The sequence below is a fragment of the Paenibacillus lautus NBRC 15380 genome (assembly GCF_004000945.1).
Taxonomy (GTDB): Bacteria; Bacillota; Bacilli; order Paenibacillales; family Paenibacillaceae; genus Paenibacillus_AQ; species Paenibacillus_AQ lautus.
This window is the reverse complement of the sequence record NZ_BIMF01000001.1, coordinates 172,534-633,906: the sequence shown is the minus strand read 5'-3', so window position 1 is coordinate 633,906 and position 461,373 is coordinate 172,534. Positions and strand designations below refer to the sequence as shown.

Here is a 461,373-nt window from a genome sequence, read left to right as displayed (position 1 = left end):
TCGAAACCTGTGCTATTCATGAGGCACATGATTATAAGGTTGTTCCTTTAATCGGAAATGTGATCATTGAGGCGACGCATATGCAGACCCCGAGGATCATCATCCGGTGCACGATGCAGCATGCGGCAAGGCTCTCTTACATTGCTCAAATTCTAAATTACATGGCTTCGAACAGCAAGATCCGAATCTACAACAATGAGAGCGAGAGTGTATGTTCACAATGTGGCGGTCACCTTGTTCAAGGTACCCGGTTATGTCCGAAGTGTATGAATAAAGGAGCGGCTTTTAAGAAGCTCTGGGACGTCTCGAAGTCACATTGGAAAATATTGATCACGGCACTCGTCGTACTATTAATCATGTCAGCTGTTACGTTAACGGGTCCGTATTTCCAGAAAATACTCGTGAATTCGGCTTTGCAACCGCCAGACGGCGTAAACCCAAGTACGCGGATATTTCTATTTGCGATTGCTGGAATTGCATTTGGTTTAGTGGCAGGAGAGCTGTTAGGGGTGTTAAGAGGTAGGATTATGGCCCGTGTCAGCTCAAGAATAGCGGCAGATCTGCGTATGCTTGTCTTTGAGAAGGTTCAAAGCTTGTCGCTTGGATTCCTAACCTCGCAGCGTGCAGGCGATATCATGAACCGAATTAATTCCGATACTGACCGCATTCGGAATTTGATTCAAGAAGTGTTTTCAATGGCTATCTATCAAGTCATTATGCTGGCCTCTGTGAGCTTCCTGCTATTTTATACCGACTGGAAGCTTGCCCTTATTATCATTTTGCCTGCGCCAATCGTTGTTTACATTCAATATTTTGTCTGGAAAGTCGTGCTTAGAAAGCTCTTTCGCAAGCAGTGGCGGGTCCATGATAAAGCCAATTCATTTCTGCACGATGTGCTGAGCGGGATTCGCGTGGTTAAGGCATTCGGCAAAGAGGAGCGGGAGATCAAGCGGTTTAGGGCGTACCACCGTGAGTATGCATTAGCGACAATCCGAAGTGAAAAAGTATACAGTTACTTATCGCCTATCTCTCATTACTTGATCCAGATTGGACAATATTTTGTATTGCTTGTTGGCTGCCATATGATTTTAGGCGGAGAGCTGTCCCTTGGCGAACTAGTTCAGTTTACGGGTTACGCAGCGATGATCTATGGTCCACTTGGGTGGTTAATGAATATGCCGAGATGGATTGCTAACGCCCTAATTTCTGTAGAACGCGTATTCTCTGTCATTGATGAACAGCCGGAGATCATCGACAAGGAGAAATCCCTGAAGCACAGGATTGAGGGGACGATAAGCTTTAAGAATGTTACGTTTGGCTATAAATCGTATGAGCCCGTACTCAAGTCCATCGATGTGGATATCAAGAAGGGAGAAATGATAGGGCTCGTGGGTCACTCGGGATCAGGGAAGTCTACGTTTATCAATCTGATCTCCCGGTTCTATGACGTAAATGAAGGAACGATAAGCATAGACGGTGTGGATATTAGAGATATCAAGCAGGAGGATTTGCGTTCTCAAATCGGGGTTGTGCTTCAGGAGACATTTTTGTTCAGCGGGACCATTATGAATAATATCAAGTATTCAAAACCAGAGGCAACGATGGAAGAAGTGATACAGGCTGCAAAAATAGCCAATGCTCATCATTTTATTAGTCAGTTCCCAGACGGTTATGATACAAAACTGGAAGAGAACGGGAACAACATTTCAGGTGGTGAAAGACAGCGGCTTGCTATTGCTAGAGCCGTGCTGATCAATCCCAGAATACTAATATTGGATGAAGCAACGGCTTCGCTAGATATTGAAACAGAGTCGGAAATCCAAGAAGCACTGCAACGTGTCACCAAGAACAGGACAACCATTGCCATTGCACATCGACTTGCCACATTGAAGAATGCGGATCGACTGCTTGTACTGAATAAAGGAGCCATTGCAGAGATCGGGACGCATGAAGAATTGATTCAAAAGAGGGGAATATATTACAAGCTGCTATCTGCGCAGCGAAACATGTCTAAGACTCAAACCGAACGGGTGCTGGAGCCAACCTTACATACTTGATGCATTCGGATACTGCAAGCCCGGAGGATAGCGGCCTTGATCCGAAAATGATAGAACCTATCCCGACCTTTGTCGGGATGGTTTTTTTTATCCAAAGGGGGAGTCCGGTCATAAGTGCTTGAAGTCCATAGGTAATTTAAAAATTCACACGAAACACACATGAAACTCACTGGATATCCACACCAGTTTATAAATTATTTGATATATTATATCTAATTCATTCATCTGACATATCCAAAGGAGGGGGACGCGTCACTAAAAGTATATCAAATTTTCAGTGCGATTTGTTGTAAGGGCTTACAAATCGAGCTTACAATTCGAATGGGGGGCATATGATGAAAGAGTTTAGGAAGATGCGGTTTATGTTACTTATTTCTACGTTCCTTGTTTCAATTTTACTCTCTGCATGCGGAAGTTCAAACAGTGATGAAGTCAAATCAGATGAGAATAAGGCAGAAGAAGTAACCGATTCAGGCGAGCAAGTAACGATTAAATTTATGACGCCTTGGGGTGCGGAAGAAGTTAAAAGTCGACTTTCGGACGCACTGGAAGCGAAATACCCGAATATTAAAATTGAACATATTGGTGCATTTGCAACAGCGGAGAAAATTCAGGAAGCCAACGCCGCTAATAATTCACCAGATATTATGCTCGTAACCGACCCGTTCGTGACATTAAACGAGTTGGAAATGACCTATCCACTGGATAGTTTGATTGCTGAAAGTAATCTGGATTTGACTAAATTCCGTGATGGCGCGATTGATGCCATTCGATTACGTGACCCGGAACAGCAGGGCCGATTACTTGGCTTACCATTTGAAGATGTTGTCGTGAATCTATTCTATAACAAAGATATTTTCGATAAGATGGGTATTGAATATCCAAGTGAAACACCAACATGGGATGAAGTTCTCGATAAGGCAGCGAAACTTGCAGGGAAGCATGGTGACAGCAAATACGTTGGCTTAGCCACACGTGGCCTATCCCAAGCGATGCTTCAGTTATCCGCTCCTGGTACAAATCCGGAAACAGGAGAAATTATGTTCGAGAAAGATCCTGCTTTCGCCAAATATTTTGATTTAATCCATCGTGTCGTGAGTATCCCGGACAATGTTCCCGCTGAATCAGAGAAGGATAATTTTGGCTTTGAAAAAGGGAATGTCGCCATGATTCTGTCCTTTGTAAACAGTGCTAATTTATATGCTCATACAGAAGGTTTGAATTTCGGTATGTCTGCGTACCCAAGCTGGAGCGAGCTTCCGGGTGTATTGCCAAACAACGTACCGCTTACACTGGCTATTAACCCGAACAGTGAACACATTAAAGAGGCATTTCAAGTGTTAGAATTTGCAGTTTCTGATGAGAACCAGAAGAATTTATCCATTGGCGGAGCTCCCCCAGTGGTTAAGAACGCTGAAATACGACAATATATGGCGGGCGAAGATAATGTAGGCGTTTATAACATTGATGCTGCCTATAAAGGAGAACCGGCTAAACCGGTTTATTCACCTTTTGGTCCAGACATTTTCTATTACGAAGCCAATATTATTGATGATAAGACTGCAGAGTTTATTAAATTGAACGGCAAGGAAGACATAAACACATTTTTACGCAAAATGGTAGAAGAATATGATGCGTTATTGAAAGAGAAAGAGAGCAAGAAATAAAGTCATGCATCATACCAGATTATGATTAAATAAGGAGAAGCAGGCTGTCTAAGAGATGCCCGCGCTTCTCCTTATTTAATGATTCTTATTGTTTAAGGTGAAGCTGTTAGATGATAGAATATATGGATATTGAGTTTACTAAATTATGGGGGGAAGAAGAAATACAGCATGAACATTCTAATCGTTGAGGATGATGAATCAATTTGCAATATTTTACAATCCTATCTGGTGAATGAAGGTTGGACGGTATATACCTCGGAAGATGGTAATGATGCCCTGCAAAAAATTCATAACTTTAAAATTGATTTGTTAATTCTGGATTTGATGATTCATGGCATACCAGGGGAAGAAGTTTGTCGGAAAGTAAGAGGGTCTTCCAGCATGCCGATCATTATGATTACATCCAAGGCTCGTGAAATCGATACGATTAATGGTCTTAATTTAGGTGCGGACGACTACATTACGAAGCCTTTCCGTATGAAAGAGGTCATCGCTCGAATTCGAGCTCTGGAGCGAAGAATGAATATGCTCTCTATAAATAGCCGAACTGTGATGCGATTTAATAAAGGGAGACTGCAAATAAACTTTGAATCGAAGGAGGTATATGTTAACGGTAAACTCGTGAATTTAACGGTTACAGAGTTTAAGCTGTTAAGTGTTTTGCTCAAAAAGCCCAATAAGTTATATAGTCGACAAGATCTATCATATGAAGTTCAAGGTTATCGAGATATTGGTGATGGGAGAACGACAGATACGCATATTAAAAATATCCGCAAAAAAATTGAAGACGATCATAAGAATCCGGTTTATATTGTAACTAAAATTGGTGCGGGGTATAAATTCACGTTCCATCCGGATGAAGATTATTAATAATGGAACTGTGGAATAGATTACGCCAGACACATTGCATTCTTTTTATCACCCTTATTTTGACGACTTTGTTCTTTTTGTTAGCAGCCTATTTCCTATTCCGTGTTTCATTAGATCGTTCAATAGAGGTTTATAAGATGAAGTTTGCAGAGGATCAAACGCAGAAAATTGCCTTTATTTTGCGAACTCATCTAGAACCGGGCAAGCTATCGGTCGAGAAGATGGACTGGCTTAAACAGGCAGTCAATGTATATTCAATGAGTGTACGCTATTATGCTCCGGACCATGAAGAAGTGCTGTATGATTCAGGGCTGGAAAGTCAGCAATATAGTCGTCCCTTCACGGCGAGCAGTCCGATTTATGTCGATGGCCAGTTAATCGGAATTTTGGATGCTACGGTTGATTTGGATCATGATTTCAATCTTCCTTCCGCATCGTTTTTTTCGTTTGCTTTATTTGGAGGTAGCGGTGGTATTGCCATTATCTTATTATGTCTTATAGTAACTACCTGTTATCTTCTCGCTATACGATTGTCGAAGCCGCTTCGTTTAAGCAGTCTTCAGGCGAAACGTATTGCTGGGGGGCATAGAGACACTTTAATTTCGGAAACGGGAACAGGAACGTTGGAGCTGAATCAGCTAATTACTTCGATGAATAAGCTTGTCGTAGATTTGAATAACCAAGAACATTGGCGGGAACAATCGATGCAAGATTTAACGCATGAACTTCGTACTCCGCTAACTTCTATGTTATCCAGAATGGAGGCGCTTGTTGATGGTATATATCCAGCAAATGAAGAGAATTTAAATCGTATTTACGTCGAAATTAATCGGTTATGCCGCCTTGTGGATGATGTAGAAAAATTGTCGGAAGCAGAGGGTGCTAAATTCCAGCTTGATACCGAATCAATAGATATACGTAATCTGTTGAAGGATGTTTACGAGAATTTAATCTTCTTAGCTAAAGCCAAGGATATAAATTTCACTCTGCATACCATCTATACTCCTTGTCACGTGGAAGTAGATCCTGACCGTTTCGTCCAAATTATGACGAATATTATTTCCAATGCGATCAAGTATACGGCAATCGGAGGGAGCATCGATGTGGGAGTCACCATTGATTACAAAGAAATGGTTACGATTTATTGTAGAGATAACGGAATAGGGATATCGGAGCATGATTTGCCGCTTATATTCAACCGGTTTTATCGGGCAGATAAAGCCCGTTCTAGAGATTCAGGTGGAATTGGAGTTGGATTAAGTATTGCTAAAGCACTGATTGAAGCTCATGGGGGAACTATTCAAGCAGAAAGTAAGATAGGTGAAGGTTCGATGTTTCGAATTGATATTCCGTTAGCCCGCTCGCCCAAAACCGAGTTGCCGGTAAACTCATATTCGCCATATAAGTTGTAACGGAGGTTTTACTTCATAATGAAAAAAGCATTCCGCTTGCTATTCAAAAACCCATTAATTATTATGTATCCGATTATTTTGGATGCGCTGTCATTCATTATAGGGCTTACGATTGTTGGTTTTATTGGTGTGCCTTCACTATCCGTGCGTCTTATTCTGGAGATGGGAATTCCATCGGTCAGTTATGTTAGTAATATTCCGCAGCTTATCAATCAAATGCAGTTTATGGGTGATTCGGTATCCGTGAGAGCGTGGATTCCTGTTATCTTCATGCTGATACTGATGGCTTTTGCTCAGGGGGCTTATATTGCTTCTTTGCGTAATGTTGTAGAAGGCAGCCCAAATTCAATCGGTCAATTTATGAAAGACGGCAAAACATACGTGGTCCGCTTTATCCTCCTGTTTATGATCATAACAGCAGCAAAGACAGCAATTACAACGTTATTGGCAGCGTTTCTAAGTGTTATCGGACTATTTCTGTCCCTCGTTATATTTGTCATGCTCCGAATCAACTTTATTTATGTAGAATATTGTATAGTTGTCGATCAATTGAATGTGGATGCAGCATTCCGGCAGAGCAGGCGTTATTTTAAAGCGTCAAGTTTGAACACGTCAGGTCTTATTATTGTCATGATGATAAGTTCAGGTGTAATTAGCTTGCTACTGCACTATCTGTGGAGCCCAGCTGCAGTAGCTATGGCGATACCCATTTGTGCCGTTGTCATGGGTGCTGTTCAAATTGCTTTCATGCAGCAGTTGTTGTCAAACAAAGCGTCTGCATGAACAAGTGCAATGAATTCCTGATACATAATTAATCTTTTTAAATAGCAGTAAGGACACTCGTCCTTACTGCTATTTATCGTTATGGATCATCACATGAAATACGCAGGATCTTCACACCACCTTCACAACAGAATTGTTACGATTATAAAAAAGTTGAAGGGGGCTCACTATGATAACGAATACGATGATCAAACCGACTCTTAGGCAGTTAGAGTATCAGGGCTGGGAATTCGGTCTGTTTCTGCATTTTGGCCTGCGTACATTCTATGAGGGGTATGTTGATTTTGATAAACGTCCGATGTCGCCTTCGGCATTCAATCCAGTTCAGCTAGATTGTGAGCAGTGGATTCGAACAGCAAAAGAAGCAGGAATGGAGTATGCGGTATTAACAGCCAAACATCATGATGGTTTCTCCAATTGGCCATCGAAGTATAGCTCTTTCACTGTGGCACAGTCCCCATGGAAAGAAGGAAAAGGGGATGTTGTTAAGGAGTTCGTTGATGCTTGTCGCAAGTATGATGTGAGACCAGGATTGTATTACTCTCCGTTTGATGGCTCGGCAGATTTCTATAATCAGGATGCCAAGGCATATGATGATTACTTCGTGAATCAAATTACGGAGCTGCTTGGGGACTATGGGGACATTGATATATTGTGGTTTGACGGATGTGGATCTGAGGATCATGAATACGACTGGCCAAGAATTATTGGAGAAATTCGCAGATTGCAGCCGAATATATTGATCTTTAATATGGGCGATCCTAATTTCCGGTGGGTAGGTAATGAGGATGGGATTGCGCCAATTCCGTGCTGGAATGTAACAGATGCAACCGAGTTTTCGATCTTAACGGAGCAGAAAGAAGCATTAGGTGAACAGATATGGTTACCTGCGGAATGTGATGTACAGATGCGGGCGAATTGGTTCTATAGTGACAGTGATGAACACACCGTCAAGAGTCTGAATCAACTGATGGGCTTGTATTATTATTCGGTAGGCCGGGGCGCTAACTTGCTCTTGAATATCGGACCCGATCGAGAGGGTCTTCTACCTGCAAAAGACACAGCACAGTTACAGGCAATGGGTGATGAGATCCGTAGAAGATTTGAGCATCCTATTGCTTCAATCGAACAATGTTCGCCGAATCATTCAGGATGGTCTTACGAGGCCACGAAGCCGCATGTAATCGATCATATTCTTATTCAAGAGGACTTAACGGATGGAGAGCATGTTCGGAGTTTCCGAATTAACGTAACGACTGAAAAAACACATCGCTCCATCACGGTGTATGAAGGAAGAAACATTGGACATAAAGCCATTATTCGCATCCCTGCGATTAAAGTGCGAGGCGTTCAGTTAGAAATAACAGATTGTGAAGGTGTACCTTCAATTCGCCAGCTTGCTATCTATCATGTAGGGGAGACCTATGATTCCGAATAAAGAATTAGAATTCATTTTATTGTTCATATATGCGAGGGGGAATTGATTGTGATGAAAAACCGAAAAATGTGGAATGTACTCATGGTGCTGTGCCTTATGTTTACCATTCTTGTAACCGCTTGCAGCAGCTCGGGTAATACAGCGAATGAACCGGAAAGCCAGCCTGAAGCTACGGATACAAATAATACCGATACAAACAAGGAAGAGGAAAAGGAAGAGGAACCGAAAGAGCCTGTCAAACAATTTAGTGATGAGCCCGTAACGCTGAAAATAGCGACGCCTTGGGGCATCGATTATTTCACACCGCGAATGCTTGATCCGATTCAAGAGCAATTCCCTCATGTGACAGTGGAGCATGTTGACTGGAACGGAACGGCAGAGAATATGCAGGAATTAAGTGCGCAAGGGATTGTTCCTGATATTGTATTAGGTTACACCGGTCAAGCCCCATTTGAAGAACTTGAGATGGTCTTCGGTCTGGACGAAATGATTGAAGAGTACGGCGTTGATTTAAGTGGAGTCAACCCACAGTTACTTCAGGAATTACGTTCAAGAGACAAAGAGGGACGCCTGATTGGTCTACCTGATGCTGGAGATGTTCTCGCATTGTACTATAACAAAGAAATATTTGACCTGTTAGGTGCTGAATATCCGACTGACAATATGACTTGGGATGAACTTCTTGACCTGGCTAAGAAGCTGACTGTAAAGAAAGATGGTGTTCAATATAGTGGTCTTGATTTAGGGGCCATGCCAACGGCGTTATTTAATCAATTATCTATGAACTATACAGACCCGGAAACGGGGGAAATCTTGTTCGATAAAGATCCGAAATTTGCAAAGATGATGGAAGTTCTCAAAAAGTATTTCAGTATCCCCAATATCTATAATCCAGAAGAACCAAATAAGTTTGAGGGCAAAACAGCTGCAATGGTCGTGAACTGGCATGGCTTCCTAACTTGGTTTGGTGGAGAAGGAGAAGAGAGAGTTGAATATGAGAAGAGTATGGATTTGGTTCCCGTTCCGTCGTTTGCAGATATGCCGGGTATAGCTCCTAAACCAGGTGCTCACCCATGGATCATCAATGATTTCAGTGAAAATAAAGAAGCGGCACTGCAAGTGTTATCTTACCTGATCTCCCCTGATTACCAGTTACAGTACCGGATGAGAATGGGTACTCCTTCTGTATCCTTAAGCCAAGAGGACGGGAAATTGTTCGGTGCAGACGATCCAACCTATACAGACAAAAATGTCACTGCGATGTTCCAAAATCCATTTGCAGAACCACCAGCACGTAAAAGTCCATGGGATCGGCATGTTGCGTTTAGTGAGGCACTTACCAAGTTTGCGACTACCGATTTGAATATAGCTGAATTCACACGCGTGCTGAAGGAAGAATCAGAAATCAAGATCAAGGAAGAACAATCCAAGCAATAAACCTGGAATGCATTGGGGGGAATGTTAGATGAAGCTGAAACGCACATTAGTCCTACTGTTCGTGTTTATTTTGTCAATCTCCATGTTGTTATCAGGGTGCAATACAGATGATGGTGACAAGCAAGATGGCATAACAGAATCGGTGTCCGCGGATACACCATCCAAGGATACGCCATCCACGGATGCAAAAACAGAAGATGAACAGGTCGTATCGACAGATGAGGTTACTATCAAGATTTTGTATCCATGGGGACAAGAGGCGTTCGATAAACTTTTTAAGGATATTGATGAGAAGCTTCCTAATATTAAGATTGAATTAGTCGACTCCCAAGCCCAGTTAGAGCCATTACAAGAGCTGAACGCGAAACAAATCGTTCCGGACATCATCTATGCCAACTGGGGAATTGACGCGTTGCAAGAGCTAGATATGATTGAACCGCTCGATGAGTTGATTGAATCCCATCAATTTGATCTTAGTGGTATAGACCCTTCCATTATAGCTTATTGGCGTTTAGTCGATTCTGAGGGCAGATTGCTAGGTATGCCTACAGCCAGTGACAATTATACGATGTATTACAACAAAGAGGTGTTCGATCTGTTTGGAGTCCCTTATCCAGCACAAGATCTAACATGGGATGACATGGTTGAGCTTGCAAAGAAATTGACCGGTGAGAGAGACGGCATACAATATCATGGGCTGGAGATGGGTCCTGGGTTTGCAGGTACGGAAGCCTTGGTGCCTCTAAAACAATTGAATGTGAACCTGACAGACCCAGAGACCGGTGAGGTATTGATTACGAAGGAACCGGCAGTTACTAAATACCTTGAATTGATGAAGAAGTTCTACAGCATCCCTGGTATTTACAGTAGTGATCCGGAAGTCAGAAAAGATTACTCTTTCCAAAATAAAAACGTCGCAATGATCGTATCTTGGCCCGGTTACATTAAATGGGGTGTGGGTGATCCGGAAATTGCGAAGAACGTTCAATCCGTACCTGTACCGGTATGGCCGGAATTACCGAATGTTGCACCGGCTTCATTCTCACATCCATTCATTATTAATAAATACAGTGAGCATAAAGATGCAGCGTTTGAAGTTCTTGCCGAATATGTGTCTCCCGAGCATCAGACCACATTAGCCAGAATAGGGGACCGCCCAGTCCTAACCGATCCGAAAGTTTATGAAGAGTTTGGTGCAGATCTCGAAGTATATGACGGCAAGGATATTAGTGCATTCTTCTCTCGTGAGCCGGCAATTCCAACAACGATCAGCAAATGGGATCAATATGTGGATCTTTCAGGAAGTCTTCTGAAATTCTCCGAGTCAGACATGAACATTCCAGAATTTCTAAGAGTATTGCAGGAAGAGTCTGAGGCGAAAATCAAAGATGCCATGGCTAAGAGACAGTAAAAGTCCCGTAATACAAAATTTAACAAATAAAGTATAAAAAGAACAATGAGCAGGCTTGTCTATCAAAGGCAGGCTTGCTCTAATGTAATCCCCCTTTGTCGAATGGTGGGAGATCAGACCATATTCACACGAAACACACATCATCCTCACACTACCCCCACAAAAATTTTGTTAAGATTCAAATCAAGGTAATGATTGAGGCGGGATCATGCAAAGGAGGAATTCCAGTGTCGAGAATTATTTTTAATCATGTTCACAAACGTTACGGAAAATATAAAGAATACGCGGTGAAGGACTTCAACCTCGAAGTTGAGGATGAAGAATTTCTTGTCTTTGTAGGTTCTTCAGGATGTGGGAAGTCGACAACATTACGTATGCTTGCGGGATTAGAAGATATTTCAGAAGGCGAAATATACATCGGCGATACGATTGTGAATGATATGCCGCCCAAAGACCGTGATATATCGATGGTATTCCAAAACTATGCGTTATACCCGAACATGTCTGTCTACGATAATATTGCCTTTGGTTTGCAAATGAGAAAGCTCCCGAAACATGAAATTGAGTCATCGGTTAAACGGGCTGCCCGTGTACTGGAAATTGAGAATTTTTTGGACCGTAAACCAAGAGAATTATCTGGCGGTCAGCGTCAACGGGTTGCACTAGGCCGGGCAATCGTTCGTACCCCACAGGCATTTCTTATGGATGAACCGCTCTCCAACTTGGATGCTAAACTGCGTGTACAAATGCGTTCGGAAATTATTCGCCTTCACAAAAAAATTGGGGTCACGACGATTTATGTTACCCATGATCAGATTGAAGCGATGACGATGGGCGACCGTATTGTGGTTATGGAGAAGGGGATTGTTCAACAGGTAGATACGCCAGAGGTCATTTATAATGAACCTGCTAATCTGTTCGTAGCTAACTTTATTGGGAATCCGCCGATGAATTTTGTGACCGGTAAAATCGAAGAGCGTGATGGATTCCTTGAATTCCATACGAAGCGCTTCGGGCTCAGGCTCACAGAGAAGCAAGCTCACACGATTAGACAGATGAATCTTGTAGACCGGGGAATCATTATCGGAATGCGTCCAGAAAACATTAGCTTTGAGGAAATTATGTTGGAAGCGTATCCACAATCAATTATTAACGGAACGATGGAAATAAGTGAATTTGTTGGATCTGACCGTTACTACCATATGAATATTGGTCTCGAGAAATATCTAGTTGCCCGTGCCCACCCACGCTATCACTTTGACGATGGAATGAGAACCGCTGTCGCAGTGGATATGAACAAAGCATTATTTTTCCATAAAGATACTGGGGTTCTATTAACAAAGTGATGGAGGGATACGAATGGTAAAGAGAAGTATTAAATTTCTTAACCGATTATTGCTCGTTATCTTATCCGTAGCCCTAATAGGCAGTCCGGTGTTACCAGGTAACGCACAAGGTGATTCCAAGATTGCAGAAACAAGTAGTCAGGATTCACTTACTCAAGATTTTACGAGTCATGAACCGTATTTTTATACGATTTCGAAAGAATGGGAACAGAAGAAGATCCCGATGGGCACGAAGGGGATTGAGATTGACGCCAAAGCCTATCATGCGAAATCGGATGATGCTGTTGTCTCTGTCGGTACCTATGAAGGTGAGAATGATGTTCTTCTATGGTCACAGCCTAAAGGCTGGGTAGAGTACAAAGTAAATGTAGATCAAGAAGGGATCTATGAGCTGGCTGCGGATTATCACCCGTTTCTTTCAAAAGATGGGACCGGACGCCAGTCGGTGATCATGAGTGTCCAGATCAACGGAGAATATCCGTTTCGTGAGGCACACTCGGTCTCCCTGGAACGACGATTTGCTGAAGTAAGACCTGAAAAATATGATGATGAAGGCAATCAACTTCGCTCTTTGATTGACGAAGAAGTGGGCTGGAAAACGACCTCCTTTCGGGATTCTGAAGGGTCCTATAGCAAACCGTTACAATGGCATTTGAACAAAGGCGAAAACACGATTCGCATGGAAACGATTCGTCAGTCGGTTGCGCTGAAATCATTTCGTTTAGAGGCCCCTGAAGCGATTGCTAATTATGAAGACGTGAAAAAATCGTATCCAGCGACTGCTGCGAGGGGTAGCAAGGAAGCCATTGTCATCGAGGGTGAACAGTTTAGTCTTAAAAACTCATCTTCGATTCAAACACAGTATGATCGGAGCCCTTTATCCCAGCCTAAGTCGCTCGATCTCGTTCGATTTAATACGATCGGTGGTACGGGATGGAACAAAGGCGGTCAGGCGATAATATGGGATTTCGAAGTTCCGGAAGATGGCTTATATAATCTGACATTCCGAGTAAAACAAAATTTACGTAAAAACGCTACGGTATTCCGAAATATATATATCGACGGTGAAATTCCTTTTAACGAAATGAAAAACGTTCCGTTTCCATATAACAGCGACTGGAAAAAGGTATCGCTTGCGAATACGGATGGGGAATCCTTTGATTTCTATTTCACCAAAGGAAAGCATTCGATCAAGATGGAAGCAACGATAGAGCCTTATATCCCCGTCATAGCTGACATCGATCAAATGTCGAAAGAGCTTCGAGATGTTTCCAGAGAGCTGCGTATTGCTACAGGGAATAGCAGTGATGCGTATCGCGTATGGAATATTGAAAAAGATATCCCGGGTATGACAAAGAGACTTGAAGTATTAAAGGATAGCCTCAACAAACTTACAGATCAAATGATCGCAATCAATAAGGTAAGAGACAATGTATCACAATCCTTTAAGTCCAGTGCGCGAGATTTAGAAGATTTATTGAAAGATCCGAATGAAATTCCTTATAGTCAGTTAACCATCGGAACGATGCAAGAGAAGATTGAAGCCCAGCGTGTGGACTTGATGAATACCCCGCTGCAAATGGATCGAATTTATGTAGCTGCCCCCGATACAAAACTGCCTAAAATAGAGGCGAACTGGTTCGAGAAATTATGGAACTCGATTGTTACCTTATTCTATTCCTTTACAAGCAAGAACCAGCTTGATCGGAATGCAGAAGATGAACTGAATATCTGGATGTTCAAAGGGCGCGATTACGTAGATGAGCTGCAGCAGCTTGCCAATGAGCGATTTACGCCAGAGCATGGTATTAAGGTAAATATCAATTTGGTCCAATCAGCAGATTTAGTGGTTCTCGGTAAAGCTGCCGGGATATTGCCTGATGTAGCAATTGGGGTGCAGAGTGCATCGATCTTTGATTATGCACTTCGTAATGCTATTTATGATTTTACGAAGTTCCCCGATTCGAAGGAACAGTTAGATCAATTTCATCCAGGAATTATGCAGCCTTACCGTTATGACGGTGGTGTGTATGGTATTCCGGAGACGAATAACTTTAACATTATGTTTTATCGCAAGGATATTATGGACCAGCTCGGCCTATCGATCCCGGATACTTGGGAAGATGTATACAAGATTTTGCCGACGTTATTGCAGAATGAAAGTAACTTCTACATCCCGCCGGATAACTTCTCATATTTGTTCTTCCAAAATAACGTGCAGTTGTATTCGGAGGACGGACTATCGAGTGCATTAAATGAACCGAAAGCTTTTGAAGTGTTCAAAGAGTGGACGGAAATGTTCAATGTGTACGGTATGGAACGACAAGTCAACAGTTTCTATCAACAGTTTAGAGACGGAACGATGCCTATCGGGATTTCAGATTTCAATACATACATGCAGCTGCTTGTCGCAGCACCGGAAATCATGAATGAATGGGCAATCGCTCCTATCCCTGGAACAAAGCAACCAGACGGTACCGTTGCAAGATGGGCTTCAGGCGGAGCACCGACGGCGAACGTTCTCTTTAATGATACGCCCACAGAGAAACGCGACCTAGCTTGGGATTTCCTTAAATGGTATATGTCCGAAGATATTCAAACCGAGTTTGGACTTAATCTGGAGCAATATCGCGGTGAAACATTCCGCTGGAATTCGGCTAATGTTCAGGCTTTTGCCAATATGCCTTGGAAGCAGGAGGATCTCAGCGTTATCTTGGAGCAATGGCGGTGGATGCAAGAATGGCCAAACGTACCGGGAGGATACATGACGACTCGCGAACTCGGTTTTGCTTGGAACAATGTAGCCATTGATCAAGTAAATCCAAGGATTGCCCTCGAGAAGGCGGTTAAAGAGATTAATCGGGAAATGAAGCGTAAACAGCAAGAATTCAATTATATCGATGAGAACGGGAACGTATTGAAGAAGATGGATCTCATCCGAATTACTGAACCTTGGAAAGGAGCGATTCTGAATGTCAGATAATGTACCAGCCCTTTCTGAAAAGATGAGCGGAGCTCCGACCAAGCCAGTGAAGATGAAAACCAGCATTTCGGAACGAATGAATTATTTGCTGAAAGAAATCTGGAAGTACCGCTTGTCTTACTTATTTATTTTACCGTTTATGGCGATGTTCATCATATTCATTCTGATCCCTGTTGTATCAGGTATTCTGCTAAGCTTCACCTACTTTAATGCCTTTGATTTTCCATCTTGGCGGGGCTGGCTTAACTACCAGAACCTATTCTCACAGGACATTATTTTCTTACAGTATGTATTGCCTAATTCATTTAAATTTGCCGTATTCGTAGGGCCGGTCGGTTATATTCTTGCCTTTTTATTAGCCTGGTTAATCGCTCAGCTGCCGAATACGATGCGCACTGGGTATGCACTCGCCATGTATGCACCTTCGTTGTCGGCAGGTATTGCGATGACAGTCGTATGGACCGTTATGTTTACCGGGGACCGATCGGGTTATATCAACAGCTTTTTAATTAAATGGGGAATTATTGAGAAGCCGGTTTTATTCTTACTCGATAAAGATTACTTGCTCAATATTATGATTGTTGTCTCGATTTGGTCTTCCATGGGTATCGGATTCTTGGCCATCTTGGCCGGTATCCTTAATGTGGATCGACAATTGTATGAGGCAGGAAGAATTGACGGTATATCGAGCCGTCTCCAAGAAGTGTGGTACATCACCATTCCAATGATGAAGCCGCAGATGATGTTCGCAGCCATTATGGCGATCGTTCATACGATTAAATCCGGTGGTATTGGGGTTCAATTGTCGGGTACGAACCCCACCCCGAATTATGCGGGTCAATTATTAATTGACCATATCAATGACTATGGATTTATTCGATTCGAGCTCGGTTACGCCAGTGCGATTTCCATCGTCGTTCTTCTGATGTGTTATGTGTTAAGTAAATTTTTCGGTCATTTATTCGCACCGAAGGAGGATGAATAATGCAAGAGGCACGGATGACTGCCATGCAGCGGAAATTAAAGATAAAGTGGAGCGATTTTGTATTAGCTCTGAGATTGATCGATCGAGCACAAATATGGATTGCCATCTGTCTCTTGCCGCTTGCCATTTTCATGCTCCTTCCGCTCATTTATTTGTTCAACCATGCATTTAAACCATTGCATGAGCTATTCATGTTCCCGCCTACATTTATTGTTAGGGAGCCGACAACAGGAAGTTTCACGGAACTGTTTGCCATGACGGAAAGCACCATTGTTCCGGTGTCCAGATATGTATTTAACAGTATTGTGGTTACCCTTTTGTCTAGCGTTGCCATGGTTATCACAGGAGCGATGTGTGCCTATCCTTTATCCAAGCATCCGTTCCCAGGTTCGAAGATTGTACTTGGTTTGATTATGCTGTCGTTGCTATTCGCAACAGAAGCTATTGCAATTCCGCGTTTTATCGTCATTCAAAGCTTAGGGATCATGAACACTTATCTGGGTCACGTGCTGCCCCTTGTTGCGATGCCAGTAGGCGTATTCCTATTAAAGCAGTTTATGGACCAAGTGCCCAACGAGCTGCTTGAAGCAGCGAAGATCGATGGCGCCAAAGAATTCACCATTTTTCTACGCATTGTTATGCCAATTGTTACGCCTGCCATTGCCACGATTACAATCCTTGCTTTTCAATCGGCATGGGGAAACTTAGAGACTTCAACGTTGTTCATGCAGGAAGATTCCATGAAGACATTGCCGTTTTACATGAGTACGTTAACATCCGGTTTAAGTAACTCGGTAGCTAGACAGGGAGCTGCGGCGGCAGGAGCGCTAATCATGTTTTTACCATCATTGCTAATCTTTTTGATCTTCCAGAGAAAAGTGATCACGACGATGGCGCATTCGGGGATCAAATAAGCAGAGGAATGGGGGAGGTGTACCATGCACAACAATCAAAGCAAATCGAAATATGTGCTTTGGCTAGTCTGCTTGATTGCCTTGACTGGATTCCCGATGAAAGCGAGCGCTGATGTTCCTTACCGAACCTTCACAGAAGATAGTTATGAACGTACGATCATGACTCAATCTGCTTATTCTCCGGTCGGCGTATTAGCGCAGGAAATTCCAGTAGTCAATGAGAAGGGTGAAGTAGAGTATACATCGCTGCAAAGACCTCAAGATCTATTCATAGCAGACAATGATGATATTTATATTGCAGATACGGATAATAATCGGATTGTTCATATGAATCAAGAAGGTGAACTCGTCCGTGTAATCACCTTACCAGAAAGCCCGCTAAATCAACCACAGGGTGTGTTTATTGCTGACAATGGCGATATTTACATTGCGGATACAGGGAATAAGCGGGTTGTTCACCTAGATAAGAATGCGAAATTATTGAACGAAATTGGCCGTCCTGAATCCCGATTTATTAATGAATCCTTCGTATATGAACCGACGAATATGGTTATCGATAAACGCGGTTTTATATATGTCGTATCCAAAGGAAGCTATCACGGGATCATCCAATTTACGCCTGAAGGGAAATTTGACCAGTTCTTCGGTACGAATAAAACAGAAGTCACGCTGATGGATATCATCCGCAGGCAGTTTTATTCGAAGGAGCAATTGAGTCGGCAAGTCCGATTGCTGCCTGTAACGATCCGGAATATCGATATTGATGGTCAAGGCTTCATCTATACGGTGTCCGGGTCCAAGACGGAGCAAGTCAAGAAATTAAACATTCGCGGTGAGAACATATGGAAAGAGATGGAGTTTAATAAAGGGTTATTCTCTTTCTCGACAGTAGATACGGATGAATTGATAGAGGAGCAACTTACGGATATTTCATTGGATCAGAATGGTAATGTAACGATTATTGATAAATCAAGGAACATTGTTTCTCAATATGATGCAAATGGAGAAATGCTGTTTTATTGGTCGGGTCGTTCTGCCCTAGGTAATTCACTGGTTGGCTTAACATCGGCACCTGTTGCAGTAGAAACCAATTCGAATAAACGTCTTTATATTTTGGATGAGGCGCTTAACCTCATTCAAGTATATGAACCGACAGAATTTGGAGCAGCGGTCCACGAAGCTTACAAGCTGATGCAGGAAGGCAAGTATGCAGAAGGGGAGCAATATTGGAACAAAGTACTGAAGTTGAATGCTCACTTCTCTCCAGCCTACAAGGGAATCGCGGAAGCCGCATTTTCCCGAGGTGAGTACGAGCGCGCTAGAGACTTGTTCAAGCTTGCAGGAGATGGCGAGGGATACTCGGATTCATTCTGGCAAATTCGTCTGCAGTGGTTCCAGAAAAATTTCTCAACCTTGGCGAACTGTGCTATTATAGCGGGCCTCTTATTATGGGTGTATATGAAGCTAAAGAGAAAGTTCAATTTCCAGATTATGCCGAAATCCACGAAGTTAAACAAGCAAACGTGGTTCCAGCAATTAAAGCATGTATTCTACATCTTGAAACATCCGATTGATGGGTTTGGTGATTTGAGATATTTGAACAAGGGCGGCTACATCAGTGCTTTCGTTATTCTCATATTAACGGTCGTCATGCTGCTGGTGAAATCATTCTATACGAGCTTTACATATAATCCAGTTCCGGTCTATGCCAAAGGTTCAACCTACATGCTCACGGTCTTCTTGGCCGTATGGTTCTCATGGGTGATATGTAACTATTTGGTAGGTTCCATCAAGCAAGGTGAAGCGCGGTTTAAAGATGTACTCGTTGGAAGCTGTTATTCCTTGTTCCCAGTTGTGTTACTCGGGATCCCGCTTGCTCTTATTTCGAACATCTTTACGCAAAGCGAAGCATCCATTTACGGCTCCATTGAGGTCGGTATGCTTTTGTGGAGCGGGTTATTATTCTTCTGGAACATTCAAGCGCTGCAAAACTACGGTGTTGGCGAAACGGTATTGAACATTGCACTTACGGTCATCACGATGACCATTATGTGGGTACTTGTGTTCATCTTAATCGGACTCACATCCGAATTTGGAAACTTTGTTTACACGATCTATCAGGAGGTGTCGATGTGATGCGCTTATTACGCTCCAAAAAACGATTAATGGTAGCTGTCATCTGCGTCTTATTCGCGTCGACGCTCGGCGGTTTCATGTTTGCTGCATCCGCTTCAACCGATAAGAAGCAGACCGAAACTCAAACTACAGCACAGACTGAAATAAAGACTGAAACTCAAACGGAGACAAAGACGGCACCTCAGACGAATACGACAAAGGCAGTAACCCCTGCGAAATCAAATGGAAAATTGCCGGATGAAACGAAGTTCCAAAGGATAGCGGAAAATGAGAAATTATTGCTTAAAGCGGATAAGTCCTCCGGTCATTTTACCGTAACAAGTAAAACAACAGGAGAAGTATGGCGCTCCTTTCCTAATCCGAAGGATTGGCAGGATAAGCTGAATACGGATGCATGGAAGGTGCATCTTGCTTCCCCCTTTATGTTCCGTTATGTAGAGTTTAATCTGCGTAAAGATTTGCTGAAGGAGACTAACTTCTATGCACAAAAAGGGGGAATAAGCCAGTTCGAAGTAACGGATCAGGGATTTAAAGTGATGTATGACATGCCGAATCTTGGCTTCATGATTCCTGTAGAAGTAAAGCTCGGCGAAGATTTCGTGGAAACGAAAGTGTTAGCTGAAGGTCTTGTGGATGAGAAAGTCATTCCGAAGGAAGAGCCGGCGGCAGCTACGGTTGATAAGGATGGTAAAGAAGTCAAGAAACCGAAGCCCAAGAAAGATCCTATGGCTCGCCTAGTATCCATTCGGTTGTTCCCTTTCTTGGGTGCCCAAACTTCGAATGATGAAGATGGATTTCTGTACATCCCAGACGGTCCGGGCGCGTTAATTGATTTCAGAGAACGTCGTGCGGGCACGCAGAACCTCTATACGGAGCGTGTTTACGGTGACGATTGGGCATACAGTAACCGCAATACCCTCTCTGATCGTAATCCGATTACCATGCCGGTATTCGGGATTAAATCGAATAAGCAAGCGCTTCTAGGAGTCATAACGGAAGGTGAAGAGTATGCGAATGTGGTAGCGGCCCCTTCGGGATCATTCAGTCAATTCAACTGGGTTGCACCAGAGTATCAATACCGGTTCAAGTTCTTCCAACCGACAGATACGAAGAAGCAGAATGGTTACTTGACGTATAGCAAGGAAATAACGAAGTCGGATCGTGCTACCCGTTATTATATGATCGAGGAGAAACACGAGGAAATTAGCTATGTTACATTAGCAGAGCGCTATCGGGATTTGTTGATGAAGGAGTCTGCGATGAAACCGTTAGAAGGTGAGCGAGCGAAGCTGCGGCTTCAGCTGCACTTCCTTGGCGGCGATACCGAAGACGGATTTTTGTGGGATTCCTATCTACCGTTAACAACCACGAAAGAGGCGGAAGGTATTGTCCAGGAGTTGTCTGCACTCGGTGTGGATAACATGGACATCACTTATCTCGGATGGCAGAACGATGGATACAGCAAGTTTGGCGGTGACTTCCCCGTTCCAGATAAACTTGGCGGTAACAAGGGAATGAAGAGATTTACCGATTTCGCTCATTCGAAGGGCTACACGGTTTATCTGGATGCCTCTTCCTATACGTATAACAGAGGCGGTAAAGATGGGTTTCGGAAGAATAGAGATGGCCTTCGTGATTTAGCTTCTTCTGTCATTGAATCGATGAATTGGGATAGCAGGCGGAAGACGTTTGTCAGTCCTCAATTTATGCAGGGTGTTATCGAAGGGGATTTTCAAGAAGCACAATCATTAGGAATCGATGGCTATGTATACGGTCAAGGAATCGGATCGTTCTTGAATACGGATTTTAATGAGAATTATCTAACAACAAGAGAACAATCGAAGGAAATTCAGAGCCAATTGTTCGAGAAGACAAAAGAAACGTTTGGCAGCGTAAAAGGGGAAAGTGGTAACGCATATACCTTCCCATATATCAGCCATATGGACAATATGGCGTCTAACTTCTCCTACGATTTGTTTGTCGATCGTGTGGTACCCTTTGCTCAAATTGCTCTCCACGGTCTGACAACATACTCGTTTGAGTATGCGAACTTGAGTGATGACTATGCGAACAATTTCTTAAAGGGAATTGAATACGGCGCAGTACCGTCATTTGTCGTGACGAATGCTCCATCACAGGAGCTGCTTAAATCACTTTCTCTGCATGAGTTCTATAGCACAAACTACAAAGACTGGCTTGATGAGATCGTGTCCCAGTATCAAAAATACGAAGAGGCGCTTGGCGATGTGCAGAACGAGTTCATTACGGGTCATCGTGAAATCATAAGCGGTGTATTCGAAACAACATATAGTAACGGGAAACAAGTCATCGTTAATTATAACGATAAAGAGGTTCGTGTGGACAATGTTGTTGTGAAAGCTAAAGATTATCTCGTAAGCAAAGGAGGTGCGTAATATGGCCCCAAAGCGAATACTTTCTGCTAAGAGATCTCGAAAGCTGGAAGGGTCGTTATTTATTGCACCGTGGTTGATCGGGTTCATCGCTTTTTTAGGATTTCCGCTGGTCTTCTCACTCTTTATGAGCTTTCACACGGTAAAAATATTACCGAAAAAAATTGTGTACGACTTTGTTGGCGTTAAATATTACCGTGAGATCTTGTTTAACAGCTCGGACCTATACGATAAGTTAATTCCATATTTTCAAGAAGTCGTCATCATGATCCCGGTTATCGTCATATTCGCCTTGATGATCTCCATCATGCTTAACCAAAAGCTGCCCGGACGATTTGTATTCCGTGCCATCTTCTTCTTACCGGTTATCTTCTCTACGGGTGCTGTGCTGATGTCATTTATTAATCAAGGGGAAGGCAATCTGGGATTCCTTGAACGATTTAATATTGGCGGTTACATGGATATGTTCCTTGGGGATAGCTCCTGGGCGAAACCCGTAAAGACCGTATTGAATCAGTTTGTCCTCGTTTTATGGTATTCCGGGGTGCAAATTCTGCTCTTTATTGCAGGGCTGCAGACCATTTCAACTTCTGCGTATGAATCAGCTCGAATCGATGGTGCGACACCGTGGGAAGTATTTTGGAAAATAACCCTCCCGGCGATGTCACCTTTTATCCTTCTGAACTTAATTTATACCGTTGTAGATATGTTTACGTTCCCGTCCAATCCTGTGATTAGTTTGATTAATACAGGGAATTACGGATTTAACAGTGCACTGGCATGGATTTACTTTGCTATTATTCTTGTATTCTTGGGGATTGTCATTCTCATCTACAGTAGAATTAACCGGGAAAATGCCGGAGTACGTCGTTAGTTAGGAAGGGAGGCAGAACATGAAGGTTGAAATAGCGACGCGTGTGAAACAAAAGTTCACGACGAAACGTGGATTACGGCAAGTGAAGTATACGATTCTAGGTCGAGAGATGAATCAAGGGCTGTTATTTAAACTAGTCTTGTACGGAATATTCATCGTAACCTCCTATGTGTATATGAACCCGATATTAAAAATGCTCGTGAAGATGGTCATGAGTGCCAAGGACTTAATTGATCCAACCGTGACGTGGATTCCGTCTTCCGTATACTTAGGTCATGTGTTCGAAGCATGGAAGCTTCTAGATTATCCGAAGTCTCTCTCAATCAGTATACTGATTGCGATTTCGACTGCTGTGCTGCATTGTATTTCGTGTGGGCTAGCGGGCTATGCCTTGGCAAGGCTCGATGTCCCCTTCAAGAAGACGATTCTATTCCTCGTCTTCTTGGCATTCATTATTCCGCCTCAAGTTGTTATTTTGCCTACGATTATGGTGTATACGAAGCTTGGGTTGAATGGTCATTTATTAACCTTAATATTGCCTTCTATTTTTGGGTTCGGTGTCAAGGGTGCACTCTTTGTCATCATTTTCCGTCAGTTCTTCTCCACGCAGCCTAAAGCATTGGAAGAAGCGGCACGGATCGATGGCGCTAGTGCTTTGAGGTTTTATGTACGTGTTATGTTCCCTTTGGCCAGGCCTGCCATTCTCGTCGTCCTGTTGTTCTCGTTCGTCTGGACTTGGAATGACACGTACTACCCTAGAATGTTCCTGGGTTCAAGCGGCGATATGCCGTTAGCACTGAAAATGTCATTTATCGATAGTCAGTTGACGACGTTTATTACGAATGGAGGACTGCCGGAATATCTAGCTGAACCGATCAAAATGGGTGCAAGCTTCCTGGTTATATTGCCTCCGCTGATTCTTTACCTCGTTGCCCAGCGTTACTTTGTTGAGAGTGTTGAACGTACAGGTTTGGTCGAATAGACCTGGGTCAATCATTTGGGATAATACAGGAGGATTATGAATGAAGAGAAAATCGATTTTTCTAATCATTACTTTTGTATTCATGCTAACCACATTACTTTCGGGTTGTACCGGCAATGACCCGGTCATCCGAAGCGAAGCCTGCTGGGACTAACGAAGAAGCTGCACAGGAAGAAGAAGTGGATTGGACGAGTAAAGCCGTGACGGATTTCAGCGAGGAGACAACGATCACCATTCAACATGAATGGGGCTTAGAGCAGATTGCTCCTCTCATGCAGCCCATTGAAGATAAGCTCAAAGCAGAAGGTAAGAATATCACCATTAAATGGATTCAAGGTGATTCCACTTCGGAAGCATTGCAAGAATTGAACGCTAGTGGTGTCGTCCCGGATATTATTTACAGCTCCAAAGGAATTGATGGTTTAAAAGAGCTGGATATGGTTGAGCCCATTGATGACTTCATGAAGATATACGATATGGATGAAACCAGTATCAATCCATCTGTAATATCCCTGTTCCGCTCCTACGATGAAAAAGGTTCAATGGTAGGTGTACCTACGTTTGCTGACACCATTACGTTATTTTATAATAAAGAGATTTTCGATATGTTTGGCGTTCCTTACCCGACAGACCATATGACATGGGATGAAACCTTTGAGTTAGCTAAGAAGTTGACCGGAGAACGAAATGGCGTAAACTACCGTGGCCTGGAGATGGGCTATACGAACAGCCTGACGAGCGAAGCGCTCGCACCTCTTAAAGAAATTATTACGAATGTCGTGGATCCTGAAACGGATGAGGTATTACTTACGAAGGAGCCGGCAGTCACAAGATACTTCGAATTGATGAAAAAGTTCTATAGCATACCAGGGATATATGAACGTGATCCGGACAAACAAGCAAGCTTCTTTGCCGGTGGAACGGCTGCAATGTTAGTGTCTTGGCCGACATACATGGAATGGGGAATTCCTGAAACTATTCGACCGAATGTAGATTCGGTTCTCATGCCAATCTGGGGAGGGGAAGATCAGTTAGCGACACCAACGCAAGCTCATATGTATGTATTGAATAAATACAGTGAGCAAAAAGATGCAGCTTTCCAGTGGATGAAGGAAGTCGTTGCGGAAGATATGCAGATGAAATTCTCCGCTGCAGGGTATCCAACGGTATTGAAGAGTCCGGATGTTATCGCGGCATTCGGTAGCGAAAAGGATATTTACGAAGGCAAAAATGTAAAAGCGTACTTTCCGGAAAACGCAAGAGTCATTGAAGGTAGAAAATCGCAGTATCAACGGTTAGCTGAAGGTATGATTACCGAGAAACTGAAGGACTTCGCGAACTCGGATATGAATGTCGCCGAATTTTTGCGGAAGCTGGAAGAAGAAATGACGATTAAGATCAAGGAAGAGAAACAAAAGAAAGACCAAGGTCAATAAGAACCTCTGGACGCCTGCATAAGTATTTGTTAAGAACCTGAGGTCATCGTCTCAGGTTCTTGGCGCTATAAAGCTTTGCGCACTTGTTGGACTATTTTGCTGATTAAATCTTCACACTATCTCTATGGGTATTCGTGTATTGTAAAAACAGGGGATGAATCAGTCAAAAAGTGGGGAAGGTGAATTCTCGATGTATGATAAGCTTCCAGTCCTGAATCCAGAGGAAACGATTCCGATATTGCAGGATCAATTCTATTATCCACCTTATATTACGCTTGCCCATATGTACAAACCTCCAACGGGGTGGTTTATGATACCTCAGCAGATTAGTCAATATCAGCTTCTATATGGAGTCGATGGGAAGGCGGATAATATTATGAATGGCATTAAGTGTCCGCTCGGAAAGGGGGATATTTACATCATTCGCCCCGGTGCTGTTCGATCATTGCAACCATCTAAACATGATCCATATGTAGGAATAACCATTTCATTTCATTTTGGACTGTCAAAGTCGCCAATAGAATTCATGTTTGGTAAAGACTACATTAAGGGGAGCGATCCAGATGGATCGTTACTAGGCAAACTAATCCCCTTAATCCAGGCCATCCAGCAGCATTCGTTGACAAGTAATATGCTTGCCCAAGGACTGTTGTTACAAATATTATATGATTTGGCTAATAACCATCCGGTTGATGGAACAGCGAAGCAAACCACAAAAATCAATGCAAAGATGGTGAAAATCTGTAATTACATTAAAGAAAATTATAGTACGACGATTCGTTTGGATACGCTAAGTGAGATGACGGGGCTGAGCAGAAACTATATCATACGGCAATTTCGCAAGTGTTACGGTATGACGCCGTCTGATTATCTGGCTACGATTCGCATAGAGAAGGCGAAGCAGCTCGCACTTGAAACCGATCTTTCGATCAGCGAGATTGCGAACCAGGTCGGATATACGGAGCTGCACTCATTTAGTCGGATGTTCAAAAAACGAATGGGAATCAGCCTAAGTCAGTTTAATGCAACGCTTATTTCGTCACTCGATATCGTCTCCCCCCTAGAAGGATCTTAGGGGGTTATTTTTGTTATAAAAGTGTTACTCTGGGCTAAATACTTCCAAGGATTAGCCGAGTAAACTATGAATTAAAGACCGGATTGAAAACGCTTCCGAAGGGTGGAGAATCGTTCAAGTTGATTCTGGATTAGCTTGTTCAAAGGTAGGAAATCCGGATCGAATGGCTCTTGCATTTATTTAATCCATTATTTTCGCATCGGTATTATGAGTTAATGAAAATGGGAGGGTTTATGTATGAGAAGAAATGGTCAAAAAAGTCTAGGCCTGCTGTTCATGTTGTGTCTATTGTTCATGTTCGTTCTGGGAGCATGTTCATCAGGAGGAAGCGGTGAAGTAACAAGGGATAAGCCAGATACAACCGAATCCACCGAAAGAACGAATGCGAACACGGAAGAACCAGCGGAGGAACCTGAACCTGTAGAAGTGAAGCAATTCTCGAATGAACCCGTTACGTTAAAGGTAGCAACCCAATGGGGGGAAGAAAATTTCCAGAACAATTTTGTTCAAGATATGAAGGAGCTGGTTCCCCATATTACATTTGAATATGTGGATTGGAATGGAACGGCTGAAGGGATCCAGGAGATTAACAGCGCAGGGACGGTGGTGGACTTACTAACGCCCAACCTGGGGGTGGATGTGCTGCTCGATCTTGATATGGTACAGCCGCTGGATGAGATGGTAAAAGAGTATGGGATCGATTTGAGCACAGTGGACCCGTCGTTTATTGCTCTGATTCGCTCCCAAGACCCTGAAGGACGGCTGATCGGATTGACCGGCAATGGAGGGATTTATGGTCTCTTCTACAATAAAGAAGTATTCGACCTGTTTGGTGTTCCTTATCCAACTGACAACATGACTTGGGATGAAATCATCGACCTCGCTAAGAAAACGACAGGTACCCGCGATGGAAATCAATACGTAGGATTGGAGTTCGGCTCGGATACGGTGGATGCTGCACTGTTACAGTTATCCACAACATTGACGGATCCGGACACGGGGGAGGTGTTATTGTCCAAAGATCCGAAGTTTACGAAGTATATGGAACTCATGAAGAAAATTTATAGTATTCCAGGCATCTACAATCCGGAAGAACCAGATAAGTTTATGCAAAAAACAGCTGCAATGGAAATCAACTGGCATGGTTTCCTGACTTGGTTCGGAGGGGAGACCCCGGAGGAAAGAGCAGAATTTAAGAAAAACATGGACATTCTGCCGGTACCATCCTGGCCTGACATCCCAGATACAGCTCCAGCCGTTCATACGGCACCTACCGTAATTAACCCGTATAGCGAGAATAAAGAAGCAGCGCTGCAAGTCCTTCAAGCGATTATTTCCATCGAGAATCAAACGAAGGCTACAAGAAAAGGCACAATCCCGGCTACATCCGATGTGGAAATTCGCAAACAGTTTGGTGCCGACAATCCAGATCATCAAGGTAAAAATGTAATGGCGATGTTCCAGAATCAGTTTGCGCTACCTCCTGCTAGAGCAAGTGTGTGGGATAAATACGTTGATTTGAATGGGGCTATGCAGAAGTTTGCGACCTCGGACATGAACATCCCGGAGTTTATCCGTGTGCTGGAAGAGGAATCTGCGATCAAGATTAAAGATGCTATGAATAAACAGTAAGAGAGTTTCAGACAAAATGGATGCACGGAATAGGAGCGAGTAAATCATGACAGATATGTTGCATAAGGAAGGCTGGACCCTCGTATTTCATGAAGAGTTTGATGGCCCAACGCTCGATCAGACGAAGTTCTCACCCTACGGTTTATCCCATTGGAAGACGTTAGAGGAAGCAGAGGCGACCTATCAATTCCGGGATAGTTGTATCGTGTTACAACTGCCTGATGAGCATAAGCGTGTATCCGCTATTGTTACGGGAATGCGAGATGGACTACACCGCTACGGTGATAATCTCGGGCTAAACCATCATGATCGTGCCTTCATGAACCTTGTGACGAAATATGGTTACTTTGAGCTACGTGCGAAGGTGGCGAAAGGGAGCGGGCTTAATTCAGCTTGGTGGATGATCGGGTTCGAAAATGAGAAAGAGCAAAATGCTGAAGTCGACATTTTTGAATTGTTAGGCAAAGATACGCGTTTACTGAATACGACCCTTCATTCCTTGCGTGATACGAAATTGAAGTATGCCCATATTCCGTATCGAACGGATGTGGACTTATCTGAAGATTTTCACGTATACGGCTTTGAGTGGGATGAATCCGGTATGAGATTCTATCTGGATCATGAGCTATATTGGGAAGTTGATCAGTCACCGGATTATCCGATGGTTACCTTGCTCCAGATTAATGATGGGGATGGAGGATGGATTGGCGATCTGGATCGATCGATTCCGTATCCGAAGGAATTCCTTGTTGATTATTTAAGGGTATATAAGCGCGAGGGGATGCCCATGGAGCTCATTCCGCTCGAAGGAACGGAAGGCAATCTCGCCCGGTTTGCCATTAGCGGAGTAGGTAACGATATTACCTGGGGAGATTTGTACAACGCACAATCGCATATTTGTTATATCAATGACGGCGATCCGAATACCGCTCTAATCAGCAAACCGGAAGAGTCATTACCTCACTATATTTATTTGGATTGGATGGAACCGAAAGTATTGGATACGGTATCGTTAACGACACGAGCTGGATTGAAGCAAGGTCCGACACAGTGGGATATTGAAGTATCTTCTGATGGTCTAACCGATTGGCGTAAAGTGGGGGAGTCAGGGCAGGTCGCATGGAGCCATCGTGAGGATGAGACAGAAACGCAAGAAATCACGCTTACACAAGAAGAGCGTGCGAAGTCGATTCGAATTGTGATTCAAGCATTCAATGGGAGCCAAGAATCTGGATCGTATCTAATCCAGGATATAGCTGTCTATTTGAGCTCAAAGGCGTAATGGATCAGAGCTGAATGCGTGGAAATTCTATGTGAAGGACGATGTGTTGATCGTGTTTGAACTCGACGTATCCGAAGCGGAGACGGATGAACTGTTGGCTGTATACATGGCCGGTAGGAAATGGATGGATGGCGTAAACTGAAGCAGTCGTAGTTACCTCATTGTAGTTTATTTATCACTTTACATGTCTTTGGAATCAATGATCAACGCCGAAAGCCCCAATCCCATAAAATGGCATTTGAGACGTATAAAATCAGGGTATTGGGAGATGAAGGAATACCATCATCAGGAGGCGATGAAGTGACAAAGAAGACCTACACGTTGAAACATATGGCCGGAGCATTTCTTGCTGGTGCCATGCTGTTTTCAGGATTTTCGCTGGCTGCTGCGAATCCCGAAGAAGCCGTAGATGCGATTAAACACACGACGTCTAAAATAACCTACTACGTCAACGGCAAGGACCAATCTACACCTGCCGGTCAATTCATGAACCAAGGGACGGCGGCTCCGGATTCCATTATTCATAACGGCACGACCTATGTGCCTGTTCGCATGGTTTCTGATCTGGTTGGCCAGCCCGTGTATTGGGAGCAGGCTTCCAGGACGATCTCTTTGGGGCTTCCTGTAGTCAAGCTGTACAATGCGGCGGGTGAGACTGTTGGTTCCGCTACCTTGGAGCAGATCAATGACGGGGTGAAGGTAAAGATTACCGCATCTGGCCTCACACCAGGCAAGCATGGATTCCATGTGCATGAGAATGCGATCCAAGATGGGGATTTTAAATCTGCTGGTGGACATTTTAATCCGACCGACAAGCATCATGGCCTTGAGCATCCGCAAGGAAGCCATGTCGGCGACATGCCGAACCTGGTCGTAGGCGCAGACGGAAACGTGGAAGCGGAGCTGATCATTCAGCATGGAACCCTTGAAAAGGACCAGCCGAACTCGGTGTTGGGGCGCTCGCTGATCATTCATGCCGGCGAAGATGATGGCGTAACCGATCCAGCGGGTAATTCCGGCGACCGTGTGGCTGGCGGGAATATTCCGGAGTAATCTGGCAAGTTGCAGCGCCTGCGGTTTGCAATATATGAAATTCAGTAAAACGCATCTCCACAGGGAGGTGCGTTTTTTTGTTGGCTGTGCAACGAAGGTGATAGAAGGAACTGGTGGAGTAGTTTATGTAAGGTGTAATCTTGGTGGATACGTCGTTAACGTTGACTGCCATACTGTAGAGGGATCATCGATGTTCCGGTTTGGATCAGAACAGGTATACGGATTTTACCGTTGGGTTGTCCATGATTTAGAGTTTTTGATGGTTTTGGCCTTTCCGTTATTCGGACCGTTGTTGCTTTTTGCGGATATGCCGTAGAGGGTTAGTTAATTCTAATATCCAAGTACTCAGGAGTTTAGTAGTTTGGAGCAGACCACTAATTATAGTTGAAAAAAGACCGTAGATGTACAATGTAGGGACCCATTAGAATTGGCAATTTCGCATTAATTAAGTATCTATCTGACAGTTGCGGTGATTGTAAAAAAGAACTCTCTTCTAGCTATTACTTCGTATAACGTTAGGAATGCTTCTTTGATATGATACAATGTAAATACATAATTAACCATGTAAAGGATGAGAATCTATGCCGGTTTACAACAAGCTAGTTCGGGATATGATTCCCCAAGTCATTGAATCTACAGGCAAAGAATTTCGCACACGGATCTTGGATGAGGAAGAGTATAAGAAAGAATTGATCATAAAGCTGAAAGAAGAGTCGGAAGAGTACTTTGCCGCTGAAAGTTCAAAGGAGTCATTGGAAGAACTTGCAGATATGCTTGAGGTGATCCGGGCATTGGCGGTGGTACATGGAGCAACATGGGAAGAGCTTGAAGCCTTGAGAGAGAAGAAGGCGGAAGCTCGAGGCGGATTCCAAGAACGGGTGTATCTAATCGATGTTGACGACAACGCTTAATGTCAAACTGATTACGGAAAACTTAGCAGACGATTTAATCACCGGGATGCAGAATGCTTCCGGAATCTATATTATGACTTCCTTCGTTATGCAATCAGGGGGGCGTTTATTGGCTCCCCATTTGAAAAGTGCGATCGAACGGGGACACCAGCAGAGACGCTGAACGATTGAACATTCAATTAATTAACGGGATCGCGCTCAAGAATAAGTTGATGCCTGGAGAAAGAAGAAACGGATCGGATAAATCATTAATACATAAGAATGGCGATGCATTTACATGAAGCGCCCTTGCAAGTGCATTAATCGTTAGCAACGTAGGCGCTTTTTTAACTTTCTCAATTTCAGTTATTTGCATTTGAGTATAATCTGTTTAGCAAATAGTGGAGTGATATAAAATGCCCAAAATCCAGGTTCCACCCGAGTTGCTGATTCAAGTCGCTGAGAAGTTCCGTATAGAGTCCCTGCAAATGGAATGGAGAATAAGTTCACTGGACCATCAAATGGATACCATGCTGATGTGGGAGGGAACGACGCGGCAGCGTTTTTTTGAAGATTTTCATAGAGCCCGCAGCGAAATGACCCAGACGATTGAATATATGAGATCAATTAGTGATGAATTAAAACGCATTGCTTATAGATTTATATTAGTAGATGAGGAACTATTACCTCTTGCTCTGGTAGGCAGCAAAGAGGAGCCCAAGACTTGGCTTGAAGAGGCCTGGGGCGGCTTGAAAGAATTAGGAAACGGAATAATGGCTGCTTCTAACGAGAGATATGATAAACGGTATTCTTCGGTGTGGAGCTTTTTGGATTACTGGACAGCTGGCATACCCAAAGGTGCTTACCAAGGTTATGTGGAAAGAGCTGATAAGCTTTTTGATTCCCCGAATGACTTCGCCAATGGTATGACCTTTGGAGTACATGGAACTATTAGAGAAGCCATTTTTCCTACAAATGCATGGTCTACAGAACATGTTGCTAGTATCATTGGAGCAGCAGGAATTGCTACGGGTGCAACAGTACCTCTTATGAAACCGAAAGATATATTGAGTCCATCTGTTAAATATGAAGTTAGAAAAGGTAATGATGGCTTGAAGCATGATTCGAGTGGAGATGGAGGAGGAACGCCGAAGAAAGCTGAGGGGCCAGGTGAGGTTGGTAAAGTTATACCAACAAACAGTACTGTTATTAGTCCAGAAATGAAAGATAAGATATTGGAGGGACAACGCAAAAACCCAAATAAGAATGACTTAATTGGTGGGCATTCTCCTGAAATCACTAACCGTAATCCAAATTATGCAGTTGAAGAGATCTCGATTAACCCTGATGGTACGAGAAAAGTAAGGTTTACCACACAATTCCTAGATGGAAATCTTTCTAAAATTAAAACAAGTACACTCTTTCCAGAGTCTTGGACTGAAGAACAAATTCTAAATAGCATAACTAATGTTGGTAATGCACCAGCTATTTCTACCAGGTTAAGAGATGGGGCAACTTGGCATAGAGCTATTGTTAATGGTGTTGAAATTGATGTAATTAAAGCTGGTGAAAATGTGACCAGTGGCTATCCAACAGGAACAGTAAATGCATCTCGCCCAGCAGGTTTTTAATTCAACATTAAATGGAGGCAATGTATATGTATAAAGAACTAGATAACCTATTATCTGCGGATACAACAGTAGATTCGTGGTACGATGATGGCTGTGTCATTGCAAACGAGATCCTTGCAGAATTTAGTCCAAGTGATTGGGATGAATTATCTAATCAAGTACTAAGTAAACCAGTAGAATGGCAAAGAAAATTGGCATATTGTTTAGATAATGAGTGCAATATGTATGAACTTAACATTTTAATAGCATTGCTGAGCACTAATGATGTTGAGTTGTTCGAGATATGCATTGACACACTAAGAAGTTTTACAAATCAAGATAGTAAGAAAATGATATTAGATAATCCCATAATAATACAACGTGTTAATAGCATTTTATCGCAAACTTCGAGCTTACCAGTGAAAAATATGCTTCAAGATTTTCTTTCAAAAATACATTCGTAATTTTGCGCTCTATACCTTGATTGAATCCACTTTTCCAGAATCGACGGAGATCATTTTGGGACAGATCCGAAAAGTCATTCAAGAAGAAGGACCTATTAGCCGGAGCTTACTTACAAAACGTATTTTACAGGCATGGGGCATTACCCGACTTGGGGCACGATTGGATCAAAGGTTTACAGAATTGTTAATGAAGATACAACCTGAACCTACGGAAGTGGACAGAATGACCTTCTTCTGGCCAGAGAGAATAAAACCATCCGAGTATGGCATTTACAGGGTATCCACAGATGACGCCCAGCGGCGAATGGCCGAGGATTTACCGCCGAAAGAAGTAGCGGTTGCCGTGAAATCCATTCTGTCTTCTCAAATTAGTCTTCCTTATGATGAGTTAATGAAACAAGTGGTTAAGGCGCTCGGATACGCTAGATCCGGCAGTGCTCTGGAGAAGTCGATTAAATCGGGGATTTATCAGCGGGTGGTTGTGAAGTAGAGCAAGTCTAATCGATCATGGATTACTAAAAAACTCGCCGAAAGGTCAATAATTTGACTCCATCCCAGAATATGTTTATACTTTGTATAAACATTAGTTAGTGTGGGGTGATAGTATGTCACAAGTTCAAAAATGGGGTAACAGTTTAGGTATTCGTATCCCCAAGACTCTGGCCATGGAGGTAGGACTTGAGGAAGGCTCGGAAATCGATCTTGACGTTGAAGATGGCCATCTCGTCATCAAGCCACGGACCAATAAACTGGAAGATCTACTTTCGAAAATAACGCCTGATAATATCCATTCCGAGGTTCAAACGGGTGATCCGCAAGGACGTGAGTCATGGTAATAGAAAATTACATTCCTGATCGCGGCGACTTGGTATGGCTTCAGTTTAATCCCCAATCTGGCCATGAGCAGTCGGGAAAACGTCCAGCTCTTGTGCTCTCACCTGGGACGTATAATGGAAAAGTCGGCTTAGCCTTATTCTGTCCTGTAACTTCCAAGGCTAAGGGTTACCCATTCGAGGTGATTATTCCACAGGATTTACCGATCGAAGGGGTTATTCTTTCTGATCAAATCAAGAGCCTCGATTGGCAATCTCGCCAAGTCAAGTTTATTTGCAGAGTTCCAAAGGAGACCTTGGATGAGGTTTGGAGTAGGGTCGATTTGTTGATTCACTAACCGTACATTATTATATAAGCCGCTCCTTCGTATCGGATTTGTTGGAGCGGTTTTTCCCTATGAAATACTTTTAGGTACATATGCATGATTATAAATCGATTTCAGGAAATCAAGAAATAATATATCGAACAGCATCTCCTGAAGAAAGGCGAGGTGTTGGACTGGAGCAACAGGAATTTCAGACGAACATGATGAATCTGATTAGAGAGCAGATGAACTTCTTCTTCAAATATCCAGCCTGCTAGAATTGACCTACCAATCTTATCACTCCGTTTTAAAATATAGGACCTAAAGACAAGGACAAATAATTCTTTTCTAAACATTTTCAGTGCAACCAAGGGCGAGAAATTGAAGGATAGCTTAAACCATCTATTCGCCCCCTTTTTTACGGTATGTCATGTCCGTGACTCCCTACATCCTCCCACCTATAATAATGGTCATATGACTGAAAATCTCGCTCGTAATAAAGTCCCGTATCTAACTGAGAAAAAGATCCTAGTTTTAAGTGACATAGCAAGGCCTTGAGAACCTTTTCCATATAATTCAAGTAGAGTAAAATATTTAAGTTAGCTATGATCGGAGATCGGGTTCATCCCGAAAGCAAGATGGAGAGGTTGTTATGAGTAGAATTTTGGTCACACCGGAGATGTTGCTGCACGTTGCAGTGCAATGCTCCAGGGCGCATGAACAGCTGGAAGCGATGATACACATGCTGAACCAGAACATCCAGATGCTGGAGTCTGCCTGGGAAGGTACGACGAGATCCCGTTTTTATGCGGATTTTCAGCAGGCGCATCGAGAGATGACACTGACCACGGAGCATATCCAGCGGACAAGCCTGGAGCTGAGAGGGATTGCCCAACGATTTAAGTCAGCAGATGAGCGGGGACAACCGATGCAAGTTGCTGGGCATTTACTGGGAGCATTCCCTATGATGAGGGGACCCGCAGGCCATAGTGCCGTAGAGGATGCCGGGAGAAAAGCGGAGGAAGCCTGGAATGCGGTGCAGCAGGAAGCCGGGAAGGCATGGGACATCGTGAAGCAAGAAGCAGGGGAACTATGGGAGGGCGTAAAGATCGGAGCCGCCCAGTTAGGGAACTCGTTAAAGGATACGGCGATATCCTTGTACGAAGATCCGCTTGGAACCGGGAAAGAGATGCTCTATAATGCAACCATCGGGACGGTCGAGGATATTTGGGACACGGGGATATGGGCCGGCAGAATGCTTTTTAGCAATGAGTACCGTGAAAAAGTCGTGGCAGACACAATGAAAGAAGTCGATTCAGCAGGCGGCTGGTCCAATTACTTGGGTCAACAGTCGGCTATGATCCTTGGAGGCGCTATTCTCAACCGTGCTGGAATTAGGGGGAGAGGCCCGCTGAATAATAAGCATGATGATCTTGGTGGCGGTAATAGTGGTGGTAGTGGTAGCGGTAATGGAAGCAGTAGCGGTGGCGGTGATGATGACGGTAAGAAGTCGGGGGATGAGGATACCGGTAAAGCCATGGGCAACATGATCAACGACATAAGAACAAAGACACCAGATCAATTGCTCAAAGAAGGCTGGCAGGATGTAACTGATCCAAGGAAAGCCCAGAATACCATGTCTCGGGAATATTATAATCCTGAAACAGGTGTAAAAATCAGTTATGATCCAGGAAAAAGAGGTGCAACAGGATTTGAATCGGTAGACCATTACCATATCCACAATCCGAATTATACCGATAAAAAAGTCGATTATTATTTTGATATTGACGGAAATCCTGTGGGTAAAGGTTCGAAAGCTTCTCATATTGTAATAAAGGACGGTGAGTAAGTATGAAAATAGCTACTTTTATTGAAGAATACGATCTGCATGACAGCCTATTAGAAAATATTAGTATTAACGGCGAGAAACTGGTTCTCGATATCGATCTCTGTAATTGGAGACAAAAAAATTACAGTCCCGAGGAAGATGAAATGAAATTAATTAAGGTTACTTTTGAAAATGTACAAAGTTATCATTTAGATTCAACAAATGATACGGTAGATTCCGATTCAATCTTGGAGATCAGTTGTACGGATGTGGATTCTTCTTCAATGTCGAAAGACATAAAAATCGTCTTTGAAGGTGAAGAAGATATAAAAATAATGACATTTAGAAGTGATAATGTAACCGTAGAGTAATTAGTATAACCTTGATCGAGTGCTCGTCACTCAGTCAAGGTTTTTCTTTTGCCCTATATTACCCTCTTCCTTAAACAATAGAACGCGCTAAAATCGAAGACGTAAAGGCCGAAGTCGATTCAGCAGGCGGCTGGTCTAATTATTTGGGGCAGGGGGCGGCTTTGATCCTTAGGGAGGTTATTCTCAACCGTGCTGGAATTAGGGGGAGAGGCCCGTTGAATAATAAGCATGATAATCTTGGTGGCGGAATTAGTGTATTAACCGATAAGCATGGAAATCTAGTTACTGCTACACCGGGAGTGATAAAATGAAACTCAAAGGAAGTAAACAAGAACAAGATTTCAGAAAGGAACTAGAGGGTTCGAATTTGGTTTTGGCTAAAGACGGAAAAGCCGAAATAATAATGAATGTGTTAAAAGTTACTTTTGGAGAATTAAAAAGTGCATATATTTTGAATTGGACACCTGAACAAGGCGAGGATATATACACTATTTTGGTTGACATTGATAAAATCGCTAAAGTTGAAATTAGTAGACTCAATCATTCGGAAGTTCCTTTAATTGAAACTTATAATCTGAAGGATTTCCAAAAACGGTTGAGTAAAATATTTCAAATTAAACTAGCCGTGGCGATTAATTTAGCGGAAACGGAACATCAGGAAGGTTAAATATTTTATTTCGAACCTTGATTGGCGTCATGCCTTTCAAGGTTTCTTCTTTTGGAGGGGGGGGTGACGAATGAACCCATCATTCAACCAATAACAGATATAACCCATGTAATACCCGTATAAAGGTTTCGCCATTTTATTTGTACGCACATCAGCCTTTGAGAGATCGTTCTACATGGAATCCAGACACAGTGGTATTCGATGTTAACCCGTCTAAAAATGCCCATGATAAAGCTAATCTTACAGCTCCAAATCCGACTGATCCATTCCAATTGTGGAGGGAAGATATTGACGAATGGCACCTCAATAGTGAAATACGATGTTGATAACTTTAAAGTTGGCCATATCGGCTAGGGGATAACATGCCATGATAAATATGTTGGATAGTCCGTATATTTGTGGAGTACTGCGTGAACTTCAACGGCTTGGACACATGGGGGACGAAGCTAAGTTAGTGCTGCTTACTTAGTTATTATCGCCCGGTAAAGAGAACATGGGGCTAATTTTGTCCTTGTTCTCTTGCCGGGGATCGGATCGGTGGAGCTTGGACGGTACATATTTTACGATTTCTGATAGCTGCGGCGGAAGGCGCCGGGTGTCATCCGCTCCATCTTCTTGAAGATTGCTCCATAATAGCTGGCGGATTCGAAGCCGACTTGACGAGCAATATCCTGCATCCCGCGCTGCGCATTGTCGAGCAGCAATTCCTTGCTCTTGTTAATCCTTACCTGATTGACATAGCTGATGGGACGAATGCCTGTCGTCTTCTTGAACAGATGGCAGAAGTATTCCGGTGTGATGCCCATCAGTCCGGCGAGCGACTGCAAAGTAATCTCATCGGCATAATGCTCGTCAATATAGTCCAGGGCCGGCTTCAACCGCTCATACTGCTGCCCGACGGTATCGCTCCCCTCGACAGAGATGCGCTGTATAATTTCCGTCAATAAGGTATAGAGGATGGCGGAGCAGGCGTAATTGCTTAACGTTAGATCTTGCGGCGTAAGAGCAGCTTGCAGCAGCTCCCGCATTCGGGATAGAAGGTGTTCAGGCGTCGCGAGCGTGAATACGCATGTGCCGACAATGCCGACTGTTTCAAACAAGCTTGCTATTCCTCTGCCATCGAAGATGATCCAATCGACTTCCCAACTCCCCGATAGAGCATAGTACTCGTGCTTCTGGCCAGGAAACAGCAACATACCCATGCCTTGCTTGACGATCTGTTCCGTTTCACCTAGTTTGAACTTGCCCTCGCCGCTGCGGCATTGAATCCACTGATAATCCTGAATGCCTTGATCTCGACGGATAGGCTCCTGTTCATGATGCAGACCAATGCCAAGCAAATAAAAAGGGAGCAGCTTGTCTCGGGCGGATAGTACCGGGAAAGCGTAATTGGGATAAGGCATGCGACCAATTCCTTAATCTTAATATTGTTATATCTAATTAAATATTTAAGATATTCACTCCATTTAATATAACATATAATCGTAATATACTGATGGATAAAGGGGAGCGCAGGATGACGATTAAAGTCGGAATCGATTATTATCCGGAGCAATGGACGCCCGAGCTGTGGGAGAAGGATGCAGCGCTTATGCAAGAGACGGGTGTTGCCGTTGTACGAATGGCGGAGTTCGCCTGGAGCCGAATGGAACCGACCGAGGGCGATTATCGGTTTGAATGGTTGGATAAAGCGATAGAAGTATTCGCCTCGCGCGGCATGGGGATCGTGTTATGCACGCCTACCAATACGCCGCCGAACTGGATGACAACCCGTTATCCGGATGTGCTGCCCATGAACGAGCAACGTCAAATCATCCGGCCGGGTGTGCGCGGACATCGCTGCAACAACAGCTACTCTCTGAGAATGCTGGGCTCCAATTTTATAGAAGCGATATCACAACGCTACGCGAAGCATCCCGCCGTCATCGGCTGGCAAATCGATAACGAGATGCACTACCAGGAATGCCATTGCGATACGTGCAATCGTGCCTTTGTCGCTTGGCTGCAGAACCGTTATTCCAGTCTGGAAGAGTTGAACCGGGAATGGGGCACGGTCGTCTGGAGCGGGGAGTACAGCAGCTGGGCCGAGGTAACGACGCCGCTCGGCACCAGCAAGCCGATGAATCCTTCCTACCTTCTGGAATATAAGCGGTTCTGTTCGGAAAGCGTAGGCTATCTGCTGGGATGGCAGCTTGAGATTTTACGCCGCAACTGTCCGGGCCAATTCGTGACGCATAACATGTGGCAATATCCGAATAGCCTGGACTATTATGATCTCTACCAAGGTCTGGACTTCGCCTCTGTCGATTATTATCCGAATGAGTTGTATCGCGATTATGGCGATCGGTTTCCGAGGAACGGAGCGCTGACGCTGGACTTGGTTCGCGGCATCAAGCGCCGCAATTTCTGGGTAATGGAGCAACTGAGCGGAGCGCAAGGTGCCTGGATGCCGATTCAGCGCACCCCTTATCCCGGACTGATCCGAGCTCGCTCCTGGCAGACAATCGCCCGCGGCGCCGATACGGTCGTCCATTTCCGCTGGCGGAGTGCCGCCGTCGGAGCCGAACAGTTCTGGCATGGGCTTATCGACCATAGCAATATTCCCGGCCGCAGGTTCAGGGAGTTCGCGGAGCTTACGCGCGAGGTGAACCGGGTAGGGGAGCTATTGGCGGGCTCGACAATCGTCAACCAGGTTGCAATTCTCCATTCGCACGATCAGCATACGGCGCTTTCCCTTCAGCCGCAAGCGGAGGGGGGGATGCACTATATCGACAACTTGTCTTCTATGCACAATGCATTTCTGAAGATGGGCGTCGGTACGGACGTGATCAACTGGACCGAGGCGCTTGATGGCTACAAGCTGGTCATTGTCCCTTCGCTCTTCCTGTTAAATGAAGAAGTCGCGCAGCGGCTGGAGCGATTCGCAGCCGAAGGCGGCACGGTCCTCCTCACCAACCGGACAGGCGTGAAGAACATGAGGAATGTATGCGAGATGCTGCCTCTGCCGGGGCTGCTGGCGGAAGCGGCGGGTGTTGTCGTTAGTGAATATGATGCAATCGGCAACAGCGAGCATCGGATTCGGAACGCGGAGGGTCGGACATTCGCTGCGAAGCAATGGTGCGATCTGCTGGAACTGCGAGGAGCAGAACCGATTGCCTGGTATGACAACGACTTTTACGAGGGCGTGCCTGCAGTTACCGTCAATAAGCTCGGTAAAGGTGAAGTGTATTATGTCGGCACTTGGCCCGAGCCGTCGTATTTCTATCAGCTTTTCGAAGGCATTTTGAAGGAAAAGAACTTGGCACCCAAGCTCCAACTGCCGGAAGGTGTCGAGTTGTCGATTCGAACAAAGGGTGAGGAAAGCTTCCTGTTCCTGATCAATTTAACGAATGAGCAACGAGAGGTTACGCTTGACGTTCCCTACCGCAGCTTGTTAACTGGCGAGAGATCGGAGCAGAAGATTACGCTGCCTGCTCTGGGCGTAGATATTTTAACTTTATAGAATCAATGCGCAGGGCTGTCTCACAAGGCCGAATACCTTGAGGGACGGCTCTTTGTCGCTGTTTAACGAATTTAATTCAAATCATCACGATCAAAAATCAATCGTTATTGTATAGTGGGCAAGCTACCTTTAACCGAAAGCCAAAATCCAGAACTTACAGATCAATCACAGCTTTCTGGTATGGACCGTCCGATTGGTATGATTGAACATGAAAAAAAGGACACCAAGTCCTCAACAGACCTCGTGCCCTCGAAGGGTTGCATAGTGGGATTTTTACGGAACAATGCCTGATGCTCACCGCTCCTCTCAGCTTACTTCATGCAGGCTCACTTCAACGTCCTCACATCCACCGTGTTGGATAGGACGTCCACTTCATTCGGAATAATTCCTTTCTCAAACATATAATCGGCCACTGCTTGCCAACGTTGGCGGACGGTGTCATCAATCGGGTCAAACGGGAATAAAGAGCCTTCTAGCTGCTGACGAGCGACGGGTTCGGAGACGCCTTGGATCTCTTGAATTAATTGGACGGTGTGATCAACGTCGTCAGACAGAAGCGCGGACTCTTCATTCAAGCCTTCAAACACTTCATGCACGAGTTCGGGATGCTCCTTCAGGAAGCCGTTTCGCACAATATACACCGTATCATTGTCGGATTCGATGTCGCCTGCGGAAATGACCAGCTCTGCACCGAAGTCGACGAGCGCCACGGCCGTAAACGAACCCCATGTCGCCCAAGCGTCGACTTGCCCGCTTTCAAAGGCCGGTCCTGCTTCCGTTGGCGGAAGATAGACAATCTCGACTTCGCTTGCATCGAGTCCGCCTTTCTCCAGCGCTTTATATAGTAGGTATTCGCCCGTGCCGCCGCGGTTGACGGCGATCTTCTTACCTCGAAGGTCTGAAGGACCTGTAATACCGGCTCCCGGCTTGGCCACAATGCCTTGATTATGAAGATCGCCTTGCTGCTTGGTAAAAATGGTGAATTCCGATGAGCCTCCGACAAGAGCGCTGATGGCTGCCGTAATCGAGCCGATCGTGATATCAATGGAATCTGCATTTAACGCTTCGATCGCCGGAGACATGGCGGCAAAACCGCCTGTTTTTTCAATGCTCGCTCCGGCTGCTTCCAGCCTTTTATACAAGGGCCCGCCTTCCTCGGATAAACTTAATGGCTGGGCACTGCGCAGTATTCCAAGACGAACGGGTACGGCTTCATCCTCAGCTTTGGCTTGTTTCGCTTGACCGGCTTTACTGCAAGCCGATAACGTCACTAACAGAATTACTAATAGTACATGTAAGCTTATTTTTCGCATAGGACACTTCCCTTTTTGCCGGATCATTTAGTGGATTTGATGAGCCCAAGTGATAACCTTCTCCTGTTCTTCTTGCTTCGGCGTGGTTACCGCTTGATGGTCAATGCGAAGATGGGGCAGGATGTATTCCCCTACACGATAAGCTTCTTCGAGCAACGGAACACCGGAGAATATAAAGGTTGAAATGCCAGCATCTTGATACTCTCTTATGCGCGCCAGAACGGTTTCCGGACTGCCTACGATCGTTGTACCAGGACCTGGTCTTACCAGACTCATCCCGGCCCACAAATCCGGATGAATTTCAAGCTCCCGAGCGTCTTTAGGAATTTGGCCGTTGTGATTGCGAAGCATGCGCTGCTGCCCCACCGAATCGCTGTTTCGAAGGATGGTTTGCATGTTCTCCACGGTCTGCGGATCCATCGTCTTGAGCAGCCGATCCGCTTCTTGCCAAGCTTCTTCATCCGTATCGCGAACGATCAGATATAGCCGGATGCCATATCGCATGGTACGCCCTTGCTCAGCAGCTAATGCTTGAAGATCTTTGATCTTCTCTGCGACTTGCGGTGGCGTTTCCCCCCAGCTCAGGTACGTATCGATATGCTTGGCTGCCGTGAGGTGAGCCGCTTGCGATGATCCGCCGAACCACAGAGGCGGCGTTGGCTTCTGCGTGGAGGTGAGCTGTAAGGCTTTGCCTTCGGCCGTAATATACTTGCCATGGAAATCCAGGTGTTCTCCGGCCACCGCTTGTCTCCACACCTGAATCCATTCATCCGTGTAGGCATAACGTTCATCATGCCCAAGCGTTGAACCATAGGCGCGCATTTGTGCCGTGTTTCCGTTCACGATGTTTAATAATACGCGTCCTCCGGAAAAATCATCGAAGGTTTGCGTCATTTTCGCGGCGAGCACGGGGGAAATCAACGGTGGATGAACAGCGATTAGAAAACGCATGTTGTTCGTACTGGATATGAGGGATGATCCAAGCACCCACGTATCATGCGGGCCCGTTGCCAGCAATGCGCCGGTAAACCCTAATTGGTCTACAGCCGAGGCAATCTGCCTTAGGTAAGGCAAATCGATTTTGCGCGCACCATCCGTTGACCATGGGCTCCGGCCATCCGGTGCCGTTAAATACCAATACACCTCAACATTCTCTTTATGTGCGGCCACGTTATTCTCCTCCAATTTCTACGGGGACGGGCAAAACGGCATCTGAAACGACAATTTTCTTAGGCAAAATGTGCTGTCGTGCTAACAGATCGGCAACCCGCTGCTGTTCAGTTATGAATTCTTCGGTAATCGGCTGCAGCCCCCAAGGTCTCCGCCGTAGTGCCGCTTCCCATGAATCCACGGAAGGCCAATGAGGCAAATCCCGGGCAAAAAGCTCTGCCGCTTCACGCGTATTTTCTTGAATCCAACCATCGGCCTGCTTCAGAGCTTCGACGACGGCCTTGAGCAGCTGCGGTCGATTTGTCGCAAAATCCCGGTCGGCAAACCATACGGAACGGTGAGAGATATGGGATTCAAGCGGCACCAGCGTACGAACGAGTCCTTTGTTATGCAGCTCCGTCAGCTGCGGGTCGTTGCCGACCCAAGCCTCCACTTTCCCAGCCAGCAATGCGTTCGCCCCATCATTGCCTATATCAACTCGAACGACATCATCATAAAGAAGGCCTGCCTTATCGAGCGCGGTTGCCAGAAAACTCGTATGCCATGACCCTTCGGAAAGCGCAATGCGCAAACCTTTCAAATCTGCAACGGATTGCACCGGCGTTGCTTTGCGAACGACCAAAGCTCCGCTAGCTGTACGAGGATTCGATACCGCAACGTACACAATATCGATATCCGAAGCCTGCGCGGTTAACGGCGGCGTAGACCCTGTACCTCCAAAGTCGATTTCTCCAGAAGCAATGCGCAGTGGCGTCTTCGCTCCATCGGTGTAATCGACCCAAGCAACGGATGCGTTATGGTCTTTAAGAATCTCTTCTAAAAAGCCTAAGCGGCGCAATACGAATAACGAATGATTATTGGGATGAACGCCGATGGTTACGTCTGCTTTACTTTGAGTCATGTGAGGGACACTCCTTTGGCAATGTTTTGTTCAGCCGCGGCTAACGGTTCTGGAAGAATCCAGTCCCATACGTTCACGGGATTCGGGAGAAAACCATGTTCAAACAGGAACCTGCTCTGGGCATCAAGCGCCGTTAAATAGTCTTCGCGTAGTGCCGGTCGAAGCGAAATATTACGATAAGCGGAGGCTACATATTCGGATGAAGCGCCGGTTTCTTTTGTAACGACCCGAATGAAATCATCGGGATGATCTTTGGACCAATCCGCGGCGCGAAGCAGAGAAGTGAGAATCTGTTCCACGATATGCTCCTGTTCCGTCAAGGCCGTATCGACCGTCACGGTTCGGGGTACGCCATTGTTGACACGCACCAGCGGATCCGGATGGAACCCGAGCTCGATCACTTCCTTCACGGCAACCGTACGAGCGGCCTCAAGCCCGGTAGCTCCTTTGACAAAAACAGCATCGATCTCGCGTCGCTGCAGCGCCTCGATCTCGGTATTCCATGAATCCCTTCTTCCTTCAGGAACCGCCTCAAGATGAACGATGTTGACATCATCCAGCGTAAGATTTGCAAGCGAGAGCGCATTATGAAAACCGCGAAGCGCTTGGGCCGCTCGAAAATCAATCTCTAAATAACGATGGCGAGGAATTCCGATCCGTCTTCCACGCAAATCGCCAGGCACCTGAATATCCGAGTCGGGAAGGGTAAGGATCGCTTGATATTCATCGACCCAGCTTAGTCCGATCAGCCGCGTATCGCTTCCGGTAGAGCGCGCCCATAAAGCCGGAATGTTTCCTCCTTCCCGCAACAGGAAAGGTAAGGTGTGATTAAAATGCGCATGAGGCAAAGCGTGATTGGCGTTTCTTGTTAGTTCCGCCGCCGTACATCCGGACTTTTCAAGCTCCTGTTGAAGAAGCCCTAGGTCAAGGGCCAAACTGGCTGCTGTCGGAACCGGGCAGCGTGTAATCCTAATTTCCTTCACGATTTCTTGCGGGTTATCGATGTTAGGCATGCTTCAGGGCTCCTTTCTTTTTTTGGTTTCGCGTCCGGTCATCACTCGCTTTTGATCCACCTCCTTCAAGAAATGGTTATCCATTAAGCCTTACAAGCGGGCTTATGCTAGAGCCTATGACCCTTTCTTTAAGGGATAGGGGAGGTCTTCTGCTTCATTTCGGCTTTCCACTTCGATTATGCCCATGACCCGCTTAAGGATTTTATCGATGAATGCTGCCACCTCGGCATTTCCCCGTTGACGCGGACGTGAGAAAGGGACAATTCGATCCATAGCGATGCTGCCTTCTTCAATAAGCACCACGCGATCGGCCAAGAGGACAGCCTCTTCGACATCGTGCGTAATCAAGACGGTCGTAAATTGCTGCTGCTGCCACAGCGATTCGATTAATTGCTGCATTTCAATACGGGTCAATGCATCCAGCGCTCCTAAAGGTTCATCGAGCAACAATAATTTGGGATGGCTGGCTAACGCTCTTGCTAAGGCGACTCGTTGTTTCTGACCGCCGGACAGCACAGATGGCCATTCATTGGCCCGCGCACCCAGCCCAACCTGCTCTAAAGCGGCTTCGGCTTTATGACGGTCTTCTTTTCGAAGTCCGATCGCAACATTATCGATGACCTTATTCCAAGGCAACAGCCTTGCATCTTGAAACATCATCCGAGTTTCGGGATGTACATGCTGAACCGGATGGTCATTGATCCATATTTCTCCCGACGTGGAGGGTTCCAATCCGGCGATTACCCGTAATAGTGTGCTTTTCCCGCAGCCGCTTCGCCCGATGATAGCGATGAACTCTCCTGGCTTCACGTCCAGCTCAATGCCTTGAAGTACAGGTTGTTCGCCAAAGCTTTTCTGTAATCTTGTTGTACGAAGATGTACACCATGGGTTGAGGAATTCAGGGTCGACACATCCTTTCAGAGCTTACTTTTGATAGTTCGGGTTCCATTGTAAAAATCGCTTCTCTAAGAGCTTAGCGATGGAATCGGCCAGCTTTCCAAATAAGGCATAAAGCAAAATGGTAAGCAGAATGATATCGGTTTGCATGTATTCTCTTGCATTCATGGCCAGAAAGCCGATGCCCGAATTCGTAGCAATCGTTTCGGATACGATGAGAGTCAACCACATGATGCCTAAAGCGTAGCGTAGTCCGACTAAAATGGAAGGAAGTGCGCCAGGCAGAACGACTTTCCAAAAGAGCGAAGCGGAGCGCAGCCCGTATACGTTCCCCATTTCGATCAATCCGTTGTCTACGGAGCGAATGCCGTGCAGGGTATTGATGTAGACCGGGAATAACACGCCGATCGCGACTAAAAATATTTTCGATTCCTCACCAATGCCAAACCATAGAACGACTAATGGAATCATCGCCAGGTGAGGAACATTGCGTACCATTTGAATCGTCGTATCTAACAATTTTTCAGCGATGGACGATAAGCCGTTCATAAAGCCCAGTACAAGACCGATCCCCCCGCCGATTAAGAAACCAATGAACGCTCTTTGAAAACTAATTGAAATATGCGCGATTAATTCTCCTGATAACAACAAATCTCTGAAAGAAAATAAAACGTCCTGAGGCAGGGGGAGGATCTTCCTGGATATCACATCATGATTGGATAATATGGACCACCCAACGATTAGTAAGATGGGGAGAACCCAAGGCAAACATTTTCCGATCAATGGATTGGAAAGGAACTTTCTCATCACTTCAACTCACCTAGCTTTCAAAAATAGGATGATCAACAATAAAAGGCCACAGCTCCAGCAGAATATCCTGCTGAGGCTGTGACCTCCATTTGAATGGTCGGTATCTTAATGATTAATAATTCCTATAAGTTTAATATGGATTTGATTATACTTCTCGATTTTGGTTTCGTCAACCGGAATTATGCGAGTCTATTGAAGAGGTTATGTTAAAATATGGTACAATACGAATTCTCTCATTACGGAAAATACTTACTTGATTGAAGTTGATTTATAGGAGTGTTTCATTTTAACAAAAAAATAGTCTTGTTGTATGTTGTCCTTGTTGCTTCGATCGTAACCTCCTGTTCGCCAAGAAATCAGGATAGAATAGAAGAAGGATCCGCAAAATTGGATATGATAAATATTTATATGTACCGTAATGATTCCAGTCGCGTTCAACCCGAACTGATCATTGTACAAAGTGATCCTGATTTGTTGAAGACTGCTGCACGATGGGCACAGAATGGAGAAGCCGGACCGTTGCCTAAAATCCAAGAAGTAAAACAAATGTATGTCTTTCAGTTTCAATATCGCAACGGTGATACCATCCAAGATGTCTATTACATGTATGTTACGGATATGAATAATGAGCATTACATGAAGGAATTTGAAGGGAGCCTTAAAAAGGATACCGACAAATTTGACGATTTGGAAAAAGAACGCCTATTACGCTTAATCGGACTTGAAGACTGGAAAAGGGTTTCAGCTTCAGACTTATTAAATTCGTGATTGTTAGATTGAATAAATTAGATTGTATTCGTTGCGAAGCGTATCAATGTTCTCTAGAAGAACTCGCAGAAGCCTGTTGAACGATATACGTCGAGGAGGTTGACTCAACTAAATGGAAGCGAATATCGAAGAACTTCTCCGTGTAGTGGGAGAGCATCATAAGGAGGCCCACGGCATTCGGGAAGCAGACATCCTGGCCAAGGAACAGACCCTTGGCTTTCGGTTGCCAGTTGCACTGAGGGATTATTATAAGATTTTGGGACGATCCCCATATATCACCCAAGGGTGCAATAACTAATATGAACCGCTCCCTCTGCAGGATGTGTTTATTCCCGATGACACGTTTTTTACGACAGACAAGGCCTTTCTGGTCTTCTATCAAGTAGAGGAGTCCGTGATATATTGCGGGATCCGAATTCAGGATTTGGAGCAGGAAGATCCACCGGTCTATTTGTGCGCGTGGAACTCCCCCGATTGGCAGCTGGAAAATCGATCGCTTTAACGCTTTCTCGCTGGCAAGGCACTCGTTCAGTTGGGCGTCGAGGATCGACTGCCGTATTGGGCTATTTTCGATGAGAGCATGTGGAGCTTATCCGACTATCGCAGATGTATGCATCTAGAGGAGTCGGAGCATGAGATTGAGGAAGGGTCAGAACTGAATGCGTGGAAAATCTACGTGAAGGACGATGTGCTGATCGTGTTTGAACTCGACGTATCCGAAGAGACGGATGATCCGTTGGCTGTATATCTGGCGTCCTTTCAGCGAGCAAGCATGAAGAATCTACTAAGCGAGATGGGGAAGGCCAACAACTTGCCTGCATTTCGAACGAATCTGTCAGCACAGTGACAGGTTGAGGGAGCAAGTACCACAAGTAACGGCGAATGGTTGATATGGTTACGGTCCAATAGATTGAATGGGGGAAATATATTGTAGATTCGTTTGCATCTCGAGAGAGGTGCTTTTTTTCGTTATAAGATTCCTTACGATCCCTTCACCAATTACAGCAAGATTTGAAAAGTAAGGGCAGGATATATTTGTTAAGTTATATTCGACAAACACAATAAGGAAGGGGCCGTAGAAAAAAAATTCAAAATAACCTCAATGGATGGTTGGAGTCAAAACCTGTCATGTCGAGAAAAGATATGGCGATCATGTTATTAATATCTAGAAGTGGAGGAATCATCGTGAATATAGAGCACAATAAAGAGATAAGTAAATCAATAATAACAGCACATGTTCTCAACCGATGGTCAGGATTTATGGCAATAATAGCGGGGATTCTATATATCGTCATTCAGTTTATCCACCCGACAGATGATATCTCTTCTGTGCGCACAAACTCTTGGGTAGTGGTTGCATGCCTGACTATGGCTATGTCGTTCTTTAACCTGATCGGAATTACGGGGTTCTATGTACGCCAAGCGAAAGAAGCGGGGTGGCTTGGCTTGGTCGGTTTCCTTTTGTTCAATCTGTTCTGGTTAATCTCAATCATTTTTAGTTTCATCGAAGCATTCGTTTTGCCGTTGTTGACAAGTGATGCTGATAAGTTTGTGGTAGGAATGGTTGGGCTATTTGGAGGAACAGTCAGCGAGGTTGATCTGGGGATCTTCCCAATATTAGCACCTCTCGCGGGAGTAGTGTATATGCTAGGAGGTCTGCTGCTAGGCATCGCCACATTACGTGCCAGAGTCTTCCCTCGCCCAGCAGCAATTCTGCTGGCCTTCGCTGCTGTAGTGACCGTTGCCGCTGCAATCATCCCCCATCCGTTTGATCGGGCATTGGCGATACCGATGGGAGTTGCTCTTATATGGATCGGATATATTATTTGGTCGGAACGTAAGTAACATCGAATTAAAGATGTCTTCGATCTTACCTATATGGATGAAATTAATAGTTCTTCTGACGGTTTGGTTCCTCGGTGCAACATTAAATTTCCAGATCGTCAGGAAGTTTCTTGATGGGTGCATAGATATGGTAGGTTGAATCCAGATTGTGGACGTCATTAAAAACTTGGATAAGCTCAATATCCGATTGATCGGACTCTTGCTTGGAAATCTTTAAGAATCTTGCATAGTCTGATTTGAGCACTTCTCCAATATCAAGCAGGTCACCAAAATAGTTGAACCTCGCACAAAAAATAGTCGGTACATCAACCGTGAAATAAAAGGGTTTATGAATTTGAATGTCACTTGGGATTCCGAACAGAACTTTGAACCGGGTTGAATTGGGTTGACAGTTTGAATAAATGACAAAACAAGAACCATTTATGTTTTCATCAATATGATTCAGCAGCATTTTTGAATGGGAGTGAATCTTCTGCTTATAATCATCAGTGGCTAGGTCTACTTCAAAGGCAATTCCGCTTATTCGGGTCTCTTTGAACTCTGTCAGTGTGAAATCCGTGACGATATCACCATTAATATTTTTAAATGGTCTTTTAACCACAGTAGGTATTTGAGTCGGAGTGATATGTTTGAACCCTGCTCTTAGCGAACTTGGAGCTACGCCGTAATGTTGTTTGAATGCCCGGGTGAATGAGGCTTGCGTACCAAAGGCTAACTGATAAGCAATATCGGTTAATGATAAGTTGTTGTTATAAATGAGTGATAAAGTGGCATTCAATCTTCTAGATAGGATGTACTGATTTAACGAACAGCCCATCATGGCAGAAAAAAGCCTATGAAAATAATATTTAGACATATTGAAAGTAAGAGCAACGGATGACACGGATAAAGGCTGTTCTAAATTTTCCTCGATATGAATCAATGCTTGTTCTATTATTCTATGATGGTTCATACTAACTCCTTCGTCACGCGCTCTATTTTTTGTGCTAAGTATACCACACGCGTTATACCGCTTAGAAGGCAATTCGCAATCCACTAACCAAGAATGTCACTGCTGCTGGGATACATTAGTTGGAATTATGAAAAATTGATTGACTGACCGATTCTGTCAGGGATAGAGGGTTATAATTAGTTTTAAATAAGTCGATGTGTTATGAGCGGTGCTATATATTGTTTAGGGGGAACGATAATGGATTGGAATTACTATGATACGTTTATTACCGTTGCTGCAGATTGCCCTGTTGAGACTGGAACGCAGCCGCCGGACAAGAAAGACGGAAAAACCAAGCCGGGCATCGAGTTTGAGTTAATCACGAATAATCCGTACGCCTATACCCAGGAGGAGCTCTTGTACGAAGTGCATATCCGGCACAAGAACATTCCGGAGACGGAGTTAGCCGAGAGAGGAGACCAGATTCGAGACGAGTTTTTTAGGAAGCCGCAACCATGCTTGAGAGCATCGATGCTCCCGAAGAAATACGGGTGGGGGATTCATTTCAATGCGAAGGGGCAAATCGCGATCGTTCCGGTGGAATCCCCCGACTATCGGCGCTTTGTGGAAGGAGTCAACGGGAAGGTGAAGCTGCTCGCCGCCATGAGAAACAAGAAGAAGTGAGTGCAATCACAGGTTCAGTAAACACATGTTTGATTTGATCTGTGTCACCCATAAAAAAAAGCCACCCCCAAAGCCTACAACAAACGTAGTCTCTTTGAGGGCAGCCCCGTTTAGCTTACATATCAACTCCGATTACCTCGCTCTAAAACCTACTTTGCACTCGGCAGCAATTTATTCAATAATATCGCCGCAATAGAAGCAGCCAGAATTGGTGAACCCAGCAAATACTGCACGAACGTAGGCAACGTGTACAAGAAATCTTTAGGAATGAGCACTAATGCCAACGTCAAAATCATCGGGATGGCGATAATGTACATTTCTTTTTCCCCGATTTTTTCGTTCTTCATGACCTGGATCCCGTTAATCGAGATGATGCCGCAGACGATGGCGAATACGCCGCCGATGACCGCGGTTGGGATCGAGGAAATCAGCGCGGCCAATTTGCCGGAGCACCCGAAGAGGACAAACCATCCGCCTACCGCCAGAAAGACTCGACGACTGGCCACACCCGTGATGGAGATAATGCCTGCATTCGTGGAATAGCCGGTAACCGGCGTGGAACCGAGTCCTGAAGCAATCAGGCAGCTAATCCCTTCACCGATAACCCCACGGTTAATGTTCTTATCCGTTAACGGTTTATCAATGACGTTGCTAATGGCAAACCATGTACCTGTGGTTTCCGCCAGCAGTACGAGATAAATAATGACCATGGTGATGATCGCCGAGAAGTCGAACGAGAAGCCAAAATCCTTAAATGGGATCTGCGGCATGCTGAACCACTTGGCGTTTGCGACAGCGCTGAAATCCAACACACCCATAAAGTTGGCCGAGATACATCCGATAATTAATGCGACCATCACGGACGTCACGCGGAATATCGCGCCTCTTGTTCGGAACACAGAACCCAGGATGACGAAGAGGATGAGTGCAGCCGCTGAGATTAGAGCCAGCAGCACATTCTGATTGATGGTAGCGTCCGTGGCGCCGTAGATATTGTCTCGAATGGCTACTGGCAATAATGACAGACCTACAATGAAGATGATCGTGCCCCCGACAATGGGTGGGATGAAGGATGTAACGATTTTATTGAAAACTCCCGTATACCCCAAAATAATCACGAGGATCGCGCCAATTAAGCTCGCGCCCAGCACGGAACTCCAACCCATCTCTCCGCCGCCGCTGGCGGCATAAATGGCGACAATCGCGCCGAGTGGAACATAGGAAGGACCCTGCGCCATCGGCAGCTTCATACAGAAATACGTTTGCATGATCGTGGCAAGCCCGGCCGCAATAAACGTGGATTGAATCAACGCGCTGGACTGATTGGGCGCTAAGCCGATTAGCATGGCAATCAGGAAAGGGACGACATAAACGTCCATCGCGACGACATGCTGTAAACCGAGAATGGCGGATTTCCCGAATGATATTTTGCCGTCGGGAGGTACCGTTAAATGCTGTGACTTCGTTTGCTCGTCATTTTGCTTGTCTGCTTGTGTTTTCACTCCGCTGGACACCTCGAATGTTAGGATGAATTGCTATATCTTTCTTAACGCGTATAAACCTTTTCCCCTTGCACCCACACCTGGCGGATATGCTCAGGACGAGCCAGATACATGATCTTCTGAAAAATATCTTGTGCGTCTTCATTCTCATCAAAAATCGGCAGCTTGGCGGATGGAAGTCTCGTATCGATCACCTGCACATCCCACGCATAGTTTTCTTGAATGCGACCAATCGGCAGGCTCAGACTTTCACCGCCTCCAGCCGTAGCCAGATAGAATGCCTCATGGACCGTAATCCGCGACTCGGGTACGCCGCGAGCTTCCGCAGGAAGGGAGGTGTTCACGCCATCTTCCAGCATCCTCGAGGACATTACGGCCTGTCTTATATTATCGAAGAGACTGGGTGAGAAGCCGCCGGATAGATCAGAGCCTAAACCGATCTCCACATTTTTGGCATGGAAGCGAGCGACCGGGATGACGCTGTTGGCAAAATACGCGTTGGATATCGGGCAATGCGCGATCGCGGTGCCGGTGTCAGCGAATAATTCGGCATCCTGATCATCAAGGAAATTACAATGAGCCATGACCGATTTATCACGCAGCAGGCCAAAGTCATGCAAGGCAAACGCATCGTTTTTCTGGAATCGATTTTTCACATACCCGTGCGCCCAATCGCTTTCGCTGCAGTGGGATTGCACATATGTATCGTATTTATCGGCTAGCTCGCCTAAACCCTTCAGCCCCTTATCGGTACAGCTTGGAATGAATCTTGGTGTGACTACGGGGTACACGCCTTGTTTTGTGGTCTTGGCCAGTTCCTGTACAGCGATAATAAATTCCTCTGTATCCGCCAGCGCTGTGGATGTGTTCGCATCGCGGTAGTAATCCGGATTCTGCTCGGGATCGTCCATGACGACCTTTCCGACAAGTCCGCGCTGGCCTTTGCTCGCACAGATTTGGGCTAACAACAAGCTGGCTTCTTTATGCACCGTGGCAAAATAAAGGGCCGTCGTTGTTCCATTGGCCAGCAGGGTGCTTACCACATCGTCGTAAACCTTTTGCGCAAACTCGAGATCGGAGAATTTCGACTCCAGCGGGAACGTATAGGTGTTCAGCCAATCATAGAGCGGAATGTCCAATGCGGTTCCGGATTGAGCCCATTGCGGCGCATGAACATGCAAGTCGACAAAACCAGGCAAGAAATACTGTCCTTCCTCTAATCGATGAAAGCTGTCGCTGCCTTGATATGTATCCAGCAAGGATTGATAGTCGGCCTCTTCCGGTGCCACGACTCGCTCAATCATGCCGTCTCCATTGATGCAATAAAGATAGTCTCTCAATACTTGAATTTCTTTGAGAGATTTGCTTGAAAAAGAAGTCCCTTGAAATAATAACATATATTTACTCATACTTACCGCCTTAATGTTCGTTTTTTGGAGCGCTTTTGTCATTATAGTCCGTGGAAAAAGAGATGTCTATAGTTTAAAGGCGAATAGATGCAGGCTTGAGTCAAGTAGGATGATCGGTAAGCATGAAGTGCCCTTAAGGAAACATGAGGGCTATGATGAGTATAGGGTTCAGATGTAACTTTAATAGGAGGGGCATAAACTTGCACAGTAAATCTATAAGTTACTCCATGCAGTGTAATAGTAAAAAAAGAGCCAAGTTGGCTCGAATTATGTTGAATTCACTAATTCCTCGCCCTTGACTCTCCAAATCATCGCCCCGCTTACAAAAGTATTGGATTCTTTATCATATGTCACTTCTTGTGCGTCCAGCGTTTCGTTTAGATTCGTTGCAACCATATGAGCATTCTTGAGTTGGTAAATTGAGGTTTGGGCTGCAGTACCAACCGTAGCAACAATTTCATTGGTTCCGTCCTGGTCAACATCTGCTTCCACCGTATGTGCTTCAATTCGTAATACCTTTGGAGAATTTGTATCTGTTTGAATGTAGTAACTAATGGGGCAATTAGCTCCACATGCTCCGGTTACTTTTATATAATCATTATCCAGTGCATTAATTTGACTAACTGTGTACTGATCGGTATTTTGAGCGGAGTAACCAACATGACCAATTTCAAAAATATTCATTCCAATCTTTATTGCCGCAGTAACATTTTCATCATCTTGATTCTTTTGATAAAAATAGGTGGTGTAATTATCTATCTCTTGTTTGAGTATGACTTTGGTTAAGTCTGTTTTAACCATTTTTTTTAGTGGTTTTTCTAGGTCCACATCTTTGAAACGTAGGGCATATTGAATTGAATGTTTGCCCGTGTCAGATTCATTAATTGTTGAGTTAGATATGGGGACATCAGATGCCTGAGTGCAACCGGCGAGGAGAAAAAATACTGTTAACAACGTTATTCCTATTATTTTCATTAGGTCCCCATCCTTTTCAATAAGTTGGTTAACCATACTCATTTTTAGAGATAATTGATATTTTAGTCTGCAGATTTTATTATATTCGATATTTAAATTTGAAATGTTGATACTATGTTTTTCTTTAATTAAACATTAGTAACAATTTCGGATCATCTTAAAAAGTGTTGATCATGAAACTATACAAGAAGTTCAATCGTTACAAATTTCAACTTCAATGGCCAATAAATAAACATAGGCATGTCTATCGGTAAGAATATAGCAGCGAAGGATATTCAACTAGGTTCTGTTGTATATGCACTTAATTGAGTGATCTACGAGCCAATAACCATTGAGATGAGTGGGTTCATGATAGAAGGCTGCGGACGAGCACAGCATATTCGTGAGTTGGTTTAATCTGCTTCACGTATTGAGAAGTAAACCAGCAATCGTCTCCACTCTTGTACGATTTAATTACTTGATGTCTCTGTTGCAGTATCGTTGAAACGAATCACTTGTTCCATAAGTGACATTCCCGAACATGAGTGCATAATCTATGGATAAGTCTATGGACGAAGGGAACAGGGAATGTTCGCATCTTATTTTTAGAAAACCATCCCAGGTGGATCTGAGGGCTTCCCAACAAATAACCCCATTCAAGAAAAATAGCAACAAATACCGTTCGGAGATTGCTCTCATCGCGAATGCTTATCCGAAACTATATTGCGAACAGCTGGATCATTTGCGCATTCGGTGGAATTTATGCTAACGAGTGATACACCTGCGGTAAGGCGTTATTTTACACCCGGAAAGACCTGGTTACTGCCGGGAACAAAGAAGAGATGAAAAGAGTCATTCACTATTATTTGAACCATCCTGCTGAAAGAAAAGCCATTCAACACCAAGGCCAGATAACGGTCAGAAAGCATATGTATAAGCATAGAGCGCAGGAGATTATACAAGTCCTCAAGCGCAAAGGCATTATAACAGCGGACGACTAAAAAGAAGCCATGATCCCCGGCTTAACTCTTCGGGAGAGTGAAATACAGTGAAATTACAAACCAAGTCAAAGTCAAAATTGCACATCAAAAATAAAAGAGAAATGATCATAAACGAAGGGTATAAATATCTTTCAACACCTTATCGTTTGGGAGCAAAACCTTTTCAGACTGATGAATTTGACTGTAGTTCATTTGTTCAATATCTGCATAGTCATTTTTGCATACCTCTTCCCCGTACCTCCCGCCAGCAAAGTCTGCTTGGTAAGAAGGTAGAAAAAAAGGAGCTGCAACGAGGAGACTTGTTGTTTTTTACGAATCGATGGCGTTACAGGAGAAAAGGGACAAAGAGGGTGGCTCATATTGCTATCTACCTGGGGAATAACAAAATGCTTCATTCATGTAAGGAAGAGGGAGTAACCGTATCTAAATTAACCGAGATTATTAATGAATCCAAAAGCAAGCGGTGGATCGATTATTACCTCTTCGCAAGGAGAATTCCAGATTGCGTTGAGGATAAAATGGGGATTACCAAAAAATAGAATGGCAGGCTCTTAGTCTAAAGGGGAACAAGGCAGCACTCGGACGGATCTTCTATAAGGAATCCCAAATCGACTTTTAACGAGAAACTGACGTCAATCATATTGACGCCAGTTTCTTTTGTTAGATCGTGGGAATCAATGATTAACGCCGAAAGCCCCAAATCCCATAATATGACGGTTGAGATGTATAAAATCAGGGTATTGGGAGATGAATGGATACCATCATCAGGAGGCGATGAAGTGAACAAGAAGAACTACAAGTTGAAACATATGGCCGGAGCGTTTCTTGCTGGAGCCATGCTGTTTTCAGGATTTTCGCTGGCGGCTGCGAATCCCGAAGGAACCTTAGAAGCGATTAAACACACGACGTCTAAAATAAGCTACTACGTCAACGGCAAGGACCACTCGACACCTGCCGGCCAATTTATGAACCAAGGGACGGCGGCCCCGGATTCCATTATTCACAACGGCACGACCTATGTGCCTGTTCGCATGGTTTCTGATCTGGTTGGCCAACCGGTGTATTGGGAGCAAGCTTCCAGGACGATCTCTTTGGGACTTCCTGTGGTCAAGCTGTACAATGCGGCGGGCGAGTCTGTTGGTTCCGCTACCTTGGAACAGATCAATGACGGGGTGAAGGTAAAGATCACCGCATCGGGCCTCACTCCCGGCAAGCACGGATTCCATGTACATGAGAATGTGATCCAAGGTGGAGATTTTAAATCTGCCGGAGGGCATTTTAATCCAACCGACAAGCATCATGGCCTTGAGAATCCGCAAGGAAGCCATGTCGGCGACATGCCGAACCTGGTCGTAGGCACAGACGGTAACGCTGAAGCGGAGATGATCATTCAGCATGGAACCCTTGAAAAGGACCAGCCGAACACGGTACTGGGACGTTCGCTGATCATTCATGCCGGCGAAGATGACGGCGTAACCGATCCATCGGGCAATTCCGGCGACCGTGTGGCCGGAGGAAATATCCCGGAGTAACCTGACGAGCTGCAGGTATATGCGGTATGTAACACGTATGAAATGCCGACGAAAACGCATAAAACCGAAGACTTAACATGAAGCGCCCTTGCTAATGCTGTAATGGTTAGCGGGAGGGCGCTTTTTTGCCGTTCTCTCCTTAAATCAATAGGATAATTGTGAGTGATATTTGGAACATTTGCGAGAATTACGAATTGGGAAAATGTCTATCGGCGAACGAATTGAACGAGCAAATAAGGGGACGATGACTTATGAAGGGGATTTCAAAGAATGGTCACATCTAAATAACTTAAATATTCAGATGAAGCATTTGAAAATATGCTAATTGCGACTACGTAAAGGTGTGACGAAAGATACCATCTTTGACGGTTTGTAAATTTGATTTCCGTTATTGTGAACATTGATTCAAGAGGATTCGAAGAGTCCAAAGGCTTCGCATTACAGATCCTGTCTGATTTGCTATAATGGGACGAAAGTGGAGTGTAGGGAGGAAGCGTTTAGGTTGAAACAGGTCACGATCTATGACATTGCCAAGGAGGCAAAAGTATCGGTAGCAACAGTGTCCCGGGTACTGAACGACACTGCTCCGGTTAAGGGGTCTACCCGTGCCTTGATTGAAGATATTATTAGAAAATATAACTTTCAGCCTAATGCGATGGCCAGAAGTCTTCTCAAAAAAGAGACGGGAATTATCGGCGTGATCGTGCCCGATCTGACCAACCCCTTTTTCCCTGAAGTGCTAGCTGGAGCGGAGCATGAAGCGCAGCAGTCAGGTTATACCTTCCTGCTTAGCAATACGGTCGGCGACTATGGGAAGGAATCAGAGTATCTCAGCATCATGCGGGAGAAACGGGTGGATGGTACTATATTTTTAGGTGGGAGAATTAATCTGAAGTCCTGTGAAGAGCATTTGGTGCAGGAGCTTGTGCAGTATGCCGGCGTCATTCCGACCGTATTGGTCAATGGACGCTTGCGTAATACCGATTTGGTCCGGGTGGCTACGGATGAATCGGCGGGAGCCGCTCTGGCCGTGCAGCATTTGATTCAGCTTGGGCACAATGAAATAGGTTTCATTGGCGGGGAAAGTCACATGACGACAACGTCGATCAAGCTTCGGGCATTCCGAAAGGCCATGAAGGAAGCCGGACTGGATATTCGGAATGAATGGATCCTGCCGGACAGCTTCTCCATTGATTCCGGCAAGCGCCAAATGCTGAAACTGCTGGAGATGAAAGACCGACCAACCGCTGTGTTTTGCGTTAATGATTATACGGCGATCGGTGCGATCAAGGCAGCGGCAGAGGTGGGAATGACAATTCCGGATGATATGTCTATTGTCGGGTTTGACGATATTCCGTTGGCTCGCCATTTCATCCCAGAACTTACTACGGTATCGCAGCAGGCCAGTGATCTCGGCCGGACGGCCGTTCAAGTGCTAAAAGCCATGATGAACGCCCAAAAAGTCAAAAAACATACCTTGCTCGAGCCTCAGTTGATCGTTCGGCAAAGCTCGTCCCGTAAGGGATAATCCCATTTGCAGCAATCTTAACCATACGATCCTCCTTCAGAAGTATCCAGCCCGATTCGTCGGCTGGGTGCTTCTTTTTTTGCCTCAATAACCACTCTGGAAAAAATAAACTTTTATATTGACCAGATCTAGGAAGCTGGCTATAATGAAATGGGTTTCATGAAAACCCTTACATAAAATAAAAGAGTGGTTCGAACATGCTGGGTTTTTGCAAAAAGTTCTTTCTCAGATCCTTATATAATGGCGATTGCCGTTATATAAAATTTCATTCCGGGGGAGGTGCAAGTCGATTTTTTAACCGAAACGTCTTGCTTTTTATTCGTGCAAAAGTCATGAAGGGGAGTGTGCTAACAGTGAACCAGATGAGATTTATGAAGCTGATGTTCGTCCTTTTAATAACAGCTATGTTGACCATTCTGTCTGCATGCAGCGGCGGCGGCGGGGGGAATTCATCGGCAAACGAGAAGCCGGCCGTTACGGAGAATGAACCAGCCCCGGCCGCGAAGCCAGAACCCGAAGCCGCTCCGGCCCCGGAACCGGAAGAACCTGCAGCGGATTTGGGCGGGAGAGAAATTCGGATCTCCCATTGGTGGGATGCCACCCCCGAAGGAGATTCCGAGGCTGATGAATTGGCCCGTGAAAGAATCAAAAATGTCGAGGAAAAATACAACGTAAAAATCAAGTATCTCAATACGGAATACTGGTCAACTCCGGAAAAGCTGTCGTCCTCTGTCATGGCTAATGATCCTTTTGCAGAGATTGTCCGTCTGCCGGACGGATTCATCTGGGGACTGATGCAGGGCGGATTCGTGACACCGCTGGAGGATTACCTGAAAGATACGCGCATAGCTCCGGATGTGGTCGATGCCATGCGATTCGGCGGCGAGCATGTATTTGGCTTGGAAGGCTGGTACAACCCGAACGACAGCGGAGTCTTTTACAATAAACGGATATTCAGGGAAGCCGGCCTAAAGGATCCGCAGCAGCTGATGGATGAGGATAACTGGAACTGGAATACCATGCTGGACGCGGCGAAAAAATTGACCGTAGATCATAACGGAGATGGAAAGCCGGACCAATACGGACTTGCCGGTGCTCACTACGTGCTCTCAGAGCTGCTGATCGCAAGCAACGGTGGACTCATCTACGATGAAGCAAACAAAAAAGTAACGTTTGATTCTCCGGAATCAATGGAAGCGCTTAACTATCTGCACGCCCTCTATAACACACATAAGGTTGTAAAGGCGAATGAAGGAAACGACTGGGAAGACCCGGCGAAGTATTTCGCGGAAGGTACCATCGCTATGTATCCTGGCGGATTGTGGGAGATCGAAGGACGGATCCTCGACAAGATGAAAGATGAGTGGGGTTACTTGTACTTCCCGAAAGGGCCTCAAGCGAACACTTACTTTGATCCGCTCGGTCAAACCGCAGCCTATGTCATCCCAAAAGGAGTTAAGGACGCTGACGTTATCGTAAAGATTTGGGAAGATCTGCAGGACTTTGATAACTGGGAAGAAAACCGCAGATTGTCTCTGGAAAATGTACTGCCGGATGAAGCCTCACTTGCCAATGCGATGAATGACGATGGCAAAGCGCAGCGGGTATTCGGCGGTCGCTTCGGCGGCCTCGGTATTAAGGAGCATCTCGATTCTGTCACCGAGAAGTTCGTGAAAGGCGAAGTTACACCATCTACAGGTGTTGCTCAAGTCATCGGGCCGGCACAAGCGTCTGCTGAGAAGGTACTGAAGGGTGAACAAGACACAGACAAGAAGGAATAAGGATGCATTGACCTTACAGGCAACCGTCAGATTCTCCACGGGTGCTGGGGAATCAGGCGGTTGTTACCCAAATTAAGATTCCGCTAGTTTGCATAAAGGGGAGAGTTAGGTGAGAATCGCCTTTACCAGAACAACCGCTGCCAGGCTGATGGTCATCATGATGATGATTCTAATATTGGTTTTCCCTATATCTCAGTCCGGCGTAATTGCAACCGAACGTGTGAAGAGTACCGAAGCAGATGTCGCGAGCAGCGAGAGTGTCATCATGAATGCCTCAGAGGATAGTTATGATGCCTATTTGCAGCGGTACCAGGATGAGAAGCTGGCCCAACAGGAGATTGTGATTCAGGGTAAGGACTACAGCGATTCGGACCGAATGAGTCCTGAGATCATCCGAGAACTGGGCGGAGAGACGGGAGAATTCGTCAAGATGGGGGACATCGGTTCGATGGATTGGGAGTTCGAGGTGCCTGAGACCGGCTTATACCATATCGCCGTCCGTTATTTTCCCATTGAAGGCAAAAGCTCAGCCATTGAAAGAGAGCTGTTGATTGACGGAGCGCATCCGTTTGCAAGCGCCAGAAATCTGACGTTTCAGAGAGTATGGAAAAACGAAACAGATGCCATTGCGAAAGATAACCGCGGCAACGAGCTCCGGCCTCGTCAGGTGGAATCACCAATGTGGCAGGAATCACTGTTCCGGGATACGGAAGGATATTATGAGGAACCGTATGTATTTTATTTTTCAGCCGGCAAGCACACGTTGACACTACGCTCGTCCAGAGAGCCTATGGTCATCGACTACATAAAAGTTTTTGGACATGATGCTCCAGCTGCATATGAAGAAGTGAAGGCCGGCTACAAGTCCAAGGGGTACAAGGCGACCAGTGGACAGCTCATCAAGATTCAGGGAGAGCATGCTGCGTACAAATCATCACCGACCTTATATCCGATATCCGACCGTTCCAGTCCGGCTACCGAGCCTTATGACGTATCAAAGATCCGAATGAATACGATCGGCGGCAACAACTGGCGGGTGCCAGGCCAATGGATCAGGTGGAACGTGGACGTACCGGAGGATGGATTATACAAGATTGCGATCAAGAACCGACAGGAATTATTGAGAGGCGTCTATTCCACGCGATCCTTATGGATTGACGGAGAAATTCCGTTTAAAGAAATGTCTCAAATCCCATTTTATTACGACTCGGATTGGCAGATGAACGTGCTGGGAAGTGCAGAAGAGCCTTATTTATTCTATCTGACTAAAGGGCAGCATGATCTGAAGCTGGAGGTCAGCCTGGGCTCGATTGCACCTCTGATTCGGCAGGTGGAATCCAGTTTGCTGGAGATCAATGCAATGTATCGAAAAATATTGATGATTACCGGTAATGTTCCGGATCCCTACCGGGACTATCAATTAGATAAACAGATCCCCGACATGGTGAAGGTGTTCCAGGAGCAGAGCGACATTCTGTCCGCGGTCTCAGAGGAACTGGTAAACCTGACGGGGGAGAAGAGCGACAAGACAGCCACCTTGAACAAAATGGCTTATCAACTGGAGGATATGGCGAAGAAGCCGGAAACCGTTCAGAAGCGCCTGTCTCAATTCAAGATTAATGTCGGCAGCGTGGGTGCCTGGATCCTTCAAGTAAGAGAGCAGCCGCTGGAAATCGACTATCTGCTTCTCGCCTCGCCGGATGTAAAGCTCCCCAAAGCGGATGCATCAGCCGGGGATAAAGTCGTGCATGAGGTATCGTCCTTCTTCTATTCTTTTTTTGAAGACTACGATACGATCGGGAACACGGAAGACTCAGGGGAAGCCATCACCGTATGGATCGGGACGGGGCGCGACCAAGCGCAGGTGTTGAAGGCGATGATCGACGACACGTTCACGCCGCTCACTGACATCGGAGTCAATCTGAAGCTGGTCAACGCGGATGTGCTGTTACGGGCTTCGCTGGCGGGAGAAGGACCGGATGTGGCGATGCAGGTCGGAAATGAGGTGCCGGTCAACTTCGGTATGCGGAACGCAGCCGAAGATTTGAGTAAATTCCATGATTACGAATCCGTGGTGAAGCAGTTCCGGGACAGCGCCATGGTTCCTTACCAATTTGAGGATCAGGTCTTTGCTTTGCCGGAGCAGCAAATTTTCAACATGCTCTTTTACCGCAAGGATATTCTGGAGGAACTGAATCTGGAACCTCCGCAAACGTGGGACGACGTATATGCGATGATCCCGGTCCTGCAGAAGCATCATATGGATCTGGCGCTGCCGATTGCGCAGACGACGGGAGTGCCCGTGCTGGAAGCCAACCGCACCTTCGCCATGCTGCTGTATCAGCATGATGGGTCCTTCTATCTCAATAACGGTGCCAAAAGCGGTCTGGATACGGAGATTGGACTGAGTGCATTTAAGAAGTGGACCGACTTCTACACCAGCTATAAGCTGCCACTGATCTTTGATTTTCCGATGCGCTTCAGGACCGGCGAAATGCCTGTGGGCATTCAGGACTACACCTTCTACAATTACTTAACCGTATCCGCCCCGGAGATTAAAGGATTGTGGGAATTTGTTCCCGTTCCAGGAACGAAACAGCCGGACGGCACGATCCGCCGTGACGTCGCCAGCGGTGGCACAGCAGCGGTCATGCTCAAGCAGGCCAAGAACAAAGATGCGGCTTGGGAGTTTATGAAATGGTGGGTCAGCAAGGATACTCAGGTTCGATTCGGAAGAGAGATGGAGGGGCTGATGGGAGCTGCGGCTCGTTATCCTACTGCCAATATCGAAGCGCTTCGGGAGCTGCCATGGCCGGAGCGGGATTACCGCAATCTCGAAGAGCAGTGGCAGTGGGTGCAGGGTGTGCCTGAAGTCCCGGGCGGATACTTCACAGGAAGACATTTGGACAATGCTTTAAGGGAAGTCATCAACAACGGAACGAACACGGCGGATGCCTTATACGATTACGTACAAGAAATCGATTATGAAATCAGGGAAAAAAGAGACGAGTTCAATTTGGACTGAAGGGACTAGGGGTGATCCTTTTGCAAGAAACGAAAATAGCGGCCGGGGCCACAGCACAGCCCCAGCCGAAGGGCCGTCCTGCAGGTCTGGATAGTAAGTGGGGGCTGTTCGCCAAGGATATGAAGAGGGATAAACACCTGTACGTCCTTCTGGCTCCTTATATGACGTTGTTTCTATTATTTACGGTGCTCCCGGTCGTTATCTCCATTTTTTTCAGCTTCACGCATTTCAATATGCTTGAATTTCCCCGCTGGATCGGTTGGGAGAACTATTCCAAGCTGCTGTGGAATGACGATGTGTTTCTGATCGGCCTGAAGAATACGCTGATCTTTGCCGTCATTACAGGCCCGGTCAGTTATATTGCCTGTTTCGTGTTTGCATGGTTGATCAATGAGCTGAATCCGAAGGTCCGGGCATTTATGACACTCGTGTTTTTTGCTCCTTCGATTTCGGGCAACGTCTTCTTTATCTGGCAAATTATTTTTTCCAGTGATTCGTACGGCATCATTAACGGTTTTCTGATGAAGATCGGAGTCATTTATGAGCCGATTCAATGGCTTCAGGATCCGCAGTATATGCTTCCGATCATTATTCTGGTTCAACTGTGGCTAAGCCTGGGCACCAGTTTCCTGGCATTCATCGCCGGCTTGCAGACGGTGGACCGCACGCTGTATGAAGCGGGTGCCGTGGATGGCGTAAAAAACCGATGGCAGGAGCTCTGGTATATTACGCTGCCCTCCATGAGACCGCAGCTCATGTTCGGTGCTGTCATCCAGATTACGGCTTCCCTTGCCGTCGCCGATGTTGCAATGGCACTTGCAGGCTTCCCAAGCGTGCAGTACGGAGCGCATACGATCGTTACCCACCTGGTGGACTATGGCACAATCCGGTTTGAAATGGGGTATGCCTCCGCCATTGCTACCGTGCTGTTTATTCTGATGCTGGGTACGAATCTGGCCGTTCAAAAGTTGCTCAGGAGGGTGGGGGAGTAGGCGAAATGAAATTAGCCATTCGTGCCAAAAAAAGAGTGAACCGATCCTGGCAGGTCGACCTTATGCTGTTTCTTGTGCTGGGCGTATTCGGTGCTTTTATGGCGATACCGTTGATTTATGTCATCAATAATGCATTTAAGCCGCTCGATGAGCTGTTCATATTCCCGCCTACGTTGTTTGTGAGGAACGCCACGTTTGAGAATTTCTCGGATTTGTTTCAAGTCATGAAAAACTCATGGGTTCCCTTTTCGAGATACATTTTCAATACGTTTTTCATTACGGCGGCCGGCACCGTAGGACATATTTTGCTGGCTTCGGCGGCCGCTTACCCGCTGGCGAAGCATAAGTTCCGCGGCCATAAAGTCTTGTTTACGATCATTGTGCTATCGCTTATGTTTTCCCCGCATGTGACGGCCATTCCGAACTATATGATTATGTCTACCCTGGGATGGATCGACACCTACAAGGCGGTCATCATTCCGGCATTTGCCTATCCGCTTGGCTTGTATTTAATGAAGCAGTTTATGGAGCAAATCCCGGATGCCCTGCTGGAAGCCGCCAAGATCGACGGCGCCAGCGAGTACCGGATTCTATGGCAGATCGTGATGCCGCTCGTGAAGCCGGCCTGGTTAACGCTGCTGATCTTGATGATGCAGATGCTGTGGGGCACGGACGGAGGAAGCTTTATCTACAGCGAGCAGCTGAAGACCATGCATTACGCCATGGGTCAGATTATTCAAGGCGGGATCGCCCGTGCAGGGGTCGGAGCTGCAGTAGCTGTGGTCATGATGTCCGTGCCGATTGTGACGTTTATCATTTCTCAAAGCAATGTGATTCAGACGATGGCTTCGTCCGGCATGAAGGACTAAAGCGATGGAGGCGTTTAGGTTTGAAAATAAAACGATCGATTCTGATCTTTGCGGCTGTGATGATGTTACTCGGCCTAAGCCCGAATCCGGCTCAAGCGGCTCCGTACGAGGGATACACCTATTCGTACTGGGGTGAGGCCGTCCACTCGCCGATTGCATATCTCCCTCAGAGGACGATGACGGGACAAGAAATCGGTATCGGGCCATTAACGGCACCGAGCGATATGTTTGCGGCGCCGGATGGCAATCTGTATGTTCTAGATTCCGGAAACGGACGAATCGTGGTGCTGAACAACGAGTGGAAAGTCATCCGTCAAATACAGGGCTTCCAGCATGACGGCAGGAAGGACAGCTTTAATAATCCGGAAGGCATCTTCGTAACGGAGGCCGGCCATATCTATGTGGCGGATACCGAAAACCGGCGCGTGATCGAGTTGGGCCCCGAAGGGGATTTTGTGAGGGAGGTCGCGGCTCCTAAATCGGAAGTCATCAGTGATCATTTCGAATTCTTCCCTCGTAAAGTCATCGTGGATAAAGCAGGGCGGATATACGTGGTCGCAAGGGGCGTATTTGAAGGCATCATCGAATTCGACAGCGACGGCGTCTTTACCGGATTCATGGGAACGAATCGGGTGCAGTTCGATCCGGTGGATCTATTTTGGAAAACGGTTTCAACGAAAGAGCAGCGCGAGAAACTGATCCGGTTTGTCCCGACAGAATTTAACAATCTGGATTTAGACCGGGATGGGTTCATCTATACGACGACAGCGAGTGCACAATCTGAAGCTCCCGTTAAAAGGCTGAATCCGTCCGGCATCGATGTTCTTCGTGTCCATGAGTATTTGGGACCGATTGGCGACATAAGCCGATTGAGATCTGTGTTTATCGATATTGATGTCAGCGATAACGGTGTCTATCGGATGCTCGATTCAACACGAGGCCGGATTTTTACATATAACGAGGACGGTAATCTCCTGTATGTTCTCGGTCAGTTGGGCAGTCAAGAGGGTACCTTTAAAAATCCGGTTACGGTGGAGAGCTCCGGGGATCGAGTTTTTGTCCTGGATCACGATCTGGGGACAATTACGGAGTTCGCTCCGACCAAATTCGGCAGTTTGGTTAACGAAGCGAACGGACTGTACAGCATAGGCAAGCACGAGAAAGCGGCAGCATTGTGGAAACAAGTGCTGAAGCTGGATGCGAATTATGAAATGGCCTATGTCGGAATCGGCAAGTCGATGCTGCGCCAGGGCGAATACAAGCAAGCCATGACGTATCTGAAGCTGGGCAACGACAGAGAGTACTATTCCAAAGCATTAACGAAGTACCGCCGGGAATACATGCGTGAGAATTTCGGAACCATCATGACGGTGTTCATAGGATTGATCCTGGTTGGCCTTGGGGTTCGACTAGGATCGAAGAGAAGAAAAGGGACGGTGGAACAACATGGACTTTCTCAAGGAAGTTAAATACTCGTTTCACGTCGCTTTCCATCCCTTTGACGGGTTTTGGGACCTGAAATACGAGAATAAAGGCAGGCTCCGGATCGCTTTTATGATTCTGCTCGCCGTGACGGTGATGATGATTGTTAAACGCCAGTATGCCGGCTATGTGGTCAACTTTAATCACCCACTGAAATTGAACAGCTTCGATGAGCTGAAGTACATTGTTCTTCCTTTCCTGCTCTGGTGTATCGCCAACTGGTCGCTCACCACCTTGATGGATGGGGAAGGAAAGTTTAAAGAGATTATGATTGCCACGGGATATGCGATGCTTCCTTTAATCGTAGTCTCTCTGCCCAATATACTCCTAAGCAATGTGATCACACTTCGTGAAGCTTCGTTTTATTATTTGCTGGACACGGTAGCTTCCATCTGGTTTGTATGGCTGCTGTTTGTCGGCACCATGACGGTGCATCAATATACCGTTACAAAGACGATTATAACGATGCTTCTGACCCTGGTGGTCATGGGTGTCATTATCTTTTTGGGGCTGCTCTTCTTCAGCTTGATTCAGCAAATGGTTAGTTTTGTGTACACCATCTATCAGGAACTTTCATTGCGAGCATAGAAAGGGGGAGCCAAGCGGTGAAGAGGAGACTTTCGATTGTCGTAGCCGCAGCATTGATCGGCTGCTTGCTGATTTCCCAAGGCACCCATAGTGTAGAGTCTGCCTCGGAAGCGGTGTCTAAGACCAGCTCCGAGATCGATCCTGCACCGGTATCTGAGTCTGGCATGGGCTCACGGACAGAGGAGGAGGCCTCTTACTCCTCAGACACCCGGCGGATCGTCGGTAACGGGGCAGAAAGCAGCATCGCCGATCAGACCCAAGAGGCTGCGCCGGAAGGGATGGAAGCGGTGGCCGAGAATGAATTTTTGGTGCTGTATGTCAACCCGGACACGACGGAAATTGCTGTGCAGGACAAAAAAAACAATGCGATCTGGTATTCCAATCCGCAAGACCGTGAAGAGGATGCGATCGCAACCGGCTATAACAAAGCCAAGCTGAACGTGCAATTTGAATTATCCTATTTTGACAGCTCGGGTAATTCAATGAAATACGACAACTACACCCACAGTGTTCAAAACGGCCAATTTGTCATGGAGAAGAAGGATGACGGATTGTCCATTGTCTATACGCTGGGAGAGGTCAAAAGCGACATGGACGCGATTCCCAAGTATATCAGCGAGGAAAGGTTTCAAACCGTCATTCTCGATAAGATTGAGGACCCTAAGGATAAACGGGAAGTGGAAAAGCGCTTTAAGCATGACGAGAAAAACAAACGTTACGAACGAAGAGACTCTTCATTCAAAGGCGTCGGATTGAGTAAGGTAACCCAAATCTTCGATCACATCGGTTATAACGAGGAGCAGAGAGCGATCGATGAAGAGGCTTATGGTGAAGCGACCGCGGGCAATGTGAGTATTGAGATCCCTCTTCAATATCAGCTCGATGGAGAACGGTTTACAGTGACTATAGCGGCCGAGAACATCGTCTATCCGGAAACGTTGAAGATTCAATCGCTTTCCCTGCTTCCGTTCTTCGGGGCGAGCGGACTTACGGATGAAGGCTACACGCTTGTGCCGGATGGATCAGGTTCCCTTATTCGTTTCAATAATGGAAAGACCTATGTCAACCCGTTCCGGACGACGCTGTACGGCTCCGATTCGGCTATCAGTCAGCCTATGAAGATCCAAAAGGAGGTGGCCGCGAGACTGCCTGTTTTCGGCATGAAATATGAGGATAAAGGATTCCTTGCCGTTATACAAAAAGGGGATGCGGTCGCCGCTGTGGAAGCGGACGTCAGCGGCAGACTAAACGTCTATAATACCGTTAATCCAAGCTTCACCCTTCATAATCAGGAGGAGGTTACTCTGACCAACGGGTGGCGTTCCAATACGGTGAAAAGGTTCCAAGCCGAGCCTTTCCGGGGCGATATTGTCGTCAGTTACGGGTTCCTTGGTGCAGAAGAAGCCAGCTACTCGGGTATGGCTGAGAATTACCGGAATTACCTGATCCAACAGACTAAACTGACCAAGTTGGGTGAAGAAGAGGGCGTTCCGTTTTACGTGGAGCTTGTAGGCGGCATTCCGAAGAGGAAGTTTTTCCTCGGGATTCCCTACAATTCCTATGAACCGCTGACGACCTTCGATCAAGCGGAGTCCATACTGACTCAAATGCTAGATATGGGGATTGGCAACATCAAGCTGCGGTACAAAGGCTGGTTCAATGAGGGCATCAACCATCATCTTCCGAAATCCATTGCCGTCGACAAGAAGCTGGGCGGAAAGAAAGGATTGGAGGAGTTGAAAGCTTATGCAAATACGAATCATATTTCGCTGTTCCCTGACGCCGCATTTCTGGAGACCGGCCCGGACGCGGACGGTTTTAAAAAGTCAAAACAGGCTTCCAGACTGATTACAGGTAAGCTGGCGCCTGTTTATCCATACCGGATCGCCGACTTCAGACAGGATGATGAACAGGAACCCGGCTATGTGGTCAGCCCGAAATCTTTACCAGGGATCATGGACGGCTTTTTAGCGGATTATCGAAAGCTTGGATTGAACGGAGTATCGCTGCGGGATATGGGCAGCCAGCTGAACTCCGACTTCAACCGTTCCGAGGTTATTGATCGTGAAGAGGCGAAGGGGATCGTCGTGAAGCAGCTGGAGCAGGTGAGCGGCACCGTGTCGGAAATCCTGGTAGAGGGTGGCAACGCCTATACCGCCCCCTATACGCAGCATATTGTGAATGCGCCCATCACAAGCAGCGGATTCAATATTACCGATGAGTCCGTTCCGTTCTTTCAGTTGGTGTATCACGGCTACATTCATTACACCGGAAGTGCCTGGAACATGGCCGAGGATCAGGATAACACGCTCAACTTCCTGAAGGCGCTCGAAACCGGCGCTGCGCTGCATTATACGTGGTTTTACGCCGATTCATCGGCCATTAAGATGACGGAATTCGATGAATTGTACTCCGCCGATTACCGGAACTGGATCGATGAAGCCGCCCAAAAATATCAAGAATTAAATGGTGTCCTTGGTGATGTTCAGGCTCAAACCATGAAAGATCATCGAAAGCTCGCCGATGGCATATACCAGACCACCTTCGAACAAGGCAAAACGATTGTCGTTAATTATAACGATAGAGCCGTGATCGTGGACGGCATTACGGTAGAAGCGAAGAACTACTGGGTTGGAGGTGAATCGCAGCGATGAGGTTCAAGAGGCTGTCCCTGGAACAGAAAAATAAATACTACGGGCTGTACTTCATTCTTCCTTGGTTTATCGGCTTTTTGTTCCTGTTTTTCATTCCGCTGCTGTCCTCGCTCAGGTACAGTTTCAGCAACCTGAAAGTTACGAATGACGGCTTCAGCCTGGATTTTGTCGGGTGGACCAATTTTCGAGAGGCCTTGTTTTCACACGAATCCTATGTGCGGTTACTGACGGAATCCGTAGTGAATATTGCGGTCAACACACCGCTGGTCATTATTTTTAGTTTGTTTTTTGCGGTTCTCCTCAATCAGAAATTTAGAGGGCGGGTACTGGCCCGGGCCATCTTCTTCCTTCCCGTCATTCTGGCCTCAGGGATTATTGCCAGCATCGAGAATGGAGATTTGATGCAGTCTGTGGTTCGCAGCGCGAACGATACGACCGGCGGCGGATTGTCGATTATGAAAAATCTGGAACTAACCGTCCTGCTTGTCGAGTCCGGCATGAGTATCACATATGTGGAGTACTTGACCGGGGCGGTCAGCCGAATCTATGAGATTGTCAGTCAATCCGGCGTTCAGATCCTCATTTTCTTGGCAGGGCTTCAGTCCATTTCTCCGTCTTTGTATGAGGCGGCGAAGATCGAAGGGTCGACCGGATATGAATCTTTTTGGAAAATCACGTTTCCCATGATCAGCCCGCTGATTCTGACGAATCTGGTGTATACGATCATTGACAGCTTTATCCGTGATGAAACCAGCCGTCTGGTGGTAAATACAGCCTTCCAGAAGTTTGAATTTGGCCTGAGCGCAGCGATGGGCTGGATATATTTTGCTGTCATTGCGCTTGTGCTGTTGATTACAACAGCGTTGGTGTCACGTAAAGTCTTTTATCAGGATTCGTAGTCTAAGAAGGAGGAGTAACATGAAGGTGGAAACCGCAGTGCAGCAGCCGGTGGAGGAAGCTCGGGCGCATCGCATGGCGACCGCTGCTTATTGGGTCGGATTTGCAAAAAAATGGTCATGGAACCTTGTTCGGTTTGTGCTCATTTTCGGCATATCGTTTGTCATCATTTATCCGATCCTACTAAAACTGTCCATTGCGTTCAAAAGCATGGACGATTTATACGACTCCACGGTCATTTGGGTGCCGAAAGAGATTACGCTTGATAACTTCAAGCTTGTATTCCAGGCGATGAGCTACCCGAAAGTTCTGTTAAACACAATGCTTCTATCCTCCGGGGTAATGCTGCTGCAGACGATCACTTGCGTGCTGGCTGGATACGGCTTTGCAAGAATCAAGTTCAGGGGAAGCGGGCTATTGTTCGCAGGAGTTGTGTTTACGATTCTGGTGCCTGCTCATACGATTATGATCCCGCTTTACCTGAATTTCAAAAATTTCGATTTCCTCGGATTGATTGAGCTGATCACGGGCAGACCTGCCAATCTGATAAATACGTACTGGCCGTTTATCATCTCATCTGTCCTCGGCATGGGGGTGAAAACCGGATTGTACGTCTATATTTTCCGGCAATTTTTCAGAGGGATTCCGCGGGAGATTGAAGAAGCCGCCTACGTAGACGGAGCCGGTTACTTCACCACCTTCCGCAGAGTTATTCTGCCGAATGCAATCCCGTCTATGGTGACAGTCATGCTGTTCTCGTTCGTATGGCAATGGAACGATTCTTTCTTTACGAACATGTATTTGAACGAGCCAAAGGTGATGTCGTCCATGATGTCGTCTTCCGGATATGCCATCGCCACTTATCTTAGCGGCGGAGGACAGGGTGAAATGACGTCGTACGTGCAGGATCCGTTCTTTATGTCCATGATGATGAACACCAGTGTCTTGATGGCGATCCTGCCGCTCATTATTTTATATGTGTTTGTCCAAAGACATTTTGTAGAAAGCGTTGAACGCTCAGGTCTGGTCGGATAAGGAGAGGTGGATGAAAAGAAAATTGATTATAATCACACTTGCGGCTTTCACTACAGTCCTTGGTGTATGTTTCGGTCTTGCCAAAGAACGCCAGGATAAATCCGGCAGTCCCAAGGAGACGGAGGTGCCAGCGGTTCAGCAGCCGGTTCCACGGGACGCCATGATAACGGTTGATGCTTCTGTCCGTTACCAAACGATCGATAACTTTGGCGCATCCGATGCCTGGTCGATAGATCCGCTCGGCAAGCATTGGACCGAGGATAACAAAAATCGGGTAGCAGACCTGCTGTTTTCAAGGGAAAGGGGGATTGGCTTGACGGCATGGCGCTTCAATATCGGCGCAGGCAGCGCGGAAACGGATCAGGAACGGATTCCTGATCCCTGGCGCCGGGCGGAAGCTTTCAAGATGTCGGAGGAGGGCAGCTACGATTGGAGCAGGCAGTCCGGACAACAGTGGTTTCTGCAAGCGGCTAAAGCACGGGGCGTGGATACGCTGATCGCTTTCGTGAACAGTCCGCCGGTCTGGATGACGAAGAACGGACACGCCAGCCCGGACTCGTCCTCAGGGTCCACCAATCTGAAAGAAGGCTATGAGGACTTATTCGCGGCATTCTTAATCGATGTATTGGAGCATTTTCAACAGGAAGGCCTTGCCTTTCAGTATATCAGTCCCATCAATGAGCCAACCTGGGATTGGAACGGGGCGAGGCAGGAAGGGAATCGTTATAACAACGATGATCTGAAGCGCGTCATTCTCGCCTTGCATCGGCAGTTACAAAAAAGCGGCCTGGATGCCCAGATTAGCGCACCGGACGGCGTGGAAATTTCGGCGCTGCTGGATGACGAATATTATCAGATGTTTGCAGGTAGCGGGCAATATACAGGTGGTTTCAACGGCTCCGGCAATGGTGAGTATCGGGAGTATATTAAGCATTTGCTTGGGGACCCCGAACTCAAAGAAGCGGTCGGCAATAAGATTGCCTCGCACTCTTATTGGTCCGATTACAGTAAATCAGGAGACGACCGGTTGGGCCGGCTTAGAGAACTTCTGCAGGAAAATATGAAAAAGTATGACCCCGAAGCGAAATATTGGGTGACGGAATATTGTATCCTGGGCGATTACGGTCCCGGCCGTGATCTCGGCATGGATCCCGCCCTGCATGTGGCGCGTACGATTCATTATGATTTGACGATGGCGAATGCGGCCGCATGGCAGTGGTGGACGGCGGTATCCAAGGTGGATTATAAAGACGGCCTGATCTATACCGATTTTAATGAAGCTGGAGATGAACAGAATATTCTGACATCCAAAATACTGTGGACGCTCGGCAACTACAGCAGATTTGTCCGTCCCGGCGCAAAGCGCATATCCTTAACGGGTCTGGACGAACAGGCGCGGAGCGGTCTGCTGGGCTCGGCTTACATCCACGATCAGGAGCAGACGGTGACGATGGTTTTTGTGAATGACAGCGAAGAAGAGAAGCATATTCAGGTTTCGCTGGAAGGCTGGGACGAGGCCCGTTCGATCTCGGCGATGGAGTACTACGTGACATCGGCTGATCATGATCTTGCTAAGAGAAGGGACGTCCTGGTGCGGGACGATCATACCTTGGAAGCTGTTATTCCTGCGAAATCGGTGGTTACTATGACGGGTGGAGGAGCAGGGGGCGGGGGTTAAGGCAGTGAAGTGGAAAGCCCGCCAATAAGGGAATAGCTTTACGATAAGTAGAAATCCCACCGATCAGGGTTGGGACGTCTTTGACCTGATAATGAAACGGATTTCATGTAATGGGTTTCGATTTAAATGTCTAAAATAACGATTTCGATGTTACGAGTCCGCAGATAAATATAACAGAAAGTTGGAACATGCCATGTCTTACAAGCTGGAATACGACCATAAAAGTTTTATTTTGAACGGGAAGAGGGAGTTTTTACATACCGCATCCATTCATTATTTCCGATTTCCACAGGAGGAATGGCGGGAAGTGCTGTGGAAGGCGAAGCTGGCGGGCGTGAACTGCATCGATACGTACTTTGCCTGGAATGTGCACGAGCCGACTCCCGGAGCATGGGACTTTACGGCGAACCGCAACTGCGGGGCATATCTGGATCTGTGCGCGGAGCTGGGGCTTCATGTCATTGCACGCCCTGGCCCGTTCATCTGTGCAGAGTGGGATTTTGGCGGGCTGCCGGATTGGATCGCAGATCAGGGAGAAATGGAGTACCGGTCTGCAGATCCTCGGTTTCTGCATTATGCAGATGCCTATTTCGATCAGGTTATCCCAATGATATCAAGCCGTCAGTCCACCCAGGGAGGATCCGTCATCCTGGTTCAAGTGGAGAACGAATACGCTCATCTGAAGAGTGATGAAGACGGCCGGGAGTACATGGAATACTTGAGAGACGGACTGATCCGGCGCGGCATTGAGGTACCGCTGATCAGCTGTGAGGGCGGCGTTGAAGGTGCCATTGAAGGGGCGAATTTCTGGTCGGGTGCGGACGTCCATTACTGGAAGCTCCGGAAGAAACAGCCGGACACGCCCAAGATCGTCACGGAGTTTTGGACCGGGTGGTTCGAGAAGTGGGGCGGGGCAAGAACGGATCACAAGACGCCTGCGATGTTGGAGGCACGGATGATGGAAGCCATTCGAGCCGGTTTTACCGGTATTACGCACTATATGTTCTGCGGGGGGACAAACTTTGGAGACGAGGGCGGACGTACGGTAGGTGGTGACGATGTATTCATGGTGACCTCCTACGATTACGATGCTCCGCTCAGCGAATATCTTGGCTTTACGCCGAAGTACGGCGTGGTCAAGCGGATCGGAGGATTCATCCAGACGACAGCTGATTTCCTGCTCGAATCCGAAGAATGCGAGGCGGACGTGCGCGTGAACGGGAAGGCCACCGTCCGGATCCGCCGGCACGGCGGCACCTCCATGTATTTCGTGGAACAGCACGGGAATGAGAGAGGGGATGTTTATTTTACCGACGAAGCCGGCAGCACCTACATGGCAACGGTAAACCCTGGACAAATCGTGCCGGTAACGGTAAACCTGCCGATTCTGTCCGGGTGGAAGTTGTCCTATAACTCGTTCTTCGGCGGATTTCACACAATTGATGGCACACCTACACTGATTGTATTCAGTGACAGCGGACAACGAAGCTGGCTTCGGGTCGAAGCACCGGGGGATCTGTCGGTAAACGCTCCCGCATCAGCACAGGTAAACAACATGGAGCAGAAGAGACTGGCCGAAATGGACCTGTGCCACTTTGACCATCCTCAGAACATTGATCTCAGCAGCGGGACTCAATCCCTGCACATTATCGTATTATCGACATCGGTGATGGACCGGACCTGGTGGAATCTGAACGGCGATCCGACGCTGTACATCGGGGCAGACGGGTTCGAACCAGTGGAGGAGGGAGCCGGGATTTGGTACCGTCCGGGACAGGATTCCGTTCTCGTCCGTTGGGGCGGCCTGAATGGAACAAAGTCGGACCACGGCTTCAAACAAGGGGGCACCCGCCATATTCTGAAGCAGCAGACTGTACATCCAGAGCTGCCGGAGTGGGGGCTTTGGGAAGTGATGCAGGAATCCCCTTATCCTTCCGCACAAGGCGGGCATGGGACTGGAGCTTTAGTTACCGATGCGCCTTCCGGCATCCGAGGCCGGGGAAGTGTATGGTATACAGCCAGGGTCCACAGTCCGGAATCATGCTCAACCACGATGGTACTGCCGCATACCCAGGATCCGGTCCGGATATATGTGAATGGACAGGAGGCGGGCACGCTGAAATCCTCATTTGGAGGAGCGGTGACGGTCCCACTGAAATCCGGGGATAATGAAATTTCGCTGCTTTCCCAGCATATGGGGCGCTTTAACTTCTCCTACTATTTGGGAGAGCCGAAAGGGGTTCACGGCCCGGTATATAGGGATGGAAAGACGGAGGATTTCCGGTACGGCTGGAGCACAGCAGACGGCAGAGCTGTCCACCTGGATCAGGTGAATCGAGACCTTGCGGATGGTGAAATTCTCCGGAAGAGCTTTAGAAAAGACGGATATGATGGCTTCCGTCTAGTCGGTTCTCTCAGCGAGCGCATGTCTGTTAACGGTCGAAACATGGACATGGGGCTTTACCGCAATTGGTATCGGATTGTCTCTCTGGATCTCACTCCGTATTTGATCGACGGTGACAATGTAATCGAGATGGCGTACACTTCATCCCCGGTTGCCCGTCTGGACCTGCTTGGTTACCGGAACGATCGGTGCATTGAAGAGTGGGAGCAGCGTCCGGTCACGGTTCCGGCAGTCAACCGGGCCTGGACCCCGGCAGGAAACGCGGATGTGTCCGGTCCTGCCTGGTACCGCAGCCGTTTTGCCAAACCGGTCATACTGGAAGGCTTGCTTGTTAAGCTGAAGCTCCGGCTGACGGGTTTAAGTAAAGGCAGTTTCTGGGTCAATGGACAGCCTATGGGCCGTTATTGGGCGATTGGCCCGCAGGAGTATTATAAAGTGCCGCTGGCGGTGCTATGTGAGGAGAATGAGATTTTGTTTTTTGACGAGGAGGGACGCTCCCCGCATCAGATCTCATGGGATTGGGAGGATATGTGCCAAGTGCTAGTGCTTCATAACCGGTATGCAGAGACTGCGCTCGGCAGAAACCATCCTAAATAATATGGTAGAAGAACAAAGGAGAATGCCGATGAGTTGGCCATCTAAATGGCACTCTAGGCGTTCTTTTTTGATTTCTTTTAGGACTATTGGAGATAAAGATCTTGTAATTTTGTGCAAAAAGTTTCAGTTCACTGAAAATGATAGGATTCATAAAAAAACACCAACCTTCTCGTAAACTTCTTACGATAAGCATAGCGTTTAGCTTTTTAACTTAGCTTGATGCCCATGTGACGCTACCCTTAAAATCATAACCATCTTTTGTACCCGTATACCAATCAACAATGATTAACTTGCCGTTTACATTACGTACAAGAAACTCAGTAACTTCACCACGACTACCCACAGTCTTATTCATTTCCACAGGTAATTTTAAATAGAGAAAACCTCCATCCACATCATCCGTATACTCCACTTCCCAAGCACCAATCTTAACATTTTGCACCTTATCATTAAATTGGGCATTCACATCATATTGGGATTGAATTTTCTTTTGCATATACTGTTTAAGGTTTTCGTTATCTATAAATGTATCCAATTCAATATTCGTGCCGTTCCAGACCGCTTTATAATAGTCAGTCAGCGCTCTCACACACATTTCATAAGCGGTTTCAGAATCCTGAATAGATAGTTTCCCTTCATTTTTAGCTAAATATCCGGGGGGATCTTGTAATACATTCAGTTCAGTGCTGGAAGTAATTTCATTGTTTATAGCACGATTTTTGCTGCTATCTTCCGAGACTACCGGTGCACATGCACTCAGAGTAAATAAGACTACTAACAGATAAGTAAATTTCATTGTATTCCCCTTATTTCTAATAGAATAGATATTTAGATGCTACGATTACTGTTAAAAATATATTAACACAATTCGTCGTCAATCTTCCCACTTCCTTATCTAATGGACTTGAAAGTACTTAGATTAAGATTTCTTCCCTCTAACAATTAGAATAGAATGTCAAGATACACCACTACAACCCGAAGATTATAATGGTGTACCACGGATTTTAATATTTAGTTGTAATAACCTTTCAGCTTTATAAGCCTTTTAGCATCACCTGGGTATATCGTCTCCGCTTTTTGGTTATTGTTATAGCTACCTACAGCACTAGGCCCAGTAACCAATGCTCCTACAACGAAGCTGTTGAGAAGCTATGCAGAAAATGTAGGTATCCGCAGAGATTTGGAGCTTAATGGAGTATCACACCTTCATCCCTGCTGCTGCCGATATTCGAGTGGGGTTAGGCCACAGTGTTTTTTAAACACCTGTGAGAAATAAGAGAAGTTGGAATAACCCACCTTGGATGCAATGAGATGAACCGGTATATACGTGCTCGTTAGCAGCGACTTCGAGATTTCCATTTTCCGCGTGATGATAAAGTCGTTCAGAGATATGCCCTTCGCTTTCTTGAACAAGCGAGATAAGTATTCCGGGTTCAGATAGATGGCTTCGGCTACTTCCGCCCGGCTGAAGTTCTTCTCAATGTTCTGATTGATATAATCAATGGCCCGTTCGATGGGGGATAGGGCATGGTGAGCCTCTCCGGCATGCTCTTGAACATAATCAAGCGTGAAATTGACCAGGTCGATCATTTTATCCAGTGATGTATAAGCTTCGATATAGTCGGCATAAGGATATTGCTCAAAAAAGATATCGTTCACTTCGAGCTTCAACTGGTTAACCGCTGTCAAGAAAATTTGGATATAGTCCTGATGAAACCTGGCCAGAAATTCAGCAGACACAATCCCCAGCTGCTTTTGCTGAAGGAGGTAGCTATGGATCTGATCCCGCACGGTCTTGATGCTGTTATGGGATATGAGCAAGGACCAGTTCTGCATGTTGGGAAAGGAGTAGGAACTATCCTTGATCTTGTTCAGATGCTGCATCGTAAAGACTTTGCTGTATAAAGCGACATTTTGCTGCCGCATATGGCAAAGTGCTTTATAGTGCAGTTTAAGCTTCTCGGGCTCCCCGATATCCGAAATATAGCATGCTGCTGAGCAGCCGAGCTCATTGTGTGCCATGTCGATAAATTGCTTCATCAATTCCGAGATGGGGGCATCGAATACACCCTCCGTATAAAGAAGTGCCAAATAATTCACCTGATCCAGCTGCACGAACAGCAGGTCGAGGTTATAAGAATCTATGAGCTTCGATAGGATACTTCTCAGCTCATATTTTATGGTCTCTTTGTTCGGATTCGATTTCGTAAGCTGGATCAGAATGGAACCGAATTGGGCGTGAGCAGAGACGGAAATATGGATATTACTCAAATCCCGCAGCAGCTGCTGCGGATGCATTCGGGAATCAAGCATAAAGCTGCGAACACAGTTCTCCAGCAGTAATTCTTCATTTTGCCGCCAATAGGCACCATACTCATAAATTTGCTGCATGTGGGTATTGGCATGAATCTTATGGATCGCACGCTCAATGGATCCTTGAATATCTTCGTACCTTGCAGGCTGGAGAATATAATCGAAGCAGCCAAGCTGAATGGCTTCCTGCGCATATTCAAATTCGGAATAAGAAGACAGGAAGATACACTCGATGGCAGGAAATTGAGCCTTTACCCATTTGAACAACTCCAGTCCATTCTCCAGCGGCATTTCGATGTCACACAGCATAATATGTACATGATGATGATTTAATAGCGTTCTGACTTCGTCCGGGCCATACGCGGGATACACATGATCGATATGCAGCTCCTGCCAATTGACCCCTGCTATAACTCCTTGCACAACATCATATTGATCATCCACCACTAGAACGTTCATAAGCTTCCTCCTTGTCTTGTATTCTTGCATGGATCGGGATTATGATTTCAGCAACCGCACCTTTCTCTGTGTTGAAAAAGGCAAGCATGGCCCGCTCCCCGTACAGCATGGACAAGCGATGACGCACATTGCTGATTCCGATATGGATATCCTTATAGAAGCTGCTGTCCCCATGATTCAGCTCCTGCAGAATCGAATCCGTAAAGCCGTCGCCATTATCCTGAATCGTGATATCCGCATAATCTCCATCGTCACTCTCCAGCAGAATCGCTTTAATCTCGACCCGCAGCTGTTCATTCGGCTTCGTTGCATATTTGATGCTGTTCTCCACGAAGGCCTGAATGGATAGAGGCGGTATCGTAAAATCCTTCAAGGCGCTATCGACGCTGTATTCGCACAGCGGCGGAACATGATGAGCAATTTGCTGAATCCGAATATAGTTCAGAACATGATCTACCTCCTGCTGAAGGGAGACGAGTTGCAGATTATCCTTGAAATTGTAGCGCAGGTGGTTGGATATCGCCAGGATCATATGCTGAATGCGCTCGTAACTTTGCTGCTGGGCCATCCCGTACAGGCTTTTCAAGCAGTTGAGAAAGAAATGGGGGCGAATTTGCAGCTGCAAATGCTGCAGCTCTGCCTTCTGCCGTTCAATCTCATGTTCATAGGCGACAATCTTCAAGTGATTGACCTGGGTTGTCAAATGGTTAAATGCTGCGCCGACCTGTTTAAACTCTTCGATGCGGTATTCTTCTCTTAGCTCCTGCGCTGAGCCTTTGCCAATGCTTGTCATCAGGCGATGCCAAGGAGAGAGGAGCGACCGGTTGAAGAAGAATAAGCTGATGATCACAAGTATAATGGTGAACAAGGACAGCGCGAACAATAGAGCAAGCCCTCCCTTGAATACATCCGGTTTCGGTACAGCAAAGATCAATTGGAGATCCGTGTTGTGAATGGGCTGGCTGATCAGGATAAAGTTGTTGTTAAATTCGCTTAATTGGAGCTCGTGGTCTGCGACGAATGGTTTATTCGTCAGCGGAGCCCCTTGGTTGTTGGCGTAAATAACCTCGGTTTCTTTTTGCACAAGATCCATCGAATGGATCCGATCAAAATCCACCATGACAGCGGCATACGTACCGTTTTTCCCGAGTAGTCTGAACAGATAAGCCTTCCCCTCGATTTCGAAAGCAAGCCAACCCACGTTATAATGGTTTTCGGATCGCTGCGTCAATGTACGCATATGCAGCCTAATGGCTTCTTTCGTTTCAAAACTGTACCCATTATCAAAAATATCCCGATAAGTATTATTCACTGTACTGTATATAAAAAAAGCGTTAGCCAAGTCATAAGAATTAAGAGCCGTATTGAACTGGGTCATAATTTCATGGGACGCAACATGAGCCCTAAGCGTACTGACAGGACTGTTCAGCGTTACATAGTTGTAATCGCTTACGGCAACGTTGGATAAAAAATTATCGATTGCACCCAGATCGTTTTGCAAATTTTGAGCATATAAAGCGAAGGATTGCTTGTTCGATTCGACAAATTTCGCATTAAACGCGTAATAGGAATAGAAGTTGAACGCGAGCAGCATCCCGATTAGCGGGAATGTAATCAGCAATAATGCGCGAAATATATTCATTTTAAATGAAGCGCTGTACCTTCTTTTCATGATTGGTCACCTAGGATTTAATATGTTCGTATATTATATCACGTAAGACATCCGATTCAGGTTGAACAAGTTATTTCCTTGAACGTCATGATTACAAAAAAAGGACAATAGGCCAGCAAGGTGATGAACATTCATGCTGTGCTTCTTGTCCTTTTTATGAGAAAGCAAGGTCTAACCTTTAACGGCTCCAACCGTAATCCCTTTTACGAAATACCTTTGGAAGAATGGGTACACCATCATAATCGGTAAAGCTCCGACTACAGCGATCGCCATTTTAATCCCTACGCTAGGCATATTAGATGCAATTTCACTAGCGTTGCCGCCAGCTCCGCCGCTTGCAAGGAATCTAACATCCTGCAGCATCGTATTCAGCATGTTTTGTACACTGAACAAGCTATGATCCGTTAAGTAATACAGACCGTTTCTCCAGTCGTTCCAATAGTTGAGTCCAATGAGGAGCGATAGCGTCGCGACCATTGGCAGCGACATCGGGAGAACAATGCGGAAGAGAATGCGAAATTCTCCGGCACCGTCGATTCTTCCGGCTTCAATGACTTCGTCAGGGATAGTCGTCGTAAAGTACGTACGCATCATGATGACATAGAAGGCATTGAGCAGCAGGGCGGGAATGATCAAAGCCCAAATTGTATTATCAATGTTTAAATAGCGGGTCCACATAATATAGGTAGGTACTAACCCGCCGTTGAACAGCATCGTGAAAAAGACGAAGAAAGCGAATTTTCCGCGATGCGGCAAATCCCTTCTGGAGAGAGGGTAAGCCAGCAATACGGTGATCAGCAAGCTGGTAACTGTACCGACAACCGTGACAAAGACGGTGATGCCGTAGGCGCGTACAATCGTATCGAGTCTTTCATACATGTACGCATAGCTTTCCAAACTGAACTTCTCGGGAAACAGCGAGTAACCGTTCCGGATCAGTGTGCCCTCATCGGTAAAGGAAGAGACGACTAGCAGTACAAACGGAAACAAGCAGAATATCGTAAACAAGAACATTAGAATATTCGCTATGATCTGAAACGCTTTACTATTATCAACCATGTTCGAAGCTCCTTTGCGTCAGAATAGCGCGTTCTCTTTGCTGAATTTAATAACAAGTCGATTGGCGATGTAGACCAGCGTGAATCCGACCAGCGATTGGTACACACCTGCGGCAGAGGACATGCCAACATCGTTCAATTTGATCAAGCCGCGATAAACATAGGTGTCAATCGTATTGGTAACATCGTACAGCGGACCGGAATCCATCGGTACCTGGTAGAACAGACCGAAGTCGGAATAGAATATCGTTCCGATTGCAAGCAGCACGAGCGTAATCATCGTCGGCTTCAGAGAAGGCAATGTGATGTGAACGATCTGCTTCCACCGGTTCGCCCCATCAATAACAGCAGCCTCATAGTAGCCCCGATCAATGCCGACTACGGTCGCGTAGTAGATGATGCAGCTATAGCCGACGGTTTTCCAAAGATGCACAATCGTCAAGATATAGGGCCAGTATTTCGGCTCCGTGTACCATGAAATGCTCTTCAATCCGAGAGGCTCCAGAATGGAGTGATTGATAAAACCGGACTCGGAGCTAAACAGGGCGAATACAAGATAACTTACGACGACAATGGAAATCAGATAAGGCAGCAGGATAATCGTTTGGTAGCTCTTTTTCCAAAACTTCGAACGAATTTCATTTAAGACAATGGCAATGGCAACGGCTAAGACAGTCCCCAGAATAATAAAAGCAAGGTTGTATCCCAGGGTGTTTCGGGTAATGATCCATGCTTCCTTCGTCTTGAAGAGGTATTCAAAGTTGCTTAAGCCTGCAAACGGGCTATCGATGATCCCTTTATTCCAGTTAATATGTTTAAACGCGATGATGATGCCAGCCATTGGTACATAGTTGTTGATAAGCAGGTAAATTAGGCCTGGAATCATCATGATGTACATGGGAATAAAGCGTTTATAACCGGTTTTTCCAGCTCTTTTTACCTTTGGTGCCGCCATGATGGCCATTCTCCTTTCAGCCAATAATCGAAAAAAGATTATTTATTGTTAGCAGCCCACTTATCAAGCTGGGATTGCTTCTCGGCAATAATGTCGTCAATGCCCGCATCCTTCAGTTCCTTCTGGAAGATCGGCAATGTCGTTTCAGGGTCAAGAACCCCGCACATCAAGGCCTCGTGGTATTTAGCAACGACATTGGACGCCGCAGTCATCTGGTTTCGTACACGGCTTGAATCAAAGGTGAAGCCGTATGCTGCAGAGCGGGTGGCCGTGTTGTTAAATTCCTTCTGAACTTCCCAATAATCTGCCGGGTTGCCTTTCCACACATGACCAATGGTTTGATTTGTCCAAACCCAGCCGCTAGTCGGGGGATATCCGCTGTTGCCGCCATTTACGCCTTCTGGGAAGTCGATCATGGATTGTCCATTCGCAGCATCGCCAACGGTTACATAGTGCTTATCCTGAATACCGTAGATCAGCAAGTTCACAATCTCAGGATCGGTGTACATCAAATTCAGCAATTTCATCGCCGCTTCGGGATGCTCACTTCCGCTGCTGATGGTCCAAGTAGCCATTTGCACATCAGAGGTTGTTGTATAAGGAGGAATGATTTCAGATACGACGATTTCCGTGTTCCAATTTCTCGTCTCCTGAACGGCAAATCCAGGCTTCAGGTTGGCAAATCCGCCAAATGCGCTGCCAGCTTTCATCAGCGTGCCGGCACTTTCCGTATTGTTAATCGCATCTTTCATGATCAGGCCGGATTGATACCATTTGTGCGTGCGTGTAACAAAATCTCTGTAAAACTCGGTTTCATACAAGTTGACAACCTTCAGTTCCTTGCCAAAATCCATCAGTACGCCAAGGTTGGTCATATCGTCGCCAAGCGTATCCCAGCCCCAGTTACGAACCAGCTCACCATTCGATGGAACGACAGGGATTACGTTGGGTTCATTCTCGCGGATCGTTGTCAGCGCTTCTTCCAACTGATCGAGTGTTTTGATATTGGCGTAATCGATGTTGTATTTATCCGCCAAGTCTTTTCTCATTTGGAAGCCATAGGCCTTGGCAAGGTCGCGACCTGTCGTAATACCGTAAATGTCATCACCTATGCGGCCGCTCTCGATGTACTCAGGCCCGATTTCTTTAACGAGGTCTTGACCATAGTTCTCGAGCAAATCGTTAAGCGGGATGATCTGACCGTTGTTGGCAACCGTAGCCAGTGGCGTCATGTAGATCGGAAGCAAGTCCACTCCCTTACCGGAGGCCAGCATCATTGTCGTCTGTTGTACGTAATTCCCGTACGAAATGTACGTGAGGTCCATTTCAACATTCAGCTTTTCTCTTGTGATTTCGTTAACGGCCTCCACGACCTCTGCGGTATCTTTCTTGTTATTGCCCATCATTACAACGTTGAGCTTCACGAGCTCCTTTTCTTTCAAATCTCCTTCAGCGACAGGTCCCGAATCGTTCTTAGCGCCGGATCCGGAATCTTTGCCTCCGCAAGCGACAAGGATTGAAAGCGCTGTTATAATGACCAGCGCGCATGACAATATTCGTTTCATTTTGACAACACCCTTCTCTAGTAGAATCATGTTTAATATCTTAGCAGACAAGGTGAACGCGTATCTGTAAAAATAATGTCTGAAATGATTGAAAAAATGACTTGTTGTCCGGAAAGCCGCAATTGTTGATTCCCCGTAAATAGGTTTGTGCTAGAATGGTGCAGGATCTAAGCCATAACTTAACATCGGAAATGAGGCGGATTAGGCATGACAAATCTGAAGGTTGCGTTACAGCTGTATACTTTGCGAGATTACGATCAGGAAGATTTCGCTGCGAAGATTATAAAGGTAAGGGAGGCCGGGTATGATGGCGTTGAATTTGCGGGATTTGCTGATATTCCGGCAGAAGAGATGAAGTCGTTGTTGGAGAAGGCGGGGCTGGAAGCCATGGGCAGCCATACGCGGATGGAGGAGCTCATGGATCGTCTGGACGAGGTTATCGCTTACAATCAAGTGATCGGCTCTTCCTACATCGTGATTCCGTACTATAAGATTGAATCCATGGAAGACGTACATAGCCTAATCGCGATCGTAAAAGCGATTGGCCCGAAGATCAAGGTAGCCGGTATGGAACTTCTATATCACAACCATTATCATGAGTTCACGAATGAGTTTGGGGAGAAACCGATTTTAGAGATGCTGCGAGAAGCAACAACCGAAGCGGAGCTCAGCTTTGAAATCGATATGTTCTGGACAACGCATGCCGACCGTGAACCCGTAGAAGTCATGGATACCTTCGGTTCGCGCTGCAAGACGGTTCACGTGAAGGATATGGTCAATAAAGAAGACAAAGAGATGACCGAGGTAGGAACGGGCCTTCTCGATTTGAAGGGCATTATCGAGAAGGCCAAGTCCTCGGGCTACGAGTGGGTCGTCATTGAGCAGGACCGTATCAAGATCGATGGCTATGACAGTGTCAAGATTTCGCTCGACCATGTGAAAGCAATGCTATAGGGGCGTTGGCTGGTGTCTGCTCAGGGTAAAATGTAAACGATACAAGGCCTCGAACGCTATGATACGTGCTAAAATAGAATCATCATACGCAGTTATTGGAGGTATCTTCATTGATCATTCAACTGGACCATTTTGAAGTGAATTCCGGACAATTGGTTGTCGCGGATCCGTGTTATGAATTAGATACGAGCATCATCATTATGGGTGTGGTGGAGCCAGCATTGAATGGAATGTGGGTCTCGGAAGTGGAAAAGGTAGAGATCCCGAATTGGGGGGAAGCCAACGCCAAGCTAACGGCTTACCATCAATCCGTTGCTGAACAAGGGGCATTCCTGGAGTGGATCAAGTGTCCTTTCGTGGCTGGGGTGGACAGCGGGCAGGCTGGGATTTTTGATATTCAAAAGTACCGTATTCCTGACGCGGATTCGACATCGGACAGCTCGGATACGGAATGGTATTATGCCTGCTGCGACATCACCGATAGCGGGGAAGAAGCGGGTGTCCTGGATGGAGGCGTCGTATCTCGTACCGGTATAGGCGATGGTGCTTACGGCGTGTATAAGGCCGTGAATGAGCAGGATCAGGTGGTTGGCGTAAAAATTGTGTTTATTAAGAGCTAGTTGAGTGTCAGTGAAACGAAATATGAGCAAGCGCAAACAGCCATAGAAGGTAACCCTTTTATGGCTGCTTTAGTGTAGGGATACACTGTGCTGCTAAAACTGAGGCTGTCACTGAACAAGAGGCAAAGCTGATTGGGGCTTCTGAACCATACTGGAGCATGAAAGGAGGTCGTCGACACGGCGGTTTGGGGAGGCAAAATGATCTTTGATGCCGATACCCAGGAGAAATTCGCCGCAGACGTCGCGGATTCGACTCCCACGGTTATAAGAAAGAGAATGAAACCGCAGATCAGCTGGCAGATCGGGGATATAGCATTGAAATGCTAGATGAAGTTAATGGTGAGAATCTTGATGCTGCAATGTCTTTATAGTTTACTATTAATAAAGTCATGGCTGCCGGAACCCGGCAGCCATTTAAAAGTGACAGCGCTTTTGCGAGGCAGGCTGTAGGAGAAAGATCTCCCGTTCCATTCCGCGCTAAAGGTCAGCTCCGCGGTTCCCGGATTGGCGGCGATCAGAACGAGAGAGCCGTCGGGATTCTCATAAGCCACGGTTTCCAATTTCCCCTCGTAACGGGTGGATGCGATCCGGACAGCACCGGAATCCACAAATTTGCTGGCATGCCCGAGGGCGTAATACTCCACGTTTTTCTCCACGTCTCCCGTTGCCGGATTCACCGTAACCACACCACGACAGTCCTCGCAGCCCCCGTTGGTCGGGCCCCCATCCGGGTCAAGGGCCAGGTTCCAGAACAGAACGGTTTTGGCAGCGTTGCGCGGCGCACCCATGATAAGATTGCTCATTTGCCAGCTCAAGTTATCGCCAAAGTCCGGGCTCCATTGTCCGCCGCTGCATTCCGTGAAATAGATGTTTTTGTCCGGAAAATCACTTTGAACGGCCGACATGGCCTCCGGTGAACCTTCATAACAATGGTACGCAGTCCCGTCGATGTAAGAAGCGGCCACGCTGTCTCCAAGCACTTTTCCGGCGTACGCTTCGCCAAGCTTCCAATTGTGGTCGAAAGCGATAATTTTAGTCCCGATCCCTTGCTGGATAAAGGCGGGGCCGAGATAATCCCGGATGAACCTGGCCTGTTCCTCGGCTCCCATGCTCATACTTGGGTAGTCCGGGGACGTGAACGCCGGCTCGTTTTGAATCGTCAGGCCATAAATCGGAATTCCTTTTGCCTCATACGCTTGAATATATTTCACGAAATAATCCGCATAGGCGGCATAAACCTTGGGATTGGTGTAATCCAGATACCAGCCGTTGTAGGTGTTCTCTCCATATTTCATCCACGGCGGGGCGGTCCAGGGGGTGCCCAGTATTTTGACCGCATGATTGTTCTTCAGCATGTTTTGCAGCAGGGAGACCACATCCGCATCCTTGTCTATGGAGAAATGCTCCAGACCGTAATCCGTTCCCGATTCTATATCATCATACGTATAGCTGCTCGGTTGGCCGTTTTCGTCCACGGAAAAATCGGAAGCGCCGATCGTATGTCGGACAAAGCTGAGGCGGATGCCGTCTTCCGTAAACAAGTCGCCAAGAAGGGAGCTCCGCTGAGCTTCGGTCATTTTATGGTTGATCAGATAGGCTGATGAGCCGGTAATCGCTGCGCCAAAACCGTCCATGGTTTGATATCGGACCTCCGGACTCACCTTGACGGTGAGCTTTTCCTCGCTTGACTCTTGGTTCGTGAATACGACCGGCGCCTTTTTGGTTAAAAGGTTGGTCTGGTCCCCCGTCGTTAGCCATACCTCGGCAGAAGTTTCGCTTCCCGTCCCGGACGGGACGGCCAAGGAGTAGAACAGCAAGGTGAGAACCAGCAGTGCGCTTAGCAGGATCCATTTGCGCCGCTGTGCGTTTTCCGGTTTCATCGCTCTGTCCGAATGGAGCTTGGTGCCGGCTTCGTTCTTGTCTTCCATTTTCCGTTCCTCCTTTCTCCTAAACAAAAAGTCCCGGGGCGAACAACGCCCCAGGCTGAAATATAGAATGAGTCGTATGATTTACTTGCCGGAGCCTTTAACGGTGACGCTGCCTGTAAGACGAATGTCGTCGGAGGCACTGCCCACATAAATCGGCACTTTTCCGGAAGGCATGACCCAGGCCTTTTTATTTTCATCCCAATAAGAGAAGGCCTTAGGATCGAGTTCAACCGTTACGCGCTGCTGTTTGCCTGGTTTAAGCTCGATTTTGGCAAAGCCGGCCAGCTGTTTGGACGGTGTATCTACGCTAGTTGGGAGTTTCCCGGTATAGACCTGTACAACCTCGGCGCCGGTTACAGCTCCGGTATTCCGGAGGTTAAGCGAGACTTCAATCGTAGAGTCCTGCCCGGTGCCTTTGGCTTTCGTCTTCAGGTTTTTATAATCAAAGTTCGTGTAAGAAAGACCGTGCCCAAACGCAAACGCCGGTTTGATGCCTTCTTTCTCATGACCCTTATATCCTACGTAAATGTCTTCGGAGTAATTCGCGTCTCCGTTTACCCCAGGGAACTGCTTTTCATCCGATACTGGAGTGGAACGCTCGTCGACAGGGAAAGTTACCGGCAGTTTACCGGATGGATTCACGTCGCCGAATAGCACGCTGGCGATGGCGTCGCCCTGTTCCTGCCCGGCATACCAGGCTTGCACAATGGATTTAACGTCATCTTTCCAGCCGTCCATCTGCACGGCTCTGCCGCTCATTTGAACCACAATCGTATTCGGGTTGGCCGCAGCCACCTTCTTGATCAATTGTTCCTGGTTATTCGGAAGATCCAGGTCGGATCGGTCAATGTAGCCTTCGCTTTCATAGGTGCGCGTCACCACGACGGCAACGTCGGATTTGTCCGCAAGATCAACCGCCTTCTGCATCTTCGAATCGGTCACCTCTTCCGGAGCTTCCCAGCCGAAGCGGACCAGTCCGCCAAAATCGCTGTCGCCATCTGTCCAATCCGTGCGGTATTCAATGCGCACGTTGTGGCTTTCGCCGGCTTTCAGCTGCACCGCCGCTTTCTCGGTAGCCACTTTCTCCCCTTTATTGTCGATCAGAAGCTTGCCGTCAAAATACAGCTTGCTGGAGCCGAAGCTCGAGAGCGAAAGGGTATATTCGCCGTCCTGCGGAGCCGCAATCGCGCCAGTCCAGCGTGCCGACATTCTGCCGTTCAAATCGCCAGGGACGGGAGTCAGTTTAGAGGACTGTCCGTTTAATCCGTCATAGTTATAAAAACCAAGGTTCATGTTTACTTGACCATCCGTGCGTACAACGGAAGGTTGGCCTTCAAGATTCGTGTTAATGAAATATTCCGCGCGAAGTCCATGCTCACCTTTAATCACATTACCGTTCTCATCAACGGGGCTCAGCAGCGAAGATGGAATGGCCGATGGCCCATTCATAATATCCGCTGTGGAAATCGGATCGGTACCGGCTGCGTAATTTACTTCAACGCCGCTTCCGGCACGTTTGCGGATGGCCTCCAGCGGGCTTACCGTATAAGTCGGCTTCACAAGCGAACTGCCGCCAACCGTTGCGTAGTTGTCCGCATCCGGACCGATAACAGCAATGGATTTCAGACTGCCTGCTTTCAGCGGCAGTGCCTTGTCCTTGTTTTGCAGAAGCACCATGCTTTCTTCGGCAATTTGCTGCGCTTTCGCGCCGTGCTCAGCTGCCGGAATCTGCTTATTTACCGCAGGGTGATCAAAAAGCCCTTTGTCAAACATCTGGAACAGAATGTTACTTACCTTCTCGTCAATGACGTCTTCACTAACTTCGCCCTTTTGAACGGCGTTCATGAGCTTAGAACCCCAAAATCCGTAAGGGTCTCCGGGTGTTTCCAAGTCGAGGCCCGCGTTGGCGGAAGGAGCCGTGCTCAAGTTGGCACCGTAGTCACTCATGACGAAACCATTAAAGTTCAGCTGGTCTCTGAGCATCGTGGTCAAAGCGTCTTTATTTTCACAGGCCGGTGTGCCGTTGATCTCGTTAAAGGAGCACATGGCCGAACCCAGGCTGGCTTTCTCGATGGCTGCGGCGAATGGACGCAGGTATACTTCCTGCATCGCGCGTTCACTTGCGATCGAGTTCACCGTGAAACGCTCGGTCTCCTGGTTGTTCAACAGATAATGCTTGGCTGTCGCGATAACCGGGTATTTTTGAACCGCATTGACATAAGCAACGCCCATCTTCGACTGAAGCAAAGGATCTTCGCCCATGGATTCAAAATTCCGGGAACCCCAAGGCAGACGGGCAATATCGAATCCCGGGCCGAGCAGGACGTTATGGGTGGTGTTGAAGGATTCATTGCCCACCAGGTCCCCGTACTCCGAGGCGGTTTTCGTGTTCCAGGTTGCGGCCAGCGCAATCGGAGTAGGGAGAGCCGTCGATTTTTTATCCTGAATATCCGGATTGGCGACCCGCACGCCGGTTGGCCCGTCGGCCATGGTCAGCGCGGGAATGCCAAGTCGTTCAATAGGGGCGTTATAAAACCCGTAATTGTTATTGACGTTGCCGGTAACAAAATCAATTTTCTCGGAAAGCGTCATGGCGTCAAGCAAAAGCTCTGTACGTTTCTCAGCGGATTGAGAGGTATCCATCCACGGACGCGATCCGCCGTCATTCGATTCTGCGCTTACAATCTGCAGCGGAGCGGCAGCGATGGCACCTATAACGGTAAGTGCAACTAGTTTAGAGAATAATCGAGATTTTAGCTTCAATGGTATAAACTCCTCCTTAATTTAGCGTTTGCCCCTGCATACGCCGTGCTATGTACTCAGATACATTCCTGGTCGCTTGATATTAAGTGATCAGAGGGGCGTAAAAATTGAGATCCCTTGCCCGGCCTTGACATCCTAAATTAAATGTTCTCCGATGTGATAAGTTGGATAATGGAGAATAGCCAGCAGCCTTCACCTGTTGATGGTGGCTGTAACATGCTGAATGATCTAAGGTGCTGGTGCCCCGTCAACCTGTATTGGGGGTTGCTGGATATAAGGATAAGCAAGACCGGGTGTCCATCCGATTGATCCGCGGCATCCCTTCTTGGGTGAACTGGTTAGCATCTCGGCAATTAGACTATCGTACTTTTTGAAAAAGTGCACCGACCATTTCCTGGATATTATTCCTTTATAAATGACAGCAGTGTCATAAATTTGGGTATAAAGATTACAAAAACGTTAATAATTAGGCCCCATTCCTCTTGAATTGACCTCGTCCGCTTTAGTCTGGCAAAGTGGATGTCGGTCTCTTGTCTTAGAAAAATAGGTCTGATTTATTTCAGAAAATTATATATATATTTCAGAAAATGGAATGAAAAGGATGGAGAAAATGCATTCAGCATTTTCGACGGAACCTGAATCCTATTATATTTAGAAGAATGAAAACTAAAATGAATATGGATGAGGGGTGTCACGATTATATTCATTTGAGAGAACCGACATGAAAAGGCTCATTCTAACTTGAACATGAGTTAGGAATGAGCTTTTTTTATACGTTAAATCCATGAAAGAATGATACAAAGCCTAAGCAGTCGACACGGCTATTTTCTGGGCCAGACGTTAAAGGAACTGATGTGCGATGAGTCAACGGGCGTCAAGTTGCGCAATACATCCGTGACGACCATCGCCTGGACGGCGTCGCATGGACGGCGTCGCATGGACGTATTCGCTTTATGACTGCATCAAGCATTTGGATGAACAAGAGGGTTAGAGCGTGCAGGAACGGCGAGGCGCTTGTCCTTAGGTTGCCAAATTCACCAAGCGCCTCACTGCTGCCTGGCTGTCCGGGCCGAATGCGTTATGCGTTATAACCGATTCTGTTCGCGGTATTTGGACGGACTCACGCCCATGTTCTTGGAGAAGACCCGGCTGAGGTACAAGCCGTTCTCATATCCGCAGCAGGTGGCGATTTGATCCAGTGTCATCTCGGTGTCCAGCAACAGCTCGGCCACCTTGCCGATGCGCAAGGAACGGACGAAATCCGAAGGGGCGATGCGGTACGATTTCCGGAGCCGGCGCGTAAACTGGACGGGGATGAGGCTCAGCGAATCCGACAGCGCCCTCATGGCTGAAGGGGGGATACGCGTTCTGGTAGATCCATTCCGCTGCTCGGACCATCAGTGCATCGTCCGCATTGGCCAGAAGTAGCAACTCTTCATGGAGTGGACTACCCTTTATTCAGCAGCCGATAGAGCGTGAGCGCCAATTGAATCTGGAATAGCTCGTCCGCGTTTTTTAAGTTGGAATTCAACAGCTCTTTGATTTTGTCGATGCGATAGATAAAGGTGTTGCGGTGGATGAACATCGCCTTGGCCGCTTCCGTCACGTTCTGGTTGTGCATGAAATAGTATTCCAGCGTGGAGATGAAGCTGGTGTTGAACGTTTGGTCATGGTGATGGATCACGCCAAGCGTATTGTGGAAGAACTCCTCCATCTCGGCAGGCTTGATATTGGAATCAAGAAAATGATAGACGGCATAGTCCTCAAAATGGGAGATGATCCGTATGTCTTTAAATCGCTGCATCAATCGCATGGCTTCCTGGGCTTCGAAGAAACTTCGATGCAGGGAAGAGAAGGTTTTATACTGGCTGCCGATGCCGATTAGAAACTGTGTTTTCTTCATTTCTCGGGTCAATAGCTCGACCAGTTCATTCGCGAAGGCCTTCGTTTCATGGACCGTCACCGGAGGTTTATGCTCGTTCTTCCCGACTAATATGATGATCTGCTGGCTTCGGTAGTAACACGTAAGCTCCCCCTTGGCTTTGCTGGACAAGCCGTGGATCAAATTGACGCACTTCTTCACCATATGCTCCAGCTCGTATTTGCGGTACACGATGTCCTTGTAGTTGTCCAGCATGGTCGGTTCGATATGGACAACCATGCAGTAATAGGTATAGTTGATATTCAGCCCATGCAAATCCGACTGCGAATGCAGCGTCTCGGTTGAGGTGATGCTGCCGGACAGCAGGTCGTCAAAGAAATCATGCCGGATTTTGAGCTTGACTTCCTCCAGCTCTTTCGCCTTCATGCGATCGAGGGCAAGAATGGTAGAGCCGTGCTCTAACGCCAAATTATCGACTTCGGTCAGCTTGCGAACAGTTTGGAAGATGACGATGTATCCGTACACATGGCTGGACACGGAGATCGGCATGATGCGGCATTTAAAGGTTTGATGCTTGTGATCGTAGTCGCGCTGGATCGATTTCTTGATTTCGCTTACGTATGTCGGGATAGCCTCGGTAAACTCGGACGGGAAGATGGGCCTGTTCTTCTGGAGCGACAAGAACTCATGCAGCGGCGTCTTATTATCCGGATGATCTGTATAACAGAGCAGATTCCAATCCCGATCGAGAATCAGGATCGGATTATGGACGATGTCGGCTAGCTCCGCCGAAATTTGTTCGATGCCGCCCCCTTCCAGCGGAATTTTGAACAGCGCATTATGCAGATCAAGCGATCTGCGATTCAGCGCGTCATAATCGGCATTGGTCTTCTCATTAATGATCGCGATCACCTTGGACAGCGTGTATTCAAAAGGGAGCTCCAGCAGCGGAAGCCCATACTTGTTCGCCAGATCGATCATGTTTTGCGGAATTCGGTCAAAATAGCGTTTCATTTTGATACACAGTCCCGCGCAATTGTTCGCGGCCAATTCATGAATGACTCGGTTTTGCAGCTCTTCGCTATCTTTAAAAATATATCCGGTGGATAAGAGCAGCTCGTTCGAAGCCAGCCAATCGAATACGTCCGGGTTCTCAATAATATTCACAATGGATATTTGGTGATCGATTCCTGCTGTGCCTGCAACGAGCTTAATGCCCTCGATCGCTTTGATCTGAAGGATGTCCCTGATGGTTAGCATTCTTTAACACCCACCTTTGTTTTTCGATCTTCATTGTGCAATGTGCACAGCAAATACGGCATGTTTTTAGTTTCGCTGTACAATGACCGGAGCATATCCCTGGATTACAATAAGGGTGTCAGGAGCGGTTTGCAACTTTAACTGTGATATAATTCACAAAACATCCTTTTGGCTATGGAAGGTCATTCACCTGTTATATGTTCGACGTTTATATACCGGCTGAATTTGAATTCAGTATAGCATTTAAATTCCTTTATCTACAACCGAATGCATAGCGGTTTCAAGGTGAATGAAGCATTCAAAGGGATAGCCTGACGCAGGGCGTTACCTGCCCATTCGTTAGTGAAGGAGGCGATAAAACGGGAAGTTACGGGAAGATAGCGAAGACGGAGTCCGTTTCTATTGTAAGCGCCGCCATCTCGTGCGACGCGGAGTTTCTTCAATACATGAGCAGCTTGAAATGGGATGGGTACGTACACAGTATTTTTGACCGAACGGTGAACCTGCAATGCCGGACGAACGATGAATTATACACGATTGCCAATCGCCAGGTAGACAATGCTCCGAATACGCTGATCACGGACATGGGCAGCTTTTCCAACCGGGGGCTGGTCGTTGGAGACCGGGTCTATGCGGAGCACGATCGACTATACGTCGGGAAGGCGTTTGTCCTTACGCTGCGGGACGTCCGCGTATGGAGGAGCAAGCTTCCGTCATATCCGGATGACGAGGGAATCCTAAGGAGCAATGCAGCTGCAGCGGCTTCATTTATTGAGATTCACGGCAAGGCCGGCGGGATGAAGCGATCGGCTGAGACCGTAAACCCTTTTGATCAGGAAATGGAGAGGTTGCTGAGGGAGCGCTCGACGGGACTTCTTGAAGCGCTATCCAAAGGCGAGGTCAGTCTTGCTACTCATTATGCAATTCAACTAATAGGCTTGGGTCCGGGTCTGACTCCGTCGGGCGACGATTTCTTGGTCGGATTGTTTACCGTTATGAATCTAACGAATGGTCCGCTGTTCCAGATCCGCCATGTGTGCGAGCAAGTTGTGGCAGCATCGGCTGATAGGAGCAATCCGATTAGCTATATGGCTTTAAAGAAAGCCGCAAGCGGCCAGGTAAGGGAATCCATTGGAGAGTTCATGCACCATATGATCCATGGCAGTAAGACTGAAGTTATATCTAGCTTATCCAGGGTACTCGATATCGGTTCTACATCAGGAACGGATATCGCGCTCGGGCTCGTGAATGGCTTGAAGCTAGAAATGGGAGGTAAAGCATGTCGACTAAAATTGTGATTAAAAAGAATACGTACTTTGATTCCGTTTCATTGATGTCACTGTCAACCAAAGCGAATCAATTGGAAGGCGTGGATCAGGCCTTTATCGCAATGGGAACGCAGATGAACAAGGAAGTACTGGCCAATGTCGGTCTCATGACCCCGGAGCTGGAGGAAGCCAAGGGAAGCGATCTGATGATCGTCATTAAAGCGGTCTCTGAGGAATTCGTAGAAAGCGCTTACGAAGGCGTCGAAGCCCTATTTAACAGCAAGGGAAGCGAGGCAGGAAACAGTGAACTCACGTTCCCGACGATCGACTCAGCCGCGAGAAATCTTCCTTCAGCCAAGCTGGCCGTCATTTCTGTAAACGGACTGTTCGCAGCCAGAGAAGCCAGAAAGGCACTGGAGAATGATCTCCACGTCATGCTGTTCAGCGATAATGTCAGCGTGGAAGAGGAGATAGAGCTCAAGAATATGGCGCATGAGCGTGGTTTGCTCATGATGGGACCGGACTGTGGCACGGCTATCATCGGAGGCGTGGGGCTGTGCTTTGCGAATCAAGTGCGACCAGGAAGCATCGGGATCGTTGGCGCATCCGGCACGGGAAGCCAGGAGGTCAGCGTTCGGGTTCATGATTTTGGTGGCGGAATCTCCCAGCTGATCGGCACGGGTGGACGCGATTTAAGCGAACGGGTTGGCGGCATGATGATGCTGGACGGCATGAGGGCGCTTAACCAAGACGAAGCAACCAAGGTCATTGTCCTGATCTCGAAGCCGCCGGCCAAGAGCGTGGAGGAGAAGGTGCTTGCCGAGATCAAGAACATGAGCAAGCCTGTCGTGGTGTGTTTTATCGGCGGAACGGAAGAAGCAGTCGTGAACGCCGGCGGACATTTTGCCAAAACAACGAAAGAAGCGGCGTTGAAAGCCGTTATCCTGTCAGGCGTAGACGAGAGTACCATCGATAAGCATCCGCTGAACCTGCCTCTCATCGAGGAGATCAAGGCCAAGCTGACGCCGGAGCAAAAATACATCCGTGGATTATTCTGCGGCGGAACGCTGTGCGACGAAGCCATGTACCTGGCGATGGAGCAATACGAGGATGTGTACAGCAACATTCCGAAGGATCCGAAGTATCGCCTGCAGGATATCCATGTGAGCCAGGGCCACACGTTTATCGATTTTGGGGATGACGAGTTCACCAACGGCAAGCCTCACCCGATGATCGATCCTTCTTCCCGGATTGCCAGATTCAAGCAGGAAGCTAAAGATCCGTCGGTTGGCGTTATCGTAATGGATTTCGTTCTTGGATATGGAGCGCACGGGGATCCGGTCGGGGTCATGCTCCCGGCGATCGTGGAAGCCAAGCAGGCGGCCGAACAAGAAGGAAGGCATCTGGAGATTATCGGCTATGTACTGGGAACGGATCTCGATACGCCGTCTGTAGAAGAGCAGTTAAATAAACTGGTATCTGCCGGAGTTACTTATGCCAGCAGCAGTACGAACACGGGGCTTCTCGCCAGAGGCTTCGTCGAGAAAGGAGTATGACATGAGCAGAATCAACGAGTTATTTAACAGCGAGCTTCATGTAATCAATGTGGGTCTGGAAATGTTTAAAGACGATATTTTGAAGCAAAAAGGGAAGGTCTCCCACCTGGAATGGAAACCGCCGGGCGGCGGCAAGCCAGAAGTGATCGCACTGCTTGACAAGCTGGATCAGCCGGACGTTCAGGAGAAAATCGAAGCGGCGAACAAGCTGGCCGTGGAGCGGATCATCAACTCCCAGCCGGTATTGATCGGTTTCGATCAGGCGATTCATGTCGTGCCGGGCATGACCAAAAAGACGATCCTGCACGCAGGTCCGCCTATTACGTGGGAGCGAATGAGCGGTCCGATGAAGGGCGCGGTGACAGGTGCACTGGTCTTCGAAGGCTTGGCCAGCAATCTGGATGAAGCGGCGGAACTTGCGGCATCGGGGGAAATCACATTCTCGCCATGCCATGAGCATAACTGCGTAGGCTCGATGGCGGGGGTAACCTCAGCCTCCATGTTCATGCACATTGTGGAGAACCGGACATACGGCAATATCGCGTACACAAATCTGAGCGAGCAGCTGTCCAAAATACTACGGATGGGCGCCAATGACGAAACGGTCATCGCCCGTCTGAACTGGATGAGAGACGTGCTTGGCCCGATGCTCCGGGATGCCATGAAGTTCTCCGAGAATGGCATCGACCTTCGCCTTATGCTGTCACAGGCGCTTCATATGGGAGATGAATGCCATAACCGCAACAATGCCGGCACGACGCTGTTAATCCAAGCGTTAACGCCGCTCATTCTGCGGACGGACTTCCCTACCGAGCAGCAAATTGAGGTCTTTGATTTTGTGGCAAGCAGCGATTACTTCTCCGGCCCGACCTGGATGGCGCTCTGTAAATGCGCGCTGGATGCGGCGCATGGGATTGAATACAGCACCATCGTGACCACCATGGCCCGCAACGGCGTCGAATTCGGCATTCGCGTCAGCGGCATGCCAGGCAATACCTGGTTCACCGGACCAGCGCAAAAGGTGGTTGGTCCCATGTTCGCAGGTTATAAGCCGGAGGATTCAGGCCTTGATATTGGCGACAGCGCGATCACGGAAACCTACGGTATCGGCGGATTTGCGATGGCAACTGCTCCGGCGATTGTGGCGCTTGTCGGCGGAACCGTGGATGAAGCCATGAATTATTCAGTCAAGATGAAGGAGATTACGACCACGGAAAATCCGAACGTCACGATTCCTTTATTGAACTTCAGCGGCATTCCAACGGGCATTGATATTCGCAAAGTGGTCCAAACCGGCATCATGCCTGTCATCAACACGGCCATCGCGCATAAAGACCCGGGAATCGGAATGATTGGAGCGGGTATCACGCATCCTCCGGTGGATTGTTTTGAACAGGCGTTACTAGCTCTTAGCCAGCGCATTCAGTCATAGAATGGTGGCCCTTCAGGCATGCGTTAATGCCTGAAGGGTACCTGAAGTGCTAGTTCTATAAGTGTAATGATCTAAGGAGGCATTTATATGGATCAGGTACTCATGAAAATGTTATGGAAAAAAGGAGATTGGGCTGCGTTTTTCGGCTTGCTTGCCAATAATCTAACCAATCTGCTGACCATGATTTCACTTTTGATTTTTGTTGTAGGTTTTCCGGAAGATATGGTCTACGGAAGAGTAGTGCCTGCCTTCGGATTCGCTATCTTTATCGCAAGCATGGCTTACGGTTGGTTTGGATATAGGCTGGCAAAGAAAACGGGCCGCAGTGATATTACCGCGCTGCCGTCAGGTCCGAGTGCCCCATCGATATTTACCGTTACTTTTCTGGTGCTGATTCCGGTATTCCGACAGACCAATGATGCAACGTTTGCGCTCCAGATCGGTCTCGTATGGTGCTTCTTCGAAGCCATGATCCTGGTTGCAGGTTCCTTCTTGGGCGATTTGCTCCGAAAAGTAATTCCAAGAACCGTACTCTTGTCCTGTTTGTCCGGCCTTGGATTGCTGCTGCTTGCCATGAACCCGATGCTGCAATCATTCGAAACACCGATTGTCGCTTTTATCGTACTGGTCATCATCTTTATCAACTGGTTCGGTAAATCCCCGATATTCAAAAAAATCCCGACCGGCTTTCTGCTGCTCATTGCCGGCACCGTCCTGGCTTGGGTCTTCGGATTGCAGAATCCGGAGGCGATTACGGCTGCGCTGTCCACGCTGGGCTTTAACCCGCCTGAAGTTCACATTACAAGCCTGTTCCAGGGAATCCCTCATGCGCTGCCATACTTGGCATCGGCTATACCTTTGGGGCTCGCCAATTATATTTTCGATCTGGAAAATATCGAAAGCGCGCATGCGGCGGGTGATCATTACAACACCCGGAACGTCATGCTGACAAACGGCGTGGCTTCCAGCATCGGCGCATTCACGGGCAACCCGTTCCCGGTTACCGTGTACATCGGGCACGCCGGCTGGAAATCCATCGGCGCGGGCCTTGGGTATACGATTGCATCCGGCTTTGCCATGCTAATCATTTCGCTTTTTGGAATAGGAGCGCTGCTCCTGTCCATCATTCCGGTTGTCGCGATTGTACCGATCCTGGTCTATGTCGGCGTGGTCACGGCCAATCAGGTTGTCCGTGAGACGCCTAAGAATGAAGTGCCCGTTATCTTCATCACTTTATTCCCTTGGATCGCCAACTGGGCTTTAACGCTTGCCAATAACATCTTTAACGCCGCCGAGACGACGGCTTCCAAGGTTGGCATCGATTTGTTGTTAAGCAAAGGCGTTTATTATAACGGTCTGAATCATCTGGGGAACGGCGCACCGCTCAGCAGTTTGATCTGGGGCTCAATTGCCATCTTCGCCATCCTGAATAAGCCGCTACGGGCTGCCGTGTTCGCGGCCATCGCAGCCGTCCTATCCCTGTTCGGCATTATCCATGCGCCTATGGTAGGATTTGCCCAAGATGCACTGATGCCGTTCGTCTACGCATACCTGATGGTTGCAGCGCTGTTTGTTTATAAGCATTTTTCCGATCTACGCGATCCGGCAAACCAACTGCAGTCAGAGTAATGCCGGAATACGCAGGTCCGCAAAATAAGGATTGAAAACATAAAATGAGGAGGTCACTCGATGAATGCGGAAGCGATGAATGGCGAACTCATTCTGGCATGCGACCGGGGAGACTTGGCTGCGGTTGAGCAGTTATTGGAGCGTGGTGCCGATGTTCATCACAAGGACAGCCAGGGCCGGACGGCTCTAATTGCTGCAACACAGAAAAACCATGTCTCCCTTGCCAAAAAGCTAATCGAAGCCGGCAGTGACGTGAATGCAAGAGACATCACCATGTTAACTCCATACCTGTGTGCAGGAGCTAACGGTTTTCATGAAATCCTGCGGCTGACTATTCACGGAGGAGCGGATATCACAAGCGTGAACCGGTTTGGTGGTACAACGCTGCTGCCGTCAAGCGAAAAGGGATATTTAAGAACCGTTCAGATTTGCCTGGAAGCAGGCGTTGCCGTTAATCATGTGAATAATCTAGGTTGGTCCGCCCTGCTGGAGGCTGTCATTCTTGGAAACGGGGGCCGGCTGTACTCCGATATCATTCAGCTTCTGGTTGAAGCAGGGGCCGACGTGCACCTGAAGGATCGGGACGGAAAGTCATCTCTCCAGCATGCCGCAGAGATGAAGCAGCATAAGGTAATAAAGATTCTGAACAAACAAAGCGTAATTATCCCGGACAGCATCCAACGAGCGAAAGAGCTGGCGAAGGCAGAGAAGTACGAGGAAGCCATCTCGATCATAGACAATGCGCTGGGGAAAGAGGGGAATCCTGCCGACCTCTACTATTACAAAGGTTACTGTTCCGGAGAATTAGGACGTTATGATGAGGCTCTGGCTGCTTACAATCAAGCCCTGTCGCTTGATCCCGGCGATCTCGACTTCTATTTCTATACCGCCAATGCTTATCGGATGATGAAACGTCCGGAAGAAGCCATTGCCGAATTTGATAAAGCGATTGAGCGGAAGCCGGAGGAGATGTTCTACCGCTATCATAAATCCAATTATTTAAGAGAACTGGGCAGGCACGAGGAAGCCGTCATCGTGATGGATCAGCTGTTAGCCCGGCAGCCTTGGCGTTATGATTTTTCCTTCCACAAGGCGAACAGCTTGAGATCGCTGGGTAAGCACCAAGAGGCTGCGGATACGATAGACAATGCAATTACGCATGACCGCACCAATGCGCTATATCATTACCATAAGGGGCAATCCCTGAATTTGCTTGGTAACTATGCGGCAGCGATCGAAGCGATGGATCAAGCAATTCAATGCGGTCCGGCTCATGCGGATTATTACTGCGAGAAAGCCAGCAGCCTGTTAGCGCTTAATCAGCCGGATCAGGCCATGAGGTTGATTGAACAAGCACAGGCTATTCATCCGGATCATGGTAGAGCCAAGAGCTTGAAAGAAAAAATAACGGCTTGTCTATAGAGGATCACTCAGCCAGAGTCATCGGCTGATCGACCAGGAGGTTAGTTAGTCATGGATAAATTTGTAGTTGTAGCCATTGGCGGTAATTCGTTAGTCAAGGATAATGGCCGCGAGTCGATTAAGGATCAGTATGAAGCGGTATGCGAAATTGCAGCCAACATTGCGGATATGGTGCAAGCAGGCGTCAACGTGGTCGTTACGCACGGAAACGGGCCGCAGGTTGGGTTCGAGCTGAGAAGGAGCGAGGTTGCTTCCGAGGTCATCGGCATGAACGCCGTTCCGCTAGTGAATTGCGTGGCGGACACGCAGGGTGGCATCGGCTACCAAATTCAACAGGCGTTAACAAATGAGTTTATCCACCGCAACATCACGAAAAAAGTAGCGACCATCATTACACAGGTTGAGGTCAGCGAAGCCGACCGTAATTTCCGGGATCCTTCCAAACCGGTGGGCTCCTTCTTCTCCCTGGAGCAAGCCGAGGAATTGAAGCGCGAGCATCCCGAGTGGGTGATGATTGAGGATTCGGGCCGCGGATATCGAAGGGTTGTTCCTTCACCTGCGCCCATTGATATTGTCGAGAAGGATGCCATCCGATCGCTGATTGAGTCCGGCTGTATCGTTATTGCCGTCGGCGGAGGAGGTATTCCTGTCATCAAGACGAAGGACCATATCTACGAAGGCATCGATGCGGTGATCGATAAGGACTTCGCCACGAGCTTGTTGGCAGAGCAGGTGGATGCCGAAACGTTGATTATCACAACGGGCGTGCCCCAAGTATTCGTGAATTTCGGTACGCCGGATCAGAAGGCGCTCGAAGAGGTCACCGTTGAAGAGATTAAACAGTATGTGAACGAGGGACATTTCCCAAAAGGCAGCATGCTTCCCAAAATTGAGGCGAGTCTCAATTTTCTAAAGAAACCGGGACGCAGAGTCATCATTACGAACCCGGAAAGCTTAAGCGATGCCATCAGGAAACAGGCCGGAACGCATATTGTGAGCTAGCGGTAAGCCGTTAGCCAAGAGAACCGCTATATCTACGTTTTTGAACGATGATCCGAGAGAGGGATACTTGAAAAAAGTGCCTCTCTCGGGTTCTTTGCGTTTATATTAAAAGATTACGCTTTCAAATAATAAAAAGAGGAAAAAACACCATATATTCGAATATACTCTAGAAACCATAAGAAGAGAGGGATACGCTGATGAATATGCAGACTCTAGCAGAGAAAACGAGTGCCGGCTTGTTTAACGATATCCTAAAACGTGACTTTTCGCAGGACATGATTTCTGAATTGAAACAGCTGAACGCAGTCCAATTGGAAAACAAATTGAAAGACATACTAGAAGTGCCAATAAGCATATCCAAGCAAAGGGTGTTCGAATATCTTCAACTGTATTATTCAGCATCTTGGCAGAATCTCTTCATGGAGCTTAACATGCCCCGTGCTTTAAGTCTTTTGGAAGTCGGTGCAGGCGATGTAATTTACATACCAAAGGCTGTAGATGCCTATTCCCATGAAGCAGGGTCGTATGTGACGGCCAACCTCAACAGGGAACTGACACGAAATTTTCAGGAGAAAACGAAAGGAATGGATGTCAACATACGGGTTGTTGAGGACGATGCCGCCAATATCGGTTTATATTATCCAGAGTCCTCTTTTGACGTTGTGGCTTTTCATCACGCCATTAATGACATCATACAGACCATTATCGCAAACCGCGAGGGCATAGATACAGTAAATCATGATTGGTGGTCAATCGAACCTCAAATGTTACAAGCTGTGATGGAGTATCACCGCAAAGGTACGCTAAAAGATGCAGCGTATCATGCGTTTATCCAAATCATGGAGACAAGCTATAAGCAGCTAAAAAGCGGAGGATACATGATATTCGATAATATTACCTATGCCGGATATGATGAAATGGGTTATTCCTCCGAATTTCACAACGACTATATACAACTGGCTAGAAGTTGGATCAGCGACGCGAATCTAGGTCTGGAAGAGGTCGAAGTCGAATCGTATGATATGCAATGGTGGATGATATGGAGAAAAGTGTGATGAAACACTCCTGGTTGAAAAAGGAAATGTTGCCGGCAATAATAGAATGGAGCTCCAATTCCAAATCCATATATCCATATAATAGTCAGGAGTTGATGTGATAGTGAGTAAGCCGGTTATGCAGGTCGCTCTGGTCGTCGGACCGGATTGCGATATGGAGAGCCAAGCCGTAAGGGCGGCTCTGGAATATTTCGGGGTGCGCGTCTTTACATACTGGATCGGGAGGCCGAATGATCTGATCTCCGTCTTGTCAGGTGATGAAATATATGAAGGCACCGATATGATCTTGTTGAACTTTCACGGGTATGAGGGCAGCTTGATCATGCCGGAGCTCGGCGAAGAGGTATACGAGGAGGAGGAGCCGAAGGGCGGCTTCGGGCCAGGAGAAATTAAGCGTTATGCAAAGCTCGACGGGAAGACGGTGATCGCGAACGGCTGCTCGCTGGGGGATCCAGCACTGGCCGACGCTTTCCTGGAGCGGGGATGCAGGATGTATATCGGGCCGGATGACTATCCGGACGGCAACGATGCGCTGATGTTCGTTCTTCGGCTGTTCTATGAGATCGTGCAGCAGGGCCGGGACATAAAGGAAGCTTTTGCACGAGCGGTAGGGATGAGTGATGAGCTATCCATGTACAAGCTGTATGAACGACAGGAATCATAGATAAAGATTCTACACCCCTGCTCAAGCCTAGCAGGGGTGTGTGCAAATATAAGTACGATAGAGTACCTCTAGTATCTAGATTACCCGTTCTATCCATTCTTCTCCTCGAAATATTCCTGATACTGACTCGGCGTGACATGGGCGTACTTTTTGAAGATGCTGATAAAATACTTGTAGTCGCTAAATCCGATATCCTGCGCGATGGTATAGACCTTGTTATCGCCTGATTTCAGTAATTCGATCGATTTCTGAATGCGATAGCGATTGAGAAACTCGTTGAAGGTGTAGCTGGTCTCAGCCTTGAATTTCTGGTTCAGGTAATAGGCGCTTAAGCCGATCTCCTCCACGAGGTCATGAATGCTGATCTTCTTGGCATAATTCTCTTGTACATAGGCGATCATTTTGGCCACGTATTTTGATGTTTTGGTTTCCTTCTCCAAAAATTTGCTGTTTAGAATCTCCTCCTTTTCCTGCGGATGATTCGAGATCACTTCATATTTGCGGATTAAATCCACTTTGGCTTTGGCCGATTCGAGTGCCGCTACCAGCTGCTCGTCCTCTAAGGGCTTTACCAGAAACTCGCTCACGCCTAACTGGAGAGCCTGCTGCGCAAGGTGAAATTCATTATAACCGGAGATAATGATGCTGCTGAAGGTATGCTGCTGCAAGCCTTCCCGAATCATCGAGATGCCATCCATGATTGGCATGGTGATGTCAGTGATGACGATATCCGGCTTGAGCTCGCAGATCTTCTCGTACCCATCCTGTCCATTCAGCCCTTCCTCAATGACGATGCAATCGTATTGAACCCAATCGATGCTGAACCGGATGCCCCTGCGAATCATATCCTCATCTTCGACCAGCAGTACTTTAAACATGATATCCACTCCATTCGTAAGGAATTGTTAGTGCCACGCAGGTGCCTTTTCCTTGCGCGCTGTCAATGTGGATGCCGGATTCTTCACCATATAGAAGAACTAAACGACGATGAACGTTGTACAGACCGATATGCTGCGTCGTATTCGTCTGACTTTGCAGAATCTGATTCACTTCCTGCAGGGTCTGCTCACTCATGCCTTGCCCGTTGTCGCGAACTTCCAGAATGAGCTTGCCGGTGGAGGTGTAAATGTTAATCTCGATCAGCACATCACTTTGATTCTCATAGCCGTATTTGATAGCGTTTTCGATAATCGGCTGCAGCAGAAGCTTGGGGACGTATACATCCAGCGTTTCGTCCGCTATGGTAATCCGATAGTCCAGCCGGTCATTGAACCGAATTTGCTGCAGCTTCAGGTAATCCCGGACATAATTTATGTCATTCTTCAGCTGGACGCTGCGATCATGACCGATACTGTACCTTAGCAAACGGGATAGAATCAGCACGATCTCCTGGGCTTGATTCGCGTCAATCTTAATAGCATAGCGCAGCGTTTCGAGCACATTAAAAATAAAATGCGGATGGAACTGCGATTGCAGCTGCTTCACCTCAATAATGGTGCGAAGCTCCGACAGCTCTTTATTTTTCTCGATCAATTCCTTCAACCGATCCAGCATCACATTGTACTCATCGCCCAGAATTTGAAACTCGTCATTCGTCTGAATGTCGACATAGCCATTGAAGTTTCCTTCGCGCAGCTGTGCCAAGGCATGAATTAATTTATCGATTGATTCGGAATTTCGCGTCGACATTTTGTTCGCCAGGAACTGGATCAAGACCCACAGCAGCAGGCTGGCCGCAAGGACAAAGAAAGACACCGTGTAATAGGTGTATTGCTCCGATTTATAGGAGTTCAGCGTAATGACTTGAATCGGTGTGTCAGGGATTCGTTTGGCATACATATAATACTTGCCTTCGTTCAGCAGAACATGTCCCCTGTTATCGACCTTCGGGCTGAACTTGTTGAGAACGCCTTTGGTCACATTGCTGGTCGTGGCAATGATGGTGTTATGTTCATCGGTGATCATGGCGATCTCATTATTTTGTTTGAAAATCACCTTCTGAATGTCCGATTCGTACAGCTGATAGATGATATAGCCTATCGTCCGCTTGTCCTTCACGATGGCTTTGCCAAACGTGTAACTCGTATCGCGATCATGCGAATAACGAAAGCTGTTCATTTCGGTAAGCGTGTCGCCGGGCCGCTGATCAATTCGATGAATGAGATTGCCGAAGGCAAAATTGGAATACAGTGAATCCGCCGGGGCAGAGCTTGCCAGGAAGACCCCATCCGTATTGACGATATGAAAAATGCTCTTGACCTTCTGCTGGTTGTTGAAATCATAAAATGCGGAATATACTTGTTCGCTGCCCAAATGCGAGCTTACATAGTTGATCACGGTAGGAGAGTCTGCCATCCGATGAATCTCCTCGTAGTACTGCTGATACACGCCGGATATGGACTGACTGATGGACTGGGCGGCTTCGGTCGTTTTTTGGGTTAGATTCATTCTGCCGTTAATAATCGTAAACGCCAAAAACAATACGATTAAGATGGAGAACGGGATCATCGTATAGATGCGAAATAAATGACGGGTTGATTCCTTGAAATTACGATAATGTGTTGGTTTCATGCTGCCCTCCATCTGCGATAAGAACCTCGATCCTATTATACTGGCTGGCGGTAACCGCAGATAATCCAAATACATCCAAGCCGGCCTTCATGCTGCAGGTGCCGACTTGGATGTAGTCTAACGTTATGATTTCATCACATTTACATGGAAACTTCTTTTTGTCCGGAGAGCTTGAGGAAAACGAGCAGCGACACGACCGTTATGACAGTAAGGATCGTGGACAGTGCTGCCGCCACGCCGTAGTTCCCGCGGATGACCTCGGTATATATAGCAACCGTTACGGTCTTCGTCTTGCCTGTATAAAGAATGATCGAGGTGCTTAGTTCGGTAATGATGGTAATCCAGCTTAGGATCGCGCCGGAGACGACGCCTGCCAGCATCATCGGAAGTGTAATCTTGAAGAACGTCTTCATCTGGGAAGCTCCCAGACTGATGGCTGCTTCCTCGATCCCATCGTTAATCTGATGCAGGATGGCTGCGCTGGATCGTATCGTATAGGGCAGGCGCCGGATGACAAATGAGATGATCATGATGACGGCCGTTCCGCTCAGCGCCAGCGGCTTATTGTTGAACGTGATCAAGAGAGCAATCCCCAGAATGGAGCCCGGGACGATATACGGGAACATCGTGAAGATATCCAGCGTATTGGTTAGCGCATTCTTTCTTCGAACGGTTACGTAAGCAATCAGTATCGCTAACAGGATAATGGCGACCAACGACACGATGGCCAAGAAGAACGTGTTCAGAATGACCCCGCCAATATTACTGAAGGCATCCCGATAGCTTTGGAGCGAGAAGCCTTCGACGAAAATTCTGCCGTTGGATTTCAGGAACGAAGTATAGATGACGTAGAGCTGCGGCAGCAGCGCGATTAACGTATACAGATAGATAACGGCATGAGCCGCGATATTGCCGATCCCTTTTTTCTTCTTGGCTTCAATGGGATGCAGTGCACTCATCGTAAAGGATTTACGATTGGCTACGAATTTTTGCAGCAGGAATATCGTTGTGGCGAACAGAACGACAATGACACTGATCGCAGCCGCAAAGCCGTCATCGCCGCCGACCTCACTGATGAACTCGTTGAAGATCAGTACAGGAACAGTCTTGTATCCCTCGCCAATCAGCATCGGCGTACCAAAATCGGCAAGCGCTCGCATGAAGACGAGCAGGCCGCCTGCCAGCAAGGTTGGCGTAATGAGCGGGAGGAGCACTTTGCGCATTTTGCCAAAGCCTGTATAACCCATGCTTTCGGCAGCTTCCATCAGCGATTGATCCATATTCTTCAGTGCGCCTGATACATACATGAAGATCAGAGGGACCATCTGCAAGGTTAAGACGACTAAGATCCCCGTAAATCCGTAGATATCCGGCATCGTGATGCCGAATGTGCTGCTAACGAATTTGGTAATGACGCCGCTTCTGCCCAGCAGCAGGATCCAGGAGTAAGCGCCAATGAAAGGAGCCGACATCGAGGAGATCAGAATCATGACCCGAATAGCCGAACTGCCTTTAATCTTCACCGTTGCCATGATGTAGGCCAGCGGCGTTGCGATAATGGCGGCAAGCAAGGTTACGCTGACGGTGACTTTCACGCTGTTGAACAGCGCGTTTAAATAATAGGGCTTACTGAAAAACTTCGTGAAATAGGCGAGGGAAAAATCGCCTGTCGTACCGTTGTACACACTCTTGAACAGCATCGTAAACAAAGGCAGGGCCAGAAAAAGAATGTAGAACACAAAGATCAGTAACGAAATGTTGGTCCAGACATCAAACCGTTTGCGCGTCCCCCTCATAGTTGACCGCCCCTTGTATAGTTCAGTTCACCTGTTGCATCGTAAACATTGATCTTATCTTTTTTTACCTTCAAATAGATGATTTGACCAGGTTCAAGGATTTGTGCAGTTTTCGATTCTTGAGTAATCTCCATTCGTTGCCCGGACTCCAAGTCTACAAAATAATGGGTGTTCTGCCCTAAAAATACGCTGTGCACAATAGTAGCTTTCATGCCGGTTTGGTCCTCGGTCAGTATGAACTCTTCCGGCCGAATCGAAATTTGAACGTTCAGAGCGGAAGCCTGAGCATATGCATTCGGAACTTGAATGTTAGACAGTTCTTCCGAATAGCCTGAACCGAACTGCAGGGTATAGGAGCCCGCCGCTTTCGTTAATTTGCCCTTGATAATGTTGGTGCGGCCGATAAAGGTCGCAACGAATACGTTTGCAGGGCGCTGGTAAATCTCCTGTGGCGTTCCGAGATGCTGAATCACGCCGGATTTCATGACCGCGATGCGGTCGGATACCGCCATGGCTTCCTCCTGATCGTGCGTGACGTAGACGGTAGTAATCCCGACTTCTCTCTGAATGTCTTTAATCGCGTTGCGCATGTCGACCCGAAGTTTGGCATCCAGGTTGGATAGAGGCTCATCCATCAGCAGGACATCTGGCCGGATCACGATCGCTCTGGCTAGCGCAACGCGCTGCTGTTGTCCGCCGGACAGGTTCTTCGGCATGCGATCTTTATAAGGCTCAATCTGAACGACCTTTAGGATGTCATCCACCTTGGCGTTAATCTCCGCTTTGGATAACTTTCGATTCTCCAGTCCAAACGCGATGTTTCCTTTGACGGTTAAGTGAGGGAAGATCGCATAGCTCTGAAAGACCATCCCGATATTCCGCTTGCCAGGTTCCACCTGGTTAATGACGCGATCGTTAAAATGAATGGTTCCGCCTTCAATGCTGTTGAAGCCGGCGATCATGCGCAGCAGTGTCGTCTTGCCGCACCCGGAAGGCCCGAGAAGGGTGAAGAATTCACCCTTCTTGATCTCCAGGGACAGCTCGGGAATGACGGTTGTGTCGCCGTATTTTTTGATTAAGTCTTGAATGGTTATGGTTACGCTCATGGTTGTCACCTGATTCTATAGTTTATTTAACGCTAGTGAACAAATCGACATAACGCTCAACGATCCCGGATTTATGCTCGCTGACATAGTCCGTGTCTTCATCAATCATATGGATTTCTTCGTAAGGCTTCATATGGTCTCCAAGCTTCGTGTCTTGGCGAAGCGGACGGTTCGTTAATTGCGTGCCGAACGCATCCTGCGCTTCTTGGGACAGAATGAAGTCGATGAATTTTTTGGCATTGTCCATATGCGGCGCATCTTTGATAATGGCGGATCCCGCATCCAGGAATACGGCGCCTTCTTTCGGATATACGATTTCTACCGGAGCGCCGTTCTTTACATAGGTGCTGGAAGGGTCTTCGTAGGTAAGGCCGACTACATATTCTCCGTCCGCCACGCTTTTGTGAACGGCACCGGAACCGCTCGCGATTTTGCCGTCCAGGTTCTCTATCAATTGACCGACGTAATTCCAGCCTTGCTCACTCTCATAATCGCCGCCCATCGCTTTCAGCATATTAGTTAACTGTGCGAAAGCGGAGCTGGAGCTTGCCGGGTCAGCGGAAGCAATCTTCCCTTTGAGCTGCGGGTTCAGCAAATCCGCATAGCCTTCGATTTTGATATCGCCGATCAGGTTTTTGTTCACGAGCAGCACGCTGCCATCCGAGATATAAGGGGTAGCGAAGCCCGACGTATTGCGGTGACCTTCCATTAAATTCTTGTCTTCAGGTGATACGTAAGGCTCGTATAAAGCTTCATTTTCACGGAAACCGGCCATGGAACCACCGAACATCACGTCAGCGTATGGGTTCTGCTTCTCGGACTGTAAGCGCTTAATAATTTCGCCGGTCCCAGCCGTTACAAGCTCAACCGTAATCCCGGTCTGCTTCTCGAACATGGGAATGATGGTTTTGATAATTTCCTCGCTGTTCGGACTGTAGATGACAAGCTTATTCGACGATCCCGAATCGGATTCGCTGCTTGCACAACCGCTCAGCGCCCCTATAATCAACACGCAGGTTAACAGTAAAATCGACAGCTTTTTCATGTGTAATCCCCCTTGAACAAAAGTTCATTTCGTAATTGCATGTTCATTGTAGCAAGCTTGGTACCGTTTACATAATCCCATAATCCGCAAACATCGTCTAAAATTCGCAACCTATTTTGGAGTAGACAGGACCTGAATAGGTATATTTTATAGAATTATCTTAGATCGGTTAGGGCAAGATATGGTCTGGAACAACGTCTGGCAAGAAGGAGCTGTTCCTATCACAATGTCGAGGGAGTGAGATGGATGGCTAATAAAAATGATCGTAATCAAAAGGTTGATTCTGATCGCGACACGACCAACTTGGGTGTTGGCGCTGGAGAAGCTTTAGGAACCGCGGGCGGTGGCGTCGTGGGTGCTGCTGTAGGTTCCGTTCTGGGGCCAATCGGTACGATTGCTGGTGGTATCGCAGGCGCAGCATTGGGAAACAAAGCAGGCGAGACTGTAGAAAATGACGACAACGATTCAAAATAAACGGCGTTAACACTACCATCTGTACGAGTACAAATAAGAGGACCCGGGGAATCCGGTGCCCTCGATAATTTGAAGAAGCTGCATGTTTAGATAAAGAACCGCGCTCCCGCGCGGTTCTTTAATTTTTACGTATACGTTCTATGTAGTAGTAAATTTCAACTTATCTTCGCTTGACTTACCACTACACGATGTAGTAAGTTTTAATCACTACATCGTGTAGTGATTAAGTTCGTTATGGACGCATAACGACGTAAAGAGGTGTTCACCGTGAACCAGGTTCAAAAATTATCGGATACTGAAATGGAGCTAATGGAGGTGATATGGGAGTGTACACCGCCTGTCACATCCACCGAACTGCTAGGTCTGTTTGCCCAAAGAGGAAGAGAATGGAAAGCGCAGACCATTTCCACCTTCCTATCGCGTTTAGTGGAAAAAGGGGCACTTTCGGCTACGAGGCATGGACGGACAAATCAATATATGCCTTGCATTTCGCCTGAAGATTATAAGCTTATGGAAACGCAGCACGTCCTGGACGGATTATATCAAGGCTCGGTTAAAAATCTAATTTCAGCTTTGTATGACGGCGAAAAGCTTTCAGATGAAGATATTGCAGAGCTGAAGCAATGGTTTTCGCAAAAGTAGGGGGGCTTATGAATACTATTCTCGAATTGCTGTTTACCCTTACCGTTGCTGGAAGTGCCGTCGTAGCCTGTATTCTTGTACTGCGGATCGTATCCATTAATGCCTTTCCTACAAAGTGGCGCTATGGAATTAGCATAATGGCAGTAGGCTTTTTTCTATTACCCGTAGTCCTTGGTATTCACTGGATTTCACCGTTCTTTATATTCGATGGAACAGCAACCGTCCCGATCGTGAACGAGTTGCCTTCAACAGTGCAACATGCGCTGCCCGGTCCATATTCAGGGATTCATCCGGAGCCGCTCATCCGAGATCAGACCATTTCAGCAAACGTAGCCCTTCCCCTAATTGTCCTATGGGCAATCGGCGCTATAACTTTTGCTGGATGGCAGATGTATTGTTATCGCAGATTTCTAAAGAAACTAGAACATACGCGTACCACCGTTCCGATAAGCAGCGAAGCTGCCAAACAGCTCCCTTTCATCCAGGAAGCCCTTGGTGTGAAAAGCAACGTCCGGCTTTTCCACAGCTCCATCATTCGGAGTCCTGTTCTTGTCGGCCTGTGGAAACCAACCATTTATCTCCCTATCGAGAATACCGTTAACGTGGACATGGTGATCCGTCATGAGTTGATCCATCTGAAACGGAAAGATTTATGGGTCAAAGCGTTCACGCTCGGAGCAAGCGCCTTACATTGGTTTAACCCCTTGGTACACATTCTTCGCAAGGACATTCACGCATGGAGTGAGCTGTCTTGTGATGAAGAAGTCGTAAAAGAGATGTCCTATGCCGAGCGAAAACGCTATGGGGAGACGATTTTAAGCGTCGTAGCAGGATCAAGGAATTTACCCGTGCAATTTTGTGCCTCCTTATCCGGTGACGGCAAACAATTGAAAAGGAGATTAATGATGATGCTTAATGTAAAGAAACAAAAAAAGAAAGCACTGTATCTCACGATAGCAGCGGTGTCCTTGGTTGCTGTAATTAGTACATCAGCAGCGGCATGGGCTTCTAGCCATACGCCCAAAGTCATTGGAAATGAGGAAAGTCAAGCTGAAGCTCAACCAACAGAAGCTGCCCCTTCGGCTGCCGTCGTTGAGAATGATGGAAACAATGTTGAACCTCGGCTAGAAGAAGCTCGTCCTGTACCTGTAGTTGAGCATGAAGGAAACCATGTTGAACCTCGGCCAGAAGAAGCTCGTCCTGTACTTATAGTTGAGAATGAAGGAAACGATGCTGAAACTCATCCACAAGAAACTCGTCCTGTCGACCAGGGTTATAAGTCTCATCCAAACTTGACCCCCCGGGTACTTCCATCACGATAAGATCCATGACGCTTGAAGAACCTGCTGAGTATGTTTGATGCTCAAGAGTGACGAATTCAACATAAACGATGAACGTTAATTAGAGCAAAAACGAAAGAAGAGGGTGCTCCCTCTTCTTTCGTTTTATACAGAATGGCACCAGATCGCATTTGTAATTGTAGCTGTAAAAGCCCGCCTATGGTACGATATGTAGGATCGGCAAGCGACCAAGCTGGCAAATCGTCATACGATCATAGACATGGGATTGGGGATAACATTTTGAAGACGTTTAAGAAAGTTTACATAGAAATTACGAGTATTTGTAATCTGGCCTGCACGTTCTGCCCGCCGACGGAGCGCAAGGCCAACTTCATTAAAGTGGAGGACTTTGCGAGAAGATTGGACGAAATCAAGCCGCATACGAGTTACATTTATCTGCATGTGAAGGGGGAGCCGCTGCTCCACCCGAAGATCGATGAGCTGCTGGATATTAGCCATGAGAAGGGGTTCAAGGTCAACATCACGACCAATGGCACGTTGATTGCCAAGAATCGGCATAAGCTGCTGGGCAAGCCGGCATTGAGACAGATGAACTTCTCGCTCCACAGCTTCGACGGACATGTGGGTTCAACCAATCGTGAGGGATATTTGCGGGAGATACTCTCCTTTGTTCGTGCCGCGGAGGAGCATAAAGTCATCTTTTCGTTCCGTTTGTGGAATCTGACGCAGGACAACCAAACGAACCTGGAGAAGAGCCGCAACCGCCAGACACTCGAAATTCTGGAGCAGGAATTTAATCTGGACTACCGAATCGAGGAAAAGGTTGAACCCGGCGGTGGCGTGAAGGTTGCCGACCATGTCTATCTGAACCAGGATTATGAATTCCAGTGGCCAAGTCTAACAGGGCCGGAGGATGACGGCAAAGGCTTCTGCCATGCGCTTCGCAGCCAGGCGGCCATTCTCGTAGACGGGACGGTTGTACCGTGCTGTCTGGACGGGGAAGGGGTCATCAATTTGGGCAATATTCATCAGAAGTCCTTCTCGGACATCGTCGATGGGGGGCGGGCGAACAATCTTGTGGATGGATTTTCACGCCGGGAAGCCGTTGAGGAATTATGCAGAAAATGCGGGTATCGGCAGCGGTTTGGGGCTTAAACAAGAGGCGGAGAAAAATTCCGCTTCTTTTTTTATACCAATGTATGGTATCCTTATATGTTATGACGTAAAGGAACGGCTTGTGGAGACTCGATTATGAGATGCCCCATGTTACGTGATGAGACAATATAGGTATTTACCTTAAAGGAGACCCCATGACATTTCAAGATTTAAATATATCCCCCGTGATTCTCAAGGCTTTAGCGAAGGAGAATTACAAGACGCCAACGCCTATTCAGGCTCAGGCGATCCCCGCTGTGTTGGCCGGCAGAGATTTGCTGGGCTGCGCGCAGACCGGAACAGGGAAGACCGCCGCTTTTTCGGTGCCGATGATTCAGCTGTTGAACGAACAACCCCCTAAACCGGGCATGTCGCGCCGTATTCGCGCGTTGGTCTTGTCGCCGACCCGGGAACTTGCCCTGCAAATTTCGGATAACGTGAAAGCCTACAGTCAGTTCACGAAGCTGCGTTCGACGGCAATTGTTGGCGGCGTTTCGCAAAAAACGCAGGAGCGGGCGCTTCAGCAAGGAGCGGACATTCTCATTGCTACCCCAGGCAGACTCCTGGATCTTATGAATCAGAAGCGTGTCGATCTGCAGCATGTGGAGATTCTGGTGCTGGATGAGGCCGATCGGATGCTCGATATGGGCTTTATTCATGACGTGAAGCGCATTATCGCCAAAATGCCGAGCAAAAGACAAACGCTGTTCTTCTCGGCCACGATGCCTGCGGAGATCACCCAGCTTGTCAAAACATTATTGCACAATCCCGTAAAAGTGGAGATTACCCCGGTTTCCTCTACGGCCGAACGAATCAAGCAATCGGTGTACCTGCTGGAAACAGGAAATAAGCAGAAGCAATTGAATGAGCTGATGAAGGACCCATCCATCGTGTCGGCCTTGGTCTTTACCCGTACGAAGCGCGGCGCTGACCGGGTTGTGCGCGACCTGACGAAGGTGAACATCTCGGCTCAAGCCATTCACGGGAATAAATCGCAGGTCAGCCGCCAGACGGCACTCAAAAATTTCAAAAGCGGGGAGACCCGGGTACTGGTGGCGACAGATATTGCTGCTAGAGGCATCGATATCGACGAGCTGTCGCATGTCATTAACTTCAATCTACCGAACATTCCGGAGACGTACGTTCACCGGATTGGCCGGACGGGGCGTGCAGGACTGAGCGGAACGGCGATATCATTCTGCGAAGTGGACGAGGTGCCTTTTCTCCGGGATATCGAGAAGTTAATCGGAAAGTCCATTCCCGAAGTGAAGGACCATGCCTTCCCGATGTCAGGCTCCTTAAGAGCTGCTAAGGTAGACCGATCGCCGAAATCGGGCTCGGCCAAATCCGGCAACGGCAAGCCAGCTGCATCGAGGCCCGCTAAACCGAAGGCGGATGCGGCTCGCAAACCGAAGACCGACACGGCTCGTAAGCCGAAATCAGATGCGGCTCGTCATTTGGGCACGAATTCGGCACGTAAGCCGAAGGCGGAAGCCGTCAGTAATCCGTATTCAGAGATGGCACGTAAGTTCAAATCGGAAGCTGCTCAGAAACCTATGGATGGCCAAGCCCGTAAGCGCAAGTCTGAGGGATTCAATAAAGGAACCAAGACCGGCAGATCCTCATAAGCAGAAATAACGATAGTGAAGCAGAAAGCACCCTTTCCCACTTGTGAAGTGGAAGGGTGTTTTTTTTTCGGAATGGAATGGGAGTTACGCGCTCTTTCTCCCCGCAAGAAGCAGAAACAGTGGGATTCTGCACCTGCGCTCATAAGTTTCTTCGTTTAAGAAATGTTCTCGCACAGGTCTGGACTCCCTTAGGTGTTCCACGGTAAAGCCGGCTTCCTGCATCGCCCGGAAGTAATCCTCGACGGTTCGATGGTACTTATGAACGGTGCCGCCGAGCCATTGTTGTTCCCGGTAGCCTTCGCTGAAGTAATTGTCCACGACCCAGTTCGTTCGTGTGCCGGACGGCTGAAGCGTGGAGGTAATGACGGGATGCTCGACGGAGAAGACAAACCTGCCGCTCGGCTTCAAGCTCTGATGAATGCATTGAAAGACGCGCTCGATATCCTGCAGATAATGAATGGCGAGCCTGGAGAGCACCAGATCATAGGAATCGCGGGGATATGCAAAGTCCTCAATCCTCGTATGCACAACGGTTCCGTTGTTGTAATCGGTCAGGTTGCTTGAGGCGGCTTCCACCATATTACGAGAGCCTTCAATCCCTACATACGCAGCACAACCTTTGTTGAGCAATTCCACGCCAAAGCCAGCATCGCCGCACCCCAGGTCCAATACTTGCCGATCCGAGATATCTCCCAGCAGCTGCCAGATGACGGGTTTCTCCAATGTATCGTTGGCGTTCTCCTGCCCTTGCCGTCGCTCCATGTACTTCTCGAAGTTCGTGTCGTTGTCATAAAAATCGGATCCGTGATAGCTCATAGGCACCTCCTTCTAGGAATCATCCTAGACTCGATATTTCAGAAGATCAGCTAGCCGTGCTAATCCACCTAAAACAACCGTCTGCAAAATCCGGGGCGGTCCGGCGAGGTACCCATCCATAACGCTCCAAGCGACACCAAGCCATAAAGGATTCGAAGGAATTCCCTTGTTGTTAAGCTTGCCTTCACATTCCAATTTGTGAATAAGCTCAAACATATCCCAATGTTGTCCCGGAGGGCGAATCTCATGCAGGGCAACCAGACGGTCCTTGCTAACATTCCAGAATTGATGAATCTGAGTCGGACGGATGCTGGCCTGCCCCCCTTGTTCCACGGTCGTCTCTTCTCCGTCAATCACAAATCGCATATGCCCCTCTTGTACAGTAAATGTTTCTTGCAGAACCGGATGCCAATGCGGGCCGTTCATCGGACCTTGCTTAACAATCGTATGTTGTACCAAGAGATAGTCCCCTTGATCGTCAGTGCCGCTTTCGAGTAAGGTTACGGTTCGACCATCAGGATGAACAAGGGTCTTTCCTGTCACACAACTCACCTCAATCCGTTATTTTGGAAAAGTTAGGTTGCCTTATGGTTCATTATAACGGATCGTTCCTCCCGGAATAATACCCAGGCCATGATTTAAGATATAAAAAACCGTGCCGATATGAATCGGGCTATTCCTCCCAAAGGGAATACGCTTTGGGCGAATCTGCGACTCGCTGGTCTCCGTACTCGAAGCGATGTATAATTGGGTACGATTCATAATCAAAAAAATTACAGTTGGCGGGTGTAGAATTGCAAATTCAAAAGATAAAGAATAGAAGCTTCTTGTTTACCAACCATATCCCTGCGGGATGGGATTTAAATGTTCAACTGATTATGGGAGACCGGAATAATTACATTATCGATACGGGTCTGGGCTCATTGAACATCGAGCCTGTCAAAGAATACATAAAGCATGACAGCAAGCCAACCATTGTAATCAATACGCATCATCATTGGGACCATATCTGGGGAAATGGCTCGTTCCGAGACTGTATCATCATATCTCACAAACTATGCAGGGAAATGATGGAGTCAGGCTGGGAAGGCATGATACAGAAAAACAAGAGGTTTGTTGAGGGCGAGGCAGAATTGGTTCTTCCCAATCTGACATTTGATAACGAATTATATTTTCCGGAAGACAACATACGGCTCATTTATACTCCTGGCCATACCGTGGATTCCATAAGTGTATTGGACGAGTTAGAGCAGGTGATCCATGTAGGCGATAATGTAGGTGACTCCATGGATGAAATTATTCCAAGCATTTATGTTGAACAAGATCTTTATATACAAACGCTTTTGAAATATAAAGAAATGGATTTTGACACGTGTATATCGGGTCATAATGTTACGTTGGATAAGCAGGTCATAGAGCAGATATTGAGCAAGCTTTAGGATCTGGGTAGGGCTATATTGTCGAAAAGCAGATAACCGAGTGCAACGGGAATAACCCCGTTTTCACTCGGTTTTTATTTATCAGCGGATGCATTTATACCTCTGTTATTTCACCACGTTCGGTCATCCCTCTATTTCCATCATGGAGAAGTGGGATGATCATCCAGAATCCAACGAGAAAACATGCGCCAGCCAAAGCGTATACGGAAGTTAGTGACATGGCCTGCTTCAATAGACCGGAACATCCCATTGTGATCAGCATGGCTCCGGTCATGAGCGGCGTGCGCAAGCCGGTAACCCGACCGATATAGGCTTGTTCCGTTTGCTGCATGACCAAGGTGTGGTTCCCGATAAAAATAGCCGGTTGCAGCAGCGCAATCAGGAATTGCGAGAGCATGGTCAGCCAGAGGAGCGTCGACAGACCCAGCAGGAGAATGCCTGCGCCGTTCACGATTAACCCCATCATCAGTAAACGACCGGGAGCGATTCGGGAAGCGAGCATAAACGTTACGATCCCACCCAGGATTTCGCCGACACCGTAAGGGATGGTAATCCACTGCAAGTCCTGAGCGGACAAGCCTAAGCGTTCGGTCACCAGAAATACGCTGAGCGGGGAGATCAGTCCCACCCCAAGACCCACAACCATGAAGCAGAGGCTTAGTCGCAGCAGATCTCTTTTGAATACAACATAACGAATGCCGTCGGTCATATCTTGAAGAATGGAGGGAGCTGCTGTTGCAGTGTTCATAGATGCCTCTTGGTCTTTAGGCACGAACAGCATAGCTAGGGCAGATAACATGAACCATCCGCTCGTTAACACGAGGGCAGCTGATATGCCCCATTGCTGAAACACCCATGTGCCCAGCATCGGACCGATGATCATAAAGAGAGAGAACAGCGTTTGCAGCAGCGACATGCCAATGGAAGCATCCTCGTCCCGCACATGGATTTTGAACAGCTTCATGCCGGAGGGCTGGGCGAACTGCGACAGGATGGAAGAGCATAAGGTTGCGAAGAATACAGCGCCCCACGAGCCGGATTCCAGCATCAGAAACACGATAAAGACTGAGCAAGCACTTAGTATCTCGCACCAGATGATGGTTGCTTTGGGACGCCAACGGTCGGCGAATACACCCCCAATGAATGAAAACAGAAAGATCGGTCCATATTCGGCGACGGAAATCATGGAAATGGCAAAAGCATTCCCGCCTGTCATGTCCATGACAAACAGCAGAACGGCAAAATTTCGGATCCATATTCCGAGCTGGGAGCATACATTGGAAATCAGGATCGCTCGGACGAAGCCGTTGTGGAGCAAACGGATGGAGCTTGGCATAGTGATATATTCCTCCTTACAGAATCAATGCTGGAACCTATTTTGCGGTCTCCTGTAAGGTAAGAGTCAATGGTCAACCGACGCCAGAATCGTGTAAAGTAAGATAAAAGGTTGTTGGAGGAGGGGTGTCATGTTTATCGTCAACGTGGAAGGGGCCGTCTGCAAGGACGGGCAGTGGCTGATGATTACGCGCAGCCTTAAGGAAGAGCATGCGGGCGGAACACTCTCGTTAGCGGGAGGCAAAGTCGACAGGGAGGGGCACACGCTGGATATTCTGGAGCGCACGGTGAAGCGGGAGCTTTACGAAGAAGTTGGCGTAGAGGTGAAGGAGAACGTCACGTATGTCTACAGCTCTTCTTTTGTAACGGACGATGACCGTCCTGTCATCAACATGGTGTTCCTGTGCGAGTATGATAAGGGGACGCCTTACAGCAAGAGCCCGGACGAGGTCGAGTCGGTACAGTGGATGACGCTGTCCGAGATCATGAATCACCCGAAGGCTCCGCCGTGGACGAAGGAAAGTGTGCAAAGAGCGGAGGAGGCTCGGCGCAAGCGAACCTAAGTATTTTCCATGGAGAGAAGAATCCAACGAAATGGCGGTGTGGTAATGAGCAATCTGTTGCAGGTCAGAGTGACCGGAATTTTGGTTGAAGACGAACGTATTTTGCTGGTCAAACAGAGTGTTTCGTCAGAACGTGGCTGGTCGCTGCCCGGAGGAAGGGTAGAGCAGGGGGAAACCCTGGAAGAAGCCATGGTTCGAGAAATGGAAGAGGAAACCGGGCTAATCACAAAAGTGAAGAAACTCCTATATCAATGCGATAAACCGGATTCATCGCCCTCACTGTTACATATTACTTTTTTGCTGGAACGTTTGGAGGGTGAGATCCGGCTTCCATCGAACGAGTTCGATCTCAATCCTATCGGCGATGTGGTCCTGGTCCCTATCGCAGATTTAGCGAGCCATGGGTTCTCCGAGAAGTTTTCGACGATCGTTAAGCGAGGATTTCCGGAGTCAGGAAGCTATCAAGGCCGCAAGAGTAATATTGGATTGTAAAGGAGGTGCTGGTTTCATGAAAAACATATTTATTGTGCGGCATTGCAAGGCGGAGGGACAAGCCGCCGACGCTCCGTTAACTGGGCAGGGTATTCAGCAAGCACTTGAACTTGCGGAGTTTTTATCTGATAAAGGGATTGATCATATTGTTTCGAGCCCTTACCTTAGGGCTTACGATACGATAAAACCCTTGGCGAATCTCATTGGCGTGAAAGTTGTGATGGATGAGAGATTAACGGAGAGGGTTCTATCGGGTCGTAATAACCCTGCTTGGCGGGAGATGCTTCGCCGAACTTATGATGATTTGGACTTGTGTTTTGAAGGCGGGGAATCAAGTCGTACAGCCATGCATCGTGCAGTTCGTGTGGTGGAGGATGTCCTGCAGAACTCCAGCCAGAATGCTGTCATCGTGTCGCATGGCAACCTGGTCTCGCTTCTGCTGAAGCATTATGATGATCGAATTGGGTTCCGTGAATGGGAGGCACTATCCAATCCTGACGTGTACCAGCTCCGTTTTCTGCAAGATGCACTCGGCATACATCGAATATGGACCGCGTGAAGGCTTGAAACAACCTATGTAAAAAAGAATTCATAAGCATTTATTCCCTATATTTGGCGGCAGGCCGTCCTCTATAATGGAGTTGCACAGATATCAGGCTGTATTTCCTACGATTCGTTTAACAAAGGGAAATCGCATCTTGGACAAGCTGTGCGATGGGTTCGCAACAACATTAGAGAGATTATGAAATAAAGGGGATATGAAACATGGCCAAAACAAAACGGGGCCGCGCACTCTGGAACATGCCATCGCGTGGCCGCGGCACATGCCCGGTATGCAGCACGTCTCGCATCAAGCTCCTCTACGTCGCCAACAAGTCGGACGGCACGGCGCTGAAGGTATGCAAGAGATGCCAGAATGCCGATCAGTCCAGAGTCGACGCAGCTGTCGTGTAAGAGTCGGTTCGTCGGTTATCTGCATGTGAGTACGAAACTTGAGAAACGATAGTCATGCAGCAGCCCGCTCCTTAACGAAAATGGAGCGGGCTATTTCTTGTGCGTGAGATTGAGGAGGTTTACTTTGAATTTCAGATGGGATAATATCTAATTTAATAAATCACAAATTAGATGTTCGTCAAATTGTGTAGGGAGTGAACATATCCATGCAATTGGATAAGGTAGTTAGTTATCATAAGGCGCTTGCAGATCCGACGCGAATCAAAATGCTGATCCTGCTAGCCGAAGGCGAATTAAACGGACAGGTTCTGGCCGAGAAGATCGGTGTCACGCCAGCAACGATCACACACCATGCAGCGAAGCTGCGGGAAGCGAGTCTGATCAAAGAGCGCAGGGATAAGAACACGATCTACTTCTCGTTAAACCATTATTTCATCAAAAATAGTGCAACTGCTACGGAAAATCTAATCTATCAAAGAGTGAGGCCCGAGGGCTTTCCGGAGCGCTTGGAGGAAGAAGACCAGCGGACGAGGGACGTTGTTGTGAACAATTTTTTTACTTCCGAAGGAAAGCTGAAGAACATCCCTGCCCAGCTGAAGAAGAAACTTATCGTGCTAACGTATATGGTATCCCGGATGGAAAAGGGACGTAAGTACACCGAGAAGGAAATCAACGAGTTTATTCAGGGTTACCATGAGGACTTTGCGACTCTTCGCCGGGAGTTCATCATGCATCATTTCATGTTCAGGGACAACGGGGTGTATGAGCTCAATCCGCAAGAAATGTGGGCACGATGGGAGGATCTATCCTAATGAAAGAGGATTCTCAGCTATCCCATTGTAATCACGTTTGATGCAACGGATGTTGAGGAGTTAGGGCAGCAGCTGCACGAGCAGGGATTGAAACCGAATCGATCAGAGTGAATGGCAAGCACTGGCTTTTATGAGGCAGATGGCTTGCCTTTTTATGTTGTTAACGCGAATTCGCAGTTTGGCAGCTCCAGTTGAGGTGACTGAAACTCCTCATGATCACTGGACAACGGTCATAACGAATCTGGTAGTTTAATTCCCCGGCAACGTTTACAATAGGGAATATAAGGGTTAAATGCCAAGTGAGGTGATTGGATGGAAGTCTACCGCTGCATGAACCATCCCGAGAGGGAGGCCGTCGCTCAGTGCACGCGCTGCGGAAAGCCGGTATGCGAGGAATGCCATAATCCGGAGACAGGCCGCTGCCGCTATCGCTGCGGTGAGATGAACCCCGCTCCCGGCATGCCGGGACGGCCTAGGAACGTATGGGTGACCGTAATCGTCTCCATACTGGCTATCTTGGGCGGTCTTGCGCTGCTGCTGCTGACGATCTGCGGAGCCATACTGTTTTCTTATTAACGCACGTGTTTCTAGTTCCGACAAGCGCAATTTTCAATTCAGTTATTATTTCAAGGAGTGGACAGATGGAGTTTCCTGTTTATTTGTACCTGGGTTCCTGGCGGATTCATCCACATGTGTTGTTTGAATCCCTGGCTTACTTTATCGGCTTCCGCGTGTATTTATGGACCCGCAGGCCGAGCGGCATGACAAAGCTGATGAGCCTGCAGATTCTGGCTGGCATCATCGCCGGCGCGGCCATTGGTTCCAAGCTGCTATTCTGGTTGGAGGATCCGGCTGCCACCTGGGAACAGCTGCGCCAATTCCATCTGCTATGGGGGGGCAAGACGATTGTCGGCGGTCTTCTAGGCGGATTGATCGGCGTGGAGCTGACAAAGCGCTGGGTAGGATGGAAGCATTCTACGGGCGATGATTTTGTATACCCGCTGATGCTGGGCCTGGGACTCGGACGAATTGGCTGCTTTCTGACTGGCCTCGATGACCATACCTATGGTACGCCGACGACCTGGTTCACAGGCGTGGACTTCGGCGACGGGGTTTATCGCCATCCGACTCAGCTGTATGAGATCCTGTTTCTCATCGTACTGGCCTTACTGCTGATTCCGCTGTACCGCCAAAGCCGTGGCAGATCCACTCGCGAGGGCTACGTGTCCGGGCGGATGTTTCAATGGTTCATGGCCGGGTATTTGCTCTTCCGCCTGGTGATCGACTGGATCAAACCGACGCCGCATCCTTACCTGGGACTGAACAATATCCAATTAGCCTGCATCGCAGGCCTCATCTATTATGCGTGGCTGATCGGCGGCAGAAATCGGCTTCGCCGATCGTTGCCGGGTCCCCATCTTCCAAGCTGACCAAAGGAGTCTTGATTATGCCAAAAAACCGCCCTTATCTGTATCATGAACTGACGAATAGCATATGCACGACCTGTTACCGCAAAGTGGAAGCCAAGATCATCGAGGAGAACGGCATGATCTATATGCTCAAAAGATGCCTCGTACACGGTCCGGAAAAAGTGCTGATCGCAACGGAGGCTGAATATTATCATCAGACGCGAAAGTTTATCAAGCCTTCCGAAATGCCGCTTGTCTGGAATACGCCGATCCGGTACGGCTGTCCTTACGACTGCGGCCTCTGTCCGGACCATGAGCAGCATAGCTGCCTCACGTTGCTGGAGATCACGGACCACTGCAATTTGCAGTGCCCGATCTGCTTCGCGGAATCGTCGCCGCATCGTACTTCTTACAGGTCGCTTGCGCAGATCGAATTCATGCTCGACCGGATCGTGGAGAACGAGGGGGAGCCTGACATCGTGCAGATCAGCGGCGGCGAGCCGACGACGCATCCAGATTTTTTTGACATCCTGGACATGTGTAAGAGCCGTCCGATCAAGCATATTATGGTGAACACAAACGGCATCCGCATTGCCCAGGACCGCGATTTTGCGCGGAGGCTGGCCGAGTACATGCCAGGATTCGAAATTTACCTGCAATTCGACAGCTTTGAGGCTCATGTGCTGAAGGAGCTGAGAGGGGCCGATCTGCGGCGCATCCGCCAGCAAGCCATCGACCATCTGAATGAATTCAATATCTCCACGACACTGGTCGTCACGCTGAAGAAAGGCCTCAATGACGGCGAAATCGGAGATATCATTCAGTATGGACTTCAGCAAAAAGCGGTGCGAGGCGTCACCATTCAGCCGATTCAGGCTGCGGGCCGGCTGGAGGGGTATGATCCGGCAACCGACCGGTTGACCGTGAGCGAAGTGCGGCGGATGATCATCGACCAGTCCGAGGTATTTACGGATGCGGACATTCTGCCGGTTCCGTGCCACCCGGATTGCCTGGCCATGGGCTACGCCTTGAAGCTGGGCGGGGAAGTGCTGCCGTTGACACGGATGATCAACCCGGAAATCCTGCTCGAGGGCGACAGCAACACGATTGTGTTTGAGCAGGATCCGGTGATCCGAGGCAAAATGTTTGAGCTGCTGTCGACCGGCCATTCGCCGCAATCCTCTGCGCTTTCCCTGAAGAGCCTGCTCTGCTGTCTGCCGCTGGCGGCCGTGCCGGAGCAGATTACCTATGACAACGTCTTCCGGGTCATTATCATGCAGTTCCTGGACGCCCATAACTTCGACGTCCGTTCCGTCAAGAAATCCTGCGTCCACATCATGCATCCCGACGGACGAATGATCCCGTTTGACACCTACAACATGTTCTACCGAGACGACAAGGAAGAGCTGCTGAAGGAGCTGAAGGAAGAGGTTGCCACCGCATGGGACCGGTAAGAAGGCACTGATATTATGGTTCAATGGCTCCGTAACCGGAGCGGATGAGGCGATATAACACTTGAGAAGAAGATAAGCGCTTTGGATTCCTATTCATTCCTAACTACATAGGGAGGCGAGAATTGTGCAGAACCGAATTCCTGAACCTGAGAAGGTATCCCCTTATCAGTTGGATCAGAACATGAAGATCGAGAATCATGGAGCGGACGAACGGATATGGTATTCCCCCCAGAGGGGGCCGTTTCAGGTATCCGGATTTGGCTGGTTCCACACAGAAGGCATATATCGCAGACTGCCTGCGGTACCTGATGTTTACATCCGACCTGAGGTGGATGCGTTAGCGAACTGCACATCGGGCGGTCAGATCCGCTTTCGCACGAATTCGCGGAGCGTGTCGGTCCGCGTATGTCTGACCGCTGGATCCGGTATGTACCACATGCCCCCAACGGGGGAGTGCGGCGTGGATGCGTATATCGGCGGCCCCGGCCATTGGCTGCATGCGGGAACGGCTCGTTTTCAGGCTGGCCAGGTGGAGTATGAGAGCAGCATCTTTGATTCCGGGACAAGCGAGGCACGGTCGTTCCTCCTGAATATGCCTTTATACCAGGGCGTCGAAGAGATATGGATTGGACTTGAACCAGGGGCCGAGGTTTGGGCACCGGAATCCTATGATTCTTCCAAAAAAGTGATTATATACGGAACATCCATTACGCAAGGCGGATGCGCGTCACGGCCCGGCATGTCGTATACAAACATCTTAAGCCGCAGGTTTCATCTGGAGTTTATCAATTTGGGTTTCTCGGGCAACGGAAAAGGGGAGTCGGAGCTTGCCATACTAGCGGCTCAAATTCCGGAACCCGCATGTCTCGTCATTGATTACGAGGGTAACGCCGGGGGCACCGAGTCTTATCGACAGACCTTGCCTCTATATATCGAGACTTACCGCAAGGTTCATCCGGAGGTTCCCATCATCTTGATATCCCGCATCCGCCATGGAGCCGAGTCGTTTAAGCCTGAGATTCTAGAAGGGCGGCTTGCGCGGAAGAAGTTCCAGATGGATCTTATCCGGCAGCTGACCGAGGCCGGAGATCATAACCTAACGTTTGTCGATGGATCGGATTGGTTAGGTTATGATCCCGGGGAAACGACGGTTGACGGGGTTCATCCGACGGACCTCGGCTTCAAGCTGATGGCGGACCGGCTTGAGCCTGTGCTCAGGCAAGTGATTGGCGATAGTGCATCTGCAGCAGGGCGATAAGGCAGTTAACAGGTTCAAATGTTAGCGTATGGGTGAAGTAACATTAGCGCAATGAAACGTTCATAAGCTGAATCGTTAAAGGGCCCGTTCCTGGCTGGAACGGGCTTTTGTCTGTGCCGTCGTCTAATTCAAAAGTTTTGATTGTTTGCCTAATAAATGAGATGTTATGATAACAATTAACTAACAACCAATCGATTACATTAAAGGGTGTGTGCAGGTTATGGCTGGAAAAGTCACGATGCAGCAAATTGCCGATCATCTCGGCCTTTCAAAATTCGCAGTTTCTAAAGCGCTTTCAGGTAAATCCGGCGTCAGGTTGGAGACCCGGGAGAAAATCGTGAACGTTGCGACCCAGCTCGGCTATTTTGCCAACAAGTCGCCGAAGGCCGGAGGCAAGAAGAACGAAACCAACGCCGATGGCAGCCAAGCCGCAAAGGAGACCGTCATCGTGCTTGTGCCGAATGTCCGTTACCAGACGCGGGATTCCCTGTATTGGGGGCGAATTATCGATGGCATCACAAGTGAGCTTGAGCTGAGGGAGACGGGGATGGTCATCGTGACCGACCAATTTAAGGACAGCTTTGCGAATCTGATTAATCCGAGCGGGGTGAGAGGCATCATCGGCGTCGGATTCATCTCGTCACAGCTGCTGCTCGAAATCCGCAGCCTGGATATCCCCTTCGTCTTGATCGATCATGAAGATCCGCTGATTCCGTCGGACTCCCTGTTCATGAACAATGTGGAGTGCATGAGACGGGTAACCAATTATCTGACGGGGTGCGGACATCGAAGGCTCCAGTTCGTGGGCAACGTCCGGTTTTCGCGCAGCTTCACGGATCGTTATCAAGGGTACCGCTCCGTTCTCGGCGAGCAGGGCTTACCGCTGGATCAGAATGAGGAGCTGCTTAGCTTTGAAGGGGACAACCGCTCCGAAATGACGGAGGCGCTGGAGATCATTATAAGCCGGATGGATGAGCTGCCGACGGCCTTTGTGTGCGCGAACGACTCCATTGCCATCTGCGTCATGACGGTGCTCGGCAAGCTGGATATGAAGGTGCCCGCAGACTGCTCGGTTACCGGCTTTGACAACATTGAGGATGCGGCTTTTGCGGCCCCGTCGCTGAGCACCATTCACGTCAACAAGGAGGCGTTCGGACGCAGGGCGGTGGAGATGCTGATGAGACGCGTGGAGCAGCCGGATAGTCCGCTGGAAAAAATACTGCTTGCCGGCGACTTCATCCTTCGCGAATCCACGGCTTATGCCAAGAAGGTCGAGTGATGTGAATATGCGCGGCTACATCACCCGTCTATGGAAGGAGCGGCCGGCCGGACGTTTAGACCGGAAGCTGTTTGTGGTCTTTCTGTTTCTGATTATCCTGCCGATCGGACTCATCACGTATTTTGCGGCAGAACGCTATACGGCCACCATCGAGAACAATACGGTCGCCTACGTGTCCCAGCTGTCGAGCAAAATGATGGGCAAGCTGGACGATTACGTGACCGATATGATGAAAATTTCGATCATTCCCTCGTACCTCAATGAAATTCAGTCAGGGCTTGAGATGTCGAACCGCTACTACCAGGCCGAAGGGGAATCAAAGGAACCTGCAAGCCTGAACGAGAGTGAGCTGAAGCTCCAGATTACGCGCAAGGTCGAGCGGAGCATCTATTTCATGAACAACATCAAAGAAGGCACGAGTAACGTGTATCTGTTCGATCTTTTCGGCAACCCGTATTATGTGGTCAAAAGCGGCGGCAGTCGCTCGAATCTGCAGCAGTATTATGACAACTGGCGCAAGCTCGCCACAGAGGCCGGCGGCCGACCCGTGCTGGTCAGCACGCAGGAGATCGCCGTGTCCGCCGGCAGCAAGCAGTATATGTTCACGGTTGTTCGCGACATTATCGATAAATCGTACCATTCCATCGGCACCATTGTGGTGGACGCCAACATCGGCGTGATCGAGAACATCGTCACTGACCTGGAGGAAACGACGCACGGCACCACCTTCATCCTGGATGACAACGGGACCGTGATTTATGACAGCGAGAAGAAATATTTGTCCCGCAGCATGACTGACAATGCCGCGCTTGCCCAGGCCACCGGTCACGAAGGAAGCTTTCGTCTTGAGGTAGGCGGCGAGCAGCAGCTTGTTGTTTACCGGAAATCCGAGCAGACCGGCTGGCTGATCCTGATTACGGTGCCGGAGCGGCAGCTGATGCAGGATGCGCTTAAGACCCGCAAGATTACGATCGCGGCGGCTATCGGTGTTACCAGCTTTGCACTCATCATTTCTCTGATTCTGATTTATGCGCTGACAAGGCCGCTTCGATCCATCGTCCATCTGATGAAGCAGGTGCAGACCGGCAAGCTGGATGTGGTATTCCCGGTCCGAAGGCGTGACGAAGCCTCGCTGATCGGGGTCTCCTTCAACCGAATGATGGCACGCATCAAACAGCTTATCGACGATATTTACACGATGGAGAAGCGGAAGAAGGAGGCGGAGCTGGAGCGTCTTCAGCACCAGATCAATCCGCATTTTATTTACAATACGCTGGAAACGATCCGGATGACGGCCGTCCTGCACAACGATCATGAAGTGGGGGATATGGTTCAGCTGTTAGGGCAGCAGCTCCGTTACAGCATTCATGCCGGCAGCGAGGTCGTGGAGGTGAAGCACGAGTGGGAGCATGTCAAAGCCTACATCGAGCTGCTCAACTACCGATACGGCGAGCGGTTCGTGCTGACGCTGCCGGATGATCCGGCAGCGAATTCCATTCGGGTGATGAAGCTGCTGTTTCAGCCGATCATCGAGAATGCCGTCAATCATGGCTTTGACGAGAACAAACCCTTGCTCCATCTGTCCGTTACCTATGCCATGGACGGTAGGGATCATTGTTTTACCGTTACGGATGATGGCTTAGGCATGTCGACAGAAGCACTAGCCAGGCTGCGCCGCGTGCTGGATCAGACGCAGCCCCAAGCAACGGACGGCCGGGGAGTCGGGCTGCGCAATGTGCACGAGAGGCTTCAGCTCCGATACGGGAGACCCTACGGCCTTACCGTAGACAGCGAGGAAGGGCGGGGTACTGCCGTTCGGATTACCTTTCCCGCAGAACATTTAGAAGAACCGAGAACAGGAGGACTTGCGAATGCTTAGCATAGCCGTGGTGGATGATGAGGAACGGATCAGGCTGGGGCTTGGCAAGCTGATACGGGATGCAGGCGAGCAATACCGCGTCGTGGGGACGTTTGCAAGCGGCCAGGAGCTGCTGGACCAGTGGCAGGAGCTGCAGCCCGACTTGGTCATTACCGATATCAAAATGCCGCAAATGAACGGGCTCCAACTGATGGCGAATATCAAGCAGATGGCCAGCCATACCAAATTCGCCGTGCTCAGCGGATACAACGATTTCGAATATGCGCGAACCGCCATGCGGCAGGGAGCCCTGGAGTATTTGCTCAAGCCGGTCAACATGAAAGAGCTGCTGCGCATGCTGGAGAGCGTTGACGAGCTGGTGAAAGGAGAGCAGAGCGAGCGCAAGCTGGAGTCGGACGATCTGGTCAGCTTTCTGTTAGGCACGGATCAGCGAAAAATGCCGGAGCATCTGTTCGAGGAAGTCTGCGACCGGCTGGATCAGCAGGCGCTGTTCCACGGATATTACGCCGTGCTCCTCCTTCGCACGTTCCCGGAGATTGCGGAAGAGAGACTGCTTGCATGGACGTCGGCTTGGGGGGCGGAGCGGAGAATCGTCGGCTGTGAAGGAGGGAGGCAGGCGATCCTGGTGTCCATTGCGGAGTCCAGCCATGCGAATATGGCAAGAGAATGGGCTGCCATGCTGCTGCAGCAGCTTCCCGCGGGGACTTCGGCGAAGCTGGGCATCAGCGGCGTGTTCAGCGGAAGCCGATGGCTTCCGCAAGCCTATATGGAAGCCGCGAGCGTGCTGGAGCAGGCTTGGTACAGCGACGAACGGCGCTGCTGCGGAGGCGAAGGCAGACCACCGGTTCAGAAGGAAGAGCGCTACCGGCTTGTCCGTTCGCTGGATAAACAGCTGCTTCCGGTACTGCGTGCCGGTGAGTATACACGCTTGTCGGCCGCGGTGGACTCCTGGCTGGATGAGTTGGCTACCCTGCGGCCGGGCTGGGCCGAGCTGAAAGAGGCTTGCCTGACCCTGGAGTCGCATGTGGCGGAAGAGATGAAGCAGCGCGGCATTGGCGCAGGAGATGTGGATTGGAACCTGGAACCGGGGGACAGCGAGAATTGGCGTTCGTTCGCAGGGAGGCTGAAGACCGCTGTTGAGCAGGCCGCCGGGCTTCTGGATCAAGGGAAAAGTGAGCATCGGGCCGTGGAGACGATCAAGGCCTATATTCAGCAGCATTATACCGAGGAGCTGGAGCTTCAGCACCTCGCCGACCTGGTCTATTTGACCCCGAGCTACTTGAGCAAGCTGTTCAAGACCGAAACGGGCGAGACGATTACCGACTACTGCATCGCCGTGCGAATCGAGCATGCCAAGCGGCTGCTGAAGGAGGATTACGGTCTTAAAACATACATGGTTGGCGAGCGCGTGGGCTACCCGGACCCGGCTTATTTTAATAAAGTGTTCAAAAAAATGACGGGAAAAACGCCGAAGGAGTACCGCGATTTTGTTAGGTGACTGTTATCTAAATTGAGGACAATAAAACCAAACAAAGTCTATTATTTTTCGCGGCGCTGTCTTTTATAATGATTGAAAACGGTACCATTTCATCCAGAAAGCGAGGAAGGGAACGTGTTCAATTTCAGTTATAAAACGCAGCGCTATCTTATTCTGTTCGGTTTCCTTGCCATTCCAGTACTCTTGTCCCTGACCTTCTCGTATTATCCGGCGCTATCGCTGTTGTATTACAGCTTGACGGACTGGTCGGGTCTCGGCTGGGATATGAACTTTATCGGCTTTGACAATTACGTCGAGATTTTTACGAAGCCCGAAGTGTTCAGTTCACTCAAGAACAATCTGTATTATCTGATCGGGGGACTCATCCAGGTCGTGTTTGCCCTCTATTTTGCCGTCATTTTGACGAGCAAGCTGAAGGGGAGGAACGGCTTCAGGGTCGCTTTGTTCCTGCCGTACGTGCTGCACAGCGTAGCCACGGTCATCATGTTCAAGAACGTATACCACATGGAGTACGGATCACTGAATACGCTGCTCGGCGCTCTTGGACTCGAGTCCTGGCAGCAGAGCTGGCTGGGCGATAAGGGGATCGTGAATTTTGCGCTGGCGTTCATCTCGATGTGGAAGTACATGGGGCTCAACATGGTCATCTTTATCGGGGCGCTGCAGTCGATACCGGGCGACCTGTACGAGGCGGCCTCCATTGACGGGGCTTCGGGCTGGCAGAAGTTCCGTTACATCACGCTGCCTAGCATACGGGGTGTGCTGGAGTTAATGCTCATCCTTACCTTGACGGGCGCACTCGAAGCATTTGATATTCCGTTTGTGATGCTGCTCGGGGCGAACGATACATCGACCTTCGTCATCAAAACAGTGGATACGGCGTTTAAGTATCAGAACTTCGGGCTGGCTTCGGCGATGGCGGTCGTTCTGCTGATTATCGTGCTGCTGTTCATTGTCATCCAGCGGAAGCTGCTGTTCAGGGAGGAGAAGCAATCATGAGAAGGGAACGCTCGATCGGCTTTACGATATTTAACTATTTCACGCTGGTTATCGCTTTGTTTGTGGTGTTCTTTCCGATTTACTCGATCTTCGTGGGAGCGTTCAAGACCCAGGTCGAGTATTATCAATCCGGCCTTAGCTTGCCTGACAATTTCTTGAACTTCGATAACTTCAAGCGGGTGATCGATATCGGGGATCTGGGGCTCGGCTTTCGCAATATCCTGATCGTATTGGTCATTTCGGTTGTCGGCAATATCCTGTTTGGCACCATGGTCGCTTATGCCGTCGGACGGTTTGAGTTCAAGATGAAAAAAGCGATCATGGGCATGTACCTGGTCGCTCAGGTCATCCCGATGGTCACGACGCAGGTGGCTACCTTTAGCGTTATCCAGAGCCTGGGGGCCTACAACACGATGTTTGCGCCGATTCTGCTGTACCTGGGAGCCGATGTGCTTCAGATCGTCATCTATCTGCAATTCGTGAACAGCATCCCGCGGGATTTGGATGAGAGCGCCATGCTGGAAGGAGCGTCCCTGTTCAAAATCTACCGTTCCATCATCTTCCCGCTGCTTGCGCCGGCTACGGCGACCTTGGTCATTCTGAAGAGCATCTCGATTTACAACGATTTTTACACGCCGTATCTGTATATGCCAAGCCAGGACCTGAAGGTGGTGTCCACTGCAATCTATTCCTTCATCGGTCCGAACGCGGCGCAGCTGAACGTGATCTCGGCAGGCATTCTGATTATCTTCATTCCGACGGTCGTGTTGTTCCTGTTTATGCAGCGGTATATTTTTGCGGGCGTTACGAACGGAGCAGTCAAATAACGAACACTAGACGATGAAGAAGAGGAGACTCGATATATGAACTCGACGAACACATGGACGGAAAAAGTATGCGGCATGACATGGGGATGGACCGGCGTGCGGGGATCCTGGACGGGGCCTGAAGCTGCGTTCTCCATGGAACGCATGGCGGAGATGAACGTGAATTGGGTGGCCATTGCGCTGTCTGCCGTGCAGTCAACGCCGCAGTCGACGGAGATTCCGTTCCGGGAGGAACCGACGGTGACGGATGATGAGGTGCGATGGGCCATCCGCAAGGCGAAGAGCATGGGCCTCAAGGTGTGCTTGAAACCAGTCGTTAATGTAGGGAACGGAACGTGGCGGGCCCACATTAACTTCTTCGATGAAGAGGTTCCGGGTGAACCGAGCTGGGCCGAATGGTTTTGCTCCTATGGGGAATTCATTCGCCATTATGCTGAAATTGCAGAGGAAGAGCATTGCGAGATGCTGTGCGTGGGCTGCGAGATGGTACAGGCCGACAAGCGTGATGCGGAGTGGCGAGCTCTCATTGCGGATGTCCGTAGCGTCTATGGCGGGCTGGTGACGTATAACTGCGATAAATATCAGGAGGAGCGCGTGCGCTGGTGGGATGCGGTAGATATCATCTCCTCCAGCGGCTATTATCCGATCGACCAGTGGGAGGAGCAGCTGGATCGGATCGAAGGCACGGTCCGCCGATGGAACAAGCCGTTCTTCTTCATGGAAGCCGGCTGTCCAAGCCGCGAGGGCTCTGCAGCCCGCCCGAACGATTGGTCGCTGCCTGGCGGCCCGTCGGAGGAGGAACAGCGGCGGTATTATGAAGCAATGTTCGCGGCCTGCGCCAAGCGGGAGTGGATGCAGGGGTATATGCTGTGGGATTGGCCGGCACGGCTGTACAGCGTAGAGGAAGCGTCTCTGAACGATGATTATTGCATGTATGGCAAGCAGGCCGGGAGACGGTGAGGAATTATTATGCTGCCGGAATCCGGGTTTAAATTGTTGGAATCCGTTGGGCTATCTCAGGATAAGCCCGGTGTTTGAACAGTAGAATAGAGGTTTAGCATCGCACCGCATGCTTCTTAACGCACGGTGCGATTTTGCTATAGAGAGGGAGATTTTCTGGAGCCTAACAAGAAAATGATATGTTAGCATAATTTATGACAATAAAAACAAAAACACTTCATTTGTTTTGGGCGTGTTAGCGATTATCATTTGAAATGTAAGCGATATCAGTAAACGCTTCATGAGGATGCGAAGAAGCGCAACACATTCAACGTACAGGGGGAAGACGAAATGAAAAAAAGATTCACGATGGCACTGCTTCTGCTCTTAACCGTATCATCCATTTTGGCCGCCTGCGGAGGGAATAAAACGAATAATGCAGGTACCGAGACGCCGCCGAGCAATAACGCAGGCAGCGAGCCAACCGAGGCATCCGGCGAAGCGGAGCTTGGCGGCAAGCTGAAGGTGCTGACGCACCGCACCGACCTGGTGAATGACGGCACGCTGGACAAATACGTGGAAGCCTTCAAAGCGAAATACCCGAAGGCCGAAATTGAATTCGAAGGATTGACGAACTATGCGACGGATATTCAGGTCCGTCTGACCACGGGTGAAGCCGGCGACGTGCTGATGATTCCGACCGGTCTTGCCACCTCGGAGTACAGCAAATATTTTGAGCCGCTGCCGGATGCGATGTTCGAGGATGTCTATTTTGCTGACAATACCCTATTCGAAGGGAAACGCTACGGAATCTCTACGGGTGTGAATACGCAAGGGATCGTATATAACAAGAAAGCATTCGAGGCCGCAGGCGTCGACAAAGTACCAGCCACGCTGGATGAGCTCTACGCGGCTGCGGAGAAACTGAAAGCGGCGGACATCATTCCGCTGTACATGAACTTCGGGGCTCAATGGACAATGGGCAACTGGGCGGATAACTCGGCATGGTACGTGAACGGGGATCCGCAGTTCGCCTCGAAGCAGGTAACCGAGGAGGCGCCGTTCCAGGTGGATAATGCTTGGGGGATCCTTGCGAATATTGGACGCACCTTCGTGCAGAACGAATGGGTAGAGAAAGACCTGTACACGAACAACTGGGAGATTTCGAAGGGCGAAGTGGCTGCCGGCAAAGCGTCGATGTACTTCCTGGGCAACTGGGTAATCCCGCAGGTGATCGGTGCAGGAGCAGCTTCGGAGGATATCGGCTTCTTCCCGCTCCCGTATGATAACAGCGGCAAGTACAACGCACCGCTCGGTTCGGATTACTTCATCGCTGTCAGCAAAGACAGCAAGAATAAAGAGCTTGCCACTGCTTGGGTCGATTTCTTCGTGAAGGAATCCGGCTATGTGGAGGATTCCGGCTTCATGCCGATCATCAAGTCGGCTGAGTCCTCCATCCCGCAGCTTGCCGAATTCCAATCGTTTAATCCTACGTTGATCGAGAGCGAAGCGACCGATCCGAAGTTTAACGAAATCGCGAATAAAGCGCAAATTGGCATCGGCACCGGCGATTATGTCCAGGAATATATCGTGGCTGACGACCTGCAGGCAGCGTTCGACAAGCTGAATGCAAAGTGGAAAGAAGCCAAAACCGCACTGGGATACTAGTCCGGGGGATATAACGGGTTCAGTCTCGTGCTGCTCTTGCAGCCTTACTCTGCATGATCAGGGTAAGGCTGTTTTACTTTATTACTTTATAATATGGATTGAAGAGGAGGCGGATATATGAAGAAGATTTTGTTGCTGGGCGATTCCATCCGGGAGGGATATGAGCCTTACGTTAGAGAAAGGCTGGCTGGCCTTGCAGAAGTTGTGGCACCGGGGGAGAACGGGCGCTTCTCGTTTTATACGCTGTGGGGCGTCAATCTCTGGATGAAAGAGCTGGGGACGCCTGATATCGTCCATTGGAACAATGGACTGTGGGATGTGCACCACGAGGCTCCGATGGTCGAAACGCTGACGCCGATCACCGATTATGTAACCAATCTGAAGCGGATTGCCCACGAGCTGCAGCGGACAGATGCGCATATCGTATTTGCCACGACGACGCCGGTGCATCCTCAATCCGAGGGCAGAAGCAATGAAGAGATTGACGCCTACAATCAGGCAGCGATGGAGGCGCTTGTGCCGATGGGCATTACGATTCATGATCTGAACGCCAGGGTCAAAGAGGATCTGAGCGGTTATTTGTCGGATGACCGCCTTCACTTGAACGAGGAAGGATACCGGATGTGCGCCGACTCGGTAGTGGAGATGCTCGGTCGCTATCTGTGACGTTTGGACCAGGCCAATGAGCCTTAAGGCGCGGATCTATGGAATCTTTACCAAAAATGGAACAAGTCTATTATAGGTTCTAACAAATTTGTTACATCCTACTTGCGTTATGACGATATTATAGAATAATATGAAGGGGCGCGGCTTTCATAGAGGGGACCCGCGCTTTTTTGCTATCTAACTTGCCTGGACACCTTCTTATCGGAAGCCCCCCCTGTAAGAGAGTGTTATGACGCGGAAGGCCGGCATGCCTTAAGGGTCTACAGGCTTGGGATGCGCATTCTCATATTTTCCATGTATAATAGAAGAAATCATTCAAATAGGAGCTAGGAAATGAAAAAGCTAGGAAGAAACGATCTATGTCACTGCGGAAGCGGGAAAAAGTACAAAAGATGTTGTCTTGAAAGAGATGAACGCACGGTATACGGTAAAGTCATCCAGTTCCCTGGTGCGAGAGCAGCAGAGCCTAAGCTACAGGTCGATCAATTGCGGCAGATGATTAACGACAAGCTGGGATGGATGGACTGGAACGCTGATGAGCATCGTGAGCTTGCAGAGTCTGTGTTTCCTCAGATCTGCCGGGATTACGAGCTGCAGGATGATCAGCAGCTGTTTCAAGTGTTCAGCCTTCTGATGGTTTGGAACAGCTTCTCCAGAGAAGCCAATCCGAAGTACCGCAAACAGGGCGGATATGCAAGTGCGTTAGAATATATAGTAACTTCATCGCTTAACATTTCAACAACGAAGTCCGATATCGCGAAGAAGCATGAGGTTTCCGTTGCTACATTGACCCGCAACAGCGGTCAGATCCAAGATTTCATGGATGGCGTAGCGGCATCCGGTGACGACGCGAACGTCGAGGATGAGGAATCCGATAGCGAAACGGACAAGGATTTGTCCTTGGGACGCTAGCATCGCCAAAGTGAAGGATCCATAACAGAGTGCGGCATGTGCGCATTCGGTTTCATAGCTGTGACCGCTCCTATTCAAGTGGAGCGGTCATTTTGCGTTTAATGGCCAAATCGAATTCAAAGATGTTTATACAAGTTCATCCTATATGGTGGATTAATCAGTTTGTGATATGATTTAAAAGAGAAACGGTATTCAACGACAATAAGTTGGAGGTTGTAGTAATGACAAAGGATAAACAATTAACCAAACTTATTAGGCTGACTGGCGAGAGAGCAAGACTTGAGGCCAAAGCAAACGGAACTTATGTTGTATATAAAGATGATTATGGCAAACTGATAAGGGAATATTCTAATGGGGAGAAGGAATATGTCTCGGGAAAAGACAGTTGAACCAACGATCAACGGGATTTCTCCATGGAAACGACGCTCTCGGGTGGATACGCCATTAGGCTTATGAAGGAAGCAAAAGCAAATGGCTTCCAGGTTACCATGTTTTATGTAGGCCTTGGTGATCCAGATCTAAATGTCGAACGAGTAGCCGGCAGAGTTCGCAATGGGGGACACAACATCCCTGCAAAAGATATCATGCATCGGCATCATTCTTCTATGCAAAATCTTCTCCAATACCTAGGCCTGGTTGATCATCTACTTGTGATAGATAATAGCGCACTAAGTGGAGAAATTGTGCTGGAAGCAGAATTCGGGATAATTAAGCATAGGGACGTTAACTTGCCAGATTGGGTTTTACCCATCGTTAATCAACTGAAAGCGTTGGAAGATTAATTCTAAGTAATTGTACTAAGCAGTACTTTACGCTCAGCCGCTCCTATTCAAGTGGAGCGGTCATTTTGCGTTAATCCATAAATCGGCGTTTTCGCAAGACTGCTTTCCGTACCTAGGCAGAAGCTTCGCGTGAACCCGTCAGCAGCCAGCCCAATGCAATGCCGTATAGCAGATGACCGGCCAGCCAGACCAAGGAAACCCAAGACAAGCCTCGCTCGCGGGACCAATTCTTCTGCTTCAGAAAGATGGCCAGAGCGATGCTCAGCAGGACGGAGATGACGAGGTGCAGCGCAAACTCGATCAGTTCGGGAAGCTTCAGCTCCTTCAGGACAGGTACGTAATCAACGTTCAGCAGCAGCGTATAAACCTTTACCGAGGTGATGTGCTCGATCATTTTAAGGAACAGCCCGAGGAGAATGCCCGAGGCGATGCCTGCCCAGACCGGCCCGTTCAGCTTACATTTACTCCACGTGAGGGATATCTCCCCTTTTATTGTTCATTTTATAATACCTGTCGATCTGATGCGAAACGAATTTTCGCATTCCAACAATGGAAGAATGAAACGAATCAACTACGACGGCAGGCGGATAAATGTACATAAAAAATAACCGGACGTTTCCTCCTTATGCAGGAGAAGATGTCCGGTTATTCACATTATGATCTGTTATTTCACACGGCGCTTTGCAGCAGCAAGGAGCCGGGCAGTTCGATCCGGTAACCTTTGACAAGGGTTTCTCCATTGAACGTATCGGTGTCATATGCCCGCTCAAAACCGAGCCGCTCATAAAGCTTCACCGCAGAGGCCATCATGTCGGAGGTATGGAGATTCAGCGTGGTTGCTCCGAGCTGGACCGATCTGCGGGCAGCCTCTTGAATCAGCAGCGTGGCGATGCCGCGTCCCCGGGAACCCGGAGATACGGCAAGTAGACGGATAATGGGCGAGTGGATCCCCATCTCCGGTTTTCCGTAAGCGGCCTCCGAGGAGAGGAACAGCTGGACGCTGCCAACGATTTCCCCGCCGAGTTCGGCGACGATCCGGGCATGCGGCGCATGGCTGTATGCGGAATTCCTGATGGAATCCCGATATTCTTCCCACCGTTCCGCAGATAGATCGAAGGCATACTGCTGATAGGATTCCAGCATCACAGCCGCAACAGCCTCGCATTCCCACTCATGTGCATCCCGTATGATCACTTCTTGGATTGAATTCATCGCTATCACTCCTTTTTTCGGTCATTTAAACTTCAGAGGATACGGCCATATCCTGATAAGGTGAGATTAGTATAGCAGTTTATTCCAATTAAACACATTGGAAAACAAAAATATTAATGCCGTCATTAAAAAAATCTATAAGCATATTTGGATTGACAATAATTTGCCAACTGCCTAAGATAAGGATAATTTATAAGGAAACTACGGTCTTAAAACCATCTATATTCATTGGAATAGTGTGTATAATGATGATCCCGGAGGTGTTAGCTTGAACATCGAAAACATCGAGGCTTTTGTCTACATCAACCACTACGGCAGCTTCAACAAGGCGGCAGACGTTCTGTTTCTATCCCAGCCGACGGTGACTGCACGCATCCAGTCGCTGGAGAGGGAGCTCGACTGCAGGTTGTTCGACCGATTGGGCAAACAGATTCATCTGACCGACAAAGGCAAACAATTCCTTCCCTATGCCCAGCAGATCCTCCAAACCTTCCAAAAAGGGAAACACCATCTTCAATCCAAAGCGTCCATGCCCAATGAGCTCAGAATCGGAAGCACGGTTTCGGTATCCAATTACTTAATGCCCTATCTACTTATGGTGCTCAACCGCCGGTTTCCCGAGATGAACTTCAAGCTGACGACCGGCCCGACGGAAGAGCTGGCCGGCAAGCTCTCGTCCAAGGACATCGATCTGGCCTTCGTCCGCAAGCTAATGAATCCGGCGTTTCAATCCTATCCGTTCTTTGAAGATCCCATCCGCCTGTACGTATATAAGGATCATCCGCTCGCGGCTGCCGGGAGAGCCTCCATTCGGGATATCCGGCGCGAGACGCTGGTCTTCTTCGAGTGCGGCTCGCTGGACTGGCTGCGGATTCACCGGGTATTCGAAAGTCTGGAACAGCCGCCGAATATCGTATTTCAGGTCGATAATTCCGAGACGGCGAAGAAGCTTGTGCTGGGGCGTGCGGGCATCTGCTTTCTTCCGGGTTTATGCGCTCAGCAGGAAGTAGCCGAGGGAAGCCTGATTCCGGTGGATATTGCCGAAACGGCGGGCATCTCCCTACAGACCCATCTCATCTCCTTGAACGGGCAGAACAATGAGTTTCTGGACTCCTTGCTGGAGCTCGGCCGTGAATTGTCCTATTGATGAATTGCATGGATGAATAGAAAAACTCTATTAGACGCGTTCCCCAAATCGCGGTAAAGTTAGTGACAACATAATTCTTACTAAATCTATAGGAATTATCAAATTATGGATCAGGACAAGATTGAAGGGGGATGAGGTCGTGAAGAAATCAATCGTGGCAGCCGTTGTCATCGCGTTGGCAGGGGTGATCGCCGGATGCGGAACAGGCACGAAGAGCGGAGAGGCGCAAAAAGATAGCACGGCGAACGCGGCAGAAGGAAAAGTAACGAAGATTGTTGTCGGCACGGGCACGGCCTTTCCTAGAATCTGCTTTATTGACGAGAACGGAAAGCTGACCGGCTTTGACGTTGAACTGGTACGGGAGATTGATCAACGTTTGCCGGAGTATGAGTTCGAGCTGCAGACCCAGGAGTTTTCCAATCTGCTGCTGAGCCTGGAAACGAAGAAAATTGATTTTGTGGCCCACCAGATGGAGAAGAATCCGGAGCGAACCGAAAAGTACCTGTTCAATAAAGAGCCTTACGCCTACTGGCGGAATAAGATCATCGTCGCCAAGGAGAACGACTCCATTCAATCGCTGAATGATTTGAAGGGCAAAAAGGTACTGACCGGAGCAACCAGTGCGGCTGCTCAGATTCTGGAGAACTACAACAAGGAGAATAACGATGCGATCAACATTGTCTATCAGAACGGCGCGGCAAATGATACCGTGAGCCAGATTACGACAGGGCGGGTGGATGCAACCGTCGGGGCGGACTTTACGCTGCCGCTGATCGATCCGCAAGGAAAGCTGAAAACAACGGGCGACCACCTGTCGGAGGCCGACATCCTGTTCGTATTTCGCAAGGATGACCCGGACAGCGAGAAGCTGTCGGATGCGGTTGACGATGCGATCAAGGAGCTGAAATCGGATGGAACGCTGACCAAGCTGAGCAAGGAATGGCTGGGCAACGACTTCACGTCGTCGAATCCATGATGAGATAAACCTAGTAGAAGGGAGACGGGGTCCATGGGTGCACCGTTCGATTTCTCGTATGTATTTAGCTTTCTGCCCAAGCTCTTGTCGACGTTAGGCGTCACGATGCTGATCGTGGCAGGCTCTCTGCTGGTGGGGATCGTCGTCGGATTTATGGTTGCCCTTCCCCGCCTGTACCGGATTCCGGTGCTGAACGCGTTCTCCAAGGTGTACATTTCGTTCTTCAGGGGAACGCCGATCCTGATCCAGCTCTTCTTGTTCTATTACGGTCTGCCGGAGATGCTGAAGCTGGTTCATATCGACATGTCCCGGGCACCTGTCATGGTATTCGTGATCCTGACTTACGGGCTTCATACCGGAGCCTTCATGTCGGAGATGATCCGGGCTTCGGTAACGGCGGTGGACAGAGGGCAGGTTGAGGCGGCGTATGCCATGGGGATGAAGGGACATCAAGCCTTCCTTCGGATCGTCCTCCCTCAAGCGCTCGCGATCGCGGTTCCGGTATTTTCGAATATGGTGATTGCCCTGCTGAAGGATACTTCCTTGGCGTTTACCCTCGGGCTCATGGAGATGACGGGAAAAGCGCAAACCCTGGGCAATATCACCCAGCATTTTATCGAAGCTTATCTGGCGCTGGCTTTCATCTATCTAGTCATCAGCTTTACGCTGGAGAAACTGCTGCTGGGCGCGGAGCGGCGCCTGATGCGTCATGAGGCTCCGGAGTCGGCGGCACGTGAAAGATTCCGTATGCCAAAGAAATTGTCCTACCGCCGCATCATCGCCGGAATAAGACCTGAAAAAGGAGGCGCGGAGCTGTGAAAATCGATCCATCCTTCATATGGACGGCATTTGTAAACTTGCTGTCCGCGATTCCGACAACGCTGTTGATCACCACGGTATCGGTAACGGCCGGATTTCTGATCGGGCTGGTCGCAGCGTTTGCCCGGATCTATAAAGTGCCGCTGCTCAGCCAGATTGCCACTGCCTACGTGACCTTTATCCGGGGCACTCCCATGCTGACGCATCTGTTGCTGATCTATTTCGGCCTGCCGGTGCTGGTGGATGCGCTGTCCGCCAAGATGGGCTGGGGCATTAAGTCATCCTCCATCCCGATGATCTGGTTTGCGTTCATATCATTCTCGATTACGGCAGGCGCTTATATGTCCGAAGTGATCCGTTCCGGCCTGCTCGCGGTCAACCAGGGGCAGCTGGAGGCAGCCTATTCGATCGGCATGACGACGTGGCAGGCGCTGCGAAGGATCGTATTCCCCCAAGCCTTGGCGGTCAGCCTGCCCAACCTCTCCAATTCGGTGATCGGCATGCTTCATGGCTCGACCTTGGCATTTACCGTGTCGGTTGTGGACATTAACGCGCAGGCGCAGATCGTGGCATCGACCAACTGGAAGTTCTTCGAATCGTACTTGGCGGCGGCAGCTATCTTCTGGGGGCTTACGCTTCTCATCGAAAGACTGACTGCGATCATCGAGAAACGAATCAATCTGTACAATCGGGGGGGCGTCGCATGATTCAACTAACCGATATTTCAAAGTCCTACGGCAAGAACACGGTGCTTAAATCGATTGATCTGACGGTAAACAAAGGGGAAGTGGTGGTCATCCTGGGGCCGAGCGGTTCCGGCAAAACCACGCTGCTGCGCTGCGTGAATTATCTCGAGAAGCCGAATGGCGGCGAGATTGCTATCGGCGATTACCGTGTCCAGTGCAAGGGCGCCACCAAGAAGGAGATTCATGAACTACGCCAGAGATCGGCCATGGTGTTTCAGCAGTACAATCTGTTCAAACATAAGACGGCGATCGAGAACGTAATGGAAGGCTTGGTCGTCGTCAAAAAAATGCCGAAGGCCGAGGCAAGGCAGAAGAGCATCGCCTTGCTCGAAAAGGTGGGTCTGGCCGATAAGCTGGATGCCTACCCGAGTCAGCTCTCGGGTGGACAGCAGCAACGGGTGGGCATTGCCAGGGCGCTCGCCCTGGAGCCGGAGGTGATCCTGTTCGATGAGCCGACGTCGGCGCTCGACCCGGAGCTTGTGGGCGAGGTGCTTGCGGTCATTCGCAAAATCGCGAAGGAAGGGATCACCATGATCGTGGTAACGCATGAGATGGGCTTCGCGAGGGATGTGGCGAACCACGTCGTGTTCATGGACGAAGGCGTGATCGTGGAGCAGGGTCCCCCGTCCGAGCTGTTCCACAATCCGCGGGAAGAACGAACCAAGCAGTTCCTGAAGCGGATCACGCCTGAGCTTAACTATAGCATTTAGGAGGCCAACCATATGGGGATTACGATAAGCGTGCTTGACCAAAGTCCAATATATCCCGGGGAAACGGCAGCGGAGGCGTTCGCGCACACCGTGCTGCTTGCCCAAAAGTCGGAGGAGCTCGGCTTCCGGCGCTTCTGGGTATCCGAGCATCACGATTCGGACCATGTGGCGGGGTCTTCGCCGGAGGTGCTCATCTCTTACCTGTTAGCTAAAACCCAAACCATTCGCGTGGGGTCCGGCGGCGTCATGCTCCAGCATTACAGTCCCTACAAGGTAGCGGAGAATTTCAACGTGCTGGCCGCGCTCGCGCCGGGACGCGTGGATCTGGGCATCGGGCGCGCGCCTGGCGGGTTGCCGCGCAGCACGCAGGCGCTGCAGCGGGGCGTGCAGGAGGACGCGTCATTAACGGATAAGATCGTCGAGCTTCGCCAATTTGTGCACAATACGCTGGAGGAAGACCACCCGCTAGCCGGACTGCGTGCCGCTCCGCTGCCGGAGACCGCCCCCGAGCTGTACGTGCTGGGGGCAAGCGCGGGCAGTGCGGAAATAGCGGCCGGACTCGGCCTGCCCTATGTATTCTCCCTCTTCATCAACGGGGAGGAATCCGCGGCGTTGGAGGCGATTCGTGTTTACCGAAGCACGTTTGACTACTCCCATGGCAGGGAACCGGAGATTCTTGTCGCCCTGTCCGTGATCGTGGCCGATTCGGAGGAGGAAGCGGCGGAGCTGGCAGGATCGCTGAAGCTGGTGAAGATTCATCTGGCCAGCGGCCGGACGCTGACGCTGGGGACGAGGGAACAGGCCGAAGAATTCGGTCGCCAGGCAGGCGAGCCGTACACGATCGTGGAACAGGAGTCGTTTATCACCAAAGGGACGAAGGAGACCGTGCGTGAGCAGCTGCTCCGACTTCAGCAGGCTTCGGGCGTTGACGAGATTATCGTCACCAGCAATATCCAGCCCTTTGCCAAGCGAATCCGCTCATTCGAGCTGCTGAACGAGGCGTTGGCCGAAGTACCTGCCGAGGCGTAGTTGAGCCGGCCATAGATCCGTGACTATTTAGGAGGTTTTACGAATGCCAAGCCATGTTTTATCCGCTAATATAGACATCCATCGATTTATTGAGATTCGGCGCCATCTGCACCGGTACCCGGAGCTGTCGAACGAGGAGTTCGAGACGACGCAGCTGATCCGAGGCTGGCTTGAGGAAGCCGGGATACGGGTCACGGAGTATCCGCTTGCCACAGGCGTAATCGCCGAAGTCGGCGGAATTCAAGAGGGGCCGATCATAGCGCTGCGAGCGGACATCGACGCCCTGCCGATCCAGGAAGAGACGGGACTCCCGTACGCCTCGACGATTCCCGGCAAAATGCATGCCTGCGGGCACGATTTTCATACGGCTGCCCTGATCGGGACGGCGTATGCCCTGAAGCAGCGGGAACAGGAGCTGAGAGGAACCGTGCGGCTGATCTTTCAACCGGCTGAGGAGAAAGCCAAGGGCGCGAGGCAAGTCATCGACAGCGGGGCGCTCGAAGGCGTGCAGGCGATCTTCGGCATGCATAACAAGCCGGACCTGCCTGTCGGCACCATCGGCATTAAGGAGGGACCGCTGATGGCCGCCGCCGACGGCTTCGTGGTTGAAGTGGCGGGCAAGGGGTCCCATGCGGCCGTGCCGGAAGCGGGCCTTGATCCGATCGTGATCGCATCGCATATCATTACGGCGCTCCAGTCGATCGTAAGCCGGAATGTGAGCTCCCTGAAGAGCGCCGTCATCAGCGTCACGAAGCTGCATAGCGGAACCGCGTGGAACGTGATTCCGGATAAAGCGCTGCTGGAAGGGACCATACGCACCTTCGATGACGACGTCAGGCAACAGGTGCTTGAACGATTCAACCAGGTGGTTCAAGGCGTGGCGGCAGCTTTCGGAACGACGGCTGCCGTGCGCTGGATCGAGGGACCGCCGCCGGTCCATAATGACCGCAGGCTGGCGGAGCTCGGTTATGTCGCCGCTGCCGAAGCGGGATATGAGGCGGTGATACCGGTTCCTTCGCCGGCCGGGGAGGATTTTGCGGTGTACCAGCGCGAGGTTCCCGGGTTGTTTGTTTTCATGGGGACGGCGGGCACGCAGGAGTGGCACCATCCGGCTTTTGATCTGGATGAGCGGGCGATTCCGGTCAGCATCGATTTCTTCACGAGGCTGGCGGAGCGGGCGCTCGGGCATTACCTCGCCGGCGGGGAGACTTCGCTATCGCCATCGCCATAAGGAGTTCCTTTTGTTGCTGTCATTCAAAAGGAAGCACGGGTTCATGTTTCAAGCATTACCGTTATGAGGCCCGGAACATGAACCGTAGCGCGATGTGAAGGGCAGCTTCTTGTTGTTTCTATCGGCAGGTCATTATCGAGTTTGTATTGGAGGAGATCGAATGAGCGAATTCCCTATCGAAGCCTTTGTTAATACCCATGATCAGCTCCTGGTCGCCGTCGCCGGCCTTAGCGAGGATCAGCTTCAATGGAAGCAGGCACCACACATCTGGAGCGTACAGGAGGTGCTCTCCCATCTGGTGGATCACAGCATCGTGATCTCGTTCCGGATTCGGGACATTCTGGCCGGGACGACGGTCCAACTGCCCGCGTTCAACCAAGATGCCTGGGTCAACGGCCAATATTCGAACGAAGGCAGAGCCGGAGATATTTTGGAAGCATTCCGGGCGCTGCTGCACTACAACAGCTTGCTGCTTCGTCGTTTGAGCGCGGCCGATGCGGCCAAAACCGGCATCAATGTCAAAGGGGAGACCGTCAGCGTCTCGGATATCGTCAACGGTTTTACCCGTCACGTACAGAATCATCTGGGGCAGATCGAACGCATTAAACTGGCTGCCGCTCCCGTGTGAGACGATGGCGCTAAGATCGATAAGGAGGAATGGAACATGGCAAAGCAAAGACAATTGAAATTGGGGGCGCTCCTGCACGGTGTGGGCGGAGGAACTTCCATGTGGCGGCATCCGGATGCGCAGCCCGACGCAAGCGTTAATTTTGATCTGTATAAGCACTGGGTTCAGAAAGCCGAAGAGGGCAAGTTCGACCTGATCTTCATCGCGGACGGCTTGTATATCAACGAAAAATCGATACCGCATTTTCTGAACCGCTTTGAGCCGGTCACCATTCTGAGCGCCCTGGCCTCCGTCAGCAAAAACATCGGTCTTGTCGGTACGTTGTCGACCTCATACAGCGAGCCGTTCACCGTGGCCCGTCAGTTCGCGTCGCTCGACAAGATCAGCGACGGACGGGCAGGCTGGAACATTGTCACCTCTCCACTGGAGGGCTCTGCCCTGAATTACGGCAAGAAGGAGCATCCGGAGCACGATAAGCGATACCGGATCGCAACGGAGTATTTGGAGGTTGCCCGGGGACTATGGGATTCATGGGAGGACGATGCCTTCGTGCGGAATAAGGAGACGGGCGTCTTTTTCGATCCCGAGAAAATGCACACCCTTAATCACGAAGGCGAGTTTTTCTCCGTGAAGGGGCCGCTGAATATCGCCCGTTCCAAGCAGGGACAGCCGGTCATCTTTCAAGCGGGCTCGTCCGAGGTCGGCAAGAACTATGCCTCCAAGGAAGCAGATGCCGTATTCACCGGTCATGAATCCGTGGAGGATGCGGCAGCCTTTTATCAGGACGTGAAGGCACGGGCGGCCGGATTCGGCCGGAATCCGGATGAAGTGCTGATCTTCCCCGGCATCAGCCCGATTATCGGCAGCACGGCCGAAGAGGCCGAGCGCAAATATGAGGAGGTAGCCAGTCTGGTGACCATCGAGAATGCCCTGGATTATCTCGGCCGCTTCTTCGAGCATCATGATTTCTCCCAGTATCCGCTGGATGAACCGTTCCCTGAGCTGGGTGACCTGGGCAAGAACAGTTTCCGGAGCGGTACCGACAAAATCAAAAGGGACGCCAAGGAAAAGGGGCTCACGCTCCGGCAAGTGGCGCTGCAGTCGGCCACGCCGCGCGGTGGGTTTATCGGCACGCCGGAGCAGGTGGCAGACAAGATCCAGGCTTGGTTCGAAGCAGGCGCAGCCGATGGCTTCATGATTACCGCGGCGGTGCCGAACGGGCTGGAGGATTTTGTGGACCACGTCGTGCCGATTCTGCAGAAGAGAGGCCTCTACAGAACCGAGTATGAGAGCGACACGCTGCGCGGCAATTTGGGATTGCCCGTGCCCGAGAACCGGTACAGCAAAGGTAAGGCAGTTGCTGCCCGTTCCTAAAGGGGAGCGGGGTATGGCGGCAGCTTTGGAAATGGATGAGATGATGGGTTTTGCGGGGGAGCTTCGAGAAGAGCTCTCCCGAATCAGGCGGGATCTCCATCAACATCCTGAGCTAATGTACGATGTTTCCCGCACCTCGAAGCTTGTGGCTGATCTTATGGAGTCGTGGGGGATTGAGGTCAGGCGGAATGTGGGCAGACATTTCGGGATGGGGGTCGTCGGCACGCTTCATGGAACGGCCGGCAGCGGCCCGACCCTTCTGCTGCGAGCCGACATGGATGCCCTGCCGATCCGGGAGGAGAATGATGTGCCTTACCGATCGCAGCATGAAGGGGTGATGCATGCTTGCGGGCATGATGCCCACACCGCGATGCTGCTGGGCGCGGCGCAAACCTTGGCACAGTATCGCCATCGCGTCCGCGGCACGATCCGCTTTGTCTTTCAGCCTGCCGAGGAGGGGGCGCTTCCAAGTCCGCTGGACGGACGGCTGCTGTCGGGCGGGCGCGATATGATTGAAGATGGCGTACTGGAGCATGCTGATCAATGTTATGCCCTCCATGTGATGCCGGAGCTGCCCGTCGGTTCGTTTGGCGTCCATACCCGTTATGCCATGGCGGCGTCAAGCCATTTTAGAGTGCATTTCCATGGAACCTCGGGGCATCACAGTTCCCCTCATCTGGCTACTGATGCCCTCCAAATGGCAGCCCGGTACGTAACGGAGGTCAACGGCTTGATGGCCAACCGGGTGGATCCCTCTGAACCAGCCGTGCTGGCATTCGGTACACTTCAGGCAGGCACCGCCATCAATGTCATCGCTGCGCACAGCGAGCTTGCGGGAACCTTCCGGGCGTTTCGGAAGGACACCGTGGCGGCGATTACGGAGGGCTTAGGGCGTCTGGCCGCCTCCATTGCGGACCAAGCAGGCGGCAGCTATAAGCTGGAACTTCGTGAAGGGATGGCCGTGGTCAACGACGGAGCCGCGCTGCGTCGTATGACGCAAGCCGCAGGGCAGGTGCTGGGCGAGGAGCAAGTACATGTGCTCCATCCACCCAGCCTGGCAGGCGAGGATTTCGGTTGGTACCTGGATCAGGTCCCGGGCGCTTTTGGATTCATCGGCTGCAGGAACCCGGATCGGGGGATCGTTCATGCGATTCACCAGCCCCGATTCGATGTGGATGAAGCTGTCCTGGTGCATGGGACGCGAATATGGGTGCGCCTAGCCCTACATGACGTTTACGAATAAGGAGGAAAATCATGACGAAAATCGCTTTTATAGCAGGAAGCCCGACAAAAGGGTCCCGTTTGTTCGGATTGACGCAATATGTAGAGGATCGCCTGGTCATTGCCGGCTACGAGATCGAATTCATCTCGGCAGCGGATCTACCGGCTGAGGATCTGCTGCGGGCCGATTTCAACAGTCCGGCCATCAAGCAGGCCATAGCGGCGGTTGAAGGAGCCGCTGCCGTGATCATTGCCAGCCCGGTGTATAAAGCCTCTTATTCAGGGGCGTTGAAAACGATTTTGGATCTTCTTCCTCAAAATGGTCTGCAAAGCAAAGTCGTGCTCCCGCTGTTCATCGGCGGCACCATCGCGCATTTGCTCGCGGTGGATTATGCGCTGAAGCCGGTAATATCTGCACTCGGAGGAACCAATATTCTCAGCGGGGTGTTTGCCGTAGATCAGTGGATCACCCGCCTCGAACTGGGCGGTTACGACATCACGGAGCAGCTGAGAGAACGCCTGGATGACGCGCTGAACGAGCTGCAGTCAGAGCTGGCCCGATATTCGGCTGCGCCGGCAGAGCTGCAGGGGCAGGTTGTCTGACGCTTGGGCCCTAAGAACGTGATCTTGAGACGCAGCAGCCACGATCCGAATCCGTGGATCGTGGTTTTGCGCTGCCATGATTACCGAGGGTTAAGGGCTCTAATAGAGAATCAAGAAGCGAAGATAGAACTTCTCTATATGGTCTTGTAGAACAGAATGCAGGGTGATAGAGTAATCAACAACTTAATTCCGACTATACTCATTGGAAAAATGTAAGACGTGGCTGTGGAGTTTCAGTCGCGAAATTAACGGTAAAGGTGGAGTGGAACATGGGTAGAGATAGAAAGCTTCGATTGGGGGCTTCCATTCATGGCGTGGGCAGCAGCCACACCGCATGGAGGCATCCGAGGATACCCTCGGACGCCAGCGTCAGCATTCCTTATTACACGGGGCAGGCGCAGAAAGCCGAGGAAGGCAAGTTTGATTTCGTATTTGTGGCCGACGGTCTGTATATCAACGAAAAATCGATCCCGCATTTTCTGAACCGTTTCGAGCCAATTACAATCTTGTCCGCTCTCGCTGCGGTCACTTCGAAGATCGGGCTTGTCGGAACGCTGTCGACTTCTTATAGCGAGCCCTTCACGGTCGCCCGGCAGTTCGCCTCCATCGATCATATCAGCGGGGGGAGGGCCGGGTGGAACGTGGTGACGTCCCCGCTGGAAGGAACCGCCCTGAATTTCGGACGCCGCGAGCACCCTTCGCACCCTGAGCGTTACCGGATCGCTGAGGAATACCTGGAAGTGGCGAAGGGGCTGTGGGATTCCTGGGAGGACGATGCCTTTATCCGCGACAAGGAGAGCGGCGTATTCTTCGATCCCGCCAAGCTACATCGGCTGAATCATCAAGGCGAGCATTTCTCCGTGCAGGGACCGCTGAACATAGCGAGATCCAGGCAAGGGCACCCAGTCGTGTTCCAAGCCGGATCCTCCGACAGCGGACGGACGCTGGCAGCCAAAACGGCGGATGCCGTCTTTACCGGTCCCGAATCGATCGAGGAGGCGAAGTCCTTCTACAAGGACGTGAAGCGGCGCGCCGCGGAATACGGCCGCTCCCCGGACGATATACTGATCCTTCCGGGGATTGGGCCGATTGTCGGCGCAACCGAGGAAGAGGCTGAACGGAAATACCGCGAGATCGCCGAGCTGGTTACGCCCGAGAAGGCACTGGAATACCTGGGACGTTACTTTGAACACCATGATTTCTCCCAGTATCCGCTTGACGAGCCTTTCCCGGAACTGGGCGACTTCGGCTCGAACAGCTTCCGCAGCACCACGGACCGCATCAAGCAGCGGGCGAAGGAACAGAACCTGACGCTGCGCCAGGTGGCGCTCCAGGAAGCTACGCCAAGAACGGCGTTCATCGGCACGCCGGAGAAGGTGGCGGATCTCCTGCAGCAGTGGTTCGAAGAGGAAGCGTCCGACGGGTTCATCGTCGGCGCAAGCGTACCGGCAGGCTTGGATGACTTTGTAGACCTGGTCGTGCCGATTCTGCGGGAACGCGGGTTGTTCCGCTCCGAATACGAAGCGGACACGCTGCGGGGGAATCTCGGCATTCCCGTACCCGTCAATCGCTATACCCGGAAAAGGGAGAAGGCGGAGGTCCTGAAATAAAGACGGGTTGGACTTTTACGATGAACCACAGAAGATGAACCATAGAATGTAATGCCAGTGAAAGCGACAAAAAAGCATCCCAGCACCTTATACGGCATTCCATTATTAAATCGGATTCGAAGGGAGTCAGTCTGGATATGAGAAACCATGCTCGAAAACGAGGAAAACCGGTTGCCGCTGCTGCTTTGGTCTTGATGCTGTTGCTGTCCGCATGCGGAGGGCAGCAGGCCTCCTCAGGGAGCACGACGGCAGCAGGAGCGCTTGCCGCACAAGGCGTACCCGCTCAGGGAGGAGAACTCAGCTTTGCCCTTGCGACATCGCCTGACACGCTGGATCCGCACCGCAGCGGGCTGGCGGTATCCGTTCGAGTCATCCGTACGATTCACGACAGTCTGGTGGTTCAGCTGCCTGACCATACGATCAAGCCATGGCTGGCGACGGAGTGGGAAGTCTCGGGGGACGGCCTCAGCTATACGTTCAAGCTTCGGGAGGACGTGAAGTTCCACGACGGTACCCCGTTTAATGCGGAAGCGGTGAAATATAATTTCCACCGGATTTTGGATCCCGCCACGAAAGCGTCCAATGCGGCAGCATTGCTGCAGCCGTATCAGTCTTCGGAAGTCCTGGATGAGTATACGGTCAAGCTAAATCTGGCCACGCCGTCCCGAGCTTTTCTCGGCAATTTGAGCCAGGCATTGCTGGGCATTGTGTCTCCGGCTGCCGCAGAGAAATACGGCGATCAGCTGGGACAGCATCCAGTCGGCACCGGGCCGTTCAAGTTTGTGAAATGGGAGGAGAACGCAGGGATTCAGGTAGAACGCAATCCCGACTACAAGTGGGCACCGGAGCTGGTGACCAATCAGGGAGCGCCTTATTTGGACGGCATCGATTTCCGAATCGTGCCGGAGGAGGCCACGCGGATCGGAAGTGTTCAGAGCAAGCAGGTGCTTGCCGCCGAGACGGTGCCGCCCCAGCATATTTTGACGCTGGAGAAGGACCCGAACTTCCAGCTGCTCCAGACGAACACCGTCGGGTTGCCTTACACGCTCTTTTTCAATAAGGATCGCGAACCGTGGAATGAATTGAAAGCCCGGCAGGCCGTACAGCTCGCGGTGGATGTGGATACGATCGTCAAGACGCTGTATTTAGGCACCTATGAGCGTGCCTGGTCTCCGCTAACGCCGGGAACATTCGGTTATGACACATCGCTTGAGCAGTCGATCAAGCCGGATATCCCGAAGGCCAATCAGCTGCTGGATGAGCTGGGATGGGTGAGGGGCGAAGACGGAATTCGGGCCAAGGACGGCAAGAAGCTTACGCTTCGTTATGTGGACGGCACCCCGAACCGGGAGAAGCGCAACGATATTGCGATGATGATTCAGCAGCAGCTGAAGCAGATCGGCATCGCCGTCGAGGTCGAGATCACAAAGGATATCCGTACGGTGGTGTATACCAACGGCGATTATGATTTGTATGGCAACAGCCAGGTGAACTCGGACCCTAACGCACTCTATTCGTTCTATCACTCCTATGATCCGAATGGCCAGGCGAGCCTCTCCAGGCTGAACGATCCGGATGTGGATCAATGGCTTGAACAGGGGCGGGTGGAGAAGGACGATGCGAAACGTGCGGAGCTGTATCAGCAGGTCCAGCAATATATCATCGACCATGCCATCATCCTCCCGATTTATGTGTTTCCATACACGGTGGCAGCATCGAACTCGGTTCAAGGCGTGCTGTTCGATTCGCTGGGCTACCCGTTATTCCATGATGTGTCTCTGCAAAAATAGAAGAAAGGGGGCCTGAAGAAGTATGGCTAGAACGTTGACCTGGCGAGTGTTGACCTCTTTGCTTGTCATCGTCGGTTCGCTTGTCCTGGTATTCTCCATTCTCTATGTCCTTCCGGGGGACCCGACGGATAACATGGTGGATCCCTCCATGGCCACGCCGGAAGTGATCGCGAATCTTCGGCACGAGCTTGGGGTCGACCAACCCTTTCATATTCAGTTCCTTCGTTATTTCGGCGGCATTCTTCAAGGCGATTTCGGCACGTCGCTCGTCAATTCCGATCCGGTGCTGCCGAAGATCGTGGAGAGTTTCCCGGCAACGCTCGCGCTGACGGCGGCAAGCTCGCTGGTCTCGGTCATCGTTGGCATTCTGCTTGGGGTATTGTCGGCGATTTACCAGAACAAGGCGATTGACATCATCGCCCGGATCGTCGGTTTATTCGGCATATCGATGCCCACCTTCTGGTCGGGCATCCTGCTGATCCTGATCTTCTCCATCACGCTGGGCTGGTTCCCGGCCATGGGCTCGGATGGCTGGAAGACGCTCGTGCTGCCGGCACTGGCGCTGGGAACGGTGGGAGCAGGCTTCATCGTGCGCATGGTCCGCAACAGTATGCTCGATGTGATCAGCGAGCAGTTCATCGTGACCTTGCGCTCCAAAGGCCTTGCGGAGCGGGCGGTGATGTACCGGCATGCACTGCGCAATGCGCTGATTCCGGCCGTGACCATGATCGGGATGCTTGTCGGCGAGATGCTGGCGGGCACGGTGGTCATCGAGACGGTTTTTTCCCGGCAGGGGATCGGCAGAATTATTGCCGATGCCATCATGGCCAAGGATCTGCCGGTCGTTCAAGGCGTGATTCTTTTTTCCGCCATCATCTACGTCATCGTGAACCTGATCGTGGATATTTCCTATGCATGGATTGATCCGCGCGTCAGACGTTCGGCTTAAAGAAGAGGAGGGAGTTCATATGAGAGAGGCGGTCTCCGCCAAAACGGTTTGGCGTGAACGAAGGTTGACATCCCCGACTGTGCGCCGTATCGGTCGGTTCTCGGCGAATGACTGGTTTCTGTACGCCGCAGGCTTGGTCGTGCTGTTTATCGTGGCATGCGCCATCGTGCCGCAGTGGATCGCGCCTTATGCCCCGACGGATATGCTGACGGACCGTATCATGCAGGCACCGAGCGCGGCACATCTATTTGGTACCGACTATTTTGGCCGGGATATTTTCAGCGTGGTCGTTCATGGCAGCCGGGATTCGCTCTTTATCGGCTTTGCCTCCGTCCTCGTGGGAGGGTTGGTCGGCGGCACGGTCGGAGCATTGTCCGGGTATGCAGGAGGCTGGGTGGATACCGTTCTGATGCGGTTGAACGACATTCTGATGACCATTCCGGGCATCCTGCTCGCACTGGCGATTGCCGGGGCTCTCGGACCGAGCCTGTTCAATGTCGTGCTGGCGGTGGCGGTCTCCGCCATACCGGGTTATGCGCGGGTGATGAGGGCCCAGATTATGAGCATCAAGAACCGGACGTTCGTGAAAGCGGCTGGGTCCATCGGCGCTTCGCCGCTGCGTATTTTTTGGAACCATGTGCTGCCGAACAGCCTGTCCCCCCTGCTGGTTATGGCAACCATCGGCATCGGAACCTCCATTCTGACGGGGTCGGGGCTGAGCTTTCTCGGCCTTGGCGTGCTCCGCGAAGTGCCGGATTGGGGGACGCTGCTCTCTCAAGGCAGAGGGTACCTGACCGTCGCATGGTGGATGTGCACCTTTCCCGGTCTTGCCATTACGGCATTCGTGCTGTCCGTCAATATCATCGGCGACCGGCTGAGAGATCATCTCGATCCAAAGAAAATCACGCAGCGATAGGAGGACATGGATGAGTACTTTACTGGATATTCAGCAGCTGTCCGTTGATTTTAGAACCCAGCGGGGAACGATTCATGCGATCCGGGACGTGACGCTTTCGATAGGGGCAGGGGAAACGGTATGTCTGGTGGGCGAATCCGGGAGCGGCAAGACGGTGACGTCCAAAGCCATCATGCGCCTGATCGATCATGAGCATGGCCGGATCACGGGCGGAAGCCTGAGGCTTGGCGGGACGGATCTTGCCGGCTTGACGGAGGCCGAGCTGAGACGCTATCGCGGGAAAAAAATGGCGATGGTCTTTCAGGAGCCCATGGCTGCCTTCGATCCAGTGTTTACCATTGGGCAGCAGATTGAGGAAACCATTCTGCAGCATGAGCGGGTATCGAAGCGGGAGGCGAGGGATCGTGCAGCCAGGCTGCTTGGACGGGTAGGCATTCCCGAACCGCAGCTGCGGCTGAAGCAGTATCCGGGGGAACTGTCCGGCGGTATGCTGCAAAGGGCGATGATCGCCATGGCCTTGTCCTGCGGGCCGGATCTTCTGATCGCGGACGAACCGACAACCGCGCTGGATGTTACGATACAAGCGCAGATTCTGCGCCTGCTGAAGGATCTGCAGCAGGAATTCGGCATGTCTATCCTGTTGATTACGCATGATCTGGGCATCGCGGCCGATATGGCGGACCGGATCGTGGTGATGTATGCGGGGGAGATCGTAGAAGAGGCACCAGCGGCAGAACTGTTTGCCCTTCCCCGCCACCCCTATACTCGGGGGCTGCTTCGCTCCGTAGCCACGCTGGATACGGTTCGGGGATCCAAGCTTCATTCGATTGAAGGATCCATTCCGAATCTGGCTGCGCTGCCGGATGGCTGCCGCTTTCATCCGCGGTGCCCTTTTGCGAGCGAGCGCTGCACGCAGGAGACGCCTTCCTTAGCGGGGGATGAGGGCGGGAGAACGGCCTGCTGGCATTCGGAGGAGCTCGTGCAGAGAAAGGACTGGCTGGCGGCGGAAGCCGTCGAGGCTGTTTTTGAGGATGTTTCTGATGCAGTTTCCGAGGCCGCTTCCAAGGCAATTTCCGAGGCTGTTCGAGAGGAGACGTCGCAAGCACGATGGGCTGATATAAGCCTTGGTATCGATGAGATGACGATTAAGAATAGCATGGAAATTCAGAATCATAAACATGATCCGTTCGTAGAATCTCCGGACGTGTTGTTTGCCGTTGAGAATCTCCGAAAGTATTATCCCGTGCATGGCGAAGGCTTCGGTAGGAAGAAGCAGCTGATCCGGGCCGTGGATGACGTAAGCTTCACGATTGGCAGGAGGGAAACCTTCGGGCTGGTTGGTGAATCCGGGAGCGGGAAATCCACGCTGGGCCGAGTGCTGCTGCAGCTGGAGCGGGCAACGGATGGCAAGGTCCTGTTCGAAGGAGAGGACCTGACGAAGCTGGGAGGCACGGCATTGCGCAGGGCACGGCGCCATATGCAGACGATCTTCCAGGATCCCTACGGGTCGCTTGATCCTCGCTGGAAGATCGGGGACAGTATTGCAGAACCGCTCTTGGTACACCATCATCTGCCCGCATCGGCCGTGCAGGAGCGTGTCCATGAGCTGCTTGGTCTGGTCGGACTTGACCCTTCGTGGGCGGATCGGTATCCCCATGAATTCTCCGGAGGGCAGCGGCAGCGCATCGGCATCGCCAGGGCCATCGCGCTGAACCCGCGGTTTATCCTGGCGGACGAAGCGGTGTCCGCCCTGGACGTTTCGGTTCAGGCGCAGATTATGAATCTGCTGCAGGACTTGCAGCAGAGGCTTGGGCTGACCTATCTGTTCATTGCCCATGGCTTGCAAGTCGTTCGTCATCTATCCGATCGGATCGGCGTGATGTACCTCGGGAAGCTGGTCGAGATCGCGCCGAGCGAATCCTTGTTTCTGAGGCCGGCCCATCCGTATACGCGGGCGCTGATCGATTCGATACCTCAGGGAGCCCCTGGCGGGAGCAAGCCGACAGGCGGCATAGAAGGAGAGATCCCTTCTCCGGCGAACCCGCCCTCCGGCTGTCGATTCCATACCCGCTGCCCGCTCGCAACCTCACGTTGTCGTGAAGAGGAGCCGCAGCTGCTGGTTCTGGAGAGCGGCCATTATGCAGCCTGTCATCATCCGCTGTGAGGACTGTGGCGGCAGTCCTCCCGCAGGGGGTTAAGACATGTCCATAAGAACGGGCCATCTCCGGGCGAAGACTGGCAGCGGACAGGTCGAACTTCCTTTCTGGCCGGTTCTGATCACGTTGTTTCTCGGATCGTTTGTCGGCATGTACCACGTCGTATCACTGAATGTGTCTCTCCCGGGTTTTATCGGCATATTCGATGCCGAGCTGAGCACGGTACAGTGGATCATTACCGGGTTCTCGCTGGCCTGCGGGATAATTACGCCGGTGAGCGGGTATCTTGTGGACCGCTTCGGGGGCAAATCCATGTTTTTGCTGTCCCTTGCAGGGATTACGATAGGTTCGATTCTGTGCGCGCTGTCGTGGAACATCTACGCGCTCATCGGGTTCCGTATGGTTCAAGGCTTGTTCTGCGGGCTGATTCAGCCCATCTCCCTCACGATGATTTACCAGACGCTGTCGCGGGAGAGACAACCGCTTGCGGTCAGCGTATGGTCGTTCTCGACGGTGCTCGGCACCGCCATCGGCCCTTCGCTCAGCGGCTGGTTTCAGCAGCATGATTGGCGTTGGATCTTTCTGGTTACGGTGCCGATCGGAGCGGCTGCATGGATTGCCGGCCTGCTTCTGCTTCCATCCGGGTTTACCGCTGTTCGGAAAAGGCTGGATGTGGCGGGCCTCGTGCTGGCCACGGTGGGAAGTCTGGTCCTGCTGCTGCTCTTTGGCAATATACATGCATGGGGGCTGCAATCCCCTCTGACATGGGGATGCTTGATCATAGGCAGTCTATGTGTGATTATGTTTGTCCGGGTTGAGCTGCGAACACGAGAACCGCTTCTGAATCTAAGATTGTTCCGCAATGCTGTCTTTACGATCAGTTTGGCTGTTTCGCTCATATTAACATTCGCCCTCTATTCCGGTGTTTACTTCATCCCGCTGTTTCTAGAGGAAATCCAGGGCCTGTCTCCTTTCCAGGTCGGGTTGCTGTTCCTTCCGGCTGCGGCGTGCCTCACCATCGCTACCTTCCTGTCAGGGAGGTGGTATGCCTCTTGGGGACCGGCTCTCCTGATCGCGCTGGGCAGCCTGATCCTTTTCGTCACGACCTTCCGATTCAGCAGGCTTCATATGGAAACGACGCTGATCTCCGTCATGATCTGGATGTGTATTCGCAACGTAGGCTCCGGCCTGGCTATTTCCCCGGCAACAAGCGCAGCGATGGCAGCGGTCACGGAGCAGGAATCGGGCCATGCGTCGGCGCTGCTGAACTGGTTGCGGCAGGTGTTCAGCTCGATTTCGCTTGGCATGTTTACGTCCTTATTCTATGCACGCATGAACGTGCATGAGCGCCGATTGGCTGATAGCACTCCAGCGAAACCGGAGAGTGGCTGCATCGGATGTTTTACACGCGGAGCATCGATGATGTGTTCCTGGTGGCAAGCGGGCTGGTTGCAATGGCCATCCCCTTGGCTCTTTTCCTGCGGCGCAGATTGCGAGCAGCGGATGCAGCCGGCAGGCCAGCCATGCAAGAGCCGTCGGCTTAGCGTTTGAAAGAGCGTTGTTTAGAAATTGTATAGTTCGGTCCTATACTCTAGTTCTATAGACTTATACAGCTGGAGTGATAGGATGACGGACGAGTATTTTGACGAAATGCGCAAGTTCGGCCACGAGGATGAGATGAGGTACCGGATGTTGATGCGAGGAGTAAAGAGCCTGCTGGAACAGCGGAAACGTGAAAAGTCCAAGCTGTTGAAAGTGCTCCAGCATCGTCAAAGAAAAAAAGACCTGCAAGTAGGTAAATGGTCATAATGTGCCGCTAGCGGAGCAGTCGTGAGCAATGGCAGACAAATCCTATGTTTTAGACTTATTCCAAATACAGTGACTGCCCTGATGGCTAGGGTGGTCTTCTTTGTGTCGGCATGTTTCCAGAACGCACGTTGTCGATTGTTGTTTCCAAAATGATGAACGGGTAGCTAACCGATTCGTTTAACAGATGATATGCTGCCTTTCCGGCTGCCCGCAGTATTTTGGTTCTCGAAGCCGGTTTAGAAGACAGCTCCATCGGCGAGAAAGCTCCGAATAAAAAAGGCCGGCTCCTACCGCTTTAATGCGAATAGGAGCTGGCCTTATTACAATTTTATGTTACACCGTTGCCAATTCAGGGGAAGGTGTTGGAGTTGTTGGTTGTTTTGGTTCCACTGGTTCCGGCTTGACGGCTGAAGGCCGGCTCATGCCCTTCCCGCGCGGGACGCACATCGGGGTCCCATACAGCGGGTCCGGAATAATCTCGCACGGCAGCTGGAACACAGTCTGCATCAGCTCGGAATCGATAATATCTCCCGGTTTGCCCTCAGCCTTGATGCTCCCGTCGCGAATGGCGACGATATGATCGGCATAACGGCAGGCCAGATTGATATCATGCAGCACCATAACGATGGTCCGTTGTTCTTGAACATTTAATTCATACAGCAGATCCAGTACTTCGATCTGGTGCGTCAAATCCAGATAGGTGGTCGGTTCATCGAGCAGAATGAGCGGCGTCTCTTGTGCCAGCGTCATCGCGATCCAAGCCCGCTGGCGCTGGCCGCCGGATAGCGAGTCAACCGTACGGTCAGCCAGTTCGGTCAAACCTGTGGATGTCAGGGCCGCCGTGACTGCTTCCTCATCCTCGCGTGACCATTGACGCAGCCAGCTCTGGTAAGGATAGCGTCCTTGCTTTACCAGCTGCATCACCGTTAATCCTTCCGGGGCGGTAGGTCCTTGAGGCAAAATAGCGAGCTTACGCGCCACGTCCTTGGTGGACAAGCTTGCGATGTCGGCTCCGTTGAGTACAACCGAGCCACGCTGCGGTTTCAGCAGCCTGGCCATGGAGCGTAGCAAAGTGGACTTGCCGCAGCCGTTGCTGCCGATAAACACGGTGATTTTACCTATTGGCACGGTTAAATCCAGATTTTCGAATATAAAGTCTCCCCCATAGGACAGACCCAATCCCTTTGCTTCCAGCGTATTCATGACGCCAGCTCCTTTCGGTTCTAGAATCGATTGCGGTTACGATACAGCAGGTAGAGGAAGAACGGTGCGCCGATCGCGGCGGTGAACACGCCTGCCGGAACATCACGCGGCAGGAACGCCGCCCTTGCGACCAGGTCCGCGCCAAGCAGCAGAATCGCACCGATCAGCGCGCTGACCGGCAGGACGCTTCCGAAGTTGGGACCCACCAGCCTGCGGGCCATATGGGGTGCCATCAGACCGATGAAGGCGATGGCGCCGCCGATCGAGATGGCTGCTCCGGCCAGGGCGACGCTGAGTCCGATTAGGATCAGTCGCTGTTTTTGAACCCGGGCGCCCGTGCTGCTGGCAACGTCATCTCCCAGGGCTTGGATGTTCACATTGCGGGCCTGCAGCCAGGTAAGCGGTAGAAGTACGGCTACCCAAGGCAGCAGGGTCAAGACGTCCTTATCCCAGGACATGCCGTAAATGCTGCCTGCCATGAAGGTAAGGGAGCGGTCGGCCAGCTGCAGCGGCCCGGATATGATCAGCATATAGGAGATCGATTTGATCGCGGCCGATACCCCGATCCCGATCAAGACGAGCCGCAGCGGCGATACGCCATTCTTCCACGCAAGCACATACAGCAGTCCGGTAATGAAAAAAGCACCAAGGATGGCGAATAGCGGCATCCAATGAATCGATACGGTGCCTGTGAATATGAAGATGAAGAGAACCGCTCCCAGCGATGCTCCCTCCGTTATGCCGATGACATCGGGGGAGGCCAGGGGGTTGCGGATGACACCCTGCAGAATAGCCCCCGCCACCGCGAGAGCGGCGCCGATCAGCACGGCGATAATAATCCGGGGCAGCCTTAGCTGCATGACGATGACCTGCTCCATGGGCGGTGCATCGCCGAACAATGCTTTAATGACATGAAGCGGCGAAACAAACTGGCTTCCCGTTCCTGTGCTAATAATCATGGCGGCGATGCAAAGCACGAATAGGGTCAGGCATACCCATAGTGTTCTTCTCTCCAGCATAAACGATACTTTAGCGTTCCTGGAGCGGAATATGCGGTGTTTACTCATTGTGCTCGTCTTCCTTTCCTGGCTATGTACACGAAGAACGGCACGCCGATGACTGCAGTCATCACGCCGACCGGGACTTCCTTCGGCATGGCAATGTATCGGGAGCCGAGATCGGCCGTCACCAGCAGAAGTGCGCCCAGCACCGCGCTGTATGGCAGAATCCAGCGATAATCATTTCCTATTAAATAACGAACGATATGCGGGATGATGATTCCGACAAATGCGATGGGTCCCGCAGCGGCAACGGAACCTCCGGCCAGCAAAATAACGGCCGCTGCTGCTAACAGCTTAATAAGCGCTGTTTTTTGCCCAAGGCTCTGGGCGATGTCGTCTCCCATGGAGAGGGCATTCAGATGACGACCCAGCAGGAGTGCAGCCAGCATGCCAACGGTCATGTACGGCCACACGGCTGCAAGTTGGTTCAAATCGCGTCCGGCTACCGAGCCGACCAGCCATACCAGCACCTGATCGAACATTTTGCCGTCGGAGAGCATTAATCCCTGCGTCAAGGAATGGAAGAAGGCGGCTATGGAGGCACCCGCGAGGGTGATTTTTACCGGCGTCATGCCGTCCCTGCCGATGCTGCCCAGGAAAAATACGATACCGCCGCTTACCGCGGCTCCGATCAGCGCGACCCAGGTAAGGGATTGGAGTCCGCTTATGCCCAGCCAGCCCGCAGACATAATAATGAAGAAGGCTGCACCGGAGTTCACGCCCAGCGTGCTGGGCGATGCAATCGGATTGCGTGTGATAACCTGCATGAGCGCACCCGCAACAGCCAGGCTTGCTCCTACGGCAAGCGCAATGAGTGCCCGGGGCAGTCTTGCCGTGAGTATGATCAGATGCTCGTTGCTCCCGTTGAAGTGAGTGAACGATTCCCATACCTGATGAAGAGGTATGTTTGTTACTCCGAATGCAATGCTGCCCATGACGGCAGCAGCCAGCGCCAATAGCGATATGAATAGTCCGAATACGCGCATATATGCTCACTTTCTTAAGTCCATGAATAATTAAGTTCATATGAATTTTAGGTGAAGGGACCCCATCTGTCAATGATCTTGATAATCATTCTCATAAATATCTTGATATTTTTCATAAAACCCTTTATAGTTTTGAATCAGTGATTGATAATGATTTTCAAGTAGAGGGATATGACACAAGGGGGATTTAGATAGGTATGGGAAAAGGAATGGCAAATAAATCAACGAGAGGCCTCAAGTTTAGCTTGCTGGCTCTCATCATGATCGTGATCCTTGCCGGGTGCGGAGCAAGCCCAGCGAAAGAAAATGCAAACAGTACCGGCGGCGACACAACGAATGCTGCAGGTGGCAACAATGATAGCGCAGCAAGCGAATCGTATGAAGTTACGCATGCGATGGGTACGGAAACGATCAAGGGAACGCCTCAAAAAGTGGTGGTTCTCACGAACGAAGGAACCGAGGCCCTTCTCGCATTGGGCGTGAAGCCTGTAGGTGCCGTTAGATCCTGGACAGGCGACCCATGGTATCCGCATATTAAAGACCAGATGGAAGGCGTTACCGTTGTAGGGGAAGAGAGCCAGCCGAACATCGAGCTGATCGCCGGCCTGCAGCCGGACCTGATTATCGGAAACAAGATGCGTCAGGAGAAAGTATACGAGCAATTGAAGGCGATCGCGCCGACTGTTTTTGCCGAGGATCTTCGCGGCGAGTGGCAGACCAATTTTGAGCTGTATGCCAAGGCGCTGAACAAGGCATCTGAAGGCGAAGAGCTCCTGGCTGCATACGACAAGCGGATTCAGGATTTCAAAGAGAAGGCCGGAAGCAAGCTGGACGAGACCGTCTCCGTGGTCCGTTTCATGGCAGGCAAGACGCGCGTGTACCATACCAATACGTTCTCGGGCGTCATTTTTGATAAAATCGGCATCGCCCGCAACGACATGACCAAGAACGCCAAGGACGATTTCGTTGACGAGATCACGAAGGAACGTTTGCCTGAGGCAGATGCCGACAGACTGTTCTACTTCACTTATGAAACCGGGGATGGCGGTGCCAACCAAACCGAGCAGGAATGGATCAACGATCCGCTGTGGAAAAACCTGAATGTCGTCAAGAACGGCCAAGCCCACAAAGTGGATGATGCCATCTGGAATACGGCAGGCGGCATCCTGGCAGCAAATCTGATGATTGACCAGCTGCAGGAATTTTACGGCATTCAGTAATGAATGAATGCTGCATAGGAAAAAGCTAAAAAAGGAGTCATCCTAAAAGATCTGAGATCTTGAGGGATGACTCCTTTTTTGTGTATCGCCGCGTCGCCAGCATAGCTGCACCGTAGCATAGCTGTCGCCAGTACCGCCACGTTGGAAGCATAGCTGCACGGTAGCATCGCTGTCGCCGGTACCGCCACGTTGGCAGCATGGCTGCACGTAACATCGCTGTGTCGCCGGTACCGCTGCGTTAGCAGCATAGCTGCACGTAACATCGCTGTCGCCGGTACCACCGGTATGTAGCTGCATGCCACACTGCACGCCAGCACAGCACAACCAACTCCCCCTGCTTCTTGCCGCTACCCCTGACCTGTTAACGGACTCCAGTTCCCTTATTTTCTTAATTCGCACCCAATTCTTAAATCTAACGGACGCAGGATCCCTTATTACCGCAATAAGGTGCCTATTTGCCATCATATTCTATGAATAACGTATCTGGTGTCCGTTAGCTCTCGAAAATAACACCCATTCGGCTAAATAACGTATCCTCAGTCCGCTTGCCCTCGAGCAGTAGCACCAAGATCAGCAGTAGCAACAAGATTAGAAGTAGCAACAAGATCAGAAGTAGCATTAATACCATCAGTAGCATCAATACCAGCAGTAGCACCAAGATCAGTAGTAGCAACAAGGCAACAAGATCAGTAGTAACAACAAGATTCAGCAGTAGCAACAAGACCGCCTGTTAACGGACCCCAGATCCCTTATTTTCTTAATTTGCACCCAATTCTTAAATCTAACGGACTCAGGATCCCTTATACCGCAATAAACTGCCTATTTGCGATCATTTTCTATGAATAACGTATCTGGTGTCCGTTAGCTATCGAATATAACCCCCATTCAGCTAAATAACGTATCCTCAGTCCGCTTGCCCTCGAGAGTAGCACCAAGACCAGAAGTCGCACCAAGATCAGCAGTAGCAACAAGACAGCAGTAGCAACAAGATCAGCAGTAGCACCAAGACAGCAGTAGCAACAAGACCACCTGTTAACGGACTCCAGTTCCCTTATTTTCTTAATTCGCACCCAATTGTTAGAGCTGACGGACGCAGGATCCCTTATTACCGCAATAAGGTGCCTATTTGCGATCATATTCTATGAATAACGTATCTGGTGTCCGTTAGGCTCACGAAAATAACACCCATTCGCTAAATAACGTATCCTCAGTCCGCATGCCCTCGAGCAGTAGCACCAAGATCTGCAGTCGCACCAAGATTAGCAGTAGCACCAAGATTAGCACTAGCACCAAGACCAGAAGTAGTAACAAGACCAGCAGTAGCAACAAGGCCAGCAGTCGAACCAAGACCAGCAGTAGCACCAAGATCAGCAGTCGAACCAAGATTCAGCAGTAGGATCAAATCAGCACTAGCAACAAGACGAGCAGTAGCCTCACCTATCTACTCTGAGTTCCCCCGGTTTCAACCTCTAAACCATAGCTACTTAAAGTCATGCGGTTCTACCTCGTTTTGGTCAACAGCCATCCAAGCATTCCACTAGACACCGAATCCATCCGTACCCATCCGTGCCCTCCCTGTAAGGACGCTTTTGCTTCGCTTCCACCTTTTTACGAAATCTTCATCACAATGTCCGCTCCGGCAACATAGGTCATCGCCTTGATGTATTCCGGGTCTTGGGCTCGTCGTTCCATTTCCTCAGGAGTGAGGTCCTCCATTCGCGTCTGAATCCACCATAAGTTGCCGAACGGGTCCCGTACCCGTCCCACCCGATCACCGAAGAACAAGCTTGTTGGCTCCGTCACCGAAACGGCTCCTGCGGCCAGCGCTTGCTGGTAGACGGCATCGCAATCCTCAACATATAAACGGAGGTATGCCGGGCTATCCGGCCATTCCGGCTTCGCGTCAAACATCATCACGACGGCATCCCCGATTCGCACCTCGGCATGGCCGATGATACCATCGCCAACATAGACGCGGGCTAACTCTTCGGCTTGAAATGCCTGCTGCAGGAATTCGATCAGCGCTGCGGAGTTTCTTGAGATGATCCACGGTGTAACGGAGGTGTAGCCATCCGGAATGGGTTTAACAGCTTTCGATGGGTTCGTCATAAATACGCTCGCTCCCTTAAATTTCATTTATTTGAACTGCTCTGATGTACTCATTATGCGGGGGCATATATGACAACCGAGCGTCAGTGTTCCCAAAACAGTTTTGGGCATACGGCTTTTTATTTAGCAAAATAACCACCGCCACCGTAGAACATTATGATCACCCGGTCATGAAAAGGTTTCAAGCGTGGAGTTCCGTCCGCGAACGGTTCACGTTTGACACGACCCACAAACCTATGTACAGTATTAGACAAAAGAATAGGAAGTCCACTAGGGGAGCCGTTAGCGGCTGAGACAAGAGCGTATCTTGGACCCTTTGAACCTGATCTAGTTCGTACTAGCGTAGGAAAGTGGAGCCTTCGTATATGAGGTCTCGGTGCGTTTTTTGGCGCACTCGGGCTTGTTGACGAAGCCGCTCCAGTTTTCGGGGGCGGCTTTTTAGCGTTGCCTGGAAACTCGTGACTTACGGACTTCCTGCTCTTCAATATGTTGGAGGTGGGGACAAAAATGAGTTTCACGAAAGAGCTCCGTCAGCAGGCGGGAGGCATTTTTCAAGCAATCTTCGATCATCCCTTCGTAAAAGGCATTGCCGAGGGGAATCTGGAGCGAGAGCAGCTGATTCACTATGTAAAACAGGATTTTGAGTATTTGAATGCCTACATGCGGATTTATGGTATCGCCATATCCAAATCGGCCAGCCGAGAAGAGATCGCGACCTTTAACGAACAGATTTCATTCATCCTGCACAGCGAGGTGCACCCGCATCAGAATTTTTGCGCAGCCGCCGGGGTGACCTATGAAGAGCTTCAGGGGTATCCCCTTGCTCCGTCCGCGCATCATTATATCCGTCATATGCTGACGGTGGCGCATGAGGGCAGTCTGGGCGAGATTATGGCGGTACTCCTTCCTTGCCCGTGGACGTACCTGGAGATTGGCCGCAAGCTGCTGAATGAGGTGAAGCCGGATGAATCCCATCCGTTCTATGACTGGATTTATTTCTATGGCAACCGTGGGGGAGACGCGACAGCCAAGTTCTGCAACCGTGTTGATGAGTGGGCGGAGCGTGCGACGGCAGCCGAGCGGGAACGGATGAAGGAGCATTTCATGCTGAGCTGCCAGCTGGAGTATATGTTCTGGGATATGGCATATAAGCAGGAGGAATGGCCGGTGCAGCTGCAGGCTGCGGTGCTGTAAGGAGAAGCTGTATCAAGCACATAAATTCCATTATAGATAAGAGAGGCTGATTCATATGCATGCATGGGAAAAAGAAGTTTCGGCGCTTTTAACGAAGGTACAGCAGACGAGCCCCCTCGTTCACAATATGACGAACGTGGTGGTTACGAATTTTACGGCTAACGGCTTGTACGCGCTGGGCGCGTCGCCGGTCATGGCTTACGCGCCCGAGGAGGTGGCGGATATGGCCGCCATCGCGGGCGCACTCGTATTGAACATCGGCACGCTGAACCGCGAGCTGGTGGATGCGATGATCATAGCGGGACAATCGGCCAATGCGCATGGCGTCCCTGTCCTGCTGGATCCGGTCGGTGCGGGCGCGACCCGTTTTCGGACGGAGTCGGCCTTGCGGATCCTAAGCGAGGTGAAGGTTTCGCTCGTGCGCGGAAATGCGGCTGAAGTCGCTCATCTTGTCGGGGAGGCCCGCGAGATCAAAGGCGTAGACGCAGGCAATAGCGCAGGCAGCAATCATGCCGAGCTTGCTGTGCGGGCTGCACGCGAATTAGGCACGATCGTGGCCATTACCGGTGAAGAGGACGTGATTACCGATGGAACCGAAGTGCGTATCATAACCGGCGGGAATGCTCTGCTCACGAAGGTGACCGGCGCAGGGTGCCTGCTTACCTCGGTGCTGGGTGCCTTTGCCGCTGTGGAAGCAAACCTGCTGCTTGCAGGTACGGCGGGACTGGCCTTCTACGGGGCCGCGGCGGGGAAAGCCGCAGAGCGCACGGCAGATCAGGGACCGGGGAGCTTCCAGATCGCTTTCCTGGATGAGCTGGCAAAGCTCCATTCAGACTCGCTGGAAGGATATACGGTTGTCCGGGAAGCAGAAGCGGCCGCTGCTGGTGGCACACGATGAGCAAGACTCGCGTGCCCCGGGCACTGACGATTGCCGGGTCCGATAGCGGCGGAGGCGCCGGCATTCAGGCCGATCTGAAAACCTTCCAAGAGCTCGGCGTATTCGGTATGTCGGCGATTACGGCGATCACGGTGCAGAATACCTTGGGTGTTCACGGCGTATATCCACTGCCCCCCGAAGCAGCCGCCGAGCAGATGGAAGCGGTAGGCTCGGACCTTGGAGTAGATGCATTGAAGACGGGCATGCTGTTCAACGCGGAGATCATTCGCCTGGTGGCTGACCGGATTCGGGCATTCGGCTGGGAGAAGGTTGTTGTCGATCCCGTGATGATCGCCAAGGGCGGAGCGGAGCTGCTGCAAAGCGAAGCGGTGCAGGCATTAAGAGAAGAGCTGCTGCCGCTGGCGCTGGTCGTCACCCCCAATATACCGGAAGCTGAAATATTAGCTGGAATGCGTATCCGCACGGTAGAGGATCGAAAGGAAGCGGCGAGGCGTATTCATGATCTGGGGCCCAAGATCGTTGTGATCAAGGGCGGCCATGATGAGGGGATGCTTGTCGGCCGTGAAGATGCGGATCACCAAAGAGACAGGGGACCAGATATAACGGCGGATACGCAGCAGGAAGAGTTGCCTAAGTCCGAATTAACGTCTGGCCAAACGAGAGCTGCCAGCCATAACGGGGAGTTTAGTGAGGGACGCTCCCCCATTTTCAAAAATAACGACAATTTCGGAAATCCCGGCAGTCCTCCGGTCATGGACCTTGTATACGATGGTACGGCTTTCACGGAATTACATGGCAAACGAATTCATACTGTTCATACGCATGGTACCGGCTGCACTTTCTCTGCCGCCATCACTGCAGGCCTGGCCAAAGGCTTGAGTGCATTCGATGCGATTCAGAGCGGGCGCTTATTCATCCAGGCCGCCATTGAGGACGGCTTAAACCTGGGGCAAGGACACGGCCCCACGAATCATTGGGCGTTTCGTCGCAGCCGTCAGGAGGTGCTGCGATGACGGGGAGAGTGACACCCGAAATGATGAGGCAGCATCTACGAATGTACCTCGTACTTGGTAGCCTGAACTGCATCGTCGAGCCAAGCCGGGTCGTACAGGAGGCACTGGCTGGGGGCGCGACCATGGTCCAGTTCCGCGAGAAGGGACATGGCGCGCTTGTTGGCGAGCCGATGATCCAACTGGCTCGCCGGATCCAGGATCAGTGCCGCCAAGCGGGCGTACCCTTCATCGTCAATGACGATGTGGAGCTGGCACTGAAGCTGAACGCCGATGGCGTGCATATCGGCCAGGACGACGAATGCGCGGCTTCCGTACGGGAGCGGATCGGCAACCGGATTCTGGGTGTCTCCGCCCATACCGTGGAGGAAGCGAGGCGTGCCATCCTCCACGGTGCCGATTATCTTGGCATCGGACCGATCTATCCGACCCGCTCGAAGGAGGATGCCAAGGCTGCGCAAGGCCCAGCGATTCTCCGTGAACTGCGCGAAGCTGGAATCGATCTGCCGATCGTAGGGATCGGCGGGATTACCGTGGAGCACGTGGAGGAAGTGATTGGAGCGGGTGCGGATGGCGTCGCGGTGATCTCCGCCGTTACGGGAGCGGAGTCGGCGCGGGAGGCTGTGGAGACTTTTATAGGAAAGATACACCGTGTAACCGAAGGAATTTTTTAAAATGTAAGAGGATCATGATAAGGATCCTGAACAAGAGTGTCGAATTTTCTTCGGCATTCTTTTTTTGTTTGCGTTAGATTTTAAATTACTGTATATGCTCAGCTTTTCTGTCAACAAGCCATTCTATTGATCCATTCCCGTGTATCATCCCAGATCAGATTGCCATTGAGACCCGGATATGATATACGTAGGACAATGTACCTGCTCCACGATTAGTGAGCTCTCCAAATAAGTTGAATAGGAGATCGGAATGTGAATAATAGGCAAAAAGAGATTTTTCGCAATTTGTTAATGGAACCGAACCGGCTGTGGCTCGTTCAGGATCTGGCGGATCAGACCGAGTGCTCGGAGAAGACGATCCGAAACGATCTAAAGGTGATTGAAGAATATATAGTTAAGCATTCCAGTGGTCATCTGGTGAAAAGGCCGGGACTCGGCGTCTATCTGGAGATCGGAGAAGCGGATCAGGCTGATTTATTGCACCGCTTGTATTCCAACCAGAATACCACCGAGGATGAATCCGATGAGGAAAGGGTGCTGCACCTGGCCTACCGGCTCTTGATGAGCGCGAAGCCCGTAACCCTGCAGAACTTGGCTTCACCGTTTTACGTGAACAAGGCGATTATTCGTCGGGATATGGAAAAGATTGAGGGCTGGCTGCGCAGCTTTGATCTGAGTTTAATGATGAAGCAGCGTGTAGGCTTCATGATTGAGGGCTCGGAGAAGAACAAACGGATGGCGCTGGCGCGGTTGAACCAATTGATCAACCGCCCGGAGTTGACGGGACAGATGATGCGTAACCAGTTTGAACCGCACGAGATTGCAACCGTATCCAATGAGTTGAAGGCGTTGCAAAAGCAGCATCAGCTCCGCTTTACCGATGAAACCTTTGAAAGCCTGATGCTGCATATTCTGCTCATGGTCAAACGGACCAAGCTGGGACAGCCGATTTCGCTCTCCGAGCAGGACATGGCCTTTTTGGAGAATAAAGCGGAATTTGCATGGGCGATGGGCTTTTTGAAGCAGCTGCAAAAGCTGTTCGCTGTACCTTTTTCCAAGGCAGAAACCGCTTATCTAACCCTGCACCTGCTTGGCGGGAAGTTCCGATACACGCAGGAGGATGAAGGCGCCCGGCGGAGCGATCTGGCAGACAGCCACCCCCTGCTGCCCCAGTTGGTTGAGCAACTGATTCGGCGGATGTCGGAGCTGAATATGATCCCTTTCTCCAAGGACCAGGTATTATTGAACGGGTTGAAAGTGCATTTGTACACGACCATGCACCGTCTTCATTATGGTCTGGCTGTGTCCAATCCGATGCTGGCTGAGATCAAAAAGATGTATCCGTATATGTTCGATCGGGTCATCATGGCATTGGAAGAGGTAGGGGGAGCGCTCCATCTGCACTTTCCCGAAGAGGAGGTCGCATATTTGACGCTGCACTTTCAGGCGTCTGTGGAGCGGCTTCACCAGAATGAAAGCCATCCTCAAAAGGTCATTATTGTGTGTCACATGGGCGTTGGGATGTCCCAATTGCTTCTCGCGAAGGTGGAACGGAGATTCCCGTCCGTACATGTAGAGACAACGATGTCCAAAGCGGAAGTTGAGGATTATCTGGCAGCTCATGAGGTGGATCTTGTCATTACAACTGTTGATCTGCCCGAACTAAAATTACCTTATATCCTCGTTTCCCCTCTGCTCGAGGCCAGTGACGAGCGGAAGCTGGAGCAAGCGATCCGGGGGCTCGATGAGCCGGACAGCAGGACGGCTGAGGAATCGGTCTTTTTGAAATATACGACACCTTTTCTCGTCTTTCCTCAGCAGGAGGTAAGGCCCCCAGAACAGTTAATCGCCAAGTTTGCGCAAATGCTGGAGGACAAAGGGTATGTCGAGGCAGGGTATACGGAAAGTGTGCTGGATCGTGAGAAGATGTCTGCTACGACGATTGGGGCTGGCATTGCCATCCCTCATGGCAGCTCGGAGCGGGTTAAACAGTCCTGCATCGTTATTGTTACTTTGAAGCAGCCGATTCCCTGGGGAATCGAGAAAGTAGAGCTTGTGTTCTTGCTTGCGGTTAAGCACGATGAGCGGGAAGAGATGAGGCAGCTGTTCAGGGAATTGTCACGGATCAGTGAGCAGCCGGCATTGGTCCGTGCGTTGTCTAAGGAGACGGACGTGATGCGATTACTGAATACGTTAAAAGGGTAAAATTAGTAGTAGAAACTGTGATGATGAAGCAGGACGTATACGTCCTGCTTTTTACATTTTTTTTGGGGTCCCCGCAAAGTATTTGGAATAAGCATCGTAGCATAGGCCCACTTTGTGGGGATATTTTATTGCGAAATAAACCTGTTTTTCCGGAAGTTCCGGTAAAAAGTTCATCCGATAACAGCGTTTTCAGCGTGTACACTATAAATGTAAGCGGGAACATGACAGCAAAGGAGAATGACGATCATGAAAATATTAGCGATTACTTCATGTCCTAACGGAATTGCACATACTTATATGGCTGCTGAGAATCTGCAGAAGGCAGGCGCGAAGCTGGGCGTTGAGTTAAAGATCGAGACCCAAGGCTCCATTGGCGTGGAGAATCAATTCACGGAGCAGGATATCCGTGAAGCCGATGGCATTATTATCGCAGCGGATAAGACGGTGGTGAAGGACCGGTTTGTCGGTAAAAAACTGCTTGTTGTTGGTGTGCAGGATGGTATCCGTCGTCCAGAAGAGCTGATCCAACGGATGATAAAGGGGGATGTGCCCGTCTATCAGGCACAGTCCAAGGCAGCTGAAGATATGACAGGGGAGAACAAACCTAAACAAAATCCGATCTACCGTCACTTGATGAACGGTGTATCCTATATGGTACCGTTTATCGTGATCGGTGGACTGCTCATCGCAATCGCACTGACGATGGGCGGCGTGAAAACGCCGGGTGGTCTGGTTATACCGGAAGGTTCGATCTGGAAAACGATTGAGAGTATCGGCGCGGCTGCGTTTACCTTCATGGTTCCGATCCTTGCCGGATTTATCGCAATGAGTATTGCCGACAGGCCGGGTCTTGCACCAGGTATGGTCGGCGGGTTCATTGCTGCGAACGGCAGCTTTTATGGAAGTGAAGCGGGAGCTGGATTCATCGGGGGGATTATTGCCGGTTTTCTGGCGGGTTATGTTGCACTTGCTATTAAAAGGATCAAGGTTCCTCGGTCGTTGCAGCCGATTATGCCCATTATCGTTATCCCGGTGCTGGCTTCACTGGTTGTAGGGTTAATCTTTGTCTTTGTGATTGGTGCTCCGGTTGCGGATCTGTTTGAAGCGTTAACCGTCTGGCTCGCGGGAATGCAGGGCACAAGTTCGATTCTGTTGGCACTTATTCTGGGCGCGATGATTTCTTTTGACATGGGTGGTCCCGTGAATAAGGTTGCGTTCCTGTTCGGCTCGGCCATGATCGGTGAAGGGAATTATGAGATTATGGGCCAAATTGCCGTTGCCATCTGTGTTCCTCCGATTGCCATGGGACTGGCGGCAATGATGAACAAAAGGAAGTTTACACCTGCGGAACGTGAAGCTGGAAAGGCAACATTTACGATGGGACTGTTCGGTATCACCGAAGGAGCGATTCCATTCGCGGCGCAAGATCCTCTACGCGTCATTCCGAGTATCATGGTCGGTTCGATGGCTGGTTCAGTGATTGCAATGTTGGGCAGTGTCGGTGACAGTGTGGCCCATGGCGGGCCGATTGTAGCCGTACTGGGTGCCGTTGATCATGTGTTGATGTTCTTCCTCGCTGTCATGGTCGGCGTAGCCGTTTCGGTTATCATGGTGAGCCTGCTCAAGAAAGATGTTGCAGCTGAGACTCCGGCAGTTGTTGGAGAAGGAGCGATAGAGGATCCTGCCGGAGCAGGTGAGGCGTCGGCAGAAGACGTAGATGCAACCTTGGCTGTGGACTCAGCCGAAGTGGCTCCAACCGTAATGAATAACGGTACAGGAACAGAAGCATCTGCTATCCGCGTTGAGAAATTGACGGATATTGTAACACCGGATCTCATTAACCTGAATCTGGTCGGTACGACACAGGATGCTGTTATCGACGAAATGATCGGTGTATTGGAGCGGAATGGGGCGGTAAGAGCTGACGGAGATTTTAAACAGGCCATATTAGCCCGGGAACAAGAAAGCTCCACAGGCATCGGCATGAATATCGCGATTCCTCACGGTAAATCGGATGCTGCCCTGAAACCAAGCGTGGTCTTTGGTATCCAGCAGAATGGTGTCGACTGGAAGAGCCTGGACGGCAGCGAAGCCAAACTGATCTTTATGATTGCCGTGCCGCGTAATAGTAAACAGAATGCGCATTTGAAAGTGCTGCAAATGTTGTCCCGCAAGCTGATGGACGATGATTTCAGAGAAGCGCTCTTGGCGGTGACAACGAAGGAAGAAGCATATCAACTGCTGGATCAGGTGCATTAATTCAAGACTGAGTGGAGTGACTTCACCTAGCCATTGGTTGGGTGGGCAAAAGGAGCCAAGGAGCTTGGCTTACTAGCAGAAGGATAATGGCTGATCTGTTGGAGTTAATCCTGCCATTATCTCATCATATTTGGGTTTTATAGAACCATTCCATTGAAACCAGCTCCGCACAGAAACGTGCGGGGCTGGTTTTATCCGTTTCTCGACTTACTTCCGAAAATCCATGGATTTGCTTGTCAGCCGGCGGTATGCCAATCACTTTCACAGCAATAACTCCATGGCTGCGCGTTCTTTATCTGCAATCTCGAGCAAGAGGTTGGACGCCTGCTGTAGCTCCTGGTGGTTACCTGATCTTCCGGCACGGTCGATCGCCGCAGAGACACTGGCCCACATTGGAGCGATCTCCGTAAACAAAAGGTAGGCTTGTTCGATTCTCGGGTCTTCCAACCGATCGGCGCATTCTTTCAAGTAATCCCGATACAGATTCCGAAACAGAGCACCGCCGGTTCCCGCACGCTCCATCAGCAATGCGGTCAGGCATAAATCATGTTCGGAATTGTTGCTGCGGGAAGGCCACTTCAGGATCTCTTTGCTCATTTTTACAATGCCTTTATTCCCGATATTGCGAATGGGCGGGTTCAAATAGTCATGCGCATTCTTGGTCAAGGATTCGCGTAAAGCTGGAACGAGCGGCGGTAAGGCGTCGATTGGCTCGAGCGTAAAAGAACGATTTCGGGAACTCATGGCACCCTTTGCGTTTCTGGCTGCGGCCAAGCTCGTCAAACGCGTCTTCACCAGTCCGCCCTGTTGTCTGGTATCTGCCATGTAGGCGTATTCGTCATCCACGCCGTATAGGACCGCATAGTGACCGGCAAAGTGTACTTTGTTCGTGAAATAGTCCAAGTAATAGGAATCCAATTTCAGCCCAACCGGAATTCCGCGTTCGATGCAGCTCCGTACGTTCCGCCACGCTTTGTCGACGGACGACGTTTCTTGGACTCTGACGGTCAACCCCAGCCTGTCGGCGAGGTTGGCCGTCAACTTATCGACTTTCACCCTTCCTCCGATGAACGGAAAATCCATTCCCTTCGAGTCCCAATAAATGAATCCGAGCCCTTGTCCGAGTCCGAACAGCATCGGCTCCGATAGCTGGACTCCTGCAAATTGCATCAAATTGCCCATGGTGGTCGTTTCGCAATGTTCGCCTTGGTAAGGAACGAAACCTTCAATGATTGTGGTCATATTCCCTGGTCTCCTTCGACAATTCATTAATTAGACTGGCAACGAACGCTTGCTCACTCTCCATTAGGCTTATCGGATGCAAGAACAGCGCCCTTACGTTCAGGGGCAATCGAACACCGCCCTGGGATTCGAATTTTTGCTTTATGCCTTCTGAAGCCTCCCGAAGAAAATCCAACCGTTTCCGCAATGCAGCTATGGCCATGTCTTTCCCGATAAGAGGCAAAGCGGCCAAACCGAGATCGAAGCGGTTGTCGCGCTCCCGTGCTGACGAAAGACTGTCAAGGATTTCATTTTTCAGCTTGACCATACCGGCTTCGGTGAGGACAAACCGGGTCGGCATGGGTCCCTTGCCGGATTTTTCGTCGGATTCCTCGGATGCAATCCATCCTTTATCGCTCAGTTTCCTCAGCCCTACGTAGATTGAAGTCGTGCCGATATTCGCCCATTCCCGATAGCCTCGTTGATCGACTAACTTCTTGATATCGTACCCCGAAGCTTGACGACATTCTGCGATCATTTGCATCAGCATGAATTCGACATTTGAAATAGGGTGCATGAAGGACCCCCTTGTCTTTAATATTTCACATATGGAATATAACACTAGTGAAATAAAAGAACAACCACGGGATTCAGACATTGATCAAGCTTGCCCGGATCAAAGCCGCCCATCGGACAAGAGTCCAGGTCCATCGCTTTCGCGCCGAGCATCTTCGTATCTCAGACTCTTTTCGCAAGTTATCTAATCCCAATCCACATCATATAAAAATTCAAATCGTTTCATGTTCGCTGTAGGAGGAACTTTATTTAAAACGAAATTCCTTAACAGGATGAGCCCTTTGTTCTCAAGTTGGGCGATTCGACCGATTTGGTTCGACATTTTTATAATTTTCTTTGTTCGGCCTAATCTTTTTCTTTCATATTCTTTAAATGCCATGACAAGATCACCGGCTGTTTCCAAGCATCTTGCCAAGACATAGGCATCCTCCATCGTTTGCCCGGCACCCTGCCCCAGATTGGGGGTGGTAGCATGTGCTGCATCGCCGAGCAGGGCAATTCGGCCGAAAGCATAGTGTTGAATCGGCTTAATATCCAAAATATCATTGTGAATGAGTGACTCTTGATCTGTAGCCTGGATGATTTGTGGAATTGGCCTATGAAAGTCATTAAAGATAGAGAGCAAATCTGTAATGCTGTACTTCGCTATCCGCGAATCACGTGCCTTCGCTTTGACACAGGCAAACCAATAGATTTTACCGCCAGCAAGTGGAACAATGCCAAATCGTCCAGATGGCCCCCATGTCTCCGTGGCCACAAGATCATCGATCACGATATCGTTAACAGGAATCACAGCTCGCCAGCACGTATAGCCGGCATACCTTGGTGTGGAACCCGGCACTAACTTTCTGCGGAAAATGGAGTTGATTCCATCCGCAGCCACTACGGCATCCGAGGAAATGGTCTCTCCATCTTCGAACGAAAGTGTCACACCGTTTTGTTCCTGCACAAAATCTACGCATCGCTTATTTAAGACGATCGTTCCGGGCTTTAACGCATTCCTTAGGGCAAGCAGAAGATCTGCTCTATGTATCGTGACATTATCCGTACCGAAGCGTTCACTGACCATAAGAGAATCCGTTTCGGTAATGGGCTTTCCTTGATCGGACATAATAATCATTTTGCGCAGCACTTTGCTGTGTTCCATCACTTGTTGCTTAAGTCCTATTTTTTCTAAAGCTTTTAGCGCGTTAGCACCGATCCCAAGACCTGCACCAAGTGATTGATACGTGCCTGCGCCTTCGCACAGCGTGACATTATATCCTCTCTGCTGTAATGCATAGGCCGTGCATAACCCGCCGATTCCTCCGCCTATAATCGTGATTTTTGCCACTTCATTATTCTCCCTTCTTGTTGACTCCAATCCCCTCCCAAACCATTTCGAATTGATCCAAGAACATCGAAACCGGATTCTGAACCTGATCGGGGAATGAGAGCCAATTCATAACGGTTTGAAAATAAATTGAAATCACAAGGGACGATAAGCTTTCCGGATTCATATGTCCTTTTAGTTCTTTTTTGGCAATGCCTTCCTTCATAATAGGTATCAGTGCAGCTTGAAAATCTTTGACTTGCTTCCCTTCCTGCTCCATGAGCATAGGCGAATGGAAGAGCTCAAAGTAAACGACCTTTACCAAATCACGATTTTCTTCAAGATAACCGAACAGCTCTCTAAATATAGTTAGTAATCGTTCCTTATTTCCGGGCAAATTCGACGTATGACTGATCGCTTGATGAACAACTTCCATCTGGTAGCTTCCTAAATGAAGCAAGATTGTATCTTTTCTCGGAAAATAATTATAAAACGTTCCTTTGGCAATCCCGCAAGCTTGTGTAATCTCGTCGACAGTCACCCGTTCATAGCCTTTTTCTTTGAACAATTGCAGGGAAGTGGAGAAAATCAGCTCTTTCAATTCATTTTTTCTTTGTTTTCTTAACATGTAGAGACCTCTTTTTGGCTAAATTTAGTTTATTAACGCGAACTAAAAATATGACCATTAGTCATTATATGACTTTTAGTCATAAATGTACCTGTATGACCCTGCAGTGTCAACAACCTAAGCCCCAGGTGACAGAGTTGGAGTGGGTTAGGAAAATGGAAAAATGAGAAAATGAAGTGCAGCCTAAAGCGAGTATACCTGTAAAACGATCCTGGAAGACTTTCTTGCGAAGTGCATTTATAAAGAATAAGTTCGTAGATCCTGTTATTGGGGAAGTGTAAAGATATATTTGAGAAGCCTACAGTGTTATGAACATCGAATGACTTTGGAGTGTAGCTGAACCGGTTTTTTTTACATGCTTTTGCAGATCGATGCATCGCTAGGGAATTTTCGACTGAGTCGTTACTCCAGATAAAGAGGACCTTGGAACCTTTTCCAATTATTTGAAATGGAGTAGAATGACTATCTAACAAAATGACGAAGAGGTTGATCTATGTCCAAGATACTTGTGCCTCCTGAGATGCTGTTGGCAGTGTCGGATCAATTCAACAGGGCCTCTAATCAGCTGGAAGCGAACAAAAACACGCTAAATCAACAGATTCAGATGCTGGCGTCGTGTTGGGATGGTACGACGTGTTCGAGATTTTATTATGAGTTCGAGCAGGCCTATCGCGACATGAAATTGACGATCGAGCATATGCAGGTGACCAGTCAGGAATTGAAGAGAATCGCATACAAATTCATGCAGGTGGACAATGAGCAGGGCCAGTTAGACCCCAGGTGTGCGGCTCCACAGATTTTAAACTCTGCAGGGACGAGCAATGTCCACTATGGTAAGGCCATTGAAGTAAAGTCGTTTGGTGACCAACTCAAAGATCTGGGTGATGAAGCCAAGGACTTCGGGAAAGGTGCGAAATCGGGGGCCGCCGAGATGTTGGGTGCGGTTGAAGATAAGGCAAACGCCTTGGTTGAAGACCCGATCGGAACCGGTAAACAGATGGCTTACGATGTTACAATAGGGACTGCCGAGGAGGTCTTGAATACGACCATATGGGGTGCCAAAATGGCATTTGACGTTGGCGACACCCGCGAGAAATTCGGTGAAAGGATACAGGCCGAGCAAGAGCGAATGAATGAGATGGGGGGAAGGATCAGACAATTGGTAGCCCAAAAGCTAAGACAATAAAAGAAGTTGAAATTGTTGATCATACTGGAAAACCAATTGGTGAATTAGATGAGATAGACTTGGATAATGGTATTTTCTATGAAGATAAAGCAGCTAAGGGATTGGATATTATTAATCCAAAAACGGGATTACCTGCACAAACACCTCAGCAATTTACGGATAAACAAATATTGGGTAAAACAAGAAAAAGAATTGAAAATATTGCAGAAGCTACAGCCACCAGAGCTACTAAAAATGGGGATCCAAACATACCAACACTGGATCAAATAAAAGATATTCGGACTTTCATCTTTAGACTTGATGGTGATACTCCTGAATTAAGACAAGCTGCAGAGAACAGCTTAAGACAATTAAAAAAAGAGTTTCCAGATTACACGTTTGATGTATTGTTTGGAGGGAAAAAGTGATGTCGATTAGTGTTATGATTCTAGACGCAAAGGATGAGTTCGAAGAGAAGTTTTTTATTCCTATAGCTACAGAGTCTTTTTTTCAAGAATGTTGGGAGCCCGCAATCGAGGAATTAGGACTTAAATGGACGAAGGTATTTCCTGTTGGAATAGACTTAGTTGAAGAAGATTTTCCACTTATTATAGATGAATTATCAAAAATAAAAGATTGGGCGAAGAATAACCTGACTGAGAACAAGCAAAGGAAGATATTTGAGAGAATTGAATTAATTGAGTCTGAGGTTCCCCATGCATTTACTCATCGGGATGGAATCGTTGTTTTTATAGGTTAGTACGATGCGCAAACACATTCACATTCGAATGTGTTTTTATTTTCTCTAAATATTGTTGTAGCTTTGGTTTATTTACATATTTTTGTGCATTATTTACTCTAGGAGAATATTACCTTAATATTTCCGGTTTACTATAATATAGAAACTTTCGTTTTGCGGATAATATTCTGAAAATGATGATAACTAGGAGGAATAATTGTGAAGAAGTTACTAACAGGTATTATGGCAACATCTATTATTTTCAATATAGGTGCTTTTTCAGGATCAGCTCAAGCAAAACTGGATGAACATCAATTTTCAAAAAATCCAGGTCTTACTTTTGATGTCATTAGTGACATTCAAGGGGATTACAATGACTTTAAGCATGTGCTTAATGATATGAAACAGGTAAACCCAACTTCAAAAGCATTAATCGTAAATGGTGATATTACAGACCGAGGGTGGGATTTTGAATATCAAGCCGTACAACAGGTGTTAGATCATAATCCTCATCCAGAAAATGTATGGTACAGCATAGGAAATCATGAGTTTTATAAACCGAAATGGGCAACACCGAACACATTAGCGCAAAACACGTGGCCAAATCATACGCCAGAATCCGAAATGCTCCAAAACTTTTATAACTTTACTGGCGAAGAGAAAGTGTACCACAAAAAAGAGCTAGATGGTTATCCGTTCCTTTTCTTAGGAACCGAAAAATATATGCACTACCATGATGAGTCTTTGTGGGATGAGGTTTATCTTAGCGATGAGCAGCTTGATTGGTTAAAGCAGAATCTTGAGGAATATTCAAAGAATGATCCAAATAAACCCATCTTCCTCTTTAGTCACCATATCCTCAAGGACAGTATTTCGGGCTCCAATCAATCGCCGTATACAGGGGATTACTTAGACCAGGCTAAATTAGAAGCTATCTTAAAGGATTACCCGCAAGTCATTCTTTTTACAAGCCACAGTCACTGGGATCTGAATCTTCCGGATTGGGCAGGTAAAAAGGTAGTAGAAGGTGGAGATCAACGTGGTTTTACTGTTGTGAACACCGCTGGGATTCAGGCGGGCTGGGCATCGGCAGGGCCTAATGGTGGTGAAGTGTCGACGGGCAATGATTTTAAACAGGGACTTGAGGTTGAAGTGAACGGAAATGATGTTGTAATAAAAGCGTATGATTATAAAACAGATAAAGTCATTAAAGAGCTGGGTGTGCATCAGGGTACTGTTGCTCAATTACCACCTCATGTTGAAGCAGATGATAAGAAAAATGAGCTCATTGGTGCTACTCAATATATGGAATATTCTGTGAATGGGAATGGGAATAGTCGCTGGGTTGACTATGATCCGAAGAACCCTCCGAAATTTGAAGGAAACCAAAATGTATTCGTTCGCCATAAAGGTGAGATGAACCTGGAAGATGGATTATCTAAGAAGGTGACTTTTAAAAAGTAATGTCTGAATAGAACAGAGCGTTGATTCAATTAACGCTCTGTTTTTTTGCATACACAAATTACGTTTTAACTCTGCTCGAGGGTTTGCCCAGCAATATATTATGGATAGACATGCGCCTATAAAACCTACCTAACAACAAGCCCATAAGGTATAATCTGTAATAAATATTGTAAGCGCTTTACAATTGAGGTGGGACTGCATCATGCTCAATACGCTGCCCTGAACTGTTTCGTGTTGCTGTGTCTTCATAATTCGAGCCAAGGGGGATAAGGATGCTTCAGATAAGAAATTGGATCGATTCCGTGGGAAGAATGAAAAAGCGTAAGTTTTTTCTGAAGTTAATTGTCACGACGGTGCTCATTACCGTGCTTCCGAGTTTGGTCTCCAATATTTTTGCATATTACAGGGTATCCGGCATTGTAGAAGAAGAGACGGGTAACAACAAGCTGCAATATTTGAACCAGACGATCAACACCCTTGAGATTTTGCTGAACCGGATTAAGGAAAATTCGAATTTGCTTGCACTCAACCGCTCTTTCATTAGCTTCGAGAATTTCCCGAACGGGGCTTACTACGAAGGGCTTCAAGGGGAGATTCCGGAGGAAGACCTGCCGGCGCTCTATGCTTATCTGGAAGCCAAGAAGAATACCTTCCTCACGATGAACTCATTCAAACTCTCCGATCAATTCGTGGATTCCGTATACTTTTATGACAGCAGCAAGAACCTAGTGATCACTTCAGATAAAGACCGCTCCAATCGTCAGTTTCGGAGGGAGGATTTTTATGATAAAGACTGGTATGACGCTGTGCAGACCATGCAGGTTAATCCTGTCTTCTTGGACACTCGGACCGCGAAGCAATATCCTGAGGGGGATAAGGATCTCCTGTCAGTGATCTATATATCCAAAAAAGCCAACAACGCCATCATCGTCAACCTCGATGCGGCCATGATTTATGAGGATATTATCAGCAAATTAAATGCGAGTGACGACATGTACGTAGTGTCCTCATCTGGAAATCTCGTATTCCGCAGCCAATCTTCAATGACGGGCGGTGTTCAGCAAATTGGATTACCCGAGGCTCTTCAAAGTGCCAAGTCAGGATCGTATTCCATCGAGCTCGATGGCAGCAAGAAGCTGGTTAGCTACTCTTCTTCCGCTCTATTGGGTTGGACCTTCGTCAACATATCCGATATGGGGGTGTACACGCAGGGCACGATTGACATCAAACAGACGATTACGTATTCTGCCGGCGCTTTAATACTGCTCTCACTGCTGCTCTCCTACTTCTCTTCCATGAGCTTGTATAAGCCGATCTCCCGTTTGAATGCACTTGCGAAGGGGAGGAGCGATGGGAAAATCCAGCGTGTCAGCGATCAAGCTAACGGACTGGATGATGAACTCAGCGTCATTGGCAGCTTTGTCAAGTCGACCATTGATGAACGCAACTATTATAAGGAAAGGCTAGAGGAAAGCCTGCCCTTTCAATTGGAACGGTTCAAGCTGTCGCTGCTTCAGCGGCATACGATGAGTCTTGAGGAAATAGAAGCGAAGAAGGGTTATCTTGGACTCCCTATCAGCCTTCATGAGCTGTCGGTGTTCTTACTGTCCATCGATGAAGAACTGGCTTCTAACGGCGAGGATATACTGGCGCAAGACCTGTGCAAGATCAAGGTAATTGATGCCCTGCAGGACAGCATGGTACTGGGGCTGGGTACTGCATTTTTCGTCGTCAATGTGGAGAAGGACAAAATAGCGGTTGTTTTTAACCTTCCCGGAAAAGGACGTCAGCAATTGTTCCATCTGGCGCAGCAGCTGCTCGATGAGGTGAATGCACGGCTGGGCGTGCAATTCTCACTTGGTGTCGGAAGCCTTTGCAGTGGAATCAAGGAGCTGCCCCTTGCTTATGAAGAAGCGGCAGAGGCGTTAAAATACCGTATTCTCTATGGAAAAGGATACGTGATATCCATGGACGATATCCGTGCCGACAACGGGCAGACCTTTCATTATCCCAGCCAGCTTGAAGAAAAGCTCAACAGTTATATCCGAACCGCCTGCTTGCAGGAAGCTCTCTTCATGTTCGACGCATTTGTGGCTGAGATTGAGGCCTGCAAGCATAAGCTGCATTACAACCAGATTCAGCCGATCTTCATTCAATTGTTCACGTCCATCCGGTATTCATTCAGCTCAGTTGGAACGGGCATAGAGATTTTGTTCGAGAAGGGAACAGATCCATACCGAGAGCTGCTCGATCTGGGATCGATGGATCACATCAATGCCTGGTTCCAATCGCTTATAACGCGCGGGGTTGAATGCATACGTCAAGAGATTCATGCTAGAGGCAACCAGCATATTGCCAAAGTCATTGAAATGTTGGAGAACGATTATGATAAGGATATCTCGTTACAGTGGGTTGCCGAACAGCTGAATTTGAATCCGGCTTATATCAGCAGACTCTTTAAGCAAAGCACCGGTCAGCCTTTCATTGATTACCTAAAGCAGGTCCGGGTGGATAACAGCAAGCGTCTGCTCGCGGAAGGCAGGCTTAAGATCAATGAGATCGGCAGGCAAGTCGGATTCGGCAGCGCCCACTATTTTATTAAGGTGTTTAAGGAAATAACCGGGCTCACCCCCGGCGAATACAAAAAAATATACTCATAGTATCGATCCCGGACCCTTACTCCTATTGAAGGAGTACCGGGATTTTTGTCTTACGTAACAAATATTTGATAAGTAGAAATTATGTTATAAATGTACAGCGTTTTACATTTTAAGCGCTTACATATCGTGATAAGGTGTCTCCTGAAGCAGGTCCCGGCCATGTTGGAATCGCGGACCCTATCCAATTTAAGGAGGGAAAAGGAATGAAGAAGTTGGTTCATACAACGCTGACCGCCATTCTGGTACTTACGCTTGCGGCATGTGCTGGTGGAGGATCGGGAGGGAGTGGGGATGATGGAGCCTCTGCCGGGTCCAAGGCGGTTAACAGAGATTCAAACAAGGGTTCCGGGGAGATGGCTAAAATTTATATCTATCAGAATACCGGTGCCTTGAATCAGAAACCGGAAGGCAGTATTCCGGATGCGCTAGAGGAAATGAAGCAGATATATATGGATGAGCTTGGTATTGAGCCGATTGCGATCGTACCGCCAAAAGGCTCTGAGGGCGAAAAGTTGAATTTACTACTAGGATCCAAGGATGAGGTGGACGTATTTCAGGGGGATTGGGATCAATATGCCTCGAAGGGTGCTATCATTCCGCTAAACGATTTGCTGGAGCAGCACGGCCAGGACATTCTGAAGGCATGGCCTCAGGAAGCTTGGGATTATATGACCGATAAAGACGGGAAGATCTGGGGCATTCCCCGGGGGCTGCCGTCCGTTCATTATCCGGTCTGGATTCGTACCGATTGGCTGGAGAAGCTGGATCTGGAAATGCCGAAGACCATTGATGAGCTCGAAGCGGTATTAAAGGCATTCCAAGAGGGCGATCCGGACGGTAATGGCAAGGTGGACACAATCCCGATGATGACCGATCTGGGCGGTATGAATAATGCGCTGATGGGCGCCTACGTCGAGGGCGGCAACAGTAATTGGCTCGATCCGGCCGACAACAAAATCAAACCGGTTGAGCTTGCGCCCGGCTATCAGGATTATTTAGCGAAGATGGCGGATTGGTACCAGAAAGGCTACATCTATAAGGAAGCTTTTGCAAAATTTGACCCGCTGGAGCTGCTAAAAACCAACCGGGTTGGAACCTCTTCTATGTGGTATTCAAGGATTACGCTGCTGTTCCCGCAGATCAAGCCGAATCTCCCGGAGGGAGCCGATTATGCGATTGCTAAGGATCTAACCGGTCCTGCAGGTAAGCTGATGACAGCGTCGCGCGGAAACACAACGGGCATGCTGGTCACCAAAAAAGCCAAAAATCCGGAGGCTGTCATCAAATTCATCAACCATCAATACAAGGATTTGCCGACCAATACGCTGAATGCAGCCTTCGGGAAGAACTGGAAGTATCTCGATGACAAAAAGTTCGAGATCGAGCTGCTTAGCCCGGATCTCCGGTATGCCGGTGAATATATGCTTTCTCTGGGCCTAGCCACGGAGAACAAATACGCATTCCGTGATCCTGTGAAGAAGATGCATGCCGATTACCTGAATCATGAGATTACCAATGTGAGTGCAGCCAAAATGCCTCTGGATGCAACCGTCGTATATGACAAGGAACGGCTGAAGCAGAATGTCCGGATGCTTGAAGATCTGGACCGTTTGCGGAGCGAGGAGCTCGTTAAGTTCGTGACCGGCGTAAGACCCCTGAGTGAATTCGATCAGTATATTGAGCAGTTGAATAAAGCCGGATTGCAGATGTGGATCGATGAATATACGAAGCAATTTTTCGAGCTGAAAAAATAAGACGGGAGGGCTGCGTGTGTGATGGAGCTTAACGCTGCAACTGTTCCCCCGCCGACCTTGAAGAAAAGAAGCCGATGGGCTGCAGTTAAAAAGCATCGATTTTACTATTACCTGATTCTGCCCGGAATCCTTTATTTCCTCATCTTTGATTACGTACCGATGTTCGGCGTCATCATTGCGTTCAAAGACATCTCGCCGTTTGAAGGGGTACGGGGGATTTTAACGGGGGAATGGGTGGGTTTCGATCATTTTGTCCGTTTCTTTGATTCCTATTATTTCTGGAATGTGCTCCGCAATACGTTTCTGATCAGCTTTTATAACCTGTTGTTCGGGTTTCCGTCCGCGATCATTCTAGCGCTCTTGATGAATGAATTGAAGAACGGGCTGTTCAAACGGATCGTTCAAACGGTTTCGTATTTACCGCACTTCATCTCGACGGTCGTGGTGGCAGGTCTCATCATGATGATGCTGTCCACGGATAACGGGCTGCTTAATGCGATTATCGTGTTTTTTGGCGGAGAGCCGATTCTGTTCCTCGGAGAGCCCCAATACTTCCGTTCTATTCTCGTTATATCCCATGTGTGGCAAACCGTTGGGTGGGGGACGATCTTGTATTTGGCAGCTATGGCAGGCATTGACCCGGGGCTGTATGAGGCAGCCAAAATCGACGGTGCCAACCGATTCCGTCAGGCATGGCATATTACATTGCCAGGCATTTCGCATGTGATTGTCATTATGCTCATTCTGTCGATCGGAGGCTTGCTTAATGCGGGTTTCGAGAAGGTGCTGCTGCTGTATTCGCCTGCCGTGTACGGGGTGGCCGACATTATCGATACGTATGTGTATAGAGAAGGCTTGACATCGCTTAACTATTCATTTGCCACAGCGGTTGGTGTATTTAAAAATCTGCTGGCGATGGTGCTCATCTTAGGAGCGAATTATATTGCGAAGCGAATGAACCAAACGGGAATCTGGTAGGAGGGATACGGTGAGCGGAATAAAGCCTACAACAAGTGAACGAGTTTTTGATGTTGCCAACATTGTTTTTCTGATCTTCTTGTCCCTCATGTTTATTATTCCGTTCCTTGCGGTGCTGTCAACGTCGTTTATCAGCGCTGAGGAATCCATGCGTCGTGGAGCGTTCGTGCTTATACCGGAAAGGCTGGATTTCGCAGCCTACGATGTGCTGCTGAACCGGGGGAAAATCATTTTAAATGCTTATCAGGTTACGATTTTCAGAGTAGTGGTCGGCACCATTCTCAATCTGTTATTTACATCCATGCTGGCTTATGGATTGGCACGGCGGAGCTTGCCCGGACGAAACGGTCTTGTGCTGTTCATATTTCTAACGATGATATTTCAAGGCGGTTTGATCCCTAACTATATGTTAATGGATACGCTGGGGCTTAAAGATACGTTATGGGTGCTCATCCTTCCCAGCCTGATCAGCGCGTGGAATTTATTTATTCTCCGGAATTTCTTCATGGGACTCCCGGAGGAGCTGGAGGAATCCGCCGTCATTGACGGGGCTACCCCTCTGCTGATTCTGTTCAAGATTGTCATTCCGCTGTCCATGCCGGCGATGGCCACGATCGGTTTATTCTATGCGGTACATCATTGGAATGATTGGTTTGGGGCATCGATCTACATTAATGATGTCAACAAGATGCCGGTCCAGGTCATCATGCGCAACATTTTGCTGACCGGAATCACGCAGAATGAGGCCCAGCTGGAATACGTAAGCAATCCGCCTCCGGCGGCCACGCTGAAATCAGCGGTCATTATGATCAGTACGCTGCCAATATTGTTTGTATATCCGTTCCTGCAAAAATACTTCGTTAAGGGAGTTATGGTTGGCTCCATTAAAGGATAGGAGGGTTCATAAACATGATTCCGTTGCGTAAGTCACTTATAGGCTGGATGATGCTTATTCTAATTGCTGCCCACATTCCCTATGGACCTGTTGGCGTGAGTGAGGCTGCTGAGACCCAGGCTCAGGCCGATGGAAAACCGCAGTTTCGTAATATCGATTTGTTCGTGGCTGGTACGGAGGGGTATCATACGTTCCGTATTCCGACGGCATTAACGACCATGGATGGAATCCTGCTGGCGTTTGCCGAAGGACGTAAAAACAGCGCTTCCGATACGGGCGATATCGACCTTGTGCTGAAGCGCAGCTTGGACGGCGGCACAACATGGGAGCCGCTCCGAATCGTGTGTGACATGGGCGCCGATACCTGCGGAAACCCGACGGCCGTGCAGGATGAGAGCAATGGCCGCATATGGTTATTTATGAACCACAATTATGGCGACGACACCATTGAGGAGATCAACAACGGAACGAGCCGAGGCGTGCGTACGATCTGGAGTTCATACAGTGACGATGACGGCGCCACCTGGTCGGAACCGGTGAACCGTTTCGAGGAGGTGCAGCCATCCAATATAAGGTGGGATGCAACGGGACCTGCAATCGGGATTCAGCTCCGGCATGGGCCGAACCAAGGGAGGCTGGTGATTCCGGCGATCGGCCGGAACATTCAAAGTGATGACCATGGCTTAACCTGGTATCAGAGCGGCTATATCCAAGCGGACACAAACGAGGCGACCGTTGTGGAGCTGACGGACGGCACGCTGATGCGGAACGACCGTTTGTCCGCTAACAAAGAGCTGAAGCGGAGGGCGATATCGACAAGCAGCGACCAAGGGGCGACCTGGTCACCGGTTTTTTATACGCCCGAGCTGATTGATCCAGTTGTGCAGGCGAGCATTGTCCGCTATATGCCGGCAGATAATGAGCTGGGCAGCAACCTGCTGCTTTTCGCCAATCCGGCCCATGAGACCGTTAGGGAAAATATGACGGTCCGGCTCAGTTATGATGACGGAGCCACCTGGCCGGAAGCAAAGACCGTATACAGCGGGCATTCCGCCTACTCTTCGCTCACCGTACTGCCGGACGGAACGATTGGCCTGCTGTTTGAAGGCGGGGGTTACACACCATATGACAAAATCATGTTTGCGAAATTCAATTTGGCTTGGTTCGATGCGGAGGAAGCGCACCTGGACGATCTGATGTTCTCGGAGGGCTCACTGTCTCCCGTATTTCGGGGCGATATCGGACATTATCGTCTAACGCTGTATGAAGGAACAGAAGAAGTGACGGTAACGCCGGTTACATCAAATACCGGAATTAAAATTGAAATAGCGGGCGAGCCGGTAGCTTCAGGAGTGCCAAGAATGGTTCGGCTTGACGGACTTGAAGATCTTTTCATTACGGCTAGGTTAGGGAGTCAGACGCGCACCTATTCGATTGAATTGGATAGGTCCAGACCTCGTCCGGAGCTGCTGCTTCATTGGGATTTTGAGCAGACGGATGATTTCAGCGTGACGGATGTGACAGGCAAAGGACATACCGGTTTGCTGAAGAACGGTGCGGCGGTAAGGCCAGGGGCGGTTCGTCCCGATGGGCAGGGCCATATTCTTCATCTGGCTGCCTTACAGCGTTCTCACGTCGAGATCACCCAAGCTCAGGATCTCCATTTTGGGACTGGCGATTTTAGCTTTGCGGCTTGGGTCAACCCGGAGACGCTGTCTCGGCAGCGGCACCTGATGATGTGGTACGGTACGGCGGGCCGGGGTGTGCCGCAGTGGTGGATGTCGGTCGAACAGAACGGTGCGGTTCGGATGAATTTGAACGGACTGCCGCTGAACAGGGAGATTGGCATTGCCACCCCTTCCGGTCTAGTTAAAACCGGGGAATGGACACATATTGCGGGGATCCGGGAAGGCGGCAATCTGCTCGTATATGTGAACGGTGAGCTGGCGGCGACGTCGGCGAGGTTCGACGGTTCCGCCATGAATGTGACGAACGAAGACGCTCCGCCATTCGTCGGTTTCGATAAAGGCACAGCGGCGAATCGCGATTGGAATGGAAGCCTGGACGATTTGCGAATTTATCGTCACGCGCTGGATCCGTCCGACGTCCGGAAACTGTATCAGCTGCCATCCGATGTGACAGCACCGATAACGAAAGCTGTAGTCACTCCGGATGAGCCGGGTGGAGTGAATGGATGGTACACCTCCGATGTGACGGTGGAGCTAACGGCAGCAGATGAAGAATCCGAGGTAACGGGTACGGAATATCGACTGGACGGCGGGGAATGGAAGGCATATGAAGGAGCGGTCCCCGTTTCTGCAGAAGGGATCACCACGATGGAGTATCGGAGCCGGGACGGTGCCGGCAATGTGGAGGAGGGCCGTACCCTTACGCTGTCCATCGACAAGACGGTGCCGGATCTCATGATTGCTCCGAACCGTAACGTTATCTGGCCACCCAATCGCAAATGGGTGCCGGTGGAGATGGGGATCCACACCAAGGATGAATCGTCCGGAATCGCTTCGATTGTACTGGTATCTATTACCGGCAACGGTGTGCAGGATCCAAGTTCAATCGTCCGTGGTGCGGAGGTTGGAACTGGGGACACATCTTTTGAGCTGATGGCCGCGAGCAACCCGGGCGGACAGAAGCGGGAGTACAGCATCACTTATGAAGCAAGAGATCACGCCGGACATACAACGACCAAGACGGTAATCATCGAAGTAGCGAGACTTGTCAATGAGGAGGATGAACATGATGGCGATTGAAAGGTTTGCAATCAGCAGAGACACGGAATGGTATGAGGCATGGCCGGATGTAACGCTAACGGCCGCGGGCAAGCTGGTATGCGTATTTTCTCAATGCACTCATCACGGAGACCGGTCGGCTACACGCCTGATGTTGACGGAAAGTACGGACAAAGGGAGAACCTGGAGTGACAAACAACCGTTCACGTCATGGACGAACGGACTTCCGTACTGGAATTGTGCACGCATATCGAGGCTTCGGGACGACCGGCTGGTTATCGTGGCGGATCTGATATCGGCGAAGAAGGAGAACGGGGGCCGCAATTATATATGGATCGGAGACGCGGAGGGGAATAATTGGTCGGAGCCTATGGAAACGCCCGTCACTGGTATCGTACCGGATAAGCTGTGTGAGCTGGCAACCGGACGATGGCTGCTGTCGGCCCATGAGCGAAACCCGGACTCGGGAGTAAGCGAGCAGCGGCTGTGGTATTCCGATAATCAAGGCACGGACTGGGTGGGACCCATTACTGTAGCTTCTCATCCGGATCTGAAGCTGTGCGAAGGAAGCATACTTCCACTCCCGGATGGAACACTGGCTGCGTTCCTCCGCGAGAATTCCGGGCAGGGATTGGATTGTTATAAATCGATATCCCATGATCAGGGTGAGACCTGGCACGGGCCGTACCGTGTCCCCTTGCCCGGTTGTCATCGTCCCGTTGCAGGGATGCTTCAGAGCGGAAACATTATGATTGCGTACCGTTTCATGCAAGGCGGTAAGGGCTGGCTTGGCACCTGGACACAGAATTTCTTCGCTGCCCTTACGGATCAGGAATCAGCAAAGGCGATAGAGCGGCGGGAGCAGTGGACGAGAATCATGCCGATTGATTACGACCGTAGTCCAGTTGCAGACCTTGGTTATTCGGGCTGGGTACAGTTCGAAGACGGGGAGATTTATGTCGTGCAATATATTGCGGATGATGCGCCTAGAGCGCAAATCCGCGGGTACAGCTTTTATGAGGATGATTTTTTATTGAAATCAATGTAAACATGAGGGGGACGTTTTGTGAACCAGATATCTGGAGAACACGGCAAATTTAAAGGCATATTTACGGCACTATTGACCCCGATGTATGAGGACGGATCGATTGATTTCGAATCGTTGTCCCGTTTGGTTGAACATCAAATCTCGCTGGGAATCAAAGGCTTCTACGTTGGAGGAAGCACAGGGGAAGGATTTATTCTGACGACAGAAGAACGACAGCAAGTTCTTGAGTCGGTCGTAAAGACAACGAACGGTCAAGTGACCGTTATCGCGCATATCGGCTGCATAAGTACCATGGAGTCGGTTAAGCTTGCCCGTCATGCCGAAGCCTTACGGGTGGATGCCGTATCGGCCGTAGTCCCGTTCTATTATAAAGTAACGATACAGGAGATCCGGGAGCATTATGAAACGATCATGACCGCCGTACCGCTGCCCATGCTCGTCTATCATTATCCGGGAGCTACCAGCGTGAGTCTAACCATGGACTTTTACACCCACATGAGCCGTAATTCTCAATGTTTGGGCGTGAAATTCACCTCGCTGAATTTGTTTGAGATGCAGCAGATTCGAGCGTTATGCGGGGAACGATTCATGATATATAACGGGCATGACGAGGTGTATCTCAGCGGGGCTTATGCCGGAGCCGACGGCGCGATCGGAAGCACCTTCAATATGATGCCTGAACCTTTTGTTCAGATGCACGCTCAGATTAGCGCTATGGAGAGACCGGATATGGAGCTTCTCCAGTCTTTGCAGTCGAAGGCGAATGAGGTCATATCGCATATGGTAAGGTTTGACGTAATCGCGTATGAGAAGTATGTCTTATTCCTCCAGGGAGTACTATCCTCACCAAAGGTACGCCAGCCTTTGAAACAATTTACGGAGGATGAGCGGCGGCAAATTGATGACTATTATCGCAATAGCGAACTGCTGCATCATCATCGGATCAAGGTTTAAGGAAGCAATGAGTGTAGGGTCGTTAGAACTTAAACAATCTGCAAAAAACCAACAGGCCATCATGTGAGGTCTGTTGATTTTACATTTAAATAGATCACACCTCAACAAAACACAACCCCAACCCAAAAAAACAAAGAGGCTGCACCAGCGTTACTTCTATAATGGAGGTTACTAGACTGTCGGACCGATGACGGGCAGGTGAGGAGGGATAAACATGAAGCGGGATGAATATATGGACGGGGCAGGACTGGAGCAGGAAAGGTCGGAGGTTCTCATAAACGATAAGCGAGAAACCGATCATGATCGTAACCGTCGGGTAGCCTGGTGGAGGGAAGCGCGCTTTGGGCTATTTGTGCATTGGGGGCCTTATTCGATGCTGGGCGGGATGTGGAACGGCGAACGGGTGGATGCGAATTATGCGGAGCATATCCAGTTAAGGGGAAAGATTCCGGTGACCGAGTATGCGGAGGCCTCAGCCGGGATGAACCCGGAGGAGTTCGATGCTTATGAATGGGCAGCGCTGGCCAAGCGGTCGGGGGCCAAATACCTCATCGTGACGGCGAAGCATCATGACGGGTTTGCGATGTACGATTCTAAGGTCAGCAATTACTCGATTACTCGTCACGCCCGTTTTCCGAGAGATCCGATCAAGGAGCTGGCAGTGGCCTGCGAAGCGGAGGGGATTCGCCTTGGAATCTACTATTCCCATGCCATGGACTGGCATCACCCGGATTCGCAGGGGAACACGCTGGATTACCCGGATAACATCGGCGCATGGGATCAACTGGAGGAATGGATCGAAGATGACGATAAGCGGGAACGCTTCGAGCGTTATCTTCACGAGAAAGCTCTTCCTCAAGTAGAGGAGCTGCTGACCGACTACGGTCCGATTGGTTTGATGTGGTTTGATTGCGGTCATAAGATCAGCGACGAGCATGCCGTGTGGTTCCATGATCGGGTACGCCGGCTGCAGCCGGATTGCTTGATTAACAAGCGGCTGCGGGATGACCGGTTTGCCGATTACGGCAATCCGCATGATAACCAGCTCCGGTTCCATCCGGTGCAGTCGGACTGGGAGTCGATTCATACGCTGAATGATTCCTGGGGGTTCCGATATGACGATGACCATTGGAAAAGTCCGGACGAATTGATCGAACAGCTGCTGCGCGTGGCAGCGGCGAACGGTAATCTGGTACTGAATGTCGGTCCGCTCGGAGACGGAGCGATTGACGATACATCGAGAAGTCTGCTGGAGACGGTGGGCAGCTTCTTGGAACGGAACGGCGAGGCGATATACGGCACGAGCGGCAGTCCGATCGGTACGCCGCAGTGGGGTTATTGCACATGGAAGCCGGAGGAGAAACTCTTGTACTTGCTGGTGAGAGAATGGCCGCAGGACGGTTTCCTGATCCTGCCCGGTCTCGCTAGCGGAGTTCAATATGCCAGGCCTATCGAAACGAGAGCGAAGGAGGACAATCTGCCGATCCATCGGCTTGGGCCATGGGACTGGCAGATTGATGTGCGTTCGGTACCTCAGGACGCATATGCGACGGTGATCAAGCTGAAGCTGGATGGAGCGCTGGAGACGAATCTCACTCCCAGGTTTATATCTCAAATGCCGAATACGTTCTGGGCATATGATGGTGTTATCGAGGGCGATGGCCTGCGATACGATAACGGAAAACGCGGTCATGATGGCGTTACCGGCTGGACTGCTCCAAATGCGGCTGTTCAATGGACATTTCGTTCCCAGGAAAAGACGCCGATTTACTGTCGAGTGATCGTCACCTTGTCCGCTGCAGCGGATCAGGCGGGGGGAAATTTTGAGTTGTCCCTGGATGAACAGAAGCTGACTTGTACCGTTAAAGATACGGGTGGGGACGAATGCTGGGGAGAATTTGAGATGGGTCAACTGACGATTCTCTCGGCAGGTATACATCGTCTTGAAGTACGGGGACTATCGTTGGTTTCTGATTCATTAATGAATTTGCGCAAGGTTACGCTATTGCCAATGGAGAGGGAGTGAGGAATCAATGAAAATCGTATTTGACCCTGCACCGGTTGCAGGAGGCTTCCGAATGCCGGGGTATTGGATATGGTGTGGCAGCGGCATCAAAGGTGAGGACGGCCGATATCACATGTTTGCTTCGCGTTGGCCGAAGTCCTTGCCCATGCATCCCGGATGGCTTGCGGCCTCGGAGATCGTCCGCGCGGTCTCCGACCATCCGGCCGGACCGTACGTATACGAGGAGACGGTACTTGGGGCCAGATCTCCGGCCTATTGGGACGGAGGCAGCGTGCACAACCCGCATATCGTGAAGGTTGAGGGCGCGTACGTGCTCTATTATATGGGCACGACGTTTCCGTTTCCCCTGCCTGAAGAAGGGGAGCTGCTGCTTCCGAATGATCCGCTCGTCGTGGTTGCCAGGGCGAACAAACGGATCGGGGTTGCGACCGCTCCTTCCATAACCGGCCCTTGGACACGGAGGGACCATCCGGTTCTGTTGCCGCGTCCGAATCATTTTGACAGCTTTTTGGTGTCTAATCCGGCCCCCTGTGTTCATGAGGACGGTTCGGTGAAGCTCATCTATAAATCTCGTCCCTATGAAGGGCATTCCTATGGCAACATGCAGTTGGGTTTGGCCTGCGCCGAATCGGTGTACGGTCCTTACACCCGTCAGCCTGAACCGCTGTATCCCCCAGCGATTCATATTGAAGATCCCTTCATTTGGCGTACGGCACGCGGGTACGAGATGATTGCCAAGGACATGGACGGCTCCATCTGTGGGGAGCGCTATAGCGGAGTCCATGCGTGGTCAGCGAACGGGGAAGAATGGAAGATGACAACCAAACCAGGGGAACCCGTGTATTCCCGCAGAGTGCTGTGGGATGATGGTGCGGAGCGGCTGATGGGCAACCTGGAACGGCCGTTTTTGCTCATGGAGGACGGTCGACCGGCCTGGATGTTTGCTGCGACTTCGGACGGGAGCCGCGGGTTTTACGATTGTACGGAGACCTGGAATATGGCGATTCCGATTCGGGAGATTACGGAGAACGACGATGAATAAGAGCGAACCGTATCCGATTCGAAGCATGATCAACAGCACCTGAAACGGATGGTCGCCCTCCGTCATGCGATACTGCACCGTGTATTGGGAGCGTGCTTGGTGAGAAATGCCCGATTGTTCTCAGCGGCCCATGCCCATGTACGGCTGCGTTTTCTTCCCCCTGCAGGCCCTTCTGCTTACCATGGTCGGATAGACCATGATAGCAGAAGGGTTTTTTTCTCTATTCCGCCTCATATCCCCCATTTTATACACAATCGTAAAAAAACACATCGACAAACAAATGCCGCCATTGTTGGCAAGGCCCTCCGCTTATACGATGAATACGAAGGAAAACTTACAACGGGAGGTCCTTATGGCGAACATCAACCCAAGCACGCGGCTAACACCGTCAGCGCGGAGCCGGGAATGGTTATCCAGCTTTCGCAAGTACAAGGCGATATACCTCATCTCGATTCCGGGTATCCTCTATTTTCTGGTATTTAAATATGTCCCTTTATTCGGCAGCGCCATGGCTTTTCAGGAGTACAACTTATTCAAAGGCATATGGGAAAGCCCATGGGTGGGGCTGGATCAGTTCTACCGCATGTTTCAGTACGAGGAGTTTCTGCGGATCTTCTGGAACACCCTGCTGATCGGGATGTACAGCATTGTATTCGCTTTTCCAATCCCGATTATTCTGGCCCTCCTGTTGAACGAGATTCGTCTTGTCCTGTACAAGCGGGTGCTGCAAACGGTCATCTACATGCCTCACTTTCTGTCCTGGGTCATTATCGGGGGGATTGCGGTAGGCATTCTGTCTCCGACCACGGGCATCATCAATCAGATCCTGATGTGGGTGGGACTCGAACCGATTTACTTCCTTGGCGAGGAAGGCTATATTCGCAGCATTCTGATCGGCTCCGGCATTTGGAAGGAAGCGGGCTGGGGAACGATTATTTACCTGGCAGCGCTGGCCGGGATCAACCCGGATCTGTATGAAGCTGCACGCGTAGACGGCGCGAACCGGTGGCGCCAAACCCTGGCGATTACGATACCGTCGATTCTACCCACGATCATGATTCTGTTCCTGCTGAACATCGGCAATTTCCTCGATTTCGGGTTCGAGCGAGTATTTGTGTTCCTGAATGCCTTGAACGAGAATAAGGGCGACATTCTGGATACGTACATTTACCGCGTCGGTCTGCTCGGACAGCAGTACAGCTACACCACGGCCATCGGGCTGTTCAAATCTCTCATCGGACTGCTGCTCATTGTGGGCGGAAACGCCATAAGCCGCAAAACGACCGGAAATTCCTTATATTAGGCAGGTGACCGAAAAACATGATAAAACGATCAAAAGGCGAATTTGTATTCGAAATTTTCAACTATATCTTCCTGGCCGTCGTGTCGGCCGCCATGATATTCCCGATCCTGCACGTTGCGGCGCAATCGCTCAGCAGCGATGTGGCCATTTCGCGGGGAGACGTTGGCCTGTGGCCGGTGGAGTTCACGCTCTCCAACTATGCGATCGTTTTGAACGATACTTCGGTGTGGCGTTCGTTTATGATCAGCGTATTCGTGACCGTCGTGGGAACCGGGATCAACCTGCTCGCAACGGCCTCGCTGGCCTACCCGCTGTCGCGCAATGAATATCGTGGACGGAAAGTCATCCTCATGCTCGTGCTGGTCACCTTTATTTTCAGCGCGCCGCTCATTCCGAACTATCTGCTTATTAAATCGCTGAACATGCTGGATACGGTATGGGCCCTGATCATTCCGGGCGCGATCAGCGCATACAACCTGTTCATCATGCGCTCGTTCTTCATGAATCTTCCGAACGAAATTATTGATTCGGCCCGGATCGACGGGTGCGGGGAGCTGCGGATCATATCGAGCATCGTGCTGCCATTGTCCAAGCCGGTCATGGCGACGATGGGCTTGTTTTACGCCGTTGCGCATTGGAATTCATACTCGTCCGCTCTATACTATATCAATAGCCGTCAACTGTTTCCGCTCCAGGTTCGTCTGAGAGAGATCGTCATTACCGATCAGATGGGAGAGATGGACACCACGTTTGAGAATCTGGCGAACATGTCCCCGGAGGGCATCAAGATGGCCACGATTGTGATCGCTACGCTGCCGATCATCCTGGTCTACCCGTTCCTGCAGAAATATTTTATTAAGGGCATGCTCATCGGTTCGATCAAATCTTGATCGTAAAAGAACACAATCCCATAATAAGAACGCCAATACTGCATATGAGGGTTATGAGCTACGATGAAATGGATTTAACGAAAGCGCTTACCTAGTGAATGAGCCACTTGTCTATTTTTTGTGAAAAAGGGGAGAGGTTGATGAAAAAAAGTTGGACGGTCTTACTGATCAGCGTCATGATGATGTCACTGCTCGCGGGATGCGGGGGGAAACCGGAAGAAGGAACGGTCAGTCCCAAGCCGGAAGGAACGAAGCAAGGTACAGACTCAAGCAAGCTGTCCTTCTCGATTTCTTTCTCCACGGGCGGCAACACCTACATCGAATCGTCACCCGATATCAATAAGGACAAATGGGTGCTGAAGCTGGAGGAGATGACAAACACGGATCTCGATATCCGCTTGATGTCCCACAAGGAATTTGATCAGAAGATGAGTCTGATGTTTGCAGGCAACGAAATCCCGGACGTTGTGGGAAATATGCGGGGAGGTCCAACAACAGGGTCCATGTCAGGCTCGGTGGAAGCCGGGGTGTTCATGCCGCTGGATGATCTCCTCAAGGAGCATGCTCCGAATTTGATGAAGATGGTCACTCCGGCCGCGTGGGAAGAAGTATCCTATAACGGCAAAATCTACGGCATCCCGGCCTGGCTGGAAAATCCGTCGCGCCGCGCCACATTCATTCGCACGGATCTCATGGAGAAGGCCGGCATCAAGGAAGCGCCTAAAACCGTCGAAGAGTACCTGGATATGCTGCGTGCCTTTAAGAAGCTGGGTGTAGAGCACCCATACCAGTACCGTGAGGGCTTTAAATATGCGGATACTTTCCTTGGGGCATACGACGTGCTGCCGTTCCAGTTCATGGAGCTGAATGGGGAGGTCGTACCGAAATTTTTCGATGTCGAGAACATGACCAAGGCGCTCCAGACGTATAAGACGATGTATGATGAGGGTCTGATCCCGAAGGATTTCGCTTCGCTCTCTCAAGAGGATTACGGACGCAATATCAATGCCGGCAAATCCGGGATGTGGGCCTCCAACGGCGAGGGGCTGATCGGGTTCCGCACCAAGCTGAAGGAAGTGGATCCTTCGATGAAGGTGGATATTTACCCATCCCCGACCGGACCGGACGGCAAGGGCGGACTCGGCTTATACAGCTCGGTATCGACCACGTACTATATCAATAACAAGGTGGGAAAAGAGAAAGCCATCGAAATCATTAAATTTCTGGATTGGATGCTGACGGAGGAAGCCGATATGTTCTTCTCCTTCGGAATTGAAGGCGAGAATTACACAATGGAGAACGGGAATGTCAACTATAAGTGGCCTGTGACCAAACAAGAGGTCGACGAAGCGGGCTTCCGGGCCAACCAGCTTTGGTTCGTTCATGAGCTCACCTATAATAAGAAGCAGACGGCCCTTACCGAGGATGGCCAGGACGTGATCAAGGCGTTCAGCGATGTGCTGAGCAATGAAGGCCGCGGCGGCATTACGTTCATGGCGAATCTGAACAGCTTCTCCAAGTTCCCGGATCTGGCTTCGACCGGAGACACGGGACCTAAATTCATCCTGGACAGCATGGTGAAGATGATCTATGGCAAGCAGCCGATCTCCGATTGGCCGAAGGTGCTGGAGGAATACCGTGCCAAGGGCGGGGATGAGATCATCAAGGAAGCGACAGAGCGCTGGAAGAACAAGGAGAATGTCGTAGACCGTACGAGATAACATCCAAGATAGGAAGTAGGGCATCTCCTGTTTGTTCCATATATCGTGTACAATAGATCCGATATGTAAGCGTTTAACCCAAATGAGCGAAGGATGATAAATCAAGGTATCCGCCGGTCTTACCATCACAGGTATCCGCTGCGGATACCTTCTTGTTCCATTCGATGTTTGCCTCATACCTTATTCTTCTACATACAGGAGGCTAAAATGATATGCGGTTGCTTATTGCTGACGACGAACCCGTAATCCGAAGAGGGCTGGTCAAGATGGCGGAGACCTACCGTCTGCAGTTTGATGCCATTGACACGGCCGTGAATGGTGAGCATGCGCTCTCACTGATCAAGGAATTCGAGCCGGATGTACTGCTGACCGATATCCGGATGCCCCGAATGGGCGGATTGGAGCTGTGTCAGGAGCTTCATGAGTTGTACGGGCATATTCAAATTATCGTCATTTCGGGTTATGGCGAATTCCAATATGCGCAGCAATGTCTGGCATATGGGGTTAAACACTATCTGCTAAAGCCGGTTACCGGCGTGGTGCTGCACCAAACCTTTGACGCGATTGTGAAACACCGCAATAAAGGCATTGTCTCGCTGGCTTCCTATGTCGATTGGATTGAAAATATCGGGCAGGAGATCTGGATGCTGCAGACCGAACAGCTCGATCGGCTGTTGGTCGATTGGAGGGCGCATCTGCAAGCGGCGGGACTCAGCGTCCCGCAGCTCCAGCAGCTGCTGGATGACGCGGTGGGCATGATTTTCCGTCGTCTCGTCTCGAAGGGGTATATGGAGGTTTCGGTGATTGAACCGATCGGTCACCACACGGTGCAGGAGCAGCTGTTGAATGAATTTGAGCTGAGGGTCAAGCAGATGACCGCGGATCTGGTGACGCAGCGGTGGGGGAACTTCAAGAACCCGCTCGATGAAGTGAAATCGTATATCGACACGCATCTGTCCGAGGAGATCACCCTGGAGGAAGTGGCGGAGATGGCCGGTTATACGCCGACGTATTTTAGCGCAATGTTCAAGAAGATGACGGGCGATACGTTTGTCCGGTACCGGATTCACCGGCGAATGGAGCGGGCGAAGGAGCTGCTGGCCCTGCCGCATATGCGGATCATCGACGTGGCGGCGAACGTCGGTTACGAGGACTATCCCCATTTTACGAAAATGTTCAAGAAGGTAACGGGACATACGCCGACGGAATATCGGACGATGCTGGGCTTTAACGGATGAAAAATAAACTGTACCGCAAATTGTTTCTGTACTTTGTATCCATCATTGTGCTGACTTCCTTGTTGATCGGCATCGTTACCTACACGCGCTCATCAGCTGAGCTGGATCGCCAACTGGACCGGCACATGTCGCAAATCGTGCAGAATGCCTTAAACCATACCGATCTGTACATTAAATCCTACGACCGTACGATGATCTCCTTATTGACCAACCGGGAATTGAAAAAATTCGTAGATTTGCCTAACCCGGCGGACCATTACGAGTATTATCACATCAGCTCCACGATCAAGGATACGGTATTCCGTCCCCTCATGGACCGGGGGCCCGAGCTGCTGACTATGTATCTCCTGTCTTACAACGGAAATGCCACGTACAGCTTCGGTTCTGATTTTACGGCACCAGTATTCAGTGCAGAGGAGAAGGCGAAGCAGATGACGGATCTTCGCAATACCACAAAAGATGAAAGCGGTCTCATGATTCATACGGAGAGTATTATACCTGGACGCAGCGGCAGTGTGGTACGCATGACGAGACTGATCAAGGGCTTATCCTCCACAGCGGAAAAAGGCGTGCTAGCCATGGAAGTGCGTTCCCAGGAGCTATCCTCTCTCTGGAAGGGAATTGATCTGGGCGAACGCGGATACTTCTATATCGCGGATGCCAGCGGCCATGTCGTCTACCAGCCTGAGGGACTGGAGCATAACGCCTCGTCTCCGGCCGAGGATCCGAAGCTGACGGCCGCCATTATGGGCGCAGACGAGGAATCCTTCAAATATACGACGGCCGATGGAGAGCAGAGAGTGTTCATGACGCGGATGTCTCCCTATTCCGGCTGGCGTCTGGTTGCTTCGTTGCCGCTGGAGGAGTGGCGCAAACCGATAGCCAGCATTCGTTCTACGGTCTGGACGATCGGCTTGATCAGTCTCATTGCTGCTTGTCTGCTTGCTTACCGTTTCACTCGTTCCATTACCCAGCCCATCCAGACGATTATCCGCGGGATGCGCCAGACGGAGCAGGGACGGTGGATTCCCTTGGAGCTTCCTAAACGCGAGGACGAGCTGACGGAAATGATGCAGCGGTACAATCTGATGGTGACCCGATTGTCGGAGCTAATCGAGCGGGTATACGAGACCGAGCTGCAGCAGCAGAAGACGATTATCGAACGGCAGAAGGCCGAGTTCCAAGCGCTTCAGCTCCAGATCAATCCGCATTTCATGTACAACACGCTGGAGACCATCGTGTGTTATGCCGAGGTTGAAGGCTCATCAGAGATTACCGAAATGGTGTCCTCTCTAGGCTTTATGATGCGGTACTCCTTGCTGACGTCGCTGGAGGAGATCACCGTCGCCAACGAGCTCAAGCACGTTTTGAACTACATGACGATCATGAAGCATCGGCACGATCTGGAGTTTGATCTTCGGGTTGAGGTTCCCCATGAGCTGCTTCTATACAAAATGGTGCGGTTGACGCTCCAGCCCTTAATCGAGAATGCATTCCAGCATGCCTTTCCGGACGGCATCGAGGCCTCGCAGTACATCATCATTTCCGCAGGTTGCAGCGACGATGCCTTCTGGGTCAGCGTGACGGATAACGGCATCGGCATGACGGATGAACAGCTGAGCGAGGTTGCGGCACGGTTGTCCTACGAGTACAACCACGTGAATCATGTGCTTGAATCCTCCCTGAACCTTAGCGGTACCGGAGGCATCGGGCTGCTGAATGTGCATCGGCGGATTCAGCTGGTATTCGGCGAGACTTACGGACTCCGCGTAACCTCGGCAGGCGAGGGAACGGGAACTACCATCCGCATGGTCATGCCATGTCCGCCGCGGGCATAGTGTAAGGCCTGCTGTGTGCCAGATTTACTCTGACAAGTGAAGTATCCGATGTTGTAGATACGTTTGATGTGAGTAGGATCGAATATGAATACAAAACGTTTTACAACATAGCACCTTCTCAGACGATTGCTGTTGTCAATGGGAACAGTGGGGAATATGTATTAGAAGGTTATAGATGGGGACTAGTCCCCTTTTGGGCCAAAGATATCAAGATAGGTTATAAGATGATTAATGCCCGTGTTGAGACTATTCAATCAAAGCCGGCCTTTAGGCATCTGATCACCGGAACCGTACATTGAAACGTGAAGGTAAGGATAAAAAGCAGCCCTATCGATTATCAAAGGGCGTGTATGGCTTTGCTGGTTTGTATGATGAGTGGAAGGAGGAGGACGGAGAGATACTGCCCAGTTGCACCATCATAATCACAAAACCAAATGATCTGGTGGCAAATGTTCATGATAGGATGCCGGTTATATTGGATAATAAGGCTACAGATATTTGGCTTGATCCGGATGTTACAGATAAAGAAAAGCCTCACGAGCTGTTATCTCCTTTCCCTGCAGCTCAAATGCGTTCCTAACCAGTTTTTTGCTGCAGTAGGAAACGTTAAGAATAAGGGTTCCGAATTAATAGATGAGATTCCTTTAAACTCAAAAAAAGACTCACTACCACGTGAAGTGCACCCCTTAGAATGGACATTGGAACCCATCTGGTTATTCCGATGAATTCTAGGGGGGTATTTTTTATGGCGATTAAAGGACAAAAATTCAAGCGTTATTCAGAAACACTGAAGTTAGAAGCCATCCGGCTTCATGTGGAGGAGAAGTGGACCTATCGGCAAATCAATGAACACTTCGGTATTCAAGACAAAAAACCGAATGAAACGATTGATGCGAAAATAACGGGAACAAGGTGAGTTTGGATTATTGGATCAACGAGGACGCCGGGAGGATTATATCGATCAAGACCGCAAGGATCTTCATTTGGGAGCTTCGAGCAGTGGCCCGTGTTATGTAGAACCGCTATTTCTTCTACACAAAATATTTGACTATGTTACAAGTTAAATTATTTAACAAGAAATCATTTACATTTTTTATTATGGTAATATATGATAATAAATGTAAACTATCTACTAAATTATACAATAAGGAGGAAGATTATGAAGAAGTTTAAGCTTGTTTTGTTGGCCATCTCTTTGATTTTATGTAGCTTTGCAGGAGTTGCTAGTGCAGATGAAGCGCAAGGTGATGAAAGCTTTGGCGAAACAATACAGCAAGTCGATCAAATGAGAGAAAACGGTGCCACAAACGAGGAGGTTATACAATTTTTAAACTCAAAAGGAATTGAAGTATTGGCGAGCGATTCAGTGATTGTAGATAATAGAGGAAATGAAGTTAGTGACATTTCTCCTCAGGCACTAGATCCTTCATTAAGAGTTCTTAGAAACTATATTACAAAAGACAGTGGAAGATACTACGCCTGGGTACAAGTTGAAAAGAAAGCAACGCTACCTGCAAATGCTACTTATGAACCCTATCCTGCCTCATACGATTTAGTTTCTATTAATTGGGATCCTAAAAAGTTTGATTACGTTGCGAATGGAGTAACCAATAGGAATATGTGGTTAGCTGATGCTGATCAAAGAAACGCAGGAACAATACTATTTAACATCTACGATAACTTTGATGGTGAAAATGTATCGGTAGTCAGTGGATATGCAAAATTATCTGCAAAAGGAACAGGACAAACTACAACAGCTGCAAAATATACTCATACTTATTATGTAAATAAAAACACATCAACATACTCAGGAACAGCAAAATGGTCATGGGGTAACCCACTTGATGTAGGCGTGAGTTATTCCATAACTACAATACAAAATGAAACCTACTGGCCAACAGCTGCTACTGCTTCTGTTACACTTTAAAATTTATACAGAATTAGTATAATAAAGTAAATGGGAAAATAAATTTTCCGTTTACTTTATTTTTTATTTAGAATAAAATTTCATAAAAAGAGGAGACCTTACAAATTGAAAAAAAGATACTTAATTAGGTGTATTTTAATTACTACTGTAGTTGTATTGCTTTCAAATCTAATACAATTTTTTATATCCAACCGAATCAATGGGAACAACCCCCTTGTAACTTCTCAACCGATCTACGAAATAGAAAATAACTACAATATATTTACTGATTATTCGAGTCGTATTCAAAGTACCTATAGATTTTTATTGGAGCTAGAAAATGATAAGTATAGTAAACCAAATGAAGCATACTTATTTTCACAGGGATTTTTAATAGGAATCAGTACTGATTATTATTCTAGTTTAGAAGTGTTTATAAAAAAATTGGACAACAATGAGTATAATCATGAACTTAATAACATTGTTGAAACGAATAAAAATTTACAAACTATGATATATAAGTTAAATAGATATTTCTTTACTCAACGAAACAACTCAAAGCTCCCTGAAAATTGGGGGGGAATAAAGGTATTACTAACGAATATAAGTACTCAATTAACTTCAGAATCTACAAAAGATGTGAGTTTGTATAATATTACGAGTCATCCTAAGGAATTTGTTACGAAATCAGAATACGCGACTGCAATTTCATCGTTAAACAAAGAAATTTCCGAAGTTATAGATTTAATTGATAATTAAGGATTTCACCATAAAAGAAATACAAAGGACTTGTGCCCTCTGCCCTCCCATTCTGCCCCCCCTCTAAACCTCCCCGATCACGGGGAGGCTCCCTCGAGGCAGGTTCCCGAACACAAGGTTCCGGACAGCTGATAGGGTTGGAGCTGGGAACCGCTCGTCAAGGGTTCGCTTCGTCCACTGCGCCATATGCTCAGTTCGGGAAAAACATCCTCCCTCCGCTATTGCTCGTCGCCCTTGACGGCTTACTGCGATTTTCTATTCGCCAACATAATGGTTTAGATAAACTCTAGGGACCCGTTCGATAATGGGCGGCCTTTTTTTTGTGGGCTTGAAACGAACAGAAGACGTCAGTCCGCGGCGCCTTACTTTAAAGTAGAGGGTAACGAACCACCCTTCAACGCAACACTGGCTAGCTGCTACAAACATATTTAAACAACATAAAAAAGCGAACGATTGATCTTTTTAAAGACAATCGCTGTTCACTTTTTGTTAAATTTCTCTTATGATTCGTTAGGGCTTTTTTCAGCTTTTAGATTATCCGGTTTTCCATTCTCGATAGCCTTAATTACATCCTTCAGATCCAACCCCCAAACTAATCGAAGAGCAAGCTCTGAAAGAGAAGTACCCAGCTAAAGGGCATTTACGGATACCCACGGGTTTGTGTCTGGCTAAAGAAAACCCTTGGCTTGAACGTCAACCATAAGCGTGTGTACCGGCTGATGAAAGAACTGGGGATTCGTGCACGTATTAGGCGAAGGAAATCATACTTTGGCCGTCGGGAGGCCGGGATTACCTCAACCAATGTGCTAAATCGGGATTTCAACGCCACGGCACCCAATACGAAATGGGGCACCGATGTGACCTATCTGCCAATCGGCTCTCGCTTTCTGTACCTGTCGGTTATTTTTGACCTGTATAACAACGAGGTGGTTGCCTTTCGAATCGGACGCCACAACAATTTAAAGCTTGTGCTGGAGACCATACAAGCAGCTGTACATAAACGCAAAGTAACCAACCAACTGCTCCACAGCGACCAAGGCTTCCAGTATACCCACAAGGATTACCGTGCCTATTTGAAGCGCAAGAAAATGAAAGCGAGTATGTCGCGTAAGGGAAACTGCTGGGATAACGCTTGTATCGAGAGCTTCTTTGGACACCTGAAATCAGAATGTCTTCCACTCGACACCTTCTCGACCAAGGAAGAGCTCGTTAAGGCGATTGAACGATATATCCATTTTTACAACCACGAACGTTTTCAACAAAAACTAAACAACCTTAGTCCGGTTGTGTACCGAACTAAGGTTGCTTAAGGCTGCTTTTTTAAGGCTGTCTACTTGACAGGGGTAAGTTCAATAGCAGCTATGTGGTCATTAGCGGCGGACATGGATACAACGAATATTACACCAAAAAATTCAAAGAACTTCTTATTCACTTCTAAACGAAATGAGGAGTAGATCAGCAAGAGAGATGGGACCAAGTTCGATAAAGGGTGATAGGATTCACATGCCCTTGCCCTGTGATAAATATAGAGTATTTGTTGTTCCAAAGCGCATCTTCAGCAAATTGGGCTGGGTAATGCACAAAACCATCTGGAAGGGGTCAGACCTTGTGCTTTTTAAAGTAATAGGTATAACCTTCAGAGGCTTCCCCTTCTTATCTCGCAAGACTTACTTGTTCTCCGCTTACGGCGTGAGATGGATGGATACGCCGCCGTACACCTTGAGACGTATTTTGATGGTATCCTTGGCGCAGCGCGTTTCCGTGTGAACCTCAATGGGAGGAAGAACGGAACGATATCGATATTCGTCCGCTTCCGCCTGTTCCTGATAGATCACGGCTTGATAGGCTTGGTGGTCCTCAAGGAAATCCAGCGGAATGTGGACGTCTCGTCCTCCTGCGGCACAGATGGAGGCGACAAACCATTCCGCACCCGATCGTCTTGCTATCGTAACGAATCGGCCCGGATAACCTTCCAGCAGCCGAGTCTCATCCCAGACGGCCGGAACGGCGGCCAGCAGCGGCTTGCCCGGATGATCGGCGAATACCGAGATCGCATCCGCATAGTGCTGGATGCCGGACTCGAAGAGAATGGCCAGGGCCAGCTGAAGCCCTTGGGTCGTGTTGGTCCGCCTGCTGAACGTGACCGGCGTAAAGTCCATGGACCCGATCACGTTCCGCGTAAACGGCAAGGTACAGAGATGAACCGCATTAGGCCCTTCACTCTGTGCCCGGTAGTATTCCGCACCGTAAACACCTTCTCTTGTCATCACGTGAGGCCATGTCCGGTGCTCGCCGCTTGGTTTGGTGGATCCATGAAAATTGACCATCAGCCGATGCATGGCAGCGGATTCCGCAATGGCATCATAGATCTGGAGCGTCTCCTGGTTGTCGCTGTCGAAGAAGTCGACCTTGATGCCAACGGCGCCCCAGGATGCCCACAGGCGTAATTTGTCCTCACGGAGTTCCTCCGTGTTCAGCCCTTTATAATGCGTCCACAGCCAGATGCCGACGCCGCGCGACTTCGCGTAACGGATGAGTTGAGGCGCATCCAGCACACCCTCCCAGCCGCCGTCCACGACGCTGTATTCCCATCCCATCTCGGCGGCAAAATCCACATGCTGCCGTTGAATGTCCATATCGCCGCAGGAATCGCCTTCCGCGTACCAGGACCAGGCCGCTCTGCCAGGAGAGATCCAAGAGGTGTCTTCCAGCACGGGCGGGGGACATAAATGAGTCGTCAGCGATGAAGACACCAGATCCCCGAGCGATCCGATGACCATGACACGCCAGGGCGTCGAGAGCGGAAGCTTGGCGGCAATCGGCGTTTCCTGATCCGGGGCGTAAGCGATGCGGAGCTTCCGGCCGTCTTGCTCATCCGCTTCGAGATGACTGGCGCCATATCCCCCGTCCACAGCTGCTTCAGTCAGCAGCAGCCAATGATCCTCTGCCGATTGGACCAGCAGCGGGAAACCGAAATGCCCTCCCCGAAGATGATCCGGCATGGCATGGTCATAGGTTCGTTCATAACACCGCATGAACGGCTGAGCCCAGACGTTGAGCATCCGGTCCTCCGGCAGATGGAAGCCGGAGAGCTCGTTCTCGAAACGAATATCTCCTTCTCCTTGCAGCTCATACCGGTATGCGACGCCGTCATGAAAAGCACGGAAACGGATCCTCACCTGATGATTCTCTACCGAAGTCGAAAGTACCAACTCGTTTGCTTCGTAAGACTGCGATTTTTGCTTGCCGGTCACAAGCTCGTAACGCTCCGTGATCGTGTTGTGCTCCACCCCTTGTATACGTATGCCTTGTTGAAGTTTGTATTGGTCGGTGATCAGCCCGAGCGGCGACCTTTCAAGAACGCGATACCGGTTGTTCATCACCGTGTAAAAAAGGGGGCCGTTAGGCTCCTGTTCCAGTGTGATCTGCAGATTCCCGTCAGGTGAATGAAGCTGTGCATGAAACGGCGCTGACAGAGACTGGGATAGCTCATGATCCATAAACGAAACTCCTTCCTTGTCGCTCCAAGAATGACGTATCCATTGCAGCCTCATTGTAACGGACAATGCAAAGGCTTAGCATACGGCTCCGTTCGCTCCGGGTTGTGTTTTCTTACGTTGTGTTACTCCATAAAAAAACACGGCCATTCCGCAAGTTACGGCATGGTCCGGCGAGCAGCCGCTGTTTTATCATAGAAGCATATCAAGAGGCGTTTGAAAGGAGGGCACATGTAATCGCGGGTGGATCGTAATCACTACTTATGACAAAGGATGGGTGATGATTGATGAGACAGGTACGCAAGCGTAACAGGCAGGTAAGAAGAGGAGGGCTCATACTGCTGCTGGGTATTCTGCTGTTTTCGTTCGGCAATCCGCCAGTACATGGGGAAACGGCTGTACCGGATGCCATGGAGCGGGTCAACCTGGCTTTGAATAAGCAGGCAACGGCCAGTTCCGAGATCAGCGGGCGTGAAGCCGTGAAGGCCATTGACGGCAGTCGTGATACCTACTGGCAGCCGGCGAGCACAGACCGTGAGGACATGAGTGTATACATACAGGTGGATCTGGGGAGTGAGCAGTCCTTGAACCAGGTCGTCCTGGATTTAAACCGAGGAGATCATTTGGGAAGTATCGAGATCGATTACTCCCGTGACGGTGAGTCTTGGACCAGAGCCTACACGAAGAACGAGGGTATTCGAGCGGACGGTCAGGAATCGATCACCTTTGATTCCGTAAGCGCTTCCCAAATTCGGGTATCGCTGCAGCTAAGCCGAAATCTCAATGTTCAGCTTAAGGAGTTGGAGCTTTATATGCAGGATGGAGATCAAGGAATCCCGTCCGATGTAACGGAGATGGCCTTCGTGAAGCCGGATGGAACCCCTTATAACAACAATGAGGAACTGACATTGGACATTGGAGGCACATCTGCCGTGGAGGCGCGCGGCAAACGCGGGAACGGGGAATGGATTTCGCTGCCTCAAGACCAGGTTCAATATCACGCCGTGGGAACCAGCGCTGCGGTTACTTCCGAAGGCTCGGTAACGGGGGTCAAGGTAGGCGCGACCCGGTTATATGCAGAAACCACCATCAACGGTCAAGCGATACGTACGCCGGATTTCTGGATTGTGGTGAAGGATGATCAGGAGTTCCAGGATGCGAAATACATTGCCTTCAGCTCGTTCACGCATACGACGTTGGTCCAGAAGATTGGCGAGGCGGCGATCTTGGGTGATGGCGAGGAGCTGCCAGTCGTAACCATCGCTCCGAATAGGGATGGAACCGTATCCGCCAGATGGTTCAAGGACGGTCAATCCAGAGGTTCGCTGGGCACGAAGGCGCTGCAGGCAGGGGTAACGCAATCGATAACGCTTCCGGGTGGGATGAAGGTACCGGGCACGTACGAGGTGCGGATGACTTTCCAAACCACAGACGGGGGAACCTACTTCGACAGCTTGTTTTATACCGTCATGCCCAAGAAGGGAATTCCTGACGGTCAGAGCCACATCGCCTATACCGGAAAAGACGGAAGGATGGTATATGTCCCCGATTATAAAGGAAACCGGATCATCGATTTCTCGAACGTCGGTTATATGGGTGGCGGTGTGAAAATACCCGACGTTCAGGCAAGGATTGCCGTACAGCCGACCGGCGGGGATGATACGGCGATGCTGCAAGCGGCGATTGATGAGGTGTCCCGGCTGCCGCGTGACGCAGATGGGTTCCGGGGGGCGGTGCTGCTGAAGAAAGGCACATATCTGGTCGGCGGTTCCCTGAACATTCAGGCCAGCGGGGTCGTGCTGCGGGGTGAAGGCAAGAGTGAGGACGGCACCATCATCCGCGGCACGGGAACAACGGCCAGAAATTTGATCGTTGTCGGTGGAACGAATGGTGCGGCGATTGTTGACGGGACTGAGACGGACATCCAGGATCTGTACGTTCCGGCAGGATCGCGATCGTTCCATGTGCAGAATGCCTCGGCATATCAGGTGGGCGATTCCGTCATTGTTCGAAGAATCGGTAATGACCGCTGGATTCATGAGATCGGCATGGATCATATCTACATGCGGCCAGGGACCGGGGGAACGCAGCAGTGGTCCCCGTTCAATCTGGATTTTGACCGCGTCATTACGGCCATCGACGGCAACCGGATTACGGTGGATGCTCCATTAGCGAATGCCATTGAACGTCAATGGGGTGGAGGCAAGCTGTTCAAGGCGACGGATGAATCTCGAATCGAACAGGTTGGGATCGAGAACATGCGCGCCATATCCGATTTTGATCCGAGCAAGACCGATACCAAGATGGATAACGATGTTCTGGATGCCCCGTATTATTCCGATGAGGCACATGCGGAGCGCTTCATTATGATGAACAGCGTGAAGAATGCCTGGGTGCGCGAGGTGGACGGCTACCATTTCTCCTACGCCTTGGTGCAGGTCGGGCGGCAGGCCAAGTGGGTCACCGTGCAGGACAGCGAAATGTACGACATGGTCAGCGTGATTACCGGCGGTCGTCGTTACAGCTTTTTCATCCAGGGGCAATTAAATCTGGTGCAGCGCAATTATACGGAAACTTCACGTCATGCTTATGTCATTGAGAGCCGGGTACAAGGACCGAATGTCATGTACGACAATAAGGCCACTCGCGAATACAATACGAGCGAGCCGCACCACCGCTGGTCCACGGGCGGTCTGTACGACAACGTCAGTGCGCGTATCAGCGTCCGCGACCGCGGATGGCTGGGCAGCGGCCATGGCTGGGCGGGAGCGAATTACGTCATGTGGAATACCGAAGGCGGGCTTGTTGCGCAGAAGCCTCCAACGGCACAAAACTATGTCATCGGACACATCCCGACTGAAGACGGTTTGAACGTGAAACCGCTCGTTCCAAACGATTATGATTCAAGACCGCGTGAGGACGGCTATTGGGAATACCCCGACCGGCATGTCGCGCTCCAGAGCCTATTCGTCCAGCAGTTGAAGGATCGTCTGGGTCAGCAAGCGGTGGATAATCTGGCCCGTACGCCTGTGGGCGGCGGTGCGATCGATACACCAGAGCAGCCTTAATTCTATATAGCGAACAGGGGATTATCAGGGGAAACGCTGATCGTCCCCTTCTTCGCGAAGAAGGAGATGTGTATGAAGGTGGAGAGGGAGAAGACAGGAAGAAATACGGAGCGTACTCGCAGGAGGCATCATACGGAGCTTGATCGTGCAGGGCAGTACGGCAAGATCGAAGCGGTAGGTGATGGAACCGCATGGCGGCAGCCTGACACATCTGAAAGTCGGCGTTTGCGGTTATGGTACGCTTCCCCGGCTGCGGAGTGGAATGAGGCATTGCCCATCGGGAATGGGCGCTTGGGCGGCATGATTTTTGGCAGGACCTCGCTTGAGCGGGTGCAGCTCAACGAAGACTCCCTCTGGTATGGTGGTCCGGGAAGGGGGGCCAACCCTGACGCCACCGAATATTTGAGCGAGATCAGGCAGATGCTGCGGGATGGACGTCAGGGCGAGGCCGAGTATCTGGCCCGGATGGCGATGACTTCATCCCCGAAATACGAGCAGCCCTACCAGCCGCTGGGCGATCTGCTGCTCAAGTTCCTGGGTGCGGAGGAAGCGGTGGAGCATTACGAGCGAGAGCTGGATTTGGAGCGGTCCATGGTGACTATAACCTATTCTTCGCGCGGCATAGGCTATCGCAGGCAGTATTTTGCCAGTGCTCCGGATGGCGTGATGGTTGTTCGCCTGTTTGCCGATCGGCCGGGGGCGTTGACGTTTGCAGCGAACCTGATGCGACGTCCTTTTGACAGCGGAACGGAGTCGTTAGGGCACGATACCTTGCTGATGAAGGGCGAATGCGGCGCGGACGGCATCTCCTTCTGCACGGCGCTGCGTGCTGTCGCTGAGGGAGGAAACGTACGAACCATCGGTGATTTTCTCTCGGTTGAAGGGACGAATTCGGTTACGCTGCTGCTGTCAGCCCAGACGACCTTTCGGTGTCAGCAGCCGGGCCAGGCATGTCTGGAACAGCTGGATCGTGCGGCAGGCATGTCGTTCGAACAGCTGGAAAGCCGTCATTTGGAGGAATATCGGGAGAAGTTTGAACGCTTCTCGCTAACTCTCGGTTCCAGTAAGAGGGATGTGAATCGAGCGGGCTTAACCGAAAGTGGAAATATCATTCCGAATGGGCAGGACCGACTCTTTGGTTCAGATCAAGTTGAAACTCCGAACCGAGCGGAAGACGATCTATCATCCCTGTCTACCGATAAGCGGCTGAATCTGCTGAAGGATAGAGTGAAGACGGAAGGTGCCTCTGCGGAAAACAGCGATCCCGAATTGATTGCCCTATACGTACAGTACGGGCGCTATTTGCTCATCTCCTGCTCCAGACCCGGATCTCTCGCAGCGAACCTGCAGGGCATATGGAATGACAGCTTCACCCCGCCCTGGGAGTCGAAGTATACAATCAATGTGAATATTCAGATGAACTATTGGCCGGCAGAGCTGCTGGGCCTGGCGGAATGCCACGAGCCGCTGTTTGACCTGATTCACCGCATGCTCCCGAATGGCCGGAACACGGCTCGCGAGATGTATGGCTGCCGTGGCTTCGCAGCTCATCACAATACCAATCTCTGGGGAGAGACCCGGCCTGAAGGAATATTGATGACCTGTACCGTATGGCCGATGGGAGCCGCCTGGCTGTGCCTACATCTATGGGAGCATTACCGGTTTGGCGGGGATGCGGATTTCCTGCGGGAACGAGCGTATCCGGTCATGAAGGAAGCGGCGATATTCCTGCTGGATTATATGACTGTGGATGAGGAAGGGAGACGAATAACCGGACCTTCCGTTTCGCCGGAGAACCGATTTGTGCTTCCGAACGGAGCCGTCGGCAGCCTCTGCATGGGACCCGCTATGGATGCGCAGATTGCGACGGCCTTGTTTCGGGCCTGTCTGGAGGCAGGCCAGCTTATCGAAGATGAGGACACCTTCCTTGAAGAGCTTCAAACGGCGCTGCAAGAAATTCCAGCACCGCGGATTGGAAGGCATGGAGGGATCATGGAGTGGCTGGATGATTACGAGGAGGCCGATCCCGGACACCGGCACATCTCGCAGCTGTTCGCCCTGTATCCGGGAGAGCAAATTGACCCCGTTCAGTCACCTGAGCTTGCCGAGGCAGCGAACAAGACCTTGGAGCGACGACTTGCCAATGGCGGCGGCCATACCGGCTGGAGCCGGGCCTGGATCATCAATTATTATGCCAGGCTGCAGCGGGACGCGGAAGCGCACGAGCATCTTGTGAATTTGCTGGCTTCTTCAACTTATCCGAATCTGCTGGATTGCCACCCGCCTTTTCAAATCGACGGTAATTTCGGCGGGATTGCCGGCGTTGCCGAAATGCTGCTGCAGTCGCATTCGGGAGAGTTAAGGCTGCTCCCGGCCCTGCCCCCGCAGTGGAGCAGCGGTGAGGTGAAGGGGCTTCGTGCCCGCGGCGGCTTTGTTGTCAACATGTGCTGGGAGGAAGGTGAACTGACCGAGGTGAAGATTCGCGCCGATAAGGCGGGCGAATGCAGGCTATGGTCCCGTTCATCGCTTGTCCTCATAGAGGAGAAACGGCTTGGAGAGGTTATGCTGACGAGTGCCACGATATCCGGAGGAGCGTATTGCTACTCGTTCTTGATGCAGCAGGGTGCCAGCTGTAGCTGGGGAAGGTCTGTGGGGGAACAAATATAATGTGATAACGACGAAAGTAACCCACTCCTAAAGTTGGCGCCTAAGTGGGTTACTTTCTCATTCCTGACTTGATCTTGGAGGAGAAATCCTAGACCTCAATAACGGATCGATTGCACAAAATACTAGTGAAAAGTAATGATACTTGCTGCGATTGAGTCCTCAAGACTACACTAGTATCATAATGAAACAGACAAACATGAAAGGGGGGACTGCCTTGAATCATGCAAGTGGAAAGACGCAATTGGCGACGTTTGCGGGCGGGTGTTTCTGGTGCATGGTTAAGCCGTTTGACGAGCTTCCCGGTATCCTTTCCTTGGTTTCGGGTTACACGGGCGGCCATACGGAGGATCCAACCTATGAAGAAGTGGGAACGGAGACGACGGGTCATTACGAAGCTGTGCAAATCCGGTTTGAACCGGATGTGTTCCCGTACACAAGGCTCCTGGACATCTACTGGCGCCTGATTGATCCAACGGATGCGGAAGGCCAGTTCATGGACCGCGGGGCGTCGTACCGGACTGCGATTTTTGTTCATCATGAAGAGCAGCGCGCGCAGGCGGAAGCCTCCAAGCGAGAACTGCAGCAAAGCGGGCGGTTTAAGGGAAAGATCGTGACACCGATCCTGCCGGCAGGGCCCTTTTATCCCGCAGAGGATCTTCACCAGAATTACTATAATACCCACCGTTATGACTACAACCGGTATTATGAGGGCTCCGGCCGAGCTTCTTTTGCCGAGCGGCATTGGAATCGGAAACAGGACAAGGCAGAACTGGAGGGACGTCTAACCACGCTCCAGTATGCAGTGACACAAAAAGGCTTGGATGAGCCTGCTTATGATAATACGTATTGGAATAACAAAAGCCGGGGGATTTACGTGGACGTGGTGAACGGAGACCCGTTATTCAGCTCAACCGACCAATATGACGCCCGAACGGGATTGCCGGCTTTTATGAAACCTCTGCATGAGGGATATATCAGCAAAAAAGGAGATCTTCGCGGCGGCAAGGTACGTACCGCGCGCTCTATGGCAGATTGTCCGGCTCTTACCTCGGTCACCTGTACCATGACGGGCCTCCGCCTGGCGGCTTGCATTACCAGATAAACTCTGCGGCGCTGCGTTTTGTGCCGGAGGGGGAGATGGCTCGGGAAGGGTACGGTGAATTCGCGCGGCTGTTTGAGTAGAGCAGGCCGGCAGATACCGTTTTCGTCAATATGTCGGTCCCCATGTTCTTCGTAAACTTCCCCTATACTTGTTCTCTCCCATCCACTCCACATATGGCTCCTGTACAATACCTATTAGGCAAGACTCATGCTTGCGTCTAGTGCGGAAAGGGGTGACGTTGTTGAATACGATTCATATTCACAATGGTGTACAGATGAGAGGGCTTGTTACTTAAGTTGAAGTGAAGTCCTCTCAGGCTGTAGTGGGAGGAAAAAGAGTAGATGATGAAGTTAACGACGATGGTTCGTGGTGTTCGCGAAGATGCTGTAGCACGCGAGCTCATCCGCAACTGGGAGTTTGACGAAGGAACACTGAAGTTCTGGCGGGCCAGCTCCAACTTTGTGTATGTTTTTGAGCGTGATGGAGAGCGATATTTCCTCAGGTTTAATTATGAAGAGGAGAGCACGGTCGAGCAGATGACGGCCGAGCTGGAATTCATGCGGTACCTGATAAAGAACGGATACCCTTGCGTCACGCCGGTTTCGTCCCTAGACGGCAATTGGATCGAGACGGTTCAGGCGCCCGAGGGGCATTATCACGGCGTTGTGTTATCCGCTGCTGCAGGGATGGCATTAGATGGCAATCTCACGGCGACCCAGTGCAAGGATTGGGGAAAATCGCTCGCGAGGCTGCATACGCTATCCAGCCAATACGAACCGGGAAGCGTCAGACGGCGAAGCGCAGAGGACGTATTGCGCACGATCGATCAGGTGCTGCAGCGGCATCCCGAGGAGCAGGATGCTGTAGAGGAGCTTCACCGGGTTAGCCTCTGGCTGCAGTTCATGCCATCGTCGAGACAGACGTATGGCTTAATCCATTATGACTTTCAGTTGGATAATATCTTTTATAAAGCAAAGGAACGCTCTTTCCACGTGATCGATTTTGACGATGCCATGTACCACTGGTTTGCGATGGATATCGTGACGGCTCTTGCGGATACCGAGTCGGAGGATGAGAAACGAGCTTTCCTGAGAGGGTATCGTTCCATCCGCAGTTTGGATCACGAGTTGGAGGCGGAGTTTTCAAGATTTCGCCGATTCGGTCGGCTGTATGGATTTGCCAGAGTGCTGCGTTCCCTGGAGGACAGCGATTTGACGGATGTTCCCCCTTGGTATGAGGGGCTTCGAATGAAGCTGCTGCGCTACTGCGAGAACGATAGGCAGGGGTTTAGGAAGCCGTGGTAAAGGTCCGAAAGTAGTGATGGAGCCAGTCGCTTTGGGATGATCTAGCCGGATAACCACATCGCTTACGCTGGTCATTGACTGCGAGGCTTACGTGACCGTGTCGCCAGTAGGGACACGGTATTGCGGCCTCTGCGGCCAGGCATTGCAGCTATATAACAAAAGGGTTAGGCAGAGGGCATGAGTGCCCGATCTGCCTAACCCTTTTTTCTTAAACGTCAACCATACAAATACGATTTCACATCCGGCCCGAGGTAGGCTCTCCATACAATGAGATTGTAAGGATCGTCCCAGTCGATGTTCTGCGGCTCCTCGAACATGCGGTGCAGGCGGTTATTGTTGAAAATGATCGAGCCGCATTGGTCAAAAGCCACCCCGTCTACCCACAGCATTCTGTCGTCGGACAGCAGCTTGTTGAACGAGCGGGTGTACGGTGAATAGTAACCGATCCCTTTGCTTTCGAGCATGGTGTAGAACACATGGCCTTTATTGTCGGCATGCATGCCGTCGGTTGTCGTTCCTTTGCTGCCCAGGGTCTGAACGGAATCCCGGATGATCGCATCGGGAATATTGAAATTCCGCAGCAGCCCTGTATCGATAGCGTACAGATTGCGTCCCGTTACCTGGCAGTAGAATAGCGTTCCGCGATCCGCGGATAGTGCTATGCCATCGGCGCCGACCCGAATCGGCTTGCTGCGGTATACCGGCTCGGTATCGATCTCAAACCGGAAACGGGGCGCGTCCTGCGTACTGTAATGACTGTCGAGGACGCGCCGAAATTCCTTCGTTCTCATATTGTAGACGATGATTCCCCCATAAAGCGGATGGTCCGGCCAGCCGGAGCCCGAATCGGTAATATAGGCATAACCGTTTCGGTTATCCACCACGATGTCGTTTAGAAACGACGTTCGGGGCGGGGCGATATCATCCGGAATGACAATGGAATCGAGCAGGCAGTTAGCGCTGAGATCCCAGATGACCAGCTTTTGCGAGCCTTCGGGGGAAGTGTCATATGCGATTTTTCCTTGATCCAGAATCCACATCCGTTGAAGTTCATCGATCTCGTAGCCAAGGACGGATTGCAGCATCCGCACATCTCCCGGCGTATTCCACTCCCAGCTTGGAAAAGCCTCCAGCACAGGCTTGCCGTTCACCATCACAATGGTATTCAGCGTAGCGGGAATGCCTTCCGCCCAGCGCGGGACCGATACGTAGAAGCGTCCCTGCCGGTCTACTTTGACGCCTGCGGGCATGCAATGCTTCCAATGCTGATGCTCCTCGAATCGCTGCTTCATTGCAGGATTCGGGAAGTTCCAGTCCAGGCGGTTCCAGTGGAAGAGCATCTGGTACGGACTTGTATAGCCATGGACTTGCTTACAATGAGGGACGGCAGGCTTCTGCCACTGGCCCCCCATGGAATAATGCGGTACAACCATTTCAAGACCTCCCGATCACATGCTCGGTTCATCCATTACGGCAGCGAAGTGTATCCTTCGCGCGTAGTCCTCTGAGTTAGTTATATGCCCAGAGAGATGGATTGGCGCCGAATATATTTACGAGAGAGGTCTTGTTTCAGATTGCCTGTTACACTTGCTGAACCTTAATCAGATTCGTGTTACCGGATTGACCGATCGGCACGCCGGCAGATAATACGATAATGTCGCCTTTTTCGATGTAACCTGTCTTGATGGCATTGCGGGTCGCGGATTCGAACATTTCGTCCGTCGTTGTGACTTTGTCGCCTTTTACCGGAATGACGCCGGAGAGCAAGCAGATCTTGGCCAGCACTTCTTCATGCTGCGTGACCGCGATAATCGGTGCTTTTGGCCGATACTTCGAAATCATCCGCGCCGTAAATCCGCTCTCCGTTGCCGTAATGATAGCTTTGGCATTCAGCACGAGGGAGGAACTGACCGCACCCTGACTAATAACCTCCGTAATATCGGCTACTTGCTGTCTGGATTTGAAAGCGAATTGGTCTTTATAATCGATCATCGTTTCGGCGCGGCGGGCGACTGCCGCCATCGTACGCACGGATTCAACCGGATATTTGCCCGCAGCGGATTCGCCCGAGAGCATGACAACGTCAGCGCCCTGGATCACCGCATTAGCCACGTCGCTCACCTCGGAGCGGGTTGGACGGGGATTGACCTGCATCGATTCCAGCATGTGCGTGGCCACGATGACCGGTTTGCCGGCCAGGTTGCATTTATCGATCATTTCTTTTTGCATCATAGGCACTTCTTCGATCGGCACTTCGACGCCAAGGTCGCCGCGGGCAACCATGATTCCGTCGGATGCTTTAATGATGTCGTCGAGGTTCTCCATGCCCTCTCCGTTTTCGATCTTGGAGATGATCTGTACATGCTCCGCGCCGCGTTCCTTCAGGATGCTGCGAATTTCCCGGATATTATCGCCATGGCGCACGAAAGAAGCGGCAATGATCTCAATGTTGTTCTCCAGTCCGAACCCGATATGCATGACGTCGCGTTCGGTAACCCCGGGCAGCGTCGTTTTGATCCCAGGCAGGTTGACGCCTTTGCGCGGTTTGAGGACGCCACCGCTGATGATTTTGCAAAGAATGTCCGGTCCGTCGACGCGGAGAACGTTCAGGTCCACGAGGCCGTCATCGATCAAGATACGGTCGCCCGGCTTAACCACTAGATTTAATTCGGCATAATTGACCGAGATGCGGTGTGCATCGCCCAGAATTTCTTCGGTAGTCAGGATCAGCTCCTCACCTGGCTTTAGCGTGCAGGAAGCCTCTTTCAGCTTGCCGATCCGTACTTCGGGTCCCTTAATGTCCATCATGATGGGTACATACGTGTTTAATTCGGATGCGGCTTGGCGAACATTCCGAATTCGGATCACGTGATCCTCCGGCTCGCCGTGTGCCATATTCAATCGGGCGACCGTCATACCCTCCTGAATCATGTTCTTTAACAGCTCGATGGAATCGCACGCGGGTCCCATCGTACAAATAATTTTTGTTTTTAGCATGGCTGTTTGTTCCTCCTTTGTATTTGCACTCTTCATTTTTTTACAGCATTCGAGCTTTATTCAAACTCCCTAATGATCACATTGTAGCCTGTCTTGTCGAATCGTGATATGAACTATAGTACAATGAATGGATTATAGTATTGCAATTGAGGTGGGTTATGATCACTCCGGTTGAAGTTAGGCAAATGAGTGGTGTCGACTGGTATGAAGAAGCTGACAATGAGAAAAGAGCATGGCGCTTAAGCCTTATGACATATGGAAAATGCGTATATTGGGTGAATGGCGATAAGCAGATTATGGAGAAAGGGGAATTGCTGCTTATTCCAGCCGGTGTTCCGTATTATGGCAAAAGCATCCCTACCGTGACGCACACGCAAATCGTGGTTCAATGGACGGAAGGTGCATCGACGGAACTATCCGTGCTGGATCGGAAAGAAGCCTTGAAGTTTAAACCGGGTGGTTATGAGTTGATCCGCGAACGGTTGAAGGTGATCCATCAGCAGTGGCAGGAACGCCCATCTTATTATGTCTTGATGATAGAAGCATTATTGACAGAAGTGTTGATTTATATCAGTCGTGAGCTGGACAAGGGCGTCATCACGCCGGAGAAGCACTTGCATGTGGAACGGATGAAGTCCTATATTGAGCGGCATTACCGTGAGAAAATAACGAAAGAGGAGCTGGGCGATGCCATCGGCAAAACCCCAAATTACGCAGCGGTGCTCTTTAAAAGCGTGACGGGGCAGACCATCAGCCAGTACGTGCACGCCCAGCGGATGAAACGGGCAGTATATTTGTTAACGGAATCGCAGCTGACGGTACAGGAGATTGCCGTATTTCTCGGATATCAGGACCTCTCCTACTTCTATAGAATTTATAAACGGGTCACCGGCAGCGCGCCATCGGATTTATTGCATGAGCGTCCACGAACCGTATAGGATATATCAACGTAAAAAAGAGGGCTTTCGCCCTCTTTGGGTGATTGCTATTTTATTGAGCAGCGTCATTTTCGAATAACTGCTTCACATACTGCCGCAGTTTATTTTTATCTACGCCAAGCACTTGTGCCCGGCCGACTTTCTCGTTTGTCAGCAGCGAGAATGGGGGGAGCTGTTGTTGGTCGATTTTATCCAAATTCACATCAAAGCCCAGAGCCGTCAGCTTCAGCATTTCTTTGGGGCTTAAGTCGGTTTCAATGTATGGCGCGATGGAATCCAGGATGCTGGGCAGCTTGATTAATGAGCCCGTGGTCTGCATTTTCTTGGCAACTTCCGTCATGAGAATCCGCTGTCGTTCCGTACGGGCAAAATCGGACCTCGCATCGTGCCGGAACCGGACGTATTGGAGCGCCATTTTGCCGTCGAGATGCTGCAGCCCTTGTTTTAAATCGATGTCGTACATATGCTTGTCCGCTTTGCTTGTGTAATGCATGTCTTTCTCAACCTCGATATCGACTCCGCCAATGGCATCGACCAGGGCGATGAATCCGACAAAATCGGTGTAAACATATTTATGTATGGGCAGGTCCAACAGATCGCTGATGGTTTGTCTGGTCAGCTCGATTCCGCCGTAAGCAAATGCCGAATTCAGTCGTCCTTTGCCATGGCCGGGGATGTCCACATAGGTGTCCCGCAAAATCGAGAATAAATGGGCTCTTTTCGTGACAGGATCGATAGAGGCAACGAGCATGGTGTCGGATCTGCCGGCATCGTCTCCCCGGGAGTCTCCTCCAATCAGGAGAATATTAATGCGTTCTTTACCCTCCCACTTGGGGATTTCGATGTTTTCCTCCGACACGACGCCCGAAGTTTCCGTTGGCTCCGCCGAATTCGAAGCGGTCGAAATTTGGTTTGAGAATTGTATGATAGCGTAGGTATAGTACGAGATAATCCCCAAGATTCCAACGGATAATAAGAGCATGGTGTATTTTAACCATTTCCTTTTCATAGTTCCTATAACATCCTTTCTGTTTTACTAACTGCATAATGGACCATTCTAGCAAAATAACGAACAAAAATCATATTTTCTCGTGAGAAGCGAGATTAAAGATTCCATAAACCTCAAAAGAAATGACTTCGTTGACTCTCCTCCAAGGGGAGACCTTAGACTGGGAATCGAAGGAGGGAACAACAGTATGTTATACACGGTAAAAGAGGTCTCAGAGCTGTCCGGAGTTACTATTAAAGCGCTGCATCATTATCATAAAATCGGTTTGCTCTTGCCCGCCGAGATCAGTGAGGCGGGTTATCGCTTGTATGGTACTGCCGAGCTGGAGCGATTGCAGCACATTCTGTTTTACAGGGAAATGGACTTTCCGTTGGAAGAAATCAAGGTGCTGATGGAGGAAACCCTTGAGCGGCGGGGGATGCTGTTACAACAGGAGAAGCTGCTGATGGATCGCGCAGATCGATTGAAGGCAATTCTAAAAACCTTAAGAACATCCTTAACCCGTACGGAGGAGGGAAGGCGCATGGAGCCTCAAGATTTGTTCAAAGGCTTTGAAAGTGAAGAAGAATGGAAGGATGCATTGGCAGAGCAGAATCAACATCTGAAAGAGCGGTATGATGTGGATTTGCTTGAGAGTGAACCTGTCGATGTTCCAAGCATGAACGAGCAGGCAAGGGAAGCGGCTGCCTTTATGGCGGGCATGGCGAATGCGTTGAAAATGGGGATCAAGCACGATGATGCGCGAGTACGGGATTCGATTCGGGATCATCTGCGGTTTATGAATGAGCAAGGCCATTCCTTTACGGCTGCAGATTTTGCGGATCAAACGAAGTTTTTCCTGAGTGATGACTTTCATCTCCGGATGCTGGAGGGGCAGCAGACGGGGCTGGCCTATTATCTGCATGCGGCTGCGGAGGCGTATGCGCATCTGACATGAATAGGGTGATTAAGCCGCGCGGGTCGCGGCTTTTATCCTTTTTTAAGGGTACATAGAATCGAGATCATCATGGTGAATTACGGTTTCATATCGATCGAACCGGGTAAGAAATACTCGGACTTACCATCACATATACGAAGGAGGACGACTTTGATGTTTATTCACATGAAAGAGCTTCAGTTTCGGGCAAAACCTGAGAAGCCGGATCCGGTATATGCGAGAAAGCTTCAAGAGGTGCTGGGTGGCCAGTATGGTGAAATGTCCGTTATGATGCAGTATCTTTTCCAAGGATTTAACTGCACCCGTATTAAATCCTCCGGCAAAACACCAACATTCTACGCTTGGCACAGGCCCCTACGTGGTGAATGAAGGATTTGAAAAGTAATGTTTAATTCCTTGCAGAAGGGTTAAATACATGACATAGCAGCAACAAAAAAACAACTTAGGAGTGATGAACAATGGCTAACAACAACGGTAACAAAATGAGCAGAGAAGAAGCGGGACGCAAAGGCGGCGAAGCAACGGCCAAGAATCACGACAAGGAGTTTTATCAAGAAATCGGCCGTAAGGGCGGAGAAGCCACATCCGAGTCACATGATAAGGAATTCTATGAGGAAATCGGACGCAAGGGCGGAGAATCCCGCGGCAATCAGAATAATAACGATTAAATCAATCTACAATCCAAAAATAGCAAGCTTTTAAAAAGCAGCGGCGGTTCCCGTTGAACGGAATCCGCCGCTGCTTTATTTTTGAGCTAACCGTAACCGCCGAGCCCGGCGTTTGCCGGACGCTGCCAAGCTATCTTGAATTTAAGTCCATCGCGCCGCCCACAGCTTCATTTCCTTGCAGATGACATGCAGGTCCATGCCTTTCGGCGTCAGCGTGTATTCCACCGTAACCGGAACGGTAGGGAATACTTCGCGTTCAAGCACGCCCTGTTCCTCCAGATGGCGGAGCGTCGTGGTCAGTGCCCGCGGACTGACATTCGGGATTTGCCGCTGCAGCTCGCCGAATCGTTTCGTGCCCCCAAAGAGCTCGCGGATGACGAGAAATGCCCATTTCCCGCCTAAGACCACCAGCGTTTTTTCGATATTACATTCGATATGATCGGGAGTTTTCGGTATGTAACTGCTCGATTTATTTCCCATAACGGTAGGCTCCTTCCGGTATTCTATTAACTATACTCAAGTATATCAGCTATCCTTCTTATAATATAGTGAAGAACATTTCACTTCTTCCCTGTGAATAGGAACTACTTTAAAATAGCAAATGTAGCATCCAAGTTATTCTATTGAAGGAGGATTTGCCATGAAATACAGAAGATTAGGACGTACAGGTCTCAAGGTCAGTGAGATCAGCTTGGGAAGCTGGCTTACATATGGTGGTTATGTTGAACGCGAGAATGCGGTTAACGCGATTAAAACGGCCTATGATCTTGGCATTAACTTTTTTGATACGGCGAACGTCTACGAGAAGGGCGCAGCCGAAGTGTTGGTTGGCGAAACCTTGAAAGCGTATCCGCGCGAGTCTTACGTGCTGGCAACCAAGGCATTTTGGCCCATGGGCGATGGCCCGAACGATCGCGGCTTGTCCCGCAAGCATATTATGGAGCAGGCGCATGCCAGCTTGAAGCGGCTTAACCATGATTACGTGGATATTTTCTACTGCCACCGTCATGATCCGGAAACGCCGCTAGACGAAACGCTTCGGGCGATCGATGACCTCGTCCGCCAGGGGAAAGTCCTCTATGTCGGCGTCAGTGAATGGCAGGCATCGCAAATCGCGGAAGCGTTGACGGTAGCGGATCGCTACCTGCTCGACCGCATTGTCGTTAACCAGCCGATCTACAATATGTTTGAGCGTTACATCGAGAAGGAAATCATTCCGCTCAGCGAGCGTTCCGGGATTGGGCAGGTGGTATTCTCACCGTTGGCACAAGGTCTGCTGACAGGTAAGTATACCTCCGCTTCCGATATTCCAGAGGACAGCCGTGCCGCGAAGCTGGAATGGATGCGCAAAGGCATTACCGAGGAGAAAATCGCGAAGGTTCGCGAGCTGGAGAAGATTGCGGCAGAGCTCGACGTGTCCGTGGGCAATTTGGCGCTTGCATGGATTCTGCGTCAGCCGAACGTAGCCAGTGCGCTTGTCGGCGCAAGCCGTCCAGAGCAGGTAACCGAGAACGCGAAGGCATCCGGCATTGAGCTCAGCGAAGAGGTTCAAGCTCGCATAGAAGAGATATTGAAATAGTGCAGTAGTTCAAGGGTAGTTCAAGCTACAGTGCCGTCTAAATAATGGTTTCTAAATCTAGATGAAAAAAACAGAGCTGCGCCAAAGGGGCATTCGTCCCTAGCGCAGCTCTTCTATTTTTAATAACGCTGTTTACCCCAGCCGATAAGTCGCGAACGGCTTGGCATGAACAAAGTCGTCGCTGATTTCATCCAGGCTGGAACCCAGTGCCTCATCGACCTCAATCTCCAGGCTCTTCAGGTTATCGTCCAGCTGCTCGGTTTTCGTAGCGCCGACAATAACGGTCGAGACGGCAGGGCGATTCATCAGCCAGGCTAGGGACAGGGCACTTGGGGAATGGCCATGCTCTGCAGCCAGCTGACTGACCTGCTGCCCGAGTTTCAGATTGCGATCTTCCAGGAAGCGATTGAAGTTGGGGTCCGTTTCCGCACGGGAGCCGGCAGGCGTGCTTGCGCCCTGACCGTATTTGCCGGTGAGAATGCCGCCGGCCAGCGGGAAATACGGGATGATGCCAACGCCCTGATCAAGGCAGAGGGGAACAAGCTCTAGTTCCGGCGTCCGGTCGGCGAGGGAATAACTCGTTTGGGTGGATACATACCGGGTGTATCCGCGCAGCTCGCTGATCCCAAGCGCCTTCATGATTTCCCAGGCGGCATAGTTGGAAGCGCCGATATATCGGACCTTGCCCGATGTTACCATGTCGTCCAGCGTACGCAAGGTTTCCTCAAGGGGAGTATTGGGATCAAACGTATGGATCTGATACAGGTCCACATAGTCGGTTTTCAGCCGCTTCAAGCTGTTCTCCAGCTCTTGCTGCAGATGATAGCGGGAGGAGCCTCGTTCGTTCGGCCCTTGGCCGTTCACAAGACCGGCTTTCGTAGCTAATACGACGTTATGGCGTTTGCCGGCAAGCGCTTGTCCAATGATGCGCTCGGATTCCGAGCCCGCATAAATATTGGCGGTATCGATGAAATTAATACCACGATCCAGTGCATGGTCTATGATGCGGGTGGATGTTTCTTGATCGGCTCTTTTGCCAAAAGCATTCGTTCCAAGACCGAGCTCCGAAACCTTCAGTCCGCTGTTGCCAAGACGACGGTAGTTCATCTTGATCCACTCCTTTATGTATAGATTTCCTATAGTATAAACATGTTCCCGGAATCGGTTCAAATGGATCGAGCGCGAAAGAAAGATATAGATGTAAGATTCTACATCTTTTTTGCCTATTTCTTTAGCCTAATCGATGAAGAAGTTTGTGACTAAAATCTAAAGTTGCGCAAATAGCCTTAGGGCTCCTTGCGATTGGCCAAATATTACGATAGGATAGTTACGTACGATTTGGAAGGGGGATTATCATATGAATGAAGCGATTTTTAACCAATTGGATTTTGCCAGAGGAGGGACACTAAAGTCGATCGAAAATGTAACGGAGCAAGAGGCTGATATCATCCCGGAAGGATTTGCGAATAGCATTCGCTGGAACTTGGGACATATCTACACCGTGCATGAGCAGTTCGCTTTTGCAACGGCGGGCGAGTTGCCCCGTCTTCCGGAAGGATTCGAGGCTTGGTTCGCAACCGGAACCAAACCTGCCGATTGGACGTCGAAGCCGCCTGCGCTGTCCGAACTGGTGGAGCTTTTGCAGGAGCAAACGACCCGTATCCGCGAAACCTTCTCGAATCGCCTGGACCAGGCGTCGGCTCATCCGCTGACGATCGGTCCCTTGACGTTCCAAACCGTGGGAGAATTTCTTGTGTTCAGCTTGTATCATGAAGGAATGCACACGCAAACGATCAAGGCTTACAGAAAATTGATAAAGTAATACGATGAACACGAAACGATAGAAGGGTGCCTTGCGCATACCTTCTATCGTTTTTGTTTGTCGCTGCGGTGATCGATCCTTATAATGGAATCAGTACAGAGGGGATCATCGATTGGAGGATATGACGACTATGGCGATTGAAATCGAACGCAAATACCTTTTGGAGGCTTACCCGGAAGACTTGATATCGGAAGGAACCATCGTGGTCGAAAAAGAGCAGTTCATCGAGCAGACGTATTTGGCGCTGGATGGGGATCAGGAGCTTCGGGTCCGCAAAATAACGGATGTGAAAACGGGTCAGCTTGAATTCACCCATACGTTCAAAAAAGGGTGGGGGATTGCCAGGGAGGAAATGGAGTACGCGATCTCCGAAGGACTCTATGACCAAGTGGTGAAGGCACATGGCGCAATTCCGCTGACCAAGAGACGGGTAACCGCCCGATGGGGCAGCACGATCATCGAAATCGACGATTATGCGCAGATAAGCTTGCTGGTGCTGGAAGTAGAGTTTCCTTCCATGGAAGCTGCAGATGGCTTTGTCCCGCCGGCATGGTTCGGACAAGATATCAGCACGGATAAACAATACAGCAACAAGAAGGTATGGCGGGATCTGCAGCTGCATGCAGGCAGGGAAGCCTAACGGATATAGTCACGAAAGGGATGGCCGACATAGGAAACGCATGCAACTAGGATGTGGATACTGGGCTTTCTCATATGATTGTAAGAAAGGCTCTTCGCGGGTGGTCATGTTTGACCGCTCGCAAGAGCCTTTTTTATGGCATTCAGCCAAAATCCTGTAGTATGGCGAACCATATTTGACGATTGCAGGGTGTTTTGAGCAGCGATCGACTTTTTTTGACAAGAGTATTGTAAACGGTTTATTATTATAATATAATATTATCATGATAATTAATTATTATATTGTAAGTGATGACACTCATAAAAAATGATGGTTTATCAGAGAAGGGAGAGGCTCTTCATGAATGGAAACCAGCAGCTGCTTGAAAGCTATTTTCCGATTGCTTCTTTTATCGCGGCGATCATCGGACCTCAATGCGAGGTGGTCGTTCACGATATCAGCGATCCGGAACGCTCCATCATCTTTATCGAGAACGGCCATATAAGCGGACGCAGGGTCGGCGATGCCTCGACAGACCTCGTATTGAAGATTTTGAAGGCGGAGGCCTACCGCGAAGAGCAGTTCATCGCGAACTACAAAGCTTCCAGCGCGCGGGGGCAGACCTTCCGATCGTCTACGTATTTTATTAAGAACGGGAGCGACGAGCTGGTTGGCCTTATGTGCCTTAACATCGACATCACACATATGGAGGTTGCGGCCGACTGGATCAACAGCATTTTGCGCGGAGGTTCACTTACGCCGCCGGCAGCCCTGGATGCACCCAAGGAGGACAAGCCGTCCACCGAATACCTGCAGGGGAACGTGGACGATTTGCTTCAGCACATCATCCAGACCGTCCTTGGTAGAATCAGCATTCCGGCGGACCGTTTATCTTCGAACGAGAAGATCGAGATTGTGAAGGAATTGAACGAGCAAGGCGTGTTTCTGCTGAAGGGCGGAGTTTCGAAGGTTGCCGCGGCTTTATCCATATCGGAGCCTACCGTGTATCGCTATTTGCAGAAGCTGAAATAAGCGGCTTGTACCCTAATATTCAAGTAGTGCATCTTGAAACAATGGAAGGTGACATCATGACATATAACTTTGACAAGGTCGTCAGCCGGTTTGGCACGAACAGCGCAAAATGGGACGGGATGGCGCAGAGCATGGGGAGCGACATGATCGCTCTCTCCGTGGCGGATATGGATCTGCCGGCACCGCCTATGGTGGTGGATAAGGTGGCAGAGGCAGCTCGTCACGGCATTTACGGATATACCGATCCGTTTCCGCCTTACTTCGAAGCTGTCCGTACATGGCTCGATAAGGCCTATGACTGGCAGGTCGAGCCCGATTGGATCGTATTTTGTCCGCGCATTGTGCAAGCCGTTTCGGTCATTATTCAGAAATTCACGGAAGCCAGAGACAGAATTCTTGTCCACACGCCTGTTTATCAGCCTGTTGCGAAAGCGGTTACGTTAAATGACCGGATATTGGTTGAAAGCCCGCTAAGACTTGTGGACGGAAGGTATGAGATCGATTTTGACGATATGGAACGGCGGATGAAGGAAGGGGTCAAGATGGTCCTGCTCATATCCCCTCACAATCCGGTGGGCCGCGTATGGACGAGGGATGAGCTTGAACGCATGGCGAAGTTTTGCATCCGGTATGACGCACTGATCGTGTCCGATGATATTCATGCTGATTTCATTCATGAGGGACACGAGCATACCGTCATCGCCAAGCTGTCCGAAGAGGTTGCGAATCGTTCCATTATCTGCACGTCACCGGGCAAAACCTTTAACCTGGCTAGTCTCGAGATCGCTAACATCATTATTCCCAATGCTGCGCTTCGGGAGCGGTTTAAACACGGTCTGCTGCAGGCCGGAATTCATAATCCCACATTCTTCTCCGTGCCTGCGTTGGAAGTCGCATACACATCGTGTGATGAATGGTTAACGGAACTTCGTGCTTATATCAAAGACAACATTGCTTATGCCCGAACTTTCATAACGGATCATATGCCTGAGCTGGCCGTGATCGAACCTGAGGGGACGTATCTGTTGTGGGTCGACTGTACGGCCGTGAGCAGCCATGAAAAGGATTTGGTGGAGTGGATCCAGGAAAAAGCGCGCGTCAGCGTCAGCTTCGGTTCATCCTTCGGTCCCGGAGGTGAAGGCTACATCAGGGTCAACGTGGCTGCGCCGCGCCCTGTATTGAAGGAAGGTCTGGAGCGGCTTGCCGCGGCTTATCCGCTGCATCGTTAACAACCAAAGTTTAAGAGATCAGAATGAATAAACTTCAAAGGCTTACCATCCTTATCTCGCAAGAAAAAATTCCGCTATATGCGGTCTGTCTTCTGAGAAGGTACGTCGATAGAGGTTTTCTTATTTACATCCAGGGGGAATCCATAATGGTTAAGCCAAAAGAGGAACGTACGATAAAGCAGCCGACCATGTTTCTGGCGCTGCTTCCGATTTTTACGATGGTGATTTTGCTGTGCCTTGGTTACGTATTATTTGAGCTGCCGCCCGAACCGCTGATTATTGTATCAGCCATTGTCGCAGGCCTGATCGCGATCAAGCTGGGTTACAGCTACAACGATATATTGGAATCCATCTCGCAAAAAATTGCGAAAACTATGCCCGCCATCCTCATTCTGATTGTGGTCGGATTTATGATCGGCGCGTGGATGGTTGGCGGGACCATCCCCATGATGATCTACTACGGCCTAAAAATCATCGATCCGCAGTTTTTGCTGATCACCGCTTTTCTCGTGACGTCCGTGGTCTCCGTATGTACGGGCACCTCCTGGGGTTCCGCAGGGACCATCGGGGTTGCCTTCATGGGAGTTGGCGCCGGAATGGACGCCAATCTTGCGGCTGTGGCCGGAGCGGTTGTAGCGGGGGCTTACTTCGGGGACAAGCTTTCGCCCCTTTCGGATACAACCAACATCGCGGCTTTGTCCACTGGCGTTAATCTGTATGAGCATATCAGCCATTTGCTGTATACAACGCTACCGTCCTTTTTCGTGGCGGGGATCGTATACGTAGTCACGGGATTGAACACACATGTGTCCAGCACCGGGGTTCCTGAGAAGGTGACGGAGATCATGAACACGATGGCAACGATATACGATTGGAATGTGCTTCTGATCCTGCCCGTGCTGATCGTCCTGTACGGCTCGATCACCAAGAAGCCTACGATTCCCGTCATGCTGCTGTCATCGTTCGTAGCAATGGCGAACGGCATGATATTTCATGGGTTTACGCTGCAAGACGTTGTGACTTCGGTTGTAAGCGGATTCGATATCGCGATGGTACATGTTAGCGGTTTTGATCCGAACGCTGTCATTGCGGATATTCCGCGTCTCATTAACCGGGGCGGCATGAGTTCCATGATGGGGACATTGCTTATCTGTTTCAGCGCGATCACATTTGCCGGCACGATATCGCTGACCAAATCGCTGGAGCTGATTGTCGATAAGCTCTTAAAGCATGTGCGTTCCACGGGATCGTTGATCCTGGCCACAATTGCAACAGGCTTGACCATGATCGGTGTGACCAGTAACGGGCAGGTCTCCATTCTGATGCCGGGCGAGATGCTCCGTGAGGCTTACATCCGGCGCGGTCTCCATCCGAAGAACCTGGGGCGTACGGTAGAGGATTCTGCCGCCATTACCGAACCGATTCTGCCATGGACGGCAGCGGGTGCCTATATGGCCGGTACACTGGGCGTAGCGACACTATCCTATTTACCTTGGGCGGTGCTGTGCTGGACTGGCATTATTTTTGCGACGATCTGGGGTTTTACCGGGTTCGGTATTGCGAAGCTTACCCCCGAGCAGCAGGAGGAAATGCTAAAGGAATACGAAAAAGCCGCATAACGGGAACCGGAACTAGCCTCATGCGGATGATGCAGGATCTGCAACGGTCCATTCATGCAGGATGGATCAGGAACTGCATCGCTCCAATTCATGCAGGATGAATCAGGATTGAATATTTCTTTGGAACAAGGCAACAAATCATTAATATAAATGCGTGAATCTATACGCTAAAGAGGAGAGAACACCATGACACAACAAGAGAGAAAAACCATCGCAACCCAGCAGGCTCCAGGAGCAATCGGCCCTTATTCCCAAGCCGTGCAATACGGAAATCTTCTGTTTACATCCGGCCAGCTTGGTATGGATGCGTCGGGGCAATTTGCGCCGACGGTGGAAGAACAGGCGAAACGCTCCCTGCTTAACGTGAAAGCGATCCTGGAAGCTGCCGGCTTCGGCATGGAGCATATCGTCAAGACGACCGTCTTCCTGAAGGACATGAACGATTTTCAAGCAGTCAACGAGGTGTATGCTTCTTTCTTTGCCGAACCGTATCCGGCACGGAGCGCCGTAGAGGTTGCCCGATTGCCGAAGGATGGTCTTGTTGAGATTGAAGTGGTAGCCAGCAAGCCGTAATAATAAGCGCTCTTCGAGGTAACTAAACATAAAGTTATAAATGAGGTTGAGCCAAACGGCCGGGCATTATGCCCGGCCGTTTTGTTTCAGCGACTGAAGTATCTTTGTTTATTTCGTACGTCCATAATGCTTCCCGTAAGACAGAACCTTATAGTACAGGCTGTGATCTTTTAACGTTTTGAGCGGATAAATTTGAGGTCTGGTGTTAACCTCGAGAATCCAGGGTCTTCCGCTTGCATCCACGGCGACATCCAGTCCCAGTTCCTTGAAGCCGCGATAGTGGCGGTCAAAGTTTTTGCCCACGGCAACGCCGAGTCCCTTGAGTTCAGACTCGAGCTGCTGGGTGAAGGCCGGGCCGAAATTGGCGCCGCTCATCGTCTTTTTGAACGTGCCGATGGAGCCGCCCTGATTATAATTGGTGGCGACTTTGTTCGGTTTGCCCACCTTCGTGAATAGGGCGGTGCTGCCCCAGGTGCCCTGCCTAGTCTTCTGGACCATCACCCGGATATCGAACGGCTTGCCATTGCTTTTGGCCAAGCGAATTCCTTTTTGCAGCAGATAAGGTCTGCTCCCCGCAAAGCGATTCAGATCGCGGTACAATTGAGATGAGCTTGAGTACGACGTTTTCGTCGTGTTCAGCTGGCTTGTGTAGCCCCCGTCTGTTTTGCGAATCCGGATAATGTTCCTGCCGCCTGAACCATCCGTGGGTTTAAAGAACACCGTGGAGTAGCTCGCCAGCATGGAGTTCAGGTTTTTTTTGCTGAACGGCAGCGTGTGCGGCACGTACTGCCTGAAGTAAGCATCTTCGTTTAACCATTTCGTTTTCTTCCACTTGCTTTTGATGGTACTGCTTTTATAGCTCATAGTTAAGAGGCTCACCCCTCTTTTTTTGTTCAGCATATGCGGAAAAAGTAGAGCAAGCCTCCACGATGGCCTTGATCCAAGCTATGTGCTCGAAAACAATTTTTTATCGAAAAACAATAAGGTGATAAATAAAACTGCTGCGACAAGCAGAATCGACGCCGGAATGATAAAGGCCAGCAGGGTTGCCGTATTCTGCGTTTGATAATACATCAGCATGCCGAGAGGCATGATCCCGCCCCCGAGAATACTCGTCCAGAAGTGCAGCGCAGCCGTCTTTCTCATACTGAGTTTTTCTCGAAACACGTAGTAGAACATGCCATAGGCAAATAAGGTCAGCCAGCCTACCACCAGAATATGTGCGTGGCCTGCAACCATGCTGTAGTTGCTTTTTCCTGCCATGTCCGCTCCGATCAAAGCGCCGATGAGCATATAGATTGCCGCAATCCGCATCAGCCACTTGCTGTATTTCAACATGGATAAATCGCCCCCTTGCATCTGAATCAGTCCCAATATACAAGAGTTATATGAACGGAGCATGAACAAAACAGGAACGGAATTGAACAGGGGAACGTCATCTACTATAATCAAATAGATCTGAACTAGAAGGAGAGAATTTCCAGGTGCGAAGCCCACTCATTGCTTACTGTCTTTCGAAGAAAGCTGCAGTCGAGGACTATCCGTTCGGACCGCTTCCGATCGTCATGAAGGTTGGCGGCAAAATGTTTGCCCTGATTACCACAACGGCAGGAGAGAAGGTCAGCCATATTTCCCTGAAATGCGATCCGGTGATCGCGGAGAATTTGCGCCAGCAGCATGACGCCGTGCAACCTGGGTATCATCTCAACAAGAAACATTGGAATACGGTTGCCGTGGATGGTTCCTTAACGGAAGCGGACCTCCACGATATGATTGATCATTCCTATGATTTGGTGCTGAAAAGTTTACCGAAAGCTCAGCGCGTTGCGATCTCTCAGCGGCTGGTATGAGGCCTGCTGAAATGAAGTATCGCCCTGTGGCAGTGGAGGCAGAAAACATCCATTTGCCAGAGGGCGATTATTAGATGATACCATCAAATGTGACCGGTTTCGTATCAGAAGGGTCTCATTCCCAAAGTATCTACTTTCTCTCCGGTAATATCAACGCCCATACGGCTTGTAATATCGCGGTAATGGCCGGCGCGCCGCTGTACCGGGCTGCCTTCGGTTTCACCGATGTTGGCTTCCAAGCCGTTCAAGACCATCACGGTCGTACCGAAGCCGGGATCGCCCAGCCCTCTGAACTTCTCGAGCGGGGAAGGCTTCCATCTGCCAACCATCACGTCATGGGCGGAAGGCTTCGGGTCCTGCGGCGTCATCCAGAACAGGATGGCGGTCATGTAGCCGATCTTGCCGTCAGCGGCAACGATCTCCGGATGGTCCAGCAGCACGCTTTTGTCACCATAAATGATGGAACTGAACAGGCCGTAATTAAAGTTCCAGCTGAGCATGATCGGTCCCCGTCCATAATAGCGTTTGTCTGGTGTTCCGGGATACAGCTCAGCGCTGTCAGGATCGACGAAGGCATCCTTGTTGACGCCAGTCCGGCCGGCGATGTTCTCGTTCCAGAACAAACCCCAACGGAGCGGTCCTCCCGGAGCCGTAGCCCAGCCTCCGCCCGTCTCGTGGGACAGATTGGCGAGGAAGGCTGCCAGCTCGCGCTTGCGGTCTTTCTTGAAACCTTCCTTCAGGAAAGTGCCACCGTCAATGATAACGGTTTCAATCGCTTGGTTAAGGTTCTCAGCCGCATGGAAGTCAGCTGAACGCACAACGAGTGTTTCAACGCGGGCGTCCTTGTCTAATCGGTAAATCTCCTGCGCGGAAGGGGTTCCTTGCCGCGTGTTGACCTTGATCTTCAGATTGGAGACCTCCGCGACCGCGTGGATGAGATTATCGTATGAGAAATAGTCCGTCTGATCGGCTTTGTAGTATTCTTTGCCCTTGGCGACTTTATACCATTCCGCCGAACCTAGCCGGTAAGGGAACAACGCCTCGAAATCTTCCTCCGAGAGCAGCGCTTTAACGGCGGCGATCGCCTTCTCCGGTGTGTAATCCGGATCGAGCCCGTCCCAGTTCTGGTCGATCTCCTTGCGGCTGATTAGCCGGTGCTCTCCGATCGCCAGGGAACGGGTTGGATTCTCCGTGATTTGTGCTGGACCCGAGGGGCTGGATTGGGTGCTGGATGGCGTTTTCGTTGGTGATGCCTCGGCTTGGGGCGCTTCATCGGCTGCAAAGGCATGAAGCGGGGTCATGAGGAGCGCAGCGCCGAGGGCTGCAATCATACTTCGCTGGATCATGCTGCGAGATAACGGATATTTCCATACGGTCATACACATTCTCCTCTATATCATTGGGATTGGATTACACTGCCATCATATATACGGTATGTTGTTTTGTACATAGTCAGGAAATCCCACGATATAACGCGCGGTTGACACTGAAGGGAACCTCTAGCGCGACCAAGCGGGTTGAGATGTGACGATAGGCAGGGGATTTGCTGTGGAATCACCAAGGATACCGTCGAAGTTCGAATACCGGCATTCGCAGCATCCTCCAACTTGATGACTAGTTTTTTAACGCAAAAACATTATAATGTTATTATGTTTTTGATTCTATCAATCTACTAATCTATGGAAAGGATGCCTCACTCCATTTTGTTCTGTTCATTTGCGTAATTTCATATATATATTAGAGATTCATCATCTTATAGACGAAGAAGGGTTAACTGACATGAGTTTATTTGTTCGCGAAAAAGGGTTCTACAAAAGCTTTTTCTGGCTGACGCTTGTGATCGGGATGCAGAACCTGATATCGGTCGGCGTGAACTTGTCGGACAACGTCATGCTGGGAGGATACAGTGAATCGGCGCTATCGGGCGTTGCGCTCGCGAACCAGATCCAATTCCTGCTGCACATGCTGGTTTTGGGCGTATGCGAAGGGTTGGTCATCATGTCGTCCAGATTTTGGGGAGCGAAGGATCTAGGCTCCATCAAAAAAGCGGCAAGCATCGGCATGCGCATGGCCATTTTTCTCAGTATTGTGTTATGGGCAATCGTGTTCTTTTTCCCGCATGAGGTATTGTCCTTGTTTACGAACGAAGAGAATGTCATAGCCGCCGGCGTGGACTATTTACAAATCATCTGTTTCTCTTATATCTTTTTTGCCGTCACCAATTCCTTGCTGGCTTCATTGCGAAGCGTGGAAACGGTGAAAATCGGCTTTGTGGTATCGTTATCGACCTTGATTATCAACATCTGCCTGAACTATATCCTCATCTACGGGTATTTGGGTTTTCCCGAACTTGGCGTGGCCGGATCGGCTATCGCTACCCTGACGGCCAGGATCATTGAATGCGTGATCGTCATCGTTTATATTAAGCGGTTTGATCGTAAAATCTTACTGAAGATGCAGGATTTCCTGCAGTTCGATATGGAGCTCTTCAAACAATACATTCGCGTAGGCTCCCCGATTCTGCTGTCCAACACGATATGGGGGCTTGCCATGGCGGCACAAACCGCCATCCTGGGGCATATGGGAGAATCGGCGATTGCCGCCAACAGCATTGCCACAACGATTTTCCAGATGGTGACTGTCATCGTATACGCTTCGGCCAGTGCAACGGCTGTGCTGATTGGGAAGACCATCGGAGAAGGTTTGATGGACAAAATCATATCCTATGCCAAAACGCTGCAGATTCTGTATATCCTGCTCGGCTTGCTGACGGGCGCTGTGCTGTTTGTGCTTAAGGATTTTGTGCTGGGCTTCTACTCCATATCCGAGGAGGCGAAAACCCTCGCGCTGCATTTCATGACGGTGTTGTCGATCACCGTAGTCGGAACGGCTTATCAGATGCCGGCCTTGACGGGCATTGTGCGAAGCGGGGGAGACACCCGCTTTGTGCTCTACAACGATTTGATTTTTATGTGGCTGATCGTGCTGCCCTCATCAGCATTATGCGCGTTCGTGTTCCATTTATCACCGCTCGCCATATTCATTTGCTTGAAGTCCGATCAGATTCTGAAGTGTTTTGTGGCGATCGTGAAGGTCAACCGATTCAAATGGATACGATCCTTCAGCTCATGATGGATAGACGGTTGTCATGAGTTTGCTGCCATGATCGTGAGGGCACTCGGTTTGCCTGGGGCGAAGGGCGAAGTCCCTGCTTTTCAGGATGTCAGCGCAGGCGACTGGTATAGCGGAATCATTGCACAAGCCGTGCAGTATGAGCTTCTTCAGGGATATGAGGACGGCTGTTTCCGTCCAGATCAAGGCATTACGCGTCAAGAGGCCATGGCGGTCATGGCGAGAGTGATGAAGCTGGCAGGAATAACGAGTGCCGTGAATGAGATGGAAGCAGCAACCGTCCTTTCCTCTTTCGGAGACCGTGAGGACTTGTCCGATTGGGCCAAACCGGCTGCGGCAGTCCTTGTGAAACAAGGAATTGCCCAAGGAACCGACGCAGGGCTTAAGCCGCTGCAGAAGCTGTCCCGAGGCGAGGCTGCCGTCATGCTGCAGCGGTTATTGAAGGCCGCAGAGCTGATCGATTGATACTAAACACAGATTGGCTGGGTTTATCGAGGCAGGTTCGAGGAACCTTTCCATATGTTGCTTCATCTAAATAGAGATGATACATGAAGGATGCCATTAGGCATCCTTTTTGTAGGAGTGAAAGTATATAGGTTTGGATGCGTTTTCATCCTGATTCATGTCGAAAGCGTTTGCTCAAATGTTGGCAAATTCCGAACATTATCGACATTTGGATAAGGTAATGTTCTGTGATATCTGCAGTTTTCCACCAAATTTTTGCTAAAAAACACATTAAACTACATAAAACGCTAAAATTTTTGTTTTGACATCTGCTTGTCTATACCATAGGATAATAGTATAAAAAAGTGCTCATCTAGGAGGATAAGGTCAGGAAATGAAAAAGACATGGTCAATTCTATTAACACTCGTATTATCCGTTGGATTGCTTGCAGGTTGCGGCAATGATGATAAGTCTACTGACAGTGGTGCAGCTAATGGCGGTTCAGATGGATCTCAAGATAAGAAACGCATTGCACTTGTTCTCCCTGAGAAGATCGGCGTGAATCCTTTCTTTGCATTGATGGACGAAGGATTGCAGAAGGCTGCTGCCGATTTCAATGTTGAAGTGAAAACGATTGAATCGACAGACCCGGCTTCGATTGAGCAAAACCTGCGTACGGCGGTTGCCGAAAAATATGATTTGATCATCACATCCACCTTCCAGATGGAAGATGCATTGAAGAAGGTTGCACCGGAGAATCCGGACGTGCCTTTTGCCATTATCGATACGGTCGTGGATTTGCCGAATGTCCGCAGCGTCGGATTCCGCGAGCATGAAGCTGCTTACCTGCTTGGAGCGGCTGCCGGATTGGCAACCAAGACGAACAAGGTCGGTAACGTTGTGGCAAACGACATTCCGATTATGCACAAATACATGACCGGCTTTGAGGAAGGCGCGAAATCGGTCAATCCGAATATTGAAATTTTCGTTAACTTCGTTGGCGGATTCGACGACCCGGCTAAGGCGAAGGAGCTTGCGCTTCTGCAGAACTCCAAAGGTGCGGATTTCGTAGCGGGTATGTCCGCTGTAGGCGATCTGGGCGTGTTCGAAGCAGCGAAAGAGAAAGGCTTCTTCACTTCCGGACAAGATACGGACAACACGGAGCCGGAGCATGTGGTGCTTGCACAATTGAAAGGGACAGACGCTGTTGTATATGAAACGGTTAAAGATTTTGCAGAGGGCAAATATACTTTCGATATTCGTGACTACGGCTTGAAAGAAGGCGCTGTAGGTCTCACTTACGTTACGCATGAGAGCAAAACACCGCTTAACCCATTCATTGGACAAGACATCGTGGATCAGCTTAAGGTGATTTCCGACGATATTATCGCCGGAAAGATTAAAGTAACGAACGCATTGGAACAAAATTAGTTCTCACCTGGACCGGCTGCACATGAGCAGTCGGTCTTTCATTCAGAAGCGAAAGGAAGGCATGACTCGATGCTACTCCAAATGGACAATATTACGAAAAAGTATGGCGAGTTTAGCGCAAACCGCGGCATTGATTTTTCGCTGCGCGCGGGTGAGGTTCATGCGATTGTCGGGGAGAATGGTGCAGGCAAAACAACGCTGATGCGGATATTGTACGGGATGGAGCAGCCAACCTCGGGTACGATTCGGCTGAATGGCAAGGAGGTTTCGTTTGCAAGCCCGCTTGACGCAATTCAAGGCGGCATCGGCATGGTGCATCAGCACTTCATGCTGTTTCCTACGTTTACAATCGCTGAGAATATCGTAATCGGCAATGAGCCGGGATCAGGTGCCAGGTTTGACCGCAAGCAAGCCGTGAAGATTGTTGAGGGTCTTTGTGATCAATACGGCATGAAGGTGGATCCCCGTGCCATCGTAAGCAGCAGCGCACCAGGCGTGCAGCAGCGGGTTGAAATATTGAAGGTGCTGTATCAGGGCGCCGAAATTATTATATTGGATGAGCCGACGGGCGTGCTGACGCCGCTTGAGGTGCAGGAGCTCCTGGATGCCATTAAACAGCTCTCCAAACAGGGAAAGAGCTTTATCCTGATCAGTCATAAGCTGAACGAGGTTCTTGACGTGGCCGATCGCATCACGGTGCTCCGTGACGGTGCCGTCACGGGCGTGGTGGAGAAGGGAAACACCGATGCCCATCAGCTTTCCCGTCTCATGGTCGGCCGCGAGCTGATAGAACTGGACCGCAAGCCGATCACGCCGGGTGAGAAGGTGCTGGAAGTATCGGACGTTTCCATCCGCGGAACGAAAGGAAAGCCGGTTCTGGACGGCGTAAACCTGGAAGTGCGGGCAGGCGAGGTTGTCGGGATTGCCGGTATTTCAGGCAACGGGCAATCCGAACTGCTGCAGGTGATCTCCGGTCTGGCTCAGCCGGACAGCGGCCGGATTGCCGTTTCGGGCAAGGACGTAACCGGCATGTCGACAAGGGAAATACGGGAGCACGGATTAGCCCATATTCCGGAGGATCGCTATGTATGGGGTGCTAATCGAACGGCAACCGTGATGGACACCGGGCTTATGGGGCACCACCGCCGCTTGCAGAAGGGCGGCTTCCTTAATCTGAAGGACATTCGTTCACTGGTTTCCGGATGGGTTCAGAAGTTCTCGATCAAGACCGGATCTCTGGAGACAAGCACGCAGTATTTATCTGGCGGCAATCTGCAGAAGCTGATCGTCGCACGGGAACTGGAGCAGGGAACCCCGTTCCTGATCGCTGCCGAACCGACGCGGGGCGTCGACATCGGAGCCATGGAGACAATCCATGGCGAGCTGCTCAAGCGGCGTGAAGAGGGGACGGGAATTCTGCTGGTATCGTCTGAATTAACAGAAATTTTGAAGCTGTCCGACCGGGTTCTGGTTATGTTTGAAGGCCGAATCGCGGGCGAGCTGTCGGCGAAGGAAGCGACAGAAGAGAAGTTGGGACTGCTGATGGCGGGAGGAGCCTTGTAATGAATAAATGGACAAAATTTACGCTTCCGCTGCTCCAGCCGATTGCCGCCATCATTGTTGGGCTGCTTGCCGGAGCCATCGCGATCATGATTGCCGGCGGCGATATCCTGCAGACTTATGCGGAGATGTGGAAGGGTGCCTTCGGCGGCATGTATTTCTTTACGAATACGCTGTCCCGGGCGACCCCGATCATTCTGATCGGTCTGGGCGCGGCGTTTGCTTTTCGGGCAGGTTTCTTTAACCTTGGCGCTGAAGGTCAGATGGTGTTTGGCGCGCTTTCTGCCGCATTGGTCGGATTGTATATGCCGGGCCCCGGCTGGCTGGTGTGCATCGCTGCCATCCTTGCAGGTGTGATTGCGGGTGGATTATGGTCGGTGATGGCCGGATATTTTGATGCCCGGTTCCGGGTGAACCTGCTGATCTCCACGCTGCTCTTGAATTATGTGGCTGTTTTGTTTGCGGGTTATCTGGTCGCCTATCCGCTGAAGGACCGCTCGGGCTCCGCTGCGATGGCGCAATCCGAAATGCTCGATAACAGCGTCTGGCTGCCGAAGCTGATCTCCGGCATGCCGCTGCATGTAGGCTTTGTGCTCGCGGTGCTGGCCGCGTTGATTATATTCGTGCTGTTGAAACGCTCCGTGATCGGTTACGAGGTACGGATGCTTGGCGGCAATCCGCTGTTTGCCCTGTTTGGCGGCGTTAAGCGCGGTCCGATGATGCTTGGTGCGATGTTCTTCAGCGGGGGCTTGGCCGGACTTGGCGGGGCCGTTGAAATTCTGGGCTCCCAGTATCGTTATATCGATGGTGCATTATCTACGGCCGACTATGCCTGGACGGGCATCATGGCTGCATTGTTGGCAGGATCGCATCCGATCGGTACGCTGATTGCATCGATCTTTTTGGCCGCGCTGCAGACAGGCGGTATGGGCGTGGAACGAAATACGGAAGTGCCGCTTGAGGTAGGAGCGATCATCCAAGCCGTGCTGATTCTGTTTATTTCCGCCCGATTCACTTACAGCTTCCTGAAGCGCAGAAAGGGGAACAAATCCGATGGAACAGCTGTTTGATCTTGCCTTAATCAACTCGGCCCTCCGCGTGCTCACTCCGATCTTGCTTGCGGCCCTCGGCGGTGCCCTGTGTTCGCGCGTCGGATTGTTCAACGTCGGTTTGGAAGGCTTTATGCTGCTGGGTGCTTTTTCCGCCGTGGTGGGGAACCACTTCTTCGGCAACGTCTTTTATGCGATTTTGTTCGCGATTGCGATCGTTTCGATTTTCTCTTTTATCTTTGCGTATCTCAGCATTAATCTGCAGGCGAACGTCATTGTGGTCGGTATCGCGATGAATGCGTTGGCGGCCGGATTGACCACGTTTAGCTTACGGGCTATTTTTGATGTAAAAGGTGCATTTTATGACAATACGATGGTCGGGCTGCCAAAATGGAACATTCCGATTATCGAGGATATTCCGGTGATCGGTCCGATACTGGCGGGTCTGACGCCGCTTGTCTATCTGTCGTTTTTGATTGCGGGCCTCATGTGGTATTATTTCTATCGCACGAAGAACGGCTTCCGGTTCCTGGCTGCCGGCGAGAACCCGCTCGCAGCCAAAAGCGTGGGCATCCGTGTGAGACGGTACCAGTATGGAGCCGTGCTGGCGAGCGGCGTGTTATGTGCGCTTGCTGGCGCGCAGCTGTCGCTTGGACAGGTGACGATGTTTACGGAAGGCATGACGGCCGGACGCGGCTTTATCGCGCTCGTAGCGACGATGCTGGGCCAATCGGGTCCGCTTGGGGTAACGGCGGCAAGCCTGCTGTTCGGCTTTATGGATGCGCTCAGCATCCGGTTCCAGGGGCTGGCGCTGCCTACGCATTTCACGCAGATGCTGCCTTATGTCGTGACGATTCTGGCGATGTTCTTCTTTAAGGATAAAAGCTTCCAGCAGGACGCGCTGAAGCAGGGATCCAGCTCCAGATAGGCGCGTATGCCGCGCCGCGACAACCTGTGATGTGATTGAAGTCATCCAGACGATAGGCGGATGCGAAAGCCGACAAAGCATAAAGGAGATGAACTTGGTGCACAAAAAAGCAGAACGATTGAAGAAAATGAAGCCGGTGGCGGTGGGCAACCTGACCGAGGAGCAGCGTGCCAAGCTGCCGCCGGGGCAGACGCTGACCGAGAAATTCCCGATTTTGCATGAAGGGGAGGTTCCTCATTACGACATGTCGGAATGGACCCTCAAGGTATTCGGCGAAGTCGAAGAGGAACGGACGTTTACCTATGAAGATCTTATGGCGATGCCAACGGTAACCGTGAACACTGACATTCACTGCGTCACGCGCTGGTCCAAGTTCGATACGGTATGGGAGGGCATCCTGTTTCGGGATTTCATAGCGGAGCTGGGGATCAAGCCTGATGCCAAATACGTCATGTTTCATGCCGATCCCGATTATGACACGAATGTACCGATCGAGGATTTGCTCAAGGATAACGTGCTGCTGGCCTATCGTTTCAACGGCGAGCCGCTGACGGACAAGCATGGCTGGCCGCTTCGCACGGTTGTGCCGCACCGCTATTTCTGGAAGAGCGCCAAGTGGCTGCGCGGCATCGAGTTTATGAAGGAAGACCGCCCGGGCTTCTGGGAACGAAACGGCTTCCATAACGAAGCGGACCCGTTCAAGGAAGAGCGGTTTAGCGGCGAAGCGCTGGATATACCCGAAGACGAATGGACACGTAAGGAGTTTGACTAATATGTTGATGCCTATTTTGCAAGTGAACTCAGAGGATATACCTGAATTTGTGATCGTCTGCGGCGATCCGAAACGTGCGGAGACGATTTCCCGCAAGCTCGCAGATGCGCGCGAACTCGCATTCAGCCGCGAGTACCGCACCTTCGTGGGGACGTATGAAGGCGTTGAGCTTGCGGTAACCAGCCACGGGGTTGGATGCCCAGGAGCGGCGGTTTGCTTCGAGGAGCTGATCCGCGCGGGGGCGAAGACATTGATTCGCGTGGGCACTGCCGGGTCTTATCGGGCGGACACCCCTGCGGGGAGCCTTGTCGTCAGCACCGCGGCGATCCGTACGGACGGGCTGACGAAGCAGCTGGTGCCGGACGGTTTTCCGGCGGTTGCGGACAGCCAGGTGGCGGAGACGTTGTACGAATCCGCGCTTGCGATTGGTGAAGGCGTGGTGCGCAAGGGGATTACCGTAACTCTGGACGTGTTCTTTAACGGTGTTGAGGAAGTGCCGCACCAGAAATATAAAGCAGCGGGCGCGCTCGGCGTCGAGATGGAAATTGCGGCGCTGTACGTCGTTGCGGCGATCCGTGGCGTTCGCGCTGGCGCGATTGTGGCGATGGACGGCTTTGCCGACGCCGATCTCGCGGCAGAGTACGACCCGAACACGAATGTGGTCGCCGACGCGGTGGAACGCGAGATTAACACGGCCTTGCAGGCTGTGGTGAAACTGGCGAAGCAGGGTTAGTAAGGGCAAGAAAGCCGGATTTCCTGAGAGCAAGCTGCAGGAAATCCGGCTTTTTTGTTTTAGTATGATGAATCTGGGGAAGTATTAGAGACTTGCAGCAGCAACTCCAGCAGTACCTATCGTTATTGCTTTGGCGGCTGGACCGTGAAGAAGGGAACCTTTTCGATTCCGACAGCCCGCACGTAAGTGAATAATTGCCCTTTATGGTGGATTTCGTGATCGACCATGTTGCCCAGCCACACTTTTCCTGGGACAACGAACCCGTTAAATTCCAGCGGCTGCTCGAGCTGGCTGTCGGACAATTCAGCAAAAACCGCCGTAGACGATTCGGTTGAAGCTTGCACGATATTTCTAATGTCATCGATGGTTTCGAACTGGGTGGAAATCGAAGGCGGAGAGAATGAGCCTTTTGCAATGGAGCGCAGGAACATATCCGAGGACGCCGCAATATGAACAGCTAATACGCCCAAGGTATAGGCATTATCCCACGGTTTATAATCCAAATGCTCGTTCTGTACGTCCTGCAGCAGTTGAAGCAAGACCGTACGGTGTCTATGCCATCGTTCGAATTGCTGTTGACCTTCATGACTCATGATTCATCCTCCTTGATCAATTGCAGAATAAGTCTTTAATATGCAACCGCCTTATTCGCGGTTCATAAAACAGTTCGATAGGAATTAGCGAATTCCTTCCCTATGCGCAAGCTTATAGCCAGATGTTGAATTCGATAAATTTGGAAAAAAAGTAGTTGCAAAAAGAAAGCGGAGCGTATATACTGAGTTCAATTAGTAATTGGTCAATCAATAAACAAATAAAAGGAGTGAAAGGAGGGTGGTAGAATGGCCAGAGCGTCAACCTCTGCGAATCGACGGAATGATATCGTGGCGGCAGCAATCGAAGTGTTTGCAGAGATCGGATATTATCGCGCGACCACGGCTCAGGTAGCCGGACGGGCAGCGATATCCCAGCCTTACGTCTATCGGTTCTTTACCAAGGAGTCGCTGCTCGTAGAATCGCTGGCTGTTTCCTGGGAGCGCATCGTGAAGGCATTTCAAGCGGTGATTGAATCCGCTTCTCCAGAGAATCTGGAGTTGGGTTTGATTCAGGCATACGAAGGAATTGTGCAATCGCATCGCAGCGAGATCCTGCTCCAGATGCAGGCCCAGACGATTCAGGAAGCGCCCATTCGCGAAGCGATGCAGCAGGGAATGAATGATGTGAAGAATCTCGTGGAGAATGCCTTTGTGCGAGCGGGGTTTGAGGATGCCGATAAGAAAACCTCCGATTTTCTGGCCCGGGGCATGCTGTGCAATGTAGCCATGGCGATGGAAATGCCGAATATGATGCCCATCAGATAGAGAATGCCCAGCGCGCTTTGAAGTGCCACACCGCGTACCGCAAAGGTAGTGCGCGGTGGAAGAAGGGCATTTTTTTAAAAAGTAATTGTAATTGATCAATCAATAATAAAATAAAATTAAGGAGAGATTGATGATGAAAAAAGCGATTGTTTTGGGTGCAACAGGTGGCGTAGGAGCCCCATTGACCGTGGAGCTCGTAAAGCGTGGGGTCCAGACGGTGGCCTTCGGCCGCTCTAAGCAGAAGCTCAACGAGCTGGCTGAGCAGCTGGGCCATTCTCCTCTGCTTACGTTAGAAATTGGGGATGCTTTTAAACCGGAGGATATCCGAAGAGCCGGGGCAGGAGCTGACGTTATATTTCACAGTGCAAACATTCCCTATAACGAGATGGAGTCCAGGCTGCTGCCGCTGGGTGAATCGGTCATGACAGCAGCAGAGAAGCTGGGTGCAAAGGTTGTCGTCGTCGATGGAATCTATCCTTATGGCAGACGCTTAATGGAAAAGGCAACGGAGGATCATCCCAAAAAACCGCATACCCGTAAGGGCAAAGTAAGATTGGCCTACGAGCAATTGATATTCTCGTCGCGCTGGCATAAGGCGAAGCCTCTTATCGTACGGCTTCCCGACTATTATGGGCCTTCCGCGCAGGCATCTTATCTATCCGTCACGATGGAAGCCATTGCGGCAGGCAAGCCAACCGCTTTCATCGGCAATATGAGCGTTCCCCGCGAGTACGTGTATTTGCCGGATGCCGCCCGGATGATTGTGGAGATTGCAACCAGAGAGGAGTCCTATGGGCAGAACTGGCATATCCCCGGACCGGGCGTGATTTCAGGCCATGAGCTGGTGCGGATTGCGCAGCAGGCTGCCGGAAAGCGCAAGGCCGTGATGCCGCTGGGGCGAATCGGGCTTTCCTTGATCGGGTTATTCAATCCGGTGATGAAAGAGGTGGTTGAGATGCTGTATTTGACCGAGGAGCCGCTGGTGCTGAGCGGTGAAAAATATGAACGCTTGATAGGCCCGATTCAATGGACACCGCATGAGCAGGCGATTACGGCAACGATGAGGAGTTTAATGGGCAAACGAGCTCGGGAAGCAGAAGACGCAAAGCGTGGTGCAGCCACGATATAACGATGCGATGCAGAAGTATTTTTACGAAAACAAGTAATAATTGATTAATCAATAAATAAACAAATGATATCTTACTCGTCGAGTGATTGACTATTTAAAGGAGGTGAATCCAATGGCTAAACTTCAGCTTAAATTTATGGACGGTTTCTTGGTAGCGGTTATGCTGGTATGTGTGCTTAGCTGGTGGGATTGAGCGATCAGGGAAGATGAATCATCAGGTTAAATGAAAACAATAAGGAGGATGTAAGTATGAAGGAAGAGATACGTTCGGTTTGGTTTTTCAGGCACTCGATCTTGCTCGGCATCACAGCCACTCTGCTGGTACTGTTCTCCATGTGGGATTAATTATAGGTAAACACGCTGACTGCATAGACGGTTGGCGTGTTTTTTTATGGGCTCGAAAAAAATTTCGAGAATATCCATCAGTTTCATTTGCCCAAACGTTATATTAACAGAAAAGACAAAACGAAAAGTGAGAGGTTGGCTAATGCAAGTATGTGATCTCTATGAAAATCTGAAGGACGATGTCCAGCGTTATGCCAGATCCATTGCCAAGCATGCTTATGAAGCGGATGATCTGGTCCAGGATGCCTTTATGAAGGCCATCAAAGAGCCGAACCTGGCAGCTCTGCCCCTTCACAAACAAAAGGCCTGGTTCTTCAGAGTCGTCAAAAATCGCATGATCGATATTAGCCGCCGGGAGAAGCGGCTCGTATCGTGGGAGGATGATCTGGACGTCGCCGAGCTCCCCGTTTCAAGCCGCAATATTGAAATGACGGAATGGCTTGCCCGTTTGCCGCAATCGCAGAGCGATATCGTGTTTAAGCGCTTTTGGCTCGGGATGTCCAGCCAGGAAATCGGTGAGCAGCTGGGCATGCCGGCAGCCACGGTTCGTTACAAATTGCAAACCGCCATTAAAAAATTGAGAAAACTATGGGAGGAAGATATGAAATGAGCAGAGTCATTGAGAATGTAGGGATGTTGGATCTTACGCAGGCCACGGAGGAAACCGTAACAAGCATCGAACGGATCGGAAACGTGGGCCTTGTGATATACCGGGCAGAGACGGCACACCTCCTCACGCTGTTGAAAAACGCAGGCAATATCGGCAAGACGATTGAAATCCCCGAGGGACACCGTTATTACAGCGGCACGCTGCGGCTGGACGAGGAATATTTTCAGCTCTTGGAGCAGCCGGACCGCGTATTCGTTAACGGCACGGTCATTATCGATAAAAAAGTATCCCTTGAAGCCTTCCAAAACAGCACACTGCATCTGGTGGTCAACGGCGAGATCTATGCTCCCCGGCATCTGGCCGCTGCCGTTACCTCAGCACTCCTCAAAGTGGGAGGAGCCAGCGCGGAGATTCACGCTTACGAATACGAACCCAGGTTCGAGTCCGGGAAGGTACAGTTGAACAACGCGTACCTGGCCTCCAGCAACGAGCCCATGAACCTGGTCTTGAACGGCATGGTTCATCTGGATAAGGAGCTGGATATGGAGCAGTTCAACGCCCGGATTGACAGCCTCCAAGTTAACGGCAAGGTGATTATCCATGAACATCAATCCCCTTATTTCTACGATAAACTGAAAACGATAAATGGCCTGGTCGAGGTGATCCCGGCAGGATTCGAATATGTAACCAAACCGTTAAGGCTAAACGGAAGAACCGTTCGGCGCTTTAAAGGACATAAGCTCTACACAAATAAGCCGCTCATTATCGAGGCGGACGTGACCCGAGACGCCTTCAGCCAGGCCGTGTCGGAGATACAGTCAACTTCCTTTATCATTTGCAGCGAGGAGATCGAGGATCTGGTCTGGGAGCGCTGCCCCAACCTAAATACGGAGATCGTAAGTTATGAGCGGCTGTTTGTGTTCATCAACGGCGAGGAGACCTGGTCGAGGGATCAGCTGCTGGCTTTGGAACAGCCGGCAAGCTTCATTGTTGACGGGACGCTGACCTTGGACGATGACGTGACTGAGGAAGATATTAAGGCTTCGGTGTCCTCCCTGGATCTTTTCGGCGAAGTTGTTGTAGGGGAAAAAAGAATTAAAGGCATTTTATACCCTTACCTTCAGGCAAACAATGGAAGTATTATAGTGAAGGGGACGGAAGAAGAGCTTGCAGGTATTGGTAATGTCGGAATGTTGTCGCTATAAAAGAAATGAGGAATGAAACCATGAATATCAATAATGAAGATATTGCCAAACAGCATGTTCGCGATCTCCGTCAGGAATTGGAACGATGCCGGATGGCAACGAAATTGCGCTCTAAACGCAATCAAGCGGCCAACACCGCAACGACTGCACGTACAGTCGATGGAAAGTGGAAGTCGCTGCTTAATACCATCATCATGATGGGAAGAAGAATGCTCTAATCGGTTGAGCCGGTTATGGCACCAAACGAAATTATACGAATCGTCGATGCGATAAGCGTCGGCGATTTTTAGTTTTTTGACTACCGATAGTTAAAAAATATTGACACCTGTCATCAACTAGCCTAAAATTCTACCTATCGGTAGGTAAAAAAAGGAGCGGATGACATCGTGAAAAAGAAAGATTTAACCTCGCAGCAAATCGTCGAGGCCGCCATCGGATTGTTTGCATCCCATGGCATCGACAAGACCAGCCTGGCGATGATTGCCGGCGAAGTTGGCATTACGAAACCGTCGATCTATTATCATTTTGCATCCAAGGATGAACTGGTGGAGCGGGTCTTTGAATACATGTTCAGCGATTATCGTTTCGATCATTATTTCTCCCTGACCGGGATGAATGAGCATAACTTCGCAGAGCAGCTGTACGAGGGCGGGCTGCGCATGTTTCCGGAGGAAGAAGAGGCATTTGTGCCGGTGATGCGCCTATTGAACGAGTTCATGCTGACCGCAAACCGGAATGCCAACTACGGCCAGCGGGTAGCTGCCATGCAGCAATCGTTCCTGGACGGCTTTCGGGAGCTGATGCGGTTAGGAGCAGGCTTCGGAATTATCGATCGGCAGCATGCAGATGCCAAGGCCTATGTTCTGGCTCTGGTCATTGATAATATTACGAGTTATATCATGATGGATATTCCGCTGGACTATCAAACCGTCTGGAAAGAAGCGGTGAACAGCGTTCTCAGGAAAGGAGCGGATACCATTGAATAATGGGATGGAATACAGTGACATTGGATTGTCCGCGTCTGACCGGATCCTAGTTTGGGCGGTGCCGCCATTATTAGGCGCGGTGATCGGCTGGTTTATACCTGCTATTGCGGATTGGGCAGCGGGCCTGGCTTGGGTGCCTTTTCAAGGGCCCTTGGAGTTAATCGCATCCATACAAGGACCGTGGGTTGTCATCGTGACCGCAGTTCTAGGTCTGCTCGCGGGTATGATACTCTCCCATGTCGCCATCAAAGAAAGTCTTGCCGTACGCCTGTCCGACAAGGAGATCACGCTCCGCATTCATGAAGTCGACCATACGTTTGCGAGAGAAGAGGTGTCGGCCGTTTTTCTGGACGGCAAGCAGCTGGTGCTGCTGGGCAACGAGGGGCAGGAGCTCTATCGGGAGAAACCCGAAGCCAAACGGGATGCCGTGGCCGAAGCCTTTAAACGGCACGGATACTCTTGGAGAGACCGCGATCCGTTCGCCGATCATTACGTCAGATGGGTTGCCGATTCGCCGGAATTGACGCCCAGCATGAACGCGCTCTTCCTGGCACGAGAGAAGGCGATGGAGAACGATGATCAAGAGGATGCAGCCGATCTCCGCCAGGAATTATCGAAGCTGGGAATTACGGTGCGGGATGACGGAAAAAAACAGTATTGGCGGCAGCACGGGCAGAGGCCATAGCGGCCAAAGTAGCTATAGCAGGCAAAGCCATCATCGCGGCATAAAGGCTCACTGAATACCAGATGCACATAATCCCGCCTGAACGACAAGCGGTTCATTCAGATGGCAGTGGTCGCCAGCTATAGCACCAGATGATCACCATCGTAATCCATAAGCCGTGCCCACCGCCGATGCCGCGATCATCGGCGGTTTTTTATTGGATCTTCACAACGCTATTCGTTGCCATGACATTTACCCCCCCTCTCATCGAACAAAATGACACCTCCCTCGCTCAAGCGAGCCTGCGGCAAACAATATCCCTCTTATGGCAAGACATCCGGCAGTCCTCTCTTCCCATGAGAAGTTTTACAATGAAAGCGATACCTCAGCGAAGGAGTTGTCTTATGAATTTTGATCTGAATATCGTACCTTTCAGCCGAAGAGAGTCCTTCTTGGCCATTTCCCTCCTGCCCGCGGCAAAGGACCGCAGACAAGGACTTTACCTGCGCACCGTCCGCGGAGGGGATGACAAGTTTGGCGAGGCGTTTCTGATAGAGCTGCTAAACCGGCAGAGCGAGCCGGTTCCGTTCGAACCTATTGCATCACCCGACAAAATCAGGCTAACGGCCGCCGATTCGGAGGGCCATGCGGACATTTGTTTATCGGACTCCCGGACCGTCCGATTCCGCTCGGAAGGCTGCGGCATACGGCTTACCTTTTTTCCGGCAGCGTACGACTACGCCTATGAGACCCATCCGGACAGCTGGGAAGTGAACAGCTTCACGCATGGCTGCCGCTTCATGCTGACCCGGCTTGCAGGCCATATGGGCATGGAGGTCGAATGGAACGAGATCAAGAGCTCGCGGGTAACCGCCGACTTTTCCGTGGAGCCTGCAACCAATTGTGCGGAATTTGCGGTTGAAGAATTCATTAAGTTCTTGAAGCCGCGCGACGAATGGGAGTCCTTCGACGATGCGGTTGAAAGCGTCCGTGAAGATTACGGGCATTGGCTGAACAACACCCTCACCGTCTCTGAACGGTGGCAGGAAGCAAGGGAACTCGCCGCCTATATAACCTGGTCCTGCGTGGTTCCGGCCGAAGGCTGCCTGACCCGCCCAGCCATGTATATGTCCAAGAACTGGATGACCAACATCTGGAGCTGGGACAACTGCTTTAACGCAATGGCCCTCGTGCGGCATAATCCCAAGCTGGCCTGGGATCAGTTCATGATCTTTTTTGACCGGCAGGATGAGAGCGGCCTGATTCCGGACTTCGTGAACGATAAATACGAGCTTTGGAATTGCAACAAACCGCCGATTCACGGCTGGACGCTGGCCTGGATGATGCGTCGGACCGATTTCATCAAGGAGACCCAGCTGCGCGAGGTCTATGGCCCATTGTCCAAATGGACGGAGTGGTGGTTCACGCATCGGGACCATGACGGCGACGGCATTCCCCAGTATAACCACGGCAACGATTCAGGCTGGGACAACAGCACGGCGTTCAATAACGGCATTCCCGTCGAGAGTCCCGACCTTGCCGCCTATCTGATTATTCAGATGGAGACGCTGGCCGAAATCGCGGGTTTGCTGGGCCTGACCGAGGAGTCGAGTCAATGGAGACAGAGAGCGGACGATACGCTGGAGCGTTTGATTCGGCACTTCTGGAAGGATGGCCGGTTCACGGCCTGCCGTTCGGGAACGCATGAGGTGTCCGAGGGAGACAGCTTGCTGTTGTTCGTTCCGATTCTGCTGGGAAGACGCTTACCCGAGTTTATCCGCACGGCCCTACTGGAAGGGCTTCGGGATGAAAGCCGATTCCTGACGAGCAACGGCTGGGCTACCGAGAGCGTAAGCAGCCCATATTACAAGCCGGACGGATATTGGCGCGGGCCGATCTGGGCCCCTTCGACGATGCTGCTGGTCGAAGGGGTGGCCGCAGCCGGCGATCATGAGCTGGCCACGGAGATTGCGGAGCGGTACTGCCGGATGGTCAGTCTCAGCGGCATGGCCGAAAATTTTGATGCCCTGACAGGAGCGGGGCTTCGCGATCGGGCGTTCACCTGGACCTCCAGCGTATTTTTGATTCTTGGACATGAATACACCCTATAACGATGACGGACAAACACTTCTTCCCGGGCTTTTTGCCTTGCGGGGGAGGTGCTTTTTCCGTTTCCTCTCATTTTCCAGTTGCCGCCTAATTACAAGCCCTTTGTTCGGGTTTATAATGAAAGCGGTATCACCGACGGAATGACGGTCCTGCCGCATGGCGAACGAGTGGACGAAAGTTTCACGATACGATACGACAACGGGGAGAGTAACCATGAATCTTCAGGGGATTAAAGATCGTGTGGGCCGGCTGTTCACCGGCACCTATCACAGTATACGAACCAAGCTGCTTACCTGTTTTTTAATCGTCACCCTGATTCCGCTGTTCTCGCTTGGCGGACTTTCTTATGTACAATCCGCTAAAGTGATTAACTCCCAGTTCGGCAAATACGGCGATAATGCCGTAGCGCAGCTGGAGCAGCAGACCCGTTCGGTATTGGGGCGGATGAAGCAGACGGCGGAAACGATTTATTCCTATTTACTGGACCCAAGCCATTCGGGAATTGGAAGCGGGACGCCGTCCACCTACGGCGACATTATGGAGAAGAACGATTTCGAATCGTTGTTGAAGTCCCTGCGGACTCAGCTGACGGCCGGGATCTACATTATTACGACCTCCGGCTATTACTATGGGGAGAACAATCTGGATGTGAATAAACTCGGCAATATCCCGATGTGGAACACGAGGCCGAAGACATATGCCGGGACTTATTGGCTCGGTTTTTATAAACAGGATCATTCCATCAAGAGCAGCGATAACGATAACGTGCCGGTCATCGGGCTCGCCGTACCGATCCACCACCCGGACAAGGCTCAGGACGGCAGTGTCATCCTGATTGAGGAGAACGCCGAGGAGCTGCTGCGCAGTTATGCCAAGTTCGAGGCGGATACGCACGCCCATCTGCTTATTACTTCGCCGGACGGCACGGTCGTATATGAGACGGACGCTTCGTATACGCCCCATGACAACGATGTGACCTGGACCCGGGCGATCGATGTCAACCAATGGACCATGGAAGCCAGAATTCCCGCCAAGGCGTTCTATCAATCCTCGGGCGTTATTCGGGCGAATACGATGGTTGTTGCCATCGTCTCCTGCCTGCTCGCTTTTGGCATCGCCTATCTGTTCTCCTCCCGGTTCACCTCACGAATCCGGACCTTGAAGGACTCGATGCAGAAGGTGAGCTTTGGCAAGCTGGATACCCGTACGCCGATCGAGGGCAGGGATGAACTGGGCAGCCTCGATATGAGTTTTAACCGGATGGTAACGGGGGTGCAGACCCTGATTGGCGAAGTGGAGCAGAGCGAGCGGCTGAAAAAAGAGGCTGAACTGCGCGCATTCCATTATCAGATCAATCCCCATCTGCTGTTCAATACACTCAATTCCATCCAGTGGAAGGCCAGGCTGGAAGGCGCGGAGGACATTCGCCAGATGCTGTACCATCTGACGATGGTGCTGGAAGGGAATTTGAATATCTCGCAGGAGCTCGTTACGCTGAACAGGGAGCTGCGCATGATCGGTCACTTTCTGAAAATCCAGGAGATCAGGTACGGCAAGGTGTTCCGTTATGAGCTGGATTGCGATGAGGCGCTCATGCCTTATTTGATTCCACGAATGACACTTCAGCCGCTGTTTGAAAACATTTTTTTCCATGCCTTCACCGATGGTCAAGGAGAAATACATGTCAAGGTCGAGGAGGATCATGACGAGCTGGTGCTTACGCTTCGCGATAACGGAGCCGGCATCAAGGAGGAGAAACTGACGCAGTTATTCTCGCCGGAGATGAAGCGGAAGGGTCGCGGCGGGCTTGGCGTGCGTAACGCCGACCAGAAATTCAAGCTGCATTTTGGCCCGCTCTATGGACTGAAGGTGCATTCGGTTAAGGGAGAAGGAACAACGATCACCATACGTTGGCCGAAAAAGGAGGAATCTTTCGATGATGAAAGCAGGGAACATTAAGGTGATGATTGCCGACGATGAGAGCATTGTGCGCAAGGGACTCCGCTCCACGGTGCCGTGGGATCGGTTCGGGATGGAGGTTGTGGCGGACAGCCCCAACGGTCAGGCGGCCTGGGAGGCTTTTCTGGAGTTTCGACCGCAGGTCGTCATTACGGATATCGTCATGCCGGAGATGGATGGGATCGAGCTGTCGCGGAAGGTGAAGGAAATCGCGCCGGAAACCCGGATCATTCTGCTCAGCTGCCACCGGGATTTCGAATATGCCCAAGAGGGGATGCGGCTCGGCGCTTCGGGATATCTGCTGAAAACCGCCTTCGAGGACGAAGAGCTTGAAGCGATGCTGGGAAAATTCCAGCGTGAGCTGTCCGATACGCCCGCCTATGGGTACGAGTTGGAAGAACAGGTATCCGCCCATCTGTTTGCTTGGCTTAACGGCCATAGCGACCGTTTCCCTGGAGAGCTCTGTAAGCTCTGCGCCCAAGGGGGGCAGGGGGAGGGCAAGCCCATCTCTTTGTATCTGATCAAGACGGCGGGCTGCAGCGGCAATTGGGAGGGCTTGCTGCAGGAGCAGGGCTCCGAAGAGCCGGGATTGCCCTTCAGCAAGCTGGTGCCGTACGGCGCCGACAGCTGCTATTGGGCCGTACCGGAGAAATATAAGGAAGCGGCGGACGGCCTGCTGGTGGAGATCAAAAGCCGCTGCGGGAAGCTAACATGGAATTGGCGGGGAGGTCTTCAAGACTCGGAGGATGTGCAGAAAGCCTTTCGATCCTTGCACAAGGAAGCCGAGCTGGAACGGGTGTACGGTCTGAGCGGGGAGCATTGGCCGGAGCCGATCCTGCATGCGGTTCATCTGCTGCACGAACATCCCGCGGACGAGTGGTCGGCAGCGGAGCTGGCCCAGAAGGTGGGGCTGAGCCGCAGCCATTTTTCGATCCTGTTCAAGAAAACGGTTGGCGACAGCTTCATCGCGTTCCAATATAAACGCAAGCTCCGCCTCGCTTATGGCCTGCTCCGTGAAACCTCCTTAACGATGCAGGAGATCGCCGAGAAGACGGGGCTCGGAGACAGCAAATATTTCAGCAAATGGTTCAAGCGCTGCACGGGTCAGACGCCAAGTCAATACCGTGCCGAACAAAAAGGCGAATCATTGTAAACAAATGAACACCCGGGGGCGCAAGTTCGAACAAAAATACGATCATCTGCGAATCAGCGCACGTTTTGAACCGCTTTCATTCGAGTTATGATGAAAGCGGTTCAATTCATATCAACTCAATACTTTAGGGGAGCTGACAATATGAAAAAGAAAATGTCATGGATCGCATTGGTTTCGGTTTTGACGTTAATGGGATCCTTGCTGGCCGCATGCGGCGGCAGCGGCGGGACCGGGACATCGAAGGAGCCGGACGGCAATTCATCGGGCGCGGCGACGACGCTTCGCTTCGCTACCTGGGATACGGGAGATGCGCTGAAAATCGAGCAGGAGATCGCCAAGAAGTTCGAGGAATCGCATCCCGGAACCAAGGTGCAGGTGGAGGCTTATGCCGACGGATTCGATCAGAAGCTGGCCGCAGGTTTTGGCGCAGCCAATCCGCCGGACGTGATGTACATGTGGGATTTTCCGACGTATCACCAGTCCCTGGAGCCGCTGGATTCCTACGCGTCCAAGGACGAGGACTTGAACATCGATGATTTTTACCAAGGATTGTTCAACTACGGCAAGATCGAGAATCAGCTGTACGGAATCCCTGCGGGCTTTACGACGCGGGTGGTGTACTACAACAAGAAGATGTTCGACGATGCGGGCATTGCCTACCCGAGCGATGGATGGACCTGGAGCGAGTTCCAGGAAATCGCCCAGAGGCTGACGGATAAATCCAAGAAGCAGTACGGCTTCGGCGTTCGGGCCGAGAACGATACGTATGACCTTCAAGGGTTCGTATGGAGCAACGGCGGTTCCTTCATCTCGGAGGACGGCACAACGATTGAAGGTTACATGAACAGCAAGGAAACGGCGGAAGCCATTCAGATGCTGGGCGATATGCTGAAGAACGGCTCGGCGGTCCTGACCGGAGGCAAAGGGCAGCAGAGTGGGGAGGATATTTTCAAAGCCGGCAAAATTGCCATGTGGGAGAGCGGCATCTGGCCGCTGGAATCCTTCAGGGAAGCCGGAATCGATGTGGGCACGGTGGAGATGCCAGCCTTCGAGGGCAAGCCTGTGAAAGGCGTATTGGCCGAATCCGCGCTGTCCATAGCGAAGGATTCCAAGAACAAGGACCTGGCGTGGGAGTTCATCAAGTTTTACGTATCGGATGAAGCGATCAAAATGCGTGTGGCCGACCTACCGGTTCGGGTCAGCGTGGTCAACGAGCTGAAGAAGGACCAGGATCCGCTCTACAAGCCGTATTACACGATGCTGGAGCGTTCGGACAATACGCCGGCCTTCCTGCTGAATCCGAAATGGAACGAAGTAAACCGCCAGCTCTCGGCAGCCGTGGAATCCGTCATGTTTGGCAGCGATGCCCAGGAGGTTCTGAACCAGGCGGTGAAGGATAGCGAACGCTATTTGAAATAATCGAAGAAAGAAGGTTCGCGAAAATGGCCCACACTCAAGTGCCTTACTCACAACAGCAGACAGCGGCCCCGAAGCGACTTGGACCAAAACGTTGGGGTGGGGCCGTGCCCTACCTCTTCATTTTTCCATGGATATTCGGATTCCTGGTATTCACGCTTGGCCCGCTGCTGTTTTCCCTCGTCATTTCGTTTTTTGATTGGCCGATCGTAGGCCAAGTGACCTTTGTCGGCATCGACAACTATGTGGAGATGTTCTCGAATGATCCGTTGTTCTGGAAATCGCTGCTGGTTACGCTGAAATTCGCGGCTTTGTTTGTGCCGCTGAACATCATCGTGGCTTTGGGACTCGCCATGCTGCTGAATCAGAAGGTAAAAGGGAGCGCGTTCTTCCGCACCGCCTTCTACCTGCCGTCGGTCATTTCCGGCGTAGCCCTCGCCATGATCTGGTCGTGGGTGTACAGCGGGGATTACGGGATCCTGAATTTCTTTTTATCGCTTGTCGGCATCGAAGGCCCGGATTGGCTGAACGATACGAAGTGGTCCCTGGTCGCCATGGTCATTGCAAGCCTGTGGGGACAGGGCTCGATGATGCTTATTTTTCTGGCGGGTCTCAAGGGAATTCCGAAGGACCTGTATGAGTCGGCCTCGATGGACGGGGCGGGCAAGATCAGGCAGTTTTTCAATGTGACCATCCCGATGATCACGCCGACCCTGCTGTTTAACCTGATTACATCCATCATTGCCGCCTTCCAGCAGCTGACGCTGGCACTTCTGCTTACCGGCGGTGGTCCGCTGAAGTCGACGTTTTTCTATGCGATGTACATGTATGAGAATGCGTTCAAGTATTTCAAGATGGGTTATTCTGCAGCCAACGCCTGGTTCATGTTCCTGATCGTGCTGACGCTGACTTTCCTCGTGTTCAAGTCTTCGGAGGCCTGGGTGTTCTATGAGGGCGAGATGAAGACGAAGAAGGCGAAGCCGAAGCGTAACAAAGCAGGCGTACCTGCCGGCAGAGAGGGGCGTTCCGCATGAAAAAAGTAATTACGTACACACTGCTCATCTTGTGCTCCCTGCTGTTCATTGCTCCGCTCTTCTGGGCCGTCACAACGGCGCTTAAGTCGCAGCAGGAGCTGTATCTGTTTCCTCCGAAATGGCTTCCTTCCGTGTGGAGATTCAGCAATTTCGCGGAAGCCTGGAGCATTCAGCCGTTTAACCTGTTTTTGAAAAATACGCTGATCGTGACGCTGCTCTCGACGCTCGGACAGCTCATATCGTGCACGCTGGTGGCATACGGGTTCGCCCGGTTTCAGTTCAAGGGACGGGATGCGCTGTTTCTGATCGTGCTTGCCACCATGATGATTCCGTGGGAAGTGACCATGATTCCGCAGTATATGGAATTCAACTACTTGGGCTGGATCAATACACTCAAACCACTCATCGTACCGTCCTGGTTCGGTTCCGCCTATTTCATCTTCCTGCTGCGCCAGTTCATCATGACCTTGCCGAAGGAGCTGGATGAAGCGGCAACCATTGACGGGGCGGGCAAAATGATGGTTCTGCTGCGGATCATCGTGCCGCTGATGGGACCCTCGCTCATTCTGGTGGCCGTGTTCCATATGATGAGCTGCTGGAACGATTATCTGGGGCCGCTCATCTTCCTGAACGATCAGACGAAATATACGCTGACGCTGGGGTTATCCCAATTCAAGGGCATGCACGGCGTCGATATGCAATCCATTATGGCCATCACCTGCCTGATCTCGATTCCGCCGCTTGCCGTATTTTTCTTTGCGCAGCGTTATATCGTTGGCGGCATTGCCACGACGGGGATCAAGGGGTAAACGGTGCCGGTGATAGAGAGGCATCCAGGATGGATATGCAGCATAATGCAGGATCAGCACATAGAAGTGCGTGTTCGAAAAGTCATGGAAAGATGACTTTTTGAACTACCTCTAGAAGCGAAGCTTAGACCGCTTGGGAAAGGATGGAGAGACATTATGAAGGACCATCGTATCGGCCGCGACTGGGATGACCTAAGCGTGCTGGAACGAAACCGGGTGAAGAGCCGGGCTTATTTCATTCCGTTCGCGGATACGGACGGCGCATTAAGTTATGACAGAGGCAGCTCGGCTTGGTACCAATCACTGAACGGGGTGTGGAAATTCCACTATGCCGAGGAGCCGGAGACTGCTCCTGAAGCATTTTATGAAGAGGATTACGATGTATCGGCCTGGGATGACCTCCCGGTTCCGGGGCACTGGCAGCTTCAGGGCTACGGGCATCCGCATTACACGGACCTGTACTATCCGTTCCCCGTGGATCCGCCGCATGTGCCGAACGCAAATCCGACCGGCAGCTACGTACGCGAGTTCGAGCTTCCGGAGCATTGGGACGGCCAAAAGATTTGCGTCAAATTCGACGGGGTGGACAGTGCGTTTCATGTGTGGCTGAACGGGTCGTTTATCGGCTACAGCCAGGGAAGCCGGCTGACCTCGGAATTCGATGTGACGCCTTACCTGAAGGCCGGGGTAAACAAGATGTCCGTTCGGGTGTATCAGTGGTCCGATGGAAGCTATCTGGAAGACCAGGACATGTGGTGGATGAGCGGCATTTTACGGGACGTGTACCTGATCGCCGAGCCATCGGCGCTTCGCATCAACGACTTCCGCGTAACGACCGAGCTGGATGCGGAGTATCTGAACGCCAAGCTGCAGGTGCGATTGGAGCTGGAAGGAACGGAGTCCGGATCGGTCCAGCTGCAGCTGCTTGATGGAACCGGTGCGGTGGTGGGTTCAGTCGAAAAGGACGTCACACACTCCGCTGCGGAGGATTTTGAGATCGAGGTGGCCGGCCCGGATTTATGGAGTGCCGAGTCACCGGCGCTGTACCACCTGGTGATCATCCTGCAGGATGATCAAGGGGGAACGGTGGAGACGGTGGCGCAGCGCGTCGGATTCCGCTCCATCGAAGTGAAGGATGGACAGCTTCTGGTAAACGGCAAGGCGATCCTGCTTAAAGGCGTCAACCGCCATGACCATCATCCGGATACGGGTCGAACCGTCACCCTGTCCACGATGCTGGAGGATATCCGTTTGATGAAGCAGCACAACATCAATGCCGTGCGGACGGCGCATTACCCGAATGACCCCCGATTCTACGAGCTGTGCGACGTGTATGGACTGTACGTCATGGAAGAGACGGATTTGGAGACCCACGGCTTCGAGCCGCTCGGCAACATTTCCCGCCTTAGCGACGACCCGGATTGGAAGGAAGCCTATGTGGACCGTGTCCGCCGGATGGTGGGGCGGGATAAAAACCATCCGTCCGTGCTGTTCTGGTCCCTCGGCAACGAATCCGGCTTCGGCTGCAATTTCCGCGCGATGGCGGAGTGGTGCCGGGAGAATGATCCGACGAGGCTGATCCATTATGAGGAGGATCGCGAAGCCGAGGTGTGCGACGTGGTGAGCACCATGTATTCCTCCGTCGAGAAGATGGAGGGCTTCGGCAAAATGGCCGATCATCCCAAGCCGCATATTCTGTGCGAATTCGCGCACGCGATGGGCAACGGGCCCGGCGGACTGCGTCCTTACTTCGATACCTTTGAAGCGCATCGCCGCCTTGCGGGCGGTTTTGTATGGGAATGGATCGATCACGGGCTGAGCAGAAGGACCCCGGACGGCAGGAAGGATTATGCATACGGCGGCGATTATGGCGATGTGCCGAACAACAGCAATTTTGTCATCGACGGTTTGGTCCGTCCGGACCGGACGCCTTCGCCTGGACTTCTGGAATACAAAAAGGTCATTGAGCCTGTCCGTATGACGATGCCGAATCAGGATTTGCTGCACATTGCGAACCGCTATGATTTCATTTCGCTGGATCATCTGGAGGCCCATTACCGGGTGTTGGCCGATGGACAGCTTGTCCATAGCGGGGTACTGGAGCTTCCCCGCATCGAAGCAGGCACAAGCGCGGAGCTAAGCCTCCTGGTGGTCTTGGAGCAAGCGACAATCGGCGCGAGTCCTTATGCCGAGCTGTGGCTTGAGGTATCCCTCTCGCTGGCTGCGGACTGCCGCTGGGCGGAACGGGGACATGAGGTGGCGTGGTCCCAGCTTATGCTGCGGGAATCGTCGAAGCCCGAATTCGAGCCAACGGCTGCCCTGCGGCGGGGGCCTCTACAGATTAGCGAGGAGAAGCACAGCCTTCAAGTGAAGAATGGCAGCTTTCAGCTGTCACTCAGCACCCTCCGTTCCGGGTTCCAAAGCTTGTCCATCCATGGCAAAAGAATCACGCTTGGCGGACCGGCGCTGAATTTCTGGCGTCCGCCGATCGATAACGATATGTACGTGCTTCCGGATTGGCGCAAGGCCCATCTGGACCGGCTCTCTGAACGGATCGATCATTTCGAATGGAAGCGACTGGACCAAGACAGCGTGGAGGTGCGCCTTATTTCCCGGATTGCACCGCCGGTATATGATTGGGGCTTCCGCTGCGAAACGACCTATACGATCACTTCCAGCGGTCTAATGATTATGGACGTGAAGGGTAAGCCAATCGGCACGCCGCCCGCCATGCTGCCGAAAATCGGGCTTCAAATGCAAGTCGCGGGCGACATGGAACATGTCCGGTGGTACGGCAGAGGACCTGGGGAAAGCTACCCGGACAGCCTGGAAGCGGGACGGTTCGGGGAATACCGCAGCACGGTGGACGGCTTGTTCACGCCGTATATTTATCCGCAGGAGAACGGGAACCGATCGGATGTCCGCTGGATCTCGCTCGCAGATGGCGCGGGATTGGGACTCCTCGCCGTTGGCGAGCCTGACCTGAATTTCAGTGCGAGCCGGTACACCGATCAGGATGTGGAGTCCGCCGCGCATGCCAGCGACCTTGTTCCGCGCAGCTTCATTACGCTGAATCTGGATTACCGGCAGAACGGACTTGGCAGCAACAGCTGCGGTCCGGCACAGTCTCCAGAGCACTCGCTCAAGCCGGAGCCGTTTTCGTTCCGCATTCTCCTGAAGGCGTACGCTGCCGAGGATACCGATCCGGTAAGACTGAGCCGGCGGATGCGCTCGGAAGCGGAATTATACAAGTAACCGACTGATTTTCATTTCAGATCGTCATCGGATTTTCTGGAGAAGGGGAATAACATGTCCTTTTACATCAAAGACCTGCTGCAGCTGTCTACGGGGGTGCGCCGGTTCCTCATAAGCGAGGCTTTCTATGGTATCGGAATCGGCCTCTATACGCTCGTCCTGAATCTGCATCTGCTCTTCCGGGGGCTTAGGGAAGACGAGATCGGCGCGTTGGTGTCGATGGGCATTCTGATCATGGGCGTGCTCGCCATTCCGGTATCCCTGCTCGCTAACCGGACCGGAAGAAAAAAACTGCTGGTTACCGGCGTATTCTTTATCGCCGCAGGCAATGTGCTGTTTGCCGTCAGCGATGATTTGCTGTGGTTCTATGCCGCTCAAATATTGGTGTCTACCGGCTTGACGCTTGTGGAGACGACGGAGATTCAGCTTCTCTTCCATTATTGCCGTTCCCGTAAGGAGGAGGCCCGTGCATTTTCCTTGATGTTTGCCGTTTTTACGGCTTTCACGGGTCTCGGAACGCTGGCAGCCGGATATATCTCGAAGGGATTTGAAGGAAGCAGGGGTTATGAGGTGTCTCTTCTGCTGACCGGGCTTGTGCTTGTGCTTCACGGCATTATCCGGGCATTCTGGCTGCCTGCCGAGCTCAGGGGCGTGGATGAGGAAGCTGCGGCTGCTTCGCCTTCGAGGGGAATATCCAGGTTAACGGGACCTCTATCCTCCGGGACCTTGTGGCTGTTCGCCGTGTTTACGGCGCTGCTCGGTGGCTGTATCGCGATGACTGGCTCATTCCTGAACGTCATCGTGAAGTTCCGCCTGGATTGGATGGATGACCAGGTATCTTTAATTCTTGCCATCGGCGCGATCCTGCTGTTTATATGCTCACTGATGACACCGTACGTCATGGAGCGGTTCGGTTATAACACGGCTATCATCTCGGTGTTTATCGTTAATATTTTGCTGTTTGCCGCTCTATACATGATTCTCCCCGTATGGCTGTTTGTCGGGCTGTTTCTGCTGCGGGGCGGAGGCGTGACCATGCTGTCCAATTTGCTGGACAGTCTGCTGATGTCGGCTTTCGATGAGAAGGAGCGCAATCTGTACGCCGGCATGCGGTCGGTTTTCCGAAGTTTAGGCTCGTCCGGGGCAACCTTTGTCGCCGGACTGATCCTGGCCAGGCAGGATTATCGGCTCCCCTTTCTGGCTACGGCCGGCGTGCTGCTCCTATGCGGCCTGTATTACGTATGGTGGATTCGTCCGGTCTTATCCAAGAGATTAAACAGCAGCATAGAACCATGAATGTGAAGGGCCGTCTAAAAGGGAAATCCTCTTTTAGACGGCTTTTTTGCCGATTGCAGCATGCTCTTTCATATTCATCTTACGGCGTCGGGTTCACCGCTACAGGCTGAACCCGTATTTGTTCCAGGGAAAGTCTTTAAACATATTGACATCAAAAATTGGTACATGTTTAAATAGAGGAAGTGTTAGCACTCTGCTGTAAAGAGTGCTAAAAAAACCTCGTTCAGATTGGAAAGGAGATTTTTTCATGGCGAAAAAACAGTTTAAAGCTGAGTCCAAACGGCTGCTCGAGATGATGATCAACTCCATCTATACGCAGCGTGAAATTTTTCTGCGTGAGCTGATTTCAAATGCCAGCGACGCGATCGACAAGATTTACTATAAAGCACTGACCGACGACAACTTGACCTTTAATAAAGAAGATTACTACGTTAAGATTACTGCAGATAAAGCCAACCGCACGCTGACCATTACCGACACGGGGATCGGGATGACCAAGGAAGACCTGGAGAATAACCTCGGCGTCATCGCGAAGAGCGGTTCCCTTGCATTCAAGAGTGAGAACGAAGCGAAGGACGGCCACAATATTATCGGCCAGTTCGGCGTAGGCTTCTACTCCGCTTTCATGGTGGCCGATGTTGTTACCGTAACCAGCAGAGCCCTCGGCAGCGACGAAGCATTCAAGTGGGAATCCGAAGGCGCGGACGGATACACCATTACACCGGCCGAGAAGGATGCTGTCGGAACCGAGATCGTGCTGAAGATCAAGGAGAACACGGAAGACGATCAGTATGACGAGTACTTGGAAGAATATCGCCTAAGAGCGATCATTAAGAAGTACTCGGACTTCATCCGTTATCCGATCAAGATGGACGTGAAAACGCAGCGTCCGAAGGCAGATGCCGAGAACGAATTCGAGGAAGTTCAGGAAGAGCAGACCATTAACAGCATGGTGCCGATCTGGCGTAAGAATAAAAGCGAGCTGACCGACGCGGATTACGAGAATTTCTACAATGAGAAGCGTTATGGCTTCGATAAACCGCTGAAGCACATTCATGTCAAGGCAGACGGAGCCGTTGTATACAACGCGATTTTGTTCATTCCCGAGAATACGCCGTTCGATTATTACACCAAGGAATACGAGAAAGGGCTGGAGCTCTATTCCAACGGCGTCCTGATCATGGACAAATGCGGCGACCTCCTGCCGGACTACTTCAGCTTCGTGAAAGGGATGGTCGATTCCGAGGATCTGTCGCTGAACATCTCCCGCGAGATGCTCCAGCATGACCGTCAGCTGACGCTGATTGCAAAGAACATCAAGAGCAAAGTGAAAAGCGCGCTGCAGGGCATGATGAAGGACGAGCGGGAGAATTACGAGAAGTTCTTTGCATCCTTCGGCAGAGGCTTGAAATTCGGCGTCTACAACGATTACGGCATGAACAAGGAAGATCTTCAGGATCTGCTGCTGTTTACTTCCTCCAAGGAGAAGAAGCTGGTCTCCCTGGATGAGTACGTGTCGAGAATGCCGGAAGATCAGAAATATATCTATTATGCTTCCGGGGATTCCATCGACCGGATCGAGAAGCTCCCGCAGACGGAAATGGTGCTCGATAAAGGTTATGAAATTCTGTACTTTACTGACGATGTCGATGAGTTTGCAATCAAGATGCTCATGAAATACAAGGAGAAGGAATTCAAGTCGGTATCCAGCGGCGATCTTGGCCTTGATTCCGAAGCGGACAAACAGGAGAATGAAGCTGAAGATAACGACAATAAGGAGCTCTTTGAAGCCATGGGCAGTCTCTTGGCTGGCAAGGTGAAATCCGTCAAAGCCTCCAAACGACTGAAATCCCATCCGGTATGCCTGTCCACGGAGGGCGATGTCTCGATCGAGATGGAGAAAATATTGAAGGCGATGCCGAACGGACAGGATATCCAAGCCGACAAGGTGCTGGAGATTAACACGAACCATGAAGTATTCCAATCCCTGAAGACGCTGCAAGCCGATCAGGATAAGCTGAAGCTCTACACGAATCTGCTGTACAATCAGGCGCTGCTGATCGAAGGCTTGCCGATTGCCGATCCGGTGGAATTTACGAACGATATTTGCAAAATCATGGTGTAACCGTCGTAGCTAAACTCGTGCGATGATAACAAAAACAAACCCGATCCTCTGGTAAGGTACCAGAGGATCGGGTTTGTTTGTTTCTGCATATCACCTGAACACGGTACGGCTCGTTACACCACGTCCGCGGCAAGATCCGATAACAATCCGTTCTCGGGCGCCATACTCAAGAGGTCATATACCGATATGGGGAACATCGGAAAGCCGACACAGTATGGCGAGATGGCATATAGCGGATAGAAGATAACCAGGGACTTATCCGCCAGATAGAAGTCCTGATTCGGCGAAACGGTAACCGGACGGCTCTCCAGCACGGGCATGCCGCGTTCCTTGATCTGACGGTTTACTTCGGCGGCCAGGACGGCTTGATAGCTGGAGTCTGGACGGAACAGGTCGGATAAAGCGTAGGATTGTCCGTTAGCCGTGGAAAAGGTCAGTCCTTTTGTCACCGTATACCCGTGCGCCATATGCTCGGAGTAGGTGTAGTTGGTCAGCACGAGGCTAAGAATGCCGCGCTCGTTCGTTTTAATCTCAAAGGTGGCTGTCGTTTGCGGGTTGGTGCCGGTCTGAACCTGCTGCTGTTCACGCTGCATATCCTGAATTTGAAGAATAATGGCCCGGTTGATGGCTTCTTCTGCTCCAGGATTCATGAGGCCGTATACCTGCGGATAATGAATCACGAGACCGGGTGCCGTATGCGTGAGGGTATGGATGTTCACCGGCGGTACATATTGCGCCATGCGTACCATCGCTCCAATCTAACATTAGATACGTTAGCCTGTTCGGAAGCGGGCGCGGAGGTTACGAAGCCTGGAGGGTCGGGAAGTTCGGAACCTCGTAGGCTGGCGGGCTTTGAAGCTTGGAAGCTTGGTTGGAAGCTCGATCACCCCTGCGGAACGGCTTTCGGGCAGACAGAACGCTCTTATGCGGCGGTTCCGGTCCGCGGCGTGTTTGCCTGAAATCGGATATCCTTCACTCTTTGTCTGCAACGCCGGACGTAAGCAGTCTTCTTACAAAGATCGTGAATATGACTAAGGAAACGGCAGCCGATGCAGCCGTAACCGTAAACAGATATGCATAGCCGATACGCTCGGAGACCAGGCCTAACAGGATGGCACCAAGTCCAATGCCGAGATCGAATGCCGTCATGAACGAGGCGTTGGCTGCGCCTCTCCGGTTCTCCGGAGCAATGCGCAGGGTGGCTGCTTGTAGAGCGGGCTGGGCCGAACCGAAGCCGATACCGTACAGAATGGCGGCTGTAATCAGTCCGGGCAATCCGTTCGACAGGCTTAAGACGATCAGAGCCGCCGCCGTTACGACAAGGGACGGAATGATGACAGCCGCTTCACCGAAACGGTCCGACAGCTTCCCGGCAAAGGGCCTGATCAAGGTAAGAGCGACGGCGTACACCAGGAAAAAGGTTCCCGGATTGACCCGGATGGACTCGGCAAACAACGGGAGAAAGGTCGTAATTCCCCCATAGGCGACGGCCAGGAAAAAGATGGCGACCGTGACCGGGAGAACGGATTTCTCGACCAACTGAATTCGCCCTGCCGAAGGTTTGGCTTGATAAGGGGCTCTGGTCATGTAGGCAAGTATGAAGGCAATCAGAGAGAGCCCGGTAGCGACAAGAAACAACGTCCGAAACGAATACCCGCTGACGATAAAAGTACCCAGCATGGGGCCGATGGCCATCGCAACCGTCATCGCCATACCGTACCAGCCCATGCCTTCCCCACGACGGGAGGTCGGAATTAAATCCGTAATGACCGTTCCGATGGAGGTTGTCGAGAAAGCCCAGCTCGCGCCGTGCAGGATCCGCAGCGCAAGCAGAAGCAGAATGCTGCCAACCCAATCGTAGAGATACATCGAGAGAACAAAGAAGATAAGACCCCATACGTAAAAAGCTCTTCTGCCGTACCGATCCACCAATCCCCCGACCATCGGGCGAAAGACCACAGCCGTCAGCGTGAACGCACCGGCCGCCAATCCCACCTGGGTTTCGGAGCCGCCTAAATGCTTGATATACAGCGGAAGCGTGGGCAGCAGCAGATAGAAGCCCGTAAACAGAAACAACATCCCGACCGTCATCTGAATAAACGGCTTCGTCCATAAACGTTCCATCCTATATCCCTCCTTATATCCAATGTATAAAACGCTTGAACGCTAGTCCTCTTCGGAATTGACAGCCGCCATTTCTTTCTTGATCCACTCGATATTCGTCATTCCCATCTGCTTCCGGTGATCCAGCACCCTTAGCAATTGAAGTCGCTGTTTCTCAGGCTCAGGTTTATAAAACGTGAGCTCCGCTTCAAAGTCCGTCACATGTTTCAGGTTGGTCTCCAGATAAATCAAATACTGCTCTAGACAATCGAGCCGAACCTTCTTCGGTACATACCTGAAATACACCATTTTGAAATGGAATATTTGCTCCGTATCCATGTTGTATTCCAGCGGTTTCTCCATGAGCTCGAGAAACTTCTTCCGTCCGGAATCGGTAATCCCGTAGATTTTTCGGGGGCGTTTGCCTCCGCCGGATTCGTCCAGACGAAGATGGATCCACTCGTGATCCACCATCCGGGAGAGCAGGGGATATAACGTTCCGGAACTGATCTGGCGGTAAGGCCCGCCTGCATTTTTAAGGATCTCTTGAAGCATGTAACCGTGTTTATCTCCGGTCATCAATTCACCCAGAACAAAAATCTCATACATATGGCTCCTCCTAAAATATGTCGATACGATATAAATATATATCGTATCGACATAAATAAGCAATGCCTGAAAGTGAATTTCTGCAATCGATTTTCAAACTACGGTCAACCGTTGGCAGATATTCGATTAGATTATGCGATAGGTGAAGAGAAGCAAGGGGGAGTGATTTGGTTATGGTTTTAAATACCAGCCTGGAGAGGAGCAGTCAGTGAAGCCGACCCCAAGAGGATCGGCTGGAAGAATGCAAACAGGAAGGAGGAAGCAGAAGCCAAATGTAACATAAGGTATACATAAGGTATTTGGCAGACACGAATCCGATGTGGGCATCAGGGGGGAGACAGATGCGTACGATATGCGAACAATACCCGGCGCTTCATTCCAGGTGTGCTTTTTTCGTTTACATTCCACCTGCGTTTTTCCCGTGACTTTCATCAGGCTGTCCGTTGACCTTGTCGACATAATCCAAATGTTGAAACCCCCAGGTGCACATGTCGGTGAGTACGCTGTCCAAGCTCTTTCCATGCTCCGAGATGGAATACTCCACCTTGGGCGGAATCTCCTGATATACCTTGCGTACGACCAGCCCATCCTGTTCCAGTTCACGGAGCTGATTCGTGAGCATGCCTTGGGTCACACCCGGAAGCAGCCGCCGGAGTTCCCCGAACCGTTTGGTTCCGTCTTGGAGCAGTATAAACAGAATCAGCGGCTTCCACTTGCCGCCGATTAGTTGCAGTGTGGTCAGGATGCCGTCAGTGTTAGGCCGTTCATGATCGGTTGTTCTCATATTCTCATCTCCCATAGGAAGTGTGCCATCGGTCTTTGTTCATTTGATGTTAGTAATGTAGCACAGTATTCGGTTAAAACCCAGTACTATTCTTCTTCGTACTTAGTACGTTTTATCGTACTATGCATGGGAGGAATAGGTACGCTAAAACCGACTAAGTACATAAAAAGAGCGTACTTTTCAACGAAACCGATCCGAAACATAATGGGGGTGTCAAACAAACCAAATGAGACAGGAGAGACCTGAATATGAAAATCATGGTGATTGTAGCTCATCCGAATTTAGACAACTCGCGTGCGAATCGAGCGCTGATGGAGCACAGCGGGCTGTATGCGAATGGAAATGTAGATGTCCGGGATCTTTACAAGGAATATCCGGACTGGAATATCGATATCGAGCGTGAGCAGCAGCTTCTTCTTCAGTATGATCGGGTGGTGTTCCAGTTCCCTTTTTACTGGTACAGCTGTCCGCCCCTGCTGAAGAAATGGTTCGATGACGTGCTGATCTTCGGCTGGGCGTTCGGACCGGAAGGCAACAGCCTGAAGGGCAAGGAATTTATGCTGGCCACGACGGCAGCAGGCACGGAACATGAGTATCAGGCAGGCGGGGACAATTGGTACACCGTCAGTGAGCTGCTGCGCCCGATTCAAGCCACGTTGGACCGGTGCAAAGTCCGTTATTTGCCGGCCTTCGCGACTTATAACGTGGAGCGGGTAAGCGATGAAACCCTTCAGGCGGAGGCCGACAGATATGCCGATCAGGTTCTAGCACCTGCAGCTGAAAGTCGATACTAAGGCATGCTTGAACAGAAGCTGATAGAACGTTGGCACTTGTCGGCTGAAAACATTCAGTGCATGATAGAGTTATATATGACATGACCTGAAGCAGTGTCTATGGGGTTTTAGGCCAGCCCATTACGGGTTGGTTCGAAGCGGCTTCATAGCACATGCTTACAAAACTTGCAGGAGAATCCTTCATGACGATTGATGAAGCCATTCATTTGGAGTCCTACGACAAGCAGTGGGCGGATCGGTTTAGCGACGAACACCAGACGTTAATCAGGGAGATCGGCCCTTATACGGCCGCCATCGAACATTTCGGAAGCACATCCGTACCGGGGATGACGGCCAAACCCATTATCGATATTCTGGTTGGCGTAGAGAACACTCAGCAGGCGAATGAAATCATCCCCAAGCTGACCGCTATGGGTTATGAGGACTTAGGCGAAGCGGGGATCCCCGGCCGTTTATATCTCCGCAAAAGAGGTAGGCATGCCTATAACGTTCATATTGTGTCATACCGTGGCGACATTTGGAATCATAACATCATGATCAGGGAGTACTTGCGAGCACATGCGGTGGAAGCCGACCGTTACAGCGAGATCAAACGACGGATCGTTACGCAAGGGACCCGAACCCTGCTCCAATATTCCAATGAGAAAAATGCATATATAGAGCAGCTTCTTGTCAGAGCCAAAGCATGGATGAACGGGAGAACAAGCTGAATAAGATCCTGCCCGTCTCATCCTCCATTCATGGCCTTGCACTGCTTTCGGTACGCCGAAGGGGTGAGGCCATGAAATTTTTTGAACGTCTTGCTGAAATGGACATAGTCCGAGAAGCCGACGCGGTAGGCCGTTTCCTGGGCGGAAAGCTCAGATTCCGCCAGCAATTCCCTCGCTTTTTCCATGCGGACCTGCACCAGGTATTTCACGAAGTTCATATTCGTTTCGCTCTTGAAGGTACGGCTTAAATACGTGACCGACATTCCCACTGAATCAGCCACCTCCTGTAAGGACAAATCCTCCATCGCATAATTCTCTTCAATGTATCGTTTGGCTTTCTGAATATTGTGGCGAGACCCTAGATTTCGGGAGCCCTTAATCAACGCCAGCATTTCCTTGACCTTATCCTGTATTTGACTGTTGCAGGCCAGGGGATCGTCCTGTGGCCATTGATCCTCGCCGATGTCCATCGCAAGAAGCAAACCGCGTTCTTCAAGAGCAGACAGCAGATCCTGCAGCAGCATATGGGCGTATCGCGACAAGCTCACTTCTTCCGGTCCCCTCGTCTCAAAAAGGGTCATGATCTCGCGGATTTGCTCCAATGCTCCCTGCTCATCGGCAGAATACAGCAGCTCAGCGAGCCTTGCTTTATAGCGCTGCTGCGCAAGCGTCCATTCCGTTTGCCTGGAGAATCGCGCTTTCCGGTTATCCAGCTCCCTGTAGGCACGTTCCAGCGTTGTATGGAACTGCGCCGGGTCGATGGGCTTCAGCAGGAAATCCGAAACGCCATAGCGCAGGGCCTGGCGTGCAAATTCGAAGTTGTCGTGGCCCGACAGGATAATAAAATGCATCTGTGGATGGGATTCTCTGACACGGCGGATAAATTCCAATCCATCCATTTCAGGCATGCAAATGTCGGTCACGATAATGTCGGGCCGGCTATTCTCCAGCATTTGCAGGGCTTCAACCCCGTCTTCGGCTTCGCCGGTGACCGCAATTGGAAGACCAGACCTCTCAACAAGCTTTCGCAAACTTAAATGAATGGCGTATTCGTCATCAATCATCATGATCCGGTACATGGTGTCCCTCCTCGCTAGTCCTATACGGCAGTCTGATTTCAAATATGGTGCTTTCCAAAGGAACGGAATCGACAAGGTGCAGGCCATACTCGGCACCGAAGGTAAGCTGAAGCCTTTGATGCACGTTCAAGAGACCGATGCCGCTGGTGGATTCCTCCCCGTTGTTACGCAGCATGCTTTCACCCGGCTTCTCGCGGGTTTGCAGGATTCGCCTGATCTGCCGCAGCGTTTCCGCCGTCATGCCAATCCCCTTGTCCCGGATGATGATGGCAAAATAGTCCGCCTCCGCACGGGTGCTTATCCCGAGGTAGCTCGGCTTCTTGCCTCGGTATCCGTGGATGAACACATTCTCCACAATCGGCTGCAGCGTAAGCCTGACGGCGTTCACGCGATCCAGGTCCCGTTCGTTCACGTCCATATCGATTTGGAGCCTGCGGAAACGGGCGCTTTGAAGATCGAGATAATACTGGACATGCGTCATCTCCTCCCGCAGCGGCACAACGGATCCGGCATGGCCGATATTGTAACGGAACATGTGGGCCAGCGCCCGCGTCATGCGACTGATTTCCATATGATCGTCCGCGATGGCATATGAATTAATAATCTCCAGTGAATTGTACAAAAAATGCGGGTTGATGTGGGACTGCATGGAGCGGAGCTCGGATTCCTTCTGCTTGATTATGAGCTCCCGTTCCTTCAGCTGGGAATCCTGGACCTCCCGGATCAGCCGCTTCAGCTCTCCCGTCATGCTGTAAAAGCTCTGGAATACGGCGGTCATTTCATTGTTCCGGAACCGATTCATTGTGGTAGGAAGCACAAAATCGCCCCGCTCGACGCGGGCCATCAACTTCTGGAGCATGGAGAGCGGCTTTGTCAAAGACAAAGAGAATCCGCCCACGAGCGCCAATGCAATGATCATGAGAACAGCTGCGGCCGCAAGCGAGTAATTACGCTGGGTGATCAAACCGCCGATGAGATTGTTCAGCGGCAGGTCGGCGACGACCGTCCAGCCGGTGATCTGCGAGCGTTCATGCAGGACCATCTTTTCGGTGCCCGAAGCTGCATCTTGATGCCGGAAGAAGGAGGAGTCCCGGTTTTGAATACGCGTTAACAGCCCCGATTCAACTTGCGTTCCGACCCGACTCGGATCCGGGTGGTAAATCATCTGCCCATCCTTACCCATGATCCAGACGTCAAAGCCGCCCAGCGAATCGTTAGAGCAGATGGCTCCGATTTGCTTCAGATTGAGGTCGACAATCAATAAGCCTTTATAGAGAAAGGAAGAATTGTCATACAGCTTTCGGGCCACGGTAAGGGCTGGCGTGTTTCCTACCCGGCTGAGGCCGATGATTTGAAAATCGTTGAATTGATCCAGCTGGGCTTGAAAGGATCGGTTGCGTTTGCGGATTTCACTCATATCGAGCAGCCCCGGCGCGCTTTCGTAATCGGTAATTTGCCGCTTGTTCTCGGCGACGAGCGAGATTCCGATAATGTCGGACCTGCCGTAGATCATCTGGGCAAACAAGTCGTCCTCCACTTTTTTGGCAAGCTGAAAGTACGCATAGGGAGTAAGCTGGGTAGTTGAGAGAAATTGCTGGATCTGCGGGTTGTGGATAAAGGGATAGGTGGAATTCTCCAGATTGGATATGTAAGAATCCAGCGAGACGTTGGTTTGCTCGATGATACGCTTGTTGGCGCCTGCGGCAAACTGTTCAATCGCTTCGGTAGACGACTGGTACCAGAAGCTGCCGAGCAGAAAGAAGGGGAGGCCAATGAATAGGATGATCAGAACGAACAATCGTTGGTTAATGGTCAGATTACCGGTGGAAACGCCTTGGATGTTCATCGCTCTTCCGCCTTCCTCGCATTGAAGTAGAGAATGTAAGGAACATTGTAGCAAAAAAACACAAGTTGTAAATAAAAAAACATGATGCCGCAGCAAGAAATCACAAGTGGGCTAAGAAAGCACATGGGCGCATTCGGTCGTTATCAACTACAATCTCATTAATCCATTTCAATCAATCAGGGGGCGAGGATTTGTGAAAAAGAGAAAAGGGTTCTACAGCTGGGTAACGGCCTTATTGCTTATATCCATCATTGTAAGCGGATGCGGGAATGCCAGCGAAGGTAAGGACGGCACTGCATCTCCGGGCACCGGGGACGAGGAAGGGAAGAAGGTAGAAATCCTGCTCGGATATTATTCCAGCGACAGCTCCGATGCCAAGATGAAGGAGCTGATTGAACAGTTTGAGAAACAGCATCCGAACATTACGGTGAAGACGCAGAGCGCGCCATACGGGCAGTTCTATCAGAAGCTGGATACGCAGATCGCGGCGGGCCAGGCGCCGGACGTATGGCTGTCCGACGGCGTCTACGTCATGAAATACGCCCAGCGGGGCGCAGCTAAGGATCTGACGGATTGGATCGCAAGGGACCTGAAAGCCGACGAGTACTACGGCCTCGATTTCAACAAGGACGCGGACGGGCGCTATTGGGGCGTGCCGCAGGGCATTCAGGTCGGCGTGCTGTTTTATAACAAGGAGCTGTTTGATAAAGCGGGCGTAGCGTATCCTTCGGATGAATGGACCTGGGAAGACCTGAAATCGTCGGCAGCCAAGCTGACGGTGGATGCCGGTGGAAAAACGGCCGAGGATAGCGGGTTTGACGCTGCGAGCGTGAACCAGTTCGGACTTACGTTCTTCAGCATTACCGAGGGCTGGTTCTCCGTGATGAAATCCTACGGCGGCGGTGCCCTTGACGAGAAGGCCGAGAACTCGATCATCAATTCCCCTGAGAACAAGCAGGCGTTCGAATGGATGGTGGACGGCATGCAGCGCGGCATCATTACCGATCCGGTTGACCTGAAGAGCTTCCAGAGCAATACCGCCGTGTTCCCTAGCGGATCGGCCGCCATGCGGATCGGCATCTATGCCCGGGTGCAGGCAGCGAATGAAGCCGGTCTGAATTACGATGTGACGCTGCTGCCGAAGGGACCTGACGGCAAGCGGGTATCCCCGGTCATCGCCAACTCGTGGGTGATTAATCAGAAGTCGAACGATGAGAAAGCGGAAGCTGCCTGGGAGTGGATTAAATACTGGGCTACGGAAGACGATGTACAGAAGCAGTGGACTGAGCTTGGGGAAGCTGTGCCCGTGAAAAAATCCGTAGCGGAATCCGAAGTGTTCCTCAAGGCGGGAGAGCAGCCGGCAAACCGCCAGGCATTCCTCGATAGCCTGGAGTTCGCACAGACGCTCGACAATAACGCGGTCTGGGAAGAATGGGTGGGCAAATTCAACGAACATGCCGAGCGTGCCTTCCTGGGCGATGCAGCCATCGATCAGGCGTTAAGCGAGGCGGACGCAGCCGTTCAGTCGGTCCTCGATGATTTTTATAAAAAATAAAACCAAGGGTGGAAGAAAGGCGGGAGTGAAATGGACAATACGCTAAATGACAATGCAGCACTCAAAGCCGATCCGATGCCGCACGGAAAGCCCGCCCGAAAACGGAAATGGGATCATGAGGGGAGATGGGGGCTGCTCATGGCCTCCCCCTATCTTCTCCACTTTATCATTTTTGTGGCGGGTCCCCTCGCCGCATCCCTGTACTTCAGCTTTTCCGATTACGATATGCTGAATCCGCCCGAGTGGAGTGGATTGGATAATTTCCGGCGAATGGCCGAGGATTCGATGTTCTGGCGTTCCCTGTGGAATACCCTGTATTTTGCGGTTCTGTTCGTGCCGCTCCAGACCTTTCTCGCGCTCGTGCTGGCTGTTGCGCTAAACCAGCGTTTGAAAGGGCTTAAATGGTTTCGGATGGCCCACTTTATCCCGGTGATCTCCTCCTGGACCGTCATCCTGTATGTTGCCGACGCCGTATTCAATCCTCGCTTCGGTCTGGCGAATACGCTGCTTGCCAAGCTGGGGCTGGAAGGGCAAGGCTGGCTGCAGGACCCGAAGCTGGCCATTCCGCTGCTTGTTTTCATTGCGGTTTGGAAAGGGATCGGTTATATCATGGTCATTTATCTGGCGGGGCTACAGAGTGTTCCCGGGGATCTGTATGAAGCCGCGGAAATCGACGGTGCAGGAGCCCTGCGCAAATTCCGCTACATTACGGTTCCGTTGATCTCGCCGACGACCTTCCTGGTTGTCATCATGAGCACGATTTCCACTTTCCAGGCGTTTGAACAGATTTATGTACTAACCGGCAGGGGCGACATCAGCTCGGCTGGAGGTCCGAATAACTCCAGCTTGGTCATGATGCTGTATTTATATCGCGAAGGGTTCACGTTTATGAGGATGGGTTATGCTTCCGCCATTGCTTGGGTGCTGTTCATGATCCTGTTCCTGCTGACGCTGATACAGCTAAGGGCTCAGAAGAAGTGGGTGCACTATGACTGATCAAGCGGTCAGGATGGAACTGCAGATTTGGAACCGCATCGGGGGAAGGAGGAGCCGCAAATGAGAAGAAAGCTGCTGGGAAAAAGTATCGGTTATGTGCTGATCGGGATCAGCTCGCTCATCATGATCGTGCCGTTTCTGTCGGCGCTCATGAATTCATTGAAAACCTATAAGGAATATACAACGGTTCCGCCACGCTGGATTCCCGAGGTATTCCAATGGTCCAATTACGCCGAGGTGTTCCGGCTTGGGAATATTGGCGGTTACACGCTAAACAGCATCTTCGTGGCCGCATTGTCCGTCATCGGCGCATTAATCTCTTGCTCGATGGTCGGTTACGCGTTCGCAAGACTGCGCTTTCCGCTGAAAAGTGCGCTGTTCGTGATGGTGCTGGGAACGATGATGATTCCGGCGGTGGTCATCATTATCCCGCATTTCATCATTTTTAATAAGTTGAACATGCTGGATACGCTCACGCCGCTGTGGATTATCGAATGGCTGGCTCAGCCGTTTGGGATTTTCCTCATGCGACAGGCTTTTATGAATATACCTAAAGAGTATGAGGAAGCGGCCAAAATGGAGGGCTGCAATCCGTTCCAGATTTATCTGCGGATCTTCATTCCGATGGCCAGGCCTACGCTGGCAACGCTGGCGATCTTTACGTTCATGGGCAAGTGGAACGAGATTCTGACGCCTGTCATTTATTTGACCTCGAATGAGAAGTATACGCTGCCCATCGGCATTCTCTCCTTATCAGGCCAGTGGACCGGCAATGAACAGCTTATGATTGCAGCCGCACTGGTCAGCCTGGTTCCGATTCTGCTGGTATTCCTGTTTGCCGAGAAATATTTTGTGCAGAACCACAATATGGCCGGGATTAAATAATGGAACGTTACTATCGGCCCGGGAAGGGTCATGTCTGTGAAGGAAAGGATGAAAGACGAGATGAAAATAGCGGCATTCAGCGGATCACTCATCGATTACAGCATCCATGAAGCGATGTCGATTGCGGCCGAACTTGGTTTTGACGGGATCGAAATCGCCTGCCGCGAACCACATTTGAGCCCGGAGGCATCGCTTCCGCGGGTCCGCGAAATGAAGGCACTTGCGGATGGGCACGGTATGGAGATTCCGGCATTGGCAGGTTACATGGGTCATTTCTCGACAAGCGGTGATGCCGAATGTGCCGAGGCCTATGATCAGTTTATGGGCCTGCTTGAACGCGCGGTGATGTTGGAGGCGGGCATGATCCGGATCTTTCAGGGAGGTCCGAACGCCTTCCTGGCGGAAGATTATCATTATGCCAAGGCGGCTTTCTGGATTCGGAAATGCGCGGAGGAAGCCCGCGCGGCGGGAAAACGGATCGTGCTGGAGATCCACAACCAGAGCCTGGTGGAGACGACGGAAAGCGCACTGCGGTTGCTGGATTTGATCGGCGACGATCAGGTTGGCCTGATTCATGATGCAGGAAATATGTACATCACGGACACGGAATTTGGGGGAAAATCGGTCCGGCGGCTTGGAAGCCGGTTGTTTCATGTGCACATCAAGGATGAACGGCGGATCGGCCAATTGGGCGCGCCGGGAACGTTCAAGAATTTGACTCGTCACGGGGAAGAATTCTTCCTGCAGTGCCGCCTGGGTGAGGGAGAAGTGGATCACGGCGGGCTGCTCAGGGGACTTCGGGAACAGCGGTACGCGGGTTGGCTTACGCTGGAATGTGCAGCTCCCTATCCGCCGAAGGAACGGCTCGCTTATGATCTAAGGGTCATCCAGGAGTGGCTGCAGGCAGTGGAGGTGTCAACCGGATGAGCGGAAAAGCACGGAAATTTGGAATCATCGGCTGCCAGCATGCCCACATCGGCATGTTTATCGAGGAGATGCTGGCACTGGGCTACGAATGTGTAGGAGTATACGAACCGGACAATCAGCCGTTAGCCCGCACCCTCGCCGACCGGTACGGCCTGGAGCTGACGGGGGAACGTGAGTCGATGCTGGCAGACGAAGGCGTAGGAATCATCGGCTGCGCGGCCATCAATGATGAGAAGATGGACGTCATAGAGCTGTGCGAGCTGCACGGCAAACCGATCATGATCGACAAGCCTGCCGTGACGGACCGGGCGGGGCTAACCCGGCTGCGCGGCGTTCTGGAGCGTGGAAGAATCGAGGTAGGCATGCTGCTGACCGAGCGCTTCCGTCCATCCCTGCATACCGTTCATCGGATGATCCGGGAGGGTGAATTGGGGGACATCGTCCATATCTCGATGCGCAAGCCGCATCGGCTGAATCCGGAATCCCGTCCTTCCTGGCATTTTGACAAATCGCAGTCCGGCGGCATCATCAACGATCTCTTCGTGCATGACTTCGATCTGTTAAGGTGGCTGACGGGCCGGGAAGTCGAGACGACTTCCGGTTATCTGGCGAAGCATATGCTGCCTGAATACCCGACCTTCTATGATGCGGCCGGCGTGCAGGTATTTATGGCTGGCGGCATAACGGCACAGCTTTACGCGGACTGGCATACACCTGCCGGCAGCTGGACTTGGGGAGACGGCCGGATATTCATTACGGGGACGCGCGGCATTGCCGAAATTCGGCTGGAAGGCGATCCTTTGCTGTCCAGCGATGAGGTTGTGCTTGTTATCACCGATCAGGAGCTGCGTTCTATGCCTTTGAAGCCGCCGCCGTTCTCCCTTTCGCAGGATTTTCTGAACCGGGTGAATGGAGAAGCGGGCGTGATCACGCATGACGATATTTACAAAGCCTCGGAGGCGACGGTGATAGCCGATGAGGAAGCACGGATCCTGATTCGGGAATAGGGAAAGCATGCGGCTTTGCTGCAAACTGAACGTAACGAGGAGGCGTAGGATACATGACGGAGGAAACATTGCCGGTTCGATTCGGGATTATCGGCTGCGGGATTATTGCTGACATTCATGCAAAGAGCATCATGAACACGGAGGAAGCCGTGCTGGCCGCCGTATTCGATACAAAACGGGAATCTGCGGTCAAACTGACTGCAACGTACGGAGGAGATATCTGCGACACCTTGGAAGAACTGCTGGCACGCGAGGATATAGAGGTAGTCTGCATCTGCACGCCAAGCGGTATGCATGCAGAGCAGACGGCGATGGTTGCCCGGGCGGGCAAGCATGTGCTGGTGGAGAAGCCAATGGCGATCCGGCTTGACGATGTCGAGCGCATGATTGAGGTATGCACGGAGAATGGGGTGCTCCTGGCAACCGTCTTTCCAAGGCGTATGTCCCCGCAGGCCCGATATGCCCGCCAGGTCATTCAAGAAGGGCGCCTCGGGAAGCTCAGCTTATGCTCGGCGTATGTCATGCTGTACCGAGATCAAGCCTACTATGACAGTGCAGGCTGGCGCGGGACCTGGGCGATGGATGGCGGCGGAGCGATGATGAATCAGGGAATCCACACGGTGGATATGCTGCAATGGCTCGTTGGGCCCGTTGCGTCCCTGTCCGCGAAAGCCAAGGCCGTGCTGCGCAATATCGAAGTCGAAGATACCGTTATCGCCGCGCTTGAATTTGTGAACGGTGCGCTCGGCGTCATGGAGATCACGACGACAGCCTGCGACGGGAAAGGGCAGCGGCTGGTCATTCATGGCGAGAAGGGCACGCTTGTCATCGAAGAAGATACGATTGTATCCCTTGAGATCGATGGCGAACAAGTTCAGCTGCCTGAATTCGAACCGTTTAAAGTTATACCTGACGGCCACCGCCTGCAAATTCAAGATATGGCGCTTGCCGTTCGCGAAGGCCGCGAGCCTGTCGTCACCGGGAAGGACGGTCGGCATTCATTGGAGATTATTCTCGGCACCTACGAGGCTTCCCGGCAGCGCAAGGAAATTCAACTACAGACCGGAACGCCGGTGTTGTAAGGGCTGGAGGTGACTTTATGAAGACTGGGCAAAGCATAAAGCCTGTTATTGAAAGAGTTCAAGATCAACTGAAGGTCCGCGTTTATGACCAGCGCGAAGCGATGGGAAAAGCGGCGGCCGCCGATATCCGCGCGGCCATACAGCGCCTTCTGACCGAGAAAGAGCGCATTCGCATCGTCTTTGCGGCTGCCCCGTCACAGAACGAATGCCTGGCGGCGCTGGTTCAATCGGAAGGATTGGACTGGAGCCGGGTCACGGCTTTTCATATGGATGAATACATCGGCCTTCCTTCGTCTGCGTCTCAGCGGTTCGGGAACTTTTTATCCCGGCAGCTGTTTGATCGGGTATCTCCGGGGGAGGTTCATTTTATCGACGGCATGAATGATCCTGAAGCGGAGTGCGACAGATACAGCCGATTGGTAACTGCCGAGCCGATCGATATGGTAGTCCTGGGCATTGGCGAGAACGGGCATATCGCCTTCAACGATCCGCCCGTTGCCGATTTTGCCGACCCGTTATGGGTGAAGCGGGTCAGGCTGGACGAGGCTTGCCGCCTTCAGCAGGTGAATGACGGCTGCTTTGCGAGCTTGGAAGAGGTCCCGGAATACGCGCTTACGCTCACTGTTCCGGCGTTAATGTCAGGTGCCCATCTGTTCTGCGTCGTTCCGGGTGCAACCAAGCGGGCAGCGGTTCAAAGGACGCTGCACGGCGAGATAAGCGAGGCCTGTCCCGCCAGCATTCTTCGGCGGCATCCGGATTGCACGCTGTACGTGGACCTGGAGTCGTATGGGGAAATCCGGAATGGATAGCCCTGGTCTTGTTCGTATGGGCCGACATTATGCAACAGATGAGCCGATTGAGCTGGCATGGAACCCTGACGGCCGGATAGAGCGGACACTTCCTTACGACGGCGACGGGGAGATGTGGATTGCTCCCGGATTGATCGATCTTCAGATTAACGGCGGTTATGGACATGATTTCAATTCGCTGCCGCTTACAACGGAGACGGTCATCCAGGCAACCCGGCGCTTATGGGAGAAGGGGGTAACGCTGTACTACCCAACCGTCATTACCAATGGCGATGAAGAGATCGAACAGTTGCTGCGGGTTATCGACGCGGCTTGCCTGGAGGATGAAACGGTCGGTTCGACCATTGGCGGGATTCATTTGGAAGGACCCTTTCTTTCTCCGGAGGAAGGGCCCAAAGGCGCGCACGATTCCCGGTATATCAAAGCGCCGGACTGGTCGTTGTTTACAAGATGGCAGGCGGCATCGGGGAACCGGATTCGGATCGTGACCCTATCGCCGGAGTGGCCGGAAGCTGCGGATTTTATTCGGGCATGCGTGAAGGCGGGAATCGTTGTATCGATCGGGCACACTGCCGCCACACCTGAGCAAATTCGGGACGCCGTGGACGCTGGAGCGACGATGTCCACCCATCTGGGCAATGGCGCGCATCTGACGCTGCCTCGCCATCCGAATTATATATGGGAGCAGCTTGCGCAAGATCGGCTGTGGGCAGGGATCATCGCGGACGGATACCATTTGCCGGATTCGGTCATCAAGGTGATGCTCCGCGCCAAGCCGTCCAAAGCGCTGCTCGTCAGCGATGCCGTCTATTTAAGCGGAATGCCGCCAGGCGAATACGAGACCCATATCGGCGGTCATGTCGTCTTGACTTCCGAAGGTCGATTGCATCTCGCCCGCAAGCCCGAGCTGCTGGCCGGCTCGGCCATGATGCTTGCCGATGCGGTATGGCGGCTGGCTCAGTCGGGGCTGTGCACGTTTCCTGAAGCATGGGACATGGCTTCCATGCTGCCCGCCCAGGCGATAGGGCAAGCGGAAAGCTATGGGCTAAGGAGAGGGGCGCAGGCCGACTTCGTGCTTCTGGAGAAGCATAAGGGGAACCTTCGCATTGTGGAGACCGTCAAGGGAGGGCGTTCGGTTTACCAGGCGGCTCAATAAATGTTAAAATATAGAGAAGATACTTGAAAAACCCAGAATAACATCTGGGTTTTTCCTCATTACGGACAGAAGAGGAGAGAGGCATGACATCGAAATGGAGAGTTCCCGTTGTGCGTAAAATCTCAGCATGGACGTTTATTTTGCCTATCCTCTTATTCGCAATAGAAATTTTGTTTGTCCGCGATGGGCACTGGTTTCACTTTTACGGACTGCTATCCACTGCCTTTATTCCGCCGTTCGGTATCGTGTTATCTATCCGTTCCTATGGAATTACCGATTCAGCCAAGGACCTGCTATTAATAGCCTGCAATGTGCTTGCGTTATGCTCTTATTTTATCTACACCTTTTTAGGATATCTCATGCTGGGTCCATAAGTTAGATTTCCATGAACAGGATGCAAGGAGTTTTGAACAATGAACAAAAGTCTGAGGCCAAGATGAAAATATCCCTTCTTGAATTCAAGAAGGGATATTTTCATTCGTTTTTTTATTCTAATGAGGAGTCGGAAATTAAACGTATGGTTTTATTTCTTTTTGATAAAAGTCATATAATCGGTGGATGGAAGAACTGGACAAGATATGAGCAGCTCGTTCAATTTGCTCGCGTTCCCAATCGAACCATCGCATTTCCATTAACTTTTTGACTTCTTCGTCCGCAAAGCGTTTCTTTATCTCTTTAGCAGGGTTACCGCCTACGATTGTATAGGGCGGGACATCCTTAGTAACAACCGAACCAGCGGCAACAATGGCGCCTTCGCCTATGGTCACACCTGGCATAATCATGGCATTCATTCCAATCCAGACATCACTTTCGATGACGGTATCACCTTTTGGTGCGTAAGAAGTTTCAATCTGCTCTACAAACGGGTACACAGTTATCCATTCAGGATGATGATTGTGATTTCCGCCCATTAAAATAATAACACCACTTGCAATGCATACGTAATTTCCAATAATCAACTTATCGATATGCCAACCATGGCTTTCGATGGGATTAAACAACCTTCTGGATTTTTCATCCCCCCATAGGTATCTAACGCAACCATCTTCAAAATCATGATGATCGTAATATCCAGAATAGTATGAGTACTCTCCTACACTAATCATAGGGTTCGTGACAATATCCTTTAAATACTTAATTTCGGACCAGTGTTCAAACCGATGTTGTTTCATTCTTTTCCCTCGCTTCTAAGTAGAATATATCGTTTACTTAGAAGCTCAATACAGTAGCCACATTCTTAAACCTGATCAAACGACGAACCATCGTCCTCATCCTTTTCCTAATTGTTGATGAAATTGTAACAAGGCATGTTCTTTTCGTCAATCTTACGCGGATACAAGATTCCGATAAAATAATCCATACCTTTTGCCAAATGAGAGGTAGCTGCCTCTAACCATACTTCACCATCATCTCCGTCAGAATCCCCTTCATGCGATCCACCAGCTCCTGCGGCTCCTTCACAGTGGCTTCATTTCCTAATCCGATAAAAAATTTAGCGAAATACAAAATTTCGCTGACAGGAACGTTCTGATCGAGCTGTCCGCTTCCATTCGGCTGCATATCAATATGGGGAACCGGACATAACTCGGATTCGCAGCGTTGAACACCTTCCCGGCTCAGATCAACGACCATGCGAATATAGACCGATTTCTCTGTCCCGTACTCCCTCCAATTACCCAGATGGATATGGCGGTGATCCCGCGGCTCGATGCCGGTTGCATCCTCAAGCACGGACTGCATGCGGTCACAGCGGAACAGGCGAAAATCATTGCGCAGAAAACAATAAGCGGGACAATACCAGAAGCCGTTGCTTGCATAGATGCCCACGGGCTGGATGCTCCGTTCCGCATATCCTTCCCGGGTCTCGTATAACATCGTAACGACCCGCTGATCAACGGCGGCATCCAGCAGAACCCTGAGAGATTCAGCCTTCTGCTGCCTTGTATGCGTCATAAAATCCACGCGGTTTTTCATCTGGTCAATCCGGTCTCGCACATCCCCCGGCATGTAATAATAAAATTTTTGAAGTGCGGTAGAGGACTCGGCTTCAAAGGGAAGAAATAGATAGTGACGCAGGGCGTGGCTGGCAAAAAACATCGCTACCGCTTCTTCCTCGCTGAAGGCGATCGGCGGGAGAATCCGTTCCTTCAGCACCTGGTAACCGCCGTGCGGTCCGACCTCGGAATAGAGGGGAACCCCCAGTTCGCTGAGCTCCTGCAGGTCCCGCAAAATCGTGCGAGACGACACGCCGAATTGATCGGCCAGTTCTCTTACGGTGAATTTTCGCATTCGGTTAACGGTCATCATCAGCTCAATGAGACGTTTGGATTTGGACATAAGATCAGCTCCGAATCGTTGGATGACTATGACAATAGTTGTCACTATTATACGCTATACTGTCCGTAGAACCCAGATCCCCCTTATAACTAAAAATTGGAGTGATGAAACGTGAGTCAATTGCATGAAATGAAGCAGCTGTTGTTCGAGGAACTGGAGCTTATCGTTCGGACCAGCTCGAATCTGATCGGCAAAATTTCGGCAGAGCATTGGGATTACAGACCTGCCCACAATATGAGGTCGCTTCAGGAACTCGTGCATCATTTGGTGTCGGTGCCTGCCACGGACCTGTTGATTCTTCAAGAGAAGAGCGAAGCGGAGATCCGAGAGCTGGAAGCAAGCATCGCCGCTGACGGCGTGGACAAGGACAAGCTGATCTCTTGGATGACAAAGGGACTTGCGGATGTAAAATCCTACATGAACGGGCTGACAGATGAAGAATTTATGCAGAAGAAAACCAAACCCTTCTACTTGGAGCACGGTTCAACCCAAGCCAAGTGGCTGATTGAAATCGTCACGCATGCCCAGCATCACCGGGCGCAAATGTTCAATTACCTGAAAGCACAGGGCTATGAAGTGAATATGTTTGATTTATATTAAAGTTAAAGAACGGATACCTAGTGATAATGAAAGGAGAAGTAAAGATGCTGAATTTGTTTTTAACATCTTCGTTTAAAGATGTTGTTGATCATTTTAGAGAATTCGTTGCTGATGATCTAAAAGGGAGGAGTTTAACGTTTATTCCTACTGCGAGTATTCCAGAAGAAATCACCCACTATATTCATACAGCAAAGGAAGCATTCGAAAAGTTGGGAGTCGTCGTTGAAGAGCTTGATATTTCTGCAGCACCATCGCAGGAAATCAAAGAAAAGCTAGAACGAAATGACTTTATTTACGTATCTGGTGGAAATACGTTCTACTTGTTACAAGAGCTGCGGAAATCAGGGGCAGATAAGATCATAACAGATCAAGTTCATTCGGGAAAATTGTATATTGGAGAATCAGCGGGATCTATCATAACATCTCCCAATATAGAGTATGTAAAATTCATGGATGATATAGGTAAAGCGGCTACATTGAAATCGTTTGAGGGTTTAAACTTCATAAATGTTTATCCTGTTCCGCATTATAACAACGAACCTTTTAAAGACGCAGCTTCTGATTTAATGGCTCACTACAATTCTAAATTAAATCTCGTGCCTATCTCCAATACGCAAGTAATCCAAGTTGAAAAAAATAAAATAGTTGTTCGTTAAAATGATGTTCGATTCGATGATTAAAGGGATGGCGATCGCCATCCCCTTTTTTATCTTATTCCATAAATATAAATTAGCTTGAAAGTGACGCAGCGTCATCCTGTACAATGGCTTCAATGTTGAAAAGGGGTGGAAAAAGTAATGAAACGATATGCACCGGCTGCAATCCTATGGATCCTTGGCGTATTCTTGCTCAGTGCATGCAGTTCAGCGAGCGAAGAAGAGGAGCTCCAACGCTTAACGCTTGAGAAGGTTGAAGAGCTGGAGATCGACCATGGCAGTACGACCTTGTTCGTGGAGACAGCGGATGTGGAGGCATTGGAGGTTTCGCTGCTCGGAAGCGGCTATTCCGCGGGGGCCGTTGTTGATCAGGAAAACAATCGGGTGAAGATTCGTTTAGATAACGATATCACTCGGATGTTGAATATCGGCCGGATGCCGCAGCTTCACGTGAGAATTCCCGCGGATTATGCAGGGAAGGTCATCGTAGACGGTTCTTCAGGCAAAGTAACGGGAACCGGCTTGCAAAACCACAGCCTCCGGGTAAAGGGGCGAAGCGGGAATATCTCACTTGCGTTCACCCGTTTGAACAACGATGTGGAAGTATCGGCGACAAGCGGAAACGTGAACATACAGCTCGATGAAGAAACGCCTGATGCGACATGGATGCTGCAATCCGGCAGCGGACGCCGGTCGATTGCCGTTCCTTTGGAGGATAGAAAGGAGAGCAACCGGAAGACGGAAGGGCGCTCCGGTGCTGGCCAGCATGAGGTGAAACTCAAAACCTCCTCAGGGAACATCTCGATCAAATAAACATGTAAGAACAGAGCGTAAGAAAAAACAAGCATCCCCGTGGTCCTTTCCAAGAGTTTACAGCTTTCGGACTCTTGAAGCAGACCATCAGGGGATACTTGGCATGTTAACCTATTAAATTCTTATATGACAAAGAAGAATGATAGCACCTTAGTCTTCAGCAGGCACAGAAGCCTTGGATGAAGTAGAGGATCTTATATATTGCGGCGGGTTTACGTCATCGATAAGCAGAATACCATCGTATTGGTCACGGGCGATTAAGCTTTCCGGAATCATGCCCCAGCTATAGGCAACACGCGGTTCGAACATCCATGAGTTGCCTGCCTCACGCTTTTGGTAACGCAGGTCAACGAAGGTATACGGTGAGCCTGCAGCCGACAGGATCGATTCCATGGATCCCGGCTCTGCCGGCAGAACGTCATGCACATTGCCCATATTATCTGCTGTTTGTCCGCTGGCCGGATACAAGCCGAGTACGTAACTGTATTTTTTCATTTCCTCCGAGAGCTGTTCCCCCATTAAAGTAACCGGGTATGGCGTACCCATCACTTCAGTTTGGGCTTTACGGATGTGGTCGTTATGTCCCCAAACGATGAATTTCTCCGTCGGATATACTTCGGTAGCCAACCACATGAGATTGTCATGCATCGCCTGATCCCGCCATTCCATCGATTCCAGGAACGGTGCATAATCGCCGCTTTCCATGCCAAGGGTTGATTGGATGGAGAGCTCTACATACTCCCGGGCTACGCGAATCCGGTCGTTCAGGCTCTGCTCGAGCAGCATGGACAGTTTGGGGTTATCCGGATACAGCTGCTTCAGATGAGCTTCGTTTGCCTCGGTTTTTAAGGATGTTAGAGCATCCTTGTATACTTGAATCAGCTGATTTTTCTCTTTGCGGTAAGCGGTAAGATCCGTACCAAGAGAGTAGTCGGACAATTTCTTCTCAGCTTCCCCTAGGCGCTTAGCCATGGCCTGATCCTGCAGCCATTGTCCATCCAACAGGAGATACTGCAGCTGCATATCAAAACCGGTCAGCACTAGCGGCTGCTTGCTCTGTTGTGCTGTTTTAATGTATTCGAACAACGGCAAAATCTCGTTGGACCACCAGACACCGAAGATGGAATCCTTCATCGTTTGTTCGGCGCTTTGCTGTCCGGCCCGGCCGTAAGCCAAGGAGCTGTTTCCTAGGCCGCTCTCGAAGGCCAGGACGTTATACCCCATTTCTTGATGCAGGAACTGGATCAAACGGGTCTTGGCCAGATTGAACTCGGCAACGCCGTGGGAGCTTTCCCCCAGGAACACAATGCGTTTGTCATGCAGCAAGGGCTTTAGCATGGCCAAATCCTTATACTGGTTAGAGCCGTTGGCCGTGTTCGATGGCTGAATCGTATCCAGTCGGTATACATGTTCTTTGGCCCAATTCTCCCACTCGGCAATCTTTTCATCCGACGTTCGTGCAGTCTTAACCTCCGTAACCTGGCCTTGGATGGGATCGGCGGCAGAAGCATCTGCTTTTCCTTCAGGGATGAAGGTGGTCCCCAAAATGGAAGCGGTGAGCAGAAACACGGTGAATGCTTTTCTAGCTTTATGTAGCGGCATGCGGGGTCACTCCTTATAAGATGATCGGTTATATGTTGTGTAGTTGGTTGAGCGGTTTGAAGAGAATATCGACAGTATTATTTCTTGCCTTGAAACGTTGGCATCACCTCCTTAACATCGCCGCAATTACTGTCCGGCGGCGTTAGAGAATTATAATGCTGTATGACCTACCTTAGTCCTCTTCCCAGAACAGATCGTTCAGCGTACGCGATAATGCCTTGCATATGGCAACGCACAGGCTGAGGGACGGATTGTATTTCCCCAGCTCGATCAGGCCGATGGTCTGCCTGGAGACACCGACAATCTGGGCCAGTTCTTCCTGTGATAAATCCTTCTCGACGCGGGCCATCTTCAATTTGATGTTTTTCATGCGGCAGTCACCTGATATCCCTTTCTACGAGTCGAACGGATCGTTCTGCGACATTTTCCGGCTTACCTTGTTGGCGCCGTAGTGGATCACCGAATTCACGCCCACAAAGAGCGGAATATAGATGATCAGTGAGACGAAGAACACGTTTTGATTTTAATATTTTTCTTTTTTGAGCGAGGAAGTGGATGTAGCCTCAAGAATTTCATCATAGTCCATAAGGGGAGTTTATTCTTGATATATTTTGCTAAAACAGAACTTTAGGCCGGCGGGTTTACAACGCTTCACAGCGTGTTTAAAATTGGAATAGGGCAGATCTCTTGCCCGAATTGATAACAGGAGCGTGTCCGTTGCCATGATTATGATCCATTTCATTCGCTTACGTTAATGTGAGGTACAGATCCAGGTAGGCTCGGCCCTTTTTTTTGACATTGCGGCTTGAGTTTATTTTTCTGTGCCTTTTTCATTACGTATGATCGAATGAAAGGGTGATTTTTGCTGTGTCCAGAAATGAAAGGTTATTACAAAAAGCACAATGGCTATCGAAACATGCGAAGATGTTTAGATGCCCGATCTGCGGCAGTTCCATGAGAGTTCAGCAGCTGGCAAGCTTGGTGTGCGAGAAGCTGCATAGCTATGATATATCGAGACAGGGGTACGTCAACCTGCTGTCCAACAGATCCAAAACCAAATATGATAAGGCCTTGTTTGAGGCACGAAAAATGATTAACAGCAGCGGGTTCTTTGGACCGATGATTGAAGGGATTTCGAATCGTCTGATCGGGATGCAGTCTCGGAAGCCGCCGGAATCCGGCAAGCCTCTGAGACTGCTCGATGCAGGCTGCGGAGAGGGCTCCCATCTATCCGCCATTGGACGTAAGCTTCGGGAGCACCCCACGGTGCCGGACATTCTCGGTGTGGGCATGGATATTGCCAAAGAGGGAGTCGTAATGGCCGCCAAGACATCCCCGGACCCTATGTGGTGCGTGGCTGACCTGTCTCAGAGCCCGTTTGCTGACCAACAGTTTGATTACATCTTGAATATTTTGTCCCCTTCCAATTATTCGGAGTTCAGGCGATTGCTTACGAGTGACGGAATGTTGGTGAAGGTAATTCCGGGGAGCCTGTATTTGCAGGAGCTTCGAGCTTTATTTTATACAGGTACAGGTAAAGAGACGTATTCCAATGACGGCACGATGGAGCTGTTCAGCCGACATTTTGAACGGATCGAGTTCGAAGAGATTCGGTATCGCATCATGCTGGATTCCGAGCAGATGAAGCAGCTGATTCATATGACGCCGTTATCCTGGAGCGTTTCACCTGAGGTTATTGAACGGATGACAGATGGAGAGATGGAGGTAACCGCCGACTTTACACTTCTCTATGGATGGAAATAAGGGTAAGTATTTTTCCTGTCGGGATCTCCGTCATATTTTGCTAAAGTGTCCACCATAGGAGATAATATGAGTTATCAAAATAAAAGGTGGTTAACTATCGCATGACACTTCGAATGAATCCGTATCTCATTATGGATGGAAATACTAAGGAAGCTATTCAATTCTATGAGAAGGCCTTGGACGCCAAAGTCGTCATGGTTCAGACTTTTGGCGAGATGCCGGCCAACCCGGACTTTCCGCTGCCGGAAAGCGCGCGGGATCGGGTATCCCACGCAAACCTTATCGTCGGCGAGACGGTCTTGATGTTATCCGATACGTTTCCCGGTCAACCGGTCCAATCCAGCAATCAGGTCCAAATCTGCATCATGACCGATGCAGCCGAACACGCGAAGCAGATATATGAAGCGCTGCGTGAGGGCGGCAAGGTCGTTATGCCGCTGCAGGAAACATTCTGGAGCCCGGCCTACGGGATCGTTGCGGACAAATACGGCGTTAACTGGAATATCTCAACCGAAGTTGAAGCGTAGAAGCAGATTCTACTCCTGTTGGTATAATAAAAAGGGCCCTGACGATTTGCCGTCAGGGCCCTTTTCGGTTATATCATAGCGATACTTAGTGACTACAGGACTAAGGAAGTGCATATATCCTTCACTTTGAAATATGGAATTGCGAAAAAAAGGCATGTTTTTCGCGAAAGAGCTAGGGAATGGAGTACGAGGTACCATGAAATAATCGAGCTCGGGACAAGCAGGCTAGTCTAAAAGTTAGGGGTTCGGAATTCCTATTGGAAGATACCAAGCCATTAGGTAAAATATCCCTTGTTTACGATCTATAGAAGAGGGGCGAAATTTGATGAGATTGGTGCGAAAATCATTATTGACCTTATGCAGCCTTTTGCTTGCAGTCTCGGTCCTGATCCCACAAACAACGGTCCACGCAGCGGATCAGAAATGGATGAATCAAGTATGGAGCGAGTATAAATCCTATAATAAGAAGACGGTAAACGCCTATAACAATTACCAGAAGCAAGTAGACAAGAAATACCAGGGGTTTTATGATGCGAGCCATGCGTCCCTGGATCAGCTGGAGAAAAAAGTGCTGGAGGATCAAAAGCAGTGGGATGAGAAGCTTCAAGCTGATTTGGAGCAGCTGAAGCTGAAGTATGAAGGAAACCGTGACTTAAAGGATAAGCTGAGACAATATGAACGGTTCATCAATCCAAGTTATTTGAACAGTCCGATGTGGAAGTACGCGAACGCTGCAAACCGGAATTATTTGAATAGCACGCTCTGGAAGCTAAGCAAAGAAATGAACGAGGATTATTTGAACAGCTTGATGTGGACCTATAAGAAGACGGTCGATCCTGATTATTTGAACAGCTCCGCGTGGAAATTCAGCAAAACGGTCAGTGAAAGTTATTTGAACAGCCCGATGTGGAAGCTGCGGAACGGGTCCAGTACGTCGTACCTGAACAGTCCGATGTGGAAGTACAAACACGGGAAAATCAGCAAAGCAACAGCTAAGAGCCAATACAGCAAGCTGTTTAAGGAACAGACAACCGCGATCTCCAAGGGCAATGCCGCAAGAAAATCCGAAATAACGAAAATGGCAAGCGGTACGCAGAAGAAGATAGGCGAGCTATACAAGGAAACCGTAATCACACTTGAGACACGCCGCGAGGAGGCATTGATGAGCATCTCCGACCTCCGGATCGAAATCACCGGAGAAGGCTTGCAATGGGAACCGCTGCTCGTGAAGAAACCATAATATCGTAAATCTTATCGCTAACTGGAGAAGAGCTGCCCTCATGGTCTGAACATGACCATAGGGGCAGCTTTTGTTTTTGTAAAAATGAAAACAAGAAAATGCGGGATATTCTTTGACTTTGACGATTATTTCAAATAATATTATGTCAGTAACCTAACAAAAACTAACAATAATAACACGGAAATTGAACGACAAATTCGCACTTAAGTAGGTTGATAACGATGAAAACGAAAGTGACGATTCAGGAAATTGCCGATTTTACCGGCGTGTCTAAATTCGCGGTATCCCGTGCTTTGTCGGGAAAGTCGGGCGTCAGTCCGCAGACCAGGGACATGATTCTGAAGGCAGCCGGACAGCTGGGATATTTTAAGGATCAGCCGAACCAAGCAGCGGGAAAAAACCAGCAGCTTCAAGATCCGGAGAACAGAAAATGGGCGGGGGCGGTGCTTGTGCTGTTCCCGAATGTCCGTTATCAAAATCGGGAATCCCTTTATTGGGGACCGGTGTTTGACGGCATATCCGCTCGCCTGAATCAGAAGGGACTGGACATTCTGACGCTGACGGAGCCTTCGAATGACCATATGTTCACTCTGCTAAATCCCCAGGGGATTCTCGGAATTGTGACGGTGGGATCTGTATCCACCCAAAATTTAATGGACATCAAGAAGCTGAACATTCCCGTGGTCATGGTGGACCACATGGACCCGGCGTTCCAATCGGACACGGTGTTCACTGACAATATGCACAGCATGAAACAAATCATGACCAAGCTGATCAGCAGAGGTTATAAAAAATATCAGTTCATCGGCAATATCGAAGATGCCCAGAGCTTTTATGAGCGTTGGATCGGCTTTTCGTCCGCGCTGGCCGATTACAAAATCGAACATCGGCAGCTGTCTTCCCTGATCAGCCCGGAGATTGAGAATATACATGAAGCGTTAGGAAAGGCTCTTGCCGGAAACGAGCTTCCGGAAGTGTTTGTTTGCGCTAACGATATCACCGCCATGTTCGCCATGGAGGCGCTCAGGAATCAGGGCATCGACGTACCAGGTCGTGTACAGGTGACCGGATTTGATAATACGTACGATAACCTGCCGATTATGGCAACCGTCAACATCGATAAGGAACTGCTCGGGATGCGTGCCGTTGATCAATTGCTCTGGCGAATACTGAACCCGGATTCGAATTACGAGCGGCTTCTAATTCAAGCAGATGTCATTGTTAGGGATTTGAATAACGCAACACGCGATACGGATGAACAATAAGCTGTAATGTCATATTTTCATGTTAGCTCCGATGTCTTCATGACATCGGGTTTTTTTTACATTCATAACAAAAAAATAACAAATGCAGTGGCCTTATAAGGGACGGTTTATCCGTATAAATTGAAATAAACCGTTGATATATAAGGAATTATATCGAATGCAGCCGAGTTGTGTAGATTCATGTTATAATCGTTATCACTAAATATTTAGGTATTTTATAATAATTTAATTAGGTTTATTGTTATTATTAACATAATTTATATTGACTAACTCACAAATAGGGTGATATATTTTTTGGCAAACAGGGATAACGGATTGGGGGGAGCCGAGGGGAGCAGCAGGGAATACCGGGAATAAATCTATTCAACATCATCTTGGGGGTACATGCAGCAGTTAAACAGGGTGTTAAACAAATAGGGGAGGTTTTTGGCGTGAGAAAAATGAAAGGGCTTTCTTTATTACTTGTTTGTTTATTATTTTTGATTACGGCCTGCAGTGGCGGAGGGGCTAAACAAGCAGAGACACCGCCAGCGACTCCGGCTCCTAGCTCGGAAACCGCAGCAGAGACTCCAAAAGAAGAACCCGTTGAACCTGAGGCAGAACCTGTTGATTTAGGCGGCCGTGTGATTAAGGTCGCTGCCTGGTGGGACCTGAAGCCGGCAGGCACAACAGCCGGAGAGAAAGCCCGCCTGGAGAAGATTGCTGAAATCGAGAAGAAGTACAATTGCAAGATCGAGTTCGTCAACGTTCCTTTTGAGGAGTACATGAATAAATTCACGACAAGCGTACTGGCAGGCGAGCCGTTTGCCGATATCGTGCAGCTGGAGTACAGATCGGCATTGCCGGCCATTATGAAGGGTCAGATCCTGCCGATCAGCGAGTTTACGACGGATCAGAATAATATCAATAACGAAGCCGATCTGCAGACGAAATATCCTTCCATTGGCGGAGGGGAATACGGATTCGATAATCCGACCTCGATCGGACTTGGACTTCATTACAATCGCGATTTGTTTAAGAAGAACGGTCTCCCGGATCTTCAGGAGCTGTATGCCAAGGGAGAATGGAACTGGGATAAACTCATGGAGATTGCCAAGCAGGCAACCAAGGATACGAATAACGACGGGAAAACGGACGTATGGGGCTTCTCCGGCTGGGCGATTGATGCAGTAAAGCATTTCACCGCTGCTAACGGGGGCAAAATCGTCGATGATTCCAATGGCAAAGAAGGCTTGTCCGATCCGAAAACATTGGAAGCAGCCGAATTTGTGAACCGCCTCTACAACGTGGAGAAGGTTGTTAAAGTCAAGAGCGGCAACAAAACAAACTGGGAAGAAACAAACACTTTTAAAGACGGGGATGTAGCCATGTTTACGGCAGCGGAATGGATGCTCGGCGACATTACGTTCGAGGTCGGCGTGGTTCCGATTCCTAGCGGTCCGCAAGGCTCGGCGGAAACAACGTATGCCAATACCGCCGCATCCGCCAAGTTCATTCCAAAAGGCGTGAAAGATCCGGCCATCGTCTATCAAATTTATGAAGAGACGTTCGATATACCGCCAACAGAGGAATATCCGGGTCAGGATTACCTGGAGAGCATCTATACCCATCAGGAAGACATCGACATGATTCGCGAGCATATTGCCGGAACCGGCGTCATCACGGTCGATGAAGCTTACACGGATTACCCTACGGGCGCTTTCATTGAGGATATTATCGTGAACAATCAATCGGTAACCGCTACGGCCGAGAAATATAAACAACAGGCACAGGCTGCTGTCGATAAAATGGGCAAATAAGATGGACGGGGGCGTTTTGCGCAAGCCGCGCCCCCTTCTCCTGAACAGGGGGATGAACATTGACACTTCAAACGCAGCTAAAAAAATGGATGAACCGATTATGGATTCTTTTGGCGGTCATGGCCGCCCTGATTGTGTTCTTTAATAGAGGGGGAAGTGAACTCGGATCCGTCGGAAAAGTGGAAGACAGCCGGACCGAGCTTTCATTGGAACGTCCCGCATCGCTGGTCAATCTCAGCAAGCAGCCGGGAAAGAGCATCTCCTATGCCCAGTATTTGTCGGACCATGACGGAAAGAGTCGGCCGGATCGTGAAATCACGATTCCTGCGGCGGATTACAGCCGTGCCGAGGGCGGGGAATTCCGCAAGCTGGAAGCCTATAAGGGTCATTCGGGTACCTCGCTTTTTACGGGCGAGAAGGGTGAGGTGGAATGGAAGGTTCATGTAGGGGAAGAGGGGTTGTACAATCTGTCCCTGCTCTATTATCCAGTGGAAGGAAAGAACTCCTCCATTGAGCGCTCCATCCGCATCAACGGGAAGCTTCCCTTTCAGGAGGCTGCCTATTTGCAATTCGACCGGATATGGGATAACGCCAAGGACAGCATCGATCAGGATAACCAGGGCAATGACCTGAGACCGAAACAAATCGAACGTCCGGCCTGGGTTGAGGCAGTGCTTAAGGATGCTGACGGATACATCACGGAGCCGTTTCTTTTTTACTTTGAAAAAGGGGAACACACCGTGTCCCTTACAGCAGCAAGGGAGCCGATGGTGATCGGGGGGCTGAAGCTTTTCAAGCAGGAGCGCCCGCTGACGTACGCCGAGCTGCAACAACAGTATGAGACTGAAGGGGTTCGGAAAACCGAAGGAACCGTGCTTACAATTCAGGGTGAGGACGCAGTCGCCAAATCCTCGCCGACCTTGTATCCGTTAAGCGAGCGTTCGAGTCCGAGCGTCAGTCCCTACAGCGCGTCGAAGGTACGGATCAATACCATCGGCGGCTTCAACTGGCGGCTGCCTGGACAGTGGATCGAATGGGAGCTGGAAGTACCCGAGAGCGGGCTCTACAAGATTGCATTCAAATCCCAGCAAAATTTTGTGAGGGGCATATACTCGACGAGAAAGCTGACGATCGACGGGAAGGTTCCGTTTGAAGAAATGAACCACGTCGCCTTCCGCTTTAAGAACGGATATCGCATGGACGTGCTTGGGGGCGATGAACCCTATTTGTTCCGGTTGGAGCAAGGTAAGCATGTGTTACGCCTCGAGGCGAGTCTGGGTGAATTCGCTCCGCTCATTCATGAGGTGGAGGACAGTCTGCTAAATCTGAATGCCATGTACCGCAAAATATTGATGATCACCGGCACCAATCCGGATGAATTCCGCGATTACCGCGTGGAGCAGCGGATACCGGAGCTGCTGGAAATCTTCCGGTACGAGAGTGACAGATTAAAAGCCATCGCGGCCAGATTGGTTGAGCTGTCGGGTCAATCCGGCGACCAGGAGGCCCTGCTGAAGACCATGGCGCTTCAACTGGATGAGATGATCGAGAAGCCGGATACGATTCCGCGCAGGATGGAGGCTTACAAGACGAACACCGGCGGACTCGGAACGTGGCTGCAGCAGGCAAGGGAGCAGCCGCTCGAGATCGATGCCCTCTACGTTGCATCAGCCGATGCCAAGCTGCCGAAGAGCGGAATGGGGGCAACCGATAAGGTGAAGCATGAGGTGTCGACGTTCTTCAGCTCCTTCTTCATCGATTACAACAATATCGGTAATGTCTCGGATGAGAAGAATCAGCGTTCGATCACGGTATGGATCGGCAGCGGGCGGGATCAGGCCAATACCATCAAGGCAATGATTGACGAGACCTTTACGCCGGAGACCGGCATCAACGTCAATCTGAAGCTGGTAAACATGGGGACGCTGCTCTCCGCAACGTTGTCAGGTCAGGGACCTGAGGTAGCGATGCAGATCGGTAATGACCTCCCGGTGAACTTCGCCATGCGGAATGCGGCAGCGGACCTGACGCAATTCCATGATTTCGAATCGGTAGCAGACCGGTTCAGGGACAGCGCCTTGGTGCCTTACCGATACCGGCACGGCGTGTACGCGCTGCCCGAGACCCAAACCTTCAACATGATGTTTTACCGGAAGGACGTGCTGGAGGAGCTTGGTCTTGAAGTTCCGAAGACTTGGGACGATGTGGCCAGCCTGCTTAGCGTATTAAACAAAAATCATATGCAATTTGGTCTTCCCGTTGTGGCGCAGGCACCGGATCAGTGGACCACGCTGCCGCCGAATTCATTATATGCCGCGCTCCTGATGCAATCCGGCGGGCAATTTTACCGCAACAACGATCAGGAGTCGGATCTGGATTCCAAGATTGGGCTGGAGGCCTTCAAACAATGGACGGAATATTATACGGATTACAAGCTGGAGCGGGAATACGATTTTGCGAACCGATTCCGTACAGGACAAATGCCAATCGGCATTTCCGACTATACCACCTATAACCAGCTGTCCGTGTTCGCGCCGGAGATCCGGGGCGTATGGGGCTTCGCGCCCGTACCGGGAACCGTTCAGGCGGACGGCACCATTGACCGCACCGTTCCAAGCGGCGGCAGCGCCGTGCTGATGCTGGACGATGCGAAGGACAAGGATGCGGCCTGGGAGTTCCTGAAGTGGTGGACCAGCGATGCAACGCAGACGAACTTTGGCCGCGAGATGGAAGGACTTATGGGCGCGGCGGCCCGCTATCCGACCGCCAATATCAAGGCGCTGGACAGTCTGCCATGGCCGGTAGCCGATTATGAGAATTTGAAATCCCAATTTGAATGGGTGCAGGGAATTCCGGAGGTGCCGGGCGGCTATTCCACGGGCAGGCATTTGTTTAATGCCTTCTACCGTGCGGTCATCAGCGGCATCGAGCCGCGGGAGGCCTTGATGGATTCGGTGCAGTATATTCACGACGAAATCCGGACCAAGCAAGCAGAATTCGGCGAGCTGCAGGAATAGGGGGAGTCCAAATTGCATAATGCCAGCCTTCAGGATCCTGAGGTTACGATGTCTGCCGCTATCCGCCCCGTCAAGCCGCAATCCTGGTGGAAGCGGAAGCTGGCGGAGATGAAGGCCAGCAAGCATTCCTATATATTGCTTGCGCCTTATATGATCCTGTTTACGCTGTTTACCATTTTTCCGGTCGTCATTTCGATGATTCTCAGCTTTACGTATTTCAATATGCTGGAGTTTCCGCGGTTTGTCGGCTGGGATAATTATACGCGCCTGTTCCTGGAGGACGATATCTTTCTGGTCGCGCTGAAGAACACGCTGCTCTTTGCCGCCATAACAGGCCCCATCAGTTATTTGGCCTGCTTCCTGTTTGCCTGGGTCATCAATGAGCTGGGTCCGCGGCTGCGGGCGTTCATGACCCTGATCTTCTATGCGCCTTCGATCTCGGGGAACATTTACTTCATCTGGCTGATGATCTTCTCGGGCGACCGCTACGGCATAGCGAACGGCATGCTGATTAAGCTGGGCCTCATCCTGGAGCCGATCCAATGGCTGAAAACCGAAGCGTTGATCATGCCGATTATCATTTTGGTCCAGCTCTGGCTCAGCCTCGGAACCGGCTTCCTGGCTTTCATTGCCGGACTTCAAACTGTAGATAAAACGCTCTACGAAGCGGGTGCCGTGGACGGGGTCCGCAACCGCTGGCAGGAGCTGTGGTTCATAACGCTGCCTTCGATGCGGCCGCAGCTTATGTTCGGCGCGGTCATTCAGCTTACGACATCGTTTGCCGTGGCCGACGTATCGATTGCGCTGGCCGGTTTCCCGAGCGTGAACTACGCGGCGGAAACGATCGTAACGCATCTCATTGATTTCGGCACGACGCGCTTCGAGATGGGCTTTGCGTCGGCGATTGCGACCGTGCTGTTCATCTTAATGGTGGGGACCAACCTGATCGTCCAAAAATTGCTGCGCAAGGTAGGTGAGTAGACGCATGAGGGTTACATACGAACTTCCGAAAAAACGGGGCAGCCGCCTGCTGAACGTAAGTCTTAAAGCTCGCAGCAAACGGGTAAACCGATCCTTCATGGGCACCTTCTCCCTGTTTGCGCTGCTGGCAGTGTTTGGCGCTTTCATGGCGCTGCCTTTGGTGTACGCCATCAACAATGCGTTCAAGCCGCTGGACGAGATTTTCTTGTTCCCGCCCACATTATTTGTCCGCAATCCGACATGGAACAATTTTTCCGATTTGATCAACCTGCTCGGCCAGTCCTGGGTGCCGTTCTCGCGGTATATCTTCAATACGGTTTTCATAACCGGGATCGGCATTGTCGGGCATGTGATCTTTGCATCCGCCGCGGCTTATCCGCTGGCCAAACACAAGTTTCCGGGCAAGGTGTTCCTGTTCCAGGTCGTGGTGCTGTCCCTGATGTTCACGCCGGTCGTTACGGCGACGCCGAACTATATGATCCTGTCGTGGCTGGGGCTCATCGACACCTACTGGGCCGTCATTATACCGGCTTTCGGCTATTCACTCGGCTTGTACCTGATGAAGCAGTTCATGGAGCAGATACCGGATGCCCTGCTTGAAGCGGCCAAGATCGACGGAGCCAGCGAATATCGGATCTTCTGGTCCATCGTGATGCCGAACGTGAAGCCGGCTTGGCTCACGCTGATCATTTTGCTGTTCCAGATCCTGTGGGGAACCGATGGCAACGGCTTTATTTACAGCGAGCAGCTCAAGACCCTGCATTATGCTTCCAATCAGATCATTCTGGGCGGTATTTCCCGGGCCGGCGCAGGCGCAGCCGTGGCAGTCATCCTGATGAGTGTGCCGATTGTGCTCTTTCTGTTCTCGCAGAGCCGGATTATCGAGACGATGGCCACATCCGGAATGAAGGATTAGGGGGGATCACATGTCAGCGAAAAAATGGTTGCTATCGCTCGCGGCGGCCTCCCTGCTGCTAACCGGCCTGATGCCTGGGAGCGTCTCCGCCAGTGCTCCGTATGAGAGCTATATCTACAATTATTGGGAGGAAACGGTCGCTGTGCCTGCAGCCTATCTGCCGGTTCGCTCCGTGACAGGGAAGGATCTGGGTATCGGGGAGTTTCTGGAGCCCAGCGATATGCATGTGTCAGAGGCCGGAAACATCTACGTGCTGGACAGCGGCAACAAACGAATTGTTTGCCTCGATGAAACGTGGAAGGTCGTTCGTGTCATCGATACTTTTATGAATGAAGGGAAAGAGGACGGTTTTGCGAACCCTACCGGCATCTTCATTGACGGAGATGAGCAAATCTATGTTGCGGATACGGACCACCAGCGGGTTGTCGTATTAACGGCTGAAGGCACGCTTGTCCGGATCATCGAGCAGCCGGAGTCGGATGTGCTGCCTCAAGGCTTTCAATTCATTCCGCTGAAAGTAACGGTGGATGAAGCCAAGCGGGTATTCGTAGTCGCACGCGGCGTTTACGAAGGTATTATGCAGTTCGAAGAGGACGGTACCTTTCTAGGCTACGTCGGAACGATTAAGGTGAAACGCGATTATGGCGATTATTTCTGGCGATTGGTATCAACGAGCGCGCAAAAGGCCCAGATGAGACTGTTCATCCCGACGGAATTCTCCAATTTGGATATCGACGCCAAAGGGTTCGTTTATGCCACGAATATTGATGTCGGCTCCAAGGAGCCGATTAAACGCCTCAATCCGTCGGGAGAGGATGTGTTGAAACGCTTTGGCTACTTTCCGGTTGCCGGGGATATTTATTATCGGAGAACGGTAGGGCCCTCCAAGTTCGTTGATATTAAAGTGCTTGGCGACGGGATATACAGTGCACTGGACTCTACCCAGGGGCGCGTATTCACCTACGATGAGACCGGGAACCTATTGTATGTCTACGGCGGTATCGGGAATCAGCTGGGTGTGTTTAAAACGCCCGCGGCGATTGAACAGCTTGGAGACCGTCAGCTTGTGCTGGACCGGGGAAAAGCGAGCATTGTCATGTTCGAGCCGACCGAGTTCGGGAAGCAGGTTAACCTTGCTGTCCGCCATCATCACCGGGGAGAAGATGCGGAGGCGGAAAGGTACTGGGAACGCGTGCTTCAGCTCAATGCCAACTATGACATCGCTTATATCGGTATCGGGAAAGCGAAACTCATGAAGGGGGAGAACAAGGACGCCCTTCGATATTTTGAGCTGGGCATGGACCGCAAGAATTATTCCGTTGCTTATAAACGATATCGCAGAGAGGTGTTGAAGGAGCATTTCGGCACCTTTTTATCGGCAGGGACCGGGGGCGTGCTGCTCTATGCGGTCTATAGAACGGTAAGATACCGAAAGCAGAGGAGGGAAGGGAAGCATGAAGCAGGATTATCTTAAATTCCCCCTTCATTTGATCGTTCACCCGTTCGATGGATATTGGGACCTGAAGTACGAGAACAGAGGACGTCTTGGGGTTGCTTATCTCGTATTGATACTAGTGGTCATTGCCATGATTCTGCAGCGGCAGTATGCGGGATTCCTGGTCAATTACAATGATCCGAGGATGCTGAGCAGCATCGACGAACTGATCTATATCGTGCTCCCGTTCTTTCTGTGGTGCATCTCCAACTGGTCAGTCACCACGCTCATGGGCGGGGAAGGAAAGTTTAAAGAGATTGTGATGGCCAGCGCGTATGCCCTCATTCCGATGGTTCTGATTTATCCGCCCATGACGCTGGCGAGCCAGTTCATGGTCCAGGAAGAGACCGTGTTCTACTATCTGCTCACATTGGTAGCGGCGATCTGGTTTATCGGGCTGCTCTTTGTCGGTACGATGACGGTTCATCAATACTCCGCAGGCAAAACGATCGTCACGATGTTTCTGAGCTTGATCGTCATGGGCATTATCGTATTTCTGGGCACGCTCGTCCTGAGCATGCTGCAGCAGATTTACACGTTCGTTGCCAACGTTTACCGAGAGATCCTATTCAGGCAATAAGGAGGCCGCAACCGTGAAAAAAAGAAAATGGCTGTACACGGTGCTTGCATGTACCGTAATAACGTGTATTGCTGCGGGCTTTCTGATCTACGTGAACCGGGGAGCACCGGCGGTGGACGTGGCGGCTTACCGTACCGCGGCAGCCGAGTCGACGCCGGGCGGTGAGCTGACCGTCCTGAACGATTCGACGGACGGCGTACCCGGTATGGATCTGGTGGCGGAGACGGCGGCGCTTGCCCTGTATTATCATCCGGAAACGACCGAGGTGGCGGTACGGGATAAGCGGAGCGATACGGTATGGTACAGTAATCCGCCAGACCGGATGGAGGACGGAATTGCCTCGCCGTTTGAGAAGGAAGTGCTATCTTCGCAATTGACGCTGACGTTCCGGGATGGGATCGGCACGCTTGAGACCTATCCGAATTATACGTGGAGTGTGATGAACGGGAACTATACGGCAGAAAGCTTGGACAACGGAATTCGAGTCACGTATACGCTGGGAGATGTGTCGCTCGGGATCGATGCCTTACCGAAATACATCTCGCAGGACCGGTTGCAGGAGAAGGTGGTCAGCAAGCTGGATGAGTCGCTGGCGAGATACGTTCAGGCCCGGTATTACCCCTTGAAGGATAACCCTGCGATGCTGGAGCGATTGGATGACCAGATCAAGAAAGAGCTGGTGCTGAAAAAAATGCTGGGGGCGTTTGAACAAGCGGGCTACACCGCGGAGGATCTTGCCTACGATAACGAAGCGGGTGGAGGAGCGGCCGCAAGCGCCTCTTCGAAACCGCAGTTCAAGGTTCCGCTCGAATACCGGCTGGAGGAGGATTCGCTGATCGTTTCCATACCGCTTGATCAGGTAACGGAAAGTGAGAGCCACCGTCTGCGCAGCGTGGAGCTGCTTCGCTATTTCGGCGCGGCGGGCTCGAAGGAACAGGGATATATGCTGGTGCCGGACGGCAGCGGCAGCCTGATTAAGCTGAATAACGGCAAAGTGAAGGAAGAGCAGTACGTGCAGCGAATATACGGCACCGATCCGAATAACAACAGCGGCAGCCGCGGGCAAGTGGCGGAGCAGGCACGGATGCCTGTGTTCGGAATGAAGAGCGGCGACCGCGGCTGGTTTGCCGTGATTGACGAAGGCGATGCTATCGCGAGCGTGTCCGCAGACATCGGCGGGAAGCAGAACTCGTACAATCATATATTCAGCAGCTTTGCCGTGCGCGGCGAGGATATGCTGGAGCTATACACCGGCAGCACGGTACAGGAGATCCAGCTTCTGAATGACAAGCTCTACAACGGAAAGCTGTCCGTAAGATACCGTTTCCTGTCCGGCGATGAGGCCAGCTACTCGGGCATGGCCCGCTTATATCAGGAAACGCTTGTGGAGGAAAACAAGCTGGCTCCCCTGGAAGAAGCGGAGGGCATCCCGTTCTATCTCGATATGCTGGGAAGCGTGGATAAACGGAAATCTTTTCTGGGCGTGCCGTATGATGCCGTCGTCTCGATGACCACCTTCGAGCAGGCAGGCGAGATTGCCGCTCTTCTGAAAGGCGAGGGCATCGCCAATCTCCGGATGCGTTACCTCGGATGGTTTGGCAAAGGCGTCCATCACAAAACTCCGGTGAAGGTAAAGACAGACAGCGTTGTCGGAAACGCCGCCGAGCTGAAGGCGCTGTCCAAGCAATTGCAGGACGCCGGCGGCGGGTTGTACCCGGATGTCGCCTTCCAGCATGTCTACCATGACGATGGGGCTTTTACGCCGTCATCCGATGCATCCCGTTACGTGACCAGGGAAACGGCAGCGCTGCATCCGTATGATCGGAACACGAACCGGATGGACTCTTATTACGGTACGTACAACCTGATGTCGCCGGCGAAGCTTCCCCATTACGTGGACCAATTCGCGGGGCAATATGAACGCTTTGGGGTCGGGGCTGTTTCATTGCGGGACTTGGGCGACGTTCTGAGCTCAGATTACCGAGTGCAGCGGGTGATTTTCCGCGAGACCGCAAAGCAAATCGTGACTGATCAGCTGCAAAAGCTCCATGAGGCCTACCCGGATACGATGGTTTCCGGTGCTAATGCATACAGCTGGCCTTATGCCAGCCACGTGATTGATGCACCGACGTGGAGCAGCGGATTTGGGCTGACAGATGAGGCAGTGCCGTTTTATCAAATGGTCATCCACGGCTATCTGGATTATGCGGGAGCATCGGTCAATAACCTGAATGAGCAAAACCTGCGCAAGCAGCTCCTGCAGTCGCTGGAATTCGGGTCGGCTCCACACTTTCTGTGGTCTTATGAGCAAAGCTCGAAGCTGAAGTACACGCGTTTCGATGACATGTACTCCACCCATTACAAGGATTGGTTTGATGAGGCAGTTTCCTTGTACCAAGAGCTGAATGAGGTACTGGCGCCGCTCCGGACGGAGCGGATGGTAGAGCATATGCGGCATGCTGACGGCGTCGTTGAAGTGAAATATGAGAGCGGTACGTCGATTCTGATCAATTATACCGATCAAGCCGTCGATGTGAACGGGACTCTAGTGGAACCGCAAAATTATGCCGTAGGGGGTGACCGGGCATGAAAATGAGATTGTCCCTGACTCAGAAAAGATCCATGCTCGGCCTCCTCTTCATCGCGCCATGGCTGATCGGTTTCATATTTCTGTTTGCCGGACCCCTGTTACAGTCGATTCTGTTCAGCTTCAGTAAATTGAACATTTCCCCCACAGGCTATGAACTGGAGCCGGTTGGATGGAGCAATTTCAGTACCGCGCTGTTCGTGGACGCGAATTTCAACCGGATCTTGACGGAATCGATACTGGGCATGGTGGTGGACGTTCCGCTGATCTTGTTTTTCAGTTTGTTCTCAGCCGTTCTGCTGAATCAGAAATTCCGGGGGAGAGCCCTTGCCAGGGCGATTTTCTTCCTGCCGGTCATCCTGGCGTCAGGCGCGATTTCGGCAGCGGAAACCTCGGGTCTGATCAATCTGGTCGGAAACGCCACGGTGGCGGAGGAGCTCGGGCAAGCTTCCGGGCAATTCAATGTGCTGTCGATGGTACGTATTTTATCCGAGGCCGGATTTCCCATTACCGTCACCGAGTATATTATCGGGGCTGTCATGAGGATCTACGATATTATCAGCAGCTCGGGCGTGCAGATTCTGATCTTTCTTGCAGCCTTGCAGGCCGTGCCGGGCTCAATGTATGAGGTAGCGAAGATTGAAGGGGCTACCGCTTATGAATCGTTCTGGAAAATCACGTTTCCGATGGTGAGCCCGCTCATCCTGACCAACATGATTTATACCATCATTGATTCGTTTGCGGACAGCACGGTGACCCGGACGATTTACGAGACGGCTTTCAAGACGCAGAATTTCGGTCTCAGTGCCGCGATGGCGTGGCTGTATACCATCGTCATCAGCTTGCTGCTGATCATCATGGGGATCATCGTCTCGAGGAAAACCTTTTATCAAAACTAATGGCAAAGAGATTCCTGACTGACGGGTGCAGGAAAAAAGGAGGTCCGTATGGCATCGATTCGGGATCGCTCGGACGAAACGGCTCAGGAACGAATGAATCGGTTCAAGAACAAGGCGCTGCCTATCCTGTGGGCGGTGTTCCGCTATCTGCTGATCATCGGCATTACATTCATCATCATCTATCCGATCATCTCCAAGTTTTCCGTCGCGTTCAAAGACAAACAGGATATTTATAATCCAACGATTTATATGATTCCGGTGCACTTCACATTGGATAATTTCAAGCTCGTGCTCGACTTGCTGGATTATTGGCCGCTGCTGCTTAATACGATGATTTACGTATTCATCACAATGCTGCTGACCACGATGTCGACCGCGCTTGCCGGGTATGGCTTTGCCCGGTTCACCTTTCCGGGAAGCAATCTGCTCTTCGGCCTGGTGGTGCTGACGATCCTGATCCCGATGAGCACGCTGATGGTACCGATGTATTTGCACTTTCGCAGCTTCGATATTTTGGGACTGGTTCAATTGTTTACCGGAAAAGAGGGTATCAATCTGTTAAACAGCTATTGGCCATCAATCATTACTTCGGCTACGGCCACCGGGCTAAAGGCTGGACTGTTCATTTATATCTTCCGTCAATTTTTCCGGGGGCTGCCGAAGGAGATTGAGGAGGCGGCGTTGATCGACGGTGCAGGCGGGATAAAGACGTTTTTTGCGATTATGCTTCCCAATGCGATTCCGCCGCTTATTACGGTGACCCTGTTCTCGTTCGTCTGGCAATATAACGACACCTTCTATACCTCGCTCTTCATGAGCGAACAGTCTCTAATGCCGCTGAAGATCGCTTCGCTGCCGGCGGACGCGAATCAGTTTCTTCCCGCCCTGATGGGACTCGGTTCATCGGCCAAGGCCGATCCGAACTATGTGGCACTCGTGGTGGATACGGGGATATTGCTGGCGATTCTGCCGCTCATCGGATTGTATCTGTTCGTGCAGCGCCATTTTGTGGAGAGCGTGGAGCGTACAGGGGTTGTTGGGTAAAGACTGCTTCAGGTTAGGTGTTGTGTAGCAGGATAGGTATTGTGGCGCAGGATAGGTGTTGTGCCATTTGTGTTACGGGCGAAGGAAACCTGTGGGATCTTTCACCGATTCGGCAATTACAGGATAGGAGTGAATCACATGACAAAAGCAAGCAGCACCCGCTATGAAGTCCAACCGGACCTAATTAACCCGGCTGCTTCCGATCAAGCCAAACGGTTAATGGGGTATCTGTGCAGCATATATGGGAAGCGGATGCTGACGGGTCAACAGATCGGCGTTATATCCACGCCGGAGTTCGACATGATTCACGAGGTCACGGGAAAATACCCTGCCGTCGGCGGATTCGATTTCATGAATTACTCGCCTTCCCGGGTGGAGCGCGGAGCCGAATGTCAGGACACGGATCTGGCGATAAAGTGGTGGAACCGCGGCGGGATCGTGACCTTCTGCTGGCACTGGAACGCCCCGAAGGATTTGATGGATTTGCCGCCGGATCGGACCTGGGGCAGAGGCTTTTACACCAATGCAACAACCTTTGATATCGCACGGGCGATGTCCGAGCCTTCATCGGAGGAATACAGCCTCATCATCCGGGATATCGATGCGATCGCAGATGAGCTTAAGCGTCTACAGGATGCCGACATTCCGGTACTGTGGAGACCGCTGCATGAGGCTTCTGGAGGCTGGTTCTGGTGGGGGGCCAAAGGCCCCGAGCCTTGCATCGCGCTCTGGAAGCTGATGTACGAGCGAATGACGCATCACCACGAATTGAACAACCTGATCTGGGTATGGAACGGGCAGCACAAGGATTGGTATCCGGGTGATTCATACGTCGATATCATCGGGGAGGACATTTATCCCCCTGCCCGGGATTACAGTTCGCAATCCGAACGGTTCCGCAGGGCATTATCGTATACGGACACGAGGAAAATTATTGCGCTAACTGAGAATGGCGTCATACCGGACCCCGATCTCATGCTGCAGGACGGATGCCCATGGGCATGGAATTGCACGTGGTATGGAAACTTTGTGTTCACCGGGGAAGGAAATGACCGAAGGTATTCAGAAGAGTATACGGATGAACAGCAGCTGATCCGAACCTATCATCATCCGTTTACGGTGACACTGGATGAGCTTCCGGATTTAAAAGGCTGAGCGGCTTGTACCTGACAGGGATGCAAGCATAGTCGTAGGTAACCTGATCGTAGAGTGTAGAGTGGAGAACAAGCTGATGCGCGGAGAAGCCATGTCTGTATGAAGTATGACCCGAACCGCATCAAATCAATATATAGAGATGGAGAGACTATCATGAATAATAACGTTATGACCTTAAACCAATGGAAATTCAAAGCGTGCGACGAATCCGAGTGGCTTCCGGCCCAGGTTCCGGGCTGCGTGCACACGGACCTGCTTAAGAATGGCAAAATCGAGAATCCCTTCTACGGAACGAATGAGCATGACCTGCAGTGGATCGACAAAAAGGATTGGGAGTATGAAACGACGTTTGATCTGGATCCGAATCTGAGTGCCCAATCCCGCATTGAACTTGTGTTTGACGGCTTGGATACCTACGCGGACGTATTCGTGAACGGGACGAAGTTGCTTTCTGCTGATAATATGTTCCGCTCTTGGCGGATCGATGTGAAATCGCAGCTCAAGGCTTCCGGTAACGTGATTAACATTCGCTTCCGTTCCCCTATCCAGGAGGATCTGCCGAAGCTTGCGAAGCTCGGATATCCGCTGCCGGCTACGAATGACCAGTCTGAGCTTGGAGGTCTGGGCGATCAGAAACTGAGCATTTTTGCCCGTAAAGCGCCCTATCATTATGGTTGGGATTGGGGACCGCGGTTTGTGACCAGCGGAATCTGGCGGGAAGCTCGGATTGAGGCTTGGTCTGAGGTGCGAATCGATGATTTGTTCATCCGCCAGGATGAGGTTACGGCCGAAATGGCTAGGGTTACGGCAGTAGCTGCAATCGAAGCAGGGCAACCTTGGCAAGGGGTGCTGCGTGTAACGGCAGACAGTCAGGTATGGGAACAGCACGTACAGCTTGAAGAAGGCCGTCACTCGGTTGAATTAAATATTGCGATTGCGGAGCCGAAGCTGTGGTGGTGCCGCGGCCTGGGTGAGGCACATCTGTATTCGTTCCATGCCGAGCTGGTGGAAGCGGAACGAACCGTTGCGGAGAAAAAGGTTCGAACCGGCCTGCGCAGCGTGAAGCTCGTTCGGAAACAGGATAACCGCGGCACTTCCTTTTACATTGAGCTCAATGGGACACCCGTGTTTGCTAAGGGGGCAAACCATATCCCGAATGACAGCTTCATAACGCAAGTGACAGCGGAGCGTTACCGTCATGAAATTGCGTCCGCAGCGGAGTCCAACATGAACATGCTGCGCGTATGGGGCGGCGGTATTTATGAAGAGGACGTATTCTACGATCTCTGTGATGAATACGGACTCATGGTATGGCAGGACTTCATGTTCGCTTGCAGCATGTATCCGGGCGATGAGGCGTTTCTGGAGAACGTGCGGCTGGAAGCGGAGGAGAACCTGATCCGGCTGCGGAATCATCCGAGCATCGTGCTCTGGTGCGGCAACAACGAGATAGATTCCGCCTGGGCGCACTATGAAGAGAAGGCCGGTTGGGGCTGGAAGCAGCAATATACCGAAGAACTCCGCGAAAAGATCTGGAGCGACTACGAAAAGGTATTCCACGGAATTCTGCCTGAGGCTGTAACCGGTTATGCACCTGGAGCGGAGTATTGGCCTTCATCCCCGCTGGTATCGCTCAGCCATGATAAGGAGCAGCATGCCAATCCGTCCACAACGAGCGGAGATATCCATTACTGGGGCGTGTGGCATAACACCGAGCCGTTTGATAACTACAATGTTTATGTTGGCCGATTCATGAGCGAATATGGGTTCCAGTCCTTCCCGGAACCGAAGACGGTCCGCACATACGCGGAAGATAGCGATATGGAGCTGGAGTCCAAGGTCATGCTGGCGCACCAGAAGAACGGTGCCGGCAACCGCTTGATCAAGACTTACATGGATCAATATTATAACGAGCCGAAGGATTTTGAAGCTTTCCTGCATATGAGCCAAATTCAGCAGGCCGAAGCGATGAAGATGGCGATTGAAGCCCATCGCCGCAACAAACCGTACTGCATGGGCACCTTGTATTGGCAGATGAATGACTGCTGGCCGGTCGCTTCGTGGGCGGGCATGGATTATCTCGGCAGATGGAAAGCGCTGCAGTATGTGGCTAAGCGCAGCTTCCGGGATGTCAGTCTCACGATCGAATCCAAGGAACAAGAGATCATCGTCCATCTCGTATCCGATATTTCAGAAGCGGTCCAGGGCACGCTGAAGATTCAGTTATTCGATTTTAACGGAAAAGAGCTCTATATATCCGAGCAGCCGATTCATGCGGAGAAGCAGGCGTCACTCGTCGTATTCCGCGCTGTGGCCGATGAGCTGCTTGGCGGACATGATGCATCCGAGGTCATGCTCCTGGCGCAATTGCTTCAGGATGGAGACGTGATTGACAGTAAAACATTCTATTTCGTGAATGACAAGCATCTTCGTCTGCACAGCCCGACCATCAGCATAAAAGAAGTCGAGGGAAGCGACGGCACCACATTTGTGCTGGAGAGCAACGTGCTTGCCCGCCATGTATGGCTGTCCTCGGAAGCGGAAGGTTTCTACAGCGATAACTTCTTCGACCTGATTCCAGGCATTCCGATGACCGTTTCCTTCAGCCGCCGCGATGACGGCGAGCAGGCATTCGTACCGGGCAAACCAGGCCGAGCCGAGGTTCGGTCCATGGCCGATTGCATCGATCCGTCGATGGTGCTGACGGTTTAATTCATCCTGTAATCGATCCGCTAAAAAGAGCCGCCCCTTCAACCGATTCTGGTGAAGGGGCGGCTTTGTTTAATGTATATAGAAACCATCGAGGATTGCGGCTAATAGAAACCAATCTTCGATGGTTTGATCTTTAGCAAAAGTAACCAAGGGGTATCCTAGGGGTTCGACCTCAAGTTGATGAGGATATGTGAAGGATGTCCGATTGCGGTCAGATGTTAGCAAATGAAAAGAAGTCTAGCACCCTACTATAGGTTACCCTAGGTATGAACACGTCCTGTTGGACATGTTCATACCCTTAAGCAAAGATCGGAAAGGAGGCCAGATCTTGAAAAAACAAGTATTGTTCATCCATAGTGCAGGACCCCAAGGTCCTCACCAAGGAAGCCGCGGCTTGATCGCCCATCTACAAGAACAGCTCGGGGAAGATTACCATGTCTTATCCCCCGGCATGCCGGATCCGGATTACATTCAGTGGAAAACGCAGATCGTCAATGAAATCAAGGCATGGGATGGGGAGGTGCTGTTCGTAGGTCATTCCCTAGGCGGCTCCGTGTTATTGAAATACCTTTCTGAAGAAGACTGTCAGCTAACCGTCTCTGGACTGTTCTTGATCGCCGCCCCCTATTGGGGCAAAGATGACGATTGGCAGAAAGAAGAATATACATTATCAGATTCATTTGTTTCCAAGCTGCCATTTATATCGAACCTCTTCCTATACCACAGCCGTCACGATCCAGTAGTACCTTTCGCGCACGCTCAGCACTACGCAAAGCAGCTCCCCCAAGCTGTCACCCGAGAATACGAGGGTGACGATCACTATTTCCGCGAGGGCTTGCCCGAACTTGTAGATGATATCAAGCGTATATAAAAAAAGGAAGACATTAGCTGCGCCGTGGTTTGCGCTTATACGAAATGCATCGAAGCATGAGCCAACAACGCACTACTTAAAGGTACAGCCCCAGCGGAGAAGGCGGAATGATTCTGGAGAAGCGAAGCGGTCTCCTTTGTCCCCGGATTTCTACATTAGTCCATTCATTCATGGAAATCTGGGGGCAACAGAGATCGGAAGAATCATCCGCATGCGGAGCGATGCAAAGGGTCTGCCGTCTCCTTAGTGATGTTAAGGGAGCAAGAAGTGGCGCATTGAAACCTCGCATCAAAAAAAGACGACATCAGCTTTTCGCTAATGTCGTCCTCTTTTTTACTTGCTCGCTTTATATGCGCTCAAGAATTCCTTCACCTTCGCCGGATCGGCGACCAGCTCGTTGCCGGTTTTAACGATTGGGCTGACGGTGGAGTAGGCTTTGATTTTGTTGTTGTTGTAGTAAGTCAGGATTTCATCCTGATTAATGGAGTAGAGCACCGCTCTTCTCAGATCATCGCTTGTTGCTACATCACGGTTTTTCGTGTTGAACAGCAAGTAGGAGACGGCGTTGCTTTCGATGGTTTGCAGCTTCAGCTTGCTGTCGCCTTTAACCACATCGTATTTCGTTTCAGGCACGCCGTAGTACAGGTGAATTTCGCCGCTACGCAGAGCGGAGAGCGTGCTGTCCGCATCCTTGATAAAGCGAACTTTCACTTGCTCGATTTTCGGTTCGTGCTCCGTGCCCTTCATGTAGCCAGGGTTTTTGAAGAAGGTGGCTTCATAGTCCGTTTTGGAAGACAGGATGTACGGACCGCTGGCATACAGCGTATTGTTGTATTTGTCGCCTTCGGTTACCGTGTTTTGGTCGCCGTAAGGGATGTCTTTGTTCACATCGAATTTCTCAACGTCATACGTGTTGATGGACTCGACTTGTTTCTTCGACACGATACCGGCCGATTGGTGAGCCAGGTAGTTCAATACTTGCGGGAACGGCTCGGTTGTCGTCAATTTAATGACTTGGTACTTACCGTCTTTGGTGCTTGCTTGGTTCTTGTCATCAACAAGGGAAGTGATCTTGGTATCCAAGCCGGCTTCCAGAGCATCCTTGACGCTTTCGCTGCCGCCGGATACTTTGGTGTTCTCCAGTGCGCTCAAATCCGTTACAGCTTCAACCGTGTTGATGTGCTCGTGAAGCGTGTAGGTACGATGATCAGGCACCGAATTTTTGTCTTTGGCTCTGTTCATGGAGAAGATGACATCGTCGGCGCCTACGCGCTCGCCGGAATCTTCAGCTTTTTTGTTCGTGATTTTAGCAAAGTTAATGTCGTCTCTAAGAATGAAGTAGTACTCCGAGTTGCCTTCGCCAATGGCATGGTTATAAGACAGCGATCCTTCGGATGTGATCTTGTCATCATCGGTCAGGTTGATCAGACGTACGTTCATGTTGGTATTGATGATATTGATGGAACCGTCATTACCCTTGATTGGATCAAGAGAAGTCAGTTCAGAGATCGATTGGGACAGAATCAGCGGCTGCGTAGCACGCTTGGATTGGTCTTTGAAATCAACGGCTTCCCAAGGCAGGGAACGGGATTTCGAAAGACGGACCGAATTCTCGTCCAGCACATCCTTGTTGAACGCTTGGCTCTTCAAGGAAATGTACAATGGAGCGATGTAAGCTTTGTCCGTTACGAGGCGTTGCTCCAGCTGTTTGTAGGTTTCAATAGCGTCTTCAGGCGTTTGCGTAGCTGCTTGGTCGATCAGCTTGTCCACTTCTTCGTCGGACATAATGCTGTAGTCGCCGCCGGTTTTGAACAGGGAACGAACGGCATAGTCAGGGTTACCCGTAACGGTAGTCCAGCTGGACAGCGCGACGTCGTAGTTGCCGGCATCCTGTTGTGCCTTGAAGCTGCCGTAGTCCGGCTGCAGATTCAGCTTCACGTTGAAGCCGTTCTTCGTGAGCTGGTCGCGAATGATGTTGACATCGGATTCGTTAGAGCTCATGCCGAGCAGTTCGATATTAACAGCGGATGTGTCCGTGGCTGTATCCGCTGGTTCTTGCTGATTTTGCTGTGCATCATCTTTGGTTGTTACGTTGCATCCGGCCAGTACGATGACTAGCGTGAGAAACAGTAACAGCAAGGAACTCTTTTTCATTGGTGATACCCTCCTGAGTTGTATATATATATAAAATATTTTTTGAAACCATTAGTTAGTGTGCCATGGGCACTGAAGCATTAATCCAGCTTAGGATCAAGGGCATCCCGGAGTCCGTCGCCAAGGAAGTTGAAGGACAGGACAAGCGCGATGATGGCTAGACCCGGATAAATGGCCAAGTAGGAATGCGTCTCAAGATACGTGCTTCCGATCTTAAGGATATTCCCCCATTCCGGGATGTGCGGCTCAACGCCGAGACCCAGATAACTCAAGCTGCTCGTCGAGATGACGGCTGCACCGATGGTTAGCGTGGATTTGACAATCATGGGTGCAAGCGAGTTAGGAACGATATGCTTGAATATAATCGAAAAATTGCTGGAGCCGAAGGCTCTGGCCGCATCGACGTATTCAAAGGTGGAGACGAGGAGCACATTCGCCCTCATGGTTCTTGCATAAGTCGGTATAGCGCCTACGCTGAGTGCCAGGATGAGATTGACGGTGTTGGCTCCGAATGCAGCAATGATCGCAATGGCGAGCAAGATGCCCGGAATGGCGTAGAGCACATCCAGCAAACGCATGATGATGTTATCGGTATGGCGGCCATAGTAGCCGGAAATGGCACCGAGAACACCGCCGATGACAACCGGGATGGCGGTAGAGGCAAATCCGACGATCAGCGAGATCCGGGCTCCGAATACGATTCGGGAGAACAAATCCCGGCCGAAGTTGTCCGTACCAAAAGGGTACACCAGGCTTGGCGGCTGCAGAATGGCGCTGTAGTTGTTATCGATCGCAATGCTGTAATCGAAGGTTAACAGACTGGTTACCGACAGACAGAACAGGAAGATCACGAAGAACAGTCCGGACATAGCTGTCGAGTTGGCAGTAAGCTTCACCCACACGTCACCCCAGCGGGTCATCGCCGGATTGCCGTTCTTGCGTATCTTCGCAAGCAGGTTGATGCCGAGCACCAGAGCAAAAATATTGCCCGTTACCGCAGTCAGTATGATCGGAAAGGCAAGCCAGGTCAATGCGGGATGCGCGTAATTCGCTTTGACATACCTGGCAACAAGGATAAGCGCGATCAGCTGAATGACGGCTACAACCAGAAGCACGGCCATCGCCGGCAGAAACGTATTCGAGACGTAAGGCTTGAACAGGTTCAGCGCCGATATCGCGATGACAAACAGCTGGGTTAGCAGCATGTAGACGGCAATCGTATATTCGGGAGGCTTCTGCTTTTTAATCAGATTGAAACCGAAAGTGACGGTAAACAGATTTCCTGTGAGAATGCTCAGCAGCTGAATGTAACCCAGGATCCTCGTCGAGCGCCGGATTTCTCCCTGGCTTTGAAGATCTCTTCGGATCAACAGCGTAATGATAATCTGAATGATGGTAAACAATGCGTATACCGCAAAGGCGGTGAACACCCACGGTTTAATGGTTCCCCCAGTGAAATCAAAGCTGTTCAGAAGCAGGATCACCGTTAAGGTCAAAGAAATAACCCATGTGAAGCTGGCTTGACTGTACTCGTGTGAGGATTTCAGCTGGTGTTTGGTTTCTTGTTTAGAAAGAAGCTTCTTGATCATGAGTACACCTGCTTTAGTATTGTTTCATCTTGGATCTAATCCGTGGATCGAAGAACGCGTACAAGATATCAATGATGACGTTCACCAGCGATATGGTAATGGCGGTGTACACTACGCCGCCCATAATGGCCGGAATGTCAGGGATGAATTGTTTATCGACGATGTAGCTGCCGATACCGCTGATGTTGAATACCTTCTCCGTAACGGCAGAGCCGCCGAGCATCCCGCCGAACTGAAGTCCGATGACGGTAATGATCGGAATGATGGCGTTGCGGACAGCATGCTTCATCAGGATGGTACCCTTGCTGAGCCCCTTCGCTCTGGCTGTTATCATGTAATCTTCATTAATAACTTCCAGCGTTGAGGAGCGCGTCATTCTCGCTACTGAAGCGGTAAGTCCTGTACCGAGCACGATCACCGGCATGATCATGGACAACCAGTTCTCCGGATTAAAGGTGGCAGGGAGCCACTGCAGCTTGATCGAGAAATTCAGGATGAAGATCAGTCCCTGCCAGAAATTCGGAATGGACAGCCCGATCAGCGCGATAAACATAAACGTATAGTCAAAAAACGAATTCGGTCTCGTAGCCGAGATAATCCCGATCGGCAATGCGATCACAATCGCGATAATCAGGGAAATGACCGTAAGCGTCAGCGTAATCGGGAACTTTCTGGCGATGCTTGAGGTAATCTCTTCATTGCCCGAGAAGGATTTGCCGAGATCGAAGTAGGCGATTCCTTTAATGTTGTTCCACAGCTGCGTGAGATAGCCCTGATCCAGTCCGTGCATTTTGTTAAAAGCCGCGATCTGTTCCGGTGTTGCCGTCTCGCCTAGGATGTTGGCTGCAGGGTTGAACGGCGACAAGTGGAGAATCGTAAAGACGAGCACTGCTACGCCAAAGATAACGAAGACCGTCATTACGAGTCTCTCCAGAATATATTTCAGGTAAGGATTGCTGTACAAAAAAATAAGGATGTACATCAGCAAGCCTGGAATAAGTGATATAATGAAGAACAACGGATTCTCGATGAGAGAACCAAATGTATGGGCCATGGTCAACCGTTTCCGGTTGTTCAGTTTCAGTTCCTTGGCGGTCCGTTCCTTGAGGACTTCCTGGAACCTTGCTTCTACGATCTTGTCGACTTCCTGCCGGAGCTGCCCCTCATTGACTTTTTGCTTGAAAAAGTCGTGCTTGCGTTTCTGCTGCTCCATCATCTCGGAGCGTAGGGCCTCCAGATATCCGGCAGCCAGCATCTCGCTGCGTATGCGGTTCTCCGCCGCTGTGTAGTCATCCTTCTTTCTCTGAACCAAATAAAATAGGAAGACCACGAGATTCACGGGCGCTCCCAATAATAATAGTAAGTATCTATAAGAAGGATTCAGAAGGATCTTACTGTATGTGCTGCTTATCAAACCTATGAGTCTGTTTGGTCTTGCTGCTTCTGTCCCCCCCATAAGCTGCCTTTCCTCCTTGTTTCAAATTGCATTATTCCGAGTGATATAGTATATTTTATTTTAGCCTATTTTAAAAGTCAATAGATTATAAGAGTTGTAAATGATATTACTTTAATGACATAAATGCATAATGGCAGGTGAGCAGAGTTGGAACCGATATTGCAGGTTAAAAATTTGAGTGTAGCCTTTCAATCCCGTGATTCAGAATTTCACGCGGTGCGTGGGGTCAGCTTTGAAGTGAAGAAAGGGGAGACTCTCGGGATTGTTGGAGAATCCGGGAGCGGAAAAAGCGTCACGGCGCGCTCGATCATGCGGCTGCTGCCGTCTCCGCCTTCCTATATGAAGGATGGGGAGATCCTGTTCCTTGGCCAGAACCTGGCGGAGAAAACCGAGAAAGAGATGGAGAGCATCCGGGGACGCGATATCGGGATGATTTTTCAGGATCCGATGACCTCGCTTAATCCGACGATCCGAATCGGGGAACAAATATCGGAGAGCCTGGTGAAACACCAGAAGCTGTCCAAGCAGGAAGCGAAGAAGCAGGCGCTTGAGATGCTGAAGCTGGTCGGCATACCGAACAGCGAAGCGCGCTATAACCAGTACCCGCATGAGTTCTCGGGCGGCATGCGACAGCGGGTGATGATTGCCATCGCCCTGGCGTGCAGACCTGCGCTGCTGATCGCGGATGAGCCTACAACGGCGCTTGACGTAACCATTCAGGCCCAGATCCTTAATTTGATGAAAAATATGCAGGAGCGCTTCGGTTCTTCCATTATATTGATCACGCATGACCTCGGCGTCGTTGCGGGCATGTGCGACCGCGTGGCGGTGATGAAGGACGGCGTGATTGTGGAAACGGGAACGACGGAGGAAATCTTCGAGAATCCTCAGCATCCCTATACCTTGAAGCTGTTAAACGCGCTTCCGCGTCTGGACGAGAAGAAAAAAGCAAAGCCGGCGCCGATCATCGTGCCAAGCACGGATTACAAAGGACCGCTGTTAGAGGTTAAGTCTTTGAAGCAATATTTTGATATGGGCAAAGGGAATGTGCTTAAAGCGGTGAACGATATCAGCTTTCACATTCAGGCAGGGGAAACGCTCGGGGTCGTCGGGGAATCCGGAAGCGGAAAATCGACGACGGGACGAGCCATCCTTCGCCTTCATCAGCCGACCGGTGGAGAAGTGCTGTATCAGGGAATGTCCGTGAATCGCCTGTCCCCTTCGGAAATGAAGGCCATGCGGCGCCATATGCAGATGATTTTCCAGGATCCGTATGCTTCGCTCAACCCGAGATTGAAGGTGGTGGACATTATCGGCGAAGCGCTGGATGTTCACAAATTGACCGGCAGTAAGCAGGAGCGGAAGAAACGGGTCGAGGAGCTGCTGGATATGGTCGGATTGGATCCGGCGTATGCCACGCGCTATCCGCATGAATTCTCCGGCGGTCAGCGCCAGCGGATCGGGATTGCCCGGGCGCTGGCGGTGGAGCCGAAATTCATCGTCTGCGATGAGCCGCTCTCCGCGCTCGACGTGTCGATCCAATCGCAGATCGTGAAGCTGCTGGAAGAGCTGCAGCACCGTCTGGGCTTGACCTATCTGTTTATTGCGCATGACCTGTCGATGGTGAAGCATATCAGTGACCGCGTTGCCGTCATGTATATGGGCAAAATCGTGGAGCTGGCTGAAAGCGAAGAGCTGTATTCCAATCCCCAGCATGATTATACGAAGTCTTTACTCGCGGCGATTCCGGTACCCGATCCGAAGATCGAATCCAAGAAGAAACGGGTACTGTTGGAAGAGCGCACCGGAGAGGACAAATATAATCTCGAGCATTCGGAGCTTGTGGAAGTATCGGAGGGCCACTGGGTGGCCATGCCGACTGGAGCCTAATCGAAACATACTAGAACCTGTCCCGACCGAAGTCGGGGCAGGTTTTTTTATGAGATAATAAGTATCTGCTTCAGAGGTCGACCATCCTGAGCTCGCAAGAAAAACTTCCGCTAGATGCGGTCTGTCTTCCGGGGAGGTACGTTGATAGACGTTTTTCTCATCCAACGGGGATTCCAAAAAAATTCGGTCTTAATCGATGATTTGCATGGTTTATAAAAAGGAATTGAGCCCTGTACGGCAAATATTAAAATGTTAGGAAGCGTTCTCACGAGACATGAGCCTACGAATTTCCAATGGTACGCACAATAGCAACATACCGATGAGGAGGAAGTGGAATGAATCGTTTGCAGCAAGGGGATGTCGTATTATTTCAAGGGGACAGCATTACGGATTGCGGTCGTGACCGGAACTTTTCCGGCAGCTTGGGGAACGGCTACCCGCTATTGATCGACTCGTTGTTCGGCATGAAATTTCCTGAGTTAAACGTAACCTTTTTGAATAGAGGGATCAGCGGAAACCGGGTCGTCGACTTGAATGACAGATGGCAGGAGGATTGCCTGGACCTGAAGCCGGACTGGGTATCCATCTATATCGGCATCAATGACACTTGGCGCCGGTATGATAGCGGGGACCCGACGAGCACCGAGGATTATAAAGCCGGCTACCGTAAATTGATCGAACGCACTAAAGGGGCACTGGACGCCAAGCTGATTCTGGTTGAACCGTTCGTGCTGCCGCATCCGGAGGATCGCAGATTATGGCGCGAGGATCTGGATCCAAAAATCACGGCCGTTCGCGAATTGGCGGTGGAATACGGAGCGCTGCTGGTGCCGCTGGACGGATTGTTCGCTGCTGCGTCGGTACGCCGCGAAGCTGCCTTCTGGGCGCCGGACGGCGTGCATCCGTCACCTGCCGGACACGGCCTGATCGCGAAGGCTTGGCTCGAAACGATGGGCATTCGTTTGGATTAACAGATTTAAGAGCCGAAGTTAGAGGCAACCAACTCGGGATTATCTTGAACGGCTTATCAATTAGAAAGAGCTCGGGCGTGAATCACTGCGTCCCGAAGCTCTTTTTAAATAAGATTTGAACTTAGAGTATGAAATAGGGGCTTGGAGCTACCGATACATATATAAACAAAGGGGATGACGTTATGCTGTATGGGCAACGGGTAATTCTCAGACCAGTCGTCGAAGAGGATTGGGAGCAACGATATCAATGGCTTACGGATCCTGAAGTGAGTTCTACACTGCCATCCGGTACCGGGGTGCCTTTAACCCCGGCAACCGTGAAGAAACGGACACAGAAATATGCGGAGGGTGACCAGTCAGGTGCATATTTCACTGTGCTCAACCTGGACGGGAAGCCGCTCGGCAATGCTCAGTTGTTCAAGATCGATCCTTGGGCGCGCAAAGCGGAATTCGGGATATGGATCGGAGATAAAAGCGTGTGGGGACAAGGCTACGGCACGGAGGTTACGCAAGTCCTAGTTCAGTTCGCTTTTGAGAGACTGAATTTGCACAAGGTGTATCTTACCGTGGATGCTACCAATGCCGGCGCAATTCGGTGTTATGAAAAAGCCGGTTTTCAGCGGGACGGAATTCTGCGTGATGAAGCGTATAAGAACGGCTCGTATGTGGATCGTATTCTGATGAGTTTGCTTCATTCTGAATATGTCGTAGGGGACTGACTTTTTTTAAAATGAAAGCTAGCCGAACGAGAGGTAGAAATCACTTTCATTTTTTTTGCCTATGTGGTGTAATGCATTAAAGCGGAAAAATAATGGTTGACGCCTCCAGTTAAATCCTATAGGATTACTTGTATTAATATTCGTCCTTTTTACGGAAAACAGGGGGAGAGAGAACATGAAAGGTAGTAAACATGTAAGGAAATTAACGGCGCTGGTGCTCGCGTTTATGATCGTCTTAACCGGATGTGCCGAATCGGGCAGCGGCGGCGGTAGCGGGGCAGGCAATCTGGCGGACAAGGTCGAGAACCTGCCGGCAGGCATCGCGGAGAAGGATCCGGTGAAATTGATGGTCGTCCGAAAAATCGGGGGCGATGATCATACGGCTCAATTTTTGGCGGGTGCGAAACAGGAAGGTGAAGCTCTCGGGTTTAAGGTGGATACCTTCTCGGCGAACGGAGACTCCGCCAAATTCCACGATGCGATCGCACAAGCCATTGACAGCGACTACGATGGATTTATCATATCGCATGGCGATGATCCTGCATCGGTGCAGGACGTGAAGAAGATTACCGAAAAAGGAATTCCGGTCGTCACATTTGACTCTTTGCCGGAGATCGGCGACATTGCAGGGGTAACCCAGACCTCGCAGGATGACGAGCAGCTCGCGAAGCTGGCGCTGGACAAGCTGGTTGAAGAGCAAGGGCCGGAAGCCAACATCGTCTATCTCTGGGTAGACGGATTCCCGCCGATGGTACGACGCAATGCCGTATATCAGGAAACGCTGAAGAACAATCCGGGCATCAAGGAAGTGGAGCGTTTCGGTGTAGCGAGCGACCAGACTTCCCTGGAAACGCAAAATGCGGTATCCGCCATCCTAACGAAATATCCGAAGGGCGAAATCGATGCCATCTTCGCTACCTGGGATGCATTCGCCATCGGCGCAGCCAGAGCGCTGGAGGAAGCGGGACGCACCGAGGTTAAGATTTACGGCATCGACGTATCCAACGCAGACCTGGAGCTGATCCAGAAGCCGGACAGCCCTTGGGTAGCTACGGCGGCCGTAGACCCGAAAACGATCGGCGCGATCAACGTTCGCTTGCTGGCTAAGAAGATTGCCGGCGAGGAAACACCTGCTACGCATAATCTGGAGCCTGTATTGATCGAGCGCTCCGACCTTGCGGGTGCAGCTGAAGCGGTCAACATGGTCAACCTGGCGGATATTATCCCTAGCTGGGGGACAAGCACCGAATTCGAAGAGGACTGGATGAAGGCGTTGAAAGAAGCCAGCGGCAAATAAACAGCACTATTCATACAGGCGCTCTTATCGGTCATCGATAGGGGCGCCCTATCCTATTTGAAGGGAAGAATACACTTGCGAAGCGTGATGGAGCCAACAACTGCCGCCTCGACCCACTCGTCGAAAACGGCACCCTTACTTCAAATGAAGCACATATCGATTTCTTTTCCGGGCGTTAAGGCGTTAACCGATGTGGATTTTCAGACGACCGCAGGAACGGCACATGCGTTGATCGGCGCGAATGGCGCAGGGAAATCTACATTGATGAAGATTCTGTCGGGAGCGTACAACCATTACGAGGGCGAGATCTGGATCGATGGGAGCAAAGCGGACATTCGTTCACCGAAGGAAGCGAAGGACCTGGGCATTCAGATCGTCTATCAAGAGGTGGATACGGCGCTCATTCCGAACCTGACGGTCGGAGAGAACATTATGCTTGACCGGACGGTTCACGATATGGGCAAACGGCACTTGGTCCGCTGGAAGGAGCTCCATCGGGAAGCCGAATCGATTCTGGCACGGATGAATATCCGGGTTCCCGGCAAGAAGCTGATTTCGGAGCTGACGCTGGCGGAGAAGCAGATGGTACTGATCGCAAGAGCGGTCTCCAAGCAGTGCCGGATTCTGGTGCTGGACGAACCGACCGCGCCGCTCAGCCACAGCGAGACGGAGCAGCTGTTCAAGCTGGTGCGCAAGTTGAAGCAGGATGGGGTCGGCATTATTTTCATATCGCACCGGCTGCCGGAGCTGTATGAAATCTGCGATGATATTACGATCATGCGGGATGGTCAGCTGGTGAAAAGTGACCGCATTGCGAATATCGATCAGCCAAAAGTGGTGGAGTACATGCTGGGCTCCAAGATGGAGCAGCAGTTTCCCCATATCGAACGAGACATCGGCACCGTCTGGTTCGAGGTGAAGGACATGTTGGACCCAGGCAAAATCAACGGCGTTGACCTGCACATTCGCAAAGGGGAGATCGTCGGTCTGGCCGGACTGGTCGGGGCCGGGAAAACCGAGCTGTGCCGGGCGATATTCGGAGCATCCGACACATCAACCGGCGAGATCACGCTGAAGGGGAAAAAGCTCCGCATCCGCTCGCCGCACGATGCCGTTTCGCATGGCATTGCGCTGGTCCCTGAGGAACGCCGCCGCGAAGGCGTCTTCGTGGAAGAACCGGTATCCGTCAATTTAACGGCTGCGGTGCTGTCCCGTTTTTCCAAGTGGGGATCCTGGCTTAGCTTCGGCAAGGAAAAGCAGGCGGCGAGGGAGATGATCGAGTCGCTCGGGATTAAGACGCCGAATGAGCGAGCCAAGGTGAGAAACCTGTCCGGGGGCAACCAGCAGAAGGTGGCGATCGGCAAGTGGCTGCTGGTTGACGCGGATGTGTATATTTTTGATGAACCGACCAAAGGGGTTGACGTTGGCGCGAAGAGGGACATTTTCCATCTGGTGGCCGAGCTGGCCAAGCGGGGGAAATGCGTGCTGTACGCCTCAAGCGAGCTGTCCGAAATCGTTGGCATCACGAATCGGGTGTATGTGATGTATGACGGCGGCATCACGAAGGAGCTAACAACGCAGTCATCCAACGAAGAGGAAATATTGCTTTATTGCACAGGAGGCGGGTTGACATGAATACAGCAAGACTTGTTAAGGAGAAGCCGGCGGCTCGTTTCGCTTTTGATTTTCTGTATAAATACGGCACGTTGATTACGGTATTCGTACTTATTCTCGTATTCGGGACCGTCGCCGACAACTTTTTGAATACAAGCAACATTATTAACATACTCCGTTCGATCTCGATCGTGACGATCATTGCCGTAGGGCTTACCGTATCGCTGGCCGTTGGCGGCTTTGACCTGTCTGTCGGCTCGACAGCTTCCCTGGCGAACGCGTTGGTCATTTCCATGTTTGTCTGGCACGGGCAAAATATCGGCATCGGCATTGGTCTCACGCTGCTGTTCTGTCTGGTCGTGGGATTGATCAACGCTTTCCTGGTCATCAATTTCAAAATTGACGATATGCTGATGACGTTGGCGACGATGTTTATCTTTCAGGGCGTTGCGCTCACGTATACCCGCGGCGCTACCATTTCCCAGAATATGATCCTGCCGAGCGGAGACTTTGCCACCGGTAAAATTCCGGCGGTGTTTGAGAAGATCGGGCAAGTGCCATGGATCATTATCATTATGGTTGTCGTGGTCCTCGTGGTCCATCTGTTTCTGACCTATACGAAACACGGGCGGTACATGTACATGATCGGGGGCAACCGCGAAGCCGCTGCTTTATCCGGGATACCGGTGAGTAAATACCGACTGATCGCTTATCTGGTCTCCGCTTTGTTTGCCGCCATCGGCGGCATTATCCTCGGGGCTCGGGTTATGACAGCCGAAGTCAACTCCGGCGGACCTTACCTGATGGATGCCGTCGCTGCAACCTTTATCGGATACTCCGTATTCGGAGCCGGCAAGCCGAACGCGCTCGGAACCTTTGTCGGGGCAGTATTGATCGGTATATTGCAAAATGGTCTGATCATGCTGTCCGTGCCGTATTATGCGATGGATATCGTGAAGGGCGCCGTGCTGGCGTTGGCGCTTGCTTTAACTTATTATAAGAAGCGGCATTGATCGCTTAAGCTGCGCTTTTTTTAACCGAGCTTTGTTCCATTCATACTTATCGAGACCATCCCTCCAGTGATCCTGCTCTGGAGTGGGTGGTCTTTTTTTCATGGCTAGCTGCATTCAGGCAACGTATGAGAGAAGCGGATGTCAAGCCTCGTTCAACGGGCGAATCTGGCGGCTTATCCATGATTTGGTTATTTAGTTGACGGACTCAACTTGTATTGACTATCCTTGTAGAAGACCGATTATAATTGTACATACATTTGTCTCTTATAAAGAGAAAGGGGACTCATCATGAAAAAAACAACCTTCATACAACCGGATCCCAAGGCTTGGCTGGACACGTTTCACTTTGAAATTCCGATAAAGATAAGGTACTGCGAAACGGATATGCTGGGTCATGTCAATAACGTCAGTTATTTCATGTATTTTGAGCAGGGACGCATTGAGTATTTCGAGAACTTGGGATTGACCGAGGATCTGTTCAGTGACAAAAAGGTGTCGGTGGTTGCAGATCTGGAGTGCCAGTATCTTGCTCAATTGTATCTGAAGGACCCGCTTAAGCTTCATGTCCGGGTAGCTGAGATCGGACGTTCCTCCATGGACGTTCAGTATGCGATCGTGGTGGACGGCGCCTTAAAAGCGGCCGGGCGTGGAACCATTGTGCTCATCGATACTGCATCAGGCAAGAGCACGCCGATTCCGGATTCGGCACGCGAGCGAATTTCGACGTTTGAAGGATGGATGTAACGAAAAGCGAAAGATCAATCATAATCAGATAAGAAGGGAAGGGATTAGGGATGAACATCCGTTTTGCCGTTATCGGCACAAACTGGATTACCGAGCGGTTTCTCCAAGCCGCTCTGGAGACGGAAGAATTTATTCTTGCTGCCGTATACTCCCGCACGGAAGAGAAGGGCAGGGCTTTCGCGGCCAAGTACGCGGACCCCAAAGTGTACACCGATCTTGTAACGATGCTGCAGGATGACGAGATTGACGCGGTGTACATTGCGAGTCCGAATTCCTATCACGTGGATCAGGCGATATTATGCATGAACCACGGGAAGCATGTTCTTTGCGAGAAGCCGATGGCTTCTAATGCAGTCGAAGTGTCCGCCATGATTGAAGCTGCGAAGAATAACAATGTTTTGCTCATGGAAGCTTTGAAGTCGACGTTGATGCCAAATTTCAGGACCGTCAGGGACAACCTGTACAAGCTGGGTCCGATTCGGCGTTATTTTGCAAGCTATTGCCAATATTCCTCCCGTTATGACGCGTTCAAGCAGGGGACGGTACTGAATGCGTTCAACCCTGAATATTCCAACGGTTCACTCATGGATCTGGGGATTTATTGCCTGTACCCGATGGTCACCCTGTTCGGTAAACCGGACTCCGTCAAAGCCTCCGGCTATATGCTATCCTCCGGGGTTGATGGCGAGGGCAGCCTGTTGTTGTCCTATCCCGAGATGGATGCCGTGATCATGCATTCCAAAATCAGCGATTCCTATGCCCCTGCCGAAATCCAGGGCGAGAACGGCACGATGATCATCGACAAGATCAATCAGCCGTACGATGTGAAGATTCACTACAGAGACGGCACCATTGAGAACGTCACCCAGCTGCAAACCCATGAATCGATGTATTATGAAGCCCGGGAATTTATCGATTTAATCCGGTTCGGCGAACGGGAAAGTCTAATTAATACCCATGCCAACTCACTCATTACGGCCGAAATTATGCAGGAAGCCAGGAGCCAGATCGGACTGCGGTTCCCGGCGGATACCCGCACCGATATATGATATTTGTCATACTCCCGAAATGACGTTTATGACTACGACACGCGTGACATCCTAGCTATAATTAGATTAGACAAGTGCGTGACAGCTTCACAACGTCCTTGCGCTTCATTTCGAGGAGGAAGACAACTATGGCTAAGCCCGATAACAAATTGTCCAGCTTGAAAAAGAACGTTGCCCCTTATGAAGAAATTGACACAAAGGCGAGTATAGGTCAGCTTTTCAATACACTGGTTCCCTTAATCCTGCTATGGTATGCAGCCTATTTAAGTCTATCCGTATCGTACTGGCTTACCATTCCCATAGCTATTATTGCTTCGGGGTTTGTTGTCCGGACGTTTATCATATTCCATGACTGCTGTCACGGATCTTTCTTCAAAAGCCGCAAGGCGAACAAAATTCTCGGCACGATTACAGGCGTTATTACTTTGTGTCCTTACGAACAATGGAAGAACACGCACGCGATTCATCACGCGACGAGCAGCAACCTCGATAAGCGGGGAATCGGCGATATGTGGGTATTGACCGTTGAAGAGTATGGGGCCGCTTCCTTTTGGCAGCGTCTATACTACCGGGTTTACCGTAATCCGATTGTGATGTTTGGACTGGGTCCTATTGCTATTTTTCTGATAACCTACCGTTTTAACCGTAAAGGTGCGAGACGCAAGGAGAAGATCAGTAATTATATAACGAATATTTCGATTGTTGCGCTGTATGCATTGCTGTGCTGGGCGATTGGATGGCAGGCATTCCTGCTCGTTCAAGCTCCTATATTCATGGTATCGGGGATGCTTGGCATTTGGTTGTTCTATGTACAGCATCAATTCGAAGAAACGTACTATGAGCATGATGAAGAGTGGAGTTATATCAATGCAGCCGTAGAAGGCAGCTCTTATTACAAACTTCCGAAGGTCCTGCAATGGATCACAGGCAACATCGGCTTCCATCACGTTCACCATCTTAGCCCGAAGGTTCCTAATTACAACCTGGAGAAGGCGCATGAAGCCGCTCCTCCGCTGCAAAAGGCAACAACGATTACACTGAAGACCAGTTTGAAGTCTATACGTTTCCGTCTGTGGGATGAAGAGAAAAAGGTGTTCGTCACGTTTAGGGAAGCAAAGAAGTCGCTCCGTAAACCGCAGGAATCGGTATTGGCGAAAGCCGAGAAGAGCCTGGCGAGCAGCAGACGCAGAGTGCAGGGCGAGTAATTCCTTGCGGCTACGAGGTTATAATAGGAAAATAAGAATACGCGTTAGGCAGAAATAAGGACGAAGCTTGAACCGACAGAAGGTGGGACTCCATGCAGAAATGGTATCAGATATTTCATAAAAGTACGGGGCTGAGCCCTTATGTATGGGTTGTCTTCTACATCCTTCCGTTCTATTTCATCTTCCGGTCGACCTCTACCTATCAGGTCGTCTTCGGCACTCTGATGATTGTGATGTTCTTTGCCTTCTATGTGCTTTCATTTCTGGCCAAAGGCTGGCTCGTCTACTTCTGGACGAGTCTGCAAATTCTGATATCGATTACGATGTCAGTGGTGTTCGGGTATGTTTATTTCTCGTTGTTCCTTGCATTTTTCATCGGGAACATCAAGAATAAGGCAGGGTTTATCACGCTGTATTCGATCCATCTGGTCACGACCATTATAACGGTCAATTATGGATTGTTAACGCGGAATCCGTTCTTCATCACACAGCTGCCATTTATGCTAGTCAGTGTAGTCGGGGTTATTCTGCTGCCCGTGACCAACTATAACCGGAACAAGAATGATCAGCTGCAGGGTCAGCTGGAGGATGCCAACAAACGGATTTCGGAACTGGTGAAGCTGGAGGAACGTCAGCGGATTGCCCGCGATTTGCATGATACGCTCGGACAAAAGCTGTCTCTCATTGGCCTCAAAAGCGATTTGGCCGGTAAATTGATGACGCAAGATACGGAAAGAGCCCAGGCCGAGATCAACGATGTGCGCCAGACAGCCAGAACCGCACTCCAGGAAGTGCGCGAGATGGTGACGCGGATGCGGGGGACCCGGCTTACGGACGAGATTTTCCGTATTCAGCAAATTCTAAAGGCTGCCCAGATTGAATTAACCTTTGAGGGAACTCTGGAGCCGGAAAATCTGTCGTTAATGAATGAAAATGTGATCAGCATGTGCCTGAAAGAGGCCGTGAATAACATAGTGAAACATAGCAATGCCACGGCTTGTTCCATTGTGATCGAATCCACGGAAACGGATCTGGTTGCAAGGGTGAAGGACAATGGAACAGGGTTCGTGACCGATGCGAGAAACCGCGGAAATGGACTGCGGGGAATGAGAGAGCGGCTTGAATTCGTAAACGGAAGCATGGAGCTCACTTCCGGCGAGGGAACTACGCTGGTCCTTCGTGTACCTAATGTGCTTAGAATGCCGGATAAGGAGGCGGGAATATGATCCGAATTGTCATAGCCGAAGATCAGCGATTGCTGCTTGGAGCCCTGGCCTCACTGCTTGATCTGGAAGAAGATATGCAAGTGGTCGGGACGGCAGGGAACGGGAAGGATGCCGTACAGCTTGTCAAACTTCATAAACCGGATATCTGTATCATGGATATTGAGATGCCGATGATGAACGGACTTGAGGCTGCCGAAGAACTAAAGGGCTATGGCTGCAAGGTGATGATCTTGACGACCTTTGCCCGGCCGGGGTATTTCGAGCGTGCCGTGAAGGCCGGCGCCAATGCCTACCTGCTTAAGGACAGTCCAAGCGAGGAACTGGCTGCATCCATTCGGAGCATTATGGCAGGCAGACGAATATACGCCTCCGAGCTGGTGGATGAAGCGTATTCCGGTGAAGAGAATCCGCTGACGGAGCGGGAAAAGGAAGTGCTGAGCCTGATTGCGGACGGCAAGAATACGAAGGAAATTGCCAATCAGCTGTTTATTACAACGGGTACCGTGCGGAATTATATTTCCGTTATTCTTGATAAGCTTGGTGTCAGCAACCGGATCGAAGCGATCACGCGTTTTAAAGAAAAAGGTTGGTTTAAATAATCATCTGAAAATAGTCGGAAGCCCCGTGGTTGCAGCCACCGGGCTTCTTTTCGTGTGAATAAAGAGAAAGGTGTTAGCCCAGAAGGTCGTTTGGATTCGCGCGATATATGGATTTTTTTACCTGGTATTGTATTCATTATAATGAATAAATATTCAATTTCTTTCGTGTGGTAAAGTATTTGGATATAATTTATATTTTTTGGAAACAATGAAATTGCTAATAAAATTAAGCCTGTATTTCATGGGAATAATTTAGCATCTATAGAGTGTTCAAACAAGAATATTGCCGTTGCTTTGTAAAAGTATGCAATTTAATGTATAATAGAAATGATTGCCAGAAGTCAAATTCGAGGAGGAGGAGGTCTTCTATGGACCATATGATGTTTGAGGTTGGAACTGCTCTGATTCTGGTTGCTATAGCCTCCATAATTGCAGGAAAGCTCAAGTTCTCGATTATACCGTTCTTGATTGTACTCGGGATGCTTGTAGGTCCGCATGCACCAACGATAGGAATTCTAGACTTTAAATTTATTGAGAGCCAGGGAATCATCGATTTTCTGGGGCAAATCGGTATTCTATTCCTGCTCTTTTACCTTGGCCTTGAATTCTCCGTTCAGAAATTAATCAAGTCCGGGCGAAACATCGTGGTAGGCGGAACCGTATATGTCATATTGAACTTTGCTCTGGGCCTGGCTTACGGATTTGTGATCAACATGCCGCTGTACGAGACGTTAATCATTGCAGGGATGCTGTCAGTTTCCTCTACTGCGATTGTGGCGAAAGTACTGGTGGATCTGCGGCGCACCGGTAATGCGGAGACAGAGCTTATTCTCGGCATGATTTTGTTCGATGATATTTTTCTCGCCGTGTTCTTATCGATTATGTCGGGCCTGCTGTTAGGCGGGGCCACATCGGTAGGGGCAACGATCATCTCCGTGTGTATATCCATAGGTTATATGCTGTTGTTCTTTGTTATTGCGAGAAAGGGTCCACCTATACTTAACAAATTGCTGAATATAACGTCCAGCGAAATTTTCATTATCGTTGTTTTCTCATCGATGTTCTTTATTGCTGGATTTTCAGAGACGCTGCACGTAGCCGAAGCGATTGGCGCGCTGCTGTTCGGACTAGCCTTATCCGAGACGGATCATAGCGAACGGATCGAGCAGCTGGTCATTCCTTTTCGTGATTTCTTTGGTGCGATCTTCTTCTTCAGCTTCGGTCTCGGCATCGACCCGACCACGCTGGGGAATGCGTTATGGCTGGCACTTGGTGCTGTGGGACTGACCATTATTGGTAACCTTGTAGCAGGCATGATCGCGGGACGCAAGGCGGGACTATCACATAAGTCGTCGCTTAACATCGGATTGACTATCATGGCACGCGGGGAGTTTACGATAATCGTTGCGAATCTGGGACTCGCTGGCGGACTGTCCGCCGTGCTGAAACCATTCTCGGCGCTTTATGTTCTGATTCTTGCGATCCTCGGGCCTCTTCTAGCCAAGGAATCAAAACGTGTCTACCGTGGAGTGAATAAAATATTCAAATGGAGCGAACCTGTGGAGAAAGTAAAAAAAAGGAAAGTGTAAGGATGCTGGGATGATTTACTTTCTTCCAACTAATCTATATAATCTAGAGATTGAATTAACCCCAGAACGGAGGATTTTCACATGAGTATTATTCGCGAATCTGATCTGCCGGGTATCGGGAAGAAGTTCCTTATTCAGGCGAGATCAGGGGATAAGCTGGTTATTGTTATTCATGACGATGGCCGTAGAGAGCTGTACCATTTTGAAGATGACGATCCTGAGGAGACCATCTCCCAGATTACATTAGAGGATGATGAGGCTAGACAAATCGCCGGCATCATCGGTGGCATGACGTATAAGCCGAAAGCGCTGGAGACAATCGAGGTGACTCTTGAAGACCTGATCATCGAATGGGCACGCATCGAGCCGCATTACAAATGCGTGGGACAATCCATTGCAGGGCTTCAGGTTCGTCAACGTACAGGTGCTAATGTATTAGCGATTGTGAACAAGAAAGAGCAGAAAATCAATCCGGGTCCGGACGACATCCTGACAGCGGGATCGACGCTGGTACTAGCGGGCGAGCGTAAGCAGATCAAGCAGCTGAAAGAATTGCTGGTCAACGGTTAATAGCGCTCCTTGGTCGAAGAGATGATAACCATACCGAAAGCAAGCTCCTCCTTTTGCGAGGGGCTTGCTTTTTTATGTGCTTAGAAACCTCTCTAAAAAAAAGCGCCAAGGTGGCTTCGACCCTTGTGCGCTTTTTCTATTTACCAGCGGAATGCTGCGGGTTATGGATTTCCAGAGGAGCCGGTTATTTCCGGGCCACTATCATAAACCGTGCGGAATTCGTTCGGATTCCACGATCTGTGCGATGGTCTCTGATGAACTGCTGCAGGATGCGAAAATCCGATTCCTCCTGTCCAAACCCGGGGATGATGGGCGTGTGCTTGAGCAGAAAGATGAGATCCTCTTCACGCTCATAGTATTCGACCGCATCGTATTCGGCATATTGGATATCGCGGAACCCGGCAAGCCGAAGTTCCTTCATATATTGATCCTTTAAGGCACCGTCTTTACGGGAGGATTGTCCTCTGCCAAAGGCTTGAGCCAGATTGGCTTTATCACATTCGCGAACCTGCTGTGTCAAAAACACGCCATCCGCTGCTAATACTCTTGCCGCCTCTGATGCACGGAAAGGGGAGTGTCTGCATGAGATCAAATTGAAAAACGCCTCCGGGAATTGAAGCGCCTCTGCATCCATCTGCATAAAGCGTACATTGGAAGCCGATACGTTCCGTTCATTCCGCCGGGCTGTCTCAATCATCGTATGCGAAAGATCGATTCCAACCAGCGATGCTGCTTTGTCAGCGATGGATAACAAGCTTTCTCCGCCGCCCGTTCCGATATCGAGCACAACGTCGGATGGTTGGCATAATTTGCCGACCTGATCGTAAAAATCCCACTTTACACCTTCCGAGATACATCGGACCTGGCTGAAGTCCCAGCCGTTTAAGGCTCCTACGATATCATAAAACTGCTTGTATTCCTGTGAATTCATTTATATTGTCCACCTTCCACATGAGATAAAATGGGATGCTGTAAACAGATTGACCCTCATTCGTTCGAAGCCAAAAGCCGGTAGAGTTCTTTGCTGTAGATCAGGAGACTTGTCCAAAAGGACGGTCGGCTCCCTTCTGTCCGGCAGCTGATTTACGTTTTATAGCAAAAAGCAGCTCTATGGCTACGAGTTATAACTTGGACTTGGCCCGGTCCTCTATGAACCCGAGCCTAGCTACTTCGAATGATACGGATCAAGTGCAACATCCAATTCACCCCAATTCGGAAAAGATTATTTTTAAGAGATAAGAAAGTATAAGCTTCAGAGGCTTACCATCCTTATCTCGCAAGAAAAACTTCCGCTATTCGCGGTCTGTCTTCTGAGAAAGTACGTCGATAGATTTTTTCTTATTGTAAGTCCAAGGATTCTTTATGATCAAGGAGAATTTTATTAGGAGGAAGGACCATAATCTTAAGCAAATGATAAGAATTTGGAAGTATGGCGTTAAGAACTGTCTACTATACTAGATGAATCTGTTTCGCAAGGAACGAGAATAATCGGATTTTAAAAGATGAGAGGGTACTGCCATGAACAAAATAAACGCTTTACCAAGGGAACGTCTTCCCGAGCTGCAATTGGTACGCGCATTCGCCATCATCGGCGTGCTGTCCGTTCACTCCACATCGTATGCCGTATCTGCGATGACGGACTCCAAATATTTTTTTATGTACAATTTCATGAACATCTTCATGAAATACGGAACGCCGACATTTATATTTTTGAGCAGTCTGGTACTCTTCTATAATTACTATGACCGTCCCACAACGAAGAAGCTGATTGGCGGATTTTACAAGAAAAGACTGCTGTATATTATCATTCCGTATACGCTGTTCTCCGTGTTCTACTTCGCACTCCTGCACTATTTATATTATCAGGGCAGGCCGTTCGGCGAGTCGATGGAGAGCTTTGTTCAAAAGCTGTTGACGGGCAAAGCGTATACGCATCTTTATTTCGTATTTATCAGCATTCAGTTTTATGTGCTGTTTCCGCTTGTATTGTGGCTGTTCAAGAGGGTGCCCCAGCTTGCAAAATGGGCGATACCGATTGGACTGGTGATCCAGTGGACGTTTATACTGATGAATAAGTACTATTGGCAGGTACCGAATAAAGGGAGCTGGGCATTGTCCTACATTGCCTATTTCATGCTGGGCGCTTTTATCGGCATCTATTACCCGAAACTGAAGGCCTGGCTTGTCATTAGCCGCGCGAACGCACGGCCTCACCGCATCGCCGCCTGGGTGGTGCTGTGGATCGCATGGGCCGCTGCCGGTCTCGGACATGTGTACATTTATTACAACAGCCGACTGCACGGAACCGGGTATAATTCAACACTGTATGAGCTGCTGTGGAATATGCATACTTACTTTGGGGCGCTTGCCCTGCTCCAGTTCGCCATTTTGTTCTACCGGGCCGGAGTACGTGGATGGACGCCGGCGCTGGAAAGACTGGGGGCCGTATCTTTTGGGATATATCTCATTCATCCGTTCTTTCTGCTCGTCTACCGTGAGTTTCCGCTAACTACGGGGAATTCAATGCTGACCCATCTGTGGTATGCAGGCGGTTTTGCGGCAGCCTTAGGCTGTTCATGGATCGTTGTGGAATTGACGGTTCGATTTATACCAGGCTCATGGGTGATATTCGGTAATATTCCGAAAGCGAAGAGATCGGTTAAGCCAACCGATACGCCGGCTGTGCCGCTTTCCGGTTCATAGTCTGTTACGTTAGCAAACAAGGATGCATACCTGACGAGGGCATGGCCGTGGCGAAGAGAAACCAAAACAGCAGCAACGCACAGTCTACGCATCCATGGTGCAAGACGATTTAAAAGGCGTTATGCTGACTGCCGCTTTTAATCAAGGAGGAGCCATGTCTGGAGTTACGATATTAATGGTTGATGATGAAACCGAAATTTTGAAACTGATGGAGATTTACGTCAGGAATGAGGGCTATACGCTCCTCACCGCATCTCATGGCCTGGAAGCGCTGGAGATTCTAAAAAAACATAAAGTGGATTTGATCATCCTCGATGTCATGATGCCGAAGATGGATGGCATTGAGGCATGCATGAGAATTCGGGAGGAGAACAACACGCCGATCATCATGCTGTCCGCCAAGAGTCAGGAGATTGACAAGATCGCCGGGCTCAGCATCGGCGCGGATGATTATGTGACCAAGCCGTTCAGCCCGCTGGAATTGATCGCTAGAATCAAATCACAGCTCCGCCGATACAAACAGCTGAACAGCAGCTCGGTGAGGGATGAGAACGAAATTCAGATTGATGAGCTGATTATGAATGTCGCTTCCCACCGGGTAACGGTGGCAGGCGTTGAGATTAAGCTGACGCCGCGCGAATTTGCCCTGCTGCATATGCTGGCCATCAATCGCGGACTCGTGCTTAGCATGGACAAGATTTATACCGAGGTGTGGAACGAACCGTTCATGGAATCGAAAAATACGGTCATGGTACATATTCGCAAGCTGCGCGAGAAGATCGAGAAGGATCCGCAGCAGCCGGAATATATTAAGACAGTGTGGGGGATCGGCTACAAAATAGAGTAAACTTAAGCAGAGGTGACTAACTTGAAAGTAATGAAGCTTCATAGCATCCGCCTGAAGATGCTGCTTATGCTGCTTACCAGCATCGGCATCACGGCAGCCCTGCTTATCATACTCTATGCGTTAAGTACGCTGATACTCTCTATTCCGGCAATCAAGCCGCCGCTAGTCTGGATCATTAACAATATTGGCTCGGATCCGGTTATGCTGGTTGCGGGCATCATTCTCTTTTTTGTCAGCTATTATATGAGCACGAAGTGGTTTGTCCTTGATCTGCAGAAGATCCAGACCGGTCTTCAGGACATCACGGCGGGACGATTCGATTCCAGAATCGAGCTCAAATCCCAAGACGAATTAGGCGTCGTCGCTTCCAGCATAAACCGCATGACCGAACAGCTGAACGTTTATCTGGAGGAAATCAGGAACGGGCTTCGCGAGATTGCCAAGGGGAATTTCGACACCGACATCCCGGTTCAGTCAGGCAGCCAGCTGGGTGAGGTGGCTGAGAGCATCAACCAGATGAGCAGGCAGCTTCACCAATCTATTCTGGAGGAGCGTAACGCGGAGAAAACAAAGAATGATCTGATTACGGGAGTTTCCCATGACTTGCGTACGCCCCTTACATCGATACTGGGATTTCTGGAGGTGATCGAGGAAGACCGGTACCAGGATGAAGTGGAGCTGCGATATTATGTGAATATTGCTTATGAGAAAGCGCAAAATCTGAAGAGGCTAATTGATGATTTGTTCGAGTACACACGGATTAATAACGGGCTTCCGCTGGATATCCGGGAGATCGATATGGCTCAGTTCATGAGACAGCTGATCGAGGAATTCGTTCCTGCCCTGGAGAAGTCCGGGATGGAATGCAAGCTTGCGGCAGAGGAAGACCTCGTTATTCGGGCAGACGGCGCCCAGCTCGTCCGGGCTTACGAGAATCTGATAACCAATGCGATTCGTTACGGGGAGTCGGGCAAAAGGATCGACATCGCCGTCCGCAGTGATGGCAATCAGGTGAGCATCAGCTTCACCAACTATGGCGATCCGATTCCCGAGCGGGATTTGCCGTTCATCTTTGACCGCTTCTACCGTGTGGAGGCTTCCCGTTCGAAGCAGACAGGGGGCACCGGCTTGGGATTGGCCATTACGAAGAGCATTGTGGAAGTCCAGGGCGGCGAAATCCGGGTGCGGAGCGATCGGCAGAGGACAATTTTTGAATCTCGCTTTCCTAAAGTCGTATAGTGGCTGCTTCTTCAAGCTTACCGCGCGGTGGTTTTTCTGCCTTTGCATAGCAGCAGAGGATATCCAAGCAAACGCTCCCTCGAAGGGGGCGTTTTTTTATAAGATTCTAAGACGGAAGTCCCCGCCTGCTTCTGTGTGGTCCATATGGAATTGTTCATCTTTATTTAAGCATTCGTTAAGAACTTGGACCATGGATTGATAAGATGTGTTCCTTATACTTTCTTTAGGAACGTACATAAGGAGGCAGTCGGGATGGAATCCATACAACATGTGAAACGGAGCATTAGGATCACGATGGCATGGCCGGCAATCATTGTGATGGTTGGTGTCATATTACTATCGGGATGCGCAGAGCTCAAGATGTCCGTCGAAGATCCGCGGATGGAGAATCGATCCATTGAGGGGACGACAACAGCAATCAATAGAAGCACGTCGATGGCTCCAGCATCCTTTCTCGGGCAGTTATGGGGGGAAATAGCAAACGGAGTGACAAACCGCACCAGAAAAATGACAGGCAGGCAAACGCAGGGCCATATCATATCTGATTCAAACTGGCGAATGAATGTACGATGATGTGTGGAAATGGGCCAATTGAGGACAGCTGCAGAAACCATTTTTAATCGGAACATTTACGTCAATCTATACGATAATAAAGAGATTTAGGATAGGCTCCTTTCCTGGAAGGGAGTTTTTTTGTTTTGATTTTGGAACAGATTGCCTTATAATAGCGTTTACATTATATATGCTTGTATGGGAGAGGATGGTTTCTGTGAGTTTACGCGTATCGATCCGAAAGCGACTATTCATCGGAATAACGGCAGCCGTCTGTATTTCACTTGTTGGGATTCCGGCTCAGCAGACGCAGGAGAGCGCTCGTACCGTATTCGCCGATGCTGCCGGAGCCGGGGGCTTTACATCCGGTCAACGCGTCATGCTTCAGCAAAAGGCAGCTTTTTTCCCTAATGCGCTTAGTAAGAACAGCCATCTGACAAATCTCAAGGTCAGTTATTATGGGGCCAAGGGAGAATCGCTCCGACTTCACTCCGTGAAGGGGGAAATGGCGTTAATCAAATCCGATTCTCGGGGAGACCTGTGGCTCCCGACATGGTATGTTTCCAAGGAAGCTGCCCAAGTGAAACCAATTTCCCCGCTCTCGCTTCAACTGCGCAGCAGCGGCAGTATATATCTTGCTCCCGGAAGCACGGTGAAATGGCCGATATCCCAAACCGGAACGACGCTCATCGCCGTAGCCCAGTGGAAGGACTGGTACGGCGTCATGATTAGTCCTGCCAAGTGGAAGGAAGATTACCGGATCTACCGTCCGGCCATGATGTGGGTACGGGGCAAGGACACGACCGCCAAGAAATCGATGCCTGACGGGCTTCTCGATGGAAATTCGGAAGTAACGACGGATGCGGTACGCAACTTGACGGAGTTTCTTTTCAAGAAAGGCACCCCTTCTTCTTATGTGAAAAAGCTGCTTGGCGAACCGCAGGCGAGGGAGACATCGCGGAATCAGGAGATGAGCTCCAATAAACCGATGATACTCGGGGAGACCTGGAGATATGAGCAGCGGGATGCCCATTATACCGTGACGTTCTCTCCGTCCGGAAAGCTGACGGCCAGCGAATGGGCGATTCCGGGGACCGAATCCTTTGAGCGGAGTTACAGTCCTGGCGATGATTACGAGTTTACCTATCGTTTTGCCGCCGTACCGCCGCTGAAGACTCTAGAAGCCGAGCCCGACTGGCGAAATCAGGGCAATCTGAATTTCACCTTCCTGCTTGAGGCAAACGACGAGGTTTTGCTCCTCAAGGGGGATGATGGCGGATACAGCGGGATGCACGATAACTCTTCCTTGTATGCGATTGACCGGGGCACCGGCAAGAAGCTGTGGCAGGAGGATGCGGGATTTGGCTGGTATACGGCTGTCACGGACAAGGAGCGGGAGCATGTTACCATGTACTCGGCTTATAACCCGAAGGTTAAAGATTATGTAGCCCGTGTGCGGCATATCCGGTTGTCGGATGGACAAGTGTTATGGGAGGTTAAGCCGAAGCATGAATTTGGCCTGACGATGACGGCTGCAGCCGATGCGATTATTCTGGATGAAGCTTTGAATGTGAACGAAATCAAAAGCGTGCTGAGTGTGCTGGATCAGGAAACCGGAAAGCTGCGTTGGAAAAAAACGTTGTCCGGTGAACATCGCCTGTTGAATCAGGGCACGGATGATCCATACGTGCTCATCGAGCAGAACGGACAGCTTACCGCTTACGATCCCGTAACCGGCAAAGCGGCATGGGATATTAAAGTCGGGAAAAAATACATGGACGATCCGTCCCGAGATCCGTATTTCACCGGAGGCTACCGTTACGATCCGGTATCTCCTGCGGATATGACCACAAGATGGATGCTGCTTGGCAAGGAATGGGTTCTGCTCCATACGGAAACCGGCAAGCGCAAAAGCGTGTATCCGGCACGTGAGATGGAACGGTTCGAGGTGCTGAATGAGCGGTATCTATTGGTGCAGCGTGCGCTGAATGGGGAGTATTTCAGCGGGGCTACCGCTTACGAAAGCGTATTGTATGACAGCATGGAAGATAAGGAACTATGGACCGTGAAAGGCAAGGCCGCCCGCGGCGTCATCGAGGGAGAGCGAGTCTATCTTACCTTGAACGGCATTCCGGCAGCTGTAGATAAAGAGAGCGGCAGCATTATATGGAAGATGGAGACTACTTCCAAAGCCAGTGACGATCTGTCCCATCTGGTTGGCAGCAGCTACGGAATCCTGGATTCGTACCTGCTGATAAGTTTGGGAAGCGATCTTGTGGTGTTGAACAAGGAAGACGGCAGAAGCTTGGGCAGATTGCATAACGTGATCACCGGCAACGTCGATTTGCGAGAGGTACATGCCAAAAACGGCGCGCTGAACGTAACGGAGCAGGAAGTGCTCGTCGGTACGGTCAACGGAGCTTTTATTCGTTATGATGCCCGAGTGTTAAAGGAACGCTTGGATGAGCTGTTATAGCTTTTTTCGGTAGAAAACAAAGACCTTAGGGAGACGTCCGCAAGGGAGGAAGACTTATGGGCAAGAGGCTTAAGATAACAGGGATTCCGGTCATCAGCTTATTGTTGATCCTATGTTTTGGCTGCGGCAGCAAGCAGTCGGCCAGTTATGCGTCTCTGGTAAAGTACGATGACCAAGAGTATATCGGAAAACGCATTGAGGGTGCCGAGGCTTTTGCGGACGCAGATTTGACCTTGGCGGGCACGATCCAGAAGCAGCTCGAGCCTGATCAATACCCGGATACGCATTTATCGTCGAACGAGCTGCCGGAAGGCACGGAAATCTATGTAGTCGATGAACATACGTTGGTGGCATTGCAGGAAGGCCGAAGGTTCAAGGTGTTTGAGCGCATGGAGTAAATGTAGGTGAACGATAAGCGTCCCTGGTGTCTGGAAACAGATGCTGGGGGCGTTTTTTTTGGGGGTTGCTTATGATGAAACTAGAAAAACAAAAAAGATGTTAAAAATTCCCTTGACTCCAATTTAAAATAATGTATTATTAATATATCGAACGGATATATCGAATAGATACATTATTGGAATGTGGTGATGATTTTGTTGGAGTACATTCTCCTCGGCATGCTGATGGAAGGAACGATGAGCGGCTATGATCTTAAGAAAACAATCGACAGCACTGTAGGCACATTCTACAAGGCGAGTTACGGCAGTCTTTATCCTGCGCTCAAGAGACTTGCGGACAAGGGCATGGTTACGTTGACCGAAACCGATAACAGTAAGAATAAGAAGCTGTATACACTGCTGCCAAGTGGTCGAATCGCGTTTCTCGAGTGGTTGTCGGGACCGATGCAGTCAGGACGCAATGAGCAACTGATCCGTATTTTCTTTTTTGATTATTTGGATGAAGACCTTCGCCAAAAACGTTTGGCTGAATATCTATTTAAGCTGGATCAGGAAATTCACATGCTGGAAGCAGTACAGAGCGTCGTGGCGGGAGAATTGGCTGATATTGAAAACCCGGAAAATTACTATTATCGGGTATCGGTTCTGGCTTATGGACTGAATCATTTTCAAATGGAGCGGCAATGGTTGAGGGATATTATGGAGAGGAAGGATTTGAACCATGTCAAACCCGAGAACTAAGGCTTCTTTTTCACAAAAAAGACCGATTTTAACTGTAGTCATTATCGAGGTTCTGCTGTTGTTAGCCGTATTTGCAGCCGGAGCCTATGCGACCATCAAGGAATTAAGTTATACTTCGCCCGTTCTGATCTCGTTTATCCCCATCGCTCTGGTGATGATTGCATATTTTACATGGAAGAAGAAGTGGAATGCGCTCGGTTTCCGTAAACTCAGCAGTATTCCAGCCAACGGTTGGGTCTACTATTCTCCCTTGCTCCTTATTCTGATTGTCATCTCGTTCAAAGGAATGCGCGATATCAGTGCTTCGGAAGTCCTGTTCTTTCTCTTCTTTACCCTGCTCGTTGGTTTTGTGGAGGAGAGCATTTATCGGGGATTGATTCTGAGGACGCTGCTGCCAAAAGGCATGAAAACGGCCGTGATCACCTCCAGCATCCTGTTCGCTGTCACGCATGTACTGAACGTCTTATCAGGGCAGGATGCATTCCAAACGATTTTACAGATTGGATATGCTCTGCTAATAGGCGTTGTACTGGCCTTGCTGATGGTGAAGAACAAAAATATTATCCCTCTGATTCTTTTCCACTTCCTTCACAACTTTATCCAGTTTGTAGGTAATGACAATAGTGACGCATTTATCGGATACGATCTGTTCCTTTTGCTGGTGCTGGCCGTTCACTGTGTCTGGCTGTCACTGTCGCTGAGAAGGCCTGCCGTATCAGCCAGCGCAAATCAAGCGAGCTAGTTAATATTCTAACGGTTCAGCATGATCTGTCTTATTTAATTGAACTAAATTTATTGGAACTAAATTTATAAGACAGCCGTATAATGCATCTTCTCGAATGGGATGTATGTCCGGTTGTCTTTTTTATCTAGGCTTCGTTTCTATCGAGTGGTATAATATTCCTGGTTCGATTGCACTAGATTTGAAAGACTTACATTCTGATAAGAGATGAGGTTCATTCCATGTTCAAGAAAATGTTGGTTCTGCTCTTGGCGGTTTGCGTGATGATCCCGACCGCGGCCGGGGCAGCATATGGCCAGCCGGATAAGGCAAGCTCGAAGATTGCAATGCTATTGCCGGATGGCACACCCTTGATGAAGGATGGCACAGTCTGGATTACGTACAGCCGCCTTCCCATCAACCGAATCCCGATTCCGATGGGTGGAGATCTGAAGTTCATCGCGGGCTCCAGCGGATACGGATTCGGCGTCAATAACGCGGGCGGACTGGTCATGTGGGGGGAATCGGGATATCAGGCTGTAGCGGGTGCGAATCATGTGAAACAGGTTGGACAAGGTTACTGGTTGACCTCTGACGGCATCGTTCATCGCATGGTTGACTCCAAGCCTCAAGCGGTAAAAGGCTTTGAGGGAATATCCGTTTTTGACGAGAATAAAGGAATTATCGGCGGCGTTACCCAGTCGGGGACAATCTTATACCACAATAGTGCCTATACACCGGAGCCTGTGACTCTGGGTCAAGCAGCGGACGTGAACGCGATCCGCAAAATCAAGGTTGCCGGCGATTACGCCGCTATTCTATACAATGATGGAAGACTTGTGCTGTTCAGTACACTTCGTATCAACGGCAGCACGACTTACCTGTCCCAAAACTTGATTAGCGACGGGGCTGACATTTCTTTTGGTAAAGAACAGAAACTGATTTTCGTCAAAAAAGACGGAACGGTGTGGAATGCCAGATTGGATGTGTTCTCGCAAACATTTGAAACGAGCCCGTTGAACGGAATCAGCGGAGTTCAAGAGATCGTGGGAATTGAAGGTTCCAAAAGCTTTTTTGCGCGGTTATCGGATGGTACTTGGACGGAGTATGATCATGGACAGCTATACGATGTGACGGTACCGAGCATTACCGCTGTCACTTTAAAGGTATCGAACAGCAAGCCGAAGGTGGGGAGTTCCATCACGCCAACGGTCGAATTTCAGTACGGCAGTGGAGAGAAGCACAAGATTCCGGCGAATATGATCGCTTTGTCCATAGATAAGCCGCATTTAATCAAGGCAACAGATAAAGGCACATACAAAATTATGGGTGTGGGCGAAGCCACGCTGACGGTGGAAGTTGCAGGCAAGAAGCAATCGGTGAAAATCGTTTCAGGACTTGGCAAGCCGCTGGAGAATGCCAAGCAGGAGAAGGGGGTCACCTACCTGCCGTTGAAGCCGGTATTCCAAGCCATGGGAGGTTCGGTTCAATATCAGGCTTCTTCCAAAACCTTTGACATTACCGTAGGAGAAACCAAGCTTTCCGTTAAGGCAGGAAGCAAGCAGGCGAAGATCAACGGCAAAACCGTGAATATGAAAGGCGCTCCAATCCAGCACAAGGGGGAGACGCTTGTATCTGCCGATCTGTTGACCTCAGCACTGGGTGCCAAACTCAAGTGGGACGCATCCAAGCAGCAAATGACTGTGACGCTGGGTGCGGCACAATTCATTGTAAAGGGCGAGCCGAAGAAAGCAACGAGCAGCGGCAACACCGGAAACTCCGGGAAAAGCAAAATGTCATCGGTCCCTGCGACCGGAAGCATGGCTGGTTGGAGACTGCTAAAAGGCCATGAATATGAAAAATCCTTGCGCATTTATTACCAATACAAGAATGGCATTCTGTCCACCAAAACGGAAGATATCCGCAAAGTGGATTTGAATAAAAAAGTGACTTGGACGGATGATTACGGTCGGAAGCATACCAATACCGTCCGTGAAATCTACTCCTTGTTCACCCTTTCGAATGAATATACCTCTGAATGGCTTCATAAGAAATTCGGTAAGCTTTATGAGGATTGGCTGCTAAGCTCCTTGGTAGATGCTGCTCGTATTGTTGAGCAATATTTGCAAGAGACCGGTCAGATGCCGAGTTATGCGCCCAATGTCACCCTAACGCCGGATGCGGTATTTGAATACGAGTAAGTGCACACGAGCAAGGAAAAAAGACATTCTCGTTTCTGATAAGGGCCAGGAGATTCCTGGCTCTTTTTGCTATGGACGCAAACTTGTCCGGTAAACGTCATTTCAGTACAAATTCCGTGCAAGGAAGGTGCAGCGAATATTATAACTTACATCAAAATATAGTAGACGTAAATGCAAGCCCTGTTGCTTGCAATTTTAAATAACAAAGGGGGGACATTCATGAAGCGAAGGACGTCGCCTAACCGATCACCTGAGCCGGGAGATACCGATTCTCCGCCTCCCAGAAGGAACACCCTGTTTTGGAGGCTGTTCGCCAACTATTTTCTCCTCATTCTCATTCCCGTTATTGTGGCGTCGGTTCTTGCCCAGGTGCTGGTCGTTCGCATCATTGAAAAGGATGCCGAGCGTTTCAATCAAGTGATGATGAACCGATTCTCCGAGCAGACGGACACCGAACTTCAATCCTTAAAGACGAGCATGATTAATATCCTCAGCACCTCCAGATTACGGAGCGTGCTTCTCGCTCCCATGGCTTCTTCGCCGGATAGCCAACTGCTTCCGGAACTGCTTCATTCCCTGCGGGAGCAGCTGCAGCAGCTGGAATCGGATGATCTTGTCGAGAGGGCGTATTATTATTTTGTTCACCAGGATTTGATGATCGATGCCGAAACCTATACGAATAAAGCGTATTATTTCCATTCCCGTTATCCCTTGGATTTGAACCGCCGCCATCAGCTGGAAGCCGAGTTATCCGGCAAAAAAATGATGGATTTCATGGATTCATCCGCTTCTTTGACAGCTTCCATGAGCTACCCGTTTAATACCGCGGCTCCTGAAGTCTATCTCCTGGTCGAAGTGAAACGAGACAAGCTAGAGGAGCAGATTCATATTCCGGAGAGCTGGGTTACAGGCACAGCGATTGTAGATGATGGAGCCAAAGTGATAGCCCAGACCGGACTGACCGAGCAGGACCAGCTTACCCTGCAGCAGCGAATACGTACGGACGGCGTTGCTTCGCCATTCACGATATCGGACAAGATGGGGCTGTCCTTCATGGCATCCGGCTTCGACGAGTCCTGGCATTATATCAGCATGATCGATTTAGAAACATTGATGAAGCCGGTCTATATGACCCGATGGATCTGCTGGTTGTTCCTCCTATTCTTCCTCATAGTCGGCGCGCTCGCCTCATATTATTTAAGCCGGCGCTTATACCGGCCGATCCGGGAGATTAAGGATGGACTGAAGCTGCATCACGCTCCGAGCGGGAAGGTCGGCCACGAAGGAAACGAGTTTGATGTCATCAAACGTTACTCCCAGTTCATCATGACGGAGAATAAAGAGCTGTTCCAGATGGTGAACGGGATGCTGCCGATCGTTCAGGAGCAGTTTTTTACGAAAATCCTGCTGGGGCAATACCGGGATGCCTTATCGATTGAGTACTACGCCAAGGAGATTGAGTTTGCCTACAGTCATAAGGCGGCGAGAACCGTCCTGTGCATCTCGTTCCATTATGATCCAACCGTTTACGATTCGGCATCGGAATCCACCAAGACTTTTTTGCTGACGGAGCTGAAGGACAAGATTCACCGGCTGGCACCCGGCATGATCTGGATCTGCCAGACAAGGCCGGATCTGATGGCTTGCATTGTTGAGCATGGTCCCATCGCGGAGAATTATCCGGAAAAAGTAGCGGAGCAGGTTCGGGGCATTTTCCTGGAATACGGTGCTTATTATAAAGCGACCATCGGTCTCGGAAAGACCGTTCATGCCATCGAAGAGCTGCACCAGTCCTATGAGCATGCTCTAGCCATGCTGAAGTACCGGGGGCTGCATTCCGCGGTGGAGATTTGCGGCAGTCAGCCTTCCCGGGAGCTGCAGCAGTGGGATCCTTTCCTATCCGTACAGGAGGTCCAGCGGATTCTCAATCAGTACAAAACGAGGGAGTATGACAAGCTGCTTCATTCCGTGCTTGCTCTGCTGGAGGAGGGAAAGGGCAAGGATGCCTCCGCCATGCAGATGAAATATCTGCTTGCCGATGTGCTCAACACCTGGATTCGGGCCGTGGAATCGGAGCGCAATGAACTCAACGTTCCGTATTACTCGGGTCTGTTCGAACGGATGAATCGCTGCATGACATGGGACGAGCTGACGTGCTGCTTCGAGGACATTCATGGTTTTCTGTTCCGGAAGCCGGCTTCCAGCAGCCGGAGTCAACAGTTTATGGAGATTGTGGAATACATTCATGAGCATTATGATCAAGAGCTGTCGATCGAGCATTTTGCCGGCATGATGAATATGTCCATCGGGCATTTCAGCCGTACCTTCAAGGAGGAGGTCGGCGAGAAGTACGTGGAATATATCGCGAAGTACCGGCTGATGAAGGCAAAGCAATTTTTGCTTGAAACCGATTTGAAAATAGACGAAATTGCCGAGAAGGTTGGGTATTGGGGCCGAAATTCTTTGATTCGGGCTTTCCGCCGATATGAAGGCATTACGCCCGCCAAATACCGGAGTTTTCATCAGTAGGAAAAAAGAGACTGCATTATTTTCTGAAGTCTCTTTTTTTGCATGGAACGGGCTGAAAGCCTTGCGGCGCAGGCATTGCAAAACGTGCGTCTCAAGGAAAAGATGTTTGCTTTACGCGAAGGAGCCACGGCTCGTATAGTGGGGACAACAACAAACGAATGTAAATGCTTTCAATCGGAGGTGGGGATTATTGGCGCAGCTATCACGGATCGGCTATGTTCTGAGAAAGCATAAAGCGTTGTACTTGCTGATGCTTCCCGGCATTTTGTATTACTTGATATTCAAGTACGCGCCGATGTACGGCATCATCATCGCCTTCCAGGACTATTCGATCGGCCGGGGCATTTTGGGAAGCAAGTTTGTCGGATTCAAGCATTTGATTGAATTTTTCTATGTCACCCCCGATGCATGGAAGCTGATTCGTAACACGATCATGCTGAATGTGTACGATCTACTGTTTCATTTTCCGGCGCCGATCATTCTGGCGATCCTGTTCCATGAGCTGAAGAGCAAATGGTTCAAACGGTTTGTGCAAAACATCAGCTATATGCCGCATTTCCTGTCCACCGTTGTAATCGCGGGCATTCTCGTTACCTTCCTCTCTCCCACAACAGGCGTGGTGAACCATCTGCTCGTCAAGCTGTTCGGCATCGAGCCGATCATGTTTCTGGGCATGCCGGAGTGGTTCCGGACGGTGTATGTGGGCTCCGAAATATGGCAGAAGGTGGGGTGGGGCACCATTCTCTATCTGGCTGCGATTGCAGGAATCGATCCGACGCTGTACGAAGCGGCCAAGATGGATGGGGCAAACCGATGGCAGCAGGTCCGGCATATTACGTTCATCGGCATGGTGCCGGTCATGATTATCCTGTTCGTGCTGTCGCTCGGTAATTTCATGGAGGCCAGCTTCGAGAAAATACTCTTGATCTACAACACGATGAATTACGAAACCTCGGATGTTATCAACACCTTTGTGTACCGGCGGGGCATCCTCGATGCCGATTTCAGCTTCGCCACCGCGGTGGGCCTATTCCAGTCGGCGATTGGCTTCATTCTGGTCGTTGCGGCCAATCGGATCGTACGCAAATATTCGGAGACCAGCCTGTGGTAAGGGAGGTGCGCGATGAAAAAGCAGGAAAGCTTCGCCTCAAAGCTGTTTGACGTATTCAATGTATTGTTCATGATTGTGCTGATCATGGTGATGGCCTATCCGATGGTGTACGTATTCTCGGCTTCCATCAGCAATAATGCCATGGTCGCGAGCGGCGCCGTGCTGCTGTGGCCAAAAAAGATTACGCTGATTGCATACGAACAGCTCATCTATAACCCCGATCTCTGGATGAGTTACTGGAATACGATCCGGTACACATTCCTGCATACGGTGCTGACGCTGATTGCGACCTCCGCGATGGCGTACCCGCTTGCGAAACGGTGGCTGCCCGGCCGGAGAGTGATTTTGCTGATGGCGGCATTCACGCTTCTGTTCAGCGGCGGCATGATCCCGACCTTTCTGATCGTTCAGAAGCTGGGGATGCTGGATACCATCTGGGCGATCGTCCTCCCGTCGCTGATCAGCACATGGTATTTGTTCATTATGCGGACATTCTTTGAGGCGCTGCCGGAGGAGCTTGAGGACGCGGCTGCTATCGATGGTTGCGGATCCATACAGATTCTGGTGCGGATCGTGCTGCCGCTATCCGTACCGGTGATGGTCACGATCGGCCTGTTCACGGCCGTGAATCAATGGAACTCTTTTTTCAGCGCTTTGATCTATCTGAATGACCGGGAGATGTACCCGCTGCAAATCATGATGCGCAACATCCTGATCGCCGGCACGAATGTACAGGGCGAGGGCGACCTGACGCATCTGGAGACGTTGAAATATGCCATGATCATGATCGGTACGCTGCCGATTCTATGCGTCTATCCGTTTATCCAAAAATATTTTGTACAGGGAACGATGATTGGCGGCATTAAGGGATAGTCATGGATTTCAAGTAAATCCATCTCTATACGTTGTGATGATAAAAAGGAGGTTAGGGAATGCGGCGAAAGGGGTTCAGAACAGCGCTTGCCATGATCCTGCTCTGCGCGATGCTGGTTACGGGCTGCACCAGCGGGGGCAAGGACGATTCGGGGACGTTAAGTCCTGACAAACCGGTTACTTTTTCATGGCTCGTATACGACCGGGTGGAGGGCAAGGTTCGGGATGACTGGGAGATTTTCAAAGAGATCGAGGCAAAGACGGGCGTCAAAGTGAAGTTCCAGATCGTCAGCCAGGAAGGGCTTGAGGAGAAAAGGCAGATCATGATTGCCACGAATACGGCTACGGATTTTATCCAGGTGCCGACGCAGGACGGCAGGGAGCATGGGCCGGAGAAGGTGTTCCTGAATCTTAATGATTATTTGGATCGGGCTCCGAATCTTAAAGCATTTTACGAAAAATATCCTGAAGCCAAGGCGCTGGCAACGGGCACGGACGGAGGCTTGTATACCGTACCTGTTCTGGAAGGGGATGCGGAAGGCAAGGGCTTCAACTTTATCTGGTATGCCCGCAAGGACATTATGGATCAGCATGGGATACAGGCACCGACTACGGTGGACGAATTTTATGAGTATCTGAAAACATTGAAGGAGAAGGTTCCGGATTCCTATCCGCTCATATCCAACGCGATCGTTGGCGATACGGGGCTGTATACGACCTTCGGGCGTATCTTCACGGGCATCAGCGGCTTCTATAATCTCGATCCGACCACCGATCAATATGCATTCGCCCCATACCATGAGAATTATCAGGATATGCTGGTGTATCTGAATAAGCTGTATGCGGAAAAATTGCTGGATCCGGAATTCTCGCTGCTGACCCAAGCGCAGTGGGAGGAGCGCATACTGACGGGCAAATCCTTGGTGACGTTTTTCTGGAAGGCCGATCTGGAGTCGCTCGTAGCGAAGGCGAGGGGGGCTGGTACGGCCGAGTATGAGCTGGATGCGATTCCTTCCTTTGCCGCCGAAGGGATCAAGAACTATCAGTTCTCCCGCCCGGTCGTTGGCACCGTCGGTCGAGCGATCTCGGCTAAAGTCAAGGATAAGGAGCGCGCCGTCCAATTCCTCGATTATTTGGTCAGCGAAGAGGGAACGAATTATCTGTCCCTAGGAATCGAAGGCAAAACGTATACGATGGAGGACGGCAAAGCGGTATATAACAAGGAGTTCGGCGAGTCTCCGTTTAATGCGCTGCGCAAGGACTGGGGCGTATGGTATGACCTGATTACGTTGAATAACGCCAAATCCCGTGAGGTGTGGGAGCGCGGATTGAGTGAGAAGAGCAAGGATATTAACGCCCGATATGAGCAGTACATTGTCCCGGCACCGAAACAGATCGTCAAGACGGAAGAGGAGCTGGAGCTCGAGAAATCGAAGCTGAACAATCTGAACAAATTCCTTGAACAGAAGGTGACGGAGTTCGTAACCGGCAAAACCCCGATTAACGATTCCACCTATCAGCAGTTTATTGACCAGGCCAAGAAACTCGGCTCCGATGAACTCCTTACCATGTACAACACCGCCTATACTCGCACATACGGCGGCAAGTAATCTGCGATGGAGATGGAGGAATCAGGCAATGGACGATACCAAAATTATCGATGTCGACGTTCATAACGAGCAGGACGACAGGGCGCTGCTGCCATATCTGCAGGAGCCCTGGCGCTCCCGGGTAGCGACATCCGGCATCGGTTATGCAGGCTCAGGGTACTACTCGCCGATCGGGGTGATGAAAAAAGACTCGATCCCTCCGGGGGGAGGCAAGGCCGGCTCTGATCCCGATTATATGATCAAGCAGCTGATCGAAGGCTACAATCTGGATTATGTCGTATTGACGGGTGTCGTCTACAACATCTCCTCCACGCATGATCCGGATTATGCGGCGGCGATATGCTCGGCTTATAACGATTATCTGATCGCCGAGTGGCTTGGCAAACATAAAGCGTTCAAAGGCGCAATGGCAGTAGCCACCCAGGACCCGCTGCTGGCGGCACGCGAGATCGACCGGATCGGCGGCCATCCGGATATCGTGGAAGTGATGATCTCCAGTGCGGCGCGTTCGCCGCTGGGTCAGCGCCACTATCACCCGATCTATGAAGCGGCGGAGCGCAACGGCCTTCCGCTCGCAATCCACCCGGGAGCGGAAGGCGGCGGGAGCTCGACGGCTCCCACCGCGGCCGGTTACCCGACCCGCTACATTGAGTGGCACACCTGCCTCTCCCAGATGTTCATGGCACATCTGGTAAGCATGGTATGCGAGGGCGTATTCGTGAAATACCCGAACCTGAAGGTCGTTCTGGTTGAAGGCGGAGTGGCTTGGCTGCCGGCCCTGATGTGGCGGCTGGACAAAAACTACAAGGCACTGCGCGCAACCGTGCCCTGGCTGACGAGAATGCCAAGCGAGTACATCCGGGATCATTGCTACTTATCGACGCAGCCGATCGAGGAGCCGGACAATCCGCAGCATCTCATCGATCTCTTTAACATGATCGACGCAGAGAACATGCTGCTCTATTCCAGCGACTACCCGCATTGGGACTTCGACTCGCCGAGCCATATCCTGCGGGGCCTGAAGCCGGAGGCCCGGCGGAAGATTTTTTATGAGAATGCGAGGCAGCTGTACCGGTTGGATTGAGGGAATGGGTGAATGTATGAATGGATGAATGGATGGATGAATGGATGGATGGATGGATTAGGGTATCCGAATGAACCTAGCACGAATAATTGAAGCTTGGGCTATGGGCAAACCAAAGTCAGACCAAAGACGAACCAAAGACGAGCCAAAGACGAACCAAAGATAAACGAAAGTCGAAAACAAAGTCGAAAACAAAGTCGAAAACAAAGTTGAAAGAAAGTAGAAAACAAAGGCGAAAGAAAGTAGAAAACAAAGGCGAAAGAAAGTCGAAAACAAAGTTGAACCAAAGTCAAAGCAAAGTCAAAGCAAAGTCAAAGCAAAGCCAAACCCTACAAAGCTAGACGCATAGGCAAGGAGGTGGCATGTATGACGGTACATTACGTGCTGGCGGAGGAGGACGTTCCGGAGGGCGGGCACGCGGTCGTGAACATAGAGGGACGCGAAATCGGCATCTATCGGATCAACGGCGAGTTTCATGCGATTCTGAACTACTGTCCTCATCAGGGGGCGCCGATCTGCGCAGGACTGGTCTCCGGTACGACGCTTCCTTCGGAGGTATACGACTACGAATACGGCCGGGCAGGCGAAATTGTCCGCTGTCCCTGGCATGGCTGGGAGTTCGACCTCCAGACCGGCAAGTCGCTGTTTAGCGACCGCATCCGGGTGAAGAAGTATAAGGTGGAGGTCCAAGAGGGCAAGATCGGGGTGGTGATGGGGAGGAAGCAGGCGGGGAGTTGAAGGGATGTAATTAATGGGGCTGCAGGTATCATTACTAGCCATGGGCACTCAAGTTACTTGTGTCAGCTTTTAACGGACCATAGATCCGTTATTTAAGATCATAACTCGATTTTTTACAATTTTCCGGACTCCAGATCCGCTATTGTGCGAATTACGGGTGCCAATACCGATTAAAACAGCAAATAAGGTCCTCTGTGTCCGCTAAAGCTACCAAAAGGGCTATTTTGTACAAAATAAGGTATTCTGAGTCCGTTAGAAAGTCCTCACGACCATAGAGCAAGAGGACTTTCGGGACAAATTGAATGATATGGCGATCATATTTTTGGACGTCAGGTGAATTGCTCATTGCCCCGTTGGTCTAATCGGGGGATACGTACGGTGCGTGGTGCGTGGTCCGGGGTATGCTTGGTTGGCTGTGGACTGAAAAAAGAGCGAGTATTGATGGGCAAGTGCCCCTCAAACTCGCTCTTTTAGTTACAGCGACTTGCCCGAACGGGTTATAGTTGTTATCTACAATCCCCCCTCACACCACCTGCGACAGCACCAAGCCCCCGTAAGCGAACGCGGCGAGGATCACCAGTGCCGGGTGGATCTTGCGGATGTACATGGCCCAGAAGGCGACGGCGGCGATGCCGAGGGATTGCAGGAGGCCGATGGAGATGACGGAGCTTTTGCCGATCTGCCAGGTCAGGGTCAGCATCATGATGGCGATGACCGGTTGGACCAGCAGGGTCATGCCTTTGACCACGGGCGAAGTACGGTATTTCTGCAGCAGATTCAACAGCCAGATGAGCGCTACCGCGGAAGGGATGACCGTCGCCGCGAGGGCGAGGGTCATGCCCATCCAGCCGGATACGTCGTACCCGACAAAAGCGGCGATTTTGGTGGCGATCGGCCCGGGAAGCGCATTGCCAAGGGCAAGCATGTTGGAAAACTCCGGGTCGGTCAGCCAGCCGTGATTCGTGACGATCTCCTTGTACATGAGCGGGATGGAAGCAGGACCGCCGCCATAACCGAGCACGTTGGAGACGAAAAAGCTGATCAGCAGTTGAAGCCATTCTTCCATTAGGCGGACCCCTCCTTATCCCGTCTTTGCTTTTTTAATTTGGCTACGGTTTTGAAATGTACGGTGCCGTAGGCAAGGAACAGTATAATGACAATGGCCGGATGAATCTGGAAACTCTCCAGCAGAAGAAACGACACGACGAAAGATCCGATCCCGGTGTAGATGCCGAGCCCCTTTACAGCCTTCTCGCCAAATTCGTAAGCCATCGTTCCCAGCATCACGGCAATGACCGGCGTAACGCCGGCAATCATGCCCGCCACCACTTTGGAGCTGCTAAGGAACGTCACCGCCGACAGCAGCGCGATCATCGCGATGCAGGTCGGGAGGATATGCGCGAGAACGGCAACGATGGCGCCAAGCACCCCTTTTTCCCGGTAACCGAGATAGGCGGCCATCTTCGTGGCGATGGGGCCAGGAAGCGCGTTGGCGAGCGCGAGCACCTCTCCGAATTCATCGTCGCTGAGCCAGTTGTAACGAACGACGGCCTCGTGACGGATTAACGGAATAACCGAAGGACCGCCGCCGTAGCCGAGTATTCCGGTTCGGAACATGCCGAACGATAATTCCATGTATGGGTTGCTAGTTTTATCAGGCAAGGTATGAGTCCTTTCTGTCGAGAGTTAGAGTCGAATGCCCATTCGGCTTTTATAACGCTTGATTAAGATCTGCGTGTCCACACTCGTAATGCCCGGGAGCGGGTAAAGCTTCTCATTTAAAAACATTTCCATTTCCTTATGATCGGTAAAGAGTCCGTGCATATGCAGCTTGCTGGGACCGGTCATATGATAAAGACTTGTTACATACGGCTCGTTCTCCAATGTGTCCGCTACCTGCTGCAAATATTTGGGTTCGACCTCCACATTGAAAAAAGCAGATACCGAAATCCCCACTTTTTCCGGATTAATGACCGCCGCGAACCGTTCAATAACGCCGTCATCGATTAGGGCATTGACCCTGGCCTGTGCCGCAACGCGGGACAATCCAATCTCTTTGGCCAAATCCGTGTACGAGATTCGCCCGTTCTTGCCGAGGATTGCAATGATTTTGCGGTCCATATCATCAATCAGGAGAGGCGCGTTCTCACCGGAAGAATGAATATCCATAGGCTTCAGCTCCTTTAGATTACTTATATGTAAGAAATACCTCGTATAAATATCACAAAACGTAATCAAAAAATCTTATTTAATTACGATACGTATAAATATATAAGCAATTTATGAAGTTTTCAACATGATATGCGATGGTTGAAACTTTTTGCCCGCTTTTTAAGTCTAAGACTATGGATAGAAAAAGATAGATTAGATTTATTTGGATGTTTATATGCCTCGATGAAGAAGGCGGAATGATTCTGGAGAAGCGAAACGGTCCCCTTTGCCCCTGGATTTTCACCACTTGTAATCCGTTTGAAAAATCTGGGGGCGACAGGGATCTGAAGAATGATCCGCATGCGTAGTCATGAAAGGGCTAACTAGTTAGAGGTCATTCATAATTCTATTAAATGGATCATTTGATATAATTCCCCTTTTATATCATTTTATGATAGGATAAACGTGGTAAATGACTAGCTTCTTAGAGTTTTTATTTGGAAAGGGCGGCATGGATATGAAGAAATTATTTTGCCTCATTCTGGTTATCGTTATGCTTCTCCCGGTCAGCATTGTTTCGGCAGCGGGCACGGATGGGAAACAGACTCAGAGCAAGGCCCAGGAAACCAAGGATACAGCGGGCGCAACCACTCAAGCCAAGTCGAAGAACAAGCCGATAGATCTTGTTTTTGCAGGCGACATTCTGTTGGACGGCTACGTGGGGAACCAGATTGATAGATTCGGGAACCTATACCCGTTTAAGAAGGTGGCCCCCATCTTGAAAAAAGCGGATATGGCGTTTGCCAATTTGGAGACGCCGGTCTCCATTCGGGGCAAAGCTGCGGACAAAACGTTTGCCTTCCGTTCGAAGCCGGATACGCTCCAAGGCTTGGTTTATGCTGGGATCGACGGCGTAACGCTAGCCAACAACCATATTCTGGACTATGGGCAGCAGGCGATGCTGGATACGATTACCCATCTGAAACGCCAGAAGATCGGGTACACGGGAGCCGGACGCAATATGGACGAGGCCTATAAGCCTTACGTGCAGACCATTGATGGCAAGAAAATTGCGGTGCTGGGCGTCAGCCGGGTGCTGTCGGACAATTCTTGGATCGCGGGCAAGAACCATCCGGGTGCTGCCTCCGCCTACACGATGGAGCCGATGCTGACCCATATCAAAAAATCGGCCAAAACCAACGATTATACGATCGTATACATCCACTGGAACCAGGAATTCGCCGACTATCCGGAAGAATATGCGCGTACGATGGCGAAGAAGATGATTGACGCCGGGGCCGACATTATTATCGGATCGCACAGCCATACGTTGATGGGCATCGAATATTACAAGAACAAGCCGATTTATTATTCGCTTGGCAACTTCGTGTTCAACCGCTCCACCCGGGGCGGGGACAAAACCTTGCTGTCGATGATGGTGCATGTTGAGATTCAGGGCTCCAAGATCACGAGCCGGATTACGCCGGTGAAGATACTTCAAGGCCAACCGAATCTGATGGACAAGAAGTACAACAAAGAGATCATCGCGAAACTGAACAAACTCTCCTATAATGCAAAAATCGATGCCAACGGCAACGTCAGCAAAAAATAATAGGGAATTTTGAAAACAACTGCGGCTATAGGCTGCGGTTGTTTTTTGTTTCCTGGGGAAGGTCTCCGCAAAAAAATGTCGGAAACAGGCGGCAAGGCGTTTTTTTTCATTCCTCGTATCCGACAAAAGCTGCGCTTACGCTACCCATCCGGAAATTCCTGCTGAAAAAATAAAATAAAATTTTACAAAATGTATTGTATTTTAAAATAAAATTTCAATATGATGAAGGGAAGAAGACGGGTTAATTTCGTTCGTCGGAAGCGGTAAACACGAAGCGGCAGCATACTTTTTTGCAGCCCTTCCAGCTAATGACTGAATGTAAAGCCGATAGCGGCAGAGTTAACTTCGTCTTAACACAGATTGGAGGTGGAATTAACAAGCCAGCGTTATACTCCCGAGTAGGTCTTTCGTTCATGAGCGGACTTACAACCGAGAGGAACCAGAGTCCAAGCAGAGAGAAGGAGGAATTCATGTACATGTTAAGGAGCAAAAAGAGTATATCATCGCTGCTCAGCGGAGTGATGTTTCTATCGCTGCTGTTTCCCGCAGGACAAGCTGCTGCCGATGACTCAGCCGCCGCCGCGTCATCGATTATTGATATGCGGCAGATGGAGATCGGGCCGGGGGCTACATATACGTGGGCCAATATGCAAAAGGGCAGTGGCGAGCAGAAGGTCCACATGGTGGAGTTCAACCCATCGCAGGGGAATCTGGAGCTTCAGCCGGGTCTCACGGACGGCAAGGTATACGGCATGCAGGGAGTTAGCAAAATGGCATCCGACGCCGACAAGGCAGGTAACCGTGTCATTGCGGCGGTGAACGGGGATTTCTACGATATGTCCACCGGCATTCCGCTCGGATTGTTTATGGGGGACGGGGAGCTATTAACGGATCCGCCCAGCGGTCGGAACGCCTTTGGCATTAAGCCGGACGGGACCAGCCTGTACGGCAGTCCGAAATTGACGAAAAATGTGACGATAGGCGCAACCGTAAGCGGCCTGTCATCCATCAACCGTCTCAGAGGGACGGACGCACTTGTCCTTTATACCGAAAAATTCAATGCCACAACGATGACCAATAATCTTGGCGACGAGGTCATTCTGGATATCGTGAGCGGCAGGGTCGCCAGCGGGGAGACCTTGACGATGCGTGTGGTCTCTGTTCTTAAGGATCAGGGAAATTCGCCGATTGGCCAAGGCCAAGTGGTTTTGTCCGCTTCGGGCTCTCAGCGTAGCAAGCTTGCCGGACTTCAGGCAGGGGATGAAGTAAAGGCGAGTTTTGAGCTGGATAACGAGTGGAAGGATGTCACGATGGCGATTGGCGGTACCGTGATGCTCGTCAAGGATGGAGTCGTGCAGCAGCATACCGATCCGGCCGTGCATCCAAGAACGGTGGTGGGCACCAAAGCGGACGGCTCCGTCGTGCTGTTCGAGGTCGACGGCCGCCAGCCCGGGTTCAGTGAAGGGCTTAACTACATCGAGCTTGGAGAAATGCTGCAGGAGCTTGGCATAGTGAACGCTCTGAATCTGGACGGAGGCGGTTCGGCTACCTTCGTTGCCCGTCTGCCGGGAGAAACGGAGCGCAAGGTGCTCAACTCGCCATCAGACGGCGGGGAACGCAAGACGGCAAACGGCATTTTGCTGGTGAACAAGGCACCTGAAGGAGCGGCGAATAAACTTGTTGTGGCGCCCACGCTGGAAAGAGTGCTGACTGGCTCCTCTGCAACTTTTAAGGCGGCAGCCGTGGATCAGAATCTGCATCCGGCGAAAATGACGGAGGCTGCGGCATGGAGCGTTGACCCTGCTTATGGGACGATCGACGCAAGCGGTACGTTTACGGCAGGGAATCAACCGGGTGTAACCGAGGTATCCGTACAATCCGGCAATCTGACCGGAACAGCCGCGTTGGAAGTCGTAGATGAGCTGACCGAGCTCAAGTTCTCGGACGCGGTGAAGACCTTCTCTTCCGGCTCGACCGAGACGCTGAAGGTGACCGCGCTTCGAAACGGACAGGTGATCCAGGCCGATAATAGCCGTTTGGAGTGGCGTACCGAAGGCGACATCGGGACGATTGACGGAAGCGGAACGTTTACCGCTACGGACAAGCAGGATGTCAGCGGCAAAATCTTCGTGAAGTACGGTCAAATCGAGACCTCAATCGAAGTGAACGTCGGGCTTCCGCCAGTGATGCTCGAGGATTTCGAGAATGGCCTCAGCCGCTATAAACCAAGCGCAGGTGCACGGTTCAAGTCGACCAAGGTATCCATTGAAACCGATGAGACCTATATTCGTTCCGGGAATGGCGCCTTGAAGCTGGAGTATGATTTTACCGGGACGACAGGCACCTCCGGCGCTTATCTGGAGACGACAGGCGCCGCGGACTATATCGAAATCCCAGGCTATCCCGAGAAGATCAGCATGTGGGTGTACGGGGATGGCAACACGCACTGGCTTCGTGCCCAACTGCGTGACAGTAAAGGTGCAATCGGGCTCGATTTTACCGATCAGACGATCGGCGTCGATTTCAAGGGATGGAAGTATCTCGAAGCGACCGTGCCCAAAGGAAGAACCCTTCCGCTGGTGATGGACGCGCCTGTACGGTATATGGAAACAAATAACGAGAAGAAAGACGCCGGGGCCATCTACGTAGACGAAATTCGCGCATTGTACGGTCCGGCCAACGACGATATCGATCCGCCGGTTCTGAAGAAGTTCTCACCGGCCGACGGTGCGGAGATCAAGGAGAATACGCCGACCATTACCGTGTATGCCGAGGATGCAGGCTATGATCCTGTCGCACACCCGGGAACCACCTTAATTGATCCGGACAAAATCCGGTTCTATCTGGACGGCAGTCCGGTGCAGCACACCCTGTATCCGCCGGAAGGAAGAATCCATTACACGCCAAGCGTTCCGCTCGCCGATGGCGTTCATCAGGCGAGAGTCACCGTCCGCGATCTGTCGGGCAACCAAACGACCGAGGAATGGAACTTCACCGTAAATACCGGCGCAGCCAAGGTGGTGTACGATACGCCGAATACGATCTATGTTGGCGGCAGTTACACGCTGGATATCGGCGGTGTGAAGACATCCCAAATCCGCAGCGGGCATGTCGATTTCCAATTCGATCCCACCAAAGTGGAGAATCTGGAGCTCATACCGGGGGACAAGCTGAGCCCATCCCAGGTTAGTGCGAACATTGACGCTACAACAGGAGTGGTGAAAGTGACTTGGAAGGACATCCATACCGCATCCCTGCAGGATACGGATTGGATCGGCCAAATCCAGTACGACGTGAAAAAGAACGCAACCGGCAGCAGCATCATATCGCTCACGTCCGGAGCGGTATCCTTCACCGATACGGGCAGTACCGAATTCTCGTTCTACGGTCTTCCGATAGAATCTCAGATCGCAACGCATTATGCGCTGAGCTGGAATGAGGAAGGAGCGGTACAGGGATACGAAACCGTGTTTGAAGTGACCGATGCCCAATGTCAGCCTGTGGAAGGCGTACAGATTATGGCTGACGCAGCAGCGGTGGGCACAACGGATGCAGCGGGTATCCTGAAGACGGGGGCGCTGACGTCCCAGGTCAAGACGTATACCGTGCAGGCCGTCAAAGGCAATCAATATAGCCCGGCATTGGAGTTCAAGGTTTCGCCGCTGGCTGGAAGTCCTACTCCGTTCAACATCAGCGTGGGCATGGGCGAAGATCCGACCACGTCGCGGATGCTCAACTGGCACACGGACCCGGCTACGGATGGGACCGTCGTGGAACTGGCCAAGCGGTCCGAATTTACGGATTTCGATGCGCCGAACGTCCAGAAATTCAATGGTGCCAGCGAGCTGTACCATACCTTGGATCTCGGCACCGTCCGTGTCCATAAAGCGACAGCGGCCGGACTTGAGCCGGGCACAGAGTATGTGTACAGAGTCGGTGACGGCCAAGGCCATTACAGTGCTCAAGGCTTGTTTAAAACAACGGAGCTTTCGGGAGACACAACGAAATTTTTGTATTTTGCCGATTCCCAGGCATCCACCGCCAAAGAGTTCGAGCTGTGGGGGAATACAATCGACAAGGCGGCAGCCGAGCATCCGGACGCCGAATTTATGGTCCATGCGGGTGATATGGTGGACAAGGGATTCCTGGAGGAGCAGTGGAACTATTGGTTCGATGAAGCCCAGAAGCATTTCCTGAATACAACGTTAGTGTCGGCCATCGGCAACCATGAAGTGATGGGGAATAAGGAGAACGGAGACTTCCTGGCTCACTTTAACCAGCCGGGCAATGGCTTGGACAGCCTGAAGGGAACGAACTTCTCTTCTGATTACAAGGACGTTCATTTCATTATGCTGAACAGCGAGTATCAGCTGGAGGAGCAGAAAAAGTGGCTCCAGCAGGATCTGGCTAACAATACGAAGGAATGGACCATCGCGATGTTCCACCGCGGGCCTTATGGAAGTATCTATGATTCCGCCGAGGTACGCAGTCTGTGGGCGCCGGTGCTTGAAGAATTCGGCGTGGATCTCGTGTTAAACGGACATGATCATATATATATTCGTTCCTACCCGATGATGAACAACCAGATTGCCGCGGACGGGAAGGGCACAACCTACGTCGTGGCGGGGTCGTCAGGTCCAAAATTTTACTCCCACACGGAGCGGGGCTGGCATGAGGTGGTCGACGAAGAGAAGACCCAGATGTATACCTCCGTAGAAGTGAAGGGAGACGAGCTTCATTTCGTAACCAAAACGGTTGGCGGACGCGTCGTGGACGAGTTTACGCTGACGAAATCGGATACGAAGCCGGAGCCGCAGCGGATTGAAGTAACTCCAAACCAGCTGACGCTAGCTGTAGGCGAGAGCCAAAAGTTACTGGTTGATGTGAAGCCGAGCGGTGCGGAACGAACCGTTGTGTGGTCCGTATACCATTCCGAACCGTCGAATGACGTCGTTAGCGTATCCGCAGACGGCATCGTGACGGCTCAAGGGCTGGGCAGCGCGGTGGTAAGAGCGACCAGCACGGCAGCGCCGGATGTTTATGCAGATGTGAAGATTACGGTAGATCGAATTCCGAACGGCAGCATAGAGTCGATCGCCCTAAGCGGTAAAACCGTGCTGAAGGTTGGGGATACCGATCAGACCGTCACGGAGGCGGTTTATACCGACGGCAGCCGTATCCGCTTAATCGAAGGTGTTACCTATGAGAGCAGTAAGCCCGATATAGCCTTGATCGATGAGTTGGGTTCAGTTCGAGCATTGGCCGAAGGGGCGACCGTTATTTCGGCAACCTACGAAGGGTTCAAGTCGGAATATGATTTGAAGGTGACCACCCGGGGCGGGGGGAATCCCGATCCGGGACCGGAGCCGCCGGTAGACCCGCCCGTGCAGCCGCCGGTAACACCACCGGTAACAACACCAGTAACACCGCCGGTAACACCGCCGGTGACACCGCCGTCAGGCAGTGTCACGTTATCTGTGAGCGAGCTGGCAGCCAAGCTCTCGAACGGGCAAGTTGTAATAACGATGGATGGAAACTTTACGGATATTACGCTGCCAGGGAATGCAGCAGACATACTCAAGGATGGTTCGATCCATATTGAAGCGAAGAATTTGGCCATAACGATCCCGGTCGAAGTGCTTCGCCAACTGGGCGGCCTTGCAGATGCTGGCCAGCTTGAGAAGGGCACGATAAAACTGAGTGCCGCCACATTAACGGAGGCCGAGAAGAAGCAGCGGATCGCCCAAGCTGCCCGCGTCTCCGGCGCAAAGCTGACTTCAGCGGGAGCCATGCTGGAGTTCGAGCTTAGACTTACGACAGCGGATGGCAAAGTTCACAGCTTAACTGAATTCGATCGTCCGATCACGCTGGAACTGCCGGTATCTTCAGATGCTAATGGCAAAAGAATCTCCATGTACTATTTATCCGGCAACGGAGAGCTGGAGTATATTGGCGGTGTAAACAAAGACGGCCGCATGGCCGCGGGAATCCGCCATTTCAGCGCTTACGGTTTGCTGGATTACGAGAAAACCTTTGCGGATGTTCGATCTTCATTCTGGGCCGCGGAAGTGATTGCCGACTTAGCTGCGAAGCAGCTCATCGAAGGCGTCAGCAAGGAGCGCTTCGCACCGGCTCAGCAAGTGACCCGGGCCGAATTTGCGGCGATGCTGGTTCGTCTGCTTGATCTTCAGGCAGAGAGCTCTGCGCCGTTCGCCGATGTAGCTTCAAGCAAATGGTACGCAGAGGCTGTGGCCGCAGCTGCCGAGTCAGGCATCGTGAATGGAACTAGCAAAGACCGTTTTGATCCGGACGCCCCGATTAAACGTCAGGAAATGGCGGCGATGCTGGTGCGCGCTTATGCCCACGCGATGAAACTACAGCAGGAGAGCATCAGCGCGGGCAGCGATTTTGCCGACCTTGCTTCATCCCCGGACTGGGTTCGGGAAGCGGTAGAAACCGCGCATGCCCTCGGTTTTGTTCAGGGCCATACACCGAGCCGCTTTGAACCGGAAGGCCTGACCACGCGTGCGGAAAGCGCGCAGGTCATCTATAATCTGTTGCACAAACTGAAGTAAAGGCTAGAAGGCAGAATACCGCTTCTCTTCTCCTGTAGATGATCACAGAGGAGAGAGGCGGTTTCTTTTTTAGGTTAAAGAATGACGGAAGTTCCGATATAATGATTACATGGTTAATGAACGAAGGTAAATCGAAGTAATGGCTAATCTGGTAACCGGGAAGAGGGGAAGAGGATGACGGAATACGCGAATACGCCGAAGCCGCCTTATTATGCCTGCATTTTTGTATCCAAGCGCACAGAAGGTGACCGGGGTTATGGGGCGATGTCCGATAAAATGGCAGAGCTCGCAGCGCAGCAGCCCGGCTATTTGGGGGTGGAGTCTGCCCGGGATGAGGGTCTTGGGATCACGGTATCGTACTGGGATTCCCTGGAGGCCATTCGTTTATGGAAGGAGAATGCCGCTCATCAGGTAGCGCAGGAACGGGGCAAGAACGAGTGGTATGAAAGCTTTGGCTTGCGAATTTGCAAGGTGGAGAGGGACAGCTTCTACAAACTTTAGGCAAGGCCAATCAAGGAAGAGGATGAGGAGGAGTAAATGATGATGCAGAATCCGGGCAAGATCAGATGGGGAATTATGGGGACGGGCTGGATTGCGGAGCAGTTTGCAGCCGATCTGGCGTATGTGGAGAATGCTCAGTTTGTGGCCGTTGGCTCACGTACGGCAAGCAGTGCAGGTGAGTTTGCGTCGAAATATGATATACCGCGGGCTTATGGTAGTTACGAGGAGCTCGTAGGGGATCCCGACGTCGACGTTGTGTACATAGCGACTCCGCATCCGCTGCACCGGGAGCATGCCTTACTGTGTCTTCATGCCGGCAAAGCCGTCCTGTGCGAGAAACCCATCACGATTAACGGGGATGAACTGGAGGAATTAGTGGCGGCTGCACGGGAGCAGAAGCTGTTCCTGATGGAGGCCATGTGGACGCGTTTCCTTCCGCCGATCCGGCAGGTGCGCGAATGGCTGAACGAAGGGCTTATCGGCGATGTTCGGCTGCTGAAGGCCGATTTTGGGTTTCGGAGCGGCTGGAATCCACAGGGCCGTTTGCTGAACCTGGAACTTGGCGGCGGCGCGCTGCTGGATGCGGGTATTTATCCGGTGTCGTTTGCCTCCATGATTTTTGGAACCGAGCCGGAGAAGATATGGAGTACCGCGCATATCGGCGAGACGGGCGTAGATGAGCAGTTCTCGGTTATTCTATCTTATGAATCCGGCAAGACCGCTTCGTTAAACGGGGCGATCCGGCTGGGTCTGACGAATGAAGCTTATATTTATGGCACCAACGGGTATATTCACATTCCTTCCTTCCTGAATGCAACCTCCGCTTCGCTTCATGTAGATGGCGAGGAACCGCTGGTTGTTACAGATGACCGTCAGGAAAAAGGGTATAGCTTCGAGGCTTACGAAGTGGGGCGGTGTCTGCTGGAAGGGCGACTTGAGAGCGATGTGATGCCGCTTGATGAATCGCTTGCGATTATGAGGCTGCTGGATCAGATCCGGGGGCAGTGGGGACTGAAGTATCCTTCGGAAGGATAAGCTGTGAAGCTGATTATCGGACTTCTTAAATACGTGAACTGAATGAATGGTGAAGCCAATAGGGGGATTGTCCCGTGTTGGCTTCTTTTTTGTGATTCCCTACGTCATGGACAGCTGAAATTCCTGCCTGATTTATAAAATTATATTTTATTAAAACTATTGAAATTTGAAATAAAATTTCAATATGATAGAGATAGAGATGAACATGTGTGTAAGACCATCACGATCATCTATTCTAGCAGATCGATAGGAGGTGAGCGGCAGCCGATTTCGCTTGGAATTGGACTTCAGTTTGGATAGCAAGCATTCATACTAAAGGGAGTGAATTCGTGAATGATAATCAAAAGGCGTGTCTATCGTAGCAGCAAGTCGATTCTATCCATGACGCTGGCGTTAGCCGTGATGTTCAGCTCGGCTGTTTCCGCTTGGGGTAATTCATTTGATGCGTACGCAAGCACCGGAGAGCCAGGGGCTGTCGTCATCGAAGATTTTGAATCGATAACAAATTTGTCCGCGTCTTCCGCAAGGGGAAAGGCCCAGCTGGATGTAGTAGGGAGGCCGGAGCCAATCTATTACGGTCATCATGCTGCAGCTCTAACTTATGATTTTGTGGGCAGCGAATCCGGCACCTCGGCGGCTTACCTCAACTTCAAAGACTCGGACGGTTCTACCGGCAGAAGCGTCTCTGGTTCACCGACTGCACTCGGTTTATGGGTTTACGGCGATGGCGGGAACCACTGGCTCCGGGCCCAGCTTCAGGATTCTTCCGGCGTCAAGCATGCCGTGGATTTAACGTCGACCTCCGGTTTTAGCTGGAAGGGCTGGAAATACGTCAAATTTAACGTTCCCTCTACCATCAAGGCTCCTCTCAAAGTGAATCAAATCTATATCACCGAATTAAAGGATACGAATAAAAACAAAGGTACCGTATACTTCGACAGGCTGTCCGCATTCTATACGGCTTCCCAGGTGTACGGGCTCGACATTGGCGGGCTGACGCCCATGGGTGTAGGAGAAACGGTGAAACCCCAAGTATATGCAACCTATGAAGGACGTACGGAACCTGCATTATTAACAACCGGCGTGAAACTCACCAGCAGTGACGATAACATCGCTACTGTCACGGGCGCTACATACGACACCATTGAAGCATTGGCGCCGGGAACGGTAACCATAACGGCAGAATACGGAGATGCACCAAAATCTCAGTATGAGCTTCATATTACGCAAGATGCGCCAGCCCCTGGAGAATTGCTGTTATCCGGGCCGCTTCATATGGAAACCAGTCTTACCGGCAACATGAGAACCAGTGTGGTTTACTCCGTATACGGAAACCAGACGGACCCAGTATGGCTGACTGAAGGAATTAGCTACGTAAGCGATCAACCGGGCGTTGTATCGGTAGACCAAGCCGGTCAATTGACCGCAGTTTCCGCAGGAACGGCAGACATTACGGCTTCGTACCGCGGAATAACCGCACAGCATGCCATTACGGTGACGGATCCGGTTCCTGTTCTGCAGAGCATCGAACTTCAAGGTCTTACAGCGGTTACGGTTGGAGACTCCTTCGAGACGGCGGTGTCCGCAACCTACTCCTGGATGGAAGAGCCGGTGATCATAACGGAAGGCGTTACGTTTACCAGCAGTCATCCGGATGTAGCCACTGTTGATGATAAAGGAGTGGTATCCGGCTTGAAGATAGGTTCCGCTAGAGTAACAGCCACATTCCAAGGAAAGACCAGCTCCCTCTACATCACGGTGAATAAAGCTTCCGAGCATCCGAAAGCCGAGCTGAGAGCGGCCTGGATTGCAACCGTCGACAATATTGACTGGCCAGCCAAAGGAGTCACCGATCCGGATCAGCAGAAACAGCAGTTTATCAGCCTGCTTGATCAGCTGGAGGATGCGGGGATGAACGCGGTCATTATGCAGATCAAGCCGACGGCGGATGCATTCTACCCGTCCAATTACGGGCCATGGTCAGAATGGCTGACGGGAGTTCAGGGCAAGGATCCGGGGTACGATCCGTTGGCATTCCTGCTGGAGGAAGTCCATAAGCGGAACATGGAGTTTCATGCCTGGTTTAATCCATACCGCATCAGTCTTCAAGGAGACGTTAACAAACTTGTAGCCAACCACCCGGCGAGGCAGCATCCGGAGTGGGTTGAAGAATATGGCGGCAAGCTGTATTTCAACCCAGGGATACCGGAGGCACAGCAGTTTATTATCGACGGTATCATGGAGGTCGTTCGGAATTACGACATCGACGCCGTGCATTTTGACGATTACTTCTACCCGTATCCCGTAACCGGCGTGGATTTCCCGGATACGGACACCTTTAACCAACACAAAGGCTCCTTTACGAATAAGGGAGACTGGAGAAGAAATAACGTCAATCAATTCATTCAGAACGTAAACGAAGCCATCAAGGCAGAGAAGAGCTACGTGAAATTCGGCATCAGTCCGTTTGGTATCTGGAAAAATAAATCCAGCGATCCGACCGGCTCTGAAACCAATGGTCTTGAGAGTTACAATGCCATCTATGCCGACTCGAAGAAATGGGTTGAAGAAGAGTGGATCGATTATATCACGCCTCAGATTTATTGGAATATCGGTTATTCCGCTGCCGCTTACGATAAGCTGATCGATTGGTGGAGCGGGGTCGTATCCGGCAAGAACGTTCATCTATACAGCGGACAAGCCGTATACAAAATCGGGTCGAGTGCCGATTGGTCCAACCCCGAAGAGATGCCGAACCAGATCCATTACAACCGCAACTTTGAGGAAGTCCGGGGCAGCATGTACTTCAGCTCCAAATGGTTTAAGGATAATGCTCTCGGATTTACGGACAGACTGAAGAACGATCTGTATCGGTATCCGACCTTGATCCCGGCGATGCCTTGGATCGATTCGGAAGCGCCGACTGCGCCCAAGAAGCCGAAGGCGGATCACGAGCAGGATGGCGTGAAGCTAAGCTGGAGGTCGACAGATGATGAGACGTATTATGCGGTTTATCGTTTTGATGGCAGAGGAACCGGCAGTGTTCAAGATCCGTCGCATTTGTTAGGGACTCTCCGAAAAACCGCCGGTACGACGCAGTCCTTTGTTGATCATACCGTCGTAAAGGGACAAACCTACACTTATGTTGTGACGGCTGTCGATCGTCTGCATAACGAGAGTGCCGCAAGCAAACCGGTCACGGTGAAAGTGAAACAAAGCGGTAAGCCTGGAAAGCCCCCGGTGAATCCACCGGGAAAACCGAGCAAACTGTGAGTTTACATGAGAGCGATAGGATATAATCCGTACCGGTTAACGGCTGGTCTTCTTCCCTAGCAAGATGTCGCTTTAGAGAACGGACGGCCCGCTTCAAGATAAAAGGGACATCCCCGGCTTATTGCCTTGGGATGTCCCTTTTGCTGCTTGTTCCAATAGACATGCTACGTGATACAATAGGTGCATTATGACCTGGAGTGTGGTGTATGTTCAAGAAATTAGGAATGGCATTGGTTTACGCCGCCGTAGGTGGTCTTGTTTACTTTTATGGCGATGTCATATTGGTATGGATTCGATCGACAGACAATATCATGCTGATGATGTTCATGGCCGTCATCATGGCCTTGTTTCCGGTGATCCCTTATCCGGTGGTAGGAGGCGTTATCGGTGCCGCCCTGGGGCCGGTCATCGGCGGAATCGTCACTTGGGTCGGCTCCACCGCGGCTTCCATCCTGATGTTTATGTTCATCCGATACGGCTATCAGGAATGGGGCGACCGGGTGCTTTACCGTTATAACAGGCTGGGAAAAGTGACAACGATGTTCGAACGAAACGCCTTTTTGACCATCCTGTTTACCCGGTTAATCCCGTTTATTCCTTCCATTGTTATCAATGTGTACGCGGCTCTCAGCAAGGTAACGTTCGCATCATACAGCATCGCGTCCGCGTTAGGCAAAATCCCCGCCATGCTGCTGTTCTCGATGGTAGGGGATCATCTCATGACAGACCCTTCCCACATCATCATCACCATCGGCGTATATGGCGTATTTCTTGCGATAACCCTTATGGTTTACCGATTGTCGGGCTTTGGCCGTTCAGGAGGAACGGAGACCGAACGCTTATAAGTGTTCGGTCGGTGAGGCGGGAACACTTCGTTCTGCAGATGCGGAGTTCTCGCCTTTTTTCTTTTGGAACCAAGCCCGAACAGCCTCGATCTCTCGCTGATCCATTCCACTTAAACTTTCGTTAATCTCGCTGAATATCATCTTCACTTGAAGGGATAGAAGCCCTCTTCTGCGCTGTCTGCGGGTACCGCTAACCTCCATGGCGATAATCTGCGGCCGGCGTATATACCTGGTGGACATGGCAATGAAACGGCTGCGGATCGTAAGCTGTTTGTCCGTTACATTAAGTCCGGAATCCCGGTGCGAAAGGAGTCCCCAAGCTAACGAGAGCGGAAGCAGCAGAAGCGATAACAAACCGAGCCTGTCAAAATACCAAATGCACGCGGCACTAACTACCACGGCAAAAGCCAGCTTCCACCTCAGGTACATCCATTTTGCGCGGGGCGGCGGCGAAGCGGTAATGGCCTGAGCGCTGAATTGAGGCGTAACCCGATTCAGCAGCGCTGGAATATCCCCGGTCTTCAGCAGAGGATGCAGCATGAAATGCTTCTCGGACTCTGACGTAAGCACATGAACCTTCACTTCGGCGTAACCGAACCAGCGCCGGAATACGCCTTCTTTAACGGTAATGGCCAGCACTCGTTCGGGAGAGAAGAGCAGTCTTTTTCTCTCCAGCAGACCGCAGCTGACCGAGATTTGTTTCCCGATCCGCTCGACGGTAAATCCCGCATATTTGATCGTGTAGAGCACGGCGGAGAGCAGCCAGGATACGATAAGCGCCACAGCGGCAATGCTGATCCAACTGCCGGGCAGCAGCTTCCCTGCCGACTGAAACAGCGATTGGTACATTTGATCCGGAAGCAGGTCATCCGCAAAAGATAAAATACCGCCTACAAAGGCTAAAGCCAGTGACAGGTTGGGCGAGGAGAGAGCGGCAATGAGCAGGCGTCCGGAGGATAGCTGGAGCAGCGTGCTGCGTTCCTCTTCTGCCGTGATTGTATCGCTTGTATTCTTTCTGCCAACGACGCCCGAATCGGAGTCCTCCAAAAGATCGCTTCCGTATCCCATGTTATGATTCGACGGTTGAACGGATTCGTAATTCTCTCGCGTTTCCGGCGGTTGAACAGATGGCCCTTCCGTCTGAACGGGAATGCTCTGATCGGATGGGTCGGGGCTTTCATGGGCTTGGTGAACCTCACGCTGCGTCTGCCTTGTTCGGGTTTGCTCGCGCAGCCAGCGCTGCAGCCGTTCGCCTTCGCTATTGGTGATGGCAGGCAGTATGCCCCCGCCTTCCGTTTTGCCCGGCGTTTCGATTCGGACCTGGGTAAGCCCCAATATACGCTGCAGCAAGGGCTGCTCCATATTCATGGAATGAATGCGGCCTGTATAGATGGACAATTCCTCACGGAACAGAACGCCGCGACGGATGAGGATTTTGTCTTCTTCCAACGTATAGACGAAGCGTTTCCACTTCAGATACCCGTACAGAAGCAGAAGCGAGACCAGGATGACAATGGCGGCGGACAGCCAGTACCAGGGGATGTCGCGCAGCGATTTTCCGTTAAGGAATTTAATGGATACCAGAGCGGCGATGGGAATGAGTGATTTTACACTGCCTACGAGCGGGAACAGGATGAACAGGCGATGAAGTCTTGTCGGTTCATTCATCGTGATCCACCACTTTGGCCAGCTCGCCGATCTGTTTCTTCAGTTCCTCTGCTTCTTCCAGCTTGAGCGCCTGGATGACATGAGTCGTCGCGGCGGTAACGACCTTAACCTTGGCTAAGCCATATTTACGAAGGAGCGGTCCCCGTTCCAGCTCGACATGCTGTACCCGCGTCATCGGGACCAGGGTGTCACTGAGCCAGATCCAGCCGGAGCGAAGCTCCAATTCTTCTTCGCTTACTTTGAAGCCGAATTGTTTGTAGGTGAAAGAGGGCACGGCCCAAGTAAACCAGGCTCCGAGTACCAGAAGTCCGATGGTGATCCAGCCAGGTATCAGGGTCCACCCGAATATAGCAGCCATAATCAGATAGGCTGCTGCAGCGAGTAGAATAACCCCATCCGTAATGAAACCCGTTATGCGCGAGATCGTTATGGAGTCCGGGTGACACCTGCGCATGGCGTCAAGTCGATTGTCCATATGTATGTTCCTCCTTGATGTTACAGATTCGTACATTTTGCATCTTTTATGTATGTCTACGTTCTTGGGGATGGATCGTTTCATCCCGTCCTTTGACTTGATTGCCGTGCCTATCATTGTAGCATAACAGGCTAACGAGCATCTGAACCTGACCTAACGGTTGCATGAACACATGCCGAATCTGTTAAGCTTGAGTTAAGGAAGAACATAAGATGATCGAGAGCGAAAGGATCGCATGCAATGAAAATAGACCGGCTATTAGCCATAACCGTCCTGCTTCTGAACCGGGGGAGACTGAGCGCCAAAGAGTTGGCTGATCGGTTTGAAGTATCGAGCAAAACCATATATCGCGATATGGATACGCTATGCCAAGCCGGGATTCCGATTGTTGCACACCAGGGAATATCCGGCGGATTTGAAATTATGGAGCACTATATGATCGACAAGTACTGGCTGTCCGCTGAGGAGATGAGTGCACTGGTTACAGCCGTCAAAGGGATGAGCAGCGCACTGGATGATCAGCAGATGGGCATCCTGCTTGAGAAGGTAAAGGCGCTGCTGCATAGGGTAGAGCAGGGGCTTGACGATGAATATCGGAGGGAACCTGTGGTCATGGACTTTCAGCCTTGGGGACAGCGTCAAGGACTGAAATCCGCTGTGAGCTTGCTCAAAAAGGCTATTCAAGAAAAGCGCAGGGTCGTGATGGAGTATATCGATGCGGAGGGCAGCGCGGAGCGAAGAACCATTGAACCGGCATCCCTGATTCTGAAGGGCAATATTTGGTATGTACAAGCCTTTTGTCTCGAGCGGGAAGACCATCGCCTCTTCCGGTTGTCGCGCATGCAGGATATAACGATGCTGAGCGAGACGTATGAGCCAAGGCTATGGCCCGACGAGGAACGATTGGAATGGGATTCCTCTTGGTCGAGCGCGCTGGAGCAGGAGACGGTGCTGTTATTCGAAGCAGCCGCGCGTCAGCGGGTGGCGGATATGTTTCCGCCCGAACAAGTAACCGTCAACCCAGACGGCTCTTTACGCGTTCACGTGTTATACAAATTGGATGAGTGGTTTTACGGCATGATTCTAAGCTTTGGTGATCAGGTGCTGGTTGAGCAGCCGGGCGAAGCGGCCGAGGAAGTGAAGCGAAGAGCACAATTGATTATGCAGCGTTACGATAACCAGGACAGATAGATGTCCACGTTACCTCTTTAGAATAGAGATATATTCATTTTAAGGAGGATACATATGCGCAATCAGAATCAGAGTGAACGATTTATAGAGGTTAGACCCGCCATGTCCATTCAGGGTGTCGGCGTTCGAACGACGAATGAAGCGGAGGCAGGACCGCAAGGCAAGATACCGCAGTTATGGGACCAGTATTTCCAAAGCGGTTTGCAGGCACGGTTATCTGATAAGGATCAAGCCATATATGCTTTGTACACCGATTACGAAAGAGACGCATCCGGGGAATACACCTTGATTATCGGCAACAGGATAGAGGAAGACGTGGCTGCTGCAGCTTCTTCGGAGGAACTGCTGCAGGCGTCCGTCCCGGCAGCCAAGTACATGGTATTCCGGACAAGACGTGGCCCTTTGATGGAAATTGTCCCAGAGGTGTGGTATGAAATTTGGAGTTACTTCCAGCAATCAGCCGAAAAAAGGACGTATACGGGCGATTACGAACGCTATGACATGCGGCAGTTTGATCCTGCCCATACCATGGTGGACGTTTACATCGCTATTGAATAGCGGTTAAGAATCGGCTACAGCTCCATTGCTTGGAGTGGAAACGACTATTCCTCGGGTGATATGACCCAATCCGGGAATTCGCGATATTGGCGAATAACGAATGAGAGGGGCTGCCCCATAAGTAGGTTTGCTCACTTGACGGACAGTTCATCAGATAAAAAAATGCGTCAAATGAAGAAATGGCGGTGCTCAGGATGTTATCCTTGCGCCGCCATTTCTTGCTTTTCGGTCCATTGCCGCTTGCTTGAGCAGATTATGGGCAAGCGAAAGCCATCCGACCTCTAGGCTCACTTTACTTAGCCCGCGAAGCAGAAACGGTTTCTTTTCGTATGTCCAAAGTATATTTTCGCACAAAGTAGCGGAGAGGACGAATCGATTCCGGACAAGCGTCAGCGCTCGCCTTTGCCCCCACATTTCGTCCTTGCTCAGAACCATTCCAAGAAATGTGGGGGCAACAGCGATGGGAGGAACGATTCGTACATGGAGCGTCCTCTAACAGCAAGAAGGGGGCCTCCCGCAAGATCTAAGATCTTTTGGGTTCACTATACCGAGACCGGCATCTTGACCATCGTTATGAACGTAGTACCGCCATGATCGAACGATGTTACTTCCGAGAAGCCCAACTGGGTATACAAGCGTATGGCTCGTTCGTTGAATTTGGCAACGGTCAGCCGAAACGATGTGCGATTGTGAATTTCAGCGATGGATGACAGCACGAACGAGAGGAACTCTTTTCCCCGGCCTTGTCCGGTCGATTCCGGGTTCATGCCAAGTCCGAAATCCACCAGATCCTCGTCATATGCACCTAACGGGATCGCAATCGGAATTTGGGCAGATGAGCCTGTACAGCAAAAGCCGAAGAGCTGCCCTTCCTCGTCCAGTATGGCGTAATACGAGCACTCAAGGAGTTCTTTCCGAAACTCCTCATCCGGCTCGCTGTTGTAGAAGTCATAGGGAGGTTCATAGTTCCATTCCATAATTTGATCGGCGAACGATTCGGTCATGGTCGTGATACGAAGAGGCATGATTCTCATCCTTTGGTTTGTTGATATTGGTTTCTTCCATATCCCTTTATTTCGATTTGGAAACGTAAAAAACCTTCTCTTCCGTGTTCATAGCCGGTCAGCAGGACCGAGCCACTATGGAAGAGAAGGCATTCATTCCGAAGGTCCAGCTTATTTAAACCCAGTCAACGCCGATCCCGATTTCATGAAATATTTCTGTCCGAAGAAATAGATCAGGATCATGGGAATCGCCATGATGGTGGAAGCCGCCATCAGTTTCTCCCACTGCGCCCCGTGGTCCTGCTGAAAGCTTTGCAGGCCAACGGTGATGGTCCATTTTGCCGAATCGTTCAAATAAATGAGCGGTCCCATGAAATCCACGTACGACCATACAAAAGAAAATAGAGCGACGGTGGCCAGAGCCGGCTTCAGAATCGGCATGATGATCTTGACATAAATTCGCAGCTCCGAAGCCCCATCAATTTTGGCAGCCTCGGACAACTCGGTCGGTACGCCAAGCAGGAACTGCCGAAGCAAAAAGATGAAGAACGGTGCTCCGAAGAATGCGCCGATGGTCAGCGGCATGATCGTATTCACCCAGCCGAGCTTGGTGAAGATGATGTACTGCGGGATCATCTGCACTTGAGCTGGCAGAATCATGGTCGCCACCACGATGGTAAAGATAATGTTTCGGCCCCTCCAAGGAATGCGGGAAATCGAGTAGGCTACCAGTGGTGCAGAGAATAGCTGACCGATGATATTCACCATACAAATCAGAAACGTGTTCATCATATAGCGTGTAAACGGAATGGCTTGAAGAGCTTCTTTGTAATTCGACCATTGGAACGTTTCAGGCAGGATACTCGGCGGAAACATGAGTATCTCTTCCGGCGTCTTCAACGAGGTCATCACCAGCCATACGAATGGAAACAGAAAGATCACAGCGAATAGAAGAAGGACCAAATGCGGTATGATCACTCGCAGCCTGACAACCATATTAATCACCTCCGTAATAGACCCAGCGGCCTGACGTTTTTAACAGGATGAACGTAATCAGCAACACAATGATAAACAGAATCCAGGCGAGCGCCGAGGCATAACCCATCTTTAGAAAGACAAAGGCTTCCTGGTACAAATTGACCGCGTAGAACAGAAGCGATTGCTCCGGCCCGCCCAAAGAGCCGCTTCCGTCCACCTTACCGCCAGCCAAGATGTAAGATTCCGTAAAGATTTGAAAGGCACCGATCAACCCCATGATGAGCTGAAAAAGAATGATGGGGGACAGGGCAGGAACCGTGATCTTCCAGAACCGGTACCACCAGTTCGCTCCGTCGACTTGAGCCGCTTCATAATATTGTCTCGGCACGCCCTGAAGAGCGGCGAGAAAGATTAATGCGCCTGCACCCGAGCCCCACAGGCTCATCAGAATAAGTGACGGTTTCGTATAACGGGGATCCAGCAGCCACGCCGGGTCCGTTAAACCGAGAGTGCGAAGTGCCATGTTAACCAAACCGAAGTCGGGGTTCAGCATCCATGTCCACAACAGAGCGCTTGCGACGATCGGTATGACCGACGGAAGATAGAAGATCGTGCGGTAATAATTGATCCCCTTCACTTTGAAATTGAGCATCACGGCAATCAGCAAAGAGACGGCCAGCGTGATCGGCACAGATATGAACGCCATGAAAAAGGTGTTGCCGAGCGACTTATAGAAGCGGTCATCCGCAAAGATCTGCTCGTAATTCTGTAGCCCCACCCATTTGGGAGGGCTGAATAAATCGTATTCGGTCAGACTCAGGTAGAGCGAACCGAAGAACGGATAGACCGTAAAAGCGAGAAAGCCGATAATCCAAGGAGAGGCGAACGCCAGGCCAAGATATACATAATGACGCTCCTTCCTGGACCAGCCTGATACGGGTTTCTGTTGATTCGCTGCTGTAGAGACTCTCATCTTCGCGCTTCTCCTTCCGTTTTAAGTTTTTAGTATGCAGCCCTGTCCGATACATCGCTGTATTGGACGGAGCCTGCTTCGAATCAGTCATCATTTCACCAGCGGCTGAATCTTGGCCTTCACCTTGTTCAAGCCTTCCTCCATGCTGACGGTGCCGCGGAGAATCGCGTCATATTGTGCGCTGAATTCCGTCATGTACTCGTTCGCGTAGGAAGAAGCCGGGAAGGACTTCAGGTTTTCGCTTGCCGAGTAGTCCAGAAATTCCTTGAACCCTGGCACATCCTCATAGAGTGGATTGGAGAAGGCGGAGTTTCTCGTCGGGAGATTCCCGAGGGCAGCCGTGAATTCGGCCATTTGCTCCGGCTCGGTCATCCATTTGATGAACTTCCAGGAAGCGTCCGGGTTTTTGACGCCCTTCGGAATATAGAATACGCTGGTAGACACATTTCCGGAGTTTTTCAATTCCGGGTTGTTCTCATCATAAGGAATCGGCGCAATGCCATAATTCAGATCAGGCGAGTATTGTTTGATGAAGGTGGGCAGCCACTCTCCGTCAATCGTCATCGCATACTTGCCCGAGAAGAACGGATTCTGTGCCGACATGTATTGGCCGAGCCCGGATGAGAATCGGTCCAGATTATCGGAACCGTATTGATCCCAGATTTCCTTCGATAGCTTAATGGCCGATTGGATCCCCGGATGGTCCGGCGTCACCTGCTGAGTTGCTTCATCATAAAACGATCCGTTAAAGGCATAGCTGAACGTATACGCATCCATTCCGGGCCACAATCCGAGCCGCTGGAGGCGCCCGCCATCCTCCACGATGCTCAGCTTCTTGATATATTCTTTTAGCTCGCTTATCGTTTCCGGTGGACCGTCATAGCCGGCTTCCTGCAAAATATCCTTGTTGTAGAACAGCATGGACACGTGCATGGCCGTCGGGATCGCATACGTCTTGCCTTCATGCTGGGAAGAGCTTAAGGCAGCGGGCACGAAGTCCTTAAGATCCACGCCGTCCTCCGCTATATAATCATCAAGCGGCATCATGGCGCCGCGCAGTCCCCACGGCACGACATTTTGTCCGAATTGGGATGCGATGTCCGGAGGATTGCCCCCCGTAATCGCGGTAAGCTGTTTCTGATAGTCGCTTTGGGATAGACCCTTTACTTGAATGTCGGGATTGGCCGAGTTCCACTTGGCAATCAATCGTTCCAGCGCTTCCGCTTCCGGTCCGGTCCAGCCGTACCAGAAGTCGAGCGTTACGGCATCCTGCGCAGGCGGATTTTCGGATGGCTTGTCACCATCACTGCCAGATTGTGGCGGATTGCCGCCTGTGCATCCTGTTACGATAGAGATCAATAGAATAAGGCTCCAGATCAAAGATTTCTTCTTCCTCTTCATTCCTCTTCCTCCCCTTGAGCATTCGTGTACATTCGTGTAACGCAATCGAAGTTCTATCAATTTCCCTCCCCAAAACAGTTGACTAAACAACCGGCCCTGATCCAGTTATTTGTAAGAATTATGGATATCGTAGCATGTAAAAATATCATTTCATTTCACTATCGTGTTCAAAAATAGGATTATCGTATGGTAATGAACGTTCTATTTGATCGCTTGTTTACGAAAGTCGGTGGGAGAGATGCCCGTGTACTTTTTAAAGATTCTGCAGAAGTAGGAGAGTTCATTAAAACCGGTGGAGTAGCAAACATCCGTTACGGATAACTCCGGCTGCTTCAGCATCATCATGGCTTGCAGAATCCGCAGGTCCGTGAGATACCGGTTGAACGTTTTGCCTGTCCATTCTTTGAAGAGGATGCAGAACGTGGACCTTGATAAATTCGATAGGGTGCATAGATCATTCAGATTCATATCTTCCTGGTAGTGGTTATGGATGTGATCAACGACTCTGGTCATGATTCCCCGGTATTTCTCGGATTTCTCGAATCCTTCCCGGAGCAGTTCACCGTTGACCTGCCGTACCAGAATCGAGAGGAGGACAAGCAGCTTCGCTTTGAGCGAGATTTGAAAAAAAGGGGTTCGTCTCTCGTATTCGATCAGCATGTCCTTCAAGACATTCTGGACCGTTACGTCGGTAACGCTGTCCAGCGTTATTTTGGACTGGGCGTTCATTTCCTGGCGCAGAAAGTATTCCAGAAACCCCACATCGAAAAAAGCATGATCTGCTGGCATTTCCTGAAATCTCTCGTTCACGAAAGCTGGCATAAATTCGCATCCGTAAATCTCGATGTCCTCATCGGGTGAAATGCTGACGCTGTGCAAGGTAAACGGTGGTATAACAAAAATATCGCCCTTGGAGATCTCGTACGCCTGTTGATTAACGGAATGTTGGAATGTTCCTTTCGCCACATACCAAATCTGAAAATAATCATGACAATGCGTCCATAAGCTCTGTTGATAGGTCAATTTATACATTTTGCACGGAAGACCTTCCAACATTTCCATCTTTGAGTTAAAATAAACGACACCTGATCCAGTTAGTTCTTCAATATCAACCTGACTCCAATAAATACTCAATGTTTTACCCTCCCCTATTGAATTCCTTCAGATTAAGAAAACGCTTTCATCTCATGAGTCAGCCATTTTCTTAAAGATGATTATCCCTGAAAAACGAATCGTGTACAGCATTCCTCTTCCTGCCCTGTGAAAATATGTTTCGCATTCGCAAACATCCTATTTCTAGGGGAACGTGGGGTTGTTATGAAAATTGTATATTTGGATGGCTTGAGAGGTTTAGCTGCCTTGATTGTGGTCGTATCTCATTTTTTTCAGGTGTTTGCACCGTCGGTTTTTGAGGGGAGGAAGGAGATCGAGCATTTCGCTTTTGAGGAGATTGCTGCGCGCACACCGTTCAATCTGCTGTTTAACGGCAACTTCTCTGTCTGTCTGTTTTTTGTGTTAAGCGGATATGTGCTCAGCTATCGATTTTTTCAAACCGGAGACAGGCTCATCATTTATTCGTCTGCCATTCGCCGCTATTTTCGTTTGGCCGTACCCGCCTTGGTCTCCGTCTTCCTTGCTTATCTGATCATCGTGTTGGATCTCGGAGCCTACGACAAAATACGTGGAATGACGTTATCTTCGATGCCTGATCCGTTTATGGCTGACGCCAATCTGCTAATCATGCTGAAGGAAAGCTTGGTTCATACCTTTTTTACGTATGGATCGCAATACAATCCCGTGCTCTGGACGATGACATACGAGCTGTTTGGATCATTTCTGATTTTTGTTTTTCTAGTAACTTGTGGACGTCATGGAATTCGTTATGCCGTTTATGCCATCCTCATCTGCGTATTCATCGATTCCTATTACTTGGGATTTATATTGGGGATGTTGTTAAGCGATTTAAAGAATAGCGGGAGGGACCGGCTGGCTTATATCCGTCGGCCCTGGATTCATATCCTGCTTCTCTGTATCGGTATTTACACAGGCTCCTATCCCTATGTCGCACCGCAAGGAACGATATATTCGCTTCTTCAATGGAGGGCTTCCGATTTCGACTTCTTTGTGTTCCATCATGTTATCGGATCATTCCTGATCCTGTGGGTCCTGTTGAATTCGAACCGAATGCAGTCGATATTCAGCCGCAGGTTTTTTGCTTATTTGGGAAAAGTCTCTTTTTCGTTGTACCTTGTGCACTTTACCGTTATTTGTTCACTTGGGAGCTTTATATTTCTGTATCTCAATCAATTCCTGAACTATGGGTTGAATGTACTGTTTACAACCATCATTACGTTCTTGGTTATCGCTGTTATTGCCCATGGGTTCTACAGGTTCGTGGATGCCCGGATTCTGCTCGGTTTGTCCCGGTGGAACAAGCGGCTGTTCTCTGCTGAGAAATTAAGGGAACATCGGGGACATAGTGGACAAGTACAAACGGAAAAGACAATGAAGGCTGATTAGAGCGAAACAGATCCGTTTACCGTCAGCCTGTGAGCGGAAAATATAACGAAAAAACCTTCTCTTCCGCCTGGAGGGCCGGGGATATGCCCGGGCCTTCCAGGAAAGAGAAGGTTTTCTTATGTCACAGCCGCAATTCATGATCCGCTCGCATGGGTCTGCACCACATGCTGCCGGCGGTACGCGCCCGGCGTCATGCCAGTGGCCTTCTTAAACGTCCGGTTGAAGGAGGTGATGTTGAGATACCCGACGCGTTGGCTGATCTCATTGACGGTTAAGTCCGTGCACGCCAGTAGTTCCTTCGCTTTGTTCATACGGATGCCGAGCAGATGTTCACTGAAGTTAAGACCGGTCTTCTCCTTGATATAGACGGAGAGGTAGGCACTCGACAGGTTTAGCTTGGCTGACAGATAGTCGAGAGACAGATCATCGGCATACTGGTTATGGATAATGTTCATGAACATGGCGATGAGCGGCTCTTCGCCGGTATCCTTTTTCTTGCGAATGAGGGCGCAGGAGGCTTCAACGAGCTGACGAAATACCCCTTGGTAATCAGATAAACAATGGCATTCTGTCAATCTTGCGCTCCATTGCTTCAAGGATTGGACGGAAGTTTTATCAACCTGGGCCATCTCCATATAACTTAGAATCTTGGAAGCGACCGAATCGGCAAAGAAACGAAATTGCGCAATGCCCGCCTCCTTACGCTGCATCGCTTCTAGCGCCTGGTCGATGATCTGCAGGGAGCGGCTGTCGCTGCCGGATTGCAGCGCGTCTAGCAGTCCTTTTTCCTGTGACGGGCTCAGGTTGACGGTGGTTGGAAGCACCCGCTGCTTGGTCACCACCTGTGATTCCTCCATGAGTTGTGCCTGCGCGGTCAGTCCTTTGACTTGATGGTAGGCTTGATTGAATTCGGACGAATGGCTCACCTGGGAACTGACTGCGATGGTGACAAGGAACAATTCCTTTTCTTCATTTAACATGTCCTTGATTTCCAGCAGCAGTTCCTCCAGGCGGGCAGCCTCCTCCCGTTTGAAGATGGATACGATCTCATTTTTTTCGATCTGAAACGTATGAGATCCCGGATAGCGTTCAGCCGTGATCAGATGAATATGCTCCAGCATATGGCGGACAGCCTGATCGGTCTCGAGGGGGAGCTCATAAACCGGATTCATCCGGAAACGGATGTGATACAGAACCACGATGAAACTTCCGTCATCCGACAGGAAATCCTCCCACTCGCTAATATCGGTATTGATGCTCTTCAGCTGACTGATATAAGAGTAACTGGTTAGAACGGATTTATGCTTGTTCATGCGATCCCGTATTTCTTCCTTTTCCCTGAACAGCTCCTGGATCCGGTTCTGAATCAGATCGTATTCCGTGATGCTTCCGGGTTCCGGCATCGATGAACTGCTGGCTCTGTTCAGAACGGTGGTTAGAATCTGCTTCACCGGCTTGTGCAATCTGCGGCTTAGGAAATAAGAAGCGGCGAGAGCCACGCCAAGCGACAGGCAGAAGATGAGCAGCAAACCGCCGGTTAACCGGCTCAACTGAGCAGAGACATGGCTATAAGGTACGGCCGAGACATAAGCCAGTCCGTCGGATCCGGTTTCCGCAAAATAGTAGGTTCCATCCTTCAGCACCGCTTTTTGTCCAGCTTCAAACGTCGGAAGCTGATCTTGATTAATGGAGTTCGATGCGTACAATACTTTTCCTTCAGCGTTCAGAATCGCCAGGGCACGATCGTCCGACTCGCCGAAGAAGGATTGAGCGGCCTTATCGATATCAATGAGAGCAATGATCTCATAGCGGCTGTTCGGTTGTTTATAGATATAGGGCATCAGTTTTTTCTCGGACCAATCGTTGTTTATCCGGTAGGTTGCTGCAGGGAGAAGTTTGAAGGATTCATGATGGTCGGTATAGTTTTTCCAGAATGTATAGGGATACTCAGCGCTCATGTAGGATCGGCCCAACATATAGGAAGCATCGCCGCTTCCGGATTTGCTGAGGACAAAATCAAACTCCCGAAGATAAATCAGGGTGTCCTCCAGAAAGAATAGCGGATTATAGATATCGCTCCGCATCTGCATCATCACTTCACGGGCTTTCAAATAATTCACTTCGTTTCCGGCCTGATGGCGAAGCTGATTATTGAAGCCGATTAATTCGGATTGATTGTAGATATCGAACATCAGCACCTGAAGCCTGCTGAATTGATTGGTGAACCGTTCTGCCGTATCGTGAACCGCCTGCTGGCTTGTGTCGATGATTTCTTTTTGCAGGCTGGTCTTAAAAAGCTGGAAGATGACCGTATAGAAAAATCCGAATAACACGATGATGGCTAGAAAGCTCAGAAAAATCTTAAAGAATACACTGCGGCTTTTATGTCTGATCCAATTCACAGCCTTCCCCCCTTTGTATTTTTCTGACGTCCAAGGTTTCACAACATTATATAGGACAAGTGTTAAGGATTGTGCCCGATTCGTGTTAATCGTTCGTAAAAAATGGATAGTCAATATTTTAGATTTTAAGCATTGCTTTAGGAAAATGCCGCTTTTGCCCATCCATCCAATGAAAGGCGAGACATCATTAAAATGGTCAATACCCCTTATGCGTTCGGGTCGTTTATGATGCAGACGTGGACCTTGGGACACACGAAGACGCATAGAACGAAAGAGAGGGGATTGCCGATTTTGCAACGTCAGCTAAGCAATGTGGAAGCGCATTCAAAAATTCAAAAGAAAAGTGTCTGGCGGAGATCAATGATGCAGATGCGCAGAAACTGGCAGCTATACGCTTTATTTGCACCAGTTCTGTTATACTTCATTGTATTTCATTATGTACCCATGTATGGCGTCCAAATTGCATTTAAGGATTTTATGGCTAACAAGGGGATCGTGGATAGCCCATGGGTGGGCTTCAAACATTTTGAGCGCTTTTTTGACAGCTTTTATTTTTGGCGCATTATTAAAAATACGATGGGTATCGGGTTATATGAGTTGGCGGTCGGATTTCCGATTCCGATTATTCTGGCCTTGATGATCAATGAAGCCAGATCGGGCCGGTTTCGCCGATTCGTACAAACGGTAACTTATGCACCTCATTTCTTGTCCACGGTCGTCGTCGTTGGCATGATCATGATGTTCCTGTCGCCGGTCAGCGGCCTAGTCAATTACATTATCACCTCCTTCGGCGGAGAGCCGATTGCATTCATGACGGAGCCCTCCTGGTTCAAGAGCATTTATGTGTGGTCTGGCGTGTGGCAGGGCATGGGCTGGAGCTCCATTATCTATTTGGCGGCGCTCGCCGGGATCGATCCGCAGCTGCATGAGGCGGCCAAGGTGGATGGTGCGGGCTGGCTCCGGCGAATCTGGCATATTAATCTGCCGGGGATCGCGCCCACGATGACGATTCTGCTCATTCTGAACATCGGTTCCGTTCTTGGCGTCGGCTTCGAGAAGATCTTCCTGATGCAAAATTCACTTAATATGGAAGCGTCCGACGTCATCGCCACGAACGTATACCGGAGCGGTATATTGGGTGCCCAGTACAGCTTTTCGGCTGCGGTCGGCCTGTTTAACTCCATCGTTAACTTTATCATGCTGATTACCGTAAACCGGATTGCCCGAAAAGTCAGCGAGAACAGCCTATGGTAAGGAGGAATGATGGCATATGCCGCAAAGCCGCAGTGAACGAATAGCCGGAGTATTTATTTACATTATACTATCTTTTATTACGCTCCTTGTACTGTATCCTTTATTTTTTGTTCTGATTGCTTCCATCAGCGCTCCGGAAACGGTGATGCGGGGGGAAGTATGGTTATGGCCGAAGGAATTGTCGTTTGTCGGTTACGAACGATTATTTGCCAATTCGGATATCATGCGGGGTTTCCTGAACACGCTGCTCTATACCACGACGGGAACAGCGCTGAATGTGCTGATGACGATCGCAGCTGCTTATCCGCTTTCCAGAGCCGATTTCAACGGTCGCGGCATTTTCACGGCGATTATTGTATTCACCATGTTCTTCAGCGGGGGGATGATCCCCAATTACTTGCTGGTAAAGGAACTGGGGATGCTGGATACGATTTGGGCCATCATTATCCCTTCGGCCGTATCAGTGTGGAACATCATCATCATGCGGACCTTCTTTCAAAGCTCCATTCCGAAGGAGATGCAGGAGGCGGCGTTTATTGACGGAGCTTCCAACATGCGGGTGCTTTGGCGCATTGTCCTGCCGTTATCCGGTCCGATACTGGCCGTGATGGTGCTGTTCTACGCCGTGGGCCACTGGAACTCGTATTTTAGTGCGCTGATCTATTTGTCAGACCGTGCGAATTATCCGATGCAGCTGTTCCTGCGTGAAATTTTGGTTCAGGGACAAATGCAGGAGATGGTGGATATCAGTGATGATTCACTGGCACGAAGTCTAATGGATGCGGAGGCGATCAAATATGCGGCGGTCATTGTGACGAATCTGCCGATGCTGCTGTTGTATCCGTTCCTGCAAAAGTATTTTGTGAAGGGTGTTATGATTGGTGCAATTAAAGGTTGATTACGGATATTTCATGAGGAGGAAATGAAATTTATGGCGATGAGAAAATGGGCTTCACTTACATTGGCAGCCGTGCTGGCAGCCGGATTGCTGGCAGGCTGTGGTAGTAAAAGCGGGGAAGGTGCAACGGATAAGGGGGAAACACCTCAGGCTAATTTTAACGAAACCGGGATGCCGATTGTGAACGAGCCCCTCAACCTGACATTCTTCACGGGCAAGTCGCCATCGAACGGAAGCAAATTCGAGGAAACCCTCGTATGGAAAACCTATCAAGAGATGTCGAATGTGAATGTAACATGGAACCTCATTCCATTCGATACACTGACCGAGAAACGGAACCTGGCGCTTGCAGGCGGTGATTATCCGGATGTATTCTACTCGGCAAGGGTTAGCTCCGCAGAATTGACCCGCTATGGCGGGCAAGGGGTATTTATACCGCTGAACGATCTGATCGATCAATATGCACCGAATTTCAAAAAAATGATGGAACAGTACCCGGATATTCGAAAAGGACTGACGATGCCGGACGGCAATATTTATTCCCTGCCTTCTTTCTACGATCCTGAGCTGCTCTCCATGTTGATTGGTACACCAATATGGATTAATCAGGAATGGCTGGATCAACTCGGGATGAAAGAACCGCAGACGACCGAAGAATTCTATGCGTATTTGAAGGCCGTCAAGGAAACCGATCTGAACGGTAACGGACAGCATGATGAGATTCCATTCGCTTCAACAGGCATTACCGGGATCATCGATCACTTGAAGGGCTCTTGGGGACTTGGTACAAGTGGACTTGGCCATAAATTGGTGGACATAGATCCGGACACAGGGAAACTGCGCTTCACAAAGGCTTTGCCGGAGTACAAAGAAATGCTGCAGTTCGTGAACAAGCTGCATCAGGAAGGACTGCTCGATAAAGAAATCTTCACGATTGAAGGCGGAGCATTGAATGCGAAAGGGCAGGAGGGCCTGCTCGGTTCCACAATTGTGCCGAATCCGGAGATGGTGATGGGACGCAAAGAATACATCGGGCTAGGGGCGCTTAAGGGACCGCACGGAGATCAGCTCTATTCTCACGTCAAAGTGCCGATGGTTCACGTGGGTGCATTTGCGATTACCGATAAGAACCCGAATCCGGAAGCCACGATCCGCTGGATGGATTATTTCTACGGGGATGAGGGAGCCCAGTTCTATTTCATGGGTAAAGAAGGCGAGACTTATACGAAAAACGCTGACGGTCAACTCGAATATGTGAAAGAGATTACGGAGAATCCAAACGGATTAACGCAGGATCAGGCGTTGGCCAAGAATTTCACTTGGCTCGGGGGCAGCTATCCGGGCTTTGTGCGGGAGCAATGGTTCAAAGCCTCGGAGACACGCCCTAACGCAATGGCCGCTGCCGAAAAAGCAAAGCCGTATGCTGTAAAAGAGATTCTTTACAATTTTAACTTTACATTGGAAGAGACGGACGTCATGTCCTCGATCGGTAAAGATATTGAGGATTACGTTAAGGAAATGGAAGCTAAATTTGTTAACGGCTCTGCTCCATTCAGCCAATGGGAAGAGTATGTCAATACACTCAACAAGATGGGACTGGACCGATACATGGAGGTTTACCAGGCTGCATATGAGCGCTATCAGGCGGAGTAAACGAAAGATATATAAATCCAAGGCGCGATTCGGGGAGATTCCCGGATCGCGTTTTTTCGCTCAAATAATTGGTGAAATATGCCAAATGGGGTGATATGATCAAATTACGGTAACAGAACTGAAGGAATATCCAATAATAGGAGGGCGAAGTCAGCCGCGTGAGAATGGTATTCATGGTTATAGGTCTGTTCAAAGGCTGGGCTCATTGGTTGTTGAAACCGAGGCGGAGATATACTTCCAATAACAAGGTTGAATGGATGGTTGAGCGGTTGATTCAGGGCTTTTTGATCATGTGGGCCATCCTGTTCATACGTTGGGTTATTTTGATCACCATAGCAACGATGAGGCATTTTGGAATCATTGATTAAAGGCGATGAGGATGCTGTTACTTGTTCTGATAAGTGGAGTATCCCAATACATATGAAGGTGATTTCAAGGTTGGCCGGCAGCTAGGATACAGCTGCCGCTTACAGAAGCCCGGCATGGCTGTCGCGGCTTTTTTGCTGTTTAGCGTCCCTTTTTACACAAACCGCGAGCTTTATTGAGGATGCGTTAACACTTCTTCCTTACACTTGAAATTAAATAAGGATAGAAGAGGGGATATGGAGTTGAAGCATAAAAGCATGAAAGTAGTCTCGCTGTTGATGGCGGCGGAAATCACGATGGCCTCCCTATTTTCGGCAGGCACCGTGATGGCTGAAGAGGGACAGGAGATACTTCAGACGGCCAGCATGGAGACAGCATCACAAGATACAGCTATCGCTGCCGTTGATTTCGGCATTACCGATAAGATCCTTCCGGATGCACATACAGAAGAAGCATATACAGTAACCGTTGATGTGTATGGCGGTCAAGCACCGTATACCTTCTCGGCGACGGGATTACCGGCAGGCTTGGACATTACGTCCGATACAGGATCTATTACGGGCACGCCTGCTGCTGGACAAGAGGGCGAATATACGGTTGAGGTAACGGTACAAGATAGTGCAGCCGTACCTGCAACGGCTCAGTCGCTTGTGAAATTGCAAGTATTGGGGAAACGCCCTGATCCGGTGGCTGACAAGCTGGCCATGAAAACGATCGGACATTATTCCGTAGGTACCTCCAATAAGGATGGCGGCGTTGCGGAAATTGTAAAATACAACAAAGATAACGGGAAGCTCTATCTAGTCAATGGTTCAACCCAGCCGGCAAGTCTCGAAATCGTGTCACTTGGCGCTGACGGCAGCTTGCTGAAGGACAAGCAGATCAATGTGGAAGACTTGGCAAGCACGGGCGGTTTTCTGTATGGGGACCTGACCAGCGTGGATATCAACACCAAGACGAAGCAGGTTGTGGTCGCTGTGCAGGAGCAGGATCATGCCAAAGCCGGCAAGGTTCTGGTACTCGACTATGACGGCGGCTTGATCAGATCTTATGAAACCGGCATCCAGCCGGATATGGTCAAGTATACTTCCGATGGCCGTTATATCCTGACAGCGGATGAAGGCGAGCCTCGTACGGAGACCGCTCCTGATCCGGAAGGAAGCATTACGATTATCGACACCTTATCAGGCGAAGTTAGTCAACTGAAGTTTGATGACCCGTCGATCATTGACGATCAGGTACATATTCGCGGACTTGTGGAAGCGGACGGGCAAATTCGCAGCACCGGAATCAAGGACGATGCGATTCGTGATCTGGAGCCCGAATACATCGCGTTATCGGAGGACGAGCTGACAGCGTACGTGGCCCTGCAGGAAAACAATGCGATAGCCGTGGTCGATATCGCCTCGAAGCAGATTCAATCGGTCCGGGGACTCGGATATAAGGATTTCAATCAACCGGAAAATCAGCTCGATTTGCTGAAGGATGGAGAAATCAAGTTTGAGAACGTTCCTTTTTACGGAATGTATATGCCGGACGGAATTGCGACCTACAGCGTGAACGGGCAGCAGTATATCCTGTCCGCGAACGAAGGGGACGCTACCGGCTGGGATGACCGAAGCAATGAAAGCGACATCGGCAAAATGAAATCCAATCTGGATCCATCGTCGCCGGCAGCCCAATTCCTAGCGGGCAAAGGGACAACCTATGACAAGGTTGAAGTTGCGAGCGATATGGGCAATGAAGGGCTGTATCTATATGGGGGACGTTCATTCTCCATCTGGAATGCAGCGAATTTGTCCCAGATGTACGACAGCGGCAGTGATTTTGAGAAGATTACGGCGGAGCGCTTGCCGAATCATTTCAATGCAAGCAATGACAAAACCGATCTGGACAGCCGCAGCGCCAAGAAAGGCCCGGAGCCGGAATATGTTGCCGTGGGTAAGGTCGGACAGAAGACGCTGGCTTTTGTCGGACTGGAGCGCATTGGCGGCGTCATGACGTATGATGTAACGAATCCATCCGACCCTACGTTTCTGAACTACATCAATACACGGGATTTTAACGGCGGGATTGAGTCGGATTCCGGGCCGGAGGGATTGGACTTTATTCCGGCTGCGGACAGCAAGACAGGAAGACCGCTGCTGCTGGTCGCTAATGAGGTCAGTGGAACGGTGGCGCTGCTGGAGCTCCAGGTGACCAAAATTACGGTGGATAAGCCATCGCTCACGTTGAAAACGGGCGGGTCCCCGGAACCATTGCAAGCAAGCGTTGAGCCCGCTCAGGGCGGCTCGGCCGAGCTGGCTTGGTGTTCCTCCGACGAAACGGTAGCCGCCGTGGACCAGAACGGCCTGGTTACGCCGGTATCCGCAGGTGAAGCCGTGATCACCGTCCTGAGCAAGGATGGCTATGGTTCAGCGGAAGTATCGGTTAACGTAACGGATGATTCGCCGGAAGGAGAGCAATGGAAATTAACGGTTATGCATACCAACGATACGCATGCGCATCTGGCCGAAGTGGCCAGAAGGGCTGCACTGGTTCAGGAGATCCGCAGCGAAGGCGGAAACAGCCTGCTGCTGGATGCAGGGGACGTCTTCTCCGGCGATCTGTATTTCACCAAATGGTTTGGGCTGGCTGATCTGGCCTTCATGAATTATATGGGTTATGACGCGATGACGTTCGGTAATCATGAATTCGATCAAGGCACCAAGACGCTTGCTGATTTCGTCAGTAAGGCGCAATTCCCGCTCGTCAGTGCGAACGTGGATCTTAGCCGCGATGCTAACATTTCGCACCTGGTCCGTAAGCCGGCGGTTATCGATACCGATCAGCCAAAGACGACGGCAAATAGCGGGGTTTATCCTTACGTCACGCTTCTGGTGGACGGTCAAAAGGTCGGGGTATTCGGATTAACGACCGAAGATACCGCGGAAACCTCCAGCCCGGGTAAAGACGTGGTCTTCCGTGATGCGGTGACCTCGGCCCAGGCTGCCGTTGAGGCGATGGAGAAGGAGGGGCTTGACAAGATCATCGCCCTGTCCCACCTGGGGTACGCCAAAGATCTCGCGCTGGCTGAAGCTGTTGAAGGCATCGACCTCATTGTTGGAGGTCATACCCACACAACGCTCAATGCACCGGAAGTGGTGACGGACGGTCAGCATCATACCCCTACCGTTATCGTTCAAGCGAATGAATGGGGCAAGTTCCTGGGCCGGGTAGACCTGCAGTTTGACAAAAACGGCGTTGTCCTCGTCGGGGAAGGCGAACTTGTCGGCAAGCTGATTCCGGTAGATAATACGGTCATGGAAGATACGCAGGCCAAAGATATGCTGGCTCCTTACAAAGCGGAATTGGAAGAACTGATGAAGCAGGTTATCGGTACTGCAGGAGTGGCGCTTGATGGAAAACGCGAGAATGTCCGCTCCAAGGAGACAAACCTGGGCAATCTTATTGCGGATGGCATGCTGGCAAAAGCCAAAGAGCTGAAAAACGCCGATATTGCTCTCACCAATGGAGGAGGTATTCGCGCCGCGATTGATGAGGGCGAAATCACGATGGGTGAACTGCGTACGGTGATGCCTTTCGGAAATACGCTGTTTGTCATGGACGTCACAGGACAGCAGCTGAAAGACGGACTGGAAAACGGAATTAGCGGTGCCAAATTGGCGGATCTGCCAGGAAAATTCCCGCAAATCGCCGGGATGAAATTTAAATGGGATCCAAGCGCTCCGGCAGGCGATAAAGTGTTTGATGTACAGATTATGAAGGATGGAAGCTACAAACCTTTGGTATTGACCGAATCGTACCGGATGGCAACAAACAGCTTTGTGGCCAAGGGCGGGGACGGATATAAATCCTTTGCCGAAGCGATTGCCGAAGGAAAGTACAACGAGGATCTGGGTTACCCGGATTATGAAATCTTCATGGAGTATGTGAACAAGCTGGGCGGTAAGGTTACGCCTAAGGTCGAGGGGCGAATTACGGAGCAGAAGAAACCGGCGAATCCGGGCGACGGCTCCTCACCGGGACCAGGTTCAGGATCAGGCGGTTCGGGAGGCGGTTCTGTAACACCGCCGGTATCTCAGCCTACCCCTCCTTCCTCAGGCGGAGAAACATCATTGCCAAACGTAATGACAGGCAAGGATCTGATTATAAACGCTGCAGGCGGAGCTGTGGACCAAATTACGGTGAAGGAAGAGGCATGGCAGAAGGCAGTTGCCGGATTGTCTGCGAACGGGCAGCAGGAACTGATTATTCGGGCTCCGGAGTTGAACCGTGCCGCCGAGCTATCCCTTTCGGCAGCAGGTCTGAAGCAGGCCATGGAGCGGAATTCGAATGCGATCCTGGTGCTGGAGACTGCACTTGGTGCTTTCCGTCTTCCGATAACGGCTCTACATTTGGATGAGGCTTTGGAGCCGGCACAGGGCTCCAGCAGCATCCAAGTGAAAATATCCATGACCCCGGTTGGCAGCAGGGTGGTGGATGCTATGACAAGTAAGGCAGCTTCCATGGGTGCCTCGATGGCAGCGAATGGAGCGCTTCAGTTTGGCGTAGCGCTTGGAGCATCAGGTGCAGAGCAAGAACTGAAGGATTTCGGGAAGCGTGTCATCAGCCGTATCCTGCCGCTGCCGGCAGGGACAGCTCCGAATTCGGTCACGGCTGTAATCTATGACGCAGAAGCGGGAACCTTCCGATTTGTACCGGCTGCCGCGACGACATGGAACGGTAAACCGGCCATCGAAGTGAAGCATGCCGGAAACGCCATTTATGCACTCCTGCAGTACAAGAAAACCTTTACGGATCTGAACGGCCACTGGGAGAAAGCGGAAATTGAATCCATGGCCTCCAAGCTGCTCGTGAACGGAGTCAACGCTAACTCGTATGCACCGGGCAAGGTGATCACACGCGCCGAGTTTACGGCTATGCTGGTCCGCGCAATGGGACTTAGTCCAATCATCGAGAGCGGAGCATTCAAGGATGTCCAGGATGACGCCGCGTATGCCGGCGAGATCGGCGCAGCGTCGCGTTACGGCTTAGTCGAGGGCGGCACCGGCGGTGACTTCTCGCCAAATGCTGGCATGACCCGGGCAGAAATGGCTGTGATGATCACCCGTGCTATGGAGGCGGTAAGTCCGACAGACCTGCCGAATCAGGGTGCAAATGCCGCTACCGGATTCAAGGATCAGGCATCCATCCCAGCCTGGGCGGCTCCCCATGTAGCCAGTCTTACTGAGCAAGGCATCGTGCAGGGCGACAATCATGGTAATTTCGGAGCACTCGATTCGGTTACCCGCGCCCAAGCGGCACTTGTTCTGAAACGTACTTTGGCTGCATTGAAGTTTATGAACTAAGCGAAACAGGAATCCATTAGAAGTAAAAGACCGTCCTTAAGGTTGCTAAAACCTTAAGGGCGTTTTTTATACCAATGTAAATGGCGAGCGATTAAAGCGAAGTGCTCTGGTACCCGATAATATCAGTAAGTGATAGAATAACGATTGAGAAGGATGTGAGTTCATGCGCATTGAGTCTGCATATACATACTGGAGTCCTGTGAAACGGTTGAACGCTGAATCAGCCCAAGGAGGATTTGACCAGCTGCTCCAGAAGAGCAAGAAGGAAGAAGAGGGCAAGGGAAAGCTGATAACCGTAAGGGAAGGCGGTTATTTGCGTCAGTATATGGTTCGGCCGGATGGAAGCAAAATGTTATTAAGCGAGACGAAACAGTACAAGAGTGAATCCGCCGCCAGTTCATCAAACCTATCGTTGTCGTTGCCTCGGGCAGGCGGAATGGGCCTTAACACCAAGGACGCCCTCGATCTGCTCTGCCTTCAAGCTGGGGTGGTCGGTACCCGTTCCATCTACAAGGTATTTGATATAACCTGAAATGAAATGGCAAAAAAACATACTGGTAACAAATTGATACTTTCTGTATATTTCTCAGTAAGTCTTAGTTGAACGTGAGATTTTTCATTGTATTCCAGTCTAATTTCAATTATTTTGAAAATAGATGTATTTACATGAAAGGATTCATGCTATAATTTCAATACATCAACTAAGCTTATAGGAATTATCGGTTAATCAGAATATTGCATGACAAAAATAAAACATGAATATGGATCTTCGGGGTAAGGTGAAATTCCTAACCGGCGGTGATGGTTCGTTCCGGCGTGAACGAAACTCAGCCCGCGACTCGCTGCATTCTGGCACGAACAAGTATGCAGCGACTGACTTGGTGCAAATCCAAGGCCGACGGTAAAGTCCGGATGGGAGAAGATCAAAGATGAGTTTGCCATGGATGCGAAATTTTCCATTTGGGCGCAGGCTTATTTGATCAGCCCCCGTAACGTCGACATATGTCGATGACGGGGGCTTTCTGCTAGTAAGACCTCCGTATTCAAGACAGGAGAGGGCAAGATGGGTAATATGAATACTGGAGTCAAGGTGAAACCCTTTGGTTCCGACGCACAGGCAAGTCGACGTTTTAAAGGAGGGTTTTGGCTCGTCGTTTTGGGAGCCGCCCTGTGGGGCGTAGACCCGTTATTCCGGGTCATTCTGCTCAAAAATCTGACTTCGGCTCAGATCGTTTTGCTAGAACATATCATTATTTCTCTGATCGCAATCCCTGTATTGTGGAAGAACCGCGAGGAACTAAAAGGCCTTGGCTGGAATCATGTCGGCGCGCTGCTGTTTATATCCTGGGGCGGCTCGGCATTGGCTACCGTATTGTTTACGATGGGGCTGTCGAGCGGCAATCTGAATGCCGTCCTGCTGCTTCAGAAGCTGCAGCCGCTGTTTGCCATCATTCTGGCCAGCTTGCTTCTGAAAGAGAAGCTTCCGCGCCATTTCGGGATTCTGCTCATCATCGCTTTGGCGGGCACGTATTTACTGACCTTCGGTTTAACCTTGCCGATTGGCCATTGGAACGAGTTTATTCAAGTTGGCAGCCTCTTGTCCTTAGGCGCAGCAGCGCTGTGGGGCGGTTCAACCGTCATGGGGCGCCTGATGGTAGGCAAACTAAAATACGAGACGGTAACCTCACTGCGTTTCGTGCTGGCACTGCCGCTCCTGATCGTCATTACATGGAGCGAGGGGGCAACATGGAATATGCCAGCCTGGAATACGGGGGCATTTGCCTTGGTATCGCTGAACCTGATCGGCCAGGCATTGCTGCCGGGTCTCCTGAGCCTGCTGGTTTATTATAAAGGATTAACCACGACCAAAGCCTCTGTGGCAACACTTGCGGAATTGAGTTTCCCCATGGTAGGCGTGCTCATCAACTGGATTGTATTCCAGCAAATCGTGACAGGCCCTCAGCTTCTGGGATTCCTGCTGATCTGGATTGTGCTGTTTATCATATCCAGACAGCAATCCGAGGCTACTCCACAATTGCAATAATTTCATTAGTGCTTGCAGAAAAGCCGATCCGAATTGGATCGGCTTTTTTTGTCCTTACAAAGTTATTCCAATGGGCCAGCCTGGCGAAAGGATCATTTTTAAGAAAGATGTGTAGGGTTTTCGAAATTATAGGTGTCTTATATAGTAGCGCCTGATCTATGGCTTGGTTCAACCAGAGGAGACGGTTATTAAGGGGGGAGGATCCATGGAGGATTGGACATTGCTGGATGGGCTTGCGAGGAAAGATCCGCGATGTTTTGAAGCATTGGTTGACCAGTATTCACGCTACATAGCCGCGGTGGTCTCTAAGGTGGCAGGCGGGCGGTTTAATTCCTACGATGTGGAGGAAGTAGCCGGTGATGTCCTCGTTAAGCTGTGGACAGACGGGCACAAAATCATCCTGCGCGGAGATCGTCTCAAGCCTTATCTGGCCATATCCGGGCGTAATCATACCTTGAATGCCTTACGAAAAAGACAGCGGGTCATTGAATCCGAATTGGAGGATGATGCCGTTTCTTGTCTCTCTGCGGAGGCATTGGCTATTCTCCGTCAGGAGAAGGAAACGATAAGCGGCATGGTGCAGGGGATGGGCGAACCGGATCGTGAAATCTTCATCCGCAGGTACTTCTATTTGGAGAAAGTCCGCGATATTGCATGCAGGCTGAATATGCAGGAGAAAGCCGTCACCGCCCGAATCCGCCGGGCAAGGGACAGACTGCGCATTCATTATGAAACCGAGAACCCGTAGGATTTTCTATATGGACCGTGTCTATAGGAATGAAGCTTCAAATCGATAGCGAAAGGGGATGGATGCAAGTGAAGCGGCAAATTGTAGATATCATGGCCAATATCGACAATCAGGAGCTTGAGGATCTCCTCCTTACGGAGGAAGAGGAACGCGAGTTGACGCAGAAGATCGATATGGATCGAATCAAGAGCAATGCGATGAGCAAGATTCAAGAGGAGGAACCTAGGGTGTATAAAAACAGGAAAGTGAAAAAATATAAAGCCAGTATCGTTATCGCTGCCGCGATGATCATGATACTTAGCACGACGGCTTTTGCGAGCCAATATATGGATAGCTTGAAGCAGTTCTTCGGTCAATCCGCGTCCATCGCGGAAGATGAACGATCACCTATACAAGGGACGGATACTGTGTCCGGGGTGACCATGAATGTTGAAGAAGGAGTTTATGTCGGCAACAGCGGTTATTTGGTGGTCAGCTTCACGAAAGAGGATGGTACGCCATTCCCCGCGGGTGTTTCGATACCCGGACTTGAATTGAAAATGGAACATGATGTGAGTTATATGGTGGGACAGCAGCTTCTTGACGATAACAAAAAGCTTGTCGGCGTATTTGAGTTGGATGCGGCGAATGATCTCGACGGGCTAAAAGCACGGATCACAGCCGATCAAATCACAGCGGCGGACGACACCCAAGCTGTTGAAGGGACATGGGATGTTCAATTCACCATTTCTCCTGGCAAGCAAAGAGAGCAGAGTCTGAATCTGGCGATCGATGAGATTGAGGAGGCACTATCTCTCAGCACCATTAGTGTTACTTCCATCGGTGTGGCTATCGAAGGCAAGCGTACCGACGGTGAGCTTGATAAACTACCGGAATATACGCCGGAGGTTAAGGTCATCGCCGCGGACGGATCCGAAATGATGCTTCGTATTAGTTCGACCAGTACTACAAAGAGCGGGTTCCAGTGGCTGTATAATCTGGACAGCAAGAATAACCTCGTGTTTCTGGGAGATATGGACATCAAAAGCATCAGCATTGACGGCAACGTGACGGAGCTGAAGTAAATATAGAGGTGGCAGGGGGAAACCTCAAGGGGCAGAAGCGAAGACTTCTGCCCTTTATGCATGATGAATACCTCTGCAGGAAAGGAATCCGAAAGCCGTGAGAGCAGTAGGCCAAAGCCTGAATGCGCTCACGGCTTTTTTTGAGGCTTGGGATCGGAATTTTATAAATGAGAGAAAAATGTATTGAAATTGTGGAAAACGTCCATTAAAATAAAACCAACTACCATACTAGTTATACTAGTATGGTGAAATAAGATTCTCTACATAGGTGAGAGAAGCAGCTGGATCGCTTTGTCAGTCTAACGTTCAAGCTACGGGAGTCTATTTTTTAAACGAGCATTGTAAGCGCTTAATATTGGAGGGGGGATTAATAGAAGGGGGGACATTACCCTGCCGTAACGGTTACAGCCTGCTTATAGCCACAATAAATGAAAGCGATTTCCTGGGATTATTGAATGAAAGTGGATCATGAAACACGGCCGTATTCCAAGAATGAAGAGGTATGAGAAGAGGCCATACCGATTGGAGTGAATAACGTCGATGGAGCCAAAAGTTGCAAATCATTCCTTGCCAGCCGTGAAAGCGGCCAAGAAACCACCCAAACTTAAAACCGTTGCTGTCCTCGTCCGGAAGGATTGGCAGCTGTATTCCCTATTGATATTACCGGTGATGTACCTGCTCATTTTTAAATACGGACCGATGATTGGCAACGTGATTGCTTTCAGGAGATTTATGCCTGGAGGCAGTATCTATGGGGAGAAATGGGTAGGAGTGCATTATTTCAACATGTTTATCCATGACCCTGCGTTCTGGAATGTGTTCAAGAACACCCTGCTGCTCGGTGCGTTATCCCTGCTCTTTACGTTCCCGGTCCCCATCATCTTTGCACTGCTGCTGAATGAGGTGAAGAGCAAGCGATTCAAGAAATTCGTCCAGACGGCTTCTTATCTCCCGCACTTTCTGTCTATCGTTATCGTTGCCGGGATGATCCTGCAATTAACGTCGGTCAATGGCTCCGTTAACTCGCTGCTGGAGTTCTTTAACGGAGAGCGAATCAATTTCATGCAGCGGGCCGAGTGGTTCCGGACGATTTATATCTCTTCGGAAATCTGGCAGGGCATGGGCTGGGGCGCGATTCTGTATCTGGCCGCCTTAACGACGATTGATGAATCCCTGTACGAGGCGGCTAGGATTGACGGGGCCAACCGCTGGAAGCAAACGCTCTTTGTCACGATTCCGGGCATCCTCCCGACAATTGTGACGCTGCTGATTCTGAATATGGGAGCGTTCCTGGCGGTAGGGTTCGAGAAAATATTGCTGCTGTACAATCCGGTCATCTATGAGACGGCCGACGTCATCTCGACTTACTTGTACCGGGTCGGTCTCGTATCCAACAACTTCAGTTATGCCACTGCCATCGGACTGTTCGAGTCCGTGATCGGACTTATTTTGGTCTTCTCCGTGAATGCGATCTCGCGAAGACTGACGGATCGAAGCTTATGGTAAGGAGGGAGCCCATATGAAGGAGTCAAGATCCTATAAGGTGTTCAAAGTGTGTAATGCCATCATCCTGCTGTTTGTTGTCTTCATCACGTTGTACCCCTTCCTGAACGTAGTCGCTCAATCCTTCAGCAGCGAGTCGTACATCAATTCAGGGAAGGTAAACCTGATTCCCAGGGGCTTTAATATCGATACCTACAAAACCGTGACCAAAGACGCCATGTTCTGGACGAATTACAAAAACACCGTCGTTTACAGCGTGGTCGGGACCGCGATCTCCATGTTTTTAACGACGATTTTTGCTTATGCCTTATCCAAGAAAAGGCTGGTCGGCCGTAAATTTCTAACGATGTTTGCCGTATTCACGATGTTCTTCAACGGTGGGCTGATCCCGAACTATGTACTCATTAACAGCTTAGGCTTCAGCAACTCGATCTGGGCCATCGTGATCCCGGGAGCCATCAGCATCTACAACATGCTCATCATGAAGTCTTTTTTTGAAAATATGCCGGAAGAGCTGGAGGAAGCCGCGGCCATTGACGGCCTGAACACCTACGGCATGCTGTTCCGGATCGTGCTGCCCTTAAGCAAAGCGGTCATCGCGACCATGGTCCTCTTTTATGCAGTCGGGCACTGGAACTCCTGGTTTCCGGCCTTTCTGTACCTGGATCAGAAGGAGCTCTTCCCGGTCACGATCTATTTGCGGAACATGATAGCGGGCGCGACGGGCGTTACTTCTGCAGGCGCCACCTCGACCGACAACCTGACGCAGATATCCGCCAATATCAAATCGGTGACCATGGTGCTGACCATTTTGCCGATATTGACGATTTACCCGTTCGTGCAGCGTTATTTCGTAACCGGCATCATGCTGGGCTCCGTCAAGCAATAGGATCATCTCCGATTGGCCATTATTGATACTTTGGGGGGAATAGGAACATGAAAAAAAGTCCTCGTTCGTTTGCTGGCAAAGCTTTATTGATATCATTGATTGTTGCGGTATTGGCGGCGTGTACCGATAAAACAGGAGGCAAAGAGGCCGAGATTCAGGATAAGGGCGCCATGGAAACTTACGCGGTAGGCGATACGTTCAAGGCAACGGAGCCGTTCGATCTGTCCATCCTCTACAGTGACCAGCCGGCTTATCCTTACAAGCAGGACTGGATGCTTTTTGCTAAACTAAAAGAAATGACAAACGTGACCTTGAAGCCGACGATCGTGCCGATGAGCGATTACAGTCAAAAGCGCAGCCTGCTGATCAGCTCCGGCGATGCGCCGCTGGTCATTCCGAAGACTTACCCCGGGGAAGAATCCGCGTTCGTGGCTTCCGGCGCGATTCTGCCGATTAGCGATTATATTGATCTGATGCCGAATTTCAAGGACAAGATCGAAAAATGGGATATGGAAAGCGAACTGGAGGGACTTCGCCAGGAGGACAAGAAATATTATGTGCTTCCAGGCCTGCATGAGGCGGTATGGCCGGACTATACGCTGATCGTGCGCACGGATATTTTCGAGAAGCATAACATCGCGATTCCGACCACCTGGGATGAGCTGTATACGGCCATGAAGCAGTTGAAGCAGGAGTACCCGGACGTTACGCCGTTCTCCGATCGCTTCAAATTCAACAGTACGCTGAACATCGCGGCTACGGGCTTTGGCACCAAAGGCGGATGGGGCTTCGGCAGCGGGCTTACGTATAAGGAAGATTCGGACGAATTTGTGTATACAGCGGCAACGGATGAATATAAGGACATGCTGGCTTACTTCCATAAGCTGGTGGACGAAGGACTGCTGGACAAAGAGAGCTTTACCCAAGATGACGACCAGGCCGTGCAAAAGTTCGTGACCGGCAAATCCTTCATCATTAACGGCAACTCCCAGACCGTGGTCCAGCACCGCAATGATATGGACAAAACGCTGGGCGAAGGAAAGTATGCGATCAGCAAAATCACGGTTCCCGGCGGCCCGGCAGGCCAGTTGATGTCCGGCAGCCGACTCGAGAACGGGGTCATGATCTCTTCCAAAGTGAAAGAGAGCGAGCACTTTAAAGCCATCCTGCAGTTTATCGACTGGCTCTATTACAGCGACGAGGGACAGGAATTCGCGAAGTGGGGCGTCGAAGGTGTGACGTATACCAAGGAAGGCGGCGTACGCAAGCTGATGGACGACATTAACTACAACGGACTGAATCCGAAGGGTACAAAGGATCTGCGGATCGAGCATGGATTCTCGGGCGGGGTGTTCGCTTACGGCGGTACGACCGAGCTGCTTCAATCCATGTTCAGCGAGGAAGAGCAGCAGTTCCAGAAGAGCATGAGCGAAACAAAAACCGTCGTGAAGCAGGAGCCGCCGATTCCGTATTCGGTCGAAGAACGCGAGCGAGTGACGCTTTTGAGCACGCCGCTGAAGGACTACACGGATCAGAACACGCTGAAGTTCATTCTGGGCGACCGCGATCTCGCAGAGTACGACAAGTTCGTGAAAGAGCTGGATAGCCAGGGCGTGGGACAATACCTGGAGATTGCAAATAAAACGTATAAAAATTATAAAGAGCAACAATAACCAACGGATCGACAGGCTGCCGTTTCTTTATGGAAAGGCAGCCTGTTTGTAGATTCGGACGGTCGCGATGATCCAGCCATGTTGACGACAAGGAGGTTGTTCTAAATTGAGCGTGATCGTTCAAGACGTAATCAACCGATTAACAGAACCAGCGGGACGCCTTGAATCCACGGTGGACAGGGTTGTAGCCGGAAGCGCGGATGCCGTCGTTCACGGCATTGCTGTCACGTTCGCCGCTTCACATTCGGTTTTGCAGAGAGCCATACAAGCCGGAGCAAACCTTGTGATCACCCATGAGGGGGCATTTTACAGCCATCATGAGGATGGGGTGGAAGGAATACAGGCGAGTCCTGTATTCCAGGATAAAATAGGCCTGATCGAATCCGGCAATCTGACGATTTACCGGTTTCATGATGCGCCTCACAGGTATGTTCCCGATATGATTACACAGGGATTGGTGCAGGCGCTGGACTGGGAACCATATATCGATAAGTACCTTCCGACAGCGGCCATAGTCGCGCTGCCTGGAGAAATGACGGTTCAGGATATTGCAGAAGATATAAAAAGAAAGCTGAATCTTCCGTATCTTCGTTATGTCGGGAATCGAAGCGGAACATGCTCCAGAGTCGGCATTGCCGTCGGCTACCGGGGCGGCGGGTCGCATGCCATTCCCCTCTGCGTGAATGAGCGGCTGGATCTTCTTATCGCCGGCGAAGGCCCGGAATGGGAGACGCCCGAATACATCGGCGATGCAGCGGCCGAAGGCCGGAACCTGTCCATGCTCCTGATTGGCCATGCCGCCAGCGAGGAGCCCGGCATGACCTGCACGGCCGAGCTGCTCCGCAAGCTTTTTCCGAGGATTCCCGTACATTATATACCGCCCGTGCCATTGATTCAGGTAATATAGAGTGAGGAATCACTTCAACAGTGATCGGAAGAGCCATCCGCATATGAAGCGGTGATATCAGCCGATGCTTATACCGTAAGCAAAGAGAACATAGAGCATAGGAGAAAGAGGTAACGATATATGTCAACAGAGCAAAAGATTAAAGGCTCTACCAGGGAGTATTCATATCAGCTGCTGAAAGACCGGATATTCCATCTGGAGCTGGAACCGGGTACGAAAATCTCGGAAAAGGAAATTGCGGATGAATTAAACGTCAGCCGAACGCCGGTACGGGAAGCGTTCATGAAGCTTGCCGAGGAGGAACTGCTCGACATCATTCCGCAAAGCGGGACAATCGTATCCCGTATTAATCTCAGGCATGTTGAGGAAGGCCGATTTATCAGGGAGAAGATCGAGAAGGAAATTGTGGCGCTTGCCTGCGAAATTTTCCCCGAAGAGTTCCGTTTCCGTTTGGAAACCAATATTGCACTTCAGGACGTATGCGCGGGAAACCATAATTTCTATAAGCTGTTTGAGCTGGACGAGGAGTTCCATCAAATTCTGTTTGAGGGTACGGGCAAAGAACGGACCTGGAAGATGCTGCAGCAACTGAACATTCATTTCAATCGTCTGCGGCTGCTTCGCCTGTCCAAGGACTCCAACTGGGAGCATATCATTTCGCAGCATAAGGAAATGTATCAGCTGATCGTCAATAAACAAGCGGAGCAGGCCATGAACGTGATGGAGCGTCATCTGCGTCTTGTCGTTGTGGAGCAGGATATTTTACGCGAGAAGTACCCGCATTATTTTATTTGATAAGCCATATCATTTATCTAAAAACAATGACCCGCAGGAGAGTCACTTGGGATCAAGCGACCTGCCTTGCGGGTCATTTTTCATTAGATCGATCTGCGGATGACACGGTCAATAATTTGGGCCACATGGGATGGACCTTGCTCCAGATCCTGCTGATCCAGGGTAACCCAGGAGTGCTGTTCATCCATATCAAGGGATCGCTGGAGCCAGCCTGATACCCCTCTGCCTCTGCGGTCGACTTCGACCAGAACCGAAATCCCGTCCTGCTCCGGATAGAGGATCAATTCAAGCTCTTTGATATGGCCGGCATAAGAGGAGCCAGGATAAAATTCGATTTCTTGCACAAAAGGAACGCCCTGGCCTAATCTCGGGTGATATTCGCATGTTGCCATTTTGAAGCTGAAGCCAAGTCCTTCCACGGCGTCAAAGACAACGGATGCGCCTGCATTCGGTTCAACGTCGATAAAATCACGGTCCTTCGGATCGATGGCATTATCGATATCGAGGCCGGTATGGATCCATACCGGCTGCCGCGAAATGGTGAGCGGTGTTTCCAGCGGCAGAGGAAAGGAGAAGGGGATTTCTTGCTGATCACCAGGCTTTAACGTGAGGCGGCTGGAGACATTGATTTTGGCAAGGGTATAGGATTCTATGTACTTCTTGTCGTCGCTTTCCCTGGTATATTCCGTCATCAGTTTCAAGTAAATGCGGTCAACCGTCTGTTCTACGTTCCCTCCCTTAATGTGAATGATTCCGCGTACTTCCTCACCCGGATAATAGGAGGATTTTTCGAGATGCGTATCGATCTGGGCAGCTCCAATTCCTACACTGGCTAGCATTTTGTTAAAAAACGACATAAAAGATACCTCCATATGTGAATGTATGATAATGGAATTATACGCTGGAAGATCTCCTCTGGTTTCCGAATTGCAAAAATATTTTTTTGCGGTTTTACGCGGCGAAGATATTGACGTCAAGGAAGCAGAGGATCACCGATGAAATCGGGAAAAAGAATACGGCTCGTTAGCATTCGCAGGTTCGGCATGGTATATTGGACACGATACCATGAAGGATGGAGAAATCAAGGCATGAGTGAACAACGACGTTCCGGACAAGGAACCAAAAACAACAAATCAACTGCATACGGAAAGAAGCCGGGTGAAAGGGCTGCAGCCAGCCAGGCTGGGGCAAAGCCGGCTTTTAAGCGTGAACATAGGAAGCACAGGGATCCATTATCGGCTTCATCGTATTCTAAGGCGAAACCGTCTGATAAATATAAGCGAGAAGTGCGCGGGCCAAGGCCAACATCCGGACGTGAGCACGCGGATGAACTGCAAGCCGGCGACATGATTGTCGTTACAATCAAACGGCTTGGGATTAACGGAGAGGGAGTCGGTTATTACCGCCGTAAGGCGGTGTTTATTGACGGAGCGATCACGAATGAAGTGGTCAAAGCCGAGGTAAAAGAGGTTCAGCCTAAATTTATCAAGGCACAGCTTCTGGAAGTGGAGAAGCGTTCGCCTAACCGGATTGAACCCCCTTGCCCGGTATTCGGCATCTGCGGCGGCTGCCAAATTCAGCATATCTCCTATGAGGGACAACTGCAGGCCAAGACGGATATTGTGCGTGAGGCATTCAGCCGGTATGCGGGACGTGATGATGTGAAGTTTAAGCCGATCCTCGGGATGGAGCACCCATGGGATTACCGGAATAAAGCGCAGCTGCAGCTGAAACGGAAGGGCCATGAAGTAATCGCAGGACTCTATGAAGCGGACAGCCATACGATCGTAGACATTAGCGGCTGCCCGATTCAGCATCCGAAGGTAAATGAAGCCGTGGAGAAGGTCAAATCCGTCCTCGAAGAATTACGGATTCCGCTTCACAAAGAGAATGGAAACAAGGACGGCGTACGGACAATTGTGGTCCGTCACGGCTTTCAATCCGGGGAACTTCAGGTGACGCTGGTCACGGCCGGAAGCAAGCTGCCGAGGCAGGACGATCTCGTTCGCATGCTGCGCCTTACCATTCCGGAGGTGAGCGGGATTTCACTCAATATCAATCCGAAGAAAACCTCGCTCATCTTCGGAGACCGGACGATCTCGCTGTGGGGAGCCGAGAGCATGCAGGAATCGCTGAGCGACCTGCAATTCTCGCTGTCGCCAAGAGCCTTCTTCCAGCTGAATCCGCAGCAGACGGTCAAGCTGTACGAGTCGGTCCGGGCGGCAGCCGGATTGACGGGGAAGGAAACCGTCATCGACGCCTACTGCGGAACCGGCACGATCGGGCTGTGGCTTGCGCCTTATGCCCAGGAGGTGCGCGGAATCGAAACGATCCCTGAAGCCGTCGAGGATGCCAAGGCCAATGCGCAGCGAAACGGACGGGCTAACGCAAGCTTTCATGTCGGCCAGGCAGAGGAACTGCTGCCGCGCTGGGTCAAGGAAGGCATGAAGCCGGACGTCATCATTGCCGACCCGCCGCGTACCGGCCTGGACTCACGCTTCCTGGAGACGGTGCTCCGCACCAAACCGAAGCGGTTTGTGTACGTATCCTGCAACCCTTCGACCTTGGCGAAAGATTGCAAGGTGCTGCTTGACGGCGGTTATGAGCTCGATTGGGTGCAGCCGGTCGACATGTTTCCGCAGACAAGCCATGTGGAGGCGGTAACTTTGTTGGTGAGGAAAGAATAGATGAGATGTGACAGTGTTGCTCAAAGTTATACGGCGTGGTGGGTATCGCACATAATGGTATGAGGGGGAATCTAACTTGGCTAAAGAATTGTCAACAGAACAACGTGAAGGGCTGCTCCATACATTGAAAGCTCGTTTTGAGAAAAATATGAACCGCCATCAAGATATGGAATGGGCTGACGTACAAGCAAAGCTTGAAGCAAATCCTGAAAAACTGTGGTCACTTCATGAAATGGAGATAACTGGTGGTGAGCCGGATGTTATTGGCCATGGCAACCAGACGGGCGAATACATTTTTTATGATTGTTCAGTTGAGAGTCCAAAAGGCCGCAGAAGTATTTGTTACGACCGTGAAGCGCTGGAATCAAGGAAAGAACATAAACCGAAGAATAGTGCTGTTGAAATGGCAGCCGCCATGGGTATTGAGCTTCTATCGGAAGAACAATACCGGGACCTGCAGAAGTTTGGAAATTTCGATGTGAAAACATCGAGTTGGGTGGTAACACCTGCCAGTATTAGAAACCTCGGCGGGGCAATCTTCTGTGATCGCCGCTACGACACTGTCTTTGTGTACCACAATGGAGCGGAATCATACTATGCTGCGAGGGGATTCCGTGGCTCGCTAAGGGTCTGAATTTTAAAGGGGTTTTAGATAGTGTACGGAAGGACAAATAGATGAGAAGTTTTGAGGGGAATATCACAGAGGAGCGGAAAGCTCCTCTTTTTCGTATAAAAACAAAATAACCTACCTGACGGGAGGTTTTCTGTAATATCATTGTTTAAGCAATTGTAACACGGCTTGAGCGAAATTGCCTCCAAGTTACAGATCGAGATGCCAATACCACCTACGTACGAGTAATTGAAGCAATTTTACTATTAAGCTTGAACAAGAAGGCGTAGTCTCAGATGCTTCGGATGTAAAGTTCAGATGGCATCGAGGGTGCAAGTTTCATGGATAAAGCCAAACTGGTCGATCGAGCAACGGGAAAGGTGATCTAGACAACTCGGTCGACAACACCCCTTTTCTATGATATGGTAGCAAGTAATTAGGCATTTCGTTCCCCGTGGGACGAGGTGCCTTCTCGCATATATAAAAGCTTTTTACATTAAATGTCTATCTGGAGGTGATGCAATGGTGCTCCTGATTTCCCCGCTGCGGGGGGAGAAATCCGTAGTTCATGATGGACGATCGATGGAGAGTGCACCCAAATAACGATAATCTGAGGAGTGTTGTTGAGATGAGAGTAAATTTACGAGCAGAAACGCGCGCTGCCATGAACAAAACCGGACTGAAGCAGCTCCGTCTTTCGGGACGAATTCCGGCAATTGTATTTGGCACAGGGGAAGACAATATGATGATTCAACTGTCCGCCAAAGAGTTCGGCAAATGGGCAAGGAACGGCAAAGGCGGAATCCTTGAGCTTCGTTTTGACGATCGGGACCCGATTCCGGTTTTGCTGGAGTCCGTTCAGCGTGATCCAATCACTCGTGAATACATTCATGTCGACTTTTTACGCATCAATATAAATGAAGTTGTACGCACGAAAGTGAATCTCGATTACATCGGCACCGCCAAGGGAGCCAAACTTGGAGGCGTCGTCCAAATCCAAAGCACGTTCATCGAGATTGAGTCCTTCCCGGACCGTATTCCCGCCACCATTCCCGTCGAAATCAGCGAACTGGAGATCGGGAATTCTTTGCATGTTGGGGATCTTAAACTGCCAGAAGGGGTCGTGCCGATCTCTTCGGCAAACGAACTGCTCGTGTCGGTGGTGACACCGAAAGTCCAGTCGGAACAACCAGAGGCTATGTAACTTCTGCTGCCGGCGATTGCCTTCCCGATATTCATCGGGACGCGATCGCCGGCTTTTTGCGTAAAACCTTGAACAGAATCCGGAACTTTCCATCAAGAGAGACTAGGCTTGGCCGTCATTGTTATTGTACACTCAAGTCATATGAAGTGCGGCCTGCCGATTATCCGGCAGCTATATACTAAGCCAATGAAGGAAGTGTCGAACCATGAATCTAGAATCCGTTATGTCGGAGCTTGAAGTACTTGGCAAGGAACGGCTCAAGAAAATGTACCTGTCCAATGGGGCGCATGAACCGCTCTTTGGCGTGGCGACAGGCGCCATGAAGCCGATTGCCAAGAAAATTAAAATCAATCAGCCTCTGGCTGAGCAGCTTTACGCCACCGGGAACTACGACGCCATGTACTTTGCCGGCATCATTGCAGACCCTAAAGCGATGACGGCAGCGGATTTTGATCGCTGGATGGATGCGGCCTATTTTTATATGCTGTCCGATTATGTGGTTGCCGTAACCTTGGCAGAGGCGGATATTGCGCAGGAAGTTGCCGATCAATGGATCGCAAGCGGCGAGGAGCTTAGAATGTCGGCGGGGTGGAGCTGTTACTGCTGGCTGCTCGGCAGCAGACCGGATCGGGAGTTCCCGGAAAGCAAAATCTCGGCCATGCTCGAACTGGTGGAAAAGACCATTCACGAGTCTCCGGACCGAACGAAATCCGCGATGAATAATTTCATGTACACCGCAGCCGTATCCTATTTACCGCTCCATGATAAGGCGGTTGAGACCGCAAATGCCGTAGGGCCGGTAGAAATGAAACGGGACAAAAAGAGCAAGTTCCTTAACGCTTCCGAAAATATTAGAAAAGAAGTCGAGAGAGGAAAGCTTGGTTTCAAACGTAAGTATGTAAGGTGTTAAACCATTCGTTAGTTTGAATTATCAAGCCCATCTCAACGAAGACGTGGACGAATTGGTTCGATCCGAGCTTGCATCCGAAAAGGACGGAATGTTTCGATTGGGGCGGTGATAGGGAAGAGCAGAGAAGGCGGTGTTTTACTGCCTTCTTTTAAAGTTCCTTTTTCATGTAGTAATGCGTATGCCGTCCGGCATTCTCGATCTTGCCATATACCTCATACCCCTGCTTGATGTAAAAATCCAAGGCTTGGAAGCTCAGTGTATCCAATTTAACGAACTCGCATTGTTTCGCTTTTGCTATTTTTTCCGCCTCATTTAACAGTTTGGCGCCGTATCCCAATTGACGGAATGGTTCATCCACGAACAAGTAGTGGATCTCCAGCCAGTTCCAGCATATTTCCCCTACAATCCCGCCCAATATCTGACCGTCCGCATTTCTCAACAATAGGTTGACTTCCTGATATCGGCCCTTTAAGTCGTCTGGGAAGTGCTTGAGATTATACGCAATCATTTGGTTCCTCACGTAATTTTTATCGGCGCTGTTTGAGCCTGCAGTTTCATTAGTAAAATAGATTTCCATATCGATTTGCTCCTTCTAGTATGCCAGATTACGGGTATTCGTTAGGATTCGGAACAGTTTATTCCATCTTCCTCAACATACCATACCCATCCCTTGTACCGATGGTAAAGAACCCTTTAAAAAGAACGCTCCCGTGAACCAGACAGGCGCCCATGTTATACTCTGGTTGTTATTTTATCCGTTTCATTTAAGGGAGGATTGTCCTAACATGTGTTGCATCGCATTCATACGTATTCGTTAATGAGGGTACAGAACATCTAAATCCATCCATTTTTATGTAAAAATGCGAAGGATTATTTGGGCTGTGCCTTTTTCATTACTATACGAATGAATGAGGTGCTTTTTTGTGTTTAAATATAATAAAAATGATCGGGAAAAGCGGAAGAAAGCGTCTAACTTTTCCGCTCAGCATCTATTAATCAGCAAAAGGCTGATTCATGATATGATCGATTTGGCGCAGATCCGATCCACCGATACCGTTCTCGATATCGGAGCGGGGACAGGGGCATTAACCTTTCCACTCGCAGAGAAAGCGGCACACGTGCTCGCGATCGAGACAGATCCGGGGTTTGTGGATAAACTGTTCAGCAAGATGAAAGATGGAAGCAACATTCGCGTTAAGCAATCTGATTTCCTGGAGGTTCCTCTTCCGAGAAGTCCGTTTGCCGTCGTGGCGAACATTCCGTATTCGATCACCACGCCGATCATGGCGAAGCTGCTGGATCATCCCGGCGTGCTGCTGCAGCGAGCCATGCTGCTTGTGGAAAAGGGCGCAGCCAAACGTTTTACGGCAGCACCTGTTCAGGATCCGCGTATCTTAAGCTGGAGGATGCATTATGAAATTCGGCTCGTGCGGACCGTATCGCCTCAACATTTTGCGCCGCCTCCCAAAGTGGATTCAGCCATTCTAGCCATTAATCGGAGGAAAAAGCCGCTCATTGCCACGCAGCATCAGCCGAAGTTTACAGCGCTGGCAGCCTACGGATTGAGGGATTCGAGGCTGCCGTTATTCGCGGCTTTATTGGGCGTGTTCACGCCTCCCCAGATTACGAAGCTGGCCCGAGTGCTGGGGGTAGATCGAGAGCTCCCCATCGGCAGGCTGAACGAAGAGCAGTGGGGAACCGTATTCCATACGATGCTCCAGCATGTGCCGTCAAGTCGTTGGCCCAAACGTTCTACAAGCCCCAAAGGCAAATTCAAGAAAAGAAAATAACAGTCGATCGGGATTTCCGTCGACTCTAACACGATCATGTATAAAATATTCGCACAATTCGCTTGACCCTGACACTAGTGTCAGGGTTTACAATGAAATCGAATCGTTCATCCAGGAGGTGTAAAGCATGAAAATCGGAGAACTTGCAGCCCGTACCGGCGTCAGCATCCGTTCGCTTCGATACTACGAACAGCAAGGATTGCTTATGCCGGTTCGCAACGAGAACGGATACCGGGAGTATTCGAATCTCGCAGAAGAACAGGTGCGTACCATCCAGTTATATTTGAATCTGGGATTGTCCACCGAGCAGATCGCCGGTTTCCTGCATTGCGTCTTGAAAAATAAAGAGGCGTTTTGCGCGGAGGTGTTCCCGATTTTTCGTCAAAAAATTGCAGAGATCGATGCGCAAATCCACCAGCTGAACCATATCAAGATGAATCTGGAGGAACGCATGCAATCGATTCTGGATGAACGAGAATCGGAAGAAGCGGAGGAATGCAAATGAGTTTACCACGAATAGATGCAGCCAGCTTTCAAAACGCGATTAAACAGAATGGAGTCACGCTGGTTGAATTTGGAGCCAAATGGTGCCCGCCGTGCAAGGTGCTGCTTCCCATTCTGGAAGAGCTGAGTCAGGAAGAAGCCGGTCGCCTGGAAATCTATCAGGTGGATTGTGACGAATCCCCGGAGCTTGCCGCTCAATTCGGTATTATGTCCATGCCGACGGTGATCGTGTTTCATAACGGAGAACCGGCAGACAAACTTATCGGACTTCGGCCTAAGAGTGTGTATCAAGCGGCGCTAGGCCGTTATGTATCACAGAATTGAATATAGATGAATGAGCGAAAACGCCTCTGATGTTTGATGACACAGGGGCGTTTTCTATTGATGTAGAGGGCATTATGCGCCGTGTATCGAATTCTTATATAGCAACCGTAATAAGCAGCCGAAGGAGATATTTTCATGAGATCAAGAAGGAAAATCGTTTCTCTTCTAACCATCATCGTACTAAGCTGTCTTGCCATGAGCTTGGTAGACGCGGTGATCCGTCCAGATTATGCCGTCAAATCCGCCATCAAAATCATTCTCTTTCTGACATTGCCGATTGGCTACGCCCTGATCGCCGGCGGGGTACCGTTTCGCAGGCTGTTCACCTTCGAGAAAAAGAGCCTCCTGATGTCCCTGCTGCTGGGATTCGGCGTATTCACTCTCATACTCGGCGGATATTTTTTGTTGAGTCCTTTATTGGATTTCACCAACGTAACAGGGGCTTTGCAGGACAATATGGGAGTGAATGCGGGCAATTTTGTGTTTGTAGCCCTTTACATATCGATTGCGAATTCACTGCTGGAGGAGTTCTTTTTCCGTGGCTTTGCCTTTTTCACGCTGAAGGAGCAGGTCGGACGACGGTTTGCTTATCTATTCAGTGCCGGGGCCTTTGCTGTGTACCATATAGCGATGATGTCCAGCTGGTTCTCCGTAGGACTATTCCTGTTGTTAATCGCGGGTCTGGTTGTCGCGGGACTGCTGTTTAACTGGTTGAATGAGCGCAGCGGCAATATTTATGCGTCCTGGATGGTCCATATGTTTGCTAATCTTGCCATTAACACCATCGGATTTATGCTGTTTGGGATCATCTGATCATAGGATTTGTTTGCGGATAAATATATGCTTGGCAACGCGGTGGAATTTTTAAGGAGGCGTTTTAATTGACAACAGAGATCTTCTTCTCAACCAACCCCATCGGACATGTAACGGATGAACAGCTTCAAACCATGCTGAACAGGCACCGTTTAGGGACCCTCATTTCTGCTGAGAAAACGTCTAAGGGAGTAGGAAATCAGACGTTGTTCATTCACTCGAGCAAAGGAAGCTACGTATTGAAGGGAAATCCCATTTATGAAGGGCAATTCGCTGAAGAGAAATTTTATACGGACTCTTTGCAGGAATATACAACACTGCCTTTATCGGCCCCATATATGCTGGATGAATCCGGCGATATTTTCGGCTGGAGCTACGCGATTATGCCCCGTCTTCATGGCGTACATATGAATGATTCACAATTTAGAGAAAGGCTTGCTGCAGCGGATCGATTAGATATTGCCTCTTCAGCAGCCAACATGTTAAATGAAATGCACGGCTGGAAAGTGGAGCAGTATGGCGAGCTCGACCCGAAAACGCAAAGGATTCACCCGTTTGAGGGATCTTATAAAGAGTGGCTCTACCATCGAATTCGGTTTTGGTTGCAGGATGCCAAACAATATTCCCAGATCACTCCAACCGATACGGAATGGGTTGAAGGGGTGCTGCGTGACTCGGCGGATGCGTTCGATAAGCATTGCTCACCCACTTTTGTTATGGGGGATTTCAAGGCAGACAATATGCTCGTTGCGTATGATACGGTTTGTCAGGAGTGGCGAATCAGCGGCATTTTTGATTTTACGACCGGATATTTTGGGGATGGAGTAGCGGATTTGCCCAAGATGGTGATTATGTATTGGGATTTCGAGGAACAGGAAGTAGCCCGGCATTTTATACAGATGTACTTACAGGGCTCTGCCATTAAGGAGGGCTTTGTTGATCGGTTTAGGGTGCATATGCTTCATCAGCGTATATTGGATTGGGGATGTGCCAAAGCGATGGGTGCAGTCACTTGGGATCCGCAGCTTACCTTTTCCGAATGGGCAAAAGATTATGTTTATGCCATGGACTACTTGAAATAATATATGCTTGTGGAATTTCCGGATTGACCTTCACATGATGTGATGGTTTACAATGCGGTTAGCCGAGTGAAAAAGGAGCTGCTTCGTGTGCATATTAGTGAATTGTCACGTAAAACGGGCGTAAGTTTGCGTTCCTTGCGTTATTACGAGGAGAAAGAATTGCTGTGCCCGGAGCGTCTGGGTAATGGCTATCGCGAATACAGGGAGACGGATATCGAGCGGGTTCGGCTGATCCAGATGTATTTTAGCCTGGGATTGACGGTGATGGAGATTATGAGCTTTTTCCAATGTGCGTTTGATGAGCAGCTCAAAATCGAATGTCTCCCGAATGCGGTTGAGGTGGGAAAGCGGAAGCTGGATGAAATCCAGCTGCAGATCGAGCTGCTGAAACAGGCGGAAACTCATTTACAGGAGAACATTGCGGCATGGGAAGCTATTTTAGACAAGGGGGATCGGGCTCATGAACAAGGCTGACGGACGGGAAGTGAGGCGAGTTGCTGTCGTGACGGGGGGCAACCGCGGAATTGGAAAAGAGATCGCAAGGCAGCTTGCTGCCCAAGGACTTCAAGTGATCATTACATCCCGGGACGAAGGGAAGGGGAGGTTAGCTGTCCAGGAATTGCTTGCGGCCGGGCTCCATGTAAAGTTGCACGTGGCGGATGTCCACGATATCAATGATGTGGTACGGATGATGGAGCGAATACAGTCGGACTACGGCCGCCTTGATGTTCTGGTGAACAATGCCGGGGTGATTTTGGACCGGGGGGTTTCTGTGCTGGAGGTAGAGGAGTCGGTCGTGCGCGCAACGTTGGAGACGAATTTTTTTGGTGCTTTGCGAATGACGCAGGCGGCGATTCCTTTGATGAAGCTGCATCATTACGGGCGTATCGTAAACATCTCTTCCGGTCTTGGCGCTTTCGAAATCATGCAGGATGGTTACGGTTTAAAAGGGTCGTCCTCGGCTTACCGTATCTCCAAAACGATGCTGAATGCGTTAACCTGCCTCGTCTCGCAGGAGGTAGCCGGTGCCGGCATAAAGGTAAACGCGGTTTGCCCGGGCCGGGTTCAGACCGATATGGGCGGTGAGGATGCTCCGTTAACCGTTGCCGAAGGGGCTGATACGGCTGTCTGGCTGGCGACGATGGAGGATAATGGACCGAGCGGGGAGTTTTTTCGTGAGCGGCAGCGAATCGCTTGGTGATGTCGGGAAATTTTCGCTATGCAGGGAATGGCGTCTATTGTTTGGTTTACCGATGATGACGCTGCTAATGATTAGCAGTATAAAAATACTCTGAAAAAGACCCATTTCGAAGATGCTGATGTATAATAATCGGTATCAGGAGGTGCAGAGTATGAGTGATATCAACATTTTTGGCCATCAGACTTTGTTTGAACATGTCTACAAAAGTGCTCCAATTGGCATTGCCCTGGTTACGATAGATGGAAATTGGATCAGCGTAAATCCTGCGGCTTGCAAAATGTTTGGCTTCACGGAAGAAGAATTGATGGCACAGCCCGCAACCGATTATATTTATTCTGATTACATTAACAATAAAGATAAGCTGTTTCAATCTTTGGATGAGACGTCCTCAACCATTGCGGTGGAAAAACAATTCGTGCATAGAGACGGCCGTGGCATCTGGGCATCGATGCATGTTTCTCTGGTTCGTGACGAAAAGGATCAAACCCCTTTATTTTTCATTTCGCAAATTGTTGATATTACCAACAGCAAGGTTGCCGAGCAAAGGCTCCAGGAGAGCATTGAACGCTACACTTCGCTAAAGAAGTATAACCATGATGCGATCATCTCCTTCAATCTGGAGGGAGGGATCATTAACGGGAACCAGATGGCAGAGCAGCTAACTGGTTTTAAAATTCCGGAGTTAATTGGAACCAAAATTTCGAATTTGATCGGTGAACGTAATCTTGCCCGTTTACTCTCTCCTACAGCCGATTACGTTGCTGTCGAGAAAGCTATAAACGTTATCCATCACAAAGACGGACATACGGTTGAAGTGCTCGCTACACTGGCACCCATTGTCATTCATAACAAGAATGTGGGTTTCTACATTATTGCCAAGGACATGACAGAGCAGAAGCGGCTCATCATCGAGAAGGAAGCTGCCGAGAAAACGAATAATGCCAAAAGCGAGTTTCTGGCGATGATGAGCCATGAGATCCGTACGCCGATGAATGGTGTGATCGGGATGACGGACCTGATACTTGAGACAGAGCTTGATGAGGAGCAGCGGGATTATGTACAGATCATTAAGAAAAGCGGGACAACCCTTCTGAACATCATCAATGATATTTTGGACTTTTCAAAAATCGAATCGGGCAGAACGGAGCTGGTGGAGGAAACATTTAACCTAAGAACGGCTTTGTCCGAGACATTAAACCTGATTCTTCCGAAGGCGCTGGAGAAAAATATTGAGGTAACCACATCCGTAGCTTCGAACGTTCCGAATCAGGTTTACGGGGATGTGACGAAGCTGAGGCAGATCTTAATGAACCTGCTTAGTAATGCGATTAAATTTACGCCTAATGGTGCCGTCTCCATCTCTGTGCAGTGTGTAGAGAACCAGGGGAATTCCGCTCTAATCAAATTCTCCGTTATGGATACGGGTATAGGTGTGCCGAGTGAGAAGGTTGCGCAGCTATTTGAACCCTTTTATCAAGTGGACCATTATATGACCCGCCAGGTGGAAGGGACGGGGCTGGGGCTGGCGATCTGCAAAAAACTCGTTCAGTTGATGGGCGGAGATATCTGGTACGAGAAGAACCAGAACCAGCCGGGGTCTGTCTTTACGTTTACGGTTGATTTTTCGTTTAAGTTGGATGCCGGGAATAAACAGGAGAATGGGACCGTTCACGAGAATCACTCCTCAGGAAACGATCTGAAAATTTTGATTGCCGAGGATAATGAGGTGAATCAGTTAGTCCTCAAGAAAATGATTGAGAAGCTGGGATACAATTCGACCACCGTCCAGAATGGACTGGAGGCGGTTGAAGCCTTCGAGCGTTATTCGTACGACATTGTGTTCATGGACATTCAGATGCCCTTCATGGATGGGACGGAAGCGGCCCGGCTCATAAAAGAATCGACAACATCCGAGAAGAAGCCTTATATCGTGGCCGTCACGGCCCATGCGATCAAGGGCGATCGCGAGAAATATTTAGGGATGGGCATGGATGAGTATGTGAGCAAGCCTGTCAGCATGAATGTGATCTCGGCCATTATCGATAAGTTTCTGGCTGAGCGAGATATGTCTCAAGCCTAAACAGATGAAAGCTCAAGTGATTTCGCTTGAGCTTTTGTTCATTTCACTGCTGAATAAATAGGAACTAAATAGCATGCAGCTGCTTATCTGTTACGTGACTGGAGGTCGTAAGAGGGGAATGCAAAACGGCCTGCGGGAAGGTTCCAGACAGGCCGTTAATGTTAAATATGGTGTCCTAAGAGGCGTTACCGGTTACGGCGCTTCCGCTTTTCGTCAGGTTGTAGGTGATGACCTCACCGCTCCAGAAATGGAACTTGAGGATCACTTCCCCGTCTCTGACCTCATTAAAAAAGGTAGGCTTGAGCTTGATTTCACCTGTCGCGTAGGATGGGGAAAACGTATACTCAAACTCCTTGAAGGAGGTCCAGTCCTGCGGTCCTGCATTGCCTCCCGTCGCGTATACCGCCTCCATCGTGGCTAACTGATCTCCGTTGAATGTCGCGGGAATACTGAACGAATCAGTTGTACCCTGCGTGCTGCGCAGCACAGGCTTATCATGGAAGATGACCCTGAAATTCCAGTCTGCCCCCCGGTTGAATTTGGCCGTCAATACAGCATTCACGCCGAATTGGCCGGAAGAAGTCAGTCTGGACAGCAGGCTGGATGTAAACGTGATCGCATTTCCGTTAAGCGTATAATCCTGCCCAGCGACTAGCAGTTGTCCATTTGTCTGGACTTCGGTTAACGTGTTGATGTTTAAGTTCAAAGGGATGCTTTTATCCTGGACGGCAGCACCTTTCTTCACAAAAACCAGATCGGTGTCAGCCGTGGAGGAGCGCCCGCTCCAACCTGCCTTCATGATGTTGTACAGCTCCGGGTCGGACCAGGTAAAAGCGGTTCGCTTAAAGTGCTGACCGTTGTCCCATAACATATGGGTAATGTTCTTCTGTTTCAGATCATAGGTTAGATATTCGAAGAATTTCAGTTTCTCCCCCTGCTCAATGACTCCGGTGCTCTGATCGAAGCCGAGCAATCCGTATTCACCCAGGATGACGGGAATTCCTTTGGCGATAAAGGTGTTATACACATTGTTAAACGTTTGATCGATATCGTTCCGGGTATCCGTCTCAAAACGGGTATAACCCGCAATGTTCACACTGAACGGCCAAAATCCATAATAGTGGACTGTGGCAATAAGATTGGTGTCATTCAGCTTGGTCATGGTGTTGTAAAGCTCATTCATTCTGGTCTGAGTCGGTGATGCTTCCAAGGTAGATAGCACCAACGGTCGAGTCGAGTTACGCGCTCCAGATTCGCGGACGATCCGATGGAACGACGTATGAAGTTCATCCAGCATCAGAAAGGCTTTGGACTCGTCGGTGGTCCCGCCATCCGAGAAGCGGGGTTCATTAACGCTTTCAAACATCAGTTTGTTGGAATGCTTCCGGAAGCGTTGGGCAACTTGAGTCCACACGGCGTTGTACTTGGCAACGATCTGGCTGCGGTTGTTCTCCATATGGCTGATCCACAGCCAAGAATCGTGATGGACATTGATCATGACGTACAGATCGGCATCAAGCGCCCAATCGACAACCTCCTCGACGCGATCCATGTAAGAGGCGTCGATGGTATAACTCGGTGCACTGCCGATGTGATTGTTCCAGGTTACCGGAATGCGGATGCTTTTATAACCCTGTGCCGCGATTTGTTCGATCAGGGCTTTGGTGATGCGCGGATTTCCCCATGCTGTTTCGTCAGCCCCAACGGCATCCAGCGAATTGCCAAGGTTCCAGCCGGGCTGCATATCATTGACGTAGGCTTGGGGACCACTGTTAAAAGGTCTTGCATGTTCTTTTTTTGCTGCGGATGCGGAAGATGGGAATAGTGAGATGACCACAGCAGCGATGAGGGCCAAGAAACATAGGGATCTCTTATTCAGATATATCATTAGCATCTCCTTTGTCATGAAATTATAAAGTGATGGTTTAACTAGCGTGACTCCTTGTGAGGTATCTATCGGTTGTTGAGGTTCTAGCTGTCATGAGCGGATTTTAAGGGTAGACATTCACCTCCAAACGTTTATTGAAAGCGCTTTCTAATTTATAAATTATCATATTTTTCCATATAGAAGTACCCGGATAATTCATCCTAAAATCATGTGGAAATTAGTTATAAGATACAGGTAGTTCCAGAATGGAGCTTAGTGGAAGAAGGGGGAAAAAAAGCTGTTCCTCATGGTCAAATTTGACCGGAGGAACAGCTTTTATTGAGACTAGTAGTTTGATTGGAAACTTCTTAAATATAGATCACTAATTTAAGGCGTTGTTGTAGCAGGAGTCGATAATTTAAAGGTTGTAGATGGCTTAGAGAGCAGTGTAGCTGTCTGCACATTTATTTGATCTTTTAGCTTTGAAAAAACATAGACGGCGTACTCTGTATCCATCTTAATAGGTTGGTTTAAAGCATCTACTGTTGGGATATCGATTAGTGTTGAGATATTAACGCCACTTGGTTTTATTGCAACATTTGTTTCTTCTTTGGCAACGGCTGTTGTTGCTTTTTGAAGATTGAAATCTTTGATATCTGTTTTTGCCACAAACAACAGCCGATAACTATCCATGCTTGCCTCGTTGATCGCTTTCGTGAATTCCACTTGAAGCTTCCCGTCTTTATTCAAACTGGCTTTAACGGCCGAAGCTTGGAATGGGGCCGGGATGGTGAAATTCTCGGATGGTGTAGATAAGGCGTTAGATTTTTGCGTTTTTCCATCCGCAACGACTAGAATGTAAACTTTATATTCCTTACCCTCAGATATGGCAATATTGTTCACGTCTTTTGAGTTGGTTAATTTTTGCACTATTTCGCCTGCTTTAGCGTCAACTACAGTGTATAGATTGCTATCCTTTATTCCTTCAGCTCCTTTTAATTCCAAGGTTTTATCTGAAGGAACAACTATAATTCGATATTCATTAATCCCTGTAGTTGTTCCCGTGAACTTGACAGCAACATCACTGGCATTACCATTTCCGCTTACAATTTCTGCTTTCACAGTGGAGGGAATCTCCAGCGCTGTTTTGTTTTCCAATGGTACGGAATTGGAAGCTTTCGAGAGCGTGTTCTTAATATTCTTATTGTTGCTAACAGATAAAACAAATACACGGTATGTTTGTTGATTAACAATTTGTTTTCCGAATGCATCTAGGGTACCGTCTATGAGATTGTCATTATAGTTAGCACCAGGAAAGACGGTAAGGTAGCTTTCTGCTGGGAGTCCATTAGCAACATCCAGATTGAATTTGCTCAAATCGGATTCATTTACAACTATTATTCGGTATTCACTAATGTTTTGTTCGTTAGCAGATTTAGTGAAGGAAACTTTCAGGTCACTAGCGGTTCCTCGATCACCATCATCAATCACTCGAACATTAATTGCTGCGTCTACTTGACTTACTCCTTGTAGCTTGATTTCGTCTGATGGAGCGGATAGGGCATCACTGTATCTGGAGGAATTGTTGCTTACCGATAAGACATACACGTGATAGCCTTGATCATTCCGAATGAATTCACCATCTGTGTCTCTAGCTTTAGCGTCTAGAACTTGAGAATAGGCGTTCGCTTTAGACACTTTAGTGTGATAACTGTTTGATTGCGCTTGGGATAATGACAGACTCTTGGATGATTTGATTACATAAATACGATAGTGATCGATATTGTTCTCTCCGCTGGCAGGGGAGAAAGTTACTTTCAGATCGCTTCCGTTGCCTTCATTGCCCACATCCGTTGCCGTAACGTTCGTAGCTTTCCCAACCTCCGTCACGCCTTGAATCGTAACCGCATTAGAAACCGATGAAAGTGCTCTGCCGTAATTCGAGTAGCCTACCGACAAGACATACACCCGGTAGCTTGAACCTCTTTGAATGAGATCCCCATCAGAATCCTTGGGCGTGTTGGCCAAATCCCGAGTGATGGTTCCGCCGGTTTTGTAAACAGTGGTGTAATTCTTGTTCTCATAAGCTTGGGACACGCTCAGGCTCTTGGATGACTTCACAACGAGAATCCGGTAATGGTCGATGAAGTTTTCACCATTTGCTGGATTGAAGGAGACTCTCAGGTCACTTCCGTTACCATTATTGCCGATAATGGACAAGGTTGGCGTGGAAACAGGGTTTACATTGCCCTGATTGTTGTTTCCAAGCGTAATCGATGAGTAACTGGATAATGCATTGTTACCCGAATATCCTACGGACAGGACATATACGCGATAGCTGATGCCATTGCGAATCAGTTCTCCATCGATATCACGGCTGTTGGAATTCAGGACTTGCGTTATGTTGCTGCTGTTGTTCTTATTGATTTGAGTGTAATAATAGCTGTTGTTTAAGTTATTGGCTCTGTACAGATCAAAATAACTATCAGTTGATTTTACAACGAATACCTGGTAATGGCTGATGTTAGAACGATCAGACTGCTGGGTGAATGACACCTGCAAGTCGCGCCCATCATTGTAGTTGTTCACGTCAGTGACGGACAGATTGGTGACTGCGCCCAGATTGGTGCTGGAACTCAAGATGATGGAACTCGATGGAGCGGACAGCACGTTGTTATTGGAGTTATTGTTATCCACGGCCATGACGAATACGCGATAGTACACGCCGCTACGAATCGTTGCTCCATCTACATCTTTAGCACTTGATGACAGCGTCAAGTTGTTGATGTTATTGCCGGTTTTGTTGACATGAGTATAGTAGTTGTAGTTGGAGGCCGTATAGGCTTTGCTTAAATTGAAGCTGCTATAATTACTGTCCTTTACGACAAAGACACGATAAGAGTGAATGTTGGATTCGTTGGAAACCTTGTTAAAGCTTACGCGAAGATCGCGGCCATCACCGTAATCGCTGATGTCCGTCACCTGCGTAATGGATGGAACCGTTGCTGTTCCCGTGTTGAGCGTGATGGAAGACGAACCTGACGACAGGTTGCTTGCAAGCACGCTCTCATTGCTGCTGACAGACTGGACAAACACGGTGTAAGCGACTCCGCTGCGGATGAGCTCGCCTGAAGTATCACGAGCGGAAGAACTCAGCGTCGTAGACAGCGTTGTATTCGTCGTACTGGTTTTGCTCACCGTCGTATAATTCTGGCTAGCCACAGACTTAGCTGCTGCCAAGTTGAAGTTAGCTGCATCCTTCGTTTTCACCGCAAACACGCGATAGTTGTTCACATTGCTCTCGTTCTGGGCACGCGTGAAGCTGACCTGAAGATCACGGCCATCGCCGTAGTCGCTCACATCGCTCGCTTTCACGTTGGTTGCTCCGTTCACCGAATTGGTGTTGGTCAGCGTCAACGACGGCGAAGCCGAGGAAAGGGCATATGTGCCGCCTGTTTTGCTGACTGCCAATACGTAGGCTTTATAAGCCTGGTTATCGCGGATAGGGTCATTATCAACATCTCTTGAGCCCGACGTGAGGGTCAGAGTTGGATCCGAGCCGGACGGGTACACCGTTGTGTAAGCTGCGGAGGACACGCGCTGTGCCTCTGTCTGGTTTAACGTTTTGGACTGCTTCACAATCAGCACGCGGTAATGTGAAATTAAAGATTCGGTCGACGATTTGGAGAAGCTGACATGCAGATCGCGGCCGTCTCCGGCATTGCCGATGTCCCGAAGAGTCACATAATTCACCGGTACGATGCCGGTATTATTTCCGCCGCCGCCTGAATTGTTCGTTGTTTTGACGGTGACCGTTTTCGTTTTGGAATTCCAGCCGATTTTTTGGCCGAGGGCTTCACTTACGAAGCGTACCGGCACCATGGTATTGCCTTTTAAGTTTTTCGCCGGAACATCCAGCGCTACCGTCTTGTTATTGATGGTGGCCGTCTTGGAGTTGATTTTTAGAATGACGGTTGTGCCATCCTTGGTCGCTGTGACGGTTTTCGTTTTTTGATTCCATTTGACCGATGCATCCAAGGCTTCGAAAATGGATCTCATCGGAAGCATGACCCGTCCTTGAATCATGACAGGTGCTTGAGGCGTATACAGCTTGACGCCGTCAATCAAGACGCTGATGTTCACTGCCGCCTGTGCCTGCGATTGGAATGTCATGGGGATTAACAGTATAGCTGCTAGCAAGGCAGTCCATATTCTTTTCACACACTCAACCTCCTGGAATTTAGCTTTGTTATTATTTTCCTCTACAATATGACGCATTGGCATGGAATAAAGTTTCAACTATAACATCGGCAATCCGAAAATATTTTTTAGTACCTGATCATAAATAAGGGAAGAAACAGCGAGTGTTCGCCGTCTCTTCCCTAACTGATGTTGATCAATATTGGTTAATTGTGTCGGTGCCGCCTAGGATCGACCGGTTCACTGCATCATATATATTCGGCGGGTACTCGGCGATGCGGTGGCATAAGTAAAGGAACCATTCTTCACCATAAGTCAGATAAATTCGAGTAGGAAAGCCGTCATCTTTTAATTGTCTGGACAGGTCCGGACGTATGCCGTACAGCATTTCAATCTCGACAGCCGATCCGCGATACGTTTCGTTGCTTGTGATATGCCGCAGGATCGTTTCATCATGGGTGGCGAACGATACTTGCCTGCCTGCTTGAATGCATAAATCGACCAGTTGAATATACCTTGAAGTCAGGGCCTCGGAACGGGGAATATAGTACCCCTCTTGTTCTTGATAGGCGCCTTTTACGATGCGGATCGTGCCGGAGCGGTAGGTAAGAATCCTTTCGAGATCTTCCAGGGTCCGGGGAAGCTGGGCTTGCAGCGTGATGCCGACATTCGTGAATCGGACCGATATTTTTCTGTGAAGTGCAAGGATGGCATCCGTTTTGGCGGATTCCTCCATGCTGATGACCAGCTCCAAACCAGCTTTCTCGGCTTCGCCAGCCAGCCCATGAAGATGCCGGTATGCCAAATCCTCGTCTACCGATAATCCGATATGGGAAAGATCGAGTGAAACTCGGGTTCCCGGCCTGTCATTCGAACAGGCCTCAATTAACCGGGAGAATTCCAGGAAAGCCCGTGTACATTCCGCTTCGGTCAGCGTGTTCTCCCCGATATATTCCAGCGAAGTCCGGTAACCTTTTGTATTTAATAAATCTCGGCATAACAAACCTTGTTCCAGCACGTCGCCTGTGACAAAACGCTCAGCTGCACGCAGCAGTATGGGATACAATTCGGCGGATTGCTGGACATATTGTTTGAGTTGGATATTACGTGCGACAGACTTTAAAGCATCGGCAAAAGCCAGTGCCGATAATGAATCGTTCATGTTTAAAACACCTCGCATAATTTTGATCTTCCGTGATTCTATCAACGTTTAAGCGAGGCGGTCTTGTATAAAATTGCGGTTTGTTTACGATGACGCTGCTTTTGCATACCGAAGAGGCGTTGTGCCAACGCAGCCGGAAAAAGCTTTAGTGAAATGGCTTTGATCGTAAAACCCGGACTCCGAAGCAACATCGGCGATGGCTTTTCCTTGCAGCAGCTGCTCTTTCGCGTAATTGATGCGCAATAAATTCTGATAGGCATGGGGTGCAAGATGATAGGTTTCCGCAAACAAACGGATCAGGTGGAATTTGCTGATTCCGGAGATGTCCTGCAGAATATCAAGTGTAATGCGATCTTTGTAATGGTGGTCCAAATACTGCTTCACTCGCAGAATAGCCGGGGATGTATGAACGCTGCCACTTGACGCCAGTGCGGCTTCCTCTTGAAGGAGGCCCGTCTCCCGCATTAACGCCATAAGCATGGACTCCACTTCCAGGGGAGTGGCATTTTGCTGAAGCAGTGTCCTGCAGGAATGGATCAGATGCCGGGACCGTTCGTTTTGATATTTCGGATGCAGGATGGGCATATGAGGTTGATGGGAATCATGATCCGAAGGGATTTGCACAAGCCAACGGGGATGGATAAAGATCATCGTATACTTCCAGTCGGCGGGATTCTCGGGATGGCAAGCGTGAGGGAGCAGCGGCGGAAAATAAACCATTTGCCCCTGTGCAGCCTCGTACCGTTTCCCAGCCGACCATATGCGGGTGGCTCCCTTTTCAATGAGGCCAATGGAAATTTCTTCGTGAAAATGCTTTTTATAAGAAAGATTGTCTAAAGTATCGCATCGTTTGATTTCGAGAAACGGCAGGTCAGGGTCACGCAAAAAAATAATATCGGTCATTTCCGTCATTCCTTTCCTTCAACCATCCATAGATTCATTATAAGGAAGGCGTTATGTTTGTTCAAAGATCGCGTCTGCCTTTGTATATAACTTTACAGTAATATAACTGTACAGTAATATAATAAATATGTTGAATGATAACCTTTTTGAAGTATTGGCAGAACCGAACCGCAGGACGATATTGGACTACCTGCGCGTGAAAGAATGCACGGTGGGCGAGATGGTAGATCTCATGCAGCTCAGTCAACCAGGCGTGTCCAAACATTTACGCATCTTGAGGGAGGCTGGTCTGGTCTCGCTGCGGAAAGAAGCACAAAGGCATGTGTACAGCCTGAATGCCAAGCCTCTGGAGGAGATCCACGACTGGCTGATGCCCTACCGGCAGTTCTGGACGAACAAGCTGGATGATCTGGAGAGGCTGCTGGATGAGGATGAAACTCCTTAAGCATCGTATTGTAGTTTGATTTGGAAGATCCATTTTTGAGTGAAACAATTCTAAGGAGTGGGAAAAATGCTGGCTGTTGTGCAGCAAGACGAGTTTGGAACGACCGTTCGATTTGAACGCCGTCTGAAGCATTCGGTTGAGAAGGTATGGTCCTATCTGACGGATAACGACAAGCTGACGCAGTGGTTCTCGGAGCTTAAGGTGGAAGATTTGCGCCAAGGCGGTAGAATGACATTTGACATGCAGGACGGAACGTTCGAAGAATTTGAAATTACGGATTATCGGGAGTTATCGGTATTGGAATACACGTGGGGAGAGGACCGGGTGCGTTTTGAGCTGCATCCAGAGGCCGAAGGGTGTCGTCTTGTGCTGATCGAGACGATAACCAACATTACGGATCATACACCGAAGGATATTGCCGGTTGGGACGTATGTCTGGACGTCATTGAAGCACTGCTGGAGGGCAGGACACTGGAATCGCGCAAAGATGCCTGGTCCGAAAAATATGAGCAATACGTTCACGTATTTGAAAAATGGCACCGCGCATAAAAATCCGCTCCTTCCAAGCATGGAAACATGCCGGGTTGGAGCTTTTTTATTGGAGGATGGATGAATTGCGTCTATAATTGGGTAAGGGATATATTCCCAAATGGAAAACCGCCTGGGTGGAGGGGTTAACATGCCGGATTATACGGTAAACATTTTGCAGCTTAGAGAAGATAACTATCATAACGGGCTCAGGCTTGGCCGCCGCCTGCGAAATCAATCGATATTAAAAGCTTTTGAAGCGGCCACCAAGCCGGAGATCGACACGGAACAGTTGAAAAGCATCTATAACGAGTTTGCCCCGCAGCTGCTATCGGAGCTTGAAGGACTGGCGGAAGGCTTGGAAATGCCGATTCCCAAAGCGGCGGCTCTCCTAGGGGGATACGACGTTCCGAAGATCGCGGCCATGGGCTGTTCGGCGATGATTACCCCTTCGTATTACGTAAGAAATTATGATTTTACGCCTGCGTTTTACGATGGTTATTTTACGATGGCTCAAGCCGATCAAGGCTTAGCGAGTGCAGGCTATAATTTGCAGGCGCTGGGCCGGCATGACGGGGTAAATGAAAAAGGGCTCGCTGCCGGGCTGCATTTTGTTAGCTTTGACGGATATCAGACGGGTCTGTCGCCATGGATCAGCGTTCGGATGATATTGGAATCATGTGCTACCGTAGAAGAAGCGTCTTACATGCTGCGCCATATACCCCATGCGGCTTGTTATAACTTCTCAATCGGGGATGCACGGGGAAACACGGGCGTTGTGGAAGCAAGCCCGGATCAAGTGATCACCCGTGCTGGTGAGGAGGCGGCAATCGCCTGCGTTAACCATTATGAAGCGTTGACGGGCAAAAACAGACCTTCTATCGAGCATTCCCTTCGGCGTAAACGTTACATCGATAGCCTGGATGCTGGACAGTTAACCCAAACCGAGGCTTTCGGTTTGTTTAAGGAGCGTAAGTCCCCGTTATTTTTTACGGATTACGACGATTTGTTCGGAACGCTGCATACCTTTTCGTACTCCTTCGAAGAAGGAAGAGTCATGACTTCGCTTGCTCAAGGCAGCGTGCTTGATTTCTCGTTCAGGGATTGGGCCCGGGGCCATGATATCCAGGAAGCGGCGTTGACAGGGCATATCGATTGACATGAGGACGGATGGGGTATTTAAAGCCCGTAAAGCAGGGCTAACGATGGGCGTAGTCGCGTTATTGTTATGTATCATGCTGCCTGGCGCAGGGAAAGTCAACGAGGAAATAACGCTCCATAACGAGATCAATTCCCCTTATTTGTACCGGATCATCATGTCAATTCGCATGTCCAAAGACGATGTTGACAGCCAATTCGGCAAACCGGACATCATAAGAGAGGAACAGGACTATACTTATGAAATACGCGAAATGGCAGATGGCAGCAAACTGGTTTCGTTCTTTCACCCCCAAGGAGGTTATCTCCTGGATCAGTGGCGGCTTAGCCGCCTGCCGGAACGGAGCGAGTTTGACGCATTGGTTCCAGGAGAAACGCATGCTCTAGACGTCAAACGGATTGACCCCTATTTTAAGCTTATGACCGATCAGACTCATGAAACGGCAACAAGCGAACATCGTCTCCGGGATTCCGGATTAGCCACGATTCAATACAAGAAGTCGAGAGGCAGATGGATCATGGATTCGATCCAGTACATGGACCAGGACCCTTCGGGATTTGTATCCAAGCTGCGTGCGGAGGACCGGGCAGCCTTCTGGACTTCGTAAGCTGCTCGACAATTTGAATAAAACCATCAGTGAAGCGCTTCTTCCCAGATGAAGAAGTGCTTTTTTTGTGCTGCTCGGACTATTTCGGATTTGGAACATTCTGTGACATGGCCATCGCGGGGGAGGCAGTGTTTTCTTTGGCCGATTTGTTTATGCTACACTTGTTTACAGGACGATTTCATTGAATGAACGTAAGAAAATAAGGAGTCTAACAACGGAGAATGCACAAATGCATGCGAGACATAGCCTCATGGCTACGACAGATGCCGAAGGGTATCCATATAAGCGGTGAACAGCCCTACGGCTATAGCGCCGGATAAGCCGCTTTGGGGCTACTAAAGATTACAAACCGATTCAAGCCGAAATTGCAACCATGAGTTGGGAGTGGAGTAAACATGGCTTTTGTGAGCATGAAGGATGAATATAAGCGCTACCGGATGGGAGAGACCACCATTGTAGCCAATGATGGAATCAACCTAGAGATCGAAAAAGGCGAGTTTGCGATCATTGTCGGTCCCAGCGGGGCAGGCAAATCCACGGTGCTGAATATATTGGGCGGCATGGATACCGCGGATGAGGGACAAGTGCTGGTGGATGGAATGGATATTGCCAGGTTTAACAGCAAGGAGTTGACCGGCTATCGGCGCAATGACGTCGGATTTGTGTTTCAATTTTATAATCTGGTTCCCAATCTGACGACAAAAGAGAATGTGGAATTGGCTTCGCAGATTTCTCCCCGGGCTTTGGACGCGGAGCAAGTATTGCGGGATGTCGGCCTGGGTAATCGTCTGAATAATTTTCCTGCACAGCTGTCCGGGGGGGAACAGCAGCGGGTGGCGATTGCCAGAGCGCTCGCCAAGCAGCCGAAGCTGCTTCTCTGTGATGAACCCACGGGTGCGCTTGATTACCATACGGGGAAACAGGTGCTGAAGCTGCTCCAAGACACCTGCCGCCATACCGGGACGACGGTTATTGTCATTACGCATAATTCTGCTCTGACGCCGATGGCGGATCGGGTCATTGAGATCAACAATGCCAAGGTTCGGAACACGGTTTTGAATCCGAACCCCGTTTCTGTGGACAACATCGAGTGGTAGGGAGATACATATCATGAAGAAAAGAGCGTTGTGGACTGATATTTTCCGGGAAATATCGCGGACAAAAGCGCGGTTTCTGTCCATTTTTGCCATCATTATGCTCGGCGTCGGTTTTTTTGCGGGGATCAAAGCCACAGGTCCTGATATGCTGGATACAGCGGATCATTACTATAGCGACTTAAAGCTGATGGATCTTAAGGTTCAGTCCACCTTGGGTCTCGAACAAAGCGATATAGAGAAGCTGAAGCAGGTTGCCGGCGTGGATGTGGTCCAGCCCGGCTACAGCTCGGACGTTTTCCTCGGTGACAGCGGCCGGATCGCGAAGATACTCTCCTATGACCCAGGAAATAATCTGAATCAATATGTGCTCACAGAAGGCCGAATGCCGGAAGCCGCGGGTGAAATCGTCATCGACGCGGGAGACCGCGGAAACGAATTTAAACTGGGGGATCAGATTACCTTCACCAATCCGGACCACGGAGTCAACCTCAAGAAAACATTTAATCACCTCACATACACGGTCGTGGGGAGGGCGAAGAGCCCGCTGTTCATCAGCAGCATGAGTCGGGGAACGAGCGGCATCGGCAAAGGGACAGCGGATGTGTTCGCCGTTATACCGGAGAAGGATTTTAAACGATCTGTATATACGGAAGCCTACCTGACCTTCCAAGACACCGCTGGATTAGCTCCTTATACGCCTGAGTATGACGAGAAGATCCAACGGCACAAAGAAGCGTTAGAACTGGCACTGGAGACTATGCCGCAGGAGCGGCTGGCAGAGATTCGTGCCGACGGTCAGAAGAAGCTGGATGAGGCCGTGGACAAAATCGAGGATGCCAAGAAACAGCTGGCCGATGCGGAGCAAGAGTTAATGGAAGCGAAGATCAAGCTGAATGAAGGCGAGCAATCCTACCTTGATGGCGTGAATAAACTTCAAACCGAACTGGCACAGGGACAAGCCAAGCTGGATTCCGCGGCAAAAAAACTTGCCCAAGGCAGAGCGGAGCTGAAGCGGAATCAGCAGCAGCTGGAGCAAGGACAGTCCCAGCTTAAGACGGGTCAAAGTCAACTGGATCAACAGAAGTCGGAGCTTGTGCCAAAGCTGGTACAAGGGCAGCAATTGGCGAAGGCGCTGCAGCAAATCTCCGGTTTAGATCCGGAGAGCATACCGGAAGAGCAGAGGCAAGAGCTGCTCTCGGCAGCTCAGGCGGCAGATCCGAAACTAGGAGCAGCCACTGCGGGTTTCATGGAAGGCGCACTGGACGGCGCGGCTCTGCAACAGGCTGCTTCTGCGTTCCAAAGCGGTTTAAACGAAGCTTCGCTGCAGCTGGGTAATGCTCAGCAGAAGCTGGATGCAAGCCAAGCAGAGCTGAAAGAAGAACAGGCCAAGCTTCGGGAAGCCGAGCGTCAGCTTGTGCAGGGGGAAGCTTCGTTGAAGCAAGGAACGGAGGAGCTTGCAACTGCCAGACAGGCAGGGGAAGCCAAGCTCGCGGATGCGAAAGCGGAGCTTAGCCAAGGGCGGGAGGAATATCAGGAAGGTCTAAAGAAATTTAATGAAGAAAAAGTAAAGGCTGAGCGGGAGATCGCCGATGGCGAGAAGGAAGTGGCAGAGGGACAGAAGGAGCTGGATCAGCTTGAGCTGCCCAAAGTCTACGTCATGGACCGCAGCGTCAATCCAGGGTATACCGAGTACAGCGATAATGCCGACCGCTTATCTTCCATTGCAACGGCATTCCCGGTATTCTTTTTCCTGATCGCTGCCCTCGTCAGCCTGACAACGATGACCCGGATGGTCGAGGAGCAGCGGCTGCAGATCGGAACCTTGAAAGCCCTCGGATACAGCAACCGGGATGTGATGAAAAAATTCCTGGTCTATTCGACGCTGGCCAGTGTTGCGGCTTCAGCAGCCGGGCTGGCTATCGGCTTCACCTTGTTTCCCGCCATTATCTATGATGCTTACGGCGCTTTATATAATCTACCAGATGTGAGAACCCGCTTTTATCTCAGCTACAGCATCATTTCGATTGTTGTGGCTGTGCTCTGTACGACCATGACGGCTTATGTGGCCACGCGGGTGGAACTTCGAAGCAGCGCTTCGGTCCTGATGCGTCCCAGGGCGCCCAAGAACGGATCGCGCATATGGCTGGAGCGGGTTCCTTGGGTGTGGAACCGGCTCGGCTTTATTGGAAAAGTAACCGCCCGCAATCTGTTCCGCTACAAGCAGCGGATGTTTATGACCGTCTGCGGCGTTGCCGGTTGCACGGCCCTGATTCTGACCGGTTTCGGTCTCAAGGATTCCATCGGAGATATCGCGCCGCTGCAATACGGAAAGATTATGCAGCATCAGGCGACCGTTGTATTTCAAGAGGATAACGGCGATAGCGGTATGCTGGAGGATTATAACAAGCGCATTGCGGATACGCCGGGGATTACGGGGATTATGAATGTGACCCAAGAGGCGATGACTGCGGCCGCCCCAGAGGTGAACGCCCAGGATGTGAGTTTGTTCGTGCCCCAATCACCGAAGGAGATCGATTCGTTCATCGTCCTGAAATCCCGTGAGCAGGAGCAGAAGCTGTCACTGACGGATGACGGCGCGATCATTACCGAGAAGCTGGCCAAGCTGTTTGATCTCGAGATTGGCAGCACATTCACCGTTCAGAACAGCGACAATGAACCCTTTGAAATGCGCGTAGCCGGGATAACGGAAAACTATGCCATGCACTACGTCTATATGACGCCGGTATATTACGAAGAGATTTTTGACGCAGCGCCGGAAGTGAACAGCCAATTGCTGACGTATGACCACAACGGTCACGATCCGGAGTGGGAGGACCGGCTTGGAGAATCGTTAACCGCAAGCGAACGGGTGGCGATGGTCAGCTTCACGAGCGGAGTAAGCGATGCCTTCAGTGATACGATGGACAGCATGAACGTCGTGGTCGTTGTCCTGATTATATCTGCTGCGGCACTTGCGTTTGTCGTGCTGTACAATCTGACGAATATTAACGTATCCGAGCGGATACGGGAGCTGTCAACGATCAAGGTGCTTGGCTTCTATGATAAGGAAGTAACCATGTACATTTATCGCGAAAATATGATTCTGACCGTGCTGGGGATCATAGCGGGCAGTTTGGGGGGCGTGTTCCTGCACCGGTTTGTGCTCCTGACCGCGGAAGTGGATGCGATGATGTTCAGTCCCACCATCCATGGAATCAGTTACGGCTATGCGGCACTGCTGACGCTGTTGTTCTCAGCCATTGTCATGGCCTCCATGCATTACAAACTGAAGCGGATTGATATGATTGAAGCGCTGAAATCGGTAGAATAGCTATATGTTTCAACGAGAGAGCCCTATTCGACAGGAGACGATCCTGAAGAGTAGGCTCTCTTTGTCATTTCCGTTGTACAGCTCCCGATACAGGCCAGCAGCTGCGGTTTGGAATGTGATTTCCCGTGATATTTTTAAATCAGCCGGTAAGTTCTAGGAGAAAATATATTATAATAGACATATCCAGCTCTTGTACGAACCAATATTGCTACTACATGAAGACCAGTGGGTAATTGATGTTTAGAACATGATAAAGGTCTTCAGCCTCGGAGGAATGCATATGGGAATGGTCTTCTCGATTTTGAAAAAGTACCGCGTAGCAGCGATTGCGGCACTGGTCATGATGCTGATTGAGCTCACCGTCGAGCTGATTCAGCCGCTGCTTATCTCTAAAATCATTGACGACGGCATTCAGAAACAGGATTTGTCCGTCGTATGGATGTGGGGAGCCGTTTTAACTGGAAGCGCTATTATTGCCTTTATAGCCGGGATATCCAGCTCTTTTTTTGCGGCGCACACGAGTCAGGGACTCGGCTATGATCTGCGTGATCAGCTGTATGAAAAGGTGCAGTCCTTCTCCTATTCGATATTTAACCGGTTTGCTACCTCATCATTGATTACTAGACTTACGGGTGACGTCACCCAGATTCAGGATACGGTGTTCATGGGCTTGCGGTTTATGACGCGCGTTCCGCTAGTTGTGCTAGGAAGCATTATCATGGCATTGGTCGTGAATGTGAAGCTGGGTTTGCTGCTTGTCCTTACCGTGCCATTATTGTTTATTTTTATCGCTTGGATTATGAAGCGGGCAGCGGATGCATTCCGCAATGTACAGCAGCGATTGGATGCGGTGAACGGCGTCATTCAGGAGAATTTGACCGGGATCCGGTTGATTCGCGTATTCGTCCGCATGGGTCACGAGATTGAGCGCTTTGGCCGTACCTCGGGCAAGCTGATGAGCACCACCGTCTCGACCTTGCGATTAACGGAGACAACGATGCCGTTTATTCTCCTCATCATGAATGCCGGGATCATGGCGGTCCTGTGGTTTGGCCGCAAAGACATCGCGTCCGGCAGTGCCAGCGTCGGCGAAGTGGTTGCCGTAGTCAATTATTCCCTGCGCTGTATTGGTGCCATGTCCGCCCTGTCCTGGGTTGTCGTTGCCTTCTCCCGGGGACGCGCTTCCGCCCAGCGGACGCAGGAGGTGCTAAAGACGGAAGAGGATGCAGCAAGCGCGGGCAAGGATAAAAATAAAAAGGTTGACATTCAAGGGGGCGTGAAGTTCGAGCAAGTGAGCTTTAGCTACCCGGGCAGCGACATCGACGTGCTGACGGATATTTCCTTTGAAGCGAGGCCCGGAGAGCGGATCGCGATTATGGGAGCGACAGGTTCCGGCAAATCTTCATTAGTACAGCTGATTCCACGGCTTTACGAGGAAGAGAAGGGGACAGTACGCATAGACGGAATGGATGCCGGATCGATTGATGAGGTGAATCTGCGCAGCAGCATCGGCTATGTGCCGCAGGAAGTGCTGCTCTTCTCCGGTACGGTCCGGGAGAACATCGCCTGGGGACGCGAGGATGCTTCTATGGAAGAAATTAAAGAAGCGGCCCGCAGAGCCCAAATCCATGATACCATCGAGCATTTGCCTAACGGCTATGACACGATGCTGGGTCAGCGCGGGGTCAACTTGTCCGGCGGACAGAAGCAGCGCTTGTCCATTGCACGGGCGCTCGTTCGAAAGCCCGCCATCCTCATTCTCGATGACAGCACTAGTGCTCTTGACGTCCGAACGGAAGGCGCCCTGCTGGATGCCCTGAAGGATTTGTCCTGCACGACGTTTTTGATCACGCAGAAGATCAGCTCGACCACTTCGGCCGATTTGATTCTGCTGCTGGACGATGGGCGTTTGATTGGAAAAGGGAACCATGACGCTTTGATGGAAAGCTCCGCTCTGTATCGACGCATCTATGAATCCCAGTACGGAGAGGAGGCGCAGCAGCATGCTCAAGGCATTCACTGAACCGTTTCGTCACCCAAGACCGAAGCTCGATCTTGACAAGAACAAGGATGGCGGCGGCCGTGGCGGCAAGCCGAAAGCCAAGGCCAAAAACTGGTCGGGCACCCTCTCCAGAATATGGGCTTATCTTGCCCGCCGCAAAGGGAAGCTCACACTCGTGCTGCTGATGGTGATGATCAGCTCGGGCCTGGCGCTGCTCGGTCCCTATCTGCTCGGCGTCGGGGTGGACAGATTTCTGGATGATGTGAGAAATCCCGACAGCTCCATCGACTCGGCCTGGCTGTACTTTTTGGTTGGACTGGCCGTCGTCTATGTCCTTCAGGCCGTGACCACCTGGCTGCACAACGTCTGGATGATCGGCATCGCGCAAGAGACGGTGTACCGGATGCGGATGGATCTGTTCACGCATCTGCACCGGCTCCCGATTCCGTTCTACGGCAAGCGCCAGCAGGGCGAAATCATGAGCCGTCTGACGAATGATATCGAGAACGTGAGCTCAACGCTGAACAGCTCGGCCATCCAAATCTTCTCGAGCGTGCTGACCTTAATCGGCACGTTAACCGTCATGTTATGGCTTAGTCCGCTGCTTACGCTGCTGACGTTCCTGGTCGTGCCTCTGATGATGATGGGGATGCGCTGGATTACCCGGCGGACCGGTCCTTTGTTCAAAGAGCGGCAACGCAACCTTGGGGATCTGAACGGATATATTGAAGAAACGCTGTCGGGGCAGCGGATTATTAAGGCTTTTTCCCAGGAGGAACGGGTGGTCCGCGAATTCGATGAGCGCAATCAACGGATTCGTCTGTCAGGCTTCTGGGCGCAGAGCATATCGGGCTTCATTCCGAAGCTGATGAACGGGCTCAATAATTTGAGCTTTGCGATCGTAGCGGGCATTGGCGGCATCATGGCAATCCAGGGACATATTACGATCGGCGTCATCATTATCTTCGAGAGTTATGCACGACAGTTTACGAGGCCGCTGAACGATCTGGCCAACCAATGGAATACGCTGCTGTCAGCCATTGCGGGTGCGGAACGCGTATTCGAAGTGCTGGATGAAGAGGTTGAAGCGAAGGATGAAGGAGCCGCCGTCACGCTGAACAGCGTGGAGGGTGCGGTGAAGTTCGACAACGTCTCGTTCTCTTACGAGAAAGACGGGGACACGCTGGAAGGAATCAGCTTTGAAGCGAAACCCGGCGAGATGATTGCGCTAGTCGGTCCGACGGGTGCAGGGAAGACCACCTTAATTCAGCTGCTCTCCCGGTTTTACGATCCGGACAGTGGAAGCATTACCCTCGACGGGCGGGATATTTCTTCGATTCGCAGGGAGAGCCTGCGCTCACAGATGGCTTTTGTGCTGCAGGATTCCTTCCTCTTCCAGGGCACGATCCGTGAGAATATCCGCTTCGGACGGCTGGATGCCACCGATGAGGAAGTGGAAGAAGCCGCGAAACTGGCCAATGCCCACTCGTTTATCGTGCGGATGAAGGACGGTTATGACAAGCTGCTCAAGCCTGATGGCAGCGGCATTAGCCAAGGCCAGAAACAGCTGCTTGCGATCGCGAGGGCGATTCTGGCCAACCCTTCCATGCTGGTGCTGGATGAAGCGACAAGCAGCATCGATACCGTAACGGAAATCAAAATCCAGGAAGGATTGCAGCGGTTGATGAAAGGGCGGACGAGCTTCGTCATTGCCCACCGCCTAAACACGATCCGCTCGGCGGACCGCATCCTTGTGCTGAAGGATGGGCGCCTGCTGGAGCAAGGCTCCCATGATGAACTGCTGAAGCAGGGAGGATTCTACAGCGACCTGTATAACAGCCAGCTGAAACGGGCGGCTATGTAATATTACACCAGTGACTATGCATTCAAATAGAATCAAAACCACCGGAGAGGCTTGAAGAAGCCGATTGTTACTCCGGTGGTTTTTCTATTGATGTTGTTAAAATTAGATTTTGTGTGACAACCTGTTGTTTACACCTCACTTAGAGCCTGTTGTTTGAACCTGCAGCTTACGCTGCCCTTCTCTGCCAAATTGCAGCATGAACAGCAGAAGAACTCCACCTTGTAAGGCACACAGGATGATATAAATGTTGCTGTAGGTGGAGGCTCCCTGGAACAAGTTCAGCGGATTCCAGGAGCTACCGGCCCCGAGATCGACGGCTTTGCCGTATACCCCTGTCGCGATCGCGCCGGACAGGAAATTAAGGAGAGAGAATAATCCCATGCCGACGCCGGTTTGCTCTTTGGGCAGCGACAAGGAAATCGTCTTGGAGAGCGAGATTTGCATAAACATTTGCCCAACATTGCCGAAGATCAGAAACAGTGCAATGAAGAATGGCGATATGCCCGCGAAGGTGGACAACAGGGCGAAACAGAGCAGAAGCAGGGTAGAAGCCATATAGAATAGATAACGGGTTCCCTTGGTATCCGCAAGCTTGCCGCCTCTTCCGCCAAGCATGGCCGTAACGACGGCTCCCGGCACCATAACAAATCCGATCCATCCCGGAGCTAAACCGTTAATATCCGCGAGCAGCTGCGGAGTCAGAAAGGGCAGGGCGTAACCGACACTCACGATGAATATGCCGAGCACAAGTCCGACCGAGTAGCTTTTGTTGCTGAATATACGGGGCTGAACAAAAGGCTCTTTAGCCGATCGAATGCGCAGGAGGAATAATAGGAACAGTATGAAGCTGCCTAAGCCATATATCCAGCCTCCCTGCGTCACCGCTAGGAGCAGCAGCGCGACCGTCCCTGCCAGAAGACCGCCGCCGAGCCAATCGATCCGTCCGCCCTGGCCTTGTTCATTGCCCAAATATTTACGGTACAGAGGCAAGGTGACGAGGATCAACAGCGGGATGCAGAAGAGCCATCTCCAGTGGAACACGCTGACGATCAAAGCCGAGACCACCGGTCCAATGGCGCTTCCGATAGCAAGTCCGGTTGCGGTTATACCGAGCGCGCGGCCCCGGCTTTCCGCAGGGAAGTAACGGACCGGAATGATCATGGCGGTTGCCGGAATGACGGCAGCTCCCGCAGCCTGGAGGATCCGGCCCAGCAGGACCATCCAGTAGGTTTGTGCCGATAACCCTGTAATGGAACCGACAAAGAAGAGGAGCAAACCGAAAGTGAGCAGATTTTTGAGCTTATAGGTGTCAGCCAATTTTCCGTATATGACAGAGCCTATGGCATATATCAGCATGTAGACCGAAGATACCCAACTGACCTGGGCAAAGGAAAGCTGGAATTGCTTGCTGATTTCCGGAAGCACGATATTAAACATCGTTGCGCTCATCGATGAGAGAATCATCGTAAAAGCCAGAATGCGTATTAATTTTTCAGCCGATGGCGGTTGTTGCTGATGTTCGTTCATGATATTTCCCCCTTTCCTTTGGTTACGATTTATTCTACAATCGATAGTTAATAAATAAAAATATATATTATGACATGCATTCATATACTTTAGGTTATCAATGAAGGAGGAAGTTACCGTGGAACTGCTTCAGCTGCATTATTTTCAGACGGTGGCCAGAATGGAGCACATGACCAAAGCTGCAAAGGAGCTTCGAATCGCCCAGCCTGCGCTCAGCAAGACAATTGCCCGGTTGGAGGAAGATTTGGGCGTACAGCTGTTTGATCGGCAGAATCGGCAAATCAAACTCAATTCATTCGGGAAAGCTTTTTTGAAAAGCGTAGATACGGCATTATCGGCCATTGAGGAAGGCAAGAGAGAGGTATCGGATTTGGCAGGGATGGAGCGGGGGAGCATTCGCGTTGCAACGACCGCGTTAAGCCGGTTGTCCAAGGCGCTGGGTGCCTTCCGCACACGGTATCCTGATGTGAATTTCCGCATTGTCCAGATTGCGCCCGACTCGATGATGGAGATGGTTCAAATGTTGGAAAACGGTGAGGTCGATCTATGCTTTACCGCAGCGGCATTGGACGAAGACAACATTCAGGAGATCCCGGTTCTCCAGGCCGAGGTGTTTCTGGCGGTGCCTCACGAACACCGATTGGCGGGACGGACCAGCATATCCCTTCAAGAAGTTGCAGGAGAAGCATTCATCGAATACAAAGCAGGCCATCCTTTTCGAAAAATGAACGAGGAGTTCTGCCGATTGGCGGGAATCAGCCGTGACGTCGTCTGTGAAGTGGATGAACCGGCAGCTTTGGGGAGTCTCGTATCGGCCGGACTTGGAGCCGCATTTGTACCCGGGTGCAAAGGGGACGAAAAGCCGCCCTACGCGATGGTACGCATCGAGAAGCCTTCCTGTTACCGCACCTTTACCGTAGCTTGGCTGGAGCGGCGATATTTGTCCAGGGCCGCGAAGGAATTCCAGTCCTTCCTGATAGAGTATTTCGACGAGTTTCAGGAGCCGATGAAGCATAGGGACGTGATCTGACAAGTCACGTCTTTTTCCTGTCCGGGCCCATCCCCTTTTACATAAGCCGAGCCTCCCATACATACAGATTTATAGATCAAAGAACTTTCAAGAGAGGAGTACGATAATCCCTTCACGCAGAAACTGATGACCTACAAGCTGAAGCCGGGACAGGTGTCGATGCTTTCGAAAGGCCGGTTTCACTGGATTTTGACGCTGAGCGACAAAGCCATGATGATGCCTGAGAAATTCATTTCGCGACAACGAAGTCTTCAAACTCCTAGGCGGTTGGTTTCGAAACCGGCCCGGGTGGAGAAGACTTCTTTTTGTATGCCGGATGGCCCGCACGATTTACCTTCCGAAAAAATCCTTGCCTGAAATGGAACGTTCTGGTATGCTATTGTCCTTCTCTCATTTTCGCCTTGTCTGAAGTGGATGGGTCCGCCATCTAAAATGCTTATCGGAGGTGCTTCATGCTTTATTTCACATTGGCTTCCAAAGCCTATGCCCGCAATTTGCAGTACCGCGGCGCCCACATGGTGCACAATATCGCCAGCGCGATGTTCGGCTTCATGTATGCCTGTATCTGGATCGGTCTCGGTGCAGACTACGCGCTCGGAGAATATGGAACGCAGGGAATGGTCGGTTATATCGCCTTTACGCAAGCTGCGCTCTGGGTTTCCAGTTTCGTCACGAATGGCCTCGGCATTCCCCAAGCCGTGCGAACCGGCCATATCTCTCTGGATTTGATGCGTCCCGTTCACTTGTTCAGTCATTTGATGGCCAAGGAATGGGGGCAAATCGCCTACCAATTCGTTTACAAATCGATCCCGATCTACTTGGTGTATTACTTTGCCTTCTCGCTGAATGTACCCGGAAAAGCATCTACCTTCCTCTATGTTGCCATGGCGCTCGCAGGTGCCGCCTATTTATCGATCTGCATCAACTATCTCATCGGCGCATCCGCATTATGGACAACGGAATCGTCTTGGTTGTATTGGGGCAACCACGCGATGATCAATCTTCTTGCCGGCTTCTTTATTCCGATAGAATGGCTGCCGGGTTGGCTTCAGACGATGGCTTGGTGGTCGCCGTATCCTTATCTGCTCTATGTGCCGACCCGAATCTATCTGGGTTTTGATGACGTTTCCTATCTATGGGGTACACTCCTATGGTGCGTGCTGCTTACGCTGGCCAGCCTGCTGGCTACAGGCTTCCTAAGACGGAAAGTGGAGGTGCAGGGAGGATGACCACAAGATCCTGGCTATCTCTGTACGCGCTGCTGATCCGCACCAGCATCAAAAGCCGCATGCAGTACAAATTGAATTTCATATTGGCTTCGTTTCTCGCCGCATTGATTCAAATTTCCGAATTTCTTATGGTCGCTATCGTGCTGTACAAGTTTGGGGCCATACAGGGATGGTCCATGCATGAAATCGGATATTTGTTTGCCATTATGACCTTATCGAAGACGCTCTACCGGACGTTTGCGGATGAAGTGCATCATCTTGAACACTACCTGGTTAACGGTGAGCTTGATCAGCTGCTGACCCGTCCCATGCCGGTACTGCTGGCACTCATGCCGCAGAAATTCCGGATTATGCTGGGGGAAGTGCTGCAGGGCGGTTTTCTGCTCTGGTGGTCGCTGCATGGCATGATGGCGGCAGGTCAGGTGGGATGGAGCGCGATACCGCAATCGTTGTACATTATCGTCACGGGGGCGGTCATCCTGTTCTCGATCGGCCTCGCGACGGCAACGTTCGGTTTTTGGACGACCCGGATCACCGAGCTTCAAAACATTACGGAGGACGCGGCCCGGACGGCAGCCCAGTACCCGCTCACACTCTATCCCAAATGGATGTCATCGATCCTGCTGATCGTGGTCCCGGTCGGTTTAGTCAATTACATCCCGTCATTATACATACTGCGGGGCGAGCTCGGAGCCTGGGTGCTGCCTGCATTGGCTGGAGCGGCTCTGTTATGCCTTTTCTTAAGTCTGAAATTCTGGCAATTTGGTTTAACCAAGTATCAAAGTACAGGGAGCTGAAGGAGGAACCCGTCAATGATTGAAGTCCACAACATTCGCAAGGAGTTCAAAACGCCGGTTGTGAAGGAGGGGCGCTTCTCCGGGCTGCGAACCCTGTTTACGCGAGAATACCGGACGAAGGAAGCCGTGAAGGGAATCAGCTTTCAAGTGGAGCAGGGTGAATTTGTCGGTTACATCGGACCGAACGGGGCGGGCAAATCCACCACCATCAAAATGCTGACCGGCATTCTCCACCCGACCTCGGGCCACGTATCGATCGGAGGCATGAATCCGCACAAGGAACGGCGCACCGTCGTGAACAACCTGGGCGTCGTATTCGGTCAACGGAGCCAGCTGTGGTGGGATTTGCCGGTGAAGGATTCCTACGATATTTTGGCTAAAATGTACTGCGTGGATCAGGCGGACAAGGAGCGCAGACTCGAACAGTTTGCCGAACTGCTGGATTTACAGGCGTTTTGGGAAACGCCCGTGCGCAAGCTGTCGCTCGGACAGCGCATGCGCGCCGACCTCGCGGCCGCGATGCTGCATGACCCGGACGTGCTGTTCCTGGATGAGCCGACGATCGGCCTGGACGTGAACGCCAAACGGAACATCCGTCATTTTCTCAAGCTAATCAATGAGCAATTCGGCAAGACCATACTGCTCACGACGCATGACATGGATGATATCGAACAGCTGTGCAACCGCGTGATGGTCATTAACAACGGCGAGCTGTCTTATGATGGAACGGTAAAGTCTTTACGGGACACCATCGGGCTGCCCACCGTAATCACGGTCACTTTCCGCGGTCCTTTTGTCATTCCCGATCAATCTTTACGCGAAGACGGTCTTTCCGTCCCGATCCGGGTGACAAGCGCGCTGGACAACACCGTCACGATAGAGGTGAACCGCCGCGAGATGAACACGCTTGATATTTTTAAAGAGCTGGGCCGCTGGGGCGAGCTGGATGATATCGATATGGAAGATCCCGATTTTGAAGATGTGATTCATAAGGTCTATTGAACAGAGTCAAAAGTGGGTTTCGCATATTTAATCTAAACTTAAACTTCAAGTCACCTGAATGCTCTTTTCGTTAAGTATGATGAGCTTGAGGTGAATGATATGAACAATTCAAGAATGAAGAAAGCCGGGTATGCGGCTTGCATTGCCGCCGTTCTGTATGGCCTCCCCCATTACTGGTGGGGACTTGGCATCGGGTTTGCATTCCCGGGGGATTTCCAGGAAGCACCTGATGAATTTTGGACGCATGTGATCGGTTACTGGGGAATGGGTACCTTGGCCTTATTGGCAGCTGTATTCGCGCTTGCGTTCGCCAGGCCGTGGGGGTTACGCTTACCGAAATGGATGTTAACGATTCCAGCTGCAATTGGTTCTGTTTTGTTGTCATTATGGGGATTTATCTACTTCGTTCTGCAGTATTTGTTAGCGGTTGGCCGCGTTCAGTCTGCCCCCATGTATGCCACTCAAGATGCAAGTCCCATGGCGGTGTGGGGATACTTCTGGTACGCACTCTTTCTGATCTGGGGAATTTCACTGGGTATTGCAGCATACTATGCTGGAAAAGTACGTAAGCAGAATAAATCAAATGATTTCACTAAATAAAGCATGTAATCTTTTGGATTGGACATTTTTGGTAACCTTGTACAATATAATAGGATACACACCTAAAGAGGAGCCTGCAGGGTTCCTCTTTAATTTGGGTGCAAATGGACATAGAGGAAGTGTAATATAGAGATGAGAGGACGTGAGTCCTCTGCTCTAATCATACGAGCCCAAGAATAACATCTACATACAAAGGATGAGCCACCATGAAGTTGATGAAGCGGATCTGGTTCCGTATCGGTAACCATTACAGGAAGAAGCGGGATTTTGAACAAGCCCTTAAATATATGAGAAAAGGCGAAAGTGCCATTACCAGTTTCAATGATAAGCTGCACTATGCGGAACTGCTGCACAACAGCGGCCATTCGGAAGAGGCCGTAGCTTATTTGGGACGCGTGATCGATACGAGCGGAAGCCATCGCGCTTATGAGCGGCGCGCTCATATTTTGCGTGAGCTGAACCGGGAGCGCGAGGCCATTGAGGATCTGAATGAAGCGATTCGGTTGAATGCCGACAATTATATGAATTGGTATACCCGGGGGATTGCCCACAAGGATTTGAACCAATATGATGAGGCGATCCGGGATCTGAAAGAAAGCATTAAAAGAGAGGACGACAGCACGGTTATTTCGACATACTATGAGCTGGGCATGACCTTTTACGAGAGCGGCAACCCCGCGGAAGCCGCGCATTATTTTCGCCTAAGCATCCAGCAGCCGGAACGCGCCATCCCGATGTATTATTACATGCTGTCCGTATCCCTGGATTTGATGGATCATGTGCAGGAAGCCGTGGGTGTTCTGCAGGAGGGAATCCAGCTGGCCGATCGGTATGAGGCGGAAGCGGATGGCGGATATGCGCTGTTCGCAGGCAGCACGAATTACAGTTATGGGGCATTCCAGACGTTTCAGCGGCAAGTGCGGGAGGCGTATTCCTTTCGAAAATCCATGGCGGACCTGTACGTGCAGCTTGGGGACATGGGACAGGCCGAGCACTATCTGTCGGAGGCCATTGAGCGGTATCCGGATTCATACGAGCTTTACTTAAAGAGAGCGGAGGTCTTCAACCGGTCCGGTAATAAACATGCGGCCCAAGCGGATTTGGAGTGGGCGATTGAAACGGCGCCGGACGATTACCGGGCGTATTTCGATTTGGCCCGGATCTATCGCGAGGATGGCCTGGAAGAGCAAGCCTACGAGCTGATTTCGAAATTGTATGCAAGACAGCCGGAATCCCCGCTGGCCTGCTATTGGATGGCCGACTGCTACTACCGGCTGGGGCGTCAGGAGGAGGCGCTGGCGATCAATGACAAGCTGCTTAAGCTTGAAAATGATGATGCCCCCAACTATGTGCAGCGCGCCGATATTTATATGGAGATGAATGATCTGCCGTCTGCGGAGCAAGCTCTGAAGGAAGCGGCTGCGCTCCAGGACGGGACCGAGATCCGCAACAAGCTCAGTTACGTGCTCTATCTTCAAGGGCGCAATGAGGAAGCGCTGCTTGAGCTGCAGGAAGCGGTTAAGCAGGAGGAGTCCTTCTCCGAGCATCCGACATACCTGGCGGCCAGCGGTCATATTTACAAGGAGATGGGCATGTGGGATCTCGCCATCGATGCTTATTCCCAGGCGATTCAGGCGCATCCGTCGAATCCGAGATTTTATGAGTTTCGTGCCGTTTGCTTTGTGGAGACCGGACAGCTTGAACGTGGATTAGCGGACTGCGCTCAAGGGCTCAGCTTGAACCCGGGGCAAGGAAGCTTGTACAGCCTGCGAAGCGGAATCTATTATACGATGGCGGATTACGCGCGGGCGAAGGAAGATACGCTGCAAGTGCTGGAGCTTTCGCCGGGCCATCCGGGCGCTTATTTCAGACTGGGACAGATTTATTACAAGGATCAGGACGAGGATGCGGCATTGGCTGCTTTTGACGAGGTACTGAAGCTGGTTCCCGAGCATGCCGACAGCTATCTGTACAAAGCCCATATCTATTACGGCCAGTTCGAGCATGAGGATGCCATACAGGCGATCGTGAACTGGAGCTTGCATCTCCAGAAGAAGATGTCCCCGGCGGACAAAATCCAAGCCATCGAAGGTTTGGAGGGCTTTGAGGAAGGTTTGCTGGATAAGGCGGTAGAACGGTTAACGGGCATGTATGGGCATCAGCTTTATTTGTCCTGAGAACTTGCACTTTCTGGCAGCGATGAAGTGGTGTCACATTTTGTTTAAAATTATGGTATGATTCAATAGTTGTTGCAGCATAACATGCTCGCAGGCTGTATAGCCAAGCGGGCTTTCTTCATGTGCAAGGAGGGGGATTATGATGATCTCACTGCAAGAGGTCAGTAAAAGCTTTGGCAGCGGGAGTGACCGTTATCAGGCTATAGACGCTGTCTCTCTCGATATTGAGGAGGGAAGCATACACGGCATCATCGGCACGAGCGGAGCCGGGAAATCGACGCTGCTGCGCCTCATGAACGTACTGGAGAGACCGGATTCCGGCCGAGTCGTGGTGAATGGCCAGGAGCTGACTTCCCTTGGCGGCAGGGAGCTTCGGGAGGCCAGAAGATCGATTGGCATGATCTTTCAGCTGTTCCAGCTGGTCAGCAACCGGACGGTATGGGGCAATGTGTCCATGCCGCTTGAGCTGGCGAAGGTACCGAAGGCCCAGCGGGCGAATCGTGTCCAGGAGGTTCTGCGTTTTGTCGGGCTTGAGGATAAAGCGAAGTCGTATCCCGCTCAGCTAAGCGGCGGGCAGAAGCAGCGGGTAGCGATTGCCAGAGCGTTAGCCAATTCGCCGACCGTCTTATTGTGCGATGAGCCGACCTCTTCCTTGGATCCGCAGACAACTGCAGATATTCTGGAGGTGCTCCGGCATATCAACCGGACGCTGGGGGTAACCATCGTGATCGTTTCCCACGAGATGGACGTGGTGAACGGCATTTGCGACCTTGTGTCCGTGATGGAGAACGGGCGTCTGAACAGAACGTACCGTAATCAGCTAAACGATGGAGAGGCTTCTCGGGGTTCTGGATCTTCAACGGACGGTGCAGGGAAAGTGGGGGATTTTTGATTCCATGCATGATATCATTCCATATTTGAGCGATTATTTCGCCTATGTCCTGCAGTATCAGAATGAAATATGGCGGGCGATTGGCGAGACATTCATCATGGTGGGCATATCGATTGCTGCCGCTATAATACTGGGTCTTCCGGTCGGAACACTTCTCTTTTTGTGCCGAAAAGGCCAGCAGTATGAGAATCGCTTGTTATTCTCCATTCTGAATGCCTTGGTTAACGTCATACGGTCTTTCCCGTTCCTGCTTCTGGTTGTCATGATGATTCCGGTCACGAGGTGGATCGTCGGCACATCCCTCGGGACGCTGGCAGCTGCCGTACCTTTATCCGTCGTTGCGGTGGCTTACTATTCAAGATTGGTAGAGCAATCTTTGCTGGAGGTGCCGAAGGAAGTGATGGAGGCTGCCGCTTCCATGGGGGCATCCACACTCCAGATGATATACAAATTCCTGTATGTGGAGGCCCGTTCGGGCCTTGTGCTCGGGCTGACAACATCCACGATCAGCTTTATCTCGTACTCCACGGTAATGGGCATCGTGGGTGGCGGCGGCGTCGGGGATTTTGCAATCCGCTATGGGTACCAGCGATTTGAGGGGGAGCTTATGTCATTTACGATCATCATCATGATCATTCTGGTACAGTCAATCCAGTTCGGCGGAAACCTGGCATCCAGGCTGCTGGATAAGAGAAAAGTTTAATTATTCTTTTGAAACGTATTTACACAGATTATATTTTACCGGGAGGTAACCAACGATGAATAAGAAATTAATGCTGCTGATGCTGACCCTCTTGCTGGTGCTGGCAGGCTGCGGACAGCAACCTGCCAAGGACAAAGCTCCGGAGAGCGCTGCATCCGATACCACGAAAGAAGTTACGTTAAAAGTCGCAACGCTCATTCCGCCAATGACCGAGGTGCTTGACCTGGTGAAGCCGATGCTGAAGGAAGAAGGCATCAATCTGGATATCCAGATTCTGTCCGATAATGTGCAGCCGAACAATGCGCTGGCCCATAAAGAGGTGGATGCAAACTTCTTCCAGCATGTGCCGTACATGGAAGAATACAATGCAAACAACGGGTCGGAGCTGGTTCCGGTCACGCCGATCTATAATGCCGTTTTTGGGGCTTACTCCAAAAAATATAAAAACATTGAAGAACTTCCGGATGGTGCGACGATAGCGATTCCTAACGACCCTTCCAACATCGGTCGTTCCCTGGTGATGTTCGAGAAGAACGGTCTGCTCAAGCTGAAGGAAGGGGTCGGCATCCATGCGACGCAGGGCGATATTGTGGAGAATCCGCACCAATACAAGTTCACCGAGGTCGATCTGCTGATGCTGGCCCGTACCCTCGACGACGTCGATATGGTTGCCATGACGCCGGCTTATGCGAAACCGCTGGGACTTACCCCTAAGAAGGATGCTCTGGTAACCGAAGGCAACGACTCTGATTTCACGATTACGCTGGTGGCCCGTAAAGATAATGTGGATTCGGAGCCGATTCAGAAGCTTGCGAAGGCGATGACCAGCCCGGAAGTGAAGAAGTTCTTCGAGGATAACTATTCCGAGATTGCGCTGCCGGCTTTTGAATAAAGCGCGAATCTTAGGGTTCGCAATAACCGTTCTCCGAGGTTTTGGGGGAACGGTTATTTTTTTGAGCGCGGCCAAATATGGTATACTCTTGATGGATTTGAGAGGTGCATCTTACATACCCATACGTATTGGAGTTGAGAATTTATGAAAAAAGAAGTAATCGACAGACTCATTACCTATGCACAAGTGGATACGCAGTCAGACGAGAACAGTAATACTTGCCCTTCGACACCAGGACAGCTGACGCTGGGTCAGCTGCTGGTGGACGAGCTGAAGGAAATCGGCATGCAGGACGTAACGATGGATGAGAATGGTTATGTGATGGCTGCACTTCCGGCAAACTCGGATAAACCAATCCCTACGATCGGCTTTTTGGCACATATCGATACGGCGACCGATTTTACGGGTGCCGGTGTCAAGCCGCAGATTGTCGAACAATATGACGGACAAGACATCATTTTGAACAGAGCACAGAATGTGGTGCTCTCCCCGCGGGATTTTCCGGAGCTGAACGGCTACAAGGGGCATACACTCATAACAACGGACGGCACCACCTTGCTTGGAGCTGATGACAAAGCGGGAATTGCCGAGATTATGACAGCTATGAATTACCTGATCCAGCATCCGGAGCTGAAGCACGGTAAAATCCGGGTTGCTTTTACGCCGGACGAGGAGATCGGAAGAGGGCCGCACAAGTTCGACGTGGAGGCCTTTGGGGCTAAATACGCGTATACGATGGATGGCGGACCGCTGGGGGAGCTTCAGTACGAAAGCTTTAATGCGGCAGCGGCGCTTGTAACTTGCAAAGGCAAGAATGTCCATCCCGGAACGGCTAAAGGCAAAATGGTCAACGCGGCGAAAATCGCCATGGAGCTGAACGGTATGCTCCCTGTGGAAGAAGCGCCTGAACATACCGAAGGTTATGAAGGCTTCTATCATCTTACTTCCATCGAGGGCGATGTGGAGCTGACCGAGCTCCGTTATATTATCCGCGATCATGACCGGGAGCTGTTTGAAGGAAGAAAGGCCAAGCTGGCCTCCATCGTAGAGGAGCTTCAAAACAAATATGGAGCCGAGCGAATCATCCTTCAGATGAAAGATCAATATTACAATATGCGCGAAAAAATCGAGCCGGTCAAGGAAGTGGTCGACATCGCCCAGACAGCAATGGAGAAGCTGGGAATCAACCCGATCATCGAACCGATCCGCGGTGGCACCGACGGTTCTCAACTGTCGTACATGGGCCTGCCGACACCCAATATTTTCACGGGCGGGGAGAACTACCACGGGCGTTATGAGTATGTATCGGCCGACAATATGGTATTGGCCGTTCAAACGATTGTTGAGATCGTGCAGCTGTATGAGGCGCAGGCATAAGTTATATCGTTTCAAAAAGAGCTGCCGGCAGGAGTGCCGGCAGCTTTTTCGTCTGCTCTTGTTCGACCCGCATTAGTACCTAGGCCTATATAGATGATGCTTTAGGAGAGCTTTTCTCCAGGCTGTATTTATATTCGCTTGGGGTCATGCCCGTCCATTTGCGGAACTGCTTGGAGAAATAGAGGGCATCATTGAAACCGACGGAGGAGGCAATCTCATGGATGGAGAAGGACGATTTCATGAGCGATTTGGCCTTTTCGATGCGTACCTTCATGAGGTACTGCATGGGAGAGAGGCCCGTATGCTGTTTGAACATCTTGGATAAGTGCGCCCGGTGATAGCCAAGCGCCTTCGCCATCTGATCGATGGAGAGCTGTTGGTGATACTGGGTCGAGATCCATCTCTCGGTCTGCCTTACGCCCCGCTCGATATCAGGCACGTCATTGGAGTTCGACGGAAGATGCTCACGGTTTAACATCGCCAGCTTATGGAGCAGCAATCGGAGCCACCCCGAAGCCTGAAGATCCTCAAGCCAGGGGTGATCCGATTGGTTAAAGCCGATGCGCAGATGACGATACATCTCGGCCAGGGAGCGTAGCTCGGCTTCATCCGTGCAGCGGATAATCGGTCTAGCGGGTGTGACGCCCATATCAGCCAGCAGCAAGTTGGTTCCCTTCTCCTGTAGAGCTACCCAGTTGTAATGCCAGGGATTCCGGTCGTCCGCTTCATAGCTGAAAAGAACGCCGGGAAGGATCACGAAGGTATCGCCTGCCTGGCAATGATGTACGATGCCGGCACACTCAAATATGCCTTGACCTGTCAAGACGGTGTGAATGAGGCAGTAATCATGGATGATGGGCCCGATTTTGTGGCGCGGTACGGGAGTACCCTCCCCGCTGAACAGGATGTTCAGGTCGTGACCGCCCGGCGAAGGATTCATACCAATCGTGTAGAGTGTATGGTCCGGCAAAATGGACATGCGTTTAGCCCCCCTTAAACGTATGCGATATCAATTGATGAAGTGGATGCTGTGTTAGGGTTAGCTTACCTAATGAAACAACAAATGTCCATATCACACTTGTTTTGCTCCATATTCAAAAAAGACCGATTATCATATAGTTAGTCTTGTGAAAGTGTATTAATTCATGGAGTTTAGGGAGGGGATTTATTGATGTCTAAGATTACATTTATCGGAGCAGGAAGTACCGTGTTTGCCAAGAACGTTCTGGGGGATTGCATGCAGACACCGGCTTTGCAGGGGTTTGAACTTGCTTTGTATGATATTGACCCGATCCGTTTGAAAGACTCGGAGAACATGCTGAATAATATAAAGAAAACCAGCGGCAGCACCTGTGTCGTCAAATCATACAGTGACCGCAAGGAGGCTCTTCGCGGAGCACAATATGTCATTAACGCGATTCAGGTTGGGGGCTACGATCCGTGTACGATCACGGACTTCGAGATTCCGAAGAAGTATGGACTCAGACAGACGATTGCCGACACCGTGGGAATCGGCGGGATATTCCGTAACCTCCGTACCATCCCGGTCATGCTGGATTTCGCAGCTGATATGCGGGAAGTTTGTCCGAACGCATTGTTCCTGAACTATACGAATCCAATGGCCGTGCTGACCAATGCCATGAACACGCTGGGCGGCGTGCAAACCGTAGGTTTGTGCCACAGCGTACAGGCATGCATTCCGCATCTGTTCGATAATTTGGGAATGGAAAAGGAAGGCGTGCAGGCCAAAATCGCCGGCATCAACCATATGGCATGGCTGCTTGAGGTAACGAAGGACGGCGTGGACCTCTATCCGGAAATTAAGAAGCGCGCGGCCGAGAAGCAGAAGGAGAAGCATCATGATATGGTCCGTCTCGAGATGATGCTAAACTTCGGTTACTACATCACGGAGTCGTCCGAGCATAACGCCGAATACCATCCGTATTTCATCAAGCGTAACTATCCGGAACTGATCGAGCGCTTTAACATCCCGCTGGATGAATATCCACGTCGCTGCGTGAACCAAATCGAGGGATGGAAGGCAATGCGCGAGGATCTGGTAAACAACCAGGATCTGACGCACAACCGCTCCCATGAATACGCATCCTACATTTTAGAAGCGATCGAGACCAATGTTCCGTTCAAAATCGGCGGCAACGTGATGAATACGGGACTGATCACGAACCTTCCGAAGGAAGCCTGCGTCGAGGTTCCGTGCCTGGTCGATGCCAGCGGCGTAACACCGACTTATGTCGGCGATCTGCCTCCGCAATGTGCCGCGCTGAACCGCACCAATATCAATACCCAGCTGCTGACGCTGGAAGCGGCGGCAACCGGCAAGAAGGAGCATATCTATCATGCAGCGATGCTCGACCCGCATACGGCTGCCGAGTTGTCCATCGATGATATTAAGAGCCTGTGCGACGATCTGATCGAAGCACATGGTGATTGGCTCCCTAAATACCAATAAGTTAAATAGATGGAATAAACGCAAACTCAAGGTGCGAGTAGATTCTCGCTCCTTGAGTTTTTTGTTCGATTTTCTTCTATCGATGGTCGCCATGATATAATAAATAAAAATTCGAGGATTAGCCCTATGTTTTAACGACAAAGGCATGGGATCGGAGTTCCTGGATCCCATATGAAAATAGCCATAAGGGGGCCCGGAATGAAGCTGAGGTTATTCATCAGTCTGCTGTTGCTGCTGTTCTCGGCAGGATGTACCCGGGATGTGTCCGTGTTTGAATCTACGATTTATACACTTGGTGACGACGTGATCAACGTTGATTGTTCCGAAGAAGTGAATCGTAACCGGGAGAACCACACGGATGAGGGGTATCACTGTGAGGTACTAGTTACCGAAACCACTTCACTGAGGAACAAGGAGGGAGGAACCATCACGCTGGATGAACTAAAGGCCGACGATCTTATCCGGATTACATTAAAAAAGCCATTGAATATAAGCAAAAACAACAGAAGTTTTGCAGCAAAAGAAATTGTATTACTGCATCAATAAAAGAGAGACGCACTGGTAGCTACAGCGGCGTCTCTCTTTTTCGTTAATGGATTGCATGCGGAAATCATCTATGGATTTATATTGGCATGCGGGAGTGTGATGAGAAACTCGGTCCCTGATCTTGGCGAGCTCCGTACCGAGACGCTTCCATTCATGGCACGGATGGCTTGATAGGAGAAGGTGAGTCCAAGCCCGGTGCCGCTCATTTTGGTGGAATAGTAGATCGAACCGAGTCGGCTCAATTGCTCAGGGGTCATTCCGACCCCGTTATCCTTGATTTCGATGGCCACCTGCTCCGCTTCTTCATAGATGGTGATGTGGACCGTACCTCTGTCAACGTCTTTACTGGCCTCAATCGCATTCTTAATAAAGTTGACCAACAGCTGCTTGAGCTCCGCCGGACTGCCTAAAATGTAGATGGGGAGCTGAGGGTAGTCAGCGCTGAGGGTCACGTTGCTCATATTAGCATATGAAGTCATGAGCTCAACGACGGACTTGATCTGGGCGGAGAGCTCGATTCTTTGCTGAAACGGCAAGTGAGGTTTGCTGATCGAGAGGTATTCGGACAAGATTTGCTCGGTCCGGCGAATTTCCTCCATGCTGATTTCCAGAAAACGTTCGGTTTTTTCCTGAGGGAACGTACCGCTCTTAATTAATTGCAGGAATCCAAGCACGGTGGTCAGCGGATTGCGGACCTCATGGGCAAGGGATGCGGCGACATGATTGACGGCTTCGGCTTTCTCATTTTGGATGTACCGCAGATAAAATTCTTTGTCGGATACGGATTTGTTAAACAGCGTAACGAGAAGCCAAATTCCGAGCGAGTTGTGAACCGGCATAGCTAGAATATTGAATACGAAGTTATTCACGATGTAGTCAGGTTTGGTTATGTAGAGTAACAAGAGCGGGAGAAGAGAGAAGCTGATGCCGGCTATAAAAATGATCCATAATTTGTGTTTGCTTCGGTGATACAGGAATGACAGCAGAATAGACAGCGGAAAAGTGAAGATCAATATAATGATGGCGTCGATCATGCCGGCTCCGCCAATGTACAGCCGATAAATTAGAAATTCCACAAGCAGGATTACCCCTGTCGTGAACCCTCCAAATAACATGCCGAAGAACATAATGACATACCGTACGTCAAAAATCACCCCGCTTTGAACACTCGAAGCAAAGGTCATGGACAACAGCATACACAGCGAACAAATAACAATGATGAAATTACGGGAATAGTTGACTGTCAGTTTTCTGTAATAGATGTTGTATGCGACAAAAGGCATCAACGCAAACAATAGCTGCAGTAAAACATCTTTAATCACAGGCAGTAGGCCCACCCCTTTAAAGGATATCGAATCGTTCGCTAGATTAACCATGTCCATTCAAGTTCGACGTCAAAAACGAAAAATCCTTGAACGTTGAATAAAATAACAAAATTTATTCGTACTTAGATTGAAACGAGGAACATATAAATCCATCAAGAAAACGCTTGCAGACAATTGATGCACACATGATCCAGACACTCAGCATTTAAGAGACGAACACATTTCCATGAATGGAGGGTTCACAAGTGAAGCTGAAAACCGTTCTGAGACCCATGTTCATTCTTTTGTTGGTCGCGTCTTTTTTTGCTGCCGGATGCCAGAGTGTAACGCCACCGACAGTATCAGATCCGCCGCCGTCTAAAGAAGAGGTAAAGACACCCGGAGGCAGTGATGAGCCGGCACCGCAGGGCGATGCGAAAGCGACGCCGAGAAATGAAACGCTTTACGTGAACGGTTTGCAATGGGGGGCACCTACGAATTTTAACCTGCTTAGCGGAAACCCGGCGTTTCCGATTAACTACGGGAACTCCAGGGAACTCGTCTATGAAACCTTGTTTATGGTCAATCAGCTGACAGGCGAGTTAGAGCCGCTGCTGGGTACCAAGTATGAATGGACCGACGATCTGACCTTGAAGATCGAATTGAACAAGGATGCCAAATGGAGCGACGGCAAGCCGTTCACTTCCGATGATGTCGTCTATACCTACCAGCTCGGCAAAAAGTATGACATCAACTGGAGCAGCTTCTGGACCTACATCGAGGACGTAACGGCAGATGGACCGCAAACGGTGAACATCAAGCTGAATAAAGACAATCCGAACAAATTGACGGTGCTCGACAGCATCGAGGTCATGCCGATGCTGCCTAAGCATGTATGGGAAGAGGTCGAGAAGAAAGCTAATAACGACCTTGCCACCATTCGTAAAGAAGTCAACGAGGACCCGATCGGAACAGGGCCTTACAAAATGTATTTTTACAATGATCAGAAGATCACGATTGTCCGGGACGATAACTATTGGGGTCAGGCGCTCTTTGGCAAGCTGCCGGCTCCCAAATACATTACCCATGTCATCTATAAAGACAATGCAGCGGGCGACCTGGCATTCAAGAGCGGTCAGGTAGACGTATCGCAGCAGTTTATTCCGCAGGTATGGAAAATGTGGGAGGGCGGGGCTCCGGTTAAAACCTATATTAAAGACGCTCCATATTATGTGCCCGGCTCCATGCCATCGATCTTCTTCAACATGTCGAAGGAAGGACTCAACCATCCGGATGTCAGAAGAGCGATTGCCATGGCGATCGATTACGGCAAAATTTCGGAGCTGGCCATCAGCGGCTACTCGGCTCCAATGGAGCCGTCGTTGACGCTGAATACGGAAGCCGAAGCGAAATATGTAGACCAGGCGGCCATCAAACCGCTCCAGTGGACAACGGACGTAGATGCGGCCAATGCACTCCTTGATTCGATCGGTGCCGCGAAGGGAAAAGACGGCATCCGCGTCTTGAACGGAACTCGCCTCGGCCCGTTTGAAATCGAATGTCCATACGGCTGGTCGGATTGGAATGCGGCGCTTGAGATTGTCGCTCAGAACGCGAAGGCAATCGGTATCGAGATTCGAACCAAATTCCCGGAAGCGCCCGTATGGACCAATGATTTACAGACCGGCAAGTTCGATATCATCATGAACACGCCTGCCGGCGGGGTCAGCCCGAGCCAGCCGTGGAACCGTGCCATGACCATCATGTACTCCAAGGGCGTTGCGCCGATGGGCGAAATGGCATTCTACAACTGGGGCCGGTATAAGAACGATCAAGCAGATGCCATCATCGAGAAGATTCCTACAATCACGGACGAAGCTGAATTGAAAGCGCTCTACACCGAATTGACCCAAATCTGGTTGAAGGAGATTCCATCGATTCCGCTCATGTATCGTCCATGGGTATTCGACACCGTCAATGAATCGGTATGGAAAGGGTTCCCGACCGAAGGAGACGGCAGCAATATCCCGCCTCAAATTTCGATGGATGGAGCCGGCACCAAGTCGCTGTATCAGATTCATAACTGATGCATATAACTCAATGAACCAAGACCTATATTAGCGGATTTGCACCCCTGATATAGGTCTCTTTTCCACCAAATTCAGGGTGTGATCCATGGGGGTGAGCTGCTTGAGCGTTTACGGAAAATATATCGTCAAGAAGTTCTTCTGGTACTTTCTAACGCTGGTGATTGCCGTCACGCTGAATTTCCTGTTGCCCCGGATGATTGAGGGGAATCCGGTAAGCATGATTGTGTCCGAGATGACGCAGGGGATGACCGACAGCGATACGATCAAACGGGTCTATGAGACGTTTCTCGTTGAGTTCGGAATCGACAAGCCTTTATGGGAGCAGTTCTTCATCTATCTGAAAAATTTGGCGACAGGCAACCTGGGCACTTCATTCGGGCTGTATCCGAAACCGGTAACGGAAATTCTGGCCTCGGCGGTTCCCTGGACAATCGGGCTTCAGCTTCCAGCCATTCTGGTTGGCTGGCTGATCGGGAACGTGCTGGGCGCCGTTGCGGCTTACCGCAAAGGCGTGTTCGATAAAGTGATATTCCCGGTGGCCTTGTTCGTGAATTCCATTCCGTTCTTCACCCTGGCCATTATTATGCTGTATGTGTTCGCCCTGTCCCTGAACTGGTTTCCGCTGCACGGGGGCTACGATTATCAGATGGTGCCGTCACTCAGCTTTGAATTTTTCGCTTCCGTACTTAGGCATCATACGCTTCCATTTCTATCGATCGTGCTGGTTACGATTGGCGGCCAAGCCATTGGCATGCGGGAGATGTCCATCTATGAGCTGAATTCGGATTATGTGCTGTACAGCAAACTTCTGGGTATACGGGATTCCAAGATCGCGAGGTATGTATTTCGGAATGCGATGCTGCCCCAGATCACGGGCTTGGCGTTATCCATCGGTACGATGGTGGGCGGTTCGCTGATCTGTGAGATCGTATTCAGTTATCCGGGAATCGGAACCTGGATGTTCACGGCGATCCGTCAGCTGGATTATCCGTTAATTTCGGGCTGCACTCTCTTGATCGCCCTGGCTGTGCTGCTGGCCAACTTTACGATTGACCTAATCTACGGCTGGATCGATCCAAGAATCAAGGCCGCTCAGATGGAGGATCAATAATATGAATAGTTCCTTTCGCATATTGATCAAATCGCCAAAGTTTATGTTCGGAGCCTGCATGCTGCTGGCTATGATCGGCATGGTGCTGATCTACCCGCTCTTTAACCGCAATGACCCGCTGGAGATGATCGCCCTGGCGTACCAGCCGCCGGATTCGAAGCTGCTGCTGGGGTCGGATAACTTCGGCAGGGATTTATTCCTTGAATTGATCTATGGTATTCGGACCTCCTTGCAGGTCGGGCTGATTGCCGGCGTATTTGCTACCGTGATCGGTCTTGTGATCGGTTTAGCCTCAGGTTACATCGGAGGCATGATCGATAATCTGCTGACCGCGATCACCAACATCTTCATCGTGATACCTTCCTTTGTCATCCTGATTCTGATCTCGGTCAGTATCGATTCGCGCAGCTCGTTTGTTACGGCCGTCATTATCGGCATTACCAGCTGGCCCTGGACGGCCAGGGCCGTACGTGCACAGACATCCTCGCTCCGCAACCGGGATCATGTGAATATCGCGAAAATATCCGGGTACAGCACGCCGCGCATTATCATCTCGGAGATTTTGCCGTACATCGCTTCCTATGTTGTCATGGCTTTCGTGCTGCAGACGGCATCGGGCATTCTGTCCGAGGCTTCCATCTCGATGTTGGGGCTGGGACCGTACAACACGATTTCCCTTGGCATTATCATGAACTGGGCACTCGTATTTGAAGCACCCGTTGCCGGCGCGTGGTGGGCCTTCATCCCGGCGGCGATCTCCATCGCCATCATCACCTTCTCCTTGTACATGATGAACACCGGCATGGATGAAATATTCAATCCGAAGATTAGGAGCTGATGGGGCCTTGAGCACAAATATACTGGAAGTTAACGAATTGAAAACCTATTACCGTACCCGGTTGAAGGAGCATGTATATGCCGTAGACGGCGTGAGCTTCTCACTCGAGAAGGGGAAGACGCTTGGCATTGCCGGTGAATCCGGCTGCGGCAAATCGACCCTTGCGCTCAGCCTGATGGGATTCTATTTTTCACCACTGCATTTTGGCAGCGGCTCGATTGTCATCAACGGTACGGACATTATGAAGCTTGGCAAGGAACAGCTCCGTTCCCAGGTGTCGGGAAGAGAGATTTCGTATATCCCGCAAGCAGCTATGAATGCCCTGAATCCTACGCTCAAAATCATTCATTTTGTCGAGGATATTATGAAGGAGCATCGCCCTGAGCTGAACAAGAAGCAGGTGTGGGATATGGCGGCGGAACGGTTCGAAACCTTGAATTTGTCGACCAAGGTACTGAACTCCTATCCGAACGAGCTGTCAGGCGGCATGAAGCAGCGGACGGTTATCGCAATCTCCACCATTCTGAATCCCAAAGTGCTGATAGCGGACGAACCGACCTCAGCGCTGGACGTAACCTCGCAGAAAGCGGTGATCAAGCTGCTGAAGAGTCTGCTGGATCGGGGCTATATTCAGTCTCTGGTATTCATCACGCACGAGCTGCCGCTGCTTTATCACGTAACAGATGACATCATTGTCATGTATGCAGGGGAGATCGTGGAGCGCGGAACCGCAGAGCAAATGATTTTTGACCCGATACACCCGTATACGAAAAAACTGATGGGTTCCATCATTGTGCCGGAGGAAGGCATGAAAGGACATAAGCTGGCCGCCATCCCGGGAACCCCGCCTAATCTGAAGAACGTGCCGGAGGGGTGCCGGTTCGCGGATCGCTGTTCCTATGTGCAGGACGCCTGTCGGAAGGGAAAGATTACGAGCCAGACCGTGGAGGATCGAATATATCGCTGCATCGTGGAACCGGATGTGCTTAAGGAGTGGTATGCGAATGAAGAGGAATGATGTCCTGATTCGGGGAGAGCATCTTACAAAGGTATTCGGTTACGGGAAACAGAAGACAACCGCCGTAGAGGATATTAGCTTTACCTTCCATGAAGGCGAAATTATATCGATTGTCGGCGAGAGCGGAAGCGGCAAAACGACACTGGCCAAAATGATCATGGGCCTGCTGAAGGAGAGCAGCGGTACGATTGAATATATGGGCAAGCCAAGGCAGTTGAAGCGGCACAGAGACCGAAAACGCTATTGGAAAAACATTCAGGCGATCTTCCAGGACCCGTTCTCTTCGTTCAATCTGTTCTACAAAGTCGAGAAACTGCTGCTCGATTGCATCAAGCTGCAGGGTGATAAACTGACGAAGGAGGAGCAATTCCGCAAAATGAAGGAAGCGTGCTCCTTCGTCAATCTGAAGTTTGAAGAGCTGCACAATAAATACCCGTTCGAACTGTCCGGCGGGCAAATGCAGCGCCTGATGATCGCCCGGATCTTCATGCTTCATCCGAAACTGCTGATTGCGGATGAACCGACCTCCATGGTCGACGCATGCTCAAGGTCTACGATACTGGATATGCTCTTGAAGCTGCGGGATGAGAACAACATGACGATTATTTTCATTACTCATGACGTAGGGCTTGCTTATTATGTAAGCGATACGCTGTATATTATGGAGCAGGGGAAAGTCGTGGAGCGGGGACCGGCGGAAGAGGTTATCTTAAATCCGCAGCATCCTTATACCCAGCAGTTGATTTCAGATGTGCCCAAGATCCACTCCGAGTGGGATTTGGCATGAGCGACGTGAACGATGGAAATCTCATGATGGAAAAGCTCGAAGCGTAACGCTGCTTCGGGCTTTATTTTGTTAAAAAATTCCGCTATATGCGGACTGTCTTCTGAGAAAGTACGTCGATAGACATTTTTGTTATAGCGCGCACAGAAATAGAGACCCTTTCGCTTCGTTTATTTTCGCGGATATGACACTCCGAGTGGTTACGGTAAAATTTCTCTATTCTTGATCTTCGCATTTGTGAAGGATCTGCCGATAAATGATATGGCTGCCATTTGATTTATCCCGCAGCTCGCATTCGGTATACCGCAAAGCATCAGACGTGACTGCGTGTATGCTTCATAAGGAGACCATCAAACATCATGTGTACTTACATCTTGGGGGCAACGATCTTGGTATTAGTCGCCCTCACCATCATTTTCTGGATTTCCTTGTACAGAAGCGGTTATCAGCGGAAGTTAAGCCATCAGGCCTTGGACATGGCCGAAGGCAGATTCCGCCTGCTAGATGATATGCTGCTTACACTTGATGTTGGCATTTGGTCGTACGATTTCGGCACAAGGAGGATCCAAAATACTTCTTTGGCTTTTCATAAAATCACAGGTTATTCACATCGTGATTTCGCGGACGGTCTTTCCTGGGAAACGCTAATCCACCCAGAGGATATGACGCTGTTCCGATCGTTGATAGACAAACTTCGACAAGGCGAGGCCGTTCATACCGAATACCGAATGATCCATGCGGAGGGTGACGTTCGCTGGGTCCAGGTGAAGATGATTCCGACGTTGAAGGACTCTGGGCAATTAATCCGTACAGATGGCATTGTCGTTGATATTACGGCACGCTTCCGCATGGAAGAGGCGCTGTATGACATCATGGAATGCAAGAAGATGGAACAAGCGCTTAAAGAAAGCATGAACCGGTATCGCAGGCTGGTCGAATTATCTCCAATTGCCATTGCAGTCTGCAAGGATCGCAAGCTGATGTACGTGAATCCGGCCGGACTTCGGATTCTTGGAGCGGCTGGACCCGAGAGCATCCTGGGTACCGACCCTTGGGACTGGGTGCTTGATCCCTATGAGGAGTGGGCACGCAAACGGCTCACGCGGCTTATTCGAACAGGTGAGGTTGTGCCAGAGGAATTATCCATAAAACGAGTGGACGGAGAGCGGGTCGATGTCGTGGCAACGGCCTTGTATGATGCGGAATCGGACGCGATTGAAATTTTTTTCGAGAATATTACCGCCCGCAAATCAGCGGAACGAGCTCTTATGGAAAGCGATCGTATCAATCGTCATATTCTGGATATTGCTCCTGTTGCGATGTTCCTGCACTCCGATTTTTCTTATATTTATGCGAACCCCGCAGGCTTTTCCTTATTGGGACTCACGGATATCGAACAATTAGCGGGAACTTCGCTCCAGGACATCATTCCCTCGGATCAGGTAGAGTTCGTGATTTCGGAGGTTGAGCATGTGTACGAAAGCGGGAATACCTCGGAGCTCGCCGGGAACAAACTGGTCCGGCTGGATGGAACGATCATTGATATTGAGGCAATAACCACGCCGATCCCATATATAGGACGCAATAAAGCACTTACCATTATTCGGGATGTTACAGAGCAGAAGAGGGCGGAACGGGAACGGATTGCGGCCGAAAGGCTTGTCCGAGAGAGCGAGGACCTGTATTTCAGGCTGCAGATGAGTCTGGATCAATTCTCCTCCGATCTTTTCGGGATGGTGAAGATAAGCGAATTGAATGCCCGTATCGTGCGGGAAATCAAGAAGGTACTGGGGACGGATCGGGTGAGCCTCATACAGATCAACCACCACAGCCTGCATATCAAGATCCAAGGGGGCCATAAAGATCCGCCACAAGGGGTGCTGCATGCGATCCATACATGCGGTCCCGAGCATATTCCGTTCTGTAAACTGTTTGAGATGTCTGACGGATATTTTGTCAAGATTGGAGAAATGAACGGGGACAGCAGCATTGTTTGCATTGGTGGAGAGGTTCCTCAGCTTATGATTCAGGCCCAAAAAATATGGCTGGAGACCATTACGCGCTATGCAAGTGTTCTGTACGATAACTTTCGCGTCATTGAGGATTTGACGAGGGAACTGGAGAAGCTGGGTTCATCCCAGCAGATCATGCCCCTATGGCTGCTGCGACTGATGCTGCATTTATCCGAGAATGAACGAAAGCGATTGTCCCAGGATCTTCATGATGCCGCGCTCCAGGAACAGATTATATGGTACAGAAAATTAAATCAGATTACATCGGATCATGAGCTGCCAGAGCATCTGCGTCCACAGCTGGAGGAAATCGAGCAGGGGCTTCTGGATGTGATTTATCAGATTCGAATTACGTGCAACGAGCTTCGTCCCCCACTGCTGAAGGAGGAGGGGTTGGAACGTTCGCTCGAGGCATTGTTTGAATTTACCCAGCTGCGCACCAATTATTCGATACAGTTCGACTGCTCGAACTTCGATGATGATATCAGTGACGATCATTTGATTGGACTGTACAGAATTGTTCAGGAGCTGCTGGCCAATGCCACGAAGCATTCCAACGCGACGGAGGTAAAGCTCCGTTTGTCCACCCAGTCGGATGAAGTCAATCTGAGTTATGAAGACAACGGGATTGGAATCGACCCCAGCCAGCAATCGGACCAATTCAACAGCATGGGGATCGGCGGCATGAAGGAACGGGTGAGAAGCATGAACGGCAAAATCCAGTTCGACTCATCGGATAGCGGGGGGTTGGCTGTCTATATATCCATAACGGCAAGGTGAATTCCGCCGGCAGCGAAGCAAGCAAGATACCAGACCGAAGGAGTCATGAGTGACGATGATCGAAATTTTATTGGTGGATGACCATCCCTCGGTGATGGAGGGAACCAAGGTGCTGCTTGAGCAGGAAAAGGATATGTTCGTGAAGCTGGCGAATACGCCGGAGCGGGCGCTGGAGCTGGTGAGCACGCTGCATTTTGACGTGATGCTGATTGATATGCACATGCCGGGCATGAACGGAATTGATTTGGCCAAGCAGATACTCCGGATTGCTCCGGACGCGGTGATGCTGATTTATACGGGCTTTGAAGTCAGCAATCATTTTAATTTGATTATGGAGGCCGGACTGGCTGGTTTTGTCTCGAAAACGTCGGGCAAAGAGCAGTTGGTAACGGCTGTTCGGTGTGCGCTGCGAGGAGAAGTCGTTCTGCCGTTGACACTCGTGAAGCAGCTCCGTCGTGTTACCGCAAATGGTCCGGAACGGACGGCAGGGGCGCCGGCAGCCCAGTCTATAACCGATAAAGAATATAATATTCTCAAGGAAATCGCTCGCGGAAAGAGCAACAAAGAGATTGCGGGAACGGTGATCATGAGCCAGCGTTCACTCGAGTACTGCTTAACCAATCTCTTTCAAAAGTTGAATGTAAAGTCACGCATAGAAGCTGCACTGAAGGCAAAGCAAATGGGAATTCTCTCGGATTCGGATTTTGTCCAGATGGGCTGATAGTAGCTCTCCTTCCGATTCAGATCATGAAGCATGTATCCCTTGACATGTTCAAAGGTAATTTCGCTACTATTCGACAACAATCGCAGGGAAGCCCGCAAAATTCTTGCGTGAGCACGCAAGAGAATTTCGGTTACGAAAGGTATGTAAGTGTATATGCTTATGTTACTGGATGAATATAGTCTGTAAGTAGGAAGGGTGGTTGCTTTAGGCATGACAAAGGACCTATTTGAATATGGTGTCGATGACCTCTTGTCACAGGAAGAGATTGAGGAAGTTTTGGCGCAGCTCGAAGAAGAGTGGAATGAATTTAACAGCCGGAAGAAGCGAGGGTGACTTATAATGAAACGATGGAAATCTTTGAAAGCTCTGTTTGCAATGAAACTCCAGAGCCGTATGCTGCTTATCATTTTGGGGTCGATCACGATTTTTCTAGCTGTCATGATGGCTTATATCAGTATGACTACAACGGAGGAAGCGCTGGATTCGGCCAAGACGCTTGCGGTGACAACGAGTGAGAAGATCGGCGCGATTGTACAAGCAGAGCTCGACGATGTAATGAACTCCGCGCGTACATTGGCTGTAAGCTTTGTTGGAATGAAAGAGAGCGATACCACGAATCGTGCAGCCGTTAATGAGATACTGAGAAGAAATCTGGAAGACAATCCGTCCTGGAAAGGGATCTGGACGTTGTGGGAGCCGGATGCTTTTGACGGACAGGATAGCGAATATAAAAACAAACTCGGCAGTGACCAATCGGGACGAATGATGTCCTACTGGGCAAGAACGGAGTCCGGCCTGGAACATTCCGTAATCGAGGATTATGAGCACGAAGGGGAAGGTGATTTCTATCTCCTGGCGAAGAACAGCGGCAAAGAAATCATAATGGATCCGTACGTCTTCAAAGTAGGCAACGAAGATGTTATGATGACATCGCTCGTTGTTCCGATTATCGATAACGGAAAGACCGTCGGTGTGGTCGGCGTCGATATTTCCCTGGCACATTTGCAAAGCGTAATGGAGCAATTCCGATTGTTCGATACGGGGTATGCGCATATTTATTCGAACACCGGCGTGATCGTAACGTCGCCGGAGGACGGATTGATGGGGCAGACGCTGGAAAAGGCCTATCCCGGCAAGACGGTTCCTCTTATACTGGATGCGATTCGGGAAGGAGATGTCTATACCGAGGAAGATTCAGAGCTGTACAAGCTGTATACGCCGATCAAGACCGGATTAACCGAAACGCCATGGTCTGCTGCTATCATTATCCCGATGGATGAGATTACGGCGAAGTCGGATGCACTGATCATCTCCATTATCGTTGCCGGTGTAGCCACCCTGGTGGCCATGGCGGCTGTAGTGGTTCTGTTAACGAGATCCATCGTGAAGCCGCTGGGCGTTTCCGTTGCCATCGGCGAGTACATGTCGAAGGGAGACTTCACGCAGAAGGTTCCTGCGGTTTATCTTCGCAGAGCCGACGAGATCGGCACGTTGTCCAGAGTATTCGCTCAGCTGCTGGAGAGCATGAAGGAAATGATCGGCAAAGTGAACATGAACGCATCATCGGTAGCCGCCGCTTCACAGCAGCTGTCGGCTGGTGCCGAGGAACTGGCCGTTGGAAGCAGCAGTCAGGCTGAATCCGTGCAAACCGTTAGCGAATTGTTCCATGAATGGTCGAATGCCATCAATTCCGTGGCGAGCGATGCCTCGGCTGCATCGGAGCTTGTAAATCAAACCTCCGGCATTGCAGCGGAAGGCAGCGGCATCGTCCAGCAGTCGGTGGAAGGCATGAATCGGGTACGGGAGCAGGTTGCCAAACTCGAAGCTGACTCCCAGCGGATCGGCGAGATCATCGAGGTCATCGATGACATCGCCAAGCAGACCAATCTGCTTGCCCTCAATGCCACGATCGAGGCTGCCCGTGCCGGAGATCAAGGAAGAGGTTTCGCTGTGGTGGCGGATGAAGTGCGTAAGCTAGCCGAACGTAGCGGAGGTGCCACGAAGCAGATCGCCGATATCATCAAGGGCATGCAGAAGAATACGACCGATAGCGTGGAGGCGGTGAATCAAGGCGTCATCCACACGGAAAAAGCCGGTGAAGCCTTTGCCTACATTACAAGCATGGTGAACGAATCGGCGGGCAAAGTGATGGATATTGCAGCCGCCAGCGAGGAGCAGGCAGCCCAGGCTGCCGAGGTGGCAACCGCAATTGAAACGATATCTTCGTCGACGGAGGAAACGGCGGCTACAAGCGAGGAATCGGCTGCAACAGCACAATCGCTTGCTGAGCTTGCCGAAGAGTTGAACCATACCGTATCGGCCTTCAAAATCTCGTAGCACCACTGGCATATTGATGATAAGCTTGGCCTAAGGGCCAGGCTTTTTTTATATATAAAGTGACGATTTATGTACGCTGTGAGATTTTAATACACCTAAAACTACTCCTAAACGCGGTCTGTCTTCTGTGAAGTACGTCGATAGAAGTTTTTGTCCATAAATCAGTTGCACTGCTCGGACGAAGGGAGGAACACGTGTTGTGAATGGCAGCTTGTTTCAGCAGATGTTAGAAGAGGGAGATTATGTCCCGCGCTTTAACGCCTATTATTATAAGCAGTGGATGGATTATGAAATGCCTTACCATCAGCATGATTCAACCGAGATTATGTATATGATTTCAGGGGTATGCCGGATTGACGTGAAGGTAGGCGATACGGAAAAGAGCGTCACGCTCAAAAAAGGGGAGTTTATGGTGCTGGATGCCGATGTCCCGCATCGGTTAATCGTTGAGCAGGCGGTCTCCTGCCGAATGCTGAATGTGGAGTTCGGGTTTATGGAAAGTGAAGGGAGGACGCTTTCTCTTAGGCAGATTGCCGGTGAGGAGCAAGAGGTGTCTTTTCTCCTGAATCGGCCGTTTCCCTACTTGGTGCTAGCGGATAAGGAGGAGGTATATCCGGTGCTCAAGAGCCTCGTGCTTGAACTCGATCAGAGAGGGACCGAGGGCAGAATGATGACGCATATGCTGTTTATTCAATTGCTTGTATGCATTGCCCGTCTGTATGAAGAAAGGGAACGCAGCGAAGTGCAGCAGAGCGAGTTCTATATTAAACGAAGTGTCGATTTCTTGCATCAGAACTATGACCGCAATATTCAGGTGAAGGACGTTGCCGCCGAGGTGAATCTGCATCCCGGCTACTTGCATCGGGTATTTCGCAGAGGAACGGGCAGGACAATCACCGAGTATCTGACCATGATTCGCATGGAAAAGGCCAAAATGCTGCTGGAGCAGACGGATATCCCCATACATGAAATATCGGATTATGTGGGTGTTGGCAGCCGGCAGTATTTCCATATGTTGTTCAAGAAGTATACGGGAACCACGCCGGTGGAATATCGGCTGCGGAAGGACCGGAATGCCTGGAAATATGGTGATCCGGATGCCGTAGCAGATAAGAAGTGAGGATTTTTGACTCGGAAGAGTTCAAGAGGTCATGATTTTGATAACGCTTTCTACCGCTCGATTGCTACAATAACTACAATCTAATTTGCAGCTAGGGAGTGGATAGAATGTCATTTAAGGTTGCTTTTATCGGAGCGGGAAGCATCGGTTTTACCCGGGGAATTCTGCGTGACTTGTTGACTGTACCGGAGTTCAGGGATATCGAGGTTGCTTTCACCGACATCAGCCAGCATAACCTGGATATGGTCACGGAATTGTGTCAGCGGGACATTACCGAGAATGGACTGTCGATTGCAATCCAGTCCACCACGGATCGAAGACAAGCCCTGCAGGATGCCAAATATGTCATCTGCACCATTCGCGTGGGCGGACTGGAGGCATTCCGTACGGATGTGGACATTCCGCTGAAATATGGCATCGATCAATGCGTGGGCGACACGCTCTGTGCAGGCGGCATTATGTATGGCCAGCGGGGAATCCCCGAGATGCTGAACATTTGCCGGGATATTCGCGAGGTGTGCGCACCTGACGTTCTGCTATTGAACTATTCGAATCCGATGGCCATGCTGACATGGGCATGCAATCAGTATGGCGGCGTGCGGACGATTGGTTTATGCCATGGCGTGCAGCATGGGCATCATCAGATCGCCGAGGTGTATGGCTTGAAAAAACAAGAGGTCGATATTGTCTGTGCCGGGATTAATCATCAGACTTGGTATATTCAAGCCTCACATCAAGGCAAGGACTTGACGGCTGGGCTGCTGGAGGCATTTGAACGACATTCGGAGTACAGCAGGACAGAGAAGGTTCGCATCGATATGCTGCGGCGTTTCGGATATTACAGCACCGAATCCAACGGCCATCTAAGCGAATATGTTCCTTGGTACCGTAAACGGCCGGAGGAAATTACGGAGTGGATTGACCTCAGCAGCTGGATCAATGGAGAGACGGGCGGATATTTGCGAGTCTGTACCGAGGGACGCAACTGGTTCGAGACCGATTTCCCGAACTGGATGAAAGATCCGGCTATGGAATACACGCCGGAGCAACGGGGAGAGGAGCACGGCTCCTACATTATTGAAGGTTTGGAGACCGGCCGGGTATACCGGGGACATTTTAATGTCGTGAATGAAGGCATTATCGCAAATCTGCCGGAAGATGCCATCATTGAGGCGCCGGGTTACGTCGACCGCAACGGCATTTCCATGCCGCATGTAGGGAGTTTACCGTTAGGGCCGGCTGCGGTGTGCAACGCAAGCATATCCGTTCAACGGCTGGCGGTTGAAGCGGCGGTTCATGGAGATGACAAGCTGCTTCGTCAGGCATTTATGATGGATCCGCTGGTCGGAGCGGTATGTAATCCGAAGGAAATCTGGCAGCTGGTTGATGAAATGCTGGTAGCCGGTGAAGCATGGCTTCCTCAGTACGCGGCTTCGATCGCCGATGCGAAGGTACGTCTAACAGCGGGCAATCTGATCCCTACCCGTCCATATGAAGGAGCCGCCAGACTCAAGGTGAAGACGGTGGAGGAGATGCAGCTCGATCGGGAGAAGGCAAACAAAAACGCAGGTGAATCCGACAAAGGGAAGGATCGCGAAAAAGGGTAAACCGGTTGCACATTAACGAAGGTATCAAACAATAGAAATACTTAGAGTTTCATAAATGCGTATTAAACAAACACTTTGGGCGTGGATGGTATAACGGACAAAAATCCGCTATAATCCCTCTGCCAGAAGTGTTTTTTTCTGGATTCCGTTCATCTTTTACCTGCATATACTACGAATACCTAGATACAAATTCGGATGGACAATCCCTGACCTTAGACAGGTACACAGTTTGGGTAAAAATGGTTACAATTCAATTAGATAGGCAAAGTTCACCATTAAGGAGGCATGGGGATGATTATTGGGGTTCCCAAAGAAATCAAAAATAA

The 461,373-nt window shown here is 50.1% G+C and carries 386 protein-coding genes, 5 pseudogenes and 2 riboswitches (2 of these 393 cut by a window edge); of the genes and pseudogenes, 307 read left to right on the top strand and 84 right to left on the bottom strand.

Annotation, left to right across the window (positions count from 1 at the left end; translation table 11 throughout):
• The 31 genes and pseudogenes from PLA01S_RS02745 to PLA01S_RS02580 form a co-directional block, all read left to right on the top strand.
• On the top strand, window positions 1-2,057 hold the 3' portion of the coding sequence (locus PLA01S_RS02745; RefSeq protein ID WP_127589945.1) for an ABC transporter ATP-binding protein. It extends 172 nt beyond the left edge of the window; the window shows 2,057 of its 2,229 coding nt (coding positions 173-2,229); the start codon falls outside the window, past its left edge; its stop codon occupies window positions 2,055-2,057.
• A 335-nt stretch (window positions 2,058-2,392) separates the two neighbouring features.
• The gene (locus PLA01S_RS02740; protein WP_164817277.1) at window positions 2,393-3,724 is read left to right on the top strand and encodes an ABC transporter substrate-binding protein; all 1,332 of its coding nucleotides are present in this window, start codon (window positions 2,393-2,395) and stop codon (window positions 3,722-3,724) included.
• 168 nt (window positions 3,725-3,892) lie between these two features.
• Window positions 3,893-4,594 carry a response regulator transcription factor gene (locus PLA01S_RS02735; RefSeq protein ID WP_127589943.1) on the top strand — a complete coding sequence of 234 codons (702 nt, stop codon included), beginning with the start codon at window positions 3,893-3,895 and terminating at the stop codon, window positions 4,592-4,594.
• A 2-nt stretch (window positions 4,595-4,596) separates the two neighbouring features.
• Window positions 4,597-6,006, top strand: a complete 1,410-nt coding sequence (locus PLA01S_RS02730; RefSeq protein ID WP_127589942.1) for a sensor histidine kinase — start codon at window positions 4,597-4,599, stop codon at window positions 6,004-6,006.
• An 18-nt stretch (window positions 6,007-6,024) separates the two neighbouring features.
• The gene (locus PLA01S_RS02725; protein WP_127589941.1) at window positions 6,025-6,789 is read left to right on the top strand and encodes a hypothetical protein; all 765 of its coding nucleotides are present in this window, start codon (window positions 6,025-6,027) and stop codon (window positions 6,787-6,789) included.
• Between the two features lie 169 nt (window positions 6,790-6,958).
• Window positions 6,959-8,227, top strand: a complete 1,269-nt coding sequence (locus tag PLA01S_RS02720; protein WP_127589940.1) for an alpha-L-fucosidase — start codon at window positions 6,959-6,961, stop codon at window positions 8,225-8,227.
• Between the two features lie 51 nt (window positions 8,228-8,278).
• Window positions 8,279-9,664 carry an ABC transporter substrate-binding protein gene (locus tag PLA01S_RS02715; protein ID WP_164817275.1) on the top strand — a complete coding sequence of 462 codons (1,386 nt, stop codon included), beginning with the start codon at window positions 8,279-8,281 and terminating at the stop codon, window positions 9,662-9,664.
• 28 nt (window positions 9,665-9,692) lie between these two features.
• The gene (locus tag PLA01S_RS02710; protein WP_127589938.1) at window positions 9,693-11,075 is read left to right on the top strand and encodes an ABC transporter substrate-binding protein; all 1,383 of its coding nucleotides are present in this window, start codon (window positions 9,693-9,695) and stop codon (window positions 11,073-11,075) included.
• A 227-nt stretch (window positions 11,076-11,302) separates the two neighbouring features.
• On the top strand, window positions 11,303-12,421 hold the full coding sequence (locus PLA01S_RS02705; protein WP_127589937.1) for an ABC transporter ATP-binding protein: 1,119 nt from the start codon (window positions 11,303-11,305) through the stop codon (window positions 12,419-12,421).
• Between the two features lie 13 nt (window positions 12,422-12,434).
• Window positions 12,435-15,404 carry an extracellular solute-binding protein gene (locus PLA01S_RS02700; protein ID WP_127589936.1) on the top strand — a complete coding sequence of 990 codons (2,970 nt, stop codon included), beginning with the start codon at window positions 12,435-12,437 and terminating at the stop codon, window positions 15,402-15,404.
• Entirely contained in the window at window positions 15,394-16,389 is a 996-nt protein-coding gene (locus tag PLA01S_RS02695; RefSeq protein WP_127589935.1) for a carbohydrate ABC transporter permease, read from the top strand. The genes PLA01S_RS02700 and PLA01S_RS02695 overlap by 11 nt, the downstream gene beginning before the upstream one ends.
• Window positions 16,389-17,303 carry a carbohydrate ABC transporter permease gene (locus PLA01S_RS02690; protein ID WP_127589934.1) on the top strand — a complete coding sequence of 305 codons (915 nt, stop codon included), beginning with the start codon at window positions 16,389-16,391 and terminating at the stop codon, window positions 17,301-17,303. The genes PLA01S_RS02695 and PLA01S_RS02690 overlap by 1 nt, the downstream gene beginning before the upstream one ends.
• A 24-nt stretch (window positions 17,304-17,327) precedes the next feature.
• A complete protein-coding gene (locus PLA01S_RS02685) occupies window positions 17,328-19,439 on the top strand; it encodes a YIP1 family protein (RefSeq protein WP_127589933.1) in 2,112 nt (703 codons plus the stop codon).
• Entirely contained in the window at window positions 19,439-21,853 is a 2,415-nt protein-coding gene (locus PLA01S_RS02680; RefSeq protein ID WP_127590097.1) for a DUF5696 domain-containing protein, read from the top strand. Before PLA01S_RS02685 ends, PLA01S_RS02680 begins: the two co-directional genes overlap by 1 nt.
• Window position 21,854: 1 nt before the next feature.
• A complete protein-coding gene (locus PLA01S_RS02675) occupies window positions 21,855-22,724 on the top strand; it encodes a carbohydrate ABC transporter permease (protein ID WP_127589932.1) in 870 nt (289 codons plus the stop codon).
• Window positions 22,725-22,743: 19 nt separating this feature from the next.
• Window positions 22,744-23,706, top strand: a complete 963-nt coding sequence (locus PLA01S_RS02670) for a carbohydrate ABC transporter permease (protein WP_127589931.1) — start codon at window positions 22,744-22,746, stop codon at window positions 23,704-23,706.
• 116 nt (window positions 23,707-23,822) lie between these two features.
• Window positions 23,823-25,142 carry an ABC transporter substrate-binding protein gene (locus PLA01S_RS02665; RefSeq protein ID WP_127589930.1) on the top strand — a complete coding sequence of 440 codons (1,320 nt, stop codon included), beginning with the start codon at window positions 23,823-23,825 and terminating at the stop codon, window positions 25,140-25,142.
• Window positions 25,143-25,296: 154 nt separating this feature from the next.
• Window positions 25,297-26,217 (top strand): AraC family transcriptional regulator, encoded by a 921-nt coding sequence (locus tag PLA01S_RS02660; protein ID WP_127589929.1) that lies wholly within the window; start codon window positions 25,297-25,299, stop codon window positions 26,215-26,217.
• A gap of 237 nt (window positions 26,218-26,454) precedes the next feature.
• On the top strand, window positions 26,455-27,849 hold the full coding sequence (locus PLA01S_RS02655; RefSeq protein WP_127589928.1) for an ABC transporter substrate-binding protein: 1,395 nt from the start codon (window positions 26,455-26,457) through the stop codon (window positions 27,847-27,849).
• A gap of 46 nt (window positions 27,850-27,895) precedes the next feature.
• Window positions 27,896-29,131 carry a family 16 glycosylhydrolase gene (locus PLA01S_RS02650; protein WP_127589927.1) on the top strand — a complete coding sequence of 412 codons (1,236 nt, stop codon included), beginning with the start codon at window positions 27,896-27,898 and terminating at the stop codon, window positions 29,129-29,131.
• Window positions 29,132-29,431: 300 nt separating this feature from the next.
• A complete protein-coding gene (locus PLA01S_RS02640; protein WP_246059286.1) occupies window positions 29,432-30,184 on the top strand; it encodes a superoxide dismutase family protein in 753 nt (250 codons plus the stop codon).
• 581 nt (window positions 30,185-30,765) lie between these two features.
• Window positions 30,766-31,095, top strand: a complete 330-nt coding sequence (locus PLA01S_RS02635) for a nucleoside triphosphate pyrophosphohydrolase (protein ID WP_127589925.1) — start codon at window positions 30,766-30,768, stop codon at window positions 31,093-31,095.
• Window positions 31,096-31,490: 395 nt separating this feature from the next.
• Entirely contained in the window at window positions 31,491-32,705 is a 1,215-nt protein-coding gene (locus tag PLA01S_RS02620; protein WP_127589923.1) for an EndoU domain-containing protein, read from the top strand.
• Between the two features lie 26 nt (window positions 32,706-32,731).
• Window positions 32,732-33,148, top strand: coding sequence for a hypothetical protein (locus tag PLA01S_RS02615; protein ID WP_076326516.1), 417 nt, complete (start codon window positions 32,732-32,734; stop codon window positions 33,146-33,148).
• Between the two features lie 16 nt (window positions 33,149-33,164).
• Window positions 33,165-33,302, top strand: a pseudogene (locus tag PLA01S_RS32975) (DUF3320 domain-containing protein); the annotation flags it as partial.
• Between the two features lie 33 nt (window positions 33,303-33,335).
• A complete protein-coding gene (locus tag PLA01S_RS02610) occupies window positions 33,336-33,638 on the top strand; it encodes a hypothetical protein (RefSeq protein ID WP_246059285.1) in 303 nt (100 codons plus the stop codon).
• Window positions 33,639-33,753: 115 nt separating this feature from the next.
• Window positions 33,754-33,984: an AbrB/MazE/SpoVT family DNA-binding domain-containing protein gene (locus PLA01S_RS02605; RefSeq protein WP_071221400.1), complete on the top strand. Its 231-nt coding sequence runs from the start codon at window positions 33,754-33,756 to the stop codon at window positions 33,982-33,984.
• A complete protein-coding gene (gene mazF / locus PLA01S_RS02600) occupies window positions 33,978-34,319 on the top strand; it encodes an endoribonuclease MazF (protein WP_127589921.1) in 342 nt (113 codons plus the stop codon). Before PLA01S_RS02605 ends, mazF begins: the two co-directional genes overlap by 7 nt.
• Window positions 34,320-34,938: 619 nt before the next feature.
• Entirely contained in the window at window positions 34,939-36,135 is a 1,197-nt protein-coding gene (locus PLA01S_RS02595) for a WXG100 family type VII secretion target (protein WP_127589920.1), read from the top strand.
• Between the two features lie 2 nt (window positions 36,136-36,137).
• A complete protein-coding gene (locus PLA01S_RS02590; RefSeq protein WP_127589919.1) occupies window positions 36,138-36,485 on the top strand; it encodes a hypothetical protein in 348 nt (115 codons plus the stop codon).
• Between the two features lie 307 nt (window positions 36,486-36,792).
• Window positions 36,793-37,152, top strand: a complete 360-nt coding sequence (locus PLA01S_RS02580) for a hypothetical protein (RefSeq protein WP_127589918.1) — start codon at window positions 36,793-36,795, stop codon at window positions 37,150-37,152.
• A 560-nt stretch (window positions 37,153-37,712) separates the two neighbouring features.
• On the opposite strand, the gene PLA01S_RS02570 is transcribed toward PLA01S_RS02580, so the two are convergent.
• A complete protein-coding gene (locus PLA01S_RS02570) occupies window positions 37,713-38,555 on the bottom strand; it encodes an AraC family transcriptional regulator (protein ID WP_127589916.1) in 843 nt (280 codons plus the stop codon).
• A gap of 113 nt (window positions 38,556-38,668) precedes the next feature.
• Here PLA01S_RS02570 and PLA01S_RS02565 point away from each other — a divergent pair, with 113 nt between their 5' ends.
• Entirely contained in the window at window positions 38,669-40,654 is a 1,986-nt protein-coding gene (locus tag PLA01S_RS02565) for a beta-galactosidase (RefSeq protein ID WP_127589915.1), read from the top strand.
• A gap of 326 nt (window positions 40,655-40,980) precedes the next feature.
• Here the strand turns inward: PLA01S_RS02565 and PLA01S_RS02560 are convergent, their stop codons facing one another.
• From PLA01S_RS02560 to PLA01S_RS02535, 6 genes are all read right to left on the bottom strand, one after another.
• Window positions 40,981-41,925: an ABC transporter substrate-binding protein gene (locus tag PLA01S_RS02560; protein ID WP_246059284.1), complete on the bottom strand. Its 945-nt coding sequence runs from the start codon at window positions 41,923-41,925 to the stop codon at window positions 40,981-40,983.
• 69 nt (window positions 41,926-41,994) lie between these two features.
• A complete protein-coding gene (locus tag PLA01S_RS02555) occupies window positions 41,995-43,137 on the bottom strand; it encodes an LLM class flavin-dependent oxidoreductase (RefSeq protein ID WP_127589913.1) in 1,143 nt (380 codons plus the stop codon).
• Window position 43,138: 1 nt separating this feature from the next.
• Window positions 43,139-44,038: an aliphatic sulfonate ABC transporter substrate-binding protein gene (locus PLA01S_RS02550; protein ID WP_127589912.1), complete on the bottom strand. Its 900-nt coding sequence runs from the start codon at window positions 44,036-44,038 to the stop codon at window positions 43,139-43,141.
• Window positions 44,035-45,051, bottom strand: a complete 1,017-nt coding sequence (locus tag PLA01S_RS02545; RefSeq protein WP_127589911.1) for an ABC transporter substrate-binding protein — start codon at window positions 45,049-45,051, stop codon at window positions 44,035-44,037. Before PLA01S_RS02545 ends, PLA01S_RS02550 begins: the two co-directional genes overlap by 4 nt.
• A gap of 114 nt (window positions 45,052-45,165) precedes the next feature.
• Window positions 45,166-45,963 (bottom strand): ATP-binding cassette domain-containing protein, encoded by a 798-nt coding sequence (locus tag PLA01S_RS02540; RefSeq protein ID WP_127589910.1) that lies wholly within the window; start codon window positions 45,961-45,963, stop codon window positions 45,166-45,168.
• Between the two features lie 13 nt (window positions 45,964-45,976).
• A complete protein-coding gene (locus PLA01S_RS02535; RefSeq protein ID WP_127589909.1) occupies window positions 45,977-46,756 on the bottom strand; it encodes an ABC transporter permease subunit in 780 nt (259 codons plus the stop codon).
• 411 nt (window positions 46,757-47,167) lie between these two features.
• On the opposite strand from PLA01S_RS02535, the gene PLA01S_RS02530 reads away from it, so the two are divergent.
• From PLA01S_RS02530 to PLA01S_RS02520, 5 genes are all read left to right on the top strand, one after another.
• Window positions 47,168-47,527, top strand: coding sequence for a hypothetical protein (locus PLA01S_RS02530; RefSeq protein WP_246059283.1), 360 nt, complete (start codon window positions 47,168-47,170; stop codon window positions 47,525-47,527).
• 112 nt (window positions 47,528-47,639) lie between these two features.
• Window positions 47,640-47,825, top strand: a complete 186-nt coding sequence (locus PLA01S_RS32370; RefSeq protein WP_246059282.1) for an SMI1/KNR4 family protein — start codon at window positions 47,640-47,642, stop codon at window positions 47,823-47,825.
• A gap of 24 nt (window positions 47,826-47,849) precedes the next feature.
• Window positions 47,850-48,029: a hypothetical protein gene (locus tag PLA01S_RS32365; RefSeq protein ID WP_246059281.1), complete on the top strand. Its 180-nt coding sequence runs from the start codon at window positions 47,850-47,852 to the stop codon at window positions 48,027-48,029.
• A gap of 78 nt (window positions 48,030-48,107) precedes the next feature.
• Window positions 48,108-48,374, top strand: coding sequence for a hypothetical protein (locus tag PLA01S_RS32360; RefSeq protein ID WP_246059280.1), 267 nt, complete (start codon window positions 48,108-48,110; stop codon window positions 48,372-48,374).
• A gap of 281 nt (window positions 48,375-48,655) precedes the next feature.
• Window positions 48,656-49,372: a hypothetical protein gene (locus tag PLA01S_RS02520; protein WP_246059279.1), complete on the top strand. Its 717-nt coding sequence runs from the start codon at window positions 48,656-48,658 to the stop codon at window positions 49,370-49,372.
• Window positions 49,373-49,454: 82 nt separating this feature from the next.
• Here the strand turns inward: PLA01S_RS02520 and PLA01S_RS02515 are convergent, their stop codons facing one another.
• Window positions 49,455-50,324: a helix-turn-helix transcriptional regulator gene (locus tag PLA01S_RS02515; protein ID WP_127589907.1), complete on the bottom strand. Its 870-nt coding sequence runs from the start codon at window positions 50,322-50,324 to the stop codon at window positions 49,455-49,457.
• A gap of 237 nt (window positions 50,325-50,561) precedes the next feature.
• On the opposite strand from PLA01S_RS02515, the gene PLA01S_RS02510 reads away from it, so the two are divergent.
• A complete protein-coding gene (locus PLA01S_RS02510) occupies window positions 50,562-50,987 on the top strand; it encodes a DUF6157 family protein (RefSeq protein ID WP_127589906.1) in 426 nt (141 codons plus the stop codon).
• 149 nt (window positions 50,988-51,136) lie between these two features.
• Here PLA01S_RS02510 and PLA01S_RS02505 read toward each other — a convergent pair whose 3' ends face one another.
• The 3 genes from PLA01S_RS02505 to PLA01S_RS02495 form a co-directional block, all read right to left on the bottom strand.
• A complete protein-coding gene (locus tag PLA01S_RS02505; protein ID WP_127589905.1) occupies window positions 51,137-52,489 on the bottom strand; it encodes a uracil-xanthine permease family protein in 1,353 nt (450 codons plus the stop codon).
• A gap of 44 nt (window positions 52,490-52,533) precedes the next feature.
• A complete protein-coding gene (gene guaD, locus PLA01S_RS02500) occupies window positions 52,534-53,898 on the bottom strand; it encodes a guanine deaminase (RefSeq protein ID WP_127589904.1) in 1,365 nt (454 codons plus the stop codon).
• A 267-nt stretch (window positions 53,899-54,165) separates the two neighbouring features.
• Window positions 54,166-54,873, bottom strand: a complete 708-nt coding sequence (locus PLA01S_RS02495; RefSeq protein ID WP_127589903.1) for a hypothetical protein — start codon at window positions 54,871-54,873, stop codon at window positions 54,166-54,168.
• 782 nt (window positions 54,874-55,655) lie between these two features.
• Here PLA01S_RS02495 and PLA01S_RS32970 point away from each other — a divergent pair.
• The 15 genes and pseudogenes from PLA01S_RS32970 to PLA01S_RS02420 all read left to right on the top strand — a co-directional run.
• Window positions 55,656-55,853 (top strand): annotated as a pseudogene (locus PLA01S_RS32970) (glycosyltransferase family protein); the annotation flags it as partial.
• 47 nt (window positions 55,854-55,900) lie between these two features.
• Window positions 55,901-56,392, top strand: a complete 492-nt coding sequence (locus tag PLA01S_RS02485) for a C40 family peptidase (RefSeq protein ID WP_127589902.1) — start codon at window positions 55,901-55,903, stop codon at window positions 56,390-56,392.
• Between the two features lie 171 nt (window positions 56,393-56,563).
• Complete coding sequence (locus PLA01S_RS02480; RefSeq protein WP_246059278.1) at window positions 56,564-57,385, top strand: superoxide dismutase family protein; 822 nt, start codon at window positions 56,564-56,566, stop codon at window positions 57,383-57,385.
• A gap of 502 nt (window positions 57,386-57,887) precedes the next feature.
• Window positions 57,888-58,913, top strand: a complete 1,026-nt coding sequence (locus tag PLA01S_RS02475; RefSeq protein WP_127589901.1) for a LacI family DNA-binding transcriptional regulator — start codon at window positions 57,888-57,890, stop codon at window positions 58,911-58,913.
• A 362-nt stretch (window positions 58,914-59,275) separates the two neighbouring features.
• A complete protein-coding gene (locus tag PLA01S_RS02470; RefSeq protein ID WP_246059300.1) occupies window positions 59,276-60,694 on the top strand; it encodes an extracellular solute-binding protein in 1,419 nt (472 codons plus the stop codon).
• Window positions 60,695-60,803: 109 nt separating this feature from the next.
• Window positions 60,804-63,719, top strand: a complete 2,916-nt coding sequence (locus PLA01S_RS02465; protein ID WP_246059277.1) for an extracellular solute-binding protein — start codon at window positions 60,804-60,806, stop codon at window positions 63,717-63,719.
• Window positions 63,720-63,838: 119 nt separating this feature from the next.
• Window positions 63,839-64,711, top strand: a complete 873-nt coding sequence (locus PLA01S_RS02460; RefSeq protein WP_127590092.1) for a carbohydrate ABC transporter permease — start codon at window positions 63,839-63,841, stop codon at window positions 64,709-64,711.
• Window positions 64,712-64,716: 5 nt separating this feature from the next.
• The gene (locus PLA01S_RS02455; RefSeq protein WP_127589899.1) at window positions 64,717-65,580 is read left to right on the top strand and encodes a carbohydrate ABC transporter permease; all 864 of its coding nucleotides are present in this window, start codon (window positions 64,717-64,719) and stop codon (window positions 65,578-65,580) included.
• A gap of 20 nt (window positions 65,581-65,600) precedes the next feature.
• On the top strand, window positions 65,601-67,049 hold the full coding sequence (locus PLA01S_RS02450) for a gluconolactonase (protein ID WP_127589898.1): 1,449 nt from the start codon (window positions 65,601-65,603) through the stop codon (window positions 67,047-67,049).
• Window positions 67,027-67,650: a Yip1 family protein gene (locus PLA01S_RS02445; protein ID WP_127589897.1), complete on the top strand. Its 624-nt coding sequence runs from the start codon at window positions 67,027-67,029 to the stop codon at window positions 67,648-67,650. Before PLA01S_RS02450 ends, PLA01S_RS02445 begins: the two co-directional genes overlap by 23 nt.
• Window positions 67,651-67,667: 17 nt before the next feature.
• Window positions 67,668-70,304, top strand: coding sequence for a DUF5696 domain-containing protein (locus PLA01S_RS02440; protein WP_127589896.1), 2,637 nt, complete (start codon window positions 67,668-67,670; stop codon window positions 70,302-70,304).
• Window positions 70,301-71,203, top strand: coding sequence for a carbohydrate ABC transporter permease (locus PLA01S_RS02435; RefSeq protein ID WP_127589895.1), 903 nt, complete (start codon window positions 70,301-70,303; stop codon window positions 71,201-71,203). The genes PLA01S_RS02440 and PLA01S_RS02435 overlap by 4 nt, the downstream gene beginning before the upstream one ends.
• A 19-nt stretch (window positions 71,204-71,222) precedes the next feature.
• A complete protein-coding gene (locus PLA01S_RS02430; protein ID WP_127589894.1) occupies window positions 71,223-72,236 on the top strand; it encodes a carbohydrate ABC transporter permease in 1,014 nt (337 codons plus the stop codon).
• 10 nt (window positions 72,237-72,246) lie between these two features.
• On the top strand, window positions 72,247-73,914 hold the full coding sequence (locus PLA01S_RS02425) for a glycoside hydrolase (protein WP_127589893.1): 1,668 nt from the start codon (window positions 72,247-72,249) through the stop codon (window positions 73,912-73,914).
• Between the two features lie 193 nt (window positions 73,915-74,107).
• A complete protein-coding gene (locus PLA01S_RS02420; protein WP_127589892.1) occupies window positions 74,108-76,915 on the top strand; it encodes a beta-galactosidase in 2,808 nt (935 codons plus the stop codon).
• A 211-nt stretch (window positions 76,916-77,126) separates the two neighbouring features.
• Here the strand turns inward: PLA01S_RS02420 and PLA01S_RS02415 are convergent, their stop codons facing one another.
• The 6 genes from PLA01S_RS02415 to PLA01S_RS02390 form a co-directional block, all read right to left on the bottom strand.
• Window positions 77,127-77,711 (bottom strand): hypothetical protein, encoded by a 585-nt coding sequence (locus PLA01S_RS02415; protein ID WP_174819176.1) that lies wholly within the window; start codon window positions 77,709-77,711, stop codon window positions 77,127-77,129.
• A gap of 410 nt (window positions 77,712-78,121) precedes the next feature.
• The gene (locus tag PLA01S_RS02410) at window positions 78,122-79,687 is read right to left on the bottom strand and encodes a response regulator (protein WP_164817270.1); all 1,566 of its coding nucleotides are present in this window, start codon (window positions 79,685-79,687) and stop codon (window positions 78,122-78,124) included.
• On the bottom strand, window positions 79,665-81,329 hold the full coding sequence (locus tag PLA01S_RS02405; protein ID WP_164817268.1) for a sensor histidine kinase: 1,665 nt from the start codon (window positions 81,327-81,329) through the stop codon (window positions 79,665-79,667). The genes PLA01S_RS02410 and PLA01S_RS02405 overlap by 23 nt, the downstream gene beginning before the upstream one ends.
• Before the next feature lie 201 nt (window positions 81,330-81,530).
• Window positions 81,531-82,418: a carbohydrate ABC transporter permease gene (locus tag PLA01S_RS02400; protein ID WP_127589889.1), complete on the bottom strand. Its 888-nt coding sequence runs from the start codon at window positions 82,416-82,418 to the stop codon at window positions 81,531-81,533.
• A gap of 18 nt (window positions 82,419-82,436) precedes the next feature.
• The gene (locus PLA01S_RS02395; RefSeq protein ID WP_127589888.1) at window positions 82,437-83,372 is read right to left on the bottom strand and encodes an ABC transporter permease; all 936 of its coding nucleotides are present in this window, start codon (window positions 83,370-83,372) and stop codon (window positions 82,437-82,439) included.
• 38 nt (window positions 83,373-83,410) lie between these two features.
• Window positions 83,411-84,937, bottom strand: a complete 1,527-nt coding sequence (locus PLA01S_RS02390) for an ABC transporter substrate-binding protein (protein WP_164817266.1) — start codon at window positions 84,935-84,937, stop codon at window positions 83,411-83,413.
• A gap of 207 nt (window positions 84,938-85,144) precedes the next feature.
• Between PLA01S_RS02390 and PLA01S_RS02385 the strand changes: the two genes are divergently transcribed.
• Together PLA01S_RS02385 and PLA01S_RS02380 are read left to right on the top strand one after the other, a co-directional pair.
• Complete coding sequence (locus tag PLA01S_RS02385; RefSeq protein WP_127589886.1) at window positions 85,145-85,891, top strand: sugar phosphate isomerase/epimerase family protein; 747 nt, start codon at window positions 85,145-85,147, stop codon at window positions 85,889-85,891.
• 110 nt (window positions 85,892-86,001) lie between these two features.
• Window positions 86,002-86,511, top strand: a complete 510-nt coding sequence (locus PLA01S_RS02380) for a DUF4241 domain-containing protein (RefSeq protein WP_127589885.1) — start codon at window positions 86,002-86,004, stop codon at window positions 86,509-86,511.
• Between the two features lie 365 nt (window positions 86,512-86,876).
• Here PLA01S_RS02380 and PLA01S_RS02375 read toward each other — a convergent pair whose 3' ends face one another.
• Entirely contained in the window at window positions 86,877-88,391 is a 1,515-nt protein-coding gene (locus tag PLA01S_RS02375; protein ID WP_127590091.1) for a glycoside hydrolase family 30 protein, read from the bottom strand.
• Window positions 88,392-88,520: 129 nt separating this feature from the next.
• Window positions 88,521-91,202, bottom strand: coding sequence for a beta-glucosidase H (locus tag PLA01S_RS02370; protein ID WP_127589884.1), 2,682 nt, complete (start codon window positions 91,200-91,202; stop codon window positions 88,521-88,523).
• Between the two features lie 792 nt (window positions 91,203-91,994).
• Here PLA01S_RS02370 and PLA01S_RS31840 point away from each other — a divergent pair.
• The gene (locus PLA01S_RS31840; RefSeq protein WP_164817264.1) at window positions 91,995-92,159 is read left to right on the top strand and encodes a hypothetical protein; all 165 of its coding nucleotides are present in this window, start codon (window positions 91,995-91,997) and stop codon (window positions 92,157-92,159) included.
• A 128-nt stretch (window positions 92,160-92,287) separates the two neighbouring features.
• Here PLA01S_RS31840 and PLA01S_RS02365 read toward each other — a convergent pair whose 3' ends face one another.
• Window positions 92,288-92,548 (bottom strand): helix-turn-helix domain-containing protein, encoded by a 261-nt coding sequence (locus PLA01S_RS02365; RefSeq protein ID WP_127589883.1) that lies wholly within the window; start codon window positions 92,546-92,548, stop codon window positions 92,288-92,290.
• A gap of 101 nt (window positions 92,549-92,649) precedes the next feature.
• Window positions 92,650-94,344 (bottom strand): PucR family transcriptional regulator, encoded by a 1,695-nt coding sequence (locus tag PLA01S_RS02360; RefSeq protein WP_127589882.1) that lies wholly within the window; start codon window positions 94,342-94,344, stop codon window positions 92,650-92,652.
• Between the two features lie 296 nt (window positions 94,345-94,640).
• On the opposite strand from PLA01S_RS02360, the gene PLA01S_RS02355 reads away from it, so the two are divergent.
• From PLA01S_RS02355 to PLA01S_RS02320, 8 genes are all read left to right on the top strand, one after another.
• Window positions 94,641-95,642: an oxamate carbamoyltransferase subunit AllH family protein gene (locus tag PLA01S_RS02355; RefSeq protein ID WP_503826089.1), complete on the top strand. Its 1,002-nt coding sequence runs from the start codon at window positions 94,641-94,643 to the stop codon at window positions 95,640-95,642.
• Window positions 95,624-97,168, top strand: coding sequence for an acyl-CoA synthetase FdrA (gene fdrA, locus PLA01S_RS02350; protein WP_127589880.1), 1,545 nt, complete (start codon window positions 95,624-95,626; stop codon window positions 97,166-97,168). Before PLA01S_RS02355 ends, fdrA begins: the two co-directional genes overlap by 19 nt.
• 1 nt (window position 97,169) lies before the next feature.
• Window positions 97,170-98,600, top strand: coding sequence for a YlbE family protein (locus PLA01S_RS02345; protein ID WP_127589879.1), 1,431 nt, complete (start codon window positions 97,170-97,172; stop codon window positions 98,598-98,600).
• Window positions 98,601-98,687: 87 nt separating this feature from the next.
• Complete coding sequence (locus tag PLA01S_RS32355) at window positions 98,688-100,229, top strand: xanthine permease (protein ID WP_127589878.1); 1,542 nt, start codon at window positions 98,688-98,690, stop codon at window positions 100,227-100,229.
• A gap of 60 nt (window positions 100,230-100,289) precedes the next feature.
• On the top strand, window positions 100,290-101,651 hold the full coding sequence (locus tag PLA01S_RS02335; protein ID WP_127589877.1) for a tetratricopeptide repeat protein: 1,362 nt from the start codon (window positions 100,290-100,292) through the stop codon (window positions 101,649-101,651).
• A gap of 51 nt (window positions 101,652-101,702) precedes the next feature.
• Window positions 101,703-102,653 (top strand): carbamate kinase family protein, encoded by a 951-nt coding sequence (locus PLA01S_RS02330; RefSeq protein ID WP_127589876.1) that lies wholly within the window; start codon window positions 101,703-101,705, stop codon window positions 102,651-102,653.
• A gap of 197 nt (window positions 102,654-102,850) precedes the next feature.
• Window positions 102,851-103,708, top strand: coding sequence for a class I SAM-dependent methyltransferase (locus PLA01S_RS02325; protein ID WP_127589875.1), 858 nt, complete (start codon window positions 102,851-102,853; stop codon window positions 103,706-103,708).
• A 103-nt stretch (window positions 103,709-103,811) separates the two neighbouring features.
• The gene (locus tag PLA01S_RS02320) at window positions 103,812-104,372 is read left to right on the top strand and encodes a delta-aminolevulinic acid dehydratase (protein WP_127589874.1); all 561 of its coding nucleotides are present in this window, start codon (window positions 103,812-103,814) and stop codon (window positions 104,370-104,372) included.
• 89 nt (window positions 104,373-104,461) lie between these two features.
• On the opposite strand, the gene PLA01S_RS02315 is transcribed toward PLA01S_RS02320, so the two are convergent.
• From PLA01S_RS02315 to PLA01S_RS02295, 5 genes are all read right to left on the bottom strand, one after another.
• Window positions 104,462-105,250: a response regulator transcription factor gene (locus PLA01S_RS02315; RefSeq protein WP_127589873.1), complete on the bottom strand. Its 789-nt coding sequence runs from the start codon at window positions 105,248-105,250 to the stop codon at window positions 104,462-104,464.
• Window positions 105,243-106,943: a sensor histidine kinase gene (locus tag PLA01S_RS02310; protein ID WP_127589872.1), complete on the bottom strand. Its 1,701-nt coding sequence runs from the start codon at window positions 106,941-106,943 to the stop codon at window positions 105,243-105,245. The genes PLA01S_RS02315 and PLA01S_RS02310 overlap by 8 nt, the downstream gene beginning before the upstream one ends.
• Window positions 106,944-107,083: 140 nt before the next feature.
• Window positions 107,084-108,739 (bottom strand): ABC transporter permease, encoded by a 1,656-nt coding sequence (locus PLA01S_RS02305; protein ID WP_127589871.1) that lies wholly within the window; start codon window positions 108,737-108,739, stop codon window positions 107,084-107,086.
• Entirely contained in the window at window positions 108,736-109,845 is a 1,110-nt protein-coding gene (locus PLA01S_RS02300; RefSeq protein WP_127589870.1) for an ABC transporter ATP-binding protein, read from the bottom strand. The genes PLA01S_RS02305 and PLA01S_RS02300 overlap by 4 nt, the downstream gene beginning before the upstream one ends.
• A 22-nt stretch (window positions 109,846-109,867) precedes the next feature.
• Entirely contained in the window at window positions 109,868-110,890 is a 1,023-nt protein-coding gene (locus PLA01S_RS02295) for an ABC transporter substrate-binding protein (protein ID WP_127589869.1), read from the bottom strand.
• Window positions 110,891-111,136: 246 nt separating this feature from the next.
• Between PLA01S_RS02295 and PLA01S_RS02290 the strand changes: the two genes are divergently transcribed.
• The 5 genes from PLA01S_RS02290 to PLA01S_RS02270 all read left to right on the top strand — a co-directional run bounded on the left by PLA01S_RS02290 (window position 111,137) and on the right by PLA01S_RS02270 (window position 116,090).
• Window positions 111,137-111,364 (top strand): hypothetical protein, encoded by a 228-nt coding sequence (locus PLA01S_RS02290; RefSeq protein WP_127589868.1) that lies wholly within the window; start codon window positions 111,137-111,139, stop codon window positions 111,362-111,364.
• A gap of 267 nt (window positions 111,365-111,631) precedes the next feature.
• Complete coding sequence (locus PLA01S_RS02285) at window positions 111,632-112,006, top strand: BlaI/MecI/CopY family transcriptional regulator (protein ID WP_127589867.1); 375 nt, start codon at window positions 111,632-111,634, stop codon at window positions 112,004-112,006.
• Between the two features lie 8 nt (window positions 112,007-112,014).
• Window positions 112,015-113,328 carry a M56 family metallopeptidase gene (locus tag PLA01S_RS02280; protein WP_127589866.1) on the top strand — a complete coding sequence of 438 codons (1,314 nt, stop codon included), beginning with the start codon at window positions 112,015-112,017 and terminating at the stop codon, window positions 113,326-113,328.
• Window positions 113,329-113,586: 258 nt separating this feature from the next.
• Window positions 113,587-114,462, top strand: a complete 876-nt coding sequence (locus tag PLA01S_RS02275) for a radical SAM/SPASM domain-containing protein (RefSeq protein WP_127589865.1) — start codon at window positions 113,587-113,589, stop codon at window positions 114,460-114,462.
• Window positions 114,463-114,617: 155 nt separating this feature from the next.
• Window positions 114,618-116,090, top strand: coding sequence for a DEAD/DEAH box helicase (locus PLA01S_RS02270; RefSeq protein WP_127589864.1), 1,473 nt, complete (start codon window positions 114,618-114,620; stop codon window positions 116,088-116,090).
• A gap of 84 nt (window positions 116,091-116,174) precedes the next feature.
• On the opposite strand, the gene PLA01S_RS02265 is transcribed toward PLA01S_RS02270, so the two are convergent.
• Both PLA01S_RS02265 and PLA01S_RS02260 read right to left on the bottom strand, forming a co-directional pair.
• Window positions 116,175-116,906, bottom strand: a complete 732-nt coding sequence (locus PLA01S_RS02265) for a class I SAM-dependent DNA methyltransferase (protein ID WP_127589863.1) — start codon at window positions 116,904-116,906, stop codon at window positions 116,175-116,177.
• 24 nt (window positions 116,907-116,930) lie between these two features.
• Window positions 116,931-117,449, bottom strand: coding sequence for a cupin domain-containing protein (locus PLA01S_RS02260; RefSeq protein WP_127589862.1), 519 nt, complete (start codon window positions 117,447-117,449; stop codon window positions 116,931-116,933).
• A gap of 236 nt (window positions 117,450-117,685) precedes the next feature.
• Here PLA01S_RS02260 and PLA01S_RS02255 point away from each other — a divergent pair, with 236 nt between their 5' ends.
• Window positions 117,686-118,345, top strand: a complete 660-nt coding sequence (locus PLA01S_RS02255; protein ID WP_246059276.1) for an MBL fold metallo-hydrolase — start codon at window positions 117,686-117,688, stop codon at window positions 118,343-118,345.
• A gap of 94 nt (window positions 118,346-118,439) precedes the next feature.
• Here PLA01S_RS02255 and PLA01S_RS02250 read toward each other — a convergent pair whose 3' ends face one another.
• Window positions 118,440-119,681 (bottom strand): MFS transporter, encoded by a 1,242-nt coding sequence (locus tag PLA01S_RS02250; protein ID WP_127589860.1) that lies wholly within the window; start codon window positions 119,679-119,681, stop codon window positions 118,440-118,442.
• A 130-nt stretch (window positions 119,682-119,811) separates the two neighbouring features.
• Here PLA01S_RS02250 and PLA01S_RS02245 point away from each other — a divergent pair, with 130 nt between their 5' ends.
• The 20 genes and pseudogenes from PLA01S_RS02245 to PLA01S_RS02155 all read left to right on the top strand — a co-directional run bounded on the left by PLA01S_RS02245 (window position 119,812) and on the right by PLA01S_RS02155 (window position 138,071).
• A complete protein-coding gene (locus PLA01S_RS02245; RefSeq protein ID WP_127589859.1) occupies window positions 119,812-120,243 on the top strand; it encodes an NUDIX hydrolase in 432 nt (143 codons plus the stop codon).
• Window positions 120,244-120,288: 45 nt separating this feature from the next.
• The gene (locus tag PLA01S_RS02240; protein ID WP_127589858.1) at window positions 120,289-120,735 is read left to right on the top strand and encodes an NUDIX hydrolase; all 447 of its coding nucleotides are present in this window, start codon (window positions 120,289-120,291) and stop codon (window positions 120,733-120,735) included.
• A gap of 16 nt (window positions 120,736-120,751) precedes the next feature.
• The gene (locus PLA01S_RS02235) at window positions 120,752-121,294 is read left to right on the top strand and encodes a histidine phosphatase family protein (RefSeq protein WP_127589857.1); all 543 of its coding nucleotides are present in this window, start codon (window positions 120,752-120,754) and stop codon (window positions 121,292-121,294) included.
• Between the two features lie 206 nt (window positions 121,295-121,500).
• Window positions 121,501-121,689: a hypothetical protein gene (locus tag PLA01S_RS02230; protein ID WP_009593181.1), complete on the top strand. Its 189-nt coding sequence runs from the start codon at window positions 121,501-121,503 to the stop codon at window positions 121,687-121,689.
• Window positions 121,690-121,895: 206 nt separating this feature from the next.
• Window positions 121,896-122,501, top strand: coding sequence for a DUF2087 domain-containing protein (locus PLA01S_RS02225; protein WP_127589856.1), 606 nt, complete (start codon window positions 121,896-121,898; stop codon window positions 122,499-122,501).
• A 312-nt stretch (window positions 122,502-122,813) separates the two neighbouring features.
• Window positions 122,814-123,077 carry a B-box zinc finger protein gene (locus tag PLA01S_RS02220; protein WP_100540465.1) on the top strand — a complete coding sequence of 88 codons (264 nt, stop codon included), beginning with the start codon at window positions 122,814-122,816 and terminating at the stop codon, window positions 123,075-123,077.
• 65 nt (window positions 123,078-123,142) lie between these two features.
• Entirely contained in the window at window positions 123,143-123,931 is a 789-nt protein-coding gene (locus tag PLA01S_RS02215; protein WP_127589855.1) for a prolipoprotein diacylglyceryl transferase family protein, read from the top strand.
• A 17-nt stretch (window positions 123,932-123,948) separates the two neighbouring features.
• Window positions 123,949-125,364, top strand: coding sequence for a radical SAM protein (locus PLA01S_RS02210; protein ID WP_127589854.1), 1,416 nt, complete (start codon window positions 123,949-123,951; stop codon window positions 125,362-125,364).
• Between the two features lie 124 nt (window positions 125,365-125,488).
• Window positions 125,489-126,622: an SGNH/GDSL hydrolase family protein gene (locus PLA01S_RS02205; protein WP_246059275.1), complete on the top strand. Its 1,134-nt coding sequence runs from the start codon at window positions 125,489-125,491 to the stop codon at window positions 126,620-126,622.
• Window positions 126,623-126,842: 220 nt separating this feature from the next.
• On the top strand, window positions 126,843-127,901 hold the full coding sequence (locus PLA01S_RS02200; RefSeq protein WP_127589853.1) for a LacI family DNA-binding transcriptional regulator: 1,059 nt from the start codon (window positions 126,843-126,845) through the stop codon (window positions 127,899-127,901).
• Between the two features lie 7 nt (window positions 127,902-127,908).
• Entirely contained in the window at window positions 127,909-129,780 is a 1,872-nt protein-coding gene (locus PLA01S_RS02195) for a cache domain-containing sensor histidine kinase (RefSeq protein ID WP_246059299.1), read from the top strand.
• Window positions 129,773-131,278 (top strand): response regulator transcription factor, encoded by a 1,506-nt coding sequence (locus PLA01S_RS02190; protein WP_127589851.1) that lies wholly within the window; start codon window positions 129,773-129,775, stop codon window positions 131,276-131,278. The genes PLA01S_RS02195 and PLA01S_RS02190 overlap by 8 nt, the downstream gene beginning before the upstream one ends.
• A 114-nt stretch (window positions 131,279-131,392) precedes the next feature.
• Window positions 131,393-132,277 carry a carbohydrate ABC transporter permease gene (locus PLA01S_RS02185; protein WP_100540470.1) on the top strand — a complete coding sequence of 295 codons (885 nt, stop codon included), beginning with the start codon at window positions 131,393-131,395 and terminating at the stop codon, window positions 132,275-132,277.
• Window positions 132,274-133,104 carry a carbohydrate ABC transporter permease gene (locus PLA01S_RS02180; RefSeq protein WP_127589850.1) on the top strand — a complete coding sequence of 277 codons (831 nt, stop codon included), beginning with the start codon at window positions 132,274-132,276 and terminating at the stop codon, window positions 133,102-133,104. The genes PLA01S_RS02185 and PLA01S_RS02180 overlap by 4 nt, the downstream gene beginning before the upstream one ends.
• A 36-nt stretch (window positions 133,105-133,140) precedes the next feature.
• Window positions 133,141-134,096, top strand: a pseudogene (locus PLA01S_RS02175) (glycoside hydrolase family 113).
• Between the two features lie 298 nt (window positions 134,097-134,394).
• On the top strand, window positions 134,395-135,711 hold the full coding sequence (locus tag PLA01S_RS02170) for an ABC transporter substrate-binding protein (protein WP_127589848.1): 1,317 nt from the start codon (window positions 134,395-134,397) through the stop codon (window positions 135,709-135,711).
• A 117-nt stretch (window positions 135,712-135,828) separates the two neighbouring features.
• A complete protein-coding gene (locus tag PLA01S_RS02165) occupies window positions 135,829-136,377 on the top strand; it encodes an SGNH/GDSL hydrolase family protein (protein WP_127589847.1) in 549 nt (182 codons plus the stop codon).
• Between the two features lie 333 nt (window positions 136,378-136,710).
• Complete coding sequence (locus PLA01S_RS02160; protein ID WP_127589846.1) at window positions 136,711-137,289, top strand: YecA family protein; 579 nt, start codon at window positions 136,711-136,713, stop codon at window positions 137,287-137,289.
• A 221-nt stretch (window positions 137,290-137,510) separates the two neighbouring features.
• Complete coding sequence (locus PLA01S_RS31835; RefSeq protein WP_164817262.1) at window positions 137,511-137,678, top strand: hypothetical protein; 168 nt, start codon at window positions 137,511-137,513, stop codon at window positions 137,676-137,678.
• A 63-nt stretch (window positions 137,679-137,741) separates the two neighbouring features.
• Window positions 137,742-138,071 (top strand): hypothetical protein, encoded by a 330-nt coding sequence (locus PLA01S_RS02155; protein ID WP_164817260.1) that lies wholly within the window; start codon window positions 137,742-137,744, stop codon window positions 138,069-138,071.
• Between the two features lie 112 nt (window positions 138,072-138,183).
• On the opposite strand, the gene PLA01S_RS02150 is transcribed toward PLA01S_RS02155, so the two are convergent.
• Window positions 138,184-138,465 carry a hypothetical protein gene (locus tag PLA01S_RS02150; protein ID WP_246059274.1) on the bottom strand — a complete coding sequence of 94 codons (282 nt, stop codon included), beginning with the start codon at window positions 138,463-138,465 and terminating at the stop codon, window positions 138,184-138,186.
• Between the two features lie 275 nt (window positions 138,466-138,740).
• Window positions 138,741-139,283 (bottom strand): GNAT family N-acetyltransferase, encoded by a 543-nt coding sequence (locus PLA01S_RS02145; protein ID WP_127589843.1) that lies wholly within the window; start codon window positions 139,281-139,283, stop codon window positions 138,741-138,743.
• Between the two features lie 268 nt (window positions 139,284-139,551).
• On the opposite strand from PLA01S_RS02145, the gene PLA01S_RS02140 reads away from it, so the two are divergent.
• The 18 genes from PLA01S_RS02140 to PLA01S_RS02055 all read left to right on the top strand — a co-directional run bounded on the left by PLA01S_RS02140 (window position 139,552) and on the right by PLA01S_RS02055 (window position 158,997).
• Window positions 139,552-140,430, top strand: coding sequence for a LysR family transcriptional regulator (locus PLA01S_RS02140; RefSeq protein WP_098742191.1), 879 nt, complete (start codon window positions 139,552-139,554; stop codon window positions 140,428-140,430).
• Window positions 140,431-140,569: 139 nt separating this feature from the next.
• Window positions 140,570-141,406, top strand: a complete 837-nt coding sequence (locus tag PLA01S_RS02135; protein ID WP_127589842.1) for a transporter substrate-binding domain-containing protein — start codon at window positions 140,570-140,572, stop codon at window positions 141,404-141,406.
• A gap of 33 nt (window positions 141,407-141,439) precedes the next feature.
• Window positions 141,440-142,225: an amino acid ABC transporter permease gene (locus tag PLA01S_RS02130; protein ID WP_127589841.1), complete on the top strand. Its 786-nt coding sequence runs from the start codon at window positions 141,440-141,442 to the stop codon at window positions 142,223-142,225.
• A complete protein-coding gene (locus PLA01S_RS02125; protein ID WP_127589840.1) occupies window positions 142,222-142,932 on the top strand; it encodes an amino acid ABC transporter permease in 711 nt (236 codons plus the stop codon). Before PLA01S_RS02130 ends, PLA01S_RS02125 begins: the two co-directional genes overlap by 4 nt.
• Window positions 142,929-143,681 carry an amino acid ABC transporter ATP-binding protein gene (locus tag PLA01S_RS02120; protein WP_127589839.1) on the top strand — a complete coding sequence of 251 codons (753 nt, stop codon included), beginning with the start codon at window positions 142,929-142,931 and terminating at the stop codon, window positions 143,679-143,681. The genes PLA01S_RS02125 and PLA01S_RS02120 overlap by 4 nt, the downstream gene beginning before the upstream one ends.
• A 12-nt stretch (window positions 143,682-143,693) precedes the next feature.
• Window positions 143,694-144,710, top strand: a complete 1,017-nt coding sequence (locus tag PLA01S_RS02115; protein WP_127589838.1) for an LLM class flavin-dependent oxidoreductase — start codon at window positions 143,694-143,696, stop codon at window positions 144,708-144,710.
• 43 nt (window positions 144,711-144,753) lie between these two features.
• Window positions 144,754-145,941, top strand: a complete 1,188-nt coding sequence (locus PLA01S_RS02110; protein ID WP_127589837.1) for a M20 peptidase aminoacylase family protein — start codon at window positions 144,754-144,756, stop codon at window positions 145,939-145,941.
• 160 nt (window positions 145,942-146,101) lie between these two features.
• Window positions 146,102-146,569, top strand: coding sequence for a DinB family protein (locus tag PLA01S_RS02105; protein ID WP_127589836.1), 468 nt, complete (start codon window positions 146,102-146,104; stop codon window positions 146,567-146,569).
• Window positions 146,570-146,605: 36 nt separating this feature from the next.
• Window positions 146,606-147,943, top strand: coding sequence for an LLM class flavin-dependent oxidoreductase (locus PLA01S_RS02100; protein ID WP_127589835.1), 1,338 nt, complete (start codon window positions 146,606-146,608; stop codon window positions 147,941-147,943).
• 13 nt (window positions 147,944-147,956) lie between these two features.
• Window positions 147,957-149,186, top strand: a complete 1,230-nt coding sequence (locus PLA01S_RS02095) for a M20 metallopeptidase family protein (protein WP_127589834.1) — start codon at window positions 147,957-147,959, stop codon at window positions 149,184-149,186.
• 11 nt (window positions 149,187-149,197) lie between these two features.
• Window positions 149,198-149,767, top strand: a complete 570-nt coding sequence (gene ssuE / locus PLA01S_RS02090; protein WP_127589833.1) for an NADPH-dependent FMN reductase — start codon at window positions 149,198-149,200, stop codon at window positions 149,765-149,767.
• Window positions 149,768-150,036: 269 nt separating this feature from the next.
• Window positions 150,037-151,377, top strand: coding sequence for an LLM class flavin-dependent oxidoreductase (locus PLA01S_RS02085; RefSeq protein ID WP_127589832.1), 1,341 nt, complete (start codon window positions 150,037-150,039; stop codon window positions 151,375-151,377).
• Window positions 151,378-151,514: 137 nt separating this feature from the next.
• The gene (locus PLA01S_RS02080; protein ID WP_127589831.1) at window positions 151,515-153,167 is read left to right on the top strand and encodes an ABC transporter substrate-binding protein; all 1,653 of its coding nucleotides are present in this window, start codon (window positions 151,515-151,517) and stop codon (window positions 153,165-153,167) included.
• A gap of 22 nt (window positions 153,168-153,189) precedes the next feature.
• Window positions 153,190-154,116: an ABC transporter permease gene (locus PLA01S_RS02075; protein WP_127589830.1), complete on the top strand. Its 927-nt coding sequence runs from the start codon at window positions 153,190-153,192 to the stop codon at window positions 154,114-154,116.
• Between the two features lie 19 nt (window positions 154,117-154,135).
• Window positions 154,136-155,032: an ABC transporter permease gene (locus tag PLA01S_RS02070; protein ID WP_127589829.1), complete on the top strand. Its 897-nt coding sequence runs from the start codon at window positions 154,136-154,138 to the stop codon at window positions 155,030-155,032.
• Between the two features lie 10 nt (window positions 155,033-155,042).
• Entirely contained in the window at window positions 155,043-157,196 is a 2,154-nt protein-coding gene (locus tag PLA01S_RS02065; protein WP_127589828.1) for an ABC transporter ATP-binding protein, read from the top strand.
• 37 nt (window positions 157,197-157,233) lie between these two features.
• Window positions 157,234-158,739 (top strand): DHA2 family efflux MFS transporter permease subunit, encoded by a 1,506-nt coding sequence (locus PLA01S_RS02060; protein ID WP_127589827.1) that lies wholly within the window; start codon window positions 157,234-157,236, stop codon window positions 158,737-158,739.
• A gap of 75 nt (window positions 158,740-158,814) precedes the next feature.
• Entirely contained in the window at window positions 158,815-158,997 is a 183-nt protein-coding gene (locus PLA01S_RS02055) for a hypothetical protein (protein WP_127589826.1), read from the top strand.
• A 333-nt stretch (window positions 158,998-159,330) separates the two neighbouring features.
• Here the strand turns inward: PLA01S_RS02055 and PLA01S_RS02050 are convergent, their stop codons facing one another.
• From PLA01S_RS02050 to PLA01S_RS02040, 3 genes are read right to left on the bottom strand one after another with little or no spacing between them, the layout of a single operon-like run.
• Window positions 159,331-160,200, bottom strand: coding sequence for an ABC transporter ATP-binding protein (locus PLA01S_RS02050; protein WP_127589825.1), 870 nt, complete (start codon window positions 160,198-160,200; stop codon window positions 159,331-159,333).
• A gap of 20 nt (window positions 160,201-160,220) precedes the next feature.
• Window positions 160,221-161,267, bottom strand: a complete 1,047-nt coding sequence (locus tag PLA01S_RS02045) for a FecCD family ABC transporter permease (RefSeq protein ID WP_127589824.1) — start codon at window positions 161,265-161,267, stop codon at window positions 160,221-160,223.
• Window positions 161,264-162,247, bottom strand: coding sequence for a FecCD family ABC transporter permease (locus PLA01S_RS02040; RefSeq protein ID WP_127589823.1), 984 nt, complete (start codon window positions 162,245-162,247; stop codon window positions 161,264-161,266). Before PLA01S_RS02040 ends, PLA01S_RS02045 begins: the two co-directional genes overlap by 4 nt.
• 197 nt (window positions 162,248-162,444) lie before the next feature.
• On the opposite strand from PLA01S_RS02040, the gene PLA01S_RS02035 reads away from it, so the two are divergent.
• Window positions 162,445-163,467: an ABC transporter substrate-binding protein gene (locus PLA01S_RS02035; protein ID WP_127589822.1), complete on the top strand. Its 1,023-nt coding sequence runs from the start codon at window positions 162,445-162,447 to the stop codon at window positions 163,465-163,467.
• Window positions 163,468-165,075: 1,608 nt separating this feature from the next.
• On the opposite strand, the gene PLA01S_RS02020 is transcribed toward PLA01S_RS02035, so the two are convergent.
• Window positions 165,076-165,576 (bottom strand): VOC family protein, encoded by a 501-nt coding sequence (locus PLA01S_RS02020; RefSeq protein WP_164817258.1) that lies wholly within the window; start codon window positions 165,574-165,576, stop codon window positions 165,076-165,078.
• A 262-nt stretch (window positions 165,577-165,838) separates the two neighbouring features.
• A riboswitch (TPP riboswitch) is annotated at window positions 165,839-165,942 on the top strand.
• Between the two features lie 141 nt (window positions 165,943-166,083).
• Here PLA01S_RS02020 and tenA point away from each other — a divergent pair.
• The 6 genes from tenA to PLA01S_RS01990 all read left to right on the top strand — a co-directional run bounded on the left by tenA (window position 166,084) and on the right by PLA01S_RS01990 (window position 173,816).
• A complete protein-coding gene (gene tenA, locus PLA01S_RS02015; protein ID WP_127589819.1) occupies window positions 166,084-166,770 on the top strand; it encodes a thiaminase II in 687 nt (228 codons plus the stop codon).
• A 55-nt stretch (window positions 166,771-166,825) separates the two neighbouring features.
• Window positions 166,826-167,668, top strand: a complete 843-nt coding sequence (gene thiM, locus PLA01S_RS02010; protein WP_127589818.1) for a hydroxyethylthiazole kinase — start codon at window positions 166,826-166,828, stop codon at window positions 167,666-167,668.
• Entirely contained in the window at window positions 167,665-168,681 is a 1,017-nt protein-coding gene (gene thiD, locus PLA01S_RS02005; protein ID WP_127589817.1) for a bifunctional hydroxymethylpyrimidine kinase/phosphomethylpyrimidine kinase, read from the top strand. Before thiM ends, thiD begins: the two co-directional genes overlap by 4 nt.
• Window positions 168,678-169,352 carry a thiamine phosphate synthase gene (gene thiE / locus PLA01S_RS02000; RefSeq protein WP_127589816.1) on the top strand — a complete coding sequence of 225 codons (675 nt, stop codon included), beginning with the start codon at window positions 168,678-168,680 and terminating at the stop codon, window positions 169,350-169,352. Before thiD ends, thiE begins: the two co-directional genes overlap by 4 nt.
• A 252-nt stretch (window positions 169,353-169,604) precedes the next feature.
• A complete protein-coding gene (locus PLA01S_RS01995; protein WP_127589815.1) occupies window positions 169,605-171,557 on the top strand; it encodes a BglG family transcription antiterminator in 1,953 nt (650 codons plus the stop codon).
• A 246-nt stretch (window positions 171,558-171,803) separates the two neighbouring features.
• Window positions 171,804-173,816: a fructose-specific PTS transporter subunit EIIC gene (locus PLA01S_RS01990; protein ID WP_127589814.1), complete on the top strand. Its 2,013-nt coding sequence runs from the start codon at window positions 171,804-171,806 to the stop codon at window positions 173,814-173,816.
• Window positions 173,817-174,077: 261 nt separating this feature from the next.
• Here the strand turns inward: PLA01S_RS01990 and PLA01S_RS01985 are convergent, their stop codons facing one another.
• The 4 genes from PLA01S_RS01985 to PLA01S_RS01970 form a co-directional block, all read right to left on the bottom strand.
• Window positions 174,078-175,058, bottom strand: a complete 981-nt coding sequence (locus PLA01S_RS01985; protein ID WP_127589813.1) for a BtrH N-terminal domain-containing protein — start codon at window positions 175,056-175,058, stop codon at window positions 174,078-174,080.
• Window positions 175,042-175,614: a PadR family transcriptional regulator gene (locus PLA01S_RS01980; RefSeq protein ID WP_127589812.1), complete on the bottom strand. Its 573-nt coding sequence runs from the start codon at window positions 175,612-175,614 to the stop codon at window positions 175,042-175,044. Before PLA01S_RS01980 ends, PLA01S_RS01985 begins: the two co-directional genes overlap by 17 nt.
• 183 nt (window positions 175,615-175,797) lie before the next feature.
• Complete coding sequence (locus tag PLA01S_RS01975) at window positions 175,798-176,946, bottom strand: FAD-dependent oxidoreductase (RefSeq protein WP_164817257.1); 1,149 nt, start codon at window positions 176,944-176,946, stop codon at window positions 175,798-175,800.
• A 4-nt stretch (window positions 176,947-176,950) separates the two neighbouring features.
• Entirely contained in the window at window positions 176,951-177,553 is a 603-nt protein-coding gene (locus PLA01S_RS01970; protein WP_127589810.1) for a TetR/AcrR family transcriptional regulator, read from the bottom strand.
• Between the two features lie 493 nt (window positions 177,554-178,046).
• On the opposite strand from PLA01S_RS01970, the gene PLA01S_RS01965 reads away from it, so the two are divergent.
• The 24 genes from PLA01S_RS01965 to PLA01S_RS01860 all read left to right on the top strand — a co-directional run bounded on the left by PLA01S_RS01965 (window position 178,047) and on the right by PLA01S_RS01860 (window position 205,990).
• Complete coding sequence (locus PLA01S_RS01965) at window positions 178,047-178,739, top strand: WXG100 family type VII secretion target (RefSeq protein ID WP_127589809.1); 693 nt, start codon at window positions 178,047-178,049, stop codon at window positions 178,737-178,739.
• Window positions 178,740-178,798: 59 nt separating this feature from the next.
• Window positions 178,799-179,146 (top strand): hypothetical protein, encoded by a 348-nt coding sequence (locus tag PLA01S_RS01960; RefSeq protein ID WP_174819175.1) that lies wholly within the window; start codon window positions 178,799-178,801, stop codon window positions 179,144-179,146.
• Between the two features lie 14 nt (window positions 179,147-179,160).
• Window positions 179,161-179,478, top strand: coding sequence for a hypothetical protein (locus tag PLA01S_RS01955; RefSeq protein WP_246059273.1), 318 nt, complete (start codon window positions 179,161-179,163; stop codon window positions 179,476-179,478).
• Window positions 179,479-179,676: 198 nt separating this feature from the next.
• On the top strand, window positions 179,677-180,921 hold the full coding sequence (locus PLA01S_RS01950) for a DUF4073 domain-containing protein (RefSeq protein ID WP_127589807.1): 1,245 nt from the start codon (window positions 179,677-179,679) through the stop codon (window positions 180,919-180,921).
• Between the two features lie 311 nt (window positions 180,922-181,232).
• Entirely contained in the window at window positions 181,233-183,581 is a 2,349-nt protein-coding gene (locus PLA01S_RS01945) for a helix-turn-helix domain-containing protein (RefSeq protein WP_246059298.1), read from the top strand.
• Between the two features lie 203 nt (window positions 183,582-183,784).
• Window positions 183,785-185,335: an extracellular solute-binding protein gene (locus PLA01S_RS01940; RefSeq protein ID WP_127589805.1), complete on the top strand. Its 1,551-nt coding sequence runs from the start codon at window positions 183,785-183,787 to the stop codon at window positions 185,333-185,335.
• Window positions 185,336-185,356: 21 nt separating this feature from the next.
• A complete protein-coding gene (locus PLA01S_RS01935; protein ID WP_127590089.1) occupies window positions 185,357-186,313 on the top strand; it encodes an ABC transporter permease in 957 nt (318 codons plus the stop codon).
• 10 nt (window positions 186,314-186,323) lie between these two features.
• A complete protein-coding gene (locus PLA01S_RS01930; RefSeq protein WP_127589804.1) occupies window positions 186,324-187,208 on the top strand; it encodes a carbohydrate ABC transporter permease in 885 nt (294 codons plus the stop codon).
• Window positions 187,209-187,222: 14 nt separating this feature from the next.
• Window positions 187,223-189,976, top strand: coding sequence for a sialidase family protein (locus PLA01S_RS01925; RefSeq protein ID WP_127589803.1), 2,754 nt, complete (start codon window positions 187,223-187,225; stop codon window positions 189,974-189,976).
• On the top strand, window positions 189,966-191,003 hold the full coding sequence (locus tag PLA01S_RS01920) for a sialidase family protein (protein ID WP_127590088.1): 1,038 nt from the start codon (window positions 189,966-189,968) through the stop codon (window positions 191,001-191,003). The genes PLA01S_RS01925 and PLA01S_RS01920 overlap by 11 nt, the downstream gene beginning before the upstream one ends.
• A gap of 18 nt (window positions 191,004-191,021) precedes the next feature.
• The gene (locus PLA01S_RS01915; RefSeq protein WP_127589802.1) at window positions 191,022-191,957 is read left to right on the top strand and encodes a dihydrodipicolinate synthase family protein; all 936 of its coding nucleotides are present in this window, start codon (window positions 191,022-191,024) and stop codon (window positions 191,955-191,957) included.
• A 214-nt stretch (window positions 191,958-192,171) separates the two neighbouring features.
• Window positions 192,172-193,983 (top strand): alpha-L-fucosidase, encoded by a 1,812-nt coding sequence (locus PLA01S_RS01910; protein WP_127589801.1) that lies wholly within the window; start codon window positions 192,172-192,174, stop codon window positions 193,981-193,983.
• Between the two features lie 7 nt (window positions 193,984-193,990).
• Window positions 193,991-195,025 carry a glycoside hydrolase family protein gene (locus PLA01S_RS01905; RefSeq protein ID WP_127589800.1) on the top strand — a complete coding sequence of 345 codons (1,035 nt, stop codon included), beginning with the start codon at window positions 193,991-193,993 and terminating at the stop codon, window positions 195,023-195,025.
• A 352-nt stretch (window positions 195,026-195,377) separates the two neighbouring features.
• The gene (locus PLA01S_RS01900; protein ID WP_100540843.1) at window positions 195,378-196,328 is read left to right on the top strand and encodes an ABC transporter permease; all 951 of its coding nucleotides are present in this window, start codon (window positions 195,378-195,380) and stop codon (window positions 196,326-196,328) included.
• Window positions 196,329-196,345: 17 nt separating this feature from the next.
• Window positions 196,346-197,218, top strand: a complete 873-nt coding sequence (locus PLA01S_RS01895; RefSeq protein WP_127589799.1) for a carbohydrate ABC transporter permease — start codon at window positions 196,346-196,348, stop codon at window positions 197,216-197,218.
• A 140-nt stretch (window positions 197,219-197,358) separates the two neighbouring features.
• Window positions 197,359-198,939 carry an extracellular solute-binding protein gene (locus PLA01S_RS01890; RefSeq protein WP_127589798.1) on the top strand — a complete coding sequence of 527 codons (1,581 nt, stop codon included), beginning with the start codon at window positions 197,359-197,361 and terminating at the stop codon, window positions 198,937-198,939.
• A gap of 212 nt (window positions 198,940-199,151) precedes the next feature.
• Window positions 199,152-200,177, top strand: coding sequence for a response regulator transcription factor (locus PLA01S_RS01885; protein WP_100540505.1), 1,026 nt, complete (start codon window positions 199,152-199,154; stop codon window positions 200,175-200,177).
• On the top strand, window positions 200,174-202,015 hold the full coding sequence (locus PLA01S_RS01880; protein WP_127589797.1) for a cache domain-containing sensor histidine kinase: 1,842 nt from the start codon (window positions 200,174-200,176) through the stop codon (window positions 202,013-202,015). Before PLA01S_RS01885 ends, PLA01S_RS01880 begins: the two co-directional genes overlap by 4 nt.
• Before the next feature lie 8 nt (window positions 202,016-202,023).
• Complete coding sequence (locus tag PLA01S_RS32785) at window positions 202,024-202,314, top strand: SOS response-associated peptidase family protein (protein WP_307719746.1); 291 nt, start codon at window positions 202,024-202,026, stop codon at window positions 202,312-202,314.
• Window positions 202,311-202,595, top strand: a complete 285-nt coding sequence (locus PLA01S_RS32780; protein ID WP_272868128.1) for an SOS response-associated peptidase family protein — start codon at window positions 202,311-202,313, stop codon at window positions 202,593-202,595. The genes PLA01S_RS32785 and PLA01S_RS32780 overlap by 4 nt, the downstream gene beginning before the upstream one ends.
• A gap of 165 nt (window positions 202,596-202,760) precedes the next feature.
• Entirely contained in the window at window positions 202,761-202,931 is a 171-nt protein-coding gene (locus PLA01S_RS31830) for a hypothetical protein (protein ID WP_164817255.1), read from the top strand.
• A gap of 243 nt (window positions 202,932-203,174) precedes the next feature.
• Window positions 203,175-203,942, top strand: a complete 768-nt coding sequence (locus tag PLA01S_RS01870) for a hypothetical protein (protein WP_127589796.1) — start codon at window positions 203,175-203,177, stop codon at window positions 203,940-203,942.
• Between the two features lie 105 nt (window positions 203,943-204,047).
• Entirely contained in the window at window positions 204,048-204,680 is a 633-nt protein-coding gene (locus PLA01S_RS01865) for a hypothetical protein (RefSeq protein WP_127589795.1), read from the top strand.
• A 638-nt stretch (window positions 204,681-205,318) separates the two neighbouring features.
• Window positions 205,319-205,990, top strand: coding sequence for an IS3 family transposase (locus PLA01S_RS01860; protein ID WP_127589794.1), 672 nt, complete (start codon window positions 205,319-205,321; stop codon window positions 205,988-205,990).
• A 372-nt stretch (window positions 205,991-206,362) separates the two neighbouring features.
• Here PLA01S_RS01860 and PLA01S_RS01855 read toward each other — a convergent pair whose 3' ends face one another.
• Window positions 206,363-208,180, bottom strand: coding sequence for a glycoside hydrolase family 97 protein (locus tag PLA01S_RS01855; protein WP_164817252.1), 1,818 nt, complete (start codon window positions 208,178-208,180; stop codon window positions 206,363-206,365).
• 284 nt (window positions 208,181-208,464) lie between these two features.
• Between PLA01S_RS01855 and PLA01S_RS01850 the strand changes: the two genes are divergently transcribed.
• The 5 genes from PLA01S_RS01850 to PLA01S_RS01835 all read left to right on the top strand — a co-directional run bounded on the left by PLA01S_RS01850 (window position 208,465) and on the right by PLA01S_RS01835 (window position 216,318).
• A complete protein-coding gene (locus PLA01S_RS01850) occupies window positions 208,465-211,245 on the top strand; it encodes a discoidin domain-containing protein (RefSeq protein WP_127590087.1) in 2,781 nt (926 codons plus the stop codon).
• A 72-nt stretch (window positions 211,246-211,317) separates the two neighbouring features.
• Window positions 211,318-213,912, top strand: a complete 2,595-nt coding sequence (locus PLA01S_RS01845; protein ID WP_246059271.1) for a glycoside hydrolase family 95 protein — start codon at window positions 211,318-211,320, stop codon at window positions 213,910-213,912.
• Between the two features lie 181 nt (window positions 213,913-214,093).
• The gene (gene msrA / locus PLA01S_RS32350) at window positions 214,094-215,014 is read left to right on the top strand and encodes a peptide-methionine (S)-S-oxide reductase MsrA (protein ID WP_503826088.1); all 921 of its coding nucleotides are present in this window, start codon (window positions 214,094-214,096) and stop codon (window positions 215,012-215,014) included.
• On the top strand, window positions 214,945-215,094 hold the full coding sequence (locus PLA01S_RS33205) for a peptide-methionine (R)-S-oxide reductase (RefSeq protein WP_503826087.1): 150 nt from the start codon (window positions 214,945-214,947) through the stop codon (window positions 215,092-215,094). Before msrA ends, PLA01S_RS33205 begins: the two co-directional genes overlap by 70 nt.
• 261 nt (window positions 215,095-215,355) lie before the next feature.
• Window positions 215,356-216,318, top strand: coding sequence for a phosphotransferase enzyme family protein (locus PLA01S_RS01835; protein WP_127589791.1), 963 nt, complete (start codon window positions 215,356-215,358; stop codon window positions 216,316-216,318).
• A gap of 215 nt (window positions 216,319-216,533) precedes the next feature.
• On the opposite strand, the gene PLA01S_RS01830 is transcribed toward PLA01S_RS01835, so the two are convergent.
• Window positions 216,534-217,751, bottom strand: a complete 1,218-nt coding sequence (locus tag PLA01S_RS01830) for an L-dopachrome tautomerase-related protein (protein ID WP_127589790.1) — start codon at window positions 217,749-217,751, stop codon at window positions 216,534-216,536.
• Window positions 217,752-217,899: 148 nt separating this feature from the next.
• Window positions 217,900-219,315 (bottom strand): pyruvate kinase, encoded by a 1,416-nt coding sequence (gene pyk, locus PLA01S_RS01825; protein WP_127589789.1) that lies wholly within the window; start codon window positions 219,313-219,315, stop codon window positions 217,900-217,902.
• Between the two features lie 158 nt (window positions 219,316-219,473).
• On the opposite strand from pyk, the gene PLA01S_RS01820 reads away from it, so the two are divergent.
• Window positions 219,474-220,253 (top strand): AraC family transcriptional regulator, encoded by a 780-nt coding sequence (locus PLA01S_RS01820; RefSeq protein WP_127589788.1) that lies wholly within the window; start codon window positions 219,474-219,476, stop codon window positions 220,251-220,253.
• 52 nt (window positions 220,254-220,305) lie between these two features.
• On the opposite strand, the gene PLA01S_RS01815 is transcribed toward PLA01S_RS01820, so the two are convergent.
• Window positions 220,306-221,262 carry an LCP family protein gene (locus PLA01S_RS01815; protein ID WP_127589787.1) on the bottom strand — a complete coding sequence of 319 codons (957 nt, stop codon included), beginning with the start codon at window positions 221,260-221,262 and terminating at the stop codon, window positions 220,306-220,308.
• Window positions 221,263-221,449: 187 nt separating this feature from the next.
• On the opposite strand from PLA01S_RS01815, the gene PLA01S_RS01810 reads away from it, so the two are divergent.
• The 3 genes and pseudogenes from PLA01S_RS01810 to PLA01S_RS01800 all read left to right on the top strand — a co-directional run.
• On the top strand, window positions 221,450-222,199 hold the full coding sequence (locus tag PLA01S_RS01810) for a MerR family transcriptional regulator (protein WP_127589786.1): 750 nt from the start codon (window positions 221,450-221,452) through the stop codon (window positions 222,197-222,199).
• Between the two features lie 153 nt (window positions 222,200-222,352).
• A pseudogene (locus PLA01S_RS01805) lies at window positions 222,353-222,499 on the top strand (manganese catalase family protein); the annotation flags it as partial.
• A gap of 158 nt (window positions 222,500-222,657) precedes the next feature.
• Window positions 222,658-222,864: pseudogene (locus PLA01S_RS01800) on the top strand (KGG domain-containing protein); the annotation flags it as partial.
• A 144-nt stretch (window positions 222,865-223,008) separates the two neighbouring features.
• Here PLA01S_RS01800 and PLA01S_RS01795 read toward each other — a convergent pair.
• On the bottom strand, window positions 223,009-223,347 hold the full coding sequence (locus tag PLA01S_RS01795) for a winged helix-turn-helix transcriptional regulator (protein ID WP_127589785.1): 339 nt from the start codon (window positions 223,345-223,347) through the stop codon (window positions 223,009-223,011).
• A 160-nt stretch (window positions 223,348-223,507) separates the two neighbouring features.
• Between PLA01S_RS01795 and PLA01S_RS01790 the strand changes: the two genes are divergently transcribed.
• Entirely contained in the window at window positions 223,508-224,446 is a 939-nt protein-coding gene (locus tag PLA01S_RS01790) for an aldo/keto reductase family protein (protein WP_127589784.1), read from the top strand.
• 132 nt (window positions 224,447-224,578) lie between these two features.
• Here the strand turns inward: PLA01S_RS01790 and PLA01S_RS01785 are convergent, their stop codons facing one another.
• A complete protein-coding gene (locus PLA01S_RS01785; RefSeq protein WP_127589783.1) occupies window positions 224,579-225,553 on the bottom strand; it encodes an aldo/keto reductase in 975 nt (324 codons plus the stop codon).
• A gap of 250 nt (window positions 225,554-225,803) precedes the next feature.
• On the opposite strand from PLA01S_RS01785, the gene PLA01S_RS01780 reads away from it, so the two are divergent.
• The 6 genes from PLA01S_RS01780 to PLA01S_RS01755 all read left to right on the top strand — a co-directional run bounded on the left by PLA01S_RS01780 (window position 225,804) and on the right by PLA01S_RS01755 (window position 231,340).
• Window positions 225,804-226,268 (top strand): DinB family protein, encoded by a 465-nt coding sequence (locus PLA01S_RS01780; RefSeq protein ID WP_127589782.1) that lies wholly within the window; start codon window positions 225,804-225,806, stop codon window positions 226,266-226,268.
• 130 nt (window positions 226,269-226,398) lie between these two features.
• Window positions 226,399-226,908, top strand: coding sequence for a CYTH domain-containing protein (locus tag PLA01S_RS01775; protein WP_127590086.1), 510 nt, complete (start codon window positions 226,399-226,401; stop codon window positions 226,906-226,908).
• A gap of 339 nt (window positions 226,909-227,247) precedes the next feature.
• Window positions 227,248-227,919, top strand: coding sequence for a helix-turn-helix transcriptional regulator (locus tag PLA01S_RS01770; protein WP_127589781.1), 672 nt, complete (start codon window positions 227,248-227,250; stop codon window positions 227,917-227,919).
• Window positions 227,920-227,975: 56 nt separating this feature from the next.
• Window positions 227,976-229,148, top strand: coding sequence for a MalY/PatB family protein (locus tag PLA01S_RS01765; protein WP_127589780.1), 1,173 nt, complete (start codon window positions 227,976-227,978; stop codon window positions 229,146-229,148).
• A gap of 146 nt (window positions 229,149-229,294) precedes the next feature.
• Window positions 229,295-230,767 carry a Na+/H+ antiporter NhaC gene (nhaC, locus tag PLA01S_RS01760; protein ID WP_127589779.1) on the top strand — a complete coding sequence of 491 codons (1,473 nt, stop codon included), beginning with the start codon at window positions 229,295-229,297 and terminating at the stop codon, window positions 230,765-230,767.
• Between the two features lie 186 nt (window positions 230,768-230,953).
• Window positions 230,954-231,340, top strand: coding sequence for a RidA family protein (locus tag PLA01S_RS01755; protein WP_127589778.1), 387 nt, complete (start codon window positions 230,954-230,956; stop codon window positions 231,338-231,340).
• Between the two features lie 108 nt (window positions 231,341-231,448).
• Here the strand turns inward: PLA01S_RS01755 and PLA01S_RS01750 are convergent, their stop codons facing one another.
• Together PLA01S_RS01750 and PLA01S_RS01745 are read right to left on the bottom strand one after the other, a co-directional pair.
• Window positions 231,449-232,204, bottom strand: coding sequence for a YheC/YheD family protein (locus PLA01S_RS01750; RefSeq protein WP_127589777.1), 756 nt, complete (start codon window positions 232,202-232,204; stop codon window positions 231,449-231,451).
• Window positions 232,205-232,285: 81 nt separating this feature from the next.
• A complete protein-coding gene (locus PLA01S_RS01745) occupies window positions 232,286-232,678 on the bottom strand; it encodes a hypothetical protein (RefSeq protein ID WP_100540530.1) in 393 nt (130 codons plus the stop codon).
• Window positions 232,679-232,824: 146 nt separating this feature from the next.
• Here PLA01S_RS01745 and PLA01S_RS01740 point away from each other — a divergent pair, with 146 nt between their 5' ends.
• Complete coding sequence (locus PLA01S_RS01740; RefSeq protein WP_127589776.1) at window positions 232,825-233,190, top strand: MmcQ/YjbR family DNA-binding protein; 366 nt, start codon at window positions 232,825-232,827, stop codon at window positions 233,188-233,190.
• A gap of 104 nt (window positions 233,191-233,294) precedes the next feature.
• On the opposite strand, the gene PLA01S_RS01735 is transcribed toward PLA01S_RS01740, so the two are convergent.
• Window positions 233,295-234,569: a chitinase gene (locus PLA01S_RS01735; RefSeq protein WP_127589775.1), complete on the bottom strand. Its 1,275-nt coding sequence runs from the start codon at window positions 234,567-234,569 to the stop codon at window positions 233,295-233,297.
• Between the two features lie 400 nt (window positions 234,570-234,969).
• On the opposite strand from PLA01S_RS01735, the gene PLA01S_RS01730 reads away from it, so the two are divergent.
• The 8 genes from PLA01S_RS01730 to PLA01S_RS01695 all read left to right on the top strand — a co-directional run bounded on the left by PLA01S_RS01730 (window position 234,970) and on the right by PLA01S_RS01695 (window position 243,240).
• The gene (locus PLA01S_RS01730; protein ID WP_127589774.1) at window positions 234,970-236,322 is read left to right on the top strand and encodes an MATE family efflux transporter; all 1,353 of its coding nucleotides are present in this window, start codon (window positions 234,970-234,972) and stop codon (window positions 236,320-236,322) included.
• Between the two features lie 30 nt (window positions 236,323-236,352).
• Window positions 236,353-236,787 (top strand): S-layer homology domain-containing protein, encoded by a 435-nt coding sequence (locus PLA01S_RS01725; RefSeq protein WP_127589773.1) that lies wholly within the window; start codon window positions 236,353-236,355, stop codon window positions 236,785-236,787.
• A 373-nt stretch (window positions 236,788-237,160) separates the two neighbouring features.
• Window positions 237,161-238,198, top strand: a complete 1,038-nt coding sequence (locus PLA01S_RS01720; protein WP_127589772.1) for a BMP family protein — start codon at window positions 237,161-237,163, stop codon at window positions 238,196-238,198.
• 69 nt (window positions 238,199-238,267) lie between these two features.
• On the top strand, window positions 238,268-239,761 hold the full coding sequence (locus PLA01S_RS01715) for an ABC transporter ATP-binding protein (protein ID WP_127589771.1): 1,494 nt from the start codon (window positions 238,268-238,270) through the stop codon (window positions 239,759-239,761).
• Window positions 239,761-240,828, top strand: a complete 1,068-nt coding sequence (locus PLA01S_RS01710; protein WP_127589770.1) for an ABC transporter permease — start codon at window positions 239,761-239,763, stop codon at window positions 240,826-240,828. The genes PLA01S_RS01715 and PLA01S_RS01710 overlap by 1 nt, the downstream gene beginning before the upstream one ends.
• Entirely contained in the window at window positions 240,812-241,735 is a 924-nt protein-coding gene (locus tag PLA01S_RS01705) for an ABC transporter permease (protein WP_012819304.1), read from the top strand. The genes PLA01S_RS01710 and PLA01S_RS01705 overlap by 17 nt, the downstream gene beginning before the upstream one ends.
• 97 nt (window positions 241,736-241,832) lie before the next feature.
• A complete protein-coding gene (locus PLA01S_RS01700; protein ID WP_127589769.1) occupies window positions 241,833-242,507 on the top strand; it encodes a sulfite oxidase-like oxidoreductase in 675 nt (224 codons plus the stop codon).
• Between the two features lies 1 nt (window position 242,508).
• Entirely contained in the window at window positions 242,509-243,240 is a 732-nt protein-coding gene (locus tag PLA01S_RS01695; RefSeq protein WP_127589768.1) for a nucleoside phosphorylase, read from the top strand.
• Between the two features lie 122 nt (window positions 243,241-243,362).
• Here PLA01S_RS01695 and PLA01S_RS01690 read toward each other — a convergent pair whose 3' ends face one another.
• Window positions 243,363-243,833, bottom strand: a complete 471-nt coding sequence (locus tag PLA01S_RS01690; RefSeq protein WP_127589767.1) for a DinB family protein — start codon at window positions 243,831-243,833, stop codon at window positions 243,363-243,365.
• Window positions 243,834-244,079: 246 nt separating this feature from the next.
• On the opposite strand from PLA01S_RS01690, the gene PLA01S_RS01685 reads away from it, so the two are divergent.
• The 16 genes from PLA01S_RS01685 to htpG all read left to right on the top strand — a co-directional run bounded on the left by PLA01S_RS01685 (window position 244,080) and on the right by htpG (window position 264,693).
• Window positions 244,080-244,598 (top strand): TetR/AcrR family transcriptional regulator, encoded by a 519-nt coding sequence (locus tag PLA01S_RS01685; protein ID WP_127589766.1) that lies wholly within the window; start codon window positions 244,080-244,082, stop codon window positions 244,596-244,598.
• 133 nt (window positions 244,599-244,731) lie between these two features.
• Window positions 244,732-245,727 (top strand): NAD-dependent epimerase/dehydratase family protein, encoded by a 996-nt coding sequence (locus PLA01S_RS01680; protein WP_127590085.1) that lies wholly within the window; start codon window positions 244,732-244,734, stop codon window positions 245,725-245,727.
• A 487-nt stretch (window positions 245,728-246,214) separates the two neighbouring features.
• Window positions 246,215-246,682: an RNA polymerase sigma factor gene (locus tag PLA01S_RS01675; RefSeq protein ID WP_127589765.1), complete on the top strand. Its 468-nt coding sequence runs from the start codon at window positions 246,215-246,217 to the stop codon at window positions 246,680-246,682.
• The gene (locus PLA01S_RS01670; protein WP_127589764.1) at window positions 246,679-247,887 is read left to right on the top strand and encodes a hypothetical protein; all 1,209 of its coding nucleotides are present in this window, start codon (window positions 246,679-246,681) and stop codon (window positions 247,885-247,887) included. The genes PLA01S_RS01675 and PLA01S_RS01670 overlap by 4 nt, the downstream gene beginning before the upstream one ends.
• Before the next feature lie 20 nt (window positions 247,888-247,907).
• Complete coding sequence (locus PLA01S_RS01665) at window positions 247,908-248,105, top strand: hypothetical protein (protein WP_076322834.1); 198 nt, start codon at window positions 247,908-247,910, stop codon at window positions 248,103-248,105.
• Between the two features lie 168 nt (window positions 248,106-248,273).
• Window positions 248,274-248,873: a TetR/AcrR family transcriptional regulator gene (locus PLA01S_RS01660; protein ID WP_127589763.1), complete on the top strand. Its 600-nt coding sequence runs from the start codon at window positions 248,274-248,276 to the stop codon at window positions 248,871-248,873.
• On the top strand, window positions 248,866-249,558 hold the full coding sequence (locus PLA01S_RS01655) for a YqeB family protein (protein ID WP_127589762.1): 693 nt from the start codon (window positions 248,866-248,868) through the stop codon (window positions 249,556-249,558). Before PLA01S_RS01660 ends, PLA01S_RS01655 begins: the two co-directional genes overlap by 8 nt.
• A 383-nt stretch (window positions 249,559-249,941) precedes the next feature.
• On the top strand, window positions 249,942-251,648 hold the full coding sequence (locus tag PLA01S_RS01650) for an amylo-alpha-1,6-glucosidase (protein WP_127589761.1): 1,707 nt from the start codon (window positions 249,942-249,944) through the stop codon (window positions 251,646-251,648).
• A 211-nt stretch (window positions 251,649-251,859) separates the two neighbouring features.
• On the top strand, window positions 251,860-253,605 hold the full coding sequence (locus PLA01S_RS01645) for a cache domain-containing sensor histidine kinase (protein ID WP_127589760.1): 1,746 nt from the start codon (window positions 251,860-251,862) through the stop codon (window positions 253,603-253,605).
• The gene (locus PLA01S_RS01640) at window positions 253,583-254,758 is read left to right on the top strand and encodes a response regulator transcription factor (RefSeq protein WP_127589759.1); all 1,176 of its coding nucleotides are present in this window, start codon (window positions 253,583-253,585) and stop codon (window positions 254,756-254,758) included. The genes PLA01S_RS01645 and PLA01S_RS01640 overlap by 23 nt, the downstream gene beginning before the upstream one ends.
• A 141-nt stretch (window positions 254,759-254,899) precedes the next feature.
• Complete coding sequence (locus PLA01S_RS01635) at window positions 254,900-256,177, top strand: ABC transporter substrate-binding protein (RefSeq protein WP_127589758.1); 1,278 nt, start codon at window positions 254,900-254,902, stop codon at window positions 256,175-256,177.
• Between the two features lie 23 nt (window positions 256,178-256,200).
• Window positions 256,201-257,208: a carbohydrate ABC transporter permease gene (locus PLA01S_RS01630; RefSeq protein WP_127589757.1), complete on the top strand. Its 1,008-nt coding sequence runs from the start codon at window positions 256,201-256,203 to the stop codon at window positions 257,206-257,208.
• A complete protein-coding gene (locus tag PLA01S_RS01625) occupies window positions 257,205-258,017 on the top strand; it encodes a carbohydrate ABC transporter permease (RefSeq protein WP_127589756.1) in 813 nt (270 codons plus the stop codon). The genes PLA01S_RS01630 and PLA01S_RS01625 overlap by 4 nt, the downstream gene beginning before the upstream one ends.
• A gap of 156 nt (window positions 258,018-258,173) precedes the next feature.
• On the top strand, window positions 258,174-261,272 hold the full coding sequence (locus PLA01S_RS01620; protein ID WP_127589755.1) for a glycoside hydrolase family 2 TIM barrel-domain containing protein: 3,099 nt from the start codon (window positions 258,174-258,176) through the stop codon (window positions 261,270-261,272).
• A 54-nt stretch (window positions 261,273-261,326) separates the two neighbouring features.
• Window positions 261,327-262,568 (top strand): MFS transporter, encoded by a 1,242-nt coding sequence (locus tag PLA01S_RS01615; RefSeq protein ID WP_127589754.1) that lies wholly within the window; start codon window positions 261,327-261,329, stop codon window positions 262,566-262,568.
• A 247-nt stretch (window positions 262,569-262,815) separates the two neighbouring features.
• Window positions 262,816-264,693 carry a molecular chaperone HtpG gene (htpG, locus tag PLA01S_RS01610; RefSeq protein ID WP_127589753.1) on the top strand — a complete coding sequence of 626 codons (1,878 nt, stop codon included), beginning with the start codon at window positions 262,816-262,818 and terminating at the stop codon, window positions 264,691-264,693.
• A 113-nt stretch (window positions 264,694-264,806) separates the two neighbouring features.
• On the opposite strand, the gene PLA01S_RS01605 is transcribed toward htpG, so the two are convergent.
• On the bottom strand, window positions 264,807-265,433 hold the full coding sequence (locus PLA01S_RS01605) for a DUF3298 and DUF4163 domain-containing protein (RefSeq protein WP_127589752.1): 627 nt from the start codon (window positions 265,431-265,433) through the stop codon (window positions 264,807-264,809).
• Here PLA01S_RS01605 and PLA01S_RS01600 point away from each other — a divergent pair.
• Window positions 265,425-265,652, top strand: a complete 228-nt coding sequence (locus PLA01S_RS01600) for a hypothetical protein (protein WP_127589751.1) — start codon at window positions 265,425-265,427, stop codon at window positions 265,650-265,652. The genes PLA01S_RS01605 and PLA01S_RS01600 overlap by 9 nt on opposite strands.
• A gap of 13 nt (window positions 265,653-265,665) precedes the next feature.
• Here PLA01S_RS01600 and PLA01S_RS01595 read toward each other — a convergent pair whose 3' ends face one another.
• The 3 genes from PLA01S_RS01595 to PLA01S_RS01585 all read right to left on the bottom strand — a co-directional run bounded on the left by PLA01S_RS01595 (window position 265,666) and on the right by PLA01S_RS01585 (window position 268,189).
• Window positions 265,666-266,817: an MFS transporter gene (locus tag PLA01S_RS01595; RefSeq protein ID WP_127589750.1), complete on the bottom strand. Its 1,152-nt coding sequence runs from the start codon at window positions 266,815-266,817 to the stop codon at window positions 265,666-265,668.
• A gap of 42 nt (window positions 266,818-266,859) precedes the next feature.
• On the bottom strand, window positions 266,860-267,405 hold the full coding sequence (locus tag PLA01S_RS01590; protein WP_127589749.1) for a PadR family transcriptional regulator: 546 nt from the start codon (window positions 267,403-267,405) through the stop codon (window positions 266,860-266,862).
• 397 nt (window positions 267,406-267,802) lie between these two features.
• Entirely contained in the window at window positions 267,803-268,189 is a 387-nt protein-coding gene (locus tag PLA01S_RS01585) for a winged helix-turn-helix transcriptional regulator (RefSeq protein ID WP_127589748.1), read from the bottom strand.
• Between the two features lie 248 nt (window positions 268,190-268,437).
• Between PLA01S_RS01585 and PLA01S_RS01580 the strand changes: the two genes are divergently transcribed.
• A complete protein-coding gene (locus tag PLA01S_RS01580; protein ID WP_127589747.1) occupies window positions 268,438-268,983 on the top strand; it encodes an NAD(P)H-dependent oxidoreductase in 546 nt (181 codons plus the stop codon).
• Between the two features lie 182 nt (window positions 268,984-269,165).
• A complete protein-coding gene (locus tag PLA01S_RS01575; RefSeq protein ID WP_127589746.1) occupies window positions 269,166-269,693 on the top strand; it encodes a GrpB family protein in 528 nt (175 codons plus the stop codon).
• 17 nt (window positions 269,694-269,710) lie between these two features.
• On the opposite strand, the gene PLA01S_RS01570 is transcribed toward PLA01S_RS01575, so the two are convergent.
• Window positions 269,711-270,772 (bottom strand): response regulator transcription factor, encoded by a 1,062-nt coding sequence (locus tag PLA01S_RS01570; RefSeq protein ID WP_127589745.1) that lies wholly within the window; start codon window positions 270,770-270,772, stop codon window positions 269,711-269,713.
• Entirely contained in the window at window positions 270,750-272,618 is a 1,869-nt protein-coding gene (locus PLA01S_RS01565) for a sensor histidine kinase (RefSeq protein ID WP_127589744.1), read from the bottom strand. The genes PLA01S_RS01570 and PLA01S_RS01565 overlap by 23 nt, the downstream gene beginning before the upstream one ends.
• Window positions 272,619-272,811: 193 nt before the next feature.
• Here PLA01S_RS01565 and PLA01S_RS01560 point away from each other — a divergent pair, with 193 nt between their 5' ends.
• The 9 genes from PLA01S_RS01560 to PLA01S_RS01520 all read left to right on the top strand — a co-directional run bounded on the left by PLA01S_RS01560 (window position 272,812) and on the right by PLA01S_RS01520 (window position 281,409).
• Complete coding sequence (locus PLA01S_RS01560) at window positions 272,812-274,173, top strand: ABC transporter substrate-binding protein (protein ID WP_127589743.1); 1,362 nt, start codon at window positions 272,812-272,814, stop codon at window positions 274,171-274,173.
• Between the two features lie 30 nt (window positions 274,174-274,203).
• A complete protein-coding gene (locus PLA01S_RS01555) occupies window positions 274,204-275,169 on the top strand; it encodes a carbohydrate ABC transporter permease (RefSeq protein ID WP_012819332.1) in 966 nt (321 codons plus the stop codon).
• Between the two features lie 60 nt (window positions 275,170-275,229).
• On the top strand, window positions 275,230-276,054 hold the full coding sequence (locus tag PLA01S_RS01550) for a carbohydrate ABC transporter permease (protein ID WP_100540568.1): 825 nt from the start codon (window positions 275,230-275,232) through the stop codon (window positions 276,052-276,054).
• Window positions 276,055-276,114: 60 nt separating this feature from the next.
• A complete protein-coding gene (locus PLA01S_RS01545) occupies window positions 276,115-276,981 on the top strand; it encodes a sugar phosphate isomerase/epimerase family protein (protein ID WP_127589742.1) in 867 nt (288 codons plus the stop codon).
• Complete coding sequence (locus PLA01S_RS01540; protein ID WP_127589741.1) at window positions 276,978-277,988, top strand: Gfo/Idh/MocA family protein; 1,011 nt, start codon at window positions 276,978-276,980, stop codon at window positions 277,986-277,988. Before PLA01S_RS01545 ends, PLA01S_RS01540 begins: the two co-directional genes overlap by 4 nt.
• 53 nt (window positions 277,989-278,041) lie before the next feature.
• Window positions 278,042-279,070, top strand: coding sequence for a Gfo/Idh/MocA family protein (locus tag PLA01S_RS01535; RefSeq protein WP_127589740.1), 1,029 nt, complete (start codon window positions 278,042-278,044; stop codon window positions 279,068-279,070).
• 17 nt (window positions 279,071-279,087) lie between these two features.
• Complete coding sequence (locus tag PLA01S_RS01530) at window positions 279,088-279,879, top strand: glucosamine-6-phosphate deaminase (RefSeq protein ID WP_127589739.1); 792 nt, start codon at window positions 279,088-279,090, stop codon at window positions 279,877-279,879.
• Window positions 279,857-281,035 carry an N-acetylglucosamine-6-phosphate deacetylase gene (locus PLA01S_RS01525; protein WP_371860371.1) on the top strand — a complete coding sequence of 393 codons (1,179 nt, stop codon included), beginning with the start codon at window positions 279,857-279,859 and terminating at the stop codon, window positions 281,033-281,035. Before PLA01S_RS01530 ends, PLA01S_RS01525 begins: the two co-directional genes overlap by 23 nt.
• 83 nt (window positions 281,036-281,118) lie before the next feature.
• Window positions 281,119-281,409: a hypothetical protein gene (locus tag PLA01S_RS01520; protein WP_127589737.1), complete on the top strand. Its 291-nt coding sequence runs from the start codon at window positions 281,119-281,121 to the stop codon at window positions 281,407-281,409.
• A 135-nt stretch (window positions 281,410-281,544) separates the two neighbouring features.
• Here PLA01S_RS01520 and PLA01S_RS01515 read toward each other — a convergent pair whose 3' ends face one another.
• Both PLA01S_RS01515 and PLA01S_RS01510 read right to left on the bottom strand, forming a co-directional pair.
• A complete protein-coding gene (locus PLA01S_RS01515) occupies window positions 281,545-282,207 on the bottom strand; it encodes a CatB-related O-acetyltransferase (protein ID WP_127589736.1) in 663 nt (220 codons plus the stop codon).
• A 217-nt stretch (window positions 282,208-282,424) separates the two neighbouring features.
• Window positions 282,425-283,372, bottom strand: coding sequence for a helix-turn-helix transcriptional regulator (locus PLA01S_RS01510; RefSeq protein ID WP_127589735.1), 948 nt, complete (start codon window positions 283,370-283,372; stop codon window positions 282,425-282,427).
• A 111-nt stretch (window positions 283,373-283,483) separates the two neighbouring features.
• Here PLA01S_RS01510 and PLA01S_RS01505 point away from each other — a divergent pair, with 111 nt between their 5' ends.
• The 3 genes from PLA01S_RS01505 (at window position 283,484) to PLA01S_RS01495 (ending at window position 285,441) form a co-directional block, all read left to right on the top strand.
• A complete protein-coding gene (locus PLA01S_RS01505; RefSeq protein ID WP_127589734.1) occupies window positions 283,484-283,972 on the top strand; it encodes a DinB family protein in 489 nt (162 codons plus the stop codon).
• Window positions 283,973-284,016: 44 nt separating this feature from the next.
• Complete coding sequence (locus PLA01S_RS01500) at window positions 284,017-284,628, top strand: peptidase E (RefSeq protein ID WP_127589733.1); 612 nt, start codon at window positions 284,017-284,019, stop codon at window positions 284,626-284,628.
• Window positions 284,629-284,769: 141 nt separating this feature from the next.
• Window positions 284,770-285,441, top strand: coding sequence for a DUF4097 family beta strand repeat-containing protein (locus PLA01S_RS01495; RefSeq protein ID WP_127589732.1), 672 nt, complete (start codon window positions 284,770-284,772; stop codon window positions 285,439-285,441).
• A gap of 150 nt (window positions 285,442-285,591) precedes the next feature.
• On the opposite strand, the gene PLA01S_RS01490 is transcribed toward PLA01S_RS01495, so the two are convergent.
• The 3 genes from PLA01S_RS01490 to PLA01S_RS32940 all read right to left on the bottom strand — a co-directional run bounded on the left by PLA01S_RS01490 (window position 285,592) and on the right by PLA01S_RS32940 (window position 287,557).
• Window positions 285,592-287,043, bottom strand: a complete 1,452-nt coding sequence (locus PLA01S_RS01490) for an erythromycin esterase family protein (protein WP_127589731.1) — start codon at window positions 287,041-287,043, stop codon at window positions 285,592-285,594.
• Window positions 287,044-287,215: 172 nt separating this feature from the next.
• Entirely contained in the window at window positions 287,216-287,413 is a 198-nt protein-coding gene (locus PLA01S_RS01485) for a helix-turn-helix transcriptional regulator (RefSeq protein ID WP_009594955.1), read from the bottom strand.
• A 24-nt stretch (window positions 287,414-287,437) separates the two neighbouring features.
• Window positions 287,438-287,557 (bottom strand): DUF6773 family protein, encoded by a 120-nt coding sequence (locus PLA01S_RS32940; protein ID WP_307719743.1) that lies wholly within the window; start codon window positions 287,555-287,557, stop codon window positions 287,438-287,440.
• 410 nt (window positions 287,558-287,967) lie between these two features.
• On the opposite strand from PLA01S_RS32940, the gene PLA01S_RS01480 reads away from it, so the two are divergent.
• From PLA01S_RS01480 to PLA01S_RS01405, 16 genes are all read left to right on the top strand, one after another.
• Complete coding sequence (locus PLA01S_RS01480; RefSeq protein WP_371860370.1) at window positions 287,968-288,807, top strand: putative RNA methyltransferase; 840 nt, start codon at window positions 287,968-287,970, stop codon at window positions 288,805-288,807.
• Between the two features lie 101 nt (window positions 288,808-288,908).
• Window positions 288,909-289,334 carry a VOC family protein gene (locus PLA01S_RS01475; RefSeq protein WP_127589729.1) on the top strand — a complete coding sequence of 142 codons (426 nt, stop codon included), beginning with the start codon at window positions 288,909-288,911 and terminating at the stop codon, window positions 289,332-289,334.
• A gap of 325 nt (window positions 289,335-289,659) precedes the next feature.
• Window positions 289,660-290,574: a hypothetical protein gene (locus tag PLA01S_RS01470; RefSeq protein WP_127589728.1), complete on the top strand. Its 915-nt coding sequence runs from the start codon at window positions 289,660-289,662 to the stop codon at window positions 290,572-290,574.
• Window positions 290,575-290,795: 221 nt separating this feature from the next.
• Window positions 290,796-291,839, top strand: coding sequence for a LacI family DNA-binding transcriptional regulator (locus tag PLA01S_RS01465; protein WP_127589727.1), 1,044 nt, complete (start codon window positions 290,796-290,798; stop codon window positions 291,837-291,839).
• 431 nt (window positions 291,840-292,270) lie between these two features.
• Window positions 292,271-293,638: an ABC transporter substrate-binding protein gene (locus tag PLA01S_RS01460; RefSeq protein ID WP_127589726.1), complete on the top strand. Its 1,368-nt coding sequence runs from the start codon at window positions 292,271-292,273 to the stop codon at window positions 293,636-293,638.
• Between the two features lie 59 nt (window positions 293,639-293,697).
• On the top strand, window positions 293,698-296,655 hold the full coding sequence (locus PLA01S_RS01455; protein ID WP_127589725.1) for an extracellular solute-binding protein: 2,958 nt from the start codon (window positions 293,698-293,700) through the stop codon (window positions 296,653-296,655).
• Between the two features lie 12 nt (window positions 296,656-296,667).
• Window positions 296,668-297,636 carry a carbohydrate ABC transporter permease gene (locus PLA01S_RS01450; RefSeq protein ID WP_127589724.1) on the top strand — a complete coding sequence of 323 codons (969 nt, stop codon included), beginning with the start codon at window positions 296,668-296,670 and terminating at the stop codon, window positions 297,634-297,636.
• Window positions 297,637-297,640: 4 nt separating this feature from the next.
• Window positions 297,641-298,552 carry a carbohydrate ABC transporter permease gene (locus PLA01S_RS01445; RefSeq protein ID WP_127589723.1) on the top strand — a complete coding sequence of 304 codons (912 nt, stop codon included), beginning with the start codon at window positions 297,641-297,643 and terminating at the stop codon, window positions 298,550-298,552.
• Window positions 298,553-298,562: 10 nt separating this feature from the next.
• Window positions 298,563-300,026 carry a gluconolactonase gene (locus PLA01S_RS01440; protein WP_127589722.1) on the top strand — a complete coding sequence of 488 codons (1,464 nt, stop codon included), beginning with the start codon at window positions 298,563-298,565 and terminating at the stop codon, window positions 300,024-300,026.
• Window positions 300,007-300,627 (top strand): Yip1 family protein, encoded by a 621-nt coding sequence (locus PLA01S_RS01435; RefSeq protein WP_127589721.1) that lies wholly within the window; start codon window positions 300,007-300,009, stop codon window positions 300,625-300,627. Before PLA01S_RS01440 ends, PLA01S_RS01435 begins: the two co-directional genes overlap by 20 nt.
• A gap of 13 nt (window positions 300,628-300,640) precedes the next feature.
• Complete coding sequence (locus PLA01S_RS01430; protein ID WP_127589720.1) at window positions 300,641-303,217, top strand: DUF5696 domain-containing protein; 2,577 nt, start codon at window positions 300,641-300,643, stop codon at window positions 303,215-303,217.
• On the top strand, window positions 303,214-304,113 hold the full coding sequence (locus tag PLA01S_RS01425) for a carbohydrate ABC transporter permease (RefSeq protein WP_127589719.1): 900 nt from the start codon (window positions 303,214-303,216) through the stop codon (window positions 304,111-304,113). The genes PLA01S_RS01430 and PLA01S_RS01425 overlap by 4 nt, the downstream gene beginning before the upstream one ends.
• A 48-nt stretch (window positions 304,114-304,161) precedes the next feature.
• Complete coding sequence (locus PLA01S_RS01420) at window positions 304,162-305,157, top strand: carbohydrate ABC transporter permease (protein ID WP_127589718.1); 996 nt, start codon at window positions 304,162-304,164, stop codon at window positions 305,155-305,157.
• Between the two features lie 138 nt (window positions 305,158-305,295).
• Window positions 305,296-306,312 (top strand): glycosyl hydrolase, encoded by a 1,017-nt coding sequence (locus tag PLA01S_RS01415; protein ID WP_127589717.1) that lies wholly within the window; start codon window positions 305,296-305,298, stop codon window positions 306,310-306,312.
• Window positions 306,313-306,465: 153 nt separating this feature from the next.
• On the top strand, window positions 306,466-309,024 hold the full coding sequence (locus PLA01S_RS01410; protein WP_127589716.1) for a beta-mannosidase: 2,559 nt from the start codon (window positions 306,466-306,468) through the stop codon (window positions 309,022-309,024).
• A 328-nt stretch (window positions 309,025-309,352) separates the two neighbouring features.
• Window positions 309,353-309,895 carry an alpha/beta hydrolase gene (locus PLA01S_RS01405; RefSeq protein ID WP_127589715.1) on the top strand — a complete coding sequence of 181 codons (543 nt, stop codon included), beginning with the start codon at window positions 309,353-309,355 and terminating at the stop codon, window positions 309,893-309,895.
• Window positions 309,896-310,228: 333 nt separating this feature from the next.
• On the opposite strand, the gene PLA01S_RS01400 is transcribed toward PLA01S_RS01405, so the two are convergent.
• The 3 genes from PLA01S_RS01400 to PLA01S_RS01390 form a co-directional block, all read right to left on the bottom strand.
• The gene (locus tag PLA01S_RS01400; protein WP_127589714.1) at window positions 310,229-312,049 is read right to left on the bottom strand and encodes an ABC transporter substrate-binding protein; all 1,821 of its coding nucleotides are present in this window, start codon (window positions 312,047-312,049) and stop codon (window positions 310,229-310,231) included.
• 80 nt (window positions 312,050-312,129) lie between these two features.
• Window positions 312,130-313,638, bottom strand: a complete 1,509-nt coding sequence (locus tag PLA01S_RS01395) for an ABC transporter permease (protein ID WP_127589713.1) — start codon at window positions 313,636-313,638, stop codon at window positions 312,130-312,132.
• Window positions 313,639-313,651: 13 nt separating this feature from the next.
• Window positions 313,652-315,094 (bottom strand): ABC transporter permease, encoded by a 1,443-nt coding sequence (locus PLA01S_RS01390; protein WP_127589712.1) that lies wholly within the window; start codon window positions 315,092-315,094, stop codon window positions 313,652-313,654.
• A 147-nt stretch (window positions 315,095-315,241) separates the two neighbouring features.
• Here PLA01S_RS01390 and PLA01S_RS32775 point away from each other — a divergent pair, with 147 nt between their 5' ends.
• From PLA01S_RS32775 to PLA01S_RS01325, 13 genes are all read left to right on the top strand, one after another.
• Window positions 315,242-316,984 carry an ABC transporter ATP-binding protein gene (locus tag PLA01S_RS32775; protein ID WP_100540599.1) on the top strand — a complete coding sequence of 581 codons (1,743 nt, stop codon included), beginning with the start codon at window positions 315,242-315,244 and terminating at the stop codon, window positions 316,982-316,984.
• 335 nt (window positions 316,985-317,319) lie between these two features.
• Entirely contained in the window at window positions 317,320-317,955 is a 636-nt protein-coding gene (locus PLA01S_RS01380) for an SGNH/GDSL hydrolase family protein (protein WP_100540600.1), read from the top strand.
• Window positions 317,956-318,137: 182 nt separating this feature from the next.
• Window positions 318,138-318,674: a GNAT family N-acetyltransferase gene (locus tag PLA01S_RS01375; protein ID WP_127589711.1), complete on the top strand. Its 537-nt coding sequence runs from the start codon at window positions 318,138-318,140 to the stop codon at window positions 318,672-318,674.
• Window positions 318,675-318,849: 175 nt separating this feature from the next.
• A complete protein-coding gene (locus PLA01S_RS01370; RefSeq protein ID WP_127589710.1) occupies window positions 318,850-319,971 on the top strand; it encodes a sugar ABC transporter substrate-binding protein in 1,122 nt (373 codons plus the stop codon).
• A gap of 87 nt (window positions 319,972-320,058) precedes the next feature.
• Window positions 320,059-321,606, top strand: a complete 1,548-nt coding sequence (locus PLA01S_RS01365; RefSeq protein ID WP_246059269.1) for a sugar ABC transporter ATP-binding protein — start codon at window positions 320,059-320,061, stop codon at window positions 321,604-321,606.
• Window positions 321,603-322,598 (top strand): ABC transporter permease, encoded by a 996-nt coding sequence (locus PLA01S_RS01360; RefSeq protein WP_127589709.1) that lies wholly within the window; start codon window positions 321,603-321,605, stop codon window positions 322,596-322,598. The genes PLA01S_RS01365 and PLA01S_RS01360 overlap by 4 nt, the downstream gene beginning before the upstream one ends.
• 288 nt (window positions 322,599-322,886) lie before the next feature.
• Entirely contained in the window at window positions 322,887-323,342 is a 456-nt protein-coding gene (locus PLA01S_RS01355; RefSeq protein WP_127589708.1) for an acyl-CoA thioesterase, read from the top strand.
• Between the two features lie 50 nt (window positions 323,343-323,392).
• Complete coding sequence (locus tag PLA01S_RS01350; RefSeq protein WP_127589707.1) at window positions 323,393-324,391, top strand: Gfo/Idh/MocA family protein; 999 nt, start codon at window positions 323,393-323,395, stop codon at window positions 324,389-324,391.
• Between the two features lie 128 nt (window positions 324,392-324,519).
• On the top strand, window positions 324,520-325,596 hold the full coding sequence (desA, locus tag PLA01S_RS01345) for a Delta(5) desaturase DesA (protein WP_127589706.1): 1,077 nt from the start codon (window positions 324,520-324,522) through the stop codon (window positions 325,594-325,596).
• Between the two features lie 92 nt (window positions 325,597-325,688).
• Window positions 325,689-326,822, top strand: a complete 1,134-nt coding sequence (locus PLA01S_RS01340; RefSeq protein WP_127589705.1) for a sensor histidine kinase — start codon at window positions 325,689-325,691, stop codon at window positions 326,820-326,822.
• Window positions 326,819-327,421 carry a response regulator transcription factor gene (locus PLA01S_RS01335; protein WP_127589704.1) on the top strand — a complete coding sequence of 201 codons (603 nt, stop codon included), beginning with the start codon at window positions 326,819-326,821 and terminating at the stop codon, window positions 327,419-327,421. The genes PLA01S_RS01340 and PLA01S_RS01335 overlap by 4 nt, the downstream gene beginning before the upstream one ends.
• 368 nt (window positions 327,422-327,789) lie before the next feature.
• Window positions 327,790-329,010, top strand: coding sequence for a cation:proton antiporter (locus tag PLA01S_RS01330; RefSeq protein ID WP_100540609.1), 1,221 nt, complete (start codon window positions 327,790-327,792; stop codon window positions 329,008-329,010).
• A gap of 81 nt (window positions 329,011-329,091) precedes the next feature.
• Window positions 329,092-329,580, top strand: a complete 489-nt coding sequence (locus PLA01S_RS01325; protein WP_071221197.1) for a cation:proton antiporter regulatory subunit — start codon at window positions 329,092-329,094, stop codon at window positions 329,578-329,580.
• 184 nt (window positions 329,581-329,764) lie between these two features.
• On the opposite strand, the gene PLA01S_RS01320 is transcribed toward PLA01S_RS01325, so the two are convergent.
• Window positions 329,765-330,511, bottom strand: coding sequence for a class I SAM-dependent methyltransferase (locus PLA01S_RS01320; RefSeq protein ID WP_127589703.1), 747 nt, complete (start codon window positions 330,509-330,511; stop codon window positions 329,765-329,767).
• 587 nt (window positions 330,512-331,098) lie between these two features.
• Between PLA01S_RS01320 and PLA01S_RS01315 the strand changes: the two genes are divergently transcribed.
• The 15 genes from PLA01S_RS01315 to PLA01S_RS01245 all read left to right on the top strand — a co-directional run bounded on the left by PLA01S_RS01315 (window position 331,099) and on the right by PLA01S_RS01245 (window position 349,403).
• Window positions 331,099-332,283, top strand: coding sequence for an acyltransferase (locus PLA01S_RS01315; RefSeq protein ID WP_127589702.1), 1,185 nt, complete (start codon window positions 331,099-331,101; stop codon window positions 332,281-332,283).
• 154 nt (window positions 332,284-332,437) lie between these two features.
• The gene (locus PLA01S_RS01310; protein WP_127589701.1) at window positions 332,438-333,130 is read left to right on the top strand and encodes a response regulator transcription factor; all 693 of its coding nucleotides are present in this window, start codon (window positions 332,438-332,440) and stop codon (window positions 333,128-333,130) included.
• A gap of 21 nt (window positions 333,131-333,151) precedes the next feature.
• Window positions 333,152-334,369 carry a sensor histidine kinase gene (locus tag PLA01S_RS01305; protein ID WP_127589700.1) on the top strand — a complete coding sequence of 406 codons (1,218 nt, stop codon included), beginning with the start codon at window positions 333,152-333,154 and terminating at the stop codon, window positions 334,367-334,369.
• 252 nt (window positions 334,370-334,621) lie between these two features.
• Window positions 334,622-334,942, top strand: a complete 321-nt coding sequence (locus PLA01S_RS01300) for a hypothetical protein (protein WP_127589699.1) — start codon at window positions 334,622-334,624, stop codon at window positions 334,940-334,942.
• A 196-nt stretch (window positions 334,943-335,138) separates the two neighbouring features.
• Window positions 335,139-337,397 carry an outer membrane protein assembly factor BamB family protein gene (locus PLA01S_RS01295; protein WP_127589698.1) on the top strand — a complete coding sequence of 753 codons (2,259 nt, stop codon included), beginning with the start codon at window positions 335,139-335,141 and terminating at the stop codon, window positions 337,395-337,397.
• A 56-nt stretch (window positions 337,398-337,453) separates the two neighbouring features.
• Entirely contained in the window at window positions 337,454-337,795 is a 342-nt protein-coding gene (locus PLA01S_RS01290) for a hypothetical protein (RefSeq protein WP_127589697.1), read from the top strand.
• Between the two features lie 189 nt (window positions 337,796-337,984).
• A complete protein-coding gene (locus tag PLA01S_RS01285; RefSeq protein ID WP_127589696.1) occupies window positions 337,985-338,536 on the top strand; it encodes a helix-turn-helix transcriptional regulator in 552 nt (183 codons plus the stop codon).
• Complete coding sequence (locus PLA01S_RS01280; RefSeq protein ID WP_127589695.1) at window positions 338,517-339,278, top strand: CPBP family intramembrane glutamic endopeptidase; 762 nt, start codon at window positions 338,517-338,519, stop codon at window positions 339,276-339,278. The genes PLA01S_RS01285 and PLA01S_RS01280 overlap by 20 nt, the downstream gene beginning before the upstream one ends.
• A 221-nt stretch (window positions 339,279-339,499) precedes the next feature.
• The gene (locus tag PLA01S_RS01275; RefSeq protein WP_127589694.1) at window positions 339,500-341,458 is read left to right on the top strand and encodes a copper amine oxidase N-terminal domain-containing protein; all 1,959 of its coding nucleotides are present in this window, start codon (window positions 339,500-339,502) and stop codon (window positions 341,456-341,458) included.
• 219 nt (window positions 341,459-341,677) lie between these two features.
• Window positions 341,678-343,987 carry a helix-turn-helix domain-containing protein gene (locus PLA01S_RS01270; protein ID WP_127589693.1) on the top strand — a complete coding sequence of 770 codons (2,310 nt, stop codon included), beginning with the start codon at window positions 341,678-341,680 and terminating at the stop codon, window positions 343,985-343,987.
• A 190-nt stretch (window positions 343,988-344,177) separates the two neighbouring features.
• Window positions 344,178-345,098 carry an ABC transporter permease gene (locus PLA01S_RS01265; protein ID WP_100540618.1) on the top strand — a complete coding sequence of 307 codons (921 nt, stop codon included), beginning with the start codon at window positions 344,178-344,180 and terminating at the stop codon, window positions 345,096-345,098.
• A 12-nt stretch (window positions 345,099-345,110) separates the two neighbouring features.
• Window positions 345,111-345,971 (top strand): carbohydrate ABC transporter permease, encoded by an 861-nt coding sequence (locus PLA01S_RS01260; protein WP_127589692.1) that lies wholly within the window; start codon window positions 345,111-345,113, stop codon window positions 345,969-345,971.
• A 59-nt stretch (window positions 345,972-346,030) separates the two neighbouring features.
• Window positions 346,031-347,581 (top strand): ABC transporter substrate-binding protein, encoded by a 1,551-nt coding sequence (locus PLA01S_RS01255; protein ID WP_127589691.1) that lies wholly within the window; start codon window positions 346,031-346,033, stop codon window positions 347,579-347,581.
• 28 nt (window positions 347,582-347,609) lie between these two features.
• Window positions 347,610-348,665, top strand: coding sequence for an amidohydrolase family protein (locus tag PLA01S_RS01250; RefSeq protein WP_127589690.1), 1,056 nt, complete (start codon window positions 347,610-347,612; stop codon window positions 348,663-348,665).
• A 366-nt stretch (window positions 348,666-349,031) separates the two neighbouring features.
• Window positions 349,032-349,403, top strand: coding sequence for a Rieske (2Fe-2S) protein (locus PLA01S_RS01245; protein ID WP_127590083.1), 372 nt, complete (start codon window positions 349,032-349,034; stop codon window positions 349,401-349,403).
• 523 nt (window positions 349,404-349,926) lie between these two features.
• Here the strand turns inward: PLA01S_RS01245 and chrA are convergent.
• Genes chrA through chrS form a run of 3 tightly spaced genes read right to left on the bottom strand, consistent with a single transcriptional unit; the run spans window position 349,927 to window position 351,572 of the window.
• Window positions 349,927-350,469: a chromate efflux transporter ChrA gene (gene chrA, locus PLA01S_RS01240; RefSeq protein ID WP_127589689.1), complete on the bottom strand. Its 543-nt coding sequence runs from the start codon at window positions 350,467-350,469 to the stop codon at window positions 349,927-349,929.
• Complete coding sequence (gene chrB, locus PLA01S_RS01235) at window positions 350,469-351,038, bottom strand: chromate efflux transporter ChrB (RefSeq protein ID WP_127590082.1); 570 nt, start codon at window positions 351,036-351,038, stop codon at window positions 350,469-350,471. The genes chrA and chrB overlap by 1 nt, the downstream gene beginning before the upstream one ends.
• 51 nt (window positions 351,039-351,089) lie before the next feature.
• Window positions 351,090-351,572 (bottom strand): chromate efflux transcriptional regulator ChrS, encoded by a 483-nt coding sequence (chrS, locus tag PLA01S_RS01230; protein ID WP_127589688.1) that lies wholly within the window; start codon window positions 351,570-351,572, stop codon window positions 351,090-351,092.
• A 499-nt stretch (window positions 351,573-352,071) separates the two neighbouring features.
• On the opposite strand from chrS, the gene PLA01S_RS01225 reads away from it, so the two are divergent.
• From PLA01S_RS01225 to PLA01S_RS01200, 6 genes are all read left to right on the top strand, one after another.
• Complete coding sequence (locus PLA01S_RS01225) at window positions 352,072-353,166, top strand: CapA family protein (RefSeq protein WP_127589687.1); 1,095 nt, start codon at window positions 352,072-352,074, stop codon at window positions 353,164-353,166.
• Window positions 353,167-353,642: 476 nt separating this feature from the next.
• On the top strand, window positions 353,643-359,741 hold the full coding sequence (locus tag PLA01S_RS01220) for a phosphodiester glycosidase family protein (RefSeq protein WP_127589686.1): 6,099 nt from the start codon (window positions 353,643-353,645) through the stop codon (window positions 359,739-359,741).
• Window positions 359,742-359,915: 174 nt separating this feature from the next.
• Window positions 359,916-360,242, top strand: coding sequence for an antibiotic biosynthesis monooxygenase family protein (locus tag PLA01S_RS01215; RefSeq protein WP_006208549.1), 327 nt, complete (start codon window positions 359,916-359,918; stop codon window positions 360,240-360,242).
• A 39-nt stretch (window positions 360,243-360,281) separates the two neighbouring features.
• Window positions 360,282-361,277 (top strand): Gfo/Idh/MocA family protein, encoded by a 996-nt coding sequence (locus tag PLA01S_RS01210; protein WP_127590081.1) that lies wholly within the window; start codon window positions 360,282-360,284, stop codon window positions 361,275-361,277.
• 333 nt (window positions 361,278-361,610) lie between these two features.
• Window positions 361,611-364,550 carry a family 10 glycosylhydrolase gene (locus PLA01S_RS01205; RefSeq protein WP_127589685.1) on the top strand — a complete coding sequence of 980 codons (2,940 nt, stop codon included), beginning with the start codon at window positions 361,611-361,613 and terminating at the stop codon, window positions 364,548-364,550.
• A gap of 206 nt (window positions 364,551-364,756) precedes the next feature.
• Complete coding sequence (locus tag PLA01S_RS01200) at window positions 364,757-365,395, top strand: TVP38/TMEM64 family protein (RefSeq protein WP_127589684.1); 639 nt, start codon at window positions 364,757-364,759, stop codon at window positions 365,393-365,395.
• Here the strand turns inward: PLA01S_RS01200 and PLA01S_RS01195 are convergent.
• Both PLA01S_RS01195 and PLA01S_RS01190 read right to left on the bottom strand, forming a co-directional pair.
• Window positions 365,390-367,063 (bottom strand): PH domain-containing protein, encoded by a 1,674-nt coding sequence (locus PLA01S_RS01195; protein ID WP_127589683.1) that lies wholly within the window; start codon window positions 367,061-367,063, stop codon window positions 365,390-365,392. The two genes, PLA01S_RS01200 and PLA01S_RS01195, sit on opposite strands and share 6 nt — an antisense overlap.
• Window positions 367,056-367,538 carry a PH domain-containing protein gene (locus tag PLA01S_RS01190; protein ID WP_127589682.1) on the bottom strand — a complete coding sequence of 161 codons (483 nt, stop codon included), beginning with the start codon at window positions 367,536-367,538 and terminating at the stop codon, window positions 367,056-367,058. Before PLA01S_RS01190 ends, PLA01S_RS01195 begins: the two co-directional genes overlap by 8 nt.
• A gap of 240 nt (window positions 367,539-367,778) precedes the next feature.
• Between PLA01S_RS01190 and PLA01S_RS01185 the strand changes: the two genes are divergently transcribed.
• Together PLA01S_RS01185 and PLA01S_RS01180 are read left to right on the top strand one after the other, a co-directional pair.
• On the top strand, window positions 367,779-368,729 hold the full coding sequence (locus PLA01S_RS01185; protein WP_127589681.1) for a helix-turn-helix transcriptional regulator: 951 nt from the start codon (window positions 367,779-367,781) through the stop codon (window positions 368,727-368,729).
• A gap of 54 nt (window positions 368,730-368,783) precedes the next feature.
• Window positions 368,784-369,287, top strand: a complete 504-nt coding sequence (locus PLA01S_RS01180; protein ID WP_127589680.1) for a GyrI-like domain-containing protein — start codon at window positions 368,784-368,786, stop codon at window positions 369,285-369,287.
• Window positions 369,288-369,829: 542 nt separating this feature from the next.
• Here PLA01S_RS01180 and cpaA read toward each other — a convergent pair.
• The 5 genes from cpaA to PLA01S_RS01150 form a co-directional block, all read right to left on the bottom strand.
• Window positions 369,830-370,312 carry a capreomycin N-acetyltransferase CpaA gene (gene cpaA, locus PLA01S_RS01170; RefSeq protein WP_127589678.1) on the bottom strand — a complete coding sequence of 161 codons (483 nt, stop codon included), beginning with the start codon at window positions 370,310-370,312 and terminating at the stop codon, window positions 369,830-369,832.
• A gap of 150 nt (window positions 370,313-370,462) precedes the next feature.
• Complete coding sequence (locus PLA01S_RS01165) at window positions 370,463-371,287, bottom strand: carbohydrate ABC transporter permease (protein WP_127589677.1); 825 nt, start codon at window positions 371,285-371,287, stop codon at window positions 370,463-370,465.
• A 1-nt stretch (window position 371,288) separates the two neighbouring features.
• The gene (locus tag PLA01S_RS01160; RefSeq protein WP_127589676.1) at window positions 371,289-372,242 is read right to left on the bottom strand and encodes a carbohydrate ABC transporter permease; all 954 of its coding nucleotides are present in this window, start codon (window positions 372,240-372,242) and stop codon (window positions 371,289-371,291) included.
• A 90-nt stretch (window positions 372,243-372,332) separates the two neighbouring features.
• Window positions 372,333-373,643, bottom strand: a complete 1,311-nt coding sequence (locus PLA01S_RS01155; RefSeq protein WP_127589675.1) for an ABC transporter substrate-binding protein — start codon at window positions 373,641-373,643, stop codon at window positions 372,333-372,335.
• A gap of 201 nt (window positions 373,644-373,844) precedes the next feature.
• Window positions 373,845-374,777, bottom strand: a complete 933-nt coding sequence (locus PLA01S_RS01150; protein WP_127589674.1) for an AraC family transcriptional regulator — start codon at window positions 374,775-374,777, stop codon at window positions 373,845-373,847.
• A gap of 183 nt (window positions 374,778-374,960) precedes the next feature.
• Here PLA01S_RS01150 and PLA01S_RS01145 point away from each other — a divergent pair, with 183 nt between their 5' ends.
• Window positions 374,961-376,163, top strand: a complete 1,203-nt coding sequence (locus PLA01S_RS01145; RefSeq protein WP_127589673.1) for an acyltransferase family protein — start codon at window positions 374,961-374,963, stop codon at window positions 376,161-376,163.
• A gap of 134 nt (window positions 376,164-376,297) precedes the next feature.
• Here PLA01S_RS01145 and PLA01S_RS01140 read toward each other — a convergent pair whose 3' ends face one another.
• Entirely contained in the window at window positions 376,298-378,565 is a 2,268-nt protein-coding gene (locus PLA01S_RS01140) for a helix-turn-helix domain-containing protein (protein ID WP_127589672.1), read from the bottom strand.
• Window positions 378,566-378,928: 363 nt separating this feature from the next.
• Here PLA01S_RS01140 and PLA01S_RS01135 point away from each other — a divergent pair, with 363 nt between their 5' ends.
• From PLA01S_RS01135 to PLA01S_RS01070, 14 genes are all read left to right on the top strand, one after another.
• A complete protein-coding gene (locus tag PLA01S_RS01135; protein WP_243390952.1) occupies window positions 378,929-379,819 on the top strand; it encodes an ABC transporter permease in 891 nt (296 codons plus the stop codon).
• Between the two features lie 16 nt (window positions 379,820-379,835).
• Window positions 379,836-380,717 carry a carbohydrate ABC transporter permease gene (locus PLA01S_RS01130; RefSeq protein WP_127589671.1) on the top strand — a complete coding sequence of 294 codons (882 nt, stop codon included), beginning with the start codon at window positions 379,836-379,838 and terminating at the stop codon, window positions 380,715-380,717.
• A 33-nt stretch (window positions 380,718-380,750) separates the two neighbouring features.
• Window positions 380,751-382,370: an extracellular solute-binding protein gene (locus PLA01S_RS01125; RefSeq protein WP_127589670.1), complete on the top strand. Its 1,620-nt coding sequence runs from the start codon at window positions 380,751-380,753 to the stop codon at window positions 382,368-382,370.
• A 164-nt stretch (window positions 382,371-382,534) separates the two neighbouring features.
• Complete coding sequence (locus tag PLA01S_RS01120) at window positions 382,535-382,738, top strand: hypothetical protein (protein WP_127590080.1); 204 nt, start codon at window positions 382,535-382,537, stop codon at window positions 382,736-382,738.
• Window positions 382,739-382,993: 255 nt separating this feature from the next.
• Window positions 382,994-388,087: a choice-of-anchor I family protein gene (locus tag PLA01S_RS01115; RefSeq protein ID WP_246059268.1), complete on the top strand. Its 5,094-nt coding sequence runs from the start codon at window positions 382,994-382,996 to the stop codon at window positions 388,085-388,087.
• A 163-nt stretch (window positions 388,088-388,250) separates the two neighbouring features.
• The gene (locus tag PLA01S_RS01110; protein ID WP_127589668.1) at window positions 388,251-388,619 is read left to right on the top strand and encodes a hypothetical protein; all 369 of its coding nucleotides are present in this window, start codon (window positions 388,251-388,253) and stop codon (window positions 388,617-388,619) included.
• 229 nt (window positions 388,620-388,848) lie between these two features.
• A riboswitch (FMN riboswitch) is annotated at window positions 388,849-389,015 on the top strand.
• A gap of 135 nt (window positions 389,016-389,150) precedes the next feature.
• A complete protein-coding gene (locus PLA01S_RS01105; protein WP_127589667.1) occupies window positions 389,151-390,131 on the top strand; it encodes a DMT family transporter in 981 nt (326 codons plus the stop codon).
• Window positions 390,132-390,336: 205 nt separating this feature from the next.
• Window positions 390,337-390,879 carry a sigma-70 family RNA polymerase sigma factor gene (locus PLA01S_RS01100; RefSeq protein ID WP_127589666.1) on the top strand — a complete coding sequence of 181 codons (543 nt, stop codon included), beginning with the start codon at window positions 390,337-390,339 and terminating at the stop codon, window positions 390,877-390,879.
• A 92-nt stretch (window positions 390,880-390,971) separates the two neighbouring features.
• The gene (locus PLA01S_RS01095; protein WP_246059267.1) at window positions 390,972-391,943 is read left to right on the top strand and encodes a hypothetical protein; all 972 of its coding nucleotides are present in this window, start codon (window positions 390,972-390,974) and stop codon (window positions 391,941-391,943) included.
• 540 nt (window positions 391,944-392,483) lie between these two features.
• Entirely contained in the window at window positions 392,484-393,449 is a 966-nt protein-coding gene (locus PLA01S_RS01090; RefSeq protein ID WP_127589665.1) for an ABC transporter permease, read from the top strand.
• Window positions 393,450-393,462: 13 nt separating this feature from the next.
• Complete coding sequence (locus tag PLA01S_RS01085) at window positions 393,463-394,335, top strand: carbohydrate ABC transporter permease (RefSeq protein ID WP_127589664.1); 873 nt, start codon at window positions 393,463-393,465, stop codon at window positions 394,333-394,335.
• A gap of 47 nt (window positions 394,336-394,382) precedes the next feature.
• Window positions 394,383-396,008 (top strand): ABC transporter substrate-binding protein, encoded by a 1,626-nt coding sequence (locus tag PLA01S_RS01080; RefSeq protein ID WP_127589663.1) that lies wholly within the window; start codon window positions 394,383-394,385, stop codon window positions 396,006-396,008.
• A 106-nt stretch (window positions 396,009-396,114) separates the two neighbouring features.
• On the top strand, window positions 396,115-396,915 hold the full coding sequence (locus PLA01S_RS01075) for a Nif3-like dinuclear metal center hexameric protein (RefSeq protein ID WP_127589662.1): 801 nt from the start codon (window positions 396,115-396,117) through the stop codon (window positions 396,913-396,915).
• 120 nt (window positions 396,916-397,035) lie between these two features.
• Window positions 397,036-397,710, top strand: coding sequence for a GntR family transcriptional regulator (locus PLA01S_RS01070; protein ID WP_127589661.1), 675 nt, complete (start codon window positions 397,036-397,038; stop codon window positions 397,708-397,710).
• Window positions 397,711-397,793: 83 nt separating this feature from the next.
• Here the strand turns inward: PLA01S_RS01070 and PLA01S_RS01065 are convergent, their stop codons facing one another.
• Complete coding sequence (locus PLA01S_RS01065; protein WP_127589660.1) at window positions 397,794-398,567, bottom strand: sporulation protein; 774 nt, start codon at window positions 398,565-398,567, stop codon at window positions 397,794-397,796.
• 231 nt (window positions 398,568-398,798) lie between these two features.
• Here PLA01S_RS01065 and rlmD point away from each other — a divergent pair, with 231 nt between their 5' ends.
• The 4 genes from rlmD (at window position 398,799) to PLA01S_RS01045 (ending at window position 403,121) form a co-directional block, all read left to right on the top strand.
• The gene (gene rlmD, locus PLA01S_RS01060) at window positions 398,799-400,397 is read left to right on the top strand and encodes a 23S rRNA (uracil(1939)-C(5))-methyltransferase RlmD (protein ID WP_127589659.1); all 1,599 of its coding nucleotides are present in this window, start codon (window positions 398,799-398,801) and stop codon (window positions 400,395-400,397) included.
• Window positions 400,398-400,473: 76 nt separating this feature from the next.
• On the top strand, window positions 400,474-401,031 hold the full coding sequence (locus tag PLA01S_RS01055) for a DUF4256 domain-containing protein (RefSeq protein WP_127589658.1): 558 nt from the start codon (window positions 400,474-400,476) through the stop codon (window positions 401,029-401,031).
• Window positions 401,032-401,635: 604 nt separating this feature from the next.
• Window positions 401,636-402,211, top strand: a complete 576-nt coding sequence (locus PLA01S_RS01050; protein WP_127589657.1) for a 50S ribosomal protein L25 — start codon at window positions 401,636-401,638, stop codon at window positions 402,209-402,211.
• A 205-nt stretch (window positions 402,212-402,416) separates the two neighbouring features.
• Window positions 402,417-403,121 carry a DNA alkylation repair protein gene (locus PLA01S_RS01045; protein ID WP_127589656.1) on the top strand — a complete coding sequence of 235 codons (705 nt, stop codon included), beginning with the start codon at window positions 402,417-402,419 and terminating at the stop codon, window positions 403,119-403,121.
• Between the two features lie 148 nt (window positions 403,122-403,269).
• Here the strand turns inward: PLA01S_RS01045 and PLA01S_RS01040 are convergent, their stop codons facing one another.
• On the bottom strand, window positions 403,270-403,698 hold the full coding sequence (locus PLA01S_RS01040) for a GNAT family N-acetyltransferase (RefSeq protein ID WP_127589655.1): 429 nt from the start codon (window positions 403,696-403,698) through the stop codon (window positions 403,270-403,272).
• A gap of 346 nt (window positions 403,699-404,044) precedes the next feature.
• On the opposite strand from PLA01S_RS01040, the gene erm reads away from it, so the two are divergent.
• From erm to PLA01S_RS01000, 8 genes are all read left to right on the top strand, one after another.
• Window positions 404,045-404,911 (top strand): 23S ribosomal RNA methyltransferase Erm, encoded by an 867-nt coding sequence (erm, locus tag PLA01S_RS01035; protein WP_127589654.1) that lies wholly within the window; start codon window positions 404,045-404,047, stop codon window positions 404,909-404,911.
• A gap of 127 nt (window positions 404,912-405,038) precedes the next feature.
• Complete coding sequence (locus tag PLA01S_RS01030) at window positions 405,039-405,416, top strand: MerR family transcriptional regulator (protein ID WP_127589653.1); 378 nt, start codon at window positions 405,039-405,041, stop codon at window positions 405,414-405,416.
• Window positions 405,413-405,739 carry a thioredoxin family protein gene (locus PLA01S_RS01025; RefSeq protein WP_127589652.1) on the top strand — a complete coding sequence of 109 codons (327 nt, stop codon included), beginning with the start codon at window positions 405,413-405,415 and terminating at the stop codon, window positions 405,737-405,739. Before PLA01S_RS01030 ends, PLA01S_RS01025 begins: the two co-directional genes overlap by 4 nt.
• Window positions 405,740-405,874: 135 nt before the next feature.
• Window positions 405,875-406,552: a CPBP family intramembrane glutamic endopeptidase gene (locus tag PLA01S_RS01020; RefSeq protein WP_127589651.1), complete on the top strand. Its 678-nt coding sequence runs from the start codon at window positions 405,875-405,877 to the stop codon at window positions 406,550-406,552.
• A gap of 68 nt (window positions 406,553-406,620) precedes the next feature.
• Window positions 406,621-407,634, top strand: a complete 1,014-nt coding sequence (locus PLA01S_RS01015) for a phosphotransferase family protein (RefSeq protein ID WP_127589650.1) — start codon at window positions 406,621-406,623, stop codon at window positions 407,632-407,634.
• 42 nt (window positions 407,635-407,676) lie between these two features.
• Entirely contained in the window at window positions 407,677-408,108 is a 432-nt protein-coding gene (locus tag PLA01S_RS01010) for a MerR family transcriptional regulator (protein WP_174819181.1), read from the top strand.
• Window positions 408,095-408,835, top strand: coding sequence for an SDR family oxidoreductase (locus PLA01S_RS01005; RefSeq protein WP_127589648.1), 741 nt, complete (start codon window positions 408,095-408,097; stop codon window positions 408,833-408,835). Before PLA01S_RS01010 ends, PLA01S_RS01005 begins: the two co-directional genes overlap by 14 nt.
• 151 nt (window positions 408,836-408,986) lie before the next feature.
• Window positions 408,987-410,915, top strand: a complete 1,929-nt coding sequence (locus tag PLA01S_RS01000) for a PAS domain S-box protein (RefSeq protein WP_127589647.1) — start codon at window positions 408,987-408,989, stop codon at window positions 410,913-410,915.
• 175 nt (window positions 410,916-411,090) lie between these two features.
• Here PLA01S_RS01000 and PLA01S_RS00995 read toward each other — a convergent pair whose 3' ends face one another.
• The 4 genes from PLA01S_RS00995 to PLA01S_RS00980 all read right to left on the bottom strand — a co-directional run bounded on the left by PLA01S_RS00995 (window position 411,091) and on the right by PLA01S_RS00980 (window position 419,056).
• Window positions 411,091-412,803, bottom strand: a complete 1,713-nt coding sequence (locus tag PLA01S_RS00995; RefSeq protein WP_127589646.1) for a cellulase family glycosylhydrolase — start codon at window positions 412,801-412,803, stop codon at window positions 411,091-411,093.
• A gap of 366 nt (window positions 412,804-413,169) precedes the next feature.
• Window positions 413,170-417,003, bottom strand: coding sequence for a copper amine oxidase N-terminal domain-containing protein (locus PLA01S_RS00990; RefSeq protein ID WP_127589645.1), 3,834 nt, complete (start codon window positions 417,001-417,003; stop codon window positions 413,170-413,172).
• A gap of 175 nt (window positions 417,004-417,178) precedes the next feature.
• Window positions 417,179-418,144 carry a proline dehydrogenase family protein gene (locus PLA01S_RS00985; protein WP_127589644.1) on the bottom strand — a complete coding sequence of 322 codons (966 nt, stop codon included), beginning with the start codon at window positions 418,142-418,144 and terminating at the stop codon, window positions 417,179-417,181.
• An 84-nt stretch (window positions 418,145-418,228) separates the two neighbouring features.
• A complete protein-coding gene (locus PLA01S_RS00980) occupies window positions 418,229-419,056 on the bottom strand; it encodes an AraC family transcriptional regulator (RefSeq protein WP_246059266.1) in 828 nt (275 codons plus the stop codon).
• 118 nt (window positions 419,057-419,174) lie between these two features.
• On the opposite strand from PLA01S_RS00980, the gene PLA01S_RS00975 reads away from it, so the two are divergent.
• From PLA01S_RS00975 to PLA01S_RS00940, 8 genes are all read left to right on the top strand, one after another.
• Entirely contained in the window at window positions 419,175-419,492 is a 318-nt protein-coding gene (locus PLA01S_RS00975) for an ArsR/SmtB family transcription factor (RefSeq protein WP_127589643.1), read from the top strand.
• A gap of 66 nt (window positions 419,493-419,558) precedes the next feature.
• Window positions 419,559-420,041 carry an SRPBCC family protein gene (locus tag PLA01S_RS00970; protein WP_127589642.1) on the top strand — a complete coding sequence of 161 codons (483 nt, stop codon included), beginning with the start codon at window positions 419,559-419,561 and terminating at the stop codon, window positions 420,039-420,041.
• Window positions 420,042-420,171: 130 nt separating this feature from the next.
• Entirely contained in the window at window positions 420,172-421,179 is a 1,008-nt protein-coding gene (locus PLA01S_RS00965) for a C45 family autoproteolytic acyltransferase/hydrolase (RefSeq protein WP_127589641.1), read from the top strand.
• Window position 421,180: 1 nt separating this feature from the next.
• The gene (locus PLA01S_RS00960; protein ID WP_246059265.1) at window positions 421,181-421,786 is read left to right on the top strand and encodes a hypothetical protein; all 606 of its coding nucleotides are present in this window, start codon (window positions 421,181-421,183) and stop codon (window positions 421,784-421,786) included.
• A 395-nt stretch (window positions 421,787-422,181) separates the two neighbouring features.
• The gene (locus PLA01S_RS00955) at window positions 422,182-422,883 is read left to right on the top strand and encodes an ABC transporter ATP-binding protein (protein WP_127589639.1); all 702 of its coding nucleotides are present in this window, start codon (window positions 422,182-422,184) and stop codon (window positions 422,881-422,883) included.
• Between the two features lie 13 nt (window positions 422,884-422,896).
• Window positions 422,897-426,214 (top strand): ABC transporter permease, encoded by a 3,318-nt coding sequence (locus tag PLA01S_RS00950; protein WP_246059264.1) that lies wholly within the window; start codon window positions 422,897-422,899, stop codon window positions 426,212-426,214.
• 280 nt (window positions 426,215-426,494) lie between these two features.
• Window positions 426,495-428,237: an ABC transporter ATP-binding protein gene (locus PLA01S_RS00945; protein WP_127589637.1), complete on the top strand. Its 1,743-nt coding sequence runs from the start codon at window positions 426,495-426,497 to the stop codon at window positions 428,235-428,237.
• Complete coding sequence (locus PLA01S_RS00940) at window positions 428,218-430,080, top strand: ABC transporter ATP-binding protein (protein WP_127589636.1); 1,863 nt, start codon at window positions 428,218-428,220, stop codon at window positions 430,078-430,080. The genes PLA01S_RS00945 and PLA01S_RS00940 overlap by 20 nt, the downstream gene beginning before the upstream one ends.
• Window positions 430,081-430,215: 135 nt before the next feature.
• Here the strand turns inward: PLA01S_RS00940 and PLA01S_RS00935 are convergent, their stop codons facing one another.
• Window positions 430,216-431,607, bottom strand: a complete 1,392-nt coding sequence (locus PLA01S_RS00935) for an MFS transporter (RefSeq protein ID WP_127589635.1) — start codon at window positions 431,605-431,607, stop codon at window positions 430,216-430,218.
• 118 nt (window positions 431,608-431,725) lie between these two features.
• Here PLA01S_RS00935 and PLA01S_RS00930 point away from each other — a divergent pair, with 118 nt between their 5' ends.
• The 11 genes from PLA01S_RS00930 to pepT all read left to right on the top strand — a co-directional run bounded on the left by PLA01S_RS00930 (window position 431,726) and on the right by pepT (window position 442,306).
• Window positions 431,726-432,637: a LysR family transcriptional regulator gene (locus PLA01S_RS00930; protein ID WP_127589634.1), complete on the top strand. Its 912-nt coding sequence runs from the start codon at window positions 431,726-431,728 to the stop codon at window positions 432,635-432,637.
• A gap of 126 nt (window positions 432,638-432,763) precedes the next feature.
• Complete coding sequence (locus PLA01S_RS31825) at window positions 432,764-432,994, top strand: hypothetical protein (protein ID WP_164817248.1); 231 nt, start codon at window positions 432,764-432,766, stop codon at window positions 432,992-432,994.
• Between the two features lie 95 nt (window positions 432,995-433,089).
• Complete coding sequence (locus PLA01S_RS00925) at window positions 433,090-433,866, top strand: ABC transporter permease (RefSeq protein WP_127589633.1); 777 nt, start codon at window positions 433,090-433,092, stop codon at window positions 433,864-433,866.
• Complete coding sequence (locus PLA01S_RS00920) at window positions 433,863-434,663, top strand: ABC transporter permease (RefSeq protein WP_127589632.1); 801 nt, start codon at window positions 433,863-433,865, stop codon at window positions 434,661-434,663. The genes PLA01S_RS00925 and PLA01S_RS00920 overlap by 4 nt, the downstream gene beginning before the upstream one ends.
• Window positions 434,664-434,678: 15 nt before the next feature.
• Window positions 434,679-435,665 (top strand): ABC transporter ATP-binding protein, encoded by a 987-nt coding sequence (locus PLA01S_RS00915; RefSeq protein WP_127589631.1) that lies wholly within the window; start codon window positions 434,679-434,681, stop codon window positions 435,663-435,665.
• Between the two features lie 99 nt (window positions 435,666-435,764).
• A complete protein-coding gene (locus PLA01S_RS00910; protein ID WP_127589630.1) occupies window positions 435,765-436,265 on the top strand; it encodes a DUF3995 domain-containing protein in 501 nt (166 codons plus the stop codon).
• A gap of 206 nt (window positions 436,266-436,471) precedes the next feature.
• On the top strand, window positions 436,472-438,442 hold the full coding sequence (locus PLA01S_RS00905) for a tetratricopeptide repeat protein (RefSeq protein WP_127589629.1): 1,971 nt from the start codon (window positions 436,472-436,474) through the stop codon (window positions 438,440-438,442).
• Between the two features lie 142 nt (window positions 438,443-438,584).
• Complete coding sequence (locus tag PLA01S_RS00900) at window positions 438,585-439,334, top strand: methionine ABC transporter ATP-binding protein (RefSeq protein WP_127590077.1); 750 nt, start codon at window positions 438,585-438,587, stop codon at window positions 439,332-439,334.
• A gap of 4 nt (window positions 439,335-439,338) precedes the next feature.
• Entirely contained in the window at window positions 439,339-440,037 is a 699-nt protein-coding gene (locus PLA01S_RS00895) for a methionine ABC transporter permease (protein ID WP_127589628.1), read from the top strand.
• 55 nt (window positions 440,038-440,092) lie between these two features.
• The gene (locus tag PLA01S_RS00890; protein WP_127589627.1) at window positions 440,093-440,929 is read left to right on the top strand and encodes a MetQ/NlpA family ABC transporter substrate-binding protein; all 837 of its coding nucleotides are present in this window, start codon (window positions 440,093-440,095) and stop codon (window positions 440,927-440,929) included.
• Between the two features lie 144 nt (window positions 440,930-441,073).
• Window positions 441,074-442,306 (top strand): peptidase T, encoded by a 1,233-nt coding sequence (pepT, locus tag PLA01S_RS00885; RefSeq protein ID WP_127589626.1) that lies wholly within the window; start codon window positions 441,074-441,076, stop codon window positions 442,304-442,306.
• Window positions 442,307-442,391: 85 nt separating this feature from the next.
• Here pepT and PLA01S_RS00880 read toward each other — a convergent pair whose 3' ends face one another.
• Window positions 442,392-443,285 carry a helix-turn-helix transcriptional regulator gene (locus tag PLA01S_RS00880; RefSeq protein WP_127589625.1) on the bottom strand — a complete coding sequence of 298 codons (894 nt, stop codon included), beginning with the start codon at window positions 443,283-443,285 and terminating at the stop codon, window positions 442,392-442,394.
• A gap of 192 nt (window positions 443,286-443,477) precedes the next feature.
• On the opposite strand from PLA01S_RS00880, the gene PLA01S_RS00875 reads away from it, so the two are divergent.
• Complete coding sequence (locus tag PLA01S_RS00875; protein ID WP_100540687.1) at window positions 443,478-444,776, top strand: alpha-glucosidase/alpha-galactosidase; 1,299 nt, start codon at window positions 443,478-443,480, stop codon at window positions 444,774-444,776.
• 198 nt (window positions 444,777-444,974) lie between these two features.
• Window positions 444,975-445,322: a hypothetical protein gene (locus tag PLA01S_RS00870; RefSeq protein ID WP_127589624.1), complete on the top strand. Its 348-nt coding sequence runs from the start codon at window positions 444,975-444,977 to the stop codon at window positions 445,320-445,322.
• A 68-nt stretch (window positions 445,323-445,390) separates the two neighbouring features.
• On the opposite strand, the gene PLA01S_RS00865 is transcribed toward PLA01S_RS00870, so the two are convergent.
• Window positions 445,391-446,698 (bottom strand): ATP-binding protein, encoded by a 1,308-nt coding sequence (locus PLA01S_RS00865; protein ID WP_127590076.1) that lies wholly within the window; start codon window positions 446,696-446,698, stop codon window positions 445,391-445,393.
• 194 nt (window positions 446,699-446,892) lie between these two features.
• Here PLA01S_RS00865 and PLA01S_RS00860 point away from each other — a divergent pair, with 194 nt between their 5' ends.
• The 12 genes from PLA01S_RS00860 to ald form a co-directional block, all read left to right on the top strand.
• Complete coding sequence (locus PLA01S_RS00860; RefSeq protein WP_127589623.1) at window positions 446,893-448,713, top strand: ABC transporter substrate-binding protein; 1,821 nt, start codon at window positions 446,893-446,895, stop codon at window positions 448,711-448,713.
• Between the two features lie 103 nt (window positions 448,714-448,816).
• Window positions 448,817-449,827 carry an ABC transporter permease gene (locus tag PLA01S_RS00855; RefSeq protein ID WP_113056503.1) on the top strand — a complete coding sequence of 337 codons (1,011 nt, stop codon included), beginning with the start codon at window positions 448,817-448,819 and terminating at the stop codon, window positions 449,825-449,827.
• Window position 449,828: 1 nt separating this feature from the next.
• Complete coding sequence (locus tag PLA01S_RS00850; RefSeq protein ID WP_071223543.1) at window positions 449,829-450,665, top strand: ABC transporter permease; 837 nt, start codon at window positions 449,829-449,831, stop codon at window positions 450,663-450,665.
• A 7-nt stretch (window positions 450,666-450,672) separates the two neighbouring features.
• The gene (locus tag PLA01S_RS00845) at window positions 450,673-451,683 is read left to right on the top strand and encodes an ABC transporter ATP-binding protein (RefSeq protein WP_127589622.1); all 1,011 of its coding nucleotides are present in this window, start codon (window positions 450,673-450,675) and stop codon (window positions 451,681-451,683) included.
• The gene (locus tag PLA01S_RS00840; protein ID WP_127589621.1) at window positions 451,670-452,470 is read left to right on the top strand and encodes an ABC transporter ATP-binding protein; all 801 of its coding nucleotides are present in this window, start codon (window positions 451,670-451,672) and stop codon (window positions 452,468-452,470) included. The genes PLA01S_RS00845 and PLA01S_RS00840 overlap by 14 nt, the downstream gene beginning before the upstream one ends.
• 356 nt (window positions 452,471-452,826) lie before the next feature.
• Window positions 452,827-455,259: a sensor histidine kinase gene (locus PLA01S_RS00835; protein ID WP_127589620.1), complete on the top strand. Its 2,433-nt coding sequence runs from the start codon at window positions 452,827-452,829 to the stop codon at window positions 455,257-455,259.
• A gap of 55 nt (window positions 455,260-455,314) precedes the next feature.
• Window positions 455,315-455,980, top strand: coding sequence for a response regulator transcription factor (locus tag PLA01S_RS00830; RefSeq protein ID WP_127589619.1), 666 nt, complete (start codon window positions 455,315-455,317; stop codon window positions 455,978-455,980).
• A 213-nt stretch (window positions 455,981-456,193) separates the two neighbouring features.
• The gene (locus PLA01S_RS32770; RefSeq protein WP_272868127.1) at window positions 456,194-456,316 is read left to right on the top strand and encodes a hypothetical protein; all 123 of its coding nucleotides are present in this window, start codon (window positions 456,194-456,196) and stop codon (window positions 456,314-456,316) included.
• A gap of 6 nt (window positions 456,317-456,322) precedes the next feature.
• On the top strand, window positions 456,323-458,320 hold the full coding sequence (locus PLA01S_RS00825; RefSeq protein ID WP_127589618.1) for a methyl-accepting chemotaxis protein: 1,998 nt from the start codon (window positions 456,323-456,325) through the stop codon (window positions 458,318-458,320).
• Window positions 458,321-458,519: 199 nt separating this feature from the next.
• Complete coding sequence (locus tag PLA01S_RS00820) at window positions 458,520-459,440, top strand: AraC family transcriptional regulator (protein WP_127589617.1); 921 nt, start codon at window positions 458,520-458,522, stop codon at window positions 459,438-459,440.
• Window positions 459,441-459,547: 107 nt separating this feature from the next.
• Complete coding sequence (locus PLA01S_RS00815; protein ID WP_127589616.1) at window positions 459,548-461,047, top strand: alpha-glucosidase/alpha-galactosidase; 1,500 nt, start codon at window positions 459,548-459,550, stop codon at window positions 461,045-461,047.
• Between the two features lie 291 nt (window positions 461,048-461,338).
• A protein-coding gene (ald, locus tag PLA01S_RS00810; RefSeq protein ID WP_127589615.1) for an alanine dehydrogenase crosses the window boundary here: on the top strand, window positions 461,339-461,373 show its beginning. 1,084 nt of this gene lie beyond the right edge of the window; 35 of the gene's 1,119 nt are visible here — the first part of the coding sequence; its start codon is at window positions 461,339-461,341; its stop codon lies beyond the right edge, outside the window.

Coding starts and splice junctions, on each gene's coding strand:
- PLA01S_RS02300 (WP_127589870.1), bottom strand. CDS start 109,845: ATGAGCGTAACCATAACCATTCAAGACTTAATCAAAAAATACGGCGAC.
- PLA01S_RS01445 (WP_127589723.1), top strand. CDS start 297,641: ATGAGGGTTACATACGAACTTCCGAAAAAACGGGGCAGCCGCCTGCTG.
- nhaC (WP_127589779.1), top strand. CDS start 229,295: ATGGTTAAGCCAAAAGAGGAACGTACGATAAAGCAGCCGACCATGTTT.
- PLA01S_RS01365 (WP_246059269.1), top strand. CDS start 320,059: ATGGAGCCAACAACTGCCGCCTCGACCCACTCGTCGAAAACGGCACCC.
- PLA01S_RS02220 (WP_100540465.1), top strand. CDS start 122,814: ATGGAAGTCTACCGCTGCATGAACCATCCCGAGAGGGAGGCCGTCGCT.
- PLA01S_RS01990 (WP_127589814.1), top strand. CDS start 171,804: ATGAAAATATTAGCGATTACTTCATGTCCTAACGGAATTGCACATACT.
- PLA01S_RS02605 (WP_071221400.1), top strand. CDS start 33,754: ATGTCACAAGTTCAAAAATGGGGTAACAGTTTAGGTATTCGTATCCCC.
- PLA01S_RS01080 (WP_127589663.1), top strand. CDS start 394,383: ATGAAAAAAAGTCCTCGTTCGTTTGCTGGCAAAGCTTTATTGATATCA.
- PLA01S_RS02675 (WP_127589932.1), top strand. CDS start 21,855: ATGGCCCCAAAGCGAATACTTTCTGCTAAGAGATCTCGAAAGCTGGAA.
- PLA01S_RS01555 (WP_012819332.1), top strand. CDS start 274,204: ATGGACAATACGCTAAATGACAATGCAGCACTCAAAGCCGATCCGATG.
- PLA01S_RS01870 (WP_127589796.1), top strand. CDS start 203,175: ATGAAGAAGTTTAAGCTTGTTTTGTTGGCCATCTCTTTGATTTTATGT.
- fdrA (WP_127589880.1), top strand. CDS start 95,624: ATGTCGACTAAAATTGTGATTAAAAAGAATACGTACTTTGATTCCGTT.
- PLA01S_RS02510 (WP_127589906.1), top strand. CDS start 50,562: ATGGATTGGAATTACTATGATACGTTTATTACCGTTGCTGCAGATTGC.
- PLA01S_RS01545 (WP_127589742.1), top strand. CDS start 276,115: ATGAAAATAGCGGCATTCAGCGGATCACTCATCGATTACAGCATCCAT.
- PLA01S_RS02390 (WP_164817266.1), bottom strand. CDS start 84,937: ATGAAACGAATATTGTCATGCGCGCTGGTCATTATAACAGCGCTTTCA.
- PLA01S_RS01210 (WP_127590081.1), top strand. CDS start 360,282: ATGATGCAGAATCCGGGCAAGATCAGATGGGGAATTATGGGGACGGGC.
- PLA01S_RS00995 (WP_127589646.1), bottom strand. CDS start 412,803: ATGATATATCTGAATAAGAGATCCCTATGTTTCTTGGCCCTCATCGCT.
- PLA01S_RS02545 (WP_127589911.1), bottom strand. CDS start 45,051: ATGCCTAACATCGATAACCCGCAAGAAATCGTGAAGGAAATTAGGATT.
- PLA01S_RS01005 (WP_127589648.1), top strand. CDS start 408,095: ATGAACAAGGCTGACGGACGGGAAGTGAGGCGAGTTGCTGTCGTGACG.
- PLA01S_RS01100 (WP_127589666.1), top strand. CDS start 390,337: ATGGAGGATTGGACATTGCTGGATGGGCTTGCGAGGAAAGATCCGCGA.
- PLA01S_RS01985 (WP_127589813.1), bottom strand. CDS start 175,058: ATGACCACAATCATTGAAGGTTTCGTTCCTTACCAAGGCGAACATTGC.
- PLA01S_RS01360 (WP_127589709.1), top strand. CDS start 321,603: ATGAATACAGCAAGACTTGTTAAGGAGAAGCCGGCGGCTCGTTTCGCT.
- PLA01S_RS00955 (WP_127589639.1), top strand. CDS start 422,182: ATGGCTTTTGTGAGCATGAAGGATGAATATAAGCGCTACCGGATGGGA.
- PLA01S_RS01670 (WP_127589764.1), top strand. CDS start 246,679: ATGAGCAGAGTCATTGAGAATGTAGGGATGTTGGATCTTACGCAGGCC.
- PLA01S_RS01485 (WP_009594955.1), bottom strand. CDS start 287,413: ATGAAAAACATCAAATTGAAGATGGCCCGCGTCGAGAAGGATTTATCA.
- PLA01S_RS01050 (WP_127589657.1), top strand. CDS start 401,636: ATGAGAGTAAATTTACGAGCAGAAACGCGCGCTGCCATGAACAAAACC.
- PLA01S_RS00895 (WP_127589628.1), top strand. CDS start 439,339: ATGCATGATATCATTCCATATTTGAGCGATTATTTCGCCTATGTCCTG.
- PLA01S_RS32355 (WP_127589878.1), top strand. CDS start 98,688: ATGGATCAGGTACTCATGAAAATGTTATGGAAAAAAGGAGATTGGGCT.
- PLA01S_RS01980 (WP_127589812.1), bottom strand. CDS start 175,614: ATGCACCCTATTTCAAATGTCGAATTCATGCTGATGCAAATGATCGCA.
- PLA01S_RS01680 (WP_127590085.1), top strand. CDS start 244,732: ATGAAAAAAGCGATTGTTTTGGGTGCAACAGGTGGCGTAGGAGCCCCA.
- PLA01S_RS02335 (WP_127589877.1), top strand. CDS start 100,290: ATGAATGCGGAAGCGATGAATGGCGAACTCATTCTGGCATGCGACCGG.
- PLA01S_RS01885 (WP_100540505.1), top strand. CDS start 199,152: ATGCGGTTGCTTATTGCTGACGACGAACCCGTAATCCGAAGAGGGCTG.
- PLA01S_RS02050 (WP_127589825.1), bottom strand. CDS start 160,200: ATGAATACGCTGGAAGCAAAGGGATTGGGTCTGTCCTATGGGGGAGAC.
- PLA01S_RS02215 (WP_127589855.1), top strand. CDS start 123,143: ATGGAGTTTCCTGTTTATTTGTACCTGGGTTCCTGGCGGATTCATCCA.
- PLA01S_RS02170 (WP_127589848.1), top strand. CDS start 134,395: ATGAAAAAAAGATTCACGATGGCACTGCTTCTGCTCTTAACCGTATCA.
- PLA01S_RS01650 (WP_127589761.1), top strand. CDS start 249,942: ATGAATTTTGATCTGAATATCGTACCTTTCAGCCGAAGAGAGTCCTTC.
- PLA01S_RS02725 (WP_127589941.1), top strand. CDS start 6,025: ATGAAAAAAGCATTCCGCTTGCTATTCAAAAACCCATTAATTATTATG.
- PLA01S_RS01530 (WP_127589739.1), top strand. CDS start 279,088: ATGAAGACTGGGCAAAGCATAAAGCCTGTTATTGAAAGAGTTCAAGAT.
- PLA01S_RS02035 (WP_127589822.1), top strand. CDS start 162,445: ATGGGAAAAGGAATGGCAAATAAATCAACGAGAGGCCTCAAGTTTAGC.
- PLA01S_RS01205 (WP_127589685.1), top strand. CDS start 361,611: ATGATAATCAAAAGGCGTGTCTATCGTAGCAGCAAGTCGATTCTATCC.
- PLA01S_RS02480 (WP_246059278.1), top strand. CDS start 56,564: ATGACGGTTGAGATGTATAAAATCAGGGTATTGGGAGATGAATGGATA.
- PLA01S_RS01750 (WP_127589777.1), bottom strand. CDS start 232,204: ATGAGCTATAAAAGCAGTACCATCAAAAGCAAGTGGAAGAAAACGAAA.
- PLA01S_RS01475 (WP_127589729.1), top strand. CDS start 288,909: ATGACACTTCGAATGAATCCGTATCTCATTATGGATGGAAATACTAAG.
- PLA01S_RS02225 (WP_127589856.1), top strand. CDS start 121,896: ATGCAATTGGATAAGGTAGTTAGTTATCATAAGGCGCTTGCAGATCCG.
- PLA01S_RS01145 (WP_127589673.1), top strand. CDS start 374,961: ATGAAAATTGTATATTTGGATGGCTTGAGAGGTTTAGCTGCCTTGATT.
- PLA01S_RS01710 (WP_127589770.1), top strand. CDS start 239,761: ATGAATAAATGGACAAAATTTACGCTTCCGCTGCTCCAGCCGATTGCC.
- PLA01S_RS01260 (WP_127589692.1), top strand. CDS start 345,111: ATGAAAAAGCAGGAAAGCTTCGCCTCAAAGCTGTTTGACGTATTCAAT.
- PLA01S_RS01525 (WP_371860371.1), top strand. CDS start 279,857: ATGGGGAAATCCGGAATGGATAGCCCTGGTCTTGTTCGTATGGGCCGA.
- PLA01S_RS01355 (WP_127589708.1), top strand. CDS start 322,887: ATGAAAAAAACAACCTTCATACAACCGGATCCCAAGGCTTGGCTGGAC.
- PLA01S_RS02235 (WP_127589857.1), top strand. CDS start 120,752: ATGAAAAACATATTTATTGTGCGGCATTGCAAGGCGGAGGGACAAGCC.
- PLA01S_RS02375 (WP_127590091.1), bottom strand. CDS start 88,391: ATGAAACCGGAAAACGCACAGCGGCGCAAATGGATCCTGCTAAGCGCA.
- PLA01S_RS01575 (WP_127589746.1), top strand. CDS start 269,166: ATGACGATTGATGAAGCCATTCATTTGGAGTCCTACGACAAGCAGTGG.
- PLA01S_RS01425 (WP_127589719.1), top strand. CDS start 303,214: ATGAAAATGAGATTGTCCCTGACTCAGAAAAGATCCATGCTCGGCCTC.
- PLA01S_RS01315 (WP_127589702.1), top strand. CDS start 331,099: ATGAACAAAATAAACGCTTTACCAAGGGAACGTCTTCCCGAGCTGCAA.
- PLA01S_RS31835 (WP_164817262.1), top strand. CDS start 137,511: ATGACAAAGGATAAACAATTAACCAAACTTATTAGGCTGACTGGCGAG.
- PLA01S_RS01285 (WP_127589696.1), top strand. CDS start 337,985: ATGATTTTGTTGGAGTACATTCTCCTCGGCATGCTGATGGAAGGAACG.
- PLA01S_RS01855 (WP_164817252.1), bottom strand. CDS start 208,180: ATGGATCATGAGCTATCCCAGTCTCTGTCAGCGCCGTTTCATGCACAG.
- PLA01S_RS00815 (WP_127589616.1), top strand. CDS start 459,548: ATGTCATTTAAGGTTGCTTTTATCGGAGCGGGAAGCATCGGTTTTACC.
- PLA01S_RS01490 (WP_127589731.1), bottom strand. CDS start 287,043: ATGCCGCTACATAAAGCTAGAAAAGCATTCACCGTGTTTCTGCTCACC.
- PLA01S_RS02620 (WP_127589923.1), top strand. CDS start 31,491: ATGCCCAAAATCCAGGTTCCACCCGAGTTGCTGATTCAAGTCGCTGAG.
- PLA01S_RS02735 (WP_127589943.1), top strand. CDS start 3,893: ATGAACATTCTAATCGTTGAGGATGATGAATCAATTTGCAATATTTTA.
- PLA01S_RS01375 (WP_127589711.1), top strand. CDS start 318,138: ATGCTGTATGGGCAACGGGTAATTCTCAGACCAGTCGTCGAAGAGGAT.
- PLA01S_RS01585 (WP_127589748.1), bottom strand. CDS start 268,189: ATGAGAACAACCGATCATGAACGGCCTAACACTGACGGCATCCTGACC.
- PLA01S_RS01730 (WP_127589774.1), top strand. CDS start 234,970: ATGAGTTTATTTGTTCGCGAAAAAGGGTTCTACAAAAGCTTTTTCTGG.
- PLA01S_RS02075 (WP_127589830.1), top strand. CDS start 153,190: ATGGCTAGAACGTTGACCTGGCGAGTGTTGACCTCTTTGCTTGTCATC.
- PLA01S_RS02060 (WP_127589827.1), top strand. CDS start 157,234: ATGTCCATAAGAACGGGCCATCTCCGGGCGAAGACTGGCAGCGGACAG.
- PLA01S_RS01675 (WP_127589765.1), top strand. CDS start 246,215: ATGCAAGTATGTGATCTCTATGAAAATCTGAAGGACGATGTCCAGCGT.
- PLA01S_RS01890 (WP_127589798.1), top strand. CDS start 197,359: ATGAAAAAAAGTTGGACGGTCTTACTGATCAGCGTCATGATGATGTCA.
- PLA01S_RS01125 (WP_127589670.1), top strand. CDS start 380,751: ATGGCGATGAGAAAATGGGCTTCACTTACATTGGCAGCCGTGCTGGCA.
- PLA01S_RS02230 (WP_009593181.1), top strand. CDS start 121,501: ATGGCCAAAACAAAACGGGGCCGCGCACTCTGGAACATGCCATCGCGT.
- PLA01S_RS01820 (WP_127589788.1), top strand. CDS start 219,474: ATGATCACTCCGGTTGAAGTTAGGCAAATGAGTGGTGTCGACTGGTAT.
- PLA01S_RS01185 (WP_127589681.1), top strand. CDS start 367,779: ATGAAAATAGACCGGCTATTAGCCATAACCGTCCTGCTTCTGAACCGG.
- PLA01S_RS02720 (WP_127589940.1), top strand. CDS start 6,959: ATGATAACGAATACGATGATCAAACCGACTCTTAGGCAGTTAGAGTAT.
- PLA01S_RS01130 (WP_127589671.1), top strand. CDS start 379,836: ATGCCGCAAAGCCGCAGTGAACGAATAGCCGGAGTATTTATTTACATT.
- PLA01S_RS02095 (WP_127589834.1), top strand. CDS start 147,957: ATGGCGGCAGCTTTGGAAATGGATGAGATGATGGGTTTTGCGGGGGAG.
- PLA01S_RS01420 (WP_127589718.1), top strand. CDS start 304,162: ATGGCATCGATTCGGGATCGCTCGGACGAAACGGCTCAGGAACGAATG.
- PLA01S_RS01335 (WP_127589704.1), top strand. CDS start 326,819: ATGATCCGAATTGTCATAGCCGAAGATCAGCGATTGCTGCTTGGAGCC.
- PLA01S_RS01350 (WP_127589707.1), top strand. CDS start 323,393: ATGAACATCCGTTTTGCCGTTATCGGCACAAACTGGATTACCGAGCGG.
- PLA01S_RS02330 (WP_127589876.1), top strand. CDS start 101,703: ATGGATAAATTTGTAGTTGTAGCCATTGGCGGTAATTCGTTAGTCAAG.
- PLA01S_RS01135 (WP_243390952.1), top strand. CDS start 378,929: ATGCAGATGCGCAGAAACTGGCAGCTATACGCTTTATTTGCACCAGTT.
- PLA01S_RS01160 (WP_127589676.1), bottom strand. CDS start 372,242: ATGAGAGTCTCTACAGCAGCGAATCAACAGAAACCCGTATCAGGCTGG.
- PLA01S_RS01905 (WP_127589800.1), top strand. CDS start 193,991: ATGAAAATCGTATTTGACCCTGCACCGGTTGCAGGAGGCTTCCGAATG.
- chrB (WP_127590082.1), bottom strand. CDS start 351,038: ATGGAATTATCGTTCGGCATGTTCCGAACCGGAATACTCGGCTACGGC.
- PLA01S_RS01695 (WP_127589768.1), top strand. CDS start 242,509: ATGTTGATGCCTATTTTGCAAGTGAACTCAGAGGATATACCTGAATTT.
- chrS (WP_127589688.1), bottom strand. CDS start 351,572: ATGGATATTCATTCTTCCGGTGAGAACGCGCCTCTCCTGATTGATGAT.
- PLA01S_RS01480 (WP_371860370.1), top strand. CDS start 287,968: ATGTTTAGATGCCCGATCTGCGGCAGTTCCATGAGAGTTCAGCAGCTG.
- PLA01S_RS02650 (WP_127589927.1), top strand. CDS start 27,896: ATGACAGATATGTTGCATAAGGAAGGCTGGACCCTCGTATTTCATGAA.
- PLA01S_RS02290 (WP_127589868.1), top strand. CDS start 111,137: ATGGCTAATAAAAATGATCGTAATCAAAAGGTTGATTCTGATCGCGAC.
- PLA01S_RS02160 (WP_127589846.1), top strand. CDS start 136,711: ATGAAAAAGCTAGGAAGAAACGATCTATGTCACTGCGGAAGCGGGAAA.
- PLA01S_RS02435 (WP_127589895.1), top strand. CDS start 70,301: ATGAGGTTCAAGAGGCTGTCCCTGGAACAGAAAAATAAATACTACGGG.
- PLA01S_RS02495 (WP_127589903.1), bottom strand. CDS start 54,873: ATGAAAATAATAGGAATAACGTTGTTAACAGTATTTTTTCTCCTCGCC.
- PLA01S_RS02610 (WP_246059285.1), top strand. CDS start 33,336: ATGAAGATACAACCTGAACCTACGGAAGTGGACAGAATGACCTTCTTC.
- PLA01S_RS00965 (WP_127589641.1), top strand. CDS start 420,172: ATGCCGGATTATACGGTAAACATTTTGCAGCTTAGAGAAGATAACTAT.
- PLA01S_RS02145 (WP_127589843.1), bottom strand. CDS start 139,283: ATGAATTCAATCCAAGAAGTGATCATACGGGATGCACATGAGTGGGAA.
- mazF (WP_127589921.1), top strand. CDS start 33,978: ATGGTAATAGAAAATTACATTCCTGATCGCGGCGACTTGGTATGGCTT.
- PLA01S_RS01965 (WP_127589809.1), top strand. CDS start 178,047: ATGTCCAAGATACTTGTGCCTCCTGAGATGCTGTTGGCAGTGTCGGAT.
- PLA01S_RS00960 (WP_246059265.1), top strand. CDS start 421,181: ATGAGGACGGATGGGGTATTTAAAGCCCGTAAAGCAGGGCTAACGATG.
- PLA01S_RS02190 (WP_127589851.1), top strand. CDS start 129,773: ATGCTTAGCATAGCCGTGGTGGATGATGAGGAACGGATCAGGCTGGGG.
- PLA01S_RS02180 (WP_127589850.1), top strand. CDS start 132,274: ATGAGAAGGGAACGCTCGATCGGCTTTACGATATTTAACTATTTCACG.
- PLA01S_RS02550 (WP_127589912.1), bottom strand. CDS start 44,038: ATGACTCAAAGTAAAGCAGACGTAACCATCGGCGTTCATCCCAATAAT.
- PLA01S_RS01415 (WP_127589717.1), top strand. CDS start 305,296: ATGACAAAAGCAAGCAGCACCCGCTATGAAGTCCAACCGGACCTAATT.
- PLA01S_RS01735 (WP_127589775.1), bottom strand. CDS start 234,569: ATGACCGTATGGAAATATCCGTTATCTCGCAGCATGATCCAGCGAAGT.
- chrA (WP_127589689.1), bottom strand. CDS start 350,469: ATGGAAGAATGGCTTCAACTGCTGATCAGCTTTTTCGTCTCCAACGTG.
- PLA01S_RS01665 (WP_076322834.1), top strand. CDS start 247,908: ATGAATATCAATAATGAAGATATTGCCAAACAGCATGTTCGCGATCTC.
- PLA01S_RS02115 (WP_127589838.1), top strand. CDS start 143,694: ATGGGGATTACGATAAGCGTGCTTGACCAAAGTCCAATATATCCCGGG.
- thiM (WP_127589818.1), top strand. CDS start 166,826: ATGCATGCATGGGAAAAAGAAGTTTCGGCGCTTTTAACGAAGGTACAG.
- PLA01S_RS32370 (WP_246059282.1), top strand. CDS start 47,640: ATGGAAGCGAATATCGAAGAACTTCTCCGTGTAGTGGGAGAGCATCAT.
- PLA01S_RS01725 (WP_127589773.1), top strand. CDS start 236,353: ATGATCGTGAGGGCACTCGGTTTGCCTGGGGCGAAGGGCGAAGTCCCT.
- PLA01S_RS01605 (WP_127589752.1), bottom strand. CDS start 265,433: ATGGCGCAATATGTACCGCCGGTGAACATCCATACCCTCACGCATACG.
- PLA01S_RS32360 (WP_246059280.1), top strand. CDS start 48,108: ATGTGGAGCTTATCCGACTATCGCAGATGTATGCATCTAGAGGAGTCG.
- PLA01S_RS01200 (WP_127589684.1), top strand. CDS start 364,757: ATGTTCAAGAAATTAGGAATGGCATTGGTTTACGCCGCCGTAGGTGGT.
- PLA01S_RS01510 (WP_127589735.1), bottom strand. CDS start 283,372: ATGTCCAAATCCAAACGTCTCATTGAGCTGATGATGACCGTTAACCGA.
- PLA01S_RS02240 (WP_127589858.1), top strand. CDS start 120,289: ATGAGCAATCTGTTGCAGGTCAGAGTGACCGGAATTTTGGTTGAAGAC.
- PLA01S_RS01705 (WP_012819304.1), top strand. CDS start 240,812: ATGGAACAGCTGTTTGATCTTGCCTTAATCAACTCGGCCCTCCGCGTG.
- PLA01S_RS02265 (WP_127589863.1), bottom strand. CDS start 116,906: ATGAGCTATCACGGATCCGATTTTTATGACAACGACACGAACTTCGAG.
- PLA01S_RS02700 (WP_127589936.1), top strand. CDS start 12,435: ATGGTAAAGAGAAGTATTAAATTTCTTAACCGATTATTGCTCGTTATC.
- PLA01S_RS01275 (WP_127589694.1), top strand. CDS start 339,500: ATGTTCAAGAAAATGTTGGTTCTGCTCTTGGCGGTTTGCGTGATGATC.
- PLA01S_RS01030 (WP_127589653.1), top strand. CDS start 405,039: ATGAAAATCGGAGAACTTGCAGCCCGTACCGGCGTCAGCATCCGTTCG.
- PLA01S_RS02535 (WP_127589909.1), bottom strand. CDS start 46,756: ATGAGAAAGTTCCTTTCCAATCCATTGATCGGAAAATGTTTGCCTTGG.
- PLA01S_RS02305 (WP_127589871.1), bottom strand. CDS start 108,739: ATGAGGGGGACGCGCAAACGGTTTGATGTCTGGACCAACATTTCGTTA.
- PLA01S_RS02250 (WP_127589860.1), bottom strand. CDS start 119,681: ATGCCAAGCTCCATCCGTTTGCTCCACAACGGCTTCGTCCGAGCGATC.
- PLA01S_RS01435 (WP_127589721.1), top strand. CDS start 300,007: ATGAAGCAGGATTATCTTAAATTCCCCCTTCATTTGATCGTTCACCCG.
- PLA01S_RS01830 (WP_127589790.1), bottom strand. CDS start 217,751: ATGGTTGTACCGCATTATTCCATGGGGGGCCAGTGGCAGAAGCCTGCC.
- PLA01S_RS01010 (WP_174819181.1), top strand. CDS start 407,677: ATGGTTTACAATGCGGTTAGCCGAGTGAAAAAGGAGCTGCTTCGTGTG.
- PLA01S_RS02245 (WP_127589859.1), top strand. CDS start 119,812: ATGTTTATCGTCAACGTGGAAGGGGCCGTCTGCAAGGACGGGCAGTGG.
- PLA01S_RS01340 (WP_127589705.1), top strand. CDS start 325,689: ATGCAGAAATGGTATCAGATATTTCATAAAAGTACGGGGCTGAGCCCT.
- PLA01S_RS02455 (WP_127589899.1), top strand. CDS start 64,717: ATGAAATTAGCCATTCGTGCCAAAAAAAGAGTGAACCGATCCTGGCAG.
- PLA01S_RS01220 (WP_127589686.1), top strand. CDS start 353,643: ATGTTAAGGAGCAAAAAGAGTATATCATCGCTGCTCAGCGGAGTGATG.
- PLA01S_RS01250 (WP_127589690.1), top strand. CDS start 347,610: ATGGACGATACCAAAATTATCGATGTCGACGTTCATAACGAGCAGGAC.
- PLA01S_RS01225 (WP_127589687.1), top strand. CDS start 352,072: ATGAAGAAATTATTTTGCCTCATTCTGGTTATCGTTATGCTTCTCCCG.
- PLA01S_RS01085 (WP_127589664.1), top strand. CDS start 393,463: ATGAAGGAGTCAAGATCCTATAAGGTGTTCAAAGTGTGTAATGCCATC.
- PLA01S_RS01395 (WP_127589713.1), bottom strand. CDS start 313,638: ATGATCAAGAAGCTTCTTTCTAAACAAGAAACCAAACACCAGCTGAAA.
- PLA01S_RS02280 (WP_127589866.1), top strand. CDS start 112,015: ATGAATACTATTCTCGAATTGCTGTTTACCCTTACCGTTGCTGGAAGT.
- PLA01S_RS01025 (WP_127589652.1), top strand. CDS start 405,413: ATGAGTTTACCACGAATAGATGCAGCCAGCTTTCAAAACGCGATTAAA.
- PLA01S_RS02710 (WP_127589938.1), top strand. CDS start 9,693: ATGAAGCTGAAACGCACATTAGTCCTACTGTTCGTGTTTATTTTGTCA.
- desA (WP_127589706.1), top strand. CDS start 324,520: ATGGCTAAGCCCGATAACAAATTGTCCAGCTTGAAAAAGAACGTTGCC.
- PLA01S_RS01500 (WP_127589733.1), top strand. CDS start 284,017: ATGCTGAATTTGTTTTTAACATCTTCGTTTAAAGATGTTGTTGATCAT.
- PLA01S_RS01755 (WP_127589778.1), top strand. CDS start 230,954: ATGACACAACAAGAGAGAAAAACCATCGCAACCCAGCAGGCTCCAGGA.
- PLA01S_RS01625 (WP_127589756.1), top strand. CDS start 257,205: ATGAAAAAAGTAATTACGTACACACTGCTCATCTTGTGCTCCCTGCTG.
- PLA01S_RS01400 (WP_127589714.1), bottom strand. CDS start 312,049: ATGAAAAAGAGTTCCTTGCTGTTACTGTTTCTCACGCTAGTCATCGTA.
- PLA01S_RS01165 (WP_127589677.1), bottom strand. CDS start 371,287: ATGGTTGTCAGGCTGCGAGTGATCATACCGCATTTGGTCCTTCTTCTA.
- PLA01S_RS01565 (WP_127589744.1), bottom strand. CDS start 272,618: ATGAACATCCAAGGCGTTTCCACCGGTAATCTGACCATTAACCAACGA.
- PLA01S_RS02040 (WP_127589823.1), bottom strand. CDS start 162,247: ATGCGCGTATTCGGACTATTCATATCGCTATTGGCGCTGGCTGCTGCC.
- PLA01S_RS01290 (WP_127589697.1), top strand. CDS start 337,454: ATGGGCAAGAGGCTTAAGATAACAGGGATTCCGGTCATCAGCTTATTG.
- PLA01S_RS02080 (WP_127589831.1), top strand. CDS start 151,515: ATGAGAAACCATGCTCGAAAACGAGGAAAACCGGTTGCCGCTGCTGCT.
- PLA01S_RS01635 (WP_127589758.1), top strand. CDS start 254,900: ATGAAAAAGAAAATGTCATGGATCGCATTGGTTTCGGTTTTGACGTTA.
- PLA01S_RS02410 (WP_164817270.1), bottom strand. CDS start 79,687: ATGAACGTTCTAGTGGTGGATGATCAATATGATGTTGTGCAAGGAGTT.
- PLA01S_RS01535 (WP_127589740.1), top strand. CDS start 278,042: ATGACGGAGGAAACATTGCCGGTTCGATTCGGGATTATCGGCTGCGGG.
- PLA01S_RS01880 (WP_127589797.1), top strand. CDS start 200,174: ATGAAAAATAAACTGTACCGCAAATTGTTTCTGTACTTTGTATCCATC.
- PLA01S_RS00950 (WP_246059264.1), top strand. CDS start 422,897: ATGAAGAAAAGAGCGTTGTGGACTGATATTTTCCGGGAAATATCGCGG.
- PLA01S_RS02070 (WP_127589829.1), top strand. CDS start 154,136: ATGAGAGAGGCGGTCTCCGCCAAAACGGTTTGGCGTGAACGAAGGTTG.
- PLA01S_RS00910 (WP_127589630.1), top strand. CDS start 435,765: ATGAACAATTCAAGAATGAAGAAAGCCGGGTATGCGGCTTGCATTGCC.
- PLA01S_RS02360 (WP_127589882.1), bottom strand. CDS start 94,344: ATGCTAACCATCAGGGACATCCTTCAGATCAAAGCGATCGAGGGCATT.
- PLA01S_RS01515 (WP_127589736.1), bottom strand. CDS start 282,207: ATGAAACAACATCGGTTTGAACACTGGTCCGAAATTAAGTATTTAAAG.
- PLA01S_RS02310 (WP_127589872.1), bottom strand. CDS start 106,943: ATGAAACCAACACATTATCGTAATTTCAAGGAATCAACCCGTCATTTA.
- PLA01S_RS02325 (WP_127589875.1), top strand. CDS start 102,851: ATGAATATGCAGACTCTAGCAGAGAAAACGAGTGCCGGCTTGTTTAAC.
- PLA01S_RS00940 (WP_127589636.1), top strand. CDS start 428,218: ATGCTCAAGGCATTCACTGAACCGTTTCGTCACCCAAGACCGAAGCTC.
- PLA01S_RS01945 (WP_246059298.1), top strand. CDS start 181,233: ATGAAAAAGCGTAAGTTTTTTCTGAAGTTAATTGTCACGACGGTGCTC.
- PLA01S_RS01920 (WP_127590088.1), top strand. CDS start 189,966: ATGGCGATTGAAAGGTTTGCAATCAGCAGAGACACGGAATGGTATGAG.
- PLA01S_RS00870 (WP_127589624.1), top strand. CDS start 444,975: ATGAAGCTGAGGTTATTCATCAGTCTGCTGTTGCTGCTGTTCTCGGCA.
- PLA01S_RS02315 (WP_127589873.1), bottom strand. CDS start 105,250: ATGTTTAAAGTACTGCTGGTCGAAGATGAGGATATGATTCGCAGGGGC.
- PLA01S_RS00890 (WP_127589627.1), top strand. CDS start 440,093: ATGAATAAGAAATTAATGCTGCTGATGCTGACCCTCTTGCTGGTGCTG.
- PLA01S_RS01370 (WP_127589710.1), top strand. CDS start 318,850: ATGAAAGGTAGTAAACATGTAAGGAAATTAACGGCGCTGGTGCTCGCG.
- PLA01S_RS01270 (WP_127589693.1), top strand. CDS start 341,678: ATGAAGCGAAGGACGTCGCCTAACCGATCACCTGAGCCGGGAGATACC.
- PLA01S_RS00925 (WP_127589633.1), top strand. CDS start 433,090: ATGCTTTATTTCACATTGGCTTCCAAAGCCTATGCCCGCAATTTGCAG.
- PLA01S_RS01280 (WP_127589695.1), top strand. CDS start 338,517: ATGTCAAACCCGAGAACTAAGGCTTCTTTTTCACAAAAAAGACCGATT.
- PLA01S_RS01095 (WP_246059267.1), top strand. CDS start 390,972: ATGGCCAATATCGACAATCAGGAGCTTGAGGATCTCCTCCTTACGGAG.
- PLA01S_RS02565 (WP_127589915.1), top strand. CDS start 38,669: ATGACGATTAAAGTCGGAATCGATTATTATCCGGAGCAATGGACGCCC.
- PLA01S_RS02655 (WP_127589928.1), top strand. CDS start 26,455: ATGAGAAGAAATGGTCAAAAAAGTCTAGGCCTGCTGTTCATGTTGTGT.
- thiE (WP_127589816.1), top strand. CDS start 168,678: ATGACGGGGAGAGTGACACCCGAAATGATGAGGCAGCATCTACGAATG.
- PLA01S_RS32770 (WP_272868127.1), top strand. CDS start 456,194: ATGACAAAGGACCTATTTGAATATGGTGTCGATGACCTCTTGTCACAG.
- PLA01S_RS02530 (WP_246059283.1), top strand. CDS start 47,168: ATGTACCGTAATGATTCCAGTCGCGTTCAACCCGAACTGATCATTGTA.
- PLA01S_RS00945 (WP_127589637.1), top strand. CDS start 426,495: ATGGGAATGGTCTTCTCGATTTTGAAAAAGTACCGCGTAGCAGCGATT.
- PLA01S_RS02515 (WP_127589907.1), bottom strand. CDS start 50,324: ATGAACCATCATAGAATAATAGAACAAGCATTGATTCATATCGAGGAA.
- PLA01S_RS01780 (WP_127589782.1), top strand. CDS start 225,804: ATGAATGAAGCGATTTTTAACCAATTGGATTTTGCCAGAGGAGGGACA.
- PLA01S_RS02665 (WP_127589930.1), top strand. CDS start 23,823: ATGACCCGGTCATCCGAAGCGAAGCCTGCTGGGACTAACGAAGAAGCT.
- PLA01S_RS02425 (WP_127589893.1), top strand. CDS start 72,247: ATGAAAAGAAAATTGATTATAATCACACTTGCGGCTTTCACTACAGTC.
- PLA01S_RS00850 (WP_071223543.1), top strand. CDS start 449,829: ATGAATAGTTCCTTTCGCATATTGATCAAATCGCCAAAGTTTATGTTC.
- PLA01S_RS01615 (WP_127589754.1), top strand. CDS start 261,327: ATGTCCTTTTACATCAAAGACCTGCTGCAGCTGTCTACGGGGGTGCGC.
- PLA01S_RS01300 (WP_127589699.1), top strand. CDS start 334,622: ATGGAATCCATACAACATGTGAAACGGAGCATTAGGATCACGATGGCA.
- PLA01S_RS02345 (WP_127589879.1), top strand. CDS start 97,170: ATGAGCAGAATCAACGAGTTATTTAACAGCGAGCTTCATGTAATCAAT.
- PLA01S_RS01180 (WP_127589680.1), top strand. CDS start 368,784: ATGCGCAATCAGAATCAGAGTGAACGATTTATAGAGGTTAGACCCGCC.
- PLA01S_RS01465 (WP_127589727.1), top strand. CDS start 290,796: ATGAAAACGAAAGTGACGATTCAGGAAATTGCCGATTTTACCGGCGTG.
- PLA01S_RS01590 (WP_127589749.1), bottom strand. CDS start 267,405: ATGTATGAGATTTTTGTTCTGGGTGAATTGATGACCGGAGATAAACAC.
- PLA01S_RS00880 (WP_127589625.1), bottom strand. CDS start 443,285: ATGTCCATTTTGCCGGACCATACACTCTACACGATTGGTATGAATCCT.
- PLA01S_RS02365 (WP_127589883.1), bottom strand. CDS start 92,548: ATGAGGGCGCTGTCGGATTCGCTGAGCCTCATCCCCGTCCAGTTTACG.
- PLA01S_RS01410 (WP_127589716.1), top strand. CDS start 306,466: ATGAATAATAACGTTATGACCTTAAACCAATGGAAATTCAAAGCGTGC.
- PLA01S_RS00970 (WP_127589642.1), top strand. CDS start 419,559: ATGCTGGCTGTTGTGCAGCAAGACGAGTTTGGAACGACCGTTCGATTT.
- PLA01S_RS02615 (WP_076326516.1), top strand. CDS start 32,732: ATGTATAAAGAACTAGATAACCTATTATCTGCGGATACAACAGTAGAT.
- PLA01S_RS00900 (WP_127590077.1), top strand. CDS start 438,585: ATGATCTCACTGCAAGAGGTCAGTAAAAGCTTTGGCAGCGGGAGTGAC.
- PLA01S_RS01940 (WP_127589805.1), top strand. CDS start 183,785: ATGAAGAAGTTGGTTCATACAACGCTGACCGCCATTCTGGTACTTACG.
- PLA01S_RS02165 (WP_127589847.1), top strand. CDS start 135,829: ATGAAGAAGATTTTGTTGCTGGGCGATTCCATCCGGGAGGGATATGAG.
- PLA01S_RS01775 (WP_127590086.1), top strand. CDS start 226,399: ATGGCGATTGAAATCGAACGCAAATACCTTTTGGAGGCTTACCCGGAA.
- PLA01S_RS01640 (WP_127589759.1), top strand. CDS start 253,583: ATGATGAAAGCAGGGAACATTAAGGTGATGATTGCCGACGATGAGAGC.
- PLA01S_RS02420 (WP_127589892.1), top strand. CDS start 74,108: ATGTCTTACAAGCTGGAATACGACCATAAAAGTTTTATTTTGAACGGG.
- PLA01S_RS00980 (WP_246059266.1), bottom strand. CDS start 419,056: ATGACGGAAATGACCGATATTATTTTTTTGCGTGACCCTGACCTGCCG.
- PLA01S_RS01115 (WP_246059268.1), top strand. CDS start 382,994: ATGAAAGTAGTCTCGCTGTTGATGGCGGCGGAAATCACGATGGCCTCC.
- PLA01S_RS00975 (WP_127589643.1), top strand. CDS start 419,175: ATGTTGAATGATAACCTTTTTGAAGTATTGGCAGAACCGAACCGCAGG.
- PLA01S_RS02065 (WP_127589828.1), top strand. CDS start 155,043: ATGAGTACTTTACTGGATATTCAGCAGCTGTCCGTTGATTTTAGAACC.
- PLA01S_RS00865 (WP_127590076.1), bottom strand. CDS start 446,698: ATGGTTAATCTAGCGAACGATTCGATATCCTTTAAAGGGGTGGGCCTA.
- PLA01S_RS00985 (WP_127589644.1), bottom strand. CDS start 418,144: ATGAACGATTCATTATCGGCACTGGCTTTTGCCGATGCTTTAAAGTCT.
- PLA01S_RS00840 (WP_127589621.1), top strand. CDS start 451,670: ATGAAGAGGAATGATGTCCTGATTCGGGGAGAGCATCTTACAAAGGTA.
- PLA01S_RS02155 (WP_164817260.1), top strand. CDS start 137,742: ATGAAGGAAGCAAAAGCAAATGGCTTCCAGGTTACCATGTTTTATGTA.
- PLA01S_RS00825 (WP_127589618.1), top strand. CDS start 456,323: ATGAAACGATGGAAATCTTTGAAAGCTCTGTTTGCAATGAAACTCCAG.
- PLA01S_RS01745 (WP_100540530.1), bottom strand. CDS start 232,678: ATGTTGAAATACAGCAAGTGGCTGATGCGGATTGCGGCAATCTATATG.
- PLA01S_RS01900 (WP_100540843.1), top strand. CDS start 195,378: ATGGCGAACATCAACCCAAGCACGCGGCTAACACCGTCAGCGCGGAGC.
- PLA01S_RS02130 (WP_127589841.1), top strand. CDS start 141,440: ATGGGTGCACCGTTCGATTTCTCGTATGTATTTAGCTTTCTGCCCAAG.
- PLA01S_RS01195 (WP_127589683.1), bottom strand. CDS start 367,063: ATGAATGAACCGACAAGACTTCATCGCCTGTTCATCCTGTTCCCGCTC.
- PLA01S_RS31825 (WP_164817248.1), top strand. CDS start 432,764: ATGACCTACAAGCTGAAGCCGGGACAGGTGTCGATGCTTTCGAAAGGC.
- htpG (WP_127589753.1), top strand. CDS start 262,816: ATGGCGAAAAAACAGTTTAAAGCTGAGTCCAAACGGCTGCTCGAGATG.
- PLA01S_RS02690 (WP_127589934.1), top strand. CDS start 16,389: ATGCAAGAGGCACGGATGACTGCCATGCAGCGGAAATTAAAGATAAAG.
- tenA (WP_127589819.1), top strand. CDS start 166,084: ATGAGTTTCACGAAAGAGCTCCGTCAGCAGGCGGGAGGCATTTTTCAA.
- PLA01S_RS00905 (WP_127589629.1), top strand. CDS start 436,472: ATGAAGTTGATGAAGCGGATCTGGTTCCGTATCGGTAACCATTACAGG.
- PLA01S_RS02100 (WP_127589835.1), top strand. CDS start 146,606: ATGGCAAAGCAAAGACAATTGAAATTGGGGGCGCTCCTGCACGGTGTG.
- PLA01S_RS01320 (WP_127589703.1), bottom strand. CDS start 330,511: ATGAATTCACAGGAATACAAGCAGTTTTATGATATCGTAGGAGCCTTA.
- PLA01S_RS02670 (WP_127589931.1), top strand. CDS start 22,744: ATGAAGGTTGAAATAGCGACGCGTGTGAAACAAAAGTTCACGACGAAA.
- PLA01S_RS00920 (WP_127589632.1), top strand. CDS start 433,863: ATGACCACAAGATCCTGGCTATCTCTGTACGCGCTGCTGATCCGCACC.
- PLA01S_RS01540 (WP_127589741.1), top strand. CDS start 276,978: ATGAGCGGAAAAGCACGGAAATTTGGAATCATCGGCTGCCAGCATGCC.
- PLA01S_RS02055 (WP_127589826.1), top strand. CDS start 158,815: ATGACGGACGAGTATTTTGACGAAATGCGCAAGTTCGGCCACGAGGAT.
- PLA01S_RS01110 (WP_127589668.1), top strand. CDS start 388,251: ATGCGCATTGAGTCTGCATATACATACTGGAGTCCTGTGAAACGGTTG.
- PLA01S_RS02685 (WP_127589933.1), top strand. CDS start 17,328: ATGCACAACAATCAAAGCAAATCGAAATATGTGCTTTGGCTAGTCTGC.
- PLA01S_RS01070 (WP_127589661.1), top strand. CDS start 397,036: ATGTCAACAGAGCAAAAGATTAAAGGCTCTACCAGGGAGTATTCATAT.
- PLA01S_RS01795 (WP_127589785.1), bottom strand. CDS start 223,347: ATGGGAAATAAATCGAGCAGTTACATACCGAAAACTCCCGATCATATC.
- PLA01S_RS01790 (WP_127589784.1), top strand. CDS start 223,508: ATGAAATACAGAAGATTAGGACGTACAGGTCTCAAGGTCAGTGAGATC.
- PLA01S_RS01065 (WP_127589660.1), bottom strand. CDS start 398,567: ATGTCGTTTTTTAACAAAATGCTAGCCAGTGTAGGAATTGGAGCTGCC.
- PLA01S_RS01630 (WP_127589757.1), top strand. CDS start 256,201: ATGGCCCACACTCAAGTGCCTTACTCACAACAGCAGACAGCGGCCCCG.
- PLA01S_RS01520 (WP_127589737.1), top strand. CDS start 281,119: ATGACATCGAAATGGAGAGTTCCCGTTGTGCGTAAAATCTCAGCATGG.
- PLA01S_RS02020 (WP_164817258.1), bottom strand. CDS start 165,576: ATGACGAACCCATCGAAAGCTGTTAAACCCATTCCGGATGGCTACACC.
- PLA01S_RS02120 (WP_127589839.1), top strand. CDS start 142,929: ATGATTCAACTAACCGATATTTCAAAGTCCTACGGCAAGAACACGGTG.
- PLA01S_RS02430 (WP_127589894.1), top strand. CDS start 71,223: ATGAAGGTGGAAACCGCAGTGCAGCAGCCGGTGGAGGAAGCTCGGGCG.
- PLA01S_RS02660 (WP_127589929.1), top strand. CDS start 25,297: ATGAATCAGTCAAAAAGTGGGGAAGGTGAATTCTCGATGTATGATAAG.
- PLA01S_RS01045 (WP_127589656.1), top strand. CDS start 402,417: ATGAATCTAGAATCCGTTATGTCGGAGCTTGAAGTACTTGGCAAGGAA.
- PLA01S_RS01620 (WP_127589755.1), top strand. CDS start 258,174: ATGAAGGACCATCGTATCGGCCGCGACTGGGATGACCTAAGCGTGCTG.
- pyk (WP_127589789.1), bottom strand. CDS start 219,315: ATGCTAAAAACAAAAATTATTTGTACGATGGGACCCGCGTGCGATTCC.
- PLA01S_RS02595 (WP_127589920.1), top strand. CDS start 34,939: ATGAGTAGAATTTTGGTCACACCGGAGATGTTGCTGCACGTTGCAGTG.
- PLA01S_RS02520 (WP_246059279.1), top strand. CDS start 48,656: ATGTCGAGAAAAGATATGGCGATCATGTTATTAATATCTAGAAGTGGA.
- PLA01S_RS02295 (WP_127589869.1), bottom strand. CDS start 110,890: ATGAAAAAGCTGTCGATTTTACTGTTAACCTGCGTGTTGATTATAGGG.
- PLA01S_RS01815 (WP_127589787.1), bottom strand. CDS start 221,262: ATGAAAAGGAAATGGTTAAAATACACCATGCTCTTATTATCCGTTGGA.
- thiD (WP_127589817.1), top strand. CDS start 167,665: ATGAGCAAGACTCGCGTGCCCCGGGCACTGACGATTGCCGGGTCCGAT.
- PLA01S_RS01715 (WP_127589771.1), top strand. CDS start 238,268: ATGCTACTCCAAATGGACAATATTACGAAAAAGTATGGCGAGTTTAGC.
- PLA01S_RS02680 (WP_127590097.1), top strand. CDS start 19,439: ATGCGCTTATTACGCTCCAAAAAACGATTAATGGTAGCTGTCATCTGC.
- PLA01S_RS02715 (WP_164817275.1), top strand. CDS start 8,279: ATGAAAAACCGAAAAATGTGGAATGTACTCATGGTGCTGTGCCTTATG.
- PLA01S_RS01645 (WP_127589760.1), top strand. CDS start 251,860: ATGAATCTTCAGGGGATTAAAGATCGTGTGGGCCGGCTGTTCACCGGC.
- PLA01S_RS01925 (WP_127589803.1), top strand. CDS start 187,223: ATGATTCCGTTGCGTAAGTCACTTATAGGCTGGATGATGCTTATTCTA.
- PLA01S_RS00835 (WP_127589620.1), top strand. CDS start 452,827: ATGTGTACTTACATCTTGGGGGCAACGATCTTGGTATTAGTCGCCCTC.
- PLA01S_RS01580 (WP_127589747.1), top strand. CDS start 268,438: ATGAAAATCATGGTGATTGTAGCTCATCCGAATTTAGACAACTCGCGT.
- PLA01S_RS02110 (WP_127589837.1), top strand. CDS start 144,754: ATGCCAAGCCATGTTTTATCCGCTAATATAGACATCCATCGATTTATT.
- PLA01S_RS01550 (WP_100540568.1), top strand. CDS start 275,230: ATGAGAAGAAAGCTGCTGGGAAAAAGTATCGGTTATGTGCTGATCGGG.
- PLA01S_RS02415 (WP_174819176.1), bottom strand. CDS start 77,711: ATGAAATTTACTTATCTGTTAGTAGTCTTATTTACTCTGAGTGCATGT.
- PLA01S_RS01785 (WP_127589783.1), bottom strand. CDS start 225,553: ATGAACTACCGTCGTCTTGGCAACAGCGGACTGAAGGTTTCGGAGCTC.
- PLA01S_RS01595 (WP_127589750.1), bottom strand. CDS start 266,817: ATGGAACGTTTATGGACGAAGCCGTTTATTCAGATGACGGTCGGGATG.
- PLA01S_RS02385 (WP_127589886.1), top strand. CDS start 85,145: ATGACAAATCTGAAGGTTGCGTTACAGCTGTATACTTTGCGAGATTAC.
- PLA01S_RS01895 (WP_127589799.1), top strand. CDS start 196,346: ATGATAAAACGATCAAAAGGCGAATTTGTATTCGAAATTTTCAACTAT.
- pepT (WP_127589626.1), top strand. CDS start 441,074: ATGAAAAAAGAAGTAATCGACAGACTCATTACCTATGCACAAGTGGAT.
- PLA01S_RS01440 (WP_127589722.1), top strand. CDS start 298,563: ATGTCAGCGAAAAAATGGTTGCTATCGCTCGCGGCGGCCTCCCTGCTG.
- PLA01S_RS02635 (WP_127589925.1), top strand. CDS start 30,766: ATGCCGGTTTACAACAAGCTAGTTCGGGATATGATTCCCCAAGTCATT.
- PLA01S_RS02395 (WP_127589888.1), bottom strand. CDS start 83,372: ATGGCGGCACCAAAGGTAAAAAGAGCTGGAAAAACCGGTTATAAACGC.
- PLA01S_RS01690 (WP_127589767.1), bottom strand. CDS start 243,833: ATGAGTCATGAAGGTCAACAGCAATTCGAACGATGGCATAGACACCGT.
- PLA01S_RS01040 (WP_127589655.1), bottom strand. CDS start 403,698: ATGGAAATCTATTTTACTAATGAAACTGCAGGCTCAAACAGCGCCGAT.
- PLA01S_RS01105 (WP_127589667.1), top strand. CDS start 389,151: ATGGGTAATATGAATACTGGAGTCAAGGTGAAACCCTTTGGTTCCGAC.
- PLA01S_RS00875 (WP_100540687.1), top strand. CDS start 443,478: ATGTCTAAGATTACATTTATCGGAGCAGGAAGTACCGTGTTTGCCAAG.
- PLA01S_RS02740 (WP_164817277.1), top strand. CDS start 2,393: ATGAAAGAGTTTAGGAAGATGCGGTTTATGTTACTTATTTCTACGTTC.
- PLA01S_RS01955 (WP_246059273.1), top strand. CDS start 179,161: ATGATTCTAGACGCAAAGGATGAGTTCGAAGAGAAGTTTTTTATTCCT.
- PLA01S_RS01495 (WP_127589732.1), top strand. CDS start 284,770: ATGAAACGATATGCACCGGCTGCAATCCTATGGATCCTTGGCGTATTC.
- PLA01S_RS01310 (WP_127589701.1), top strand. CDS start 332,438: ATGTCTGGAGTTACGATATTAATGGTTGATGATGAAACCGAAATTTTG.
- PLA01S_RS02210 (WP_127589854.1), top strand. CDS start 123,949: ATGCCAAAAAACCGCCCTTATCTGTATCATGAACTGACGAATAGCATA.
- guaD (WP_127589904.1), bottom strand. CDS start 53,898: ATGAGTAAATATATGTTATTATTTCAAGGGACTTCTTTTTCAAGCAAA.
- PLA01S_RS02460 (WP_127590092.1), top strand. CDS start 63,839: ATGAAGAGGGATAAACACCTGTACGTCCTTCTGGCTCCTTATATGACG.
- PLA01S_RS02470 (WP_246059300.1), top strand. CDS start 59,276: ATGAGATTTATGAAGCTGATGTTCGTCCTTTTAATAACAGCTATGTTG.
- PLA01S_RS01770 (WP_127589781.1), top strand. CDS start 227,248: ATGAATGGAAACCAGCAGCTGCTTGAAAGCTATTTTCCGATTGCTTCT.
- PLA01S_RS01470 (WP_127589728.1), top strand. CDS start 289,660: ATGAGATTGGTGCGAAAATCATTATTGACCTTATGCAGCCTTTTGCTT.
- PLA01S_RS02400 (WP_127589889.1), bottom strand. CDS start 82,418: ATGGTTGATAATAGTAAAGCGTTTCAGATCATAGCGAATATTCTAATG.
- PLA01S_RS01835 (WP_127589791.1), top strand. CDS start 215,356: ATGATGAAGTTAACGACGATGGTTCGTGGTGTTCGCGAAGATGCTGTA.
- PLA01S_RS02580 (WP_127589918.1), top strand. CDS start 36,793: ATGAAACTCAAAGGAAGTAAACAAGAACAAGATTTCAGAAAGGAACTA.
- ssuE (WP_127589833.1), top strand. CDS start 149,198: ATGACGAAAATCGCTTTTATAGCAGGAAGCCCGACAAAAGGGTCCCGT.
- PLA01S_RS01155 (WP_127589675.1), bottom strand. CDS start 373,643: ATGAAGAGGAAGAAGAAATCTTTGATCTGGAGCCTTATTCTATTGATC.
- PLA01S_RS02570 (WP_127589916.1), bottom strand. CDS start 38,555: ATGCCTTATCCCAATTACGCTTTCCCGGTACTATCCGCCCGAGACAAG.
- PLA01S_RS01765 (WP_127589780.1), top strand. CDS start 227,976: ATGACATATAACTTTGACAAGGTCGTCAGCCGGTTTGGCACGAACAGC.
- PLA01S_RS00915 (WP_127589631.1), top strand. CDS start 434,679: ATGATTGAAGTCCACAACATTCGCAAGGAGTTCAAAACGCCGGTTGTG.
- PLA01S_RS01850 (WP_127590087.1), top strand. CDS start 208,465: ATGAGACAGGTACGCAAGCGTAACAGGCAGGTAAGAAGAGGAGGGCTC.
- PLA01S_RS01570 (WP_127589745.1), bottom strand. CDS start 270,772: ATGTACCGGATCATGATGATTGATGACGAATACGCCATTCATTTAAGT.
- PLA01S_RS01935 (WP_127590089.1), top strand. CDS start 185,357: ATGGAGCTTAACGCTGCAACTGTTCCCCCGCCGACCTTGAAGAAAAGA.
- PLA01S_RS02445 (WP_127589897.1), top strand. CDS start 67,027: ATGGACTTTCTCAAGGAAGTTAAATACTCGTTTCACGTCGCTTTCCAT.
- PLA01S_RS02045 (WP_127589824.1), bottom strand. CDS start 161,267: ATGAGTAAACACCGCATATTCCGCTCCAGGAACGCTAAAGTATCGTTT.
- PLA01S_RS01380 (WP_100540600.1), top strand. CDS start 317,320: ATGAATCGTTTGCAGCAAGGGGATGTCGTATTATTTCAAGGGGACAGC.
- cpaA (WP_127589678.1), bottom strand. CDS start 370,312: ATGCCTCTTCGTATCACGACCATGACCGAATCGTTCGCCGATCAAATT.
- PLA01S_RS02200 (WP_127589853.1), top strand. CDS start 126,843: ATGGCTGGAAAAGTCACGATGCAGCAAATTGCCGATCATCTCGGCCTT.
- PLA01S_RS02695 (WP_127589935.1), top strand. CDS start 15,394: ATGTCAGATAATGTACCAGCCCTTTCTGAAAAGATGAGCGGAGCTCCG.
- msrA (WP_503826088.1), top strand. CDS start 214,094: ATGAAACAGACAAACATGAAAGGGGGGACTGCCTTGAATCATGCAAGT.
- PLA01S_RS01120 (WP_127590080.1), top strand. CDS start 382,535: ATGGTATTCATGGTTATAGGTCTGTTCAAAGGCTGGGCTCATTGGTTG.
- PLA01S_RS01325 (WP_071221197.1), top strand. CDS start 329,092: ATGAGTATTATTCGCGAATCTGATCTGCCGGGTATCGGGAAGAAGTTC.
- PLA01S_RS01255 (WP_127589691.1), top strand. CDS start 346,031: ATGCGGCGAAAGGGGTTCAGAACAGCGCTTGCCATGATCCTGCTCTGC.
- PLA01S_RS02105 (WP_127589836.1), top strand. CDS start 146,102: ATGAGCGAATTCCCTATCGAAGCCTTTGTTAATACCCATGATCAGCTC.
- PLA01S_RS01390 (WP_127589712.1), bottom strand. CDS start 315,094: ATGGGGGGGACAGAAGCAGCAAGACCAAACAGACTCATAGGTTTGATA.
- PLA01S_RS01020 (WP_127589651.1), top strand. CDS start 405,875: ATGAGATCAAGAAGGAAAATCGTTTCTCTTCTAACCATCATCGTACTA.
- PLA01S_RS31840 (WP_164817264.1), top strand. CDS start 91,995: ATGATACAAAGCCTAAGCAGTCGACACGGCTATTTTCTGGGCCAGACG.
- PLA01S_RS01810 (WP_127589786.1), top strand. CDS start 221,450: ATGTTATACACGGTAAAAGAGGTCTCAGAGCTGTCCGGAGTTACTATT.
- PLA01S_RS00830 (WP_127589619.1), top strand. CDS start 455,315: ATGATCGAAATTTTATTGGTGGATGACCATCCCTCGGTGATGGAGGGA.
- PLA01S_RS02195 (WP_246059299.1), top strand. CDS start 127,909: ATGCGCGGCTACATCACCCGTCTATGGAAGGAGCGGCCGGCCGGACGT.
- PLA01S_RS01000 (WP_127589647.1), top strand. CDS start 408,987: ATGAGTGATATCAACATTTTTGGCCATCAGACTTTGTTTGAACATGTC.
- PLA01S_RS01245 (WP_127590083.1), top strand. CDS start 349,032: ATGACGGTACATTACGTGCTGGCGGAGGAGGACGTTCCGGAGGGCGGG.
- PLA01S_RS01215 (WP_006208549.1), top strand. CDS start 359,916: ATGACGGAATACGCGAATACGCCGAAGCCGCCTTATTATGCCTGCATT.
- PLA01S_RS01720 (WP_127589772.1), top strand. CDS start 237,161: ATGAAAAAGACATGGTCAATTCTATTAACACTCGTATTATCCGTTGGA.
- PLA01S_RS01090 (WP_127589665.1), top strand. CDS start 392,484: ATGGAGCCAAAAGTTGCAAATCATTCCTTGCCAGCCGTGAAAGCGGCC.
- PLA01S_RS02270 (WP_127589864.1), top strand. CDS start 114,618: ATGACATTTCAAGATTTAAATATATCCCCCGTGATTCTCAAGGCTTTA.
- PLA01S_RS02730 (WP_127589942.1), top strand. CDS start 4,597: ATGGAACTGTGGAATAGATTACGCCAGACACATTGCATTCTTTTTATC.
- PLA01S_RS01685 (WP_127589766.1), top strand. CDS start 244,080: ATGGCCAGAGCGTCAACCTCTGCGAATCGACGGAATGATATCGTGGCG.
- PLA01S_RS31830 (WP_164817255.1), top strand. CDS start 202,761: ATGGCGATTAAAGGACAAAAATTCAAGCGTTATTCAGAAACACTGAAG.
- PLA01S_RS01910 (WP_127589801.1), top strand. CDS start 192,172: ATGAAGCGGGATGAATATATGGACGGGGCAGGACTGGAGCAGGAAAGG.
- PLA01S_RS00935 (WP_127589635.1), bottom strand. CDS start 431,607: ATGAACGAACATCAGCAACAACCGCCATCGGCTGAAAAATTAATACGC.
- PLA01S_RS02085 (WP_127589832.1), top strand. CDS start 150,037: ATGGGTAGAGATAGAAAGCTTCGATTGGGGGCTTCCATTCATGGCGTG.
- rlmD (WP_127589659.1), top strand. CDS start 398,799: ATGAGTGAACAACGACGTTCCGGACAAGGAACCAAAAACAACAAATCA.
- PLA01S_RS01970 (WP_127589810.1), bottom strand. CDS start 177,553: ATGTTAAGAAAACAAAGAAAAAATGAATTGAAAGAGCTGATTTTCTCC.
- PLA01S_RS01190 (WP_127589682.1), bottom strand. CDS start 367,538: ATGGACAATCGACTTGACGCCATGCGCAGGTGTCACCCGGACTCCATA.
- PLA01S_RS02590 (WP_127589919.1), top strand. CDS start 36,138: ATGAAAATAGCTACTTTTATTGAAGAATACGATCTGCATGACAGCCTA.
- PLA01S_RS01845 (WP_246059271.1), top strand. CDS start 211,318: ATGAAGGTGGAGAGGGAGAAGACAGGAAGAAATACGGAGCGTACTCGC.
- PLA01S_RS02150 (WP_246059274.1), bottom strand. CDS start 138,465: ATGATCGAGCACATCACCTCGGTAAAGGTTTATACGCTGCTGCTGAAC.
- PLA01S_RS02405 (WP_164817268.1), bottom strand. CDS start 81,329: ATGAATATATTTCGCGCATTATTGCTGATTACATTCCCGCTAATCGGG.
- PLA01S_RS01330 (WP_100540609.1), top strand. CDS start 327,790: ATGGACCATATGATGTTTGAGGTTGGAACTGCTCTGATTCTGGTTGCT.